Source organism: Williamsia sp. z34 (genome assembly GCF_059553395.1).
Genome location: NZ_JCANWW010000006.1, coordinates 1 through 398,300 on the forward strand (window position 1 = coordinate 1; position 398,300 = coordinate 398,300).

A 398,300-nucleotide genomic window follows, 5' to 3' on the forward strand; every position below is an offset into this window, starting at 1 on the left:
CGGTAGATGTCAACCTGTGTGGAGTCATTTTGTGGCGGGTTGGGGTCCGGTGGAGTTGATTCCTGACCAGTTCGGGGCGGGTGGGGCGGTTGGTGGTTGGCGGAATCGGTCTGGGTGTTCGGTGTAGTAGGCGTCGAGTGCTTGTTGCCGGCGGCGGTGGGTTTCTCGCCAGGATCCGTCGTGGACGTCGTTGGGTGTGTAGAGGCTGATGCCGCTGTGGCGGTGGTGGTTGTTGTACCAGTCGGTGTAGGTGGTGACGTAGTTGCGGGCGTCGTTGAGGGTTTCGAAGATGCCGGGGAAATGTTTGCGGTGTTTGAGGGTTCGGAACTCTGACTCGGAGTACGGGTTGTCGTTAGAGACGCTGGGACGTGAGTGCGATTCGTTGATCTTGTTGTTGCCGAGCATGGTTTTCATGGCATCGGAGCGCATCGCTGATCCTGAATCTGCGTGTACCCATTGGGGTTTGGTTCCTTCTGTGGTGAATGCGGTTTCGAACATTTCCACTGCCATGTAGTCGAGTTCACGGTTTTCGACGCGGTTGGCGATGATCTTGCGGGAGAAGATGTCGATGATTGAGTACACCTTGAATGCTTGTCCGCGGTAAGGGGCTTTGAAGTCGGTGATATCCCAGGACCAGATTTGGTTCGGTCCGGTGGCCAGCAGTACGGGTTTTTCGCGGGGCCCGGTTTTGGTGCGGTGGGTTTTGACTGGTCGCTGTGATTGTTCCAAGGCTGCGGCGTAGCGCCACCAGGTGCGGCGTGAGCCGACTGTTATGCCCTGGTCCCAGGCGGTGGCGTAGGCCTGGTCGACGGAGTCGCCGCGCGTCCAGGCCCGTAGTACGTGCTCCTCGATCGTGGTGATCTCGGTCAGATTCAGTGCGTGTGGTTGGTGGCGTTGGGGGTGTGAGATCGGGTTGCTCACCCGGTTTCGGGGGCGTTGGCGGTATTGCCAGGTTGACCGTGAAATATTCAGTACGGCAAGGGCTTTGCGTTGGCTCATCCCGGGTAGCTGTGCAAGTAGGGTGACCAGCATGTTTTCGGAGGTCAGGAACTGGGTGGCTCGGGTGGAGTGGGGGTGTCGTCGGGCGTGTGCTCGCTCCACTTGTGCATGAGCCCGATAGCTTTTCCCAACGCGTCGTTGGCCGCTCGTAAGGAGGAGTTTTCCTCGTGGAGTTCGGCCAGTTGCGCGTCGTGTTCGCGTTGTTGTTGGGTCAGGAGTTTTTCCAGATCCTCAAGTCGAGCAGGGTGGCTGGTCATTCCTCGAGTCTTGCGAGGTACGAGGTCGCGGTCAAGGTCGCCGTGGAGATAGGCGCTGCGCCAGCGTGCTAACTGTCGGAGGCTGAACGGTTTGTCCTGCAGCCAGGCGGTCTTGCTGCCGTGGCGCTGTTGGAGGTAATCGAGGACGAACTCTCGTTTCTCATCGGTGGTGAAGGCGAGCATCGGGCTTCCTCTCGGTGCGGTGACTCACCTTGAGGCTGACACGGAGGGGGCTGTGCATCTTTGGCACGCTCGACGGTCGGTTCGGCACGCTCGACGGTCGGTTCGGCACGCTCGACGGTCGGTTCGGCACGCTCGGCGGCGGTGACCGGTTACGCAGCGTTAACATCGCCGTTTCGTCCCAGACAAACGGCAACCGTAACTTCAGGAACTACCGGCGGAGAGCGATCGAGCCGGGACAGTCCGCCCGGCTTGCCGGACACGATCTGGAGCTCCCCTCCAGAAGAGGACATTTCACCTCCAGTGGTGGGCGCGAGGGCCATCACAGACGAAAGTTGTCTGGCCCACTGGAGGATTGAATGTACGACCTGCTTTTTCGTGATATCGGACATCTCATGCTGGAGCCGGGTAACGAACTGCCTGATGCCTGGCTGGCGGTGTCGGACGGCCGGGTAGCCGCCGTCGGATCCGCCGGCACTGAGCCCGAAGCAGCCGAAACCCGCTCTCTCGGCGGCCGATTGGTGACTCCCGGCCTGATCAACACCCATCATCACATCTATCAGAATCTGACTCGCTCCTACGGTCCGGTGGTGAACGGATCCCTGTTCGACTGGCTGACCGGCCTCTATCCGATCTGGTCGACGCTCGACGAGGAGGCGGTGTACGTGTCGACGTACATCGGGCTCACCGAGCTGCTGCTCGGCGGTTGCACCACCTCCACCGACCACCTCTACGTGCATCCACGTCCGAATCTGATCGACGCCCAGATCCGCGCAGCCGCTGACATCGGCTTCCGGTTCTATCCGACGCGTGGTTCGATGTCGTTGTCCGTCAAGGACGGTGGACTTCCCCCGGACAGCGTCACGCAGACCACAGAGGCGATCCTCGAGGACTCCGAACGCCTGGTCACGCGGTACCACGACCCGAAACCCGGCGCGATGATCAGGATCGGCCTCGCGCCGTGCTCCCCCTTCTCCGTCGACGACACGCTCATGCGTGCGACCGCCGAGCTGGCCGAGAAACACGACGTCCGCATGCATACGCACCTCGCCGAGGACACCGATGAGCACACCTTCTGCCTCGAGAAGTACGGCCGTACACCGGTCGAGCACTTCGAGGATGTGGGCTGGGCCGGACCCCGATCGTGGGTGGCGCACTTCATCTTCCCGAGCGACGTCGAGGCCCGACGACTCGCCACGGCAGGCGTCGGTGTGGCCCACTGCCCGAGTTCCAACATGTTGATCGGCGGCGGCACCGCCAGGGTCCAGACGCTTCGCGAGCACGGCATGGCCGTCGGTCTCGGTTGTGACGGATCGGCCTCCACAGACCACGCCTCGATGTGGCTGGAAGCGCGAACAGCGCTGCTGCTGGCCAGGTTCGCCGGCGGGCCGACTGCGATGACGGCCCGCGACGCCCTCGACATCGCCACCGTCGGCTCGGCACGGTGCCTGGGGTGGGACGACGAACTGGGACGGCTCACGGTGGGCTCGGTCGCCGACCTGGTCGCCTGGCACCTCGACCCGGTATCCCTGGCCGGCGCGCTGTCCGATCCCGTTGAGGCACTGCTCCGCTGCGGTCCCGCCCGCGCCTGGACAACCGTCGTGAACGGCAAAGTCGTTGTCGACGAGGGACAACCGGTCTTCGCCGCCCTTCCCGAGATGTTGCGCGAACATCGCCGTATCGCCACCCGTATGCAAACAACCGTCCTGACCTGACACCGGCGTCCCGGTCTCGCCACACGTCTTCACCACAAGGAGAAACCCCATGTCCCACGCAGGATTTTCGCTGTCCCGACGGAGTCTGCTCAAGGGCGGTCTCGGACTCGGAGCCATCGCCCTCGGCGGACCCACACTGCTCACGGCCTGCTCGGGGTCCTCGACATCGGTGGCAGCCGACGGCACCACCACCATCGACTACCAGCTCAGCTGGTTGCCGACCACTGAACATTCCGGGAGCTGGATCGCCTCGGACACAGGTCTGTACACGAACAACAAACTCAAGGTCGGGTTTCTCAACGGCGGCCCCAACGTCAGCCCCGACACCGTGGTGATGTCCGGGAAGGCCGCTGTCGGCGGCAGCAACGCCGATGTGGTGGCCAACGCGATCACCCAGGGCGCCGACCTCAAGGTCTTCGGCACCCGATTCCAGAAGAGCCCCTTCTGCATTCTGTCCCTCGCCGAAACACCCATCAATTCCCCCCAGGAGATGGTCGGCAAGAAGATCGGTGTCGCTGCGCTCAACGAGACGTCGTTCAACCTGTTGCTGCAGATCAACAACATCGACCCCGACAGCATCGAAGTCGTCCCCGTTCAGTTCGATCCCGCACCCGTGGTGAACAAGGAAGTGGACGGCCAGGTGGTCTTCGTCATCAACGAGCCCACACAACTCGAGGCCAAAGGTATTGCCACCAACACCTTTCTGTTCGCCGACTTCGGCTACGCCGTCTTCTCGGGTGTCTACTTCGCCAAAACCGAGACCGTCGAGAACAATCCCGAGATGCTCGCCGGATTCCTTCGCGCCGAACGACTCGGCTGGGAGGCGAACGTGGCCGATCCCGCGCTCGGCACCGACCTGACACTCAATGTCTTCGGCAAAGATCAGGGCTTCGACCGCGCACAGCAGTTACTCGAGTCACAGACCCTGCCGCAGATCATGGTCACACCCGACACCGACGCCGGCGGACTGCTCACCCTGCCGCCGGCCCTGATCGAGAAGAACATCGCGACACTGTCCGCCAACGGGATCGATGTGACCGCGGAGCAGCTGTTCACCACCAAGATCCTCGACATGATCTGAGTGGTGTACATGGCGGCAACCCTGATCCTGACCGGGGATCTGATGCCGGATGTCTTCTGCGACTTCATCATCGCGCGCGCCGAGGTCCTCGACGTGCAGGCGGAGGTCATGGAGGCCGCCCCACATCGGATCGTCGTGCGGGTAGGTGGCCGGTCCGACCTCGTCGGCGCCCTGGAGATGGCCTGCGAACTCGCGCCCGGCACCAGCGTTGTCCACGATGTCGTTCGCCACGACTGATCACGAACAGCGCAAGAGAAAGGAATCACCGAGATGCTCTCATCCCACCGCGACTCGGCCTCGGGTTGGGCCCCGGTGGCATTGAGCCGCGACGTGCCATCCGGTTCGTCGACGGACACAATGCTGCAGGGCCACGCCATCGCATTATGGCGGGGAAGCGATGGACTCGTCCACGCCTGGGACGATCGTTGCCCACACCGCGGCATGCGGTTGAGCCTGGGTTTCGTCCGGGACGATCGGCTCGTATGCCTTTACCACGGTTGGGAATACGCGTCCACCGGAGGATGTCGCCACATACCCGCCCATCCCGACCTCGATCCGCCGAGCTCGGTCCGCGCGGACCGGTACCGCACCGCCGAGCGTTACGGCATGGTGTGGGTGGACGGTCGCTCCGGCACCACCCGGGGCGAGATCGAACCGGCAGCGGAGATGCCACCGGAATACCCTGCGACACCCGCCTGCTCGGTGTACGTGAACGCGACGCTCCCCCAGATCCTGAAGTGGCTCAGCGCCCGCACGGACACCATGCAACACGCCGACAATCTCCTCCACACCACCATCGACGGATCCGACATCGTCATCGGCCTCCAGGTCCGCGACGAGGCAACAACCGGGATGCACATCTGCGTCGGTGTGGAGGGTGCCGACCCGGCTCTCCTGCGCCAGATCAACGTGTGGGCGCAGGCGTTCCGTGACGAGATGAACGCACACGTGGCGGTGGCATCGTGAGTGAATTGTTGCTCGACGACTTCGAACTCGACCTCGACTGTTACAAGGTGCGACTCGGACTGGCGCTGCTCGGTATCGAGTACACAAAGGTGCCCGTGAACTGTTATCCGGTTATCTCCGGTTCGGCAGGTGAGGTCCCCGTCCTGCACCACGGCGACCACACCGTACGCGGCGCCGAGGAGGCCCTGCAGTACCTGGCGACGGAGTTCGCCGCCGATACCACTTGGGCGCCGAGCAAATCCGCGGACGCCCAGCTCACCGGTTGGCTCGGCTTCAGCGCCGACACATTCGGTGCCATCAACGCCGCGCGCGACCTGGCCCTGTACAGCACCGCCCGGCTGGATGAGGCCGCCGCCCGGGCGACGGTGGCGGTACAACAACTCGAGGACCACCTCACGCTGGCGCGAACAGACAACCACTGGGTCACCGGACCACATCCCAGCATCGCCGACATCGCGCTCTTCCCCGGCGCGGCCCTCACCCGGGACATCGGCATCGACCGCGGGCGTTATCCAGCGCTGCGGTGGTGGCTGCGCCGAATGCAGTCACTGCCCGGTTTCGTCACGATGCCCGGTATCCCCGTCTTCCCCTGACATCCGAGAAGAAAAGGCTTGCCATGCAACAAAACGCAGTAGATGCGGTGATCCGCGGTCTCAAGAAGGCCGGCGTGAGCACCGTGTGTTATCTCCCCGATTCCCTGTTCAAAGAGCTCTATCCCGCGCTGGACGCCGACCCCGACATCCGCACGATCCAGGTCACCAACGAGGGTGAGGGAGCGGCCATCTGCGGCGGCATCTTCCTCTCGGGCAAACGAGCTGCCCTGATCATGGAGAACTCCGGGCTGCGCGCCTCGGTGGAACCGCTGGCCCGCATGGGCCTGGGCGCCGGGATACCGGTGATCATGCTCATGAGTTACCGCGGTGAACTCGGTGAGAACAACTGGTGGGCCGTCCCGCACGGCATCACGATGGAACCCATCCTCGATGCGCTGCGGATCCCTTACCGCATCGTGCGGGACGAAGACCAGATCGAGCGGGCGATCCACGATGCCTTCGAGTGGTCTTATGCGGCATACCATCATTCGGCAATTGCCCTGGGCGGAGGTCTGGTCCGATGAACGACTCGAGCGAACACATGACCCGATTCGACTGCATGAAGGTACTCGCCGACAAACTGTCGGACGAACTGGTGATCGTCTCGCTGGGCGCCAGTGTCGACGAGTGGTACAACGCCGCACCACACATGCGCAGCGCCAGCCTGTTCCAGCAGCAACTCGGATGCGTGACCCCGCAGGCATTCGGACTCGCGACCGGTCTGCCGCACCGTCGCATCATCTCCCTCGACACCGACGGTGGGATGCTGTTCAACCTCGGCATACTCGCCACCCTCGCCAACGAACGTCCCCGCAATCTGTTCACCGTGGTCTGGGACAACGAGTGCTACCAGTCGATCGGGGGCCCACCGACCCACACGTCGAAGGGCATCGTCAGCATTGCGGCGATCGCCCGCGGCGCAGGTATCGAACATGCTTATACCGCAACCACTCTCGAGGAGTTCGAACAGCACTGCGCGGCCGGACTGACGGCGGACGAACCCTATGTGCTGGTCGCCAAGGTCTCGAGCGTGGTCGAGCCCGGCATCAAACGCAAACACAGCGACGGCCGGGAGGACAAGTACATCTTCGTCCGGCATGTGGAGGCCACCGAACAGATCACCATCATGGGGCCCAGTGAACACAACTGAGACGTTCGACCACATCGTCGTTGGTGGCGGGTCGGCGGGATGTGTTCTGGCCGCGCGACTCTCGGAAGATCCGGACGTCACCGTGCTGCTGGTGGAATCCGGCCCGAGTCACGTCGGGCTCCGCGAGATCGACGAGCCGGCCGGCTGGGCGTCACTGTTGTCGGGCGACCACGACTGGGGTCACTCCTACGCGGCCAACCCGAGCCTCGACGGGCGCGTGGTCCCGATACCCCGCGGACGGGTACTCGGAGGCTCGAGCAGCATCAACGCCATGCTCTGGTACCGGGGACATCCGCGCGACTACGACGCCTGGGAGGACAGTGGCGCACCGGGATGGAACTGGGAGTCGATGCTCCCGTACTTCCGTCGCTGCGAGAACTGGGAAGGCGGTGCCTCCGAATTGCGCGGCGGGGCAGGACCACTGACCATCACCACACCCGCAGAACCCCATCCGGTCGCCGAGGCATTGCTGGGAGCGGCGGCGGAACTGGGCTTTCCGGTCCTCGACGACTCGAACGGCGATGACGTCCACGGCGCCTCCCTGGCGAATCTGACGATCGCGAACGGCCGACGGATGAGTACGGCCCGCGCCTATCTCGACCCCGTGGCGCAGCGGCCCAATCTCACCGTGCGGACCAGTACCCATGTCGATGCCCTCGTATTCGATGGTCCGCGCTGCATCGGGGTCGAGATCGGCGGATCCATGGTTCGTGCCGATCGGGACGTGATCCTGGCGGCCGGCGCGATCTCGAGTCCCCATCTGCTACTGCTTGCGGGCATCGGCGACCCCGAACAGCTCGGTGCGCATGGCATCCGGGTCCGAAGTGCCCTGCCGGGTGTGGGCCAGAACCTGCAGGACCACCCGCTTCTGATGGGGGTGAACTTCGCCGCACGCCTGCCGCTGGGGTCGGTGCGCGACAACGGCGGCGGGGCCATCCTGAACTGGTGTAGCTCACCGGAGCAGCCCCTCCCCGACCTGCACGCCTTTGTCGTCCAGGGCCCACACGCGACGCCCGAGGTCGCGGCGACGTACGGACTTTCGGGTTCCGACAACATCTTTGCGGTCTCTCCCGGGCTCATGCGGTCGTACAGCGTCGGACAGCTGACCTTGCGCTCCGCCGACCCGGCGACCGCACCGGAGATCGATCCGCGGTACCTCTCCGATCCCCGTGATCTCACCGCGTTGGTCGCCGGACTGGACACCGTCATGGATCTGGCCGAGACCGCGGCCTACCGTGAGCTGATCGAGCGCCCGATCGCACCGGATCGCCGACTCACCGGAGCCGACCGCGCAGCGTTCGTGCGCATGAGTTGTTCGACGTTCTTCCACACCGCGGGCACCTGCGCGATGGGGACCGGCAGCGCCGCCGTGGTCGACCCCGACCTGCGCGTGTACGGCATCGAGAACCTACGCGTGGTGGACGCCTCGGTGATCCCCATCTTGCCCTCCTGCAACACCAACGCCCCCGTCGTCGCGCTCGCCGAGCGCGCCGCAGATCTGATCGCCGGAAGGTCCGCCGCATGAGCACTCTTCTCACCGCCGACGCCGTGGTCACCGTCGACGCCGCCCGCACCGTGATCCCCGATGGCGCGGTCCTGGTGGACGGTGACCGGATCGTCGCCGTCGGACCCACCGGCCAACTCACCGCCACGTACCCCGAGGCCGACGTGACCGCATTGCCCGGACGGCTGCTGATGCCCGGACTCATCAACGCGCACAGCCACTCCGGGCTGTTGCGCGGTACGGCCGAGGCGCTTCCGGTCTGGGAATGGCTGCGCGTGCACATCGATCCCATGCACCGGGTGGTCTCCGCTGCCGAGGCGGAGGCGGCGTCCTGGCTCTGCTACGCCGAGAGTGTGCTGGCCGGCACCACGACCGTGGTGGACATGTGGCGGCACATGCACGGCAGCGTCGCCGCCGCCACCGGAGTCGGAAACCGGCTTGTCACAGTCAATTACGTGGGGGCGCACCCCGACTTCGACTACTTCGACACCCTCGACGACAACGAACGCTTGCTGCAGCGCAGTCAGGGCGCCGCGAACGGACGGGTGTCGGTCTGGGTGGGGCTCGAGCACGTCTTCTATGCCGATGCCGCCGGGCAGCGCCGGGCCATCGACATGGCACGCGACTACGACACCGGTTTCTACACACACTGCAGCGAATCCGAGATCGAGATCGCGGAGTTCGACAAGCGATACGGCAGTCGGCCGATGATGGCGCTGGAGCGACTCGGATTCTTCGACGTCCCGCGCACCATGCTCGCGCACGCGGTCTGGCTCGACGACGACGAGATCGCGTTGCTCGCCCAGCGTGGTGTCGCCGTGGTCCACAACCCGGTGAGCAACATGAAACTGGCGAGCGGGGTGGCACCGATCGAACGCCTGCTCGCTGCCGGTGTACTCGTCGGGCTCGGTACCGACGGCGAGAAGGAGAACAACAACCTCGACATGTTCGAGGAGATGAAAGCCGCTTCCCTGCTGGCAAAACTCTCGAGCGGGGATGCCGCCGCCCTCGACAGCTGGAAGGTGATCGAGATGGCCACCATCAACGGTGCCCGTGGTCTCGGGCTGGACGCCGACATCGGGTCGTTGGAGCCGGGGAAGAAGGCCGATCTGATCGCCATCCGTACCGACACCCCGCGGATGACACCGTTCTTCCCGGAAGGTCCGTATTTCAATCTGCAGCACAACCTGGTCCATGCGGTGCGCGGCTCCGATGTGGACCTGACGATGATCGACGGCCGGGTCGTGGTACGCGACGGACAACTCGTGTCGCAGGATCTGCCCGACATCATCGCGCGCGCCCGCGCCTCGGTTCCGGGCCTGTTCAAACGGCGGGCGGACTGGCTCGCCGAACACGACGACCTGGAAGGAGTCTTCAGTGCCCACGATTGACGATATCCACGGCGATGCCGGCAGTGATGGCGACGGCCGCTGTGATGATCCGGTGGTTCTGGACCAATGGTATGCCGTGTGCGCCCTCACCGAACTGGGCGACGGTGGTGCAATCACGACAACACTTCTCGGCGTCGAAGTGACCTGTGTGGCCGACGGGGCGGACATCCCGCTGGTCCACGCAGACGGCGTCGAGCTGCCCGTCCGCCTGCGCTACGGGTTCGTCTGGACCACGCTCGGCACCCCGGCCGGGGACATCTTCGATCTCCCCGAATCGCTGGAACCGGATCGGCGGTACGTACCGTGCGGATGGATCACGATGCGCACCTCGCCCGGCCGGGTGGTGGAGAACTTCCTCGACATGGCCCACTTCCCGTTCGTGCATCCCGGGATCCTCGGCGGCGAATCGAATACCGAGGTGGCCAAGTACGAATCGGAGATCCGCCGCGACGTCGACGAGGTGTGGGCCACCAACTGCACGTTCTTCCAGCCGCAGGTCAGTGCGAGTTCCGAGGGCGCGTTCGCGCAGTTGTCCTACCGGGTCCCCGCCCCGTACCTGGTGGTGCTCTACCGGGTGTCACCGGCCGACCCGACCCGCCAGGACGCAATCGCCCTGTTCATCCAGCCGATCACCCAAACCCTGTGCCGGGCACAGCCGGTGATGTACCTGGTCGATCAGGAGGCCGACTACACCGACCTGCTCCATTTCGAGCAGACGATCTTCCTGCAGGACCGCATCATCGTCGAGAATCAGCGCCCCCTCTTGCTGCCGCTGGACCCGCGAGACGAAATCCCCACCCGGGCAGACGGTTCATCCATCACCTACCGACGCTGGCTCAAGGCGAAAGGGCTGCGCTACGGAGCCCTGCCCTTTCCGCCCGCCCGCAGCCGCCGAGGAGCAGACGCGTGAACACCCCGACCACAGTTCCTCGCCACAGCGCCGGGTTCCTGAGTACCTCACCCAAGAAACTCCTGATCGCCGGCGTATGGGTGGCGGCCGGCAGAGGGGTCTTCGAGAGCCGCGACCCGGCCACCGGCGAGCTGCTCGCCGAGATCGGTTGCGCCTCAGGGGCTGACGTCGACCAGGCCGTGCGGTCGGCGCGTGAGACGTTGACCGGGCAGTGGGCACAATGCACACCCACCGCGCGTGGCAAGTTGTTGTGGCGCCTGGCCGATCTGATCGACGAGCACGCCGACGAATTGGCCGAGCTCGAGACACTCGACCAGGGCAAGACGTGGGCCACCTCCCGTTTCGCCGAGATTCCCTCGGCTGCAGAACAGTTCCGGTATTACGCCGGCTACGCGAACAAGATCTCGGGAACCACCATCACACCGTCTGTCACCTACCAGCCGGCCGGACGGAAGGTGATGGCACACACCGTGCGCGAGCCCGTCGGCGTGGTCGCGGCGATCGTGCCCTGGAACTCGCCGCTGCTGATGGCGGCGATGAAACTGGCTCCCGCACTCGCGTCCGGTTGCACCGTGGTGCTCAAACCTGCCGAGGACACCAGTCTGACCGCGATCCGCCTCGGCGAACTGATTCTCGCCGCGGGCATCCCGGCCGGAACGGTCAACATCGTCACCGGCGACGGTGACGTCGGACGAGCGCTGGCGCAGCATCCCGGTGTCGACAAGGTGACCTTCACCGGGTCCACCGAGGTCGGTAAGAAGCTGGTGGAGAACGCCGGTGGCAGAAACCTCACCCGGCTCACGCTCGAACTCGGCGGCAAGTCGCCGGTGATCGTCCTCGACGACGCCGACATGTCGATCACGGTGCCCGGCGTCGCCCGCGGCATCTTCGCCAACGCCGGGCAGGTCTGCGTGTCCGGTTCACGGGTATATGTCGCGCGCAACGCATATCAGGAACTCGTCGACGGTCTGGCGACCGCGGCCTCCTCGATGCGGCTGGGCCACGGACTCGACCCGGCCAGCGATCTCGGTCCGCTGGTCAGCCGGGCGCACCGGGCGCGGGTCGCCGAGTACGTGGACGGCGGTGTGGCCGGTGGAGCCGAAGTGGTCTCCGGCGGCACGGTCGTCGACGGGGAGGGCAGCTTCTACCGGCCGACCGTGATCACCGGCGCCGGCCCGGACATGGCGCTGATGCGGGAGGAGATCTTCGGACCGGTGGTGGCGGTCACCGCGTTCGACGACATCGACGAGGTGCTCGGCTGGGCCAACGACACCGACTACGGGCTCGCCGCCAGCGTCTGGACCCGCGATTTCAGTGCCGCCCATCGGCTCTCCGCGGACGTCAAGGCGGGAACCGTATGGATCAATTGCCACTCCTACTTCTCACCTGAGCTACCCAAAGGTGGTCACAAGCAGTCCGGTTGGGGCGTGGAGAACGGCGCACCCGGCCTCGACAACTACCTCGAGTCGAAGACGATCTGCATGATGGTCTGAGGCGTCGGCCGAGTTCCGCCAGGACTCGGCCGTCACCTCAGGGCAATTGGGCGACCAGCAGATCTCCGTCGAACTCACCGGCCGGTTTGTCGCTGATCCCGCATTGTCCATCGGACTCGCCGGGGACCTTCACATACACCTCTTCGACCCTGGCATCCGGATCGAATGTTCTGTCCGAGATCGTGCCCAAGGATTGCGTGGGCGGGTTGCACCACTCGGCGCTGCCACCGGCAGCGCCGTTACGCGAATTGTCGATCATCACGAAAAGATGCTCGCCGTAAGCATGTTGAACGTCGAGACCGTACTGCTCGGTCTCGACTCGCGGACGGTAGTTCGCCACGTTCAGCGCGATTCCCGGTACGTCGACGTCATGCGCCGAGATCCGTGCGAGGAACTCTGCCGTGACCTGCGGGGTGCGCCACGTACTGTTGCCTGCATCGAGATAGACCGCGGTGTTCGTGTTCGCGGCAAGTACCTTCAGCGCTGCGGCCAGCATCGAGACACGCTCTGCGGCATCGGCGTCGGGCAGATCCGGCAGATGCGCGAGCGCATCCGGTTCCAGGACCAGCACCGCATCGCCCTGCCCGATCACGTCACTGATTCCCTGAATCCACGCTATATATGACGCGGCCGATGCGCTACCACCTTGCGAATGACCACCGTCATCGCGATGAGGAATGTTGTAGGCCACAAAAACCGGCACCGATCCGCTCGCCACCGAACGGTCCAGCACCTCACGAACGGTTTGCGCGGAGTCGTCGGCGAAGAGCCACACCGCCACCGGGGTGTCGATCAGATTTCTCAGGGACTGCTGTTTGTCCGCTGGGACATAGCCTTTCGCTGCCACCAGGTTCGCCGTGTACTCCGGGTCGGCCCGGACCGAATAGTCGGCGCGCGCCGGTGCGGCACGTTCGGGAACCGCTGCACTGTCGGCAGGACCACCTTCGGCCCCACCGGTGCAAGCCGAGAGCAGGAGCACGCCGAAAGCCGACCACGCCAGGGCAACTCGACGCACCGGCGAGGCGCGGATTGGTCCGACCGACGGTTCCTCAACCGGAGTCACTCGACCTGAACCCATTTCGCGATGCTGGGAACCCCCGCGGTGTCATTGAAGAAAAGCATGTAACTCCCCTTGGGCAGTAGGGCTCGTTCGGTCGGCAAGGTCACGGTGACCTTATCCCGATCTTGGACGAATCCGACGTCGACAACCCGCTGATTGGTGTCGGTGACGTGCGTCGTTGCGGCCGGCAGCACCAACCTCGCCGATGCGATCGTCGTGCCTTCGGATCCCGGATCCAGGTTGAAGACTCCGGATCTGCCCAGCGGCAATGCGACCGGACCATCGGAGACCTCGATGCGCGACACCGTCTTTCCGTCCGGCCGGAACAGGTAGGACGGGGTGTAGATCTCCAACCGCTGCTCGAACTCTCCGGGCAGGGAGTTGGCTTTGTCCGAGAACAGCGGATCGGATCCCATCGTCAGGATCTGCCCATTCGGCAGGAGGATCGCCGACGAATGGTAGTTGCGGCCGACACCCGGATCGGCCATCGCCGTGAGTTGACCGCCGGCGGTCAGCACATAGCTCTTGAGGAGGTCGCTCTCACCGCCACCCCGATAGTCCCGGGACCCTCCGGTGATGAACACGTCACCCGAGGGCAGCGGTACCAGGCTCGGATACCGGGTGCCGTCCGCCAACTCACCGAACGGCTCGAATCGGGGTGCCGGGTTCTTGAGGTCGATGACGTCGATCCTCTCCGTGGACAGCGGCGAGTTCCCGATGCCGCCCCCGCCGACGACCACCAACCGCTGATCGTTGACCGGACCGATCCACGTGGACGACCCGGTTTCGAGCTGATCCGGATCGCGAAGTCCGGGCACCGGCGCAAATGTGTTGTTCTTCAGGTTCCACAGGCCGGGCTCCCGACCCGATTCGGCGGGTCCCCATCCGGTTGACGGCCCGGCAAAGAACAGCACGTCGTCGCGAGCGGTCTGGAACACCGCCGGATAGGTCGGGAAGAACCTCTTCAGGCTGCCCCGTTCCGTCCACTGCTTCGTCTTGGGGTCGTAGATCTCGTTCTGGCCGTCCAGGATTCGACCGGAGTTGTCGAGACCGGACAACGCGATGACGGTTCCGTTCGGCAAGGTGGTCAGCGTCGGATACCAGCGGGCGTAGTTCATGTCGCCGACCCGCTCGTATTCCTCGGTGACCGGGTTGAACTCATAGGAGTAGCGGGTCCCCTGATACTCCTTCTTCTCCAAGGTCATCTTCGGCGCGAAACCGTGCAGATTGCGCCGATCCGCCGGCGACATCCCGTCGAGTTCCACCCGGTAGGCCTCACCTTTGAGTGACACTCCCGCCGCTCCGGCGATCACGGCTTCCACGAAGACGTTTCGGTCGGTCGGCGCGACCTTACGAGTCCGGGGATTGACCGTCGCCGCGGGCACCACGACCTCCGAGTCGGACCGGTACTGCCTGCCACTGGCCAGCGCGGTCAGTGTCGTGCCCTTGGGAACCACAAAAGACTTGCCGGGCGTCTCGTTCCGGATTGTCACGTAGCCACCGGCGTTGGTGACGTCCTTGGCCGCCTTCTCGTACCCCTGCGTTCCGCCGGCCACCAGCAGGTTGCCACTCGCCAAATGGGCGTGGCCGGCGCAGAACATGTCTTCGGGTGTCTTGACCTCTTTGATGTACCCGTCGGACGGGTCGTAGACGACCGTGCTGAACTGCCCGGCCTCAAAACTCTCTTTGTCGTTGCCCGAACCGGCGATCAGCAGTATCCGCCCCGAGGGAAGCAACGCCGCGTGTACCGCATTGATCTTGTGATCGCCGGGCAGCGTGATGGTCTCCCATTTGCCGTGCTGAGCCTTGTACTCGTCGGAATTGATCAGCCGATGCCTGTTGACGTTCTGGATCAGCTCGGCGGCCGGAGGCGCGGAGAAGCCGGCCAGCAACAGCACCGCACCCACGCCGATGGCCGTTCGCCAATTCACCACCGACGCGAAGCTCACCTTGAGCTTCCGGCGTATTCGCGGAGTCAAGCGTTCACCGGCGTACGAGCCAACGTGCCGGTGTGGGCAGCATCCGGATCGGCAGCGGCCCCCACCGCAACCGCCCGCTTCCGGAAGGTCGAGCAGTGCCAGATCACCATCGGTGAGGCCGACAGCGCCGCCGCCGACAGCGGCCACAGCAGGGTCGCGGGGTCGGCGTAGCCATTGACACAGATGAGGACGATCACGATCACGTAGAACAGCAGCCAGATGATGTTGAGCCGGAAGGCGAACCAGGTGTCCCGGTTGCTGTGCACGCCTTTGGGCGTCACCTCGAAGCCGGCCTTCCGCCGGAGCACCATCTTGATCAGTGCGGCGGCGTAGACCGGCGCGGTGACCACGCTCATGAACATCCCGTAGACGCCCCAGGACCGCCCGACCTCATAGGGGCTGACGTTGTGACGCCGCGACGAGACGTAGACCGACATCTGCAGAACAGACACCCAACCGTAGAAGAGCAGCCAGTCATCCGGGGCCACGCCGGTGGCACTGACGCCAAAAATACCGAACAGCAGCGCATTGACCGCCCCGAGGAGCCACGTCACCGCCATCACCGGGTAGAACGACATCAACAGCAGGTAATGCGCGATGCGCAGCGGACTCCGCCGCATCCCCCACATCTGACGCAGAAACGGTCCGGCGAACATCTGTTCCAATGATCCTCGCGCCCAACGGGTCTGCTGTTTGTAGAAACTCCCCCAGGTGTCCGGTCCCTGACCGTGTGCGAGGAGGTCGGGGGTGTACACCCCTTTCCACAGGCGACCGGTGTTCGGGTTCGTCCGACAGAGGACCTCGAAACTGGTGGCCATGTCTTCGGTGATCGACGACTGGATGCCGTCGATCTGACGCAACACGTCGCTGCGGATCGCATAACTGGTGCCCACCAGCATCGGCGCCCAGTACGTGTTGGCTGCGGTCTGGATCAGGGCGTGGAATGGGAACTGTTGCGACTCGGCCAATTTGGCGACGACGTTGGAGGTCGCATTCGCATACGCCTGGGGTCCCGAAACGTAGGCGATATCGGGGTCCTCGAAATAGCCGAGCATGCGGTCACCGAACTCCGGGAGCGGAACATGATCGGGATCGAGCCCCATGATGACGTCGTACGCGGGAAAACGGTCCGTGGTGCTCAGCCAGTCGAAAGCGGCGTTGATGTTTCCGTACTTGGTTTTGGTCGAGAACTTCTTGCCGGCGTGATAGTTGGGTATCCCCAGCCTGCTGAAGTGGTAGATCATGTTGCCGCTGACCTCGTCGTTGATCGCGTCGATCAGCCCGGGCACGCGTTGCGGATCGTGCGGATCACCCTCGTCGAGCACGAACACATCGAAAGTTCCCGTTTGCACGCCGTTTTCGTTCTCGACGTGATGCTCGATCAACTTTGCCGCGCGCAGGGTTCCCGCCAGGACATCGATGTCCTCGCTGGCCGGAACATAGGTGATGAAGAGCGCAACGTTCAAACCCGCGCGAGGTCTGACAAGGACCGGCTTTTTCACCAGGACGGTGGACGTGGCCAGCATGCAGATGAGGATCATCCGCAGGGATTCGATCAGCAATGAGATCGCGAGCAATACGAACACGATCGAACCGGCAACCGAGACCCGGCCGGCAACCGAGGTCCCGGCGAAGGTGAGCCAGTAGACGTAGCCCAGGCTCACGGACAGCGTGATGATCGCCAGCATCGCGGCGCCGAGGCAACGAATACGAGTGTTCATGTTTTGAAGTCGTACGCGCCCGCCGCAATCGTCGGAGGGGTCACCGGTGATCCGGCTCTTCTCGACGATCAGGTCCTCGAGGCGCATTGTCACGCTCCGCCGGAACAGCGCACAACCATCACCAGACCCCGCCGACGATGGACGAAGTCCTGATTGCGAAAGCCTACTTCGCGGAAAGATACGCGCATGCAGAACTCCGAAGGTATTGGCCGAGTTGGTATTCGAATCAGTAGATGTGAGCATCGCTGCTCGATTGCGTTCGCGCAACAGCACTTACAGGATGATTCACCACACTTGATTGACCGTTAGAGTCAGTAGTGGAACGGACGGTCGGATTCCGTCAATCGTTCAATGGAACCTGCGCGCGTCAAACCGGCGTTCCCACCCGATCACTCCGAAAATTGTGACGAGCATCATATTCCGGCGGCCGGCGAGATTAAGGATCGCAGGAGCGGCATCCCGCGATTTTCAGAACGGGAAGGTCACACCCGCATCAGTTCGACGAGGCCGGGTCCACGGAATACGTCACGCCGGTCAACGACTCCGACAGTTCCCACAGACCGGCGGCCGTCAGTTCATCGCGTGAGCGCTTGTTGCTCTTGGCCGGTCCCGGGGCACCCCGGGATCCGCCGAGTTTGGTCGGACCATAGAACCCGCCGGACCGTGCCTGATCGGACGTCGCGGCGTACAGGGTGGGCAGGGCGCCGTCGGCGGCCGGCTGAGCGATCAGGTTACCGAGAACCATGAAGCGGTCCCACACCGATTCTGTGTGCGACTGCAACCCGGTGGCGGCGTATCCGGGGTGGACCGCCATCGATTTCACCGGAGACCCGGCGGCGGCGAGCCGCCGCGCGAGCTCGTACGAGAACAGCAGATTGGCAAGTTTCGACTGGCCATACGCCGGCCAACGCGAGTACGAGCGCTGCCGGTAGTTGGGATCCTCGAGGTTGATCTTGCCCATCTGGTGCATGGCCGACGACACGGTGACGACCCGATCGGAGATCTTGGGGAGCAACAGCCCCGTCAACGCGAAATGCCCGAAGTGGTTGGTACCCATCTGCATCTCGAAACCGTCGACCGTGCGCCGCAGCGGTATTGCCATGACGCCGGCGTTGTTGATCAGCACGTCGATGGGACCGGTCCGCTCGGCGCACGCGCGGACGGAAGCCAGATCGGCCAGATCGAGTTCGGTGACCGTGGCGTTGGAACCGATCCGGGCGGCCACGGGTTCGGCACTGGCCACGTTCCGGCAGGCCAGGATCACGTTCGCCCCGGCAGCTCCCAGCGCCAGAGCGGTTTGTTCACCGAGTCCGCCGTTGGCTCCCGTGATCAGGAAGGTACGTCCGCTCTGATCGCCGATATCCGCCGTGGTCCATGTCATCGCCTCAACCTACCCCTCGTCGTTCGAGCATCGATGTGTCTTGCCCTGTCATCTCCGGTCGCGCATCCCGAACAGCGACCGGGTCCCCTCACCGACAACACCGGAAACCATGGTCGTCGGGAACTTGAAAGCGGTGCCGATCAGCGATTTCAGGCTACGGCTGCCCTGTTCGCTGTCGACCGGAATCGTGTAGAGCCTGGTCGGTACCGCGCGGCCCCGCAACACCAGCGATCCGATCGAATCCCAGTGACCGTGTTCGTCGTCGGAGTGCTCGATCGCCGATCCGCTGGCCAGCACGTGCGCGCGAACCGATTTGGCGGCCTCGGACAACCGCGCCGCCTCGTTCACCGCATCGCCGATCACCGTGTACTCGTAGCGTTTGACCGCGCCGATGTTGCCGGCGAACACGGTCCCCGCCGAGACCCCGATCGAAAAGTGGAGCGGTCGAAGCACTTCGAGTTCGGCATGGAGATCGCGAGCGGCGCCCAGTGCGGCGCCCGCCGGATCGGCCACCGCACTGGGCGCACCGAAGATCGCCAGCGCCGCATCACCCTCGAACTTGTTGATGAATCCGCTGTGCCGTTCGACGACCTCCGCGACGATGGCAAAGAAGCTGTTGAGAAGGGTCGCGACGGTTTCGGGCGCTTCGCGTTCGGCCAGTTTCGTCGAGCCCTGCACATCAACGAAGATCACACCGACATAGGTGTTCTCGCCATGAAAACCCGCACCCTGTTCCAGCGCCAGCTTCGCGACGCCATCTCCGACGTGCCGTTCGAACAGCTCTCTGATCTGCTCGCGCTCGGCCAGCCCCGACACCATGTCGTTGAACCCCTGCTGGAGGATCCCGAGCTCGGAGGAGTCGTAGACCTCCAGGACCGGATGCGACTGCCCGGCCCTCACGCGCTCCATCCCGCTGCGGATCTCACCGAGCGGGTCGGTGATCGAGCGGGACACCAGTACCGTCGCCCGGATACCACCCACCAGACAGAAGCCGGCCAGGACCACCGTCGGAACGTCGACGACGTACCGGCTCGCCGGGATCCAGTCCGGCAACCGGCCGACGTTGATCGCGATGAGGCCCACCAGCGGGACGGCGCAGAAGACGATCCAGACCGCGATCAGGCGTTCCCGGACGCCGAGGATGGACCGGCCCAGCACCCCGTCACGCAACGCGATCGCCACCAGGGGCCGCGACACACGTTCGACGAACAGGTACGCCAGGCAGGCCGCCGACGTCCCCGCCATGAGGAAGGCCGATCCGAACACCACGAACTCCACAGCGGTGCCGCCGAGTCCGAAGGGGATGTAGATCAGTGCCCCGATCGCCCAGGTGAGCAGCGTCGCGCCGGCTTGCTGCAGCGGCATCATCTGGATCGATCTGCGCCGATCCGGTGTCGCCGGAACGGCTTTCACAAACCAGACCAGCTGCGGATACAACACGGCGGTACTGACCGCACCGCCGAACAACAAGCCGATGACCACTGAGCAGATCAGGACCGGGATATTCGCCGCGTCGATCATCCCCGGCACGCTCAGTTCACCGCCGGTCATCACCAACTGGATCATGACCACGGTCTCGAATGCCGCCGCCAGGTTGCTGACAGCAATGCCGATCAGCGCCAGGACCACGAAGCGGTTGGCCACGTGCCGGCGACTGGCCGGACCATCCAGACTCGGATCGGGTACATCGACGAAGTAGTGATCGATCCGATCATCGATACGGCGAATGCTCTTGACGGCGTTGGCCAGCCGGGAACGTCGGCTGGACTGGTGCGCCGTCAAGGTCCACCTTCTCTCACCGCCGATCAGCGGACCACGGGCGCGGCCAGTTCTCGATCGCAGCTGACGGCAACTATACATAATGCAACTCGAGTTGCGTTAGAGTCGATGGGTGCGTCAAACCGGGTCTTCGGACCCCATTCCCGAGACGACATCACGGAGCCGGTCACACCGACGCGGGGCGGCCGTCCGGGATCGCGTGATGTCGGCGACCGTGAACGAACTGCTCAACGTCGGCCTCGACGGGCTCACCATCGCGCAGGTGGCGGACCGGGCAGGCGTGCATGTCACCTCCATCTACCGCAGATGGAAGACCAAGGAACAGTTGGTCACCGACGCCCTGCTCGATCAGTTCGATTCGACGATCGACGCGCCCGATACCGGGTCTCTGCGAGGCGACCTGATCGCACTGACCATCGATCTCCATGCCGCCCTCACCAAACCCCAGGTGAAGACGCTCTCACGACTCGTGGCCATGCCCATCGACATCGGTCCACTCGTCGAAATGCAACGCCGGATGACGCAGGCCCGGATCGAGGTGATGACCTCGATATTCAGACGGTCGGCCGAGCGCGGAGAAATCGACATCACCACCGAACCCGACTATCCGCTGCTCCTCGAAGTGATCCACGCGCCGATCTACGCGCGCGTCCTGCTCACGAGAGAGCCGGTGGATCCGACGTTCATCGAAGCGCTCATCGACATACTGATGGCCGGCTTCGGTCCGCGCTGACCTCATCCGCGGTTGCGACAGACGACAGCGGCGGCCGTGCATCCGGGGTAATCCGGACACACGACCGCCGCTTGGACGTCGTCGTTACTGCGCGAGGTCAGGCAGTCTTGACTGCCTCGATGTCGAGTGTGATGGCGATCTTGTCGCCGACAACACTGCCACCGGTCTCCAGCGGCATATCGATGTTGATGCCGAAGTCCTTGCGGTTGAGGACAACCGAGGCCTCGAAGCCGGCAACCGGGCCGTTACCCATGCCCGGGTTGACGCCGTTGAACTCGAGCTTGAGCGTGACCGGCCGGGTGACGCCGTGAAGACTGAAGTCGCCGTCGACCAGGTAGTCGTCGCCGTCGGCCTTGACCGCGGTCGAGGTGAAGGTCGCAGTCGGGTACTTGTCGACCTCGAAGAAGTCGGCGGAGCGGATGTGGCCGTCACGGCCTTCGTTTCCGGTGTTGATCGAGGCGACGTCGATCTCGGCGGTGACGGACGGGACACCGTTCTCGTCGACGGTGATGGCTCCCGAGAAGGTCTCGAAGTTTCCACGTACCTTGCTCACCATCAGGTGGCGAACGGAGAAGGCGACCGCCGAGTGGGTCGGATCGATGGTCCAGGTGCCGGCTTCCAGATCGGTGGTGGTGATGGTGGCGCTCATGTGGTTCTCCTTGGAAAGTCTGTTGGCTGGGACTACGTATGATCTAACCGGACCGTGGTCCGAATCATTCCACCGGGGTGAACGTTCGTCTGCCGACACCGCCTGATCTGCGAAGACCCGCACCAGATGTGACCGAATGCATTGCGCAGGGCAGAACTGGACGGCACGAAGCGAGCTGAAGCGGCACCGGAGAAGTGGTCCGAGGGTGTCCAGGAGACGTTCCGATAGGCCGCCGCGCTCACCTGTTCTCTGCTGGGACGCTGGACTCCTGCAGGCGGTCCTGCGGATGATGGATCGGTCCGTCCGTCTCGGTCAAGGGGCGACCCCCGCCGCCCCATCGCCGGGCGATGATCTCTGCGGCAATCGAGACCGCGGTCTCCTCCGGCGTCCGCGCCCCCAGGTCTAGTCCGATCGGACTCGCCAATCGCGCGATCTGGTCGTCGGTCAAGCCGACTGCTCGCAGACGCTCGATCCGGTCCTCGTGGGTGCGCCGCGACCCCATCGCGCCGACATACGCAACCTCGGGCATTGTCAGCGCGACCTCCAGTAGCGGTACGTCGAACTTCGGATCGTGGGTCAGGACGCAGATGATCGTCCGTCCGTCCACGGCACCGGCGTCGACCTGCTCGGTGAGATATCGATGGGGCCAATCGACCACGACCTCGTCAGCGGTCGGAAACCTGGCCGATGTGGCAAACACCGGGCGCGCATCACAGACGGTCACCCGATAGCCGAGGAACGATCCCTGCTGTGCCACCGCGGCGGCAAAGTCGATCGCGCCGAACACAAGCATCCGCGGACGGGGCGCGTGACTGGACACAAATACCGCCATGCCTTCGCCCCGGCGTTCTCCTTCCGGTCCGTAGTGCAAGATCTCGCTGCGCCCGGAGGCCAGGAGCCCCCGCGCGTCGTCGATCACCGCGCTGTCCATCCGACCCGACCCGAGCGACCCCTCCACCGATTCCGGCCGGATGACGAGCCGTCGACCCACCCACTCCGAATCCGGGTGTTCGATCACGGTCGCGATCGCGACCGGACGGTGATTGTCGATGTCGTCGGCGACGTCACCGAGTTCAGGAAAGGTCTCCTGCGAGATCGCCTCGGCGAAAACGTCCAGGATTCCGCCACAGGTCAGCCCGACCGCGAAGGCATCGTCATCCGATACCCCGTACCGCTCCATCGCCGGGACACCGGACGCCGCAGCGGCAGCGGCCAGCTCGTAGACAGCGCCTTCGACACATCCGCCCGACACCGAACCGCTCACCGCCCCGTCGGGAGACACCACCATCAGCGCTCCAGGAGGCCGTGGCGCCGACCGGAAGGTCTGCACAACCGTGCCGACGCCTGCGGTGGCACCCGAACGCCAGATACGCATCAGATCTGCCAGCACGTCCTGCATCTCAAACTCCTCCACGCGGCCGCGGCCCGTTCTGCCCGCACCCCTTTGTAACCGGCCACTGCCGATTCGACGTGCCGACCCGACCTCCAACGTAAGCACAGAATGTGACGCCCGCTCGGCTTCGGGCCCAATCCGCCATGGTCCGGCACGTTGCCCACATCCGCCCCGACCTCAAGATTTCATCGAATCACGTCCGGTGGGCGCAGCATCGAGTCCACCGTCCCTCAACCACCACGCCCTCGCAGACCAGTTCCCGACGTGGCAACGCATGAATAGCAACCAGATACCACCGGCGCCACCTCATCCCGCGGCCCGAGAACTCATCCGCTCCTTGCCGCGGTTGATTGCACGACCACATACGAACTTCTTCGCGTCGCTACCGGAAGTTGTTGCAGATAAGCATAATTGGACACTGGCACCCCTTGCGAACATGCTTTCGAATGGGTACAGTGGAGTCAGTCGGCCACACGCCCCACGTATCTGACGCCTTCCCCGCAGAGACACTCCGGTCGATGTCCCTGGTTTGGTTTCCCCGCCTCGGAAGGTGCTGTGCCATGCGGATACTCGAGATGGTCGACGATATCGTTGACCTGCTGATACCCGACGACGCGGACGCGGTGTTGGAGGTGGTGAAAGATCTGATCACGCTGCGCAACGCCACCGAGCATCAACTTGCAGTGTGTGCGGCGGTGATCGACGAGTCGGGGATCGCCCGTAAGGCCGGTTCGACGACGTCAAAGTTGTTGCAGTCCAACGGTGCAGCCCCAGCATCCGCATATCGGTGGCTGCGGATCGGAACCGGTTTGGCCGGCCTGGATCGCACGGCCGGGTATTCGCGAGATGGGTTTCTGTCCTCCGAACACGTGGACGCGGTGGTCAAGGGCGTGGCACATGTCGTCGGGCGGTCCGAGGATCAGGTCACCGCCGAGCACAAGGTCGGGTTCGAGCGGAAACTGTTGAACCACGCCATCTCCGGGGCGCCGCCCGCGGAGATCGGCGCAGCTGCTCGAGCGTTGGGCAATGAGGTCGCCGCAGATACCGGGGGCCCGCCGCCGGCCGAAGACCGGTCGCTGAACAGTCTCGAATACAAAGTCCGTGACGGCCGCTGTGTCGGCACGTTCGATGTGGATGCGGTGATCGGAGAGAAGTTGCACTCCGTGTTGGACCTCTGGTCCCGGGCGCGCCCCGAACCCGACGGCTCGGACGACAGCCGCAGTCCCGAGCAACGCCGCGCTGATGCGTTGCACCATTTGTTGGACTGCGGTGGTGGTGGGCAAACGCTGGTGTCAGCACCGCGGACCGAAGTGATGGTCACCGTGCCCGCCGACCATCCCGAGGCCGCCACTCTGCCGTGGATGGGGCCGGTCACCGAAGCTACCGCTGCGATGTTGGCATGTGATTCGGCGATCACCTCGATCACCCTCGATGGTCAGGAGGTCCCGATCGATCTGAGTCCACTGAAACGGTTGTTCACCGGTCTGGTGCGTAAAGCGATCATCGTCCGCGACACCTGCTGCGTGAAATGCGGTGGCCATGCCAGCTGGTCGGACTGCCATCACATCGTGCACTTCGTGGACGGCGGTGCGACCACGTTGGAAAACGGGTGTTTGTTGTGCCGCACCTGCCACATGGCGGTCCACAACACCGGCTGGGACGTGATCATGGGCTCGGACGGACACCCGTGGATGATCCCGCCGGCCGATATCGATCCGCAGCGAAAACCTTTACCGGCCTACAACCGACGAACCCTGTCCCTCGCCGCCTGAACCAACTTTCCACCACCAGCGCACCCGAGATCTTGTCGGGACCGCGCACGCATCTTTGACAACTCCATAGTGTGAAAAGCGTGTGATGCTGTCGCCCGTTCCAAATCGGTTGGGCGGGAAGGGCGGCAGCGCCACTGGCTTGGGTGCGTCAGGGCAGGTCGACCTTGGAGGCCAGCCAGCGTCCGTCGACCTTCTCCATGGTCATCAGGACACGGCTCCGGTCGATTCTCGCGTCCGGCGTCGCGGTGTTGGTGACGCTCTGGTCGACAAAGAGCATGACCTCCACCTTGGACGTCGTCGCCGACTTGATACCCGAGTCGATGACCGTACCCTGGGCATTCGCCTTGTTCTCGACCAGCAGATCGCGTAGCTGCCCGCTCGACTGCGAGTACATGTCCTTGAACTCCCCGGTGGCTCCGTCGAGTACGGCCGCGAAGTTCTGGTCCAGCCTGTCCGAGCTGACACTGGTCAGGGTGACCGCATATTGCTCTGCCGCCGCCCGGGCTTCGTCGGCGGCCGCATCGATGTTGTTCTGCTCGTTCAGCTTCCAGCCCAGGACCGCGGCCACCACGATTGCCGCGATGGCGATGACTGCCAGCGCGGCCACGGCGATCCGGCGAATCCTGAACACCGTCCGCCAGGAACGGCCGCCGGTATCCTTGCCGCTCTCGTCGGTGGCCTTTTCGTCGGTGGCCTTGTCCTTGAGTGCCTTGTCCTCGGGTCCCTTGTCCTCGGCAACCTCATCGGCTGCCGGCCCCTCGACCACGTCCGTTGAAGTGCCGGCCTTCGAGATGTCGACCGTGGCCGCCGGGGTATCCGCTTCTGCGGCTTCGGATTCGGCTTCGGTGTCCGCGTCCTCGGCCATCAATTCCCACTTTTCTTCGGGCGTGGAGGTGACCGTTCCGCTGAGCTTGCTCATCGTTCTCTCCTCTGGATTGTCTCCGCTGTGGTTGTGGTGACCACCTGGCTGTTGTGTGGTCATGGCGCCGAGGGCAGGACAGGGCCCGCATAGGGCAACGGAATCGACTCCGGCCCAATGGGGGTCGGTGATGCCGTGGCGAGCGGATCGGCACCGGGTGGCGGACCGCCCGAATCGTCGCCGGCGGGACGTGGAGCATTGGCCGCACCCCGGATCAGCTGCGACGGATCGTCTTCCGTGCAGTACGTGCCGTAGAGATACGGCTCCGGGAAGTCCACCTGCCAATGTGGACGGCGCGGCAGATCGTATTGGCAGTTCTTCCGCGGATAGATGTTCACCGCAGCCCAGATACCTCCGTCGCGCATGACCGATGCGATCGCGTCGAGGGTCGAACCGTCGCGGTCCTGCGGGAAGAAGAACTCTTGCAACGCAGGAACTCTCAGATAGGTCAGCTGGGCGACGGTCGTCAGGCTCCCCAGGAGCTGGACCATCGTCGGTGAGTTGTCGGCGATGATCGAGTCGACGGCCTTCAACGTCGCCGGGGTCTGGTCGATGAACGTCCGGAAGCCCTTGTCCATCGACGCTATTCCGTCCAACGTTCCGGCAAGATTCGCCGACGTGTCCGCCAGCCCCGGGCTCATCTCCTCGAGAGTGCCCAGGACAACCCGACTGTTGTTGAGCAGGCTGACCGTCTGCGGGAGCACCGAATCGAGCGTATTGATGAGGAAGGTTCCGCCGGTGATGATCGATTCCAGCTTCTCGGGACCCTGCGGACCGACCCCCAGTTCGGTGATGATCGTCTCGACTTTTTCCGGCTCTATCTGTGCCAACATCCCGTCGAGGTCGCCCAGCAGATCGGCCATCGGAACCGGTGTGGTGGTCTGGTCAGCCTCTACCACCGAGCCGTCGGTCAGGTAGGGGCCGTCATCGGTGGTGGGCCGGAAGTCGAGGTACTGCTCGCCCGCCGGTGACAGTCCGGCGACCCTGACCTCGCCATCACTGGGGATCTGCACTCCGCCTTGGATCGTGGCAACCGCCACCACCCCGTCATCCGAGAGTTCGACCTTCGCGACCTTGCCGATCGGCACACCTCGCAGGGTCACGTCCTGGTTCGGTAGCAACCCACCCGACAACGCGAGATTGACCCGCACCGTCATCTTCGTTGCGGTCGGATCGGCCTGGAAGACCCCGAACACCAGGTAGGTGACGCCGAGGACCAGCACCGTCAGCAGGGCGCCGACCGACAGCCACAGTCGATGGTCGACCAACTTCCCCACACCGTTGACGACCAGTTTTGCCGGTGTCTCCAAAGGCCCGGTGGCGTACTCGAGTTGCTGGGTCATCGGCGCGGTCCCGTCAGATGGCCACGCAGCCGCTCGAGGGTGTGGGTCAGTGTGCCGATGGCGTTGGCGCCGTCGGTTTCCAGGGTCGGGAGTCGGCTTCCCGGATCGGCCGAGTGCCCCGGGTCCGCAACCGCACCGATCGAGAGATCTTCGAGATCGGCATACGGATGGGCCGCGGTGCCATTGGTGATCTTGATGACCGGTGCCAGCAACGCGTTCACCTTGTCGAGGTCGGCCTCGGGGTTGGTCGCGGCGGCATTGAGTTCGGCCGCAAGCGCGTTGAGGTCGGCGATCATTCCGCGGTCACCCGTACCGGCCACCGACGGGAACTCGGCCAACTGGGCGGTGACGTCGGCGAGTTGCTTGACGACGCCGAGTATCTGACCGGTGTTCGCGTTGAGGACGGTCAGCGCCGGCCCCGCCGCCGCGATCGCATCGGTGATGGTGCTCTGACCGGCCGACAACGTCGACACCAGTCGATTGGTCTGGTTCAGGGTGGTGCGGATCTCGCTCGAACGGGCCGAGAGCTTGCCGATCAGGCTGGTGGACTGGTCGATCAGCGCACCCAGCCGATCCCCTTTGTCCCCCACCGCTGTCCCCAGGCCGTTGATGACCTTGGTCAGATTGCGGATCACGCCACCGTTGACCAGCAGTGCCGACGTGGTCAGCACTTCCTCGATGGTGGCGGCCGCGGAGGTCTGCTCGATCTCGATGGCATCTCCGTTGTGCAGGACCGCGCCATCAGGGGCCGCATCCGGGGGCGGCTGCACCGCCACGAAGATGTCGCCGAGCGGTGTCGCCGAACGCAATTCCGCGCGGGTGCCGGACGGCAGGCTCACCTTCTCGCTGATCTTCAGCGTGACAACGGCCGTGTAGTCCTCGACCCGCATACCTTCGACCTCACCGATGTCTGCACCGGCGAGTTTGACCTTCGCCTGATTCGGGAGATTGAGTGCGTTCTGGAAGGTGGCGTAAAGCGTGTACGTGTCGCCGGCGACACTGCGCGCGGGCAGCGGCACCGACTCGAGGTCCATCGAACACGCGCTGGTGAACACCGTGAGCGCAACCAGCGCTCCGCCGAACGCGACCTGTCCCCGGCGCCTCATCGGGGCAGTCCTGCCATGCCCTCGAGCATTGCCGAGACCCCGAAGTCGGGGCCGAAATCGGACAGCGTCCCGGTGGCACAGCCCAGTTGACGCAATCCCAACACGTTGCACACTTCTTTCAACAGCTGGCCGTCGAAGAACACCTTCTCGATCTGCGCATGGACCCTGGCGACCTTGTTGTCCTGATCGATGATGTTGTAGACGCTGTCCAGCAACATCGGTGTGACATCCAGGAACTCGCCGATCTCCCGCCGATAGTCCGCCAGCGACTTCACGAGCGTATTGGCGTTGGTCGCGGTTGTTTTCAGGTTTCCCTGGTTGTCCCGGAGCAGACTTTCTGCCTGCAACAGGATCTCGTTGACCTGGGCGCCGGTGTTGCCTGCCCCGAGGTCCTGGTCGGCGAGGATGTCGCTCAGTTGACTGATCGCAGAACCGAACTCCCGGATCTGCCCGTCGTTGGAGGCTGCGGCATCGGTCAGGACCGACAGGTTGTCGACGACGGTGGTGATCGCGTTCTTGGTCTCGACGCCCCCGTCTTCGCCCATCCGCAGCGCGTTGGACAACTGCGTCAACGCACCGCGCATGTCCTGGCCGTTGCCTTCGGTGATCGCCGATCCGACATCGAGCAGCTCCGCGACCGGGCCGGCACCCTGCCCATCACCTTGGAGTTCGACGGCGAGGTCGTCGGCCATCGCCAGCAACCGGTCGAACTCGACCGGGGTCTTGGTGCGGGCGGGACCCACCTGATCGTTGTTCTCCAACGTCGGCCCACCGGTATAGGCCGGTGACAGTTCGATGTGCCGGTCGGTGAGGATCGAGGTCGACACGGTCACCACGTTCACGTCTGCCGGGATCTCGACGTCGCTGTCGATCTTCATCGCCACCTCCACGTGGGTGCCCTTCGGCGTGATCGTCTCCACCGTCCCCACCGGCATCCCCAGCACCGACACCGCGTTGCCCTCGTACAGCCCGACCGCATTGTCGAACAGTGCGCTGACCCGGATCGATCCCTCAGAAGCGGTGGCAGCGCGGACGCTGCCGAAGCAGACCACAGCGACCAGCATCACGATGAGGGCGACCTTGACGATCGCCTTGCGCGTCCTCATTTGCAGTCCTTGAGGTATTCGGGAAGGTTCACCTGGTTCGCCCGGCCACTGATCGCGCACATCCAGGAATCGACGAACGGCCCTGCTATCGAGGTGAAGTCGGCTTCGTTCGCGGTGCCGGTGACGTTGGCGAAATTGCGGATCGGGACCGGCAGGATCTGCAGGGCGTTGCGCAGCAGATCATCGTTGGATGCCAGGGTCTGCAGCATCCCGTTCAAATTCGTGATCAGCTCATCGACCGCGGGGCGGTTGTCCACCACGATCGTCTGCAGCTGGTCCACCAGTTCTGTTGTTGCAGCAAAAAGCTGGTCGATCATGGCGCGCCGAGAGTTGATCTCCTGCAACACCTCCCGGCCCTGCGCAATCAATGATCCCAGGTTGCCCTGCTGTTTGCGGATCACGTCGGTGAGCACTTTGGTGCTGTCCAGTAACGAGCCGACCTGACCCCGCCGATCGGCCATGATCGATGCCAGGCTCTCGACATTGGTCAGCACCTGCGGAATCAGCTCCGGCGTCCCCTCGAGCTGCGCCGAGAGTGTGGACATCGTCTCTCCGATGTTCGCGAAGTCGACCTGTTCGAAGGTTGTGGTGGCGCTGGTGATCAGCTGCTGCAGGTCGTAGGGAACAGCCGTGTGCGCCAGGTTGATCCGTCCACCCGGAAGACCCCCGGTGCCGGCCGGTTTGAGTTCGACGTACCGCGAGCCCAACAACGTCGTGAGCTGGATGGAGGCGGTGGTGTCCGCACCCAGCTTCACATCGTCGTCGATCTCCAACGTCACCACCACGTGGTCACCCGCCAACCGCGTCGCGGCGACCGTACCAACCGACACACCGGCAACGGTGATCGAATCACCTGGGCTGACGCCGGCCGCCTGCGCGAAGTCGGCGTCGTATCTGGCCTTGCCGATCCCGGCCCCCGCAACCTGCACCAGGGCGACCAGCAAGACCACGATGATGCCCACCGTCACCGCGCCGAGCACTGCCATGTTGTACTTTTCGACCGGCCGGCGGATCACCCCGCCCGCTCCGGAGACCATTCGTTTCAGCATGATGTCCTCACTGGCACGCCGGGGAGAACGTGGTCTTGCCGCCGGGTGTGGCAGCGTCGACGATGGACGGGATCACGTTGCTCAGCGCCGGAATGTACGTGACATTCAGGGTGCACAGGTAGGTGTCGATGTACGCGCCGGCCTGAGTGACGCGGGCCAGGCCCTTGAGCAGGATCGGGACATTGAAGCCCAGGTACGCGAACGCATCCAGGTTCTCCATGTAGTGCTTGGCGAAACCCGGTTGCCGGGTGAGGAATTGGTCGAGTTCCGGGGCGGCCTCATTGGCCAGTGTGGCCACCCGCCCCACCACCGTCGAGATCGAATCGATGGAGGTCACGAGTTCTTCACGCCGTTGGGCCAATTGGGTGAACATCGCCTGCGATTGGGTGATCACCGTGTCGACCGCGCCACGTTGTTCGGCAAAGGTCCGAACGATGCCGTCGAGGTTGCCGATGATGTCTCCGAGTATCTGATCGGGTCCGGCAAACGATTCCGCGAGTTCGGATGTCTGCGCGACCAGGGTCGTGATCGACCCGTTGTCGCCCTGCAGGGCCCGGATGATGGAGGTGGTGATGTTGTCGATCTGGTTGGGATCCAGAACACTGAAGAGCGGCTCGAATCCGTTGAGCAGCACCGAGATGTTGAATGATGGTTCCGTCCGTTCAAGCGGGATCTCGCCACCCTTCATGACACGGGGGTCACCGTAATCGCCGAGTGAGAGTCCCAGGTAGCGCTGACCGATGATGTTCTCGTAGGTGATCGAGGCCTTCGTGTCGCCGTAGATCTTCTGGTCGGATTCCACCCGGAAGCCGACCTTGGCCACCAGCCCGTCCAGCTCGATCGAATCGACCCGCCCCACCCGGACACCGGCCATCCGGACGTCATCGCCGATACCGAGACCCGATACATCGCTGAACACCGCCGTATACGAGGTCGACGGACCGTCGACGCTGCGCCGCAGGGTGTTGAAGACGGTCCACGTCAACACAATCGAGACGACCAGGAAGATGATCAGACCGATGAGTGGCTTGCGATAACTCATGACTGCGGCTCCTCTTCCGCCGCAGCGACATCGATCGTGGTCCCACGGGCGAGCGGTCCGAGCAAGAGGGTGGACGCAGCGCTGGGGGCCTCACCGATGATCTGGCCGAGCACCTCTTGTTCCTGCGCGCTGCCCACCGAGCCGACGTTGCCTCCCATCGGTGCGGACATGAAATTCTGCGCCCCGCTTCGGGAGGGGAACACCGACGTCCCGTCCCCCACCGGAGCCGTCTGGCAACTCGCCCCTTCCAGCGCGCCGTAACGCGGGCAGTCGGCGCGGGTGAACATGCGGTGAGGGGTGAACTGGAACAAGAACTTTCCGGCGCCGTTCTGTGCACCGACCGGCCAGAACTCCTCGAACCACTTGTCGGAGATGTTCGCCAGGCTGGTGGTGATCTGGGAGAACGACGATCCACCGTCGGCGAGCACACCGAGCACCGGCGACAGGTTGGTGGTGATCCCGATGATCGTGTCGGTGTTGTTCGCCAGTGCCGTGTTCGCCGTCGCCAGAGTGGTCGAGGCGCCCGCCAACAATTCGTTCAGCCCACGGTTCTTCTCCGCGAGTGTCTTCATCGGCACGACCGCGCTGTGCATCACGTCGAGCAATTCGGGCGCCGACTCGTTCAAACCCTGGACCGCACCGCTCAGTGCGCTCAGAGTCGATCGCCCATCGCCGGTTCCGATGATCGCGTCCATTTCTCTGGTGATCCGATCGAGTGCGGCTCCGGCGTCCGAGATCTCGGCACCGTGGCGATCGGTGGCCTGCGCCACCACCGCCAGCAGTCCCACCGTTTCATCGGTACCCACCCGGGCCGACGCGGCGATGATCTCCCGGAGTTTGGTCATGGCGGTCTGCAACTGGATGGTCGAGGCACTCTCGTCCTGTTCGATGATCGCCCCTTCGGTCAGTGGCGGCGCCGCACCGTTGTCGATCAGCTGGATCGACGAGACCGCGAAGACGTTGCTGGGCACCACTCGTGCGGTCACCGTCTGCGGAATGTCCCGGGCGTACGCGGGATCGAGCGCAAGGTCGACATGATTCGTCCCGCCGGCCTGTCCCGGTTCCAGGCCACTGACGGTGCCGACCAGCACACCGCGGTATTTGACGTCCGAGTTGTTGGGCAGTCCGTCACCGACGTCGGCGAGTACTGCGGTGGCCTTCAGGACGTCGTCGAACTTGCCGTTCACCTTGGCCATCAACGCCACCAGGAGCAGTGTGACCACGACCAACACGCTGATACCGATCAGGTACAGCCGCGTGTTGGAGTTCCCCCGCGGGTCTGCGTCGAACATGACCGCCATCTCAACCACCGAGCCTTGCACCGGTGCCGACGCCCCAGAATGCCATCGTCAGCAGCAGATTCAGGACAATCATCGCCGAGATGCTCGCGCGCATCGCCCGTCCGGCCGCCGTACCGACACCCTGTGGTCCACCGGCCGCGTAATAGCCGTAGTAACACTGGATCGTCGACGTCACGATCACGAACACGACTGCCTTGGCCAACGAGTACAAGACGTCGGTGCCGCCGAGCACCAGCCGGAAATAGTGCTCGTAGGTTCCGGCGGGCATGCCGCTGGAAAGGCCGACGATCATCTGCACCGTCACATAGTTCAAAGTCAGACAGGCCAGGTAGAGCGGGATGATGGCAACGATCGAGGCGAGTAGCCGGGTGGTCACCAGGTACGGGATGGGCCGGATGGCCAGGGCTTCCATCGCGTCGATCTCCTCGGAGATCCGCATCGCACCGAGTTGGGCGGTGAACCGGCAACCGGCCTGCGCGGCAAACGCCAGTGAGGCCATGATCGGTGCCAGTTCCCGGGTGACGGCCGTCGATGCGACCATGCCGGTCGCCGGCTCCAGACCGAGCAGATGCAGCGCCTGATAGCCCTCGATCGCCACCAGCGCGCCCGCCGCCGCTCCCAGGACGATGATCACACCGGCAGTACCGCCGCCGACGACGATCGATCCGTTGCCCCAGGTCACGTCCGAGAGAATCCGCAGGAACTCCTTGCGATAGTGGCGCAGCGTCAACGGGATCGACACCAGCGCCCGGACGAGGAACGCGACCATGTGACCCAGGCGCATGACCAGGACGCCCTGCGCGTTGGCGGCTCTGACAAAGGGGCGCGTTCCGGGTGGATAGTATTTCGACGCCATCTAGAAACCCGTCCGCGGGAACAGCAGTACGTACAGCTGGGTGAAGCCGACGTTGACCACCATCAACAGGATGATGGAGGCGACCACCGTCGCGTTGACCGCATTCGCGACGCCGGCCGGTCCACCCCTGGTGTTCAAACCCTTGTGACAGGCCACGATTGCCACGATCGCCCCGAAGACCACCGCCTTGATCATCGTCAGATAGAAGTCGCCGACCGTGGCGAACGATGCGAAGGTGGAGACAAATGTGCCGGGGGTTCCGTTCTGCACGAAGGTGTTGAACAGGTAGCCGGAGAAGAACCCCACGAAGCACACGACACCGGTCAGACTCACGCCGACGAGGATCGCCGCCGCCAGGCGCGGCACGACCAGTCGCTGGATCACCGACAGCCCCATCACCTCCATCGCGTCGATCTCGTCCCGGATCTTGCGGGAACCGAGATCGGCGCAGATCGCCGAACCGGCGGCCGACGCCATGAGCAACGCCGCGACCATCGGGGCGCCCTGCCGGATGACCGCCAGACCGCTGGCCGCACCGGCCATCGACGTCGCACCCACCTGACCTGCCAACAGGGCGAACTGGATGGACAGCGTCATGCCGATGGGTACGGCCACGAACACGGTGGGCATGGCCGACGCCGAGGCCATGAAGGCCGACTGTCGCACGAACTCTTCGAACGGGAACCGCAGCCGGACGATGTCGATGATCAGGTACTGAATCGCCCGCAGTCCCAAGACGCATTGACCGCCAACGGTTTCCAGTGAGGCCTTCGGATGGCGACGGACGTAGCCGCGCATCCAACCGGTGATCTCACCGACGGCCGACCGCCGCGGTGCCCGATCCCGCGGCTCGGTATCCCGTTTGCGAGGCGCCGTGCCCTTGGACCCGGCGGTCGGCGGATGATCGAGAATGGCCATCAACAACTCTCGGCTGCAGTGATACCTGGCCGTGTGCCCACGGCGGGTGACGTACGTTCACTCAGCATTCTTGATTCCCCCTTGATCCCCCCGGATCACAAGCAGTGGAGTCGATTTCACCGCTTGTGAACGCGAGGCGACAAGTATCGAGTATGGCTGTCGTCGTTATCGATGTGTCATGATCGAGCGGATTCCCCCCGCTTTTCACAGATCCCGGCTAGATGTACCAGCCGCCGTTGACCCCGATGCTCTGCCCGGTGATGAAACCGGCCTGCTCGGTGCACAGGAATGCCGCGGCAGCACCCACGTCGTCCGGCAGCCCCGCCCGGCGAACGGGAGTCATCGCGGCAAGATCGCTGATCGCCGGGATGTATCCGTTCTTGACGCCCTGCTGAGCCATCGGGGTGTCGATGATCGACGGCGGAATGGTGTTCACCGTGATCCCCTCCGGCGAATACTCGTACGCCAGAGCCTTGGTCAGGGCGATCACGCCACCCTTCGACGCCACATAGTGCGCCCGTTGTGGTGCTCCGCCCTGCGCGCTGGACGACGAAATCGTGACAATCCGTCCCCAGCCGGCGGCCGTCATATCCGGGATGACCGCCTGCGCCGCATTGAACGTCCCGGTGAGGTTCACCGAGAGCATGCGTTCCCACCCCTGCGCGGTGATGTCGGTGAACGGCAATTGCGCTTCGATGCCGGCACTGGTCACCAGGATCTGCACCGGGCCGAACGCCTCCCGAACCCGACCGAGTGCGGCGTCGATCGCAGCCCGGTCGGTGACGTCCACTTCGGCCGACATCGCCTCGGTCCCACGAGATCTCAGGTCCTCGGCCGCCTTGTGCGCCTCGTCGCCACTCAGGTCGAAGATCGCGATGCGATGTCCGGCCGCGGCAAGATGCTGTGCCACCGACAGTCCGATACCCGAGGCGCCACCGGTGATGACGGCGACCCGGCTCACGGTGCCGTCGTTCTCCAATTCGGTCATCGACACGCTCAGTCGATCGGCGTGAAGTCGAGGTACAACTCGGTCAGACCACGCAGGATGTAGGTCGGTTCGAAGTTGAAGACGCGAGCGTCCTTGGGACCGTGCTTCTCCTCGTTGATCCGGATGTTGCCCATCCGATCGAGGAAACGATTGAAGGAGACCTCGCCTTCGACCTTTGCCAGCGGCCCACCGGGGCACGAGTGGATGCCCCGGCCAAATGCCATCTGCTCCTTGACGTTGTGCCGCTCGAGATCCAACTCGTGCGGGTTGTCGAAGCGTGAGGGGTCACGGTTGATCGCGCCGACACAGAGCATGACCGTGGTACCGGCTTTGACATCCAGGTCGCCGACGGTGGTGGTCTTCTTGGCCAGCCGGAACGTCGACTTGACGGGCCCCTCCATCCGGAGGGTTTCTTCGATGAAGTTCCCGATCAGCGTGCGGTCGTCGCGGATGCGCTGCTGCAACTCCGGGTCTTCGGCCAGGAACCGCAGTCCGGCACTGAGCAGCTTGACCGTGGTTTCCTGTCCCGCCGCGAATACGAATGTGGCAGAACGCACCACGTCGATGACCTCGGGGATCGAACCGTCCGGATACTTGGCCTCCGCCAGCGCGGTCAGCACGTCACCGCGGGGTTCTCTCCGCCGGTCCTCGATGTACTTGCTGAACTTGGAGTCCAGCCATTCCAGCGGATTCTGATCGAGCGTGTCGTCGTCGAGTGAACCCACCCGGGCACCTTCACGCGGTGACCCGAGACGGGTGCGGAACTCGTCGTGGTCCTCTTCCGGCACACCGAGGAGGTCGGCAATGACCAACAGCGCGAAGGGTTTTGCGTAGTCCTTCAAGATCTCGGTACTACCGCTCTTGACGAACTCGTCGAGTTGCGTGTCGGCCAGACGCCACATGAACTCTTCGTTTTCCTTGATGCGGCGAGGCGTGAACAAGCGGTTCAGCAGTCCGCGGGACAGCTTGTGTTCGGGGTTGTCCATCGTGACCATGTGCTCGTGCATGATCATCTGGGGGCGGTACCGGGCGATGAGATCACTGATGTCGTCGCCCTCGGGGGTGAACGGCAGGTCGGGGAAAGGCCCGCCGACCGCATTGCAGGACGAGAAGTTCTCGGTGTCGCGGAACACCGCGAGCGCTTCGTCGTGTCCGGTCACCGTCACCACTCCGTGGTGGGGTTCGACCAGCACCGGGCACTGTGACCGCAGGTGATCGAAGTACGGATTCGGGTCAGGAATTATCGACTGATCCGTAAAGAAGTCGATCGAATCGAAGTCACTCACGTAATACGCCTCCCTCGTGGTGCATGACTGGCCGTTGCCATTCACGTTCTCGGTCGAACTTCGGACCCCTGGGCTGTGTCCGTTCCCCGCCGATTGCTGAGCACTCGCCTTGCATTGCTGAGCACTTGAATAGCATGCCCCATCAAGTGAGGTCAACATCACTATTTCGCGAAACTGGTCAACCAGTCGCAGAAAAACCCCGATGGCCGCACACGTGTCCGGCATGTCTGGATCGACGATACCGCATGAGTTACCGAATGAACGACGGTAAGCGGCACAACGCGATGCGCCGTGCCTGGGATTCGGCTTACGCGGCCGCCCCGAGCAGGCTGTCGACGATCGTGCGCGCCGTCGGTATCGCCGTCTCGTCGCCCATCCGGGCGCCGGTATTGGCGGCGGCCACGATGGCATCGAGCTGAAAGGCCAGGGCGTGGGCATCGCGTCCCGCGAGATGACCTTGGTCCTGGGCGCGTCCGATCTCCGTTTCCAGCAGCGCGAACCAGTCGCGGCGATCGGCGTCGATCGCGTCACGAACCGGGCCGCTGCGGCTGTCGAACTCCACGGTGGTGGCGACGCGGAAACAACCGCCGGGCAGGACGGGCCCACTGACGTAGTCGAACCAGTTGTCGACGAGCGCCAGCAGTCGGGGCATCCCCCGGGGCTCGCCGAACACCGGCTTCACGACGTGGTCGATGAAGACCTCACGGGCCGCCTGCACTGCGGCGACCTGCAGATTTTCTTTGGTGCCGAACAGGGTGGCGACACCACTTTTACTCAGACCCAGATCGGCGGCGAGCTTACCGAGACTGAGCCCGGTGAGCCCTTCCACGGAGGCCACGTCGGCGGCGTGGCGCGCGATGGTCGCCCGGGCGCGCGCCCCCTTGACCAAGCGCTGGTCGGAGGTCTGCATCAGCTCGGCCATCTCTCCATCGTGGCATCTGGGTCTTGCAAAGTCGAACGATCGGTCGTACTTTTTAATAAATACGTACGACCGTCCGTGTTGTTTATGGTTCTCCGTCTTCCTCCTCCGATACCCCCGCCCTCCACGTCACCCGAGAGGCAATCCCATGACCGAGGTTTCCGCGCCGGGCACCGCCCCGCCACCGCCGCAGTCCACCGCCCGATCGGCCCGGCTGTCGCTGCTGGTCGCCTGTGGTGCGGCCTTCATCGCATTCCTCGACCTGTCGGTCGTCAACATCGCCTTTCCGGCGATCGCCCGTGACTTCACCGCCACCCCGGCGACCACACTCACCTGGGTGGTCAGCGGATACGCGGTTGCCTTCGCCGCCTTGCTCACCCCGGCGGGCCGCTTCGCCGATGTCCTCGGGCGGCGCCGCGTATTCCTCTATGCGCTGGGGGCTTTCGCGATCACCTCACTACTGTGCGCCTTCGCACCCGATGCCGGATGGCTGATCGGCGGCCGGTTCCTGCAGGGTGCGGCCGCATCGTTGATGATCCCGGCCGGACTCGGATTGGTGCTCGGCGCCACCGAACCGAAACGCGTCGGAGTCGCGGTCGCCGCATGGACCGCCGCCGGCGGGTTTGCCGCAGCGGTCGGGCCCGCCATCGGTGGCGTCCTCGTCGAATGGTTCGGGTGGCGTTCGGTTTTCATCATCAACGTCCCGGTCGCCGCGGTTCTCATCATGTTCGGACTGACCATCACCACCGCTGACACGCGCAGGGCCCGACACGGGTACCCGGACCGGCTCGGAACGGCAGCGACCGCGCTGGGCATCGCGGCCGTGGTCGCAGCGGTCACCGAAGGCGGCCAGTGGGATTGGCTTGCATGGCAAACGCTGCTGTGCGCCGGAACAGGAACTGCGGCGTTGGCCATGGCCCTGTTGCGATCCCGACGACACCCGAGACCGGCCATCGCCGTGGAGTTGTGGCGCAACCGCCGCTACGCGCTCACCAACATGACCTCGTTCGTCTTCGGTGCCGCGATGTTCGCGTGGCTGCTGGCCGGTCCGCTGTGCCTCGACGCGATCTGGCACTACTCCGTTCTGGAGTCGGCGGCGGCAATGACCGTCGGGGCGATCGCCGCCATGGTCACCGCGGTGGGCGCCGGGCGGGTACCGGCAAATCGTCAACGCGCACTGGGTGTTGTCGGCGCCCTCATGTTCGCCGCGTCGTGCGCGTACATGAGTACCGATGTCTGGGGTGCCGAACCCGCGCTGTGGCAGGCCTGGGTGCCCGCCGGGATTCTCGGCGGTGGCGGTATCGGCGTGATACTCACGACGCTCGGGACCACCGCCGTGGGATCGGTTCCGCCGCAGCAGTTTGCTACTGGCATCGGCATGAACCTGACCGCCCGGCAGACCGGCGGAGCGCTGGGGGTCGCAATCCTCGCCGCCGTCTTCGCTGCCAACCCCGGCGGGCACCTGTCCGCGTTCCACACCGTCTTCGCCGTCTGCGCCGGGATCGCTTTCACGGCCGCCGCCTGCGCCGCAGCCATTCCCACCAGCCCTCGAGGAGAATCACGATGAGCTACAACGACAGTCGCGACATCGACAACCACACGGAGGTGGACGATCCGATGTTGCTGACCCCCGATGCAGCCCACGAGATGCTGGCAGGAACGCCGTGGCGCCGGTTCGCGGTCATCGGCGATTCGATCGCCGCGGGCACCGGTGATCCGTGGCCCGGGTACGCCGATGTGCCGTGGGCCGACCGGCTGGCGGCGACCATGAGGTCGGTACATCCAGATCTCGCCTATCTCAACACCGGCAAGATCGGCGCCACCATCGGTCAGGTCCATGCCGAACAGGTGCGCCCCGCCCTCGACTTCGAACCGGATCTGGTGCACGTTTCCGGCGGCGGCAACGATCTGTTCCTGCGCGACGCCAACCTGCTCGCAGTGGAACGCGACCTCGACGATCTTTGCACCGCCGCGACCGCAGGAGGGGCCAGGCTGTCGATGTTCACCCTGGCCGATGCCTTCACCGGTCCCCTGCGCTCGTTGCGCCCCACGTTCGTCGCCTTCGCCGACATCGTGCGCCGGGTGGCCATCCGCCACGACGCGATCCTCACCGAATTCTGGGACCACCCGGCCAGGTTGCGGGCGAATTGGTTGAGCGCAGACCACATTCACCTCACGATGGCCGGGCATGCGGTCGTCGCATCCGACGTCACCAAGTCACTGGCAAGGTTCCATCGCGGCAGCCTATGAGAGCCTCGAAAAGGTGAGAGCACCCGAACGCCCTTCGGCGTATCGGGTGCTCCTGCTCGGGCAGACGAGCCCTACGTGCTGGTGGCCTCGGTGCTGCCCGCAGCCGGCATATCCGGCATACCTTCAGGCCGTGTCATGCCGTCCGGTGGTGTCATCCCCTCTGGGGGCGTTCCGCCCGGTCCGCCGGGGCCACCTTGACCGCCCGGGCCTCCACCGCCTCCGGGAGGCGCCGGCTGCGCATTCGCCGAGTTCTCGGCGACACCGATGGTGATCGAGACCTGGTAGCCGTCCGCCACGTTGCCTTCGGCGGTCGCCATCTCGGCGTCCCAGCCGTCACCGAATACGTTGTCCTTGTCGAGACTGATCGCCGCGAGATTGGAGACGCTCTTTTCGTATCCGGCCGTGGCGTAGACAATCTTGCTGACGTCTTCCGGAAGAGCGATCTGGGAGGTCAGCCGGGCATCACTGCCGGCGACCGCCACCTCGAGGGAGTCGTAGACCTCGAAATGGATGTGGGGCCAGCGACCCGAATAACAGGCGGGATAGATCGACCTGAACGAGACCGTGCCGTCCGCGCCGGCCACCTGTACGCCGCGCAGGTAGTTCTGATCAGCCACTTTGGATCCGTAGAGCGAGTACTCGCCGCCGGAGTCGCAATGCCAGATGTACACGGCCATGCCCTCGCCCGGATTGCAGTCCTTGGTCAGGTCCTGCAGGGCCATGGTGATCGTGACCGGCACACCTTCGGCCGTACCCGACATGCTGCCGAAGCTGGTGGTGATGTCCTGGCGCACGATGCCGGACTCGATCAGTACGTTGGGGCCGTTCGATCCATCGCCCGGGTATGGTCCGGCGGTCTCCTGCGGCGCGGCGTCCACACATTCGCCGATCGCGGTCGCGGCCCCGGTGGTCGAACTGCCACCGGCCGACGACGAACCCGCCGCGGTCGACGTCTTCGAATCCGACGAGGAGGTTCCGCAGGCCACCAGAGTTGCCGCGCCGGCCGCACCGAAGAGTGCCAGCGCACCACGCCGCGACATCATCTTCTGCATGTCGTGTGCCAGGCCCAGGTCGTGCTCATGGACCTCGCCCTCTGGTCCTTGTCCGAACAACCGACGCTTACCCATCACTTCTCCCTTGCAAAGCCGAGCCAGATCAAAATCTTCTGAAAACCCCAGTAGACCCACCGGACATGGTGGGAACCTGCGCTGATGCTGTGAGTTTGCTGGACGCCTGAACTGCCGGCGACGTGTCCCTCAGGCCGCCGAGGGAGCTCCGACGTGCGGGTCCTGCTTCTCGGGGGTTCGCAGAAAGCGGCCGATCCGTCCCTGGTCCGACGCCAGCGCGTGAACGATCACCGTGGCGGCGACCAGGATTGCCGAGAACAGGAACAACCAGCTGATGATGGTGAAGATGACACCCAGGATGCCGAATTGTCTCGTGGCGCTGTCGAGGACCGGCCCCAGTGCGACCCGCGAACCGAAGGACAGCGCCGTCAGTCCGATCGCCGAGATCATGCCGGTCAACAGGCTGCAGCGGATGTTCACCCGCCGCTCGGTCAGCATGCGGCAGACCCAGAACCAGAGCAGCGTCCAGAACGCCAGGTCCGCGAAGATCTCCAGAACGAGACCGATCAGACCGAAAATCCAGCCGATGTCACCGAGGTTCGCGATGAGACCCTGGGCCGCCACGCCCAGGGTGATCGCCAGGACGACGACGATCCACCGCCATCCCTTGCTGAAGGTCAGCTTCGGAGTGCCCCAGACTCGGGCATACATCCGGTCGAGGGCACGAGAGAAGGACGTCGCGCTGATGACCGTCATCAACGCTCCGATGACGCCGAAGGTGACCGCCGATTCGCCCGTATCCCCTGACGTCAACGCCAGGTCTGCGGCCGAGAGCCCGTAGCCGTCGAGGGCGTGGTCGATGTATCCGTTGCTGCGCAGGGTCGAGAGCACGATCATCACCGGGAGGATCGACGTGAAGGCCTGCCCGGCAAGGGTCATCGACCGATCCGCGATCTCGCTGCGAGCAAGGTCGGAGACCAGCTGAAGCACCACGGACCCGCCGGGCAGCTGCCGGACGTGCCCGACCGCGGCATCCGGCGCCGATCTCAGCTTCGCCGCAATCGAACTCCGCCGATCCTCACCGGTTCCGTCCACCGTCAGTCTTCGTGGTTGTCGGGGTAGGCAGTCACCGCGAGGAAGCGAATGGGAAGACGGACCAGATCATTGGGTCCGTGGATCCCCTCGCCGTCCAGCAGCAGCGAGTCGCCTGGCCGCAGCGTGTATTCGGCATCGCCGTGCCCGTAGACCATCACACCTTCGAGCATGTAGAGCAGTTCGGTCCCAGCGTGTTGAAAGCGGGGAAACACCTCGCTGGCGTCCGTCAGGGTCACCAGCACCGGCTCGAGTCGTTTGTGCTGTCCGCGCAACGCGCCGAGCAACTCGTAGTGATGTCCCACCCTGGTCCCGCGCCCGACGATGACTGCGCCGTGGCCCGACTCCACGAACACGGCCTCGCGCTTGGTGTCGGCTCCGCGGAACAGTGACGTCACCGGCACGTCGAGGCCCGCGGCCAGGCGCGCCAAAGTCGAAAGACTGCAAGATGTTTGAGCATTTTCGATCTTCGAGAGCATCGCCTTGGAGATACCCACCCGCTCGGCCATGTCACCCACGGACAACCCGGTGGCCTTCCGGAGAATTCTCACCTGGGATGCGATGGCCGCCTCCAGATCGTTCCCGGTGGGGGCATCGGCGGCAACCTCACGATGCACTGGTGCCGGGTCGCCGGTGTCACGAACGACATGTGCGCTTTGACCTGCCATGAGAGCCCATCCTAGCCGACAGCGTTTCCTGGAATGAAACCTTTCCCGCGTGTCTTCCCACAAACAAACCCCCTTTCGACCGGTCGCCGAAAGGGGGTTTGATCGATCATTCGTCAGGTGGCCGTCGGAGTTGCCTTCTCTTCCGAAGCGGCCTCCGTCATCGCCTCTGCAGCGACAACGGCATCGACTTCTTTCACCGGCGCCGCGCTCAACGGGGCGTTCTCCATCACGTACGCCGACTCACCGTGGACAGAGACGTCGAGCCCCTCTGCCTCGGAATCCTCGTGGACACGCAGACCCATGGTCTTGTCCAGCGCCTTGGCGAGCAGCCAGGTGACCACGAAGCAGTACACAACCACCGCGAGCACCGCGACCGCCTGCCGCCAGAGCAGGTCCAGGCCGCCACCGTAGAACAAACCGGTGACGCCGTTGGGGGCGTCGGGGTCGGCGATCAGACCGACCATGAGGGTCCCGAGTATGCCGCCCACCATGTGGATTCCGACGACATCGAGCGAATCGTCGTATCCCAGACGATATTTGATCGAGACCGCGAGGCAGCAGGCTGCACCGGCCACGGCGCCGACCAGCAGCGCACCCATGGGCGACACGGCGCCACAGGCCGGGGTGATGCCGACCAGTGCCGCGATCAGACCCGAACTGGCGCCCAGCGAGGTGGCGCGTCCTTCGCGCAGTTTCTCCACCGCCAGCCAGGCGCAGATGCCGGCCGCGGCGGCGGCGACGGTGTTGAGGACAACAACCGATGCGCTGTTACCGGCGGCCAGCGCCGAACCACCGTTGAACCCGAACCACCCGAAGAACAGGATGCCGGCACCGAGCATGGTCAGCGGCAGGCTGTGGGGGCGAGGAGCTGCCGGGAACACCTTTCGTTTGCCAAGGACCAGTACCAATGCCAGCGCGGCGACACCGGCGTTGATGTGTACCGCGGTTCCGCCGGCGAAGTCGATCGCCATCAGGTCGTTGGCGATCCAGCCGCCGATGACCGATCCGTCAGCCGAATCGAAGGCGAACACCCAGTGGGCCACCGGGAAGTAGACCAGCGCGGCCCAGAATCCGGCGAATACCATCCAGGCACCGAACTTCATCCGGTCGGCCACCGCACCGGAGATCAGCGCCACGGTGATGGCGGCGAACAACAACTGGAACGCGGCGACGAGAGCCGGCGGCAGTCCCGGGGTTTCGGGTTCGGCCAGCAGCGACTGCAGGCCGAACGCCTCGAACGGGTCGCCGAGGATCCCGGCGTCCCCGAGCGAGTTGCCCAGGACCGCCGAATAACCGAACAGCACCCACAGGATGCCGACCACGGCGAACGCGCCAAAGGTCATCATCGCCATGTTCAAAGTGTTCTTCGCACTGACCATCCCGCCGTAGAACATGGCCAGGCCGGGAACCATCAGGCTGACGGCGGCAAAAGCCGCCAGCATCCACGCGGTATCGGCAGCCGCGATCGCTTCATCCATATGTTTTCACCTCAAAAGTTTCATCCTCGGCGCCGGCGCCGCAGGGAACGATGTCTACCGCTGGTGGACCACTGCAAGTGGACCACTGTTGTGTTGCGCTCCCGCAACCAGCTGTTGCAGTCGTGTAACGGCGCAATCTGAACAACTGTCATGGAAACCGTTGTGACACAGCATATTTTTGATCGTGAAAGTCAGGGAACGACACCCCCGTATGCACTGAGCCACCGCATCCCCGCACCGCGGGTTCGGGACACGCCCTTGTAGTCGGCCATATCGGACGGCAGGTCGTCGAGCACCCGATACAGACGATCAGCCCACTCCGGGATCGTTGCGATCGCCCGGAACGGCAACAGATACGTCCGGATCAGGAACATGACCGCGTTGCTCTGCGGCAGCCGGATCAGATGCTGTACCTCGGTCCGCAGGAACAACCGCTCCCCCACGTCTTCCAGGGGACCGTCGGCCAAAGTCCTTCGATCCCTGCCCCATTCCGGATAGGTCTCGGCGGATGTGTCGAGTTTGCCGTCGACCGTGAGCGTCCAGTTCGTCCGCCGATAACTCTGCGCCGGTTGGAGTCGTTTGATGAACTCGTGCGCGCGGGTGGCGATCTTCTCCGTATGCAGACGTGGCACCGGACCATGGATCTGCAGAAAGCTCATCCCGACGTCGAAGCCGAATGACCAGTCCGCGGCAAAGGTGACGACTCCGGCGTCGGCCCACATCTGTTCTTCCCGTTGGTCGAGCAGCACCACGTCTTCCTGGACCTGTCCGCAGATGTATGGCAGTGGTGGTGCGGGCAAACCGGTCGGGTCACCGAAGACGAAAGTGTCGTCGATGTCGAGAAGTCTGTTGCGCCAGCGGTACGAGGGCTTGTCACCGGCATTGAGCCGCTCGAGCGTCATGTGGTCGGGATAGCTACCGGCGAGCTCGTGCATGACGGTCAGCATCGCGTCCCAGGCGGCCGGAACCATGTGCGGGAGGCATTGCGCGCGAGAGGGATCCGCTGCGAGGATCCGCGCCCGCTCGGCGAGTTCGCGACGGTGGTGTCCGTCGATGACGATCCGCGCCTGACCCCAGCCACCGGCCACGGTCTCCTTCCGTCCCGCCGCCGGTTCCACGTTTGTGCTGTACCGGTACTGGTCTCGGGGGAAAGGAAACGGATAATTCGCGACGTCATCGCGGGTGAAGGTTCCGGTGGTCGTCATCAGAGGTCCAACTCCAGGTGGTCACCGAGCGCACGCGAAACGCAGGGCATCATCGCATCGCCTGCAGCGCGCTCGTCGTCGGTCAGATACGAGTCGCGGTGATCGATGGTGCCGGAGCGCACCGGCACCCGGCATTCACCGCACACCCCTTGGCGACACAGACTGGGGACCGCCACACCACGTTCGATCAACGCCTCGAGCAGCGAGACTTCGGATCCGACCGGGACGAGTCCGCCGGTCCGGCGCAGCCGTGCGGCAAAGGGGTCCCCACCGACCTCGACGTCGACCATGAACTGTTCGGAATGCACTCGCGCAGCCGGCCAACCGGCGACGAGTGCTGCGGCCGCGACATCGTCGATCATCAAACCCGGTCCACAGGTGTAGACGTGCGTACCCAGGGGCGAGTCGAACAGTTTGGGCCCGAGGCGATCCCAGAAGGCACCCGCGGTGTGGACGACAGTCAATCGATCACCACACAGACTCCGCATCTCGTCGGCGAGCGCCCCCGATCCGGGCCGGTGGGCATAGATCACCTCGAACGAGCGGTTCCACGCCACCGCCGCCCGGACGTGGGACAGGATCGGTGTCACGCCGATCCCGCCGGCGATCAGCAGGTGATGGCGCGCTGTCGCGATCGGCGCAAAGGCACTGCGCGGTTGCGAGATGACAACACGGTCCCCGACGTCCAGGCCGTGCAGCCACACCGAACCGCCTCGTCCGGAGTCGTCGCGGCGCACGCAGATCGAGTATTCGGCGGGATCGACCGCCGGACCGGTCAAGGAATATGAGTTGCGCGCACCGGGTCGCCACTGCACGCCGATGTGGGACCCTGGCGAGAACGACGGCAGCGCATCACCATTGGCGTCGGCGAAAGCGAGCTCGCGGATACCGTCACACAGCACCCGTGCCCCGGCAACCACGACGCGGAGACCACCGACAGCGACATCGGGGCAGGGGGTGGCCGGTACGGTCATCTCGCATTGTCCTCTCCGGCGAGTTCTTCGCAATCCGGCCGGAAGCCCAGATACGCCGCATGCCGGCGCGAGAAGTGGTGGTAGACGACCAACTCGACACCGCAGCCGGAGCAAACCATCGTTTCATCGATGCCGGTGGTGGTCGGGGTGATGGTGTGGCAGTGGGAACAGAAGACGTCACGTTCGATGGCCGCGAATCCGTCCGTCCCGCCGAGGTGGACGACCTCGATCTCGGCTTCGATTGCGCCGGCCGCGACGATCAGCGCCCGCAGTCGCATCACCGCGGCGCCGGTGCCGACAACCACGAACCGCCAGCCGACCCGAGCGGCGCCGAGTACGTCGGCCATCGACGCACCGGGATCCGCCGAACCACCCGCATCGACGATCGACGTGCGGTCCGGCAGCACAGCGACATGGTCCGCGATGTGCGCCAACGCATCCGGTCCGGCAGCGACGATTACATGATGCGCGGCGTGCCCGTCGAACTCGACGTCGGGCAGGGCCTGCGCCGACCAGCGCGGCACGCTGGTCGAGGCCATCGACACCGCCATCGTCACGGCGCGAACGAACGGTGGCCGACGAAGAACGCCAACGCCCGGTCGGGAGTGGTGAATCTGATCCGCGAACCCTTGGGGAAGAAGATGGCGTCCTTCGGTCCGGCATGCTCCACCTGCCCGGTGTCGAGATTTTCGAGTCGGAACGTCCCTTCGAGCACCACCTTCATCTCGTCGTAGGCGTAGTGGTAATCGAGCGGTGCATCGGTGTTCCTGAGTTCGAAGTAGCCGGCCGACATCTCCGATCCTTCCGGGTTGGCATAGACGTCGTCGATGAATCCTTCGGTCCCCGGATACTCGCCGGTCGGCATCTGGGGCAGGTCTTTCCAGAACTCAGAGGTCACCCGGAACGGGGCGAGGTCCTTGCCGGAATCTGTGGTGGTCATGTGGTCCTCCCGGTTCAACACGGTCCGATTGAGCGCATGAAACTGTAGATATTGAGAGGAAACCACATCCTCGATTGCGGCAGTGTTAATTTGCCGACGCCCCCGACCTCGGACGGCCGCGGTGCGCTCGATCTTCGCGGGCCCGTCAGCAACTTTCGTCACGCCGGCTTGATCATTCCGAAACAAATCTGTCACATCGGGTCTGTTTCCTGACATACAACGCCGAGTCATACTGAGAAACACAATCAAAAGAACCTTCACCGGTTACCCACCAGGAAGTCGACTGTGACAGAAACTGCGAAGTATGTGATCGTGGGCGGCGGACTCGAAGGACTCGCCATCGCCTGGTCCCTCGCCAACCGCGGCGAAACCGACGTGCTCGTCCTCGAACGTGACACCCTGTGCTCGGGGATGACCGGCAAGTCCAGCGGCGTCGTCCGCTGCCACTACGGCACCCCCTCCCTGGCGGCGATGTCGTGGTACAGCGTCGACATCTTCACCCGCGCAACCGAACTCTTCGGCGACGACATGGCCTTCCGCCAGTGTGGGTACGTTGTCGGCGTCGGCGAGAACAACCTCGTGCCGCTCAAGGCAAACGTGGCGATGATGCAGGGATTGGGCATCGACGTCGACTTCATCGGGCACGACACCATGGCCGACCTCTGGCCCGGCCTGCACCTCGATGACTTCGCCGCATTCGCCTACGAACCACTCGGCGGACGAGGTGAGGCGTACATGGCCGGCATGGCATTCGGCACCAGTGCCCGCAAGCTCGGCGTCACGGTACGACAGTCGACCCGGGTCACCAGACTTCTGCAGAACACTGCGGGGACCGTCTACGGCGTGACCCTGGCCGGCGGCGACGAAATCCATGCCGAGCAGGTGATCGTCGCCGCCGGGCCGTGGACTCCGGAACTCGCGGCCACCGCCGGCGTCGACGTCGATGTGAAGGCCCAACGCGCGCAGCTGGTTCTGGTCGACCAGGGTGTCCCCACCCCCGATGTCCCGGTGTTGTCCGACCTGGCCGGACTCCAGTACATCTGCCGGGAACCCAACGGCGAACTACTGGTGGGCAACTCCGACCACCAGGCACCGCAGTACATCGACCCCGACAACTACGTGAACCGCGCCGATGAGAGCACCGTCGAGAAGACGATCATGAAGCTCGAGCGCCGGCTGCCGGACATGCCTGATCCCCGGATCACGAGCTCGTATGTGGGCGCGTATGACGTGACACCCGACTACAACCCCATCATCGGACCGTCTCCGGCCGACGGACTCTTCCTGGCGACCGGCTTCTCCGGTCACGGATTCAAGATCTCCCCCGCCGTCGGCGAACTCGTCGCCGACCTCATCACCACCGGTACCACCACGTTGCCGAACGTGGACCCGCACGACTTCCGGTACGCCCGTTTCGCAGAGAACGACCTGCTACTGAGCCTGAACCCCTACGAAGGTGCAGGTGAGATGCGATGACCACGACCTCCATTCCATCGAAAGTCCCCCACCAGGAGCCTGCCATGGCCATAGACGCCGCCGAAGCCTTCACCCCCACGGTTCCCGCTGCCGAATCGACCTTGTCCGAGCTGGTCCACGCCACCGGCACCACTTTCGTCCTGGCGCTGTTCGTGACCCTGTCCGGAAAGCCCTGTGCCAAACTCGTTCCCGCGCAGGCCATCCGCCAGCTCGAGCAGGACGGTGTCGGCTTCGCCGGCTACGCGGCCGGGATGATGGGTCAGGAGCCCAAAGATCCTGACCTGGTCGCGATGCCCGACGCGTCGTCGTTCACCCCGATCCCCTTCGTGCAGCCGGGTTTGGCTCTCGTACATTGCGATCCGCACGTCGAGGGCAGGCCGTGGCCGTACGCCCCGCGCATCATCCTCAAGGAGACACTGCGTCAGGCTGCCGACCTCGGTTTCAGCGTCAATATCGGCGCCGAGATCGAGTACTTCCTTGTCAACAAGGGCGAGTCGGGCGAGCTGACCACCGCCGACACGTCGGATTCCAGTCGCCGGCCGTGTTACGACGCCCGCGACGTGACCCGCATGTACGACCATCTCACCGAGATCTCCGGCGCCATGAACTTGCTCGGGTGGGGCAATTACGCCAACGACCACGAGGACGCCAACGGTCAGTTCGAGCAGAACTTCGACTACGCGGACGCCATGGTGACCGCAGACCGGGTCATCACCGCCCGCTATCTGCTCTCGGTGATCGCCGAAAAGCGAGGTATGCAGGCAACATTCATGCCGAAGCCGTTCACCGACCGCACCGGGTCCGGGATGCACATGCATCTGTCGCTGTGGAACGCCGACGGCGCGGTCTTTCCCGATGCCACCGACGACAAGGGCCTGGGACTGTCGTCCACCGCCTACTCGTTCATCGCCGGCATCCTCGAGCACGCCTGTGCGCTACAGGCCGTCATCGCACCGACTGTCAACTCGTACAAGCGAACCGGTGCGACCACGACCACCAGCGGCGCCACCTGGTCACCCCGGTACGCCACCTACGGCGGTAACGACCGCACGCACTATCTTCGCGTGCCCGACCACAATCGCGTCGAACTCCGCGGGGGCGACGGCAGCGCCAATCCCTACCTGGCCGCGGCCGGGGCCATCGCAGCCGGACTCGACGGCGTCCGCCGCAATCTCGATCCCGGCGCACCGGGCAGCGGTGACAGCCCGAGTGAGATGCTGCCGATGACATTGCTCCATGCGATGGATGCACTCGAGGCAGACGACGTCCTCACCGCCGCCCTCGACGTCGCGGGCCCCGGTGTCAGCGAGTACTTCGCACAGCGCAAACGCGAAGAGTTCTTCGCCTGGCACAACACGGTTTCCGCCTGGGAGATCGATGAGTACCTCACAGCTTTCTGACCATCACCCACTTTGAGAACAGGAGTTTCACATGTGTGGAATCGTGGGTTTGCACCTTCGTGACCGGGCACTGTATCCCCAACTGGGCACACTGCTGACCGGCATGCTCGATGCGATGTGCGACCGCGGACCCGACTCGGCCGGCATGTCCATCTACGGCGACCCGACCTGGTCACCCGAGGGTCACGCGACCGTCTCGCTGCTCGAGAATCCCGTGTCGGCAACCGAACTCGCCGCGGCGCTGACCGCAGCGATGGGCGTGGAGGCGACGGTCATCGACCTCGACCCCACCACCGTCGTCCATGCGCCGGTGCCGTCGGACGAACTCGTTGCCGCCGCCCGCGCCGTGGCGCCGACCGCCCGGATCATCGGCTTCGGCAACGAGGTCACCGTCCTCAAGGGCATGGGTAACCCCACCGCACTGGCCCATCGATTCGGACTGCCTGATGCGTCGGGATGGCAGGGCGTCGCCCATACCCGGATGGCCACCGAATCCGCGGTGACCGCGGCCGGTTCGCACCCGTTCTCGGTCGGCCCGGACCAGTGTCTGGTCCACAACGGTTCGTTCTCCAACCACATGTCGATCAAGCACGATCTCGAGCGTCACGGCGTTGTCTTCGACAGCGAGAACGACACCGAGGTCGGTGCCCGATACGTGGCCGAACAGCTGGCCGAGGGTGTCGACCTGGAGAAGGCGTTGTTGATGCTCAACGAGAGGTTCGACGGTTTCTACACACTGCTCGTGTCGAACAGTGATTCCTTTGCCGTTGTCCGCGACGCGATCTCCTGCAAGCCCGCCGTCATCGCCGAAACCGACCGGTGGGTGGCCATGGCCTCCGAATACCGCGCTCTGGCAGGACTGCCCGGCGTCGAATCCGCCCGCATTTTCGAACCCGAACCAGAACAGGTGTACGTATGGCAGCGTCAGTGACCGACACCCCGACCCCTGTCGATGAGACCGAGGTCGCAGTCTTCGACCTGCTCTCGAGCACGGTCCGTGCGGTCAACGAGACCCTGCAGTCGCCGCAGGCCCCGAAGCGGTCCGTCGTCACCTCACCGCAGGGTGCACATGCCCTGGCGTGCGGGCTCGACAATGACATCGACGTCACCATCGACGGCCATGTCGGCTACTACTGCGCCGGGATGAACCAGCAGGCTCGCGTCACGATCAACGGCAACGCCGGAGTCGGTCTCGCCGAGAACATGATGTCCGGGACCGTTCGGGTCCATGGAGATGCGTCGCAGTCGGCCGGCGCCACGGCCCATGGCGGCCTGTTGGTCATCGACGGCAATGCCGCGGCCCGCTGCGGTATCTCGATGAAGGGTGTCGACATCGTGGTCGGCGGCAACATCGGCCACATGAGCGCCTTCATGGGACAGGCCGGGCGACTGGTGGTCTGTGGGGACGCCGGTGAGGCCCTGGGCGATTCGCTCTACGAGGCCCGGATCTACGTCCGCGGCACCGTCGCCTCACTGGGTGCCGACTGCATCAAGAAGGAGATGCGCGACGAGCACCTCGCCGAACTCGCCGAACTGCTCGGTGCCGCCGGGATCGATGCCGACCCAGCTGATTTCACCCGCTACGGCTCGGCACGCCGACTCTACAACTTCCACGTCGACAACGCGTCCGCGTACTGACGGCACCCGCGCGTATAGACACCTCGACGTTCTAGGAGCGACTTCATGACCCACAACCCGTCCCTGCGCGAATCGGCAACCTTCGATCGCGGTGTGATCTCCGAGATCCAGCGAGCCGCAGAAACCGGCATCTACGACATCCGCGGATGGGGTGCCAAGCGCAAGCTCCCCCACTTCGATGATCTGCTGTTCCTCGGCGCATCGATGTCCCGCTACCCGCTTGAGGGCTACCGCGAGAAGTGCGACACCGACGTGGTTCTCGGCGACACCCACGCCAAGTTCCCACTGCACCTCGACATCCCGATCACGATCGCCGGAATGAGCTTCGGCGCGCTGTCAGGCCAGGCGAAAGAGGCACTCGGCCGCGGCGCCAGCGAGGTCGGGACCTCGACGACCACCGGTGACGGCGGCATGACGCCCGAAGAGCGCGGCCAGTCCAAGAATCTCGTCTACCAGTACCTTCCGTCGCGGTACGGCATGAATCCCGACGACCTTCGCAAGGCCGACGCGATCGAGATCGTCCTGGGCCAGGGCGCCAAGCCCGGCGGCGGCGGAATGCTGCTCGGACAGAAGATCACCGAACGCGTCGCCGGGATGCGGACCCTGCCCATGGGTGTCGACCAGCGCAGCGCCTGCCGCCATCCGGACTGGACCGGGCCGGACGACCTCGCGATCAAGATCATCGAACTCCGCGAGATCACCAACTGGGAAAAGCCGATCTACATCAAGGTCGGCGCGACCCGCACTTATTACGACGTCAAACTGGCGGTCAAGGCCGGCGCGGACGTGGTGGTCGTCGACGGTATGCAGGGCGGCACCGCCGCCACCCAGGACGTGTTCATCGAACACGTCGGCATCCCGACCCTCGCCGCCATCCCCCAAGCGGTCCAGGCGTTGCAGGAGATGGACGTGCACCGGAAGGTGCAACTCATCGTCTCCGGCGGGATCCGCAGCGGCGCGGATGTCGCCAAGGCGATGGCACTGGGCGCCGATGCGGTGGCCATCGGCACCGCGGCACTGATTGCACTGGGCGACAACAGTCCTCGCTACGCCGAGCAGTACCGCGCACTGGGTTCCGAGGCCGGGTTCTACGACGACTTCCAGGCCGGCCGCGACCCGGCGGGCATCACCACCCAGGACCCCGAACTGTCGGCGAACCTCGACCCGGTCGAGGGTGGGCGCCGGCTGGCCAACTATCTGCGGGTGCTCACCATGGAGGCCCAGACACTGGCCCGGGCCTGCGGCAAGTCGCATCTGCGCAACCTCGAACCGGAGGATCTGGTGGCCCTGACCGTCGAGGCCTCGGCGATGGCCCGGGTTCCGCTGGCCGGCACCACTTGGATCCCGGGTAGGTACTGACCGTGGTGCACCCGCCGGACAACTACTCCGAAATGATTGGGACACATAGATGAAAGCCTTCGACACCCTGTGGGCGTCGATACTCGATGTCGGTCGCGCAACCACCGGCGGCTACCGGCGGTTCGCCTGGAACGACGCCGACATGACGTTGCGGGAGTGGTTCACCACCGAGGCATCGGCCCGTGGCATGTCCACCGAGGAGGACCGCAACGGAAATCTCTGGGCATGGTGGTTGCCGGAAGGATGGGTCGGCGACCCCCGCGACGCCTTTGTCACCGGTTCTCACCTGGATTCGGTACCCGACGGCGGTGCCTACGACGGCCCACTGGGTGTGGTCTCGGCGTTCGCGGCCATCGACATCGTCCGCGCCCGGGGCATCACGCCCACGAAACCGATTGCCGTCACCGCATTCTCGGACGAGGAGGGTGCGCGCTTCGGTGTCGCCTGCGTCGGATCTCAGCTCAGCACCGGCGCGCTGACCCCCGAACGCGCATTGACACTGCGTGATGCCCAAGGAATCACGCTCGCCGAAGCGCTCACGTCGTCGGGGCGCAATCCGGCACATCTGGGTGCCGACCCCACCCTGGTCGAGCGTGTCGGGGTGTACGTCGAACTGCACGTCGAGCAGGGACGCGGACTCGACCTGGTCGATCAGCCGATCGCTGTCGCGTCGTCGATCTGGCCGCACGGTCGCTGGCTGTTCGATTTCACCGGTGAGGCCAACCATGCCGGGGCCACCCGCCTCGTCGATCGTCGCGATCCGATGCTCGCCTTCGCCTCGTCGGTGCACACCGCTCGCGAGGCCGCCGCAGTGCACGACGCGGTCGCCACCTTCGGCAAGGTGCGCGTATTACCCAACGGCGCCAACGCGATCCCCTCTGAGGTGATGGCCTGGCTCGACGCCCGTGCCGCCGATGAACACACCTTGACCGCGCTGGTCGAGGCGATCTCCGCGCAGGCCCGCGCCCACGCCGAGCGCGACGGCATCGGCCTGGACATCGTCGCCGAGTCGGTCTCCCCGATCGTCGAGTTCCCCGACGACATCCGCCGTCGGCTGCAGACCGCGCTCGGTCACCTCGGCGACATCCCGGTACTACCGACCGCCGCGGGCCACGATGCCGGGGTGCTGTCCGCGAAGGTACCGACGGCGATGCTGTTCGTGCGCAATCCCACCGGCGTCTCCCACTCCCCGCACGAGTTCGCCGAGGCAGCCGACTGTCACCGCGGCGCGCAGGCACTCGCCGACGTGATGGCCGACTACGTAGCCTGATCCGTCAAACGAGCCGGTAATACGGAGACGAGCCACAAATTTGTGGCTCGTCCTCGTATTTCTGGCTCGTTTGCGACGTAGGGCCATCTCACCATTGGCGCGATTGGTCCCTCGACGTCGCGCAGTTGATACACAGGCGGGTCGCCGGAAGCACCTCGAGCCTGGCTGCCCCGATCTGGGCGCCACACCGTTCGCACAGACCGTATGTGCCCTGCGCGATCCGTTCGAGGGCGGTGTTGATTTCGGCGACCCTGATCTCGGACCGCTCGATCTGCGCGACGAGTTGTCCTCGTTCGAACGCCAGTGTCGAGCCCTCCGGATCATGCTCGTCGTCAGCGGTCCCCTCCGCAGCCGCATCGACAACCGAAGCGAGCCTCGCCGACATCTGGGTGATCAGGTCGGTTGTCTCGGCCCGCGCGGTCTCGAGCGCGCGCCGCGCCGCATCAGCGTCCATCGGATCAGCGATAGCGTTCGGCCACAGCGGCCAACTCGTCGAGCCGGCGCAGCGTCTCATCCTGCGGAGCTGTCTTCAACAGGAACGTCACCCGTTGCACGTCCGCTCGGGCGTAGCCGTCGAGCTCGTCGGTCGACGACCCCGCCGCGAAGATCGTGAACGGGATGTCGCCTCGGCCGGCGTCGGCCAGCAGCCCACGCACCCGAATGATCTCGTCGGCGCTGGTGTGGGCGCGAGGAAGCCAGGCGTCGCCGTATTTGATCAGGCGAGCCAGCGCAGCCGGGCTCTCACCACCGATGTAGATGGGCGGATGCGGCGATTGGACCGGTTTGGGCCAGGAGTAGATCGGATCGAAGTCGACATGTTCCCCGTGAAACTCGGCCTCATCCTGCGTCCAGATGGCCTTCAGCGCGGCGAGCTGCTCATCGATCAGCGCACCCCGGGTCCGCGGGTCGGTTCCATGGTTCCGCATCTCTTCCCGATTCCATCCGACGCCGACGCCGAACGCGACCCGGCCCCGGGAGAGCAGATCAAGTGTGGCAACCTCTTTCGCGGTGTGGATCAGGTCGCGTTGCGGAAGCAGCGCAATGCCGGTCCCCAGCAGCAGCCGCGTGGTGACGCCCGCCGCAGCGGTCAGCGCCAGGAACGGATCCAGCGTTCGGTAGTACACCCGCGGCAGGTCCCCGCCACCAGGGTACGGCGACTGCCTGCTCACCGGGATATGCGAGTGTTCCGCCAGGAACAACGAATCGAACCCACGCTCTTCGAGGGCACTGCCCAGCGCATCGGGACGGATGCCTTCATCGGTGACAAATGTCGAGATTCCGAACTCCATGTATTCCATGGAATCACATACCTGCCCGCCACCCGATCGGAGTGTGAAAACGTCGCTACGCTGGGGAGGATGACACCAGGTCTCGGCGGGCCACATCATCCGGTCACCGACTGGAGCGATGAACGGCGCAAAGAAGCTCTGCGATCAACCCGACTGGGCCACAACCGGATTGAACTGTCCGGCGTACGTCGCTTCGCGATGTGGTGCGGCTACGTGGTGTTGGCCGTGATGATCCTGTGTTCGCAGTACTGGGTTCGCGATGTCGCGCCGGAACGTCAGCGCCTGGCACAGACACAGCCGCAGATCCACTTCATCTATGACGCGGCCGATCCGGCGAACCAGGACACCGCGGTCGTCGACATGGTCGGCCTGGGCAACCTCGACGCCAGGACCACCGCTCGCTCGCTGCCGGCGCTGGCCGATCTCGGACAGGTGTGGGCGGTGCAGTACGACAACGAAGGTCTCGACACCGCCGTGATCAGCCGGATCGTCACCGCCTACGCGCAGTCGATGGGCATCTACAAGGTCGTACTGGTCGGGCACAGCATGGGTGGCATCATCGCGATCGAGGTCGGCGAGCACATCGTCCATGACACCGAGGTCACGCTGGTCGCGCTCATCCTCGACTGCACACCGGTGAATCTGCACGCGGTGCGACCGAGCAGCCGCGACGCCGGCGAAGATCTCCTGCGTTGGATGGGCTGGCTTCCCGGCGCCAGGGAAAGCCGCGGCCTGCGCCTGGCCGTCGAGACGGCGGCCCGCAAAGACCAGTACCTGCTGACGGACTCCGAGCCCCACCCGCTGCTCGACCCGTTGGCCCTGGGCGCAACCATCCGCGACGTGCTCAGAACCAAGATCTTCAACACCGATGCCGCCAGCAACGGGCTGATCCAGTCCCAGTTCCTTGCCATCGCAGCTTCGGGCGCCTCGGACGACCTTGCCGCGATCGACAAGGAGGCCGGCGATCGTCCGTTGCCGGCGATCATCTTCCTGCGTCCGGACTTCGGCACCGACGATCCCGTCGTCGACGTCGATTACTCCCAGAAAGTCCTCTTCGACGTGACCGGCGGACCTTCGGGCAGATTGTTCGTGGTGCGCATGCCCAGTTCCGGTCATGCCAACCCGAAGCAGCAACCGGAGGCCTACAACGCCGCGATCACCGAAGAGGTCGTCCCCCACCTGAGACAGCTCGAGGAAGAGGCCAACAGCACGGCGGCCGCAGGTGCGGCGATCCGGGCCGACGACGGCGGCCGCTGACCGCCGGGACCAGGTCACCGAACACCTGGTGGCGGTGCAGGTCAGGTCATTCGGACAGGACCGCACCGAGGAGGCGGTCGAGGGCCCGGTGGGCCTGCTCTCGTGAGTCCGACGAGCCCGGCCGGCCATCACCTTCTTCGGCCTTGTCGACCAGCCACAACGCAGCCTCGTTCATCGCCCCGCTGAGTTGCGCCGTCGTCGCCTCGACGAGTCCGGGTTCCACGCCGGCAGATGCGAGCGCCTCGTTCAGGTGCGCGGCGGAATGACTCGCATCGAGCTCACGCCATCTGGCCCAGCCGATCACGGCCGGCGCGTCCACCAGCAGCACCTGCGCGGTCCCGCCGGCCGTGATCGCGTCGAGAAACGCATGACAACCGGCCCTGAGCTGGTCCGCCGGACCGTCACCGGCGGCCTCTGCCGCAGAAACGACCGCATCGGCAACGCTCGCCTGCAACCGGGCCGCCACCTGTTGGAACAGACCGCGCTTGTTCGCATAGTGGTGGTACACAGCGCCTCTGGTCACACCGGCCGCAGCGGCCACATCATCGAGCGAGACGCCGCCGAAGCCCCGTTCCGAGAAGAGCGCGGTGCCGGTGTCGAGGATGGTCGCGGCTGTGGCGGCGGCCGCGGCCGCGGAGGCACGAGGCATCGAAAGGCCTTCCTTTACGTACGTTGTGTATGTATGGTCGATATACCTACACATCGTACGTAAAGGATCACGTCATGTCCCTCACCAGCCTCTACCCCGTCCTGATGACCGACGACGTCAGCGCAACCGCGGGCTTCTACCGCGACACCCTCGGACTGGAGACCACCTTCACCAGCGACTGGTATGTCAGTTTCCGCCGCGACGGTTTCGAACTGGCGATCCTCGACCGCAACCACGAGACCGTCCCCGCGGCGTTCCGCCGGGCACCCTTGGGTGGGATCCTCGTCAACGTCGAGGTTCCCGATGCCGCCGACTGGTATACCGAACTCGTTGAGCGGCGCGGACTTCCGGTCGTGCAATCGCTGCGCGACGAGGACTTCGGTCAGCGCCATTTCATCATCGAAGCACCGGACGGCGTCCTCCTCGACGTGATCTCACCGATCGCACCGAGCCGGGAATTCGCCGACGCGTACGCCCAAGGCCCCTCTGTCACAAGCTGATCCGAGCCGGCTGGGCGAGATGGTCCCGGGCTGCCCCCTCGGGCAGCGAGATGGTCTTCGCCGTCGAAACCTCGGCGGCAACCCCCTACTGCGCCCTAACTCTCGGTCACTTCGGCAATGGCCGGCTTGTCGGCCGATCGCACCAGTGTCGCGGCGAGCACGAGAACCACCGAGATGACGCCACCGACAACAAATGCCAGGTGCGTTCCGTCGGCATTCGCGATGATCGCGGAGTTGCCGTCGTCTTCCGACGCCGTGATACCCCGCGTCATCAGGGTGATGAACAGGGCGGTGCCGGCAGCGCCGGCCACCTGTTGGATCGTGCTGACCGTCGCACTGCCGTGTGAATACAGTTCGCGCGGCAGCGAACCCAGGGCCGACGTCATCAACGGGGTGAGGGCAAACGCGATGCCGGCACTGAGGATCACGTGGGCGATGATGACCGTGTAGAGCTCGGAATCGGCATCGAGCATCGCCAGCAACCACGTGCCGGCGCTCATGGCGATCGTGCCGGGCAGCACCAGAGGCCGTGCACCCCAACGATCGAAGAGCGCACCGACGGCCGGCCCCAGCAGGCCCATCACCAGGCCACCGGGAAGCAGGACCAAACCTGTTGTCAGGACGCTCTTGTCGAGAACGTTCTGCAGATACAGCGGCAGCAGGATCAGCGCGCCGAACAGGGTGAGCATCAGCCCGCCCATCAGCAACGTCGCGAGCCGGAACTGGACGATCTTGAAGGTCCGCAGATCCAGCAACGCCCGGCCGCGTTCGACCAGCTTCATCTGCCGGACCACGAACAGCCCCAGCGAGACCACACCGATCACCAGTGGGATCCACGGCGGCACCGGGGTATGCCCGGTGGACGACTCACCGATACTGCTCAGGCCGTACACGATTCCGCCGAAGCCCAGGGCCGAGAGCGGGATCGAGATGACGTCGAGGTGCGACGGATGCCGCTCGGCCACGTCGCGTACGAGGATGCCGCCCGAGATCAGCACGGCAACCGCCACCGGCAAGACGATCCAGAACAGCGCGCGCCAGCTGAGCGATTCGAGGATCAGACCGGACACGGTGGGCCCGATGGCAGGCGCCACCGAGATCACCACGGACACCAGTCCCATCACGCGGCCGCGGGAATGCTCCGGCACCACATTGAGGATGGTGGTCATCAGCAACGGGATCATCAGCGCAGTGCCCACGGCCTGGATCACCCGGGCCATCATCAGCACCTCGAAACCCGGTGCCACCGCGGCCAGGAGCGTGCCGATGGTGAACGACGACATCGCTGCGACGTAGACCCAGCGGATGCTGAACCGCTGCAGGATGAACCCCGTGGTGGGGATCAGGATCGCCATCGTCAACAGGAAGCCGCTGGTCAGCCACTGCGCGGTGGCCGCGGTGATGTCGAGATCGGTCATCAGCGTCGGCAGTGCGACACCGAGGATGGTCTCGTTGAGGATCACCACAAATGCGGCGATGAGCAGCAACGAGATCAGAAGGACACTGCCTGCCGGACTTCCGCCCCGCTCATCGGCTCTGACGCTGACATTCACACTCTCGGTCACGATCACATCCACTCGGGTAGCCGCCGGAAGAACTTTCGCAGCATATAGTCAAGTGTCAGTGACTGCCACTTTGGCATCAGGTGACGTATGGTCGAGGTCATGTCCATCTCTTCTCCGGGCGGCACGATCGACCTGCGGACCCGGCGTCGCAACGAAACCAGGGGCGAGATCCAGCGGGCCGCGCTCGACCTGTTCGAGCAGCACGGTTTCGACGAGACGACGGTGGATGAGATCGCGCGCGTCGCCGGCATCTCGCCCCGAACCTTTTTTCGCTACTTCGCGACAAAAGAGGACTGCATCCTCGGAGACACCCACGGTTTCGACGTCGCACTCCAGACCTGCATCGAAGCGGCCGAGGCCACCGACAAATCCCTGTCCACCCTGACACTGGCCGACATCGAAGAGGCCTTCCGCGGCGCCATCACAGGTTTTCGGCACGAGCAGAGTGAAGTCGCCGCGACCTCCCTGCGCATCCGGAAGCTGGTCTGCGCCAGCCCGACGCTGAGCAACGCATCCATCGGCCGATGCGCCGAGAACACCCGGCGCCGGTTGGCACGACTGGATCAGCAATGCCCGGCCACCACCCGTTCACGTCTCCGGATGATCCTCGAGATCGCGCAGTTGTGCGTGCAATGCGCGTTCGACGAGTGGGTCAACGCCTGCGAACCGGGTCAACCCGACGCCGACCTGCTGACGATCTACGACGCGGTCTGCGCTCGGGTACGCAATCTCTGATCCGCCACGACCTTCGGCCCGGACAAACAAAACCGGCCGCCCGCATACGTACATGCGAACGGCCGGTTTGTTGTCCGGTGGATCGAAGGGTCAGTCGCGCAGGGCAACCTTTTCCGCGTCGTCGACTTCGTCCTCGGATTTGGCCGACTTGACGAAGATCAGCATGACCACCGCGATGGCCATACACACCGCGGGGAACAGCAGCCCGAAGGTGACGTCATCGGCCTTGGAGGTCTTGCCGATGATGTACGGACCGAAGAACCCACCGGCGGCGGCGATGCAGTTGACGACGGCCAGGCCGACCGCGGTCTGCGCCCGCGGCAGAGCTTCGGTGGCCAGCGCCCAGAAGGGGCCGAGGTAACCGAAGACACCGACGGCCAGCAGTACCAGACCGAACATCGCCACGTTGGCGTGGTCACGGGTGGCCATGGTGATGACCAGTCCGGCGACTGCCACGACCAAGGTCCCCATCACGACGACCTTACGGTTCCCCATCAGATCGGAGTAGCGGGCGATGAGGAGCATCGCGATGGCACCGAAAATGTACGGGATCGAGCCGTGGAGACCAATATTGGTGGCGGAGTAGTCCGGGTTGAGCTGCTTGACGATCTGCGGGAGGAAGAACGTCATCCCGTACAGGCCAACGGCATACAGCAGGTTGATGACCGCGAGGTAGAGAACCTTCGGGTTCTTGATCACAGTGAGATCGATGTGTACCGACTCATCGTCCTCGGCGTTGTAGTCCTTGCTGATCTCGCCTTCGAGCCACTTCGCCTCGTCCTTTTTCAGCCATTTCGCCTTACTCGGACTGTCGGCGAGGAAGAACAGCACCCAGATTCCGAGCAATACCGGCGGAAAACCCTGCAGAAGGAAGATCCAACGCCACGACGACAACCCGAACCACTCGACGTGGTCGAGAATCCATCCGGCCGAGAGCGATCCGAGGATCAGGGCGATCGGCTGCGCCAGCGACATCCGGGCGATGCCGCGACCGCGGTCCTGGTTACGGAACCAGAAGGTCAAGTAAAGAAGCAGTCCGGGGAAGAGCCCGGCCTCGGCGATACCGAGCATGATGCGGGCAATGTAGAGCTGAGCGGTGTTCTGCACGAACCCGGTCGCCATGGTGACGATGCCCCACGAGATGGCGATGCGGGCCAGCCAGATCCGCGCACCCACCTTCTTCATGATGATGTTGCTGGGGATCTCCAGGACCACATACGCAACGAAGAAGATCGCCGCGACGGTGCCGTAGGTGGCCAGGCTGATACCCAGGTCCTCCGACATCGACAGCTGCGCGTAGCTGATGTTGGAACGGTCCATGTAGTTGAACATGTAGAGAAGGAACGCGATCGGCAGAATTGATCGCGACACCTTGGAGAGAACCGCGGATTGGTCGACCGCGGAGGTGTTGATACTCATGACGTCTCCTTGAAGTGGCGCCTTGTGAAAGTCGATTGTGGATACCGGTGACCGGCGGTCATCGGGCGGCCGATGCCGCGGATTGGCCGGCGAGCCGGCCCATGGTCAGTGCGTTCGCGACGGCATTGCCGCCACCGACGTAGCGGCTGCCGAGGATTCCGCCACCGGCTTCGCCGGCTGCGAACAGGCCATCGATCGGATTGCCTTGGGTGTCGAGAACCGCTGCCCGGACGTCGATCTCGAGACCCGCGTGGGTACAGACCAACTCGGCGGGCACGAGCCGGGTGGCGTAATACGGCGCCTCCGCAATCGGGGTGACCCCACCGGTGACACCCTTGGCCGCCAGCGACCGATCGCGTTCGAAGTCGACGTCGGTCCCGTTCGGGAGCTGCTCGTTCCATCGGGAGACGGTGGCCTGCAACGCATCCGCCGGCACGTTGACCTTGGCGGCCAATTCGGCCAGGGTCTGGGCCTTCAGAACGGATCCCCCGCGCACGTGATCCTCCACGAGCTCCGGCGTCCAGTCGATGTAGCCGGGCGGGAGGGTGCGTCGGGCATCCTCGTCGAAGACCATCCACACCGGCTGCCCGTAGCGGTCGATCTGGGTGTCGATCAGACCACCGGACACGGCGTAGGAGGCATCCTCGTCCATGAACCGGTGTCCGGCACCGTTGATGTGCAGGCGTGACCGGGGCGGGAATCCCGCCTGCCAGTGGTGGTAACCGACGAACTCTGCGGTCGGCAGCAACAGTCCCCAGCCATCACCGGCGATGGAGGCCGACACCTGTTCGGCGTATCCGATGTGATCGCCGCGCGAACCGGGTGCGGCCACAACGAACAGGGAGTCACCGGCGCGGTTGGCGTGCGGGAACCATCGATCGACGAGCGCCTTGTTCTGCGAGAGGCCACCCGATGCGACGACCACGGCGCCGGCCTCGAGTTCGACACCGTCGACGACGACACCGGTCACCCGGCCGTCGGTGGACAGGAGTTGCTCGACGCGGGTGTGCATGACGGCGTCGATCTTGTGGGCCTTGCGGGCCTTGTCGAGGACCTGCACCAGGCCGTAACCCTGGTCTTTGGGGACGTGGGCACGCCAGACGTCTTCGACACCCGCGCGGGTCAGACCCGGTGTGTGGGCGTTACCGGAGATCTGGGCGGGCACCTCGACGCCCAGGTGCAGCATCCACTCGAGCGTGGGTCCGGCGAGCTCGCAAAAGCGCCTGACCAGACCGGGTTTGAGGAGCCACTGGTTCAGGTCCATGTAGTGCTGGAAGAACCGTTCGACGGTGTCTTCGATCCCGAGCTCTTTCTGGACACTGGTCTGTGCGGCCGTGAACATCCCGGCCGACAGCTGCGTGGATCCACCGAGCTCACCTTCGGACTCGAAGAGGATCACCGAGGCACCGCGTTCGGCAGCCGAGACCGCGGCGGCCAGACCGGCACCGCCGCCGCCGATCACCACGACGTCGTAGTCGTGTCCACTCATGACAGTTCTCCGTCCATCTCTTCGAGGATCCGGTGGTACGTCCCGTTGGAGACGAGCCCCCCGTCGACCGTCATCTCGGCACCGGTCATGTACGACGACCCGTCACCGAGGAGGAATTGCACGACGCTGGTGATCTCCGACGGCTGCGCCATCCGACCGGCGGGGACACTGGCCACCGCACTGGTGACGAATGAATCGGCACCGGCGAGCAACGGGGTTTCCACCAGTCCGGGGTGAACCGAGTTCACTCGGATGCCCCATGCTGCCAGCTCACCTGCAGCGGACTTGGTCAGCCCCCGAAGACCCCATTTCGAGGTCGAGTAGGACGGTGAGAAGTAGCCGATCTGTCCCGAGATGGACGAGATGTTGACGATTGAGCCGCCGCCGGAATCACGCATCAGCGGGGCCGCTGCCGCAATGCCGTAGAAGGGGCCGTCGAGGTTGATCGCCATCACCATCCGCCAGGTCTCGACGGTGGTGTCCATGAACCGGCGGCGCCGGGAGATGCCGGCGTTGTTGACCAGGCCGTGAAGGGCTCCGCACGATGTGCTGATCTCACCGATCACCCGAGCCCAATCGGCCGGATCGGTGACGTCGAGGCGATGACCGGTGGCCGAGCCCCCGGCTGCGACCATCTCGTCGACGATCGGAGCGGTGTCGACGATGTCGCCGACCGCCACATGCCAGCCGTCGGCGGCCAGGGTCCGGGCGTGGCCGGCGCCCATCCCACCGGCAGCACCGGTGATCAGGACGACCTTGTGGCCCTGGGTCGGGTCAGACATGACGGGATCCGCCGTCGACGGCCAGGATGTGACCGGTCACGTAGCGGGCGCTGTCCGAGAGCAGGAACAGCATCGGGCCGACGACCTCTTCCGGCGAGGCGATGCGGTGCAGCGGGATGATGTCCAGGGTCCGGGCCAGAGCGGGTGCATCGTCCTGGACCCACCGGGTCATCTCGGTGTCGATGAATCCCGGCGCGATCGCGTTGACGCGAATACCCAGGTCACCGAACTCGACGGCCAGACATTCGGTCAGGTGCGCGACGGCGGCCTTGGCGGAGCAGTAGGCGGCCCGACCACGACGGACCCGGACCGCGGCAACCGATGCCATGTTCAGGATCGCGCCGCCGGGAGCCATCACCGACGCGGCGGCCTGCGCCCCGTAGAGGACGCCCTCGACGTTGATCGACAGCGATGCCTGCATCTGTGACGGCGGGATGTCCGCGGCCGGGGCCTCGGGGAAGATGCCGGCATTGTTGATCCACAGGTCGACGGCGCCGAACTCCCCGACTGCCTTCTGGGCCAGTGCGTGCTGCGCTTCGGGATCACGGACGTCCACCGTCGCCGCCAGGACGCGGCCGGCGTTCTCGACATCGGCGACCTCTGTGTTGAGGTCATCGGCGGTACGAGCCATCTGCTCGCCGTTGATGTCGGCGCCGACCACGTTGACCCCGCGCCGGGCCAGTGCGGCTGCGAAACGTGCGCCCATGCCCTGGGCCGCGCCGGTCACCACGGCGACCTTGCCTGCGAGATCCGGATGGCTGACAACCATCGGGGTCCCCTGCACCCGACCGGGATGTGCGTTCTCGGGGTTGCCGGCGTCGGAAGTGGTCGAAGTCATCGGGTTTTCTTCTCTCTCTTGCGGATTGAACTAAAGACAGGTTTTCGCCGGGGTCGCGGTGCGTGACCCGGGTGGCCTAGTCGTCGCGGAGCACCTGGCGGTGCGCCACCAGCCACCGGCCGGACGATGCCCGGACCCACTGGTCGACGGTGGTGGTCAGCCGCACGAGCGTGCTGACCTGACCTTTCGGCGTGGCCACGATCTGCAGATAGGCATGCCCCACGAGGTGATCGGCATCGGCGCCGGGCATGAGGTCGACGTTGGTGATCACGTGCCGGCTGACCACACCGTCGGCAATGCCCTGCTCGGCGAAACGTCGGGCAAAGGCCTCGAGCTGCGTCCGTCCCTGCACCGGAGCCGGGTAAGACGGCGATTCGAAGATCCCGTCCGCGGTGAACGTAGACGCCCAGCCGCTCGCGTCACCGGAGTCGATCAGGCGTGCCTGACGTGCGTAAGCGCGAACCACCTGCGGATATACGTCGTCAAGACCGTCCTGCGACGACAACTCGCTCGTGTTGCCATCTGCGGAAGAGTGTGCGGACACTGGCCAACTCTCTGTATGCGTGCGATAATCGAACGCGGTGATCAATAACCGAACGCGAGGTTATGCAGGTCACAATGTCTACGTCAAGTCTGGTGGCGCGCAGCGTCGGAGAAAGGTCGGTACGAACACATGACAACCACGGATTCGCACCCCGACGATCAGGTGGCGGCGGGCGGCCCCGAACTCGACTCCGGGATGTCGAAGACGCTGCATGCGGGCCTGAGTGCGCTGGCAGCGGTCTGCGCGTCGGCAGACGGATTGACGGTCACACAGGTCGCCGAGGCCATCGGGGTGCATCGCACGGTTGCCCATCGGATGATGCGCACGCTCGAAGCGCATCGGATGGTCCGGCGCGACGATTCGTCCAAGCGGTTCTTCCCCGGGGCCGGGCTGGTGCCGCTCGCCGAACCGGTCGAGCGGGACCTGCGGGCCCTGGCGGTGCCGGTTCTACAGGAACTCGCTGACCGCACCGGCGCCACCGCACACCTGGCGATGCAGGAAGGTCCCGACCACGTGCGGGCGATCTTTGTCGTCGAGCCGCGTCACGCGCCGATGCACATCGCCTTTCGGGCCGGCCACCTCGGACCCATCGACCGCGGCTCTGCCGGACTGGCGCTACTCGCGGCCGGTCCACCTCGCGAGGAAGAGCGGCCCGACGTCACCAGCGCGCGCGAGCGCGGATACGCGGTGAGTTTCTCCGAGGTGATCTCCTCGGTCTACGGCATCTCTGCCGTTGTGCCGGCACGACGAAGAACCCCGATGAGTATCGGGGTATCGGTGTTCGAGACCGCTCAGGCCGAACGAGCAGCGCCCGCCGTCCTCGAGAGTGCCACCGAGCTGGCGCGCGCGTTGAGCTGAACCACGCGCGCCGCCCGGGGAGGACGTGGTGCTACCGGCCGCGGCCGGCCCAGCTCCACGCGTAGGTGTCGTCCTCGACCGCAAGGCCGCCTTCACCCAGATCGAGAGGGGCGAAGGTGTCGACCATGACCGCGAGCTCCTCGAAAACCTCCGCGCCCAAGGAGGCCTCGGTCGCCGATGGCTGAGGACCGTGGGCATGCCCGCCCGGATGCAGTGAGATCGAGCCGAAGCCGATGTTCGTACCCTTGCGCGCCTCGTAGTCTCCGGCGACGTAGAACATCACCTCATCGGAGTCGACGTTCGAGTGGTAGTAGGGCACCGGGATCGCCAACGGGTGGTAATCGACCTTGCGCGGCACGAAGTTACAGATGACGAAGTTGTGCCCCTCGAAGACCTGGTGGACCGGCGGTGGCTGGTGAACCCGGCCGGTGATCGGTTCGAAGTCCTCGATGTTGAACGTGTAGGGGTAGAGGCAACCATCCCAGCCGACGACGTCGAAGGGATGCGTGTCATAGGTCATGACCGTGCCCAGGATCCGGCCTCCGGCACGGTGTTTCACGTGCACCTCGATATCGCGGCCCTCGGCCAGCAGCGGTTCACACGGGACCACGAGATCACGTTCACAGAAGGGCGCGTGTTCGAGGAACTGACCATATTTGGACAGGTAGCGCGCCGGGGGTGTGATGTGCGAATTGGCTTCGACCGCATACAGAGCCGACGACTCCGCCGGCAACCACCGGTGCGTGGTCGTCCTGGGGACGATGACGTAATCCCCTGCGCGATAAGGAAGTGTGCCGAAGACCGTCTCGATCACACCGCTGCCCCGCTCGACGTAGACGCATTCGTCGCCGATCGAGTTGCGGTAGTAGACAGACGCTTCGGTTCCGGTCACGACGTAGGCGATCCGCACATCGCTGTTGCCCAGGACCAACCGTCGTCCGGTGACCGCATCAGCGGTGGCACCATCGGCAAACAGTGCGTGCAGCCGGAGGTGGCGGGGTTTGAGGGGGTGGTTCGGGATCAGCTGCTGGTCGGTCCACTCCCAGACCCGGGAATCGACGATCGCGGCGGGAACGCCCCGGTGGTACAGCAATGATGAGTCGGAGGAGAATCCTTCCTCACCCATCAGTTCTTCTCGATAGAGGGTCCCGTCGGGCTGACGATGCTGCGTGTGGCGTTTGCGGGGCATATCGCCCACTGCCTGATAGAAGGCCACGATCGGCTGCTCCTTTGGTTGGATCGAACACCACCCCTACGGTGACGATGTCCGAATATCGGATATCTATGTTCGTTATTTGGGGATGTGCGCTACGGTACAAGCCATGTCAACATCCAGCACAGCTACCCCTGGCCCGAACCAAGGTGTGCCCGCGGAGTGGGCAGGACTCATCGACGACGCGGCGATCTTTCCGCCCGGCAACAGTCCACTGTCCGGCGCGGTGACCGCTTTTCACGCGCGTCGCCGCGAACAGTGGTATGCGCCATTGGTTTCGAGCTTCGTGGTCTCCGCGGCCGCAGTCTCGGAGATCGATTCGCCCACGGAGCTACCGGTATCGCTGGTCGTCGCCGGTGGACCCGACGCCCTGCACAACGCACTCGCCACCGCGCGCACGGTGAACGTGAGGGTCGTCGCGGTCGAGGTTGCCCTCCGCGACACCGCAGACCTGCCCGGCGCCGTGCGACGAGCCGCCGCCGTGCGCGACATCGCCCAGGCCGGTGGCCTCCTGAACTCTGGCACCCCGGTCTACGTCGAATTACCACAGACCGAGGCCACCGGCGGCTGGCTCGACGCAGTGGACGTCGCAGGCGAGCGCGGTTTGCTGCTGAAGTTCCGGACCGGTGGCGTCACCGCCGACCTGTTTCCCTCTTCGCAGACGCTGGCCTCGTGGATCGCCGCCGCCGTGAACCGCAACGTGGCATTCAAATGCACTGCAGGCCTGCACAAGGCAGTGCGACACAACGCCGACGACGGTTTCGTCCATCACGGATTCCTGAACGTCATGGCAGCAACGGATGCCGCGTCCGGCGGCGCGGACATCGCAGAGATCACCGCCCTGCTCGCCGAAGAGAACTCGGCCGCACTGGCCCAGCGCATCGCGTCCATCGATGTCCCGGCCGTACGACGCCGGTTCGTCTCACACGGAAGCTGCAGTGTGACCGAACCCCTGGAAGATCTCCTCACTCTCGAACTGCTGGAAGGACCACAATGAGCAACACCACCACCTGGGTCGACGGAGCCGCCGGTTCACTGTTCGACGTCGACAACCTCCCCTACGGGATCTTCGATCACACCGCGAACCCGGGAGCTCGTCGCGTCGGTGTCCGCATCGGCGACCACGTCCTCGATGTCGCGCCGGTGGCCGCCGACGCGGGTCTCGATGTCGCGGCGGCGTTCGATGCGGCCACACTCAATCCGTTCATGTCACTGGGCAAGGATTCCTGGGATGCGGTGCGGGCCTGGCTGATCGAACGGCTGACCAACATCGAACACCGCGACGTGGTGGTCCCACATCTGGTGCCGCTGGCAGATGTGACGATGCACATGCCGTTCGAGGTCGGCGACTACGTCGACTTCTACGCCTCGGCGGACCATGCCTCGAACGTCGGCAAGATCTTCCGTCCCGACCAGGCGCCACTGCTCCCCAACTGGAAACATCTGCCGGTCGGCTACCACGGCCGCGCCGGAACCGTGGTTCCCTCCGGCACGGATATTCAGCGCCCCAAGGGACAACGCAAACCCGCCGACGCGGCCGAGCCCGTCTTCGGCCCGAGTGCACGCCTCGACATCGAGGCCGAACTCGGATTCGTGGTGGGAACCGGCACCGCCCTCGGCGATCAGGTCGGTACCGCCGAGTTCGCCGAGCACACCTTCGGTGTTGTCGGACTCAACGACTGGTCGGCCCGTGACATCCAGGCCTGGGAATACGTTCCCCTGGGCCCGTTCCTCGGTAAATCCTTTGCCACCAGCATCTCTCACTGGGTCACGCCGCTGTCGGCGTTGGCCGCGGCCTGGTGTGAACTACCCGGACAGGACGGTTCCGAAGGCAATCCGAAGGTGCTCGACTACCTGGCTGTCGACGGGCCCGCCGGCCTGGACATCGATGTCGAGGTCGTCGTGAACGGCCATGTCGTCACCCGGCCGATCTACCGGTCGATGTACTGGGGTGCCGCGCAGATGCTTGCGCACATGACCGTCAACGGTGCGTCGATCCGCCCAGGTGACCTGTGGGGCTCGGGAACCATCTCGGGTGCAGAACCCGACCAGCGGGGCTCGTTCCTCGAACTCAGCTGGGGCTGGCGCAACCCGTTCCCGGTCGGCGACGACGAGCGCCTCGCACTCGAAGACGGCGACACGGTCACGTTGCGGTACACGGCGCAGGGAACGCTCGGTGGCCGGATCGCGCTCGGTGAAGTGACCGGCCGGATCATCGATGAGCGCTGACCGCGTCCGCGGCGTGGCCTAAGCTGCAGCGCATGCCCGCCGAAACCGCTCAGACCCTCGACCGTGGTCTGCGTGCCCTACGCACACTCGCCGCGCATCCCGGCGGGTTGACCATGTCGGCCCTGTCGGCGGAGCTGGGTATCAACCGCACCATCGTTCATCGCCTGATCAGCACGCTCGAGCAACACGCTCTGGTGCAGCGCCGGGCCGATGGTCGGCTCAGCGTCGGGCTGGGCGCACTGTCCCTGGCGACCGCGGTGACACCGGTGTTGCGTGATGCCGCAACACCGGTTCTCCGCGAACTCGCCGAGGATCTGGGCTGCACGACGCACCTCACCATCGCCGACGGTGGCGATGCCCTGGCGTTGGTGGTCGTCGAACCCACCTGGACCGACCTGCATGTCGGGTACCGGGTCGGTGCCCGCCACCCCCTCACCCAGGGAGCGGCAGGCAAGGCGATCCTGCTGGGCAGGAGCGAGTCCACCGAGGCCTACGTCGTCACCAGTGGTGAATTGCAGTCGGGCGCGCGCGGTCTGGCAGCGCCGGTCCTCGGTGTCGAGGGCCTCGAGGCCAGCGTCGGCATCATCACGGTCCGAGAACTCGACGCTGAGCAGGCCGGCCCTCGTGTCACCGCCGCCGCAGCGGCGGTGGCCGGGAGACTGACCGGCGCCAGGGACGAGGCGAGAGCCGCGACCGCGGAGGCCGTGCGCCGCTGATGTTTTAGCCACCGTTCGCGGGGTATTCCGCAGGCTATGAGCGAGCACCCTCCGCAGACCATTCCGTATCCCGGCAATACCGGCGATATGAAGGACAAGCCACACGATGAAATGGCGTCCTATGTCGGCCGGGGCCTCTTGGAAGGCAAAAAGGCCCTGATCACCGGCGGCGACTCCGGCATCGGCCGGGCAGTGGCCATCGCCTTTGCCAAAGAGGGCGCCGACGTCGCCATCGCCTATCTCTCGGAGACGAAGGACGCCGAACACACGCGGGCCAAGGTCCAAGAGGCCGGCCGCGATTGCCACCTTTTTCCCGGTGACCTCGCCGACCCCGCGCATTGCGCAGATGTGGTCACCCGCGCGGCCGACGAACTCGGGACCCTCGACATCGTCGTCAACAACGTTGCTTTCCAAGCGGTCGTCGAGGACTTCGCGGACCTCACGCCCGAGCAATGGCAGCGCACCTTCGACGTCAACATCCACAGCTACTTCCACGTGACGCAGGCAGCGCTCAAGTACCTCGATCCTGGGTCGGCCATCATCAACACCGCATCCATCAACGGGCTCCGTGGGAACAAGACACTGATCGACTATTCCGCCACCAAGGGTGCGGTCATCGCGCTCACCTACTCCCTCGCCCAGAGCCTCATCGAGCGCGGGATACGCGTGAATTGTGTTGCGCCGGGACCGGTATGGACTCCTCTCATCCCGGCGACGATGCCCGCCGACAAAGTCGAGGACTTCGGCAAGCAGGCACCCTACGGTCGTGCCGCGCAGCCCGACGAGATCGCACCGTCCTATGTGTTCTTCGCTTCGGAGACCATGTCGTCCTACTACTCTGGCGAAGTTCTGGCGCCCATCGGCGGCGAGACCCTGCCGGGCTGACCACACCCTCTCACCCCGCACCAACAGAACGAGGTTTTAAATGATCGAGGTCGAACGCACGACAACAGCCACCCCCGCTCAGGTCTGGTCCGTGTTATCCAACGGTTGGCTGTACAGCTCCTGGGTCGTCGGTGCGTCCCGGATCCGGAACGTCGACAAGGACTGGCCACAGACCGGATCGAAGGTCGCACACTCGTTCGGGTTGTGGCCTGCGGTGATCGACGACGAGACGGAGGTCCGGGAGTCGTCGGCCGGTTATCTCGAGCTGTCGGCGCATGCGGGTCCGGTCGGAACCGCGCGCATTCGGCTCCACGTGGAGAAGGACGGCAACGGCTCGCGCGTCACGATGGACGAGACGGCCGAGTCCGCGCCCTTCCGCTGGATACCCGACAACGCGCAACGACTGGTGGTCGCTCCCCGCCTGGAAGAGTGCTTGCGACGATTGACGCTGCTTGCCGAAAACGGTGCCCGCTGAGCTGAATCGATGACCATCGACCTGAACGACGCACTGTCCCAGGACAGAGTCGACACAATGACCGAAGAGCTCTCCGATCTGGCCTGCCGTCACGGTCTGCGGATCGCGATCGCCGAGTCCCTCACCGCCGGAAACCTCGCCGCGACCTTGGGCAAGGCACCCGCGTCGGGCGAATGGTTTCTGGGCGGCATCGTGGCCTACCACGCGCAGGTCAAACACTCGCTGCTGAAGGTCCCCGAGGGGCCGGTGGTGAGCAGGGAGTCGGCGATCGCCATGGCCCACACCACCGCGTCGTTGATGGGGGCCGACCTGACACTTGCCGTCACCGGTGAGGCCGGCCCGGAGACCCAGGAGGACGTGCCCCCGGGGACGGTTTGGTTCGGCGTCGCCGAACCCGGGCTCACCACGGCAGGACAGCACGTGTTCCCGGGCAGTCCACCCGAAATCCTGGCCGCGACAATCGAACACGCCCTGGAAGTACTTTTGCGGCACGCATATTCGATCGCCGCCATCTGAGCAATCAACTGCGCGGGGCTCGGGCCCCCTCGATCAGGAGTGAGCATGACCGGATTGTCCGAACGAATTCGTACGGAATTGCACGTCAGCCCGGAGATCGATCCCGCCACCGAGATCGAGCGGCGGGTCGAGTTCCTCGCTGACTACGCACGCGCCTCGGGAACGTCGGGTTTCGTCCTCGGAATCAGTGGTGGGCAGGACAGCACACTGGCCGGTCGACTGAGCCAACTCGCGGTCGACCGGCTGACCTCGGCCGGCCACAACGCAGAATTCGTCGGTGTCCGGTTGCCTTACGGGCGCCAATCCGACGAATCCGACGTGGACCTGGCACTTGATTTCATCAAGCCGTCCCGGACAGTGGCCCTGAACATCGCCGAGAGCACCGACGCCGCCGCGACAGCCGCGGCGCGCGCACTCGGGATCGAGCGGCTGACCGACTTCGTCCGAGGCAATGTCAAGGCCCGCGAGCGCATGGTCGCCCAGTACGCCATAGCCGGCGAGCTCGGGCTGCTGGTCGTCGGCACCGATCACGCCGCCGAAGGCGTGACCGGATTCTTCACCAAATACGGTGACGGTGGCAGCGACATCAATCCACTCGCCGGGCTCACCAAAAGTCAAGGCGCACAGCTTCTCCAAGAACTGGGCGCGCCGGAGCGCACCTGGCGGAAGATCCCGACCGCCGACCTCGAGGACGACCGCCCGGCCCTCGCCGATGAAGAGGCCCTCGGTGTCACCTACGCCGATATCGACCGCTACCTACAGGGCCACGGCGTGCCCGACGAGGCCGCGCGGACCATCGAATCCGCCTACCTCCGCACCCGACACAAAAGGCATCTCGCGGTCACGCCGTTCGACGACTGGTGGCGCGGTCAGGGTTGCGAACAGGTGTGATGACTGACACCATGTAGGAAGGTTAAGGACTAGCCGCGTATTGCGTAGGCAGTCTGCCGGTCTGCCTACGCTCCCATCCATGGCGAGGGAGCGATCTTGTCCAGATGCGACGACACTTTTACGATGACACCGGACACGGTGTCTCCACCCCTGACGATCTCATCGTCGCGGCAGGGGAACGCCACCATTCTGGCGGTGTGCGGCGACATCGATCTGTTGACGATCGACCTCTTCCGCCAGGCCATCGAAGGCGCGTTCCGTGAGCGGACCGCCAACCTCCTCATCGATCTGACGCAGACCACATTCCTGGCGTCTGCGGGCCTCAAAGCCCTCGAACGGGCCCGGGAGCGCGCGGAGGCGACCGGTGCCATGTTCGCGGTGGTGACAGCACGTCCCTCGACAGCCCGCCCGATCATCGCCCTGCAGCTCGAACAGGTACTCGATCTACATTCCACCGTCGACGAGGTGGTCGAGTTGTGGAGTCGGCCCGACGTCCGGTGGCCCGAGCCGAGCCCGCTCGAATCGTGGTGGGTCGAGGTGATGTCCAGAAAGGGACAGACCGGTCGTTCCCGGCTCACCGACCATCGGTAACCGTCGGCTGGGGGTCTGGCACGGTTGATGTCGGTCGACGTGGGGTACTCCGCATCGGTGTCCGACACCGCTGGAGAGCCATCGCCCACCCACATACGCCCCGGCGGTGTCGATGACGACACCGTCGCCGCTGTCGGGAAATTGTCCGAAGCATTGGAATGCCTCGAACGCGCCCGCGGGCACCTCTACTCGTTCCACCAATTGATGGGCCACACCGACCTGCTGTTGGGTGACGCCACCGACGCCCTGCGCGCTGCCGGTCACGCCGAGATCGCCGACCGGCTCGGCGAAGAACTGGTCGGCCGAAACGTCATCGAGGGCCGGTGGACCTTCCAGATCGTCGAGGAGTTCGACGACACGTACTGGTCGGCCTTCCGCGACCATGAGCGCCGGGTGCGCGAAGAGCTCCAGAAGGGCAACCGCCACCTCTTCGAGGCCGAGATGAAGGAACGCCGCAGAACCCACGGCAGGCGGCACCACGAATCCCGACCCGGCGTCGGCGACTGACCCTCAGAGGTGGCGTCCGCCGGTCACCTCTGCCACCGTTCCGGTCATGTAGGACGACATCGACGAGGCGTAGAACAATGCCACCGGGGCGATCTCGTCCGGTTCACCGGCTCGTCCCATCGGGATCTCTGCCATCTTCGAGTCCCATGCCTTCTGCGGCATCGCCTCTGTCATGGCGGTGCGGATGAGTCCTGGCGCGATGACGTTGACCCGAACACCGAGGTGGGCGACCTCCTTGGCAGCGGCCTTGCTCAGTCCCACGATTCCGGCTTTGGCCGCCGAATAGTTCGTCTGCCCGAGCATTCCGACCTTGCCCGAGATCGACGACATGTTGATGATCGATCCGCCGCCATGTTCCCGCATGATGCCGGCGGCGAGCCGGGTTCCGTTCCAGCAGCCCTTGATGTGGACGTCGATCACGTCGTCGAACTGCTGCTCGGTCATCTTGCGCATGGTGGCGTCGCGGGTGATGCCGGCGTTGTTGACCATCACATCGAGCGACCCGAAGGTGTCGGTCGCGGCGGCGAGCAGGGCGGCGACCTCCCCTGCGGACGTCACGTTGCAACGGACGCCGATCGCCTCGACCGGCAACGAGGCAGCCGCTTCCTCGGCCTTGGCCTCGTCGAGGTCCCCGATCACGATCCGGGCGCCGTTGTCGGCAAATGTACGGGCGATGGCCAGCCCTATCCCCTGGGCTCCTCCGGTGACGACGGCGGTGCGGTTGGCGAGCATGATGTCCTTTCTCGGTTGCGCTTTCTTGCGTGACGACGCGGCGCCATCGCGCCGCCTGGGGTGGCTATCCGGGTGGCCCGATCGCCGTGCCGCCGGCGAGCAGGTCATCGGCGACCGCACCGGACAGCCCTGCTTTGGCGGCGGTGCTGCGACGCCTGGTGCGCGCGGTCACCTCCGCGTCACAGGCGGCCCGATTCTGCACCCGCGCGACATTGGTGGCACAGCGCGGATCATCTGCCAGTTCCGGCGCGGCCGTTCGACCTTGATCACCCGGGCACCGGGATCGGCGAGATTCCGGGTGGCCGGCGGCGCCGCCACCGCCTGCTCGACGGAGACCACGGTGTAGCCGTCGAGTGGCAACGTCATGACAGCTTCTTCTTCTCGGCCCGGATCAGACCCGCGCCGATGACCAGTTTCTGGATCTCGCTGGTCCCCTCATACAGCCGCAGCACCCGGACGTCCCGGTAGATCCGTTCCACCGGCACGTCCCGCATGTACCCGGCGCCGCCGTGGACCTGAACAGCCAGATCGGCCACCTTGCCGACCATCTCGGTGCAGAACAGCTTGGCCGCCGAAGGCGCGATCCGGCGATCGGTCTCGGTCACCCAGGCCCGCGCGGCGTCGCGCACGATGGCACGTCCGGCCATCACCCCGGTGTACTGCTCCGCGAGCATTGCCTGCACCAACTGGAAATCGCCGATCGCGTTCCCACCCTGGGTGGCGGTCGCCGCATACGCAACCGACTCGTCGAGTGCCCGCTGGGCCTGGCCCACGGCCAGAGCCGCGATGTGCACCCGACCACGTGCGAGCGACGTCATCGCGGCGCGATATCCGACCTCGGCGTCTGACCCGACCAGCGCTTCGGGGCCCACCCGGACGCCGTTGAAATTCACCTCGGCGGTGGCCGCACCCTCTTGTCCCATCTTCGCGTCTTTCGGGCCGATCTCGACGCCGTCGGCGGTAGCCGGCACAAGGAAGACCGCGATGCCGTTGCCGGTCTCCGGCGCCGGTGAGGTGCGCGCAAAAACCACGAACAGATGCGCGTTCGGCGCGTTGGTGATGTACCGCTTGCCCCCGTCGATGATCCACCCGTCGCCGTCGACCCGGGCCGTCGTTTTCAGGCCGGCCGGATTCGATCCCGCACCGGGTTCGGTCAGCGCGAAGGACGCGACGACGTCTCCGGAAGCCATACCCGGCAACCACTGTGCGCGTTGATCATCGGTGCCGAACCCGACCAGCACCTGCCCGGCGATCCCGTTGTTGGTCCCGAACATCGACCGGAGCGACAACGAGGTGTAGCCCAGTTCCATCGCGAGTTCGACGTCTTGGATCAGGTTGAATCCCAGACCGCCCCACTCCTGCGGTATCGCGTAACCGAACAAACCCATCTGCGCCACCTGGGTCCGCAGGTCCTCGGGGATCGTGTCGGTGTTCATGATCTCCAGCTCCCGCGGAATCACGCGCGTCCGCACGAACTGATTGACCTGCTTGAGGATGTCGGCGAAGACGTCGTCGGGTACGTCCGGATTGAGCGTGTCCATTCCCACACTATTGCGCCAATATCAGGCTCAGTCCAATACTCAAACTGCGCTTCTGTAATCCGTTATCGCAATAATCGACGAGGGGGTCGCCGCCGGGCGGCAGTCCTTCAGTAGCTGGTCACTGCGGCTGCAGGTAGGCGACGATCGCGTTGGTGATCCCGCGTCTGGCGAGGTCGAGGTCGGTATAGGTCCCGAGTTGCTTCTCCGAGACGATCCCGCGCATCGCGCCGGGGATGAACGCGGCCACCTCGGCAACCCGATCGGGATCGACATCCAGACCGGTAAAGGCCCGGCGACACGTGTCCAGCCACGCCTGGCCCCACGACTCGAATTCGGCTGCGGTGCGCGGATACAGGCGTTCGAGCTCGGCACGCTCACGCGGCAGCGCGGCCCGGAGGTTCTCGATCGCCCGGGAATCACCGACGGTCAGACCCTCGTACATGTTGTCGATGATGGCACCCACCCGGACCTGCAGTGCTGCGTCGATCGGCGCGCTGACCGGCAGATCACCCCGACGCTGCGCGATGCGTTGCAGAACCGCCGCCCACAGCCCGTCGATGTCACCGAACTGATATTTGACCGCACCCCAGGTCGCACCGATCTCCTTGGCGATCCGATTGCCCGACACCGCTGCCGGGTCGCCGGTCGCCAGCGTCCGTAAAGCGGTGTCCAGCATCGATTCCCGGGTGGCCAGACCACGCTTGTTACTGCGTCTGCCGACCACACCCGATTCGCTCACCCGGGCAACTCTATCTGCTGCCAGTACGGGAAACGAGTTTCAACGAGCCCTCTGTTCTTTTTTCACAGACCCCACTACGATTCTGGACAGATCGAGTCGGGTCGCTCCCCGGACGAAGGGATGCCAGATGGCCAGAACTCCCCTGTCGATGAAACCCACCGGCTGGTTCCAGGTGGCCTGGGCTGCCGAGATCGCCGCCGGTCAGGTCCACCGGATGAAGTATTTCGACACCGAGATGATCGCGTGGCGGTCGTCCACCGGTGAGGTGACGGTGATGGATGCGTACTGCGAGCATCTCGGCGCGCACCTCGGTTACGGCGGGCACGTCGAAGGCGATCGCATCGTCTGTCCATTCCACGGCTGGGAGTGGAACAGCGCGGGCCGCAACGTGTGCATCCCTTACGAGAAGCACCCGAACAAGGGCCGTCGCATCCGCATCTACCCGGTGGCCGAACTCAACGAGTCGATCTTCATCTGGCACGACGTCGATGGCGTCGCACCGTACTTCGAGGTACCCGATGTCCTCGCCGGGTTCGACGACAACCTCACGGCCGCAGACTATTACCCGTCATACCCGCAGGCAACACTGTTCCGGCCCGGGCTGGAATTGCATCCGCAGTACGTGATGGAAAACGGTGTGGACTTCGCACACTTCAAGTTCGTCCACAAGGTCCCGTTCATGCCCGACATCACCAGGCACGACTTCACCGAAGCCACCTCCTACGTGGACTTCACGATCGCGTTCGACGAGAACGCTTCGGCCGACGACATCAACAGCGGTGTGCAGGCGATCAACGCCGGACTCGGGGTCGCGGCGACCAAGAGCTGGGGCATGATCGACAACCGCACCCTCACGGCCGTGACACCGGTCGATGATCTCACCTCCGACATCCGCTTCAGCGTCTGGATCGGCCGACGTCCCGGAGATGATCGAGCCGAGATAACCTCCGGGGCAAAGTTTCTCGCCGATGCCGTGATCGAGCAATTTGTCGCCGACATCAACATCTGGTCGCATCAGCGCTACTCCGATCCGCCGGCCCTGTCCCGGGGCGAATACGAGGGCTTCACCCAACTGCGGCAATGGGCCACGCAGTTCTACCCGACGAAAGGACTTCACCGATGAGCACCACAGAGGCCGACCGCGTCCGAGCCTTCCAGGTGGCGACGGGCAACGTCGGCACCGAGATGATCAAACGCATCGGTAACCATCCGGATCTCGAACTGGTCGGATTGCACTGCTACACACCGGAGAAGATCGGTCGCGATGCCGGCGAACTCGCCGGACTCGACCCGGTCGGGGTGATCGCCACCGGCACCGTCGAGGAGATCATCGCCGCTCGGCCCGACGTGCTCACCTTCCACGGGGTCTTCCCCGACGAAGCCCTCTACGAGAAGATCCTCGAGGCCGGGATCAACATCGTCACGACCGCGGACTGGATCACCGGCCACCATCGCAACCAGAACCACCCGCACCCGTCGGGCCGAAAAGTGTCCGAAGTACTGCAAGACGCCTGCCTGCGTGGGGGTTCGACGTTCTACGGCACCGGGATGAACCCCGGCCTCAACCAGATACTCGCGGTGGCACACAGCGCCGACGTATCGGAGATCGAGAACGTCACCGTGATCGAATCGGTGGACGTCTCCTGTCACCACTCGGTCGACACCTGGAAGGAAGTCGGCTACGGAGTGCCGGTCGACGACCCGAGCATCCCCGGGTCCCTCGAGAAATACACCCGTGTATTCGCCGACAGCGTCCACCTGATGGCCGACTGCTTCGGTCTCGAACTCGACGACGTCACGTTCTCCTACGAACTCGGCGCCTGCACCAAGGACGTCGACCTGGGCTGGTACCAGTTGCCCAAGGGATCGTTGGGCGCCAACTACATCAAGTACCAGGGCATCGTCGATGGGATACCCCGCATCGAATCACATCTCGAATGGCAGATGACCCCGTACACCAGTCCGGCCTGGGACATCAAGGGCTGCTACATCACCCAGATCTCGGGCGACCCGAACATCTACAGCAAACACATGATCTTCCCCAAACCCGGTGTCAGACTCGATAATCCCGAAGACTTCGCGTCGATCGGCATGACCGTGACCGGACTTCCGGCACTCAACGCGATCAGAAGTGTCGTCGACGCCCGGCCCGGCATCCTCACCAGCGCCGACATGCCGCTGCGCGGCTTCGCCGGCCGCTTCAAACTCTGACCCGCAAACGAGCCGGAAATACGAAGACGAGCCACATATTTGTGGCTCGTCTTCGTATTTCGGGCTCGTTTGTGGAGGTGGATCACCCGATCGCGATGGGCGTGACGGGACTGCCCGTCGCCCCGGGGATGTTCAGTGGCGCGATGGTGAGCAGGAACTCGTAGCAACGATCCCGCGAGAGATCTCGCAGGGCGAGATGCTCCATCAGATGAATTCCGTGCGATACCAACAGAACAATGTGCGACCCCAGGTAGACACCCTGGTCAAACGGTAGCGCTTCGACCGCAGAATTGTCCGCCCCGACCACTGAGACGTCGTAGGCGGCAAGGTGTCTTGCCAACTCGAGGCCGATACCGGGTTGGGGATGGATGTCGAATCCATCATCTGGGTTCATATACCCCTCGAGCCAACCAGTACGAATCAACACCAGGTCGCCCGGACGGAGTTCGACGGACTCACTCGAGCACGCCTGTTCGAACTCGGCAACAGTGATGACATGTCCGGGTTCGAGCGCACTGACACCAAGAGCCGCAGCCACATCCACGAGTACCCCGCGACCGACAATTGCACCGATCTTGTCGATACCGCATCGCGGTGCGCCACTCATAGAGGACACATCCTCTGCAGAGAAGCCGTTGTACAACTTCCGGTCCTCGTACACATGGCCGAGAGCGTCCAGATGCGTAGCGGTGTGTGCCGCCATCACGAGCATGTCCTCATTGGCACCCACACCCTCGGCTCCGCCAACCGAACGATGGAACGCCTCATCGCCCTGCCCCGCCAGCGTCAGGCGCTGCGGCGCGCCGCGGAAAATCGAAGTTCGGCACCCCGGATCGCTGGATCGGGATGCTCAGCGGGTAGACCTTTCCCGTTTTCGGCGCCCTCAGCGCCTCCTTGACCACATCCGGGGTGAGTAGATTCAGCGCTCCCCGTTCGTCATCGGTACCCCAGCGACCCCAGTTGTTGGCCGTTCCCATCGCACTCCCTGTTCCCGTGATCGCCGAACCTTCCGGACCTGCCGCGCTCGGCGGCACGGTCCTAGACGGGCTGACCGATGGTCTTGACCTCGAGGTACTCCTTGAAACCGAAGTCGCCGTTGCGACGGCCCAGACCGCTCTGTTTGGTGCCACCGAACGGGCTGGTGATACCGAAGAACGACTTGCTGTTGACGGTGACGCTGCCGGTCCGCAACCGCTGGGCGATGCGGAGCGCCCGGTCGTTGTCGGCACTGCTGACCTCGCCGGACAGTCCGTAGATCGAGTTGTTGGCGATGGCGATCGCCTCGTCGTCGGTGTCGTACGGGATCACGGTCAGAACCGGACCGAAGATCTCCTCCTGGGCCACCTGCGAGTCGGGGTCGACGTCGGCGAGCAGAGTCGGTTCGACGTAGTAGCCGGTCGAGAGGTTCTCCGGGGTTCCGCCGCCGATGACCACCCTGGCACCGGAATCGATACCCGACTTGATCAGACCGAGGACCTTGTTGCGCTGGGTCTCGCTGATCTGCGGCCCGTGCATGATGCCTTCCTGCCAGGGGTCGCCCATCGGGATGTTCTGCATCGTCGCGGCCAGGATCGCCAGGCCCTCTTCGTAACGGCTACGCGGCAACAGAATTCGGCTGGGCAGGATGCAGCTCTGACCCGACATGGCACAGGCCATCATCGCCGCCATCGGCAGGCAGGCGGTCAGATCGGCGTCATCGCAGACGATGTGGGCCGATTTGCCACCCAATTCCATCAATGACTTCTTCACCGTCGCGGCCCCGGCCGCCAGAATCGCCCGTCCGGTGGCCGTGGAACCGGTGAACGTGATCATGTCGACCCTGGGATCCGCCGACAACGCAGCACCCACCTCGTTGGCATTCGAGACCACCACGTTGAACACCCCGGCCGGGATGTCGGTCTCCTCGGCGACGATCCGGCCCAGCTCGCTACCCGACCACGGCGTCCACTGAGCGGGCTTGAGCACCACGGTGTTCCCGGCCATCAGCGGCGCCACGGTTTCGGCGATGTTGAGGTAAAAGGGCACGTTCCATGGCGTGATCGCACCGACGACACCGACGGGGTCGTAGTGGATCAGGTGCCGAGCCTGCCCCATCACCGTCTCGTGGACGCCAGTGTCTTCGAGATAGTTGAACGCTCGGCCGTACTCGGCCCAGTGCTTGACCTCGGCGATCGGGGAATCGACCTGACTGCTGGTCATGCTGATCGGGCAACCCACCTCGGTCACCACGATCCGGCGGATCCGTTCCTTGTTCCGCTCGAGGGCCTCGTGTAGCTGCGTGAGGCAGTGGTACCGGAACTCCACGTCGTGGGACCAATCGGTCTCGTCGAACGCCCGCCGCGCCGCACCGATGGCCCGCTCCATATCGGCGACGGTGCCGTCCGTCGCCTGCCCGGCCACCTGCTCGGAGCCCGGGTGGATCACGTCGAAGAGTGCGCCACTTGCGGTGTGCTGCAACTCCCCGTCGATCAGCATTCGTTGATCACCGGCAAGCAATCCGGTCTCGACTTGAACGTCTGTCATCGTTATCTCCTTGCAGCTGAGCGGATCCGGGAACCATGGCGCAGAGTTCGCATGGCAGCGTCGCCGGTTACGGTACTCCGATCACCACCGCGCGGGGGCCGGAATGTCCAACTTCAGCGGACGTTCATAGGAGAGGTCGCTACGGTCGCGCGTCCCGACGAGGTAACCCTTTTCGGTGAAGAAGGACGACGTGAGGACCCGCGCATCACCGAGGAACATAGCTTCCACCGTCGATCGCCGAAGAGCGATGCGCCACTGTCCCTCTCGCCGCTCCAGCCGGTCGAGGTAACGACCGCTGATGAACTGGGCGGTCTTTCCGTCGCCACCGACCAGCACGACGAGCACATAGCTCTCGGCATGCGCGGTGTCACCATCGATCTCGCATGAGTGTGTCGTGATGTTGTGGGTGTGTACCTTCGACGTCTCGGCATGCACCTTGTTGGCCCAATCCCCGTAGTCGGGGCCTTGATTGGTCGCGTGACCATGCTCGTCAACAGCATCGTCGTGATAGGCGGCAGTGATCAGGTCGACATCATGGCGGTCGCAGCCACGAGCGTGCCGGGAGATGCAGTCCAGGATCTCGGTCCGGTCCTTGAGGTACCGAACATCGGCCTGCAACTGCTCCAGGGTGGTTTCGAGCGTCGACATATCTCTCCGTTTCGCAATGCTTCTCCGCCGGGGCGGACGTGCCCGGTGGCGCTCGGCCCCCAAATGCCTGCGACCAAGCCCACAGCCACTATACGGTCGTACAGCGAGCCGGGGGTGCGAAAATGAACAAGACTACGAAGTGAGGTACGTGAACATGCCACCATCGGCTCGGCGCGTGGGCGCAGAAACATCGAAGACCAGGGACGTCATCCTCGACACCGTCGAGAAGATCATGGTCACCGACGGTTATCCGAGCGTCACGTACCGGGTGCTGGCAGCGAAGGCCGGCGTCACACCGAGCCTCGTCCAGTACTACTTCCCCACCCTGGACGACATTTTTCTGGCCGCGATTCGTCGTCGCACCGATCAGAATGCCCAGCGACTGACCGAGGCCCTCGACGCCCGGCCCGACCAGCCACTGCACGTCCTGTGGGAGTTCAGCTGGGCCGAAGCCAAGGGCGCGCTGGTCACCGAGTTCATGGCACTGGGGAACCACCGGGCAAAGATCGGCGCCGAGATCGCGCAGGTCACCGCACGGATAAGACAAATACAGCTCGACACCCTGGCGGCGATCTCCGCGACCACCGGCACCGCCGACTTCCCGCTCACCCCCGGCGGCCTGGTGGTCCTGATCTCCGGCATCCCGAAGCTGCTGAATCTGGAAAAGGGCGCCGGGATCACCAGTGCCCACGAGGAGGTGGTGGCGTCGTTCGAGACATTGCTCGACGCGCTCGAACCGCCGACGTCGCCGCGGCCCCGGAAACGGCCGGTGCGCAACCGAGGCTGACCGGCGTCCCTAGACGCCCGCAGGCCCGGGCGCGCCGTGCATGTACAGCGTCTGACCTGAGCAGAAGCTGGCCGCGTCGGAGGCGAAAAACAAGACGCCGTAACCGATTTCGTCGGGTTCACCCAGCCGGCCGAGACCATTGGACCCGGCGACCGAATCGGGCTCCAGGTTGTATCGCGCCAGTTCGTCGGTCAGCGTCGGAGCCCGGACCGCGCCGACCGCGATCGCGTTGACGCGAATACCCTTGCTCGCCCATGCGGCGGCCATGGAACCGGTCAGGTTGTTGACCGCGGCCTTTGCCGCCGCATACGGGGCTGCCTGGGGCATCGACAGCAAACTCGCTCCCGACGAGATATTGACGATCGCCCCCTTGCCCCGTTCGAGCATGTGGACCGACACCGCCCGCGACAGGTTCCAGACGCTGCCGAGGTTGAGGGCGAAGACGTCACCGAACTCCTCCTCGGTCCATCGCTTGATCGACTTCGTCTCGGCGCCCCCGGCGCTGTTGACCAGGATGTCCACCCGGCCGAACTCCGCGACCGTCCGGTCTACGAGCTCTTGGCATCCGGCGGCGGTACTGACATCGGCCGGTACGGCCAGAGCCCGGCGCCCCAGCGCGTCGATCTCCTTCGCGGTGGACTCCAGGGGGTCGCGGCGACGGCCGGCGAGCACGACGTCGGCGCCGTGTTCGGCAAGGACGAGCGCTGTACCGCGCCCGATACCGGTGCCACCACCGGTCACCAACGCCACCCGCCCGTCGAGCGAGAACCGATCATTCATCTTCGGGCTCCTTCATTCGTCGTGCTGCCATGCCGAGAAGCCGACAGCCGAAATTGCACGCGCTCCAGTCGAATTCGGCCATGAAACGCCCGGCTCCGGCGAAGTACGACCGTTCGCTGTACGAGCGTATAGCAGTTGATCTATGCTCGCTCACGAAACCCGAATCAAGGAGTGTTTCGTGAGCGATGTGTATTACGACCCGTGGGACGTCGAGATCGACATGGATCCGTACCCGACCTATCGGCGACTACGCGACGAGGCGCCGCTCTACCACAACCAACGACACGACTTCTGGGGCCTGAGCCGCTACGCCGACATCGACGCCGCGTTGCAGGATCCGCAGCGGTTCAGTTCCGCTAAGGGCGACATCCTCGAAGTCGTCAAAGCCGACCCGGTGATGCCGCCCGGTGTGTTCATCAACGAAGACCCACCGCTGCACACCATCCATCGCAAGATCGTGGGCCGCGCCTTCACACCCCGCAAGATGAAGATGATCGAAGACAAGGTCCGGGCATTCTGCAACGCCTGCCTCGATCCGCTGATCGGCGCCGACCGGTTCGACTTCGTTCTCGACCTGGGCACCGAGCTCCCGATGCGGACCATCGGCATGCTCGTCGGTATCCCCGATGCGGACCAGCCGAGCGTGCGCGCAGAGGCAAATCGAGTGTTGCGCAACAAACCCGGCGAACCACTGCCGGTGAGAAAAGATCACTACTTCGACGGAGACATGTTCACCGACTACGTCGACTGGCGGATCAAGAACCCCTCCGACGACCTCATCACCGAACTGCTCAGCGTGGAGTTCGACGACGACACCGGTACCACCCGCCATTTACGGAAGGACGAGCTCCTGATCTTCTTGGCGGTCATCGCCGGAGCCGGTGTCGAGACCACCGGCCGACTGTTCGGCTGGATGGGCAAGGTGCTGGCCGAGCACCCCGATCAGCGCAAGGAACTCGCGCAGGACCACTCACTCATCCCCGGTTCCATCGACGAACTCCTCCGGTTCGAGCCGCCCGGACCTCACGTCGCACGATACGTCACCGAAGATGTTGAACTGCACGGACAGACGGTTCCGGCCGGCAGCGCCCTGCTGCTCATGCTGGCCTCGGCCAACCGCGACGAACGCGCCTTCGAGCACCCCGATCGCTTCGACATCCACCGCCAACCCGGCTCGCTCCTCAGTTTCGCCAAGGGCGCGCATTTCTGCCTCGGCGCCCCACTCGCCCGTCTCGAGGGCCGGGTTGCACTCGAAGAGGTCCTGAACCGGTTCCCGGAGTGGGACATCGACCTTGCGCAAGCTCGACGAGCCCGCAGTTCCACCGTGCGCGGCTGGGATTCGATGCCGGCAATCATCGGCTGACGCCGGTGGCGGGTTCGTGCGACGTGATGTCAGTGCCCCGCGAACGCCTCTGCCAGCCACCAGGACCCGCCGTCACCTACGACCTTCGCGTCGATCACCAGCGGCCGGGCCGCGCCGGCCGCTCGATAGCCCTCGACCCAGGTGCGTACGCCGTCCAGGTCGTCGAGCGTACGCACGGTGATCCCATCCGCGCCGAAACCCCGTGCGATGGCGGCAATATCGGTCTCCGGGAAGGTCACCGTCCCATGGTCCGCGTCAGCGAAGTGGTGCACCTCCGCACCGTAGGCGGAGTCGTTGTAGACGATCGCGACCAACGGCAGGCGCAGGCGTACCGCGGTGTCGATCTCGGAGATGCCCATCAGGAATCCACCGTCGCCGGCACCGAGGACGCCGAGCCGATCGGGTTGCGCGATCCCCGCACCGATTGCGGTGTACAGCCCCAGTCCGATCGATTGGTATGCCTGGGTGAAACAGAATCCGTTGTGGTCCGGAACCGAGAGGTGGGTCGACGGATAACCCATGAAGTTGCCCGAATCAATTGACACAATCCGTTCCGCCGGCAGGATCCGGTCGAGCGCGATGGTCAGCGCACGCGAGTCGATGCGATTGGCACCGGACGTGTCGTCGACCGGAACATCCTGCCAGCGTGACGATTCCGCAATCCTCGCTCTGACACGAGCAGTCCGGTACCGGGTCGCACCTTCCGGTTCCACACCCCACAGTTCCGCAAGAACGTCGGTGGCGGTGAGGGCACAGTCGCCGATCACCCCGGCATCGACGGGACGGTGCGCGCCGATCGCGTCGACGTCGTCGTCGACCTGGAAGACAGTGGCCTGCGGTCCGATCAATCGACCGTGCCGCATCGTCCACATGTTGAGGGCACACCCCCAGCCGACGATCAGGTCGGCGCCTGAGATCAATTCGGCGGTGGTGGGTGACGAGAACCCACCGGAGATGCCGAGGGAGAACGCATCGCCGGCGAAGAGTCCGTTGGCAACCGCCGAGGTGGCAACCAAAGCCCCACTTGCCGAGGCGAGTTCGGCGATCCGGGGACCGGCGTCGCGGCCACCGCGCCCCGCAACGAACACCGGCCGTTTCGAGCCGCGAATGGCGTCGACGAGCCGGGTGACCGCATCGGTGTCGGGCCGCACCCGTGACTGATCGACCGTGATCTCGATCGGTCCGTCGACGGTGGCCCGCTCGGCCGCGACGTCGGTGGAGACGTTGAGGACCACCGTGCGCCGCCGGGCGACGGCCGTCCGGTAGGCGCGCGTGACGTCGGCGACGACGGTCTGCGCCGAGTACACCCGATCGCTGATCGCGCCGACGCTGGTGACCAGCGCGTCCTGGTCGATACGGAAATTCGAGCGCAGTGCCGCCGCGGGACTGTCCGCGGTCAGGACGATCATCGGGGTACGACTCTTGGCCGCCTCGGTGATACCGGTCATCGCGTTGGTGAGGCCGCATCCCTGATGCAGGGAGACCACTCCCACGCGCGACGACATCCGCGAGTACGCATCGGCCATCGTCGCCGCGCCACCCTCGTGACGAGCCGCGGTGAACGGGACGCCCCCCGCCCGAAGCGCATTGGTCATCACGAAGTTTCCGCTACCGACCACGCCGAACACGTGCCCGACACCGAGGTCGGCCAGGGCATGTCCGACGACGTCGGCAACAGTGGGACCGTATGTGCTCACGCACCCGCTCCGTCTGCGCCCGATCCGGCGACGACGGCCAGAACCCGGGACGGGCTGCCGGTCCCACCGACGATCGGCAGCGGGCTCACCACGAGCACCGCGCCGGTGGCGGGGAGACGACCCAGGTTACGTAGTGAGGTGATGCCGTACTTGTCGTTGCCCAGGAAATAGTTGTGAACTGGGAATGCGGGGTCGAAACCGCCGGCGAGACCGGCATCGACCCCGACGGTCTCCACGCCGAGGCCGGTGATCTCCCGTTCGGTGGCCAGCCAGCGCGCGCAGTCGACCGCCACGCCCGGTGTGTGGGAACCGGTGTCGTCGGCATTGAGGAACTCGGCCTGCGAAACACCCCGCGACTCCCAGCCGGTGCGCAGCAGCAACCACGTCCCCGCCGTCAGCGGCCCGTTGGCGGTTTCCCACTCCTCGACGTCGGCGATGCTCAGAAGGTAGTCGGGGTCATCTGCGACCTTCGTGGACAGGTCGAGGACGGCGGCCGGACCGATCAGTCGTTGCACCGGGATCTGCGAGACGTCATCGCCGTCGCGACCGGTGATCCAATGCACCGGCGCGTCGAGGTGGGTGCCGATGTGCTCGCCGGTGTGGATGTTGTTGTGACGCCAGTACGGTCCGGGCTCGTTGTAGGCGCTGACTTCTTCGAGACTGAAGTCGATGAGGTTCGCGAACGGTTCGGGCAGGCGCAATGCGGGAGTCGAACTGCTCAGCGGCGTGGTCAGATCGATGACCTCGAGGCTGCCGGTCAGGATGCCGTCGAGAAAATTCGACAGGGCGGTGGTGGTATCGGGGACGGTCATCAGAGCACCTCGGTTCTTCCGTGTTGGCTATGCCTTTCACGGTAGTCCGGCACCGGCCACTTCAGGATGGACGGTCCCGAAAGAGAGTCTCCATTTCCGCCTGCGCCGCATCGTTGCTGTGCTATACACATACCGATTGCTGTACATACGTACAGCAGCGACAGGAGGTCCCATGAATCCAGATGCTGCACAAAGCGATCCGACCGGACGCGTCGCCGTGGTGACCGGCGGCGGATCGGGTCTGGGCGAATCGATCTGTCACCATCTGGGCCGGCAGGGTCACCACGTGGCCATCCTCGATCGCGACACCGCGGCCGCCGAGAGGGTCGCGGCCGACGTGCGGGCGCAGGGCGCAAAGGCTCTGACGGTGTCCGTGGATGTCGCGGACCAAGCATCGGTCAACACCGCATTCGACACGGCCAGGAGCGAATTCGGACCGATCGAGATCCTGGTGACCAGCGCCGGCGTCTCCGGATTCACACCGTTCGAAGACATCACCCTCGATGAATGGAACCGGTACATCGCGGTGAATCTGACCGGCACCTTCCTCTGCGCCCAGGCCGCGATCCGCGACATGGTTGACGCCGGCTGGGGCCGGATCGTGACGATCTCGTCGGCGGCCGGGCAAACCGGCGCCCTTCGCCAGGGACACTATTCGGCCACCAAGGGTGGCGTCATCGCATTCACCAAGACATTGGCCCTGGAATACGCCGCCAAAGGGATCACGGTCAACACCGTTCCCCCTTTCACCATCGACACCCCGATGTTGCGTGCCGCGCAGGACGCCAAGCATCTCCCCGATGCCAAGTACATCTCGCGGGTCATCCCGTCCGGCCGGGTCGGGAGCGGCGACGACATCGGCGCGACGTGTGCATTTCTGTGCTCTGACGCCGCCGGCTACATCACCGGCCAGGTCATTGCCGTCAACGGAGGGGCCGTGATGTCGGGATAGCACCCGACGCAACGTTGCGGCAGAACAATTTTCGGCTCTTCACCACATCAGTACTCAGAAACCTCTGGAAGGAACAAAGCATGGGACGTGTTCAAGGCAAGGTCGCATTCATCACCGGAGCCGCCCGCGGCCAGGGTCGCAGTCACGCGGTGCGGCTGGCCGAAGAGGGTGCCGACATCATCGCCGTAGACCTGTGCGAAAACCTCAGCACCGTCAACTATCCCCTTGCCACCCCCGATGATCTCGCCGAGACCGCCCGGCTCGTCGAAAAGCATGACCGTCGCATCGTCACGGTTCAGGCCGACGTTCGAGAACGTGCCCAGATGGTGGCGGCACTGGACCAGGGACTGGCCGAGTTCGGCAAGGTCGACGTGGTTGTCGCCAACGCCGGGATCGCCGCGATGACCGGTGAACCCGGCGTCAACGCCTGGATCGACACCATCGACACCAACCTGCTCGGTGTGATCAATGCGGTGCAGGCGGCGTTGCCGCACCTGCAAGCCGGTGCGTCCCTGATCGCCACCGGTTCCACCGCTGCCCTGATAGACGTGAGCAAAACCGAAGCCCCCGGGACCGAACTCGGCGGCGCCGCATACGTATTGGCCAAGCGGCAACTGACGCAGTTCATGCACATGGTCGCCCTGCACATGGCACCGAGGCACATTCGCGCCAACGTGGTCCATCCGACCAACTGCAACACCGACATGCTCCAGAGTGAACCGATGTACAAGGCGTTCCGTCCCGACCTCGAACACCCCACGCGTGCCGACGCCGAACCCGGATTCGCTGTGATGCAGGCAATGCCGATTCCCTACGTCGAACCAGAGGACATCACCAACGCCGTGTTGTTCCTGGCCTCGGACGAGTCGAGGTACATGACCGGCATGCAGTTGCGGATCGACGGCGGCGGATACCTCAAGTGGTACGACTTCAAACTCTGAGGCGGACCGTCCACAACAGAACGGCGACAGGGAGATGAGTCATGAGCGTTGACCACGGCAGCGACAGCGACCGGAAATCGCCCCGGTTCCATTTCGACCGGCACACCGCGGAATACCGGGAACGTTTCACCGATATCACCGAGGAGATGCAGAGCAAATGCCCCCTCGCGTGGACCGATACCTACAACGGGCACTGGGTTGCCGCCGACAACCGGTCGGTCTTCGAGCTCGCCCGCAGTGCGGATGTCTCCGCCGATCACGATGTGAACGGTGAACGTCGTGGCTACCAGGGCATTTCGATACCCAAGATGATGGAGGTCAGCATCCGGGGCGGCCTGCTGGAGATGGACGATCCCGAGCACAAGATCTATCGCAGCGCACTCAATCCGTATCTGTCACCTGCCGCGATCAAGCGGTGGGAACCGTTCATCGACGATGTGGTGCGCGCCTGCTTGGACGAGAAGACAGAAACCGGCAACATCGACTTCGTCGAGGACCTGGCCAATATCGTCCCGGCCGTGGTCACCCTGGCCATGCTGGGAATTCCGTTGCAGAAGTGGGAGATCTACAACGAACCGGCCCACGCGTCGGTCTACACCGCACCCGATTCGCCGGATGCACCACGCGTGCTGGATCTGTACCTGGCCATGGGGATGGATCTGTTCACGAACCTGGCCGAGATCCGCGAGAGTCCGCGCCCGGGGATCATCAACGCGTTGGCCGGGCTCCGGGTCGATGGTGAGCCCGCCCCCGACATGGAGCTGCTCGGGATGTTGAACCTTCTCATCGGCGGCGGGTTCGACACCACCACCGCGTTGACGGCCCACGCACTGGAGTGGTTGTCGGAGAATCCCGATCAGCGCGAGGTGCTCAGTCGGGAGCGAGACGAGCTGCTCGATCCGGCCACCGAAGAGTTCCTGCGCTTCTACACACCTGCGCCCGGAGATGGCCGGACCATCGCTGCCGACATCGAACTCGACGGCAGGCAGCTCAAGGAAGGGGATCGCCTCTGGTTGTCGTGGGCCATGGCCAACCGCGATCCTGACATCTTCCATGACCCGAACGACATCGTCCTGGACCGCGGCGGCAACCGACACTTCAGCTTCGGTGTGGGTATGCACCGGTGCATCGGCTCCAACCTTGCCCGCACCGTGTTCAAGTCGATGGTGACCGCGGTGCTCGATCGGATGCCGGACTATCGCTGCGTCCCCGAAGGGACCGTCCACTACGAGACCATCGGGGTCATCCAGGGCATGCGGTACCTGCCGGCAACATTCACTCCGGCCTCACGAGTCGGCGCAGGCCTGGACGAAACACTGGAAAAACTGCAGCGCATCTGCGTCGAACAAGAGCTGGCCCGGCCGGTGACAGAACGCAAAGAACCCGCGCGCATCCACGACTGACGTGCGGTCGACGCGCGATCAGCGCGGGTGGCCCATGGCTTCGAGTGTCGAGTCGGCGGCGGCCAGCACCGCCGTCGACTCGGCCCCGGCGTCGCCGGCCAGACCGGCGAACAATCGGGCATCCTTCTGCAGAAGTGTCCCAGCGAGGGAGGCGATCGCATCGATCGTTCCGCCGGAGGCCGCGATGGCGCCGAGGGCGTAGCTGTTCGCCGATCCCTTGGCGATCACCTCGCCGAGACGCTCCGGATCCAACCCCAATGACCCGCCCAGGGCCAACGCATCGACGACGATGCCGAGGTTGGCGGCGAAGACGACGTTGTTGAGAAGTTTGGTCACCTGGCCAGAACCCAGTGGCCCGAGGTGGACCACCGGTTCTCCGTACGTGGAGAAGACCGGACGGCACCGTTCGACCGTCCCCGCTTCGCCACCGACCATGACCAGGAGATTGCCCGCCGCGGCAGCGTGGCCGCCACCACTGACCGGCGCATCGATCACCGTGACCCCCTGCGCCGCCGCCTTTCCGGCCAGTTCGCGACAGGTGTCGGGCGCGATGGTGCTGTGGATTGCGATCACGCCGCCCGGCGCCAGGCCGGCGAGTACTCCGAGTTCACCGGTCACGATCTGCCGCACATCGGCGTCATCGACCACACAGAGGCAGACCAGATCGCTGGCTGCCGCCAGTTCGGCAGGTGAGTCCGCCACTCTCGCCTCGGTGTCGACAAAGGATTCCAGCGACGCCGATCGGCGGGCCCACAGCGTGGTGTCATAGCCCGCTTCCACGATCCGTCGGGCCATCGGCGCGCCCTGACTTCCCAGACCTATGAACCCAATGCGCATCGTGTCCTCCACATTCGCGAAATGCTCTCGTGTGTAACGATTTTCGAAATTCCAGCGCGGTTCGATACATTGTCGACCGACCGGCTCCCACTGCTCCGCGCATTGGCGCAGAGCACTTTTCGGGGTTCGCCTCCAAAGAATACCCACGCATCCACTCCCGTCGGCCAATTCGAAGAATCCGACCACACGGGTCACCCACCTCAATACACTCGTACAGTATGCGCCGGCTGTCGACGGCCGGCCCCCCAGCGGAAGGCGTGGCTGTGCACAAAGACGACATGATCCTGATCAGTATCGACGACCACATCATCGAACCACCCGACATGTTCGAGAACCATCTGCCGGCCAAATACAAGGCAGAGGCGCCGCGACTCGTGCACAATCCCGACGGCAGCGACACCTGGCAGTTCCGCGACACGGTCATCCCCAACGTCGCGCTGAACGCGGTGGCCGGGCGACCGAAGGAAGAGTACGGATTGGAACCGCAGGGTCTCGACGAGATCCGGCCCGGTTGCTACAACGCAGCCGAGCGGGTGAAGGACATGAACGCCGGCGGTGTGCTGGCCACCATGAACTTCCCGTCCTTCCCCGGTTTCGCCGCCCGCCTGTTCGCCACCGATGACGCCGACTTCTCCCTGGCCCTGGTGCAGGCCTACAACGATTGGCACATCGACGAATGGTGTGGCGCCCATCCGGGACGGTTCATCCCGATGGCCTTGCCACCGATCTGGGATGCCGAGCTCTGCGCCCAGGAGGTGCGTCGGGTCGCCGAGAAGGGCGTGCACTCACTGACCTTCACCGAAAACCCCTCGGCGCTGGGCTATCCCAGCTTCCACAGTGACTACTGGAATCCGCTGTGGAAGGCGCTGGTCGACACCAACACCGTGATGAACGTCCACATCGGCTCGTCCGGACGCCTGTCGATCCCCTCGCCCGACAGCCCGATGGACGTACTGATCACCCTGCAACCGATGAACATCGTGCAGGCCGCGGCCGACCTCCTGTGGTCCGCGCCCATCAAAGAGTTCCCCGACCTCAAGATCGCCCTGTCCGAGGGCGGCACCGGTTGGATTCCGTACTTCCTCGAACGGATCGACCGCACCTACGACATGCACTCGACGTGGACGAACCAGGATTTCAAGGGCAAGCTTCCCTCCGAGGTCTTCCGTGACCACTTCCTGACCTGTTTCATCTCCGACCCCGTCGGCGTGCAACTGCGCAACGAAATCGGTATCGACAACATCTGCTGGGAGATGGACTACCCGCACAGCGATTCGATGTGGCCGAACGCGCCGGAAGAACTCGAGGGGGTCTTCGCCAAATACGACGTCACCGACGCTGAGATCAACAAGATGACCTACCAGAACGCGATGAAGTGGTACTCGTTCGATCCCTTCAAGGACGTCCCGAAGGAGCAGGCCACGGTCGGCGCGCTACGCAAGGCCGCCGAAGGACACGACGTGCAGACCCGCGCGTGGAGCACCCGCGAGAAGTCCGGCGCCAGCTTCGCCGACTTCGCCGTGAAGGCCAAAGAGATCGCGGGCGTTCAGGATTGATCGACGACCACCGGGGCGGCGGAAGGCGCGAGCCGCGCCTCCGCCGACACGGTGGTCGTCCCATCGACGACGATCGCCCCGTGCACGTGCCGGCCGGACGGATCAGTGCGCTCCGCCGAGAGGTGCAGCTCCGTCAGCAACGGCGTCGGCCGGTGATACCGCACCGACAGCTCCTGCACCACCGCCTGCTCTGTCCCGGCCCCACCGGCCGCCGCGACGACATGGCTGAGCATCATCGCTGACATGCCGCCGTGCACCAACGTTTTCGGCCCCTGATATTGCAGTCCGAGACGACCTGTCGCCGCAACATTCCCGTCGCCGTCGACGGCGAGGTCAAGTGGCGGCGCAATCGGATTCCCCCGACCCGACACCGGGTCACGCTCGCTCGACGAGCCGCGGTGCGCGTCGAGTTGCTCGGTGATCAGGTCGAGCTCGTCGGCCACTGCGCCGAGCCCGGGGTCGGCGGCGTCGACCCGGAGGAGTAGTTCGGTGAGTCGTCGCAACCCGGCCGCCGCCGACGCGATGCCGTCGGACTGTTGCGCACCGTCACCCGGCATGGGGCACTCGCTTTCTCGAGGCGATGAACAACCCGTCGGCACTCACACACAGTTCGTCGTCGAGCCAGACCTCGGCGCTCGAATACGCTTTTCTGCCGTCGACTCGTTCGTGGCGCGACCGGATCGTCAGCTCCCGATCGGGTGGCACCGGATGATGGAATCGGATGTTGAGCTGCGCCGTCATCCCTGCGACGCCGGCCAAGGCGTTGGCGTTGGCCAGCGCGACGTCGAGAACCAAGGCGACGGCACCCTCGTGGACGACACCCGGCGCACGTTCATAGGCGGTCGAAAAGGACACCGTTCCGTCGGCCCCATCGGCAGTCACTCCCAGGTCGACGGGCGGAGCGATCGCATTGTGCGCACCGACCACCGGGCTGTACAGCGAACCTCTGCCCTCGCGATCCATTGATTCGATCCGATCACGCGCCGAGGGAGCGCGGGCCTCGAGGTCGTCGGCGAGGGCATGGATCCGTCGGGCTACCTCCGAGAGATCTGCACCGGGATCCGCGCCGATCAGCGCCACTGCCGTCCGTCGCACGGCCGCCACCGCCCGAGCGGTCAGGCCGCCGTCACCACCGTCATCGAGATGGCATTCCGCATCAGCGGTGGAGGTCACGTTTCATCTCCTGTCGACACGAACTGGCGGTCGTTGAGTGCAAACGCTACCCGGCTGACGCCAGCTCGCGGAGCAGGTCACGGGTGCGCCGCATCGATCCTCGGGGATCGGGACCCACCGGCGTGATGGCCGCCCACACATCGGTGGCACCCGAATCGATGAGGTTCTGCAGTTGCAGGCGAACCGATTCTTCGTTGCCGACGATGGCGATCTCAGCCGCATCGGTGGCACCCCCGGCACTGATGACGCGCTGGTAGTTGGGCATTCCGGCATACATGCCCGACGTCGCGGCCACGGCGGCGCGAGCTTCCTCGACGTCGTCGTGAACCGCCAGCGGCAATCCCGCCACGATCCGGGGAGCCGGCCGGCCCGCCTGTGCAGCCGCAGCACTGATGGCCGGGGCGATCTGCGATTCGATGACCTTCGCCGAGGCCATCCACAGCACGGTCCCATCGGCGTACTGCCCTGCCACCCGCAGCAACCGGGGTGACATGGCGGAAAGCAGCACCGGTACCTGATGTTTGACCGCTGTCATCCGCCCGGCGCTCTTGGCGGTCCAGTCCTCTCCACGGAAATCGACGTCCTCGCCGTGCAGCAGCGCGGCGATGATCTGGATGTACTCCTCGGTATTGCGCCCGGGTCGCTCGTACGACAGCCCGTAGACGTCCTCGATGAGAGGTCCGTGGGACGGCCCCAACCCCAGGGTGAAACCGGGTCGTCCCATCGCCTCGGCGACCGCGGCAACACGGTTGGCCTGCAGCAGTGGATGGATCGGATAGGTCTGGAGGACAGCGGTTCCCAGCTCGATCGAGGCGGTGGCCCGGCCCGCCACCGCCAGTGCGGCAAGGGGATCACCCGCGACGGTGCTGGCGTACCAGAGGGAGGTGAAACCGTCCGCCTCGGCCCGCTCGGCCTGCTGGACGATCTTGTCTGTCGACGAAGCCCCGCCGGTCAATCCAATTCGCATAACTCTGCCAACCTGCCTGTTGAAGGTGATCCCGCCAGCCTATACGACTGTATGGCATCCTCCCGCACCCCGACCGGCTCGCCTGCAGGGTCAGCGTAGATTCGTGGCATGAACGGCGAGGCGATGTGGCGATGACAGCGACAGACGTGTCCACTTCGGACAGCACCGACGACGCACCACCGGTCCTGTTCCCTCGACTACTCCCCTGGATCCTCGGCATCTGCGCGGTCCTCGGGCTGGCGGCGTCGTTCACCTTGACCGTCGAGAAGTTCGAGCTGACGGCGAACCCGGACTACGTGACCAGTTGCGATATCAGCCCGGTATTGAATTGCGGCTCGATCATGGACACGTCCCAGGCGGCGCTCTTCGGCTTTCCGAACTCGCTGATCGGACTCATCGGATTCTCGGCCCTGCTGGCGATCGCCGTCATGATGGGACGTAAACCGTCTGCCCTGGTGATGCTCGGCATGCAGGTCGGGCTGACCGCCGGCGTCGTCTTCGTGCACTGGCTTATCTTCCAGAGCCTTTACCGCATCGACGCGTTGTGCCCGTATTGCATGGTCGTCTGGGTGGTGACCATCGTTGCCTTCTGCTACGTGAGCCTGCGCAATGCCGACGACCACGTCCCCGACGGTTTCGGGCGGACGATGGTGAACGCGGCCCTGAGCATCCATTCATTGATCCCGGTCGTGTGGATTCTCGTGATCGCCGGCCTGATCGGACAGCATTTCTGGTGGTACTGGTCGACGCTGATCTGACACCGAGCGGTCAAGCGCCCGCCCAGATCAGACCACCACCGCGATCGGGTTCGCGGTGGAGAACAACCGCACACGCGTGATCGCAACCTAGACTCGGACAGATGACGGGTCACGGCAACGCTGCGGAGAAGAAACCAGAACGACCGACCCCGGACAAGCCGAATGGGCGTGCGGCACAGCGCCTCGAGACACGTCGACGGATCTTCGATGCAGCGGTGGCCGAGTTCAAACGAACCGGCGTGGCCGACGCGGATGTCGGTGCCATCGTGGCTGCAGCAGGCGTCGCACGCGGCACGTTCTACTTCCATTTCCCCAACAAAGAGCACGTACTCATCGAGATCGAGAACGCCGAGGTTGCCAGGGCAGCACGAGATCTCGAGCGATTCATCGCCAAGTCGACCGATTTGTCCGCAGTGTTCTATGAGACCGTCCGCCTGACGAAATCAGCGAAGCGCAGGCTGGGAAAGAAGCTGTTCCGGGACGTCCTGGCCCTCTACTTCTCCCCCACCCGACCACAGCTCGATCCCGCCCCCGCCAAGGGACTGTCCGTCATCGAACTGGTCATCACGCAGATCGAACAGGCCCGCGATCGTGGTGAGATCTATGCCGACGCCGACCCCGCACACAGCGCACTCTTTTTCTTCCTCGGCCTCTACGCCTACCTGACCGTGAGTCACGAAGGACCACAGGATCCCCACGCACTCGACCAGTACGTGGCCGGCGTGATGAGAGGCCTCGAACCCCGCTGACCGACTGCGCGATTGCCCAGCTCCGTGCGCGACACGTTGCCCCCGCAGGAGTGCTCAAGCACAGAGCCTGTTACTCGAACAAACATTCGACACATTGGGATTTCCGGTGTATCCTGATCGCAAGCGTTTGATCAGATGTGCTGGGGGGCATGATGACTGACGATCCACCTGTTGACTCTTCGGTTGATTCCTCGCCGGTTCCGGTACTGGTGCGCAAGTACCTCGAGTTGGAGTTGCTCGTTGCCGATATCGCGGACTGCGCTGATTCCGATATGTCTGGCGCGGAAGTCAATGAGCTTGTGCGGGTGCATGAACGGATCGCCCGTAAGTTTGAGTTCACCGGGTTGCGTCACCTGTTGAGGGTCTCGGATCGGTCATCGTTTACCGAAGCCGGGTATTCGTCACTGTTCGGTTTCACCCGTAGCGAGTTGCGGCTGACCAAAGGGCAAACCATGTCCCGGATCCGGGCCCTGGAGGCGGTCGGCCGATTCCACACGATGCAGGGTGAGGAGTTGGCGCCGAAATGCCCTGCCGCCGAGCAGGCGTGGTCGAAAGGTTTGATCGGGGCGGCGCACATGGATGTCATGCTCGACGTGCGCAAACAGATCCCGTCGGCCTCGGATCCGGCAGTCTATGACGTGGTCGATCACTGGATGACCGAAGAAGCCGTCGGCCAAGATCCCACCCAACTGACCGCCGCCGGTCGCGCGGTGTTGGCCCGGGTCGACCCCGACGGCCGGTTGACCGACGACACCGATCGGGCCCGCAAACGCTCGCTGGGTATCGGGGATCAGGGGGTGGATCTGATGGCCAAGATCACCGGCACCCTCGACCCCGAAACCCTCGCCCTGTTGCGGACGGTGATGGACGTGTGGGCGGCGCCGGGGATGAACAACCCGGCCGACCCCAACTCGCCGACCGGTGCGTCCGATGATCCGAAACAGGACAAAGAGTTGATCAGGGCTGCGGCCGAGCGGGATACCCGTTCGAAAGGCCAACAATGTCACGACGCGCTCAAGGCGATCCTCAAGACGATTCTGGAGTGCAACCTGCTGGGTAAGTCGCATCGGGGTTTGCCGGCCCAGTTGGTCATCACGATGACCAAAGAGCAACTTGACGAGTGTGCCGGGATCGCCAGAACGGCGTCGGGAGTCGATATTCCGGTCAACGAGGCCCTGAATTTGGCGGCGCGGTCGGACAAATATCTGGCCGTGTTCGCTGACCACAGTGCTGAGGTGTTGCATCTCGGCCGGACCAAACGCACTGCGCAGAAGGGGCAACGTTTGGCGTTGTTCGTCCGGGATCGCGGTTGCTCGCATCCTGGATGTACCAATCCGGCGACCTGGGTCGAGGCCCATCATCTACTTGCCTGGATCAACGGGGGCCTGACCGACATCAACATGATGGGATCAGCCTGCCCACCGCACCACAAACTCATCGGTGACGGACCGCATCAGTGGCAAACAATCATGATCACCGAAGGCCCCGACACGGGTCGGGTCGGCTGGATACCGCCGGCGTCGGTGGATCCGGAAAGAAAACCGCGGGTCAACCGAGCCCAACACGTCAACGAAACCTTGGCAGCAGCCTGGGAGAAGGTTCTGGCCGATCGCCGGGCGGTGTTGGCCGAAAAGCTGGCGGAACTGACCGACGACGAATCTGACATCCCACCAGATCCCGGTTGCGTCGAATAACCGTCACTGAAAGCACGTTTCGGGCAACAAGGTGGTCAAACGCAGAGTCGGAAGTGCGGCCACCGCGACGACAGGCGTGCGCTGCGTCTGACCCGCCAACTCCACCCATTGACACTTTTCATTGACATCAGTCAGCGAACTGGTCTAGAACTGACATATCCGCCGAGATCGAGATGGGGTCCTGGATATGTGGCTGGACATTCTGCGACTGGTGGTCGCTTGGAGTGCGATGGGCGCCGTGATCGCGTTTTGGTATTGGGTCATGAAGAACATCGGTACGTTCTGATGGCCATCCTCGGCGGAGCGAAAATAGCTGGCGACGCGACTGATTCACGATGAACGCGACGCCGATCCCAGCTGCGCTGCGCCTCGAGCGCAGCTGCGGCCTGACTGCCGTTGCCTTCTCGGGGCGACGCCGGAGCGGTGCCCGACTGATGTCAGGCGAGCATCGAACGTTCGGACTCAACCGCCTTCAGGACATCGTCACGGTGCCCTACCCGCCGATCTTGACGGATTGGACAACACGAACGCTGACCTGCGGTGTCGCACTGCAGTGTTCGCCGTCCAAAGACGACATCGGACGCTATCCGCTTCACGAACTCTCAACTCGTGAGCTCGCGGCATTGTCCATCGTCGAGGCCGGGGTCGCGCTGCGCTGGATCGCTGACCACTGGCCCGGACTGGTAGCGGAACTAGATCGCGTCCTGACCGGACTATCGGTTGCGGACAGCGCTTTCGACGCCACCGACATGCTCCGGCGTGCGGACATGATGGCCAGATCGCGCGAGAGAATCGACCCGCACCCGCTTCTGGGACAACTACCGCTCCGGGCTCCGGCCGGCCGCGGCCTGGCTACCGCGGTCAAGAGGGCGCACAGCCGGATGCCGTGGACTTCTCCCCGCAGCGATGCCCAGCGACTGCTGTCAATCCCGGTCGGGGGTGAAGGCGGAGTGCGTAATTCGAACCTTCCACCACCGAGTCGCCCCGAGGACGAGGACATCGAGATCCGGCCGGACCAGCGGGTGGGTATCCCATACCCCGAGTGGAACGCATGGCGCGAGAGCTTCCTCGTCGACCATGTTGCGGTGCTGGAACGAAAGCACCGGGGTACCGGCCGGCCGGGGTCACCGGTGTCGACAGATCTACGGCGGTGGTTCGCCGAACACACCCACCGATCGATCAGGAGTCGGCTAGAGGACGGATCCGACCTCGACATCGACTCGTACGTCAGCCACCACATCGATCTGATCACCGGAGAAGCCGGCGAGCCCCGAGTGTTCCGGGAGCTGTTGCCCATGTCGCGAGACGTGACCACCGCTCTGCTCCTCGATGGCAGCTCCTCACTCGGAATTCGCCGTGGCGAGGTCTTCGAGTTGGAACTGGCCTGTGCAGACGCACTTTCGCGCGCGATGATGCTTGCCCGAGAACGCCACGGAGTGTTCGTCTTCAGCGGTAACACCCGCCACCGCGTGGAGGTGAACTGCCTCAAGGACTTCGACGACACACACGTGGTCGTTCCGAGCGGTTCCGGCCTGGCAACCGGTGGCTATACCCGGCTCGGCGCCCCTATCCGACACCTCACGAGCCGCCTGCTGACCCAGCCCTGCGAGCGGCGACTACTCATCGTCATCGGCGACGGACTGATCTCCGACGAGGGTTATGAGGGGCGATATGCCTGGGCCGACGTCGCACACGCCCTCGAAGAGGCCGACGAGGCCGGGATATCGGTCTACTACATCGGTGTCGGTCCGGCCCGAGTCGATCCACTGCCCGAAGTCTTTGGCCCCCGACGTTCCCAGCGAATCCGACAGGTCGAACAACTCCCCCGCGTGCTGGCCCATGTTCACCGAGAACTCGTCAGCACCTGACCGATTGGAGCACAAAGACATTGACCACCGACCTCTATCTCCCCACCGGCAGCGAAATCGAGATGTTCGAGCGCGCCTTCGGCCAACAGCTTCCGGTGATGCTGACCGGCCCCACCGGTTGCGGTAAGACCCGGTTCGTCGAGCACATGGGCGAACTGCTGGGCACTGCCGTCGTCACCATCAGCTGCCACGATGATCTCACCAGTTCGGACCTCGTCGGGCGATTCATGGTCACCGGTGGTGACGTGCTGTGGACTGATGGCCCACTGACCCGTGCGGTGAAGGAGGGTGCGATCTGCTACCTCGACGAAGTGGTTGAAGCCCGTCACGATTCGCTCGCGATCCTGCATTCGCTGACCGACCACCGCCGGGCCCTGTATCTCGACCGCGCCAACGAAGTCGTCCAGGCACCGCAGTCGTTCATGGTCGTCTGCTCCTACAACCCGGCGTACCGCAGCTCACTCAAGGATCTCAAACCTTCTTTCCGACAACGGTTTGTGACCCTGCCGATGCACTACCTCCCACCCGAGCGCGAAGCCGCCGTCCTGGTGGCCGAAGCCGGCATAGATATCGCCGCGGCCAACCGACTTGTCCGCTGCGCCAACAGCATCCGCGAGGCGGACGAGGTATACCACTTTGAACCACCGTCGACGCGTGTGCTGGTTACCGCTGCAAGGCTCATCGCCGCGGGAGCGTCCGAGATGCAGGCCGCCGAGGCATCGATCCTGGCACCGCTGAGCACCGACGGCGCCATCAGCAGCGGCCTCAAAGAAGTCGCCGCGGCAAGTCTGAGGGCCACCGAATACCAAGACTCACAATCATATTGATCGAGGGAGCGGTTCATGAACGAACAGGACAGGCGGCGCAAACGGGCGCTGATCGTCTTCCAGATCTTCGTATACGGCTTCCTGCTGTCACAGTTCTTGATCCAGCTCTATATGTACACCGTTCGGGATTGGTAGGCCGGCAATGAATCTCCCTTCGATCAACCTGCGGCGCGAAAAGAGCACAGGCAATACCTCCACCTCCACCTCCTACGACGAACATCAGGACGACTCGCGGCGTGCACAACGCGAAGCCGATTGGTGGCTCACCATCGGGACGCTGCTGATGGGAACGCTGGTCCTCGGAATCTTCGGTCTGCCCGTCTTCCTGCGCGGCGTGTGGCTCCAACGACGCGCACAACTCGAAGGCCTGTCGGTCCGGCCGATCCTCGTCACACTGATCGGTTACCTGGTGATCCTCGACGCCGCGCTCAACAGCCTCGGCTGGGCACTCGACCTGATCGCAAACCACACCCTGATCAACCGCGTGATCCTCACCGCCTGGGGAAACATGTTCGACGCGGGTTACTTCTGGCATTACAACGAACTGTGGATCGGCGGCGCGGGCGGCCCGGGTGAAAAGGGTTGGGAGGTGGCCCTGATGCTCACCGTCTTCCCGATGCGTATAGCGGCCGGCATCGCCTTCCTACAGATGAAGCGCTGGGGCCACCAATGGATGATCGTCACCTGCTGGTTCGGGGTGGTCATCTGGATCGGCTACACGTTCAACATGACGATGTACGCCGATGTGCGTTACTCGGGGGTGGTGCTCCCGGTGATCGGCTGGTGGCTGTACGACATCTTCTACATCACCCCGTTTTTGGCGATCCCCTACCTGCACACGGTGAATCGAGAGATCTTCACCGACTGAGTGCCCATCCAACCGCCAGAAGGAGGACATCATGTCCACAGAGTCCCCGAAATCTCCATCATCCGGCGAGTCACCCGACGAGGACCTGCCACTGGGCACAACGCCCCCCTATGCCCGCATGCACAGGTTCATCAAACGAGGAGTGTTCGTCTGCCTTTTCGCCCTCGTCATCGAAGGCGCGTTCACCGTTCCGGCACTGGCGATCTGGTATGGCTACCCCACCCTGTCGTTCCAGGAGATCTGCAGCGAGATGTTGAAGGTCCGCTACTCCGATGACACCCTCGAATGTGAGTACCCGTACCCGCTGTTCGGACCACCCGAAGGTGCCGGCCAACAGACCGCCGAAGACGAGTGGGGCGTCCAGCCGAAACCTGGCTGGGACCCGATCGGCTTCCGCGAACTCGTCCGAAACCACGAGGAACGCGAAGCCCGCGAGGCCACCGGAAACTAGTCGCGCCCCACCGTCGACCGTGCCGATATCACCGTTGACCGTGCCAAAGTTTCTACCGCACAGGCAGTTTCGGCACGCTCGACGGTTTCTTTGGCACGCTCGACGGTGATATCGGCACGGTCGGCGGGGTCAGGTTGCGCCAAAGCCGGCCCGCTTCAACAGATCTGGTATGTCGGAGTCGATCTCGAGTTCCAGTGACTTGAACAGCCGCGCCAACGTGTCGTATGCACCAACGGTGAAGATCAGATCGAGAATCTGCCGGGTGTCCAGGTGCGCGACGAGCGTCTGCCAGGTCGCCGAGCCGATGCAACCGTCGCCGATAAGTTCATCAACGGCCGAGAGCATGGCAGCATCCAACTCGTCCCAGAAAGGCGCCGTGGGGCCGTAGGCGATTCGGCCGACCTCCTCATCGGTCAGCCCGGCATCGCGGGCCATGAAGAGGTGTTGAATCCACTCGTATCCCGAGTCGCGGACCGCTGCGACCCGCATGATGAGCAATTCACGTTGCCGCTCGGACAAAGTGGTCGCCATCAACAGGTGCCCATTGAAGGTGAAGAACGCCTGCGCCAAGGCCGGGTGGTGCGCGAGTGTCCCCAACGTATTGAGCGCTTTGGGCCGGTCCTGCGTAGGGGGCTGCGGATGCCGAGGGTTCGGCGGTGTCATCGCGGCGAGGGCCTGGCGCATCTCCTTCGGGAACTCACGAAGCGGTAAGGGCTCGATTCGCGCCATGTCAGGTCGTCCCTCCACTGTTCACCGGGATCAAGTGCCCGATCAGAACTCGCTGCGTGGTAGATCCGGTTGCCGCCACTACGAAACCGCCTCTTCGCCAACAAGAGTCGTCCGATGCATCAGCCGCCTCGACGTCGACTCATACGGCGTCGCCCGGTGGAGAAGGCCGGTGTTGTCCCACATCACGAGATCACCCACCCGCCAACGGTGACGCAGGACGAACTGCGGCTGCGTGGACCATTCCAGGACACTGTCCAGCAACGCCCGCCCATCTGTCGGGCTCAGACCGACGACTTCACCGGCCGTGGCGCCGATCAACAGTGAATGGCGTCCATCGCGGTGCTTCCAGACCAGCGGATGTTCGCGTGACGGAAGCCGGTCCCAGACGGCCTTCTCTTTGTCGGTGGCGTCGGGATGAACCAGTAGCTGCGCGGCGGCCATGCTGTGGACGACCCGGTAACCGGCCAGCTCGACCTTGCGGCTCTCCGGGAGCGCGTCGTACGCGGCGTAGGTACTCGCGAACTCCGTATCGCCGCCGTCGTCGGCGATCTCACGCGCCGCGAGCAACGCCGCCTTTTGTGGCACATCATCGGTCAGGCCGTCCACATGCCAGAAGATGGTGCTGCGGCGCATCGCGGCCAGCTTGCTCTTGGTGGGATCGAGGGTGATGGGTGAGACCTCCGGATGATCCGGCAGCCCACCGACTTTGCCCACCGCCACATCGCCCAGCATGCGGCTGAACGCGACCAGGTCGGCGTCACCGATGTGCGCCTCCCGGAAGACGACGACGCCGTGACGGGCCAGTAGCCGTAGCGACTCGGCAGCCGTCCCCGGATCGCTGAACATCGACGGCGACGCGTCGGTCACCTCGACACCGATCGATGGTGATATCTCGCTGGTGATCATGGCCATGTCCCTCCTGGTCGATGGGGGGAACACTAGGACCGATCAACCAATGTTGTCAATGACTACATTGATCGTTGATTGGTAGAGTCCCACGCATGGACAGGGCCTATCACCACGGAGATCTGCGGGCCGCCCTCCTTGTCGAAGCCGAAGGAATACTCCGAACGTCCGGCATCGAAGCCCTCTCGTTACGCGAACTGGCAAGGGCGGTCGGGGTGAGCCACGGAGCACCCCGCCGGCACTTCGACGACAAGGCGGCGCTGCTGGAATCGCTTGCCATCGAAGGATTTCGGCGACTGGGTGCCGCTCTCGAGACCGCGGCAGCACCTGACCATCGATCCTTCACGACCACGATGCACGACGTCGCGGTGGCGTTCGTCCGGTTTGCCACGAACAACCCGTCGTTGGTCGATCTGATGTCCACGTATCGGAGGGGCGACGTCTCGGACGAGCTACGGCATGTGCGCGCAGCAAGCTTTGCCCCGGCGGCCGCCATGATCGACCGCGGGCAATCGCAGGGTGAGCTCGTGGACGGAGCGCGAACGGTCGGAACCCTGTTCTTCGCCACGCTGCAAGGTATTTCCGTGATGGCGAACAACAAGACCATCGACCCGCTGGACGATCGGTTCATCACCGAGATCATCGATGCGCTTCTCCGGGGCCTGTCCCCGAAATGAGCATTCGCGAAATGATCTCACCCCGGACCGGATCACTGATCTATCGACCTGCGGCTAGTGCCCGAACGCCAACTTCAACGCGACGATCACCATGGCCAACGCCCCGAGACCGATCGCGGTCCAATGGGTTCTCGAGGTCACCCGCTCTCTGCGGATCCGCACGATCACGTAGCTGATCGTCGCGATGCGAAGAACCATGAACAGCTCAGCGATCAGTTGTGCGGTCCTCGGCTCGAACAGACCCACCACCGCAAGGGCGAGGATGAGACTGGGGATCACCGCCGCGATCAGGATCGGCAGGCTGTCGCGCAACTCCGCCAGCCGGTCCTCGCGGGTGGTTGTCGTATGTTCACGAACCGACCGGCCGACGAGTTCAGCGAAATAGTGCGCGATGAAGGTCGTGACGGCCGCACCGACGATGACCGCGATGCCGAACCTGTCGTGCGACTCCGTGACCGGGATCAGCGCCGCCAGCACCAGGATGTTGCCGTAGATGTAGGCGCTGATCCGGGCTGCCATCTGCTCGCGCGTCAACGAACTGCCGCCGACGAACGGTGTGCGGTTCACCAGCCGAAGAAATCTCTCCTTCATAGCGGGAAGCATGGCATACCCCGGTGGTCACCATCTCGACAAACGCCCGAGCCTCCCACAGCGTCGGTGAGTTGGTCGCTGATCGATCCGTGGCGGAATCGGTAGCTCCGGCGAGTCGAAAACCGCCTGCGGTCCCCGGATTTCGTGGATTCTCGCGTTGCGCCGCCAGGATCATCCGCGCGTGGTCTCGCACTCTGCATGCCAAAACCCGGATGGGTCCAAAAGGCCGTTCTGGCAGACATCGCCGTGTCCGCGTCGGACGGGATCGACGGCGCGGTTTCAGCAGGCATCACCCTCACGAAAAAGAAGCGCAGCACCTCACGGTTCGCGTTCCCGATCTGTTGTCCACGCACTCCGCGCCGGCCTCGCGCGACGTCATCGGTCAGGCCGAAGGCATGATCGTGGAGGGATTCACCGTCGATGCCGCACAGGCTGAGCAACGCCGTGACCCCGATCGCTTGGTTCATCGCTGACAAATTGGGTACGTCGTACTGGAACACACACACGATGGATCGTTGGGAGGACCACGTGAACGACCTACCTGATAGTGGTACAGACCCGGAGCGCACGCCAGGGTTGGAGGGCGCCACCGGCGTCGAACCGGGGGCGACACCCCCGGAGGCGTCACAGACGTCTGGAGTGTCAGAACACGAGCCCCGGACCTCACGACACTTCCCGCCGACGGGCGTTGCGACCATCGCCGGCGTGATCGTTTTCGTCGTCATCTTTCTGGTCGTCGCAGTAACCCTCATCGTCATGATGGTTGCTTGACACTGATTTCCTGAAACAGCGGGTGATTGACGACGCTGCGCAAAGAAAACCGAACGTGGGCTGCTCCCAGGCCCCGGCTCGAGGGCTCCGAGACCGCGAATCCGTAGACCCGGGTGGTCGGATGCGATCGGGGTTCAATGCGTCTGAAAGAGGTACGCACCGGTATCGGTGCCCAGGACAGCTGAGCCCGGTCGGCGACCCCCGGCCTGCAGAGATCTCATCCAAAACAGGTGAGGTCCGGTCGGCGGAGCCCGCGCACAATCGATTCGGCAGCACTCGCCACGTGGGCGCGGTGCACCCCGATCGATCGGAGAACCCGACCATGACCGAACTTGATTTCGATGACCTCGGCCCAGTTGATTATCTGGTGATCGAGTTCCCGGCCGATCGCACTCCCGATGGCTCAGCGCTTCCGCTGCTCGTCGATCTCGTGGAACGCGAGGTGATCCGGGTCCTGGATCTGACGTTCGTCCGCAAGGAACTCGATGGGTCGGTGAGCGGCGTGGCCATCGAGGATTTCGGACTGACCGGCGACTTCGACGTCACCCTGTTCGCCGAGGCGACGTCCGGTCTCATCGACCGCACCGACCTCGACGAGGCCGCCTCGGTCCTGCAACCGGGATGCTCAGGCGCCGTCCTGATCTACGAAAATCGTTGGGCCGCACCCTTCGCCGCCAGGTTACGACACAACGGCGCGCAACTGGTCGCCTCCGGACGGATCCAAACCCAAGCCATCTTGGCTTCCCTCGACGCGCTGGACGCCTGAACCGAAAGGCCAAGGAACATCATGCCCGGACTACTTCGCGGAGTCGCCCGCACTGCTGTCATCGCCGGAACCGCAACCTCGGTGTCCAACCGGGTCTCACGGCGTCAAGGTCAGCGTTGGGCCGAACAGGCCCAACCACAACAGCAGCCCCCGCAACAACCCCAGTACGCGCCGCCACCGCCCGCGGCGCCTCCTGTCGACCGGATCGGCGCCCTGCAGCAACTCGGCGAACTCAAGGCCCAGGGCGTCCTCACCGAGGCCGAGTTCGCCGCCGAGAAGGCCAAGATCCTCAACAGCTGACCGCGAATCCCGTTGACTGCGCGAGCAAACGGGCTGGGACCATCCGGCATTCCAGTTCGGCGCGTAGACCTATTTCCTCATCCGATGACGGAAGATTCTTCTTCGTGAGCCTGTCGCACCCTCGCGTCTCCGCACGGAGCCGATGTAGTCGCCGAGGAGGGCGAGTTCCGTGCCGTCAGCAGGCGTCGCCGTACCGTTGCGTGTTTTGCGCAGCAACTTGTTGTAGTCCTCCACTGCCGCCGCCTGCTGTTCCGGGTTCCACGTCGACCATGGACGTTGCCCGTCGTGCGCTGCGCGCCAGTTGTAGGCACCGCCACGGTCACCGCCACGCAGGGTCGCAAGCACCTGGGCGGTCAAACTCCGCAAGATGTAAGCCAATCCGCCGTTCTGGTACTGCCAGACATGCACCATCTCGTGGATGAGTATCTGTCTGCCTCGCCGGGTCAGTTCGAGGCCATCTCCGTCGAAGAGTCCCCACGCCGCCTTGAGATGGATCGTCGTACCCAGGGTGACCGGCGACCCCATCGCAAACAGGCTGCCACGGGTGAGGCGAATCGCGCTGTAGTCGAGGCTGTCGGCGAAAACATCGCGCGCATAGTCGATCTCGCTGGTGGTCAACGACCGCATCTCGCACCGAGATCCGCGGGCGTTTCGCCGTGTTGTCGGGCACCCGTTCATTATCCGGACAAAGTGCCCGATGTGGGGACCCGGCTCCAAATCGTCGGGTCGTTCCGATAGCGTGCACAGGCAGCGACCGATAACACCGACGGCGCCCGGATGGCGTCGGACGAGGAGGCAGTCATGCAGCTCAATGGGGTAGGCGTCTGGAGTTCACAGTTGCGCTACGGCGATCCTGCCGAATCCGCAGAAGCTGCCGCCGAACTGGAGTCACTGGGATACACCGCGCTGTGGATACCCGACGTCGGCGGGCCGGTGTTCGACTCCGTCGGCAATCTCCTACAGGCAACCAACGAGACGGTGGTGGCCACGGGCATCCTCAACCTCTGGATGCATGAGCCGGCGGATGTGGCCACCGATTACCACCGCATGGTCGGTGAGTACGGCGACCGTCTCTTGCTCGGCATCGGTGTCAGCCACGCGCCACTGATCGACGCCAGTGAGCCGGGCCGTTACAAGAAGCCGCTGGCTGCGACCAAGGCGTATCTCGAGGCGATCGACGCGACCGAGCAGCCGGTCCCCCTCGATCGACGGGTACTCGCCGCGCTGGGGCCAAAGATGTTGCACCTGTCGGCAACTCGCGCCAACGGATCCCATCCGTACCTGGTCACCCCCGATTTCACCGCGCAAGCCCGAGAAGCACTCGGCTCGGGGCCACTGCTCCTTCCCGAGCAAACCGCCATCTTGACCAACGATCGTGACCAGGCGCGCGCCATCGGCACCGAGTGGCTCCGCAATTACCTCGGGCTTCCCAACTACGCGAACAATCTCCTGCGGTCAGGATTCACCCAGGAAGACCTCGACACCGTCAGTGACCGGGTCTTCGACGCGATCATCGCCTGGGGCGACGAAGAGACCATCCTCCGCCGGGTCCGAGAACATCATGCCGCCGGCGCCGACCACGTGTGCGTGCAAGTTCTCGATGCCGACCCGAAGGCCTACCCTCGCGAGCAGTGGCGCCGCGTGGCAGCTGCCTTGAACTGACCGGGTCGCCAGACCGACTCCGACGACCCGGTGTTGTTTGCGCTGCCACTGGGTACTCCGCGGCATGCCCACAACCAGGAGGACAGCGTGAATCTCACGGAGCAAGAACTCGAACTGTTTCGGAGCGCCTTCGATTGGGCGCGTGGCGGCGACAGCGCCGCCTTGCAGTCGTTCCTCGACATCGGTGGGCCGGTCAATCTGACCAACGACCGCGGGGACACGCTGCTCATCCTCGCGGCGTATTACAGCCATACCGAGGCTGTCGAGGTCCTACTCGCCGCGGGCGCCGACGTCGAGCGGGTCAACGACAACGGGCAGACAGCCCTGGGATCGGCGGTGTTCCGTCGATGCGAACCCGCCGTCCGGGCCTTGCTCGCCGCCGGGGCCGACCCGCACGGAGGGGCTCGGTCAGCGGTGTCCGTCGCCGAGTTCTTTCAACTCGACGACATGACCACCCTGCTGACCGAGCCCTGATCCGCCGAAGGTCAGTCCTTCTTGGCGTTCGCCTTCCGTGCCGGTCGATCTGGCACGGACGGCGGAACCGCTGAGGCCATCACGGCCGGGGCACGATCCCATGCCCGGTGCAACCCCAGCGCGGCCAGCAGCGACTCGTTGAACGCCTTGACGGCCGAATCACCAACCACCACACCGGGATCGTCCACCGCAATGCCCGCGGCCTCGAGAATCGCCGCACCATCACCCCAGGCACCGATCGCCTTGCAGTGCCGGAACGCCTCCTGCAACAGCAGCATCAACTTGATGTCGGTGGACGGCGTGGTACCACCGGCGACAACCAGCGCATCGAACTCGATGGACCGGACCGTCAGGAACGTGCGCTCGACGACCTGCTTGTTCGCCGCCTTGCCGAGGAAGCCGCCGACGGGTGCGATGACGTGCACGGTCGCGCCCTCGGCCTCAGCGGCTGACCGCAGTTTCCCGATCCCGCTCAGATCAGAGTTCTCATCTGCGATGACCCCGATCTTGCGTCCCGCAATCGGTCCGGGTTCGAGGACAATCTGGGACAGAGCAGGCGACGTCACCACGTTGGCAACGGGTTCGCCCTTGGGCGCCGGAAGACCGAGACCGGCAGCAACACGTTCGCAGAGATCGGTGTCGACGTTCGCGAGCACCTGCAGCTGGCGTTCCTTGATCGATTGCTCGAACACCTTGCCCAACTCGAAGGTGAAGGCCTCGACGATATGGTCCTGTTCGATCGCGGTCAGACTGCGGTAGAACATCGCCGGTTGCGTGAAGTGGTCATCAAACGACACCGGATTGGCCCGGACGGCACGGCCTTCGATGGGCCGCTCGGTCTGCACGTACCCACCATCCTCGACGTCGGCGAACACCGGCTCGTCGCCGTCGATGCTGTTGTCGCGGTAGGGCGCGAGTCCGGTGTGGACCGCGGTCTGATGGAATCCGTCGCGATGCATGTCGTTGACCGGGGCATGCGGTCGGTTGATGGGCAGCTGCGCGAAGTTCGGTCCGCCGAGACGGGTGAGCTGGGTGTCGAGGTATGAGAACAGGCGCGCCTGCATCAACGGGTCGTTGGTGACCTCGATACCCGGAACCAGGTGGCCGGTGTGGAAGGCGACCTGTTCGGTTTCGGCGAAGAAGTTGGTCGGATTGGCGTTGAGTGTCAGTTTCCCGATCATCTGCACCGGCGCGAGCTCTTCGGGCACCAGCTTGGTGGGGTCGAGCAGGTCGATACCCTCGAAGGTCTCGGTGCCGTCGTCGGGCATCACCTGGATGCCGAGCTCGTATTCGAGCGGCGCCCCGGCCTTGATGCCGTCGGACATGTCACGCCGATGGAAGTCGGGGTCGACGCCGGCTGCGATCTGAGCTTCTTCCCAGACCAGCGAGTGAACTCCCGCCACCGGCTTCCAGTGGAACTTCACCAGGCTGGTGGTGCCATCCGCGGCGACCAGCCGGAAGGTATGGACACCAAAGCCTTCCATGGTCCGGTAGGAGCGCGGAATACCGCGGTCACTCATATTCCACATGACGTGGTGGGTGGCCTCGGTGTGCAGGGATACGAAGTCCCAGAATCCATCGTGAGCCGACTGCGCCTGCGGCAACTCGATGTCGGGTTGTGGCTTACCGGCATGGATGACGTCGGGGAACTTGATGCCGTCCTGGATGAAGAAGACGGGGATGTTGTTCGCAACGAGGTCGAAGGTGCCTTCCTCGGTGTAGAACTTGGTGGCAAAGCCACGCGTGTCGCGGACGGTGTCCGCCGAGCCGCGTGATCCCAACACCGTCGAGAAGCGCACGAAGACATCCGTTTTACGGTTCTTGTCCGCGAGGAAGCCTGCCTTCGTCACCGACTTGGCAGTGCCGTACGACTCAAAGGTTCCGTGCGCGGCCGCGCCCCGGGCGTGGACCACCCGCTCCGGGATGCGCTCGTGGTCGAAGTGAGTGATCTTCTCTCGCAGATGGAAGTCCTCGAGCAGGGTGGGCCCTCGTTCTCCGGCTTTGAGCGAGTGGTGGGTGTCCGGCAGACGAACGCCCTGGGCGGTGGTGAGAAACCGCCCCTCTTGGGCGCGGGTGTCCGGGGCTCCGGTCGGGCCGACAGGTGCCGGTGCCGATTGATCCGGACGGGGTGAAGGAGGCATGTTCACTCAGCTTTCTTCGAAGTAGTACGAGCTGCACTCGTCGAAAAGTCGTCGCCGTGCGAAGTGTGAATACACAACGGCGACCGCCGGCTACCACTGCTGAACCGTGCAGTGCCCGTGTACCCCGCCCGCCCGATTTCTAAGCACACCCCGGCCTCAGCGGGCGGCGAACCCCGGCAAACGTTGGGTGTCCTCTGCCCGAGAAGTGCGACACAATCGCCTTTGATGACGCGGCTGGTGCGAGGTCACCCGGCAGAAGCCGATCCGGTGCACTCGCGATCGGCCGCGCCGCTCAGCCCACGGCAGTCCGCGTCAGCGACCGACCAACCCGGTCTTCCTCGCGATACCGTAGAGAACACCGACCACGGTGCCACCGGCGACCAACCATGGCCCGGTCACCATGATGGGATCAATCCAGGCATGTTTGCGGTCGATCCGATCGGTGCCGCTGCGAGCGAGGGCACCGTGCACCGTCCGGCCGGCCCCGCTTGTATCACCGACGACGTCGCGGGGCGTCGTCACTGCACTGACACGGCTTTCGACGACATTGACACGATCCGCCGCCAGCAACAACAGCCAGTGCGCCGCACGGGCTTCGCTGTATCGGTACGCATACCTCCGTATCGCACCGGACAACCCACTCGGCGGCACGGAGGTCCCGAAGACCGGTGTCAGGAATTTGTGCTCGATGGAGCGCTCTCGCGGCCAACGTTCTTCCTGGCGTTCCGGGAAATCCCAGTGCGCGCCAGTGGCATTCGGGTCATACCGCTCCTGGGGCACCGACGGCCGGTCAGCGGGGTCGAGATCGACACCCCACCCGGGAATGGTTGCCTTCAGTTCGTCGGTCGGGACCCTTCGGGGTTCTCCGGTGTACGTCATATCTCCGCTCCTAGCCTTCTCCGACGGTGATGACCGGCTTGATGCACTCATCGAGCTTCGCCGAGAAGATGTGATAGGCCTCGCCGATGTGTTCGAGTGGAATCCGGTGGGTGACAAGCTCATTCGGTTTGAGCAAGCCATTTTGGATGTGTTCGAGCAGGCGCGGCCACTGCCGTTTGACGGGGCACTGGTTCATCTGCAGGGTGAGTCCCTTGTTCAAGGCGTCACCGAACTTCACGGCGCTGAACATGGGACCGTAGGCGCCGAGCACGGCCACCGTCCCGCCTTTACGCACCGAATCGATCGCCCAGTTGAGCGCGACCGGAGACCCACCCTGCAACTTGAACTTGGCGGCGGTGACGTGTTGCAAGAAGTTCCCGTCGGCTTCGGCACCGACTGCCTCGATCGCGACATCGGCACCCAGATAGTCGGTGGTCTTCTTCATCTGCACAACGATGTCGTCGTACTCGGCGAAGTTGAGGGTCTCGGCGTGGGCAAAGGTCTTCGCCTTCTCCAAGCGGTACTCCAGGTGGTCGATGACGATCACCCGGCCCGCGCCCATGAACCACGCCGATTTCGCCGCATACAACCCCACCGGGCCGGCCCCGAACACCACGACGGTGTCTCCTTCGCGAATGCTGCCGAGTTGCGCACCGAAGTATCCGGTGGCGACTGCATCGGTCAGGAGAAGTGCATCTTCTTCGTCCAGCCACTCCGGGATGATGCTCGGCCCGACGTCGGCGAACGGAACGCGCACGAACTCCGCCTGGCCGCCGTCGTAGCCGCCGCACGTGTGTGAGTAACCGTAGATGCCGCCGACCGCGGTGGCGTTCGGATTGACGTTGTGGCAGTTCGAGTACAGCCCCCGCACGCAGAAGTAGCAGGACCCGCAATAGATGTTGAACGGCACCATGACCCGGTCGCCGGGTGTGAGCCTCTCCACCGACGGACCCACGGATTCGACCACGCCGACGAACTCGTGGCCGAAGGTCATGCCGACCCGGGTGTCCGGCATCATGCCGTGGTATAGGTGCAGGTCCGAGCCGCAGATCGCCGCCTTGGTCACCCGCACGATCGCGTCGTTGGGGTGTTCGATCCGGGGCATCTCTTTGTTCTCGACGCGTATCCGGTATGGACCTCGATAAACCATGGACTTCATCCAGACCTCCCTCGGTGATCATGTGTGGTCTACCCGCGAATGCGCCCATCCACACCGCACGAACCCGCGGCTGCTTCAAGAAAAGGAAAACCCCGGCGCCCTGCTGTTTAAACCCAAGCGAAACGGGATACACCAGGATTCGGTTCGGTTGAAAATTGCAGCCCGACACCTGTGGAACGAGGTGCAAGCTTCGATCCCGATACTCGCCGGGCAACAAGAGGAAATCATGAACTTGCGCTGTGATACGTGTGAACGCACGTTGCCGATGCGACACATCATCGATCGCGCCGTCGCGATCGAAACGGGCTATACCAGCGGATGGGCGATCAGCTCTGATGCAGCGCTATGTCCGGCGTGCGCGACTGCGCTTCTGGCGAACCGGCTTCTGCAGGGGGCTGCCAAAACCGAAGTGTAGCGATGTAGTCGGCCCTCGCGACGCCGTTGACGTCCGTCGCCGGTGTCGGCGCCTGGTTATGTACGACATTCTGTGCAACCGCCGCCAGCGCCGTATTCGACTCCTGCGATATCTGCCGCAGGATTTCGAAGGCGCCTTGTGCATCCACCTCGAAGCGTTCCATCAAGATGCCCTTCGCCTGGCCGATGATGTCGCGGGACGCGAGGGCGTCGGCGAACTGCTCTTCACGCCGCAGGGACTCCCAGGCGATGGCGGCGTGCGAAGCGTAAGACCTCGCGAATGCCACCGTCCGGTCATCCAAGGTCCCAGGCGTCTCCGCGTAAAGATTCAGGACACCGAGTACGTACGCGTGATTCCACAGGGGTAGCGACGAAACCGTCCGGATCGGGGTCGCCTCCAGGATCTCGTCACAGTAGTCGGGCCAGCGGTCCTCGAACTCGAGGTCAGCAGAGACGACGGCCTGCCGGCCTTTGCTCGCGTCTACACAGGGGCTGGTGAACCTGATCATGATCTGAGCCGGCAATTCTCCGTACCGACCGGCGAACGAGGCCACACTGAGACGGTGGCCTTTTCCCACCCGGGTGATGTCGGCGTACTGCACACCGGGGACGATCTCCGTCGCTGCCGCCGTCAGTCGGTGCAGCGCCTCGCCCGTTCCATCCCTCGAATATTGCGCATTTCGTACCAGATCAGCGATCCGAAGATGCAGATCGATTCCTGTGGATTCACTCACGCTTCAAGATCCCCTCAGAGAAACGCAGGGGCGTGCCACCTCTCCGCTGCATGGGACGTTCGAGTCGACATGTTACGCCGCCAACAGCAGCCTCGAAGCCGTTGTCACAGACCGAGACCTTATGCCGGCGCAAGCAGTCCGTTCAGTCGTTCAAGTTCGAATTGCGGCCTTTGCGCTTCGCAGTCGCGGCTCCGCAAAGTTTCTCAGATGGCGTTTCGGCACCGCCGGTATCGGGCATTCGATTGCTGAACGGGGCGATGCAAAGGAGCAGAGATGAGATCAGACCGTCTGCGGCCGCTACTTGACGATGCCGGACCGTTCGCCTCGATCTACTTTGATGACTCGCACAACACCGAGCATGCCGAACACCAGATCGACCTGACGTGGCGTGGCATCCGAAAGGACCTCGAGGCCCACGGCGCGGGAACCCCCTTGGTCAACAAGCTCGAACGGGTGATATTCGAATCGTCTCCGGCAATCGGCGCCAGTGGCCGGGGACTCATCGCGACGGCCGGCAAAGTGATGCTGGATGAGCACTTGACCCGGCCCCCCGACTATCCGACGGTCCGTTTGTCGGATCTGCCGTACGTGCTGCCACTGGTGGCACACGCCGATGAACCGGCCGACCATCTTCTCGTCGCAGTCGACCACACCGGTGCGGACGTCACCGAGCACCGCGCCGGCAACGAGGTCACGACAGAAGTCGACGGGGGCGGGTACCCCGTCCACAACGCCGCGGGCGCCGAGAGACCGGGTTACGGCGACCCACAGCAACGTACCGACGAGGCGGCGCGCAAGAACATTCGCGCGACGGCCCACACCGTCGCTCAACTCGTCGACCGATGGAACTATCCCCACATCTTCGTGTTGGGCGAAGTACGTTCCCGCACTGACCTTTTGGCCAGCCTTCCGAAACGTTTACATGACCGCGTGACAGAACTTACCAGCGGCGCCCGGCACAGCGGCATAGACGACGAACAGGTCCGGCAGGAGATCGCCGAGGCACTACGCAGACAAACGCTGACGACCATGGGCGAGGTGGCCAGACGTTTCGAGGAAGGACGAGCCGATCCGGACGGACTCGTCGTCGAAGGGCTGGCGGACGTGTGCGGGGCTCTGCGGGAAGGAAACGTCGACACGTTGATCGTCAACGACCTCAGGGACGCCACCGTGCTGGCCGATTCGGACAACACCCGTTTCGCCACCAACCCGGATACCCTGTCGGAACTCGGATCTGCCGCCACCCGCCCGGTGCGGGCAGACGAAGCGCTCCCACTGGCCGCAGTGGCTGTGGGAGCTTCTCTGGTGCAGATCGATGAGCGGATCAACCCGGATGACGGGGTCGCGGCACTGCTGCGATACCTGCCGAGCACGTGACAACCCATCGCACGTAGGAAGACATCGCACGACAGTCAGGAGGACCACCCGTGACCGATCCCGTCGAGCCGATTCCACACTCGGACACCGCCGACGCGCTCGAGCAGGAAATCCCCGTCACCGACGGGCCGGAAGACGACGACGAGTATCCGCGCGCGGACGAGCAAGAAGGACCCGAGACGGGTCTCTGAACGTCGACGGCGGACCCGACTGTCGTCCGGTCAGGGACTCAACATGGCCACGGCCAGTCCGACCACACAGACGGCAAGAACGGCACACAGCAACGCAGTCAGCAAGCCGCTCACCGCCAGTCCGACGACAAGGACCAATGCACCGAGTGCGACCGCAAGTGTCGCCGCCAACGCGACGACCCCTTGGTCGACATCGAACTCCTCGTGTACCTCCGGCGATTGTGGTCGCCGATCCTGATCGAACTCCAATGGATTCACCGTTCAGAAAAATGAGCATGGTTTCATCAACTGCGCGCCCCGACAGGGCGCTCGCGTCGGCTGCCGCAGGGAGATCAGAACCGTGTCCGAAGATGTTGCGAGACACCGCAGCCGATTCGGAATCTGTAGCGACAACGCAATTCCGACCGCGGCTGGAAAATGAACCGCACGATCAACAATAAAGTATTACAGACCTTGAATGCAAGGGTTGGTGATAGGCCGGCCTTCGGCCGTCAACATACCGAAGAGCACTCGCCGATCAACAGGCCCGACTTTCGGTCACCCAAATATGTTTGCGCACAACGATTCCGACCACATCCCTCCTCAGCGGACCGATCCGCCGCGACAGGGTCCGCAACTCGCGCTGCAGCGCTTCGGTGAGCCGCGAACCGCGAACTTGGAGGCGGTGTACGACCCCTGCCCCGGCGAGGCCACCAGGCCGAACGCTCTGGAGGTGTTGACGATGTGCCCGTCCCGACGGCCAGCAGGTGCGGCAGGAACGCTTGGTGCCGTGCAGGACGCCGCCGCCGCCAAAGTTGACGGCCAGGACATGATGCGAGGGCCAGCTCTCGGCCCATTCCCGACGCCGCGCCAGTGATGACCACGACTTCAGCGCTGCGCATCGTCCACCTTTTGATTGTCCTCGACCGCACCTCGGGCACCCATCGTGTCGCGATCGAATCCCGGTCGGTCGCTCGCATACCGGGCGCGTCGACGTTTCAGCTGCCGCGCCCTCGGCTACCCATTGGCATGCTGACATCAACTCCGCCGCGGATCGTAGCGTTCTGATGACGTCCGATGCGGTGGTCATCGGTGGCGGACACAACGGGCTTGTCGCCGCTGCGACGCTGGCCGATGCCGGGTGGGACGTCACAGTGCTCGAGGCCCAGGCAGAGCCGGGAGGGGCGGTTCGAAGTGCGGAGCTCAAATCCGGGTACCACAGCGACCTGTTCAGCGCCTTCCATCCGCTGGCGGCGGTCTCCCCGGCATTGCGAGCACTCGATCTTGCGGAGCACGGACTCCGGTGGAGTCACGCGCCGGTGCCGTACGGACATGCCCTGGCACCCGACGACACCGACGCCGTGGTGGTGCACCGCGACCCCGCACAGACCGCCGAGCAGTTGGCTCGTCACGACCCGCGGGACGGCCATGCGTGGCTCGAGTTGGTCGAACAGTGGCAACTGCTGAAACCGGCGCTTCTCGCGAGCCTGTTCGGGCCTTTCCCACCTGTGCGCGGGCTTCTCTCGATCTTGCGGAAGCTCGGGGTCGGGGATGCGACCCGGCTGGCACGTTTTCTGTTGCTACCGGCAAACCGTATGGTCACCGAGTTGTTTCACAGTGAACACGCCCGACTACTGATCCTGGGCAACGCCATGCACGCCGACGTTCCGGTCGATGCGCCCGGCAGCGGCATCATGGGGTATCTGTTGACCATGCTCGCGCAGGACACCGGCTTTCCGGTCCCTGTCGGCGGCGCCGGAGCCCTCACCGACGCGCTCGTACGCCGCTGTGAGTCCGTCGGGGTGCGAATCGAATGCGATTCGCCCGTCGTGGGGATCGAGACCGTGGCCGGCCGGGCGCGTGCGGCCCGCACCGCCGACGGGACGCTGTGGCACGCCCGCCGCGCGATCATCGCGAATACGTCCGCCCCGAACCTCTATCAGAACCTCTTGCCTGCCGGAACAGTGCCCGTACGGGTTCTCGAGGACCTCGAACACTTCGAGTGGGACGCACCGGTTGTCAAGGTGAATTACGCTGTCCGCGAGCTGATTCCATGGAACTCCGAAAACCTTGGCCGGGCGGGAACCGTCCACATCGGCGCGAACATGCAGGGACTGGTGCGGTGGATGGCCGATATCAACACCGGAGTCGTACCTCGTGATCCCTTCCTCATCGTCGGGCAGATGACCACCGCCGATCCGTCCCGATCACCTGAGGGCACCGAAAGCGCTTGGGCCTACACACATCTGCCCCGTGGTGTTACCGACGATTCCGCAGCGCTCTCCCTTGCCGCACGGGTCGATGAGGTTCTCGAGGCACATGCCCCGGGTTTCCGCGACCTGCTCATCGGGCGTCACGTACAGACCCCGGCCGACCTGACCCAGGCCGATGCAAACCTTCACGCGGGCGCCGTCAACGGCGGTACATCCCAGCTGCATCAGCAGTTGATCTTCCGCCCCACACCAGGGCTGGGCAGGGCGGAGACACCGATCGACCGGCTCTATCTGGGAAGTGCCTCGGCACACCCCGGCGGCGGGGTACACGGGATATGCGGGCGCAACGCTGCCCGGGCGGCGTTGGCCGCCGACGGTGTCACGGGATTGCCCCGCCGCATACTGACCCGCAAGACCATCGACCTGTGGACCAGATGAGGAGGGCGGTCCGGGCTGCCTGAGGCCCTATCCGGTCTCCACCAATTTCCGCGCGATATCTGCAAGCGGAATGTTGCTGTCCTGCGAGAGTTTGCGGAGCAGTTCGAACGCCTGCACTGCGTCGACCGTGAAACGCTCCATGATCATCCCTTTGGCCTGCCCGATGATGTCGCGACTGGCCAGCGCACTGTTGAACTGTATCTCCTGCCGGGCCCGGAACAGGGCCAGGGCGGCGTGGGTTGCGTACACAAACCCGACTTCTTCGGACTCCTTGGTGAACGCGTCCACCTCCTTGGAGAAGAGATTCAGCGCCCCCATGGCACCTTCGTGGGTGAACAACTGAAACGACAGGCTTGCCCTGACGGGAGTTTCGGCGACAGCCCTTGCCGCGAAAGCAGGAAAGCGCTGTTCTTCAACGAAATCGTTCATCCACACCGTCGGCTGCTCCCAGGCGGCCTCGAGGCACGGACCCTCCCCCACCTGCTTCTGAATCTGATCGAGTTGTTCAACCACCGGATCCGTCACCCCGAGCGACTCGAAGTCGTTCTTCTTGACCAACAGGACGCCTGCGAATTGAGCCCCTGGGACATGGGTCACTGCGCCGGATGAGATCGAGCCGATCAAGGTATTGATATTGTCCTCGGCCGACGACAGTTTGTGCATGTCACGAACGAGTTCGGCAATTGTCTTGTGTACTTCGGCGTCCATCCACCTACCGTCCTATCCCACGGCCCACGGCCCACTTCTCCACCGACTCGCGGGTCAGTATACGCCCACGTAACATTCTATCGCGGCGTGTTCGAGGCGTCCCCGGACCTCCGTGCGCACCGACAGGACGCGAACGCGGTAACAAGAACGAGATCGTCGACGTGGGGGGCGAAAAGTATTCGGCTGGATGTATTTCGTTGTGCTGCTTGAATTTTCACCTCATACCCAACATCAACCGTCGCCGCAACTCGTCGGTTCACCATGGCCGCCGCCCGCGTATCACAGCCGTTTCGGACAAAGCGAAAAAGGTGGTCGGAGAGCGCACTCCGTCGAGCTATCACATGGATACACAAGGGCATTCAGTACATCGCCCCAGTCCACGCCGACTGCCGATCCGGTTCGGGGTTGCGAAGCCGGCTGATGACTGCGATCATTGGCGCAGGTTAAATGACTAGCCACGCAACGCGTCGGCAGTCGAATCATGCCAACGCTTCCCACCTTGTGACGAGGGAGCGAGACCATGCCACAAATCCAAGGTCCTGAACTTCAGGGTTCTCCTACGACCGCGCAATCATCATTCAGCATCGCCACCGGGCAAGAAGGCGCCTTTTCAATCCTCGCACCCTGGGGCGATCTCGACCTCCTCACGGTCGAGAAATTGATCGAAGCAATCCACGAGGCCCTCGAGACCGGCACCACAGACCTCGTCATCGACTTGACCATGACAGAGTTCCTCGGCGCAGCAGGCCTGGCGGCACTCGAGTATGGGCGCCAACGTATCGAGGCCGTGAACGGTCGGTTCGCGGTTGTGGCCTCGGGTCGCTCCACGGCTCGTCCGATCGCCATATTGGGGTTGCAGCAGATCCTGAATCTGCACGGGCGCGTCGCCGACGTGACGGGTAACCGCGGAACGTCGGCCGATCGTTTCGGCGACATCTCCCAACCGATCTGATCGAGCGCCAAAACCCGCACCCTGATCAACATGTGACGTCCCGCCATTCAAAGAAGCCTGAGTCGGCGCGGCCGATAGTCCCCCGATCCGACGACAGGAACACCTGCGTCGAGGACAGGTGAATCGCCGTGACCAAGCAGTACGATCCGTACGCCCACTCACCAATGGGACAAAGACAGGTTGTTCGGTACGCCGGAGCGCCATGCCCCGAAATCCGAAGAGCACTTTTCCTTCGCGTCCCTGGAAGACGACAGCTGTTGCTGTGCAGTGGATTTTGGCAGAACCTCATTGCCGGATTCATCGATTGTAGCGTTCACAACCCGCCAGATCGGGAATCCGCAAGCGGGACATATCCCCTCCATAGATTGAAGCGCACAAGGTTCGTCAATGGGATCGAAGAACTGCGAACCGGGTGGCCATGGGCAAGGTAAAGGATGCCTCCTCCGGGATGATCGGGCTCGGAGTGTTGCCGGGACGCCAGCGAGCCCGCGAGCGACCCGCACAACGTAAATCCTTCGGCGGCGACCCCACAGCAGAGCGGGGTGGCCGAACCTACCCATCGCACTAAGCTCGGAAAGATGACAGTGCGAGCAGGTGTGGTCGTTACCGGGACCGAGGTTCTCACCGGGCGGATCACCGACCAGAACGGCCCCTGGGTGGCCCGGCAGCTTCTCGATCTGGGCGTCGACATCGCCCACATCACCGTGTGCGGCGACCGACCCGACGATCTCACCGCACAACTTCGGTTCCTCGCCGACCAGCACGTGGATCTCATCATCACCACCGGTGGTCTCGGACCGACCGCCGACGACTTGACCGTGGCCACGGTCGCCGCGTTCTGTGGTCGCGACCTGCGGCTGGACAGCGACCTCGAGGCCCACATCAGCGAGATCATCCGCATTTGGCGAGGCCGCCTGACCTCAGACCCGAATCCGGCAGCATTGCAGGCCGGCATCCACAAGCAGGCCCTCGTTCCTGAGGGCGCACAATCGATTCCACCGACCGGAACCGCCCCGGGCGTGGCGATCCCGGCCCATACCCTGCCCGCCATCCTGGTGCTGCCCGGGCCGCCCCGGGAACTGCAGGCGATGTGGCCGGCGGCAATCCGGAGCGCCCCCGTCGCGGAAGCCCTGGCCGGCCGGGTGGTGCTGCGGCAATCGACCATCCGCGCATACGGCCTCTCCGAAGCCGATCTCGCCGCCACGTTGCGCTCGGCGGAACACGATGTTCCCGGGTTCGACACGCTCGAGATCACCACCTGCCTGCGGCTCGGCGAGCTCGACATGGTGACCCGTTACCCCGGGACGTCGAACGCCGCCTACGCCGAGTTGTCCTCACTGATCGCGAAACATCATGGGGCACAGATCTTCTCTACCGACGGATCGACCATCGACGATCTGGTGGCGGAAAGACTTGCCGGACACCGGATCGCCACCGCCGAATCATGCACGGGTGGCCTGGTCGCCGGACGGCTCACCGACCGACCGGGGTCCTCGGCGTACGTCGCCGGCGCAGTCGTGGCCTATGACAACACGATCAAGTCCGGCCTACTCGATGTCCCCTCGGCATTGATCGCAGAACACGGAGCGGTGAGCGAACAGGTGGCCGCACAGATGGCCGAGGGCGCGTTGCGCCGGCTCGGATCCGATGTCGCGGTGTCCACGAGCGGGATCGCCGGCCCCGGCGGCGGGACCGATCTCAAACCGGTGGGAACGGTCTGTTTCGCCATCGCGGTCGCGGGCCGACCGACCGTGACCCGGACACAACATCTTCCGGGCGACCGCGCGAGTGTCCGCGCGCTCGCCGTCACCTCGGCGATGCACCTGCTCGCCCAGGTGCTCGATACGCCACCACCGGCCGCAGGGACGATCAGCAGCCCAGGCGCCGGTTCCACCAGGCCGGGTGGTCGCGGGCCTGCTCTCTGAGCCGGGTGAACTCCCGGTCCTGGATCAGAGAGATAGAGATCAGGTTGTAGGGGTCTGACCACGCGTGGTCATCGGGCCACGAAACGGCGACGACATCAGTCGAAGGCGCCCGCTGCACGTAACGCTTCTTGAAAGAGCGTGCGGGACTGGACACCTGAGTGCCGGCCCGGACCGCCATAGGGTGACGGCTCGGGTTCCACCTCGACCACGGCAAGAGCCGGACCGGTTCGGCTCAAGAACTCGGCGAAGAAGATGCTCAGCTGCTGTTCCGTCGTCTCCGCAGGGATCAGATCGACGCTGCCCAGACCGGCGCCTCGTCCGATCGCGGCGAAATCCGCGGTCACGTGCGTACCGAGCGGTTGGCCACCACCTGTCTCATACCGTCCGTTGTTGAAGACGACGATGTGGAGGTTCGGCGGAGCAGTGTTCGCGATCGTGAGCAGAACCCCCAGGTTCATCGCCAGATCACCGTCCCCTTCCAGCAGCACAAAATTCAAACGTGGCCGACTCACGGCGGCCCCGAGTGCCAGCGCCGGCGCTGTTCCCATCGGGTCGGACGCGTAGTACGTGAGCTGACTCGCCTCCGCCTCAAGCCAGGTCCGGCCGGCTGTTCCCAGGCTCGCGAAGACAACGACGTCTTTGTCGAGACCGCGCGCGAGTGCCCGCGCCACCGATGAACGGTTCATTCCGCGGACCCGACCAGCACTCGTTTTGTGCACAGCAGGACCACGGGACGCTGTGTCATCTCGGCCTCGTCGAAGGCGGTCTCGAAGATCGCGCCCTCACCTGGTTTCTGTACCTCGTGGACGCGCAGGCCGACCGCGGCCATCACACCGTGGGCGACCGAATGCTTGTAGGCCTGATAGTAGAAGTTGTCACCGGCAGCGCCCCGATCGGCAGCGATCACCACAAACGGAATCTGATGGTGGATCCCGTAGCCCGCAAGTGCATTGGTGGCCAGCAACAGTCCGGCGTTCTGGCACATCAGGACCGACCGCTCCCCCATCAACGAAGCTCCCGCGCAGATGCCGACACCATCGTCCTCTCTGACGACCGACACGTGGCGAATGCTCTCTTCGCCCTCGACCTCGGCGATCAACGGGCCGAGCCAGCTGTCGGGCAGTGAGGCCGAGACCGTCACTCCGGCCCGGACCAGGCTCCGCGTGATCGGTCCGGTCTGCGTTGGTGTGTTCATCGGCCTTCCTCCCATCGGCGGTATGCCTTGCGGGTCAGACCGATCGCGGCTTGGATCTTCCACTCGTTACCGGGTAGCGGATGTGCCCGATGCGAGAGTTCCTTGTTGATGGCCGTCACCAGTTCACTTTCGGTCGGTCGGATGTCCCGGAACGCCGATTCGACCGCGGCGGGATGCCAGGGAGTGGGTGCCAGCGCACCGAAACACAGACGCGGCGAAGACCATTCGTCACCGGGACCGATTCCTGCGGACATGATCAGCGACAACATCGCGAAGTCGCCCTCATACAGCCGGATCTTCTCGAAGACCGACCGGGTTGCCGCCTGCGCGGGCACGGTGATCGATTCGATCAGCTCGTCCGACCCGAGATCGAGTTCTCCCGGCCCTGAATACAAGTCGCCGATGCCGACGGTCCGGGACCGGCCGGGTCCGGCGACCTGGATTCGGGCGTCGAGCCCCGAGAACACGGTCGCGAGGTCCGATGGCGTCACAGCCTGACAGCGATGCCCACCGAGGGCCGCATGATGAAACCGATGGTCGCCGCCGACGGCGTAACAGGGACAGGTCGGGCCACCGCGCTTGTAGCAGTCGAATCCGCTGCGGAAGTACCAGCATCGCTTGGCCTGGACCAGGTTTCCGCCCACCGTGGCCACGGCGCGAATCTGGGCGGATGCGATCGAGTCGACGGCTTCGGCGATCACCGGTATCGGTCCTCGGGCCCAGTCGGCGAGGTCGGCCAGTGTGACGGCACCGCCGATCGTGAAGGTCCCGTCCGCGTTGTGGACCATGCGGCGCATCGAGATGACGCTCGCCGTGCTGACCAGGATCCGCGGAGCGATCAACGACTGTTGTTGTTGGACCACGACATCGGTCGCCCCACCGACCAGCACAGCGTCGCCGGCCGGCTCGTCGGAGAGCATCGTCACCGCATCGTCGACATTCGCCGGAGAAGCCACCGTTTCGACATCGCGGGGCGCAGTACGCCGTGCCCATCGGGTCCCGTGCCGATCGAGAAGATGATGCAGGCCAAGCGGATAGAGTCGTCGAAAGACCTCGATCTGCCATCGGGACGGTCGTCGGCCCAGGTGGAAGCGCCGGGTCGCCCGGTGCGCCACGGACCCGTTGTCGCGCAGCGCCGCGAGCACGACGTCCGGTGTCAACGGCAGGGATCGGAACCGGATCCCGATCGCGTCGTGGACAGCGTTGAGAACCGCCGGTGCCACTGGCACGAGCGCCATCTCGGCCACGCTTTTCGCGTCGAGCGGACCCGCCGGCTCCGGCCCTTCGATCAGGATCGAACGGATCTCGGGCGCGGTGGTCGACCGCGGAACCGCATAGTTGAGGTAGCCCGTGTTGACTGTTCGACCCCTCTCGTAGACGAGTTGTTCCCCGACCACGGCGCCGAGTCCTTGAACCACGCCGCCGATGATCTGGCCATCGACGAGCGCGGGATTGATCGCTCGGCCCACGTCATGCGCGGCAACGTAGTCGAGGATTTTCAATTCACCGGTGTCCGGGTCGATCTCGACTTCCACCGCGTGTACGGCGTACGTGTAGGACGCCGAGATGTTCGGCCGGTCCAGACCCGTCCAGTAGGGTTCCATCTTCTCTTCGAGATACTCGGCTTCGACGCGCAACACCCCGGCCCGGCTCTCCGGTGCACGCATGATGAGCTCTGCGAAGTCGCCTGACCCGACGCGGCCGAGTTCTTCGAGGCGCTCACGCAGTGCCGTCGCGGCCTTGACCACGGCATGTCCGCCCATGTGCGTGCCGCGTGAACTCCAGGCCCCCATCTCCGGTGGCGCCTCATCCCAGTCGGTCATCACCACGTCCACCAGATCGAGAGGTACGTCGAGGATTTCCGCGGCGAGCTGCCCGAGGATTGTGCGCTGCCCGGTCCCGGCATCGCTACCACCGAATGCGACTGTGATGCGCCCGGAATCGGCGGCCTCGACCGCCGCCGCGCTGACGTTCCCGCCGGGGTAGGCGTACGAGCCACTGCCGTGCATACCGGCCGCCACACCCACTCCGCGGAACGGCACCTTCGCAGACTTCTTCTCCGTCCAGCCGATCTCTTCGCGCACCGCATCGAGGCATTCCACGAGCCGGTTCGATCCGATTCGCGCACCGACCAGGGCCCGCGAGTTCGGCAGACTCGCGTTGAGTCGACGGAACTCGATCGGGTCGATCCGGCACTGCTGCGCCAGCTCGTCGACCAGCGATTCCACCGCCAGTGCGGTCTGCGGCTGCCCGTATCCGCGGAACTGACCGCCGGGCGTGAGATTGGTGTCGACCAGGCGGGCACGCCAGGTCGCAGCATCCGGACGGTACATGGACCCGAGCACCTTGATGCCGGCACTCATCACCGATGGTCCGTAGTGGTTGAACGCGCCGTTGTCGACGTCGATATCGGCCTCCAGCAGGCAGATTCGACCGTCGGCATCTGCGTGAACGGTCATCTTGCTGTGGAATCCATGGCGCGGTTTGGTGAAGGCCAGCTCCTCGGCCCGCGAGAACTCCACCATCACCGGCGCCCCGGTGCGCATCGACAACAGCGCCGCGATGACCTCGTGTTCGCTGACCTTGGATTTGGACCCGAAGCTTCCACCGACAGCGACGTCCCGACAGACGATCTGATCAGTACGGAGCCCGAGCAGCTGCGCGAGTTCATGGATCACGAAATGCGCCGCCTGGGTGGACGTCCACAGCTCCAGTCGGTCGTCATGCCACCAGGCCAAAGTCGTGTTCGGCTCCATACAGGCATGCGACACACGAGGATAGATGAAAACCCCGCCCGCGTGATGCGCGCTGTTGCGCCTACCCAGGTCCACATCGCCCCAGCTTCCGTCCGATGCGAGAGCGACGTTCGAACCCGACGATCGCCGATGGATGCGTGGCGCCGATTTCGCCAGCGCAGCGGCGACGGTCAGCGCTGCCGGTCGTCTCCGGTAGCGCACCACGATCCGGTCGAGGGCCTGCTCGGCTGCTTCCGGGGACTGCGCGGCGACCGCCGCGATCTCCTGCCCATGGAAGCGGATCTCCCCCACCGCGAATGGTGTCCTATCGGAGAACGTGCCGCCACTGTGCTGATAACGCGCGCCCGCCGGTAGATCCCGGTGGTCGACCACCGCCCGCACCCCGGGCGACGCCAACGCACCGCTGAGGTCGACGTGCTCGATCTGTGCACTGGCCATCGTCGACCGCAGGATCTTGGCGTACAGCATCCCCTCGGGACGTACATCCCCCGCATATCGTGCTGTGCCGGAGGTCTTCTCGTGCCAATCGAGCGCGCGGACACGCCGGCCGACGACAGTCACCGCGCCACCCCTCTCCGCCGCGCGACCGACTCTACGGCGTCGATGATCTGGACGTATCCGGTGCAGCGGCAGATGTTGCCGGCCATGGCGCTGATGATGTCCTCTCGGCCGGGTTCGGGCGTCTCACGCAGCAGAGCCGCCGCTGTGACCACCTGTCCCGGTGTACAGAAGCCACACTGGAATCCCGCATGGTCCGCGAACGCCTCCCGTAGGTCGTGATCAGCGTCGTCGAGTCCGGCCGCCGTGGTCACGTGCTCGGAGACCACGGCGGCCAGGCTGACACACGACAGCACGGCGTTGGCGCCGACGAGTACGGTGCATGCCCCGCACTCCCCACGGCCACACGCAGCCTTGGGTGCGGTGACGCCGTGCGCGCGGAGGACACCCAGCAGGGTGTCCCCGGGCGCGATGTCCACCACCATCTGGGCACCGTCGACCGTGAGTGTCTTCTTCACGGCGACTTACGAAGTGACCACGAAATCAGGCACATAACTCGACGCATCGGCCGGATCATCCAAGATCTCTTCATCTTTCATCATCTCGGCCATCCGGTTGAGTGCGTCGATGTTCACCGCGGCCGCGTACGGGGGCTCGGTCAGCGCTTTGAGTGCAGCTGCATCCTGCTTGCACGCCTTCGCCTGGATCTCATAGCGCTCTTCTTGATTCTCCGGCAGCTCGATTTGTTCCGATGCCTCGATCAGCGAAGCCTGGAACGACTTGAATGCCTCCGGATCACTTTGAGCGGCATCACCGGTGGCCACATATCCGGCAAAGACCAGCGGCTGCCCCGCGCCCGCCACGACGTAGGGGTTGCCGAGCGATTTCAACTCGGGAAGCATGTTCTGTTCGGTGATCTGCGCCGCGTCGATCCGACCGGTCGCCACCGCGGGTCCCAGGTCCGCGAAGGGCAATGCCACAAAGTCGACCGTGGACGGATCGGCACCGCCGGCCCGCATCCATTCGCTGGTGATGATCTGGTTGATGCCGGCGATTTCGTTGACGCCGATCTTGGTCCCTTCCAGCGACTTGGCGTCGGTGTACTTCGAACCTTCCTTCACGGCAACCGCATTGGCCTTGTTGGCGGCGTCGGTCGGAGTCTCATACGCCGTCGAGATCCAGGCCAGATCGATCCCCTGGTCGAGCGCGCGCATCGTCGAGAACGGATTCGTGAAGGCGAGATCCACCTCACCACTCTGCAACGCGGACAACCCTGCCGCCCCGCCCTGGGCCCGGACCAGCTCCACGTCGAGTCCGTGCTCGGTGAAGATGCCCTTCTCTTGCGCCCAGTACACCGGCATCTCGTTACACAAGCCCAGGGTTGTCACGGCGACCGAGCGCGTTCCGTCCGCCGATTGCGACGCCGGGGCCGGCGATGAGTCCGACCCGCAGGCGACGAGTACCGCGGCCAGGAGTGTCGTGGCGATTCCGGCACCGATCTGTCTGCCGTGGTGACGGGGCAAAGCGTCGTTCATGGTGATCCTTAGACGATGTGGGAAACAACCACGGTGAAGGCGCGGTCCGTTCACGCAATGCCATCAACGCTGCATTTCCGTTATGGGTCCCGGATATGTCCGCGATGTTTCGCCCCATGACCGGCGGATCCGAGCGCCCCCAACTGCGTCTGATGGCACCCGACAGTGTGTTACGCCGCCGTGACACGGGTTGTCGGCCATTCCGTTCCGGCCTCCGCGGCGAATGAACGCCGCTGCCGTCAGCCCCGTGGCGGGTCCAGGGCCACGGTCACCATGTCGCTTCGATAGCGGGCATGGGAAACCAGCACGGCGTATCCGCGCTCATCGAAGACCGTGGTGTCCATATACAGGATGGGGGTCGTGATCTCGACCTCGAGGAGAGCCGCTGCGGACTCACCTGCGGCAACGGCCGAAATACGGCGATCAGCGGTCAAAGTTCCGTAACCGAAGCGATTTTCGAGAATCTGATACAGGTCGCACAGGGCATCGTCCCGGGTGAATCGGTCGGCCGGACGGAGCGCGAGATAGTAGGTCCGCAGTTGCCGGGGCACGCCTTCACCGACGCTCAGTCGTTCGAAGATCGCGACCGAGGCCGCTTCCGGCGGAAAGATCTCGGCCAGCGGTTCCGGTATGTCGGAACAGACCTTCCAGCCGATGATCCGGATGCCGTTGCGATCGTCGTTCACACCTCCGGCCGCCGAATCGATCAGAAGGTCGAACCGGCTGCGCCGATGGACATTTGTCGTGTAGGTCCCGGCACCGACCGAACGGTGTAGGCGGTTCTCCGCGACGAGGGTCTGTAGAGCCAGGCGTACACAGTTCCGGGACGAATGAAACGCACGGGCGATGTCCTCGTCGGCGGGCAATCGAGCGGCCGAGCCGAGCCGGGTGACGACCATCGCCGAAATCAGATCGCGGAGTCGACGCACCTCATCCTGGCGCCGATTGCCCTCGAGGCGCAGAAGATTGCTGTTGACCCGGTCCTGACGAAAGCGGGGCGGTCGGAATGGCGGAGATGGAGGCGAACTCATCCCCCGATACCGTGATCCGTCACCGCATCCCTTCCGAGTCGGACGTGGCCGGTGACCGGATGTGGCCACCGACGCTGTCGTCGATGCTAGCCGAATGCCTCCAGCCCCAGGTTCTCCCGCAGCGTTGCGCCCTCATATGACTTACGGAACCGGCCCCGCCTCTGCAGCTCCGGAACCAACAGTCCCACGACGTCGACGACATCCCCGGGTGTCGATTGCGGGTGGGAGATCATGAACCCGCCGCGGCTACCCGTGGCCTCGAAATTCTCCTCCAGATAATCTGCGACCTCGCTCGGTGTCCCGACCACCGTGTGGTCATATCCGGTCGCCTCTCGCCAGCCGTTGTCGATGAGTTCGGTCCGTGTCATCTCGTGGTTCTCGTCGTACTTCGCGAACAGATCACGGAAGGCCATCGGACTTGCATTGCGGGCCTTCGCCTCCGCCTGCAGGTCGCCGAGGGTGAAGGTGTCGGGCAATGCCGCGAGGTCGAGCCCGGTCTGATGGGACATGAACGCCGCGGCGCCGTCGCGGGGCAGGACATCCCGGAGCATCTCGCGCCGGGCCAGCGCTTCGGACCGGTCCCGGGCGACGATCACCTGGATGTCCCAGAGGATCCCGACCTTCTTCGGGTCGCGATCAGCACGGACCAGGGCATCGTCGAGTGCGGTGCGGTGATTGATGCGCTGAGCCGGATCCCACGCCCCACCGAACACGACATCGGCGAACTTCGATGACGCGTCGATACCGCGTGGGGAGCCGCCGGCCTGGATCAGCACCGGTGCGCCCTGCGGGCTCGGTACGGTGTTCAACGGTCCGACGACGTCGAAGAACTCGCCGACATGATTGATCGGCGACACCATCGTGGAATCTGCCACCTGACCGGTGACCTCGTCCCAGACGAATGCGTCGGGACCGACACTGCGCCACAGGGCCTGACAGACGTCGATGAACTCTTCCATCCGCCGGTACCGGGCATCGTGATCGGCCAGCTCTCTGAATCCGTAATTGGCGGCGTCCGCGCCGCGCGACGACGTCACCACATTGAAAGCTATTCGCCCGGAGGTGATGTGATCGAGCGAGTTGAGCAGACGCGCGACGTAGAACGGGTGCATGAAGGTCGAGGAGTAGGTCAGACCGAACCCCAGGCCCGTCGTATTCTGCGCGAGGGCGGCGATGAAGGGACTCATGTCCTGCCGGGGCCAGCCGACCCCCCAATGTACGGCGGCGTCGATCGAACCACCATAGGTCGACGGGATGCCCGTGCCGTCACCGAAGAAGATCATGTCCAGACAGCCACGTTCAGCCATCATCGCGACTTCCTGATACATCTTCAGATCCGGGAAGGTCGCACCCGCCCACGATCCCGGCAACCGCCAACGACCTTGGTGATGCGCAAAGGACATGTCGAGCGCCAAGCTCATTTCGTAAGACATGGGAAACCGACCTCGGGCGGCGTGAGAATTCGAAGGGAACAGATGTCAGGACGGTGTGACGGGATGGTCGAGCAGCGGGACGACATCGCGACCGAATCGCTCCATACCTTCGAGGAAATCGTCAAAGGTGAGCATGATTCCCGACGTGCCGGGAACCGCGGCGAGTTCGTTGAGCCGATCAGCGATGGATCTCGCCGACCCGGTCAACGGTGCTGCGCCGTAGAACGGGCTGATGTCGGTCCGATGTCGCTGCGCCACTGCGGCACTCGACCCGGCCGTGGCGGTGTCCCGCGAGTATTCCGCGACCATCGCGGTCAGCGCTTCGTGATCGGCGCCCGCCACATATCGACTGACGACCCGGTCGGCCTCGGCATCGGTGTCGGCGATGACCAGCGTTGCATTGGCAATCGCGGTGGGGTGCCTACCGGTGTCGCGGCACGCCTGCGCCAGCGCAGTGTTGGACCTCGACACCGCTTCCGGTGTCGAGCCGGCACCGAAGTGGTAGTCGGCGTACTCGGCGACGAAGCGTCGACCTCGAGGTGACGAACCCGCCGAGACCAGGTCGATGTGACCGGCCGGCTTGGGCAGGCATCGGGCGTCGTCGACCTGGAAGTACTTGCCGTGGAATGTCGCCGAACCCTGGGCCCACAACGTCTTGGCGATGTGGGTGAACTCGGAGAGCCAGTCGTAGCGCACGCTGTAGTAGTCCTCACCCGGCCATGCACCCATCTGCTGGTACTCGGCCTGATTCCAGCCGGCGACCAGGTTGAGTCCGAAACGGCCGCCCGACACATCATCGAGCGTCGCCGCGGTCTTGGCGGCCACCAGTGGGTTGATGGTCAACGGCGAGACCGTCGCGTAGAGCTTGATGGTCGAGGTGACGGCGCACAACGCCGAGGTCAGCGCCAACGGGTCGACCGTGTTGTCCCAGTGCGCCGTCGCCCCGCCGAACCCCCGGTACTTCAGCATCGACAAGGCGAATGCGAAGTCGAGTTCTTCGGCTTTGGCGACGATCCGGCGATTCAGATCGTAGGTGGGCATGTACTGGGGTGAATCTCGCGACAGCACCCAGCCGTTGTTGCCCACGGGGAGGAAAACTCCATACTTCATCGTCAGCTTCTTCCGTGCGGTTGGTGTTGGTTCAATGTGTGTCGAAGACAGCCTGGTATGCGCGTACTTTCACCCTGATCGCGTCGATTTCCTCATCGGTCGGACACTGTGGATCGACGGCCGGGGGCACGCAGCCGAACTTGAGCAGACATGCCATCAACAGCATGCGCGCCTTGGTCGCGGTGAGATTGCCTGCCGTGACGAACAATCCGCCCTGCCCGCCATATCGCGAAACGTAGCCTCCGCCACCGCGCCCCACCGCGACGACCGGAATCCCCGAGTAGACCGCCAGCTTCATCGCGGCAAGCAGCGACTCGTACAATCCCCCGTACGGCGACGATCCTTCCGCGATGAAACCCGACAGCGGGTACCGCGTCAGATTCGCCCTGATCCGGGCCAGCACCTCGACCTCACCATCGACGGAGTCCGAGAAGTCATCGGCGCCGAAGTTGGCGTATCGGTTGATGGTGACCTTCGGCAGTGCCGCCTCGAGGAGATTCCCGTCGGCATCCTTGATCGGAACATCCACCAGGACAGTCGATCCGTCGACGGAACTGACACCCTGCACAGAGTCGGGAAGCGCGGTCAGGCGCACTGCCGAGTTGTGGGTGTGTCGCGCCACCGGGATGAACGACAACACCGGGTCCCAGACGGTGTTCCCGACGATGCCGCCGTGTCCACCGGTGGCGATGTAGCCGCCGGGACGCGCATCGGCTTTCTGTACCTCGCGCGATGTGAAGATCTGCCCGTTCTGCACCATCACGACACCCACTCGGTCCGCGCCGGCCGCATCGGCCCACACACGCGAGGCGATGTACTTCGTCGACTGGATCAGATTGTGGTCGCCGTCGTTGCCGATGACCCCATGGGGATACTGGGATGCGTTGCCCACGATGGGAGTCCGCGTGTCGATCAGCAGGTTCAGCCAGTACAGCGTCTCTTCGGCAGTTGGGCTCCCCTCGAGCCAGATGCCTCCGTCGTAGTCATCTCCGCCGAGGGTCTGAGCAACCGCATTGGTCAGACGCGCCAGCGTGGGCAGCGCCGGTTCGTGCCGGGTCGGCTTGTAAGGAAAGTAGTCTTCGCCCAGCACCTCGGGCGAGATGTCGCCGTCACCGATGTCGGTGCGGGCAGCCGCGGGAAGCCCTTTGGTGTAACCACCCGACGGAGCTGCGCGCACGAAGTCGAAGTCCGCGAGACCGCCGAGTAGATTGTTGTATCCGAACTCGTCGATCCCGAATCGATCGATCTCGGAAAAGATCTGCGACGCATCGGGATAGAACTGTTGGCGCGGCTCCCCCGCCGAGGTGAATCCCGTGTCCCACGGGCGGCCATCCGATTGGCGTCCGGCGTAGGGCAGCAGATAGGGGCCATCCGAGGGCCGGACGGTCACCCGGTATACGGGGATACCGTCGACCCCCGACGTCGTACTGAACTCGCCGGTCACCGGATCGACGAAACCGTCTGGTTCGGAATGTGTTTCGGCGGCATCCTGCTCCAGCGGGTGTGCCGACAGCGCTTCGACGTACACCGTTGCGGAGGCCGCGAGGCGCTGAGACCGAATGGTGTCGAATCCGGCCCCCGATCCCGGCAGCCCTCGGTCCCGGCGTACGGAATCACTTGTCCTCAACACGCCGCTGTTCTGAATGGTTGCCCGCGGGCCGGAGAACACCGCGATCCGCGGTTTCCTCTTCGCGCTCGACTGGTCTTCTGAACTCATGGTGACAGTTAATCCCAGCAGTGTTGCGGGCGTGTAAAGCGCTGCCGCGCAACTGGTTACGCCATCCCGATGGTCACCCCTGGGGCTGTGTGCAGGCATTTGCGGTCAACCGCGGGGTACTTACGCCACCCGCCAGTTGCCTCGCGGACGCGGTCAAACGACAACGGGCTGTGCAGGCCGCATGACGAGCTGGAAGACCTCGGTGCGCAGCTCGGCGAATCGAGGTTTCAGTTTGGTGCTCACCTGGTCTCGGGCGTGACCGAGATCCACCGGGATGTCTGCGACCAGGTGACCCGGGTGTGCCGCCAGGACCAGCACGCGATCCCCGAGGTAGACCGCTTCGTCGATGTCGTGGGTGACGAAGGCAATCGTGACCTTGTACTCATCACGGACCCTCAGTACCAGGTCTTCGAGGTCAGCACGCGTCTGAGCGTCGACGGCGGCAAACGGCTCGTCCATCAGCATCACCTTGGGTTCGACGACGAGCGCTCGCGCGATCGCAACGCGTTGCTGCATCCCACCCGACATCTGCCACGGGTACATGTCACCCTGCCCGGGCAGGCCCACCGATGTCAGCGCATGTTCGACACGTTGGGCCACTTCCGATTTCGGCAATTTGTAGGCAGCCGCAGCCATGACCAGATTCTTCCGAACGGTCATCCAAGGGAACAATGATCGGCTGTAGTCCTGGAACACAACGGACAGACCGAACGGAGGACCGTCGACCCGCTGGTCACCGAGCATCACCTGGCCACTGGTCGGCGAAAGCAGACCCGCCATCATCATCAGCAGGGTCGACTTGCCACATCCCGACGGTCCGACGATCGAGACGAACTCCTCCTCGCCGATCGCGACGGTGGTGGAGGCGAGCGCCAAACGCTCACCATACGTCTTGGTGACCCCGTCGATTCGAAGCTTCATGACTCTCCTTGTGTGCGTTGTCGGTGATCGTCTACAGGTCGCGCAAAGAACTGCGGCGCTGCCAGCGCAGAATCCGCTTCTCGACGGTGGTCATGATGGCGTTCAGCGCGATACCCAGCACCGCGATCAACAGGAAGGCGGACCACATCTGCCGGTACTGGAACGTCTGCTGATAGACCATGACGTTGTAGCCCAACCCGGCTGTCGTCGCATACAGCTCCGAGATGATCATCAAGATGAGCCCGATACCGATGCTCACCCGCAGGCCCGCCATGATCTGCGGCATCGCTGCAGGCAACAGCACCCGCCGGTAGAGGTCCGGTTTCCCGAGCTGCATACTCCGGGCACTCCGAATCCACTGTGGGTCGACGCCGGCGACACCGTCTGCGGTGTTGACCACGATCAGCCACACCGTGCCGAAGAAGATCAGGAAGATGTTCATCGAGCTGTTGGGTCCGAAGATCTGGAACACGATCGGCAACAACGCGGCGTTCGGCAAGGACATGAAGAACCGCACGATCGGGTTGTACATCCCCGAGAGGATTTGGCTGCGTCCCAGCGCCATACCGAACACGACGCCGGCGACTGCGGCCAGGCCCCATCCTGCCGCGAGCCGCCCGAGACTGACCGGGACGGTGTCGTAGAACTCACTCGAGAGGAATAACATCGCCGGATCGCTCGACAGCCAGTCCTTGCGGAATTGCTCGAGAACATCGCTCAACGGCGGAAAGAACACCGTCGGCGAGTTCCGTGCGAACAACTCCCAGGCGATGAGCAGTGCCACGAGTAGCCACAGCGCCCAGATCGAACTCAGGACCCGCCGGGCAACGGCGAAGGTGGTCCGGGATCTCCGCCGCACCGCCGTCGGCCGCGTGACAACCAATTCCGGTCTTGCCTCGGTGATGCTAGACAATGTGCACCCACTTCATCGAAGTCTTCTCGATTCGCACGAGAACTGTGTAGACAGTCATCCCGATGACACCGATCACCAGCAGCATCGCGTACACCACGTCGATCCTCAGCGCCTGCTGGTACTGGACCATCAGGGTTCCCAAACCTGATTTGGCACCGAGCAATTCGGCACTGATGACCACAACCAACGCCACACCGGACGCGATGCGCAAGCCGATGACGATGGACGGCAGCGCACTCGGCAATGTCACATAGGCGTGCGTCCGGAGCCAACCCCACTGCATGGATCGGGCGGCGTCCTTACGCATCGGCTCCGTTGATGCGACACCGTACATGGTGTTGATCAGGACGATCCAGAACGTCGCATACACCGCGACGGACACCTTCATGTCCATGCCGAGACCGAAGATCAGGATCACCACCGGGATCAGTGCCGTCGCCGGAATCGAGCGAAAGACGTTGACCGCCAGCGTGGCCGGCAATGTCAGCCACGGGATCGTGCTGATGAGCAACCCCACCGCGACGGCGGTCACGGAGCTGAGCATCAACCCGGCGAGCCACGCCCACATCGTGTCACCGAGGCTCGAGAGGAACTCACCATCGGTCAACAACGAGGGCAGGCGCGCGGCAACCGCCGAGGGATATGGCAGAGAACTCGACGGCACGACGCCCAGTGCGACGACCACGGTCCACGCCGCCAGCAGGGTGACGATCCCGAGGGCGCCCAGACCGACGGCACGAACCCGAGCCGGATTCATCACCTTTCGCAGGCCACCGGCAGTGCGGACCCCCGCGGAGGGCTTCGCGTGCGAGGCAACCTCTTGTTGCGACGTCATCGTGATCATGGGGTGCGCCCTCTATTGCGTCGGAGTTGCTGCGAGACAATGTCTCGCACTACGAGACAATTCGACCAAGGCGCGGCTGTACTGTCAATCCGCAGCGGCTACCCAATCCCAGGATTTACCAGCGTGTCTCACGCCCGTAACGTGCGAATCCGCCCCGGAATCGGAGCCCGGGCAATCAACCGGGTCCGAGTTCGGCGGACAAGGCCTCCGCAGCGGACTTGAGGGCGGCGATATGCCGATCGATGTCTCCGCTGACCGACACAGACGTGGCCACCACCGCCAGCGCCGCCACGATACGGTCGCCGGCGAAGACCGGTGCCGACAGGGTCCGAAATCCGTTGACCACAGGCGATTTCACCGACACGTGCGTGGACCGGATACGTTGGAGCTCCTCGGCGAACTCGGGGTTCGTGCGTAGCTCCACCCGCGCCATCGCCGCCTCCGATTCGGGTAAGAACGCACAGAAGACCCGGCCCTGCGCCGAGGCCGTCGGAGAAAGCCGCGCACCGACGCGCACCGTCACCCGCGCCACCTGCTCGGTGTTGTCGTTGGTGGCCACGACAATTGGACTCTCACCATCCCAGACGCTCAGGACCACCGTCTCGCGAACCTCGGCGAGCAACTTCTCCATATGCACCTCGGCGCTCTTGATGACCGGCAGGCCGGCGCGGGCTGCCGCAGCGAGCGTCATGACATGAGGTCCCAACGAGTACATCGATTCGCCGTCATCGAAGCGAATGAGGTTCGCATCCCGCAGTGCCTTGGTGTAGCGGTGTGCCGTGGCCTTACTGGTGCCCAGCACAACAGTGATCTCCCCCAAGCTCATCCGAGGACACTGAGGCGTGAATGCCGCGAGGATCGTCGCCGCTCGTTCGACGGCCTGAATAGCAGGCAGGGCCTTGGCTTCGGGCTCCGGTTCCGTCCCGGGGTCCGAGGTCGGGGTCGGGGTCGGGGTCGGGAACGTCACCGTGGGGTCATCGGCCATGACCGACCCCCTGCACCCCTGCCAGATGGACGTCCGTGGCTGCTACGACTCGATACCGCACATGGTTCCTCTCCGTTGATGCCGACCGGGTGAGCGCAGCCCCCGCCCGAATGCAGGAAAGACCACGATGCGCGACATCGTCCTATTGGGAGGCTAAAGTCTCTGCCACTCATGCGTCAATGTGGGACACCATCTCGCAATATGAATCGCACTTCGTATCAGCGCCGTAACAATCCGGCCGATCCGGACACCACTTCAGACCACCGGACCACGGCAAGGTCAATCGCCGGACAGCGAATACCCGACGCACCTCATGCGTTGCCGAGGGCCGCCGACAGACGCTCGGCGCTGCTGCGGAGCGCGTCGATGTTTCGCTGGACCTGCTCATCACTCGCGACCGACGTCGCCACCACGGCCAGTGCCGCGACAACGTGGTCGGCCTGGAACACCGGAGCGGCCAACGTGCGAAGTCCGTTGACAACAGGAGATTTGACCGATACCCCGCTCTGGCGGATGCGCACCAACTCGGCGGCGAACTCGGGATCGGACTGGATTTCCCGGCGCAGCATCGGCACCTCCTCGTCGGGGAGAAAGGCGCAGAACACCCGCCCTTGTGCGGACGCGGTCGGAGACAGCCTGGCACCGAGGCGCACGGCGACACGCGCCACGTGATCGGTGTTGTCGTTGGAGGCAACCACGATGGGGCTCTCGCCGTCCCACACACTCAACACAACCGTCTCCTGGACCTCCCGCAGGAGTTGCTCCATCAACGGCTCGGCGAGTTTGATCACCGGCAGTCCGGACCGAGCCGCAGCCGCGAGCGTGAGCACCTGCGGGCCAAGTGAATACACCGTTTCGGTGGGGTCATAGCGGAGCAGGTTCACCTCGCGCAGCGCCTTGGTATATCGATGCGCGGTCGCCTTGCTGGTGCCCAGCGCCGCCGTGATCTCGTTCAGCGACAGCCTCGGCCGAGCCGGAGTGAAGGCAGAGAGGATGACAGCGGCACGTTCGACCGCCTGGATGACTGGCGCACCCTTTTCCTCCGGTGTCTTGGCCACCACCGTCACCTCTTCTCTCCAGCTGCCCATCTGCCACCGATGTCGGCGTAGATATGCGCAAAGCGCATCAGCTCGCTGACGCGCATGACGTCGCGATCGGCATCGTTGTCGTCAGCAACACTAACCGGCCCCGTCCGGACGGTTTCGACACCGGCCTCGCGGAGCAGCGCACCGTCCGTGGATCCGGTCCAGCCGGTCACATCGGGGACGCATCTTCCGTGGTGACTCTGCCACACTGCGCGCACCGTGTTCACGAACACAGAATCTCGTGGCGTGACGCCCGAGGCCTGCGGCGTCGTCAGCTCCACTGCGACAGTGCAGCCCTCGAGTGGGCTTCCCACGAAGGCGCGGCACATCGCCGAACAGAGATCGGCGCCCAGGTCGGCGACGACATCACCGGGCAGCGTCACGAGGTACGCGTAGAGATCGACATGGGTGGGCAGCAGATCGGGTTTACGAACCGAACCCGTCCGGACCGCGCCGATCCCCGCCTCACGCCCGATCTGACCGTCACGATGGCCGTCGCGCGTCAGCCGTAGTCGCCAGTCCTCGAATGCGGTGCACATCGCGCCGATGTGAATCGGGAGACCACCGGGTGGCTGTGCACGATCGCGGCTCAACACCGCGCCCCGTCGGCCCGACACCCGAATGCGTAGATATCCGGCGCCCGGCTCCTCCCAGAGGACCCCGGGTGGACCACACTTCGCCACGATCGCGGCACCTGGTCGGGGGTGGGCCTCGAGATGGTGCGCCAGGCCGCTGTAGGCCGCGTCGGCAGAACCGGGACGCTCACCGAGTGTGTTCTCATGTGTTCCGCCACCGGCCAGTACGAGCCGTAAGGAGCGTGGCGCGGCTGACGGCAACGACGCTGCGGCCCGGGCGAATCCGATCAATGCGGACGCCGCCGGCCCGCGCGCCACCCCGAGACCGAACGCCGAGACCGTATCTGCCTTTCGGGAGAATCCCGGCGACGCGTCGACCCACGAACCGGTGACCTCGTGATCCCGCGACCCGATTCCCGTCAGGGACGTGTCGAGGTGGGAGTACAGCAGCAGGTCATCGCGCGACGGAGCCCGTGTGCAGCACACCAGGTTCGCGCCGGTGCGGCCGATCTCGTCGGCCGTGAAGGACAACGCCGGCCAGCGGCGTCCGGCCCACACCGCGAGCGCATACGCCGTTTGCCGCTCCTCACCCCGCGGTGTCGGTTGCCCCGCGAGGACACCGATCGCTCCGATGAGGCTGTCGACTTCTTCGGCGTCGAAGCCGTCTACAGAGTCAGTGCGCCCAGGTCCGGTCATCGGCCTCCGCACGCCAGATGTCGATGTTGCGCGGATCCCGTTTGAGACGACGCGGACGGTGCGTTTCATGTTCTTCCGGACTGAAGACGCGGTGACCGTCGCAGAGTTCGTAACGGGGCCCATGCTTTTCGTCGAACAGATAGAACGCGATCGAGGTCGACGCCGAGTGGTTCACCACGTCACCCAGAATCTTCACGCCCTTGTACTGGGCGCGTGCACGACGCCGCATCACCCCGTCGATGTCGCCCATGATGAAGCACAGGTGCTCCAGGGCGAACTTGGTGCTACGACGGATCGCCAGGCTGTGGTGGTAGCGGTCTTCACAGCGCAGAAAAGCCGTGAAGTCTTCGACATGGTCAGACGGCAGGAATCCGAGGACATCGAGGTAGAAGGCAAGTGTCTGTTCGTATTTGTCGGTCACGATGAACGGGTGGACCAACCGCTGCGGCCGCAGGTCCGGCCACGGCTCCTCCGCGTACTCGAGGAAACCGGTGAACAACTCGACCAGGGTGCCGTTGGGGTCGCGGACGGCAAACCCGTCCTGACACAGCCCTTTCGTCCCATCGGTCAGCGGCAGGATCTCGTGTCCCGACTCGGCGACCCGCGTCCGCAGATCCGCGAGATCTTCATCGGCGACGTGGAAACCCACACCGTCGTAACGGAACTCGGTCAGTGACGGATCTGAGACCAGTTCGATACTGTGATGTTCCAGGCCGACCCGCAGGTAGGCATGGGACTCGTCGCGGCCCTCGGTGGCAAGGCCGACGTGGTATTCGAGGAATTCGATGGTGGCGACCATGTCTGGGACCGCTAGGCGCACGAATGCCACACCTGCCGGGCCCCGTCTGCGATTGATGCCTGGTTCGGACACGGACCCTGCCTTTCGTATGCGTGGAAGCCGTTGACGCCCACGGGTGACCACCGTTCACCAGCGGATACGAAAAGGGTAAAAGCCGCAGAACGTGCCGTCAAGCAATGCGGGACATCGTCTCGTATTGCAACACGTACGTAACCTAACGGCAGCGATCGGTCACTAACGTCCATGGTGGGGCGAGAACTCCCGCCCCGCCACCGGACGCTCGCTCCCCATTCCCATCTCCCCGCTCGAAAGGTTCATCCTCCATGCCCATCTTGCAACCACATTCCGGGGAACGCCTCGGCGATCATTACGTGGCCGCCTCCCCCAAGACGGTGTCGTGGGGGAGGTTGCCGACTCCGGACCGTGAACCCGTTCTCACCATCGCCTCCGGCCAAACGGTCACCATCGACACGATCTCTCACGAGGGATTGATGGAAGACCAGGGGCGGGACCCCCTGTCCTACTTCGCTTCCCACGGTGTGCCGGCCGGCGACGTCCTGGAGGACCTAGTCGAACTCGCCGCATCCGACGTGGTGCACACCAGGGGGCCGGACGGCCCACACGTTGTCACCGGACCAATTCACGTCGACGGCGCCAAGCCGGGCGACATCCTCAAGATCGAGTATCTGGACCTCACACCGCGGGTGCCCTACGGAGTCGTCTCGAGCCGTCACGGATTGGGCGCGTTGGCAGGCGAACGGCCGGTCAGCGATGAGACCGGTGAGCCCGTACCCATCATCAGCCAGTTCTGCACCGCGGACGTCGACGAGTTCACCGCAACGATGCGCTGGGGCGACACCCGGCGAATCACCTTCCCGCTCAGCCCGTTCATGGGATTGTCCGGACTGACCGCCGACACCGAGGTCGCCCTCAACACCATCCCGCCCGGCGCGCACGGCGGCAACCTGGACGTCCGCGACCTGGGACTGGGATCGACGATGTACCTGCCGGTCCAGGTCGACGGCGCCGGCTACTACATGGGTGACCCGCATTTCGCACAGGGCAACGGCGAGGTCTCGCTGACCGCGCTCGAGGCTTCCCTGCGCACGACCGTCCGGTTGACGGTTCTCTCTGCCCCGCAGGCCTATCCGGCCACCGGGGCCATCGACGGACCGTTCGGCGAGACCCCCACCCACTGGATCGCCATGGGATTGGATCAAGATCTCAACGAAGCCATGAAGAAGTGCGTTCGTGAGTCGATCCGGCTGCTCAGCCAGGTCGCCTTCGTCCCGGAGTCCATCGCCTACCTATATCTCAGCGCCGCAGGTGATTTCGTGGTCAGTCAGGTCGTCGACGACGTCAAGGGCGTGCATTGCCTGATCCGCAAGGCCGACTTCCCGGCCTGGGTCTAGAACAGAACCCGGCACCAGCGGCGATGGCCCCCGGATCTCCGGGGGCCATCGCTGCCGATCGGGAGTCGGCCTCAGCCGACCTGGGCACCCGGGTTGACCAGGGACTCGAGGTCGGGCGTGCTGTCGAGCTGATCCGAGTCGCGCGCCATCTGGGCCATATCCGCCAGGACCGCCATGTCGATCGACGACGTGATCGTGTTCCCGGGCAGTTCCAGCAACGTTGCGGCCGGCGTCTTACAGACGGCGCTGGCGATCTCGAAGGACTCTGCCTCGTTCGCAGGGTCGTGAATCTGTTCGATCGAGTCGTTCATCGCCGCGAGCCACTTCTCTTCCACGCCCGGATGATCCTCGATCCAGCCGGTCATACCCGTGTACGTCGCGTAGATCGCGTAGCCACCCTCCGCCGAGGTGAACGCGTTGCCGATGGAGACCAGTGCGTCGGCGTTCATGGCCAGGGCCGAGGCCGGGAGCTGGCCTGCGTCGACCCGGCCCGAGACGACGGCCGGTCCCAGTTCGGGGAAAGGCAGTGCGACGAACTCGACCTTGGAGGGGTCACCGTCGGCTTCGCGGACCCAGTTCTCGATCATGATCTGGTTGATGCCGGCGAGTTCGTTGACGGCGACCGTCTTGCCCTCCAGGTCAGCGGCGCCGGAGATGTCCGATCCCTTCTTCACCGCGACACCACCGGCCTCGGGCGCCGGCGGCTGGGCGCTGGTGTAGGCACCGCTGACAACAGTGAGATCGATGCCCTGCGCATCGGCACGGAAGACGCTGAATGGATCTGTGAATGCCAGATTCACCTCACCGGGTTGCAATGCTGCGATACCCGGCGCCCCGCCGACCCCCGGCACAACGGTGACATCGAGCCCGTGGTCGGCGAACACACCTTTCTCGACACCCCAGTAGAGGTAACGCTCATCACAGAGGTTGAGGCTGCTGACCTTCACCGCAATGGGCGCGTCGGGATCGGCGGAACCGGCCGGGGCCGAAGAACTGTCGCCACCACACGCGGCCACCATCAACGTGGCCGCGACCGCAGTGGCGGCTCCATAGGTCCGAACTGCTGGACGCGTAAAAATCACGGGTAATCCTCCTGAGCGCACATGACTGGACGGTGACCGCATCTCGAAGAATGCGATGCGATCTTGCTATAGGAGATCGTTGACCAGTCAGATTGCCCGACCATCGCGATGCCGTAACACTCGCGTTTCGCCGGGCATCGGATGCCGTCGGCGAGCGTGTTGCCCCAGCTCACGCCGGTTGCGAACCCGGTCGACCAAGCCGGCTTCGCCACCCTCGAGAGGTGAGCGCGCCGGGGCATCCGCGTTGGTAACCTCACCGTTGCGTTGCAGCAACACCACTTCGGTAGATGTACATGGTGTGGAGTACGGAAAGTTTCCTCGACGCGTGACCGGCCATTCCCTTCGGGTTCACACCGGCGAGCGTCGGCGCGAAGAAGCGCGTCGCCTGCGCGACATCCTCAGCGGCACACTCGAGCACCAACCCGACCAACTGAGCCGGTTACCTGACGAGTCCGCCCTCTCGAAGGGTCATGGCACGTCCCGGAACACCGTCCGCGAAGCCTTGCATCTGCTGGCCGATGAAGGCCGCATCCGCCGACAGGTCGGAACCGGCAGCTTCCCCGCCATGATCCCGAGCCGGTACAGATTCGACAGGTTGCTGGACGGCTCAGAGATCGCCGGGCGCTACGCACGGCTCGATTCCGCCCTCCTCGGATTGAGTGTCCTCGAGTCGATTCCGGACACGCTGCGCACCAGCCTGGACCTGCCTGCAGACGCAACGCGTCTGGCGGTCTTCGAGCGCGTCGAGGCGGCCGCCGGCACACCGGTGGAACTACGTACCTACCTGCTTCCCCTCGTGGATGCCGATGTCATCGACGAAACGATTGCGGCCGGCGATGTATACGCGTACATCGAGATGGGACAGCGGCGGTGCATCGCATCGGCGGCCCGGGCGGTCTCGGCCGTCGCCGCCGACGCGGGTGTCGCAACCATCCTGGGCATACCCGAGAGCACTCCCCTTCTCTTCCTCGAATCCACCCTGTTCGACGACGACGGTCGGGTGCTCCTGGTGACCTACGGACGGCATCGCAACGACCGTGTCACCGTCACGTTCGGTGCGGTGCGTGAACGCAGCCGCACCGACACCTGACCGCGACTCACTTCGCCGGGATGTCGGTCCAATCCGAGCCCTCCGAGATGGCCCCCATAGTGGTCTGGCCGTCGAGGGCCTCGCGGATGATGTCGGCGTGCCCGCAGTGGTGCGCGGTCTCGCGCAGCAGGTGCAACGCCATCTTGCGGACAGTCCACCACTCCCGCTCGGGTTGCCAGGGCGCAGTCGGCTGTGGGATCAGCTCGTCGAGGCCCGCCACCTCCGCGATGACGTGGTCGTAGTCGGCCGCGGCACGATCGTATTCAGCGAGCCAGTCCGCCAGGGTCTCGTCCTCGCGGAGCGTGTACGCGTCGCCGACGTCGGCCATGTCGAACTCGGCAGTCTCGTCCCGGTCGCGGATCGTCTGGGCATTCGCACGCTCGCCTTGTGCGAGGTGCTTGATCAGACCGCCGATGGTGAGTTCGCTGACAGTCGTCCGGGTGCGGGCCTGCGCGTCGGTGAGGTCGCGGGCCGCCACTTTCAGCAGGGCCCGCTGGTCGGACAGGAGGGTCAAAATGTCCGCTTTTTCGCCGGTGACGGGGACGGTGAGAACGACGGGGGTATAGGTACCGGCCATGATCGAGTCCTTTCGGGAACTGATGGGAACAGTGCCCACGTTATGACCGATAGAGGACAGTTTCGGTCCGCATTTGTGGCGGCAGCTATAGAGTGCATCGGAGGTGTCCGCGCTCACAGGCCTCCCGCGTCCTAAGATTGCGGAGACGGGGGAAGACGGACCGATGCATGACGCGACGAAACTGGAGACGAAGGCGAATATGAACGCAAAGCAGCCGACCATCATCTACACACTGACGGACGAGGCGCCGATGCTTGCGACACACGCATTCCTCCCGGTGGTCCGTGCGTTTGCCGATGCGGCCGACATCAACATCGAGTCGAGCGACATCTCGGTCGCGAGCCGCATCCTGGCCGAATTCCCCGATTACCTCACCGACGAGCAGCGGGTGCCGGACAACCTCGCCGAGCTCGGCCGTCTGACACAACTGCCCGAGACCAACATCATCAAGCTGCCGAACATCAGCGCCTCGGTACCGCAGCTGGTTGAAGCCATCAAGGAACTCCAGGCCAAGGGCTACAAACTCCCCGACTACCCGGGCAATCCGAAGACCGAAGAAGAAGCCAAGGTCAAGGAGCGCTACACCAAGTGCCTCGGCAGCGCCGTGAATCCGGTGCTCCGCGAAGGCAACTCGGACCGACGCGCACCGAAGGCCGTCAAGGAGTTCGCCCGTAAGCATCCGCACAGCATGACCGAGTGGTCGATGGCTTCGCGCACCCATGTGGCCCACATGCGTGAAGGCGATTTCTACCACGGCGAGAAGTCCATGACCGTCGAGGGCGACCGCGACGTGAAGATGGAACTGCTCACCAAGAGCGGCAAGACGATCGTCCTCAAGCCCAAGGTCTCCCTCACCGATGGCGATGTCATCGACAGCATGTTCATGAGCAAGAAAGCCCTGATCAAGTTCTACGAGGAGCAGATGGAGGACGCCTACGAGACGGGCGTCATGTTCTCGCTCCACGTCAAGGCCACGATGATGCGGGTCTCGCACCCGATCGTCTTCGGCCACGCCGTACGCGTTTTCTACAAGGACGCTTTCGCCAAGCACGGCGATCTGTTCGACGAGCTCGGCGTCAACGTCAACAACGGCCTCTCGGACCTCTACAGCAAGATCGAAACGCTGCCCGCGTCCAAGCGTGACGAGATCATCGAAGATCTGCACAAGTGCCACGAGCACCGTCCGGAACTCGCCATGGTCGATTCAGCGCGTGGCATCTCGAACTTCCATTCCCCCAGCGACGTCATCGTGGATGCGTCCATGCCCGCGATGATCCGGGCCGGCGGCAAGATGTGGGGCGCCGACGGTCGGCCGAAAGACACCAAGGCCGTCAACCCGGAGTCGACCTTCTCGCGTATTTACCAAGAAATCGTGAACTTCTGCAAGACCAACGGTCAGTTCGACCCGACCACCATGGGCACCGTTCCCAACGTCGGCCTGATGGCACAGCAGGCCGAGGAGTACGGCTCACACGACAAGACCTTCGAGATCTCCGAGGACGGCGTCGCCAACATCACCGACCTGGCGACCGGTGAGGTCCTGCTGTCGCAGAACGTAGAGGCCGGTGACATCTTCCGCCTGTGCATCGTCAAGGACGCACCGATCCGCGACTGGGTCAAGCTGGCCGTCACCCGCACCCGCGATTCCGGGATGCCGGTCATCTTCTGGCTCGATCCGTACCGTCCGCACGAGAACGAGTTGATCAAGAAGGTCAAGACGTACCTCAAGGACCACGACACCGAGGGTCTCGACATCCAGATCATGTCGCAGGTCCGTGCGATGCGGTACACCCTCGAGCGTGTCATCCGCGGCTTGGACACCATCTCCGCCACGGGCAACATCCTGCGTGACTACCTCACCGACCTGTTCCCCATCCTCGAACTCGGCACCAGCGCCAAGATGCTCTCGATCGTGCCACTGATGGCCGGTGGCGGTCTGTACGAGACGGGCGCCGGTGGTTCGGCTCCCAAGCATGTCAAGCAGTTGCTGGAAGAAAATCACCTGCGCTGGGATTCGCTCGGCGAATTCCTCGCCCTCGCAGTCAGTTTGGAAGATCTCGGCAAGAAGACCGGCGACACCAGGGCCGTGATCTTGGCCAAGGCGCTCGACGCTGCGACCGGCAAGCTGCTGGAGAACAACAAGGGTCCTTCACGCACCACCGGCGAACTCGACAACCGGGGCAGCCAGTTCTACCTCGCCCTGTACTGGGCACAGGAGCTGGCAAACCAGACCGAGGACGAGGAACTCGCCAAGCACTTTGCGGCACTGGCGGATACGTTGGCGAAGAACGAAGACGCCATCGTGAAGGAACTCAATGACGCCCAGGGCAAGCCCGTCGAGATCGGCGGCTACTACCTGCCGGATCCCGAGGCCACCGCGAACGTGATGCGACCGAGCAAGACCTTCAACGAGGCCCTCGCCTCCGCGCAGGCCTGATTGATCATTCGCTGATCCGCTCCACCTACACGAATCCGCTCCAGTTGCAGCACCATGCAACTGGAGCGGATTCGCTGTGGATGGAGTGGCTTGCGCCGCTAGGCCGACTCCAGCGGGAAATGACAGGCGGCGAACTGTCCGGAACGGATCTCCCTGACCTCGGGTTCCGTTGTGGCGCAGAGGTCCTGAGCGTTGGGGCAGCGGGTGCGGAAGCGGCATCCGGTCGGCGGTGCCAGGGGCGACGGTACGTCGCCCTCGAGTGCCGGCCCGGCGAATCCCTTGTCAGGGTCGGTCAACGGCACCGAATCCAGCAGGGCGCGGGTGTAGGGGTGGGCCGGGTTGTCGTACACCAGAATCGAGTCGCCGAACTCGCAGACCTTGCCGAGATACATCACCATGACGTTGTCGCTGACCGTGCGCACGACACCGAGGTCGTGGGCGATGAAGACGACGGTGAGATCGAACTCGGCCTTGAGTTCTTCGATGAGATTGAGGATCTGGGCCTGGACCGACACATCGAGTGCGGAGACGGGTTCGTCACAGATCAGCAGTCGGGGGTTCAGCGCCAGCGCGCGGGCGATGGCCACGCGCTGGGCCTGCCCGCCGGACAGCGCTCGTGGGAGGACGTCGGAATAGCGTTCCGGAGACAGCCCGACCGAATCGAGAACCTGTGCCGAAGTGGTGGCGCGGTCGGCTTTCGGAGCACCCGCCACCGCCATCCCTTCCACCACGATGTCTTTGACGGATCGACGCGGGTTCAGGGAGCTGACCGGATCCTGGAAGATCATCTGCATATCGCGCCGAAGCACGCGCATGGCCTTTTCATCAGCTTTTTCGATCCAGTCCTCACCGAACCGGATCCGGCCCGCGCTGACCCGGTCCAAGCGCAGGACCGCCCGGCCGGTTGTCGACTTGCCGCAGCCGGATTCGCCGACGATACCCAGGGTTTCACCGGGAAGGACGTCGAAGCTGATCTTTGACACCGCCTGTACGGTGCCGGCGCTGGTCGGATATTCGACGACGAGGTCCTCGACGCGCAGGAGAGCCTGATCGCCGCGTAGATGTGCGGTGCCGCTGCCGGCCATGGGGTTCTACCTTCCTGACAGTTCGAGAGTTTTGACGGGCTGGGGCTGGACCGGATACAGACAGGCCACCGCATGATCGCCACCGACGGATTGCAGCGTCGGACCCGGTGTGAGGCAGTCGGATTGCGCATGTTCACACCGCGGCGCGAACCGGCACCCCGGTGGTGGCCCGGTGGGGTCGGGCAACGATCCGGAGATCACCCGCAGCGGCGCATGCCGGGCATGGTCGATCGTCGGTGTGGCGCCCAGCAGCGCGTGGGTGTAACGATGCATCGGCGCTTCGAAAACCTCACGGGTGGAGCCGACTTCGGCCAGTCTTCCCGCGTACATGACCGATACCCGATCGGTTCGCCCGGCCACGACGGCCAAGTCGTGGCTGATCAGCATCATGCCCATGTCACGTTCGCGTTGCACCCGACGCAGCAGGTCCAGGATCTGGCGCTGGATGGTCACATCGAGCGCGGTCGTCGGTTCGTCGGCGATCAGCAGGTCCGGCTCGCACGCCAGCGCGATCGCGATCATCACCCGCTGGCGCATCCCGCCCGACATCTCGTGCGGATAGTTCCGCAACCGACGCTGCGGATCGGGCACCCCCACCTCTTGCAGGAGGTTGAGTGCCCGGCTGTTCGCCTCGGAGCGACTGACGCCCAGGTGCTTTCGCATGCCCTCGGTGAGCTGACGCTCCACCCGCACCACCGGATTCAGGGAGCGGCCCGGGTCCTGGAACACCATGGCGATCTGTTTGCCCCAGATCTCCAGCTTTTCTTTTTTGTTCAGCGCCAGCAGATCCCGGCCCTGAAAGGTCACCTCTCCCGAACGTGCCGAGCGCGGCGGCATCAAACCCATGATGGCCCGCGCCATCACCGATTTGCCGGAGCCGGACTCCCCCACGATTCCCAGCGCCTGACCGGTGCCGAGCGAGAGCGATACATCGTCGACTGCCCGAACCGTCCCACGAGCGGTACCGATGTATGCCCGAAGATTGTTCACCTCGAGCAGCGGCCCGGTAGGGCGCACTTCGGCGAGGTCTGGCGGGGTGCGGGGCCGTTCCATCTCGGACTCAACGCTCATGGTCACTCTTCCTGGACTCGATCATGTCTCAGTGCTGAATTGTCTTGTCGAACTTGATTCGCAGGTGATCGCCGAGCTGGTTGAGGGCGAAGACGGTGAAGAAGATGGCCAGCGATGGCACGAAGACCAGGTGTGGCGACGTTGCGAGCGCGTCTTTGCCATCGCTGATCATGCCGCCCCAGCTCGGTGTGGGCGGTGGGATGCCCAGGCCAAGAAAGCTCAGGGAGCCTTCGGCCACGATGAGCGCGGCCATCACGATGGGCAGGTACGAGGCCAGCGGTGCGATGACGTTGGGCAGGATCTCCTTGAACAGGATCCGGGAGTGGCCTGCGCCCATGTTCTTTGCGGCCCGGACGAACTCGCGGGACGACCACGCCATCGTGTTGGCCCGGGAAAGGCGGATGAACGCGGGGATGACGACCAGGGTCAGTCCGGCGAGCATGGTCGTGATGCTGGGTTCGAAGATCGAGGCCAGTGCCAGCAACAGGATCAGTGGCGGGAAGGCGAGCATGGCGTCGGCCAGCAGAGAGATGCCGTTGTCGAGGTGACGGCCGAAGTAGCCGGCGACCAATCCGATCAACGACCCGATGATGAACCCGATCAGTCCGGCAACGGTTCCCACGACCAGCGAGACGCGAGCACCGTAGATGATGCGAGACAGTTCTGAGCGTCCGAAGTTGTCGGTGCCCAGGATCAGATCGAGCGACCCAAACGCGGGCTTCAGGCGCGGTGCGCCCACCGGGGTGTCGTAGGGGGCGATGGGAAGCAGGTCGGCGAACAACGCGGCCAAGATGAGTGCCACCAGCCAGCCCACGGACAGGTACACCAGAACCGACCGGGGTTTGCGAATCGTGGGGACGACCAACTCCGGTGCCGGCGTGGGCGGGCCGACGGTGGGAATGGATTCTTTGGAGATCATGTCGGTCATGCGGTGGCCGCCACCTTCCGGACGCGTGGGTCGATCAGTCCGTAGCTCAGATCGACGATGGTGTTGATGGTGACGTAGACGACCGCGACGAACACCACGATGCCCTGCACCATGATCAGGTCGCGGGTGGTGATGGATGCGGCGATCAGCTGCCCCAAACCCGGTAGGCCGAACAGGGTCTCGACGATCACGGTGCCGCCGATCAGCCGGCCCAGGTTGATACCCGCCAGGGTGATCAGTGAGAACGACGACGGCCGGAAGGCGTGCCGGAACATGACGTAGGTGCGCGACATCCCTTTCGCGCGGGCCGCGGCGATGTAGTCCTCGCCGAGCGTGCTGATCAAGTCCGTGCGCAGCAACCGGTGGAATGAGGCGATCTCGGTCAATGCGATCGCGATCGCCGGCAACAGCGCGCTCTGCAGGTTCGCGCTCAGCCCGTCACTGATATCGGACCAGCCCAGCACCGGAAAAATCTGCAGCTGGATCGCGAAGAAGTAGATGAGGATGGGACCTGCGATGAATGCCGGTACCGACAAGAACACCGCCGACAGCGCATTGATACCGCGGTCGACTGCCGACCCCGGCCGCGACGCCGAGATCACGCCCATCACGATCGAGACGAACAGGGCGATCAACAAGCCCAGTGCCGCCAGCTCCAACGTCACCGGCAGCCGCTCGAAGATCGCCTCCGAGACAGATTGATTGGTCAGGGGTGAGGTACCGAGATCGCCGGTCACCGCGTTGCCCAACCAGTCCAGGTACTGCGACCACACCGGCTGATCAAGCCCCAGTTCCGCATCCATTTCCGCAACGGCTTCCGGGGTCGCATTGTCGCCGAGAATGACCTGCGATGCAGAACCGGGAGCCAAACTCAGCAAACCCACCACTGCAATGGTCACCAGTAAGACCACCGCAATGCTGCGCCCGAGACGCGTCGCAATTGTGTGAAGCATTGATAGTCAACTTTCGTCCTGAGCAGACGCCTGGAGGAATCAGCGACGTGCCGGGTCATCTCGATGCACGCGTGAAATGGGCTGTGCTCCACGCGATGTGACTCCCAGCGCTTTCGCCGGGTTGTGTGATCTACGCCGCACCTGCGGTGTGTTCTCACCATAGAAGAGCGCCACTCTCGATGGCAATACCCGTATCGGACTTTTCTGACGAAGACATTTGTGGCACACGAAACAGAAATGGCCACGGAACCGAACGGCCTTGATTTCGAACATGAGGAATGCCGAAAGATGCACGCGATCGTGAAAAGGGCGATACCGATCAAATATTCAAATCGGCACGCCGAATAGGCGCCACCACACCATATTGAAAACTGCAGTATGCGATACGGCCCGTCGATTCCGACAGGCTCTGATGTCCGAGCTCTTGTTATCTCATCTGGCGCCTTCGGCGTGGAGATCGGCGATCTGTCGTCGCACATGGTGTTTTTGGACCTTGCCGGACGCGGTCCGCGGGAAGTCCTCCACCTCGTGCAGTTCCTCCGGCCACTTCTGCCTGGCGGTTCCGGCGTCGGCGAAATGCTGTTGGACCTCGGAAAGCGTCGGCATCACCAGTCCGGGTTTGACTCGCACGACGGCGGCCGTGCGTTCGCCGAATCGTTTGTCCGGCGCCGCGACGACAACTGCCTCCGCGATCGCGGGCATCTCGAGCAGGACGTCCTCCACCTGCGCGGCGCTGACATTCTCGCCGCCGCGAATGATGATGTCCGACTTACGATCTGTGATCATCAGATAGCCGTCGTCGTCGATCACGCCGATGTCACCGGTGCGGTACCAACCGTCGTCGTCGAACGCCTGTGCCGTCAGCTCCGGATCGGTATAACCCAGGCACAGATCCGGTCCCCGACTGAGGATTTCGCCGTCGTCTCCCAATCTGATCTCGACACCCAGCTTCGGGTTACCGTCGGTCAGCAATCGCTTGTCCTCGGGAGCAGTGGTGACCGAACCGGTGATCGACGGATGTTCGGTACTCCCATACGACCGGGTGACGATGATGCCCAGGTCGGAAAGACGCCGGGTGACCGCGGCGGGAACAGTCGACCCGCCGAGGCCGATGTACTTGAGGTAGTTCAGATGGGCGGGCGTGAAGTCGGGATGGTCCAACAGACTCGTGACGAAGTACGTCGGCCCACCGCCGATCGCAACACCATCGGAATCCATCAGGGCGATCACCCGGGTCGGGTCCCATTCATCACACAGGTCGACCGGCGTGCCCTCCAGAACCGGCACCAGAAAAGCCCCCAGCATGCCGATGAAGTGCCCGACCGGCAGCGCGGTCAGTTGCCGGCCCCGATCCGACTGATAGTTGGACAGCAGTTGGCGGGTCTCGAACGCGAGCGTCTGGTGAGTGTGGATGACGCCCTTCGGATCACGCGTCGTCCCGGAGGTGTAGGCGATCAGTGCCGGGTTGGCGGGATCGACCTCGAGGGCGCCCGCCATCGGAACGTCTTCGAGCAGGTCATCGAAGTTCAGGCCGACCACACCGACGATCGGCACAGCTGCACTCACCTCGGGTACGTATGTCATCCGGCCGAACCGCTCGGCAGTGATGAACACCCGCGGTCTGGCGCGCTCGAGTATGAAGCCCAATTCCTTTGGGCCATAGAAATGCACGATCGGTACGACCACTGCGCCGAGAAACGACGACGCCCAGAAGGTGGCTGCGGCCTCCATCCAGTTCGGGAGCTGAAAGGCGACGACATCGCCGGCGCGGACACCGCGGGCCCGCAACCCGGCCGCGAGCCGGCGGGCGACCAGCTCGACGTCTGCCAATGTTCCCGAGTACGGGCGCACCTTCGAATGAATCCGGAAGTGAACACCGGCAGAGTCCTTCAAACCCCTACCGAGAATCTCACCCAGCGACTCGTCCGTCCACCACCCCATCGACTCGTAGTGCAGCCTGAGGTGGTCGGGGACGTGCCGAACCGCAATCGTGTTCTGCGTCGAATCCATCTGTTTCACAGTTCCTTTCACGATCTGTAGATCGAGCGGCGAGCCTGCCGAGGTGAGTCCGGCTCAGATTTGGGCAGTGGGATCCAGCAACTCACCGAGTTGCTCGACCATGTAGTCGATGGCGAGGTTCGAAGCGGGGGTTGAGGGATACGAGAGATTCCAGATGTGCGGTTGACCCTCGTGTACCTTCAACCGCACATCGACCCCGGCCTCGGCAGCGACGCGACACAGCAGAAGAGAATCGTCCCGGAGTACCTCGGAATCGCTGACCTGCACGATGATTGGTGGCTGGCCGACCCAATCTCCGAGCACGGGTGAAGCCAGCGGATCGTTCACCGGGCTCCCGGCAAGGTAACCCGCTGCGGCTTCGGTCGCCTGGTCGAGTGAGAAGCGGGCGTCGGTCGCCGCGTTCTCGGTGAAGCTTGCGGCAGTGTTGCGCAGGTCGGCCCATGGCGAGAAGAGAAACGCGCCGGCGGGGGCCGGGATCTCCAGTTGCCGCAGCCGCAGCAACAGCGCCGCGGCCAATCCCCCGCCCGCGGAGTCACCCCACAACACCAACCGGTCGGGACCGATCTGCTCTGCGACCGCCCGATAAGCGGTCAGTGCGTCATCCACCGCGGCCGGGAACGCACACTCGGTCGAGAGGCGATAACCCACCGAGAACACCTGGGTCTGACAGGCAGCTGCGATCCGAGAGACACTGTCTGCGAACATCTGCGGGGAACCCTTGCGGTAGCCACCCCCGTGGAAGTGCAGCAACGCGGTGTCGGCGCTCGCTCCGGGTGGCCGGATCCGCAAAACGGGGACACCGGCCAACTCGAGTTCCTCGATCTCCGCCACGACGTCCGGATCGACTGTCAGATGGTCTGTTTCGGTCATTTTTCCGCCTTGTCAGAGAGGTTCATTCCAGTCATGGGTCGGCGCACGACCGCCGATCTGTCTCGTCAACAACTGCGCCGAGGCGATGACGGGCTGCGCCGCCGTCGCGATCTCTTTCCCGACGAGCTTGCCGAGGTGAAGCAGGGTGAGGCAGAAGACAACCCGGCCGTCGGGGTCGAAGACCGGAGCCGCGATGTTCCCGACGGTGTACTCGGCATCCGGATCTACCTCCAGGACCGCATAGTTGGGCTGGTCGTCGAAGAACTGTTCGAGCAGGGCTTCGCGCAGTCCGAGATCATTCGGGCGTTCGGCGAGGTCATGGGTCAGCGAGCGACGCACGGGATTCGGATCGTCCAGGCCGACCGTGTAACCCCGTTGCCGGACCGCCGGACCGTACGACTGAAGGTAGTCGGTCACCCGTTCGTGCAGATCTGCCGGCATTTCCAGGATCCGCTCCCGCAACTCCGCCGGCGCCATCCACGCCATGAAGGGCTGCCCGAACGGGGGCTGCAGCGGTATGCGCTGCCCCGGGGCGAGCTCGAGCTGTCGCCCGGTCGGCTTGCCTTCGACCGCAATACACAGGATGTCCCGGCCGACCATCACGGTGCCCGAACACTCATGACCGGTCGACGCCGCCAGCGCGGCCAGCTCCTGGCGCGCCATTCCGATCACCGGATTGGCGCCGGCGGCGGCGTGGCCGGCAGCGAGCACGGCGGGACCGAGTGTGTACGTCTTGTGGCGAGGGTGCCGCGACACATAACCCCCGTCGCCCATCGCCTTGAGCACCGCGAACATCGAACCCGGGCTCACATCCAGAGCCTTCGAGAGCTCACTGAGGGTGAATGTGCCGCGCTCGTTCACCGTCAGAAAGTCCAGTACTTGTAGTGCGCGTCGCGCCGAGAGGGACATCCAATTCCTTCTATGCCAAATCGTTGACGTGATGTTTGTCTCAGGCTAGCGTAATCCACCAAGTTCCGAAACTGATTTCGAAATGCTGAAAAAAGGTAGGAAATGGCAAATACCGCCTTCACCCGAAAAGCGTTGGAATGTTCAAATCTGCACGCCCTGCGCCTGGCACTGCTGCACGCAACAGGCGATCAGGAGCTCGCAGCGATGAAGCTCGAACTGGTACCCATCAGAAGTGGCGCCGCGTTCGAGATGACGATTGCCGAGGACTCTCGCGCGGACCTGTTCCGCAAAGCGGAAGAGTTCGTCGCAACCCAGGCCGCGACGTACATCCCGCGAGAACTCGGCGAGGACGAACTCCGCTCGATGATGGAACTCGCCCTGGGTCAGGAGCTCACCGACGCGGAGTTCGCGGTGGCGCGGACCATGCCCGCGGTGGACGAGTTCCCGCTGTTCACACAGTGGACCGACCAGCGCCCCGACCGCGCGGACGAGTTCACGGTTGTCATCATCGGCGCAGGCCTGTGCGGAATCGCGATGGCCGTCCAGCTCGAGCAACTCGGCATCTCGTACTTGATCTACGAGCGGCGCCCCGATGTCGGCGGCACCTGGGCCATCAACACCTACCCGGATGCGCGGGTCGACACCGCAAGCACCACATACGAATACAGCTTCGTGAAGAACCATCCGTGGACCGAGCAGTTCGCCCGGCAACCCGAGGTGCGCGGCTATCTCGAGATGGTGGCGAAGACATACCACGTATTCGAGAACATCAGGTTCGAACACGAGGTGCAGGCCGCGGAGTTCGACGAGTCGTCGTCGATGTGGTCCCTGCAGGTGGCCGACCGAGATGGTCTGTCCCAGCACGTCGACAGTAATTTCGTGGTGACCGCCACCGGGTTGTTCTCGACTCCCAAAAGACTCGACACCGAGGGCATCGGCGACTTCACCGGTGAGGTCCTCCACACGACCGAGTGGACGGACCAGCACACCGCGAACGGCAAATCGGTTGCCATCATCGGCAACGGCTCCACCGGCGTCCAGATCCTGGCGCGGATCGCCGAAGACGCCGAGCAGGTTCACGTCTTCCAGCGGACACCGCAGTGGATCGCACCCCGAGAGGGATACGGCGAAACGGTGAGCCCGGAGATGCGGTGGATTCTCGACAACATCCCGCACTACTGGAACTGGGCCCGCACCACCGCGCTCAAACCCAACAACCCCCGCGACACGATCCAGCCCGACCCCGAATGGCGCGCTGCCGGAGGCATTTTCAGCAAGAGCAACGACCGACTGCGGGAGAATCTGACCCAGTACATCCGATCCCAGGTCGACAACCGGGCCGATCTGGTCGACAAACTCGTGCCCGATTACACCCCCGCAGCCCGACGGCCGGTGGTGGACAACGGATGGTACCGATCGCTCACCCGGGACAACGTGGAACTGGTGACCGACGGCATCGAGAGATTCAGCAAGCACGGGATCGTCACCGCCGACGGCACCGAGAGACGAATCGACATGGTACTGAGCGCTGTTGGCTTCGAGGTGACGAAGTGGCTGTGGCCGATCGACTTCCGGGGACGCGACGGTGTGAGCATCGAAGACCGCTGGAACCTGCCGGGTGGACCGCGGGCCTTCCTCGGTCTCGCGATTCCCGAGTTCCCGAACCTGTTCGTGCTCTACGGACCCAACGCGCAGCCGGCCACCGGCGGCGGCATCGGTGTCGGCGGACTGCCCGCGTGGATGGAGTCCTGGGTCGGGTACATCGCCAGGGTCATCGTTGCCGTCGTGGAGGACGGCAACACCTGCGCCGAGGTCACCGAGGAGGCGTTCTGGGAATACAACAACGCAGTCGACGAAGAGGCGAGCAAACTCATCTGGCTCGATCCCGCCGCGAATCCGACCCGAAACTACTACGTCAACGAACACGGGCGGCTCGGAACGAGCACTCCGCTGTCAGGCTTGGAGCTCGCAACGCGGCTACTGCATCTCAATCGGTCCGACTTCATGTTTTCCGCTGCCGCGCAAGCAACTTCGGATGGCAGCTCGCCCGACGACAACGACAAACTCGAAACGGTTGCCTGAGGCGTCCCGGCACACACCACGATCCGACGTCTGCCGCACCGACCAACAGAAAGCGAAGAGAACACATGATCGATCTAGGACTGGACGGCGCCCGCGCCATTGTCATCGGTGCGGGGTTCATCCCGATGCGTGCCGGCAACGGGCGTGGCTCCGCGCTGCAGCTGGCCCGCGCCGGCGCCACAGTCGCCTGCGTCGACAAGGACGCCGACCGCGCCGACGAGATCGTCCGGGAGATCGCAGCCGAGGGCGGTAAGGCATTCGCGATCGTCGCCGATGTACTCGACTCCGGTGAGGCGCGACGGGCGGTCGACGAGGCCGCCGCACACATGGGCGGACTGGACGTGTGCGTCGACATCGTCGGCGGCGCCATGTGGAGCAAGGTCGCCGACATCCCGGACGACGACTGGGACGCGCAGATCCGCCTGAATCTCACGCAGGTCTTCTATGTGTTCAAAGCTGCCATCCCGCACCTGATCCGGAACGCCACCGGCGGCTCACTCATCGCGATCACCTCCGTCGACGGTATCGGTTCGTCCCGCTTCCACGCCGGTTACGGAGCGGCCAAGGCCGGCGTCGTCTCGCTCGTGAAGACGATCGCCGATGAATACGGCGAACGCGGCGTACGGGCCAATTCGATCGCCCCCGGCAACGTCGGCGGCGGCAACTGGGATCTCCCGGAGATCCCGTTCGGCGAGGACGTTGTCAATGCACTCGCGCCGCCACGTGGCCGCGACATCGCCGATGCTGTCCTGTTTCTCGCTTCCGGGCTCTCCTCGAAGATCACCGGTCAGACGCTCATCGTCGATGGTGGCGCAGTGATCCAGAGTCCCTGGCGCATGACCGAGGACCAGATCGGCCGCAACGCCGCATTCTCGAACGCGACGTCCTAGCTCGACCGGCTGAACTTCAGTGATCGGGCCCTCGCGGCCGGAACGGAGCATCGTATGACCAGCCAGATCCCGGCCGTGACGGACGCCTATCTCGTCACCGGCAAAGTCGCGCTGATCACCGGCGGGGGTGGTGGCATCGGTCAGGAGACGGCAATTGTGCTCGCGTCGGCGGGTGCGCAGGTGATTGCCACGGACGTCGACGAATCCGGACTGGCACAAACCCGTTCACGCGCCGAGGCGGTGGGTCTCTGCATCACCACGCGCCACCTGGACGTCGCCGATCCCGCAGCGGTGTCCGGAACGGTCGAGGATGTTGTCGCCCAACATGGTCGGTTGGACATCCTCGTCAACGCCGCCGGCATCATGATCATGCGAAATGCACTCGAGGTGACGCCGGAGGAACTCGAGAAGGTACTTCGCATCAACGTCGGCGGCACCTTCTTCGCCTGCCAGGCGGCGGGGCGGGTCATGCCGGCCGGCGGGAGCATCATCAATCTCACCTCGGCCATCGTCGACCGGTCCAGTCCCGGACGCGTCACCTATGCGATCTCGAAAGGCGGTGTGGTGCAACTGACCCGCACCTTTGCACTGGAACTCGGGCCGGCCGGGATCCGGGTCAACGCCATCGCCCCGGGGTGGGTCGAGACGGGGATGACGAACCAGCACTGGACCGATGCCGACGGTTCCATCGATCACCACAAGCGGGAGCGGTACATCATGACGATGACCACGGCGTCCCCACTCGGGGTGGTCGGCACCACCCGTGACATCGCGTTGTCGGCGCTGCACCTCGCCTCGTCGGCGGGCTCGTTCGTCACCGGCCAGGTGGTACGGGTCAACGGTGGTTCATTCATGGCCTAGGCCTCGGCACCAAGACCGATATCGACGACAGACACCATCCGTGGAGCGAAACCACTGCGGAACACAGCGATCCGCGGAAGCGGAGAAGAGGACCGGATACATGGGCACAAGGCTTGAAGGCAAAGTCGCGGTCGTGACAGGCGGGGCCAGCGGCATCGGAGCAGAAACAGCGCGACGATTCCTGAGTGAGGGCGCCCGCGTCGTGATCGCCGATGTCAATGACGAACTGGGCAAGACGGTCGCCGACGAGCTGGGGGCGGGAGCACTGTTCGTGCACACCGACGTGACCTCCCAGGACGATTGGGATCAGCTGCTACGGGTGACGAGTGAACACTTCGCACCACCCGGCGTGCTCGTCAACAACGCCGGTGGCGGGCGCGGTGTCGGCAACATCGTCGACGAGGTCTACGAAGGTCATCACAACATCATGGAGCTGAACGTCTCCTCGGTGTGGATGGGCACACGTGCCGCGCTGCCCATCATGAGGGATAACGGCGGTGGTTCGATCGTCAACATCTCGTCGATCGACGGACTTGTCGGCGTGGCCGGGATGACGACCTACGTCGCCTCCAAGTTCGCGGTCACCGGGCTCACCAAAGCCGTTGCCTTCGAGGGCGGCCCGTACAACGTGCGGGTCAACTCCGTCCATCCCGGGTTCATCGAGACCCCGATGATGCTCAAAGCCACCGGAACGGTGCGCACCCGCCTGGTCTCGGCGATGGAGAAGCAACCGATCGCCCGATTCGGCAAGCCGGAGGACGTCGCCAACGCAGTTCTGTTCTTCGCCTCCGACGAGAGCTCCTACTGCACCGGCACCTCTCTCGTCGTCGATGGTGGCCAGCTCGCCGGCCCGCATCGGGAACCGATGTGAGTCGCCGGCCCCGGATCGCCCTTCGCGTTTCACAACTCTCCTCTATCTGATTCGCCCACAAGATAATTCACTGAAAGGTCGACGATGATTCGACAACGACGTCTACTCACCGCGGCAATTGCTGCGGTGTGTTCTGCGACCCTCCTGCTGACCGCATGCGGTTCGGCCGACTCCTCCGGCGGATCGTCCGCGGACGTCGGGGATCCGGTGGCCGGTGGCGCCGGACGCATCATCCAGGTCAGCGAGCCACGCACCCTGGATCCGGCGGCACTGGGCAATGTGTGGGCGAGTCAACCCGAGCTCGGCAATGCGCTCTACGGGACTCTGATGATCAACACACCCGACTCGCTGGATATCGAATACAAGATGGCCGAGGACTTTTCGACCACCGACGGCGGCAGCACCTACACGATGAAACTTCGGCCCGGGCTGATGTTCACCGACGGGACACCCCTCGACGCGGCAGCGGTCAAGTTCAACTGGGAACGCATGCGCGACCCGGCACTGGGAGCGGGGGCCAGCAAGGTCAGTCCACAGATCGCCGGCACCGAGGTCATCGACTCGACGACGCTGAAAGTAACTATGGTCCAACCGAACTCGCACTACGCCCAAGCGGTGGTCACCAGCGCCCTGAACTGGATCGCATCCCCGACCGCATTGCAGAAGGGCAAGCAGGAGTTCGACAAGGCGCCGGTCGGCGCGGGGCCGTTCACACTGACCAGCTGGTCCCGCCAGGACGAGATGACGCTGACGAAGAACCCGGGTTACTGGGACGCACCGAAGCCGTACCTCGACACACTCACGATCCAGTTCGTCCCGGACGCCGCCCAGCGATACAACGCCGTGTTGAGCAACGCCGTCGACCTCGCCTCGGAATCGAACGCCGCGAACCTGCAGAAGGCCGAGGGTGGCGGACTCACAAACAAACTCGTCGATGCCGGCGGTGGCTACTACATGGCGATGAACACCCGTCGCGCACCATTCGACGACGAGCGGGCCCGCAAGGCGGTGTCACTCGCCCTGGATCTCGACACCATCAACACCGTCGTCTACAACGGTGCGGGTGTTGTACCGACCACCCTGTTTCCTGAGGTCTCCCCGTTCTACAGCGATATCCCGTTGATCGAGAACAACAAAGACGAAGCCCAGGCCCTGTTCGACGAACTGGCGGCCGAGGGCAAGCCCGTGTCGTTCGATTTCACCTCGTTCTCGACCACGGAGAACAAGCAGACCGGCGAGGCGGTTCAGGCCCAGCTGAGCGCGTTCGACAACGTCAACGTCGGGATCAATGCCCTCGATTCCAGCGCCATCGGCTCTGTCGTGGCGGGACGGGACTTCCAGATGGTGGTCACCTCGGCGAATGTCCTGGACCCGGACACCGAACTGTGGACCAGCTTCCATTCCCAGTCGAAGGGCAACATGAGTGGGATCAGTGACCCGCAGCTCGACGCAGCGCTCGACGCCGGTCGGGTCGGCACAACCGTCGAGGAGCGCAAAGCGGCCTACGACACCGCGCAGGAGCGCATCGCCGAGGTTGTTCCCGGCGTGTTCTTCGTCCGGTCGACGCCTTCGGTGATCGCCGGTGACAACGTGCAAGGCATCGTCATGTACGGACTCGGATCGCCACTGCCCGAAGAAATGTGGCTGACCGACTGACGAGCGGCGAGCAACCGGACACGACGTTCGGCCGTCCCAGGTCTGACCATATCGAAGGCCCTGGCCTGCAGAGATGCAGGCCAGGGCCTTTCGGTGCATTCGCCACACCGTCAAGGTCGGCTCGTGACGAATCACCCAGTGTTTGCACAAGGCAACCTCGCGGCATACTCATGTCGGTGCTGCGTGGCCGGCCGGGGTTTCGGATCGACCGGAATATCGCGGACCCGCATATCCTTGCCAGCCCATCTCGGTAGTAAAAACAATTGCTATCGATTCACGAAAGATGCCAAATGACTTCCCTGAATTCGACGGACGCGAGCGGTTCTGCAAACCCGGGCGACGACGGAGCCGGTGATCACTCCGAAAGGGTCTCCGATTCCCCGGAGCGATCCGTTCGCAGCCCTCGCGATCACTTCTCTGCGATCACCGGCGCATATGCCGATCCCGCACTCATCGCGGTCCTCGAAGGACTGCGGGCAGCCGAGAACGGTGCACCGTCCTCGGCGTGGTCGGTGCTCAACGACAGCGAACGGCTGCGCGCGGTTCACGAGACCGGGCTGCTCGAGCAGGGACCTCATCCGGCCATCGATCAGATTGTCGGCATGACCGTCGAAGCGATCGGGATTCCGTACGCTGCCCTGAACATGATCACCGACATTGAGCAGGTGACCGTCGGGATCGCCTCCCGCTCAGATGACATCGGGGACCGGCGGACGTATCCCCTCACCGATTCGCTGTGCGTGTACGCGGTGGCCGGCGGAGCCCCACTCATCATCGACGATATCGTCGACCATCCGGTGCTCGCGGATCATTCGGCCGCTCGCAGCGGCGCGGTCGGCTCGTACATCGGCATTCCCATCATCGACGACGCCGGGCACGCTGTCGGTACGCTCTGCGCCTGGGACACTCAGCCGCATCATTGGTCGAGCGGCGAGATTCAGATCATGACCGACCTTGCGCACGTTGTTCAGAACACGCTCTTCGATCAATGAAATCTTGGCGTCGCAATAGATTTGTGTGACCACCGGGAGCAGTGAATCGTGCTCGAACCCGGCGGGGATTTCGGCAGCCCAGATAGAGTGTGGTTAATTGTGAGTGCGCCAATTTGATGTTTGTCTGGGTTTGTCATGAATGGAGTGGGAATTGCCACAATTACTGGAGGTCGAAACCGCAACGGCCCCCAGCGGTGCCCCATCCATTTCCCCAAAGGCCCGCAGGAATTTCGGGGAGCTCATTCGAACCGATCCCCTCAGTACCATCACGACGATTTCGATCGATGCGTTGGCCGCAGCAGTTGCCGTGGCGCTCGCCTGGTGGTGGGTGATCGCATCGCAGTCACCTCATCCACCCCTGTGGTGGTTTGTGCTCTACGTACCCGCGGTGATCGTGGTGATGGGTGCACGCTCGATGTACCGCCGCTCCCTCAATCGCCGATTCCTCGACGAGTTCTTCGGGATCCTCTCGTCCACTGCGATCGCGTCGATGCTGTTGTTGGGCAACCTGGTCATGCTCGGGATCACCGATCGGCCCGGGGCAGCCGTGGCAAAGCTGTGGGTGTGTGCCAGCATCCTCATGCCCTTCGGGCGCCTTGTTCGCGTGTTGATCCAACGCCGACTGCAACGGCGCTCCCACCTGGTGTCCCCCACATTGGTCATCGGGTCAGGTCAGGTCACCCAACACGTGATCGATCGGATGATCGCGGCTCCCGAACACGGCATGCATCCGGTCGGTGTGTTGTCAGCCGAGTCCCCCACCCGAGGTGACCAGGCAATCGCCACCCGCCACGCGCCGCACCTGGGCACTGTCGACCAACTCGAACAAGCGATCGCCGACACCGGTGCCGAACGTCTCGTCGTCGCATTCACTAACGTTCGTTGGGAGATGCTGACGGCAGCGGTCCGCATCGCGCACCGTCACGGACTCCGGGTGTGGGTGGTACCCCGCATGTACGAGGTGATCGGTTCGAAGAGCGCCGTCGACCACATCGGCGGTATGCCCCTGTTGTCTGTCCCCCACACCAATCCACGAGGTTGGCAGTTCCGGGCCAAACACATCAGCGACCGCATCACCGCCGGCCTGATCCTGCTGGCGATCTCGCCGATCTTCCTGTTGCTCGTCTTGCTGGTGCGGCTCAGTTCCCCCGGGCCGATCTTCTTCGCCCAACAACGGGTGGGGCGTGACGGGCAGGTTTTCGGCTGTCTCAAGTTCCGGTCGATGCGGCTGCCCGATCCCGCCACACCGGAGTTCATCCCGAAAACGGGCAGTGCACCGGGAGGCGTCGAGGGCGTGGATCGACGGACACGGATCGGGAAACTGATGCGGTCGACGTCGATGGACGAACTCCCCCAGTTGCTCAATGTCCTGCGGGGTGAGATGAGCCTTGTCGGTCCTCGGCCCGAACGCCCGGAGTTCGTAACCCTTTTCGAGGCGCAGATCCGCCGATACGGCGAGCGACACCGGGTCAAGGCCGGCGTCACGGGATGGGCGCAGGTCAACGGCTTGCGCGGACAGACATCCATCGCAGACCGCGCCGAATGGGACAACTACTACATCGAGAATTGGTCGCTCTGGCTGGACCTCAAGATCTTGGTGTTGACCGTGCTGGCAGTGCTGAAGAAAGCCGAGTGATCCACGGGACGGTCCTCATGCCTTCCGAGCCGACAGATCACGAGTTCGCTTACGGTTGGAGAAAGCCGAATTGTATTCCGGCGCAAACCTTGCTGCGGCCACGTGATACGGCACGAACATGAGCAGCTCGGTGATGACAAACGAGACGAATACCGCGGTGCCGGAGCCGAAGCCGAACAAGAAGGCCAGGCCCAACACCACGTAGAGCGTGGCGTTGGCCGCCCTGAGCCAGAAGACCATCGTGGTCCGGCCGGCGCGCCGCAGCGCGGCAAAGGGAATGGTCGTGATCAGCATGCAGGCCTTCCACCCGCATGCAACCGCCAGCCCCACATACAGTGAACTGCTCCAGGCCGGACCGAAGATCAGGCTCCAGATGCCCAGGTACGCGCCGCCGAAGATCGCCGCCGTACCGACCACCAGGATCAATGCGACATTGGCCACCTCACCGCGGTGGCCGTGCGCGAGTTGGCGTACCCGGCCATAAGCGAGGATCGGTTCGAGGATTCCCGAAATGGTCGACACCACGCGGAAACCCACGGCTGCTGATGGACCGAGAACAGCCAGGATGAAGGACGCCAACGCCGGCTGCACCATGCCAACGGTCGCGGTTTCGCCGGTGACCCACGCAGCTTTGCTCAGGTCAGGCGGAAATCCACTGTCGCGTCGGGCCGGTAATGGCCAACATCTGATGAGAACGGCCAGCAGGGCGCCCGCTGCCAGCACCCTGACACAGTTGGGGTTGTCGTACACCGCGAGGACCAGGGCACCCAGGCAACCCGCCATGAGTGTCGCTGCGGCAATCGATTCCAGCTTCCATCTGCCCCGCACAACCCCGATGGTCCGAGCCATCAGCAGGCCCGACGACAGGCCCAATACACCGATCAGTGTGATCACCGTCGGCGGCACCGCGGGACTCACGATCAGCAGGATCGCCGACGCAGAAGTCAGCAACACCATCCACCAGGGCATCTTCATCTTGTGGTCGGCGTCCGGTGTCGCCAGACGGGACTCGACGACGAACGCCGACAGCAGCTGGGCCACATAGGTTCCGATCGCCAGCGACACAGCCAGACGGCCCTGCTGCTCGATGGGCGCAACGCGCGCGAAGACGGCGATGAATACTGCGGGAAAAGCGTTGAGCGCCAGCCCGGCGAGAATCTGCACCAGTGGCTCGACATGCTTCACGTCGATCGCTGAGCGAATGCGCGTCAGCACACCTCGGCCTCGCCGAACACGTTCCACATCGTGGATTCTCCGAATTGGCCATCGAGCACTGCAGGCCTCGGTGAGCGAGTTTTATTCGTGGCTGCATTCAATTCAACGGAAGCACTTTTCGGCAGTCGGTGCCGATATGCATTTCTGTAAAAAACGGTACGCTCCACCTGTAGTAGTGTATGCCACGGATTGGCTGCCGCGCTCGCGGAGATCGAGCTGTTTTTGCGATGGAGGGACTCGACGATGGTTGGTTCGAGATTCTTTCCGGATGATCCGACTTTTCTCGCGCGTCCGCTGAATTATGCAAGTAAACATCCAGACAAATATGTGGTTTGATTTTTCGCCGAAAGTGACCGTCGAGGATTCATCACTTCGGAGTGCACCGCCGTGGTGGCTCGCACCGGCCGTATTGATCATGGTCCCCGTCCTCGGTTCATTCATTGCCTGGGCATCGCTGATCGGCTGGTGTTCGGCGGGCGGATGTCCGGCAGGGTCCTGGATGGACTTGCGTGGATTCCTTCGACCGGCGCCTTTCACACTTGCCGGCGTCACGTTGCTCGCGGTCTGGTACATCACGGTTGTAGTCCTGGCGACAATCGGTTGGCGACTGGGGCACGGGACGACACCGTCATCGGGGTCCGTCGACCGCACGTCCAGTGCAGGGTTCGAGCGACGCTATTTCTTTCTCATCCTGGCGGTGGCCACGGCCGGGGTCGGGTACGCGTATTCCCGCATTGCGTCGGCGACGTCGATCACCGAGGCACTGACAACCCAGGCCGGCAATACGTTCACGGAGGCACTTCCGGATTCTGCGGGCCTGGCGACACTTCGGTACGCGACCATCCTCGCGGCGCCGATCAGCATCTATCTGTGGCGAAAGAACGTGCTACATCCGGGCTTCGCACTGTTCGCAGTAGGCCTCCTGGTGGCGAACTCCATGATTGCCTCGCGCCTGTCCCTGCTGATGGCGGTGGTGGTCTACCTCGTCCTGCAGACGGCGGTGGCCCGAGAACCACTCGGCGCCGACCGGAAATCGATGCGACCGTTGCACATACTCGTCGCCGTTGCGATCATGTTCGCGCTGCTCACCACGCTCAACTACGTCCGGAACGGAAACTACTACCGGGACGCGGGAGTCACGAATCCGATTGCGATGAACCTCTACCAGTCGGGCGCCTACCTGGCCGTACCGGCGCAGGTGTCGGTGGGAGTATCGGACGCCGTCATGCGAGGATCCTTCGACAACCCCGGTTCGGTGGTCGGCTCCGCGGCGGCGGCGCTGCCGACCTTCCTGGTCCCGGCGCACGAGGTCAGGGCCAAGGAATCGCTGGGCGCGGATTCGTACGACTTCACGGTCTCATTTGCACCGAATTTCACCACCAACTCCGAGTTCGCAGATACGTATGCAGATTTCGGGGCGTGGGGATGGCTCTACACGCTGCTGTTGTTTCCGCTCGCCGGTTACGTATTCGGCCGGTTCCTGACCTACGGTCCGGTGATTGCCGGATCGGCCGGAGTCCTCGCCTACTGCTTCGCCGAAGTGTGGCGTATTCAATTGCTGACTCAGGGCCTGACCATTTTCCTTGTCCTCCTGACGCTTGTTTGTGCATTCCTGGCAGCACGACTGCCCTCCACCGGGAAACCGGAGGACTTGGTTCCGGAAGGAAATGTGAAGTCAATTGGCTAGCAACTCTGCAGGTGCGGCATACCGGCCGTCCACGGTGGGCAGTGAGTGGCTGCGGTCGGCGGTCGCGGCGGTCCGCGATCGGTGGATCGTCCTGCTCGTCGGCGCCGTACTGGGTGGAGCCCTGGGCGCCATTCTGACGACCACACAAACACCGAGCTACGAATCGTCGGCGGTGATCTACCAGACGCCTCATTTCGGCGACACCGACGGCATGAGTCGACAGCGAACCGATGCGTACACGAGTTTGTTGACCTCTGATCTGGTCATCGAAACCGCGCTGGACGACACCGGATTGGAGATGTCGTTCTCGGACGTCCGCGAAAAGACCACAGCCAGCGCAAATATCGGTAGCGCGATCCTCACGGTGACCGTGCGCGCAGAGGATGCCGAGACGTCGTCCCAGCTCGCCAACGCACTGGCCGAAGCACTGCCCGAAACCGTCGCCATGTTGGACGGGATCACATCGGCGCCCGACCCGGCAGGCCCGGCAAACCCGGCAGCCCTGCCGGAGACGGCGGCCACCGGGCCCGTGGCGCCCGACCCGGCAGGCCTGCCGGAGATGGTGGCCACCGAGCCCGTGGCTCCCGACCCGGCAGGCCTGCCGGAGGCGGCGGCCACCGAGCCCGTGCGGTTGGCGGTGATCAGCCCCGCTGCACCCGACGACGCCGAGGGCGGCCCGAAGTACGTGCGCAACACAGCACTCGGCGTGATTGCGGGACTGCTCGTGGGACTGCTGTACGCCTACCTGCGCACACAGGTGAACCGACGGGTTCAGGATGCCGGCGCACTCGCGAAGTTCTTGTCCGGACCGGTGCCGGCGTGCATTCCCGCCGCAAAGGCCTTGGAATCAGGTCTGGTCGACTTCAGGAAGGACAGCCCGGTCGCCGAAGCATTCCGCCGGCTGCGCGCCCTGATCACCGACCATGAACCCGGCCAGGGCACCTGCCGGACCATCATCGTCTCGAGCGCCATCGACGGCGACGGCAAGACAGCGGTCGCGGTGAACTTGGCTGTGTCGCTGGCCGAGAGCGGCAACGAGGTGGTCTACGTCGATGCCTCCACGACCGACCCGGATAGTGCTGACCGCCATCGCACCCGACCCGAGGACGGACTCACCGCAACCGGACTGAACGGCTACCTCCTGGGTGACGGTGATATCGGTCGATACGTCTCGACCAGTTGCCATCCGAAGCTCTCGCTGGTCTCGGGCGGTCCCGCAGTGGGCAGCCGATCCGACCTACTCGGGACCGCCAGGATGCGCGATGGACTGGTCGACCTCGCGAGCCGCGCCGATTACCTCATCGTGGACACCGCATCGTTGGGGGCCAGGTCTGATGCGCTGGTGCTCGGGCGATGGGCCGATGGCGTTCTGTTGGTGGCCCGGTCCGACCACACCAGGTACGCCGAGGTGGGTGCGGCAATCGAACGTTTGTCGTTGGCCGATGTATGCGTGAGCGGCGTTGTGCTCAACGACTTCCCGCGACCACTGTTCCGCAGCAGAGTCAACCGAAGCGCACGGTTGTCGGCCACCCGGCTACTGGCACCCGAGGCTCGACCCATCGATTCACCGGTGTGAGAACGGATAGACCGTTCGCCGTTCGGTCCGCTATCGGCAGGCCACGAAGACCGGTTCGCCCTTCGGCGGGGTGGTGGTCACGGCACCGATGGTCACCTCTGTGTCGCGGGGCGTCCCATCAACGCACCTGTCGCTGTACACCAGAATCGGCAGCCACGACGAAGGAGCCTGCGTCCAGACCAGATTCGCGGTTGACACCGTGCCGGACGAGCGGAGGAACTGGACGAACGGCCCAGCGCCTGCAGAGGGGATCGGCGGGCCGGTCACCGTCACATTGAGCTGGTCGATCTCGAACTGTTCCGCGTTGTCGGCAGCGAAGGCCAGCCCGGGCTGCGCGCTCGTGATGGAAACGGTTCCCCACGACATGCCCTGCGACGTCTGTAACCCCACGGCCCCGGTTCCCTGCGCGATCGCAGTGTCGATCACCGTGCAATCAGCCAGCTGAACACCGGTGACCGGTTGGACTGCAACCGATTCCATGAGTACGGACCAACTACTGCAGTCGGTTACCGCAACCCCGGAGATATCGAGGTCGAAACGGCTGAACGTGTCACCGACAGAGCCGTTCGGACGTGCGAGCACATGCAGTCCCATGTGTGAGTTCTCGATGGTCAATGCATCCAGGGTCACGCCGCGGCTGGCCACGTAGTGCCACCCGGCAGTCGAGGCAACCGAGGCCGAGTCGACCATCACGCCTGCACCGGCGGATTTTCCGCTGACCGCCAGTCCGGTGACCGTCGATCTGTTGACGCCGGCCAGACGCATCCCGTTTGCTCCGCCACCGGTCACGACAACATCTGTGATGTCGAAATCGGTGTTCGACCACTCGGTCAGAGCCGGGAACGAGAACGTCTCGGAAGCGTTGTCGTACTGGGGTTGTGCAGAGTAATAGGTCACCAGCGCCAGGCTGTCATCACCGGTATTCGTTGCCGAGTAGTTCTCGACGGTCCCCCGGCGGCACGCGTTGAAATGAAGACCGTCGGCCTTGGTGTCCTCGACATGAAGGCCGTCGACGGTGATGTCGGCGACGCCCATCATGATCACGCCCGCCTGCGGGCTCGCCTCCACCCGGCAGTTGCGCAGCGTCACCCCAACCGCCGGGCCGTTCGACCCGGTCCAACCGGCAGGCACCGCAGCGGTTTCCGATGGGTAACCCACCACGCGGATACCGTCCCCCATCGAGCGCTGCGCCGGCGCAGTGGCCCAACGCACCGCCACGTTGTTCAAGGAGACACGTTCGGCCGGACCGCGCAGCACGACGCCGTGACTGGTACCCATGCCGTTGCCGTCGAGGTTGTCCATCAACAACTCGGCCCCGGCCTCGAAGTCGATGGAGACGTCAGAGATACCCGCAACCGCGATCGCGGCATTGCCTGCGGGATGACGCTGGGCAAAGCGGTAGGTCCCGGCCGGGAACCATAGGACGTCGCCGGGATTCAGCGCAGCGACGGCGCTGCGGATGGCAAGGGAATCGTCCTGCACGCCATCCCCCACAGCACCGAAATCGCGGACGTCGCGAATCTCTCCGTCATCGGCGACGAGGCGGATATCGCGGGTGGATCCCGCCGGCGGCGCACCAGAACACGAGGTGAGCACCACCGCCACCGGGAGCGCCCCGAGGAAATGGCGGCGCGACAGTGCCGGTGATCTGTCAGTCAATGTGTGTCCTCCTCGAGTGCCGAACAAATCGCCTCGGCGGTTGCTGTCGCCGAGATCTCCGCCTGGCGCCGCTTGACGTGCAACTGGCCGCGATCACTCAACAATGCCCTGGCAGCGTCGTCGTCGCAGTACTTCTTCATGAGCAAGGCCAATGCCTGGCAGTCGTGCGGGTCGAAGTAGTCGGCACCATCACCGCATGTTTCCAGCAGGACAGCGATATTCGACGACAGGACGGGGGTCCCCGACGCCATGGCCTCGAGGGGAGGCAGACCTGCACCTTCGTACAGTGACGGCATCACCAGGAAGTCCGCCTGTGCCACCAGTGCGCGCAGACGGTCGAACGGAAGCCTGCCCGTCAACTGCACGCGTTCGCCGAGGCTCTCGACGAGCCGGGTGACCCGGTCGTCGAGTGTTCTGAGCGACTCATCGCCACCAGCAATCACCAGCGTGTGGGGAACCGAACCCGAGATCGCCGCAAATGCCTCGAGTAATACCGGCAAGTTCTTGTGACGTTTGATGTTTCCGACGTACAGCACGTACGGGGACTCAATCGGCGACAGTGCCGGCGCCGGCGGAGAAAACCATATGTCGTCGACGGGGATAGGAGTCACCAACACCTCGGTCGACGGGGCAAACGTTGCCACGGATCGCGCGGTCACCTCGGATGGAGTGAAAACTGTCGCCGTCCGCCGCGCGTCGAGTTTCAGCATTGTTCGTGCGTACGCGTTCTTGACCAGATTCTGGTCGCTCAATTTGTTGTCTTCGATATGAAGGGTGTCGTGCACGGTCGAGAAGAATCGAGTTTTTCGATGCCGGGGAGCCAACAGCGCGAGCGGAAATGGGTAATGCGGAACCCACAATGCCCGTGGACGCGTTTCGGCCAATGCCCGCCACCACACACGTTGCTCCTGGAGCGAATACATCCGGGCGTCGGCCGGATCCGAGAACACCACGCGAGTATTTGCGCTGGTCACAGGGAGTGCGTTCGGGTCCGCGAGAATGGCGAGGCCAAATCCGCGATCGTTGAGCACTTGTTCGAGAACCGGGATCTGAGTCCTGATGTAGGTCCCGATTCCGCTCTGCCGGATATGCCTGGCGTCGAACAACACGTCAACGGACAACGCAGGATCGCTGCTCGCATGACCGACCCGGGGAGTGTGCACGAAATTCATTGTCGCAGGTCTGACAATTCGCTTGAACCATCGCCTGTATCGTGTGATGCGCGACCTCGAATAAAAACTGCTACGTTCGGGAACGAACGAACCAGGATTCCTTCGGAGCCCGGAAGATTTTCAGTTACATTCTCGGTAAGCGAAGGGCGGCTTTGCGTGGATATCCGCAATGCTCAATTGGTGTACACCGCGGACAAAATGGGTAATCACCGATTGATTGCCACGTGCCGCAGGCAATCGACGCAATCATGAATGATCTGCGGTTGGCAATAGTCCATGAGCGATTCACGGAGATCGCGGGTTCAGAACATGTGGTCGAGCAGCTGTCGTCGACGTGGCCACACGCCGCCGTCCATGTTCCACTCGCCCGCCCGTCCGGCATACCGGCCGGACTTCACTCGCCTCCGGTGACGACCTGGGTCGACGGCGCATACCGCCTGCTGGGTAGGACTTCTTACGCGCCGCTGATGCCGTTGCTGCCCAGTGCCTTTCGGGGGATGAAACTCGGTGAGGTCGATGCGGTGGTGGTGAGTCATCATGCATTCGCCACGCAGGTGGCCTTCGCCACCGACGCCCCGGTGATCGCCTATGTGCACAGCCCGGCGCGCTGGGCGTGGGACCCGGCCTTCCGAGCGCAGGAAGCAGGGGGCTCGGTCGGTGCAGCAGTGCTCGCGGGACTGGCGCGAGTGGCGCGCCGAGACGAGTTGAAAGCGGTCGGACGGCTCGAGCGGATCGTCGCGAACTCGACCGAGGTCGCCGATCGGATTCAGCGATGGTGGGGTCGGGAAGCAACCGTGGTGCATCCGCCCGTGGACACGCACGGCTTCACCCCCGATCACTCGATCGAGCGTGAAGACTTCTTCCTGCTCGCCGGCCGAATGGTGCCGTACAAGCGTCCCGACTTGGCGATCAGGGCCGCACGGCAGGCCGGTAAGCGATTGATCGTCGTCGGTGACGGCCGATGGATGGACGTCTGCCAGGAGCTGGCGGCCGATGACACGGTCTTCGTCGGACGGGTCCCCCACCAACAATTATTGGATCTCTACCGGCGAGCGCGAGCGCTACTCATGCCCGGCGTCGAGGACTTCGGCATCGTTCCGGTCGAGGCGATGGCCACCGGAACACCCGTGATCGCGTTGGGCGAGGGCGGTGCACTCGACACCGTGATCCCGGGTAAGAGCGGGATCCTTGTCCCCACCGGCGACGATGATCGGGTGATCGACGGGCTCGCCGAGGCGATGACGACCTTCGATCCCGGCAGTTTCGATTCACGGGAGATCCGCTCGTGGGCCGAGGGATTCTCCCGAACGGCCTTCGGCGAAAACATGCGCCGAGTCGTCGACAGCGCACTCGCCGTTCACTCGTAGGCGGTCGTTTCCATACTGACCGTCTCCGGCGGCGGCGGGTTTCGAGGCGGTGTGTCCGGATCGTCGCCGTACGCGATCAGGACGCCGGCCCAGATCACCGCCGCGCAGGTGACAACACCACGGGAGAGAACCTTCCGGTTCCGGTCCCGGATGTCGGTACTGGCCGCCATATCGATCACCCCGAGCTCGAATCGTCTGCATCGTCGCCATGACGTTTCCATCCGGCTCGGCCGGCCACACGAGTACTGCGCTACTCGGTTTTTGCACAGGCGTCCGTGACGGCGTCACGTACCGAGGTGCCCGACGGTCATTGTGCGAGTGCGCGGGCCCTGTTCTCAACCGGAACCTCGAACCAGCCGGCGTCCTCGACGACGGGCAGATGCTCCAGGCGCCGAGCCGCCCTGTCCTTCGGACGAAGCGCGATGCGTGCCGAAACACTGCAGTGGAGTCGGCCGGCGCCGTCCGCGGGCGTGCGACGGACCGGGATCAGCAGACGCCAGACCCAAGAGTTCTTGTTGCAGTCCTCGCCGGCCATCTCATTCACGACCTGCGGCAATCCGCCGGCCATCGAGTTCTTCCGGAGGACTATCCCGGCTTGGATGGCACCGCGCAGAACCCACATCAAGGTGATGTTGCCGAGCCCGTTGCCTTTGCTGCTGCTCCCACCGACATCGGAGTGGACACCCGCGAACCACAGCTCCTCGACCGCGGACTCTTTCCCCACCGGCTGCTCTTTGTAGGGCCTGCGCCACTCGTCGATGGCTATCGCGTGCCGCCCCTGCCTGACGTTGGGCAGTTCGTCGGAATCGTCGAACAGCATCGACCGGCCGAATATGCCGGGCGCACTGACGGTATCCCACAGGCCGATGAATTCGACTGGCACCGAGAACATCTCGTCGATCTGATCACCGGTCAGAGCACCCGATTCACCCATGCCGACCACCGTGTCGTTCTTGGGGTCGGCCAGCCGGCACACCGTGACGCGAAAACTGCGCGCCTCCTCGGTGTCCGCGTCGTCCCACACCTTCTTTCGGCGGGCATACTCTTTGATCGCGTACTCCACGAGATTCTCCGACGATCGACGCGGAATGCCTATCTTGTGCAGCAGACCGGCCAGGGCCCGAGCCGTGAACGCTCCCCGACTGAACCCGAAGATGTATATCCGATCCCCCGGGTTCCAGTTGTTCATGAGGAACGTATAGGCCTCGGCAAGATTCGTTTTCAGTCCGGTGCCGAATGCCAGGCCGCTGAGCCGCGACATCAGCCGCCCGATCGGCGTCCACACCTTGGAGGAAGAGAACGTGCCCACACCGGGGTCGTAGTAGAGGAGTTGTCGCGGACGATAGCCCTGGCAACAAGGTGAATCTCCCGGCGCCGCCTGCCCGGTGCAACCGGGATCATGTTCTTCATCCCGGTTCTCCGAGAAGGCGCGCAACGCGCGAACGACGTTGGTATTGCCGTTGACACGAATGCTGTTGGCCGTTCCGTCCAGACAGATGACAAGATTTTTGGAGCGCAGGCGGCCTGACGTGTCGTGAGTGGTTTCCATTGCCAGTCCCCGATGGTCGATGCCGATTTGCGTTCCATCCATCTTCGCGCAACCGGACCCTGTAGCCATTTCCCAAAAGGGCAGACTTTCTCCACCGAACTCACGACAACCAAGTGGGCCGCTACCAGGAGTGACATTCGGCGATGTGAACGATCAACCGAACAGACGCTTCCAGCTCTGCTCGCTGGTCGATTCCGGCAGAGCCTCGCGGTACTCCTGTGCGACCACCGGTGCCTGCTCGCGAAATCGCCTGATCAGCTTGATGGTTCGCCACGTCAACTCGCGCAACGCCTTCGGGTTCCGGCGGCGTACCCGCACTCCGGCCTGGGACAAATCGGTCACCACCACATGTTCGAACAGGGAGGCGTGCCACCACGAAGCGTCCCCGGCGGGCAGTCGTATCACGCCCGGGATCGTGCGTCCCCGCCATTGGTAGACAAGGCGTTTGGCCAGCACCAGATCGATCAGGTCCTTACGCGGCTCGTGGCCCTGCAGCCAGGTCTGCATGTCGGCCAACCGGATGTCCGGGATCTCGGCTGCCGGGTACATCACCGTTTCGGGGTGACGCGCGCGCTCGGCGCGAATGTCCGGCAGGACACCGGTACCGCCGTCCTCGAGGATCTTCGGTCCGGCCAGAAAGTCCTCCACACCTCGGATCATGGTGAGGGCCAGTCCGTATTGCATCGAGACCAGATACTGCATCACCTCACGACCCAGCCGCTTGCCCAGCGCGTTGGCGTCGATGTCACTGTGCAACGCTGCGGTGATCAGGGAATTTCGAACACTGAAGTACTTCGCCCAGTCATCGCGGTCCTTGCGGTCGAACTCGGCGTGCCAGACCCCGGCGTTGGACAGGGTGACCGTGGCAAAGCCGTTGTCGCGGGCGCGGATTCCGAACTCGATGTCATCCCATTGGAAGAACACCGGCAGTGGCAGGCCGGTACCCTCCAACACGGCCGACGGGATCAGACAGGTCCACCACGCGTTGTAACCGGCATCCACCCGTCGGTTCTGCCGCTTTTTCAGCATCGATGAGTCGTGTCGTGCGTTCGGTGCCCACCGACCGGCCTGCAATCTGGTCAGGTCGGCGCGCTCGGCGCCGACATGGAGGCGATCGGGCCGGGTCAGGTACAACATCTGGGCACCGACCAGGGTGGGTTCGACCGTGGCGGCGGCAAAAGCGCTGAGCCGCAACACCGTTTCGGGCTCGCACACGATGTCGTCGTCCATCAGGACCACATCCGGCGCCTCCAGGCGTGCGTTGGCCTCCATGAGGCTGCGGGTGAATCCGCCTGCGCCACCGAGGTTCGGTTGACGCAGATAGACCAGTCTCCCGCCGAGCGTTTCGGACAACTCCGCGAACTGTGGATGGTCGGCGACCGCCAGCGACCCCTGATCCACCACCAACACCAGACTGACCTGGGCGATCGCGTCGAGATCAGCGGCCAGGGCGCTGACGGTCCGGACACAATCGTCCGGCCGGTTGAAGGTGCAGATCCCGATCGCGACGGGCGCCCGCGTTCCGGAATGCGGCACGGACCAGCGCACCCGGCTCACGTCGGCATCCCCGCCGGCGACGCTGAACCGTAACCACAATGCGCCGCCATCGAGGAAGTCATTGAGCGAGGCCTCGAGCTGCAATTCTCCGCTGCCCAACACGGTGTCGGTGGCCACGGTGCGTCCGCGGCCGGATATGTCACCGGCGATGATGTCCACCCGCAACCGGCCGGTGGTGGTGTGCGCCAGGGTCACCCGAACGGTCCGGGACGCTGTGGCCTGCTGCCAATAGCTCGCCGCGAACCGGCCGAAGTACGTATCGGTGTCCACTTCGGCACCGGCACGCAACGACACGGTGGAGCGGGACAAGTCCGCCTTCCCGCGCACCAACCTCGAGTACATCCGCGGGTTGACCGTGTCGACCGGACAGCCGAACAGACCTCGCTGCACCAGCAATTGCCCGGCCGGAACGTCGGTGATCACATCGGGCGCCGCGACATCACTCATGCTCTGCTGTTCTCCTTGATAGGGAACCTCGCGCGCAGATGGTGAGCATAGATTCTTGCCATACAATCAGGCGCGATGACAGTCGCGGCCAGCATACAGCGCTATTGGCCTTTCTTATTGTCAGGCGCAGCCGCCGGACTTCTCGTTTCGTGGTTCACCCACAACAGCCTCACCGACGACGCCTACATCTCGCTTGCCGCCGGCCGCAACCTTGCTGAGCACGCGCACTGGGGAGTCGTCCCGGAACTCACCGCCAACACCTCGACCTCGCCGCTGAACGTTCTCGTGCTCGGCGCACTGACCTGGCCCACCACCTGGTTCGGCGGGGCGGATCCGATACTGGCGCTGGCGGCGTCGAACACCATCTGCGCGATCGTCATCGCGTGCGCGGCGCGGTCGATCACCAGGTCGGTCGGCGTCTCCGGCTGGTACGCCGCCGCCGTGCTGTTGCTGGCGCTTCTCAATCCCTTTGTGCTGTCGGCGATCGGACTGGAGGTGTTGCTGATCGGTGCCGGGCTGCTCAGCCTGACCGCGCTGGCGTTGCGCGGAAACATGATCGGCTTCGGCGTCGTCGCCGGGCTGTTGGTTCTGACCCGGCTGGATCTGATCGTGTGTGTGACCGTCGTCGCCGGATGCACCCGCGCAATCTGGTCGTGGCGCACCGGTGCCGCATTTGTCGCAGTTGCGGTCCCCTGGTACCTGTTCAGCTGGGTGGTGCTCGGTTCGGCGATACCCGACACGTTTCTGATCAAGGAAGGCCAGGCCTCCGATGTCGGCGGATACGACTACCTGAGCGGGCCCGAACTGTATTTCGACAGCCGACCGGTCGCCACGCTGGCCGCATTCGGTCCGGCGCTGGTCGGTGTGGTCGTGGCGGTGAGTTGGATGTTCATCCCGCGCGTGCGGAGGTCGATACCGGCCCCGCTGTGGGCGCTCGGCATCGCCGGAATCCTCTATTACATCGCCTATTCCGTGCTCGATACCGTGCCGTATCACTGGTATTACGTCGTTCCCACGCTCAGCCTCGGTTGCTTCGCCGTACTCGCGGTGGGCACGCTGGCCACGCGGATCCGGACCGGACGCACCGGCATCCTTGAGCACGCACCGCAACTGACCGCAGCTGCATTCGCCATCGCCGCGGTGCTCCTCACCACGGTGTCGAACACCGGACGCGGAATGCCGTGGCACGAACCGGTGATCTTCGGAAACTGGGCCGGCGCCGAGGACTACGCCCGGATGGCGACCGAGGTGGGCGCGATCGTCGGAGAAGATCCCGTCCGCTCGCCCGGAGAGATCGGCGCCTTGGCCTACTTCTGCGATTGCACGATCGTCGACGAGTTCTCCGACCGCGGATTGATCATCCTCGACCGCTTACAGCCTCGCCTCGATACGGCGGGAACGCTCTCCCGTCTCGCCCTGCGCGCGAACTACGCAAATCTGGACTACACCCTCGAACCCGTGCGGCCCATGTATCGGCTGGATTGGGTCCCCGGAGACAGTGGCGGAAGAGCCTGGACCTGGCAATTCGACAGTGGCCGCAGTGACGGTCACTTCGCACTGAGCAGGTACTGATTCGGTGGCCCGTCGGGATGGCCCGAGACCATCGGGCAGCCCGCGTGGAATCTGCGATTCAAATGCAAATCCGGGACTGGTCGAACAATGGTGGCCAGAGTCGGGATCGAACCGACGACCTTCCGCTTTTCAGGCGGACGCTCGTACCAACTGAGCTACCTGGCCGAACGACACTCAGGCGAACCTGGATGTCAGTCGCAATCGCTTGCGACCCTCCGGCGAGCCGGAAATCTAAAGCGACCCTGACGGGACTCGAACCCGCGACCTCCGCCGTGACAGGGCGGCGCGCTAACCAACTGCGCTACAGGGCCTTGCTTGCTCTGCCATCGCGAACGATGGCAATGCGTACCCCCTACGGGATTCGAACCCGCGCTACCGCCTTGAAAGGGCGGCGTCCTAGGCCGCTAGACGAAGGGGGCCGGTGTTCTCCGTTGGGAGCTGAATCAGCATATGACACGGAGCCGGATGCGAGAAATCGAGCCCTCGATCTGCGAAGACTCCACGGTCATCGGCCACGTTGGAGGGCATCGGAGGTACTCAACGCCGCCGGCACATGTCCGATTGCGAGGATGACCGCCGCCGCCGCAATCCAACCGTTGCCGAGCCATGCCGCGGTGCCGAGGAACACCAGGACCGGCAAGATCGCCATGGGCACCGGCACCTGCCACAACGGCCGATACAGCGCGGCGCCGGCGCGACCGGCCACGAGATAGCGCCCCCAGAGCGCGTAGTAGAGCACGAGACAAACCAGAGTCGGCGCAGCCCACCAATGCACGACAGTCCCCGGCTGGGTGATTGCCGGGACAACCAGACACAACGCCTGTCCCCCGCGTTCCAACAATGTCAGCGGCCGCGCCACGGTGGCCGATGGAATCGGGGTCTCGGACGGAAAGAACAACAGCAGAAGGTTGGGAGCGAGTACGGCAAGACTGATGATGAGCCCTACCGGCGAAAACCCCACGGGCCGAAGCTACAGGTACCGATCGCCCGACGGCTGATCGAACTTCAGCGAACTCGCCGGCACCCCGGGCTGCAGTATCGTCATCGCCATGGCCCCGCCGACTCGTGATCACGCGGGCGGCGGATCGTGGCGTCGCGAGCAGGGCACCGTGGTCCGCCGGGCCACAACGGTCACCGACAGCACGCCACTGTCATTCGTGATCTTTGCCGAGTCGGAAACGGCCGGTGTGCCGTTGGAGTACGAAGCGCACTCGCACCCGACGCACGAGCTGGTGTGGGTGCGCAAAGGAACGCTGACGGCGATCATCGGCAAGCGCGTGTTCACCGTCTCGGATGGATACGCGCTGTGGCTACCGGCCGGGACGGTCCACGCGGGAAGGCTGACAGCGAATGCGCAATTCTCTGATGCGTACTTCGCTCCCCATCAGACATCCGTTGCGTTCGAAGGACCAACCACCATCGAAATGACTCCGGTGCTGGAGTCCCTGCTCACCCATCTCGGACGCACCGATCTCGATGATGCCGCCCGAGCAAGGGCCGAGGCGGTTGTCTTCGATGTACTCGAGCCGTCGAAACATCAACTCACACTGCAACTCCCGGGCGACTCGAGGATCAACGCGATCGCCGAGGCGCTACTCGAAAACCCTGCGGACGGCCGCGCGCTGGATGAATGGGCGCGCATCCTCGGCGTCAGCGAACGCACGATCACACGAGCGTTTCGCAGCACCACCGGGCTGCCGTTCGCACAGTGGCGCCAGGTGCTGCGAGTTCACCAGGCGCTCGCCCTGCTGACTGAAGGTTACGAGGTTCAAACCACCTCCGAATTGCTGGGCTACGCACAGCCCAGCACCTTCATCGACGCCTTCCGGCGGGTGATGGGGGCGACGCCGGGCACCTTCGTCGGGATACCGCCGAGACCTGGCCAATTGTCCTGAATTCCGTATCGGGTGTCCCAATGTCCTTGTTGCCGACAAGGTCATCCGGCCCCTATAGTCCTTATGCAAGGGTTACCTAACCTTCTGCTGAACACGTGCGGACCTGCTGGTGGTCGATCGACGCCCCCGAAAGTGACGTGCTCCGCCACTTCGACTCAGAGCTGACTCCATGACCTCCACAGATGCTGCGCGCACAGACGCGACGACGAGCGCACCAGCTCTGGTTGGCGACGCATTGACCTTGAAGTACGGCAAGACCGCTGTGGTCCACGACGTCTCGATCGCCTTGCAACCTGGCCGCATCACCGCCCTCGTGGGGCCCAACGGGAGCGGCAAGTCCACCCTGTTGCGTTCCCTGGCTCGTCTGCATCCGATCGACGAGGGGCACGTGCGGCTCGGCGGAGCCGATGGCCGGCCCGAGCGGGCCGCGTCACTGCTCAGTGCTCGCGAGTTCGCCCGAGAAGTCACCCTGTTCTCTCAATCGCGGCCCGCACCGCAAGGCCTGTCCGTGCGCGAAGTGGTGGCGTTCGGACGTCACCCGTACCGCCGCGGCTTCGCGGGATTGTCCGCCGAGGATCGCCGCGCCATCGACCACGCAATGGTTGCCACCGGAGTGCATGAGATGGCCGGCCGTTCCGTCGGGGAACTGTCCGGCGGTGAGGTGCAACGTGTTTGGCTGGCCGCCTGCGTCGCCCAGGACACCGAAGTCATCCTCCTCGACGAACCCACGAATCACCTCGACCTGCGGTACCAGATCGAGACCCTCGATCTCGTCCGCGATCTCGCCGAGGAACACGGCGCTGCCGTCGGAATCGTGCTCCACGACCTCGACCACGCGGCGCGTGTCGCAGACACTCTGATCCTGTTGTCCTCCGGCCACGTTCACGCCTCGGGGTCGCCCCGCGAGGTTCTCACCGCTCGCAACATCGGCGACGTCTACGAGATCGAGGTCGAAGTCGAGGTCGACCGCCGCACGAACCGTCTCCGCATCGACCCGGTCGGACGGCATCCCGCCCGCATCCCGGGCGATGCCACCCAAACCTGTTCCATCCCCACTCGAGAGGACCTTTCGTGACCCGCTTGAACCGAATCGCTGCAGCGTCAGTGGCTTTTGCCGCAGTGCTGGCCGCCACCGCCTGTGGCACCACCAGTGAAGACAAGGCCGACAGCAGCGCCGTGGCACCACCGCCCTCGCAGAGTTGCAACGAGGACACGACAACGACGTCCACGGATCCGGTCTCGCTGACCGACGGCGTCGGCCGCACAGTCGAACTCGACCAGCCGGCGAAGCGGGTGGCGGTGCTGGAATGGCAGCAGATCGAGGATGCCCTCACGTTGTGCGTCACGCCTGTCGCTGTGTCGGACTCCGAGGGCTACAGCACGTACGTCAGTGCCGAGAAGCTCCCCGAAGCCGTCACCGACGTCGGCACCCGCGGCGAGCCCGACCTCGACACGCTGTACGCCACGAATCCCGACCTCATCATCATCGAGGCGTTCAGCGCCGACGACGAGATCATCGCCCAGCTCGAAGAGCGCGGCGTGCCCGTGCTCGCCACACTGGGCGCCGACGGCTCCGACCCCATCGGGAACATGAAAAACGTGTTCTCGATGATCGGTGAGGCGACCGGCCGCACCGAGCGGGCCGATCAGGTGCTGCAGGAGTTCGACGACCATCTCGCAGCAGCAAAGGCAAAGGTCGAGAACGTCGATCTCCCGACACGGGACTTCCTGTTCTTCGACGGATGGATCGAAGGCGGCAACGTGATCGTCCGTCCCTACGGTGACGGCGCCCTGTTCACCGCGCTGGGTGAAGAGCTCGGTATGACCTCCGCTTGGACGCACGAGATCAACGAGGCGTACGGAAGCGGCGGAGTCGATCCCGCATACGGACTTGCCCAGACCGACATCGAAGGCCTCACCGCCGTCGGTAACGCCAACCTCTTCTACTCGACCGACGACGAAGCCGACAGCTACGTCAACGAGCTTGTGAAGAGCCCGATCTGGACCTCGTTGCCCGCCGTGCAGCAGGGACGTGCCTACCCGTTCCCGCCGGGGGTCTGGGGCGCCGGCGGCCCGCTCTCCTGCCAGCAGGCAGTGGACGCCTACGTCGACATCCTCACCACCGCTTGATCGCCACACGTGACGCCGACACCGGGCAGCAGTCGCTGCCCGGTGTTGGTGTGCGCCGCGGCGTCGGTGCAGTGGCCGTGCTGGCCACTCTGCTCGCTGCGGTTGTCCTGGTCGGGATGTGGCACCTCACCCAGGGAACATCCGGTGTCGGGATGTGGGACCTGCTGCGGCTTCTCGGCGGAGCGGAAGACAATGTCGGCGGCGTGCCGGTCCGGGACGTGCTGACCGGATCCCGCCTGCCGCGCCTATTCGCAGGTGTGGCAGTGGGTTTCGCCCTCGGCGTGGCGGGAGCACTGCTGCAGTCGATCACCCGCAACGCCCTGGCCTCTCCCGACACATTGGCCGTCACCGCCGGCTCGTATTTCGCACTCACCCTGGTCGCCGCGCTCGGCCTCTCGGTGCCGCTGTGGGCATCGGGTGGCGTTGCATTCCTCGGAGGCATCGCCGCAGCGGCTGTGGTTCTGGGACTTTCCGGGCGGGCGGCAGGGACCGGTACCACCCGGCTCATCCTCGCCGGGGCCGCAATTGCGATGGCACTCGACGCGTTGACCGCGATGTTCCTGATCCTGTTCAAGGAGAACACCACCGGCCTGTTCGCCTGGGGCAGTGGCTCACTTGCCCAGCTGAACATCGACGCGTTCGTCCGCGCCGCACCGATCATCGTCGCGGTGTTCGGGGCGGCGCTACTGCTCTCGCGCCGTCTCGATGTACTCGGGCTCGGCGACGACGCCGCCTCAGCGGTGGGCGTACCGATCCAGTCCACCCGCGTGATCGCCGTGATCTATGCCGTCCTGCTGACTGCCATCTCGGTGACCCTGGCCGGACCGATCGCCTTCCTCGGACTCGCCGCCCCCGTGCTGGCCCGTCTGATCGCCGGACGGGTCCCGACACTCCGCAGGCACGTCTTCCTCGTACCCGCCTCGGGGTTGCTCGGTGCGTTGCTCATTCTGCTCGCCGACGTCTTGTTGCGGGCGGCAATGGGAGCCCAGGCCGCCACCTCGATTCCCACCGGCATTCCCACCGCCCTGCTGGGATCGGTGATGATCGTGATCCTCGCACTGCGACTTCGTGATTCAGGATCTACCCGGCAGCCGCCCGCGCAACGGATCGGCATCCGTTCGCGTCGCCGATTCGTCCTCACGCTGATCGTCGCGGCGGTGTTGCTGGTCGCGGCCATCATCATCGACCTGCTCGCGGGGAGCCTGTGGCTGCGGACCGGCGACCTCATACTCTGGAGCCAGGGCACCGCACCCGATCTCGTCAGCCGAGCTCTCGACGAACGATTCCCACGCGTGGCTGCGGCCGTGCTCGCCGGAGCAGCACTCGCCCTGGCGGGATGCATTGTGCAAGGCACCGTACGCAATCCGCTGGCCGAACCCGGGATCCTGGGTATCACGGCCGGGGCCGGCCTGGGTGCGGTCAGCGTGGTGACGTCCGACGGAGGCGGCGGACGTCAGGCGATCATCGTCATGGCTGTTGTCGTGGGTATGGCCACGTTCGCACTGATTGCACTGCTGGCCTGGCGCGGTGGACTCCTGCCCGACCGGTTCGTGCTGATCGGGATCGGTTGCAGCTACGGCATCAGTGCGGTGACGACTTTCCTTCTCCTACGGGCCAACCCGTGGGACACGCCCCGCATCTTCACCTGGCTGTCAGGCACGACCTACGGGCGCACGCTCCCCGACGTCATCCCGATCGCCGTAGCGCTTGTTGTCGCGGTACCGGTGCTGTACGGGATGCGGCGCCAACTCGACATCATCGCCATCGACGAGGACACCCCGCGCATTGTCGGTATCCGGCTCGAACGCACCCGACTGATCCTGCTCGCGATCGCGGCACTACTGGCCGCCCTCAGCGTCATCGCGGTCGGCGTCGTCGGATTCGTCGGCCTCGTCGCGCCGCACCTCGCTCGCGGCATTGTCGGCTCCCGTCACGGACGTGTCATCCCGGTCTCGATGCTGCTCGGTGGACTGCTCGTCTGTGTCGCCGACATCCTCGGCCGGACTCTCATTGCGCCCGCGCAGGTGCCGGCCGGACTCATGATCGCCTTGGTCGGCGCACCCTACTTCGTCTGGCTGCTCAGCCGCTCACGCGACTAGCAGGTGCTCCCGCCGACGATCATCAATTTTCCTGCTGCAGAAACTCTTTGATGAGAAGACTGATCAGCTCGGGACGTTCCGCAATCAGATTGTGGGTCGCTCCGGGCACAATGCACAGCTGCGCGCCGGGGATCGATGAAGCAATCAGCAAACTGTGGTCCGGGCGGATGGTGTCACGGTCGCCCGACATCACCAACGTGCGTGCGGTGATTCTCGCCAGATCGGCCGGTGCGATCTCGGGCTCCGCGGTCCAGAGGCGAAACAGCTTGGCCAGCACCGCGTCTACATGTGCCGGCCCGTCCGGAGAGAGCCGCTCATAGTGCATCCGCTCGACATCGGGCTCGCCGGCACTCTCACCCGCGGACTGCGCCGGCGAATCGAGGACGACAGCGCCCGCGGCCTCGGCCGAATGCGTGAACGCGGACGGGTCGAGGTTCGCGCTGATGGCGACCAGCGACCGGATCCGCTCCGGATGATCGAGGGCGAGCAACAGTCCGATGATCGCACCGTCGCTGTAACCGATCACGTCCACTGCGTCGAGACCATGCGCGTCCAGGTACTCCAGTGTGTCGGCGACGCCGCGCGCATAGCTGTACTCCTCGTCGATGTCCGCCGATCGACCGTGGCCGGGGCGCTCGTACGCGAATACCTGATGGTCCGTGACCAGGGCATCGGACTGCGCCCGCAGGGACTCGAGAGAGCAGTAACCACCGTGAAGCAACAGCACCGGGCTGCCGCGGCCCTCGACCTCCGAGTACAGATCCATCCCGTTGATCCGGAGATACGCCATCTGCTGTGTTCATCCCTCCGACAGTCTCCGTTGTGGAGCCGAATCAGCATAGGGCAGATCCCGATCTCGGCGGCCGAACCCCGTCCATCGCGCCGCCGGGAGCGCGACAATCAATGGCATGCAACACCCATGACGTTTCGTCAATCAACGCGAAGGAACGAACCATGAGCTTTGAAACACGCGCCGGCACTCGCGGCGACAAAAGACCGGCGGGCCCCTTGTTCCGACTGTTCAACAAGATCGCGGCCAAACGGATTCGCCGCGATGGCAGCTTCCGCGGCGTGAAGGCCCTCGTCCTGCACACCATCGGCGCCAAGACCGGACAGGAACGCTCGAACCCGGTCAACTGGTTTTCCGGCCCCGACGGCAGCTGGCTGATCGTGGCGTCGGCAGCAGGTGCCACCGGGAACCCGGGCTGGTACTACAACATCAAGGCCCACCCGGACAAGCTCCGCATCGAGCTCGACGACCGCAGTATCGACGTCAAGGCAAACCAACTCCACGGCGCCGAGCGGGAGCAGGCGTGGAACGACATCACCACCGGTGCACCACAATTCGCGGGTTACCAAGAAAAGACCGATCGCGAACTCCCCATCATCCGCCTGATCCCTCGCGACTGAATGGTTCGGCCGACGCGACGGTGCCACCGACAACCTCTGCGCCGTGCGAACCGGACCGAACACTGGCAAGATCTTCGGTGACTGCCCACTATTCGCCCTGGTGAGCAGCTGATTCCGCCGCACTGCCCAGAGCCATCCCCGACAGGGTGCAGATCGGAGAACCACCGTGCTCGAGGTTTTGGTTGCAACTGCAAGCCGGCATGGATCGACAAGGGAAATCGGTGATCAAATCGGCGCCGAGATCACCGCCCGCCTGAAAGAGCACGGCGTCGAGGTCAACGTCGATGTGCGCGACGTCGACGATGTCGATGACCTCGCCCTGTACGACGCCCTCGTACTCGGCAGCGCTGTCTACATGGGTCGCTGGCTCAAGAGCGCACGCAAACTCGTCGATCGCGAAGCCGAGACCCTGCAGGCAATCCCGGTCTGGTTGTTCTCCAGTGGGCCGGTGGCCACCGAGGACACAACCATCCCCGAGTCACCGTGGGAGCGCGTGGAATGGGCCGAAGACCACCACTTCTTCGGCGGCAAACTCGACCGGTCCGCCCTCGGCCGCACCGAGCGGATCGTGGCGTCGGTGGTTCATGCCGCCGATGGTGACAATCGCTCGCCCGAAGAGGTCGCGAAGTGGGCCCGACAGATCAGTGAATCGCTCGCCGCTTCCAAAACCGGTTAGCGCCGCAGGTCCTTACCCTTCCTCGCTGTGCTCGAGCAGTCCCTCCGGATCCTTCACCGTCGTCGTGTAGTCATCGGCCAGCCGGTGCCGCACCTCGCCGATCAGTCGTCGCGCGGCATTGTCGATGACGCGCACCTGAGAAAGATCGATGACGACCTCGTTGCCGGAGAAACCCTCGCAGGCACGGCTTGCGAAGATCTCCGCGCCGGCGAACCGGATGTCACCCTGTAAGGCGATCACGGTCGCCCCGTCTCGCTCTTCGACCGACCGCAGCGCCGATCGTCCCGTGGGAGCGACGTGCATCATGTGTAGTTCCATGTCTCGGGACAGGCGTTCGAAAACCGCAACTCCCCGCACACTGTTTCCTTGCTGATCGAGCCGGGGCGAGAACACCGCAAGTCCCACCTGCCCCGGCAGCACCCCCATGATGGCGCCTGCCACACCACTCTTCGCCGGTATGCCCACCGTCGACATCCAGCTTCCGCTGCCGTTGTACATCCCGCAGGTCGCCATCACCGAGAGCAAATGACGATTGATCGGGCCCTCCAGCAGCTGCTCGTTCGACGAGGTCGACCACCCACCGTTCGCCATCACCGCACCCATGGTCGCAAGGTCTTTGGCGTCGACCCGGATTGCGCACTGCATCGCGTAGCCGTCGACCACTTCGTCTGGTGCGTTGTCGAGTTGACCGGTCGATCGAAGGAGATAGGCAAGCGCCTTGTTGTGGTCGTCGGCTGCCAGCTCGGCCTCGTACACCTGTTGGTCCACTTTGAGTTCGCGGCCTGCCAGCCGGCTCATCTCCTCGACGATGCGGCGGCAACGGTGTTGCGCATCGTCCCCCTCGACGAGGTCGTGAACGGCCAGCGCGCCGGCGTTGATGAAGGCATTGCGCGGCCGTCCGGTGTCTTCCTCGAGCGAGATCTCGTTGAACTTCTCCCCCGATGGCTCAGCGTCGACGCGCTTCCGCACCCGGTCGATTCCACCGTCGCGAAGGGCAAGGGCATACGCGAACGCCTTGGAAATCGACTGGATGGAGAACTCGTGGTGTGCATCGCCCGCCGCGTAGACAGTGCCGTCCACGGTCGCCAACGCAATGCCGAACAAGTCGGGATCGGCTTCCTCGAGCTGCCGGTTGCCGGTCATCACCTCACCGGCGTCATCATCCCGGCATTCGGTCAAGACGCGGTCCAGGTAGTCCTCGATCGGTGAGCGCATCTCTGAGGTGTAGCCACCATCCGCAGGGGCTAACCTTTTCCGCGGCGCACAGCACCCCTGGCTACTGGCGGCGAAACGCAAAAATCCGGTCCTCGATGAGGACCGGATTGATTGCCAGAAACCGACTGGCCTACACACTGTGGCCAGAGTCGGGATCGAACCGACGACCTTCCGCTTTTCAGGCGGACGCTCGTACCAACTGAGCTACCTGGCCGAACGATATCCAGGCGAACCTGGATACCTAGTCGCAATTTCTTGCGACCCTGACGGGACTCGAACCCGCGACCTCCGCCGTGACAGGGCGGCGCGCTAACCAACTGCGCCACAGGGCCTTGCTGTGCTCTGCCATTGTCAGTGGCAATGCGTACCCCCTACGGGATTCGAACCCGCGCTACCGCCTTGAAAGGGCGGCGTCCTAGGCCGCTAGACGAAGGGGGCCGGTGTTCTCCGTTTGGGAGCTGAATCAGAATATGACACGGACACATCAATTCCCAAATCAGCAGGCCAGGTGCTGTTTTTTGGCCGATTCGCCAGTTTCGACGGATCAACGCCCGGACACCACAGGGGGTCGGCCGGCGGCAGCCGCCCAGCCGGCAAATGAAACACGGTGTGCAACTGAGAAGTGCAACTTGGCGTGCTCCGCGATCTCCGCAGTGAGCCCACATAGAAAAAACCCCCAGCGAACCGGGGGTTTTGTCGGTGCCCCCTCTCGGGCTCGAACCGAGGACCTGCGGATTAAAAGTCCGTAGCTCTACCAACTGAGCTAAAGGGGCATGCTCTGGAACCTTCGGTTTCAGTGCGATACGGAGTTTACAGACGGACCCGCCGCAGACGAAAACGGGGCATCGGGCTCGGCGGGTCTGGGCGCTCCGCACCGGGTCCGCCGGCCGCGCACAGCAGCGTGGCATCGGTACCTGATCAGCCGACCTGCACGGAATTTGATTGAATGCAGTTTCGTCATTTCGCAGTAATTCACGTCCTTGAAATAGTTTTATGGTCTCCTCTTTTGGGCCCACAAATTACAAAACAGATCGGGGTGTCCTTGATGCGTACGGGTTTGAAGCGGTTGATGACTGTCGGCGCCGCAGGCGCAATGGCGATTTCGCTCGCGGTGACGCCGGCGGCACAGGCCGACCCGGCGCCGCGCCCGGACCCACGGGCGGCCATCGCGGCGACCCCCGCTGCCCTGTCCAATGACCTGATGACCCAGCTCGAATCGGCCAACCGGCAACTCAGCAGGCTCGGTTTTGTCCCCTTCTTGTGGCCGACGGCCGCCGTGAACTGCTCACAGGTACCGGGCACCCCGCTCGGGGTCGTACCCGCAGTCGCCGGGGCGATGTCGGGACCGCATACCCCGGGCCTCGGATATCTCGCTCTGCAGAATGCCGCCGACCCGATGCGGCCTTTTGATTTCAATGCCGTCAAGAGTGGTGAGGTCCTCTACGGATTCTTCCCGTCCGGCATCGTCAAGGACAGCGCGAACAAATCCGGTATGAATGTGGGTTGGTTCAACGTCAATACATTGCAGGGAGGGTTTGTTCCGATGGGCAGCCTGTCCGACGCGATACTGACGCCGATCAGGAAACAGGTCGCCAAGCTCCCCGCGCCACAACAGGTCGCGGCCAGAGCGGCGCTGGCAGCTGTGGAAAACGTCCTGAACCGATTCCCCCAGGCAGGATCAAGGGCAGCTGTGGTCAACACCGGACGGGGCATGGTGTTGTCGCTTGTCGTCGGGTCGGTCAACCATTCGAGCGGGACCTGCTACTTCTTGCCGACCGTCGGAATCCAGGACGTCGACTGACGCTAACGCCGACCGCTCAGACGAGTTCTGCCTCCACGGTCGTGCGGTCCAGCGCCGGATCGGTACCGAGGACGTAGGTCGGCTCGGTGTGCGGAACCGTTGTTCCCCCGGCGACGCGAGCCTTCGCTTCCTCGAACTCCGGAGTCGATCCCATCGCCGCATACAGGCCGTTGAGGGACGTCCACACCGCTGATCGACGAGCCGTGCGCTCGAGAAAGTTCGGCGGCTTGTACATGACCAATTGAGCCGCCCAGCTCGGCATGGTGTCACGGACCGCCCAATCGACAGCGCCCTGCAACGGGTCGGTCAGGTTGATGCCGGTGGCCATCGCGTTGCCGTGGGTCAGACCGAGCTTCGGCACATATGTCTGCAGGCAGTCCAACGTCTCGGCTTTGGTGGTCGGCAGATCCTCACCGCCGAGGGCGTGACCGACCCGTACGAACTCGCCGTAGTACCGGTCAAGTGCTTTGCCGCGCAGCGGCCGCGGGTGATAGATCTCGTGCGCGGTCGCGATACCCCAGGCCACCGTTGCGTAGTTCCAGCGCAACCACTTCGGATCGTCGGCGTCGTAGCGCAAGCCGTCGGGCCGGGTTCCCTTGATGGTGTGGTGCATCGACCGCACGGTCCGCGCCAGCCGCTCCGCGGTTTCGGTCGATCCATATGCGGTCCCGATGAAGAACGCCACCGAATGACCCAATCGCACCGCGAGACCGGCGGGGTCGAGCTGACCGTTGGGCCGGCCCGAGTCGTCTTTTCCGACCAGCCGCGAATGGTGCATACCCATCCAGAAGATGCTCGGGTCGAGGCGCTCGAGATAGGACGCGCATTGCAACCCGAAGATCAGGGCCGGGGTATGCGAGTGGACGTGCCACACCGCGCTGTCGGGCCCGAACCAGCCCGGATCGCCTTCCGGCCCGGCGAACTCCATTCCGCGGAAGTAGTGACTGCGTACCTCCCGGTCGAAACGCTGATTGATCCACTGACCAGCCATTTGGTGCGGTAGCGGTGGCAACATCGAGCATCCCTCCAATGTGTGGATACGTCTGTGACCAGAATAGTGTTTGGCGACGACTGTGACCAGAAGTTCGTAGAAGTCCGCTCGCCGGACGTATGCTGCGGATCATGTCGACCCCCACGCGCTGGGCCGGTGTGCCGCTGAGTGATCGCCGCACCGAGCGCCGAGCGCTGCTCGTCGAAGCCGGGTTCGCTTTGTTCGGCGCGGGCGGCGAAGCTGCTCTCTCGGTACGTTCCGTCTGCCGCGAATGCGGTCTGAACACGCGCTATTTCTACGAGAGCTTCACCGATACCGATGACCTCCTCGGCGCCGTCTACGACGACGTGGCCGCGGGTCTCGGCGAAGCCGTCGAGCAGGCGATCGACGGTGCCGGCGGTTCGGTCCGCGAGCGCACCGCCGCCGGAATCCGCGCAGTGCTGGGATTCAGTTCCGCCGATCCGCGCCGGGGCCGGGTCCTGTTCACCGATGCACGGGCCAATCCGGTGCTCATCTCGCGGCGGGCGCTCACCCAGGACATGCTGCGCGACGTCGTTCTCACCGAAAGCGGGCAATCACATCCCGATTCGAATCCGGTTGCCGCCCGGGTCGGCGCCTCGATGTACACCGGCGCCATGGCCGAACTCGCGCAGGATTGGCTCGCCGGGAACCTCGGCGACGATCTGGACGCAGTGGTCACCCACGCTGTCCGGCTGGTACTGCGCGCCATCCGCGGATAGGGGTCAGGGGTTCGAATCCCCTTGGCGGCGCCCACATCACGAGTTTCCCGATCAGCCACGCGGCGACCACGTATTCGATAGCGTCGACCCCATGTCACTTCCGGATACCGATGCGTCGCCGAATCAGGACGCCATGCTCACACTCCTTGCCATCGAGCAGATCCGGCAGCTCAAGGCTCGCTACTTCCGCATGCTCGACACCAAGGACTGGGACGGTTTCGCCGCGGTGTTCACCCCCGATGCAATCCTCGATTCGGGCGCCTGGACGATCACCGGTGCCCAGACCGTCGCAGACCGGGTCCGTACCTCACTCGAGGGCATCACCACCGTGCACCACGGCCACACCCCGGAGATCACCATCGACTCCCCGACCACCGCACACGCGATCTGGGCGATGGCCGACGAACTCCACGCCGGCGGCAGCCCCGAAAAAGGCCTCACCGGGTCCGGTCACTATCACGAGGAATACACCCGCACCGATGACGGCTGGCGGATCAGCCGATCGAAATTGACCCGTCTGCACATCGCGCCACTGCCCGGCGGATTTCACGTCGCGATCCCCGGCGACAACTGAGGACAGACCTCCACAGCGGCAAAAGCGCACATACGGAGAAGCCCGGGGTTCTATCGCGGGGCGAGCGATGAATTTTTCGAAACTTCAGGGTCTTCCCTTATGGATCGACGCTCCAATTGGGTTCAGGATGGAGAACGTCGATGTGAACCGTCCCATCTGCCGCAGCCCCGGAGGCCGCCATGGACCGTTATACCGCCTTCATCATTCGCCACCGCTGGCTGATCATCGGGAGTTGGGTGGTGGTCCTGATCGGCGCGCTGTTCGCCGCAGCGATGTGGGCCGGACCCACCATCACATCCTTCACCTCGGACGACCGCACCGAATCCGGCCGGGCCTCTGAGCTTCTGGAGCAAGCCGGCCAGGAGAAACAGGCAAACGCGACACAGATAGTCATCGCCGCACCCGACGCCGACGGCGGGATGCGAAACCCGGAGGTCGAGGCCGCGGTCTCCGCATTGGTGGACGAGATCACCGCCAGTTCCCCCGAGGTCAGTGTCACCGACCCCTACAGCCCGCAGTCACAGATCTCGGCTGACGACCGGATCGCAGTGGCCCCACTCGATGTGGGCACCGGAACCGACTCGGAGGTCCAGGACCGGATCGACGACATCAAGGCGATCGCGGACGACAACCAAATAGCCGGTGTCGACGTCGAATTCAGCGATCCACGCTTCGACGACGTCCCACCGAGCGGCACCGCAGAAGCAGTGGGCGTCTTCCTTGCTCTCATCATCTTGCTGATCGCGTTCGGATCTATTGTCGCAGCAGGACTTCCGATCCTGTCGGCACTGTTCGGCGTCGGCGTCGGCGCATCCGTCCTGGTCCTGGCACAGAACTTCATGGATGTCCCGAACTTCGCCATCTCGCTGACACTGATCATCGGTATCGGCGTCGGTATCGACTACGCGCTGCTCATCGTCACCCGCTTCCGATCCGGCCTCCACGACGGACTGGATGTCAACGCCGCCGTGACGATCGCCATGCTGCGCGCCGGCCGGTCGGTGCTGTTCGCAGGCGGCACCGTGATCATCGCGATGTGCGGCATCCTCATCTCCGGTGGTGACATCGGACCGGCCCTGACCTTCGCCGCCATCGCCGGCGTGCTCGGTACCCTGATCGCCTCGGTGTCGCTACTACCCGCACTGCTCGCCGTCATCGGCATGCGCATCAATCGGCTTTCGTTGCACTGGCTCCGCAAACGGAAGGGCAAAGACCCCGACAAGGCGCTCGAAGGCGTGTGGGCGAAGCGGTGGAGCGCCCGCATCCAGGCGACCCCGTGGGTCGGCGTCTCGGTCGCGTTGCTCATCCTGATCGTCCTGTCGATCCCGGCGTTCCAACTACGGCTCGGATTCTCCGACGCCGGCAACCGGCCCACCAGCGCCACCACCCGCGTCGCCTACGACTACGTCACGGAAGGCTTCGGGGTGGGTGCCAACGGACCGCTGATCGTGGTCGCCGACTACCCGGCCGGCACGAACCCGCAATCCGAACTCGAAGCCCTGCGCACCGCGATCGCCGCCGATCCGGGGGTTGCGGAAAACGGAGTGGACCAGGCATTTCCGGTTGGCCAAGCCGACGGAAAAGACATCTCGATCATCTCGCTGAACCCAGCCACCGGCCCACAGGACGAGGCCACCACCGAGCTGGTGGACCGCCTGCGTGACGAGATAATCCCCAACACCCTCGGATCCGATTCCGACGTCAACGTCCAGATCACCGGACAGAGCGCGGGATCCATCGACTACGCCGAGGTCACCCTGGACCTGCTCCCCTGGACCATCGCGGCCGTGCTGGCGGCGGCATTCATCCTGCTGGTACTGGCGTTCCGGTCGATCGTCATCCCGATCAAAGCGGTGATCGTCAACGTCCTGTCCCTCGGCGCAGCCTACGGCGTTATCGTCGCCATCTTCCAATGGGGTTGGGGCGCAGAGATATTCGGCGTCGGACGCGCCGGTCCGATCGACAGCTGGGTTCCGATGCTGCTGTTCGTCACCGCGATCGGACTCGCCATGGACTACGAGGTCTTCCTGGTCTCACGAATCAAGGAACGCTACGAACGCACCGGTAACGCCACCACGTCGGTCGCCGAAGGACTCGCGAGCACGGCCCGGGTGATCACCTGCGCGGCATTGATCATGATCTGCGTGTTCAGTTCGCTGGCATTCCTGCCCGACCGCAGCCTGAAGATCTTGGGCGTGGGTCTGGCCGTCGCAGTGCTCATCGACGCCAGTATCGTCCGACTGCTGCTGGTGCCCGCGACGATGGAGATTTTGGGCAAGGCCAACTGGTGGTTCCCCAGCTGGCTCGAGTGGATTCCACGAGTCGACGGGATGCACCGGGACGAAGACGAGCCGACGCCCGACCAGAGCGCGAAAGTCGGCGATAAACTCTCCCAGTGAGATCTGTCGAGCCACTGAGTGCACCGGTCGGTGCCGCAGAGGCATTGCGCCGCATCGCGTTCCTGCTCGAACGGGCCCGCGAGGGCACCTACCGGGTCGAGGCATTTCGCAAGGCGCTCAAGGTTGTCCAGAAAATGCCCCCGGACGAGTTGCACCAGCGGGCCACGAGCGGCGGATTGACGGACCTGCCCGGCATCGGGAAATCGACTGCTGCGGTGATCACCCAGGCAGTGGACGGCAAACTACCCGACTATCTGAACACCTTGCAGCAGAAGGCCGACGCACCACTGGCATCCGGCGGCGGCGATCTCTACGCGGCCGCCCGCGGCGATCTGCACTGCCACTCCGATTGGAGTGACGGCGGATCGCCCATCGACGAGGTGGTCCTGGCCGCGATGGAACTCGATCACAGCTGGCTGGCCCTGACCGACCACTCCCCTCGGCTCACCGTGGCCAACGGACTGTCCGCCGAGCGACTGACCGAACAGATCGGTGTCGTGGACAAGATGAACAACGCCCTGGGTGACCGGTTCCGGCTGCTGCGCGGCATCGAGGTCGACATCCTCGACGACGGCTCGCTGGACCAGACCGAAGCCATGCTGAGCCAGCTCGACATCGTCACGGCCTCGGTGCACTCCAAACTGGCAATGGATGCCGGACCGATGACCCGGCGGATGGTGGCCGCCGCCCGCAATCCGTACGTGAACGTGCTCGGGCATTGCACCGGTCGCCTGGTGACCGGCGGCCGCGGTAAACGGGCACAGTCAAAGTTCGACGCCCACAAGGTATTCGAGGCCTGTGCCGAGTCGGGAACCGCGGTCGAGATCAACTCACGGCCCGAACGTGTCGACCCCCCTGACGAACTCATCCGGATCGCCATGGATCTCGGCTGCCTGTTCGCCATCGATTCCGACGCCCACGCGCCGGGCCAGCTCGACTTCAAGTCGCTGGGCTGCGAGCGCGCGGAACGCCTGGAAATCGAACCGGACCGCATCGTCACCACGTGGACCTTGCCGCGCCTACTGGAATGGTCGGGCGGCTCACGGTCCTGAGTCCTTCGACAGGTCGGCGATTTCATCTCGTCGACTCGAGAATTTCGTTTGTCGTTTATGTGGAAAATGCCGCTATATTTGATCTTCTGTGTCAGAATGAAAACCCTGCGGGAGCGGAAGTTCGATGCCGACACAGACGGGGTGGATTGCGCACGCTTGATTCTCGTCGTCCTCGCCCCCGACCCACAGACGACAGTCCTGGTTGCGAATCAGCCAGATTGACGCCACCGAGCGTGCTTCGTCCACCACCGGGTGAGCCCTTCAGGGGAGCATTCGAGTCCGACGAAGCACGCTCAACGGCGTTATCTGCCGACCATCTACCTTTCGACGGCGATCTCTGCGCCGAGCGCATATCCCGGGGCCATCGGCAACGTGTCGCCGCTCCAGAACCGGCCCGGGTCAAACCAGTTCGAGCGTTTATGGGTCTCGAGCAGTCCCATCGCCTCATAGGTCATCGCGACGACCTCTGCACAATAGGCAGTCTCGAGCCCGGTCTTGTCGTCGGATTCCCTGCGTTTGTCGATCCGGTTACGCACCTTTTTGTCGAGGACCGGTACACCCCTGGTGAGGTCGGCGGCCGTGGGAACCCGACCCTTGAACCACCGTCCGGCCAACCTGGCGGTGGTCGGAAATGCGGTCCCGTCCATGCGCGCGATCACCTTCAGCAGCAGGTCTTCCTGTTCCCGACCTGCATACGGCGTGATCTGACGGATCCAGCAGCGCTGACCGTATTTGTCCATCCACTGCAACGCCGCCTCCCGAGCGTCGTTGAGCTGGACACCGCGATGATTGGTCCCCGTCCACATATCCGTCAGCTTGTTGCCGAGCTCGGCATGCCACATCAACGGCGGCAGGTCGTCGAGCACTACAGCCATCGCCACATGGTTCACCGGACTGTTGGTCAGCGCCTGAATCGCACGGTCGGGCCCGGACTTCCCACGGAACAGCCATACGTCCCCGGTACGGGTGGACTCGAGCGCCTTGTCGAGGGAAATCGCCTCGGTCCTGTTCGGATGCACACCCGAAAGACTAAACGCCGCAGCGATCACCGGCGCGACGATCACTCGACGGCTATTGTTCGACGGGTGCACAGTGCGTGGAAATGGGTCGGGCTCGCAGGCGTTGTCGGAGTGGCCGCCGGTGGGGTGCTGGTCGGACGGGATGTCCGCCAGCGGAACTCCTATACGCCCGACGACATCCGCGCCCGGCTCCACAAAAGATACGAGGAAGCCGCGGCGTCCGACGAGTCCGCGTAACGCTCGCCCGGGCGGTTCGACTCAGGCGAACCGCGCAGCCAAAGCCCGCAGCGTCGCGCTGATCCCGTCGCCGTTCTTCTTGTCGAAGCCCATGATCTCGAGCATCTTCGGCGACTTGGCGGTCGAGTAGTCGAAGGTCTCGGTGACCTTGGTTGTGGTCGGCGACGTCTGCTGCAATTCCCAACGCCAGCGGTGACCGAGCGGATGCTGCCATTCGACCAGTCTGTCGTTCTCGAACGCGGTCACTCGCGACGTGATCTTGTACGGGACTCCGTACTGCTTCATCCCAACGCTGAATCGTGCGCCCTCACTGAGCTTGTCCGGCCCTTTGACGGCAGTGTCGCGCACCGTGCCCGACCCGTCGAGTTCGGGATGCCGGTGCGGATCGGCGACGAGCGCAAAAACCTCGGCCGCAGGCGCATTCACCACAACCTGGCGAGCGACCTTGCGGGGACCCACATCAATTGTCGACACAGCAGCATCAGCCATGCCGCCAAACTACTCCGATCCGGCCTCACGTCAACGACATCGCGGGCTTTCCCACCTCGCCCTCCCCCGGCCCCTCGCCGATGCGGCACAGTAGGGAACATGGATGGTGAAACAGCCCAGGCGCCGGGTCCGAGATTCTGGGAAACCGACGATCCCGGTGCGGTCCGCGCCCACATCGTCGCCGCGTTGGAGAACTTCGACCACACCTCTGCCGAACTCGACGGATCCCGGGCAGCCGCCGTGGTGCTCGCGGTGACCAGTCGCGACGGCGAGTACGGCATCTGGCTCACCAAACGTCCGTCGAAGATGCGGGAACATCCGGGCCAGTTCGCCCTGCCCGGAGGCCGGATCGACCCCGGGGAGGACTACGCCACCGCCGCGCTCCGCGAACTGCACGAAGAACTGGGTGTGGAAGTCGATCGCGCGGATGTGCTCGGCCGGCTCGACGACTATGTGACCAGGTCCGGATACGTCATCACCCCCATCGTCTGCTGGGCCGGACCCGACCGGGAAACCACGCCGAACCCCGGTGAGGTCGCCCACCTGTTCTTCATCCCGATGAACGACCTGCAGGTGAAGCCGCGGTTCATCAGCATCCCGGAATCGCGGCGCCCGGTGGTCCAGATGCCACTGGTCGGCTCGCTGATCCACGCCCCGACCGGCGCGGTGATGTACCAGTTCGCCGAGGTCGTCCTCGGCGGCCGCGACACCCGCGTCGACCAGCTCGAGCAGCCGGTGTTCGCGTGGCGCTGAGAAGCGGGAGACAATGGTCTCACCTGTGCCGATCAGGTTTCCGACGTCCCATCGGCGGGTAGGAGTACCGAGTGACTACATCTGTGGCTTCCATCGCGCGGACCCTGCCCCGAGCAAGCGGTCCGTTGTCGTCGACGATCATCTCTGCCCTGTCCGGTCCGGCCTCGTCATCGACGGGCAGCGGCTTGTCGGTCGACCTCCGCGAGGCCGACCCCTACGGCCAGGACCTGCAGTTGGCCCTGTACGTCTGCTACGAGCTGCACTACCGCGGATTCACAGATGTCGACGACGACTGGGAATGGAATCCGGACCTGCTGCGACTCCGGGCCGAACTCGAGCGCCACTTCACCAGTGCTCTCGTCGCCGACATCGATCTGGCCGGCAGTGCCCGTGATGCGATCGGCTCCCTACTGACCGAACCCGCCCACGGCAGCGGCCCGTCGTGGTTCCTGAAGGAACAGGGCACCTGGGAACAGATGCGGGAGTACTTCATCCACCGCTCGATCTATCACCTCAAGGAAGCCGACCCACACGCGTTCGCGATCCCGCGTCTCACCGGCCAGGCCAAGGCGTCGTTCGTGGCCATCGAGTTCGACGAGTACGGCGGTGGTCACGGAAACCACGTGCACCAGAAGCTGTTCGCGGATCTGCTCGACGCCGCCGATCTGAGCTCGGACTACCTCGCCTATCTCGAAGACGTTCCGGGCGAGACCCTGGCCCTGGTGAACGTGATGTCGATGTTCGGGCTGCACCGCAACCGGCGGGGCGCCACGGTCGGGCACTTCGCGGCCACCGAGATCACATCCCCACCGGGGTCGCAGCGACTGGTACACGCACTCGAGCGCCTTGACGCCCCTGACGCCTGCGTGCAGTTCTATCGCGAACATGTCGAAGCCGACGCCATGCACGAACAGGTGGTCCGCCACGACGTGATCGGCGATCTACTGACCCGCGAGCCCGAGATCGAAGCCGACGTCGCATTCGGTGTGAAGGCGTTTCTCCACTTGGAGGACAAGTTCGCCGATCATCTGATGACCTGCTGGACCGACGGCCGAACCTCGCTCCTCAACCCATCCAGCTGAACACGGATGGAGCGGGTTGAGGAGCGAGACCTCAACCCGCTTTGTTCGCTGAGCTTTTCCGTCGGTGACTGGTGTCGCACAACGGGAAGTTCTTGCTGCGTTTGCACGCACAGATGGCGACCATGAACCGGTCCGAATCAACCACCCGCCCATCGGGCATCTCGATGCTGACCGGTCCCTCCACCATCAGCGGACCGCCGGCCACGACCCGGACCATCCGCCGGTCGGAGGACGGATCCGTCATGCGTCCGGGCCCGGTTTGTCCGCACGAATGACGCAGAGTTCTTCGAAACGTCGACCCGGCTCCAGCATTCCGACCGCTTCGAGCCACGGCGCGTTGGTGTTCATCACCGGCCCGAACGGGATCTGCAGACGTTCGACCACCCGGGCCTGCAGCCCACCGGCGGCCAACATCGTCACCGAGCGTTCCACATCGGCGAACTCGGACTGCACCAGCAACAGTGTTCCGTTGTCGGTCAACAACTCCGGGGCGACGATGCACAGCGGGTCGAGCAACGATCGACCGTCCCGGCCGCCATGCCAGGCGCGGGTCAGGCCGACTTTGCCCGGCAGCGCGGTGCTGTCGGGCACATAGGGCGGGTTGGAGACGACCACGTCGTACGGTCCATGCGCCAGCGCCTCCGGTAGCGATCCCTGGCGCGCGTCGATCTGAACACCGAAGGCCGCTGCGTTGTCGAGGGCGCAGGCGATGGCGGGAGCAGAGATGTCATACGCCGCAACCTCACCGGCACCGAAGACGGCAGCTCCGATGGCCAGCACACCGCTGCCCGAACAGAGATCCAACACCCGTCGCCCTGCTACGAGGTCCCGTTCGGCCATCGCCGTCAACAGCAGTTTCGAATCATCCTGAGGTGCGTAGACTCCGGCAGGCACCCGGATGCGGTCGTAGACCGTGGTCGCGTCGATCGCCGGATCGCTGGTGTAATCGGTACGAACTGTCGGCAGTGGCTGGGCTGCGACCATTATTCGGGCTCCTCGTCGATCTGCGGTTGGTCGACCGGCACCGCGGCTCACGCGGTGGGTCTTACTCGTGGTGATTCCCTGTCGTTGCCTCTTATAAACACCAACACTGCCCACCCCGCCAACGGCGGCATCAGTCGGCAGCGAAACCGCTGGCACAGCGGTTTGTGTCGTAGAACGCATCCTTTGTACGATCTCGAACGAATCGGTTCGACCACCGTCGGTCAACCGGGATGGGCACGAGGGATGGCAATCGAGAGCAGCGACACCGAACAGAAAGAACCGGTGTCGGCGATCGACCGGTATTTCAAGATCAGCCAACGCAATTCGACCCTCTCCCGCGAGATCCGTGGCGGCCTGGTGACCTTCTTCACGATGGCATACATCGTGGTGCTGAACCCGATCATCATCGGCGGCGTGCCGGGCAATTCGCGAAATGCGGACGTCTTGGGCAACGTGCTCCCGCTGGCGCAGGTGGCCGCTGTCACAGCTCTGGTTGCCGGCATCATGTCGATCGTCTTCGGACTCGTCGCCAATTATCCGTTCGCGATCGCGGCCGGCCTGGGCATCAACAGCCTGCTCGCCGTGTCCATCGCCCCGCAGGTCACCTGGCCCGAGGCCATGGGTCTGGTGGTCGTCGACGGCATCATCATCGTCCTGCTGGCGGTGTCCGGTTTCCGCAGTGCGGTGTTCCGGGCGATCCCCGGCGAACTCAAGGCAGCCATTGCAGCCGGCATCGGCGCGTTCATCGCCTTCATCGGGTTCGTCGACGCCGGATTCGTGCAGCGCATCCCCGACGCTGCCGGCACCACGGTCCCGGTCAGCCTGGGTATCAACAACTCGGTCGCGACCTGGCCGGCCCTACTGTTCGTCTTCGGCATCCTGCTGATGGGGGTCCTGGTGGTCCGCAAGGTCCGCGGTGGCCTGCTCATCGGGATCGTCGTCACCACCATTCTGGCGATGATCGTCGAGCAGATCGCCGATCTCGACTCGACGGCGACAGACCCCAAGGGTTGGAGTCTCAACATCCCGGAGATCCCCAGTTCCATCGGTGACGTGCCCAACCTGAGCCTCGTCGGCGACGTCGATCTGTTCGGTGCCTTCACCCGTATCGGCGTGCTGTCCGCCTCCGTCCTGGTGTTCGCGTTGGTCCTGTCGAACTTCTTCGACGCCATGGGGACGATGACCGGCCTCGGCAAGGAGGCCGACCTGGCCGACAAGGACGGCAACCTGCCCGACATCGGCAAGGCGCTGGTCGTCGAGGGCACCGGCGCCATCGCCGGCGGTGTCGGGTCGGCCTCGTCCAACACGGTGTTCGTCGAATCCGCCTCCGGTATCGCCGAGGGTGCCCGCACCGGACTGGCCAACGTGGTCACCGGTGTGCTGTTCCTGGTCGCCATGTTCTTCACGCCGCTGTACTCGATGGTCCCGCTCGAAGCCGCCGCCCCCGCCCTGGTGGTGGTCGGCGCGATGATGATCTCGCAGGTGCGCGACATCGACCTGACCCGATTCGAGTACGCACTCCCCTGCTTCCTGACGATTGTGGTCATGCCGTTCACCTACTCGATCGCCAATGGCATCGGCGTCGGTTTCATCTCCTGGGTGGTGCTGGCCACCGCTCGCGGCAAGGTCCGCACGATCCATCCGCTGCTCTGGTTCGTGGCCGCGATCTTCGTCCTCTACTTTGCGAAAGAGCCGATCGAGAACCTGATCGGCTGAGCCGTCTGCCGGGCGACCGGCTTGCGATCAACGAGGTTTTTATTTAGTTGGCTGTGTGCAACTAATGTGGTGTGGTGGATGAGAGACGAGAGATGAAGCCGGGGCGTTCGCGAACGCTCCCGGTGATGTTCTCGTCGCTCGGCGTCCGGAATTATCGGCTCTGGGCCGGCGGGCAGGTCGTTTCCCTGACCGGCACCTGGATGCAGCGCATCGCCCAGGACTGGCTGGTCCTCGAACTCTCCGGTGGCAGCGGGGTGGCCGTCGGCATCGTGATGGCGCTGCAGTTCGGCCCCACCGCCGTTCTGTCGCTGCCCGCCGGTGCACTCGCCGACCGGTTCGACAAGCGCAGGCTTCTCATCGGAACCCAGGTCGCGATGGCGCTGTGCGCGCTGATCCTCGGCGTGATCGACGTCAGCGGTGCCGCGACTCTGCCCATCGTCTACCTGCTGTCATTCGCACTGGGGTGCATCTCCGCGATGGACGCCCCGATCCGGCAATCGTTCACGATCGAGATGGTCGGCCCCGAACAGCTGCCCAACGCGGTCGCACTGAACTCGCTGACGTTCAACACCGCCCGCATCATCGGCCCCGCGCTGGCCGGCCTGCTGATCATGCTCATCGACACCGGACCGGTGTTCCTGATCAACGCCGCCAGTTCAGCGGCTGTTCTGGCCGCACTCATGGCGATGCGCAGCAGCGAACTCGTGCGCGGCGCACGCGCGGTCACCGACCGCTCGATCCGCAGCGGTGTGCGCTACGTCCGCCGACATCGGCACCTCATGGTGATCCTGGCGACCATCTTCATGGTCTCGACGTTCGGCCTGAACTTCCCGCTGTCGCTGTCGTTGCTCACAGCCAACACCTTCGAAGGCACAGCCGGCGGTTACGGTCTGTTGGCGACCATGCTGGCGGTCGGCACCCTGGCCGGCGCACTGGTCGCGGCCAGACGCACCAAACCTGCGCGCCTGCGCCAGTTCTTTGCCGGCGCGATCGCCTTCGGAATCCTCGAGGTGGTGGTCGGGCTGATGCCCACCTTCACCCTGGTGGCCTTGATGCTGATACCGGTCGGCGTGGCGAACATCGCCTTCAGCACGGCCGCCATGAACATCATGCAACTGTCGGTCGACTCGGAGATGCGCGGTCGCGTGATGGGTATCTACATGCTCTGCTTCCTCGGCGGAACACCCATCGGGAGTCCACTGCTCGGCTGGCTGGCAGAGATCACCGACCCACGTATGCCACTGATCCTAGGCGGCATCATCAGCGCGATCTCGGCCATCGTCTGCGCCATCGTCCTTCTGAAGGTCACCCATCAGCGCCCCACGATCCAGCGCGGAAAACTGACTCTGTCCACCACCGAATCCGTCAGCTGAACCACGGCCGGACATCCAGGCCGGCATTCGCCTCCCACCGGCGCGGGTCTGGTGCCATCCTTGGCGGATGATCGATGTCGAACGGCCCAAACTCGAGGGCAACGTCGCGGTCGGCGCGCATCGACGCATCGGGATCGCCGAGTTCGGATCTGCCACCGGCCGAGCCGTCTTCTGGTTGCACGGCACCCCCGGTGCCCGGCGCCAGATCCCGATCGAAGCCCGGCGATATGCCGAGCGGGAGAACATCCGGATCATTGGTGTCGACCGTCCCGGCGTCGGATCGTCCACCCCGCACCGCTATGAGTCCGTGCATGCGTTCGCCGACGACTTGTCGACGATCGCCGACACCCTGGGCATCGACCGCTTTGCCGTGATCGGACTGTCCGGCGGTGGCCCGTACGCGTTGGGCGTCGCCGAAGCCGTTCCCGAGCGTGTGGTGGTCACCGGCATCCTCGGCGGGGTCGCGCCGACCCGGGGACCGGAGGCGATCGACGGCGGCGCGATGGAGTTCGGCAAGCTGCTCGCGCCGTTGCTTCCGACGCTCGGGATGCCGATCGGCCGGCTCCTGAGTTCGTTTTTCCGCGTGGCCCGCCCGGTGGCCGAACCCGCCATCGGACTCTACGGTCGGCTCTCCCCCGCGGCCGACCGTGAGCTGCTGCAACGTCCCGAGTTCAAAGCGATGTTCCTCGACGACCTCCTCAACGGCGGTCGCAAACAGATGGAAGCACCGTTCGCCGATGTTGTTGTGTTCTCCCGCGATTGGGGCTTCAACGTCAAAGACATCACCGGGCCGGTGCGGTGGTGGCACGGCGATCACGACCACATCATCCCGCACGCACACGGCGAGCACATGGTGGCTTTGCTGCCCGACGCCAAGCTCGTCACCATGGCCGGTGAGAGTCACCTCGGCGGCCTCGGCATGGCCGTCGACATCCTCGCCGAACTGATGAGCGTGTGGGATCAGCAGGCCGGGATCCTCATTCCCTGACGCCACTCGCCGTGGATCTGCGGGACGTACGCTGTTGTCGGGTCTCGATCAGATACCTCGACCGATCAGGGAGGCAACACGATGTCCGACTGGGTGCGCAAGATCAAGGAAGAAGCCAAGGAGTTCATCGCGTCCGCAGAGCAGGAACTGACCGTGCTCGAAGGTGTCGACGGAGTCGATCCGCTCGACCCCGTCCACGACGAGGCAGACGAGGACAACCCGAAAGAGTCGGCCTGACCTCGCGATGAGTGGTGATTTTCGGCACGCTCGACGGTGATTTCGGCACGCTCGGCGGTTAGGTCGGGTACGGCAGGGTTTGTCCGCCGCGCTGGTCGAGCATCACCGTCATCACACCGATCTCCTCGGACTGCTCTTTGACCATGGCCGTTGCGGCCCGCCGGATCGCGGGATCGCCCGCCTCCTGGCCGGCGTGGGCCGCCATGTCGACGCCGCCCTGGTGATGACGGATCATCAACTGCAAGAACAGGATCTCCGCCTCGACACCCGTTGCGTCGTGCAAGGCGGTGAGCTCGTCGCCGGTGGCCGTCCCGGGCATCGCCGCCGGCGCAGTCCCGCTGTGGCCGTGGCCTTCCGGATTCATCCAGCTCATCGTCTGATCACTCTGCAACGGCGCGTCGAGGATCTGTAGCCAACCGGTCATCTGCCCGATCTCCCGCCATTGGGCGGCCCTGATCTGATTCACCAGCCCGCGGACGTCGGGTGAACTGTCCACCGACAGCATGTCGGCCATCATGAGGGCCTGCTGGTGATGCGCCGACATGTCCTGGGCGAAGCCGATGTCGACGGCGGTTGCGGCCGCCTGGTCCGCAGCGGTGTCGTCGCCGGGGCTGATGGCCAGTCCGATCCCCAGCCCGATGATCAACGTGATCATCAGGGCCGACGCGGGCCACCACCAGTGGCGAAGTGTGGACTCGGTCACCGCGGCGGATACACCGAGGGATCCAGCTGCAAGGTCATGAACCCATTGTCCATGCACGTCACCCACAGTTGGTCACCGTGGAACTCCGGGGGCGACAGACACCAATCAGCCGAGAGGTCTCCGCCGACCAGTCGGCTCTGATCGTTGATGATCCCGCCGATCGGCGCCTGCCCCTGCAGCACCGCCCGGGCAACGGCGAGCGTGCCGATGATGGGCGGAGCGGCAATCGATCCCAGCAACGCATGCATCGAATTGGTCAACTGCCAATGCTTGCCCACCTGGGCCGGCGGATTGAAGTAGGCGATCTCGGAGAAGTGGTCGGGGTCGCTGATGTCGAACACCCGGATTCCCGACTGGATCCAGCCACAGGCCATCGCGGTCGGATCCACCGGACGGTCGATGGAACAGTAGTGCGCGTCGTAACCGAACGCCCCGTTCGACGTGGTGCTCTGCGCCCAGCGATCCGCGTTTTCCGGCAGGTTGATCGCGAGCTTGATCGCGTTACGCTGCTTGAGATTTGACGAGTTGCGCGCATCGAACAGTTTCACCCCACCGGATCCACCCTCGTCGACGCTGAACACATGGGGGCGACCGTCGTAGCTGGCGTAGATGGAGTGCTGGGTGATCTGACCGTCCGCCCACAGCTTTTCGCCGATGTGGGGCATCAGCTGCGCGACGATCGTTCTGGGCTTTCGGTTCTGCACCGCCGACACGTCGATCACCGTGATACCCAACAGATTCGACAGATAGAGCGTGTTGCCGTCCGGGGAGAAGCCCATGCCGTGCGCCTCGATACCCGTTATCCCCGACCAGACGACCATCGGATTCCGCGGATCGGTGAGGTCGACGGCACTGAGGTATCCCGGAGCGATACCGGATGCCCAGTAGGTGTTGCCGTCCGGCGAGAAATCTCCCTCGTGCGTGGTGATCGGCATCGGCATCGTCAGCTGTGACCCGGTACCGGTGTTGAGCAGACGTGGATGAGCACAGTCCTGCGAGATGTCATAGACCGAGATGTAGCCCGCGCCTTCGAGTATCGCGACGCCGGTACCGACGAGGAGTCCGCGTTCTTTGTTGACCTTCAACGATTCCCACGTGCCCCCGACCATCGCCGGTTCGGTCAGGACCTCACTGCGGACCGGTGCAGCGGGATCTGAGGCATCGATGACCTGCACGCCCGCGTTCGGGCCGAGGTAGTTCGTCGGAAAGGTCGATCCGGTGTACGAGCAGTGCTCATAGGTGGCACTGACGATGCCGGCGCCCTGACCCTGATATTGCCCGATCAGGTCGACGTTGCAGTTGTAGCCCTCGGTGCTGCGCCCGGATTTTCGGTCGGCGAGCGGGACTTCGCCCTGAATCCCGGTCTCGATCCGGTCACCCTCGCGACATGAGGCCGGCGCGACAGCCGTCGGCCAGACATCGGTGAGGTCGTTGTACCCCGGCGGCGCGGTGGCCACCGCCGGACCGGCCACAGCCATGCTTGCCGACACCACCGACACCGTCACCACGACACGACTGACTGCGCGAACCAATTTCCCCGACACAGTGTCCCCCTCCGGACGCACCACATTGTGCTGTCGCGGACAGTACCGCCCGACGGCCCACCGAAGGCGGGGTTTGCCGATTCCGGCGTCAGTCGATGACGGGCAGGCTGTTGGCCAACGCCATGAGTTCGTCCACCGTGGTCCCGGTGTCCACCGCCCCGAGTTCGATGTAAACGCCGGGGTGGGAATCGACGGTCAATCCGATCCACTTCGTGTCGCCGACCGGATCGCCCACCACCGCCCGACCGCCCTGCCAGGTGGTACTGCGGACATCGGTCCACCCTCGGATCTCAGTCATCCGCGACTCGAGTTGTTCCGGGCTCACATAGAAATCCGTCCAGAGGTCGTACTCGGTGCCGTCGACCTCGAGCGCACACCGGAAGCCGCCCTTGATGAACGGTTCACCCGAACCGTCACGGTCGGGCCCTTCCTCGGGAGGAAGGGCATCGAACCTGGTCTCACACATCATCGCGTTCCAGCCCTGCTCCGACGGAGCAGCAGGAAGCAGTTCGGCGAGTTCGGCCGCCGGCTGTGCGAGCAGACCCCACCCTGCGCCGACCTCGACGGTGGCCGGGGCACTGGGCTTCGATACCCGGCCCTTGTCGTCGACCGCACGGACCGAGTACTCGACCGACGTCGAACCATCCGGCGCCAGAGCGGAGACGTCGACGAACTCGCGATCCGAACCCGAGTACACGACCTCGGCGCCGCGGCTCAGCAAGAACGACTCGGCATCGGAATCCGCCGACCACGACACCTTCACCACGCCACCCTCCTGGGCGGCCGCAAGACCGGATGGCTCGGCGACGTCCCCGGCGCCCCGGACAAAATAGGTGAGCGCCAGAGCGAGAACCAGCGCCACCACCGCACCGACCACCAACAGTGGCCACGCCCAGCGCTTCACAGCGGAAGCTCGTCGAGTACGGCCGCGGCGTCGGCGTTCTTGCCGCTGTCCACGGTGACCGACACGTCGTAGGCGCCGAGGTCGGGGTCGTCGAAAGCAAAGATCAACGTGCCCGCCCATTCGCTGGTGGGCTCATCGCCCTGGTAGAGCAACCCGGTGGAGCCCTGTTCGGTGGTGACCGTCGCCGTCTGCAGGTTGAGGCTGTCGAGATACTCATCCCGGGCCTGTTGGGACTCGAACTCCCGCAGGCGCACCGAGTATTCGCCCTCCGTCGAACCGCACAGGATGGTGCCGACTTTGGGGACATCGGTGTCGACCGAACCGACGCCACCCCAGCACGCCTCCTCGGTGAACGTGTCGGTCGACAGCGGGCTCGGACCGACGATGTCCGGAAACGCGCCCGCCAGCTCTTCGACTCCGTGCCAGCGCTGTGTCACCACGACGTCACCACTGGCCGGACCATAAGGTGAGGCGTCGCGGTCACCGGAACGGGCCGAGACCGAATACGTGTAGGTGCCGGGTAGCGGTACGGGCTGCGCATACCGGGGTTCGCTGCCGACGTAGATGATCGTTTCCCCTTGGCGCAATGTGTATTCGGAGGCATTGTCGACGGCGGGCCAGCTGATGTCCACCGTGCTCTCACCGACTTCGGCGGTGGGCCGTCCCGGCGTGGCAAGTGCATCACCACCCCCGAACACCAACAGTCCCAACACAACTCCGACAACAGCGGCCAGGGCCACGATCGGGCCGGCCATCACTGCAGCCCGCCGGAACCATGGTGGCCTTCGTGCCGGACCGCCGGGTCCGGCGGCAAACGGGACGAAACCCGAACCCGGAGGCCCTCCCGGCGGTGGCGTGCCCTGGTGGTGAAATGGCGACGAAGGGGTACCGACCGGTGGCCCACCCTGATATCCCGGGCCCCCACCGGAATTGCCCGGATACGACTCGTAGGGACTCGACTGGTAGGGATTCGACTGGGGCCGAGCCGGATTGACCGACGGCGGATACGTGATTGCGGCTGTCGCCGGGACCGCGCCGTGACGGCTCGCGTGGGACGGACCCGGTGGCGGTGGCGCCACCGTCCCCGGGATCGGCGCAAAGGCGTGCTGGGTCCGTGTGCTCTGCTGTGCCCCGCCACCCTGCAACGCCGTTTGCGCGGCCTCGGCGAGTTCACGCCCGGAGTCGAATCGGTCGGCGGGCTTCTTGGCCATGGCGCGGGCGATCACCGCAGCCATGGCCGCCGGGACCGCAGGATTGGCAACCGCCGGATTCGGCGGCGGGGTGAACATGTGCGCAGCCATCAGCCCCTGACTCGTCGGGGCGTCGAACGGCGCTGTGGCCGTGAGGAGTTCGTAGAGGCTGCAACCCAGGGCGTAGATGTCGGCGTGGTGGTCGATCTCCTCGCCGCCCACCTGTTCGGGGGCGCTGTACCGCAGCGTTCCCACCGTCATCCCGACCGAGGTCAGACTGCTGTCGGTTTCCTGCGCCATCCGCGCGATCCCGAAATCGGTGAGTTTCACCGCATCCGGGTTCATCGGATCGGTGCCGGGTGTGATCAGGATGTTGCCCGGCTTGACGTCTCGATGGAGAAGCCCTTTGCGATGCGCGTAGTCCAGGCCCTCGGCGACCTTCGCGACGATCGTCACCGCCAGACGTGGGTGCAGCGGACCGCCCGCCAGCATCTGGGCTGCATCGGTGCCCGGGACGAACTCCATCGCGATCCACAACTGGCCCTCGTGCGTGCCGCGATCGAGCACGTTCACCAGGTTGGGGTGGCTCAGCGGAGCGACCAGGTCGGCTTCCCGCTCGAACCGCGCCCGGGTGTCGGGATCGCTGCCATAGGTGTTGTTGAGCAATTTGATCGCGTCGGCGCGCGGGAGTCGCGGGTGCTGGGCCTTGTACACCTCGCCCATTCCGCCGCGGCCGATCAGCTCGAGAATCTGATAGCCACCGATGTGAGACCCGATCGCCACACTCATAGCCACTCGACCTTTCTCGTCACCCGCCGGCGGCGAGATGCGGTTGATGGTATCGAGCACCGCCGACGGCACACCAGGACTCGTGCAGCTATTAATCCGTCTGATCGATCACCGGATAATTTCCCCGCCCGGCCGATTGAGCACATACGCTCACTCCATGAAATTTGTCGGGTCCCGGTTGCTCGTCGGCGCCGCAGTGGCCGGGGCGTCGCTGCTGACCACACCGGTGGCCGCTCTGGCCGAGACCCAGGCGAACACCACCTGCACGGCCGACGCGCAGCGCGCCGGGGCCCAGGCGTACATCGCCGCACTCATCGATCCGGCACTCGCCTACGACGTGCCGCTGGCCGAGGACGTCATCCGCTTCGAGAACGGACTGCAGACCGGTTTCTCCGGCGAATTCATGAAGGCGGAGCTCGCCGCCCACCTGCAGTACGGCGGTATCACCGGGATCGGGGATGCGATCTGGACCCAGCACGGCAATCTGGTCCGGACGGTGTACGCCCTCGACTACGGTTTCGCCGGACGCAACCTCGCGGTCGCCACCGTCGACGAGACATTCGCCTTCGATGACCACTGTCAGATCCGTCGTATCGACGCCACCATCGCCGTCCGCCCGGCCTGACGCGGCCGTTCGGTCCGACACAAGAGATAGAGGAGTAGATGGGGCAGTTCACCAGAGCCGAACTCGAATCGGAGTTCAGCAAGTTCAAGGCGGTCAATGATGAGGTGGCGATCACCTCGGACTGGAATCGCTGGGCCGATCAGTTCACCGAGGACGCCGACTACGTCGAACACGCCCTGGGCACGTTCAAGGGGCGTGAGGAGATCCGGGCGTGGGTGAACAAGACCATGGGACGCTTCCCCGGCAACCACATGGTCGGGTACATCTCGCTGTGGCACGTGGTCGACCCGGACACTGCTCGCGTGATCTGTGAGATCGACAACCCGATGTGCGACCCGGGAGACGGCAGCGTCTTCACGGCCACCAACATCACGATCCTGACCTACGGCGGCGAGGGACTCTGGGCAAAAGAAGAGGACATCTACAACCCCGCAGAGTTTGCCCAGGCGGCCAAAGCCTGGTGCAATAGGGCGCAGGAGCTGGGAAACCTCACCGAAGAGGCTTCTGAATGGCTCATCAAGTTCGGTAAATATCTCTGAGAAACCCCGCGTTAGCTGCACCACATTTCGACAATGCCGGTAACAGCGGCCCGCGCGGGCACGACGCCCAGAGGTACCGAAAACAACTGGTGTGGCGCCGCTTTTCACCGGCCGAGCGCGCCGCGCAACAACTTGGGTGACGGCATCACGATCCCGTACCCTGAAGCCTTACAGCCGAGCCCTTCCTGGAGGAATATCTGATGGCACGCGAGTTGACCCAACTTGAGCTACTGAAGGAACTGTCACCGGCGGCCGAAGAAAACGTCAACCGCCACCTGCGTACGACGAGGGATTGGCATCCCCACGACTATGTGCCGTGGGATGAAGGCCAGAACTTCGCCGCTCTCGGTGGCGTCGACTGGGATCCCGAGCAGTCACGACTCGACGAGGTCGCCAAGGCCGCGATGGTCACCAACCTGCTGACCGAGGACAACCTGCCGTCCTACCACCGCGAGATCGCCGAGAACTTCTCGATGGACGACGCGTGGGGCCACTGGGTCGGCCGTTGGACCGCGGAAGAGAACCGGCACGGCATCGTGATGCGCGACTACCTCGTGGTCACCCGCGGTGTCGATCCCGTGGCCCTCGAAGAGGCCCGCATGATCCACATGACCAACGGCTACTCCCCGCTGCAGGCCGCCGGCGACCGCGCCGACGAGCTGGGCGAAGAGGCTGCCGGCATCCTGCGATCGGTCGCGTACGTGACGTTCCAGGAACTCGCGACCCGCGTCTCGCACCGCAACACCGGCAAGGCCTGCAACGATCCGATCGCCGACCGGATGCTGCAGCGCATCGCCGCCGACGAGAACCTGCACATGGTCTTCTACCGCAACATCTGCGGCGCTGCCCTCGATCTGGTCCCCGATCAGACGATGAAGGCGATCTACGAGATCGTGTCCAACTTCCAGATGCCCGGTGCCGGTATGCCCAACTTCCGCCGCAACGGTGTCCTGATGGCCAAGCACGGCATCTACGACCTGCGTCAGCATCTCGAAGAGGTCGTCCAGCCCGTGCTGCGCAAGTGGAACATCTTCGAGCGCGACGACTTCGGCCCGGAGGGCGAGAAGATCCGCGAAGATCTCGCCGCCTTCCTGCAGAAGCTCGAAGCCGACACCCTCAAGTTCGAAGAGATGCGTGATCGTTCGCTGGCGCGTGAAGCCGCCAAGCGCGAAAAAGCCGCTGCCGCCTCCTAAACAGAAAACACTGCGCTGACCGCTCTACTGACTGAGACGAACACCCCGGCCCTGCGGATCGGGTCCATCGAGCTGTCCAGCCCGGTGGTCCTGGCCCCGATGGCCGGGGTGACCAATGTTGCCTTCCGCACGTTGTGCCGCGAACTCGAACTCGCCCGCACGGGCACCGTCGCCGGACTCTACGTCTGCGAGATGGTCACCGCGCGCGCACTGGTCGAGCGGCACCCCGTCACGATGCACATGACCACGTTCGGCCCGGAAGAAAACCCCAGGTCGATGCAGCTGTACACGGTCGATCCGGAGTACACCTACGCCGCGGCGAAGATGATCGTCGACGAGAACCTCGCCGACCACATCGACATGAACTTCGGCTGCCCGGTCCCCAAGGTCACCCGTAAAGGTGGCGGTTCGGCGATTCCGTACAAGCGCCGCCTGTTCGCGAACATCGTCGCCGCTGCGGTCCGCGCCACCGAGGGCACCGATGTCCCGGTCACGGTCAAGTTCCGGGTCGGCATCGACGAAGACCACCACACACACCTCGACGCCGGCCGTATCGCCGCCGCCGAGGGTGCGAAAGCTGTTGCGTTGCATGCACGTACCGCATCGCAGCGGTACTCGGGCAATGCCGACTGGAACCAGATCGCGCGCCTCAAGGAACACGTCACCGATGTTCCGGTGCTCGGCAACGGCGACATCTTCGAACCCGCCGATGCCACCCGGATGATGTACGAGACCGGTTGCGACGGCGTGGTGATCGGTCGCGGCTGCCTCGGCCGCCCGTGGCTGTTCGCCGAACTCAGTGCCGAATTGAACGGCACTCCTGCCCCGGTGGCCCCAAATCTCGGTGAAGTGGCGCAGATCATTGTCCGGCACGGACAACTGCTCGCCGATCATCACGGTGAGTTCAAAGGCATGCGGGAGATCCGCAAGCACGTCGCCTGGTACCTCCGCGGCTTCCCCGTGGGTTCGGAGCTGCGGCGCCAGATGGCGTTGGTCGAGACCGTGACCCAACTGGCCGATCTGGTGGGGCAATTGCCCGCTGACGTGCCGTTCCCCGACGATGCACACGGTCCACGCGGCCGCCAGGGTTCACCCTCGGCGGTGGCACTGCCCGACGGCTGGCTCGACGACCCCGACGACGAGGCGGTCCCGGCCGGGGCCGAGGTCATGCATTCGGGCGGCTGAACCCGCCCCATCCCGACGATCCCGTTCACGAACTCGAGATCCATGCTGTCGCATATCGGCATGCCGCACGGCACATTCTCATCCCTCACATAGGGATGCGACCGTTTTGATCAGTATTATCGAGTCGGCGCCGTGCCCGCTGAGCGATCAGCCGGGCCTGAGATACAGCCCGGCGCCCAGATGGCTGAAGGAACATGGGTGAGCGACGACGAACTCCGGGCACGTGCGTCCGAGGAACGCCGCAATGAGATTCGCCGCCAGCTCGGCGCGCCCTCTGACGAGGTGTTGCGGGAGCCGACCAGCCGCGGGTTGACCGAGGGTGCCCGCAATCGGCTGACCGTCCGCGAGCTGCTCAACCGGATGAATGCCGCGGCCGCGTCCGACGCCGCGGAACCCGGTGACACCCCCGAGAGCGCCCCACCGCCACCGCAGAACACCGACCACCCCACTCCCCCGAATCCGCCATCCCCGGCGAATCCACCCCCGTCGGCCACATCCACCCCCCGGCGTCCCCGCCGGGTGGGCCCGGCCGAGGCACCGACCGAGCAGATCGTCGGCCCCGGGGAGCCCCCGTACGCCGAGGCCGAGGCGAACACCGAGGTCATCCCCGCCGCGTCCGACCCCGCGGTCACCGAGTACATCGCGCCGATCAGCGCTTCGGCCCGGGTCCCGGATCCGGCTGCCGACGAGCCCGCGCCCAGGGTGCCCCGAGCGGTCAGTTCCGATACCGGTACCGCCTCCCGCCGGCGCGACACACCTGCCGAGCCCCGCGACCACAGGCACCTGATACATCGCGCCACCGTGGGTGGCCGGATCCTCATCGCTCTCGCCTGCGTGATGGCGTTGCTCGGCACGGGCGCGGTGTGGGGATATCAGAAGGTCAAGGACGGCAACTGGAACACCGTCGACGCGGTGAACCCCGACAACGAGCAGATCCGCGACAAACAGCTGCAGACCGGCGACGAGACCTACCTGATCGTCGGTACCGACACCCGCGCCGGACAGAACGGCACCGTCGGCGCCGGCGACAGCGCTGATTTCGGGGGCATCGCCCGCTCGGACACCGTCATCATGGTGAACATCCCGGCCGACCGTAGCCGCGTCGTCGCCGTGTCATTTCCGCGTGATCTGCAGGTCGACCGGCCCGAATGCGCCGCCTGGAACAACGAGGACGGCGAATACACCTCCGACGAGATCCCCGCGGCGACCGGCATGAAGCTCAACAGCGTGTACGGCGACGGCGGTCCGAAGTGTCTGGTCGACACCCTCACCTCCATGACCGGCCTGAACATCAACCACTTCATCGCCATGGATTTCTACGGCTTCGAGCAGGTGGTCAACAAGATCGGCGGCGTCGAGGTCTGCTCGACAACGCCGCTGAAGGACTACGAGCTCGGCACCATCCTCGCCAAACCCGGCAAGAAGACGCTGAAGGGCGCCAAAGCGCTGGACTACGTGCGGGCCCGCAACATCGAAACCGAGGGCAACGGTGACTACGGACGCATCAAACGGCAGCAACTGTTCATGTCGTCGCTGCTGCGCGGAGCGCTGTCGAGCCAGGTCCTGACCAACCCGAGCACGCTCAACGGAATCATCGACACCTTCATCAAGTACAGCTATGTCGATCAGGTCAACACCGACAACCTCGTCGAACTGGGGCAATCGATGCAGGGCCTCGACGCGGGCCGGGTGACCTTCCTGACGGTGCCCACCTCGGGGACCGCCGAGGACGGGTCGGGCAACGAGATCCCCCGGCTCGACGACATCGACGCCATCTTCAACGCGATCATCAACGACTTGCCGCTCCCCGGTGAAAAATCCGAGACACCGGAATCGGGCACCCCGGCTCCCGCCCCGGCGACCACCACGCCCAAGCCCGCCGAGTTGACGGTCACCGCACTCTCGCCGTACTCCGTTTCGCTACGCGTCCTCAACGGGACCGGCACCAGTGGAATCGCCGCCGAAACCGCCAACGATCTGGCCAATTTCGGCTTCCAGATCTACGGCGTCGCCGATGCCTCCGAAAACCGCACCGACACGGTCGTGCGGTACGCCACCGGCGAAAGGGAATCCGCGGCGACGGTCGCACAGATGTTCCCCGGTGCCTCGATCCAGGCGGATTCCACGGTCAGCTCAGGCATCGAGGTCATCCTGGGCAGCGATTTCTCGGGCGCCCTGGACGACGCACCGGCCGAAGGTGCGCAGGTCAGCGTCCGGGAACTGGCCCGGGACTCCAGTCCCGACGAACTCCCCAACGACCTCACGGTGACCAACGCGGGCGACGCCACCTGCACGTGATGAGCGCCTCCGGGTCCGGAGTACACGGCAGCCGTTCATTTGCAGTTCACCACCTGACAACCATTTGCCCTGTTTGTGGCAGTACGGTGGGCATATGCGGAGTGCGTACATTGAGCAGATGGCAGAACTCAACGGAGTTCTGGGACAGATGTGTGAGTTGGCCGGGATCGCGATGGAGCGGTCCACCGAGGCCTTGCTACAAGGTGACCTGGCCGTCGCCGAAGAGGTCATCGGTGCCCACGAACAGCTGACGACCCTGTCGACCACGGCCGAGGAACGCGCTTTCGCCATCCTGGCCCTACAGGCACCGGTGGCCGGCGACCTGCGGGCGATCGTCAGCGGCTTCCAGATCGTCGCCGACATCGAGCGGATGGGTGCGTTGGCGCTGCACGTCGCGAAGGTTGCGCGCCGGCGTCACCCGGCCAAGGCTCTCCCGGACGAGGTCAACGGTTACTTCGCCGAAATGGGACGGCTGGCCGTGGCCATGGCGTCCAGCGCGCGTGAGGTCCTCAACAACCAGAACCCCGAAGACGCATTGAAACTACAGGACGACGACGATGCGATGGATGATCTGCACCGGCATCTGTTCACCGTGCTGATGGATCGCGACTGGCAATACGGCGTTGCCGCTGCCGTCGACGTCACGCTGCTCGGCCGCTATTACGAGCGCTTCTCCGACCACGCGGTCCTCATCGGCCGCCGGGTGGTCTTCCAGGCGACCGGCCAGACCCCGGAGCAGTTCTCCGAGGTCTGACACTCAAACAACCGTCAGCGGCCGGCGATCTCGGCGATACGATCGGCGAGTTCGGCCGCGGTACGGAATCTGTCGCCATGCGGTGCAAGGCATTCCGACACCAGGTCCCGCTCGGCCGACGAGAGCGCAGCGCTGAGCACGGGCTTGGTCGACTGCACTGTCCGGATGGCCACCAACGGTTGCATGTCCGGGAGCTCTCCGTAAAGCCCCTCCCCGGTCAGCGTCCGATGAATCGTCGCTCCCAGCGCCCACAGATCCGTTGCCCGCGAAGGTGCCTGACCGACCAGCATATCGGGATCGGCGAACTCCAACGTCGCCGACGATCCGACCCCGCTGACCGCCGTCGCGGCGGTGATCACCCGGGCCAAACCCAGCGCACTGAGTACACCCACCGGCCCGTCCTCGTCGCCGCCGATCAGGACGTTGCCGGGCTTGATGTCACCGTGGACCAGGCCCGCCTCGTGCATGTCGTGTGCGCCACGTGCGGCGCCTTCGAGTATCGCCAGCGCCTGTTCACGCCGCAGCGGCATGGCCGGCGCCGTCATCGAACCGCCCGCCAGATAGGCCATCGAGTACATGAACTGATCACCCAATGCCGCCTCGTACAGCCGGAGCAGGTGCGACGAGCGCACGTCTGAGAATGTTCGGAGTTCACGGACGCCACGATGGAACGCGTCCTCACCCACCGGGTTCGAAAAGACTTTCAGCGCAACGTGTTCGACGTCGAGCGCGAGGCGGTCCGGGGCCAGCGCGAGGTAACAGACACCGTGACTGCCCGCACCGAGCGCACGAACGATCCGATAGTCCGCGATCGCCACAGGCGATCTGCGCGCATCGGATCCCGACCGCGGATCAACGTACATCGCTCACCCTCCCGTGCGGCGACTCGAACAGCAACGATCGGCTACCCACCCGCAATTGCGAACCCGGGTAGAGCACTGCCTCCTGGCCACGTCGCAACGTGATCCAACCCGGCGCTCGCGGGTGCCGCACATAGGTGCCGTTGACCGAACCGGCATCGATCACCCGCACCTCCCAATCAACAAGGCGCAGTTCACAATGCGCGCGCGACATCGACCCGGAGGTGTCATTGATCCGGATCGGGTCCAACGGCCCGATCCCACCGGCTGCCACACCGCCACGCCCGGCGACCATCGGTTCCGGATCACGGCCGATCAACAGATCCCCGGCCACGATGTAGGTGGACCCGTCGTCGATCACCAACAGCCCCAACGGCGGTCGGGGACCCTGCACCAACGCCCCGGTGTGCCGGTCGATCCGGATACCGCAGCGGGTGCACACCGGAAGCCGCGGATCGTTGATATGCCCGTTCGCACAGAGCAACCCGTGGATCTGCAGCTTCTGCTCACGTGCCGACACACGCGAGTTGTCGACCTTGACGGGACGGTTGGCGACGTCGGTCGGCGCCGAGGACAACACGGAATCCAACACGTCCTGGGGTGGGACCAACGTCGGTTCGGCCACCCCGCGCCGGGATCCGGCGGGCCGGCGGGGACCGCCGAAGATGGGGAGCGGACTGCGGGCGCTGTGCGTCGCCCCTTCAACATCGTCGAGCCGAACGGCCAACATCGGTGGGACCAGCGGTGTTTCGGCGTCGCTCCCGTTGGCCCCGACCATCAGCGGAGTCGACTCCGGCGCATCGGCGATCGCTGCGGTCTGCGGGGTCAGGTATACCGCGCTGTCGGTCGACGGTGACGCCGACGGCCACAGGATCATCCCGGCGCCCGGGGCGGCGCCCTTCTCGAGGGAGAAGATGTGGGACGGCGCGATCCCGGAGGCTCCGATGGGACCACCGGAGAGCGGGTCGGTCTCGTCGATCGTGATCGCCACCGCATGGAGGCTGCGGGGATAACTGCGCTGAACCAGGAATCCGGAGTCCACCCCGCGAACAACCTCGGGGGACGCGAGTTCGGTGAGGTACATCCGCGCGGTCGCAGCGCCGTAGACGAATACCTCGAGCCCACCGCGGGAATCGGTCGAGATCACCGCGAAGTCGGGGCTGCTGTCCTCGTTGGCCAGCAGCCATTTCGTCAGTGCCCGCAGCCGAGAACCTTCCCGGGCACCCGATTCGGACGACGGCTCGGTGGCAATGCGCGCAAGATCGGTCAGTGTCGCACTGGTTTTGGTCGGATCGGCGTCGATGAGAAGCAATGAGGGCCCGCGCCGGAGGGCGATGCCACGGCCAGGCAGCACGCTGACCGGATGTTTGACCGTCACTTTCCCATCATCACCCATGCCGCCGGAATTCCGGCCGTTCGAGGCCCCGGCGACAGTCGATCGGACTAGCCGAAACGACCGGAGATGTAATCCTCTGTGGCCCGTTGCCCTGGATTGGAGAACATCGTCTCCGTATCGCTGACCTCGATCAGCTGACCGGGCTGACCGACACCGGCCAGATTGAAGAATGCCGTCTGATCACTGACCCGTGCAGCCTGCTGCATGTTGTGGGTGACGATGACGATGGTGAAGTCCTTCTTGAGCTCGTTGATCAGCTCTTCGATGGCCAGCGTCGAAATCGGGTCGAGGGCCGAGCAGGGCTCGTCCATCAACAGCACCTCGGGCGACACCGCAATGGCGCGCGCGATGCACAGACGCTGCTGCTGACCGCCGGACAGGCTGCCACCGGGCTTGTCGAGACGGTCTTTGACCTCTTCCCAGAGGTTCGCGCCACGCAGGCTGCGCTCGGCGACCTCGTCGAGCTTCTTCTTGTCCCGCAGGCCCTGCAGTCGCAGACCGGCCACCACGTTGTCCTTGATGGACATCGTCGGGAACGGATTGGGCCGCTGGAACACCATGCCGATGGTCGAACGCACCGACACCGGGTCGATGCTCTTGCTGTAGATGTCCTCGCCGTCGAGCAACACCTTGCCCTCGACGCGGGCACCGGGGGTGACCTCATGCATCCGGTTGAGCGTGCGCAGCACCGTCGACTTGCCACAACCGGACGGACCGATGAATGCGGTGATGCAGCGCGGCGGCACCTCCAGGCTCACGTCCTTGACCGCGTGGAAGGCGCTGTAGTAGATGTTCAGGTCTTTGATATCGAGGCGCTTTGCCATGGATTGAGTTTCTTTCGTTCGCTACCGGGCCGGGGCGTCGGGAGTGGGGTTCGCGTCAGAACTTCTTGGGCGAGAACACCTTGGAGACGAGCTTGGCGCCGAAGTACACGATTGCCACCAGGATCACCAGCGTCAACGCTGCGCCCCACACCGTGTCGAATGCGCCGGGACCGTTGTTGTACTGCTGCACCATCATCAGGGGCAGCGACTGTTGATTACCGTCGAATGGGTTGGTGTTGAGCACCTTTGTCGACCCGACCAGGATCAGGACCGGCGCCGACTCGCCCATCACCCGGGCTATCGCCAGCATCACGCCGGTGACGATCCCCGACAGTGCGGTGGGCAGAACGATCAGGGCGATCGTCTTCCACTTGGGCACGCCGAGGGCGTAGGACGCCTCCCTCAGATCTTGCGGGACGACCTTGAGCATTTCCTCTGTCGCTCTGACCACGATCGGTGCCATCAGCAGCACCAGCGCCAGGGCGACCACGAAACCCGAACGTGGCAGCCCGAACGTGGTGCGCCACACCGCGTAGACGAACAGCGCGGCCACGATGGAGGGCACACCCGAGAGGATGTCGACCATGAAGGTGGTGATCCGCGCGAGCAGCGAATTGTTGCCGTACTCGACCAGGTAGATCGCCACGAAGATGCCGATCGGGATCGCGATGACGGCGGCCAGCGCGGTCTGCTGGAGCGTTCCGACGATCGCGTTGAGCGCGCCACCCCGCAGTTCCGACTTCTGCCACCACTGCGCGTCGAGGATGGTCGACAGCCCCCGGGAGAGCAGGGTCCAGACCAACCAGGCCAACGGGATCATGGCGATGACAACCGCTGCGGTGACCAGCACCGCGGCACCCTTGTCGCCGATCTTGCGGCTTCTCTTGACCGGCGTGAAGCCCGAGGGTGTGCGTTTGACCGGTGCAGTGCTCGCGTCGAGTGTGGTCATGTCACTTCGCCTTCTTTCCGCTGATGACAGCCCGTGCTGCAGAGTTCACGACGAAGGTCAGAACGAACAGCGCGAGGCCGGCGGCGATGTAGGCACCGGTCTTGGACGGTGAATCGAACTCGGCCGCGTTGTTGGCGATCTTGGTGGCGAAGGTCTCGCCGCTCTCCATGAGGTTGAAGTCGATCGGTCCCGCGGTCGAGATGATGAGCAGCAGCGCCATCGTCTCGCCGAGGGCGCGTCCCAGACCGAGCATCGATCCGCTGATGTAACCGGAGAATCCGAACGGGATCACCGCCACCCGGACGACCTCGAACTTGGTCGCGCCCAGTGCCAGCGCGGCTTCACGGTGGCCGACCGGCGTCTGAACGAACACCTCACGGGTCACCGAGGTGATGATCGGCAGAATCATCACCGCCAGGACGATGCCTGCGGTGAGCATCGTTCCACCGGTCGACATGTTGGTGACCTGTGACGGCTCCTGGAAGAACGGCATGAAGCCGAGGTTGCCCACGAGCCATTCGTTGACCGGCACCAGGGCCGGCCCCAGGACCAGGATGCCCCACAGGCCGTAGACGATCGACGGCACCGCCGCGAGCAGATCGATCACGTAAGCAATCGGGCTGACCAGCCGTTTGGGTGCGTACTCGGTGAGGAAGATCGAGATTCCCAGCGCGATCGGCATGGCCAGCACCAACGCGATGATCGAGACCACCAACGTCGAGTAGAGCAGACCCAGGATGCCGAACCGCATGTCCCCGGGCTCTGTGGTCCACGGACCCGAGTAGGTGAAGAAGTTCTCTTCGTTGTCGAGCATGGAGGGGACCGCCTGGACCACCAGGAAGAGCGCGATCAGTCCGATGATCACCGAGATGAAGATGCCGGATCCCACCGACAGGGTCCGGAAGATCCGGTCGCCCAATCGAATCGCCGAACCGCCGGTCTTGAACTCGGACCCGTCGGGTTCTGTCGGCCCACCGCCACCGGTGGTGGTACCGGGTTGAGTCGTCGAGGAGCTCATAAGCCCTTTCGCCCTCGTCGTGTCTTCAGTCTCTGTCATCGACCCTCTACCGCTTCTTGTATACGGTCTCCCTCGCTAGGCGATCAGGCCAGTGCGTCGATGGTCGACTGCAGTTTAGCTTTGTACTCATCGGGCAGAGGTGTGTAGCCGAGCTCTGCCAGTCCGTCCTGACCGTCGTCGAGGATGGTGGTGAACGCATCCTTGAGGGTCGTCGAGATGTCACCTTCGTAGCCTGCGGAGCAGACGATCGAGTACGGCGTCAGCAGCAGCGGGTACGCACCCGGCTCCTTCAGTGAGTACAGCGCGTCGGTGTCGACGATCAGGTCCTTGGACGTGGGGTCCTTGAACTCGACCGCGTCGAGTGCCTTGGCGGACGTGTCACCGTTGAGCTCGGTGGCACCGACACCGAAGTCGATCTGCGCGATACCCAGACCGTTCTCCTCGGCGAATCCCCACTCGACGTACGTCACCGAGCCGGGGGTCTTCTTGACCGTGTCACCGACCCCGGTCGATTTGGCGGCGCCCGAGCCGCCCTGTCCCAGGAAGGTCTTGTCGTGCTCGTACGGCCAGGCCTGCGGCGCCGCACTCTGCAGGAAGCGCTGGAAGTTGTCGGTGGTGCCCGAACTGTCGCTGCGGTGCACCGGAACGATGGGGGTGGCGGGCAGTTCGACGCCCGGGTTCAGGGCCGCGATCTCCGGCGCGTTCCACGTGGTGATCTTCGAGTCGAAGATGCCGGCGAGCACAGTCGGGTCGAGAACGAGCCCCTCGACGCCGGGCAGGTTGTAGCCGATGGCGACCGGTCCGGCCACCATCGGGATGTGCCAGGCGTCGTTTCCGCCGCAGCGCGTCTTCGCCTCGGCGATCTCCTCGCCCTTCAGCGGGGAGTCCGAGCCGGCGAAGTCGACGTCGCTGCTCAAGAACTTGGAAACCCCGTCGCCTGAACCCGAACCGGTGTAGTTCAGCACGATGCCACCGTTGTCGGCGACGACGACCTGGAAATGCTCCATCGCCTTCTGCTGCGCGGTCGATCCCTCACCGCTGACGGTGCCACCGTCCCCCTCGCTGCCACACGCAGACAACATCAGAGCAGTGACCGCGGCCGCGCTGACGAGCGCAGCACTTGACTTCATTCTCAACGAAGACTCCTCCATGGACTTTCCGTGACATCTCGCGATTCGAGCCGCCATCCGACGCCTAAAGCGTCCCTGTTGAAAGCTAGAGGTCCGTCATGTCTGGATCGCCTACGTGTGGTGAACCGCAGATGAATACAACATCGGCCTTCGCAGTGGCTCACGCAGGGGAAATTCGAGGTGTCCACCCACTGTTCACCTTCGTGCCACCTGCGGTGGCGAACAGATGTCCACCGGACACCCGATGGTCGGATCAGCCGTAGGCCACATCGCTCGCGTATTGCCCGAATCCGAGCTTGCCGTAGGTGTTCAGCGCAGCCGTGTTGTCGCCCTCGACGTAGAGTTCTACCTCGTCGACGCCCTGGTCGGCGAGGTAGTGCAGACCCGCCAGGGTGAGCAGGCGGCCGAGCCCACGGCCTTGCGCGGCGGCGTCGACTCCGACGATGTAGACCTCGCCCAGCGATGGCGAGTGAATCTTGGTCCAGTGGAATCCGAGCAGCCGGTGCGGGTCTGCGGCATCGAATGCCAGGAACAACCCGGCCGGATCGAACCATGCCGCGCCCGTACGTTCATCGATCTGCTGCGAGCCCCAACCACCCTGTTCCGGATGCCAGGCGAAGGCCACATTGTTGACGCGAATGATCTCGGCGTCATCGGATGGTCCGGCGTATGTCCGGAGCACCACATCGTCGGGGACGACCAGTTCCGGCAAGGCCGGATTCGGCAGTGGCCGGCGCAACTGCAGCAGCTGTCGCCGCGCAGTCAGCCCGGAAGCCGCGGCCAGCGCCCGGGCCGCAGGCAGATCGCCGTGGGCCCAGACCCGGACGTCACCGGTGATCCGGTTTCGCGTCTCATCGAGCAACGCCCTGCCGTGTCCCCGGCGACGGTGGTCCGGGTCGACCACCAATTCGATGACTGCGGGTTCGTGGTCGCGGGCCGGTGTCACATTTGCGTAGCCGACGATTTGATCGTCGTCCTCGACGGTGACCTCGATGACACCGGGACGACCGACACCTTTGACGGCCTGCTCACCCAACGGCGCGACTCCGTCGACGGCGGTCGCGGCGTCGAGAATTTCTGTGATTCGCCCGATGAACTCCGGGCTGCCCGGTTCAGCTCCCATTGGTGCTGGAACTGTACTCCGCGTCCGGGAAGTCAACCTCGTCGGAATCGACTAGATCTTCCAATTCGCTTCCGTCCGTGGCACTTCCGTTCGCGTCCGGGGTACGTCCGCCACGGCTGGGCCGCACGGCCTTGTAACCGACGTTGCGCACCGTACCGATCAGCGCCTCGTGCTCGGCACCGAGTTTTGCGCGGAGCCGTCGGACGTGGACGTCGACGGTTCGGGTGCCGCCGAAGAAGTCGTAGCCCCATACCTCTTGCAGCAGCTGCGCACGGGTGAAGACCCGGCCGGCGTTCTGCGCGAGGTACTTCAGCAACTCGAACTCTTTGTAGGTCAGATCCAGGGGACGACCACGCAACCGTGCGGTGTACGTCCCTTCGTCGATGACCAGGTCACCGAGGGTGACCTTGCCACTGGCTTCTTCGGCGGTGACGCCGCGACTGCGAACCACCAGCAGGCGAAGTCGCGCGTCCAGTTCGGCCGGACCTGTTGCCGGCAACAGGAAATCGTCAAGACCCCACTCCGAGTTCACGGCCACCAGGCCGCCCTCGGTCAACACAGCAACGACGGGCACCGATGAACCCGTACTCCCCAGCAGCCGGCACAGACCGCGTGCGGCCGCCAGATCAGAACGCGCATCCACGATGGCTACATCTGCATTGCCTGCTTCCATCAACGAGGACACCTCGGTGGGTGCTACGCGGACGGTGTGAGCCAGCAGTGACAACGACGGCAGTACGGACTCAGGGGTGGGATCGGCTGTCAGTAACAAGAGATCCACAAACCACTCCGATCTCGAAGGTACGTATTTATGTACGCTGCCTTACCAACGTGTGCGAGACAGATGTCAGAATAGCGCCATATCGGTCCCTGCCCGTTAACAAGTCCCCTCTAAACAAATGAGCGGCGACCGGCGGCCACGGTGGACCCGGGGTCAAAGTCCACCTAACGAAGGGTTTCGGTGCGCAAACTGCTGGCCGGCGTACTGATCGTCGTCCTCGCCGCGGTCGGTATCGACTTCGCCGCCGCCGCCTACGCGGAACGCCACTATTCACTGGCCCTCCGATCCGCCTCGGACCTGGAGTTCGACCCCGAGGTGACGATCACCGGTTTCCCCTTCATCGCCGCCGCAACGCGCGACGAGTATGAGCGCATCGGTATCACCGCCAGGGGCACTGACCTGGGCAATGGCCGTCGCGGGGACCTCCGCTCCAACCTGTCCGGCGTCAACCGGATCGGTGGCGCGTGGCTGATCGGGGCGATGACGCAGTTGCGGGTCGACAAGGTGAGCGGGTCGTTGAAGATCGACTCGGTGAACCTGGGCCGATTCCTTGGTTTCGACGACCTCACCGTCAGCACTCCGGCACCCGAGGACAAGGCCGGGGGTGGCGGACCCGGTGACGGCATCCTTTCTGCCAGCTCAGGCGTAATTCTGACCGCGACGGTCAATTTGCCAAATCCGGGTAATCTCGGTCACATTCGAGATGCCGACCGCGAAAGAGTCAGCGTTGCCGTCGATCTGTCGATCCATCGCGGCGCCTTGCGCATCGATGCGACCGGCCTCTACTCCGGCTCCGCCGAGCACGTCGACTCCGATGTCTCGCCCGAGCAGCTGCCGGCCGTCCTGGCCCAGTTCTCCCGGACACTTCCCGTTCTCCCGCTCCCCTGGTCGCTGCCTGCAGCGTCGGTGGCGACACAGGGCAGTGACGTAGTTCTCTCCGCCGATCCGAAACCGCTGGTGGTGACCGCGGCCGAGTTTTGGCAAGGGTCCTGAAACCCCGGACACGGAGCGAAGCGGAGCTGGACCAACCCCGGACACGGAGCGAAGCGGAGCTGGACCAACCCCGGACACGGAGCGAAGCGGAGCTGGACCGAAGTGGGTTGCATGACTGCGGTAGTCTGGCGCTCATGCAACTGGGCCGTGAGTTGATGCTCACACGTCGCCGGGCGATCGACTTCTGTCGTATCGCCAACTGTTGCTGTCTGAGCCGGTAGTCGACGGGCTTTTCACAGCATTCTTCTGTGCCCCGTATGCCGGTGCCCCCTGGTCAGCCATTTGTGCTGTTCCCAGGCGATCACCTCACGTCACCAGCTATGCCAGATCTCTATCGATCACCGATTCAAACCTGGACGCAATACCCCTCTACGAAAGGAAAACCATGGCTCGCTCCGATGTCCTGGTCAGCGCTGATTGGGCTGAGCAGAACCTGAAGGCCGACAAGACCGTCTTCATCGAGGTCGACGAAGACACCTCGGCCTACGAAGGCGGCCACATCGAAGGCGCCATCCGCCTGGATTGGCGCAAGGACCTGCAGGACGGCGTTCGTCGCGACTTCCTGAACCGGGAGCAGTTCTCCGAACTCCTCTCGGCCAAAGGCGTTTCCAACGACGACACCGTTGTGCTCTACGGCGGCAACAACAACTGGTTCGCCGCATACGCCTACTGGTACTTCAAGCTGTATGGCCACAAGGACGTCAAGCTGATCGACGGCGGCCGCAAGAAGTGGGAACTCGACGGCCGCGAGCTGTCGAAGGACGAGGTCACCCGTTCGGCCACGACCTACAAGGCCGAAGAGCCCGACACCAGCATCCGCGCCTTCCGCGACGAGGTCATCAACGCCATCGGCAACAAGAACCTCGTCGACGTGCGTAGCCCGGATGAGTTCTCCGGCAAGATCCTCGCGCCGGCCCACCTCCCGCAGGAGCAGGCTCAGCAGCGGGGTCACATCCCCGGAGCCATCAACATCCCGTGGAGCTCCACCGCCAACGAGGACGGCACCTTCAAGTCCGACGAAGATCTGGCAAAGCTTTACGCCGACAAGGGATTCGACGAGTCCAAGGAAACCATTGCTTACTGCCGTATCGGCGAGCGCTCAAGCCACACCTGGTTTGTGCTCGATCAGATCCTCGGTAAGAAGAATGTCAAGAACTACGACGGCAGCTGGGTCGAATACGGCTCACTTGTCGGCGCCCCGATCGAGCTGGGAGAGAACAAGTAATCATGTGTGCTGCGCCTAAACAAGGACAGAATCTGCCCGCCGGTGTCGATACCGAAAAAGAGACCGTGTTGACCGGACAGGTGCTCGACACCGACGGCAACCCGGTGGCCGGCGCCTTCGTGCGTCTGCTCGACGGAACCGGCGAGTTCACCGCCGAAGTTGTTGCCAGCGGTACCGGCGACTTCCGATTCTTCGCCGCCCCCGGCACCTGGACGCTGCGTGCGCTGTCGTCCACCGGCAACGGCGACGTCATCGTGAAGCCCGAAGGTGCCGGCGTGCACGAGCAGAACGTGACCGTCAGCAAGTAAGAGCCTCGGCTCTGGCGAAGGCCCGGTTCACCTTTCGAGGTGGACCGGGCCGTCGTGCTTTCCGACGCCCCGGCCACGTGAATGCCTTGGCCGCGTACGCCGGCGGAGAAGGTCACGTCTCCGCTGCATGAGCACCGTCGCAAAAGTGAGGCAATCCCCACACGCACAGCGTTTCGGCGGGCGCTAGAATACTCAGGTGGTCATCTTCTTCGAAGCGTTGTTGGTACTGGCGAGCCTCCTGATCGTCTGGTTCGGCCTTTATGTGCTCTACCGGCTGGTCACAGACGAATCGTGACCCGTTCCGGCAACGAGGCGGTCAATCAGGCCGCCATCAAGGCTCAGGAGACCGGGACCCGGAACATTCCGGCGCTGCCCGATCTGCCGCTGCCCGCCGACACCGCCAACCTCCGCCAGGGCCCGGATCTTCATCCGGGCTTGCTGGCGTTGTTGCCGTTGGTCGGTGTCTGGCGCGGTGAAGGCGAAGGCAATCACCCCGTAACCGGTGACTACCGGTTCGGCCAGCAGGTCATCGTCAGCCACGACGGCCAGAACTACCTCAACTGGGAATCCCGCTCATGGGTCATCGCGGAGGACAGCGATGAGGTCACGCCCGACTTCCGCGAATCGGGCTTCTGGCGCATCGGTGACGACGACGTCATCGAGCTGCTCCTGACCCACGCCGAGGGATGGATCGAACTCTTCTACGGCCACCCTCTGAACCAGACGAGCTGGGAGTTGGCCACCGACGTGGTGATCAAATCCGCCTCCGGCTATCAGGCCGGCGGTGCCAAGCGTCTCTACGGCCTGGTGGAAGACGGCGGCCTGGCGTACGTCGAGGAGCGCGTCGACAGCGACGGCGACCTGGTTCCCCGCGCATCCGCAAAGCTCACCCGCTACGTCGGCTAGAACGAGGTAGACCCCCACACCACCCACTGGAAAGCGGGCATCCGACCAGGACGAGGCCGGGGGTGCGGGGGCCGGTGACCAATGTGGATTCAGCTCCATACCAATTGGGGTACAAGGCAATCCACCAATCGGCCGGTTAGCTGATGGTCACCTCACGTGTCCTAGAAATCAATTTCAGACCACCTCCTTCCTCGTGTACCGACGAAACTACTCCCTCCTATCGCGACTCGGCAACAGTATTTTCTGTCGGCGAAACCGCGGGCAGGGTCAGGACCAGATCAGCGTGGTGACGAGCCGGGAGACGGTGCGTCACCACGACAACTGCGCGGTCCGGATCGACCAACGCCGCCGTGGAGGCGTCGAGTAGTTCGGACTGCAACCGATCGGAATCGGCGCGGTCGAGGTTCTCCCCCGGCTCGTCGAGCAGGAGTATCGGCGCTTCGTTGATCAACGCGCGCGCCAGCAGCAGACGCCGGCGCTGACCGCCGCTGACCGAGTCCGCACCTGCGTCGAGCGGCGTGTCGACACCTTGTGGGAGTCCGGCGACCCAATCTCCGAGCCCGACCCGGTTGATCGCGTCGATGATCTGGGCGTCGGTGGCATCCCCCCGCGAGACCAGCAGGTTCTCGCGGACGCTGGTGGTGAAGATGTGGCCGTCCTCGGCGAAGTAGCGGACCGGGTTGTCGGCCGGCCGGGCGACCGTACCGGCCACCGGTGCCAGCAGTCCTGCCAAGGTCAGCAGCAACGACGATTTCCCACATCCGCTCGGTCCGACGATCGCGATCCGTGACCCGCGTTCGATGCGGAGGTCGAGCCCGTCGTCGCCACCGAACATCTCACCGCCGGGCCAACCCCAGCGCAGACCCCGCGCGATCAGGGCATTCGGGTCGGCGCCCGTTGTCAACGTCGGTGCCGGCTGTGAAAAATCGCCGGCGCGGTCGATCATTGCCATGATGCGCCGCGCAGAGTCCCGGCTCTTCTGAAGCTGCAGGGCAGCCTCGGTCATCGGCCCGGTGGATTCGAATGCGCTCAGCGGCAGCAGGATCAGCACACCCAGAGCCATCGGGGACGCCCCGTCCGCCAGTCCGATCCCGATCAGCGCAGCCGCCAGCACCGATACCCCGACCGCCAACGGAACTGCGGCGCCGGCCCAGGCACCTTGTCGGGCACCGCGGTCGCCGGCGTCCACGGCATCGGCTTCGGCGGATCGGGCCTCGTCGAGCAGCGTCTGACGCCGGCCGGCGACCGCCAGCTCCGCGGCATGGTCGAGCACGGTCATGATCGCGCCCGCGTTCCGGGTCCGGGCGGCAGCCTCGGCCCGGCTCGCACTCCGCGCGCCCCTGGCCGCCAGCCAGGGCGCGAGCACACCGCTGACCAGCAACGCGATCGCCAGTACCAGTGCCGCCCACAGCGACACGATGGCCATGATCGCCACCGCCGCGCCGGACACGACGACCGACACACCGATCGGGATGATCGCGCGGATCAGCGCATTGCCGATCTCGTCGACGTCGGTCCCGGTCCGCGACAACAACTCCCCGCGGCGCAGCCCCACCGAGTATCCGGCCGGCCCTCCGGCGAGCGCCAGGTAGAGCCGACTGCGTGCGGTCGACATCGCGTCGAAGGCCAGGTCGTGCGTGGCGAGCCGTTCGAGGTATCGAAACAGCCCGCGGGAGATGCCCAGTGCCCGAACGGACGTCACGGCCACCGACAGGTAGAGAACCGGCGGCATCTGCCATGCCCGAGTGATCAGCCACGCCGACAGGGCCGCCAGCGCCAGTGCACTTCCGGCGCCCATGATTCCGAGCGCCAACGACCGGACCACCGGTTTGCCACGCAGGCCCAGCAGGCCCAACGCCCGCCAGAGCGGGTCACCGCGGAGACCTCGGCGGGCAGATGTGTTGTCAGTGTTCGGCATACGTCACCCCGGTGACTTCGATGATGTCGTCGGCCACCGCGAGCATCGCCGGGCGATGGGCTACCACTACGACGGTATCGCCTGCCATCGCCCGAGACTGCAGGGCGCGCGCCACCGCGAGTTCGGCATCGCCATCGAGATGCGTGGTGGGTTCGTCGAGCAATAACAGGGGTGCCGGTGAGGCGAGTACCCGGGCCAACGCCAGGCGCTGTCGTTGTCCGGCGGACAACCCCACGCCCCCACTGCCCAGGACCGTGTGCCAGCCATCCGGGAGTCCGGCCAGCACAACGTCGAAACCGCTCGCGCGACAACCGAAATCGCGTTCGCTCCCACCGATCGGTCCGGTCATCTCGAAGTTCTCGGCCACCGTCCCCGGTACCAGGACCGGATGTTGGGGCAGCCAGGCGACCTGTTCCCACAGCGCCTGCTGATCGAGTTCGGTGACCGGGACGTCTCCAATGAGGACCGACCCCTCCTGCGGTGACTGCAGACCCAGGATGGTGGACAGCACTGTCGACTTCCCGGCCCCGTTCGGCCCGGTGAGCACCGTCAGTCGACCGGGCCTGATCGTTGCGGACAGATCGTGTGGAGCCCAGCCGTCACGGCCGTGTACGCCGAGTCCGGCCGCCACGATCTTGGCTCCGGCGACCGCCACCGACCGGCTTCCGACCGGACGCGGGGTGGCACCGCCTTCGATGATGTCGAAAATCTCTCGCGCACTGGCGGTTCCGGCCTCCGAGTTGTGGAACTGCGCACCGGCGTTCCGCAGCGGCAGATACACCTCGGGCGCCAGGATCAACGCCAGAACGCCGCCGTAGAGGCCCATTTCGCCATGCACCAGACGCAGGCCGATGCTGACGGCCACCAACGCGACCGACAACGTCGCGAGAAACTCCAGCACCGCGCCCGACAGGAACGCAACCCGTAACGCCTGCATCGTGCTGCGCCGGTGCGCCTGCCCGAGTTCACCGACGCGGGCTGCCGGTTCCCGTTCACGGCCGAGTGCCCGCAATGTCGGTATCCCCGCGATCAGGTCGAGGAGTGCAGATGACAAGCGGCTCATCGCAGTCAGGCGCTCGGCGGTTCGATCGCGCGTCAGGCGACCGATCAGGATCATGAACACCGGGATGAGCGGCAGTGTGATGACGACGATCACGGCCGAGGTGAGATCGGCCATGGCCATCACGACCACCAGCACCGGGATCGCCACCGCGGAAAGCAGCAGCGCCGGAACGTAGCCCGTCAGATATGGACCGAGCGCTTCGAGGCCCTGCGTGAGAATCGTGGCCAGCCGGGTGCGTCGGATCAGGAGTTCCCGAGGCGGGGTGCGGGCAGGATCCGAGACCGCGGCCAGTGCTTCTCCGCGCAGGTCCGCGATCACCCCGGCACTGGCCCGATGCGCGTACCGGTCATGGATGTACACCGCCGCCACCCGCACCGCGATGGCCCCGCCCAACGCCCACAGGTGCCAGGCCTGAGCGTCGAGGCTGCGGCGATCCGGAGAGACGATGAGCTCGGACAGGATCGACGCAACCATTGCGGCGGTGACGATCACGCAGATCACCTGCGTGAGAGTCATCAGCACCGTCAGGATCAGGTACCGACGCGAGGTCCGCGAATAGCGCCACAGCCGTGGATCGATCGGCGGGCCGGATGCCGCCGGTGTCGCTGCGGTCACTTGGACTGCCCGACCACCTTCGGTCGGCGCAAGGGCAAGCCGATCGACGGCGGGATCTGACTGGTGGAGATGCGCTGGCGGAACACCCAATACGTCCAGCCCTGATAACACAGGACGATCGGGGTGAAGATGACCGCAGCCCAGGTCATCACCACCAGGGTGTGGTGACTCGACGAACTGCTCTCGACCGTCATGTCGAAGGCCGGATCGAGCGTCGACGGGATCACGTTGGGGAACATCGACCCGAGGATCAGGACGACGACACCGGCGATCGCAAAGCACGTGGCGACAAATGCCCACCCCTCACGTCGCCGATACGCCAATGCGGTGGCAGCGATGATCGCCACAGCCGCCACCCCGAGGGCGATCCACGTCCACCCCTTGCCGTAGGAGACCTGCGTCCACAGACCCCAGACCGCGGCGACAGCCGTGGTGGGGACCGCAAGCGCGAACGCCGTCTTCATGGATTCGCCCTGCAGGTCGCCGGCCGTCTTGAGTGCCAAGAACACCGCACCATGGGTGGCGAACAACATCGCCGTGGCCACACCACCGAGCAGAGCGTACGGGGAGAGCAGGTCGAAGAAGTTCCCGGTGAACTGTTCGTCGCCGTCGATCGGCAACCCGCGCACCAGGTTTGCGAATGCCACGCCCCAGAGGACCGCCGGCAACCACGACCCCAGGCCGATGCCGAAGTCGGCCCACCAGCGCCAGCGCGGATCGTCGATCTTTCCGCGCCATTCGATGGACACGATCCGGACGATCAGGCCGACCAAGATCAGGAACAGGGGTATGTAAAAGGTGGTGAACATCGTTGCGTACCAGTTCGGAAACGCCGCGAACAGTGCACCGCCACCGGTGATCAGCCAGACCTCATTGCCATCCCACACCGGTCCGATCGTGTTGATCATCGCCCGGCGACGGGTGTCGCCGGGTACGCCGTTCTTCGGACGGCCGAGGACGGGCAACAGCATGCCGACACCGAAGTCGAAGCCCTCGAGTACGAAATAGCCGAGGAACAGAAAGCCCACCAGGCAAAACCAGAATTCCGCGAGACTCATCAGTTTCCCCAGTCCTCAGTACGCGAACGACAGTTGCTTGGGTTCATCCGGCGACGGCCGTTCATCGTCGGATTCCGGTTTCTCGGGACCATTCCCGCCACCCGGCCCGTTGATCGGCGGCCCGGAATCTGCCGGCGTCGGCCCTTCTCGGGTGTATTTGCGGATCAAGGCGAACCAGATGACACCCAGCGCGCCGTACAACAGGGTGAAGATGAGCAGGGTGACCAGCACCTGATAGCCCGAATGTTGGCTCACCCCTTCCTGAACCGTCAGGTGGATGTTCTTGAGCCCGCCCGCGTCGGCCACGTTCGCCGGATTGGGGGCCACCATCCATGGCTGTCTGCCCATTTCCGTGAAGATCCACCCGGAACTGTTGGCCAGGAACGGTGTCGGGATCATCCAGATCGCGAATGTTCCGAACTTCTTCGAACCCGGGATCCGGCCGCGGCGCGTCAACCACAGGCCCAACACCGCCAGTGCGGCCGACCCCAGCGCCCAGCCGATCATCGCCCGAAATGCCCAGTAGGTGACGAACAGGTTGGGTTTGTAATTGCCCGGACCGAAATTGGCGACATGCTCGGCCTGCAACTCCTCCACCCCCTGCAGTGTGGAATCAAAGCTGTTGTCGGCCAGGAAAGACAGCATGTTGGGCACCTCGATCAGGTGCGTCACCGATTCACAGTTGTTATGGGTACCGACCGCCAGGATGGAGAAACTGGCGCCGGTCTCGGTGTTACACAACGACTCCGCGGATGCCATCTTCATCGGTTGTTGCTCGAACATGAGCTTGGCCTGCCAATCACCGGTGAAGGCCAAGGCGATGCCGCTGGCGATCATCACCCAGAGCGCAAACCGGGTGACCGGCCGATACAACGTCCGCGCATCGTGCTCGAGTTGCTCGGCGGTCTTGCCGTACATGGCGGGTTCCGGATCGTCCGCGACCGCCACCGTCGACGATCCCACCCCGGCGCCGACCCCGACCGGTACGGTTTCCCGGAGCTTCTTGGCCCGCCGTGTGTTTCGGACCATCCACCAGATCCCGATCCCGGCGACAAAGGTCCCCGCGGTCAGGAAGGCACCGGCGATCGTGTGCGGGAATGCCGCCAGCGTGGTGTTGTTGGTCATCACAGCCCACAGGCTCTTGAGTTCTGGGCGGCCTCTGTCCTCGTTCCACTGCGCACCCACCGGGTGTTGCATCCACGAGTTGGCCGCGATGATGAACCAGGCCGAGGCGTTGACACCGATGGCGACCATCCAGATCGTCATCAGGTGCACCTTCTTCGGCAATCGGTCCCAGCCGAAGATCCACAGGCCCAGGAAGGTTGACTCCAGGAAGAACGCCACCAGGCCTTCCAGCGCCAGTGGCCCGCCGAAGACATCTCCGACAAATCGGCTGTACTCGCTCCAGTTCATCCCGAACTGGAACTCTTGCACGATGCCGGTGGCGACCCCCAGCGCGAAGTTGATCAGGAACAGCTTGCCGAAAAACTTTGTGGCCCGAAGCCATTGCTCCTTGCCGGTCACCACCCAGACGGTCTGCATGATCGCCACCATCGGCGCCAGCCCGATCGTCAAGGGGACCAGGATGAAGTGATAAACGGTGGTGATGCCGAACTGCCATCGGGAGACGTCGAGTGCGTCCATTTTTTCTCAATCGCCGGAGGTCTACTACGATCGGTAGTAGCTGCAGGTTACGCCTCGCTACTGAAGCCGAACAAGGCGATCAGGACCTTTTCGCTGTGCTGATGGCCACTTTCGACAGAATGGGACACATGGTCCGCTCCGGGCCGGGACCTTGTACCCAGACCGTGCTGCTCTACGCCGCGATACCTCGCTCGCCTGTTCTCGGCGACGGTATGCATAACTAAAAAATAGATCACCGAACGCTGTTGCGCGGCGTCAATGGGGTAACAAGAAAGCGGCGCCGCCAGAACAGGCGACGCCGCGACCGGTTTGCGACTTTTACTCGACGGCGCGATCGACCAACGCGGCGAACTCGTCCGGATGATCCGGGGGAACCATTGTGTAACCGTTCAATTCGGTCACCCGCGTGGCGAGCGTGATGCTCGATACCAGCCAGACGGCTTCGGCGCAGACCAGGTCCGCCGGACTCAACGGCTCGATCTTGGTCTCCCACCCCTCCTTTTCCGCCTGCGCGAACAAGGCCTGCTGGGTGGTGCCTTCCAGGATGCCGGATTCCGCCGGCGGGGTCGTCAACGTCTTGCCGTTCACCACGATCACGGTCGAGCGGGGACTTTCCAGCACGAGTCCCTCGCTGCTGGTGTAGATGACGTCATCACAGCCCTGCTCTTTGGCGTAGCGCAGGGCCGCCATGTTGGTGGCATAACTCAACGTCTTGGCGCCCAGCAACTGCCACGGTGCCGCGGCAGCGAGATCGACGGAGTACCCACGGGAGGCGGTGATCACCTTGACACCGTGTTCCCGCACGGTCGCGGCCCGTTCGGGCACCGGCCCCACGGTCAGATACTCGGTCGCGCCGCCGCCATCCCGCGTCAAACCCTTCTTGCCGCCTTCTTTCGCCGCCACCGCATCAACTGGTGCCGATTCCCGTCCACGGGAGTAGACCAGCCGCATCAGCCCTTCGATCGCGCCGTTCTCCTTGGCCCAGACACGGGCGCCGGTGGCGACCGCCTCGGCCCACTGCTCTTCGTCAGGGGCCGGCAGATCGAGTGCCTTGGCACTGCGCGCGAAGCGCTGCAGGTGCAGATCGACACAGCGGGCGGTGCCGTCACGGACCAGCAGCGTCTCGAAAACACCGTCGCCGCGCACGGCAGCGAGGTCGTCGGCGTGCAGAATCGGCACGTCCGGATCGAGAACAGCACCGTCAACAGTCACCAGAATTGGTTGAGCCATAGCGGCAAGGGTAGCGACCCTGCTCGTACCATTGAGAGGGTGACTGAACTGTTGGAATCATTGCGCCCGTCAGGAGCCGTCGGCGGCCTGGAAAATACGCCGGACGAAGCCGTGGCCTGGCATTTCGGGGACCCGTTCGGTGAGCAACGCGCCGCGGCCACCTCGGCAGCCGTCATCGACCGTTCGCATCGCGGTGTGATCGCCCTGACCGGAGAGGAAAGGCTGAGCTGGCTCAACACGATCTCGAGCCAATACGTCACCGATCTCGCGGACGGGCGCAGTGCCGAAGACCTGAGCCTCGACGGCAACGGCCGGGTCGAGGACCACTTCGTGCTCACCGAACTCGATGGCACGACCTGGATCGACACCGAGGCGTCGCGATCCGAGGCGCTGGCCGGTTTCTTGCAGAAGATGGTCTTCTGGGCGAAGGTCGAGGTCGCACCCCGCCCCGATATGGCGGTGCTGACGATACTCGGGCCCGCCACCCGCACCGGCGCGATTGCCGACCTGCTGCAGATCCCAGGTGCAGCAACGGTTTATGACGCCGGAAAGCTGCCCGACGGCGGATTCTGGCGGGTCATGCCCGCCCTGGGCGAACACGGATCGGTCGAATCGATCGATCTGATCGTCCCGACCGATCAGGTCGTCGCCTGGTGGAAGTCCTTGACCGCGGTCGGAGCGGTTCCCGCCGGGATGTGGACCTACGAGGCGTTGCGCGTGCCGGCGCTGCGCCCGCGGTTGGGCCTCGACACCGATGAGCGCACGATTCCGCACGAGGTCAACTGGATCGGCTCACCCGACGAGCAGGGTGCGGTCCACCTGAACAAGGGCTGCTATCGGGGCCAGGAGACGGTCGCCCGGGTCCACAACCTCGGAAAGCCGCCACGCCAGATGGTCCTGCTGCATCTCGACGGGAGCGCTGAGCACCGACCGGCCCCCGGCGACCCGGTCACCGTCGGAGGGCGCGCCGTCGGTCGTGTCGGCTCCGTCGTCGACCACTTCGAATACGGCCCGATCGCCCTGGCACTCGTCAAACGGGGCATCCCGGCGGACACCCAACTCGACATCAACGGGGCCAGCGCCGCGATCGACCCGTCCTCGGTACCGGCCGATGATCGCGTACAGGCCGGGCGTGCTGCCATCGACAAGTTGAAGGGCCGGTAGTCGGCGTGCGCAGCACCTTGGCCAGGCCCCGGGCAGACAAGTTGAAGGGCCGTTGAGTCTGGCGACGGGCACGGTGCTTGCTGTTTGCGCCGTGCACGAAGAACATGCGCTCGCCGGTGAAGTCGGACACAGTGCGATCGACAAGCGGGCCGTCGACGGGCCCGTCGACGTCGACGAGTTCGGCCTCACCATCGACCACGTCTGCGACACCAAACACCACGGCGGAATCGATCAGGCGGTGTACGCCTACGGTGACGACGAGGCCCGACGCTGGGCCGCGGAACTCGGGCGCGAGCTCCCCTACGGCTGGTTCGGTGAGAACCTTCGCATCGCCGGCATCGCGACCACCGACGCCACCATCGGCGAGCGGTGGCAGGTCGGCGACAACGTCTTGCTCGAGGTGACCATTGCCCGGACGCCGTGCCGCACATTCGCTGATTGGGCCCAGGAAGACCACTGGATCAAGCGCTTCTACGCGCGGTCGGACGTGGGTTGTTATCTCCGCGTCGTCGAGGGCGGCCAGGTGCGGGCCGGGGATCGGGTCACGGTGCTCTCACGGCCGGATCACGGCGTGCTGGTGCGGCATCTGATCACCGGGCCGGACACCGATTCGCTGAACAAATTGTTGGCGATCACCGACCTCCCGCCGAAGGTGGTCCGGGACGCGAACCGCTGGCACCGTCTGGCGAATCGGTGATCGCGACGCGATCTGCCAGTTGATTTACATAGCGCCATCCTGACACCGGTATGTAAAATTTCGCCACCGGCGCACGAGCTGGTCCGCATCACCCCTCCGGGCACGGTAGACTGTCTTTCACGACCATATTTGTAACCACAGAATGGGGCCGCCACATGTTTGGCCGCCCCTTCATTGCGCGAGGGGGTCCCCAATGGGCCGCGGCCGGGCGAAGGCGAAGCAAACGAAAGTTGCTCGTGAACTGAAGTACAGTGCTCCGAACACTGACTTCGACCGCTTGCAACGAGAGCTGTCAGCCAGCGAATCATCAGTTGACCCGAACGATGGGATCACTGACGATCGATGGTCCGATGAAGATGGGTGGCGACGGGCCTGATGGCCGTCGCGGGTCCGCGACACACGGACTCGGTCACCCCTTCATTCAACAGCCCCCTGAAGCGCTAGACCTCAGGCGGGCTGTTGTGATACCCCCATCACGGCGACGTTTGAGCCGCAATTGCTCACTCGCCCATGGCAATTCGATCAGGCCCGAGACGAATCAGGGCTCCGATACAAAAGGTTCGGCCGACGAGATCGTCGGCCGAACCTTTTTGCATCTGGGGGAAATCAGAACCGTGGGTGCTCGCCCATCAGTTCTGCAATCCCGTTCTTTGCGCCCTTGACCGGCTCGGCCTTGGTCGAGTGCGACTTCTTGATCGAGCCGAGCACCCAGCAATCGAGGTGCCGTGCGGTCAGTACCGCCAGGGCGCGATCAGTGTCTTCCGGCGCGACGACCGCGACCATTCCGACGCCCATGTTGAAGGTGCGTTCCATCTCTGCGCGTTCGACGCGGCCACGCTGCGCGATCATCTGGAAGATCGGTGCCGGTGACCAGGTGCCACGGTCCAGTTCGGCCACCAGGCCGCCCGGGATGACGCGGGCGAGGTTGTCGGCCAGGCCGCCACCGGTGACGTGTGAGAACGTGCGTACGTCGGTTTCCGCGGCGAGTGCGAGGCAATCCTTGGCGTAGATGCGCGTCGGCTCGAGCAGTTCCTCACCGAGGGTCCGTTCGAACTCCTCGACATGGCCGCCGAGATCCATGTGGCCCCACTCGAGCAGGACCTTGCGGGCCAGCGAGTAGCCGTTGGAGTGCAGACCCGAGCTACCCATCGCGATGACGACGTCACCGGGCCGGACCCGGTCCGGGGAGAGCACCGAGTCGGCCTCGACGATGCCGACGCCGGTGGCCGACAAGTCATAATCGGACTCGCCCATCAAACCCGGATGTTCGGCCGTCTCGCCGCCGAGCAGGGTGCATCCGGCTTCGACACAGCCGTCGGCGATGCCCTTCACCAGCTCAGCGACCACTTCGGGCACGACTTTGCCGACCGCGATGTAGTCCTGCAGGAACAGTGGTTCGGCGCCACAGACCACCAGATCGTCGACGACCATGGCGACCAGGTCGCGTCCGACGGTGTCATGCTTGCCCATCGCCTGCGCGACGGCGATCTTGGTGCCCACGCCGTCGGTGGACGATGCCAGCACCGGCTCGCGGTAGCCACCCTTGAGTTTGAACAGTCCGGCGAATCCGCCGAGGCCACCCATGACTTCGGGACGCAGGGTGCGCTTGGCGTGCGGGGCGAACAGCTGTACCGCCCGGTCGCCGGCATCGATGTCCACTCCCGCCGCAGCGTAAGAGGCGCCGCCGGGCTCGTTGTCGGTCATCTCGCGTCAGGTTCCCGTTCTCGAAAGGTTGGCAGGAAATCCTGCCGGGGCGGTGAATAATCCGGCTTCACGCTACCGGAGCGTGGTCTGGCCATTACTGATGGGCGGTTCGAAATCTGCGGGTACGGACATGCATGAACCCGGAGCCGATCTTCGCCGATCTTGCGGGCACCAGGTGCCGAACCGGTGAAACAGCACGATTTGGCGCTGTTTCACCAGCACTCAGGGTCGACGGACAGCGCTGGCGTTGTCGTTGTCTGTGATGACGTCCTGATCGGTTGCCGTCTTCTTGAGCATGGTCTCGAGGACCGCCTTGCCCATCGACGTCTCGCGCGGCAATTCGATGGGGTACTTGCCATCGAAACAGGCCGCACACAGGTTCGAGGCGGGTTGCTCGGTCGCGGCGATCATCTCTTCGGTGCTGATGTACGCCAGCGAGTCCGCGCCGATCGCCTGGCGAACACCCTCGACCAGGTGCTCTTCGGAGTCGGCACCATTGGCGATCAATTCGGCCGGCGAGGCGAAGTCGATGCCGTAGAAGCAAGGCCAGCGCACCGGGCTCGACGCGATCCGCACGTGCACCTCGGCCGCGCCTGCTTCCCGGAGCATCCGGACGAGCGCACGCTGGGTGTTGCCTCGGACGATCGAATCGTCCACCACCACCAGGCGCTTGCCCCGGATGACCTCTTTGAGCGGGTTGAGCTTGAGCCGGATACCCAGTTGACGAATGGTCTGCGAGGGCTGGATGAACGTTCGCCCGACATAGGCGTTCTTCATCAGTCCCTGGCCGTACGGGATACCCGATTCCTGGGCGTATCCGACCGCTGCGGGGGTACCTGATTCCGGGACCGGGATCACCAGATCGCCATCGGCCGGGAACTCACGGGCCAGGCGGCGACCGATCTCGACACGGGTGGTGTGCACCGACCGCCCGCTGATCACACTGTCGGGACGGGCCAGGTACACGAACTCGAAGACACAGCCCTTGGGCGTGGCCTCGGCGAAACGACTGCTTCGGACTCCGTCGGCGTCGATGGCCAGGAGTTCTCCGGGTTCGATCTCGCGGACGTAGGACGCGCCGACGATGTCGAGCGCGGCGGTCTCAGAGGCCACCACCCAGCCACGATCAAGGCGTCCCAGACACAGCGGGCGTACGCCGTGTGGATCCCGCGCGGCGTACAGCGTGTGCTCATCCATGAAGGTCAGGCAGAAGGCTCCGCGCAGCTTCGGCAGCAATTCCATCGCGGCCTGCTCGAGGGTTGAGTCCGCGGCGCCGTGTGCGAGCAACGCGCCCACCACGTCGGAGTCCGAGGTGGCGCCGCCGGCCCGACGGGAATCCATCACGCCGAGTTCGCGTGCCTCGCTGGCCAGGTCGGCGGTGTTGACAAGATTTCCGTTGTGCCCCAACGCAACACCGGTGCCGGCTGCGGTGGTCCGGAAAATCGGCTGCGAGTTCTCCCACGTGGTGGAACCGGTGGTGCTGTACCGGCAGTGGCCGATGGCGACGTGGCCCTGCATGGCGCCGAGCGTCTGCTCGTCGAAGACCTGGGAGACCAGGCCGAGATCCTTGAAGACGAGCACTTGGGATCCGTCGCCGGTCGCGATGCCGGCGGCCTCTTGTCCCCTGTGCTGCAAGGCATATAGTCCGTAATAAGTGAGTTTTGCCACATCCTCACCTGGAGCCCAAACGCCGAAAACACCGCATTCTTCCCGCGGTTCGTTCTCTGGCTGGTCGGCATCGAGCAGATTCTTGCTGTTGATCGACAGCTCGGTCACTTGCACTCCCATTGGTGGGCTGGTGGAGGGCCTACGAAAGAGTCTACGGGGCCGGGATTCTCCATTGCGAATCGCCGCGGCGTGTCGGCGCTCGCACGGATCGAGTGTCGGTTCGTCACACGCGCAAAAGCGGCAGCCAATGAACGATCTCGGTGGCCCGGCTTCCGGATGCGGAAACGCTGCCGTTCGCGAGTGCACCCGCGAGATCCAGTTGTCCGGTGGCCAGCAGCAGCCAGGTGCGGGGATCGGTCTCGACGACGTTCGGCGGCGTGCCCCGCGTGTGCCGGAGTCCTTCGATGCACTGGACCGCCACGAACGGCGGCACCCGCACCTCAACCGAACCGCCCGGCGCCAATTGGCCCAGGGTTCGCGCGGTCATCCGCACGGCGTCGGCGATCTCTTTCCTGGTCGGCTCGGCGGCTTCGGGATCACGCAGCCACGGCGCCACGGTTTCGACGGCTGTTCGCATTGCGGCCGGGTCGACCGACTTCTGAGGTGCCACAACCCCATCGTGGCACCCACTCGCCGTCACCCGGAACCACGGTCTCGCCCGCGCCGTCCAAATCGGGATATACGGTGAGCGGACGCGGTCACCGGGGGGTGCTCGTTTGGAGGGGGACACCCGATGCCATTGTTCGAATCAGATACTGCAGCGACGCGCGCTGATGCCGTCCGCCATCGCGCACTCGGCGCGGAGATCAACACCATCGACGCCACCACCTCCACCACAGACATCTCTCGGACTCGTTGCCCGGTTCGAAAGCGGGTATCCACGCAACCCGCAGCGGATCTGCGGTGGATACCGCGTACACCGCGGTGGCAACCCGATTGAGCGCGTATGCCGACGCCTCGGTCGCGGCCGCTGACACCTTCGGCAACACTGAAGTGGACTCGTCAACCACGTTCAAAGTGCTACGGCTGCAGTGACCTACACGGTCAGCGGCGTCAGGAAATGGCAGCCCTTGCTGTTGAGCCTCGCGGCAACAAGCCTTGAGACAGCCACATCGACTTCGAGACCAAACTGAACACCGCCCGTTCGGTGGCTCTGAACCAATACCAGTCGTCGGATGGGCACACTGCCGACGCAGCGTGGCAGAAAGCCGAAAAAGACCATCGGCTGGGTATCCGTGTAGCCGACGCAACAGACAAGGTGAGCCGTGCAACAACTCGCCGATGAGGACGATGCGGTGGCTTTTGCACTCGACGATGCCAACGATGAAGTGGACGCCACGAAGGGCGAGGTGGCTGCGGGCCGGGACTACGCTCCGCCGTCACTGGTGGGCCTGACGCCCGAGCAGGCCAAGACCGTTCTGGAGGATCCACGATTCCAGGAATGGGTGACGAACCATCCGGACGCCGCGAAACCGGTCTTGGACGCGGCATTTGATGCCGGGCTGGTACCGAAGACCTCCTATGGCCCTTTTCTTCAGAACTATTGGCTTCGAGAGTCTTTGGAAGAGGCCGGTTCGAAGACCTCATCTTCTGGCGCTCGTTTGACACCACGGAAGGCGCGCAGCAAGAACTCGCGCAGGCCACCGCACGCTGGGGAATACTCCCCGAGAACGTCGACACGTGGACACGCATCACGAACAAAGCCGACGACGGCAAGGAAAAATGGAGCCTGGGCTCGGGTGTCGGGCCTACCGGACTCATCATCGATATGAACGCCAGCATCAAAAATGGTGTCCAGGTTTTTCAGTATTACGTCCATCTCAACCCACTCACCTACAACCCCGAAAACATCGAAAGCATCCGAACCACCGGCATCAGCCATCGTCCCGTCCGTTGACCAGCACACTGAAGAGCGAAGCCAGATTGTCTACCGAGCACCATCGAAGGAACCCACACCCCGGCATCAGCTACGCCGATACGACCAACCGTCCACGGCGTTGCCGGCCCTCATCGGCGCACGGACTATCGTCTTGAAGAGAACCTGCACTTCGAAGGAGCGTCACCACCATCAGCGCCACCCTGCACACCACCGGACTCAGCGCCGGTCACGGCGAACGCACCCTGTTCTCTGATCTCGACCTCACGGTGGCCGACGGTGACGTCTTCGGCCTGGTCGGTCCAAATGGCGCCGGCAAATCAACGCTGCTGACACTGCTCGCCGGAGTCGGATCCGCGGACTTCGACGGCACCATCACGCTGAGCCCGCCTGACGCCGAGGTCGGCTACCTCGCGCAGGAAGCCGAGCCGACCCCGGGTGAGACCGTCCGCGAGTTCCTTGCCCGCCGCACGGGCGTGGCAGAGGCACAGTCGGCGATGGACGCCGCGGCCGAAGCACTCGGTGAGGGCGGCGACGATCTCTACTCCCCCGCTCTCGACCGCTGGCTGCACCTGGGTGGGGCCGACTTCGACGAACGCGCCGAGCAGGTCGCAGCAGATCTCGGCCTGACCGTCGACCTAGATCTACCGATGTCGGCGCTGTCCGGCGGGCAGGTGGCGCGAGCCGGGCTGGCCGCACTTCTGTTGTCGCGCTACGACATTCTCCTGCTCGATGAACCGACCAATGACCTCGACCTCGACGGCCTGGCGCAACTCGAGGAGTTCGTGTCGAGCTCGCGGACCCCGATGGTCGTTGTCAGTCACGATCGTGAGTTCCTGGCGCGCACCGTCACCGGAATCGTCGAACTCGACCTCGCCCAACAGCAGGTGTCGGTGTATTCCGGCGGCTACGAGGCATTCCTGGTCGAACGTGAGGTCGCCCGACGACACGCCCGTGAGGCATACGACCAGTATTCCGACACCAAGGATGCGCTGACCGATCGCGCTCAGATGCAACGCAATTGGATGGAACACGGGGTCCGCAACGCGCGCCGCAAGTCCAAGGACAACGACAAGGTCGGCAAGGGCCTGCGACTGGAGTCCACCGAGAAACAGGCCTCGAAGGCCCGGCAGACCCAACGCCGAATCGAGCGGCTCGAAGAGGTCGCGGAACCGCGCAAGGAGTGGGAGCTCCGCATGGAGATCGCGGCCGCGCCTCGTTCGGGCACCGTGGTCGCCACGCTCAACGAGGCAACGCTGACCCGCGGCGAGTTCACACTCGGCCCGATCAGCACCCAGGTCGACGCCGGTGATCGGATCGTCATCACCGGCGCCAATGGGTCCGGCAAGTCGACACTGCTCTCACTACTACTCGGCGCGCAGGTACCCGACTCGGGTTCGGCGTCGCTGGGGTCGGGTGTGCAGATCGGCGAGGTCGACCAGGCCCGCGGATTGTTCACCGGTGACACCGCTCTGGCCGATGCGTTCGCCGCGCAGGTCCCCGATCAGACCGACGCGGACGTCCGAACCCTGCTGGCCAAGTTCGGCCTGAAGGGGCATCACGTCACCCGCTCGGCCGACTCCCTGTCACCCGGGGAACGCACCCGCGCCGCCCTGGCCCTGCTTCAGGCTCGCGGCGTGAACCTGCTGGTGCTCGACGAACCCACCAACCACCTGGATCTGCCCGCCATCGAGCAACTCGAGCAGGCGGTCGAATCATTCTCCGGCACAGTGTTGTTGGTGACGCACGACCGCAGAATGCTGGCCACGGTCCGGGCAACGCGGCGTTGGCAACTGGCCGGCGGTCAGCTGACCGAGACCTTGGCCTGAGCCGAACCCCGTCACGAACTCGATCTACGATCGCCGCCGACGGACCCGCGGCTTCCAGGTCGAGTAGGCCAATGCGGTGAGCGCATCCGCGGTCTCGTCGCAGAACGACTCATGGTCGGCGAGCCCGACCGTCAACGCCCGGATGGCCGTTGTCGCAACAAGAAGGTCGAAGATCGAGTCCGCCCGCTTCTCTAGTGATTTCGGCGGCCACCCGGGCAGGTCGCCGCGAAGCAGATTCCGCAGCAGGACCCGGACATCGTGCTCCGACCGATTGACGAGGCGCTCGTAGAGATCACCCTCGTGCTGGTACGCGAGCATGAGGCCCGGAATCGCCGCCCGCGCAACAGGGTTTGCGAAATGCCGCAGGAAGAGCTGCGCCCACGTCCGCAGGTCGGCCCACAGGTCACCGGTGGCCTCCGGGACCACACCCGGCTCGACGGTGCCGAATGCGGCGTCCTCGATCAACGCTTCCCGACGCGCCCAACGGCGGTAGATGGTCGGCACCCCCACGCCCGAGCGCCGGGCCACCGCGGCGATCGTCGCCGCCTGAAAACCGCCCTCGACCAGCAGTTCCCGAGCCGCCCGCAGGACGTCGATGTCCTTCTGGGGATCACGTGGTCGACCGGGGGGCGGTTGGGCTGAGGTGGTCACCCGATGAAAGTACCGCAAAACCCACATTCAATTACGTTCCATGCCCTAACGTATTGCTTGTTGCCTCAGGCTCCCCCGATGAAGGAGACCATGCCCGTGTTGACACCCAACGACGAGATCCTGGCTCACCAATTGCCGACCACGTTCGACCACGTATCGCAGAGCGATCTGCGCTGGGTGGAACGCGTTGTGATGTACGGGTTCGACAAATCCGGCGACCTCAACGTGATGACCGGGATGGCCCGCTACCCCAACCGCAACGTGACCGACGCCTACGCAATGGTCACCAGTCGCAATGGCCAGGCCAAGGTGGTCCGGATGTCCACCACACTCAACCCGCAGACCGGTGGTCTCGGTGAATACACGATCGGCCCGTACACGTACACGATCGAAGAACCTTTGCGCCGGGTACGAACTCAGGTCGCACCCAACAACCAGGGACTGAGCCTGGATCTACGCCTGACCGGCCAGTTCGACGCCTACGAGCAGACCGCCGCGTTTCACCGGGTCCGCGGGCGCGTCTCGGAAGACGCGCGCCGGTTCTATCAGAACGGCATGGTCGAAGGCTGGATCGACATCGACGGTGAGCGCATCGAGATCGATCCGCAGCGTTGGTGGTTCGGTCGGGACCATTCGTGGGGCATCCGACGGGGAGGTGGCGGCGGCAGCCTTCCCGACGGAACCGAACTCCAGCCGACCGATCTGCCCGCGGGAGTCCTCTACTACATGGGGATCTTCCAATTCGACGACGAGCTGGTGCATTTCGCGCAACGGGAGAACAGCGACGGGTCGAGATGGCAGTTCGAGGGTGAAGTGCTCTACCCTCTCGGCTCCGACCGACCACACGAGGAGATCATCGATGTGGAGCACGACCTAAAATTTCGCGATGATGCCCGGGTCGTGTCCGGGGGGACCTTCACGGTCATCCGTGGCGACCGGTCGAGGAGCACCATCGAGGTGCATCCGATGACCGACTTCTGGCCCGGACTGGCCGGTTACGACCACTACAACGGTTACGCCAGCGGGTATTACCGCGGTGACGACTTCCTCGACGGTTTCACGGTGAACACGAACGATGCCGAGGCACTGGCCCCGGTTCGGATGCTCAGCGAGACCCTGTGTGAGGTCCGCATGGACGGCAAGGTCGGGCACGGATTGGTCGAGATGGTCTTCATGGGCGCCTACCCGCGCTACGGATACCAGGGCTGGTGAGGCCATGACACCGACCCCGCCGTCCCGACTGTCGGTCGACGAACTACCGGCCGCGCTCGAAGCCGTACTACGACAGAGGGTTCCGAACGCCGCCGGCGCCACCATCCTCGATTGGAGAGCCGCGCAGCAGGGATTCTCCACCGAGACATACCTCTTCGACCTGGTCGATGTCGGGCCGACGGCCGATGCCCGCGCCGAGGCGCAGGGTCTGGTGTTCCGGCGACCACCGGACTTCGCGGTCCTGCCGGACTTCGATCTCCGGCGGCAATACCTCGTGATGCAGCGTCTGGCCGGCTCGGCGGTCCCCGTGCCGAAGATGCGGTGGATCGACGCCGACGGAACCGACCTGGGAACGCCATACTTCGTCATGGACCGCATCGATGACGTCGTCACCGTCAGCGATGTCCCCGCATACCACCAGCAGGGCATCTACGCCGACGCCGATGACGCGGGCCGGGCGCGGCTGTGGAACGGATGTGTCGACCTCATCGCCCGGGTCCACCAGATCGATACCGCCGAAAGGCGCCTGGGTTTCCTGGATCTCGGCGGGTTCGGCACGAAGCCACCGCAGCGTCTGGTCAACTTTCTGCGATACGCGCTCAACTGGGCGGGCAACGGCAGTCCCCTGCATCCGGGCCTGGCGAATGCACTCGACTGGGCGGACCGCCACCTGTACGAACCGGCTCGGGTCACGTTGTGCTGGGGCGATTCCCGGATGTCCAACGTTCTCTACGCCGACGCCGACCACCATCCGGTCGCAGCACTCGACTGGGAGATCGCCTACCTCGGGGACCCGGGCGCCGACCTCGCCTGGATGTTCCTGACCGATTGGGTCAGCAGTCCACTGCAGGACCACAGTCCGGCCGGCGGAACGCCATCACGTCAGGAGACACTCGAACGGTACGAGCGGCTGACCGGAACGCGGCCGACCAACATGCTGTTCAACGATGTCACCGCTGCGCTACTGCTGGCCGTTCCCCTGATCAGGCTCAACACGAAACTCGAACTCGACGGTATCGATCTCGCCGACATCTGTGCCCAGCGCCTCGAGATCGTACTCGGTGGCGGCTGACGTCTACCGGCCACCGGACATCCACGTGCACCCGGCATTCCGTGGCACGATGGGACGATGGGCACGGAGGTCGGCAACCGGGAATTCAGCCGGGAGGACAGGCGGCGTTTTCGTCAGCAGGTGGGACGTTGCACGGAAGCGGTCGCGCGCATGCTGGCCGACGGGCTGTTCACCGACCAGGGAAACCCGCCGGAACCCCTGCTGGGCATGGAAGTCGAACTCAATCTTGTTGACCGTGCGATGAATCCGGCGATGGCAAACGCAGCCGTGCTCGACGTGATCGCCGATCCCGACTACCAGACCGAACTGGGCCAGTTCAACATCGAGATCAACGTGGCCCCCCGTCCCTTTGTCGGCGCCGACACCGTATCGCTCGAGTCGAGCCTGCGCGATTCACTGAACCGGGCCGAGGCGAGGGCCGCGACCACGGACAACCACCTCGTCATGATCGGCATGCTGCCGACCCTGCGGCAAGAGCACTTTGCGCATCAATGGATTTCAGCAAACCCACGCTATGACCTGTTGAACCAGCAAATCTTTGCTGCCCGCGGCGAGGACATCGAACTCGACATCACCGGTGTGCCTCTGGTGCCCGGCGACCGTCCCGACCATCTGCAGACATCGATTGATTCGATCCTGCCCGAGGCCGCGTGCACGTCGCTGCAATTGCATCTGCGTGTTGCCCCCGAGCGCTTCGCCGATCATTGGAATGCTGCTCAGGCTTTGTCCGGGGTGCAGGTGGCACTCGCAGGCAACTCGCCGTTCCTGGCAGGCAAGGCCCTGTGGCACGAGAGCCGCATCCCGGTTTTCGAACAGGCCACCGACACCCGCCCACAGGAGCTCATCAACCAGGGCGTGCGGCCGAGGGTGTGGTTCGGGGAACGTTGGATCACAACCATATTCGACCTTTTCGAGGAGAACACCCGATACTTTCCCGCCTTGCTACCGGTGGTGTCGGAGGACGACCCACTGGCGCAGTTGGAAGCCGGTGAGATACCTGAACTGACCGAACTCCGAATGCACAACGGGACCGTGTACCGGTGGAATCGACCGGTCTACGACGTCGTCGACGGGCAGGCGCATCTGCGCATCGAAAACCGTGTCCTGCCTGCCGGTCCGACCGTACTCGACATCATGGCGAACACAGCGTTCTACTACGGGGCCCTGCGCGGACTCGTCGACGCCGAACGTCCGATCTGGTCACAGATGACGTTCAATGCAGCAGCAGAGAATCTCCACACCGCGGCCCGAGACGGTATGGATTGTCAACTGTATTGGCCGACAGTCGGATGGGTACAACCCGACGAGTTGGTGTTGCGCCGGCTGCTGCCACTCGCCGAAGAAGGTTTGCGGGCATTCGGAGTCGCGGCCGACGTTCGGGATCGATACCTGACCATCATCGAGGGCCGGGCGATCAACGGGCAAACCGGTTCCGTGTGGCAACGCGCACGGGTGGCGGACCGGGAGGCGGCCGGCGACAGCCGTGAGGTCGCACTGTCGGGCATGCTCGGTGAGTACATCGATCGCATGCACGACGGTGCGGCCGTGCACACCTGGGATCTGTGACATCCCTTGATGTGTCCGGCCGCACCCATCGAACCTACTACCGGGTGACCACCGGTTCCGGCTCGAACGATTGCGCATGCTTGTTCGGATCCAGCAACCCGCTGACCTTGAGCCCGACCATCGTCAAGCCGGCAAAGATCAGCACGCCTCCGGCGACCCACATTCCGCTGTTCTCCGAACCGGTGGCGTCGGTGAGTCCCCCGGTTATGTAGGGCGCAGCGAAACCGGACAGATTAGCCAGTGAATTGATCAATGCGATCCCGGCGGCCGCTCCGACCCCGGTCAGGAACTCTCCAGGGATCGCCCAAAAGACCGGGTAGGCCGCAAACACTCCGATTGCGGTCAGGGAGATCACGACCATGACAGCGATCGGCGATCCCAGATAGAGCGCGATGGGAACAGTCAGTCCGGCAAGGAATACCGGTGCCGCGACGTGCCACGCCCTCTCGTACTTGCGATCCGAATGTCGCGTCCAGTACACCATCGCCAGTGCTCCGAAGAAGAACGGGACGGCCGTGATCAGGCCTGTCTGGAACAGGTTGAAATCGGTACCGAAGGTCTCCGAGAATCCGGCGATGATCGACGGCAAAAAGAAGCTCAGTGCGTAGATCCCGTAGCCCACACCGAATTCCACGAGCGCGAGTCCGAGTACCAGTGGACTGGTCAGGACACGTCGGAGAGTCCACGGATCGCCCGCTTCGGTTTCCTTTGCATCCGCGTCCATTGTCGCCGTCAGCCAGGCACGTTCTTCCGGGTCGAGCCACTTGGCGTCCGCAGGCCGGTCGGTCAGATAGAACCAGCACACGATTCCCAGGATCACCGCGGGTAACCCCTCGACCAGGAACATGATGCGCCAGCCCGAGAATCCCATGAAGTCATGGCTGTATTGCATGATTGCCGTTGACACTGGGGCCCCGACCACTGCGGACACCGGAACCGCAAGCGCAAACAATCCGATGGCCTTGGCCCGCTGGCGTCGCGGGAACCAGAACGTCAGGTACAAGATGACACCTGGGTAGAAACCTGCCTCCGCAATGCCGAGAAGGATTCGCACGACGTACAACACGCCGGCACTGTTCACAAAGGCCATCGCCATGGCAATGATGCCCCAGGTCACCATGATTCGGGCGACCCACATACGCGCACCGAACTTGTGCAACGCCAAGTTGCTCGGGATCTCGAACAGGAAGTACCCGACGAAGAACAAGCCTGCGGCGAGGCCGTAGGCAGCTTCGCTCAGTCCCAGGTCCGCACTCATCTCCAGCTTCGCGAACGCAATATTCGTCCGGTCGACGTAATTGATGAAGAACAGAACCGCGATGAACGGGATCAACCGGCGTGACACTTTTCGCATCACACGTTCGCCGAGTACATCGAGTTCGTCGGCGGCCTGTCCCCCGACCTTCACTCCAACCTGCTGCTTGTTTGCCATTTCCGTTCCTCAACCAGTAGCGGATGTCAGATGGGTGGCGGAATACCACCCGGGATAAATCGGTCCAAGACATGCATCAGCCACTCCGCATCCTCAAGAAACCGAAGAATTGCAAAAGGGCCTTTGAGTGTCTTCAGTTAGAAATAGGCGGAATCTTGAAGGCCAGAAAAGAATGAACCTGGCACTCCAGTGCACCACTGGTCCGCCCCAGCATCATTCGGTGACAAAAGGCGTGGACCTGAATCCAGGTCCACGCGTTGCATGCACAGCGTTCGTGCGTACATGCCGAATCCTCTCCGGAGTTCCCCATACACCCAACCTCTGGGGCTCCAACGATGCTTGGACAAGTTGACGATAGTGAGTCTTGCATACAATCGGCCGTCCGATGGTTTCTTTTGCGTTACTTCTAATCGCCCCAACGCCACACCCCGCGTAACCCGAACATTTCAATTTGATCCCTTTATCGCAGCACGTAGACAACTGAAAACCGGACATTCAACAGGAAAATCGGAAATCTCGCAGCCGCCGATGCTCACCAATTGAACATCATCAAATTCTTTACCGCTCCGGATAAGAAACTCGCCGCCGATGACCGCTCAGCAGAGACTCACGACCTGCGGACCGGCCACTCATCCGTGGGCAGCGCCCACATCTGCTGCGCCCTTTCGTCGCCAAGCGCCCGGAGCTTCCCCGACAGAGCGCTTGAAGGCTCGGTTGAAGGCCGATTCGGATTGATATCCAACAGCATTCGCGGCCTGCGCAACACTGAGTGAACCGTTCTGCAGCAGTCGGGCAGCAAGCTGGAACCGCCATCGGGAAAGGTAGGTCATCGGCGGTACCCCCACGTAGGCGGTGAACCGATCGGCAAACGAGGAGCGGGACATGGCCACCTCGTGGGCCAGTCCTTCAAGCGTCCACGGCTCGGCGAACCGACCGTGGATGAGCCGCAGTGCCGAACCGACGTCGGGGTCGCGAATGCCGGCCGCCCAGCTGCGAGCGTCTGAGGACAACCCGTCGATGTGGGCACGGAGCGCTTCGACAAACATCAGTTCCGACAGTTTCGCGAGCATCGCCTCCTGCCCGGCGTTGCGACCGTCACTCGCCTCGAGGGCCGCGTCGAGCAGCCGCGACATCCAACCCCAGCTACGACTCGACACAGGGGCGTGGACCATGCGCGGCAACGATTCGAGCAACGGGTTGAACGGATGCCGGTCACAGGCGAAGTATCCACACACGATCCGGCAGCGATCGGCGTTCGTGTCGCTGTTGATGTCGATGACGAACGGCAGGGCTTCAGTCAACGGCCGGTAGTACCGAGACAGATCCGGCTGCCCGCGGAGGCCCTGAGCCGATGCGAGCAGGTGCGCCTCGCCGCTGGAGACGATCACCATCTCACCGGCCCGCAGCAACTGCGCGGGTTCGGGCGCATCGACCGTCTCGACCCAACAAGAACCAAGAGTCAGGACGTGGAAGGCGATCAGGTGTTCGGCGTCCGTGGCGATCTTGGCAGCGATCACATCGGTGGGTGGACTCTCGAGAACAAAGGGCGAGCGGGCATCGATGTCGAAGTACACCGCACCGGTCAACCGCACAGCGAGCAAAACGTCGGATAGGACGTCCATGGCGTGACTCCCGGACGATCGGACAACTCTCCCGGACGTGCGGCAAAGACCGAGCCGCAACGTGGACGTACGGGCAAGTCCTTCGGGGTAATGGGCATTCCCGCACGTCACCGCTGCTTCGTACCGTTCAACTACCCAGTCTCCCACCATGTGAGTCCGTACAGAAGGAGCACACCAAATGTCCGCTATCGAAGCCACCCCGGATGCCGTCATCTCCGAGTTGCGTCAGACCATCCGCGGTCCGCTGATCGGTCCCGAAGACCCCGATTACGACGAGGTACGGAAGGTCTACAACGCGGCCATCGACCGTCATCCGGCGGCTGTCGCCTGCGTCGCGGATGTCGCCGACGTGATCGCCTGCGTCAACTTTGCGCGCCGCCATCAGATCCCCATCGCGGTCCGCGGCGGCGGTCACCACGGTGCCGGGTTCAGCGTGTGGGATGACGCCCTGGTGATCGACTTCCGCACACAACGCTCTACCACCGTCGACCCGCAGGCAGGCACCATACGCGTGGACGCCGGATGCACCTGGGGCGATGTGGATCATGCCAACGCGGCATTCGGGAGGGCCACACCGTCCGGCTTCGTCTCCACAACCGGAGTTGCAGGACTGACATTGGGTGGTGGTACCGGCTATCTCACAAGGCATTTCGGGCTGACCATCGACAATCTGTTATCCGCCGACGTGGTGTTGGCCGATGGGTCTTTTGTGACCGCAAGCGCCGACAGCCAGCCCGATCTGTTCTGGGCGCTACGCGGCGGTGGCGGAAACTTCGGCGTGGTCACCTCGTTCACATTTCGATCTCACCCGGTGGGTGACGCCGGTGAGGTCATCGGCGGGCCGGTCCTCTACGACATTGCCGATGCCGAGGAGGTCTTCAGGTGGTACCGCGACCTGCTCCCGACGCTGCCCGACGAGCTGAACGGCTGGATCGGTGTCCTGGAGGTCCCCGGCGGGCCGCCCTTCCCCGAGGAGTTGTGGGGCCGAAAGGTCTGCGGGATCGTGTGGTGCTATTCGGGGCCGCACCAGCAGGCCGACCAGGTCTTGGCACCCGTTCGGGACTTCGGCTCACCGCTTCTGTTCGGCCTGGCACCGATGCCGTTTCCCGTGCTTCAGAGCGCGTTCGACGGTCTGCTGCCCACGGGCTTGCAGTGGTATTGGAAGGCCGACATCTTCGAGGAGATCACCGGTACCGCGATCCCGCTTCACCGTCGGTACGGCGAAGCCCTCCCGTCGTCCCTGTCGACAATGCACTTGTATCCGATCAGCGGCGCTGCCGAACGTGTCGCGGCGGACGCAACCGCATTCCCCTACCGCAACGGCGGATGGAACGGAGTCATCGCCGGGATCGATCCCGATCCCGCCAATCTGGGACGGATCACAGAGTGGGCCAAGAACTACTGGGAGGATCTGCACCCGACTTCTGCCGGCGGCGGCTATGTGAACATGATGATGGACGAAGGCCGCGAGCGCGTGCAGGCCGCCTATCGGGGCAACTACGATCGGCTCGCGGACATCAAGCGAACCTATGATCCGCACAACCTCTTTCGGATCAACCAGAACATCGTGCCGACGTGATCCCCGACGCGGCTGTTCACCGGGCCGCGTTCTTGATGAATTCTTCTACTCCCGCAGCAGGTTTGGTGCCGCCGAAGTAGCCGCCGCGAACATGGCGCCGCTGGGTGTTGTCGTCGGTGGCCCGGGCCGCGGAGTGCCAGAGGTAGGCGTCGTGCAGGATGATGTCGCCGCGTTCGGCGTAGATCCCGACCTCACCGCGGATCTTTTCAAAACCCAACGGCATCTCGAAAGGTGGCTTACGACCGGTCCGTCCACCGGATGGCCGAGCGGTGTCGGGAACGGATACGCCGTTGACGTTGCGGTACGGGGCCGGGGTGTCCCAGAGGTGACTGCCCGGAACCACCCGCAGAAACCCGTTGGCCGGACTGGTTCCATCGACGTGCAGGGTGAATGCCGTACCGGGCCACACATCCAGACTGGGGCTGGACTGCCAATCCGAATGCCACCCGATTCGGGTGTATCCGGACTCCTTCCCGGGACGGGCGTCCTGATAGACAACCCCATACTGCTCGTGATCACGTAACCAGGAATCAGGGCCGAGGATTCGGTTCATGACCTCGCGCATCACAGGGCCGGAGATCGCAGAATCGACAGCGGGCGACACCTCGCTGACGTATTCGACATAGTTGGCGAACTTCTCGGCCTTGGCGGCCTCGTCGAGGAAAATGGTCGACCCGTATCGGGCATCCAACTCCCCGGCGATCACACCATGTTGCGCGGCAACACATTCCGATTCGATGGCGTCGACGTCGGCCGCACTCAGCGCACCCCGCAGGGTGGCATATCCATACATGTCATAGAACCAGACCAGGCCCTCGAGATCGTCGGGACCGAAGACGCCGGGTGTGGAAAGCGGTGCAGCCATGGACCAGACTTTAGGCGCGCAACGGCAATCCGTCAGCGCAAGTGCCCTCGATCACTCATCGAACATCATCTCGACGGCCGATATCCGCGCGCGATCTGCCCCAAACACAAAGAGACCGACACCCTTCCGATCACCGATGACCAAGGCGACGGCAACCGTGTTGCCGGACGCCAGATGTTTGTGCGACCGCACCCCGGCGAGCTGCCCGATGACGCGATCGACGCCGGTGGCCGCACCACCGAGGACAACAACCTGCGCATTGGGGTCCAGGTGATCGCGAGCGCCCGAGACGTCCCCCTGCGAAGCGGCCTCGAGGAAACGTGCGACGGTTGCTTTTGCATCCGCACCGACCCGCCGAAGCCCTTTGGCAAACCCGATCGTGCCGCCGATCCCCTGGTTCCGTAACAGTGCGCCGGACAGTTTCGCCCCGACCGGCACCGCGGCGACGCCGCAGCGCGCGAACTGCGTGATCATCTGCGGCAGTTCCCAGTAGGCGGCGAGTCGGGCGATGCGCAGATCGTCGCCGGCGTCGCACAGGTCGTATCGGATGAAGACGGGCACGCGCAGCGTCACCTTCGGCGACATCTCGACTTCCAGTTCGAGGTCCCGGATGACGGTGCGCTCCCCTACGAAGTCGGTACCGCGATGAAAGGTGATGTTCCGTGGACCGATGAACGTGTCGTAGAAACGCCTGATCTCGGCTCCGCCGACGTGAGGCCGTGATCCGACGGGATCGTTGACGATGCCGTCGTCTACGAACAATCCGGCCCACTCGTCACGGTCGTGGGCACTTGCGGCGGCAGGCGAACGTTCAACGAGTGCAAGCATCCGATCCCGGCCATACATCGCCATCGGTTGACGCCACCTTTCCGAGATCCAGAACGTGTTCTACCCTCAAGGTAGAACACGTTCTAGCGCCGAAGTCGCGAAGGGGTCGCTCCCGCTTCGGGTGGGTGAGAGTCGATGTGACGCCGATCAGTCTTTGGTCACCAGTCCGCGACCGGTGATCTGTGGGAGGTCGAGGGCGGTCAGCAGCCCGGGTGGAGCATCCACCACGGCCTCCACCGCGTTCACCAACCGCATTGCGGTGACCAGCATTCCGGAATCGTTGTGGTCGCCGTTCTCGCCATGGTGGACGAAGTCGACGGTCATCACCGGGTCGCCCTTGATCTCGATGCGGTAGCAGCCGTCGCCGTGGCTCGGGATGGGCCACTCCGGCTGAGCGTCGCGCTGGGTACGGGTGACGTGTTCGAGGACGATCCGCGGCACCCCGTTCACGGTCCCGATCACCTCGAAACGCACTGCGGCCATGGTGCCTTTCGCGATGTGGCAGGAGGCGATGTCGTAGTCGCTCTCGGCCGGACGACGGTCGATCTTCTCCACCAGCGGTTCGTCCAATGTCACATCGAGACCCGCCGCGAGTTGTCGCACCACCGGCCCCCAGGCCAGCGACAGAACTCCTGGCATCCACAGCATCGACTGGGTGTCCATCGGTTTGCCGAAACCGAACAGCTCGGTCATGGTCATCGGCTGGTAGTACGTCGCATAGTCGGCGATCTCGGCAACGCGCAGCTCGTCGATCCGCTTGGAGAGCGATGTCATCGCCAGTGGCAGAACGTCATTGGCGAAACCCGGATCGATACCGTTGACGTGCAGGGTGGCATTGCCCCCGCGGGCCGCACTGCGGATGCGTTCATTGAGCTCTGCCGGCAGCACACCGTCGGGGTATACCAGCGCGACCGGACCGGACGAGACCACGTTGATCCCCGCGTCGAGGAACCCGATCAGGTCGTCGACCGCCTCCATGATGCGGTCGTCGGTCATCGCGCCGTGCACGATGCAGTCAGGCTGCAGCGCCAGCAGCGCTTCGGTGTCGTCGGTGGCTGCGATGCCGATGTCGCGGCCCAGCCCCGCCAACCGGCCGACGTCTTTGCCGACCTTGTCCGGGTTCGACACCCACACCCCGACCAGTTCGAGTTCGGGGCGGGCCAACACCCCCGCTATCGCCAGCTTTCCGATGGTTCCGGTGGACCACACCACAACACGCAACGACACCACAGACCTCCGAACGCAGGAACTAGAACGCGTTCACCCTAGCCTGCCAACCCCCGATGATGTGCCCTTTTGGCGAACAAAACCCCAGGTGGGGACCGCCAAAAGGGCACACTATCGGGTTCAGGAGAAGAGTTTGGGGAGGGTTCCCTCGAAAGCCTCACGCAGCTCGGTGAGCGGCACGGTGAACGCATCCTGGACCTCGACCGAGTCGCTGCCCTGATCGACGACACCGATGCGGGTCCACGGCATCTGCCGCGCATCGAGCATGCCGCAGAAACGGACCTCCTCGGAGCGCGGCACCGCGACCAGCACCCGGCCGGACGACTCGGAGAACAGCCAGACAAACGGGTCGGCACCCTCGGGCAACACGATCCGGCAGCCGGTCTCGCCCGCCAGCGCGGCCTCGACGACGGTCTGCGCGAGCCCGCCCTCGGACAGGTCGTGCGCAGCCGAGACCAGACCGTCACGCGATGCTGCAGTGAGGATTTCGCCAAGCAGACGTTCGCGCTCGAGGTCGACCGCCGGCGGTGTACCACCGAGGTGATCGTGGGCCACCTGCGACCAGATCGATCCGTCGAACTCGTCGTGGGTGTCACCGAGCAGGATCAGCGTCTCGCCGAGCTCGGTCCCGAAGCCGGTCGGGATGCGTCGACGCACATCGTCGATCACACCCAGGACACCGACCACCGGGGTCGGCAGGATTGCCGTCGCACCGGTCTGGTTGTAGAAGCTCACGTTGCCACCGGTCACCGGGATGCCCAGTTGCGCACAGCCATCGGCCAATCCGCGGACGGCCTGCTGGAACTGCCACATCACGCCCGGATCCTCGGGCGAGCCGAAGTTCAGGCAGTTGGTGACGGCCTTGGGCGTGGCGCCACTGACCGCAACGTTGCGGTAGGCCTCGGCCAGTGCCAGCTGCGCACCGCGGTACGGGTCGAGGTAGGTGTACCGACCGGAGGCATCGGTCGACAAAGCGATTCCGCGACCGGACGATTCGTCGATGCGGATCATGCCGGAGTCGGCGTGCTCGGCCAGGACGGTGTTGCCGCGGACGTAGCGGTCGTACTGTTCGGTGATGAACCGGCGACTGCACAGAGCCGGTGACGAGATCATCTCCAGCAGGGTGGCCCGCAGCTCTTCCGGCGATTCCGGCCGCTTGAGATCTTTTGTGCTCGAAGCGATCACATCGTCCTGCCACTCGGGGCGGGCAACCGGGCGCTCGTAGACCGGACCGTCGTGGGCCACGGTGCGCGGCGGTACGTCGACCACGGTTTCGCCGTGCCACGTGATCTCGAGATGCTCACCGTCGGTGACCTGACCGATGTCGGTGGCCAGCACGTCCCACCTGCGGCAGACCTCCATGAACGCCTCGACGTTCTCGGGGGCGACCACCGCGCACATCCGCTCCTGCGACTCGCTGGAGAGAACCTCGGCCGGGGTCATGCCGGTGGCCCGCATGGGCACCTTTTCGAGTTCGATGTGCATGCCACCGTCGCCCGCCGCGGCCAATTCCGAGGTGGCGCAGGACAATCCGGCACCACCGAGATCCTGGATACCGATGACGATGCCGGCCTTGTACAGGTCGAGGCAGCACTCGATGAGCACCTTCTCGGTGAACGGGTCGCCCACCTGGACCGCAGGCAGCTTCTTCGGTCGACCGCCGGCGCTGTCGTCGAACGTCTCCGACGCCAGGACGGACACACCGCCGATGCCGTCGAGTCCGGTCCGGGCGCCGAACAGGATGATCCGGTTGCCGGCACCCGAGGCGAACGCCAGGTGCAGGTCTTCGACCCGCATGACACCGGCACACAGCGCGTTGACCAGCGGGTTGCCCGCGTACGACGCATCGAAGACGGTCTCGCCACCGATGTTCGGCAGGCCGAGAGAGTTGCCGTAACCGCCGACACCGCGGACCACACCGTCGACCACCCGGCGGGTGTCGGGGGCATCGGCCGCACCGAAGCGAAGCTGATCCATGACCGCGATCGGACGGGCACCCATCGCCATGATGTCGCGGACGATCCCGCCGACACCGGTGGCGGCACCCTGGTACGGCTCGACGTAGGACGGGTGGTTGTGCGATTCGACCTTGAACGTGACCGCCCAGCCATCACCGATGTCGACGACGCCGGCGTTCTCGCCGATTCCGGCGAGCATCGACGACCGCATCTCGTCGGTCGTGGTCTCGCCGAAGTAGCGCAGATGCACCTTGGATGACTTGTACGAGCAATGCTCGGACCACATCACCGAGTACATCGCCAATTCGGCGGCGGTCGGGCGGCGACCGAGGATCTCGCGGATCCGCTGATACTCATCATCCTTCAAGCCCAGCTCACGGTAGGGCTGCGACTGATCGGGGGTATCGGCGGCGACAGAAACGGTATCTAGGTCTGCACTCACGAGAACAGTCTAGGTGGTGCCGCACCGCCCGCTGACCACGCCGCCTCCGAGGACCCGCCAACGGCACCGTTCCCGACTGTCTCCGGGTCCCGAACCGGCCAGGCGCCGGGTAGTCTGTGCCTCGCGTGCCGGGGGTGGCGCGCCCGGGGGGACACGGGGGACGTCATGAATGACAGGGCAGCTACACCGGGCTCTCGCTCAGCGGTGGCCAAAGCACGCCGGCTGTTCGACTTCGCGGTGCTCAGCCTCGGCATCCCGGTCGACACCGAGCAGTACCCGCCCGACCGGGACAAGGCCACACTCGCCTTCACCCGGGCCACCGAATGGGACCCCACACTTGCCGACGCCTGGCTCGGACGACTCGCCTGTGGCGACAACTCCCCTGCCGTGATCCTGCAGCTGTACCGGACCCGGGCCAACATTGGCGCCGAACAGCGACGACTCGGCCTGCCCGCCCGCACTCTTTCGGGGCGATTCTCGACCGGCTTGTACATCGACTACCCACTCGCCGACCGGACCGAGGCCATCACCGCCTACGCCGCCACCCTCATCGCCGGCGGCGACCACCAGGGTGCCGAAGCGGCGCTCGACGAAGCCGCCGCCACCGTGGCCGGCCGCGCGCCCATCATCGACTACCTGCGGGCCAGCCTGCACTTCAAAACCCAGCGATGGCCCGACGTGCTCACCTCGTTGGCCGAGTCCGGCTCGTGGTCGGACGCCTACATGAACGCCGGCGCCGATCTCATGGCCGGTTCGGCGTGCGTGCAGATGGGGTTGTTCGCCGAAGGTGTCCGGCGGCTCGAGGCCGCCCAGGAAGGCCCGATCCCGGCGGCGGCCACCGCGGCTATGTTCACCCACGGCCTGGCACTGCGCGAGCAGGGTTCCGAAACAGCGGCGCGCGAACGATTCGAGGCTGTCTATTCCCGCGACCCATCGTTCGCGGCCAACGCCAAGGCGCTGTCCGATCCACGATTCCGGTTGGTGATCAACACAGCCGAAGAGATCGACGCGCGCACCGACAGGTGGGATCCGACGTCTGTGCCCGACGCGCCGGTCCCCGGCAACGTCGGCGGCGACCCCGGATTGCTGGCGACCGCCCAGGCCGAACTCGACGAACAGATCGGACTGGAGTCCGTCAAAACCCAGGTGGCCAAACTCGAGTCCGCCGCCAAGCTCGCCAAGATCCGGTCCGACAAGGGTCTGGCGACCGGGCCTCGGAGTCTGCATCTGGCATTCACCGGTCCCCCCGGAACCGGCAAGACCACCATCGCGCGCATCGTGGCGAAGATCTACTGCGGACTCGGCTTGATCAAAACCGATGCAGTGGTGCAGGTTTCACGTCGCGATCTGGTCGGCGAGCATCTCGGCAGCACCGCGATCAAGACCTCGGAGGTGATCGACCGGGCGATGGACGGCGTCCTGTTCATCGACGAGGCCTACACCTTGATCCAGAGCGGGCTCTCCGGCGGCGACGCGTTCGGACGTGAAGCCGTCGACACCCTGCTCGCCAGGATGGAGGACGACCGCGACCGGCTCGTTGTCATCATCGCCGGCTACGACGCCGAGATCGACCGGCTGTTGTCGGTCAACGAGGGCATGTCGTCCCGCTTCGCCAAGCGGATCCGATTCGACTCCTACCGCCCGAGCGAGCTCGCCGGAATTGCCGAACTGATTGCCCGCAAACGTGATTCACTCCTGAGTCCGGAGGCACTCCAAGAGCTCGAATTCGCCTGCGGACCGCTCTATCACCAGATCCAGACGGACCCGTCCGGTGGAGAGCGCCGTTCCATCGACCTGGCCGGAAACGGGCGGTTCGTGCGCAACGTGGTCGAAAGTGCCGAGGAAGAACGCGAACACCGGCTCACCAGCGGCGACATCGACCTGGCCGACCTCGACGACGACGCCCTCATGCGCATCGAGGTCGCCGACATCCAGGCCGCGCTGGAGAACGTGCTGCGATCCCTGCAGCGCCGGCCGGCCTGAGCGCTCAGCCCCGGCGGGTGACCTCGAGGATCGTCTCGGCCAGCTCCGGGCGACAGATCACCAGATCCGGCAGGTAGACGTCGCGCTGGTTGTACTGCAGGGCAAGCCCATCGGCCCGGCTGCACCACAGCCCCTGCGACTTCGCCACCGCCACCGGCGCCGCCGAATCCCACTCGTACTGGCCACCGGCGTGAACGTACGCGTCGGCCTCACCCCGGACCACCGCCATCGCCTTGGCACCCGCCGAACCCATCGACAGAAGCTCACCACCCACCGCCGCAGCGACATCCGCCGAGAACGCCGGCGGACGCGACCCACTGACCACCACTCGCGGCACGTCCCCCCGCGGTGTCGCGGCCAGGCCCACCGCAGGCGCGACGGGCTCACCGTCGCTGAGGTACGTCACCCCCAGCGCCGGCAACGCCACCGCACCCACGGTCAGGCCCAGATGCTTTTCCCAGAGTGCAACATGCACCGCCCAATCGCCACGGCCCTCGGTGCCGTACTCACGGGTGCCGTCGACCGGATCGACGATCCACACCCGGTCGGCGTCGAGGCGGGCAAGATCATCGAACGATTCCTCGGACAACACCGCGTCACCGGGACGCTCCTGCGCCAACTCTTTGAGCAGGAGAACATTCGCCCGGAAATCGCCGGCGTTACCGAGATCTTTGCCGGTCAACCCGGACGTGGCACGTAGGTCGAGCAACAACTCGCCGGCGGCAGTGGCCAACCGACCTGCCAGCTCGAGATCCTTCGGGTTCGCAGTCACACGCCCAGGCTACGGCGAATCGACTCGGCAACGTCCCTGGGCGCACCGTCGGTAGGGGTGATGACAACATCCGGGTCGGTCGGTGGTTCGTATGGTGAGCTGATCCCGGTGAAATGCGGCACCTCACCGCGCCGCGCCTTGGCGTACAAACCCTTGGGATCTCGTTGCTCGCACAGATCGAGGGGTGTATCGATGAACACCTCGTAGAACGGGATCCCTCGCTGCGCGTGAATCTCTTTGGCCCGCTGCCGTTCCGCCGCGAAGGGACTGATCAACGACACGATGGCCACCGCGCCGGAGTCGGCGAACAGCGCGGCGACCTCCGCGGTCCGGCGGATGTTCTCCCGCCGATCGTCGTCACCGAACCCGAGGTCGGAGTTGAGGCCGTGGCGCAGGTTGTCGCCGTCCATCAGGTAGGCAGGCCGGCCCTCGGCGACCATCGATCGCTCCAATTCCACTGCTATGGACGATTTGCCGGCACCAGAGAGGCCGGTCAACCAGATCGTGGCACCCTGGTGGGCCCGCTGCTGCCGCGTGACCGACGAACTGTGCCAGACCACGTGGGAATCACGGCTCACCGGACCGTTGATCATTCCGGCGCCGACCGTCTTGTTCGTCGCCTCATCCACCAGGATGAAGCTACCGGTGTCGCGATGCTGACGATAGGCGTCGAACATCATCGGTTGCGCGGTACGCACCGTGATCCGCCCGATCTCGTTGAGCTGCAGCCCTTGGGCGTTTCCGTCTCGATGCAGCGAGTTCACGTCGAGGCGGTACGTGAGATCGCCGATGACCGCTTTCGTCTCACGGGTGGCGCTCTGCAGCGTGTACCGGTTACCGGGCTGCAGCGTGGTGTCCTCGGAGAACCAGCAGACCATCGCGTCGATGTCGCGGCCGACGTGTGGCCGGTTGCCCGGACGGGCCAACATCTCCCCCCGGCCGATGTCGATGTCGTCGGCCAGCGAGATCGACACCGCCATCGGCGCAAAAGCCTCGTCGATCTTCGCTCCACCCGGACCCCAGATCTCCGACACCGTGGTGGTGAACCCGCCGGGCAACGCCACGACCTCGTCGCCGGGTTTGAAGGTGCCGCTGGCGATCGTGCCGGCATAGCTACGGTGATCGGTACCGTCGCCGAGCTGGGGCCGGATGACATATTGCACCGGAAACCGCGCGTCGATGAGGTTGTGATCGGAGGCGACGTGCACGTCCTCGAGGTGTGTGAGCAATGACCCACCCTGATACCAGGGCATATTCGCGGACGCATCCACCACGTTGTCACCGCGCAGAGCCGAGACCGGAATGAAGCTGAGGTCGCTGACCTCGAGTTTGGTGGCGAACGCGGCGAACTCGTCGCGGATCGTGTTGAACCGGTCCTCCGACCAATCGACCAGATCCATCTTGTTCACGCACAGCACCACATGTGCGACACCCAGCAACGACGACAAGAAGGCATGGCGCCGGGTCTGTTCGAGAACTCCCTTACGGGCGTCGATGAGGATCAGGGCCACGTCGGCGTTGGAGGCCCCGGTCACCATGTTCCGGGTGTACTGCACGTGTCCCGGGGTGTCGGCGATGATGAACTTCCGCTTGGGTGTGGCGAAGTACCGGTAGGCGACGTCGATCGTGATGCCCTGCTCACGCTCGGCACGCAGCCCGTCGGTCAGGAGCGCCAGGTCCGCGTATTCGTCTCCACGCGCAGCGCTGGTCCGCTCGATGGATTCCATCTGATCGGCAAAGATGCTCTTGGAGTCGTAGAGCAACCGTCCGATCAGTGTCGATTTGCCGTCGTCGACGCTGCCGGCGGTGGCCAGGCGCAGCAATGCTTTTCGGCCACCGATCGCTGTTCCGGCGGCGAGCGCCTCATGGTCGACGGTCATCAGAAATAGCCCTCCCTTTTGCGGTCTTCCATGCCGGACTCGGAGATGCGGTCGTCGGCCCGGGTGGCACCGCGCTCGGTCAGCCTGGTCGCGGCGATCTCGTCGATGACCTGATGGACCGTGGCCGCATCACTGAGCACGCAACCGGTACATGTGGCATCGCCGACGGTCCGGAATCGCACCTGTTCGGTATGAACTCTTTCGTCCGGGCCCAATTCCAGGAATTGCGTTCTGGCCAAGAGCATTCCGTCGCGCGGCACCACCTCGCGCCGGTGCGAGTAGTAGATGGTCGGCAGCTCGATCCCCTCTGCGGCGATGTACTGCCAGATGTCGAGTTCGGTCCAGTTGCTCAGCGGGAAGATCCGGATGTGCTCGCCTTTGTGGTGCCGCCCGTTGTAGAGGTTCCACAACTCCGGCCGCTGCGCGCGCGGATCCCAGGCGCCGAACTCGTCGCGAAAGCTGAACACCCGTTCCTTGGCCCGGGCCTTCTCCTCATCGCGACGAGCCCCGCCGAAGACCGTGTCGAACGCGTTCTCCCCGATCGCCCGGAGCAGCGCGACGGTCTGCAAGCGGTTGCGGCTGGCACCCGGGCCCATCGGTTCGACGACCCGACCGGAATCGATGTCGTCCTGCACCCGCGAAACGATCAGCCGGACACCGGTTTCGGCGACCACTCGATCCCGGTAGTCGATCACCTCGTCGAAGTTGTGACCGGTGTCGACATGCATCAGCGGAAAGGGAACGGGCGCCGGCCAGAAGGCCTTGCGGGCCAGGTGGAACATCACGACCGAGTCCTTGCCCGCGGAGAACAGCAACACCGGTCGCTGTGCGGTGGCGGCGACCTCGCGGAAGATGTGGACCGATTCGGCTTCCAGCGCGGCCAGGTGTGAGAGTTCGTACCTCGTGTTCACCACCATGATGACCCTTCGTCGAGGTGTCTCGAGAGGTTGACATGTCGAATATTCGACACTAACGTCCGACAATGTGACATCGACGGTAAGCGACAGCACTGGCACCGGTCAACCCTCTCCACCGACCCAACGCGTGGTCCGGACCATCGAATTGCTGGCCGACAACATCGACACGCCCTTGTCGCTGGCCGAAATCGTCCGGCGCACGGGATTCTCGAGGGCCACCTCCCATGCAGTCCTCTCGCAACTCACCAACGACGGCTGGGTGACCCGCCACGACGGGTACTTCAGCATCAGCGCCGGATTTGTTGCGCTGGTCCGTCACACCGAACGCGGATTCCCCGTGCGCAGGCTCGCGGCGTCAGCGGCCCGGGACATGGCCGAGAGCCTCGACCTGCCGGCCTTCGTGGCCGAGCGCACCGGCGAATCGATCACCGTGACCGACGTCGTCGGCTCACCGGGTTTGGAGTGGATCCGCCCCGGTCGTCGCATCACCCTGCGTCCCACCGTCTGCCGCGAGTTCGTCGCATGGTCACCCGAGGACGAGATCCGGAGTTGGCTCGACGCCGCACCCGCGCAGGCCCGTGATCGCCTCAGGGACGTCCTCGCGACCATCCGCGACCGCGGCTATGCAGTCGAACGCCTGACGCCGGACCATGCCAAGATGCTCGACACCCTTGCCTCCCTGCGCGATTCACCGGTGTCGGATTCGCTGCGATCCCGGGTCGACGGCCTGCTCAGCGAGTTGACAACCATCGACTACCTGGCAGACGAAGCGGTCGGCAAGGTCGCGGTGGTCACCGTCGGCGCACCCATCTTCGACGAATCGGGCGCGGTGATCGCGTCCATCGTCGCCGTCCCCGACCGCGAGATGCCTGCCGAGGAATTGCATCAGATCGGGAAGTCCGTGATCGCGGCGGCCGACCACGTGTCCTCGGGCATACGCGGATCCCGAAGGTCAGCTGCGACGCGCGAACAGCTTCCGTAGACGACCCTGTCGCCGGAATCGCCGACAGACCCCCGGCTCGCAGAGCGCGCAGTCGGTACCTGATCGAAGATGCTCGTGGGCAGCCTTCACATGGCCACAAACACACGGCACATCGGCTGCATCAGACCTCGCCACCAGACACCCTCCCGAGCCGCTCAGACGTTGGCAAACAATACGTCCATCACCGCCGGTGGGTACCTGAAAACAGGCCATGACCACCACCGGGGTTTACCAACCAAGCACTTGCTAGGTATGGTGTCCGGTGTGACGATCCCGAGCCCCCTGAGCGCCGCCGAACTAGGTCCCGACACCTCTCCGGTGGCCTACGACGTTGTTGGCGCCACGGCATACATCACCCTCAACCGCCCCGAGTTCCGCAACTCCCAGAACTCGGTGATGACATACTCCCTCGACGCCGCCTTTGGGCGCGCGGTCGACGACGCAGGCGTCAAGGTCATCGTCCTGCGCGGAGCCGGCAAGCACTTCTCGGCCGGCCACGACATCGGCACGCCCGAACGTGATGTGCACGTCAAATACCCCAACACCGCATCCCTGTACTGGGACCACACCGACCGGGTCGGCGGCGACCAGCGCCTGGCCCGCGAGACCGAGGTCTACATGGGGATGTGCCGGCGCTGGCGGGAGATCCCCAAGCCGGTGATCGCCCAGATCCACGGCGCCTGCATCGCCGGCGGGTTGATGCTCGCGTGGATCTGTGACTTCATCGTCGCCTCCGACGACGCCTTCTTCTCCGATCCGGTGGCCCGGATGGGGATCCCCGGCGTCGAGTACTTTGCGCACGCCTTCGTCCTGGGCCCGCGCCGCGCCAAGGAGATCCTGTTCACCGGCGAGCGGTTCGGCGCAGCCGAAGCACTCGAGTGGGGCATGGTCAACCACGTCGTTCCCCGCGACCAGCTCGAAGCCAAGGTCGACGACATCGCCGGACGCATCTCGGAGATGCCCCAGCTCGGTCTCGCATTGACCAAGAAGGCCGTCAACATCTGCGAAGACCAGATGGGTCTGCGTAACGCGATGGATTCGGTCTTCGGCTGGCACCACTTCGCACACAGCGCCAATGCCGAAGCACCTGACGGCGATTCGCTCGGTGGAATGGATGCCAAGTCGATGAAGTCGAGCGCCGAGAAGAAGAGCTCCTGATGGACCTACTTTTCGATTCAGCAGCTGACGAGTTCCGCGCCGAGGTCCGTGGCTGGCTCGCCGAGAACGTGCCCACCGAGCCACTGGCGTCGATGGACAGCGCCGAAGGTTTCGAGCAGCACCGGCAGTGGGAACGCAAGATGGCCGATGCCCGGATGTCGGTGGTGAGCTGGCCGGTGGAGTTCGGTGGCCGCGACGCACCGCTGCTGCACTGGATCATCTTCGAAGAGGAGTACTACCGAAGCGGGGCGCCCGGACGGGTCAGCCAGAACGGTATCTTCCTGCTTGCTCCAACACTTTTCGAGCATGCCCATCCCGACCAGCTGGCGCGGATCATGCCGCGGATGGCCCGGTCCGAGGACATCTGGGGTCAGGCCTGGAGCGAACCCGAGGCCGGCAGCGACCTCGCATCGCTACGGTCGACCGCGACACGCACCGAAGGCGGCTGGCTTCTCAACGGCCAGAAGACCTGGAGCTCGCGTTCGAGTTTCGCCGACTGGGGGTTCGGGCTGTTCCGGTCCGATCCGGACTCGTCGCGGCACAAGGGCATCACCTACTTCATGTTCGACCTGCGGGCCGACGGTGTGACCGTACGCCCGATCAACCAGCTCGATGGCGAGCCGGGTTTCGCAGAGCTCTTCTTGGAGAACGTCTTTGTTCCCGACGATCCCGATGCACCCGGTGAGTCCGGTGTGATCGGCACGGTGAACAACGGCTGGAAGGTCGCGATGAGCACGGCTGCCAACGAACGCGGCCTGTCGCTGCGTTCGCCGGGCCGGTTCCTCGCCACCACCGACCGACTCCTGGCCCTGTGGAACGACATCGACGCCGAAGCCCGCGAAGGCCATGGCGGTCAGGTCGCCGACGCCTGGATCGGCGCGCGAGCCTACGAGCTCTCGACCTACGCCACTGTGAGCCGGCTTGCCGAAGGTGGCCAGCTCGGCATGGAATCGTCGATCAACAAGGTGTTCTGGTCGCAGTGGGACATCGCCACGCACGAGACCGCGCTCGATCTGCTCGGCGCCGACGCCGAACTCGCGCAGCGGCAACCGTCCGGCGCCTGGATGGACGGCTACCTGTTCTCGCTGTCGGGACCGATCTATGCCGGCACCAACGAGATTCAGCGCAATGTGATCGCCGAACGCTTACTGGGACTACCGCGAGGGGATCGCTGACATGAGGTTCCTGCTCGAAGAAGAGCACCACGACCTGGCCGCGTCCATCGACTCGATGCTCGCGAAAGCCGACCTACCCGGCGTCATCCGCTCCTGGAACGACGGTGACACCAAGCCCGGCGAGCTCGTCTGGTCGAAGCTGGCCGAGACCGGCGTCAACGCCCTGCTGATAGACGACGAACACGGCGGAATGGGTGCCGGTGCCGTCGAGATGGTGGTCGCGGCGCATCAACTCGGCCGCCACGCGGTACCGGGTCCGGTTGCCGAAACCGTTGCTGCATTGCCGATTCTGCTGGCCGAGGCCGGCGCCGGTGATCGGCTGGCAGCGATGGCCGAAGGTGAACTCGCCACCCTCGCCTACGCCCCACTGGTCCCCTATGCCGTCGATGCCGCGGTGGCCGGGCAGGTCTACCTGGTCGCCGACGGCACGCTGAGCACCGGTGTCGCCACCAACCCACGGCCCTCGGTCGATCTGGCCCGCACGTTGTCCTCCGTGGATGCCGATGCCGCGGTCGGTGCAGTGGATCCGGCTCGTGCCTTCGACTTCGGAGCCCTGGCAACCGCCGCCCAGCTGATCGGGTTGGCCGACGCGATGCTCGCGCTCACCAGCGAATACGCCAAGACCCGCAAGCAGTTCGGCCGGGAGATCGGCTCGTTCCAGGCGGTCAAGCACCATGTGGCCGACGTTGCGGTCGCGGTCGAGATGGCCCGCCCGCTGATCCACGGTGCCGCACTGGCGCTCGACGGCCAGGTCCCCGAACCCCAGTTCGCGTCCCGCGACGTCTCGGCGGCGAAAGTTGCTGCCGGACAGGCTGCCTACCTTGCTTCACGGGTGGGATTGCAGGTCCTCGGCGCGATCGGTTACACCCAGGAACATGACCTGTCGCTGTATCTCACCAAGACGCGCGCCCTGGTCACGGCTTGGGGCACCCCGGCTGTCCATCGCGCGCGGGTACTGGAGGCGATCACCGCATGAGCATCTACTCCCCCGGAATCGACACCGAAGAACAGGCGGCACTGCGCGATTCCGTCGCGAGCCTGCTGCGCCGCAGCGGCGATTCCACAGCGGTACGGTCGGCGATGGAATCCGAGGGCCGAACCGATCGCGCCCTGTGGTCGACCCTCTGTGAACAGATCGGCGTTGCCGCACTGTCGATTCCCGAAGAGTTCGACGGGATCGGTGCGTCCCTGACCGAAACCCACGTGGTGCTCGAAGAGCTCGGTCGCACACTGTCCCCGGTCCCGATGCTCGGCTCGGCGGTGCTGGCCACCCAGGCCCTGCTGCTCAGTGGTGACACCGACGCCTGCTCCGCCACACTGCCTGCGCTGGCCTCCGGCGAGAAGACCGCGGCACTGTGCTGGGCAGATGCCGACGGGTGGCACCGCCCGGGTGTCGAGGCAAACGCCGGGATCTTGTCCGGCACCGCCCACTATGTACTCGACGGTGAAACAGCCGACGTGCTGGTTGTCCTGGCCCGCAGCGGCGGCGTCGTCACCCTGCATGTCGTCGAAGCCACCGCAGACGGCATCACCCGTTCGCCGCGCCCGACGATGGACCCGACCCGGCCGTTGACCAGCATCACCTTCGACGATGTCGACTCGACCGCCATACCCGCACCGGTTGACCTGGTGGACAAGCTGCGCGCGATCGCCTACGTCGCCATCAGTGCCGAACAGGTCGGAGCTTCTCGCGCAGCGCTGGACCTGACGGTGGAATACACCAAGTCCCGCAAGCAGTTCGGCCGTGTCATCGGGTCCTTCCAGGCGCTCAAGCACCGGATGGCCGACATGTATGCGCTCACCGAGATCGCGCATTCGATCTCGTATGCTGCGGTCGACGCGCTGGTATCAGGCTCCGACGAGGCACTCGACCTCGCCGCAGCGGCGCGCGTGTACTGCTCGGATGCGTTCTCACACATCGCAGCCGAGACCATCCAGTTACACGGCGGGATCGGCATCACCTGGGAACACGATGCCCATCTGTACTTCAAACGAGCGCACGGCACCGCCCAGCTGTTCGGTCTGCCGCACGAATCCCTGCCTCGTCTGGCCACCGCCGCCGGTCTCTGACCCCCCTACCCCACCGTCGACCGTGCCCTTATCACCGTCGAGCGTGCCAATGATGCAGCGCGCCATCCCGACATCGGCGATAAGGGCACGCTCGACGGTCGGTTCGGCACGCTCGACGGTCGGTTCGGCACGCTCGACGGTGCGGTCAGCGGGACTGTAGACGCACTTTGGCCTGCTGAACATGCTGCTCGTCCATCGGCGGTTCGATGATCTGTTCGGCACCGGGACGCAATCCGGCGATGGCGAGCGCAAGATGTCGCCGCCACGCGGTCTCGCTGACACCCCTGGTGGATTCGATGACTCCACGCACCGCCCAGTAGATGACATCCAGATCCGACTCGGCGGCATCCTCACGGATCCGTCCGTGCTCTTTTGCCGACGCGAGAAGTTCCGAGGTGATCCGCCGGTATTCGTTCTTGAGTGCGGTGGTCTCGTCGTCATTCCACATCCGCGAGATACAACCTCGATGCGAGGCCTGGACCTCGCCGGTGCCGTACATGACCTGCTCGAGACCAGAGCCATCGGTCACCTCGAGAGCCTCGGTGGCAATCGCGACCAGATCGATCAACAGCTGCCGAACCAGTTCGCTGATGAGTGCGTCCTTGGTGGGAAACCGTCGGTACAGCGTGCCGGTTCCGACGCCGGCGACCCGCGCGATCTCGTCGACGCTCGCGTCGAGACCGCGTTCACTGAAGACCGTTGCCGCCGCATCGAGCAACCGCTGCCGATTCTCCGCGGCATCACGGCGCAGCACCTTGGTGCCAGCGGATCCCCCATGGACACTCACATCAGACCTCACTCGGACTTGTCGCCCGCCAGCGTACCGCCGGCGACCATGGCGAGTTCGGGATGTGAGAGTTCCGCAATGTCTTCGAGATGGGTTGTCTTGTTCCGCTTCACCGCCGGGATGAACAGGGCAGCCACAGCCGCCAGTCCGCCGGCGATGCCCAGCATGACAAATCCGTTCCGGTAACCGGACTCGGTCGGAAGTCCGGACGACGACGCACCGATCGCGACGACGCTGGCCATGAATGCCGCGCCCAGCGATCCGCCGATGGTGCGGATGTTCGCGTTCATACCGCTGGCGACACCGGTTTGTTCCGGCGGCACCGCAGCGACAACAACATTGGACATCGCCGCAAAGGCCAGCCCGAACCCGATCCCGTTGACCGCCATCGCCAGGTAGATGTCGATCTCGGACGAATGAAGTAAAGCGATCATGAAGTAGGACGACGCGCTCACCAGCGATCCGACGATCAGGAGGTTCTTGGAGCCGAACCGCGCCGCCAGCCGGCCCGAGAAGAGCCCGACGAAGAACATCCCAACCGCGTTGGGCAGCAACATCAGTCCCGACTCGGTGACGGACGCACCGAATCCATAACCGGCCGAACTCGAGGTCTGCAGGAACTGCGGCAGGAAGCCGAGTCCGGCGTACATACCGATACCCATCAGCAGCGCGATCAGATTCGCAGCCCACACGCTGCGGATTCGCATCATCTTCATGTCGATCAGCGGATTCGATGACCGCGACTCGGCGACGATCCAGACCACCACCACGACGCCTGCGGCCACGAGCATGCCGATGACCTTTGCCGAGCCCCAGCCCCACGTCGGCGCCTGACTGACCGCGAGCAGTAACGAGACAAGCCATGCGGACAGCAGGAACGCGGTGAGCCAGTTGATTTTTCCCGCCGACCGGATGGGCGACTCGGGTATCAACACGAACGCTGCGACACCGGCGAGGCTGGTGATGATCAACGGGATCCAGAAGAGCCAGTGGTAACCGAGAACATCGACGATCGGACCGGCAAGCACGACGCCGATACCGGCGCCGACAGATATGAGCGCAGCGATCAGACCAACTGCTCCGGGTACCTTCTCTTTGGGGAACTCGTCGCGGATGATGCCGAAGGCCAGAGGTAGGACACCTCCGCCGATTCCTTGGATGGCCCGCGCGGCGATCATCACCGGCAACGACGTCGCCAGCGCCGCCAGCAGCGAACCCAGCGCCAACGCGACCATCGCGATCACGAACATGCGCTTCTTGCCGTGCATGTCCCCGAGCCGGCCCAGGATCGGCGTGAAGATCGACGCCGACAACAGGTACGCCGTCAGCACCCACGTGACGTCGGTCTGGTTGGTACCCAACGCAGCCTCGACGGTCGGGAGGACCGGCATCACAAGGGATTGCAGGAGGGCGAAGGCCGATACCCCGACGGTGAGGACTGCAAAAGTCACACGATGGTGTGCCCGGGCGGGTGCGGATTCCATTCATTCTCCTGAGACAAGCGGAGACATCACTCCGGATACTCAAAACAACCTAGCACCCGAAGCGGAGGAACCACTCCGTATAGCCAAAAGCGAAGAATTGCTCAGGCGAAGGCCGCGTTGACCTCTGCCTCGGTGAGGCCGTAGTCCGCCAGCGAGTACTTGTGCACCGGCTTACGGTCGCCCGATCGGCTCTCCTCGTCCAGGGCACGCATCGCGGCGGACGCCTCATCGGTGAACTCGAGTCCGAACGTCCGATAGATGTTCTCCATCGTTCCCAACGGATCTGTTCGGAAGTCTCGAAAATCGACGTCGATGAACTGGGCCGGGTTGTATTTGGCTCGTGCGGTGTTGAACTGGCGCAACCCGCGGGACCACAATTCCAGTTGGGTCTTGCCGATCAGCTCCCCCTGGAACACGGTCGACCATCCGTCCCCGGCTGCCTCGGCCAAACTGCACATCGACGGGATGATCGTCGCCGGCGGCCGGTGGGTCTGAATGATGAGCGCATCGGGGTAGACCGACATCAATTCGTCCAGTGCGAACAGGTGGCTGGGGTTCTTGAGAATCCACCGATGCTCGGGCTCGTTCACACCGACCAGCTGCAGGTTCTTCTTGTGCCGGACGTAGGCGTTGACCCAGTCCTGTTGCTGTAACCACTGCGAGTACGTCGGCAGATATGCCAGCGACTCATACGAGATCGATTTCATGGTCTGCCGGAGCAGCTGCCAGCATTCCTCCACGTCGGACGCACTCATGTAGTGCAAGCCCATGAACTCGGGATTCTCGACGTGGTGTTGCTCGAGACCCGACTGGATCTGCTGGAACACCGGATTGGACTCCCAGTCCTCGCGTGGGGGCCGCGGCTGGGGGAACTCGGCGAGCCACATCTCGAGTCCCTGATGACCGGGATCGGCGGTCAGCATCCGATGCAGCGCGGTGGTACCGGTTCGCGGTAGTCCGGTCACGAAGATCGGCCGGTCGACAACAACCGAGCTGTACTGGGGGTTCGCCTTCCACGATGCTTCGCTGAGCAGTCGGGCGACCAGCGCACCGCGCAGGAAGAACCGATTCATCTTGCTCCCGAGCTCGGTCAACCCGGCGTCACGGACATACGATTCGAGCAGCACCCCGAGCGCCTCGGTGTAGTCGTCCTCACCGAAATCGTCGAGACCACAGGCTTTGGTCGCCGACGCCTTGAGGTCTTCGACGGTTCCGACATCAGTTCTCGTGGTCACAACAACTCCCTACACGTGGTACTCGCCGCAATTGACATCCAGCGTCTGGCCGGTGATCGCACTGGCCCAGTCGGACGCCAAAAATACTGCGGCCCGGGCGATCTCGTCGGGCTCCGGGAGTCTCTTCAGATCAGACTTCGACGCGGTCTGCTCATAGACCTGCTCGGGGGTGATCCCGTACTTCTTGGCGACCTCACCGAAGTACCACTTCAGCTGGTCGTCCCAGATGTAACCCGGTGCGACGGTGTTGACCCGAACACCCTTGTCCCCGAGTTCGGTGGCCAGCGTCTGCGACATCGCCAGCAACGCTGATTTCGCCAGCTTGTAGCTGCCGTATCTTGGCTCGGAATGACGGATCACCATCGAATTGATCATCACCACCGACCCCGCGGTCTTCTCGAGTTCGCCGGTGAACGCCTTGGTCATTCGCAGCCCACCCAGGATCGTCAGGTCCAGGCCGGCGCGGATGTGATCGAAGTCCGTGCGCGCCAACGGCTTCATCGACGGCAACGCGAATGCGTTGTTGACGAGCACATCGACCTTGCCGAACTCGGAGACCGTCGCGTCGACGAGCTCGGTGACCGCGTCATCGTCGGTGATGTCCGTCGGCACCTGCAACGTGACCCCACCGGTCGCGGCGATCTCCTTCGCGATCTCTTCGAGACGCGATGCGGTGCGGGCCGCGAGCACAACCTTCGCCCCGGCCGCAGCTGCCTGCAGGCAGATCGATCGGCCCAGCCCCGGCCCGACACCACCCACGACGACAACCTTGCCGTCCAGCAATCCGGTTCCCGACGGTGCTGTTCCCACAGTTGTCATCCGAGCATCCTTTGTCCAAATCCTCGTTGACGCTCCGCGATCCGCGCTCGCCACTGCTCGTCGTTCACGACGTTCGACTCGTAGTACGGCAGATGTGCAGGCACATCTGCGACATCGATGATCGCCACCGATGGCCCATCGGCAGCCGTCAGGGCACGACTGACCCGCTGCCACCGGAACTGTGCGATCCCCCGCTGCCGTCCGGTTGTCTCGATCCAGTTCGCCACACCCGGACTCTTCGCACTCACCACGAGCCGGATCATGCCGTCGGGATCGACCTGCGCCTGCGAGACATTGAGGCTGGTCTGGTGATTGACGTAGTCGAGCGATATGTACCACATGCTGCCGAGCTGGAATCCCTGATACGGCACATCGGATTTCGGCACGGTGATCAGCATGGCCTGGTCGTCGGCGAGTCGGTAGTGGCCCACCGAGGAGAACTGCGTGCTCAGACCACCGGGGGTGAGTCGGGGTTCGGTGAGCGTGTTGACGGGAAGATCAAGGTAGAACCACTTGGGAAAGTTGAACCAGGTGTTGATCCTCGACAACAACATCTTGCCGGCAATCTGATAGCGGCGCGTCATCTGGGCCAAGTCGGGCTCATCCGGTGCGGTACCGACGGTATCGACCCGTTCGATCTGGATGGAACCTCTACGTTGCCCCCAGTCGTTGAACACCTCTCGGACCGCCAGCATCGATGATCCCTCACCGAGAACGAAGTAGTTGGGGCCGGGGTTCGCCGTCTTCGGCCCGAAGCGCAATTCGAACGAGCCATCGGGCCCGATGTGCAGGCGCCGGTCATCGAAGGCGTCGTCCCCACCGGGTACATTGGTCGAGGTGTAGTCACCTCGCAAGACCTGGAAGCTCAGATCGACTGTGTCACCGCGCGTTCCGGTGATCAGGTACTCCGCATCGGGAACGACATTTGCGTGGTAGTACAGCGTGTCCGGGTTGTCCAGACCCATCTTGGCGTAGGGACCAGTGGAGGTGACCAGGTACGGATGACTCTTCGCATGCGCCCAGGCCATCTGCAGACTCGCCTTGATGCTGCCCGCCAGATAGTCGAAACCCTCGGCCAGATCCTGCTCGTTCTGGATGAATTCGGCTCCCGCAATGAGCTTTTCGGCCTCGGCGATCGCCTCCCGGAACGGCCCGGTCACATCAGGGGCGAATGGTTGTGTCATCTCTCTCCTTTGAGAAACCCGCGAGACCTACAACCAGGTGTCGCCACCGTTCCAGGTCAGGAAGTTCTCCAGCTCGGCCTGTGCGGGGGTGACCCGCGGGTGCTCCGTGGACAGGTATCCGCCACGGTAGAACAACAAGGGCTTGTCCTGCAGCACTTCTCCCAAAGTCTGCACCCGACCGATAGCGATGTAATGGTCGCCGCCGTCGTCGACACGGTCGAGTGTGCAATCCACCCAGGACAACGAATGTCTGATGACCGGCAACCCCAGTGGGGAACGCTCCCACTCGATGCCGGCAAACTTGTCCTCACCGGGCGCACCGAACGCGGCACTGACGGACTGCTGACTGTTCGAGAGCACATTGACGCAGAACTTCTTGCTCTGTTCGATGACCTTCCAGCTGCGCGAGGTCTTCATCGGGCAGAACAGCACCAAGGGCGGATCAAGCGACAGTGCGGCGAAAGACTGGCACGCGAACCCGACCGGCGTGCCGTCGGCGGTCACCGTGGTGATCACCGTGACCCCGGTGCAGAACTGCCCCATGGCGGTCCGGAACTTCCTCGCATCGAAATCGTCGGTACCGCGTGGATGCCGGGCGATCGCCTCACCCTCGGCGCCGTCTGCGACCACCGGTCGAGCTGCGTCTGAAACCATGTCAGGCGTTCTTGAATCCGATGGAGAAATCGTGGCCCCACAGACTGACCGCGGTACTCTCCCTGGCGATCCAATCGTGATCTTCGACCTGGCGTCCCTCACAACCGAATTCGATGTCGAACCCTCCCGGGGTCTTCATGTAGAACGAGTACATCAGATCGTTGACGTGCCGGCCGAGCGTGGCCGACATCGGCACCTTCTTGCGCAGGGCCCGATCATGCGCCAAGCCCACATCGTCGGAGTTCTCCACCTCGATCATCAGGTGCACGATCCCGGTGTCGTTCGGGAACGGCATGAACGCCAGGCTGTGATGACGCGGGTTGCACCCGAAGAAGCGCAGCCACACCGGAGGGCTGCCCGGCTCACGACCGGCGATCTCCGGGGGAAGCCGCATCGAGTCGCGTAGCCGGAAACCGAGAACATCCCGATAGAACTCGAGCGATGCGTTGTCGTCGTCGGTGGTGAGCACCACGTGCCCCAGGCCCTGTTCGCCGGTGACGAACTTGTGCCCGTACGGACTCACGACCCGGCGGTGTTGCAGTGCCACCCCCTGGAACGCTTCGAGTACGTTGCCCGATGGATCGGAGAAGACGATCATCTCGACCACCTGGCGGTCGGCGAGTTCGAAGTCCTTGGCCTCCCGGAAGATCACGCCCGCTGCGGACAGCCGATCCCGGACATCCTGCAATGCAGCGGCATTGGCGCACTCCCAACCGGAACTGGCCAGGCGGTCGTGATCGCCCGGGACGATCACCAGCCTGGCCGGGAAGTCGTCCATCCGCAGGTACAGGGCACCTTCGGTGGGCCCACTGCCCTCCGACATGCCCAGTACCTTGAGTCCGTAATCACGCCAAGCCGACACATCGGTGGACTCGATACGCATGTACCCCAACGAACGGATGGGGCCAGAATCTTGCGTCATCGTCGATCTGCTCCTTGTACGAGGGTTTTCGAATTGGGGGGCGACGTGTCAGACCATCGTGTCGCCGATCGGGATACCGAACTCGCCGTTTCCGTATGCAACATAAGCTCTTTCGGCATCATTTGCGGCGTGCACCCGTCCGGCATGGGCATCGCGCCAGAACCGCTGAATCGGGGTGTCGAGGTCCAGTGCATGCGCGCCCGAGTTCTCGAAGAGCCTGTCGATCGAGGCGATGGACCGGCCGGTCGCCCGAACCTGATCGCGGCGGGCCTTGAGCCGCAGTTCCATCGGAACCTCTTCGCCGGCCAACAGCAGGTCGTATTCGGTCTGCAGGTTGCCCGACAGCTGCGTCCATGCCGCATCGATGTCACTGGCCGCCTCGGCGATCCGAACCTTGGCGAACGGATCGTCCTTGGCCTTCTCCCCCGCATATGCCGCCCGCACCCGCTTGCCCTGATGTTCGACATGCGCTTCATAGGCGCCGTAGGCCATGCCGACGATCGGGGCGGAAATGGTGCTGGGATGGATTGTTCCCCAAGGCATCTTGTAGACCGGCGCGGTGTTCTGTTCCAGGCCCGGTGCCGCTCCGGTGCTCATCGCCCGGAAGCTCAGCATCCGGTGGTTCGGCACGAAGACATCCTTGACGTCGATCGTGTTGGATCCGGTGCCCTTGAGTCCCACCACGTTCCAGACATCCCGGATCTCATAGTCAGAGCGTGGGATGAGAAAGCTGACGAAGTCGACCGGCTTGCCGTTCTTGATGACCGGCCCGCCGAGTACCACCCAGTCGGCGTGACCGGACCCCGACGACCACGCCCACGATCCGTTGACCTTGTAACCGCCGTCGACCACCTCACCCATCCCCATCGGCGCGTACGACGACGAGATCCGGACCGAGGTGTCCTGCCCCCAGACGTCTTCCTGCGCCTGCTGGGGGAACAGCGCCAGATGCCAGTTGTGGACTCCGATGATGCCCGAGACCCATCCGGTGGATCCGCATGCGGATCCCAGGCGGCGCACAGCCTCGTAGAAGGTCACCGGGTCGGCCTGATAGCCACCCCACTGTTCGGGTTGCAACAATTTGAAGAAGCCGATGTCGACCAGTGACGCGATCGTCTCATCGGGGATCTGCCGCAGATCCTCTGCTTCTTGTGCGCGTTGCGCGATCTCGGGCAGCAGGGCACTGATCTTCTCCAGTACCTCCGCCCCTGCCTGGCTGCGGTCACTCATCGAGCAACTCCTCGTTGTCGTTCCACGTCTACTCCAAACGAGACTAGAACACGTTCTCATTTATGTCGAGTACTGGGCGTTTGCCTTGCTTTCCTGCACCGTTTACCACGTTTCACTGGCGTCGAACCCGACTCTTTTGTAACATGTTCTACTAAGCGTCTGTGCTTAACAGCGAGAAGCACCAGGATGTGCCGACAAGGCGGGCAAGCAAAGTATGAGGGAGCAGCAGATGACCGACATCGATGGCGGCGCGATCCGCGAAATCGACACCGGAACCCCACCGACCCGCTTCGCGCGGGGTTGGCACTGCCTGGGGTTGCTGTCCGATTACGACGACGGGAATCCGCATTCGGTCCAGGTGTTCGGCACCAAGCTGGTGGTCTGGGTATCCGAGGGCGAACTGAAGATCCTCGACGCCTACTGCCGGCACATGGGCGGGGACCTGTCGCAGGGATCGATCAAGGACGGCAACGTCGCCTGCCCATTCCACGACTGGCGCTGGAAGGGCAACGGTCGTTGCGCCGGCGTGCCCTATGCAAAACGCGCCCCCAAGCTCGCCAAGACCCGCTCCTGGCCGGGCATGATCCGCAACGGCCAGATCTTCGTCTACAACGACCCGGAGGGCACCCCGCCGCCGGACAACGTCGTCATCCCGGAACTCGAAGAGTTCGGCAGTGACCAGTGGACCGAATGGACCTGGAACAAGATCGTCATCGAGGGCTCGAACTGCCGCGAGATCATCGACAACGTGGTCGACATGGCGCACTTCTTCTACGTTCACTACTCGCTGCCGGACTACTTCAAGAACGTCTTCGAAGGCGAGACCGCGGCGCAGTACATGAACTCGCATGGCCGGCCCGACATCGAGATCGGCACCGCATACGGCGACACCCGACTCGAGTCGATCGCCGCGTACTACGGGCCCGCCTACATGCTCAACCCGATGGTGCAGCACTACAACGGATTCGCCATCGAGACGATCCTGACCAACTGCCACTACCCGATCGACAACAACTCGTTCGTCCTGATGTACGGCGTGATGGCCAAGATCCCGGACGGGCTGACCCCCGCGCAGGCCAACAAGATGGCAACCAAGATCACCGCCGGTATCGAGGTCGGTTTCCTTCAGGACGTCGAGATCTGGAAGCACAAGAGCCGCATCGACAATCCCCTGCTCGTCGAGGAAGACGGTCCGGTCTACCAACTGCGCCGCTGGTACGAACAGTTCTATGTCGACGTCGCCGATGTCACCGAAGAGATGACCCAGCGCTACGAGTACGAGATCGACACCACCAAGGCGCTCGAGAACTGGAACCTCGAGGTCGAGGAGAATCTACGGCTCAAGGCAGAGCGCGAGACGGCGGATAAGGATGCCGCAGATACGGTATCGGCGACCTGATGTCCGATCGGTCATGACCTCGGACTGGGCCAAGGCCCCGGATTTCACCGATCCGGAGCACCGGGCTGCAGTCCGCGCTGCCACCTTCCGGGACAAGGAACACTACCTCCGTGGTGGCCTGACCGAGATCGAGTGCCGGGCCTGCCACGCTCATGTGCTGGTGAAGAAATACAGCCCCCATCACACCAGCGTGCAGTGGACCACACAGGCGCGCGAACAGTGCCCTGAACTCGAGGCCATCCGGGCCACCGGCGGAAACCCCGCGATGCACCCGACCTGCCCGCGACTGTCCGCAAGTATCGATCATGGCGTCAGCGAGGGCATCGTCGCCAAGGAGTCACCGGACGTCGACCCCGACGGGTACTACTGACCCGCCGCCGGCAACGTAAAGGGCTACTGCTCCTTCTCTGCTCCCGGTTGCCCACCTTCGGGCTCCGGGCTCGGATTCTGTGCAGGCCCCGGATTCCGAGCAGGATCCGGGCCGGGACCCTGCGGCGGCGGACCGTAACCACCGGCAGGTGGCTGTCCGTACCCCTGCGGCTGCCCGTACCCCTGCGGCGGAGCCTGGCCATAACCACCGGGTTGCTGTTGCGGAACACCGTAATCTTGTTGCGGCACACCGTAACCCTGCGGCAGCGGCTGACCATGGCCGGGGCCGGCGGCCGGGATGCCAGGCTTGGCGGTCAGCGCGAGGTAGGTGGCAAGGCAGGCGATAACCAGAGCGGCAAACGCGCCCACGGTGACGAGCCACAAGCCCCAGCCCGCACTGACTTCGGATGTGTCGCCGGCATCTCCGCTGACCACTGCGCTTCCCGGATCAGATATGAAGATCAACACCATGACCACCGCGATCACCCCCAGCACAGCGCCGACGAGGGCCGCAATCGCGGGGAATATGTTGACGATCAATGCAGCACCCGCGCCGACGACGAGCACGCCGACAACCATCGTGTAGAGGCCGGGGGCGCTCGTGTCTTCCTCTGCCCTGGCTTCGGCCACGGCGACCTGGTCCGGGCGCGCGTTGCTGCCGCTGGCATCGATTGAGACGGAACCGGTTCCGGTGATGGAGATCCCGCCCTGGCCCAGGTCCTGGGATGCCCAGTTGAAGAAGCTGAACACCACCATCGCCACTCCCGCGACGACCAGTGCGATTCCGGCGATCTTCAGTGTGCGGTTACTGGACGACGGTGCCAGCAACGCAGTCGTCGTAGAATCCCGGCCGGTGGGGGCACCGAACGATGGCTGGTGTCCCGATTGCTGTGGACCGCCGGGCTGCCCCTGATTCGGCTGACGGCCGGACTCGTCGGGTGGATATCCACCGCTGTTTCCCGGTGGCGGTCCGTACGTCATGGTGAGCCCCTGATCTGTCGTCCGCCCGCCGGCGTGCGGGCACAAAAAATGCAATTACGCGATTATTGATCGTAACGCTCCACGACAGATCGTTAAAGGCCCTTGGGATTTCCCGGAATTGGGCGAAGCGTCAGGTCACCATTGTCGGCGGTCGGCAGTGCCGGTGGAGGCGGCGACGCCCGGCGACTGCGCGGCATCGGGGGCAACCCACGATCGGCACCCGGGTTGGGGGTGGCCCGCCGAACCGGGGGCAGTACAGCCGGATCACCATGGGATACAGGTTGATTCGACCGAGGACGGATGCCGGGCGACGGCCGGTACGATGCGACCTTTCGGGGGCCTGGCCCGGCGCTTGACGGTGGGTGCGGCAGAACGTCTTCGGGCGGGCGCCGGCCCATTCGAGAGGTCGCATTGGCCGGGCGCGCCCGATACCCGGGCTCCGGCCGAGGGCCGTGGGTGCGGTTCGGGCGTGAAGCGACAGATACCTGGTCGCGGTAACGAGGTGCCGTGGTGCGGGGACCCGCATGTACCGACGACTCCACCGAAGCCCGCCGCGCCGGTCGACCCCCACCGGAGTTCCTGTGCGCGAGCGGTTGTCGCGTGGCGCGCAGCGCAACGACAACGGCGTAGAACGACACCGGCACCGCCACGGCCGCACTCGCGGTAACCAACCACAGCCCGATTGCGGCAAACCCGATCCCGGCGTCACCGGTGCCCTCGAGCACCGCAGCGCCTGGGGCGAACAGATATTCCAGGGACATGAACAATCCGATCAGTGCCGGGACCGCACCGGCCAGGGCCCCGATACCCGGATACCGGTTGATCAGCACCACCTTTCCCGCGACGACGATCAACGCGCCGAGCGCGGCGGTGACGACGCCAGGGGAATTGCTCCGTTTGTCCAGTTCCGCGGCAGCCTCGTCCGCCCCGCCCAGCGCTGCGGCTCGTTCCTCGGAGATCTCGAGCGTCACCGAGCCCATACCGGTCACCGAAATGCTCATACCGTCGTCGCCGGCAGCCGTCCAGGTGAAGAAACTGAAGACCACCATCACCAGCCCGGCCACGGCAAGCACACAACCCGCCAGCCGTAGTCGCCGCTCACCCGATCTTGCTGCGAACAACCCGATATCTGCACGTGTCCGGTCGTACGTCATCTGCACCCTCGTGATCAGCTCGCACTGCAGCCGACCCACGCCGGAGTCGCCGATTCGGACAGATCGTAACCCCGAACCCGCTGACAATACGGTTCCGCGCGCTATTCCCACGGCGTCCCATTGGCCGGAAAGTGTCTGGCACCACACACACCACCAACTGTGAGCTGTACCTCGCGCACCACCGGCGCGCAACGTTCGCGAAAGGACAACTCATGGCACAAGCGGCGCCGACCACGACACCCCCACCTCCGGACAACGTAAGGGGGTGGTCGCCCAGATTGATACTGTCCCTGGTCTCGATCGTCGCGCTACTCGAAGCGTTGACGATGAACTACTCGATGGTCGCCACGGGCCTGCCGCTGATCATGGCCGACTTCAAGACCACGCAGGGCGCCTGGATCCAGACGATCTTTCTCCTCGTGGCCGCAGTGATCAGCCCGACGCTGGGCAAGGTCGCAGATACATACGGGAAGCGGAAGGTGCTGCTGTGCTGCGTATTTCTGGCGGCCGCGGGGTCTGCAATCTCGGCCGTCGCACCCAACTACGCAATTCTGATCGCAGGTCGTGCACTCGCCGGGCTGGTCGTGTCATGCCTGTTCCTGAGCTACTCCCTCATCCGTGACGTCTACCCCGCAAAGATCGTGCCGCTGGCGGTTGCCATCGCGACGAGTGGAATGGGCCTGATCAGTGTCCCGATGCCGTTCATCACCGGCTGGCTGATCGACGGCTTCGGTTGGCGCAGCCTGTTCTGGTTCTTCACGATCATCCTTGCCGTCGTCGGCGTCGGGATAGCGATGACGACCGACGAAACGTCATACCGCCTGCGCTCACGGATCGACCCCATCGGCGCAGTCCTGCTGGGTGCAGGCATCGGCGGGATCTTGATCGCGGTCAGTTTCGGGGCCGACTGGGGATGGTCCTCGGCGAGGACCGTGACGTTCTTGGTGGGCGGTATAGCCCTTCTCGGACTATGGATCGTCTCGGCGCGGATCGTGCCGGAGCCGTTGATCGATCTCGGACTGCTCACTCGTCGATCAATCGGCTTGACCACAATCACCGCAGGCACCTTCTACGGGTCGACCGCCTTGAGTTCGACGTTGCTGCCGTTGATGTGCATGACACCGGCAGCTCTCGGACTGGGCTACGGATTCGGTGTCGACGCCGAGGGTTACGCGTTGTTCCAGTCACCGCTGGGAGCCGCAACCGTGATCGGCGGCCTCGTCGTCGGCCTCCTCGTGGGTCGCGGCGTCCGGCCGAGGATCTTGGCCATCGCGGGGGCCGCGGTGCTGGCACTGAGCAGCTTCGGCGTAATCGCGGGTATGGACAGCCGCGCACTCCTTGTGGTGATGATGATCGGTATCGGCCTCGGCACCGGTCTGGGTTACGGCTCGATTCCGAACCTTCAATTCGAGGCGGTCCCACCGCAGTTGCAGGCCTCGACCGCGAGCATGGTGGCGACCAGCCAGGCCATGATGTCTGCCATTCTCCCCGTCATAGCCTTCAGCATCATGAACGCACACATCGGTCCGGTCGTCGACGGCGTCGGATTCTTCTCCGCCACCGGGATGAAGTGGGCTTTGGTGCTCTGCGGCGGCACGGCACTTGTCGGTCTCTTCTGCGCTGTGTGCATACCCCGTCAGATCACCCGGTTGTCCGTTCCCGACGCCACGGCGGCGGGTCCCGCACCGGCTGACGATCTGGTGGCACGCGTGGGCGGCTGACAGGTTCGACCACGGCCGGTGGTCAACCGGCAAGGTCTGCCGGGCAGTTGGCGACAACTGTCCGGCAGACCTGTCTTCCGACCCGAGCTCTGTCATCTTCCGGCGTTGGCATCCTGCTTCTTCTTGAGTTCCAGTGCGATATCGATCAATTGGTCTTCCTGACCACCGACGAGCTTGCGGCTGCCCGCCTCGATCAGGATGTCCGCGGCACTGACGCCGTACTTCTCGGCATGACCTTCCGCGTGCTTGAGGAAAGAGCTGTAGCAACCGGCGTAGCCCATCATCATCGAGGGCCGATCGACCAGGCATTCAGTGGGCATCACCGGCCGGACGACGTCCTGCGCCGCGTCCGCGATCTTCATGAAATCGATGCCGGTGGTGATCCCGAGTTTGTCGCAGACCCCGACAAACGCCTCCACCGGGGTGTTGCCCGCGCCGGCCCCGAAGCGGCGCACCGAACCGTCGATCTGCTGGGCTCCGGCCCGAACGGCGGCAACGGAATTGGCCACCGCGATGTCGAGGTTCTCGTGCCCGTGGAATCCGATCTGCGCGTCATCTCCGAGTTCGGCCCTCAGCGCCGAGACCCGATCCGACACCTGCTCGAGTACCAATGCGCCGGCCGAATCGACCACGTAGACGCACTGGCATCCGGCGTCGGCCATGATCCGCGCCTGCTTGGCGAGCACCTCCGGCGGTTGACTGTGCGACATCATCAAGAACCCGACGGTCTCCAGACCCAGTTCACGGGCCAGACCGAAATGCTGGATCGACACGTCGGCCTCGGTGCAGTGGGTGGCGATCCGGCAGATCTGGGCACCGTTGTCCTGGGCCGCCCGGATGTCGTCCTTGATGCCCAGACCGGGCAGCATCAAGAATGCGATCTTGGCGGAGCGCGCCGTTTCCACGGCCGCCCTGATGAGCTGCTGCTCCGGCGTTTTGGAGAATCCGTAGTTGAAGGAGGAGCCGCCCAGACCATCCCCGTGCGTCACCTCGATCACCGGGACCCCGGCACCGTCGAGGGCACCTACGATGTCGCGGACCTCCTGCTCGGTGAACTGGTGCCGCTTGTGGTGGCTGCCGTCGCGCAACGACGAGTCCGTGATTCGGATGTCGAGGGTGTCGCTGTACTTGCGAGGATCGTTGATACCGAACATGACTCAGACCCCTACCTTCTTGTGCGCTGCGGCCAGTTTCAGTTTCGCGATCTCTTCGCCGACCTTGGTGGCGGCGGCCGTCATGATGTCGAGGTTGCCGGCATACGGGGGCAGGAAGTCGCCGGCGCCTTCGACCTCGACGAAGATCGACACGCGGGCCATCCCGCCGTTGCCGACGCTCGGCGGGTCGAACTGGGGATCCTGCAGCAGCCGATATCCCGGCACATATTCCTGGATTTCCTTCTCCCTCTCGTGAATCGACTCGGCGATCGCATCGAGGTCGGCGTCTTCGGGGATGGCACAGAAGATGGTGTCGCGCATGATCATCGGCGGGTCGGCAGGATTGAGGATGATGATGGCCTTGCCTCGCTCGGCCCCACCGATCGTCTCGATGCCTCGAGACGTGGTCTTGGTGAACTCGTCGATGTTGGCGCGGGTCCCCGGGCCGGCCGACTCCGACGACACCGATGCGACGATCTCCGCGTAGATCACCGGAACCACCGACGACACGGCATGCACCATCGGGATGGTGGCCTGCCCGCCACAGGTGATCATGTTGGTGTTCGGTGCATCGAGGTGCTCCCGCAGGTTGGCCGGCGGCACCACCGCAGGTCCCACGGCCGCGGGTGTGAGATCGATGGCGGTGATGCCGGCCGCCTGGTACTTGGGCGCATATTCGCGATGCACGTAGGCAGAGGTGGCCTCGAAGATGATGTCCGGCATCTCTTCCGATGCCAATAGTTCGTCGGCACCTCCCGACATCGTGATCAGCCCCCGGGCCGCCGCCCTTTTCATCCCTTCGGATTCGGCGTCGATGCCCACCATCCACCGCGGTGCGATGACCTCCGAGCGTGCGAGTTTGTACATCAGATCGGTGCCGATGTTGCCGGACCCGATGATTGCTGCGGTGATCTTGTCTGCCACGTGTGCTCCTAACGTTGGACTGTGTCAGTGGCGAAATCTAGGTGAAATCCAAAGTCACACTTCCCAACCCGACAAAATTGGCAACAAAGTGATCGCCGGGACGAATATCGATCGCCCGGGTCGCGGTTCCGGGCAAGATTACATCGCCCTTGCGCAGTCTGACCCCGAAACTCTCGACCTTCCTGGCCAGCCAGGACACCGCGTTGAGCGGATGTCCGAGGACCGCGCTGGAATTGCCCTCGGCGATCAGTTCGTCATTGCGGTGCAGGGTGGCGTCGATGTTCCCGGTGTCGATATCGGCGATCCGAACCCGCTGCTCGCCCAGCACCCACCCGCAGGAGGAGGCGTTGTCGGCGATGGTGTCGGGTAGCGAGATCTTCCAGTCCCGGATGCGGCTGTCGATGAGTTCGATGGAGGGGACCACCCATTCCACCGCGGCGATCACGTCTTCATTGGTGCATCCGGCACCGGGCAGGTCTTCACCGAGGATGAACCCCACCTCCACCTCGACGCGGGGGTAGCAGAACTTCGTCGCGTCGATCGGCGTGTGCTCGTGGTACTGCATCACGTCGAGCAGGTGCCCGTAGTCGGGTTCGTCGACACCCATCATCTTCTGCATCGCCTCGGAGGCCAGGCCCACCTTGTGCCCGGCGATCGTCGCGCCGGCGGCCAGTCGCTTCCGGATGTTGATCAGCTGGATCTCGTAGGCATCGGTCACGTCGAGATCCGGGTACGCCGCGGCGGGTGGATCGATGGCGACGGCATGCTGTTCGGCGGCCGCGAGATCGTCTGCGATCTGTTGGCGCAGCCGGTCGGAGATCGTCATCAGTTGCCCCCTGCTCGGTTCTCACAAAATAGAACGTGTTGCGATTTGGACCCTCCAGAGACCTCGCCAACCCATTCCTGGCTGGTATAGCCTGCCTCTTGAGTCAGTTTATAACGTGTTCTACCTTGCGGGTGGAAGTCGGCGATGCGCGAAGGGGCGAATCATGAGTGGTCCGGACAGCGGACAGGGCGACGGCAATCAGCCGATCCCGGGAGACGAAACGTATGACGTGATCGTTGTCGGTGCCGGGGGCGCCGGAATGAGTGCTGCCATCACCGCCGCGGCGCACGGTCTGAGCACGACCATCGTCGAGAAGTCCGCCTACTGGGGCGGGTCGACATCACGCTCGGGCGGTGGAGTATGGATTCCGGACAACCGGATCCTGCAGCGCGACGGGGTGAAGGACGACCGTGAGGCCGCCCGCACCTACGTCCGATCGATCGTCGGAGACGTGGTCTCACCCGACCGCATCGACGCCTACATCGACCGCGGTCCCGAAGCCCTCGAATTCCTGATAGAACATTCGCCACTCGACCTCGAATGGGTCAAGAACTACTCCGACTATTACCCGGAAGCGCCCGGAGGCCGAGTCGGAGGGCGATCCTGCGAACCCCGCCCCTTCGATTCACGCAAACTCGGTGACGACTTCAAGACCCTCCACCCGCCGTACACGAAATCCCCGTTGAACGTGGTCGTGATGCAGTCGGACTATCGCTGGCTGAGCACCGGGCTGCGGCATTGGAAGGGCCCGCTCCGGTTCATGAAGGTCGGAATGCGGTTCGCCTGGGCCAAACTCACCGGCAAGAAGCTGATCGCGATGGGCGCCGCGCTGATGTCGGAACTGCTCCTCGGTGTGCGGCAGGCCGGAATTCCGTTGCAGCTGAACACCGGTCTCGTCGATCTGGTCACCGAGAACAACCGGGTTGTCGGCATCGTTGTCGAATCCGGCGGAACAAGACGCACACTCCATGCCCGCCACGGCGTGGTGTTGGCCTGCGGCGGTTTCGAGCACAACGCAGAGATGCGGCACAAATACCAGCGCCAGCCCATCGGATCCCAGTGGACCACCGGGGCGGAATCCAACACCGGTGACGGCATCAACGCCGGTCTCAAAATCGGTGCCGGCGTGAGCTTCATGGAAGACGCCTGGTGGGGTCCGACCATTCCGCTCCCCCGCGGACCATGGTTCGCGTTGTCGGAGCGCGCGTTGCCGGGAAGCATCATGATCAACGACCGCGGCCGACGATTCATGAACGAATCCCTGCCCTATGTCGAAGCCGTTCATCAGATGTACGGCGGCAGGTTCGGGCAGGGCGAGGGTCCTGGCGAAAACCTTCCCTGCTGGCTGGTCTTCGACCAGACCTACCGCAACCGATACATGTTCGCCTCGGTGTCCGGGCGGCAGCCGTTGCCGGGCAGTTGGTTCAAGTCGGGTGTGATCGCCAAGGCCGACAGTCTCGAAGCACTCGCGGAGAAGATCGGCGTGCCGGCCGATGGTCTCGCCCAGACCACGCAGCGGTTCAACGAGTTTGCCGCGAAAGGTGTCGATGAGGACTACGGCCGCGGGGTCAGCAAGTACGACCACTACTACGGCGACATCACCAACAAGCCGAATCCGAGTCTCGGCCCCCTGACGAAGGGCCCGTTCTACGCGGTGAAGATGGTGCCCGGTGACCTCGGCACCAAGGGCGGCATCAACACCGACGCGTCGGGACGCGCCCTTCGCGCCGACGGTTCTGCCATCGACGGCCTCTACGCAGCGGGCAACACCAGCGCGCCGGTGATGGGCCACACCTACGCCGGACCCGGTGCAACCATCGGTCCGGCAATGGTTTTCGGCTACCTCGCCGCCCTCGATATTGCCGCACACGCCCAACAGGACCGAGTGAAGGAAGAGAAGGCCGGCTGATGGCGATCGACCCGGATATTGCGCTGGGTGCGGTGGTCTCGAAGGAGACCTACAGCTGGAACGCCTCCGATGTTGCGCTCTACAACCTCGGAGTGGGCGCCGGGGCGGATCCGCTGGACCGTGCCGCCCTTGGCTATTTCGACGACAACGATCCGAAGGTGTTGCCCACCTTCGCAACAGTGGCAGCCCATTTCCATGACACGGAACCACCGAAGGTCTCCAAGCCCGGCATCGAGATCGATCTCGGAGACGTGGTTCATGGTTCACAGGAAGTACTGCTGCACAAGCCGATTCCGGCTTCGGGATCGGCAACCACCACGGTCAAGATCATCGAATTGCAGGACAAGGGTTCGGCTGCGGTGATCATCGAAGAGTTCACCACCGTCGATGATGCCGGCGAGCCGTTGTGGACCGCACGGTCGTCGATTTTCGCCAAAGGCGCCGGTGGTTTCGGTGGAGAGCGGGGCAACTCCGACAAAGTGGTCTATCCCGACCGCGAACCGGATCACGTCATCGAGACGACGACACTCCCGCAGCAGGCGCTGCTCTATCGACTGTGCGGTGACCGCAATCCGCTGCATTCAGATCCGGAATTCGCGGAGAAATCAGGCTTCCCCAGGCCGATCCTGCACGGTCTGTGCACCTACGGAACGGTGTGCCGCGCTGTTGTGGACACCCTGCTCGACGGTGATGTGAATCGGGTCGAACGGTTCGGCGCCAAGTTCACCGGAGTTGTCTTTCCCGGGGAGACGTTACGAATCAGGGTGTGGGAAGACGGATCCCGTCTCCTCATCAAGGCGACGGTGGCCGACCGCGACGACGCGCCCGCGCTGGGCGATGTCGTGCTGACAACTATCCGTCCCAAGGATTGACGAAGCCTGCCGGATTCGGGTCAGGCGGCACTCATGAAGATGGCAACCAGGCCGACGAAGATCGCCGTCAAGGAGCCCAGCAGAGTGAGGACGCGCCAGATACGTAGTTTGATGACGGGTGTGTTCTTGACATGCGTTGAGGCCATTGGATTCCCTCTCTAATGAACATGGCCAGCCCGGCTGGGTCGGTCGTCACCAGCAACATCGAGATGGTGTGTTACCAGCGTGACAAATGTGACACACGTGACAGGTGATACAGGCCAGCGACACCGGCGATAGTGATAACGATTACACAACACGAACAGTTGCCAGGAACAGGTTTCAGTCGCCTAAGTTAGATAAATGGACTCTTCCGGGGGCACTCCGACGCGTGACAGACTCGGCTTCCGCGCAATTTGGCTCATAGTTGTCGCCTGCGCCGCGCTGAGCCTGGTCATCGCCGCGATGGCGTCCCTCAACACCGCGATACCCGACATCGCCCCGGCCGTCGGCGCCAACTCCAACCAGGTCACCTGGTTGATCGACGGTTACACCCTCACCATCGCGGCACTGTTGCTTCCGGCCGGGGCCATCGGTGATCGATACGGTCGGCGCGAGGTACTGATCGGCGGGCTTGTCGTCTTCACCATCGGCTCACTTCTACCGATCTGGGTGTCCAACCCCGATCAGTTCATCGCCGCCCGCGCACTGACCGGTGTGGGCGCAGCGTTTGTCATGCCCGCGACGCTGTCGGTGATCACTGCCGGTGTACCCGAATCCAAACGCCATCTCGCCGTGAGTATCTGGGCAGGTGTTGGTGGATCCGGCGGCATTGCCGGGTTCTTCGTGACCGGTGTGCTTCTCGAGTTCTTCAGCTGGCACTCGATATTCGTCACCTTCGGCGTCTCTTCCGCCGTCACCGCCGTGCTGGCCTGCACTATCCCGACCTCCAAGGACTCGACCGCGCGCAGGTTCGACTGGATCGGGTCGATCACCTCGGCAGTGGGCATCGGCGCGCTTGTCTTCGGCCTGATCGAAGCGCCCCATCGCGGTTGGCTCGATCCGCTGTCGTTGCTCGCGCTCATCGGTGGTCTGGCGCTCATCGGGGTGTTCTGGTGGTGGCAGCTCAAGCGCACAGATCCGTTGCTCGACGTGCGGTTCTTCAACAACCGCGCCTTCTCGGCCGGCACACTGAGCATCACGGTGCAGTTCCTTGTCGTTTTCGGGATCTTCCTGGTGTTGCTGCAACAGTTGCAGCTGGTTTTCGGATACTCACCACTGAAGGCGGCTGTCGCCCTGATGCCGATGGTCGGTCTGGTGATGGTGTTCTCACTGATCGGCAACTGGCTCGTCACCCGAACCAGTCTGCGAATTATCCTGGTGTTCGGAATGACCGCGATGGGCGTCGGAGCCATCTATCTCGGTGCGGTTCAACCCGACGACTACAAGACCATCGTCGTGGCCATGGTCATCTTGGCCGTCGGCCTGGGTATAGCCACTGCGCCTTCGACAACCGCGATCATGGTCAACACACCGACCGACAACCAGGGCGTCGGCTCGGCGGTCAACGACACCGCTCGCGAACTCGGTTCGGCCATCGGAATCGCCGTCGGCGGAAGTCTGCTGGCGGCCGGCTACACCCGAAACATCGAACCGGTCGCAGCGGACGCCGAGGCCTCGATGCAACAGCTGTCCACTCAGCTCGACGCTGCCGGCCAGACCGCGCAGGCCCAAGAAGCCGCGACCGCCGCCGACAGCATCGCCGAGCACATCACCAACACTCTTGCAGAGGCGCTCCAGGTGGCGGGCCAACTGTCCCCCGTCCAGCCCGAACTCGCCGCGCGGATCAGCAGTGGCGCCATCGAGGCATTCGAAGGACCGATGGGTACCTCGTGCCTCGCCCTGGGCGGCGTATGCCTGGCGACGGCCATCGGCCTCGTGTTCATCACACCCAAACAGGTCGACGACGGCGCGGCGGAACGTGCCACCGCCAAAGCCGAAGCAGACATCAGCGATTGACGTTCCCGCTCGGTGCTGTCGCCCGGCCGGGTTTCGGCCGGGCGACAGCACCGAGCGGCACTTCACACTGTGGAGTTGTCAAAGACACCCGCGCGGTCCCGACGAGAAGACGGGCGCGCCAAGGGAAGTCAGTAGTTCAGGTCAGGCGGCGGGTCAGGCTGCCAGGGTCAGGGTGCGCCGGTTGTAGGCCGGTAGGGGTCTTCGTTGGGGGTCGATATCAGCCGGTGGGATCAACCACGGGTGTCCGTCCGAGCCCATGATCACATCCCAGCCGGTGTTGTGGACGGCCATATGGCAGGTGCGGCACAACAGGCATCCGTTCTCGAGTGTGGTCGCGCCGCCGTCCACGAAGTGCACGATGTGGTGGCAGTCCGACCAGCTGGCATGGCCGCCGCATTTCACGCAGCAGACGTCGCGGATGATGATGGCTTTGCGGACCAGCCCGGTGAACAGCCGTTTGGGTGGACTCAGATCGATGGGGACTTCCTCTCCGTCCAGGGTGACCGACGTGATCGCCGAATCACACGCCAACATCGCAGCGGTCGCCTCGGTCACCGGACCCATCCACGGCAGGGTGGCGGCCTCGGGATGATCGGCAGGCACGGTCACGTTCACCTCGGTCCGCGGCGCTGACACCAGCGTTTGTCCGCCACCACCGCAGTCCAACAACCGGTGCAGGGCGTCCGCGCGGCGTTGGGTTGGGGAACGCGGATCATCCGAGCCGTCGGGTTCCGGATGTGCCCGGGACCAGAGGTCCAACGCCGAGTGCAACTTTTCCCCGATCACCGCATCCACATCGAACGTGCCGACACAGCGGCCCTCACGAACTTTGTATTCGAGACTGTTCAACGACCGGTCTTCGGCCGGCGGCGGACCACCGGTATCTGCGGCGACCTCGTTACCCAGTGCCCGGGCGGCGGCGCTGATCTCCGCCGGTGGCGCTCCGGAGATGGCGTGGTTCAACAATTTTCGCTCGAACCCGACCTGCTGCTCGGCGGTGACCTGATCCTCGGACCGCCCGACAACATGGGCGACACCTTTGACCACCGCATCGACGTGCTCGGACGACAGGAATCCGTCGCGCGAATATCCGGCCGTACGATCCAGGCCGGCCAAGCCAGACCCGATGCGCGACCACCGATACGCCGATGCCGGCGCCGCACCATTGGCCTGCAACAACTTTGACGTCGTCGACCCGGACTTACGGGCGATACCCGACTCGTCGATCACCGCCGCACACACCGCGAGTTGATGCTCAGTGGTGTTACGTAGGGTGATCAGATCCTTCACCACCCCCAATACACGATCCGCATCGTCGGGTATCGGCAGGTCAACCAGATCGTCGACCATCTCGAGAAGTCGCATGACACAGCACCTTCCAAAGGGAGAACACATATCAGGGTGTCGACCGGAGTGTCTCTGCGGGGAAGGCGTCAGATACGTGATGCGTGTGGTCGATTGACTCCACTATATCTAGTCGAACACATGTTCGCAAGGACTATTCGTATCTGATTTCGTTCCGGTACAACAACTTTCGGTAGGAAGGCGAAATATCGGCGTCTGCCAATTCACACAGAAGGCGTGCCGATGCCGCGGAGAAGGTTGTCGACCAGCGCGTCGGCGAAGGCGATGGTCAAGGGTTGCGCCGGGAGCAACAGGCGGTGATAGGCCGCGCCCCACAGCTGGTCGACGACGACTTCGAGGTCGATGCCAGCACCAACCTCGCCCGCCTCCTGCGCCGATCGAAGACGGTCGACCGCCAGTTGACGGCGCGGCCGCGTATAGGTCGACTCGATTGTTGCGGCGAGCGCAGGATCCGATTGAGAAATCCCTACCAACTCTGCGATCACCCGACCGCGAGGGGTGTCGACGAGCAAGTGGATGAACGAATGCAGTTGCCCTTTGAGATCGCGACCGAGATCGCCGGAGTCCTCGAAACCCAGCTCCACCTGCACCGCCGCGAAATACGCTTCGAGCGCGAGCGCCCCCGGTGACGGCCACCATTTGTACAGGGTCATCTTGCTGACGCCGGCATGAGTTGCGACCTTGTCGAAGGTCACGGCCTTGATCCCGCCCGCGAACAACAGGTCCGCTGTCGCAGCCAGAACAGCCTCGTGCACTTCTGCGGCTGCGCGCCGCCCACGTCCGGCGCGCAGCTTGATCTCCTTGTCGGCGGGCAACCCGTCCGTCGTCATGGCCTCATCCCTTGCCTCATATGTACAAGTAGTCTACATTTTTAGTTATGTACAACTCGTACACATATGAACGGAGTGCGTCATGGACGACACGAAGCACAACGCCCGCACCGCCATCGTCTTCGGTGGCTCCGGCGGAATTGGAAAAGCAGTCGCCGAACGCCTCGCCGCCGACGGCAACAACGTGGTGGTCCACTACGCCGGACGCGCCGCGGCAGCCGATACGGTGGCCAACGGCATCACCGAACAGGGCGGCACTGCGATCACGGCCGGTGGTGACGTTGCGGACGAGGTGCAGATGGCGCACGTCTTCGATCAAACCGCCGAGCAGTTCGGTGGCGTCGACGTCGTTGTCAACACCGCGGGCATCATGCTGCTTGCGCCTGTAGTCGACATGAACCTCGACGACTTCGACCGCATGCACCGGACCAATGTCCGAGGGACGTTCGTCGTCTCCCAGCTCGCGGCCAAGAACCTGCGGCCGGGCGGCGCGCTGATCAACTTCTCCACCTCGATAACCCGTCTGCAACAACCGAATTACGCTGCGTATGCCGCGACCAAAGGCGCTGTCGAAGCGTTGACACTGATACTCGCGCGCGAACTACGAGGGCGCGACGTCACCGTCAATGTGGTCGCGCCCGGTCCGACCGCCACACCACTGTTCCTCGACGGCAAACCGAGCGAGCTGATCGACCGGCTGGCCAGTGCTGCACCACTCGAGCGATTGGGAGAGCCGGACGACATCGCAGAGGTCGTCGCCTTCCTGGCGGGACCGGGGCGGTGGGTGAACGGACAGACCCTGTACGCGAATGGCGGTATTGCGTGACTAGCTACTCACCGCATCCGACACCGACGCGCCGAGTGCGGCGTCTTTGGCCCACCGGTAGTCGGCCTTGCCGGCCGGCGTCCGTTTGATCTCATCGACCAACACCAGCTGACGGGGAATCTTGTAGCCGGCCAGCATCGTCCGGCAATGTTCCTGGATTTCGTCGAGGGTCGGCGCAGTCTGCTCCGGGCGGACCGCCACGACCGCCGACACCTTTTGACCCATCCGCTCGTCTGGGGCGCCGACCACCAACGCGTCGGCGACTGCCGGGTGCGCGTGCAGGCAGGCCTCGACCTCTTCGGCGAAAACCTTCTCGCCACCGGTGTTGATGCACTGCGAGCCGCGTCCGAGGAAGACGATCGTTCCGTCGGCCTCGACGTGCGCCATGTCGCCGAGCACCGACACCCTGGTGCCATCCGGCAACGTGGGGAACGTTCGCGCCGACTTCTCCTCGTCGCCGTAGTAACCCAACGGCACGTTACCGATTCGCGCGATCATCCCCACCTCGCCGGAGCCCGGTTCGATCGGCTCCAGTTTTTCGTCGAGCACCGTCATCCTCGGCGACGGCGGCATTGCCAGCGTGCCGTCCTCCCGAACCTCGAAGGCACCGTCGTTGCCGGATTCCGAGGCCCCGAAGTTGTCGCGCAGCAACAACTCCGGCTTTGCCGCGACCATTCGATCCCGCACACCGACCGACCAGACCGCACCGCCGGAGGTGATCGAGAACAGGGCCGACATGTCGACCTCGTCCTTCAGTTTGTTCATTGCATCGGCCAGCGGGGAGCCCATGCCGTCGCCGACGATCAAGATCACGTTGACCTTGTCGGACTCGATGGAGCGCACCACTTTTTCGGGGTCGAATGCTCGCATCAACACCAGCCGGGCGCCCAGGGTCAAGAACGTGAACAGCGAGTACAGCGCCGCACCGTGCATCAACGGCGCCGCGATCAGGAACGCCAGTTCCGGGAATTCCTTTGCCGCCGCGGCCACTTCGCCGAGATTCTTACGCGGGTTGTTGTCCTCGTAGGGGTTACCGCCCGACAACGGCTTGTGGAAGAAATCGTCGTGCCGCCACATCACACCTTTGGGGTAGCCGGTGGTGCCGCCGGTGTAGAGAACCCACAGCTCATCGCCGGTCCGGGGTTCGAAGTCGCGCTCATCCGAATATCCCTCCGGCGCGAAGGGAGCGATGGTCACTCCGGCCTGCGCCGCCGCATCGGTCAAGGCCTGGGACACCTCACCGATCACCAGCACCGTACGCAGCGTCGGGATCTGTCCGACGATCTGTGCCAGGTTCTCCTGGTGTTCGAGCTCTTCGACGACGATCGCCACCGAGTCGGAATTCTCGAAGATGTAGAGCAACTCCGCCGGGGTGTATCGATAGTTGATGTTGATGGGGACGGCGCGCAACTTGATGACACCGAGGATCGTGGTGACGTGCTCCAGGCTGTTCTTGAGGAACAGCGAGACATGCTCGCCGGCACAGATTCCCGCGGCGGACAGCATGTGCGCGACCTGATTCGACTCACGCTCGAGCAGGCGGTAGCTGTGGTCGACACCCTCGTAGGTCAACGCGATTCGGTCGGGAACCGAATCGGCGACAGTCTCGAATACATCGGCGAGGTTGAAAGCCATCTGAGAAATCTCCTTTGCGACGAGAACTGGGCACGAACTATGCGGTGAGGACGAGACCGCTGGTGGGGACGCCGGTTCCGGCTGTGACCACCACCGCACCTGCCCCGTCGACCTGATTGACCGATTGACCCCGCAACTGCCGGACAGCTTCTGCGATGCCATTCATTCCGTGGATGTACGCCTCCCCCAGCTGCCCACCATGGGTGTTGAGCGGCAGCCGACCACCCACCTCGAGCGCACCGGGCTCGCGGACAAGGTCTTTCGCCTCACCGCGACCACAGAACCCGAGCTCCTCGAGTTGCATCAGCGTGTACGGGGTGAAGTGGTCATAGAGGATCGCAACGTCCATGTCTTCGGGGCGAAGACCCGATTGCTCCCACAACTGCCTGCCCACCAGGCCCATCTCGGGGAGTCCGGCGATGTCGTCGCGGTAGTAGCTGGTCATGATGTATTGGTTTTCACCACTGCCGGACGCCGCACCGGCAACGACAACCGGGGTGTGCGGCAGATCCCTGGCCCGCTCGGCCGACACCACCACGATCGCCACACCACCATCGGATTCCTGGCAACAATCGAGAAGGTGCAGGGGCTCGGCAATGTACCGCGAGTTCTGATGGTCGTCGAGCGTGATGGGCTTGCCGTAGAAGAAGGCTTCCGGGTTGACGGCGGCATGCTTTCGATCGACGACCGCGATCTGCCCGAAGTCCGTACTGGTGGCGCCGGATTCGTGCATGTACCGCTGGGCAACCATCGCCACGAACGCGGCCGGGGTGCTCAGTCCGTGGGGGTAGCTGAAGGCGTTGTCGGTGCCCGACGAGTTGTCCTGCGCGACCAGCGAGGTGTTCACCTGCCCGAACCGCATCCCTGACCGTTCGTTGAAGGCCCGGTAGGCGACCACCACATCCGCAACCCCGGTGGCCACCGCCATCGCCGCCTGCTGCACGGTGGAACACGCCGCTCCCCCACCGAAGTGGATGCGAGAGAAGTACTTCAGCTCACCGATACCCGAGGCGCGGGCGACCGCGATCTCGGTGTTGGTGTCCATGGTGAACGACACCAGCCCGTCCACGTCCGCCGGTGTCAGGCCCGCGTCGGCGAGTGCGGCGGTCACCGCTTCGGCGGCGAGTCGCAATTCGCTGCGTCCCGAGTTCTTGGAGAAGTCGGTGGCGCCGATACCGACGATCGCCGCCTTGCCGGACAGTCCGCTCATCGGCCCACTTCCGCTTCGCTTTTCCCTGCCGGAGCAGTGACTTTCGTGTGGTCCATCACCAGCGTCACCACCGACGTCACATGATTGCCCAGGCTGTCTTTGCCCACCACGTCGACGGTCACCAGATCGTCGTCCACCGCGCTCACGGTGCCGGTGAGCGTCAACGTGTCGTAGGCGTACCAGGGAACACCCAGCCGCAGCCTGATCGACCGGATCTGTGCGCGTTGCCCCGCCCAGTCGGTGATGTACCGCTGCACCAGTCCGGTGTCGGTGAGGATGTTGACAAAGATGTCCTTCGAACCCTTCTGATGAGCCAGGTCGCGATCGTGGTGGACATCCTGAAAATCCCTGGTGGCCAAGGCTGTCGAGACCACAAACGTAGGCGTCGCGTTCACCGTGAGACCGGGCAGTTCCAGGCCGACGGCAACGGCGGGCGGGGTGACGGGAACACTCATGACTTCACTCCTGTCCCAGCCGGCTGCCACGCATACAACGTCCAGGCATCTGCACCATCAGCGGCCGGAAAGTCGAGGAACTCGACACGTACCGGAAGTCCGATCTCGACCTGCGCGGGATCGACCCCGCGCAGCTCACCCAGAAGCCGTACTCCTTCTTCGAGTTCGACCAACGCGACGACAAACGGCAACTCTCGGCCCGGAACCTTCGGTGCATGGTGCACCACATAGCTGTAGACGGAGCCCAGGCCGGAGGCGACCACGAAGTCGGTGTCTTCACCCTTGGTCTTCCAGATCGCCGGCACCGGCGGATGGCGCAGCGACCCGTCTTCGAGTTTCTGGATGCGCAACTCGTGCTCGCGCACACCATCCCAGAAGAACAGGGTGTCCAGAGAAGGTGTGGGGCGCATCATCTTTGCCGGATCAAAGCCGGACGTCGGTGAACTGAGCGACGAGAGCACCGCACTGTCGGCGACAGCGGGCCCAGGATCCCGGACCGACACAGCGTCTTTGGCAGGCGGCCGGAACTTGAGGATCCGGAAGTCCATCTCGGCGACGACTTCATCGCCGACCTTCCAGGTGTTCCTGGTGGTGAAGAACCAGCCCTCACCGAGCCCGGTCTGTTTGGGCCCCACCACATCTGTCAGCGCAGCCTCGATGGTGACCTCTTCACCCGGCTTCGTGTACCGGTGATAGGTCGAATCACAATTGGTCGCGACGACGGACGTGTACCCCGCCTCGTCCAGAATCTGCGTGACCCGACCGAGCGGGTCGTCGTCGGCGCGCGACCCGGTCAAGCCCCGCATCGTCCAGACCTGAGCCATCGCCGGAGGTGCCACGATGCCGTCGTGACCGGCCCCACGCGCGGCCTCGTCATCGACATAGATCGGGTTGGCATCCCCGATGGCCTCGGTCCAGTTGTTGATCATGGCCGTGTTGATGGGGTCACGTCCGGCGACCGGAGCGCTGGTTCCTGCGGCCCGGACCCGGTCGGTGGCCGCGATGATCGCCGACGCGTCAACAGTTGTCATGCAAGGACTCCTCTCAGCGCTTTCCACGGGGCAGGCCGAGCCCGGCGGTCGCGATCATCTCCCGCATCACCTCGTTGACACCTCCGCCGAAGGTGATCACGACATTTCGTTTGGCCTGGACGTCGAACCAGTCGGCGAGGGCCGCGGTCTGCGGGTCGGAGAAATCCCCGTGCCTGCCCAGGATCTCGTCGATCAACCGGTGGACGTGCTGCAGTCGTTCGGTGGCGAAGACCTTGGTTGCCGCGGCGTCCGCCATCGAGATCGAGTCACCGCCCGCCGCCACCTGCCAGTTGAGCAGTTCATTGATCCGGTAATAGGCATGCAGTTCCGCCAGAGCACGTTTCACGTCCGCATGCTTTGCCGGAACGGTGCCGTCAGGCCCCGGCCGCTGCGCCCATTCCGTGATTTTTGCGAGGAGTCCGTCGAGTCGTCCGGCGGGTCCGAGCATGACGCGCTCATGGTTGAGCTGCGTGGTGATCAGGCGCCATCCGCCATTGACCTCACCGACGACCATGTTCGCCGGCACCACCACATCCGAGTAGTAGGTGGCGTTGACGTGATGGGCGTGATCGGCGGTGATGATCGGGGTCCAGCTGTAACCGGGGTCGGTGGTGTCGACGATCAGGATCGAGATGCCCTTGTGCTTGACCACGTCCTTGTCGGTGCGGCAGGCGAGCCACACGAAGTCGGCATCATGCCCGCCGGTGGTGAAGATCTTCTGCCCGTTGACGATGAACTCGTCCCCGCGACGTACCGCGGTGGTCTTGAGTGACGCGAGGTCGGTACCGGCGTCCGGTTCGGTGTAGCCGATGGCGAAATGGACCTCGCCGGCAAGGATCGCGGGCAGGAACCGTTGCTTCTGCTCGTCGGTCCCATAGAGCTGCAGCGTCGGGCCGACCGTCTGCAATGTCACCGACGGCAACGGGACGTCCGCCCGCGCGGCCTCGTTGACGAAGATCTGCTGTTCGATCTGGCCAAAACCTCGGCCGCCGTATTCTTTTGGCCATCCGACGCCGAGCCAGCCGTCCTTGCCCATCTGACGGATCACCTTGCGATAGGTGGGACCGTGCCGCTCGGTGAGCATGACTTGCGCGTCTTCGTCGGAGATCAGCGTCGAAAAGTATTCGCGCAACTCTTGTTTCAGATCGCGCTGCTGCGGGGTGAGATCGATGAACATCAGGTTTACGCTCCTGCCTCTACCTGCTCGGCCAGTGCATCGAGACGACTGGTGGGTCCGCCGACCAGACGAGCCAGGTCTTTGGCGATCGAGAAGTACCGGTGCAGGGGGTACGTGAGGTCGACTCCGATACCACCGTGCAGGTGGACCATCGTCCGCATCGTCGCCGGGATCTCCTGCGCCAGCCAGTACGTCGCCACCGCCAGATCCGTCCCCGCATCAAGACCTTCGGACAACCGCCAGCCGGCGGCCGTGGTTGCCAATGTCATCGACCGGGCCACCACGTAGATGTCGGCGAGCTGCTGCTGCACGGCCTGGAATGTCCCGAGTGGTTTGTCGAACTGGATGCGCTCGGTGACGTGGGTGGCCGTCAGGTTCATCGCACCGGCGACCAGTCCATCGGCGTAGGCGGCGATGCCCAGGGCGTGGTGCGCTGTCAACCACTCCGGATCGCCCTCGACGACGGTCTCGACGGGCACATTGTCGAATCGGACTGTGTACTCGCCCCATCCGGACGACGAGGTCGTCCGGACAACGGTCACTCCCGGGGCGTCGGCGGACACGATGGCAACACCCGCGTCGGTGGCGACGATCAAGGCGCTCGCGCCGTCGGCATGCAGCACACCGGTTTTGGTTCCGGTGAGCTTCCCGCCCGACACCGAGGTGTGCGGGGTGGCCGTCATGGCGGCGCCCGGTTCGTTGATCGCGGCGGCCAGCCAACCGCCCGCCTGCACCGCGGCACCGAGCGCGGCCGCCGCATCGGGAGCCCGGGCGGCCAACGGCGCCAGGCCCGAGATCAGGGTCCCGATGGCTGGTGTCACGGCCGCGGACCGACCCAAGGAGGTGGCGACGGGTATCAGCCCGTCGACACCGACATCATCACCGCCCTGGCTCTCGGGCAACGGCAGCGCGAGCACGCCACCGCCACCGAGCGCCGACCACAACGTGGTCTCGAACCCGCCGCGATCTGTCAGATCTGCGTCCCAGGCCGTCTCGTGCCGTTCGAGCACCGAGCCCATGACATCGCTCACAGTTTGGGCGGTGGAATCCAGCGTGAAATCCACGTTCTACACCCCTCCGAAGAATTAGAACTTGTTCTAGTTGTATCAGACGAACACGGTGTCCGTTTCGGACTTGGGCGAAGCCGCGGAACGAGCTACCGGGGCAGACCCAGCAGGCGCTCGGCCGTGGCCGTGAGCAAGATCTGCGTGGTGCCGCCCGCGATCGACAGGCACCGGTTCAGCAGGAATGTGTCGGCAGCCGGGGACAACGCCATACCTTCGGTACCGCGGAGCTGCTGGGCGAACTCGGGTACCGATTGCCGATGCCGTACCCCGATGAGCTTGCGGACGCCGGCGACCGCCCCCGGATCCGTCCCGTTGATCGACCCGAGGACCGTCCGCAGATCCAGTACCTGTCCCAGCTGCGCCTGCACGATGAGGTCGCCTAGCTGTTCGGCCTGAGCATCGGTCAGGATCGTGTCACCGACCTGCTCGAGTAGCGCTTCCATTTCTTTGCCCAGGGCCGAGCCACCCATCGCCACCCGTTCATTGGCCAACGTGGTGCGCGCCAGCCGCCAGCCGTTGTCGACCTCCCCGACCACACAGTCGTCGGGGACGAAAACGTCGTCGAGGAAGACCTCGTTGAACAGGGACCGACCGGTCAACTCGCGGAGCGGCCGCGTCTGGATCCCGTCCGACTTCATGTCGACCAGGAAGTAGGTGATGCCCTTGTGCTTGGGGACATCAGGATTCGTCCGGGCCAGGCAGATGGCCCAATCGGCCTCGTGTGCGTGCGACGACCAGACCTTCTGCCCCTGCAACCGCCAGCCACCGTCGACCTTGGTGGCCCGGGTCCGCAGTGAGGCGAGGTCCGAACCCGCGCCCGGCTCGGAGAACAGCTGGCACCACAGCAATTCGCCATCGAGGGTCGCCTTCACGAACCGCTCGCGCTGCGCATCGGTACCGTGCGCGACGATCGTCGGGATCGCCCAGCCGGCGATCACCAGATCCGGCCGTCGAACTCCCGCGCGTTCGAGCTCGGAATCGATGAGTACCTGGTGAGACGCGTCGGCACCGAGGCCGTACGGCGCCGGCCAGTGCGGCGTCAGATATCCGCCGGCCGCGAGCGCCCGGCGCCGGTCCGGTGCGGCCGCAATCGACTCCACCTGCTCCCGCACCTGCCGACGGTCACGCTCGGCGTCCCCCAGGTCGATCGTGAACGTCCGCCGGATCCCCGCCCGGTTCAGCTCGGCGACCCGCATTCGCCACCGGCCGGGACCGCCCAGCTGGGCCTGCCAGGCCAACGCCCGGCGCAGGTAGAGATGCGCATCATGCTCGAAGGTGAACCCGATTCCGCCGAGCACCTGGATGCAGTCCTTGGCGTTGGCCACGGCCAGTTCGGCGACCACCGCCGCGGCCGCCGCGGCGCTGATCTCCAGCTGCGCGGTCGCAGCCTCGCGATTGGCGCCCTCGGCCTCGGTCAATTCGTCGATGGCCTCGGCGAGGTCCCAGGCCGCGGCACCGACCAGTTCGCTGCGACAGAGCATTTCCGCGCAGATGTGTTTGACGGCCTGGAAGCTCCCGATCGGCGCCCCGAACTGTTCGCGCACCTTCGCGTACTCGACGGCGGTGTCGAGGCACCAGCGGGCGACTCCGGCCGCCTGAGCGGCGATCCCGGCAATGATCGTGGCCCGCACAAACGAGTCCGAGACATGCAAGACCTCGTGGGCCGGGATCCGAACCTGTTCGAACCGGACCCGCGCGAGGTCCATCGAGAAGTCGAGGGCCTCGACCCGCTCGGCGACCACACCCGGGGTCTTCGGTTCCAGCAGCACCCACCGCCGACTTCCCGCGATGTCCACCGGCGCCAGCAGGGCCACTCCGTCGGCGTATCCGGTCACCAGTCCGAGGTCACCGTCGGCCGACAGGACTCCGCGTTCGGCTTCGGTCGACAGCGCCATGTCACCGCCCGTGAGCACACCCGTTGCGATCGCTACCCCGACCTCCCCCGCCAGCAACTGTCCGAGTAACGCGTTCTCGTTCGGGACACCTGCCACCGCGGCCAACAGTGCGCCGACGGCCGTTCCCGCCACCGGACCGGGAACGAGACCGTAACCCGTTTGTTCGAGCATGACGGCGAGGTCGATGAACATCGCGTCCATTCCGCCCTGGCTCTCCGGCACGGCCGCCGCGAACACCCCGAGACCGGCGAGTTCGGGGAACAGCGCAGGCCAGGCATCGGCCTGGACGTCGGATCCCGGCTCGGCCGCCCGGACCGAGGTGATCGCCGACACCTTTTTGGACCATTGACCAATTGCATCGGCCACAGCGGTATGTTCTTGAGTGGTAGCGATCGTCATGGGCCTGAACATCCTGACTACTCGGAGTTGTCGGTGCGTAGTAGAACCTGTTCTAATATTGCACGTTCGAGACGGCAGAATGGAAGGGGCTGGGGCACGCGGCACCCAAATCGCATTTTCGGCAGCAGCGATTAACGTGTAGTTGGCCACTTGCAATAACGGTCATCCGACAGAAAACCCGGGCCCCCGAGGCGCAAAAGACGAAAGAGGTCAGTCCACTGATGGCAAGCCCGAATCCCACCGGCGGTTCGGTCGGCGACGCTGCCGTCGGTACCGAGGTCGACCTCGGCTCCAACGCCCAGCGTGAACGTCGCCGCCGCATCCTCGACGCGACGCTCGCCCTCGCCTCCAAAGGCGGCTACGACGCGGTACAGATGCGCGCTGTCGCCGACCGCGCCGACGTTGCCGTGGGAACCCTGTACCGGTACTTCCCGTCCAAGGTGCATCTGCTCGTCACCGCCCTGGCCCGCGAGTTCGAGGCCGTCGAGGCCCGCGCCGACAAGACCCGACTCCGCGGCGACACGCCACTCGAGCGTCTGCGCCACGTCCTGGACATGATCACCCTTGCGATGCAGCGTGATCCGCTGCTGACCGAGGCGATGACCCGCGCATTCATGTTCGCCGACGCATCGGCCTCCGCCGAGGTCGACAAGGTCGCGAACATCATCGACCGACTGCTCGCCAATGCCATGGTCGAAGGCGAACCCGCCGATCTCGATCTGAAGATCGCCCGCGTCGTGTCCGACGTCTGGATGTCGAACCTGGTGCAGTGGCTGACCCGCCGGGCCTCGGCCACCGACGTCACCAACCGCCTGGAGCTCACCATCACGCTTCTGCTCGCCGGCCGCGACCACGACGCCGCAAACAAGTAACCCGCAAGACTCGGCTCAATACCACTTCGGTCGAAAACAAAGAAGGGGCGCAACCACTTTCGTGGCTGCGCCCCTTACTTTGTATCGACTACTTCTCGGAGTCGCCGGTCTTCGCCAGTTCCACCGGGGTGTCGGGAAGCTCGATCGGCCTCTTCGAACCCTTGAAGGTGAACTTGGCTTCGTCGCCGTCGCCTTCGCCATCCCAGTTCTCGACATCGACGACGATGATCTCGCCGGCACCGATCTCGTTGAACAGGATCTTCTCCGACAGCTGATCCTCGATCTCGCGCTGGATGGTGCGACGCAGCGGCCGGGCACCCAGGACGGGATCGAAACCACGCTTGGCGAGCAGGCTCTTGGCCTTCTCCGTCAGTTCGATATCCATGTCCTTGTTCTTCAACTGCTTCTCGACGCGGGCGATCATCAGGTCGACCATCTTGATGATCTCGTCCTTGGTGAGCTGATGGAACACGACGATGTCGTCGATACGGTTGAGGAACTCGGGACGGAAGTGCTTCTTGAGCTCGTCGTTGACCTTCTGCTTCATCCGCTCGTAATTCGAGCCCTCCGCATTGGACTGCGAGAAGCCCAGACCCACGGCCTTGGAGATGTCACTCGTACCGAGGTTCGAGGTGAAGATCAGCACGGTGTTCTTGAAGTCGACCGTACGACCCTGACCGTCGGTGAGACGGCCGTCCTCGAGCACCTGCAGGAGCGTGTTGTAGATCTCCTGATGTGCCTTCTCGATCTCGTCGAAGAGCACCACGGAGAACGGCTTGCGGCGCACCTTCTCGGTGAGCTGGCCGCCCTCTTCGTAGCCGACGTACCCGGGAGGGGCACCGAAGAGCCGTGACGCGGTGAACCGGTCGTGGAACTCGCCCATGTCGATCTGGATGAGCGCGTCGTCTTCGCCGAACAGGAAGTTCGCCAAGGCCTTGGACAGCTCGGTCTTACCGACACCGGACGGGCCGGCGAAGATGAACGAACCGGACGGGCGCTTGGGGTCCTTCAGACCGGCGCGGGTACGGCGGATCGCCTTGGAGACGGCCTTGACCGCTTCGGTCTGACCGATGATCCGCTTGTGGAGCTCGTCCTCCATCCGGAGCAGACGGGTGGTCTCCTCCTCGGTGAGCTTGAAGACGGGGATACCGGTCCAGTTACCGAGGACCTCGGCGATCTCGTTGTCATCGACCTCGGCGACGATGTCCATGTCGCCACTGCGCCACTGCTTTTCACGCTCGCCGCGTTCGGTGACGAGCTGCTTTTCCTTGTCGCGCAGGTTCGCGGCCTTCTCGAAGTCCTGGGCGTCGATCGCCGATTCCTTCTCTTTGCGAGCATCGGCGATCCGGTCGTCGAACTCACGCAGGTCTGGCGGTGCGGTCATCCGGCGGATACGCATCCGGGCGCCCGCCTCGTCGATCAGGTCGATTGCCTTGTCCGGCAAGAACCGGTCGTTGATGTACCGGTCTGCCAGGGTCGCGGCAGCAGCCAGCGCGCCGTCGGTGATGGACACGCGGTGATGCGACTCGTAGCGGTCCCGCAGACCCTTGAGGATCTGGATGGTGTGTTCGACACTCGGCTCGCCGACCTGCACCGGCTGGAACCGACGCTCGAGAGCGGCGTCCTTCTCGATGTACTTGCGGTACTCGTCGAGGGTGGTCGCACCGATGGTCTGCAGCTCACCGCGGGCCAGCTTCGGCTTGAGGATGCTGGCCGCGTCGATGGCACCTTCGGCAGCACCTGCGCCGACGAGCGTATGGAGCTCGTCGATGAACAGGATGATGTCGCCGCGGGTGTTGATCTCCTTGAGAACCTTCTTGAGGCGCTCTTCGAAGTCACCGCGGTAGCGGCTGCCGGCAACCAGCGACCCGAGGTCGAGGGTGTAGAGCTGCTTGTCCTTGAGCGTCTCGGGAACGTTGCCGTTCACGATCGCCTGGGCCAGGCCCTCGACGACGGCGGTCTTGCCGACGCCGGGCTCACCGATGAGCACCGGGTTGTTCTTGGTGCGGCGGCTCAGCACCTGCATGACGCGTTCGATTTCCTTCTCGCGCCCGATGACCGGGTCGAGCTTGCCCTCGGCGGCAGCTGCGGTCAGGTTGCGACCGAACTGATCGAGGACCAGCGAGGTCGACGGCGTGCCCGCCTCGGTGCTGCGACCGCCGGTGCCGGCTTCCTGGGGCTCCTTGCCCTGGTAACCCGAGAGGAGCTGGATGACCTGCTGACGCACCCGATTGAGATCGGCGCCGAGCTTGACCAGCACCTGAGCTGCCACGCCCTCGCCCTCGCGGATGAGGCCGAGCAGGATGTGCTCGGTGCCGATGTAGTTGTGGCCGAGCTGCAACGCCTCACGCAGCGAGAGTTCGAGGACCTTCTTCGCGCGGGGAGTGAAAGGAATGTGCCCGGACGGCGCCTGCTGACCCTGGCCGATGATCTCCTCGACCTGGCTGCGTACGCCTTCGAGCGAGATTCCCAGCGACTCGAGCGACTTGGCGGCAACGCCTTCGCCCTCGTGGATCAGACCCAGCAGGATGTGCTCGGTACCGATGTAGTTGTGATTGAGCATCCGCGCTTCTTCTTGAGCCAGGACTACAACCCGACGAGCGCGGTCGGTGAACCGTTCGAACATTGTTCTCCCTTACGTTTCAATGGGTCGAGCTCGGCCTAAGCTTCATGTCCCAGTCTGACTGGTCCACCGGCGTCGATCTCCCCAGGGTGGGCATATACCGAGAGCGACGTCGATGCGTCGGCCTCAGCAGCCTTGGCTCCACTCTAATGGCCGCAGGTCACCGGCACCGCAGATGTCTCACCCTGTTCGACCCGAAGGCCCGTTTTCAGACCTACCAACCCATCAACACCGCAGCTTACGCGGGGTATCGATGTTCGATACGCCGTCAGCGAACGGGACACCCGTCCTTCGATCGCGATGAGTTTTATCCGATCGCGGATGGTTTGGAGTGCCACACCAGCAGGAATCCGGTCGCAGAGCGCTGCGCCCGCGCGTCGAGTGAACGATGGACGGCTCCGGGTTCTCCGACCCCGCCCCCACCCGGCTAACGAGACACCAGACCGGTGATGAGCACCGTCAGCGCGGCGGTGTCGAGCACCGCCCGGACGATGTTCCAGCGCACCCACGGCCCCTCGAACGCTTCTCGGACCGCGCGCAGATCGCTGATCCGCTCCGGGTCGCCGGCGGCGGCGATCTGATTGTTGAGCGGGATGTTGAAGACGATCGTGGTGATCAGCGTCAGTCCGTAGAGGACCGCGCCGGCCACGATCCACCACAGCATCGCGTGGTCGCGGTAGAGGACCGCGGCGACCACCGTGAAGCCCAGACCGCCGAAGAACACCAGCAGAAACAGCGGATTGACGATGGCCACGTTGATCCGCTGCATCACCGACACGAAGGACGCATCGTCGACGCGTCTGAGCGCAGGCATCACGGCGATGGCAAAGGCGGCATAGAGACCGGCCATCAGACCGACCGCCACCACTCCGAGGACGAGTAGCGATTCGCGAACCACGGTCATGACCAGGCTCCCTGTGATGCCGCCCTCTTCACCACATCGGAGAAGTCGCCGGGTGCGCGTCCGAGGATCTCGCGGACACCGTCGGTCACCGATTCGTTGCGCCCGTCGAACAGCGTTCCGAACAGCGCCATCACCATGTCCGTGTACTCCTGACCGATTCCGGCGGCCAGCAGCGCGCTGCGATAATCGACGTCGGAGACCGACACGAACGCGATGTCGCGGCCGAGTGCGCCGGCGATCTCGGCGGTGGCGTCGGCAAAGGTGAGCAACCGCGGGCCGGTCAGCTCGTAGACCCGTCCGGTGTGGCCGGTCCCGGTCAGCGCTTCGAGCGCGGCGTCGGCGATGTCGTCGGCGTCGAGGAACGGCTCACCGACCGGTCCGACCGGCAGCACCACCTCGCCGCCGCGAATATCGTCGACCAAGAAGGCCTCACTGAAGTTCTGGGCAAACCAGCTGCACCGCAACACTGTTGCGGGTGTTCCGGCCCCGAGGACCACCTCTTCACACGCCTTCGCCTCGGGTTCGCCGCGCCCGGACAACAAGACGAGCCGGTCGACACCGGCGTCGTCGGCCGCAGCGACAAAGGCGCTGATGTCATCGACGGAGTCCGGCACGATCAGGTCGGGTTGATAGGTGATGTACACAGCGCCGGCACCTTCGAGCGCGGGTTTCCAGGTACTGCGGTCGGTCCAATCGAAATGCGTGGCCGAGGTACGACTGGCCCGCCGGACCGGCACTCCGGCGCGGTCGAGTCGATCTGTCACTCGCGCACCGGTTTTGCCGGTGGCACCGACCACCAGGACGGGACGTTGTTCTCGGGTTTCCGTTGTATTTGTCATGTGAACCAGTACAGGCGATGAATACGAGCGTTTCCATGGTTTATCCGCTCGCTTTCATGTTCAATCGTCTTGTGGATGCGCTTGGCAGTGTGCTCAACGGACCCCGCGCGAAAGACGCGTTCTTGTTGCGGGTGGTGATGTCGCCGCCCTGGTCCGTCCGAATCGAGGACAAGGCCCCACTGACGGTGGTGGTGACCGTGTCCGGGACCGCCGCCATCGACTTCGACGACGGAGAGCACGCGGACGTACATCGCGGCGATGTCGCGATCATCCGCGGACCCGACCCGTACACCTATGGCGACGGCACCTCTGCGACCACCGCGATCATCGAAGAAGGCCAGCATTGCGTCGGCGACGACGGTGCCGAACTGGCCGACGAGATGCGCCTCGGCATCCGCAGTTGGGGCAACAGCGTCAATGGTGAATCGGTCTCGCTGGTCGGCGCCTACGGTGTGGCCGGCGAGGTGTCGACCAGGCTGCTGAACGCGCTCCCCCGACTGATCATTTTGCGTGACAACAACTCTCCGCTGATCGAGCTTCTCGCGACCGAGATGTTGCGGGACGCCCCGGGACAAGAGGTGATGCTCGACCGGCTTCTCGACCTCGTCCTGATCGACTCGTTGCGCACCTGGTTCTCCACCACCGAATCGGCGGGATCGAATTGGATTGCCGCCGAGTCGGATCCGGCGGTGGGCCGAGCACTGAGCCTGATCCACAACAATCCTGAGCAGTCGTGGACCGTGGCCGCCCTGGCCGCCCGGTGTTCGGTGTCGCGGGCCGTGCTGGCCAAGCGGTTCACCGAACTCGTCGGCGAACCGCCGATGGCGTATCTCACCGAATGGCGCTTGTCGCTCGCAGCCGACCTCCTGGCCGACGGAGGCCTCACGCTCGATGCCGTTGCGGCGCAGGTCGGCTACAGCGGCGCCTACGCGTTGAGCGCCGCCTTCAAGCGGGTTCGGGGCATCAGCCCCCGCGACCACCGCAGGTCCCTGGCGAGCTGAACCGGCGTGATTGGATGGGCGTCATGCTCAACGGCCGGTCCACCCCCGGAATCGGATTCGTCGTCTGCCTGCTGTCGATCGTCATGGTGGTCACGGTCGGAGCGGTGTTCGCGACGGATACGCCGCCCGAAGACACGTCCGAATACGACGGCGGCACGCTCCGGTCGTATCGGAGCGAACCCGCGGAGCGATGGAGCCTCGACCTCAGCGACATGCGCACGTACGGTTCCGGCGCCACACCCCTGGTCGCGGGCACCCATCACGACACCTGGCTGATCTCCTATCCGTCCGGAGACGGCACCACCTATCTCGCCATCGATCGCCGCGACGGCCGACGACTCTGGGCCCAGCCGATCGACGCCGGGCTGGGCAGCTGCGCGATCAACGGCAAGGGTCAGGTCGGCTGCGCGGTGCGCCTGGCAGATCGTCCGGACGGTTTCTATATCGCCGACCTGGACACCGGAGAACTCGGCTCTCTCTCCGCCCTCGACAACACTGAGACCGTCACCGGATACGGGCCCGACTTCCTACGCGTCAACAGCTCCGGGTACCAGGTGAGCCGCAACTCGCCGAACGGTACCGAGATCTGGGCCCGCACCTTCGCCGGCGCCGCCACGGTCGAGGTGAACGGCACCGTCGCCATCGTCCGGGCGTCCGACGGCACACAGCATCTCATCGACCCGGACACCGGTGACGACCTGTTCGGATGCGCCTGCGATCTGGTGGTCTACCCGACCGGCATCGCGGCGCAGTTCTCGGAGCGGGGAGCCCAGCGCGTCGAGTTCCTCCGCCCGGACGGCACCCGGACATCGGACAACGACAAGCAGCAATTGGTACCGGGCCGGTCCACCCTGCCCATCACGACGGGGGCCGGCAGCGAGCAGGTCTTCCAGACCCAGGGCACCTACGCCGCGTTCGACCCACAACAGAAGACCCGGCTATGGCAGGTCACCGACCCGGAGTTGTCGAAGGTCGGCGCCCGGCCCTGCGGTTCCACGGTCTCCTTTGCCCGCAAGGACGGCACGCGTTCGGTTCTCGACATCGTCTCGGCGGACAAACTGGGTGAGCTCCCCCGCAGCGATCCGATGGAGCCCTCCGCCAACATCGACATCCTCGGCTGCATCGGGCAGGGCGGCAACATCATCGTGTTCGGTGCCAACTCCCAGCTGACCGCCTACGACTTCACCACGGGCACCGTCGCGTGGCAGCGATCGGTGGTCGGCGGGCGGCCTGCCGTGGTCGACGGATACATCGTGCTCGAGGAGGGCACCACCCTCTCCCTGCTCGCTCCGTCGTAAAAAGTTCCCCGTTGGGCGTCGGAAAACCCCCGCCGCCGACGACTATGAGTATGTGAGCAGCTCAGCGGGTGGAAACTCCCACACTCCGTCCGGCCCGGCGCCGGCCGGTACTGCGCTGCTCGCTCTGTACGACGAGGCCTTGCCCGCGGTATACGGCTACCTGATCCGGCGGGCCGGTGACAAGAACATCGCCGAGGACATCACCTCGGACACGTTTCTGGCCGCCATGGACCGGGCACGAGTCGACGATTCGGTCGAGCCGTCGGTCCCGTGGCTCATCGGCATCGCCAGACACAAACTGGCCGACCACTGGCGCAAGATGCAACGCACCCCGACGCCGGTGGACGAGGTTCCGGATCGGCCGGCCGGCGACGAGTGGGATGTGCACCTCGACCGGATACTTGCCGAGTTCACCCTCGCGCGGCTCTCGACCACCCACCGCGCGGTGCTGACGCTGCGGTACGTCGACGACTGCACCGTGCCGCAGTGTGCCGAACTGCTCGGGCGCACGGTCATGGCCACCGAAGCGCTACTCACCCGGGCCAAGCGGGCTTTCCGCGCGGCCTACCCCGACAACACGATGCCCATCGCGAAGGGAGGCCAGTCATGAACGCTCCGAACTCATTCGACCCGTTCACCGTGCTGGCCACAGCCGACGTGCCGGTGTCCCCCGACGCCGACTTCGCACGTCGCCTGCGTACCCGCCTCGAGCGTGGACTCGAACTACCCGAAGGAATCACCATGAGCACCGACATCGGCTCTGCGCCGTCGGCCGAGAACCTTTCGTCGCAGATCCTCACCTCCGTGGAACGTCCAGGGGCACTGCCCTATCTCACCGTCGCCGATCCGGCCGCCGCCATCGACTGGTACGTCGCCAACCTCGGTGCCCGACTGCGCGGCGAACCGATCGTGATGGACGACGGCACCATCGGGCACGCCGAACTCCTGATCGGCGGTGGCGTGATCTACCTGGCCGGCGAGTTCGGTGACCTGGGCCTCAAAGCCCCTGCACCACAATCAGTCTCGGTATCACTGATGCTGCCGGTCTCCGACACCGACGCGGTGTTCACCCGCGCCCGCGACGGTGGCGCGACGGTCCAGCGTGAACCCTACGAAGATCACGGTGCCCGAACCGGTGTGATCGTCGATCCGTTCGGACATCGATGGATGATCACCGGGCCGACGACCGGTGCGAAGGTAGAACAGATCCACCGCGGGGACATCGGTTACTGCTCGCTGTGGACCACCGACGTCGACCGCGCCGCCACCTTCTACGGGTCGGTCCTGGGCTGGGAGTTCAACGCAGCCACCAGCCAGGTCACCAATCTCTCCCACCGCCTCGGGATCTACGAGGTTCCTGGCGATCCGACCATGCAGTGCGTGTACGCCGTCGACGACATCGACGCCGCCCGGTCCGCCATCATCGAGGCCGGTGGCACCCCGAATCAGGTGCAGCAGTTCGGCTTCGGCGAGCTACTCGATGCCGTCGACGACCAGGGTGTGGACTTTTCGATCTACCGGCCGAGAGGCCAGGAACCGCGTCCACCCCTCAACGCGACCGGCCACGGCGAACTCACGTATATGACCCTGTACACGCCGGACAGTGAGCGGCTTCGGGACTTCTACGGCCGAGTGCTGGGCTGGACGTTCAATCCCGGGCGCATCGATGACGGCTGGGAGGTCGACGGTATGCACCCGATGACCGGTATCGCCGGCGGCCAGGAACGTTCGGTGGCGGTCCCGATGTGGGTCGTCGACGACATCGACGTCGCGGTCGCGCGGGTGCGTGAGGGCGGCGGCACCGTCCTGGATGGTCCGTCACAGCAGTCGTACGCCATCTCCGCCGAATGCCTCGACGATCAGGGCGCGCGCTTCTACCTCGGCCAGTACTGAGCTCCCCCGCACTCCGATAATGTGCCCTTTTGGCGAACAAAAGACCAGGTGGGCGCCGCCAAAAGGGCACATCATCGGGGTCTGGGAGCGGGAGTCAGGGAGCGAGGAATGCGGCGAGGGCGGCGGAGTACATACCGACATCGGCGCTGCCCATGACCTCACGGGCACTGTGCATCGCCAACTGCGGCGCCCCGACATCAACGGTGTTGAGGCCGGTGCGGGTCGCGGTCAGCGGACCGATCGTCGAACCACACGGCAGATCGGCGCGATGGACATAACGCTGCAGCGGAACCCCGGCCTTGTCGGCCGCGACCGCGAACAACGCTTCACCGGCCGCATCGCTGGCATACCGCAGATTCTGGTTCACCTTCAGCACCGGACCACCGTTGATGGCGATCTGATGTGACGGTTCGTGGCGCTCGGGATAGTTCGGATGCGTCGCATGGGCCATGTCGCCGGACGCGCAGGCGCTCATCGCCATCGACCGCAGATAGTCTTCCCGAGATCCCCCACCGGCCAGCACAATTCGCTCGAGCACAGTACCGAGCAGATCCGACGACGCACCGCGGTCCGACCCGCTGCCGACCTCTTCGTGGTCGAACAGTGCCAGTACCGGGATGGCCGCCGACGACTCCGCGGCGATCGCGTCGATGAGCGCCCGGGTACCGGCGTAACAGGTGCCCTGGTTGTCCAGACGGGGTGCGCTGACGAGGTCACCATCGACCCCGACAACCCGGCTGGGGGCCAGATCATGGGTCATCAGTTCCCAGCCGAGCACCTGATCCAGTGCCACATCGGCTTGCGCGGCAATCCATTCCATGAATCCCGGACCGTCGGCACCGACACCCCAGACGGCGTTGACGTGGCGCTGCGGATCCAGCGACACCCCGCCGCGGTCCTCCGAGAGGTGGATCGCCAACTGCGGCACCCGCAGGACCGGTTCGTCGATACGGATCAGATGTTCACGCAGACCGTCGGGCTCGCGGATGGCAAGCCGCCCCGAGATCCCGAGGTCGCGATCGAGCCAGCTGTTGAGCCAGGCGCCGCCGTACTTCTCCAACCCGACCATCCGCAGTCCGGCAGACCGCAGGTCGGGGTTCTGCTTGACGCGCAGGTTGGGGCTGTCGGTGTGACCACCCACGATCCGGAAGCTGCGACCGCGGGCAGTGCTGTCCCACGCGACGATCGATCCGCCGCGGATCACATAGTGCCGACCCGGCTGCGACGGCCACTGATGCTCCTCTTTCAGTTGCCGGAAGCCGTTGGCCTCCAGCACTTTCGCCACCGATTCACAGACATGGAAGGGCGACGGGGAGTCATCGATGAAACTGCAGAGGCCGACAGCATCGGCGGACGTTGTCACCATGTGCGCCTCAGGCGTTGGCGAGAACTGCGTCGAGAGCCGAGTAGAACAGGCCCAGACCGTCGTCGCTGGGACCGGTCAGGGCTTCGGTTGCGTGTTCCGGGTGAGGCATCAGACCGACAACCTTGCCGTCGGCGCTGGAGATACCGGCGATGGACCGCATCGAGCCGTTGGGGTTGTCACCGGCGTAGCGGAAGACCACCCGTCCTTCACCCTCCAGTTCGTCGAGTACTGCCTCGGAGGCAACATAACGTCCCTCGCCCGACTTCAGCGGGACCAGGATCTCCGCTCCCTGCTCGAACCGGGAACTCCAGGCCGAGGTGTTGGACTCGACGCGCAGCCACTGGTCACGGCACATGAAGTGCAGTCCCTGGTTACGGGTGAGCGCACCCGGCAGAAGCCCGGCCTCGCACAGCACCTGGAAACCGTTGCAGATACCCAGAACCGGCATACCTTTACCTGCTGCCTCGACGAGCGCACCCATCACGGGCGCGAATCGGGCGATGGCACCGGCCCGCAGGTAGTCACCGTAGGAGAATCCGCCGGGCACGATCACCGCGTCGACACCCTTGAGGTCGCCGTCGCCGTGCCACAACTCGACCGCTTCGCCACCAGCGATGCGGACAGCCCGGGCGGCGTCGATGTCGTCGAGTGTTCCGGGAAACGTGATGACCCCGATCCGCGCTCCGGTCACGACGATGCGCCCTGTACCCGGGTCACCGAGTAGTCCTCGATGACGGTGTTCGCCAGGAGTTCGGAGGCGATCCGGTCAAGGGCCTCGTCATCGACCGTTTCGTCGACCTCCAACTCAAATCGCTTGCCCTGTCGGACATCGGCGACCCCGGCGAACCCGAGTCGACCCAGGGCGCCACTGATGGCCTGCCCCTGCGGGTCCAGGATCTCGGCTTTGGGCATGACGTCCACTACGACTCGAGCCACTTCGGAACTCCTCTTCAGCTGCGGTTTGCTGGACGTAACTCTACCGGCTGATCGCAGGCTTCCCGGCGGAGGACCTCCGATCAGGCAGCGCTCCGGGCGGCAGGCGGCTCCAGGTTCCGATATGTCGTCGGCCGGGCTCCGTGCAACAGCGCGAGATCCACACAGTTGATCAGAGCGCCCACCGCCATCGACGCCTGAAGATGCCCGGCCGCGACGGACAGCCTGACGATCCCGCCGCGCCGGGCCACCCTCGCGGTGTTGGCGACGAGCAACCGGCACCACCAGGCATCCGCCGCGAATCCGTCACCGATACCGAGTACCCGAGCCCGAATGCGGTGGCCGGTGACCAGATTGTCCATCGAGGACAGGCCCAGATCCGTCCGAAAGCCGCGGCCGGGCAGGGCTTGGCGGGCGCCCGGCGATGAGTTCCATCGAGGTGCGGCAAAGATCCGCGTGCGCAGTCCCATTCGCTCGAGAACCCGGTCCGCGGCAAGTAACCGCAGGTCGGCCTCATGCGCCCCGAGCACCGCGAACTCGGCACGGCGCCGGCGACCCGGCGCCTGGTCGTAGCCGTGGAGCACGATCGCATCATCGCCGGATCGCCGGCCGCGCAGCCAGTCGCAGGTCGCGGCGTCATCGGCCAGCCGGTACCCGTCCGCCAGGCGCGGGGCGACCAGCAGCGACACCGGTACATCCCGCGCGGCGAGCCTCTCGGTGAAGACCGAGACCGCCGGCAACGTTTCCGTCCTGATCCCCGAGATGGACACGATGAGTTGTCCTGTCACGGTCACCAGTGTCGCCGCCACAGATGGTCAACGGGTTGCGCCGAGATGGATGGTGCGCAAAGCCTTTCGCCTCACCACCACTGTCGGTGACTGTACTCACACCATGGGAGGTATGTAACAGAACACACATTGCTTGCGTTGGCATCAATAGTTGCGTCGGCGTTACCGTTGGCCAGTGTCAGCAACAGGTGTGGTCGAACAACCCTCTTCCGAGGGCGTGGAGGTCGACGAGGCTTTCCAGACCGTCCACGATTTCATGTCCCGCCTGATGGCGGCCATGGACGTCGACACGATGAACGAGATCATCGACACCGAACTCGGTTTCAGCCACTTCAAGGCTTTGCTGATCCTGAGCCGCCACTGCCGACCGCTCTCGGTCAACGAACTGTCCGATGAGCTGCGACTTTCGCTTGCTGCGACCGGACGAGCGGTCGACAAGCTGGTCGGTCTCGAGTTGGTCATCCGTCGCGAGGACCAGTTCGACCGCCGCATCAAGCGGGTGTCCCTCGCCTCAGCCGGCGAAAAAGCAGTTGCGGACGCAATCTACCGGGGCCAGGATTCGATTCGGCATCTGATCACCGCGTTACCCGTCGATCTGCGGACCAATCTCAACAACGCGCTCGTGCCGGTGCTGGCCGGCGACTACCTCGCTCCCGCTTCGTGCGCCGATGACCGGGCGTCCATGTAAGGAACCGCGTCGGCATTGCCGACGGACCAAAGACGACAGAATTTCCAACCTTTTCCAGAAAGCAACTCTATGACCTCAAACGATAAGGCCGCGCCGCCGAGCCAGAAGCTCGACCCGGCAATTCTGAAAATCGCCGTGGTCGTCGTGCTCGGCGCCATCATGGCGATCCTCGACACCACCGTTGTGTCTGTGGCACAGAACACATTCCAGGATGAGTTCGACACCGATCAGGCCGGAGCCGCCTGGACCATCACCGGCTACACCCTGGCGCTTGCCGCCGTGATCCCGCTGTCCAGTTGGGCCGCAGCCCGATTCGGTACCAAGAACGTCTACCTGACGTCGCTGGTGCTCTTTGTCCTCGGTTCGGCACTGTGTGCGCTGGCCTGGGACATCACCTCCCTGACCGTGTTCCGCGTACTGCAGGGTCTGGGCGGCGGCATGCTGATGCCCGTCGGAATGATGATCCTGACCAAGGCGGCCGGTCCCGCTCGCGTGGGTTCGGTGATGGCCGTGCTCGGTATCCCGATGCTGCTCGGCCCGATCATGGGCCCGATCATCGGTGGCGCGCTGATCGAATACGCCAGCTGGCAGTGGATCTTCCTCATCAACGTGCCGATCGGCATCATTGCCCTCTTCTACGCCATGGCAGTGCTGCCCGGGCAAGACGAAAAGGCCCGGCCGACATTCGACTTCCTCGGACTGCTCCTGCTCTCGCCAGGCCTGGCCCTGTTCCTCTACGGCATCTCGCTGAGCGCTGAACACGGCAACTTCACCGATACCCCGGTCTGGCTCTCCGCCACCGTTGGTCTGCTGCTGATGATCGCGTTCGTCTTCCACGCCCTGCGTCACAAGAACCCGCTGCTCGACCTGCGTCTGTTCAAGAACAGCAAGCTGTCCATGGCCGTGATCACCATGACGTTCTTCATGATCGCGTTCCTCGGCGCCGCGCTGTTGTTCCCGCAGTACTACATCGGCGTGCGCGGCGAGTCGACCCTGATGACCGGATTGCTGCTGGCCCCACAGGGTCTCGGCGCGATGCTGACCATGCCGATGGCCGGCAAGCTGACCGACCGGCAGGGGCCGGGCAAGCTGGTCATGGCTGGCATCGTGCTCATCGCACTGGGCATGGGCTTCTTTATATTCCTCGGCGCGGACACCTCGTTCTGGCTGCTCAGTATCGCGCTGTTCGTCCAGGGTCTCGGTATGGGTATGACGATGATGCCGATCATGTCCGCCGCGCTGGCAACCCTGTCGGACAAGCAGGTTCCCGATGGTTCAACCCTGATGAATGTGGTCCAGCAGGCCGCCGGTTCGATCGGCACCGCGATCACCTCGGTGCTCCTGGTCAACAACCTCAAGGACGCAGAAACCCTGAGCGAGGCGGCAGATGGCTTCGCCAGCACCTTCATCGTGGTCACTGTCCTGATCGCAATCTGCTTCATCCCGGCGTTCTTCTTGCCACGCAAGGCCATTGCCAAACCGCTCGATGCGGACGGGCAGCCGGTGCCGGTCATGATGCACTAGCTTTTCCCAGCTCGAACAAGAACAGCGCCGCCCGGACGAGTTCCGGGCGGCGCTGTTTTGGTATTCGGGATGACTTGCGACCGTCAGACGGCGCCGGTCTGCCGCAGGACCCAGGCGTACTCGAAGGCAACCTCTTCCCACTGCTTGTAGCGTCCACTCACGCCGCCGTGACCGGCCTTCATCTCCGTCTTCAGCAGGATCGGGGCATCCCCGGTCGTGTTGGCCTGAAGTCGGGCAACCCATTTGGCCGCCTCGGTGAACAGCACCCTCGTGTCGTTGAGCGAGGTCACCGCCAAGATCTCCGGGTACGGCAGGGGCCGGACGTTCTCATACGGCGAGTAGGACCGCATGTACTCGTAGACCTCTTTGTCGGCGAGGGGATTTCCCCATTCATCCCATTCGATGACCGTCAACGGCAGCGACGGATCGAGGATGGACGTCAACGGATCCACGAACGGGACCACCGCCAGGATTCCGTTGAACAGCTCCGGCGCCATGTTGGCGACGGCGCCGATCAACAACCCACCGGCACTGCCGCCCTCTCCCACCAGATGGTCGGCGTCGGTGACTCCGGTGTCGATGAGATGCTGTGCCGCGGCCACGAAATCGGTGAAGGTGTTCTTCTTCGTCAGGGTCTTGCCGTTGTCGTACCAGTGGCGCCCCATCTCACCGCCGCCGCGGATGTGCGCGACCACGAAGACGACGCCGCGGTCGAGCAGTGACAGACGCGAGATCGAAAAGCCCGGGTCGTTGCTGGATTCGTACGAGCCGTAGCCGTACAGCAACGTCGGGGCCGGACCGGATTCAGCGCCGCGCCTGCGGATCACCGACAACGGGATCTTGGTTCCGTCGGACGCGGTCGCCCAATCCCGGCGTTGCTCGTAGTCGGCGGGATCGAAGTCGCCGAGCACCTGCTGCCGCTTGAGCAGCGTTCGCTCACCGGTCGCGACGTCGAGATCGAAGATCTCGGTGGGATTGATGAAACTCGTGTACCCGATGCGAAGTCGTGGCGCGGCCCACTCCGGGTTGGCCCCGAGACCGGCCGAATACAACTCCTCGTCGAAGGTGACCTCGGTGAACACTGGTTCGCCGGTGGTCAACGGCGCGATCGAGAGTCGCGGCAGCGCTTCCCGGCGGTAGCTCAACACCAGTTGGCCGGCGAAGGCGTCGACGTCCTCCAGGCGCACCTCGGTGTCGTGTGGCACCAGGATGCGGGTGGCGGTGGGGTCGCTGATCGGGGCCTCGAGCAGTTCGAAGTTCTCGGCATTCGCGTTGTGCAGGATCAGGAAACAGTCCCGGTCTTCGATGACCGCATGTTCGACGCCGTACTCGACGCCCTCCTCGCGCGGCCACACCACCGAGAACTCACCGGTCGGGTCACCGGCGTCGAGGACCCAGACCTCCGAGGTGATCTTCGACCCGACGGTGATCATCAGGTACTTGTCGCTACGGGTGCCACCGATACCCACCCAGTACTGCTCGTCCGGTTCGTGGAACACCTTGACGTCAGGGGTGCCGGCACCGAGATCGTGCCGCCAGACCGTATCGGGGCGCCAGGCCTCGTCGACCGTCTGATAGAAAACGTGCCTGCCATCGAGGGACCACAGCGCACCGGGCGCGGTGTTGGTGATCTCGTCGGCGAGCAGGTCGCCGGTCCGGAGATCCTTGAACCGCATCGTGTATCGCTCGTCGCCGGTGCTGTCGACGCTGTAGGCCAGCAGCGTGCCGTCCTCGCTCACCGACAGTGCGCCCAGACTGAAGAAGTCGGTGCCCTCGGCCTCGACGTTCGAGTCGAGCAGGATCTCTTCACCCGGAACAGGCTGTCCGGGCTCGACTTTCGGCGGCGTCCAATCGTTCGGACCGCTGATCGGGCACCGGGCGCTCAGCGAATACTGTTTGCCCTCTTCGGTGCGGGCGTAGTACCAGTACTGACCGCGGCGCGTGGGCACCGACATATCGGTTTCCTGTGTACGGCTTTTGATCTCGGCATAGATGTCGGCCCGCAGATCGGCGAGGTCGGCGGTCTGAGCAGCGGTGTACTCGTTCTGCTGTTCCAGGAACGCGATGACCTCAGGATCCTCTTTGTCACGCAACCACTCGTACTCGTCGACCACGGTCTCACCGTGATGGGTGCGCTCGAATGGGATCCGTTTCGCAACGGGCGGCACGATGGGTGCGGAATCCTGCGAGGTGTCGGTCACTGTTCTCCCTTCGGCCAGTCATCGAATGACAGACCTGAAATACGTTCATACGCTTCGATGTAGCGGGCACGAGTACGTTGCGCGATGTCATCGGGCAGCGGCGGTGGCGGTTCGTCACCGGCGCGATCCCATCCGGAATCTCCGCTGAGCAACCAGTTGCGGACGATCTGCTTGTCGAAACTCGGCTGCACCTGACCCGGCGTGTAGGTCGTGGCATCCCAATAGCGCGAGCTGTCCGGGGTGAGCACCTCGTCGGCCAGCACCACAGCGCCGTCGTCGTCGAGGCCGAACTCGAACTTGGTGTCTGCCAAGATGATTCCACGCCGCGCGGCCAGCTCCGAGCCGCGTGAATAGATGTCGAGGGTCAGGTCCCGCAGACGCACGGCCAGCTCTTCACCGACGGTCGCGACGACCGCCTCGAAGCTGACGTTCTCATCGTGCTCGCCGATCTCGGCCTTGGATGCGGGCGTGAAGATGGGTTCGGGTAGTTTGCTCGACTCCCCCAGGCCGGCTGGGAGCTCGATCCCACAGACCGCTCCGGTGGCGTTGTAGTCGAGCAGTCCGGAGCCGGTCAGGTATCCACGGGCGACGCATTCGACGGGCAACATGTCGAGCTTCTTGACCACCAGCGCCCGGCCGAGCAACTCCGCCGGGATCCGGGGATCCTCGGGGCCGCCCGCCAGGTGATGCGGAACGCCCAATGCCCCGAAGTAGTAGACGCTCATCGCGGTCAGGATGCGGCCTTTGTCGGGGATCGGTGTCGACAAGATGTGGTCGAAGGCCGAGATCCGGTCGGAGGCGACCATCAGCATGGTTTTCTCGTCGATCGAATAGAGATCCCGCACCTTCCCGGCTGCGAGGTGTTCATAGGACTCCAGAGCAGGGCGCATACCTGTAGAGGTTAGTGGCCCGAACATCACCCACCGTGGTCAGGTGCCCTGGTGATGCCCTCACCAGGACGTGATCACCCATCTGAGCGATCCACCCGCTTCCTGCGGCCGGCTGCGACAATGACCCGGTGAGTGAATCGAGAGCTGCCGTCACCATCACCTATTGCACGCAGTGCAACTGGGTCCTGCGGGCATCATGGATGGCCACCGAACTACTCAACACCTTCGGTACCGAGCTCGGGTCGGTCACGCTGGTCCCGGGTACCGGCGGGGTCTTCCACATCGACGTGGACGGCACCCAGATCTGGGAGCGCAAGCGCGACAACGGTTTCCCCGACATCGTCACACTCAAGAAGCTGGTCCGCAATATTGCGGTGCCCGACTGGAACCTCGGCCATGCGGATTCGGCCAACCCCGACTGACCCTCAAGGGCGCTCGGTCACCGCAGCCGGCGCCGCACCGGGGAACCGGGTCTCGAAGTCGAGCACCCCGACCCACGCCGGGACCACTCCAATGCGATGCATCGTCGCTCCGCTCGCCCGCAGCTCGGCGAAGTACCCGTCGGCGACCTCGGTGGGCATACCGCGACGCATCATCAACTCGTACTCCTCGACGATCCCGTCAACGTCGGTGATCACGGCCTCCCCGCGGATCTGCAGGACATGCGGCGGGGCCTGGTCGGTGTCGATCGTCAGGGCCACTGCCGGACGGCGTCGTAGCGCCGGCACCTTGGCCGCACCGGTGAAGGTGGCCATCACGAGCTCGGTGCCGTTCCACCAGAAGTTGATGGGTAGCACCCTGGGTGTGCCGTCGGCGGCGACGTACGCGAGTCGGGCCGGGATGTCCGCGTGCAGTAATTCGTGCGCGACTTCGGTTTCGAGCAGCGCGAGGTCACCCTGCGGCAGAGCGTCGGCGGCAGTCATGGCGCCGTCTCCACGTGCCGTGTCAGTTTGTCGAAACAGCTGTCCCAGCCGAGCCTCGCGCCGTCGTCGGGACTGATCGGACCCGGCGCGAGCAGATGGAAGGTCATCGTTGTCCGGCCCGGTGCCGATTCGGCAAACGTGACCGTGCACAACGAAACACTCTCCGGCATGGTCGGATCGGACCACGTGAACACCAGCCGGGCCGGCCGGTCGACCTCCTGATAGACCCCATCGATATGCGCTTCGAGTCCATCCGGGAGCACCATCACCGCGCCATACCCGCCGCCGGGCCGAACGTCGCCGTACATGCGTTCGCGAGGCGTGGTCACGCCCTCGGGCGCCATCCACTGCGACGACTGGTCGAGATCGACCCAGGCATCGAAGACCACCTCGGGCGGGGCGGCGAACTCGCGGATGATCGTGAACTCTCGATTGGCTATGTCGCTCATGGTGCTTCCTCCTGGTTGCCGGACCCGGCGATCCGGTTGATGTGTTCTTCGAGCCGATCGAATCTCGCGTCCCAGAACTGTCGGTATCCATCCAGCCAGTCACTGGCCTGCTCGAGCGGACGAGCTTCCAGGGAGCACGGACGCCACTGCGCGTCGCGCCCCCGGGAGATGAGTCCGGCCCGTTCCAAGACCTTCAGATGTTTGGACACCGCGGCCAGGCTCATGTCGAACGGCTCGGCCAGCGCCGACACCGTGGCCGGGCCGTCGGCCAGGCGCTCCAGCAGTGCCCGCCGCGTCGGATCTGCGAGTGCTGCGAACACGGCACTGAGTTGATCGGCCACTGCTACCCCGCCTCGGCTTTCCACCCTCTCGGGTTATTCAACCTACTGGTTATCAACCAACGAGTTGAATGATAGTCCGAGGCGGCGATACGTCAACCCCCCGATTCCCGCCGTCACCAAATGCCCTCACCCATGGGCGACAACAGGCGACTTGCCGGGCGCGATGACCAACACGATGAGCGCTGCCACAACGGCGGCCACTCCCGCGGCGACAAAGCTGCGAGTGAAGCCGGTCAGCGTGACCCCGACGATGCTGGCCGCCGCGGTGCTCGACATCGCTGCTGCGCCGATCGAAGCGCCGAACTCATGGAACGTGCTGACAATGCCCGATGCGATACCCGCCTCCTGCGGATCGATCTGCCCCAGAGCGGTGGCCGAAGCGGTGACAAACAGTGCCCCGGTACCGGCGCCGGCGATGCTCACACCGATCGTGACGGCCACCGGATGCAGTTCGAGGGCGGGAACGATCATCCCGACCGCGGCGACAAGTAGCCCGGCCACCGACATCGCCCTGGCTCCGATCCGGCCGATGAGCTGCCCGGTTGCGTTGGCGCCCACCATGGTTGCGATCGCAACGGGCAGGAAGAGCAGGCCTGTGTGCAGGGCCCCGTAACCCAGCGAATGCTGGAAGTAGAAGGTGCCGAGGAAGAAGACCGCGACCATCAGCGCGGTTGCCATGACGATCAGGAACACACCGGTTGCCACCGGCCGCCGCGTCAGCAGACCCAGATCCATCAAGGGCGATGCGGCAGTGCGTTGACGCCACACGAACAATCCATATCCCAGTGCCGCAGCAAGAACGAGCACGACCGAGGTCACCGTCAGCCATCCTTCGTCGCCGGCCTCGATCAGCGCATAGATCAGGACCACCGACGATGCGGTCACCAGTGCGGCACCGAGGACATCGAGGCGGGCGGATGGGGCGCCCGCGGGCAGGGCGGGCAGCATCAGCGCGAGCGCCACCATGATCACCAGGCCGATCGGCACGTTGACGAAGAAGACCCACGGCCAGCCGGGTCCGGCCGTGAGCACACCGCCCACGAGGACGCCGAGCGCAGCGCCGCCTCCCCCGAGCGCCGACCACACACCCAGCGCCTTGTTGCGTTCATCGCCCGCGAACAGCGTCACCACCAGTGATAATGCGGCAGGTGACAGCATCGCCGCCCCGACACCCTGGCCGATACGCCCGCCGATGAGAACCTCGGCCGAATCAGCGAGGCCGGTGACCAGCGATGCGACGACGAACACCACGAGGCCGGCCAGAACGACCCGCTTCGCGCCGGCCAGGTCGACAATCCGGCCACCCAAGAGCATCAGCCCACCGAACGTCAGGGTGTAGGCACTGACGACCCAGGTGACCGCCTCACGACTGATGTCGAGATCAGAACCGATGTGCGGCAACGCGATTGCAACAACGGTGACATCGAGTATCAGCATCAGCTGAGCCACTCCCAGTAATCCCAGAATGCGCCAGCGAGTCGGATGGGGCTCGGGATCGAAGGCGATCGGTTCTTTACTCGAATCAGACATGGCGACCCCCTACGGATCTAAGTCGTATTGATGTGTACGAGTTAGATCGACGCTAACACGTACACCCGTGTACGAGCTAGGGTTTTTCCATGAGCACTTCTGCGGCACGTCCGAAACGCCGTGCTGACGCCCAGCAGAGCATCGACCGGATCCTGGCTGCGGCGCGTGAGCAATTCGCAATCAACCCGCGGGCCAGCATCGAGGACATCGCCACCGCCGCCGGCGTGGGACGCATGACCCTCTACGGGCATTTCCGGACGCGGGCCGACCTCATCGAGGCGACCCTGGCCCACGCACTCGGCTCGGGCGACGCAGTCCTCGAAGAGGTCGACCTGACCGGTGAACCCCGCGCGGTGATGCGCGAACTCCTGCTGTCGAGTTGGTCGCTGGTCTGGCGGTCGTCGGCACTGTTGGCCGCCGCCGAAGGAACCCTCGGCGATGAACGCATTCGCGAACTCCACGAGGCACCCGCGCAGCGGCTCGAAGGGTTGATCCGACGCGGACAGGACACCGGCGCCTTCCGCACCGACCTACCGGTGTTGTGGCTGGTCAATGCCGTGCATTACCTGTTGCACGGCGCGGCCACCGAAGTCCGCGTCGGCCGACTGCCCGCCGAGGACGCTGCGCACGTCGTCAGCGAGAGCGTCGACGCGCTACTCGCCCCGCCCGCCCCGAAAACTGTCGAATAGGAAGGCACCGAGGGCGATTGACCCTCGACGCCCCGCTATGGATCAGTTTTCAGTGTCAGTCAGAGGATCGGCGCCGGCGCGTAACCCGCGGCATCGGGGTATTGCTCCACCAACTGCGCGACCTGGGCCACCACATCGGCCACCTGATGTTCGGCGGCACCGATGAACGCCGACTTGTCGGCGAGTGCGGCATCGAGTGCCGCCCGGTCCAACGGCAGGCGGTCGTCGGCGGCAAGCCGGTCGAGCAGGTCGGGTTCGCGACCGTCTTCGCGCATCGCGAGAGCCACGGCGACCGCGTTCTCCTTGATTGCCTCATGGGCGATTTCGCGTCCGACCCCGGCCCGCACTGCCGCCATCAACACCTTCGTGGTGGCCAGGAACGGCAGGTACCGATCGAGTTCCTTGGCGATCACCGCGGGGTACGCACCGAACTCGGAGAGAACGGTCAGGAACGTTTCCATCAGACCGTCGATGGCGAAGAACGCATCCGGCAACGCGACGCGGCGGATCACGGAGCAGAACACATCGCCCTCGTTCCACTGGGCGCCGGCGAGTTCGGCGGCCATCGAGCCATATCCCCGCAAGATGACCTGCAGGCCGTTGACCCGCTCACAGCTGCGGGTGTTCATCTTGTGCGGCATCGCCGAACTGCCGACCTGGCCGGGCTGGAAGCCCTCGGTCACCAGTTCGTGCCCGGCCATCAGCCGGATCGTCTGCGCCAGCGAGGACGGACCGGCCGCCACCTGCACCAGCGCCGAGACCACATCGTGGTCGAGCGAGCGCGGGTACACCTGACCAACAGAGGTCAGCGACTTCGAAAATCCCAGGTGCTGAGCAACTTTCGACTCCAGCGCGGACAGTTTCCCCACGTCGCCGTCGAGGAGGTCGAGCATGTCCTGACTGGTGCCCATCGGGCCCTTGATGCCACGCAGCGGGTAGCGGTTGATCAGCTCGCGCAGACGGGTCAGCGCGATCAGCAACTCATCGGCGGCCGAGGCGAAACGCTTCCCCAGCGTCGTCGCCTGGGCGGCGACGTTGTGGCTGCGTCCGGCCATCACCAGCGACGAGTACTCCGCGGCACGATCGGCCAGCCGGGCCGCGGTGGCGACACCGTGTGCGTGGACGTGTTCGAGCGAGCGCAGGATCTGCAGCTGCTCAACGTTCTCGGTGAGGTCGCGGCTGGTCATGCCCTTGTGGATCTGTTCGTGTCCGGCGAGCGCGTTGAACTCTTCGATCCGCGCCTTCACGTCGTGCCGGGTGACCCGTTCACGCTGCGCGATCGACTCCAGATCGATCTGGTCGAGTACCCGCTCGTAGTCGGCGATCGCCTCGGCCGGAACGTCGATACCGAGTTCGCGCTGGGCCTTGAGGACCGCGATCCAGAGCTGGCGCTCCAGCACGATCTTGTACTCCGCCGACCACAGTCTCACCAGGTCGGTGGACGCGTAGCGCGTGGCCAGAACGTTGGATACGCGGGGCTTCGTCAGGGTTTGCTCGGTATCAGACACCGGTACATTATGCCCCGCGCCGAAACGTTCTCCGCACGCACTGCAGGTCAGCCCACCGCGACCGGTGTCACCGGTGCGACGTGGTCGATGACCTCGGACAGCGCGAATTTCGCCGCGGACACGACATCTGCGACCGAATCGGCCAAGGCGCCGATCACCACACCGTCCTCGACGGCCATCAGTTGCGCGATCCCGGACAGGTCGGTGCTGCGCCCGGACTTCTCGAGGACGTCGAAGTGGACATTCCGGAGCCGGTTCCGGTGGTCGGCGAGGATCTGGTGCAGACGCGGCATCCGTGCGCACAGGATCACCGTTTCGTACCGGCAGGTCAGCGTCGTCCGTGGGGTGCTGTCTCCGACGAACACCTCGGCGAGCGCCTCCGCGGTCGCCTCCGCCCCGCGCCGCCGTCGCGGCAACGCCCGACTCCGCTCGGCGATCGCGGTCTGGTCGTCGTCGCAGACATGCTCGACGGCTTCGGCGACCAGGTCCTCAAGGCAGGCAAAGTAATAGGTTGTCGAGGCCAGCGGCAACCCGGCCCGATCCGCGACCGCACGATGCCGGACCGCGTCAAAACCACCCTCCATGAGCAACTCTCCCGCGGCGGCGATCAGCAGCGCCCGGCGCCGCGCGCCTTTGGGAGTTCCTGCGGAGTTCACCCCGCCATGGTGGCAAAGGCCGCGCGGCGATGGGTCATTTCCGCCAAATACCGGCCATAAGCTGGTGTTTGCGCTACAGCAACACCGGCGCGAGGCGCTCCAATGCCAATGCGATGTCGTCTGTGGCACCGGCGAAACTCATCCGGACAGTCCGGTTTCCGTGTCGGGTATCGAAATCCAGTCCGGGTGCCATCGCGACCCCGGTCTGTTCGAGGACCCCCTCGCACCATCCCAGCGAATCGTCGGTGCGCTCACCGAGGTCGGCGTACACGTAGAAGGCGCCGTCCGGCGGGGCGATGTCGTCGATCCCCAGATCCGCCAAACCGCCGAGCAACAACTCCCGATTTCGGGCATACCGCATCACGTGACCGTCGAGCTCGACCTTCGACTCCGGGCCGAAGGCAGCGACAGCCGCGTACTGACTGATCGCCGGCGCGCAGATCGTCAGGTTGGCCGTCAGCCGTTCGACCGGGCGACGCAGCGGCGCGGGAACTAGCATCCAGCCCAATCGCCATCCGGTCATGCTGAAGTACTTCGAGACCGATCCCATCACGACCGATTGCCGCGACGTGCTCCACGCACACGATGTCTCGCGGCCGTAACTGATGCCGTGGTAGATCTCGTCGGAGATGAGCAGCGTGCCATGGGCGTCGCACCAGCGGGCAAGGTCTGCCAACTCGGCCGGGTCCAGGATCGTCCCGGTCGGATTGGCCGGGCTCGCGACGATCAGGCCGGCCGGCGGCCGATCGAGCGCATCGAGCATCGCGACCGTCGGCTGGAACCTCGTCTCCGGGCCACAGTCGAGTTCGACGACCTCACAGCCCAGAGCCGCCAATGTGTTCCGGTAGGCGGGATACCCGGGCCGGGCCATCGCGACGGTGTCGCCGGCGTCGAACGCGGCGAGGAAGATCAGCGTGAACGCTCCCGACGAGCCGGTGGTCACCACGACGTCGTCCGGCTCCACCGGCACGTCGTAGCGCTCGCGGTAATGGCCGGCGATCGCCTCACGCAACGGTGCGATCCCCAGCGACTCGGTGTACCCGAGCAACGATTCGCCCAATGCGCGTTTGGTGGCAGCGAGGACCGGGGCCGGGGCGGACGTCGACGGCTGGCCGGCCGCCAGCGAGATGACGTCGAGGCCACGGGCCCGCCGCGCAGCGATCGCGGCCTGCACGTCCATCACATGAAACATGTCGACTTGAGATCGTTGAGATTCCGAACGCATACAACGAAACTATCTGCTCTCGCCCGCCACCGGTCGATCACCCGCATCGACTGACATTCAGGGGCCGCTCACGGGTACCGTTGCCTGGCGATGACTACCTCCGCGAACCGGACGCCCTCACCCCGAACCACCGGCAACTCAGACCCCCGCGGCCCCGTGACCGGCCGCCGTGCCCTGCTGGGTGCCGGGCTCGCGTCCGGTGTCCTCGGATTGCTGTCGGCATGCTCCAACGAGGACCCGAAGCGCGTCGCCCCGCAGCCGATGCGCGCGGACAATCCGTCGACCAGACCGCAGGAGGCCGCCGCACCGGTCGATACGGCGGAGATCTTCACCGGCAGTTTCGAATCGGCGAAGATGCTCGGACGCCAGACGAATTGGATGGTGGCCCGCCCGGCCGGGGTGACCGGTGAACTGCCGGTTGTGGTTGTCCTGCACGCGCTGAACACAGACCATCGGGCCGCGTTCATGGGCGGACTGGAGATGCAGAACCTGATGCAGGACTGGGCAACCCAGGGCAACGCCCCGTTCGCACTGGCGTCCGTGGACGCCGCCCGCAGTTACTATCACCCGCGCACCGACGGCACCGACGGCGGCGCGATGGTGCTCGACGAGTTCTTACCGCTGCTCGAAGGCGACCCGGCGCTGGGTCTGCGCACCGACCGCATCGGCCTGTTCGGCTGGTCGATGGGCGGCTACGGGGCGCTGCGTCTGGGAGCCATGCTCGGTGCTCCCCGGGTGGCGGCCATCGCTGTCAGCTCCCCCGCGCTGTGGGCCGATCCGGCCGACTTCCCACCCCGTGCGTTCGACAACATCGCCGACTACCAAGCCAATTCACTTTTCGGACAACAGGGTTCATTCACCCAGATCCCACTGTTGATCGAGTGCGGATCGAGCGATCAGTTCTTCACCTACACCCGCCAGTGGATGGCCGCGCTCCGGCCGCCGCCGGCGTTCGGGACGTCGCCGGGTGGACACACCAACCGCTACTGGCGGGGTGTCCTGCCCGGACAGATCGCCTTCCTCGGACGCAACCTGGCCGACTGACCGCCCTGAAACTGTCCGATAGAGGGACTGCGAGGGTGAATAGCCCTCGGAGCCTCGCCATTCGACAGTTTTCAGGGCACCACGGCTTTAAATGCTGATCCGGCCCTCTTCGGCGGCCAGTCCGATGTCGGTGCGGAAATGTGAACCGGTCAGCTTGACCGACTCGAGCCGGCGGTAGGCCTGAGCTCGGGCGGCGGCGAGATCTGCACCGACCCCGACCACGCTGAGCACACGGCCACCGGCGGAGACCACGGCATCATCGGCGATCGCGGTACCGGCATGCAGCACGCCTTCGGCGTCGGAGCCGATGATCGGATCGCCGGTGCGCGGGCGCCCCGGGTAGTTCTCGGCGGCCACGACCACGGTCACGGCGGCGCCGTCCTCCCATTCCAGGGGCGGCAGTTGATCGAGTGTTCCGGTGGCCGTGGCGTTCAGGGCCGCACCTAGCGGCGACTTGAGCAGCGCGAGCACGGCCTGGGTCTCCGGATCACCGAAGCGGCAGTTGAATTCGACGACGGCCGGGCCGTCGGCACCGATCGCGAGTCCGGCGTAGAGCAGACCGGAGAACGGGATGCCGCGCGCCACGAGCTCAGCTGCGACCGGCTTGACGACCTCGTCGACGATCCGGGTGACCATCTCATCGGGCAGCCACGGCAACGGCGTGTATGCACCCATGCCACCGGTGTTGGGTCCGGCGTCGCCGTCGCCGACCCGCTTGTGGTCTTGCGCAGGCAGCAGCGGAACGACGGTGTCGCCGTCGACCAGGCAGAAGAGCGACACCTCGGGGCCGTCGAGGAAGGACTCCAGGAGAACCGGATGTCCGCTCTCGAGGAGGTCGGCGGCGTGGATCCGGGCGGCGTCGCGGTCGGCGGTGACAACCACGCCTTTACCTGCGGCCAGGCCGTCGTCCTTGACCACCCAGGTCGGTCCGAACCGGTCGAGTGCGGCGTCGAGATGAGCCGGGTTGTCGACGATCTCGCTGTGCGCGGTCCGGACACCGGCGGCGGCCATCACGTCCTTGGCAAATGCCTTGGAGCCCTCGATCTTTGCCGCTTCGGCGCCGGGGCCGAACGTCGCGATGCCGGCCGCCCTCAGGGCATCGGCCACACCGAGCACCAACGGCACCTCGGGACCGATCACCACCAGGTCGGCCCCGATCGATGTGGCCAGGGCCACAACGGCATCGGCCGAGACGATATCGACCGCATGGTTGGTGGCCAACGCTGCGGTGCCGGGGTTACCCGGGGCCACATGAAGGTCGGTGACGGACGGGTCGCGGTTCAGACCCAGGACGAGGGCGTGTTCACGGCCGCCCGATCCGATGACGAGTACTCGCACGTGCCTGACCCTACCGCCCAGCGCATGGGGCACATACCTACGCCTCCAGCAGTTCCACTGCCAGGGCCACGACGATCAGACCGGTTTGTGGCCGCCCGGCCGTCCTGGTGGGACCCACGGCCCAACATGCGGTTGATGCGGGCGCCGCGGAGTCACCGGCGGAGATAAGGTCGGGATCATGGCATCGGTCTTTTCAATGATCATCAACGGCGACATCCCCGGACGATTTGTGTGGAAGGACGACGACGTCGTGTCGTTCCTGACCATCAACCCGGTCACCGACGGTCACCTCCTGGTGGTCCCACGGCAGGAGGTCGACCACTGGGAAGGTGTCGACCCGGCACTCTTCGGCAAGATCACCTCGGTCGCGCAGATCCTCGGATCAGCCGTGAAAGCGGCGTTCGACGCTCCGCGAATGGGCCTGCTGATCGCCGGTCTCGAGGTTCCGCACCTCCACATGCACGTGTTCCCGGCCTGGCAGCTGGAAACCTTCGACCTCGCGAACGCGCAGAAGGAGCCCGATCCGGCGGCTCTCGACGCCGCCGCCGCCAAGATCCGGGAGCAACTGCGCACCCTCGGTCACGACGAGTACGTCAGCGACTGACCTGGTCCCGCGGGATCCGTACCCAGAACGTCGCACCGGCGCCAGGTGCTGACTCGACACCCACGGTTCCCCCGTGCGCGGCGACCAACGCCGCGACGATGGACAGGCCCAGGCCGCTGCCCGATGAGTTGTCGGTGCGGTGGCGCGACGAGTCGGAACGGTAGAACCGCTCGAACACCCGCGCCCGGTCCTCTTCGCTGAGTCCCGGCCCGGTATCGGTCACCGACAACACCGCATCGTTGTCGACGGTGCCGACGCGGACGGTGATCGATGCGTCGTCGGGCGTGTGCAGGATGGCGTTGCCGACGAGATTGCTCAAGACCTGCGCGAGCCTGGCGGCATCACCGGAAACCTCGGGAACGCCGGGACCGTCGAACACCTCCACCGAGATGTCGCGGCCGGGGGCCGCTGCTCGCGCGCTGTGGACCACGTCGGACGCCAGGGCCAGCAGATCGACCGGCGCGCGTTCGAGTGGTCGCCGGGCATCGAGCCGGGCAAGCATCAGCAGGTCCTCGACCAGCAGCCCCATCCGCTTGGCCTCGGTTTCGATCCGAGACATCAACACCTCGGTGTCGGTCATCGCGCCTTGGCGGTACAGCTCCGCGAATCCCATGATCGACGTCAACGGGGTGCGCAATTCGTGGCTGGCGTCGGCGACGAACCGTCGCATGTTCTCTTCGGAGCGGCGGGCCTGTTCCTCGGAAGCCGCGGTCGCGGCGAAGGCACCCTGAATCTGATGCAACATCGAGTTGAGCGACTCCGCGAGCCGACCGACCTCGGTATTCGACGCGGCGGGAGGTACCCGTTGATCCAGGTCACCCGCGGCAATCGCCTGGGCTGTCTGCTCAACCCGCTCCAGCGGCCGTAAACTGCTGCGCACCAACAGATATCCCAGCGCCCCGATCACCACGACCACACCGGCACCGATACCGACCTGCAGCCAGATCAACCGGTTCACGGTGTCGTCGACGTCGGACAATTCAACTGCCACAATCGCACTGCCGTACTCCGACGTCGTTTTGACAACCCGCCACCGCGGACCGTCGCCGGTCGAATCCACCGTCACCGGGTCATGACCGAACTCGCTGGTATCGGACAGGTCCGGCGATGCCCCGGTGTCGTTGATGACCATCACCGCGCCGTCCAACCGCTGTACCTGGACGTAATACGGCGTCGGCGGACGGCCGCTCTGGACGTCCTGGGGATCCATCGGCGGCGGGGGCAGCGCCCGCGGCCTGGCCCAGCCGGCGGCGGCCTCCCGCAGCGAACTGTCGGTTCGGTCCATCAGGTTGTCCCGCATGGCCGACGTGACCGCCACACCCGACACCAGTAGCCCCATGGTGACCAGGACCAGCGTCAGCGCCACCAACGACACCCGAAGAGGGACGCCCCTGCGTTGCCTTGGCGGCGTGGTGACCTCGGTACCGCTGGTCACCGCGGCTCGCGCATCACGTAGCCGACACCGCGCAGGGTGTGGATCAGCCGCTTCTCGCCGGTGTCGATCTTGCGTCGAAGGTAGGACACATACGATTCGACGACGTTGACCTCACCACCGAAGTCGTAGTTCCAGACATGATCCAGGATCCGCGGCTTCGACAGCACGGTGCCGGCGTTGATCATGAAATAGCGCAAAAGCGTGAACTCGGTGGGCGACAGCGACACGAGTTCGCCGTTCTTCCACACTTCGTGGGTGTCGTCGTCGAGTTCGATGTCGGCGAACTTGATGCGAGAACTGGCCTCCGGCTTCTCACCGAACCCACCGCGGCGCAACAGCACCCGCAGCCTAGCGACAACCTCTTCGAGACTGAACGGCTTGGTCACGTAGTCGTCACCACCGATCGTGAGCCCGGTGACCTTGTCCTCCACCGAGTCCCGGGCGGTCAGGAACAATGCCGGGGCCTCGACGCCATCGGCGCGCAGACGACGAAGCAGCCCGAAACCGTCCATTCCGGGCATCATCACGTCGATGATCAGTGCATCCGGACGGAACGTGCGGGCGATGTCGAGCGCACTCGGTCCATCCGGTGCAGTCTGCACCTCGAAGCCCTGGAACTTCAGTGACACCGACAAGAGCTCGCGAATGTTGGGCTCATCGTCGACCACCAGTACCCGCGCACCCTGATCACTCATGTCTGCCACCCTGTCTGACCGTCTTGTCCCGAGTCTGCCAGCAACCTGCGAAGTTCCTGTGAATGATGTTCGAATCAAGCCGACCGAGACCCGTGCGCAGTTCGCGCACCCGTGATGCGATGCCGAGATGCGTTTTCCATGGGGGTCCGGCCTTGCCCTGATCGTCAGCGCCGCGTTGACCACGACCTTGCCAACCCTCTCGGTCGCCGCAGCCCAGACACCGCAGAAACGGGCCGTTGTGCTGGTCCACGGCCACGAAGCTGTGATCGCCCCTAACTCCTAAAAGGTCGGTGGCGGTTCGATCCTTCCTCGTTCTTCGCCGAGTGCCAGGCGGCGGGCGGCTTCTCGTTCACGCTGTCGGCGGTTGGCAAGTCGTTCCTGTTGCCGGCGTGCGTGTTTGGCAGCGGTACGCGGCTGCGATCTTGGCGGTGATGTTGGCGGCGATGTTCTCGGTGAGCCGCGTTGGTTGTCGAAGACGATCAACCTCAACGTCGGAAAGAGATCGTCGCCGGTCCATCCCGGGCCGTGGTAGTTCCGGTGTTCGGGGGTGGTGAAGACAAGCCGGGTCCGTCCCGTGCTCGGGTCGGGGTACTGATCATCGAGCCAGTCACTATAGGTCTTGAGCAGATGGTGAAAACGGCACAGTGTCTTCATCTCTGAGGGATGGGTGCAGCCACCGGCCTCGGGGTCGTTGTGGTTGTACTCGCAGGTGTGGTCCAGATCGGCGCCCCAGGCTTTGTGCTCACAACCAGGCCACATGCAGTACACATCCCGAATCCGGAGATAGGTATCCAGGACAACCGACGGCCGGTACTGGTCACCGGGTTGGGTCGCCGGCAACGGAATCACCTGCGGGAACGGGGCGGTGACGATCGTGCTGTCGTTGCTGCCGCTCTCGGCTGGTGGGTTCTGCGGTCCGCGCATGTATATCTTCGGCCGCTTCGGGTTCGGTGAATCATTCTGGGGCGCTGGTTCTGGCTGCACAGATTCTGGCTGCTCGGCTGCTGGTTGCGCCGGGTCTGTTTCCGGCTGCGGCTGTCCGGGTTCGGGCTGATGCTCGGGCGGTGTGGATTCCTGTTGTGCGGATGCAGATGTAGACGCAGATGCAGGCTCTGGACGTTCCGGCTGTGCGGGTTCAGTCTTGTTGCCCATCGGCCGCTGGACCGTTTCCGGGCGAGCCGCGATGTCGCGAACGTGATCGCCGGAGGTGACACCGTGTCCGTCCATGAAGCCCGGATTGTCGGCGGTGCCCTCGATGGTGGCTTGGTCGGCGATCACGTGCATCACGATCTTCACGTCCACACCTGAGATGACCTGTCCGGCAGGGACAGTGACAATCTCGGCGGTGCAGGGATGCTTCGGGTCATTCGGGCATTCACAGAGGAACTCCCGGCCCATCACCGTGGCAAACAACGCATCAGCCATCCGATCAGCCTTTTTCCGCGGATCAGCCTTGCACGTGGCCATCGCCAGTTTTTCCAACCTGGCCATGATCAACGTCAATTCCTCAGCGGTGGAATGCGCATCCAAAACCGCCATGCCGTGCTCGGTGTTGTTGGCCCACACCCCGCGATTGTTTTTCGCATCCTCCCGGTTCTTACGAACCAGATCCGGATCCCGGCGGAAGATGATCGCATCGACCATGTCCCGCATCCGGGACTTCGACCACGACCCCCGCCGACCCAGCGCCTCGGCGATCCCACGATCGATATCAGCCATATGGGCCGAGCCCTCGATCAACTCAGTCCGCGCGATGATGTCAGGAATATGATGCGCAGCGATCCGGCCGGCCTTCAGCAACGCATTGACCGCCGGCAAGCGATCGCGCAACGCCACCCCGCGATTGATCTGCAACTCCGCAGTCCGCTGCGTCAGACCCTGTGCCGCAGACAATCTCGCCGCACACTGCGCGAACGGATCCAGCGCCCGCATCTCCGCCTCAGACCCGGCGGTCGGCTCGACCAGATGTCGGTGCAGCATCGCCGCAGCTGCATAGCGTTCCCACTCCATCCGCGACTGCTGAGCCATCGCGAGCTCGGTGTTACGCAACAACTCATTGACACCCAGCGACTCGACAGGACCGATTTCATCGTCCCCACCTGCATCTTCGATCTCCCCCTCGAACATACATTTGAGTCTAGACCGGGGGTCCGACAAAAGAATTCTGCGAAAAGCGGAGACCGTCAGGCGTCGAGTGCGCGGTGGAATGGCGCCGGATACCCGGGCTTTGGCCGATGGTCGCCGAGCCATTCAGCGAGTTCAGCAGCTCGCCGCGTAATCGCCTTGCATGCACCGTGATTCAGCTTCTCCAACAGGTGCGTACCGACGGACCCATCCGGGCGTTGATTCCATCCACCCACGATCCGTCCGTCCCACCACACGGTCTGTCCACCATTGCCATTGGAGTCGAACAGGTGCGGGCCGTGAGGACCCAGATACCAGTCCCGCTGTTTCCAGCCCATTACAGTCGGATCGAGTTCAGGTAGCAGCAGGGCGGTCGGCGGTGCGATCTCCACGTCGTCGAGGTCGTCCGGCAGGACATAGCCGACCAATCCGTCGCCGAGGTCGACCTCGACCACCTCGAGTTCCGAAAGAGCTCTTCTGACAGCTGTTTTGGTAGATCCCAGCCACCAGACGATGTCGGTTTCGGTCCCGGGACCGAACTGACGTAACCATCGTCGGATCAGTTCACGATGGCCGGTGTCGGGATCTTCCACGGGCAACGGTTCGCCGAGCCAATCCGACATCGAGGTCCACCTGGGCCGTGAACGCATCCAGTTACCGTCGTTGGGTCCCCGGACGATCTCTCCGGCCGCACTCATATGGTTCAGGATCCGCGGGGCCATCTGCGCCACGCCCGCCCACGGGGTGCCTGCTCCGCGCGTGACGGATCCGGCCAGTTCTGGCAGTTCTTTGCGCAGTTCGGTCGATGTGGCCGTTCGCCCGTCGACCAGCGCACCGGCGACCGCTGCCCGCGCCTTCGCGATCCAGCCCTCGGGGTCGGGAAACTCGTCGCTGCGGCGCAGATCCCGCAACATGTTCGTACGTTCACTCGCAGCCACCCGCTGCCCCACGGCACTGACCGCATCGGCCAGCGCGGGACGGGGAAACGCGAACAGGGTGCGCCGCATCGCGAGCTGCTTGACCAACGTTCGGTCGTCGTACAACGCCCGGTCCATGTCGGGGACGTCAAAGCCCGGCATCCGCGCCCATGCCGACAGATAGACCGTTGCGGGGGTGGTGGCATGGAGTGCGACCACCGCTTCTGCGGTCTCGACCGGCGTCGTCGCGGCCGTGTCGGCGACCAACCGATGTCGTCGCAACAGTCGAGCGCGCCGTTGCTCGGTGCTGATCGCCGGACGGGTCATGACGACGGGATCGCGGCCACAGCTTCGATTTCCACCAGCTGGTCGTCGTAAGCCAGCACCGAGACACCCAGCAGTGTCCCGGCCGGCTTGTGATCGCCGAACACCTCGGTCACCACGTCCCAGGCGACAACCAGATCGGCCTGCAGGTGCTCGGCGACATACACGGTGACCTTGGCGACATCGGCCAGGGACGCGCCCGCCTCGGTCAGCGAGAGCTCCAGGTTGGCCATGCACCGGCGGGTCTGTTCACTGACGTTTCCCGGGGCGACGGTGGCACCATCCGCGTCGAGCGGCGCGGCACCGGCGGTGAAAACAAGACTCCCGGGAGCAATCGTCGTGCTGCGGGTGTGGCTGTTCTCCGGGCGGTTGATCTGCACTGATGACATGCCGCAATCCTAAGTGTTGGGGCATCGACGCCCGTGACGCCGCGCGGTTTCCCGCACTCGACCCGCAGCACTGGCACAATGCCGTCATGGGACCTGGTGTCACGCCGCAAAGCGCATATTTTGTTCTCGGCATGCCCGACCACGCGCTGGTCGGGCCCGGACTCGACATCAGCCAGGCCGAAGTCTTCTTCGACGAAGAGGACGCACTCGCCTCGGTTGATCACCACTACACACTCGCCCGCGACATCGCGTCCGAAAAGGTATTGGCGTCCACCGACTGGTTTGTCCTGACCGCAGTGGTCGGTGACGGCGTCAGCCCGGCCTACGGTGATCATTTCTTCGCCTACCACGACGGCGACCAGCCGTGGGCGATCGCCGGCGGCTTCACCCGCGCCGAGGAGATGACGGATTGGCTTCCGTTCATCTTTGCTGTCGAAGACCTGCACGAACACTGGTCGCCGGGCGGGGTCGACGAACACCTGGTTCCCTTCGAGACCACCCGCGACGCGGGCATCGACCTGTCCCGCGTGTGGTTCGCACCGGTGATGGCGCAACGCGTGTACCCGGGCGTGACCGACTGATACCCCGAGCGGCCATAACGCCGGCGTCGAAGATGTACATCGTCAATGATGGAGTTGTGACCCAATTCGTGGATGACATCGACAACGCCCTCGAGGCGCTCAGGGAACGACTGAGCGAATTGCAGGCCTCCATGACGCACGAACCCGATCAGATGACGCCGGAGGCGCGCGAGAAACGCATCAAACTCGACGAGAACATCGTCGAACTCCTCACGATCAGGGCAGCGGTCGCGCCTCCCCATACGGATGCGCCAAGCAAGGAACTCAAGCAGCGCCTACGTCACGTGCTGGCGCAAAACGGTCTCCTCGACCCGAAGACTCCCCGCGCGTAACGCCGGTCCTATCCGGCATGCGCGACTGAGCGAGCTGATCGCCCCCGAGCTCGACGACAGGTAGTGCTGTCGCCTGCGCACAACTCCCAGCGACTCCCAGCGACCACCAGACCGATGTCGGTCGGTCCCGCATGGGACCCCGCACCGGGCGAAAATCTGTGCCCGAAAGACGTGCGTGGACCATCCAACACCGCACCGGGAACCGGAACGCTCTGCAAGTACCATGACTGGCGGCCGAAGAACGAACACAAAACAACTGGTCAACAGTCATTTATCGATGGAGTTATCTGTGGAGCCCCCTGTCAGGATTGAACTGACGACCGCTCGCTTACAAGGCGAGTGCTCTACCGCTGAGCTAAGGAGGCAACTGCGTGCGTGAGTATATCGCGAGACTTCCCCGGCTCCTCGCCGGCAGTCGTCGAGCGACGATCGACACGATCGAACCGTTCGAGCCAGCGGTATCGCCACGACAACCGATCGACCTCACCGACGACGCCGCGGTGACCGAGGTACTCAACCTTGCGATCCAGGTAGGAGCGGTGTTGCTCGACTCGGGGACCGGCGCGATCGACACGCAGACACAGGTGCGTTTCGTCGCAAGCATGTACGGCGTCGAAAACTGCGAAGTAGAAGTGACATACAACACCATCTGGGTCAGCGCGCGTCGCGGCGCGTCGATGCCACCGGTGAATGCGATGCAATCGGTCCACTATCGCTCCCTCGACTTCACCCGACTGGCCGCAGTCGACCGTTTGGTGCGCAGGATCCGCAACCTGGCGATCGACCCCGGTGAGGCGCATGCGGTCATCGACGCCATCATCGCCGCGCCCCACCCCTACCGACGCTGGGTCGCAACTCTGGCCTGGGCGTCGATGGCCGGCGCGCTGTCGGTATTGCTCGGCGGCGGTTGGCTGGTCGCGGTGGTGGCCTTCTTCACCACGGCCGTGATCGACCGAACCAACCGACTGCTCAACAAGATCGGCACCCCACTGTTCTTCCAGCAGATGACGGGCGGTTTCTTCGCGGTGATCCCCGCGGCGATCGTCTACGAGAACAGCGAGGCACTCGGCGTCGACATCAAGCCGTCGCTGGTCATCGCAGCAGGCGTGGTGGTGTTGCTGTCCGGGCTGTCGCTGGTCGGCTCGGTGCAGGACGCGATCACCGGTGCCCCCATCACCGGAGGTGCCCGCTTTTTCGAGCTGCTCATCATGACCGGCGGCATCATCAGCGGCGTCGGTATCGCCATCCGGTTGATGGAGGCCACCGGCGTCTATCTGCCGACGATCACCTCGACCACCGCGTTCGATCTCGCCAACACCCCCGTGCGGGTGATCGCCGGCGGAACCGCGGCGGCGGCGTTCGCCGTCGCGAGTTATGCCGAGTTCCGGGCCCTGCCGACCGCATTCATCGGCGGTGCCATGGGCGCAGCGATCGTCGCGACGGCCGTTCACTACAACTTCGGACCTGTCATCTCGTCCGGAATTGCCGCCGCGATGGTCGGACTCGTCGGTGGTCTGCTCGCCCGCCGGGCGTTGACCCCACCACTTGTCGTCGCGGTCGCGGGCATCACGCCACTGCTGCCCGGTCTGGCGATCTATCGAGGGCTTTACGGATTGATCGGCGGTCAGACCGTCGACGGCCTCACCGCGATCGGATCTGCGCTGGGCGTCGGGTGCTCGCTCGCCGCCGGTGTCACCCTCGGCGAGTTCGTCGCCCGGACGTTGCGCCGCCCCCGGATTGCGACAAAGCCGACGCGCGCTCTGCTGACCGCACGCTCGGCCATCCGCCCTGGTCGCTTCACAAGTAAACCCGTGGTCGATGCCCACGCGGAGACCCAGCCACTGCGGAAGTCGGACCTGCGCGCCGGCCTGACCGACAGACGACTTTGAGCAGGTAGAGTATTCGCCATGCCTGCCAAGACCAGTGACAAAACCGATATCGCCGACGAAGATCTGGAACCCGTGGCCGACGAGACGGCCAACTCCGCGCGTCGGGTGGTCGCTGCTTATGCAGTCGATGCCGACGAATGCCGGATGTTGCTGGCAATGCTGGGAATTGCACCGGGCGAAGCCTGATCTGTGGCAGCCACGCGAACGCATGAGTCCGACACCCGCGCCGACTTTGTCGTGGTCGCCAACCGGCTGCCGGTCGACAAACAGGTACTCCCAGACGGCACTGTCCGCTGGCAGCAGAGTCCAGGCGGCCTGGTCACCGCCCTGGAGCCCATCCTCCGGTCCCAGACCGGTGCCTGGGTCGGATGGTCCGGGTTGCCGGATTCCGCGGAGCACCCTGAGGTAGAAGGGCTTCAGCTCTTTTCGGTGCCGTTGTCGGCCGAAGAGATCGCCGAGTACTACGAGGGGTTCTCCAACGCCACCCTCTGGCCGCTCTACCACGACGTCATCGTCAAACCCGAGTACCACCGCGAGTGGTGGAACGCCTATGTCGCCGTGAACCGGCGGTTCGCCGAGGCCGCGTCGAAGGCAGCGGCCGAGGGCGCGGTCGTCTGGATTCAGGACTACCAACTGCAGCTGGTACCGAAGATGCTGCGGATGCTGCGCCCCGATCTGAAAATCGGGTTCTTCCTCCACATCCCCTTCCCCCCAGTCGAACTGTTCATGCAGATGCCGTGGCGGACCGAGATCATCGAGGGTTTGCTCGGAGCGGATCTGATCGGATTCCACCTGCCCGGTGGCGCGCAGAACTTCCTCTACCTTGCGCGCCGGCTCGCCGGCCAGGCCACCTCCAAGGGACAGGTCGGTGTCCGGGCGAAGTTCGGTGTCGTGCAGGTCGGTTTCCGCACGGTCCGGGTCGGGGCCTTCCCCATCTCGATCGATTCCGGCGAACTCGATGCGCGCTCGAAATCCAAAGAGGTCCGCAAGCGGGCGGCCGAGATCCGTGAGGAACTCGGGAACCCGAAGAAGATCCTGCTGGGAGTCGACCGCCTCGACTACACCAAGGGCATCGATGTCCGCCTGCAGGCACTTGCCGAACTCCTCGAGGAGGGCCGGGTCAACCCCAACGACATCACCATGGTGCAGTTGGCGACCCCGAGCCGTGAGCGCGTCGACAGCTACATCAAGATGCGTGGCGATATCGAACAACTTGTCGGCAACATCAACGGCAGCTTCAGCGAGGTCGGGCATCCCGTGGTGCAGTACCTGCACCGCCCGGTCCCCCGCGACGACCTCATCGCGTTCTTTGTCGCGGCCGACGTCATGCTGGTCACGCCATTGCGCGACGGCATGAACCTGGTGGCCAAAGAGTATGTCGCCTGCCGCAGCGACCTTGGTGGCGCCTTGGTGCTGAGCGAATTCACCGGTGCCGCAGCCGAACTCCGGCAGGCATTCCAGGCGAATCCGTACGACACCGACGGTGTGAAGCTGGCCATCACCGAAGCGCTCGAACAGGACCCCGAAGAAGGCAAGCGCCGGATGCGGGCCCTGCGACGGCAGGTCCTCACCCATGACGTGCAGCGCTGGGCGAAGAGCTTCCTGGGTGCACTGGGTGCCGACACCGAAACGATGCCGAGTGAGAACCGTGGACTTGACATCGTGTGACCGTCCCGGGTCCGGCGACGCGCCGGGCCCGCACCCGAAAACTGTGATGAGCGCTGCAATTGCCCCCGCGCCAGGCAGTGGATTGGACTTCGCCGGGGTCCGCAGACTTAGACTCGCGTAGTGAGTGCACAAGACCTGGCTCCGGAACTGCGGCGCGCCCTGAAAGCCATCGCTCGTATGCCCCGGCTGCTCGTCGCCTCGGACTACGACGGTTGCATGGCCCCCATCGTCTCCCGCCCCCAAGATGCACGACCCAACGTCGACTCGGTACGGGCCATGCGTGCCCTCGCCGAACTCGACTCGACCACCGCGGCGGTGATCTCCGGGCGAGCGTTGCGCGACCTGGCGACCCTGTCGAGGTTGCCCGCCGAGGTCCACCTCGTGGGCAGCCACGGCAGCGAGTTCGACGTGGGCTTTGTCCACGAGATCACCCCCGAGGCCACCGCACTCCTCGAAACGTTGATCGTCGAACTGCGCGCGATCGCCGCCGACTTCGACAACGTGACCGTGGAGACCAAACCGGCCAGCACCGCGCTGCACGTGCGGAACGCCACCGCGGCGGACGCCGACGCAGCTCTCCAACGGGCTCGCACCGGCCCGGCGACCTGGGACGGCGTCCAGGTCACCGAGGGCAAGTGCGTCATCGAGCTCGCGGTCATCAAGACCGACAAGGGCCAGGCCCTCGACATCCTGCGCCACGAGGCCGGTGCCAGCGCCGCCATCTTCTTCGGCGACGACGTCACCGACGAAAAAGCCTTTCAACGCCTCCACGGACCCGATTTGGGCATCAAGGTCGGTGAGGGTGACACCCTGGCCGCCTATCGGGTCGACGATCCCGAGCAGGTCGCCGCCGCGTTGGCCTTCCTCGTCGAGGAACGCCGCACCTGGCTCAGCGGTGACGCCGCGGTCCCGATCGAGCGGCTGACCATGCTCGCGTCCCCGCGCACCGTCGCGCTGGTCACCCCCGAAGCCGACATCTGCTGGATGTGCCATCCCGAGCCCGATTCCGCGGCGCTGTTCGCAAACCTGCTCGGGACCGACGAGGCCGGCGAGTTCTCGATCAGCCCGGTGGTCGAGGGAGAAAAGAAGCCTCTCCCACTGAGCCAGCGTTACGTCGACGGGACGATGACCGTCCGCACCCGCTGGGCCGGCCTGGAGGTCACCGATTACCTTCCGCACGACGTCAACGTCGGGCGCACCGACTTGACCCGCGTGATCCGTGGCAGCGCCAAGGCCCGGGTGCGGTTCGCCCCACGGCCCGAGTTCGGTCAGGCCGCCGTACGCATCGAGATCTTCGAAGAGGGACTGCGCGTGTCCGGCTCCAACGAGCCGATCGTCCTGCGCGCCCCGGGTGTCGCCTGGGAAATCGAAACCGACCGCCACCACCAGACCGCCACCGCGGTGATCCAGCTGTCCGAAGAGCCACTGGTTCTCGAATTGCGCTGTGGCTCCGATGATCTCGAAGCCTCGGCCGTCCCGGAAGCCGAGCGCCGCGCCGAGTCCGAGGCCTACTGGAGCGAATGGGCCGCGACGCTGGACCTGCCCAACATCAAGCGCGACCTGATGAAGAGGTCGGCACTGACGTTGCGTGGACTCGTCCACAGCGACACGGGTTCGATCATGGCCGCGGCCACGACCTCGTTGCCCGAGGAGATCGGTGGCGTCCGCAACTGGGACTACCGCTACTGCTGGCTACGCGATGCGGCGCTGACCGCATCCGCGCTGGTGTCCGTCGGCTCGTTCAAAGAGGCCGAGGACTATCTGGGCTGGCTCCATCGGGTGCTCGGCACCGTCACCGGTCCCGAGTGGCTGCATCCGCTCTACACACTGGCCGGCGGCGGACTTCCGCCGGAGGCCGTCATCGACTCCCTGCCCGGGTACGCCGGTTCGCGTCCGGTCCGGGTCGGCAACGCGGCCAACCAGCAGGTCCAGCTCGACGTCTTCGGACCCATCGTCGACCTGATCTCGACCCTGGCCCACGCCCGCGCCGCCGCCGGCGATCCTGATCCCCTGTCGGCCGCCGACTGGGAACTGGTGCAGGACATGGTCTATGCGGTGGAACGTCGGTGGACCGAGCCCGACCACGGTATCTGGGAGATCCGTGGCAACCCCCGCCATCACGTGTACTCCAAGGTGATGTGCTGGATGACCGTCGACCGGGCCCTCAAGCTCGGTGCGGAATTCGGCCGCGACACCGAGCTCGGCTGGCCGGTCCTTCGTGACACCATCGCCCGCCAGGTCCTGAGTCAGGGTTGGAACGAGGCGGCCAACTCCTACACCGCGGCCTACGACGGGATCGACCTCGACGCCGCCACCCTGCACATCGGGTTGTCGGGACTGATCGACCCGTCCGATCCGCGGTTCACCGCCACAGTCGTCGCCACCGAGGCCGAATTGCGCAGTGGCTCAACGGTGTACCGGTATCACCACGACGACGGTCTACCCGGCGACGAAGGCGGCTTCCACCTGTGCGCAGCGTGGCTGATCGAGGCCTACCTCCTCATCAACCGGCGCAACGACGCCGAAGCGCTGTTCGACCAGATGATCAAGGTGACCGGTCCGACCGGATTGATCTCGGAGGAGTACGACCCCGTTGCCGAACGCGCCCTGGGCAATCACCCACAGGCCTACAGCCACATCGGACTACTCCGTTGTGCGCGGCTGCTGAGCGAATAGCGACCAGGCACCAAGCACACTCCAAGTGGACACCAAGGGGCGCCGTGGACAGTGGTCACATGACCTACCAACCACGACGCGAGAAGAGCTTCACGTGGATCTGCTCGACCTGCACACCGGACGCCGATACCCCGACGCCGCCACGACGATCGGCCGGACCGCGACGATGCACCACGCCGCGGCCCTGGCGTTCGCCGGTCCGTCGTCACAGCCTGTGATCAGTCAGCGCAGTCACAGCCTGTGATCAGTCAGCGCAGTCACAGCCTGTGAGCGGCTAACGCAATTGGACCTGGGCGGACGGATCGTCGATCGGTAGGTAGCCGGCCACGATCGCGCCCACCTGATAGCTGCGCAGGACGACGTCGCCGCCGTGACTGTCGAGAAAGGCCGTGTCGGCGGCATCGCGACCGGATGCGATCCGGACCAGCGACTGACGCGGCGCCAGTCCGGTGGCATCGACGACCACCCACCGGCCGTCGATCAACGCCTCGGCCACGGCATGGAAGTCCATCGGGTACAGACCCGGCGCGTACACCGACACCAGACGGGCCGGAATACCCAAGCCCCGCAACAGCGCAACCACCAGATGCGCGAAGTCCCGGCAGACACCGGCCCCGGACAGCAGGGTGTCGACCGCGCCGTCGATCGGGTCACTGGCACCGAAGATGTACGAAAGCCGATGCCGGACAAAGTTCGTGACGGCGACCAACTGCTCGGCCGCCGGCACACTCGTGTCGAATTCACCGGCGGCGAAGCCGAAGAACTTGTCGGCCTCGGCATACCGGCTCGGCCGAAGATAGAGCGAACGGTCGAGCTCGGTGACCTGCGCGGGATCAGCCGGTGTCAGGACGCTCGCCGTGTAGCGAACGGAGAGTTCACCGGACTCCACCTGCAGCCAGTGGATACGACTACCGCTGTCCGTCACGATCTCATCCGGGACGATTCGGTTGCCGTCCAACCAGATGGACAGGGTCTCGTTCACTTCCAGCCCGGGCAGCCTGGCCACGGCGATCTGCAGTTCGATGTCGGTGGCCTTGTTCACCACCACGTCGAGTACGGCCGAGACGTCACGCTGAGCAGTTTGTCCGAAATCACCTGACATGAATTGGACGCTCCCTTCCTTCGAATGGTCTGCCGAGTCAGGCGCTGAAATTCTGCAAGGCCCCGATGGGATCAGCGTAGAGCGCTCCGAGTGATACCACCACGGCAGCGCCTTCCTGAACGCGCGCACCGAACCTGGGCGGCGACAGTTCCATCGGCCCCAGCCCGCTGGCCGCATCGAACGCCGCCTGCACCGGGGCCAGACCGTGGCGGTGTTCGGCGAACACTTGGCCGGCCAGGACGACCCGATCGGGATTGATGAGGTCGCGCACCAGGGCCACCATCTCACCGAGCACCCGGGCTCGTTCGTCGTGCAGCGCACTCGCATCACCGCCTGCGGCCACCGCATCGTCGAATACCTTGCGGCCGACGACATCCTGCAGCAGCGATTGCGGCTGCCCCGTCAACAGCGGTGCGTGCACCGGCAGGTGCCCGATGTTGCCGGGACGTTCCTGGACCCTGCCGTCGATCGTGATCGCCAGACCGACCGTTTCCCGGACGTAGAAGAGCAGATCGGTACCGGTGGTGTGGTCGGCACCGGCGAGGAGCAACTCGGCCGCAGCCATGGCCTGAACGTGCTGGCTGACCGAGACCGGCACATCCAGTTCGCGTTCCAAGGCTTCACCGACCGGCGCCCGCTGCCAACCGAGTTGAGGATGGTCGACGCTACCGTCCCGGTGGACCGTGCCACCGATGGCGGCCCCGGCCCACAGCGGTACCCGCTGGGTGAACGATTCGGCAACCAGCGCCGCCCGCCGCGCGATCAGCCGCAGGGCCTCCTTCGCCGGCCCGACCGGCGTCGACATCGCGACCGTCTGCAGCGGTCGGCCACCGAGGTCGGCAACCATCAACAGGGTCGACTGCGCACCGATGTGCACGGCGATCACGCAGAACCGGTCCCGGTCGAGGGTCAACGGCACCTTCGGACGTCCGATCGCCCCCGACGCGACCAGGTCCGGACGTTCCCGGACGAGTCCGAGACGATCAAGTGCCTGTAGCTGTCGGTTGACCGTCGCCGGTGACAGACCGGTTGCCGCAGGCAATCGGTCCCGCGTGACGGGGCCCTGGGTGCGGACGGCCCGGAACACCACCGCGGCGGCGCCCTCACCCCGTTCAAACGACACCGTGCGTGATCCACCGGCCCGGGATGCCGTTCGAGCTCCACCGCCGGCTTCGTCAGACCCCATGGTGCAAAAATCTACCGGTCCGGGCGCACCTACACTGCACACCATGACTATTGCAGCCACCACCGCGTCCAACACTGGTGATCGCAAGGTCGCCGTTGTAACCGGCGCCAGTTCCGGTATCGGCGAGGCCACCGCCAGAGTTCTTGCTGCGCAGGGCTATCACGTGGTGGTCGGTGCGCGCCGCGTCGACCGCCTGCACAAGCTGGCCGAAGAGATCGACGGGACGGCCATCCCCCTCGATGTCACCGATGAGGAATCGGTCCAGAAGTTCTGTGCGCAGATCCCGGCGGTCGACGTCCTGATCAACAACGCCGGCGGCGCGAAAGGTCTGGCCTCCGTTGCCGAGGCCGACCTCGACGACTGGCGCTGGATGTGGGAGACCAACGTCCTGGGAACCTTGCGGGTGACCAAGGCACTGCTGCCGAAACTCATCGACTCCGGTGACGGTCTGATCGTCACCATCAGCTCGATCGCCGCCATCGAGGCCTACGACAACGGGTCCGGCTACACGACGGCCAAACATGCCCAAGCGGTTCTGCACCGGACGTTGCGGCCCGAGCTCCTCGGAAAGCCGGTCCGGCTGACCGAGATCCAGCCGGGCATGGTCGAGACCGAGTTCTCACTCGTTCGCTTCGACGGTGATGCGGAGAAGGCCGACAAGGTCTATCAGGGACTGACGCCACTCACCGCCGACGATGTCGCGGAGGTGATCGGCTTCGTCGCGAGCCGCCCACCGCACGTCAATCTCGATACCATCCTGCTGATGCCCCGCGACCAGGCCTCTGCCCGCCGAAACATCAAGACAGGCTAGAGGTTCTCGTATGTTCGGATGAATATCGCGAAGTCCGGTAACACATCCCACACACCGCCCGAAGTCCAGACATAATCCTTGAGCGGGTAGCCGGTCCCCCATCACGGCGGTCCAGGGTCCGCACCGGACCCTGGAGACTCGAGTGAACCATCCATACAGCGCTGCGCCCACCGGACCGATCCCGTCTCCGCCCAACGACCGCAAGCAGATCGTCATCGTGCTCGCGGTCGTTGCCGCATTGCTGTTGACGTTCCTGGGTATCGGTGCGGCGTACCTGTTCTCCGCCTCCGACAGCAAGGTCAAGGCCACCACGGCACCCGAGCTCGTGCTGGAAGCAGCCAACAGCACCGGCACCGACCCGTTCACCCCGTCCGTCGCGGTCAGCAACCGTCCCCTGGATGGGGCCGTCATCGGACTCGCCCCCGCGGGTGCGCCGACGGTCCGCGGCGTCGAGGGCGTCGACGGCACCACCGCGGGTCTGTACGCCGCCGACGGTGACGCAGTCTGCGACACCGCCGCGCTGGCAAACCACCTGTCCGACAACCCGGCCAAGGCCGGCGCGTGGGCGAGCGTCTTCGGGATCGGCACCGAACAGATCCCGTACTACCTCGACACACTCACCCCGGTTGTCCTGACCCGCGACACCTGGGTCACGAACCACAGCTACACCAGTTCCGGGGCGTATGCGTTCCAGTCGGTGTTCGAGGCCGGCACCTCCGTACTCGTCGACGCGTTCGGGGTTCCCCGCGTTCGCTGCTCATGCGGCAATCCGCTTGCGCCACCGGCAAGTACACCGGTCGCCGGTTACCGCACCGTCGGCAACCCGTGGCCCGGGTACGCCCCTGCACAGGTCGTGTACGTGACCTACGCCAACGAGCAGACCACCGTCACCAACAACACCACCACCATCGTCGAAGCGCCCGCACCGGCACCGACTCCGGTGTCCCTGACCCTGCTGGATCTGAACACCTTGCAGCCATTGATCCGCGCGGTCGGCGGCATCCTGAACCTCGAGGGCCTTCCCCCACTGAGTCGGCCGCTGCCGACACCGGCATCCCTGAACACCCCGTTCACGACCGACGACCCAGAGTTGCAGGAAGCCAACGGGATCCAGGCGGATGGACAGCCTGCACCCGAGGTCCGGCGCCGCGCAGCAGCCGAGTCGACGGCGTCATCGACAACCGCTGTGGCGACTCCGGAAACCGCGGTTCCCGGCGAATCAACCGTCCCGACGGTTCCTGAGCAGCCCGCTTCGGCAGAGCCCGCGTCCTCCGAACCGGTAGTGCCCGTGGCGCCTTCGGCCGCACCGGCGACCAGCAGTGCGGTCCCGACCCCGACTGCGTTCTCCGGCAGCGGTGAGATCGTCTCGAGTCTCACCTTCACCTTCGAGGACGCACCGGTGACCTGCATGGTCCCCGATCCGACACACACGACGGCAGAACTCAGCTGTTCCGACGACGTGAGACGAACAGTGTTGACAAGCGCACTGACACAGTCGTCGGTCGCCTCGGCGACGGACAGCCTCGGGGTCTGGACTGTCGGACTGACCGACATCACCGATCCGGAGAACCCGACGACCGAGACGGTGACGATCACAAAGGCGGTGTGGACACTCCTACCGACCGCCACCGTGGCCGCGCCGGAACCCGAAGTCGCACCGGCTACCGAGACGCCGACCGGGGAGCCGACGACAGCGGGCGCCGAACCCACCACCGGGTCGACGGCACCTGCCGCGGGCTGACTCAGCCGACGGGGGCCTGCGGTGCCCCTGAGTTCACTGCTGTCGTCGGGATGCCGGACACGGCCGGAGCATTCGACGGGGTGGCCGGCGCCGAGTTTGCCTCGGGCTCACCACCGATCGCCGACAGCGACTTCCAGGTTGCCCAGTCGTAGATCCAGTCGAAGATGTCACCGTCGGCCTCCGACAGCGGGATGCGGGTGTTGATGACCTCCACCGGGTCGCCGTACATCGCGGTGTTGAAGTACCGCTCGGCGTCTTCGAGTGAGAGGTTGATGCAGCCGTTGGTGACGTTCGACGACCCCTGGACGCCGAGGGTGGCCGGGTTGGCGTGGATGAACTCACCGTTGTTGGAGATTCGAACCGCGAAGCGTTCGAGCACATTGAAGTACCCGGCCGCCGGGTTGCTCATGTAGAACTGCTCGTGCTTTTCGCTGACCACGTGGATACCGGAACGGGTGACGTTGCGGTCGAGGTCACCTTCGCCGTAGCTGCACGGCAACGTCATGAGGGTGTTGCCGTCGTTCTCCACGACGATCTGATGTGAGTCGGCGTCCGCCTTGACGATCTGGTTGCGCCCGATCACGAAGTCGCTCGTGACGTCGGCCTCGCCATAGCTGCCGTCGCCGTAGTTCACGCCATAGAGTTTGGCGACCATCGACACCGTGGTGCCCGGTTGGTAATAGTCCTTGGTGCGCCAGTGCACGCGGGATCCGCCGTCTTCGCCCAGCCATCCCCAGCTGCCTTCGGTCGGCGGAGTGGTGGTGACCGTCAGCGCCTTCTCGACGGCTTCCTTGTCCGACACGACACCGTCGAACTTCAGCATCAGCGGTGCGGCGATGCCGACTTCCTGGCCGTCGGCGATGTTGATCACCAGCCCGATCTGGCTGTCCGGGGTGAGTGTGCCGAAGGTACCGGCGACCGGGACGGCCTTGCCGTCCTCACCCATCGCCGACCCCGCCCAGGTGTACTGTCCGCCGTAGCCGAGTGGTTCGGTGATCGTGTAGGTCGTGCGGTCGGCCGACAGCTCGCCGGAGACCACCCGCCCGTTCGCATTCGTCAGTTGCACATCAGGATTGAGCACGCCTTCCGAGACCTTGACCGACACCACCTCGATGGGTGAGGCGTCGGTCACGTCGAGGGCCGGACTGTAGGTGATGTCGGCCTTCGGCTCCGCAGGTGCCTTGCCCTGCCCGGCGCCATCGGTCGAATCGTCGCCGGTACTGCAGGCCGCAGCAGTCACCCCGGCCGCGCCGACGGCTATCGCCGTGAGGGCCGCGCGCCGAGACAGCAGCAGACGGTCACGGTAATCTGTCATGCGCCAAACAGTACCTGCGCCGCTGGTCGCCGCTACTCGCCACACCACTGACCTGCGGCGATGGCGTCAGCTGATCGGACTACAACGAACAGCCGACCAGCACCGGTTCCGGCTCGAGCCACAGACCGAACTTCTCTTGCACGCCACCACGCACCCGGCGAGCGAGATCGATGATGTCGGCACTGGTGGCCTGTCCCCTGTTGGTCAACGCCAACGCGTGCTTCGTGGACAGCCGAGCCGGCGCATCGGCGTCCGGAAAGCCTCGGGCAAAACCGGCATGCTCGATCAGCCATCCGGCCGAGAGCTTCACACCGCCGTCCGCGGGGAACTGCGGCACGGTCGCCTCCGAACCGAGTTCTTGGACGATCTGGGTCAGCACCCTGGGCAAATATTCATGCGGGACAACCGGATTCGTGAAGAATGAGCCGACGCTCCAGGTGTCGTGGTCGTCCGGATCGAGGACCATCCCCTTGCTCGACCGCAACGCCAGCACGGTCTCCCGCACCTTCGACGCCGGCGCCCGTTCTCCGTCGTCGAGGCCCAGGACCCGAGCCAGTTCGCCGTAGCGGATCGGCTCACTCTGCCCGTCGTCACGGAGCCGGAACGAGACCCGAACCACCAGTTCGTCATTGCGATGTTTGAGCCGGCTGGTTCGGTAGCCGAAACCCAGATCGCCCGCGTCGACCCAATTGAGGGCGCCGGAACGGCGGTCGAGGATCTGCACCGACCGCAGCAGCGAACCGACCTCGACCCCATAGGCACCGACGTTCTGGACCGGAGTCGCGCCGGCGGCGCCGGGGATGCCGGACAGGCATTCGAGGCCACCGAATCCACGCTCGACGCTCTCGGCCACCAGCGCATCCCAGTTCACACCGGCGTCGGCGACGACATGGTCGGACCGCCAGTCGAGTTCGGTGTTGTTGATCCGGACCACCGTCCCGTCGAATCCGTCGTCGCCGACCACCAGGTTCGACCCACCGCCGACCAGCAGCACCGGAGTGCCCTCGGCATCGAGACGTCCGACGGCGTCGATCAGCGACTCGGAATCGTCGCAGTTCACGACGTCGCGGGCGGGACCGCCGACGCGCAAGGTGGTGATCTCGGACAGCAAGAGGCGGTCATGTGTTTGTGCGGCCACCCCGCAACGGTAGCCTGCACTCATGGCGACCAAGCTGCAGCATTCGATCGACTTTCCGTGTCCCCCGGCCGACTTCGCTGCGGCGGTCACGTCCGAGCAGTACTGGAAAGACCTGGTGGCCAACGTTGCAGCCGACGTCTCCGAGCTCGAATCGTTCAAGGTCACCGACGACGAGGTCACCGTGGTGCTGCAACAACGTGTCCCAGAAGACAAACTGCCGTCGATCGTGACGAAGGTCCGGCCCGGCGACCTCCACATCGCCCGTACCGTCAGCTGGTCGCTCTCCGGCGGCGCCATCTCCAGCGGCACCTTCGCCGCAGTGGTCGAAGGCGCACCCGCCAAGGTCCACGGCACCCAGACCCTGGCCGCGACCCCGTCGGGCAGCACCGTCACGTTCGACGGCACCGCCGACGTGGCCATTCCCTTCGTCGGCGGCAAGGTCGAGAAGGCGATCATCGAGAACATCACCGAGTTGATCTCGGCCGAGCACGACTACACGATCGAATGGATCAACGCGCGCTGACCGGCGCCGCACACCCCCCAACCCAAGGCGGAACGCGGGCCTGACGTCCCCACGGGTTACCCTGTGCCCATGGCACGACGTCTGTCCTACTCCGCCCGGTACCACCATGCCCCGAAGAAGGTGTATGAGGCCCTGACCCTCCGGGAGTTCTGGGAGGCGCAGATGGAAGAGTTCCGCAAGCTCACCCCGCAGTCCGAGATCGATTCCCACATCGTCGGCGACAACGGGGTCGACGTCGTCCTCAAGCAGGTCCTCCCGCGCACAGAGTTGCCACCGATCGCGCAGACGGTGATGTCCAAGGACATGATCATCACCCGCACCGAATCACTCGGCCCCTTCGACCCGGACAGCACCAAGGGCACGTACGCGGCGTCGATCCCGGCCGGCCCGGGCAGCCTGACCGGCGTGCAGGAGCTGTTCCCCACCGAGACCGGCTGCACCCTCCGTCGGACCACCGAGGTCAAGGTCTACATCCCGTTCATCAACGGCAAGCTAGAGCAGCTCATGCTGGTCAACCTGACCGATCTGTTCCGAGGTGAAGCAGAATTCACCTCGGGGTGGATCGACGCCAATCTCTGAGCGGCGGCCGGAAGGGACGATCACCCGCGGTACAACCGGTATCAACCGGCTCCGTCGTGTCGATCGCTGGATAGCCCATCACCGGCCGATACTTGCTGCCCTGGAGTCGGCGCGGAAGCCGCTGGCCGTCGACCTCGGCTACGGCGCCCGCCCGGACACCGCACTCGAACTCGCGTCCCGGCTCCGTGCCGTGGTTCCCGGCACCCAGCTCGTCGGGCTCGAGATCGATCCGGCCCGCGTGGTCCCGCCGCAGGACGGGGTCCGGTTCGCCGTCGGCGGATTCGAATTGGCCGGCCTCCGACCGCAACTGGTCCGGGCCTTCAACGTGCTGCGGCAATACGACGAATCCCAGGTCGACGCGGCCTGGGAGCGCATGCAGCGACAACTCGCCCCGGGCGGCTACATCGTCGAGGGAACCTGCGACGAACTCGGCCGCCGGTGCTGCTGGATCCTGCTCGACGCGCACCGCCCCCTGACCTTCACGCTGGCGTGGGATCCCGCGCGCAGTGCGCGTCCCTCGGACCTGGCCGAACGCCTCCCCAAGGCCCTCATCCACCGCAACGTGCCCGGCGAGCGGGTCCACAACCTGCTGGCCACCCTGGATCGCTGCTGGGACATCGCGGCGCCGTTCGCGCCCTTCGGCCCGCGACAACGCTGGCACCGGACGCTGGAGTTGTTGTCCACCTTCGGCTTTGCCCCGACACCCGATCGTCGGCGCCATCGCGACAACATCGTCACCGTCCCCTGGGACCAGGTCGCCCCCGCCGTCTGATCCGGCCCACCGGTCGTAGGGTGGATGTCATGCGTATTGCCATCGCCCAGATCAGCAGCGGTTCCGACCCGGACGAGAACTTGGCGACGGTGTCGGAGCAGACCGCCGCCGCCGCAGCACAGGGTGCAGACCTGGTCGTCTTCCCGGAGGCCACGATGTGCCGCTTCGGAGTCCCCCTGGGTCCCGTCGCGCAACCACTCGACGGCCCGTGGGCGACCGCGGTCGGCAAGCTCGCCGCCGAACATCAGATCGCCGTGGTCGCCGGGATGTTCACCCCCGGCGACGCCGACCGGGTACGCAACACCCTGGTCATCGCCGGCCCGGACGGGCAGATCACCGGCTACGACAAGATCCACCTGTACGACGCCTTCGGATTCGCCGAATCGAAGACCGTGGAACCCGGGGACCACGCGGTCACGTTCGACGTCGGGGCGGTCACCGTGGGCGCGGCCACCTGTTACGACATCCGCTTCCCCCAACTGTTCACCACACTCGCCGACCGCGGCGCGACGCTGATCGTCGTCCCGACGTCGTGGGGTGCCGGCCCGGGGAAGCTGGCGCAGTGGCAAACCCTTGCCGCAGCCCGTGCACTCGACAGCGGATGTTTTGTCGCCGCTGTGGGACAAGCGGTTCCGGCTGATCCCCGGGTGGCCGAATCCACCGCACCCACCGGCGTCGGGCACTCGATCCTGGCCGGGCCTTTCGGGACCGTGCACGTCGAACTCGGTGATGCACCAGAGCTTTCGGTCGTCGACCTCGACTTCGACGAAGTCGACCGTGCCCGTCGTGCGATCGCCGTTTTACCGAATCGTCGCGACGTGAATTAATTGGCCCCTACCAGCGCCGATACCGAAACTCAGTAAACTCTTAAACACGGTCGCGCGCTGACCATGCATCATCGACGGTGATGAATAACCGCGATGACGCCGACTCGACTCCGGACGACGGACCTGCGCCTGAACAACCAGCTGAGGGTGCGCAGCCGCCCGGTGTGTCCGACAATGCAACCAGTGATGAACGCGACTCGGACACCGACCGGTTCCCACCGGTTGCGCCCGGCCCTGCCCCCGAGGCCTATTCGAGCGGTCGCCAGGACACCTCGCAGCTCGAAGTACCGCCCGACGGGTTCGAGCCGTTCTCCGACGCCGGTGGTCCCCCGCCCGCCGCTGGGCAGACATACGAGCCGATTTCGCCGGAGCGGCCCAAACGCCGGACCGGCATGATCGCCGGTGCGATCGCGCTCAGCGTGGTGCTGCTGCTGGTGATCATCGGCGTGGGCAGTGAGCTGGTCATCCGTAACAAGGCCCAGGACTGCCTCGAGCAGTCGTTCGGTGAACTCACCGGCGCCTCGACGTCGGTCTCGTTGAGCAAGCGGCCGATGTTGCTCCAGTGGGCCTCCGGAACGGTTCCCTACGTCCAGGTCGACACCAGCAACGAAGGCGACTCCTCGATGCGCCTGCACGCCCGCGGCGACGACATCCAGAGCGGTGACAACGAAACCACCATCGGTGAACTCCAGGGCTCGGGCTACGTGCCGTTCGCCCGCATCATGGAACTGAGCCAGACACCCCAGACAGAACCCACCGAGCCGTCCGAACCCTCCGGCGGCGGGCTGAGCGGGCTCCTGGGCGCGATGGGCGGCGGGATGACCGTGGACAGCGTCACCGGCGACGCCGCCGCGGGCACGATCACCGTCAAGGGCAACTTCCAGCTGCTGATGCTGTCGATCCCGGCCGAAGCAGAGCTCAAACCGGTCACCCAGAACGGCAAACTCACGTTCGAGGTGGTGCAGGCCAGCGCCGCCACCCTGGGCATCCCGAACTCCTGGGCCCAGGCCCTGGTCGATCAGATCAGCGCGGGTCTGTTCCCGCCGCTGTTCAACGAGCTCACCTTCGAACAGCTCACCGTCTCCGACAAGGGTGTCGAGTTCGCGGTCTCCGGCAGCGATCTCGCGCTGAACAACCAGACGACCGGCTCGAGCGAGTCCGGTGAGAGCAGCGAGAGCTGCACCGTCATCTGACGACCGGGGACCGCTCGATCAGCTGAAGACGACCGTCTTGTGGCCGTGCACCAGCACCCGGTCTTCCAGGTGCCACCGCAGTCCGCGCGCCAGCACCAGCTTCTCGATGTCGCGGCCCTGGCGCACCATGTCGGCCACCGAGTCCGAATGATCGACGCGGATCACGTCCTGCTCGATGATCGGACCGGCGTCGAGTTCACCGGTGACGTAGTGGCAGGTCGCACCGATGAGCTTGACGCCCCGCTTGAAGGCCTGGTGGTACGGCCGCGCTCCGATGAACGACGGCAGGAAGCTGTGGTGGATGTTGATCGCCTTGCCTGCCCAGTGTTCACACAGCGCCTCGGGCAGGATCTGCATGAACCGCGCCAGCACCACCGCGTCGGGGTCATGGGAGTCGACCACTGCCTGCAACTCCTCGAAGGCCCCGGCCTTGTCCTTGTCGAACGGGATGTGGTGGAACGGCACACCCATGCGGGTGCTGAAGTCCTCGAGGTCGCGGTGATTGCCGATCACGGCACCGATCTCCGCGGGCAGCTCACCCCGGTACGACCGGCCCAGCAGGTCGCCCAGGCAATGGCCTTCCCGGCTCACCAACAGCACGGTCTTCTTCGGGACGGCCGAATCACTGACCCGCCACTCGGTTTCGGGGCCCAGTTCGGCCACCACTTCGGCTTCGAAGCGGGCGCGTAGCTCTTCGACCGTCAGCGCCACCGAATCGGCTCGGACGGCCTGTCGGGTGAAGAACCAACCGGTGTCGGGATCAGAGTGATAGGCGGCTTCGACGATCCACGCACCGACCTCGGCGAGGAAGCCTGAAATACGGGAAACGATTCCCGTGGTGTCGGGGCATCCGAGCGTCAGCACGTACCGATGGCCGGCCGGATCTGGCGGCGAGAATGTGGTCACAACCGTCCAGTGTGCCAAGCTCGATTCATGCCCGACACCCCGACCGGTACACAACTCACCCGATCAGTCGTCGCCGCCATGGTCGACCACACACTCCTCAAGCCCGAGGCGACCCGCGCGGACGCCGAGGCCACCGTCGCCGAGGCCAACGACCTCGGGGTACTCGCCGTCTGCCTGTCACCCTCGATGCTCCCCATCAACACCGGGTCGGCGCTGAGCTGTGTTGTGGTGGGTTTCCCATCGGGTAAACACCATTCGCTGATCAAGGCCACCGAAGCGAAGCTGGCCGTCGATTCCGGTGCGCAGGAGATCGACATGGTGATCGACGTCGGCGCGGCGGTCGACGGCAAACTCGACGAGGTGTTCACCGACATCTTGACGGTGCGTGAGGGCATCGGGGCCGGGATCACCCTGAAGGTGATCATCGAATCGGCGGCGCTCCTCGCACTCGCCGGACCCGAGACCGTGACGGCGGTCTGCAAGGTCGCGGTCAAGGCCGGTGCGACGATGGTGAAGACCTCGACCGGCTTCCATCCGGCCGGTGGTGCCAGTGTCGAAGCCGTGCAACTGATGTCGGCGGCGGTGCCGTCCCATGTCGGGGTGAAGGCCAGTGGCGGTATCCGGACCGCGGAGTTCGCGGCGGAGCTGATCGCGGCCGGCGCCACCCGGCTCGGGTTGTCCGGATCGCGGGCCGTCCTCGACGGCTTCGCCGAAGGCTGAACCAGCCTTGGCTCACCGCCGCCGAGCGCGACTCATCCCGTCGCGTCCGGCGGACGACCGTGCAGGCGTCGACTGTCACTTTCCCGCCGCCCCGCGAGCCGCTTGCGCAGAAGAGTCGACCACGACTGGGGCAGCACACCGGGTTCGTCGAGCAGTCGCCGAATGGCCGCCGCATCCCCGCGGTCGATGTTCAGTACGCGATGGACCTCGGCGACCGTGATGCCGTGGCGGGGAGCATGTTGCAGCACCATCACGTTTCCGGATGAAATCCGGCCGGGCACAAGCACTCTCAGATAGAAGCCGGTGCGGCCGGTGCGCTGGGTCACCACGGCGAGGTCGTCGACACCGTGGAAGGCCGCGAGTTTGAAGCACGGTCGCCGGGGCTGGCTCACCTGCACGGTCGCGGTCCCGATGTTGTACACCGAACCGATCACGGCCTCGGTTTCGAGTAGCCCGGTGATGGTGAGGTTCTCACCGAAGGACGGGACACCGCGGGTACCGAGCTCATCGCCCCACGCCTGGTAATGCTCGTCCGGGTAGGCCAGAATCGCTTTGTCGGGTCCGCCGTGGTTCCGCCGGTCGCCTTGCTCGTCACCCACCACCCCGCGTTTACCCACGGCGACGGGGCCCGATACCGGCACTTTGGCGATCCCCGACGGGACGGCACGTCCATGCCACCGCAATGACTGCACCCTGCCGACCGACACGGAGAGCACCCGCGGCGCCGTCATCGCGCACCCCGCGCTGCCGCCAGGTCTGCGATGACGGCATTGAACCGGTGCGGCTGCTCCCAATTGAGCAGATGTGTTGCATCCCGCCAGGTTTCGAACCGTTCCAGCGAACCTCGGTGGCTCAGCGCCTCGGCGAGCGGGACCGCGAGCCGTGGTGGCGTGAGACGATCGCGGCCACCGACGAGAACGGCGACCGGGACCGTCATCGCAGACAGGCCCCGGACCACGTTCAGGTTCTCCAGGCAGCGGCCCACCTTTTCCCTGGTACGCCAATCGGTGTCGCGCAGGATCTCGCCGAGAAACGCCAGTTGCGCCCGGGTCGCCCCGGGGAAGACCGCGCCGGCGGCCATCATGCCCGATCGCATCAACAGATCACCGCCGGGCCAGTGGATGGCGCCGAACGCCAGCCACGCCATCTCGTATTGGACGCGACGCAGAACGCTGACCGGATTGACCAGGCGGATAGGACCTTTGGTCACCGGCGAGGTTGCCGCCGTACCGGCGAGCATGATCGACCGCGTATGGCGTCCCACCTCGGACGGGTACTGCGTGGCCCAACTCATCACCGACATCCCGCCCATGCTGTGTCCGACGACCACCGCCGGCCGGCCGTCGGCCACGGTGTGGTCGAGTACCGCAGACAGGTCCTGGCCGAGGTGATCATTGATCATGGCTGCGCTGCCGAGGCGAGACCGGCCATGCCCGCGCTGGTCATAGGTGATCACCCGGAATCGATCCGACAGACCGTTGATCTGTGGATTCCAATATCGGGCACTGACAGCGAAGCCGTGCACGAGTACCACTGGGACACCGTCGGCCGGACCATGTTCGTAGACTGCGATCGATGCGCCGCCGGGACGGTCGATGACCGTGTGCCGCACGTCGATCCGCGGGGCCCGCAACAACGGCTGACCCCCGGACATCAGCCGGCCGTTCTATTCAACAGATCGGTGAGCAGCGCGTTGTAACCTGCCGAGTTCTCGATGCTGCTCATGTGCCCGATCCCCGGCCACACCACGAGGTCGTCGAGGTGGCCATGGCCGCGGAGCACGGTGGCCATCGATTCGGCATGCACGGACGGCGTGAGTTTGTCGTCGGCGCCGACGACGACGAGTGTCGGCACCACCAGCGCGTCCAAACCGCCCGAGACGTCGAGGTTGACCAGCGCGTTGCCCCACTTACCCCGCGATCGTCCGGGGCAGGCCGACACCATCTCGTCGCAGAAGTCGACATGCGATCCGCGGGAGGTCGTGTTCAGCGCGATGTACTGGGTGACCTTGCGCGACATCTTGGTTCGCGGCAGGTGAATGGTGGCACCGGCGACGAGCCGGCTGGTCAGGTACTCCATCGGAGAGAGCGCATCGGGCAGGTCGAGCGGGATCAGGCCGAGGTTGGGCAGCAGGTGTTCGGCGCAGGTGGAGGTCAGGACCACCGCGCGCGCCGATTCGGGCACGCTGTCGGGAAATTGGTTCGCCCACGACAGTATTGTCATACCACCCATGCTGTGGCCGGCGATCAGGGCCTTACGGCCTTGCGGGACAACCGCACTGAGCACGGCCTGCAGGTCTTGCCCCAGGAGATCGGCCGTCAGTTTCGAGGTCCCCCGCGGCGAACTGCCGTGCCCGCGCTGGTCGTACGCGACCACGCGGTACCGATCAGCGAAGGCGTTGATCTGCGGATACCAGTACTGAGTGCTGCAGGTCCAACCGTGCACGAGCACCAGCAACTCGCCGTCGGGCGGGCCGTAGGCGAGCACGTTGAGTTCGGTACCGTCGGCGGTACGGACGGGTATCCGCTCGGGCTCGGTGGCGGGGACCGCCAGCAGCGGATCAGGCTGGTCGTCAACGGGATCCGGCGCCAGCAACGCTGCGCGGACGATCGATCCCAGGAACGCTCCGGTGATCGCCGCACCGGCCGCGACCACTCCGCCCCCGACGATCGCTCCCCCGAGCGCGATCTTCTTTCCGTTCACACGTACCCCCTCATGCTTCTCTAGTGCTTTCAACATCGCCGGTGGCAACCGGCTTCTCGTCTTCGGAAGCCATCATCATCTCGGCACCACGATCGAGAGCCCTGGAGATCTCGGCGTCCATGGCCTTACTGAAGGCGACCTCGACGATGTCGTGCGCCATCGGCCGAACGGTCTGCACCAGCTCGGCAAGCCTGATCACTTCGCTCTCCTCGAGTTCGAAGGGTTCCCCTTCGACGAGATACTTGTCGGTGACGATCGAGACGAAGCTCGCAGCGATGTCCTGCAAATCGTCCTGCACCCGCTCCCAGCGATCGAGCAGGACTTCCAGATCGATTCCGGCCTTGACCAGAACCTCGGCACCGGCCAGGACCTCCGGGTTGGTGACGGCGTATCCGGCGCCTTCTTTGACCAGCAGACCGAGCCGCTGCCCAAGGGCAATGCTGCTGTCGGTGGCCCCGAGGCCCTTGCGCAGCTCGGAGATCGTGATCGTCGCGACCCGGCGAAAGTTCTTCCAGCGACTGCCACGTTTGGGCTCGCCCTCGAGTACGTGCTCGACCTTGAGGCCGTATCGCGCTGCCATCAGCAATTCACTGATGGTGGCAAAGGTGTAGCCACGCTCGAGCATCTGCGAGATCATCTTCAGCCGGCTCAGGTGCTCGGAGGAGTACCACCCCGTGCGTCCCTTGATCTTCGGCGGAGGCAGCAGCCCACGATCCTGATACACCCTGATGTTGCGAACGCTGACGCCGGAGATATCCGCAAGCTCGTTGATCCGGTATTCAGCCATCTGCCCATTCTAGGTCGGCCACCAGCGGTTCTTGGCGATGGGACCAGCGTGCTATATGACACCACGCATTGTCAAGGTCTGTCGCCTCACGTCCGACGGCGTCGACCCCACGACGACGGCGCCGATCAAACCTTGCGGAACCACGACTTGCGCTGGATCGAATCGACGCGCGGGCGAACATCCACGATGTAGACCAGCGTCGCGACGACTCCGACGATCCCCAGGAGACCGATGGCACCGAAGAGCCAGATGAACACCGTCGCGGCGGCCAGTATCGACACCCAGATCACCTTGCTCTGGCGATCGACGGCCGGAAACGCATCCGGCCGCTGGATCGCGGCATGCACCAGCGAGACTGCCGCCGCAATGCCGGCCACAACCGTCAGAGCGAGAAGGACAAAGCTCTGCGCATAACCCATGAAAGATAGAATGTCCACGCGTTCACCTTACTGTCCAATTCGCCTGACGGTCGCGGCGTCGCATTGTTGCGGCCGGTCGAATAACCGAAGCCAACTCGGCCGGCCCTACTTCGTCGTGGCCTTCTTGGCCGGGGCCTTCTTCGCAGGGGTCGCCTTCTTGGCCGGAGCCTTCTTGGCCGGGGCCTTCGCGACCGGAGTCTTCTTGGCCGGGGCCTTGGCCTCGGCGATCTTCTTTGCCGGGGAGTCAGCGGCGGTCCGAGCCTTCGCCTCCACGGTCCCGGCGGCGCCGGCGATCTGCTCGGCGGCCTCTTCGGAGGTGTCCTCGATCTTCTCCGACGTCTCTTCGATCCGGGTCGAGGCAATGCCCGCCAGCTTTGCCGCACGCTGGCCGACGGCGCGGGTCTGGGTCGAGATGGTGCCCAGGGTGTCCTCGGTGAGGTCGACCGCGTCGCCGTATACCTTCTCGACGCGACTGAGTTGCTCGTCGACGGCGGGTGTGGCACGCAATCGCTCCACGGTCTCCTCGCCGCGCTCGGTCAGCGAGTTGTAGATGTTGGTCGCGACCTCGATGTAGGCCTCGGCGACCTTGCGCAGTTCCTCACTGGTGAACTTCGTCCGCAACTCTTCGATGTTGGACGGAACCTCTTCCGGCAGAGCCGAAATCCGCTCGCGAGTCTCTTCCAGACGCTTCTCCGCAGTGCTGCGGGTCTCCTCGATACGAGCCTGCGCGGTGGTGCGGGTCTCCTCGAATCGCGCCTGCGCGGTCTCGGTGCGCTCACGCAATTGCGTGATCACGTCGTTGACCTGCTTGAGCGCCAGATCTCCGGCGCCGACGGCGGCGTACAACGGGTTTGCAAGATTACGATCAGCTTTGGTCATCATGTCCCTCCAGCGTGGACTTTGAAGTGCTTTGTGTTGTGTTGGTGCCACTTTCGACCTCGGCACGGCTCTCTTTACAGAAAGACTCGTAGATCTCGAGTAACACTTGCTTCTGGCGTTCGCTGATGACGGTGTCGGCCATCAACGCGTCGCGCACCGGGCTCGCGGGACGCTCTTCGAGAATCCCGGCCCGCACATAGAGCACTTCTGCCGATACGCGAAGACCCTTGGCGATCTGGGCCAGCACATCGGCCGAAGGCTTGCGCAACCCTCGTTCGATTTGGCTGAGATACGGATTACTCACCCCGGCACGCTCGGCGAGCTGGCGCAGTGACACCTCGGCGGCAATCCGCTGAGACCTGATGAAGCTGCCTATGTCTTGGGCTGCAGTGGCAACGTTGGCACTGAGGTCCTGGGCGATGTCCTGGGCCGCGTTCGCGGCCGCCGCCACCGGCCCGTCTTCTGGATCAGTTGGCATTGGAACCATCGGTGACTCCTTCAGGTTTCGGTAACCATGGTGCCACGTCTGCTAGCAATTGCAAGCAATGTGCTAATTCGTGACCAAGGCCACAAAGCAACCCGTCCTTCTTGGGTGTTCGGTCAGTTGAAGAGCAACACGGACACGGTGTAGATCGCCAGCCCGGCCAGCGCTCCGACCACGGTGCCGTTGATGCGGATGAACTGCAGATCGCGTCCCACCTGCAGTTCGATCTTGTTGCTGGTGTCATCGGCATCCCATCCCCGGACCGTTTCGGTGATGACCGAGATGATCTCCTGCGAGTAGTTCTCGGACACGTGCCGCGCCACCCGGACCATCAGGAGGTTCATCTTGTCCTGCAGCTCGTGGTCATCGCGGATCCGCACGGCGACGCCGATGACCGAGTCGGTCAGCGTCTTGCGCAGGGTTCCGTTCGGGTCGGCCAGGAGCTGTTCGATCAACGCCTTGCCCGCGTTCCAGGCCGTCGACGCCGCCCCGGTCACCTCGTCGCGTTCGAGGAGCTCCGACTTGATCGCCTCGAGCCGCTCGATCGTCGCCGGATCATGCTGGAGGTCGTAGGCGAGTTGCACCATCATCGCCGTCATGGCGGTCCGCACCTGATGGTGCGGGTCGGTCTTGACCTTGAACGAGAATTCGACCAGTTCTCGGTAGATCCGGTCACCCACAAGATGATTGACGAACTTGGGCGCCCACGCCGGCCCATCTTTGTCGATCACCCGATCGATCAGCTCCTCACTGCCGAGGGCGAAGTCATGTGCGCGATCACAGACGAGCTGGATCACCGGTTCGAGACGGTTCTCGGCGATGAGCTGTTCGAGTACGCGCCCGGCAGGCGGGCCCCACTCCGGTTCGGCCGCCCATTTCATCCCCGCCAGGATCAGCTGTTCGATGTCTTCGTCGTCGAGCATCTCCGCCGCGAACGCGATCCCACGTGCGGCCTCCGCACCCACCCGAGGTGCATTCTTCGGATCGGCAAGCCAGGACGACACCCGTTTCGGCAGGGCGAGCTGGGTGACCTTCTCCTCGATCACATCCGGGGTCATGAAGTTCTCTTCGATGAACTCGCCCAACTGATCGCCGATCTGATCCTTCTTCTTGCGGATCAGAGCGGTGTGCGGGATCGGAATGCCCAGCGGATGCTTGAACAGCGCCGTGACGGCGAACCAGTCGGCGAGTGCACCGACCATGCCCGCCTCAGACGCGGCGCGCACATAGCCGACCCAGGCCGCGACGTTGTCCCCGTCGCGATCTTCGAGCCAACGGCAGAAGAAATAGATCACCGCCGCGAGCAGCAGAAACCCGGTCGCGACCATCTTCATTCGGCGCAGTGCGGCCCTACGCTGCGCGTCGCCACCCCCGATCCCGGCGATGTTGCGCTTGGGCACGGCCGGCACGACCGGTGGCGCCTGTGTCGTTTGCATTCATCCAGTGTTACCGAATCTCGCCAGTTGAATCGAAGATGGCACGAGCGACCCTGCTCTCAATGCACTACCCGCGTGCCGGGGAACATAAGGTGGACGGGTGATGTGCGCCCGACCGAATCCGGCAGCAGCCGCGCGTGCTGCGGTCGCCGCGGCTGCGACGGCCGCCGCCAAGGGTGTGTCTCTGCCCAAGGCCATTCGCAGTCAGGTCGGTATCGAGGACGTCAAGACAGACGGTCGCAAGCGCCGCTGGGAAAGCCACAAGGAAGCCCGCCGCACCGAACTCGTCGACGGCACGCTCGCCGCGGTCCGGACGCTCGGGCCCGACGCCGGCATGGACGAGATCGCCGCCGAGATCGGCGTCTCGAAGACCGTCCTCTACCGGTACTTCAGCGACAAGGGCGACCTGACCACTGCCGCGATGATGCGCTTCATCGAAACGGTTCTGGTCCCACGTCTGAGCGATGCCATCAACGAGGATCTCGAAGAGTTCGACCTGACCCGGATGGTCATCTCCGTCTATGTCCAGACCGTCGCCGATGAGCCACATATCTACTCGTTCGTCACGGCGGGCGGCTCGGGTGCTCAGGTACTCGCCGACTCGCAGAAGCTCGTCGCGCAGATGCTGGCGTTCGTGATGATCAACCGGATGGTCGATCAGGGTTCCGAGACCGCCGGTGTGGAGACGTGGGCCTACGGCCTGGTCGGCGCGATCCAGCTCGCGGTGCACTGGTGGATGGTCGAGCAGCGCCTCGGCAAGGAAGAGCTGATCAACTACCTGACCATGTTGGTGTGGTCGGCGATCTCCGGGATCGCAGCGGCCGGCGGTTCCAGCGACTACTTCAACGCGCAGGAACATCCACTCCCCGAGGCGCCTTCACCGATAGATTGACCCCCATGGGTGAGGAAATGTCAGCGGCTCCGGTCGCATTGGTCACCGGGGCCAGCCGCGGTGTCGGCAAAGGGGTGGCCACGGCGCTGGGAGCGGCCGGATGGACCGTGTACGTGACCGCACGCGGTGGGACCGCGCCGACGGATCCACTGGGTCAGACAGTCACCGACATCAACACCGCCGGGGGCACCGGGTTCGGTGTGCGCTGCGACCACTCCGACGACGAGGCGGTGGCCTCCCTGTTCGGGACGATCTCCGCCGAACAAGGTCGGCTCGACCTTCTTGTCAACAATGCCTGGGCCGCACCCAAGGGGTTCGGCGGCTTCAGTGACAAGTTCTGGGAGCGTCCCGTCTCCGATTGGGACACCCTGATCACCGTCGGCCTTCGCGCGCATTACGTGGCATGCGTCCATGCGGCGCAGCTCATGGTGCCGCAAGGGCATGGGCTGATGGTCAACATCTCGTCGTTCGGCACCCGCGGGCACCTGCATTCGGTCCTCTACGGGATGAGCAAAGCCGCACTGGACAAGATGGCCTTCGACATGGGCCATGAGTTGTCCGGCACCGGCGTGAGCGCAATCTCCCTGTGGCTGGGGCTGATTCAGACCGAGCTGCTGTTGTCGCTGGGTATCGACGAGTTCGCCGGCTTCAAGATCGGCGAAGCCGAACACCCCGAGTTCGTCGGCCGGGTCATCGACCGGCTCTGGCGAGACCCGGATCTGGACAAACGTAACGGACAGACCTTGGTGACCGCCGAGCTCGGCGCCGACTACGGCCTGGCCAACAACGACGGCGCGGTGCCGAAGTCACATCGGGCTCCGTTCGGTGGCGGACCGCTGTTCCCGCCCACCCATTGACCCCACCCCTAGCCACCGAAAATTCGCGCCACTTGCCTGCGTTCGCGCCAGCTGCAACGGGCGCGAACGCAGGTAAGTGGCGCGAATTTTTGGTGGCCAACCCGGCTCCCCCTGTAATGGGGTCATATGAATTTCGACGAATTTCCATATCAGGTCAATTGACCTCCTTCAAGCCCCAGTTTATGGACACATTAATGCACCAACGAGGATCGATATGGCTCAACCTATTCAGACCAGCAAACCCCAAAGGGCGGCTTTCCACTACCGAAATACGGACATACAGCCTGCTCAAAGCTGGTCCAGCCCACTGGTTTTCAAATTAATTAGCAGATCTCACAGATCTTGGTATTCGAACCACCCCAACTAAGAACCATTGCTAAAGGTCGAATAATTCAAGGAATCGACGTTTGCATTCACCCACATGACAGTTGTTAAGTTGACGTGACACAAACGCAACAAACCAACCTTTTGGGGGTCGATTCACAGCTATGAACCGCACTTTCGTTCGCGCCACCACCGCTGCCGCCGCAGTCAGCGCCGCCGCTCTCTTCTTTCCCGCCGTGGCCACGGCGGCACCGGTAGATGCCACCAACTGCGCAACGGTGTCGACCGGCACCGACGCCAACGGTTGGGGCAACCCGTTCCCGGAAGAGGCCGGAGCGAAGTACAGCGACACCACCGCTCTCGATACTGACGGCTCGCTGGTGCTGGCCACCGAGCCATCCTCGGCGCGGAAGGCCTGGTATCACCCCGCGGGTGAACTCAAGGCCACGGACATCAAAGGGTCGCTGATGTTCAAGCAGACCGAAGGCAATGCCAACTGGCAGATCCGTGTCACCGGCGCTGACACACAAGGTGCTCCCGCCTCCGAGAACGGCTTCGCCACCTTTGCCTGGGCGAGCCCGGGTACCGCCGGCGACCAGGATGCCACCAAGGCAACCAACTGGTGGTCGACCCGGAATCTGCCCGGCATTCCCAAGGGCACCCCATCGACACTCGATGCGTTGATCGAGGCTGCCGGCGGCGCAACTGTCGTCACAAATTATGGGGTCTCCGCGCAGCCGGCCACTCCCGGCGAAACGGTATACGTCGACTCGGTGTCGTTCAACGGTTGCACCACGAACTTCAAGGCCACCGGCTCTGCGGGCGGCGACAGCAGCGGCTCACTCGGCGGTCTCGGATTGGGCAACTTGATCCCCGGACTGTTCCCGTAAATCTCCACGCACGTACAGCAACATCGTCAAGAAGTGCCCTTCCCATCACGGGAAGGGCACTTCTCGTCATTGGGGTCTCAATATGCGACGACAGTGCCCACTCCCCCGGATACCTGCCAGATCCCCGCCCCACACAACTAGCATTTTCGCAGGGTGCACCCGTAGTCGACATTTCTGGAGGGCGAAGTGATTTTCATCGTGGTGAAGTTTCAGGTGAAGCCCGAGTGGACCGAGAAGTGGCTCGATCTGGTCGGTCCGTTCACCGAGGCAACGCGGAAAGAGCCCGGCAACAAGTGGTTCGAGTGGTCCCGCAGCGTCGATGATCCCAACGAATTCGTGCTGGTGGAAGCATTCGACGACGATGCGGCCGGCGCCCACGTCAACAGCGACCATTTCAAGAAGGCCACGCAGCAGGAGATGCCGCAGGCACTGACGGCCACACCCAGGATCGTCAGTCAGCAGATCGACGCCGACGGCTGGTCCGAGATGGGCGAGATCACGATCGACTGACAGGTCCCCCACCCCGCGCGGGTCAGGAACTGACGGGCGTCGCTAGTTCTTGACGCCGGTCTTCGCTGCGTCGTACTGATAGAAGCCGTGCCCGGATTTCTTGCCGAGCCGGCCGGCCTCGACCATGCGCAGCAACAGCGGCGGCGGCGAGTAGAGCGGTTCCTTGAACTCTTCGTACATCTTGTCGGCGATGGCCTTGACGGTGTCGAGGCCGACCAGGTCGGTGAGCTTGAGTGGTCCCATCGGGTGCGCGCAACCCAGGACCATCGCCTTGTCGATGTCCTCGACCGTGGCAAAACCGCTCTCCACCATACGGATTGCCGAGAGAAGATACGGGACCAGCAGCGCGTTGACCACAAATCCCGACCGGTCGGACGACCGCACGACCTGCTTGCCGAGGATGTCGTGGGCAAACTCTTCGGCGCGGGCGGTGATCTCCGGGGCGGTCACCAATGTGGTGACCAGTTCGACCAGTGGTAGCACCGGCACCGGGTTGAAGAAGTGCATCCCCACCACGCGATGTGCATTGGCGGTGGCCATCCCGAGCTTCATGATCGGGATGGACGAGGTATTGGAGGCGAGCACCGCGTTTGGATCGGTGACCACCTTGTCGAGCTCTTTGAAGATCTCGGTCTTGACCGCTTCATCCTCGACGACGGCTTCGCACACCATCTGCCGGTCGGCGAAGTCACCGAGGTCGGAGGTGAAACGCAAACGCCAGGAAGCCTGTTCACGCTCACGTTCGGTGAGCTTGCCGCTGCTCACGCCACGGTCGAGCGAACGCAGGATGCGCGAGCGTCCGGCAGCAGCGAGTTCGCGAGTGGTCTCGTAGACCAGCACGTCGGCGTGCGCACGAGCACACACCTCGGCAATGCCCGCGCCCATCTGCCCGGCACCGATGACACCAACCCGCGTAATCTTCTCGCTCATCACAAACTCCTGAAACTGCTAAGCCACAACATCTTTGAACCAAAAGAAACCACACATAAGGGCAAGATGAGGGTAACCCTTGTGGGGTACGCCCAAAAGCCGGTAGAAAACCAGCAGGCGGCCCGCAACGGGTAGTCGCGGACCGCCTGACTAGTACGCCAATGAATCGGAGAGGCGGTCTAGCTTAGTGGAATTGGCCTTCTTCGGTGGAGCCCTTCAGCGCAGTGGTGGAGCTGTTGGGATCAACGGTGGTGGCGATGCGGTCGAAGTAGCCGGCGCCGACCTCACGCTGGTGCTTGACTGCGGTGAAGCCGCGCTCGTCGGCAGCCTTGAACTCGCGGTTCTGCAGGTCGACGAATGCTGTCATCTGCTCGCGGGCGTAACCGTAGGCAAGGTCGAACATGCCGTAGTTGAGGGCGTGGAAGCCGGCGAGGGTGATGAACTGGAAGGTGAATCCCATTGCGCCGAGCTCGTTCTGGAACTTGGCGATGGTGGAGTCGTCCAGGTGCTGGCTCCAGTTGAACGACGGGCTGCAGTTGTAGGACAGCAGCTGGTCGGGGAACTCGCTCTTGACCGACTCGGCGAACTTACGAGCCAGCTCGAGATCGGGGGTGCCGGTCTCCATCCAGATCATGTCGGCGTACGGAGCGTAGGACTTCGCACGCGCGATGCACGGCTCGATGCCGTTCTTCACGTGGTAGTAGCCCTCGGCGGTGCGCTCGCCGGTGATGAACGGCTTGTCACGCTCGTCGACGTCAGAGGTGATCAGGGTGGCGGCCTCGGCGTCGGTCCGGGCGATTACCACGGTCGGCACGTTGGCGACGTCAGCTGCCAGGCGGGCGGAGCTCAGGGTGCGGATGTGCTGCTGGGTGGGGATGAGCACCTTGCCACCGAGGTGGCCGCACTTCTTCTCCGATGCGAGCTGATCTTCCCAGTGGGTTCCGGCGGCGCCGGCAGCGATCATGGCCTTCTGGAGTTCGTAGACGTTCAGGGCGCCACCGAAGCCGGCTTCGCCGTCGGCCACGATCGGCACAACCCAGTTGTCCACCGAGTTGTCACCTTCGACGCGGGCGATCTCGTCGGCACGCAGGAGTGCGTTGTTGATGCGGCGAACAACCGAGGGAACCGAGTTCGCGGGGTACAGCGACTGGTCCGGGTAGGTGTGTCCGGAGAGGTTCGCGTCGCCGGCGACCTGCCAGCCGGAGAGGTACACGGCCTTCAGGCCGGCGCGGACCTGCTGCACGGCCTGGTTGCCGGTGAGGGCGCCGAGTGCGTTGATGTAGCTGCCGTCACCCTTGGTGACACCTTCCCAGAGGATTTCGGCGCCGCGACGAGCGAGAGTCTGCTCTTCGACAACCGATCCCTGCAGGTTCTCGACCGATTCAGCGCTGTAGTCGCGGGTGATGCCCTTCCAACGAGGATTGGTGTCCCAGTCCTGCTGGATCTCGGCGGCAGTCCTTGGTTTTCCGACGGTGCTCATAATCTCGCGCTCCATATTCGTTGAGCTTGTGCTGTGAGGCGGTCCGAACCAGTTCGGTCGAACTGAACTCGTCCGGATCGACTTAGCAATTTAGTAACCCCTGAGGGCGTCTGCTTCACCGAGAGTGCCACAGGTAAAGCCGCAGGTCTACAAGCCGCAAATGCGAATTCAGGCCAGCTTTTCGCAGAGCCTTGCGAATGTTGCGAAGATTGCGGTGTGAACAACTCGCGCTTAGTTACTGGCGAGTACGCCAAAAAGTACGCGCGTACTGCAAGTATACGAATCGACTCTCACTCCAGCCGGCCCGTCGCTCGGCGCACACCGGCGCTCGCCGTTCCAACGTCGCGCCTGCCGATGGTGAGCGGAATCACAGTGACGACGACCGCGAATCACTTGTTCGCGGCGGCCACCCGGTCCACTGCCTCGGCGAACAAATCCGCGAATTCGACGTCGCTCAGGCCTTTTTCGGTCGAGTTGGCGACCAACTGCACGGTGATCCCGTCGACCACGGCATAGCCCGCCAGAGTCTGCGACGTGGCCGTCCGTCCCCCCGGATATGTGGTGGTCGCCACCGAGCCGACCATCAGCGACCGGGAGGTCGGCAGGGCCGGGGGCGTAAGGCGCCGATTCTGCGTGAGCACGGTGGTCCCGGCCGTGCTGCCCTGCGTCACCGTGATCGTGAACTGCGCGCATTCGCCGACGCTGACCCGCACGTCGGCGTCGATGTCGCGAGGCACCGTGGTCACCAACTCGGTGATGGTGCCGCCCGTCGGTGACTGCCATGCCGAGAGCGCCGCGTTGGACACGTCGAGCTGGTCGTTCAGATCGGCGTCTGCGGTCGGTCGGCACTGCGGAGGGTCGAACTGCGCCGATCGGGCCGATTCGAGCGCGGCGGCATTCTGCGCCCGCAGGTCGACGATGCCCAGATCAGCGGGCTGGTAACCCTTGGGGAACTCCCGGGCGGGCAGCAGGAGTGCAGCGGGTGTGTTCGGCACGGACTCCGTCGACGCCGATGATTCCGATGCCGGCGACGAACCCTCGGAACACGCGGTACCGAACAGGCACAGCGATGTGAGACCCATCGCTGCTACCGACAGCTTCCCGCGCATCCCCACAGCCTAGAGCCCGCCGATGCGGTGTCAGACCGGGCGACATGCGCTGGTCCGGTGACCACGCCGCATACCCTAGAAGGATGTCCAAGACCTACGTCGGCGCACGTTTGCGACAGCTGCGCTCCGAGCGCGGCATGTCCCAGGTTGCGCTGGCGCAGTCACTCGAGATCTCTCCGTCCTATCTGAACCAGATCGAACACGACGCCCGGCCCCTGACCGTTCCGGTCTTGCTCAGGATCAGCGAGGTCTTCGGGGTCGACACCGGGTTCTTCAACTCTCAGGACAACGCCCGGCTCATCGCCGAGATGCGCGAAGTGATGATGGACGAGGACCTCGGCGCGAATGCCGACGCCCAGGAGATCACCGACCTGGTGACCACACATCCCGATATGGCCAAGGCCATGGTGAACCTCCACCGCCGGTATCGGATCGCCACCGAACAGCTCGCTGCGGCCACCGACGAACGCGGCGACGGCACCATGAGGGGTTCCATCAGCGCCCCCCATGAAGAGGTTCGCGACTACTTCTATCAGCGACACAACTACCTCCACGAGCTCGACGTCGCCGCCGAGGAGCTCACGACCCGGATGCGGATGCACTCCGGTGACGTTCGTAGCGAGATCGCGAACCGTCTGCAGACCGTCCACGGCGTGCAGATCGTGCGACGCGTCGACCTCGGCGACACGGTCCTGCACCACTTCGACCCCGAGACGCGCCGCCTGGATATCTCCGGCCACCTCTCGCAGGGTCAGCGGGTGTTCAAGATGGCTGCCGAACTGGGTCATCTCGAATGCGGTGACCTCATGCGCGACATGGTCGACGAGGGCAATTTCACGTCCGATGAGGCCCGCGCGCTGGCACTGCTCGGGATGGCGAACTATTACGCCGCCGCCGCGGTACTGCCCTACGCCCAGTTCCACGGCGCGGCCGAGGACTACCGCTACGACATCGAACGGCTGTCGGCGTTCTACGCGGTCTCATACGAGACGATCTGCCACCGGCTCTCCACGCTGCAGCGCCCGAACCTGCGGGGCGTCCCGTTCACCTTCGTCCGGGTCGACCGCGCAGGAAACATGTCGAAGCGACAGTCCGCCACCGGATTCCACTTCTCCAGCAGCGGCGGCACGTGCCCCCTGTGGAATGTGTACGAGACCTTCGGTTCGCCCGGCAAGATCCAGACCCAGATCGCCCAGATGCCGGACGGCCGCAACTACCTCTGGGTCGCCCGGACCGTCGAACGCCGGGCGGCGCGTTATGGCCAGCCCGGCAAGACCTTCGCCATCGGACTCGGTTGCGAACAGCGCCATGCCGCCCGGCTGGTCTACTCGGACGGGCTGGAGATCGGCCCGCAGGCCAATGTGACGCTCATCGGTGCGGGTTGCCGCGTATGCGAAAGGATGAACTGCCCTCAGCGCGCGTTCCCGGCGCTCGGGGCGAAACTCGACATCGACGAACACCGCAGCACGGTCTCGCCGTACCTGGTGCGCTGACGCGGCTAGACCGGGTCGAGGATCCGACGTAGGAACTGTTTCGTCCGTTGATGTTTCGGCTTGGCGAGCACCTCGGACGGAGGACCCTGCTCCAGCACGATGCCACCGTCGACGAACAGCACCTGGTCGGCGACCTTCTGCGCGAAATGGATCTCGTGGGTCACCACGATCATCGTCCAGCCTTGGGTGGCAAGGTCTTTCATGACCCCGAGGACCTCTCCGACGAGCTCGGGATCGAGCGCGGACGTCGGTTCGTCGAACAGCATCAGCCGAGGCTTGAGTGCCAGGGCGCGAGCGATTCCCACGCGCTGTTGTTGTCCACCGGAGAGTTGATGGGGGTATTGGTCCCGTTTGTCCGACAGCCCGACCTGTTGCAACAGTGCCTCCGCCTCGGCGACGACCTCGGCACGGGGCCGCTTCTGCACGATCAACGGACCCTCGATGATGTTCTCCAACACGGTTTTGTGGGGAAACAGGTTGTGGCCCTGAAAGACCATGCCCGACTGTGCCCGATATCTGACCAGCTGAGCCTTGGGTATCGGTTTGTCGAAGTCGACGGCCACATCGCCGATGGTGATCTGGCCGCCATCCGGCATGTCGAGGGCATTGAGTGAACGCAGGATCGTTGTCTTGCCCGACCCCGACGGACCGATGATCGTGGTGACCGAGCCGGCTCGGACGGTGAAGTCGATGCCGCGCAACACGTGGTTGTCGCCGTAGGACTTCTGCAGACCGGTCACGGTCACTTGGTCGCCCACCTCGCCGGCAGCTGGGCGCTTCGGCACGGGAGTTTCGGTCATTTCGCCACGTACCTGTCCAGTCGGATCTCGATGCGGCCCTGTACCGACGACAATACGAGGCACACCACCCAGTAGTACAGGGCGGCAGTGCCGTACAGGGCAAAGAACTCGAAGGTCGGTGCTGCGGCGATCTGGGCGGTGCGCAGCAGTTCGGTCACCAGGATCGTCGAGGCCAGCGAGGTGTCCTTGACCAGTGAGATCAACGTGTTCGACAGCGGCGGGACGGCGGTGCGCAACGCCTGCGGCAAAATGATCCGCCGCAGCGCGACCGGATAACTCATCCCGATGGTCTCGGCGGCCTCCCACTGCCCCTTCGGGATGCTGCCGATGGCGGACCTGATGATCTCGGCGCCATAACCACCGACATTGAGACTGAAGGCGATCGCCGCGGCCGGGAACGGATCGATCAGGATGTTCAGTTCGGGAAGTGCATAGAAGATGATGAAAAGCTGGACCAGCAGCGGTGTTCCGCGGATCAGCGAGATGTAGACACGCGCGACCGACGACAACGCCCGACTCTTGGACATCCGCGCCAGCGCCACACCGAGCGCGATGATCAGACCGAAGAAGAAGCTGATCGCGGTCAACGGGATGGTCACGGTGATGGTGGCTTTGGCCATCGGCCACAGGTTCTCCGCGATCAGCTCCCACGTACTCGGCGCGGTCTTCGGTTCCGATGTGCCGGCGGCGTTGGCGTCGAGATAGGCCTGCGATATCGCTGCGAGGGTGCCGTCGCTCCTGAGCTCCTCGAGCGCAGCATCGATCTCGTCGATCAGCCCGCTGTCCCGTCGCGCCGCGAACGCCTGCTCACTCCTCTCGCCGATGTTCGCGGCGATCTTGATGCTCGTGTCGCCGGTGGTCGCCTGATAGGCGAGGACGGACAGGCTGTCGTTCACCGTCGCCTGCACCCGGCCCTGGTTGAGCAGCTTGATGGCCTGGGTGAAGCCCTCGACCGACTCCACGTCGGCTCCCGCGTCCCGCGCGACCTGCGCCCAGTTACTGGTCTCGGACTGCGCCGTGGTCTTGCCCTTGAGATCGGCGAGCGAGGTGATCGAGTTGTCGTCGGCCCTCGTCACGATCACGCCCTCGCCGATCGCGTACGGCGTCGACAGGTCGTATTTGGCCTTGCGCTCATCGGTGATGGTCACCTGATTGGCAACGACGTCGAACCGGTTCGATTCGAGCGCGGCGAAAATCGAATCCCATGGTGTCTCGACGAACTCGACCCGCAGGCCCATCTTCTCGGCGACTTCCTTCGCCACTTCGACGTCATAGCCGACGAGTTCGCCGGTGGCCGAATCGTGGTAACTGAACGGCGGATACGTACCCTCGGTGCCCACCCGCAGCACACCCGACTCCTCGAGCCGAGTGATTCCGGTACCGCCGTCATCCCCGCAGCCCGCCAGTATCGACATCGCAGCAATCGCTCCCGCGATGACGATCAGTATCCGACGCACCGATAGAACTCTAGTCCTCGAACGAGCAGGTCGGTGATCAGGCATTACTCGACGCGCCTTCCGCTACGTTGGCAGACGTGACCACACCACGCATCGATCCTGGCAACTTCCGTCAGCTCGGGCCCTTCAACTGGGTGTTCAGCCGAGGCGCCGCCCGCGTCATCGGGGTTCCCGACGCGCACATCTTCTCGACACTCGGGCGGGCCAAGGGCCTGTTCCGGGGATGGCTGCATTTCTCGAGCCGGATGATGCCGTTCGGCAAACTCTCGCGGCACCACGCCGAGATGGTCATCATCCGGACTGCCCATCTGCGGAACTGCCAGTACGAGTTGGATCACCACAAGCGCCTCGGTGGTCGGGCCGGAATCGATGACACCGAGTTCGGCCGCATCCTGGCCGGACCGGACGCCGGCTGGACGGACCTGGAGGCGGCCCTGCTGCGCGGCGTCGACGAATTGGTGCAGACGAAGGACCTGCGTGACAACACCTGGAAAGAGCTGTCCTCCCACCTCGACGAGCGTCAGCTGATCGAGTTCGTCCTCCTTGTCGGACAATACGATTCACTGGCCACCACCATCGGCACATTGCGGATCCAACGAGACTTCTGAGCACGTCTCAATAGCGGGTGTCACTCAGTGCCAGTGGCGGATAGGCGGTGGACTGCTCATCGTCGACGGTGATTCCACCGAACTGGAGCATCGAGCGCACCGCACCGTTCACCGGAGCCGGGTAGTTCAGATCTGGCACGGACACCTCATCGAGCCGCTTGATCTGCTCGGCCGTCAGCGACAACTCGAGCGCGGCGAGATTACTGGTGAGATGCTCCAGGCGACGAGCACCCAAAATCGGCACGATCGTGCCGCTGCGGCCGCGCAACCATGCCAGAGACACCGCTGAGGGGCTGGTCCCCAGCTCATCGGCCACCGCGGTCACTGCGTCGATCACCTTGTACTCCGCCTCACTGGGGCCACCGACAAAAGCCGCACGTGCCGAATCGGTGACCTCGACCCCACTGCGGTACTTGCCCGAGAGAAAGCCGTTCCTGAGGGGGCTCCACGGCACTAGCGCCATCCCCATATCTGCTGCGAGCGGGGCGATCTCGCCCTCGACGGTCCGCGCCAGCAAGGAGTACTCGACCTGCAGCGCGATCAGTGGCGTCCAGCCTTTGAGCATCGCCGTCACCTGCGCCTGGGCGGTCACCCAGGCGGGGATGTTCGAGAACCCGATATAGCGGATCTTGCCGGCCCGCACCAGGTCGTCGAGGGCCCGCATGGTTTCCTCGATCGGGGTGTTGCGGTCCCAATTGTGCAACCAGTACACATCGAGGTGATCAGTCTTCATGCGCCGCAGGCTCTCGTCGAGCTGGGCGATGATCGATGCGCGTCCGGCACCACCACCGTTGGGATCGCCGGGATGGAGATTGGTGAAGAACTTCGATGCCAGCACAACGCGGTCACGTCGTCCGGGACGTGCCGCGAAGTAGTCGCCGAGGATGGCTTCCGAATGGCCATTGGTATAGAAGTTCGCGGTATCGATGAAGTTGCCGCCGAGGTCGAGATACGTCGAGAGGATCTTCTCGGACTCTTCGACACTGCATCCGGCGCCGCCCGGATCTTCGCCGAAGGTCATCGCGCCGAGCGCGAATGGGCTGACGCGCAGGCCTGAGCGGCCGAGTGTGACGTAGCGGTCCAGTGACATGGTGGCGTCCTTCAATCAGGTTGGAAATGCTGCAATCGGGTCACCCACCACTCAACTCCGAGGCGCCACCGCGTCGGTAGACCAATCCTGTTGCGGTCTTGCCCAATCCTGCCGATTACGCCTGAAACAGGTTGCCTGATCAGATCTGGGGATGCTTAGATTGCGTATGGACGAATCCCCCGCACTCTTGGCCGAGCTCTGCCGGCGTATCGAACCGGCGGCCCGGTCCGACATGCGGACTCCGATCGACGGGCTGCTGGTGTCCAAGGTCGCGACGGCCACACCGGATCATTCGCTGACCGAACCGCTACTTGTGGTGATGGCCCAGGGCGCGAAACGACTTCTGCTGGGCGAGAAGGTTTTCGAGTACCACGCCGGCCAGTGCCTGGTCGTGACCGCGGATCTACCGGTCACGGGTCACTTCATCGGCGCGAGCACTCGAACACCCGCGCTGGGTGTCGGACTGAGGCTACGTCCGGACCGGATCGCCCCACTGCTGCTCCAGAAACCGGCCGAAACCTGGGGGCGCAGCAGGACCGGCAATCCGGCGACCATCACCACCGGTCGGGCCGGGCCGGCATTACTGGACGCGGTGGTCCGGATGCTCCGCCTGATCGATCACCCGTCAGATGCTCCCGTTCTGGCCCCGCTGATCGAGCAGGAGATTCTCTGGCGTCTGCTCACCGGCCCCCACTCCGATGCCGTCCGTCAGATCGGCCTGCCCGACAGCGATCTCACCCACATCAATCACGCCATCCGGTGGATCCGTGGCAACTATGCAGAGCCGGTGCGCATCTCCGACCTGGCAGGCATGGCCGGGATGAGCACCTCGACGTTCCACCGGCGGTTTCGCGCCATCACGGCGATGAGTCCGTTGCAGTTCCAGAAGAGCATCCGCCTCCAGCAGGCGCGGACCCTGTTGCTCGCCGATGCCGGCGATGTCACCGGCGTGGCCCATCTCGTCGGATATGACAGTCCGACGCAGTTCAACCGCGAATACCGACGGATGTTCGGTGCACCACCAGGCCAGGACGCCAAACGCCTTCGCTCACTGGATCTGGCGCAGGACGGCCCCCACCTCCCGTGATGAATTCAACTCATCGCGTGCAGGTTCTTGGCGGTCGGAGATTTCTCCACCGACTCCGGATCGGGATTCGTACCGAGTAGCCGGTCCGCGGTTCCCGACGTGGTGACCGTGAACCAGTAGTGCTCGTTTTTGTAGTGATGGAACCGGTGGTGGCGCCAGGTCGCCCTGTAGAGGCCGGATTTCGGCTTGTAGTCGGTGTGGATCAGGTAATGCGTCCACTCGTAGATCAGCCCGAGAATCCCGAGCGTCACCATGAACGTCAAACCCAGGCCCGTTCTGCCAAAGGCCAACAGACCGAGCGCGAGGGCCACCGGCAAGATGAGACACAGGACCTGCCAGGGAATGAAGATCAGTGGGACGTCGCGTGGATTGTGGTGGTGCTCCCGGTGTTTGCGCGAGAGCAGGGTGTCGATCTTCAGCCCGACAACGGTCCGGGGTCGCCAATGCAGGATGCAGACGTGAATCATCCACTCCGCAAACGGGAACAACAGAACCATCACGACGGGGACCAGCGCATCGGTCCAGGAAAAATCACCGACCACCACGCGTGCGACTGCCGAAGCACCCAGGAACACGATGATCATCCATGGTGAGGGATACCTGACGAACTCACGAAAGGCGCTCTGCAGAGTGACCTTCCGGCGGTCCTTGCGCCCGGTTGCCGCTTGTTCATTCACCATCGGGGTCCTCTCGGAGCAGGTCTTCCATCTCGGTGAACGCCGACATCAGGGTTGTGGTGGCGGGTTCGAGCAGCACCGCCGCGGCGCGCGCAGCACCGGCTGGATCATGCCTTTCAACGGCGGCAACGATCGCGCGGTAGCCGCCGGAATTCCCGACCTCCGCCGACAGCGCACCGGCCAGCGCCGGGAGAGCGGGCTCGTACGCGGCCCGCATCGTGTTGTACATCAATCGGAACGCGATCGAATCCGCGCCGTCCACCAGTGCATCCCAAAAGTCCAGCGCAACAACCTGTTGCTCAATGGGGTCGGCCAGATCAGCAAGCGTGGTCGCGGCATCACGCACGACAGCGATCTGTTCGTCGTTCGCACGCAGCGCCGCCAGCTCTGCCACCTTGGGTCCGATGTGAGCTCTGGCCTCGATGACCGAACGGGCCACCGACACATCGAGTTCGCCCTGTCTGATGAGCAGGCGGGGTAACAGGTCCAGACCGCCGAACTTCCGCACATCCCGGACGGTGGTGCCGTCTCCCTGCCTGATCGTGACGAGCCCGGCCGCGGCCACCCGTTTCAACGCCTCCCGCACGGCGGGCCGCGAGACACCGAGCACGCGCGCGAGTTCCCGTTCGCTGGGCAACGACTGTCCGGGAGCCAGATCACCGCTGAGTACGCCTTCGATGATCTGCTCGAAGACGTCCTCGGGGACGCTGCGATGTTCGATCGGCTGGAACGGCATGATCCGACCGTAGGACCGCCGACGGTAAGAGGTCAAGTGGTCAGACCAATTCTCTGCAGTACCGTGTGCGCATGGCCGATCGCACCCACGTCCACGCTTTCACCGACGATGCACTGGGCGAGCATGACGCAGTGTCCCTGGCCGCCGCCATCGCGGCCGGCGAGATCAGCGCCCGCGAGGCCGCCGAAGCCGCCATCGTCCGAGCAGAACAGGTGAATCCAGACCTCAATGCCTTGGTCGTACGCGATTTCGACCGCGCGCTCGCCGCTTCCGATCGTCCGGCGCGTGGCGTGCTCGCCGGAGTGCCGACCTTCGTCAAAGACAACACCCACATTGCCGGTCTACCGACAGCGTTCGGTTCACAGGCCGTCCGTCCCACACCGAAGACGGCCAACGAGCCCTACGCCGACCAGTACCTGTCGACCGGCATGACCGTGCTCGGCAAAACCACCCTGCCCGAGTTCGGCTTCAACGCCACCACCGAATTCGTTGACCTGCCGCCCACCCGGAACCCCTGGCACACCGGGTACTCGTCGGGTGCATCGTCCGGCGGTTCGGCCGCAATGGTGGCCGCCGGAGTCGTTCCGATCGCCCACGCCAACGACGGAGGTGGCTCGATCCGGATCCCCGCCGCGGCGTGCGGCCTGGTGGGACTGAAGATGACCCGCGGCCGCGAGGTGCAGTCGATGCAGGGCAAGGCCATGCCGGTCGACATCGTGTCCAACGGCGCTCTGACGCGCACCGTACGGGACACCGCGGCGTTCGCCGCTGCCATCGAAATGTACCGGCCTGCAAAGAAGTTGAAGCCGATCGGGCAGGTCGAAGGTCCGTCAGATCGTCGGTTGCGAATCGGTCTGATCACCAATTCCATCGTCGGCGACCCCACCGATGCAGAAACCAGAGATGCCGTTCTGCAGACGGCGGAGCTGTTGACCTCGCTCGGTCATGACGTTTCAGAGGTCGCGGTCCCCACCGATCAGACGTTCGTCCGCGACTTCGTCCACTATTGGGCGCTGCTGGCGTTCTCCTCGAAGTATTTCGGCAAGCAGGTGACCGGAGACCGGTTCGACAGAACCAAGGTCGACCCACTCACAGCCGGGTTGGCCCGCGACTTCCTGCGCCGACCGTGGCTGACGCCGGCATCGATCCGCGGATTGAAACGCAGCGAAAAGCAGTATCGCGCAGCGTTCTCCGATCTCGAGGTGACACTCTCACCCGTCGTCGGCCACACCACACCCGAACTCGGCTACCTCTCCCCCGCTGCCGGATTCGAGGTGATGTTCCCGCGACTGGTCAACTACGTCAGCTTCACACCCCTGAACAATGCCGCCGGCGGTCCGGCCATCTCATTGCCCATGGGGCGCACCAGGGATGGACTGCCCATCGGAGTCCAACTCTCCGCCGCCCACGGTGACGAACGCACCCTGCTCGAGCTCGCTTTCGAACTCGAGGCAGCGAAGCCCTTCGCCCGGATTCAGGATCCGGAACGATCGACTGCCGGCCAACTTCCCCAGACTCCAACGCCATGACCATTGACGTTCGTCCGGCTTCAGACTTCGAAGATGTCCGCACCCTGCTCGGACCGAAGTCGCCGGGTGCCAACGTCTGCTGGTGCCTGAGCTACCGGATCCCGTCCAAGCTCAACAACGAGCTTCGCGGGCCGGCCCGCGGTGAGTACGTCGCCGAGCTGTGCCGTGCCGACCCGCCGCCGGGGGTCCTCGCCTACGACGGTGACGAGCCGGTCGGCTGGGCCGCCGTGGCGCCGCGCTCGGAGACCTCCTTCGCACGCAACCGCAAGATCCCGCATGTCGACGACCTGCCGGTCTGGTCGCTGTGGTGCATCCGTGTCCGCCCCGGTCATCGCAAACAGGGGATCTCGCACGCCCTGATCACCGGAGCGGTCGAGTTCGCCCGCGCCCAAGGAGCGACGGCGATCGAGGCGTACCCGCTCGACAACGGTGATGCCAAGGTCGACCTGACGATGGCGTACGCCGGGATCCGAAAGAACTTCGAACGCGCCGGCTTCACCCACGCCGCCGACACCACGTCGGTGCTGGCCGGTCATCCCCGAGTGCTGATGCGGCTCCACCTGCGCTGACCGAAAAGCCCGGCGACTCGAAGAGCCGCGGAACGGTGGTCAGTGCTCGGAGCCACTCGTCGCAGGACCGTCGGGGTGCGTAACGGGGCGCAGATCCAGGTCATCGATACCCGCAAATTCGCTCGGATTGCAGGTATAGAGCGGCAATCCGTGGGCAATCGCTGTTGCCGCGATCAGCGCGTCATACGCCCGGGCGGACGGCTTTCGGCCGGCTTGCCGCAACGACGCTGCCACCCGTCCGAACGCCCGCGCTGAGGCGGCGTCAAACGGAACGGCGTCAAAGTCGGCCTCGGCTTGCTGGAGATGGGCTTGGCGGCCGGACCGTTCCGCTGGTGTCGCAGCGACATGCGGGCCCACCGACAACTCTGCCAAAGTCACCGCGCTGATCTCGCAGTGCGCCGGCAGTTCGTCGGTATCCGTCAGGCGCCCGAGCAGGATCACTGTCGAAGTGTCAAGCAATCCGCGTTCATCGGTCTGCACGGGCTCGCCGGTACTCACAGCGACGGATCGATGGTGTCATCGAGGTCCCGCCGGAACTGTTCGGGATCAATCGGCGGGAGATTGCGGCGCCGCGCGATCAACTCCACGGTGGTCACCGGTGACCGCCGCCGGGGGATCAACTCCGCGACTTCCTTACCATCCCTGGTCACCACGAGGCTCTCACCGCGAAGGACCTTGTCCAAGACTTCACCACCGTGGTTTCGCAACGCGCGAACTGTCACGCTCTCCATACCCAAGTGTATCACCGGTGATACACCCTCAGTTGGTACTCGCCAGCGCAAACGGCAGCACCTCGGCCACGCCGGCGCGACGGAGTTGACGCGCCGCCATCGTCATCGTCCACCCGGTGTCGGCGAGGTCGTCGACCAGGAGCACCGGGCCGGCGAGTTGCGCGATCATCGCAGGGTCCGGATCCGTCCACGCATCAGCCAGGGCCGCAACCCGGTACGCCGAGTTGGCCGCCGTGACCGGGCGGTGTTCCGGTGAATACCGCAACGTCCCGAGGTTGGTCAGACGGCCCAGTTCGGAGAGCCGGTCGACGACAGAGCCGATCAGGATGGGGTGCGTATCCGAGTCGAGGCCCATGATGGCGGTCGGCCGGGTCTGCCACGGCCATGCGGCCAGAACGGCCACCGCGCCGCGCAGCATCTCTTCGGGAGCCGGCGCGTCGGGCTCATCGAGGAGTCGGCGCAGTCGGTTTCCCCATCCCAGGTCACTGAGTCGGCCGATCACGCGCCCCATCGACGGCCCATCGGAGATCTTCCCCGACAGGTCGACCCCCAGCTTCTTCATGCCGGACGGCCACTGCTTACGTGGAGCCAGTTCCACACCCGGACGCTGCAGTTGTTCCCGCGCCGCCTCGAGGGATTTGTTGTCGACGGACGGCGAATACCGTTGTCCCGCACAGTTGTCGCAGCGTCCACATTTGCTGTCGGGCACCAGGTCGGGATCGTCCAGCTGGGCGCGCAGGAACGCCATCCGACAGTTGGGGGTGTTCTGATAGTCGAGCATCGCCTGCTGCTCGCGCTTGCGGGCCATCTCCAGTTTCTCGTAGCGGTCCTCGTCATACGCCCATGGCTGACCGGTCCCGAGCCAACCGCCCTTCACCCGCCTGACCGCACCGTCGACGTCGAGCACCTTCAGAACCATCTCCAACCGCGAGCGGCCCAGGTCGACCAGCGGCTCGAGTGCCTGGGTGGACTGTGGACGGTCGGTATCGAGGACCTCGATCACCCTGCGCACCAACGCTTCCGGGGGGAACGCCACCGACGCGAAGTATCGCCAGATCTCCTGGTCTTCACTGCCTGGTAGCAAGATCACCTCGGCACTGGCCGTCGAACGGCCGGCACGGCCCACCTGCTGGTAGTAGGCGATCGGCGACGACGGAGCGCCGAGATGGATGACAAAGCCGAGGTCGGGTTTGTCGAAACCCATCCCGAGCGCGGAGGTTGCGACCAGCGCCTTGACCCGGTTGGCCATCAGGTCGGCTTCGAGTTGTTCCCGCTCCCCCGAATCGGTGGCGCCGGTGTACGCGGCGACCTTGTGTCCCAGGTCGGTGAGCAGCGTTGCGACGTCGCGGGCGGCGGCCACCGTGAGGGTGTAGATGATGCCCGACCCCTCGATCGAATCGATATGGGCGGCAAGCCATGCCACCCGCTCGGCCGACGTGGGCACCTTCACCACCGACAGATGCAGTGACTCCCGATCGAGCCCACCGCGCAACACCAGCGTGTCGCCGCCACCGACACCGAGCTGGGCTGCAACGTCGTCGACGACGCGATCATTGGCGGTCGCGGTGGTGGCCAGGACCGGCACATCGGTGCCCAACTCGGCGACCAGAGTCCGGATCCGGCGATAGTCGGGCCGGAAATCGTGGCCCCAGTCGGACACACAGTGCGCTTCGTCGACCACCACCAGTCCGGCGTCGGCGGCGAGTGCAGGCAGGACGTTGTCGCGGAAGTCCGGATTGTTGAGTCGCTCGGGACTGACGAGCAGTACGTCGAGGTCGCCGCTGTTCACCCGCTCATGGATGTCGTCCCACTCGGTGACGTTGCCCGAGTTGATCGTCGCCGCCTTCACCCCGGCCCGCTCCGCCGACGCGACCTGGTTGCGCATCAGCGCCAGCAACGGCGACACGATGACGGTCGCGCCCCGACCTTCGGCCCGCAGCAACTTGGCGGCGATGAAGTACACGGCCGACTTGCCCCAGCCGGTCCGTTGGACCACCAGCGCCCGTCGTCGTTGGACCACCAGCGCCTCGATGGCCGTCCACTGGTCGTCGCGCAGCGTGGCGTCGGGTCCGGCCAGCTGCTCGAGGATGGTCTGAGCCTGCTCGCGGGTGGCGGTGATTCCAGTGGTCATGTCCCCATGGTGCCCTGCCACTCCGACAGTGCGCGCAGGGGCGTCTGACCAGCACCCCGACCTCCGCCGACCGTGCCAAAACAACCGTCGACCGTGCCAAAGTTGTCCACAGGTCGAAAAATGCCTGGAACCGCGCAGCGATTGTCCTCGTCGACATTGGCATGACACTTGGCGACAATCCGTTCTGGGGACCCGACGCCCCGCTGCCGGATGGCATCACTCGTCGGATGATGGAGAGGAATTATCGGCGCCTCCACCGCGGAGTCCTGATCAACTCGACCAAAACGTTGGGCCCGCTCGACCTGATCGACGCCGCCTTACTCCGCGCAGGCCCGGCCGCGGCATTGTCTGGCCTGTCGGCCGCATTCCTCCACGGAATGAGGTGGTTCGACGACGATTCCCCGGTCGAGATCAGTCGTCACCCCACCGGACAGGGGCGCTGCCGGGGCGGCATCCGGGTCGTCCGCGCGGATCTGGCCCCCACCGACATCACACTGATCGACGGACGCCGGATCACGACAGCGCTGCGTACCGCCTACGACCTGGGCCGGCGACCACCCCGGTGGCGCGCGCTGGGCCATCTGGACGACCTCGTCAAGGCCACCGGACTCGACCTCCGTTCGCTTTGGCGGTACATCGTCGATCATCCCGATACCCGCGGCATCAGACAGATCCGCGGCCTCATGCCCCACATCGACACCTCGTCCGAATCACCCCCGGAAAGTTGGCTTCGGCTGCTGATCATCGACGGCGAGCTGCCTCGTCCGGAAGGCCAGATCGGCGTGCTCGACGAGCGCGGTTACGAGTTCGCGCGCCTCGACCTCGGGTATCGGCGTTTCAAGATAGGCATCGAGTTCGACGGCATCGACTTCCACGGATCAGCCGAGCAGAAGGCACACGACGCGGCCAGGGATGCGAAGTTGAAGCGGTTGGGATGGGTCAACATCCGGGTCACGGCAGAACGCATGCGGGACGAGCCCGACGATCTGCTGCGCGAAATCGAGCACCATCTACGCGATCGCGGCGCATACCGTTGACCGCTTGGGCACGCTCGACGGTGATTTCGGCACGCTCGACGGCGATATCGGCACGGTCGACGGTGGTGCGGGGTGGGCGCTCGGTCAGAGGTCCCGGTAGTCGCGGGTCGGCATCCGGGGAGCCCGCCGGGCCGGCATCGGCATGTACAACTCGATCAGGCGGATCACCCGATAGCGATGTCCGGCATAGGGTTCGAGGAGTTCGAGCATCCCGTCGTCGTCGACCCGTTTGCCGATGAGCGCGCCGCCGACCATCGACGGATAGTGGAAGTCGCCGACCGGCACCGCATCGGCATCCCCGACCGCGCGAACCCTGGTCTGCGCTGCCGTCCATGGCCCGATCCCACGCAGCAGCTGCAGTCGATCGGCCTTGCGCTCCACGTCGTAGCCGGCGGCGGAGACGATTGTCCGTCGCCGTGCCGGCTCCGCGCCACTGGCATGCCATTCCCACTGCGGGATCTCACGCCAGACCTGTTGCGGCGGCGGCACCCTCATACTCGGCGCGCCCGGCGCCGGTTCGCCGTACTTCTTCAGGATGTAACGCCATGACCGCCAGGCCTCGGCGCCGGTGACCTTCTGCTCGAGCACCCCGGCCGCCAGCGACTCCCAGACCCGATCCGTGCGTCCGATGCGCAAACCTCGCCCCTGCCGGGCGAGCTTGGCGATGACCGCGTGGTGGGCGACGAACTCCTCCGGGTTGTCCTCGCTGCCAAGCATTTTCGGCAGATGCTCGAGCAACCACGGTCCACCCGGACCCCACGCCCGTCCCAGCACCTCGGCACCATGATGTGAAACAGCGAGGGTCCCGGGACCGTCCGGGGTATGGACCGCCCGCCAGATCGAACCGTTCGGGGCGAACCTGGTGGACGGGTCGCCACTACCGCGGCGATGCAAACCCAATGTGGCCCGCAGATCCAGTGGACCCGGCGGTGTCCAGAGCCGGGAAATGAATGAAGGGCCCGGCGAATTGTCGCCGGGCCCTTCATCAGTCATGAAAACTACAGGTTGATCATGTGACCGATGGCGCCATGGAAGGTCTCCTGCATGGCTTCACTCATCGTCGGATGGGTGTGGACGTTGCGGGCCAGTTCCTTGGCCGTCAGGTCCCACTTCTGGGCCAGTGTCAGCTCGGGCAGCATCTCGGAGACGTTGTCGCCGACCAGATGTCCGCCGAGCAGCTCGTCGTTGGTCTTGTCGGTGATGAGCTTGACGAAACCGGTGGGTTCGCCGAGGCCGTGCGCCTTGCCGTTGGCGGAGAACGGGAAGGTGGTGACCTTCACGTCGAAACCCTCGTCGTTGGCCTGGTCCTCGGTGAGACCGAAGGAGGCGACCTGCGGCTGACAGAACGTCGCCCGCGGCATCATCCGGTAGTCGTCGATGATCATCGTCTCGGCTCCGCCGATGGTCTCGGCAGCGATGACGCCCTGGGCCTCGGCCACGTGCGCGAGCATCAGCTTCGCGGTGACGTCGCCGATGGCGTAGATGCCGTCGACGTTGGTGCGCATGTGGTCGTCGATCGCGATGGCACCACGATCGGTCAACTCCACGCCGGTCTTGTCGAGGCCGAAGCCTTCGACACGCGGCGCGAAGCCGACCGACATCAGGACCTTGTCGACCGTGAGCTCACCGGCGTTGTCCTTGGCATCGACGTACTTGACGACGACCTTCGAACCCTGGTCATCGATCGACTGCACCTTGGTGGAGGTGAGGATCTTGATCCCGAGCTTCTTGTAGGCCTTGGCCAGCTCCTTCGACGCGTCTTTGTCTTCGTTCGGAAGCACACGGTCGAGGAACTCGACGATGGTGACGTCGACCCCGTAGTTGGCGAGCACGTAGCCGAACTCCATGCCGATGGCGCCGGCGCCGACGATCACGATCGAGCCGGGGAGTTCGCGGGTGAGGATCTGATCCTCGTAGGTGACGACGTTGTCGGACAGTTCCACGCCGGGCAGAAGCTTCACCACCGAGCCGGTGCTGATGATCGCGTTGTCGAACGTGATCTCGCGGTCGCCGACCTTGATGGTCTTCGCATCGGTGAACTGACCGTATCCGTCGATCTCGGTGATCTTGTTCTTCTTCATCAGGAAGTGGACACCCTTGACCATCCGGTCCGCGACCTGACGGCTGCGATCAAACGCAGCACCGAAATCGAAGGTCACGTCCCCCGACATCCCGAAGGTCTTCGCCTGATGGTTGAAGATATGTGCCAGCTCGGCGTTGCGCAGCAACGCCTTGGACGGGATGCAGCCCACGTTCAGGCAGACACCGCCCCAGTACTTCTCTTCGATTACGGCAGTTTTGGCCCCGAGTTGCGCCGACCGGATCGCAGCGACGTAACCTCCCGGACCTCCGCCAAGGACAACTGTGTCAAAGTGTTCAGCCACGCGCTCTACCCTACGTCTCTGCACTACGGCGTGCTGACAGATCCCCCTAGCCAGGGCCTGATTTCATGTGAATGGGACGCAGGCGCCCGGTCGGCGATCACCCCGCCGGGATCCACAACCAACGGTCCGGCGGTGACATCAGCGCGGCGTATCCGCGACCACCGTCGGCGAACTCCTGGGCATCGGGGTCGGCGGGCAGTGCCTCGAGTCCATCGTCGCGGCCCGGGTCACAGACCTCGAGATGCACCTTGCGCTGCGCTTTCATGCCACATCCCTTGCGTCCACAGTCCCCGACACACCATTCATGGCGGCGTCCACCCGGTCGCCCGGATCGGACCTCCACGCTCTATTCGTCACCCGACCGCAGTCGGATGGAATCACCCGGGCGGCCGGGACTAGAACCTGTTCTTGTTCACCGATCCGATGGCGGATACCCTCAGCAGAGTGCAGCCCACACCGTTTGCCCCCGCGTCCCTCGGTCCGCTCAAACTCCGCAACCGGATCATCAAGTGCGCCACGTTTGAGGGCGCCACACCCGATGCCCTGGTGACTCCTGAACTCATCGAGTTCCACCGGGAAGTTGCCGCAGGCGGTGTCGCGATGAACACCGTCGCCTACTGCGCGATCTCGCCGGAAGGCCGCACCGACCGCCACCAGATCTGGATGCGCCCGGAGGCCGTGCCCGGTCTGATCGACCTGACCGAGGCCATTCACGCCGAGGGTGCCCTCGCCGCCGCGCAGCTCGGGCATGCCGGTCCGGTTGCGAACTCCATCTCCAATCAGGCCAAAGCCCATGGACCGTCCCGCATTCCGGCACCCATGGGCATGTCGTTGTGTAAGAAGCTGACGACCGATGACATCGCCGACTCCGTGTCGAAGTACCGGCGGGCCGCCCGGCTCGCGGTCGACAGCGGCTTCGACGGACTCGAACTCCATTTCGGTCACAGCTATCTCGCGAGTAGTTTCCTGAGCCCGCTGCTCAACCGCCGGCGCGACGAGTACGGCGGTTCGCTGGTCAACCGGGCACGCTTTTGCCGCGAGATCAGCGAAGCGGTGCGGGACGAGGTCGGCGACGATGTCGCGATCTGGGCGAAACTCGGGATGTACGACGGCTTCCCCGGATCGTTCGGTGTCGACGAGGCATGCGAGGTCGGCCGGATGTTCGAGTCCGACGGCTACCTCGATGCCATCGAACCCACCGCGGGTAGTTCACTGCTCAACCCGATGTACCTGTTCCACGGCGACGTGCCCCGCAAGGAGTTCGCCGACGCCTTCCGCGGCGCGATGCGCTTGGGCCTCAAAGCGGTCGCCCCGTTCTTCCTGAAGAAGTACGACTACGAGCCGGCCTACCTGCTGCCCCTCTCTCGCCAGTTGCGCGCGGCCGTGTCGATGCCACTGATCCTGTTGGGCGGCATCACCGACCGTGCATCGATGGATCTCGCACTCGCCGAGGGCTTTGACTTCGTCGCGATGGGTCGCGCACTCCTGCGTGAGCCCGACCTCCTTCTGCGCATCGAGGCCGACCCGACGACGGTGTCCAAATGTGTGCACTGCAACCTGTGCATGCCGACCATCTACTCGCGTACCCGGTGCCCGGTCCGTACCGGTGAGGTCTCCGAAGCCGAGGCGGTCAGCTGAGTTCGCCGCGCCGCCGTTCGAGTTCGTGACGCTGCGCGGGATCGATGGTCAGAGAAATGGCCTTGGCGAACGCATCCCGGGCCTGCGTTGTTCTGCCGAGTTGCCCGAGCAGGTGGGCGCGGGTGCTCCAGGCCGGCTGAAAGCGGCCGGTCCGGTCGGCAACCTGCTCGAGTACGTCCAGCCCGGCCGCCGGGCCGTCGACCTCCGCCGTCACCGCGGCCAGTGCGACGGTGCTGCCCAGAGTCGGTGCCACCGTGTCGAGTACCCGGTACAAGTCGCGCAGGACCCACCAATCGGTGGTTCCCAGCTCTCGCCGCGCGATGTGCACGGATTCGATCGCGGCCTCGAGCTGGAAGCGTCCGAGCACACCGCATCTGTGCGCCGTCCGTAAATGCTCCTGCCCCCGTGCGATGAGGCCGCCATCCCACCGCGTCACATCCTGTTCGGCCAGCGGGACCAATGCGCCGGTCGGGCTGTACCGGGCCGGGAGTCGCGCATTGGACAGGCAGATCAGTGCCGCGAGCCCATGCGTCTCGGCCGAGATCTCCCGATCGTCCGCCGGCGCCAGGGCGACCAGCGTCTCGGCCAAATACAGTGCTTCGGTCGCCAAATCGTCTCTGCGCTGCGTTCCGCTGCTGTGCCAGTCGATGGCAAACGTGCCATAGACGGCTTCGGCGACGGCCGGCATCCGCTGCGCCAGCACTGTACGGTCCGGGATCCGGAAAGGTATGCGGGCCTGCTTGATCCGTCGTTTTGCCCGAACCAGACGCCCGGCCAGCGTCGCGGTGGGGATCGCCAGTGCCCGGCCGATCTGTTCGGAGGTGAACCCGAGCACGGTGTTCAACATCAGCGGGGTGTGCACCGCCGGGTTGATCGCCGGGTGCGCACACACCAACATCAGTGCCAGCCGGTTGTCCCCGATCACGTCGGGATCGACGACGTCGAGGTGCACGCCGGCATGTCGATCCTCTTCCAGCACAACCGAATTGCGGTAGGCGGCAGACTTCCACCGATCCCGTTGGCGATTGCGCGCGACCGCGAGAATCCACCCGTCCGGGTTGTCGGGCACCCCCGCGTGCGGCCAGTGCGTCAGAGCCCGCTCGAAGGCGTCGGCCAACGCGTCCTCGGCAGCAGGCACGTCGCCGTCGGCGGCGGCCAGCAATGCCAGCAACCGGCCGTAGGACGTACGCGCGGACATGGCCGCGCGTACGTCCACCTCAGACCCGGACTCGGGCATGGTTCAGACCCAGTGCCCGTCCACCAGCGAGATCCCGACCGGGCGCACCTCGATGACGCCGTACTGGGCGCCCGGGTTCTTCTCGGCCCACGCGAGCGCGGCATCGAGGTCGGGGACGTCGATCACGAAGACCCCGGCCAAGGCCTCCTTCGTGTCGGCGAACGGGCCGTCCTGGATCTGCAGGCTGCCGTCCCGTCGGGTCAGCGTGGTGGTTGCCCCCACCGGTTGCAGGATCTCGCCGGCCACGAGGACCCCGGCGGCGGCAAGTGCGTTGCCGTAGACACCGAAAGCGTCCTGACACTCGGCCCACTCCGCTTCGGAGATCTCGCCTTCACCGGGCTCACGGTTGCTCAGAAGTAGTGCGTATCGCATCATCGGCCTCCTTTGGTTTCGTCCATTGTGGGCCGCTTTGTTGCGGTCCAACACTGCAATGACGATCGGCAACCCCATGAATCGACGCATCCTCGAGGCAGGTCACGTAGTGCCGGGTGACGGATTCGGGTAGCGGACTACGCGCGCGCGGACTGCCGGATCGCGGGATCGTCGAACCACGCCTCCACCTCAGCGCCCGAACACCTCGACCCGAACTCGACGAGGACATGCCATGACGATCATCCAGACGCAGTCCGATGAGCTGACGCAGTCACACCTGGACGCATTCGATTCCGAGTATCGACTTCAGATCGACGCCGCCACGCGAAGGATCGCCGAGCGCCAGGGCAAACGCAGCGGCAACGAGGATGCGGTGGCGCGGGGCGCCCTGGCCGACGCGGACTCGTCGGCGCGGATCACCAACCGCCTGGCCCGGATCGCCCGCTATTACGCACCCGGCTCGGCGTCCCTGACACCCGAACCCACGATCGCCGCGGGAGTGGTCCGAGCCGCTGATGCGCTCGACATGAAGGGCGCCGACCTCGAGAAGATCATCAACGCTCCTGATTTCTTGGGCATCCGATACCTCGACGAAGGCGTGATCTCGGCGCGATCGGTGGGCCGGGTGAACATCGGGGTCGGCTCCGGCCGGTCGCGCGGGTTCGGCACCGGATTCCTCGTCGCCCCCTCACTGCTCCTGACCAATCACCATGTGCTGCCGGACGCAGAGACGGCCCGGACGAGTCAGATCGAGTTCAACTACCAGGACGGGGTGGGCGGGGTTGCGCTGTCCGGCAACTCATTCGCCTTTGCACCCGACCGCTTCTTCCTCGCAGACCGCCAACGGGACTTCGCGCTGGTTGCCGTCGACGCTCCGGCGGCAGAACTGGCGCCATACGGGTACAACCGGCTCACCTCGGCGCAGGGCACGGTGATCGTCGGTGAATCCGTCACCATCATCCAGCATCCCGGTGGTCGAAAGAAGCAGATCGTCTTGCGTGAGAACAAACTCGTCGACATCGCCGAGGGCTTCGTCCACTACTCCGCCGACACCGAACCCGGATCATCCGGTTCCCCGGTGTTCAACGACCAGTGGGAAGTTGTTGCGCTGCACCATGCCGGCGTGCCCGCCCCGCAGCAGACGCAGTTCGGCGGGTTCCTCAACGAAGGGGTACGCGTCAGCAGCATCCTGGCCCACCTGCGGGCACAGCCCCTGACCGCCGCGCAGACCGAACTCGCCGGCGCCCTACTCGGCGACGACCAGCCGCCACCGGCCCCGGTGCACATCCCCGGCGCCGGGCAATCGGACCACGGCGAGGCACACTTCGCGAACACGGCCACGACGATCCGGCTCCCGGTGGAGATCACCGTGCATCTCAACGGCAGTGCCACCACGATCCGGGCGGATGCGGGCACCGTGAACACCGGCACCGAGGCGGTCACCATCGACCCCGACTACAACACCCGCGGTGGCTACGACCCCGGTTTCCTCACCCGGCCGGTACCGTTGCCCGTTCTGCCCGAGGCCATCAAACAGGTTGCTTCCGAAGAACTTCGGTACCACCACTTCAGCGTCGTGATGCACCGTGTGCGCCGGATGGCCTTGTTCACCGCGGTCAACATCGACGGTGGTCAGGCGAACGATCCGCCCCGGGAGTCGGACCGGTGGATTCGTGATCCGCGGATCGGCGCCGACGCACAGACCGACGAAGCCCTCTACCGCGACAACCCCCTCGACCGCGGGCACCTCGTACGCCGTCTCGACCCGGCGTGGGGTCCGCAAGCGAAGGCCGCCAACGACGACACCTTCCACTTCACCAATTGCACGCCGCAACACCACGATTTCAATGCGGGCCGGACATTGTGGGTGGGACTGGAGGACCATCTGCTGCGTAGCGCACAGAACAACGCCCTCAAGGTCAGTGTCCTGACCGGGCCGATATTCGCCGACGACGACCCGTCCTACCGCGGGTTCAAACTCCCGAAGCAGTTCTGGAAGGTCGCGACGATGGTCAAAACCGATGGCACACTGTCGTCCACCGGCTACTTACTGAGCCAGGAGGCGCTTCTGGATGAATTCGCCACCGCGCCTGAAGCTTTTGCCTTCGGGGCGTACCGTACCTACCAGGTTCCGGTCCGCCGGATCGCCACCGCAGCCGGCCTCGACCTGAGCGCCTACCTCGGTTCCGATCCGCTGGAGCACATCGAAAGCTCCCACATCGCACGAGAACTCATCCGCACAGCAGACCTCATCCTCTGATCGGAGAACATCATGACCACCATCGAACCCCCGACCACCCGCCGCTGCGGGGCAATGCCCGAACACCGCAGATTGCTCACCGAGTCGGCGGACTACCGTCGGGCGCGGGCCGAACTCGAGAACACAACCATCGAACTCGAAGCCCTCGAACGGCTCAGTACCGAGATGGTCCACATCCCGGTGGTGGTGCATGTGGTTGCCCGGACAGACGCCGAGAACATCTCAGATGCTCAGATACACAGCCAGATAGAGGTTCTCAACCGCGACTTCCGGGCCACCAACGACGACATCGACCGGGTCCCGGAGTTCTTCAAGGACCGGATCGGCGACGCTCACGTGGAGTTCTCCCTGGCCACCGTCGACCCGACGGGCAGCCCGACGACCGGTATCACCCGCACCTCGACCACACTCCCGAGCTTTGATTCCGACAATGCCATCAAGTTCACCGCCAGTGGTGGCATCGACGCCTGGCCCACCGACCGGTATCTCAACGTCTGGGTCGGGCTACTCGGTGGTGGACTGCTCGGGTACGCACAATTCCCCGGCGGACCCGCGGACACCGACGGTGTGGTGATCACCCACACCGCGTTCGGCACCACCGGAACCGCCAAAGCGCCGTTCGATCTCGGTCGCACGGCCACCCACGAAATCGGGCACTACCTCAACCTGTTCCACATCTGGGGCGACGACGGGAGCGGCTGCGGCGGCACCGACGAGGTCTCCGACACCCCCAACCAGGGCCGCGAGAACACCGGCAAGCCGACCTATCCCCATGTCAGCTGCAACAACGCCCCGCACGGCGATCTGTTCATGGATTACATGGACTACACCGACGACGACTCGATGATGATGTTCACCGCAGGGCAGGTCAGTCGGATGCGGGCCAGCCTCGACACCGCCCGGGCCGCGCTGGTGGCGGCTGGAAGCGCCCAGGCCGCCGCCCCGACGTCGCCCACTCCGGTGCTGTGACCCCCGTGGCCCAACAGCGCTGGTGGCACTCCTTCGAAGAAGACCACGACGACGTGGCCGTCTACCGCCCCGACGGTTTCGAGTTCCCACCGGCCAGGGGCCGGCGCGGCATCGAACTCGAACCCGACGGATCGGTGGTCGAGCTCGGACTCGGCCGCGACGACGTACCCGGGCAGCGGCTGCACGAATCGACCGGAGCTCCGGCACCCGAGATCGTTCACCGCGACAGTGACCGGATCGAGGTCCGGCGGCCATGAGACGCCGGCACTGAAAGGAACCCTGTGATGCCGACCGAGGACACCGTCGAAGCCGGACGTGAACGCACCTGCCGACGATCGGCGGCGATGCGAATCGCACCGATGATCGAACACCCACCGATGGTCAGGGCCATGCCCGATCCAGAGATCGCCGCATTGCTCTCTGCCCTGTCGCGCCCGCGCTACGACCGCTTCCTGACAACCATCGCCGCCCCGCTGACCCGACATTCGCTGAGTCCGGAGTTCGGGTCCACGATGTTGTTCGCGGCCGTCGAACTCGACGGTGCCGGATACACCGTCTACCGCACGCCGGTGGCGGTCGGCTCCGAATCGAGTGCGAACCTCATCGCGCACCTGCCCGGAAGCGGCCCCGAACCCCGTGACCTGATCCTGGCCACCGCCCACCTGGATTCGGTCAACGAAGCCGGACGTTCGCTTCCGGCACCGGGCGCCGACGACAACGCCTCGGGGTCGGCGGGGGTGCTGGAACTCGGGGTCGTCCTGGCGGGCCACACATGGCAGCACGATGTGGTGCTCATCTTGTTCGGCGGCGAAGAACAGGGCCTGCTGGGCAGCACCGAATACGTCGCCGCGCTCGCACCGCAGGCGCGGGACCGGATGACCACCGTCATCAACATGGACATGATCGGCCGGAAGAACTCACCCGCCCTCGGGGTCATGATCGAAGGCGGACAGAACTCGCAAACGCTGATGAATGACCTGGTCACGGCCGCGGCGACCTACACGGAGCTGTCGGTGACCACGTCGCTGAACCCGTTCGCCAGTGACCACGTGCCGTTCATCGACGCCGGAATCCCGGCGGTCCTGACCATCGAGGCCGATGACCGGTCCAACACCGATGTGCACAGCGAACGTGACACCCTCTCGACCATCGACTCGTCGCTGGCCCTGGAGATCCTGCGCATGAATCTCGCGGTCATGGCGGCCCGCCTGGGTCCCGGCGCCTCCGGACCGCTGGTGAACACCGAGAGGTCGGGTGCGGCAGACTGGTCGGCGTGAGTGATTCCGACCCGTACCTCTGGCTCGAAGATGTGACCGGCGATGACGCCCTGACCTGGGTGCGTGAGCACAATCAGCCCACCCTGGATCGGCTGACCACCGCAACCCGTTTCTCTGAACTAGAAGCCGCCGCCCTCGAGGTCTTCGACACCGACGACCGCATTGCGTACGTCCGACGCCGCGGCGACCACCTCTACAACTACTGGCGTGATGCCGCCAACCCGCGTGGGCTGTGGCGCCGCACCACGTTGGAGCAGTACCGCACCGACTCCCCCGAATGGGATGTACTGATCGATCTCGACGCGGTCGCCGCCGCCGAAGACGAGAACTGGGTCTGGAAAAGTGCCCTGGTTCTGCGTCCGGCCCATGAGCGGGCGCTGATCCTGCTCTCGCGTGGTGGCGCCGACGCCTCGGTCGTACGCGAGTTCGACATGGTCTCGCGGACCTGGGTCGACGCCGCCGACGGCGGGTTCACCCTGCCGGAGAACAAATCCGACATCGACTGGATCGACAACGACACCGTCTACGTCGGCACCGATTTCGGAACCCACTCGGACGGCCAACCGGCGCTGACCAACTCCGGATACCCCCGCGTCGTCAAGCGCTGGACCCGCGGAACCCCACTGGAATCTGCGGAAACCGTCTTCGCTGGATCTGTTGAAGACGTTGCGGTACAGGCGATGTACGACGACACCCCCGGTTTCGAACGGCACTTCGTCGTCCGGTCGACCGACTTCTTCCACCAGGAGTTCTATCTCCTCGCCGACGGCACGGAACCGACGCTGATCGATGTCCCCACCGACGCACACACCAGCGTTCACCGTCAGTGGCTGCTGGTGTTCACCCGTTCGCCCTGGGAACTGGGCGATTCGCAGACATACCCGACCGGAACGCTCCTGGTCTTCGACCACGACGCGTACCTGGCCGGGGATCGGGAAGCGACCGTGCTGTTCTCGCCCGACGACCACACCAGTCTGCAGAACTTCTCCTTCACGTCCAAGCATCTGGTGCTGGTGACCTTGCGTGACGTGCAGACACAGGTGCGTCTGCTGTCGCTGTCGGACTGGTCGGTCTCCGAGCTCGCCGGCCTTCCGGAGCTGGCGACCATCTCGGTCCTGGACACCGACGCCGACCACAGCGACGAACTGTTCCTGTCGGCCAGCAGCTTCACCACCCCGCCGAGCCTGCTGCACGGGACGAGTACCGACGGCGTCGCCCCGATCAAACAGTCACCGGCGTTGTTCGACACCAGCAATGTCACTGCATCCCAACACTTCTCGACGTCGGACGATGGAACGAAAATTCCGTACTTCGTGGTCAAACGCGACGACGTGGATTCGGGACCGACCCTGCTGTACGGCTACGGCGGGTTCGAGAACTCGCTGACACCGAGCTACGGCGCGGTCTCCGGGCGCAGCTGGGTGGAGCGCGGCGGCATCTACGTGATCGCCAACATCCGAGGCGGCGGTGAATACGGACCGACATGGCACACCCAGGCCCAGCTCGCCGGCCGCCATCTCGTCTACGAGGACTTCGCCAGTGTCGCCAAGGATCTGATCGCGCGCGGCCTGACCACCAGTGAACAACTGGCGGCACAGGGCGGGTCCAACGGCGGACTGCTGATGGGCGTGATGCTGACCAGCTACCCGGAACTGTTCGGCGCCTTGGTCTGCCAGGTCCCATTGCTCGACATGAAGCGCTACCACCTGCTACTCGCCGGCGCCTCCTGGGTGGCCGAATACGGCGACCCCGACGATCCGGAGCAGTGGGAGTTCATCTCGAAATACTCCCCATATCAACTACTTCGCCGTGACGTCGACTATCCCAAGCTGCTGATGACGACCTCGACACGCGACGATCGCGTCCATCCCGGTCACGCCCGCAAGTTCGTCGCCCGCATGGAGGAACTGGGACATTCGGTGAGTTACTACGAGAACATCGAGGGCGGCCACGGCGGCGCCGCCGACAACAAGCAGGCGGCCTTCAAATCAGCACTCGCCTACGAGTTCCTCTGGGAGAGCATCGGCCCCCACTGAACGCCCACCGTCGAGCGTGCCGAACCGCCCGTCGAGCGTGCCGAAATCACCGTTCACCGTGCCGAAAGTGCCGACACCGGTAGATGTCAACCTGTGTGGAGTCATTTTGTGGCGGGTTGGGGTCCGGTGGAGTTGATTCCTGACCAGTTCGGGGCGGGTGGGGCGGTTGGTGGTTGGCGGAATCGGTCTGGGTGTTCGGTGTAGTAGGCGTCGAGTGCTTGTTGCCGGCGGCGGTGGGTTTCTCGCCAGGATCCGTCGTGGACGTCGTTGGGTGTGTAGAGGCTGATGCCGCTGTGGCGGTGGTGGTTGTTGTACCAGTCGGTGTAGGTGGTGACGTAGTTGCGGGCGTCGTTGAGGGTTTCGAAGATGCCGGGGAAATGTTTGCGGTGTTTGAGGGTTCGGAACTCTGACTCGGAGTACGGGTTGTCGTTAGAGACGCTGGGACGTGAGTGCGATTCGTTGATCTTGTTGTTGCCGAGCATGGTTTTCATGGCATCGGAGCGCATCGCTGATCCTGAATCTGCGTGTACCCATTGGGGTTTGGTTCCTTCTGTGGTGAATGCGGTTTCGAACATTTCCACTGCCATGTAGTCGAGTTCACGGTTTTCGACGCGGTTGGCGATGATCTTGCGGGAGAAGATGTCGATGATTGAGTACACCTTGAATGCTTGTCCGCGGTAAGGGGCTTTGAAGTCGGTGATATCCCAGGACCAGATTTGGTTCGGTCCGGTGGCCAGCAGTACGGGTTTTTCGCGGGGCCCGGTTTTGGTGCGGTGGGTTTTGACTGGTCGCTGTGATTGTTCCAAGGCTGCGGCGTAGCGCCACCAGGTGCGGCGTGAGCCGACTGTTATGCCCTGGTCCCAGGCGGTGGCGTAGGCCTGGTCGACGGAGTCGCCGCGCGTCCAGGCCCGTAGTACGTGCTCCTCGATCGTGGTGATCTCGGTCAGATTCAGTGCGTGTGGTTGGTGGCGTTGGGGGTGTGAGATCGGGTTGCTCACCCGGTTTCGGGGGCGTTGGCGGTATTGCCAGGTTGACCGTGAAATATTCAGTACGGCAAGGGCTTTGCGTTGGCTCATCCCGGGTAGCTGTGCAAGTAGGGTGACCAGCATGTTTTCGGAGGTCAGGAACTGGGTGGCTCGGGTGGAGTGGGGGTGTCGTCGGGCGTGTGCTCGCTCCACTTGTGCATGAGCCCGATAGCTTTTCCCAACGCGTCGTTGGCCGCTCGTAAGGAGGAGTTTTCCTCGTGGAGTTCGGCCAGTTGCGCGTCGTGTTCGCGTTGTTGTTGGGTCAGGAGTTTTTCCAGATCCTCAAGTCGAGCAGGGTGGCTGGTCATTCCTCGAGTCTTGCGAGGTACGAGGTCGCGGTCAAGGTCGCCGTGGAGATAGGCGCTGCGCCAGCGTGCTAACTGTCGGAGGCTGAACGGTTTGTCCTGCAGCCAGGCGGTCTTGCTGCCGTGGCGCTGTTGGAGGTAATCGAGGACGAACTCTCGTTTCTCATCGGTGGTGAAGGCGAGCATCGGGCTTCCTCTCGGTGCGGTGACTCACCTTGAGGCTGACACGGAGGG

Annotated in this window: 379 protein-coding genes and 8 tRNA genes; 168 read left to right on the plus strand and 219 right to left on the minus strand. The window is 64.5% G+C overall.

Going from position 1 to position 398,300, the window contains the following annotated elements:
• Positions 1-24: 24 nt before the first annotated feature.
• Both AC51GT_RS15760 and AC51GT_RS15765 read right to left on the minus strand, forming a co-directional pair.
• Positions 25-999, minus strand: coding sequence for a transposase (locus AC51GT_RS15760; protein ID WP_496329362.1), 975 nt, complete (start codon positions 997-999; stop codon positions 25-27).
• Between the two features lie 44 nt (positions 1,000-1,043).
• Complete coding sequence (locus AC51GT_RS15765; RefSeq protein ID WP_496324071.1) at positions 1,044-1,439, minus strand: hypothetical protein; 396 nt, start codon at positions 1,437-1,439, stop codon at positions 1,044-1,046.
• 356 nt (positions 1,440-1,795) lie between these two features.
• On the opposite strand from AC51GT_RS15765, the gene AC51GT_RS15770 reads away from it, so the two are divergent.
• From AC51GT_RS15770 to AC51GT_RS15820, 11 genes are read left to right on the plus strand one after another with little or no spacing between them, the layout of a single operon-like run.
• Positions 1,796-3,151 carry an 8-oxoguanine deaminase gene (locus AC51GT_RS15770; RefSeq protein WP_496329363.1) on the plus strand — a complete coding sequence of 452 codons (1,356 nt, stop codon included), beginning with the start codon at positions 1,796-1,798 and terminating at the stop codon, positions 3,149-3,151.
• 49 nt (positions 3,152-3,200) lie between these two features.
• Entirely contained in the window at positions 3,201-4,232 is a 1,032-nt protein-coding gene (locus tag AC51GT_RS15775) for an ABC transporter substrate-binding protein (protein WP_496324696.1), read from the plus strand.
• Between the two features lie 9 nt (positions 4,233-4,241).
• Complete coding sequence (locus tag AC51GT_RS15780) at positions 4,242-4,469, plus strand: hypothetical protein (protein WP_496324697.1); 228 nt, start codon at positions 4,242-4,244, stop codon at positions 4,467-4,469.
• A 33-nt stretch (positions 4,470-4,502) separates the two neighbouring features.
• Positions 4,503-5,198 carry a Rieske 2Fe-2S domain-containing protein gene (locus AC51GT_RS15785; RefSeq protein ID WP_496329364.1) on the plus strand — a complete coding sequence of 232 codons (696 nt, stop codon included), beginning with the start codon at positions 4,503-4,505 and terminating at the stop codon, positions 5,196-5,198.
• Positions 5,195-5,791 carry a glutathione S-transferase family protein gene (locus AC51GT_RS15790; RefSeq protein ID WP_496324699.1) on the plus strand — a complete coding sequence of 199 codons (597 nt, stop codon included), beginning with the start codon at positions 5,195-5,197 and terminating at the stop codon, positions 5,789-5,791. Before AC51GT_RS15785 ends, AC51GT_RS15790 begins: the two co-directional genes overlap by 4 nt.
• 23 nt (positions 5,792-5,814) lie before the next feature.
• Entirely contained in the window at positions 5,815-6,315 is a 501-nt protein-coding gene (locus AC51GT_RS15795) for a thiamine pyrophosphate-binding protein (RefSeq protein WP_496324700.1), read from the plus strand.
• A complete protein-coding gene (locus AC51GT_RS15800; protein ID WP_496324701.1) occupies positions 6,312-6,941 on the plus strand; it encodes a thiamine pyrophosphate-dependent enzyme in 630 nt (209 codons plus the stop codon). Before AC51GT_RS15795 ends, AC51GT_RS15800 begins: the two co-directional genes overlap by 4 nt.
• A complete protein-coding gene (locus AC51GT_RS15805; RefSeq protein WP_496329365.1) occupies positions 6,928-8,466 on the plus strand; it encodes a GMC family oxidoreductase in 1,539 nt (512 codons plus the stop codon). The genes AC51GT_RS15800 and AC51GT_RS15805 overlap by 14 nt, the downstream gene beginning before the upstream one ends.
• A complete protein-coding gene (locus AC51GT_RS15810) occupies positions 8,463-9,836 on the plus strand; it encodes an amidohydrolase family protein (protein WP_496329366.1) in 1,374 nt (457 codons plus the stop codon). The genes AC51GT_RS15805 and AC51GT_RS15810 overlap by 4 nt, the downstream gene beginning before the upstream one ends.
• Complete coding sequence (locus AC51GT_RS15815; RefSeq protein WP_496329367.1) at positions 9,823-10,746, plus strand: aromatic ring-hydroxylating dioxygenase subunit alpha; 924 nt, start codon at positions 9,823-9,825, stop codon at positions 10,744-10,746. Before AC51GT_RS15810 ends, AC51GT_RS15815 begins: the two co-directional genes overlap by 14 nt.
• Positions 10,743-12,239, plus strand: a complete 1,497-nt coding sequence (locus tag AC51GT_RS15820) for an aldehyde dehydrogenase family protein (RefSeq protein ID WP_496329368.1) — start codon at positions 10,743-10,745, stop codon at positions 12,237-12,239. Before AC51GT_RS15815 ends, AC51GT_RS15820 begins: the two co-directional genes overlap by 4 nt.
• Before the next feature lie 37 nt (positions 12,240-12,276).
• Here AC51GT_RS15820 and AC51GT_RS15825 read toward each other — a convergent pair whose 3' ends face one another.
• From AC51GT_RS15825 to AC51GT_RS15845, 5 genes are all read right to left on the minus strand, one after another.
• The gene (locus tag AC51GT_RS15825) at positions 12,277-13,317 is read right to left on the minus strand and encodes a glycoside hydrolase family 6 protein (RefSeq protein WP_496329369.1); all 1,041 of its coding nucleotides are present in this window, start codon (positions 13,315-13,317) and stop codon (positions 12,277-12,279) included.
• Positions 13,299-15,233 (minus strand): radical copper oxidase GlxA, encoded by a 1,935-nt coding sequence (glxA, locus tag AC51GT_RS15830; RefSeq protein WP_496329370.1) that lies wholly within the window; start codon positions 15,231-15,233, stop codon positions 13,299-13,301. The genes AC51GT_RS15825 and glxA overlap by 19 nt, the downstream gene beginning before the upstream one ends.
• 41 nt (positions 15,234-15,274) lie before the next feature.
• Complete coding sequence (locus AC51GT_RS15835; RefSeq protein ID WP_496329371.1) at positions 15,275-17,086, minus strand: glycosyltransferase family 2 protein; 1,812 nt, start codon at positions 17,084-17,086, stop codon at positions 15,275-15,277.
• Between the two features lie 406 nt (positions 17,087-17,492).
• Positions 17,493-18,380: an oxidoreductase gene (locus tag AC51GT_RS15840; RefSeq protein ID WP_496324709.1), complete on the minus strand. Its 888-nt coding sequence runs from the start codon at positions 18,378-18,380 to the stop codon at positions 17,493-17,495.
• Positions 18,381-18,428: 48 nt separating this feature from the next.
• On the minus strand, positions 18,429-20,162 hold the full coding sequence (locus tag AC51GT_RS15845) for an adenylate/guanylate cyclase domain-containing protein (protein ID WP_496324710.1): 1,734 nt from the start codon (positions 20,160-20,162) through the stop codon (positions 18,429-18,431).
• Between the two features lie 199 nt (positions 20,163-20,361).
• On the opposite strand from AC51GT_RS15845, the gene AC51GT_RS15850 reads away from it, so the two are divergent.
• The gene (locus AC51GT_RS15850) at positions 20,362-20,892 is read left to right on the plus strand and encodes a TetR/AcrR family transcriptional regulator (RefSeq protein ID WP_496329372.1); all 531 of its coding nucleotides are present in this window, start codon (positions 20,362-20,364) and stop codon (positions 20,890-20,892) included.
• Between the two features lie 97 nt (positions 20,893-20,989).
• Here the strand turns inward: AC51GT_RS15850 and AC51GT_RS15855 are convergent, their stop codons facing one another.
• Together AC51GT_RS15855 and AC51GT_RS15860 are read right to left on the minus strand one after the other, a co-directional pair.
• Positions 20,990-21,541: a YceI family protein gene (locus AC51GT_RS15855; protein WP_496329373.1), complete on the minus strand. Its 552-nt coding sequence runs from the start codon at positions 21,539-21,541 to the stop codon at positions 20,990-20,992.
• A gap of 238 nt (positions 21,542-21,779) precedes the next feature.
• Entirely contained in the window at positions 21,780-22,940 is a 1,161-nt protein-coding gene (locus AC51GT_RS15860; RefSeq protein WP_496329374.1) for an XdhC family protein, read from the minus strand.
• Between the two features lie 554 nt (positions 22,941-23,494).
• Between AC51GT_RS15860 and AC51GT_RS15865 the strand changes: the two genes are divergently transcribed.
• Complete coding sequence (locus AC51GT_RS15865) at positions 23,495-24,706, plus strand: HNH endonuclease (protein WP_496329375.1); 1,212 nt, start codon at positions 23,495-23,497, stop codon at positions 24,704-24,706.
• Positions 24,707-24,854: 148 nt separating this feature from the next.
• Here AC51GT_RS15865 and AC51GT_RS15870 read toward each other — a convergent pair whose 3' ends face one another.
• The 12 genes from AC51GT_RS15870 to AC51GT_RS15925 all read right to left on the minus strand — a co-directional run bounded on the left by AC51GT_RS15870 (position 24,855) and on the right by AC51GT_RS15925 (position 37,542).
• A complete protein-coding gene (locus tag AC51GT_RS15870; protein WP_496329376.1) occupies positions 24,855-25,625 on the minus strand; it encodes an Rv1363c family protein in 771 nt (256 codons plus the stop codon).
• A 59-nt stretch (positions 25,626-25,684) separates the two neighbouring features.
• Positions 25,685-26,968, minus strand: a complete 1,284-nt coding sequence (locus tag AC51GT_RS15875; RefSeq protein WP_496329377.1) for an MlaD family protein — start codon at positions 26,966-26,968, stop codon at positions 25,685-25,687.
• Positions 26,965-28,074, minus strand: a complete 1,110-nt coding sequence (locus AC51GT_RS15880) for an MlaD family protein (protein ID WP_496324717.1) — start codon at positions 28,072-28,074, stop codon at positions 26,965-26,967. Before AC51GT_RS15880 ends, AC51GT_RS15875 begins: the two co-directional genes overlap by 4 nt.
• Positions 28,071-29,180, minus strand: coding sequence for an MCE family protein (locus AC51GT_RS15885; protein ID WP_496329378.1), 1,110 nt, complete (start codon positions 29,178-29,180; stop codon positions 28,071-28,073). The genes AC51GT_RS15880 and AC51GT_RS15885 overlap by 4 nt, the downstream gene beginning before the upstream one ends.
• A complete protein-coding gene (locus AC51GT_RS15890) occupies positions 29,177-30,229 on the minus strand; it encodes an MCE family protein (RefSeq protein ID WP_496329379.1) in 1,053 nt (350 codons plus the stop codon). Before AC51GT_RS15890 ends, AC51GT_RS15885 begins: the two co-directional genes overlap by 4 nt.
• Before the next feature lie 7 nt (positions 30,230-30,236).
• Positions 30,237-31,271: an MlaD family protein gene (locus AC51GT_RS15895; RefSeq protein WP_496324720.1), complete on the minus strand. Its 1,035-nt coding sequence runs from the start codon at positions 31,269-31,271 to the stop codon at positions 30,237-30,239.
• Positions 31,268-32,563, minus strand: coding sequence for an MlaD family protein (locus AC51GT_RS15900; protein ID WP_496329380.1), 1,296 nt, complete (start codon positions 32,561-32,563; stop codon positions 31,268-31,270). The genes AC51GT_RS15895 and AC51GT_RS15900 overlap by 4 nt, the downstream gene beginning before the upstream one ends.
• Before the next feature lie 10 nt (positions 32,564-32,573).
• Entirely contained in the window at positions 32,574-33,428 is an 855-nt protein-coding gene (locus tag AC51GT_RS15905) for an MlaE family ABC transporter permease (RefSeq protein WP_496324722.1), read from the minus strand.
• A complete protein-coding gene (locus tag AC51GT_RS15910) occupies positions 33,429-34,346 on the minus strand; it encodes an MlaE family ABC transporter permease (RefSeq protein WP_496329381.1) in 918 nt (305 codons plus the stop codon).
• Between the two features lie 217 nt (positions 34,347-34,563).
• On the minus strand, positions 34,564-35,334 hold the full coding sequence (locus AC51GT_RS15915) for an SDR family NAD(P)-dependent oxidoreductase (protein ID WP_496324724.1): 771 nt from the start codon (positions 35,332-35,334) through the stop codon (positions 34,564-34,566).
• 8 nt (positions 35,335-35,342) lie between these two features.
• Positions 35,343-36,620: a cytochrome P450 gene (locus tag AC51GT_RS15920; RefSeq protein ID WP_496324725.1), complete on the minus strand. Its 1,278-nt coding sequence runs from the start codon at positions 36,618-36,620 to the stop codon at positions 35,343-35,345.
• A gap of 307 nt (positions 36,621-36,927) precedes the next feature.
• Positions 36,928-37,542, minus strand: coding sequence for a TetR/AcrR family transcriptional regulator (locus AC51GT_RS15925; RefSeq protein WP_496329382.1), 615 nt, complete (start codon positions 37,540-37,542; stop codon positions 36,928-36,930).
• A gap of 145 nt (positions 37,543-37,687) precedes the next feature.
• On the opposite strand from AC51GT_RS15925, the gene AC51GT_RS15930 reads away from it, so the two are divergent.
• Positions 37,688-39,106, plus strand: a complete 1,419-nt coding sequence (locus AC51GT_RS15930) for an MFS transporter (protein ID WP_496329383.1) — start codon at positions 37,688-37,690, stop codon at positions 39,104-39,106.
• Entirely contained in the window at positions 39,103-39,789 is a 687-nt protein-coding gene (locus tag AC51GT_RS15935; protein ID WP_496329384.1) for an SGNH/GDSL hydrolase family protein, read from the plus strand. The genes AC51GT_RS15930 and AC51GT_RS15935 overlap by 4 nt, the downstream gene beginning before the upstream one ends.
• A 71-nt stretch (positions 39,790-39,860) precedes the next feature.
• Here the strand turns inward: AC51GT_RS15935 and AC51GT_RS15940 are convergent, their stop codons facing one another.
• The 8 genes from AC51GT_RS15940 to AC51GT_RS15975 all read right to left on the minus strand — a co-directional run bounded on the left by AC51GT_RS15940 (position 39,861) and on the right by AC51GT_RS15975 (position 47,213).
• Positions 39,861-40,916, minus strand: a complete 1,056-nt coding sequence (locus tag AC51GT_RS15940; protein ID WP_496329385.1) for a dioxygenase family protein — start codon at positions 40,914-40,916, stop codon at positions 39,861-39,863.
• 129 nt (positions 40,917-41,045) lie between these two features.
• Positions 41,046-41,951, minus strand: coding sequence for a YhjD/YihY/BrkB family envelope integrity protein (locus AC51GT_RS15945; RefSeq protein ID WP_496324730.1), 906 nt, complete (start codon positions 41,949-41,951; stop codon positions 41,046-41,048).
• 2 nt (positions 41,952-41,953) lie between these two features.
• A complete protein-coding gene (locus AC51GT_RS15950) occupies positions 41,954-42,616 on the minus strand; it encodes a helix-turn-helix domain-containing protein (RefSeq protein WP_496324731.1) in 663 nt (220 codons plus the stop codon).
• A 113-nt stretch (positions 42,617-42,729) separates the two neighbouring features.
• The gene (locus tag AC51GT_RS15955; RefSeq protein ID WP_496324732.1) at positions 42,730-44,094 is read right to left on the minus strand and encodes an ammonium transporter; all 1,365 of its coding nucleotides are present in this window, start codon (positions 44,092-44,094) and stop codon (positions 42,730-42,732) included.
• A gap of 191 nt (positions 44,095-44,285) precedes the next feature.
• Positions 44,286-45,299, minus strand: coding sequence for a heme-dependent oxidative N-demethylase family protein (locus AC51GT_RS15960; protein ID WP_496329386.1), 1,014 nt, complete (start codon positions 45,297-45,299; stop codon positions 44,286-44,288).
• A complete protein-coding gene (locus AC51GT_RS15965; RefSeq protein WP_496329387.1) occupies positions 45,299-46,273 on the minus strand; it encodes a PDR/VanB family oxidoreductase in 975 nt (324 codons plus the stop codon). The genes AC51GT_RS15960 and AC51GT_RS15965 overlap by 1 nt, the downstream gene beginning before the upstream one ends.
• On the minus strand, positions 46,270-46,812 hold the full coding sequence (locus AC51GT_RS15970) for a dimethylamine monooxygenase subunit DmmA family protein (protein ID WP_496324735.1): 543 nt from the start codon (positions 46,810-46,812) through the stop codon (positions 46,270-46,272). Before AC51GT_RS15970 ends, AC51GT_RS15965 begins: the two co-directional genes overlap by 4 nt.
• A gap of 14 nt (positions 46,813-46,826) precedes the next feature.
• The gene (locus AC51GT_RS15975) at positions 46,827-47,213 is read right to left on the minus strand and encodes a cupin domain-containing protein (RefSeq protein WP_496324736.1); all 387 of its coding nucleotides are present in this window, start codon (positions 47,211-47,213) and stop codon (positions 46,827-46,829) included.
• Between the two features lie 285 nt (positions 47,214-47,498).
• Between AC51GT_RS15975 and AC51GT_RS15980 the strand changes: the two genes are divergently transcribed.
• The 6 genes from AC51GT_RS15980 to AC51GT_RS16005 are packed head-to-tail and all read left to right on the plus strand — an operon-like array spanning position 47,499 to position 54,356.
• A complete protein-coding gene (locus AC51GT_RS15980; protein WP_496324737.1) occupies positions 47,499-48,689 on the plus strand; it encodes an NAD(P)/FAD-dependent oxidoreductase in 1,191 nt (396 codons plus the stop codon).
• 44 nt (positions 48,690-48,733) lie between these two features.
• Positions 48,734-50,089 carry a type III glutamate--ammonia ligase gene (glnT, locus tag AC51GT_RS15985; RefSeq protein ID WP_496324738.1) on the plus strand — a complete coding sequence of 452 codons (1,356 nt, stop codon included), beginning with the start codon at positions 48,734-48,736 and terminating at the stop codon, positions 50,087-50,089.
• A 31-nt stretch (positions 50,090-50,120) separates the two neighbouring features.
• Positions 50,121-51,020: a class II glutamine amidotransferase domain-containing protein gene (locus AC51GT_RS15990; protein WP_496324739.1), complete on the plus strand. Its 900-nt coding sequence runs from the start codon at positions 50,121-50,123 to the stop codon at positions 51,018-51,020.
• Positions 51,005-51,727: a protein glxC gene (locus AC51GT_RS15995; RefSeq protein WP_496324740.1), complete on the plus strand. Its 723-nt coding sequence runs from the start codon at positions 51,005-51,007 to the stop codon at positions 51,725-51,727. Before AC51GT_RS15990 ends, AC51GT_RS15995 begins: the two co-directional genes overlap by 16 nt.
• A gap of 45 nt (positions 51,728-51,772) precedes the next feature.
• A complete protein-coding gene (locus tag AC51GT_RS16000; protein WP_496324741.1) occupies positions 51,773-53,086 on the plus strand; it encodes an FMN-binding glutamate synthase family protein in 1,314 nt (437 codons plus the stop codon).
• A gap of 49 nt (positions 53,087-53,135) precedes the next feature.
• Positions 53,136-54,356: an allantoate amidohydrolase gene (locus tag AC51GT_RS16005; protein WP_496324742.1), complete on the plus strand. Its 1,221-nt coding sequence runs from the start codon at positions 53,136-53,138 to the stop codon at positions 54,354-54,356.
• An 88-nt stretch (positions 54,357-54,444) separates the two neighbouring features.
• Here AC51GT_RS16005 and AC51GT_RS16010 read toward each other — a convergent pair whose 3' ends face one another.
• Entirely contained in the window at positions 54,445-54,810 is a 366-nt protein-coding gene (locus AC51GT_RS16010) for a TraR/DksA family transcriptional regulator (RefSeq protein WP_496329388.1), read from the minus strand.
• A gap of 4 nt (positions 54,811-54,814) precedes the next feature.
• A complete protein-coding gene (locus AC51GT_RS16015; protein ID WP_496325051.1) occupies positions 54,815-55,645 on the minus strand; it encodes an LLM class F420-dependent oxidoreductase in 831 nt (276 codons plus the stop codon).
• Between the two features lie 69 nt (positions 55,646-55,714).
• On the opposite strand from AC51GT_RS16015, the gene AC51GT_RS16020 reads away from it, so the two are divergent.
• Complete coding sequence (locus AC51GT_RS16020; RefSeq protein ID WP_496329389.1) at positions 55,715-56,902, plus strand: alpha/beta fold hydrolase; 1,188 nt, start codon at positions 55,715-55,717, stop codon at positions 56,900-56,902.
• Positions 56,903-56,948: 46 nt separating this feature from the next.
• Here AC51GT_RS16020 and AC51GT_RS16025 read toward each other — a convergent pair whose 3' ends face one another.
• Positions 56,949-57,551: a TetR/AcrR family transcriptional regulator gene (locus AC51GT_RS16025; protein WP_496329390.1), complete on the minus strand. Its 603-nt coding sequence runs from the start codon at positions 57,549-57,551 to the stop codon at positions 56,949-56,951.
• Between the two features lie 74 nt (positions 57,552-57,625).
• Between AC51GT_RS16025 and AC51GT_RS16030 the strand changes: the two genes are divergently transcribed.
• Positions 57,626-58,051 carry a VOC family protein gene (locus AC51GT_RS16030; RefSeq protein ID WP_496329391.1) on the plus strand — a complete coding sequence of 142 codons (426 nt, stop codon included), beginning with the start codon at positions 57,626-57,628 and terminating at the stop codon, positions 58,049-58,051.
• Between the two features lie 95 nt (positions 58,052-58,146).
• On the opposite strand, the gene AC51GT_RS16035 is transcribed toward AC51GT_RS16030, so the two are convergent.
• Complete coding sequence (locus AC51GT_RS16035) at positions 58,147-59,616, minus strand: MDR family MFS transporter (protein ID WP_496324747.1); 1,470 nt, start codon at positions 59,614-59,616, stop codon at positions 58,147-58,149.
• 99 nt (positions 59,617-59,715) lie between these two features.
• Between AC51GT_RS16035 and AC51GT_RS16040 the strand changes: the two genes are divergently transcribed.
• Complete coding sequence (locus AC51GT_RS16040; RefSeq protein WP_496329392.1) at positions 59,716-60,351, plus strand: TetR family transcriptional regulator; 636 nt, start codon at positions 59,716-59,718, stop codon at positions 60,349-60,351.
• Positions 60,352-60,441: 90 nt separating this feature from the next.
• On the opposite strand, the gene AC51GT_RS16045 is transcribed toward AC51GT_RS16040, so the two are convergent.
• The 5 genes from AC51GT_RS16045 to AC51GT_RS16065 all read right to left on the minus strand — a co-directional run bounded on the left by AC51GT_RS16045 (position 60,442) and on the right by AC51GT_RS16065 (position 65,423).
• Entirely contained in the window at positions 60,442-61,770 is a 1,329-nt protein-coding gene (locus AC51GT_RS16045) for an MFS transporter (protein WP_496329393.1), read from the minus strand.
• Between the two features lie 58 nt (positions 61,771-61,828).
• The gene (locus AC51GT_RS16050; RefSeq protein ID WP_496324750.1) at positions 61,829-63,259 is read right to left on the minus strand and encodes an FAD-dependent oxidoreductase; all 1,431 of its coding nucleotides are present in this window, start codon (positions 63,257-63,259) and stop codon (positions 61,829-61,831) included.
• Positions 63,256-64,041, minus strand: a complete 786-nt coding sequence (locus tag AC51GT_RS16055; RefSeq protein ID WP_496324751.1) for an SDR family NAD(P)-dependent oxidoreductase — start codon at positions 64,039-64,041, stop codon at positions 63,256-63,258. Before AC51GT_RS16055 ends, AC51GT_RS16050 begins: the two co-directional genes overlap by 4 nt.
• Positions 64,034-64,879 carry an SDR family NAD(P)-dependent oxidoreductase gene (locus AC51GT_RS16060; protein WP_496329394.1) on the minus strand — a complete coding sequence of 282 codons (846 nt, stop codon included), beginning with the start codon at positions 64,877-64,879 and terminating at the stop codon, positions 64,034-64,036. Before AC51GT_RS16060 ends, AC51GT_RS16055 begins: the two co-directional genes overlap by 8 nt.
• Before the next feature lie 76 nt (positions 64,880-64,955).
• Positions 64,956-65,423 carry a nuclear transport factor 2 family protein gene (locus AC51GT_RS16065; protein ID WP_496329395.1) on the minus strand — a complete coding sequence of 156 codons (468 nt, stop codon included), beginning with the start codon at positions 65,421-65,423 and terminating at the stop codon, positions 64,956-64,958.
• A 129-nt stretch (positions 65,424-65,552) separates the two neighbouring features.
• Here AC51GT_RS16065 and AC51GT_RS16070 point away from each other — a divergent pair, with 129 nt between their 5' ends.
• Positions 65,553-66,281, plus strand: a complete 729-nt coding sequence (locus AC51GT_RS16070) for an IclR family transcriptional regulator (RefSeq protein WP_496329396.1) — start codon at positions 65,553-65,555, stop codon at positions 66,279-66,281.
• A gap of 31 nt (positions 66,282-66,312) precedes the next feature.
• Here the strand turns inward: AC51GT_RS16070 and AC51GT_RS16075 are convergent, their stop codons facing one another.
• Positions 66,313-67,497: a homogentisate 1,2-dioxygenase gene (locus AC51GT_RS16075; protein WP_496329397.1), complete on the minus strand. Its 1,185-nt coding sequence runs from the start codon at positions 67,495-67,497 to the stop codon at positions 66,313-66,315.
• 106 nt (positions 67,498-67,603) lie between these two features.
• Between AC51GT_RS16075 and AC51GT_RS16080 the strand changes: the two genes are divergently transcribed.
• From AC51GT_RS16080 to AC51GT_RS16120, 9 genes are all read left to right on the plus strand, one after another.
• Positions 67,604-68,491: a hypothetical protein gene (locus AC51GT_RS16080; RefSeq protein ID WP_496329398.1), complete on the plus strand. Its 888-nt coding sequence runs from the start codon at positions 67,604-67,606 to the stop codon at positions 68,489-68,491.
• On the plus strand, positions 68,488-69,723 hold the full coding sequence (fahA, locus tag AC51GT_RS16085) for a fumarylacetoacetase (RefSeq protein ID WP_496329399.1): 1,236 nt from the start codon (positions 68,488-68,490) through the stop codon (positions 69,721-69,723). The genes AC51GT_RS16080 and fahA overlap by 4 nt, the downstream gene beginning before the upstream one ends.
• Positions 69,724-69,755: 32 nt before the next feature.
• The gene (locus AC51GT_RS16090; RefSeq protein WP_496324758.1) at positions 69,756-70,439 is read left to right on the plus strand and encodes an IclR family transcriptional regulator; all 684 of its coding nucleotides are present in this window, start codon (positions 69,756-69,758) and stop codon (positions 70,437-70,439) included.
• A gap of 36 nt (positions 70,440-70,475) precedes the next feature.
• Positions 70,476-71,324 (plus strand): SDR family oxidoreductase, encoded by an 849-nt coding sequence (locus AC51GT_RS16095; RefSeq protein ID WP_496324759.1) that lies wholly within the window; start codon positions 70,476-70,478, stop codon positions 71,322-71,324.
• A 40-nt stretch (positions 71,325-71,364) separates the two neighbouring features.
• Positions 71,365-71,799 carry an SRPBCC family protein gene (locus AC51GT_RS16100; protein WP_496324760.1) on the plus strand — a complete coding sequence of 145 codons (435 nt, stop codon included), beginning with the start codon at positions 71,365-71,367 and terminating at the stop codon, positions 71,797-71,799.
• 9 nt (positions 71,800-71,808) lie between these two features.
• Positions 71,809-72,315 (plus strand): CinA family protein, encoded by a 507-nt coding sequence (locus AC51GT_RS16105; RefSeq protein WP_496324761.1) that lies wholly within the window; start codon positions 71,809-71,811, stop codon positions 72,313-72,315.
• A gap of 45 nt (positions 72,316-72,360) precedes the next feature.
• Entirely contained in the window at positions 72,361-73,206 is an 846-nt protein-coding gene (gene nadE / locus AC51GT_RS16110) for an NAD(+) synthase (RefSeq protein WP_496329400.1), read from the plus strand.
• Between the two features lie 123 nt (positions 73,207-73,329).
• Positions 73,330-73,797 carry an STAS domain-containing protein gene (locus tag AC51GT_RS16115; RefSeq protein ID WP_496329401.1) on the plus strand — a complete coding sequence of 156 codons (468 nt, stop codon included), beginning with the start codon at positions 73,330-73,332 and terminating at the stop codon, positions 73,795-73,797.
• Positions 73,798-73,824: 27 nt separating this feature from the next.
• On the plus strand, positions 73,825-74,304 hold the full coding sequence (locus tag AC51GT_RS16120) for a hypothetical protein (protein WP_496324764.1): 480 nt from the start codon (positions 73,825-73,827) through the stop codon (positions 74,302-74,304).
• Positions 74,305-74,307: 3 nt separating this feature from the next.
• Here AC51GT_RS16120 and fabG read toward each other — a convergent pair whose 3' ends face one another.
• From fabG to AC51GT_RS16145, 5 genes are all read right to left on the minus strand, one after another.
• Positions 74,308-75,036: a 3-oxoacyl-ACP reductase FabG gene (gene fabG, locus AC51GT_RS16125; RefSeq protein ID WP_496329402.1), complete on the minus strand. Its 729-nt coding sequence runs from the start codon at positions 75,034-75,036 to the stop codon at positions 74,308-74,310.
• A 64-nt stretch (positions 75,037-75,100) separates the two neighbouring features.
• Positions 75,101-75,238, minus strand: coding sequence for a hypothetical protein (locus AC51GT_RS16130; RefSeq protein WP_496329603.1), 138 nt, complete (start codon positions 75,236-75,238; stop codon positions 75,101-75,103).
• Positions 75,205-75,402 (minus strand): CoA transferase, encoded by a 198-nt coding sequence (locus AC51GT_RS16135; protein ID WP_496329403.1) that lies wholly within the window; start codon positions 75,400-75,402, stop codon positions 75,205-75,207. Before AC51GT_RS16135 ends, AC51GT_RS16130 begins: the two co-directional genes overlap by 34 nt.
• A complete protein-coding gene (locus AC51GT_RS16140) occupies positions 75,399-76,577 on the minus strand; it encodes an acyl-CoA dehydrogenase family protein (RefSeq protein ID WP_496329404.1) in 1,179 nt (392 codons plus the stop codon). Before AC51GT_RS16140 ends, AC51GT_RS16135 begins: the two co-directional genes overlap by 4 nt.
• Positions 76,578-76,695: 118 nt before the next feature.
• Positions 76,696-77,316 (minus strand): TetR/AcrR family transcriptional regulator, encoded by a 621-nt coding sequence (locus tag AC51GT_RS16145; RefSeq protein ID WP_496329405.1) that lies wholly within the window; start codon positions 77,314-77,316, stop codon positions 76,696-76,698.
• Positions 77,317-77,443: 127 nt separating this feature from the next.
• Between AC51GT_RS16145 and AC51GT_RS16150 the strand changes: the two genes are divergently transcribed.
• Together AC51GT_RS16150 and AC51GT_RS16155 are read left to right on the plus strand one after the other, a co-directional pair.
• Entirely contained in the window at positions 77,444-78,439 is a 996-nt protein-coding gene (locus tag AC51GT_RS16150) for an aromatic ring-hydroxylating dioxygenase subunit alpha (RefSeq protein WP_496329406.1), read from the plus strand.
• Entirely contained in the window at positions 78,436-79,527 is a 1,092-nt protein-coding gene (locus AC51GT_RS16155) for an NAD(P)H-dependent amine dehydrogenase family protein (RefSeq protein WP_496329407.1), read from the plus strand. Before AC51GT_RS16150 ends, AC51GT_RS16155 begins: the two co-directional genes overlap by 4 nt.
• Positions 79,528-79,609: 82 nt before the next feature.
• On the opposite strand, the gene AC51GT_RS16160 is transcribed toward AC51GT_RS16155, so the two are convergent.
• From AC51GT_RS16160 to AC51GT_RS16175, 4 genes are all read right to left on the minus strand, one after another.
• On the minus strand, positions 79,610-80,257 hold the full coding sequence (locus tag AC51GT_RS16160; RefSeq protein WP_496329408.1) for a cyclase family protein: 648 nt from the start codon (positions 80,255-80,257) through the stop codon (positions 79,610-79,612).
• 34 nt (positions 80,258-80,291) lie between these two features.
• The gene (locus AC51GT_RS16165; protein WP_496329409.1) at positions 80,292-80,504 is read right to left on the minus strand and encodes a hypothetical protein; all 213 of its coding nucleotides are present in this window, start codon (positions 80,502-80,504) and stop codon (positions 80,292-80,294) included.
• Between the two features lie 61 nt (positions 80,505-80,565).
• Positions 80,566-82,050 carry an aldehyde dehydrogenase family protein gene (locus AC51GT_RS16170; protein ID WP_496329410.1) on the minus strand — a complete coding sequence of 495 codons (1,485 nt, stop codon included), beginning with the start codon at positions 82,048-82,050 and terminating at the stop codon, positions 80,566-80,568.
• 81 nt (positions 82,051-82,131) lie between these two features.
• Positions 82,132-82,698: a nuclear transport factor 2 family protein gene (locus AC51GT_RS16175; protein WP_496329411.1), complete on the minus strand. Its 567-nt coding sequence runs from the start codon at positions 82,696-82,698 to the stop codon at positions 82,132-82,134.
• Between the two features lie 154 nt (positions 82,699-82,852).
• On the opposite strand from AC51GT_RS16175, the gene AC51GT_RS16180 reads away from it, so the two are divergent.
• Positions 82,853-83,485: a TetR/AcrR family transcriptional regulator gene (locus tag AC51GT_RS16180; RefSeq protein WP_496324772.1), complete on the plus strand. Its 633-nt coding sequence runs from the start codon at positions 82,853-82,855 to the stop codon at positions 83,483-83,485.
• A gap of 9 nt (positions 83,486-83,494) precedes the next feature.
• Here AC51GT_RS16180 and AC51GT_RS16185 read toward each other — a convergent pair whose 3' ends face one another.
• Positions 83,495-84,265: an SDR family NAD(P)-dependent oxidoreductase gene (locus AC51GT_RS16185; RefSeq protein WP_496324773.1), complete on the minus strand. Its 771-nt coding sequence runs from the start codon at positions 84,263-84,265 to the stop codon at positions 83,495-83,497.
• Positions 84,266-84,443: 178 nt separating this feature from the next.
• On the opposite strand from AC51GT_RS16185, the gene AC51GT_RS16190 reads away from it, so the two are divergent.
• On the plus strand, positions 84,444-85,628 hold the full coding sequence (locus AC51GT_RS16190; protein ID WP_496329412.1) for a cytochrome P450: 1,185 nt from the start codon (positions 84,444-84,446) through the stop codon (positions 85,626-85,628).
• Positions 85,629-85,657: 29 nt separating this feature from the next.
• Here the strand turns inward: AC51GT_RS16190 and AC51GT_RS16195 are convergent, their stop codons facing one another.
• Together AC51GT_RS16195 and AC51GT_RS16200 are read right to left on the minus strand one after the other, a co-directional pair.
• A complete protein-coding gene (locus AC51GT_RS16195) occupies positions 85,658-87,325 on the minus strand; it encodes a thiamine pyrophosphate-binding protein (protein WP_496329413.1) in 1,668 nt (555 codons plus the stop codon).
• Positions 87,322-88,137: a cyclase family protein gene (locus AC51GT_RS16200; RefSeq protein ID WP_496329414.1), complete on the minus strand. Its 816-nt coding sequence runs from the start codon at positions 88,135-88,137 to the stop codon at positions 87,322-87,324. The genes AC51GT_RS16195 and AC51GT_RS16200 overlap by 4 nt, the downstream gene beginning before the upstream one ends.
• Before the next feature lie 172 nt (positions 88,138-88,309).
• On the opposite strand from AC51GT_RS16200, the gene AC51GT_RS16205 reads away from it, so the two are divergent.
• The 3 genes from AC51GT_RS16205 to AC51GT_RS16215 all read left to right on the plus strand — a co-directional run bounded on the left by AC51GT_RS16205 (position 88,310) and on the right by AC51GT_RS16215 (position 91,433).
• Positions 88,310-89,089, plus strand: a complete 780-nt coding sequence (locus AC51GT_RS16205; RefSeq protein ID WP_496324777.1) for an SDR family NAD(P)-dependent oxidoreductase — start codon at positions 88,310-88,312, stop codon at positions 89,087-89,089.
• A gap of 80 nt (positions 89,090-89,169) precedes the next feature.
• Positions 89,170-90,030: a mycofactocin-coupled SDR family oxidoreductase gene (locus tag AC51GT_RS16210; protein WP_496324778.1), complete on the plus strand. Its 861-nt coding sequence runs from the start codon at positions 89,170-89,172 to the stop codon at positions 90,028-90,030.
• Positions 90,031-90,071: 41 nt separating this feature from the next.
• The gene (locus tag AC51GT_RS16215; RefSeq protein ID WP_496329415.1) at positions 90,072-91,433 is read left to right on the plus strand and encodes a cytochrome P450; all 1,362 of its coding nucleotides are present in this window, start codon (positions 90,072-90,074) and stop codon (positions 91,431-91,433) included.
• A gap of 18 nt (positions 91,434-91,451) precedes the next feature.
• Here the strand turns inward: AC51GT_RS16215 and AC51GT_RS16220 are convergent, their stop codons facing one another.
• Positions 91,452-92,270, minus strand: coding sequence for an NAD(P)-dependent oxidoreductase (locus AC51GT_RS16220; protein ID WP_496324780.1), 819 nt, complete (start codon positions 92,268-92,270; stop codon positions 91,452-91,454).
• Positions 92,271-92,533: 263 nt separating this feature from the next.
• Here AC51GT_RS16220 and AC51GT_RS16225 point away from each other — a divergent pair, with 263 nt between their 5' ends.
• On the plus strand, positions 92,534-93,826 hold the full coding sequence (locus AC51GT_RS16225; RefSeq protein WP_496329595.1) for an amidohydrolase family protein: 1,293 nt from the start codon (positions 92,534-92,536) through the stop codon (positions 93,824-93,826).
• Here the strand turns inward: AC51GT_RS16225 and AC51GT_RS16230 are convergent.
• From AC51GT_RS16230 to AC51GT_RS16240, 3 genes are read right to left on the minus strand one after another with little or no spacing between them, the layout of a single operon-like run.
• Entirely contained in the window at positions 93,817-94,383 is a 567-nt protein-coding gene (locus tag AC51GT_RS16230) for a PaaI family thioesterase (RefSeq protein WP_496329416.1), read from the minus strand. The two genes, AC51GT_RS16225 and AC51GT_RS16230, sit on opposite strands and share 10 nt — an antisense overlap.
• The gene (locus tag AC51GT_RS16235) at positions 94,373-94,999 is read right to left on the minus strand and encodes a PaaI family thioesterase (RefSeq protein ID WP_496329417.1); all 627 of its coding nucleotides are present in this window, start codon (positions 94,997-94,999) and stop codon (positions 94,373-94,375) included. The genes AC51GT_RS16230 and AC51GT_RS16235 overlap by 11 nt, the downstream gene beginning before the upstream one ends.
• 46 nt (positions 95,000-95,045) lie before the next feature.
• The gene (locus AC51GT_RS16240; RefSeq protein ID WP_496329418.1) at positions 95,046-95,966 is read right to left on the minus strand and encodes a TIGR03564 family F420-dependent LLM class oxidoreductase; all 921 of its coding nucleotides are present in this window, start codon (positions 95,964-95,966) and stop codon (positions 95,046-95,048) included.
• 131 nt (positions 95,967-96,097) lie between these two features.
• Here AC51GT_RS16240 and AC51GT_RS16245 point away from each other — a divergent pair, with 131 nt between their 5' ends.
• The 7 genes from AC51GT_RS16245 to AC51GT_RS16275 all read left to right on the plus strand — a co-directional run bounded on the left by AC51GT_RS16245 (position 96,098) and on the right by AC51GT_RS16275 (position 103,181).
• Entirely contained in the window at positions 96,098-96,724 is a 627-nt protein-coding gene (locus AC51GT_RS16245; RefSeq protein ID WP_496329419.1) for a vitamin K epoxide reductase family protein, read from the plus strand.
• A gap of 101 nt (positions 96,725-96,825) precedes the next feature.
• The gene (locus tag AC51GT_RS16250) at positions 96,826-97,473 is read left to right on the plus strand and encodes a TetR family transcriptional regulator (RefSeq protein WP_496329420.1); all 648 of its coding nucleotides are present in this window, start codon (positions 96,826-96,828) and stop codon (positions 97,471-97,473) included.
• A gap of 149 nt (positions 97,474-97,622) precedes the next feature.
• On the plus strand, positions 97,623-99,167 hold the full coding sequence (locus AC51GT_RS16255) for an HNH endonuclease signature motif containing protein (RefSeq protein WP_496329421.1): 1,545 nt from the start codon (positions 97,623-97,625) through the stop codon (positions 99,165-99,167).
• Between the two features lie 335 nt (positions 99,168-99,502).
• Positions 99,503-101,035, plus strand: a complete 1,533-nt coding sequence (locus AC51GT_RS16260) for a nitric oxide reductase activation protein NorD (protein ID WP_496329422.1) — start codon at positions 99,503-99,505, stop codon at positions 101,033-101,035.
• Positions 101,036-101,055: 20 nt separating this feature from the next.
• Entirely contained in the window at positions 101,056-101,862 is an 807-nt protein-coding gene (locus tag AC51GT_RS16265) for a CbbQ/NirQ/NorQ/GpvN family protein (protein ID WP_496329423.1), read from the plus strand.
• A gap of 142 nt (positions 101,863-102,004) precedes the next feature.
• Complete coding sequence (locus AC51GT_RS16270; RefSeq protein WP_496329424.1) at positions 102,005-102,730, plus strand: hypothetical protein; 726 nt, start codon at positions 102,005-102,007, stop codon at positions 102,728-102,730.
• A 31-nt stretch (positions 102,731-102,761) separates the two neighbouring features.
• Positions 102,762-103,181: a hypothetical protein gene (locus AC51GT_RS16275; protein ID WP_496329425.1), complete on the plus strand. Its 420-nt coding sequence runs from the start codon at positions 102,762-102,764 to the stop codon at positions 103,179-103,181.
• 129 nt (positions 103,182-103,310) lie between these two features.
• Here the strand turns inward: AC51GT_RS16275 and AC51GT_RS16280 are convergent, their stop codons facing one another.
• Positions 103,311-103,910 carry a carboxymuconolactone decarboxylase family protein gene (locus tag AC51GT_RS16280; RefSeq protein ID WP_496329426.1) on the minus strand — a complete coding sequence of 200 codons (600 nt, stop codon included), beginning with the start codon at positions 103,908-103,910 and terminating at the stop codon, positions 103,311-103,313.
• Between the two features lie 78 nt (positions 103,911-103,988).
• Entirely contained in the window at positions 103,989-104,822 is an 834-nt protein-coding gene (locus tag AC51GT_RS16285; protein WP_496329427.1) for a TauD/TfdA dioxygenase family protein, read from the minus strand.
• A gap of 89 nt (positions 104,823-104,911) precedes the next feature.
• On the opposite strand from AC51GT_RS16285, the gene AC51GT_RS16290 reads away from it, so the two are divergent.
• Positions 104,912-105,493: a TetR/AcrR family transcriptional regulator gene (locus AC51GT_RS16290; RefSeq protein WP_496329428.1), complete on the plus strand. Its 582-nt coding sequence runs from the start codon at positions 104,912-104,914 to the stop codon at positions 105,491-105,493.
• Positions 105,494-105,547: 54 nt separating this feature from the next.
• Here AC51GT_RS16290 and AC51GT_RS16295 read toward each other — a convergent pair whose 3' ends face one another.
• Positions 105,548-106,084, minus strand: coding sequence for a hypothetical protein (locus AC51GT_RS16295; RefSeq protein ID WP_496324795.1), 537 nt, complete (start codon positions 106,082-106,084; stop codon positions 105,548-105,550).
• A 507-nt stretch (positions 106,085-106,591) separates the two neighbouring features.
• On the opposite strand from AC51GT_RS16295, the gene AC51GT_RS16300 reads away from it, so the two are divergent.
• The 3 genes from AC51GT_RS16300 (at position 106,592) to AC51GT_RS16310 (ending at position 107,921) form a co-directional block, all read left to right on the plus strand.
• Positions 106,592-106,855, plus strand: a complete 264-nt coding sequence (locus AC51GT_RS16300; protein ID WP_496325052.1) for a DUF6480 family protein — start codon at positions 106,592-106,594, stop codon at positions 106,853-106,855.
• Positions 106,856-107,177: 322 nt separating this feature from the next.
• Entirely contained in the window at positions 107,178-107,621 is a 444-nt protein-coding gene (locus AC51GT_RS16305; RefSeq protein WP_496324796.1) for a DUF6325 family protein, read from the plus strand.
• 21 nt (positions 107,622-107,642) lie between these two features.
• Positions 107,643-107,921, plus strand: a complete 279-nt coding sequence (locus AC51GT_RS16310) for an SHOCT domain-containing protein (protein WP_496324797.1) — start codon at positions 107,643-107,645, stop codon at positions 107,919-107,921.
• A gap of 69 nt (positions 107,922-107,990) precedes the next feature.
• On the opposite strand, the gene AC51GT_RS16315 is transcribed toward AC51GT_RS16310, so the two are convergent.
• Positions 107,991-108,548, minus strand: a complete 558-nt coding sequence (locus AC51GT_RS16315) for a hypothetical protein (RefSeq protein WP_496329429.1) — start codon at positions 108,546-108,548, stop codon at positions 107,991-107,993.
• A gap of 174 nt (positions 108,549-108,722) precedes the next feature.
• Between AC51GT_RS16315 and AC51GT_RS16320 the strand changes: the two genes are divergently transcribed.
• Together AC51GT_RS16320 and AC51GT_RS16325 are read left to right on the plus strand one after the other, a co-directional pair.
• On the plus strand, positions 108,723-109,583 hold the full coding sequence (locus tag AC51GT_RS16320; protein WP_496329430.1) for an LLM class F420-dependent oxidoreductase: 861 nt from the start codon (positions 108,723-108,725) through the stop codon (positions 109,581-109,583).
• Between the two features lie 87 nt (positions 109,584-109,670).
• Positions 109,671-110,057: an ankyrin repeat domain-containing protein gene (locus AC51GT_RS16325; protein WP_496324800.1), complete on the plus strand. Its 387-nt coding sequence runs from the start codon at positions 109,671-109,673 to the stop codon at positions 110,055-110,057.
• A gap of 11 nt (positions 110,058-110,068) precedes the next feature.
• Here AC51GT_RS16325 and AC51GT_RS16330 read toward each other — a convergent pair whose 3' ends face one another.
• The 4 genes from AC51GT_RS16330 to AC51GT_RS16345 all read right to left on the minus strand — a co-directional run bounded on the left by AC51GT_RS16330 (position 110,069) and on the right by AC51GT_RS16345 (position 115,384).
• Entirely contained in the window at positions 110,069-112,198 is a 2,130-nt protein-coding gene (locus AC51GT_RS16330; protein WP_496329431.1) for a catalase, read from the minus strand.
• 312 nt (positions 112,199-112,510) lie between these two features.
• Positions 112,511-113,077, minus strand: coding sequence for a hypothetical protein (locus tag AC51GT_RS16335; protein WP_496329432.1), 567 nt, complete (start codon positions 113,075-113,077; stop codon positions 112,511-112,513).
• Positions 113,078-113,087: 10 nt separating this feature from the next.
• On the minus strand, positions 113,088-114,236 hold the full coding sequence (locus AC51GT_RS16340; RefSeq protein ID WP_496324803.1) for a zinc-dependent alcohol dehydrogenase: 1,149 nt from the start codon (positions 114,234-114,236) through the stop codon (positions 113,088-113,090).
• A 326-nt stretch (positions 114,237-114,562) separates the two neighbouring features.
• Entirely contained in the window at positions 114,563-115,384 is an 822-nt protein-coding gene (locus AC51GT_RS16345; protein ID WP_496329433.1) for a GAF and ANTAR domain-containing protein, read from the minus strand.
• Between the two features lie 273 nt (positions 115,385-115,657).
• On the opposite strand from AC51GT_RS16345, the gene AC51GT_RS16350 reads away from it, so the two are divergent.
• Both AC51GT_RS16350 and AC51GT_RS16355 read left to right on the plus strand, forming a co-directional pair.
• Positions 115,658-116,761 carry an Rv2629 family ribosome hibernation factor gene (locus tag AC51GT_RS16350; RefSeq protein ID WP_496329434.1) on the plus strand — a complete coding sequence of 368 codons (1,104 nt, stop codon included), beginning with the start codon at positions 115,658-115,660 and terminating at the stop codon, positions 116,759-116,761.
• Between the two features lie 50 nt (positions 116,762-116,811).
• Positions 116,812-116,952: a hypothetical protein gene (locus tag AC51GT_RS16355; protein ID WP_496329435.1), complete on the plus strand. Its 141-nt coding sequence runs from the start codon at positions 116,812-116,814 to the stop codon at positions 116,950-116,952.
• Positions 116,953-116,982: 30 nt separating this feature from the next.
• Here AC51GT_RS16355 and AC51GT_RS16360 read toward each other — a convergent pair whose 3' ends face one another.
• The gene (locus AC51GT_RS16360; protein ID WP_496324807.1) at positions 116,983-117,210 is read right to left on the minus strand and encodes a hypothetical protein; all 228 of its coding nucleotides are present in this window, start codon (positions 117,208-117,210) and stop codon (positions 116,983-116,985) included.
• Positions 117,211-117,534: 324 nt separating this feature from the next.
• Positions 117,535-117,762: an SDR family NAD(P)-dependent oxidoreductase gene (locus AC51GT_RS16365; RefSeq protein WP_496329436.1), complete on the minus strand. Its 228-nt coding sequence runs from the start codon at positions 117,760-117,762 to the stop codon at positions 117,535-117,537.
• A 236-nt stretch (positions 117,763-117,998) separates the two neighbouring features.
• Here AC51GT_RS16365 and AC51GT_RS16370 point away from each other — a divergent pair, with 236 nt between their 5' ends.
• Positions 117,999-119,582 carry a phytoene desaturase family protein gene (locus AC51GT_RS16370; protein ID WP_496329437.1) on the plus strand — a complete coding sequence of 528 codons (1,584 nt, stop codon included), beginning with the start codon at positions 117,999-118,001 and terminating at the stop codon, positions 119,580-119,582.
• A 27-nt stretch (positions 119,583-119,609) separates the two neighbouring features.
• Here AC51GT_RS16370 and AC51GT_RS16375 read toward each other — a convergent pair whose 3' ends face one another.
• Positions 119,610-120,290 (minus strand): GAF and ANTAR domain-containing protein, encoded by a 681-nt coding sequence (locus tag AC51GT_RS16375; protein WP_496324809.1) that lies wholly within the window; start codon positions 120,288-120,290, stop codon positions 119,610-119,612.
• A gap of 520 nt (positions 120,291-120,810) precedes the next feature.
• Between AC51GT_RS16375 and AC51GT_RS16380 the strand changes: the two genes are divergently transcribed.
• Entirely contained in the window at positions 120,811-121,242 is a 432-nt protein-coding gene (locus AC51GT_RS16380; RefSeq protein WP_496329438.1) for an STAS domain-containing protein, read from the plus strand.
• 578 nt (positions 121,243-121,820) lie between these two features.
• Positions 121,821-123,167: a competence/damage-inducible protein A gene (locus AC51GT_RS16385; RefSeq protein WP_496329439.1), complete on the plus strand. Its 1,347-nt coding sequence runs from the start codon at positions 121,821-121,823 to the stop codon at positions 123,165-123,167.
• A 95-nt stretch (positions 123,168-123,262) separates the two neighbouring features.
• On the opposite strand, the gene AC51GT_RS16390 is transcribed toward AC51GT_RS16385, so the two are convergent.
• The 16 genes from AC51GT_RS16390 to AC51GT_RS16465 all read right to left on the minus strand — a co-directional run bounded on the left by AC51GT_RS16390 (position 123,263) and on the right by AC51GT_RS16465 (position 141,281).
• Positions 123,263-123,853, minus strand: coding sequence for a thiamine pyrophosphate-dependent enzyme (locus AC51GT_RS16390; protein ID WP_496329440.1), 591 nt, complete (start codon positions 123,851-123,853; stop codon positions 123,263-123,265).
• Entirely contained in the window at positions 123,850-124,362 is a 513-nt protein-coding gene (locus tag AC51GT_RS16395; protein ID WP_496329441.1) for a hypothetical protein, read from the minus strand. Before AC51GT_RS16395 ends, AC51GT_RS16390 begins: the two co-directional genes overlap by 4 nt.
• Positions 124,359-127,679 carry a molybdopterin cofactor-binding domain-containing protein gene (locus AC51GT_RS16400; RefSeq protein ID WP_496329442.1) on the minus strand — a complete coding sequence of 1,107 codons (3,321 nt, stop codon included), beginning with the start codon at positions 127,677-127,679 and terminating at the stop codon, positions 124,359-124,361. The genes AC51GT_RS16395 and AC51GT_RS16400 overlap by 4 nt, the downstream gene beginning before the upstream one ends.
• Positions 127,676-128,134 carry a (2Fe-2S)-binding protein gene (locus AC51GT_RS16405; protein WP_496329443.1) on the minus strand — a complete coding sequence of 153 codons (459 nt, stop codon included), beginning with the start codon at positions 128,132-128,134 and terminating at the stop codon, positions 127,676-127,678. Before AC51GT_RS16405 ends, AC51GT_RS16400 begins: the two co-directional genes overlap by 4 nt.
• Positions 128,135-128,140: 6 nt before the next feature.
• On the minus strand, positions 128,141-129,151 hold the full coding sequence (locus AC51GT_RS16410) for an ABC transporter substrate-binding protein (RefSeq protein ID WP_496324817.1): 1,011 nt from the start codon (positions 129,149-129,151) through the stop codon (positions 128,141-128,143).
• Positions 129,152-129,390: 239 nt separating this feature from the next.
• Positions 129,391-130,182: a UTRA domain-containing protein gene (locus AC51GT_RS16415; protein WP_496324818.1), complete on the minus strand. Its 792-nt coding sequence runs from the start codon at positions 130,180-130,182 to the stop codon at positions 129,391-129,393.
• Positions 130,183-130,268: 86 nt separating this feature from the next.
• Positions 130,269-131,615, minus strand: coding sequence for an NtaA/DmoA family FMN-dependent monooxygenase (locus AC51GT_RS16420; protein WP_496329444.1), 1,347 nt, complete (start codon positions 131,613-131,615; stop codon positions 130,269-130,271).
• 45 nt (positions 131,616-131,660) lie between these two features.
• Positions 131,661-132,725, minus strand: coding sequence for an LLM class flavin-dependent oxidoreductase (locus AC51GT_RS16425; protein ID WP_496329445.1), 1,065 nt, complete (start codon positions 132,723-132,725; stop codon positions 131,661-131,663).
• Positions 132,726-132,756: 31 nt separating this feature from the next.
• A complete protein-coding gene (locus AC51GT_RS16430; RefSeq protein ID WP_496329446.1) occupies positions 132,757-134,442 on the minus strand; it encodes an asparaginase domain-containing protein in 1,686 nt (561 codons plus the stop codon).
• A gap of 153 nt (positions 134,443-134,595) precedes the next feature.
• The gene (locus tag AC51GT_RS16435) at positions 134,596-135,363 is read right to left on the minus strand and encodes an ABC transporter ATP-binding protein (RefSeq protein ID WP_496329447.1); all 768 of its coding nucleotides are present in this window, start codon (positions 135,361-135,363) and stop codon (positions 134,596-134,598) included.
• A gap of 31 nt (positions 135,364-135,394) precedes the next feature.
• The gene (locus AC51GT_RS16440; protein WP_496329448.1) at positions 135,395-136,276 is read right to left on the minus strand and encodes an ABC transporter permease; all 882 of its coding nucleotides are present in this window, start codon (positions 136,274-136,276) and stop codon (positions 135,395-135,397) included.
• Complete coding sequence (locus AC51GT_RS16445; RefSeq protein ID WP_496329449.1) at positions 136,269-137,111, minus strand: ABC transporter permease; 843 nt, start codon at positions 137,109-137,111, stop codon at positions 136,269-136,271. The genes AC51GT_RS16440 and AC51GT_RS16445 overlap by 8 nt, the downstream gene beginning before the upstream one ends.
• Before the next feature lie 184 nt (positions 137,112-137,295).
• A complete protein-coding gene (locus AC51GT_RS16450; RefSeq protein ID WP_496324825.1) occupies positions 137,296-138,105 on the minus strand; it encodes an IclR family transcriptional regulator in 810 nt (269 codons plus the stop codon).
• A 311-nt stretch (positions 138,106-138,416) separates the two neighbouring features.
• A complete protein-coding gene (locus tag AC51GT_RS16455) occupies positions 138,417-139,193 on the minus strand; it encodes an IclR family transcriptional regulator (RefSeq protein WP_496324826.1) in 777 nt (258 codons plus the stop codon).
• Positions 139,169-140,461: a hypothetical protein gene (locus tag AC51GT_RS16460; RefSeq protein ID WP_496329450.1), complete on the minus strand. Its 1,293-nt coding sequence runs from the start codon at positions 140,459-140,461 to the stop codon at positions 139,169-139,171. The genes AC51GT_RS16455 and AC51GT_RS16460 overlap by 25 nt, the downstream gene beginning before the upstream one ends.
• Entirely contained in the window at positions 140,439-141,281 is an 843-nt protein-coding gene (locus AC51GT_RS16465) for a VOC family protein (RefSeq protein ID WP_496329451.1), read from the minus strand. Before AC51GT_RS16465 ends, AC51GT_RS16460 begins: the two co-directional genes overlap by 23 nt.
• Before the next feature lie 302 nt (positions 141,282-141,583).
• Between AC51GT_RS16465 and AC51GT_RS16470 the strand changes: the two genes are divergently transcribed.
• A complete protein-coding gene (locus AC51GT_RS16470) occupies positions 141,584-142,672 on the plus strand; it encodes an acetamidase/formamidase family protein (RefSeq protein WP_496324829.1) in 1,089 nt (362 codons plus the stop codon).
• Between the two features lie 71 nt (positions 142,673-142,743).
• On the opposite strand, the gene AC51GT_RS16475 is transcribed toward AC51GT_RS16470, so the two are convergent.
• Complete coding sequence (locus AC51GT_RS16475; RefSeq protein ID WP_496324830.1) at positions 142,744-143,754, minus strand: ABC transporter substrate-binding protein; 1,011 nt, start codon at positions 143,752-143,754, stop codon at positions 142,744-142,746.
• Positions 143,755-144,079: 325 nt separating this feature from the next.
• On the opposite strand from AC51GT_RS16475, the gene AC51GT_RS16480 reads away from it, so the two are divergent.
• Positions 144,080-144,844 (plus strand): GntR family transcriptional regulator, encoded by a 765-nt coding sequence (locus AC51GT_RS16480; RefSeq protein ID WP_496329452.1) that lies wholly within the window; start codon positions 144,080-144,082, stop codon positions 144,842-144,844.
• Positions 144,845-144,851: 7 nt separating this feature from the next.
• On the opposite strand, the gene AC51GT_RS16485 is transcribed toward AC51GT_RS16480, so the two are convergent.
• The gene (locus AC51GT_RS16485) at positions 144,852-145,421 is read right to left on the minus strand and encodes a DinB family protein (RefSeq protein ID WP_496329453.1); all 570 of its coding nucleotides are present in this window, start codon (positions 145,419-145,421) and stop codon (positions 144,852-144,854) included.
• Between the two features lie 199 nt (positions 145,422-145,620).
• Here AC51GT_RS16485 and AC51GT_RS16490 point away from each other — a divergent pair, with 199 nt between their 5' ends.
• A complete protein-coding gene (locus tag AC51GT_RS16490; protein ID WP_496329454.1) occupies positions 145,621-147,858 on the plus strand; it encodes an NADP-dependent isocitrate dehydrogenase in 2,238 nt (745 codons plus the stop codon).
• Between the two features lie 98 nt (positions 147,859-147,956).
• On the opposite strand, the gene AC51GT_RS16495 is transcribed toward AC51GT_RS16490, so the two are convergent.
• From AC51GT_RS16495 to AC51GT_RS16525, 7 genes are all read right to left on the minus strand, one after another.
• Positions 147,957-148,943 carry an ABC transporter ATP-binding protein gene (locus tag AC51GT_RS16495; RefSeq protein WP_496329455.1) on the minus strand — a complete coding sequence of 329 codons (987 nt, stop codon included), beginning with the start codon at positions 148,941-148,943 and terminating at the stop codon, positions 147,957-147,959.
• Positions 148,944-148,949: 6 nt separating this feature from the next.
• On the minus strand, positions 148,950-150,014 hold the full coding sequence (locus AC51GT_RS16500) for an ABC transporter ATP-binding protein (RefSeq protein ID WP_496329456.1): 1,065 nt from the start codon (positions 150,012-150,014) through the stop codon (positions 148,950-148,952).
• Positions 150,015-150,042: 28 nt separating this feature from the next.
• On the minus strand, positions 150,043-150,942 hold the full coding sequence (locus tag AC51GT_RS16505; RefSeq protein WP_496324836.1) for an ABC transporter permease: 900 nt from the start codon (positions 150,940-150,942) through the stop codon (positions 150,043-150,045).
• On the minus strand, positions 150,939-151,895 hold the full coding sequence (locus AC51GT_RS16510) for an ABC transporter permease (RefSeq protein WP_496324837.1): 957 nt from the start codon (positions 151,893-151,895) through the stop codon (positions 150,939-150,941). Before AC51GT_RS16510 ends, AC51GT_RS16505 begins: the two co-directional genes overlap by 4 nt.
• Positions 151,896-152,327: 432 nt before the next feature.
• Positions 152,328-153,905 carry an AMP-binding protein gene (locus tag AC51GT_RS16515; protein ID WP_496324838.1) on the minus strand — a complete coding sequence of 526 codons (1,578 nt, stop codon included), beginning with the start codon at positions 153,903-153,905 and terminating at the stop codon, positions 152,328-152,330.
• Positions 153,906-153,968: 63 nt separating this feature from the next.
• Entirely contained in the window at positions 153,969-154,784 is an 816-nt protein-coding gene (locus tag AC51GT_RS16520; RefSeq protein WP_496329457.1) for an alpha/beta hydrolase fold domain-containing protein, read from the minus strand.
• 12 nt (positions 154,785-154,796) lie between these two features.
• Entirely contained in the window at positions 154,797-155,693 is an 897-nt protein-coding gene (locus AC51GT_RS16525; RefSeq protein ID WP_496324840.1) for an IclR family transcriptional regulator, read from the minus strand.
• 102 nt (positions 155,694-155,795) lie between these two features.
• Between AC51GT_RS16525 and AC51GT_RS16530 the strand changes: the two genes are divergently transcribed.
• The 7 genes from AC51GT_RS16530 to AC51GT_RS16560 all read left to right on the plus strand — a co-directional run bounded on the left by AC51GT_RS16530 (position 155,796) and on the right by AC51GT_RS16560 (position 164,681).
• Positions 155,796-157,775 (plus strand): flavin-containing monooxygenase, encoded by a 1,980-nt coding sequence (locus AC51GT_RS16530; protein ID WP_496329458.1) that lies wholly within the window; start codon positions 155,796-155,798, stop codon positions 157,773-157,775.
• A gap of 65 nt (positions 157,776-157,840) precedes the next feature.
• A complete protein-coding gene (locus AC51GT_RS16535) occupies positions 157,841-158,665 on the plus strand; it encodes an SDR family NAD(P)-dependent oxidoreductase (RefSeq protein WP_496324842.1) in 825 nt (274 codons plus the stop codon).
• Positions 158,666-158,719: 54 nt separating this feature from the next.
• Positions 158,720-159,526: an SDR family NAD(P)-dependent oxidoreductase gene (locus AC51GT_RS16540; protein ID WP_496329459.1), complete on the plus strand. Its 807-nt coding sequence runs from the start codon at positions 158,720-158,722 to the stop codon at positions 159,524-159,526.
• A gap of 100 nt (positions 159,527-159,626) precedes the next feature.
• Positions 159,627-160,397 (plus strand): SDR family NAD(P)-dependent oxidoreductase, encoded by a 771-nt coding sequence (locus AC51GT_RS16545; RefSeq protein ID WP_496324844.1) that lies wholly within the window; start codon positions 159,627-159,629, stop codon positions 160,395-160,397.
• A gap of 84 nt (positions 160,398-160,481) precedes the next feature.
• Positions 160,482-162,053, plus strand: a complete 1,572-nt coding sequence (locus tag AC51GT_RS16550; protein WP_496329460.1) for an ABC transporter substrate-binding protein — start codon at positions 160,482-160,484, stop codon at positions 162,051-162,053.
• Positions 162,054-162,343: 290 nt separating this feature from the next.
• On the plus strand, positions 162,344-163,045 hold the full coding sequence (locus tag AC51GT_RS16555) for a GAF domain-containing protein (RefSeq protein WP_496329461.1): 702 nt from the start codon (positions 162,344-162,346) through the stop codon (positions 163,043-163,045).
• Positions 163,046-163,184: 139 nt separating this feature from the next.
• The gene (locus tag AC51GT_RS16560; RefSeq protein WP_496324847.1) at positions 163,185-164,681 is read left to right on the plus strand and encodes a sugar transferase; all 1,497 of its coding nucleotides are present in this window, start codon (positions 163,185-163,187) and stop codon (positions 164,679-164,681) included.
• A 15-nt stretch (positions 164,682-164,696) separates the two neighbouring features.
• Here AC51GT_RS16560 and AC51GT_RS16565 read toward each other — a convergent pair whose 3' ends face one another.
• Positions 164,697-165,896 (minus strand): polysaccharide biosynthesis protein, encoded by a 1,200-nt coding sequence (locus tag AC51GT_RS16565; protein ID WP_496329462.1) that lies wholly within the window; start codon positions 165,894-165,896, stop codon positions 164,697-164,699.
• A gap of 325 nt (positions 165,897-166,221) precedes the next feature.
• Here AC51GT_RS16565 and AC51GT_RS16570 point away from each other — a divergent pair, with 325 nt between their 5' ends.
• Both AC51GT_RS16570 and AC51GT_RS16575 read left to right on the plus strand, forming a co-directional pair.
• Positions 166,222-167,583, plus strand: coding sequence for a hypothetical protein (locus AC51GT_RS16570; RefSeq protein WP_496329463.1), 1,362 nt, complete (start codon positions 166,222-166,224; stop codon positions 167,581-167,583).
• Positions 167,576-169,159 carry a tyrosine-protein kinase domain-containing protein gene (locus AC51GT_RS16575; protein WP_496329464.1) on the plus strand — a complete coding sequence of 528 codons (1,584 nt, stop codon included), beginning with the start codon at positions 167,576-167,578 and terminating at the stop codon, positions 169,157-169,159. The genes AC51GT_RS16570 and AC51GT_RS16575 overlap by 8 nt, the downstream gene beginning before the upstream one ends.
• A 30-nt stretch (positions 169,160-169,189) precedes the next feature.
• Here AC51GT_RS16575 and AC51GT_RS16580 read toward each other — a convergent pair whose 3' ends face one another.
• Both AC51GT_RS16580 and AC51GT_RS16585 read right to left on the minus strand, forming a co-directional pair.
• Positions 169,190-170,818 (minus strand): glycosyl hydrolase family 28-related protein, encoded by a 1,629-nt coding sequence (locus tag AC51GT_RS16580; RefSeq protein ID WP_496329465.1) that lies wholly within the window; start codon positions 170,816-170,818, stop codon positions 169,190-169,192.
• Positions 170,815-171,981, minus strand: coding sequence for a glycosyltransferase family 4 protein (locus tag AC51GT_RS16585; RefSeq protein WP_496329466.1), 1,167 nt, complete (start codon positions 171,979-171,981; stop codon positions 170,815-170,817). The genes AC51GT_RS16580 and AC51GT_RS16585 overlap by 4 nt, the downstream gene beginning before the upstream one ends.
• 257 nt (positions 171,982-172,238) lie before the next feature.
• Here AC51GT_RS16585 and AC51GT_RS16590 point away from each other — a divergent pair, with 257 nt between their 5' ends.
• Positions 172,239-173,357 (plus strand): glycosyltransferase, encoded by a 1,119-nt coding sequence (locus AC51GT_RS16590; protein ID WP_496325053.1) that lies wholly within the window; start codon positions 172,239-172,241, stop codon positions 173,355-173,357.
• Here the strand turns inward: AC51GT_RS16590 and AC51GT_RS16595 are convergent.
• The 3 genes from AC51GT_RS16595 to AC51GT_RS16605 all read right to left on the minus strand — a co-directional run bounded on the left by AC51GT_RS16595 (position 173,348) and on the right by AC51GT_RS16605 (position 176,910).
• Positions 173,348-173,527, minus strand: a complete 180-nt coding sequence (locus AC51GT_RS16595; protein WP_496329467.1) for a hypothetical protein — start codon at positions 173,525-173,527, stop codon at positions 173,348-173,350. The two genes, AC51GT_RS16590 and AC51GT_RS16595, sit on opposite strands and share 10 nt — an antisense overlap.
• A gap of 137 nt (positions 173,528-173,664) precedes the next feature.
• Positions 173,665-174,906: a T6SS phospholipase effector Tle1-like catalytic domain-containing protein gene (locus tag AC51GT_RS16600; protein WP_496329468.1), complete on the minus strand. Its 1,242-nt coding sequence runs from the start codon at positions 174,904-174,906 to the stop codon at positions 173,665-173,667.
• A 153-nt stretch (positions 174,907-175,059) separates the two neighbouring features.
• Positions 175,060-176,910 carry a glycosyltransferase gene (locus tag AC51GT_RS16605; protein WP_496329469.1) on the minus strand — a complete coding sequence of 617 codons (1,851 nt, stop codon included), beginning with the start codon at positions 176,908-176,910 and terminating at the stop codon, positions 175,060-175,062.
• A gap of 117 nt (positions 176,911-177,027) precedes the next feature.
• On the opposite strand from AC51GT_RS16605, the gene AC51GT_RS16610 reads away from it, so the two are divergent.
• Positions 177,028-178,482 (plus strand): hypothetical protein, encoded by a 1,455-nt coding sequence (locus AC51GT_RS16610; protein ID WP_496329470.1) that lies wholly within the window; start codon positions 177,028-177,030, stop codon positions 178,480-178,482.
• An 88-nt stretch (positions 178,483-178,570) separates the two neighbouring features.
• On the opposite strand, the gene AC51GT_RS16615 is transcribed toward AC51GT_RS16610, so the two are convergent.
• From AC51GT_RS16615 to AC51GT_RS16630, 4 genes are all read right to left on the minus strand, one after another.
• Positions 178,571-178,647 (minus strand) — tRNA-Phe (locus AC51GT_RS16615).
• Positions 178,648-178,719: 72 nt separating this feature from the next.
• Positions 178,720-178,793 (minus strand) — tRNA-Asp (locus AC51GT_RS16620).
• A 35-nt stretch (positions 178,794-178,828) separates the two neighbouring features.
• A tRNA-Glu gene (locus AC51GT_RS16625) sits at positions 178,829-178,901 on the minus strand.
• Between the two features lie 86 nt (positions 178,902-178,987).
• A complete protein-coding gene (locus tag AC51GT_RS16630; RefSeq protein ID WP_496329471.1) occupies positions 178,988-179,443 on the minus strand; it encodes a hypothetical protein in 456 nt (151 codons plus the stop codon).
• 88 nt (positions 179,444-179,531) lie between these two features.
• Between AC51GT_RS16630 and AC51GT_RS16635 the strand changes: the two genes are divergently transcribed.
• The 4 genes from AC51GT_RS16635 (at position 179,532) to AC51GT_RS16650 (ending at position 184,606) form a co-directional block, all read left to right on the plus strand.
• Complete coding sequence (locus AC51GT_RS16635) at positions 179,532-180,377, plus strand: AraC family transcriptional regulator (RefSeq protein ID WP_496324858.1); 846 nt, start codon at positions 179,532-179,534, stop codon at positions 180,375-180,377.
• 169 nt (positions 180,378-180,546) lie between these two features.
• Positions 180,547-181,452 (plus strand): ABC transporter ATP-binding protein, encoded by a 906-nt coding sequence (locus AC51GT_RS16640; protein ID WP_496329472.1) that lies wholly within the window; start codon positions 180,547-180,549, stop codon positions 181,450-181,452.
• A complete protein-coding gene (locus AC51GT_RS16645) occupies positions 181,449-182,507 on the plus strand; it encodes an iron-siderophore ABC transporter substrate-binding protein (protein WP_496329473.1) in 1,059 nt (352 codons plus the stop codon). Before AC51GT_RS16640 ends, AC51GT_RS16645 begins: the two co-directional genes overlap by 4 nt.
• On the plus strand, positions 182,504-184,606 hold the full coding sequence (locus AC51GT_RS16650) for an iron ABC transporter permease (RefSeq protein ID WP_496329474.1): 2,103 nt from the start codon (positions 182,504-182,506) through the stop codon (positions 184,604-184,606). The genes AC51GT_RS16645 and AC51GT_RS16650 overlap by 4 nt, the downstream gene beginning before the upstream one ends.
• A gap of 22 nt (positions 184,607-184,628) precedes the next feature.
• Here the strand turns inward: AC51GT_RS16650 and AC51GT_RS16655 are convergent, their stop codons facing one another.
• The gene (locus tag AC51GT_RS16655; RefSeq protein ID WP_496329475.1) at positions 184,629-185,396 is read right to left on the minus strand and encodes an alpha/beta fold hydrolase; all 768 of its coding nucleotides are present in this window, start codon (positions 185,394-185,396) and stop codon (positions 184,629-184,631) included.
• A gap of 164 nt (positions 185,397-185,560) precedes the next feature.
• On the opposite strand from AC51GT_RS16655, the gene AC51GT_RS16660 reads away from it, so the two are divergent.
• Positions 185,561-186,016, plus strand: a complete 456-nt coding sequence (locus tag AC51GT_RS16660; protein ID WP_496329476.1) for a nitroreductase/quinone reductase family protein — start codon at positions 185,561-185,563, stop codon at positions 186,014-186,016.
• A gap of 166 nt (positions 186,017-186,182) precedes the next feature.
• The gene (locus tag AC51GT_RS16665; RefSeq protein WP_496329477.1) at positions 186,183-186,692 is read left to right on the plus strand and encodes a flavodoxin domain-containing protein; all 510 of its coding nucleotides are present in this window, start codon (positions 186,183-186,185) and stop codon (positions 186,690-186,692) included.
• Between the two features lie 12 nt (positions 186,693-186,704).
• Here AC51GT_RS16665 and glsA read toward each other — a convergent pair whose 3' ends face one another.
• The 5 genes from glsA to AC51GT_RS16690 form a co-directional block, all read right to left on the minus strand.
• Complete coding sequence (gene glsA, locus AC51GT_RS16670) at positions 186,705-187,907, minus strand: glutaminase A (protein WP_496329478.1); 1,203 nt, start codon at positions 187,905-187,907, stop codon at positions 186,705-186,707.
• Between the two features lie 140 nt (positions 187,908-188,047).
• A tRNA-Phe gene (locus AC51GT_RS16675) sits at positions 188,048-188,121 on the minus strand.
• A gap of 44 nt (positions 188,122-188,165) precedes the next feature.
• Positions 188,166-188,239 (minus strand) — tRNA-Asp (locus tag AC51GT_RS16680).
• 33 nt (positions 188,240-188,272) lie between these two features.
• Positions 188,273-188,345 (minus strand) — tRNA-Glu (locus AC51GT_RS16685).
• Between the two features lie 262 nt (positions 188,346-188,607).
• Positions 188,608-188,680, minus strand: a tRNA-Lys gene (locus AC51GT_RS16690).
• A gap of 272 nt (positions 188,681-188,952) precedes the next feature.
• On the opposite strand from AC51GT_RS16690, the gene AC51GT_RS16695 reads away from it, so the two are divergent.
• Complete coding sequence (locus tag AC51GT_RS16695) at positions 188,953-189,708, plus strand: hypothetical protein (protein ID WP_496324866.1); 756 nt, start codon at positions 188,953-188,955, stop codon at positions 189,706-189,708.
• A 16-nt stretch (positions 189,709-189,724) separates the two neighbouring features.
• Here the strand turns inward: AC51GT_RS16695 and AC51GT_RS16700 are convergent, their stop codons facing one another.
• On the minus strand, positions 189,725-190,723 hold the full coding sequence (locus AC51GT_RS16700) for an oxygenase MpaB family protein (protein WP_496329479.1): 999 nt from the start codon (positions 190,721-190,723) through the stop codon (positions 189,725-189,727).
• Between the two features lie 107 nt (positions 190,724-190,830).
• On the opposite strand from AC51GT_RS16700, the gene AC51GT_RS16705 reads away from it, so the two are divergent.
• From AC51GT_RS16705 to AC51GT_RS16720, 4 genes are all read left to right on the plus strand, one after another.
• Entirely contained in the window at positions 190,831-191,439 is a 609-nt protein-coding gene (locus AC51GT_RS16705) for a TetR/AcrR family transcriptional regulator (RefSeq protein ID WP_496324868.1), read from the plus strand.
• A gap of 91 nt (positions 191,440-191,530) precedes the next feature.
• Positions 191,531-192,013 carry a nuclear transport factor 2 family protein gene (locus AC51GT_RS16710; RefSeq protein WP_496329480.1) on the plus strand — a complete coding sequence of 161 codons (483 nt, stop codon included), beginning with the start codon at positions 191,531-191,533 and terminating at the stop codon, positions 192,011-192,013.
• 179 nt (positions 192,014-192,192) lie between these two features.
• A complete protein-coding gene (locus AC51GT_RS16715; RefSeq protein WP_496329481.1) occupies positions 192,193-194,412 on the plus strand; it encodes an MMPL family transporter in 2,220 nt (739 codons plus the stop codon).
• Entirely contained in the window at positions 194,409-195,464 is a 1,056-nt protein-coding gene (locus tag AC51GT_RS16720; protein ID WP_496329482.1) for a PHP domain-containing protein, read from the plus strand. Before AC51GT_RS16715 ends, AC51GT_RS16720 begins: the two co-directional genes overlap by 4 nt.
• A 317-nt stretch (positions 195,465-195,781) precedes the next feature.
• Here the strand turns inward: AC51GT_RS16720 and AC51GT_RS16725 are convergent, their stop codons facing one another.
• Positions 195,782-196,459: a guanylate cyclase gene (locus AC51GT_RS16725; RefSeq protein ID WP_496325054.1), complete on the minus strand. Its 678-nt coding sequence runs from the start codon at positions 196,457-196,459 to the stop codon at positions 195,782-195,784.
• 90 nt (positions 196,460-196,549) lie between these two features.
• Between AC51GT_RS16725 and AC51GT_RS16730 the strand changes: the two genes are divergently transcribed.
• Positions 196,550-196,720, plus strand: coding sequence for a hypothetical protein (locus AC51GT_RS16730; RefSeq protein WP_496329483.1), 171 nt, complete (start codon positions 196,550-196,552; stop codon positions 196,718-196,720).
• A gap of 21 nt (positions 196,721-196,741) precedes the next feature.
• Here AC51GT_RS16730 and AC51GT_RS16735 read toward each other — a convergent pair whose 3' ends face one another.
• Entirely contained in the window at positions 196,742-197,209 is a 468-nt protein-coding gene (locus tag AC51GT_RS16735) for an SRPBCC family protein (protein ID WP_496324873.1), read from the minus strand.
• Positions 197,210-197,308: 99 nt separating this feature from the next.
• Here AC51GT_RS16735 and AC51GT_RS16740 point away from each other — a divergent pair, with 99 nt between their 5' ends.
• Both AC51GT_RS16740 and AC51GT_RS16745 read left to right on the plus strand, forming a co-directional pair.
• Positions 197,309-197,962 carry an NUDIX hydrolase gene (locus AC51GT_RS16740; RefSeq protein ID WP_496329484.1) on the plus strand — a complete coding sequence of 218 codons (654 nt, stop codon included), beginning with the start codon at positions 197,309-197,311 and terminating at the stop codon, positions 197,960-197,962.
• A 71-nt stretch (positions 197,963-198,033) separates the two neighbouring features.
• The gene (locus AC51GT_RS16745; protein WP_496329485.1) at positions 198,034-199,044 is read left to right on the plus strand and encodes an iron-containing redox enzyme family protein; all 1,011 of its coding nucleotides are present in this window, start codon (positions 198,034-198,036) and stop codon (positions 199,042-199,044) included.
• A gap of 31 nt (positions 199,045-199,075) precedes the next feature.
• Here AC51GT_RS16745 and AC51GT_RS16750 read toward each other — a convergent pair whose 3' ends face one another.
• Both AC51GT_RS16750 and AC51GT_RS16755 read right to left on the minus strand, forming a co-directional pair.
• Positions 199,076-199,288, minus strand: coding sequence for a CDGSH iron-sulfur domain-containing protein (locus AC51GT_RS16750; protein ID WP_496329486.1), 213 nt, complete (start codon positions 199,286-199,288; stop codon positions 199,076-199,078).
• Positions 199,285-200,028, minus strand: a complete 744-nt coding sequence (locus AC51GT_RS16755; RefSeq protein ID WP_496324877.1) for a HemK2/MTQ2 family protein methyltransferase — start codon at positions 200,026-200,028, stop codon at positions 199,285-199,287. The genes AC51GT_RS16750 and AC51GT_RS16755 overlap by 4 nt, the downstream gene beginning before the upstream one ends.
• Before the next feature lie 243 nt (positions 200,029-200,271).
• On the opposite strand from AC51GT_RS16755, the gene AC51GT_RS16760 reads away from it, so the two are divergent.
• From AC51GT_RS16760 to AC51GT_RS16775, 4 genes are all read left to right on the plus strand, one after another.
• Positions 200,272-201,744, plus strand: coding sequence for an NCS2 family permease (locus AC51GT_RS16760; RefSeq protein ID WP_496324878.1), 1,473 nt, complete (start codon positions 200,272-200,274; stop codon positions 201,742-201,744).
• Positions 201,745-201,869: 125 nt separating this feature from the next.
• Positions 201,870-203,117 carry an MFS transporter gene (locus AC51GT_RS16765; RefSeq protein ID WP_496325055.1) on the plus strand — a complete coding sequence of 416 codons (1,248 nt, stop codon included), beginning with the start codon at positions 201,870-201,872 and terminating at the stop codon, positions 203,115-203,117.
• A 67-nt stretch (positions 203,118-203,184) separates the two neighbouring features.
• Positions 203,185-204,105, plus strand: a complete 921-nt coding sequence (locus AC51GT_RS16770; protein ID WP_496329487.1) for an alpha/beta fold hydrolase — start codon at positions 203,185-203,187, stop codon at positions 204,103-204,105.
• A gap of 81 nt (positions 204,106-204,186) precedes the next feature.
• Positions 204,187-204,342: a hypothetical protein gene (locus tag AC51GT_RS16775; protein WP_496329488.1), complete on the plus strand. Its 156-nt coding sequence runs from the start codon at positions 204,187-204,189 to the stop codon at positions 204,340-204,342.
• 58 nt (positions 204,343-204,400) lie between these two features.
• Here the strand turns inward: AC51GT_RS16775 and AC51GT_RS16780 are convergent, their stop codons facing one another.
• The 4 genes from AC51GT_RS16780 to AC51GT_RS16795 all read right to left on the minus strand — a co-directional run bounded on the left by AC51GT_RS16780 (position 204,401) and on the right by AC51GT_RS16795 (position 209,472).
• Complete coding sequence (locus AC51GT_RS16780) at positions 204,401-205,045, minus strand: DUF305 domain-containing protein (protein WP_496329489.1); 645 nt, start codon at positions 205,043-205,045, stop codon at positions 204,401-204,403.
• Positions 205,042-206,523 (minus strand): LVIVD repeat-containing protein, encoded by a 1,482-nt coding sequence (locus AC51GT_RS16785; RefSeq protein ID WP_496329596.1) that lies wholly within the window; start codon positions 206,521-206,523, stop codon positions 205,042-205,044. The genes AC51GT_RS16780 and AC51GT_RS16785 overlap by 4 nt, the downstream gene beginning before the upstream one ends.
• A gap of 154 nt (positions 206,524-206,677) precedes the next feature.
• Complete coding sequence (locus AC51GT_RS16790) at positions 206,678-207,493, minus strand: hypothetical protein (RefSeq protein ID WP_496329490.1); 816 nt, start codon at positions 207,491-207,493, stop codon at positions 206,678-206,680.
• Positions 207,490-209,472, minus strand: a complete 1,983-nt coding sequence (locus AC51GT_RS16795; RefSeq protein WP_496329491.1) for a serine/threonine-protein kinase — start codon at positions 209,470-209,472, stop codon at positions 207,490-207,492. The genes AC51GT_RS16790 and AC51GT_RS16795 overlap by 4 nt, the downstream gene beginning before the upstream one ends.
• A 157-nt stretch (positions 209,473-209,629) precedes the next feature.
• On the opposite strand from AC51GT_RS16795, the gene AC51GT_RS16800 reads away from it, so the two are divergent.
• The 6 genes from AC51GT_RS16800 to phoU all read left to right on the plus strand — a co-directional run bounded on the left by AC51GT_RS16800 (position 209,630) and on the right by phoU (position 216,066).
• A complete protein-coding gene (locus tag AC51GT_RS16800; protein WP_496329492.1) occupies positions 209,630-210,097 on the plus strand; it encodes a DUF8021 domain-containing protein in 468 nt (155 codons plus the stop codon).
• Positions 210,098-210,135: 38 nt separating this feature from the next.
• The gene (locus tag AC51GT_RS16805; RefSeq protein ID WP_496324885.1) at positions 210,136-210,636 is read left to right on the plus strand and encodes a nuclear transport factor 2 family protein; all 501 of its coding nucleotides are present in this window, start codon (positions 210,136-210,138) and stop codon (positions 210,634-210,636) included.
• Between the two features lie 200 nt (positions 210,637-210,836).
• Positions 210,837-211,829 carry an acyl-ACP desaturase gene (locus AC51GT_RS16810; protein ID WP_496324886.1) on the plus strand — a complete coding sequence of 331 codons (993 nt, stop codon included), beginning with the start codon at positions 210,837-210,839 and terminating at the stop codon, positions 211,827-211,829.
• Between the two features lie 27 nt (positions 211,830-211,856).
• On the plus strand, positions 211,857-213,014 hold the full coding sequence (gene dusB, locus AC51GT_RS16815) for a tRNA dihydrouridine synthase DusB (RefSeq protein WP_496329597.1): 1,158 nt from the start codon (positions 211,857-211,859) through the stop codon (positions 213,012-213,014).
• 198 nt (positions 213,015-213,212) lie between these two features.
• Positions 213,213-215,312 (plus strand): LCP family protein, encoded by a 2,100-nt coding sequence (locus AC51GT_RS16820; protein WP_496329493.1) that lies wholly within the window; start codon positions 213,213-213,215, stop codon positions 215,310-215,312.
• A 94-nt stretch (positions 215,313-215,406) separates the two neighbouring features.
• Positions 215,407-216,066 (plus strand): phosphate signaling complex protein PhoU, encoded by a 660-nt coding sequence (phoU, locus tag AC51GT_RS16825; RefSeq protein ID WP_496324888.1) that lies wholly within the window; start codon positions 215,407-215,409, stop codon positions 216,064-216,066.
• A 14-nt stretch (positions 216,067-216,080) separates the two neighbouring features.
• Here phoU and AC51GT_RS16830 read toward each other — a convergent pair whose 3' ends face one another.
• From AC51GT_RS16830 to AC51GT_RS16865, 8 genes are all read right to left on the minus strand, one after another.
• Complete coding sequence (locus AC51GT_RS16830; protein WP_496329494.1) at positions 216,081-216,929, minus strand: protein kinase domain-containing protein; 849 nt, start codon at positions 216,927-216,929, stop codon at positions 216,081-216,083.
• A complete protein-coding gene (locus AC51GT_RS16835) occupies positions 216,919-218,304 on the minus strand; it encodes an FHA domain-containing protein (protein WP_496329495.1) in 1,386 nt (461 codons plus the stop codon). The genes AC51GT_RS16830 and AC51GT_RS16835 overlap by 11 nt, the downstream gene beginning before the upstream one ends.
• 65 nt (positions 218,305-218,369) lie before the next feature.
• Positions 218,370-219,146, minus strand: coding sequence for a phosphate ABC transporter ATP-binding protein PstB (gene pstB / locus AC51GT_RS16840; RefSeq protein WP_496324891.1), 777 nt, complete (start codon positions 219,144-219,146; stop codon positions 218,370-218,372).
• A gap of 55 nt (positions 219,147-219,201) precedes the next feature.
• Entirely contained in the window at positions 219,202-220,095 is an 894-nt protein-coding gene (gene pstA / locus AC51GT_RS16845) for a phosphate ABC transporter permease PstA (RefSeq protein WP_496324892.1), read from the minus strand.
• A gap of 1 nt (position 220,096) precedes the next feature.
• On the minus strand, positions 220,097-221,113 hold the full coding sequence (gene pstC / locus AC51GT_RS16850; protein ID WP_496324893.1) for a phosphate ABC transporter permease subunit PstC: 1,017 nt from the start codon (positions 221,111-221,113) through the stop codon (positions 220,097-220,099).
• An 83-nt stretch (positions 221,114-221,196) separates the two neighbouring features.
• Positions 221,197-222,249 carry a phosphate ABC transporter substrate-binding protein PstS gene (pstS, locus tag AC51GT_RS16855; protein ID WP_496329496.1) on the minus strand — a complete coding sequence of 351 codons (1,053 nt, stop codon included), beginning with the start codon at positions 222,247-222,249 and terminating at the stop codon, positions 221,197-221,199.
• Between the two features lie 247 nt (positions 222,250-222,496).
• Positions 222,497-223,366 (minus strand): mycothiol synthase, encoded by an 870-nt coding sequence (mshD, locus tag AC51GT_RS16860; protein WP_496329497.1) that lies wholly within the window; start codon positions 223,364-223,366, stop codon positions 222,497-222,499.
• Positions 223,356-224,147 carry a winged helix-turn-helix transcriptional regulator gene (locus AC51GT_RS16865; RefSeq protein ID WP_496324896.1) on the minus strand — a complete coding sequence of 264 codons (792 nt, stop codon included), beginning with the start codon at positions 224,145-224,147 and terminating at the stop codon, positions 223,356-223,358. The genes mshD and AC51GT_RS16865 overlap by 11 nt, the downstream gene beginning before the upstream one ends.
• 180 nt (positions 224,148-224,327) lie before the next feature.
• Here AC51GT_RS16865 and AC51GT_RS16870 point away from each other — a divergent pair, with 180 nt between their 5' ends.
• From AC51GT_RS16870 to AC51GT_RS16885, 4 genes are all read left to right on the plus strand, one after another.
• The gene (locus tag AC51GT_RS16870; RefSeq protein ID WP_496329498.1) at positions 224,328-225,140 is read left to right on the plus strand and encodes an LmeA family phospholipid-binding protein; all 813 of its coding nucleotides are present in this window, start codon (positions 224,328-224,330) and stop codon (positions 225,138-225,140) included.
• Positions 225,141-225,525: 385 nt separating this feature from the next.
• Positions 225,526-226,365, plus strand: coding sequence for a sulfurtransferase (locus AC51GT_RS16875; RefSeq protein ID WP_496324898.1), 840 nt, complete (start codon positions 225,526-225,528; stop codon positions 226,363-226,365).
• Between the two features lie 2 nt (positions 226,366-226,367).
• Positions 226,368-226,673, plus strand: coding sequence for a DUF1416 domain-containing protein (locus AC51GT_RS16880; protein ID WP_482140700.1), 306 nt, complete (start codon positions 226,368-226,370; stop codon positions 226,671-226,673).
• A gap of 291 nt (positions 226,674-226,964) precedes the next feature.
• Complete coding sequence (locus AC51GT_RS16885; RefSeq protein WP_496329499.1) at positions 226,965-227,579, plus strand: heme-binding beta-barrel domain-containing protein; 615 nt, start codon at positions 226,965-226,967, stop codon at positions 227,577-227,579.
• A 217-nt stretch (positions 227,580-227,796) separates the two neighbouring features.
• Here the strand turns inward: AC51GT_RS16885 and cydC are convergent, their stop codons facing one another.
• The 5 genes from cydC to AC51GT_RS16910 all read right to left on the minus strand — a co-directional run bounded on the left by cydC (position 227,797) and on the right by AC51GT_RS16910 (position 235,107).
• Positions 227,797-229,497 (minus strand): thiol reductant ABC exporter subunit CydC, encoded by a 1,701-nt coding sequence (gene cydC / locus AC51GT_RS16890; RefSeq protein WP_496329500.1) that lies wholly within the window; start codon positions 229,495-229,497, stop codon positions 227,797-227,799.
• Complete coding sequence (gene cydD, locus AC51GT_RS16895; protein WP_496329501.1) at positions 229,484-231,175, minus strand: thiol reductant ABC exporter subunit CydD; 1,692 nt, start codon at positions 231,173-231,175, stop codon at positions 229,484-229,486. The genes cydC and cydD overlap by 14 nt, the downstream gene beginning before the upstream one ends.
• Positions 231,172-232,233 (minus strand): cytochrome d ubiquinol oxidase subunit II, encoded by a 1,062-nt coding sequence (cydB, locus tag AC51GT_RS16900; RefSeq protein WP_496324902.1) that lies wholly within the window; start codon positions 232,231-232,233, stop codon positions 231,172-231,174. Before cydB ends, cydD begins: the two co-directional genes overlap by 4 nt.
• Before the next feature lie 15 nt (positions 232,234-232,248).
• A complete protein-coding gene (locus AC51GT_RS16905) occupies positions 232,249-233,877 on the minus strand; it encodes a cytochrome ubiquinol oxidase subunit I (protein WP_496329502.1) in 1,629 nt (542 codons plus the stop codon).
• Between the two features lie 318 nt (positions 233,878-234,195).
• A complete protein-coding gene (locus tag AC51GT_RS16910) occupies positions 234,196-235,107 on the minus strand; it encodes an aminodeoxychorismate lyase (RefSeq protein WP_496329503.1) in 912 nt (303 codons plus the stop codon).
• A 30-nt stretch (positions 235,108-235,137) separates the two neighbouring features.
• Here AC51GT_RS16910 and ygfZ point away from each other — a divergent pair, with 30 nt between their 5' ends.
• The 3 genes from ygfZ (at position 235,138) to AC51GT_RS16925 (ending at position 237,344) form a co-directional block, all read left to right on the plus strand.
• Positions 235,138-236,271, plus strand: a complete 1,134-nt coding sequence (gene ygfZ, locus AC51GT_RS16915) for a CAF17-like 4Fe-4S cluster assembly/insertion protein YgfZ (RefSeq protein WP_496325058.1) — start codon at positions 235,138-235,140, stop codon at positions 236,269-236,271.
• Positions 236,272-236,329: 58 nt separating this feature from the next.
• Complete coding sequence (locus tag AC51GT_RS16920; protein WP_496329598.1) at positions 236,330-236,968, plus strand: MOSC domain-containing protein; 639 nt, start codon at positions 236,330-236,332, stop codon at positions 236,966-236,968.
• Between the two features lie 193 nt (positions 236,969-237,161).
• A complete protein-coding gene (locus AC51GT_RS16925; protein ID WP_020105045.1) occupies positions 237,162-237,344 on the plus strand; it encodes a DUF3073 domain-containing protein in 183 nt (60 codons plus the stop codon).
• Between the two features lie 230 nt (positions 237,345-237,574).
• On the opposite strand, the gene purM is transcribed toward AC51GT_RS16925, so the two are convergent.
• From purM to AC51GT_RS16940, 3 genes are all read right to left on the minus strand, one after another.
• Entirely contained in the window at positions 237,575-238,672 is a 1,098-nt protein-coding gene (gene purM / locus AC51GT_RS16930; protein WP_496324905.1) for a phosphoribosylformylglycinamidine cyclo-ligase, read from the minus strand.
• A 222-nt stretch (positions 238,673-238,894) separates the two neighbouring features.
• Positions 238,895-240,448 (minus strand): amidophosphoribosyltransferase, encoded by a 1,554-nt coding sequence (purF, locus tag AC51GT_RS16935; protein ID WP_496324906.1) that lies wholly within the window; start codon positions 240,446-240,448, stop codon positions 238,895-238,897.
• Positions 240,449-240,563: 115 nt separating this feature from the next.
• Positions 240,564-240,950 (minus strand): sterol carrier family protein, encoded by a 387-nt coding sequence (locus AC51GT_RS16940; RefSeq protein ID WP_496324907.1) that lies wholly within the window; start codon positions 240,948-240,950, stop codon positions 240,564-240,566.
• A 293-nt stretch (positions 240,951-241,243) separates the two neighbouring features.
• On the opposite strand from AC51GT_RS16940, the gene AC51GT_RS16945 reads away from it, so the two are divergent.
• The 3 genes from AC51GT_RS16945 to AC51GT_RS16955 all read left to right on the plus strand — a co-directional run bounded on the left by AC51GT_RS16945 (position 241,244) and on the right by AC51GT_RS16955 (position 244,045).
• On the plus strand, positions 241,244-241,375 hold the full coding sequence (locus tag AC51GT_RS16945) for a hypothetical protein (RefSeq protein ID WP_496329504.1): 132 nt from the start codon (positions 241,244-241,246) through the stop codon (positions 241,373-241,375).
• Between the two features lie 508 nt (positions 241,376-241,883).
• The gene (locus tag AC51GT_RS16950; RefSeq protein ID WP_496329505.1) at positions 241,884-242,237 is read left to right on the plus strand and encodes a hypothetical protein; all 354 of its coding nucleotides are present in this window, start codon (positions 241,884-241,886) and stop codon (positions 242,235-242,237) included.
• Between the two features lie 170 nt (positions 242,238-242,407).
• Positions 242,408-244,045, plus strand: coding sequence for an ABC-F family ATP-binding cassette domain-containing protein (locus tag AC51GT_RS16955; protein ID WP_496329599.1), 1,638 nt, complete (start codon positions 242,408-242,410; stop codon positions 244,043-244,045).
• A 24-nt stretch (positions 244,046-244,069) separates the two neighbouring features.
• Here AC51GT_RS16955 and AC51GT_RS16960 read toward each other — a convergent pair whose 3' ends face one another.
• Entirely contained in the window at positions 244,070-244,696 is a 627-nt protein-coding gene (locus tag AC51GT_RS16960) for a TetR/AcrR family transcriptional regulator (RefSeq protein ID WP_496324908.1), read from the minus strand.
• Positions 244,697-244,792: 96 nt separating this feature from the next.
• Between AC51GT_RS16960 and AC51GT_RS16965 the strand changes: the two genes are divergently transcribed.
• From AC51GT_RS16965 to AC51GT_RS16975, 3 genes are read left to right on the plus strand one after another with little or no spacing between them, the layout of a single operon-like run.
• Positions 244,793-245,908, plus strand: coding sequence for an Rv3169 family protein (locus AC51GT_RS16965; RefSeq protein WP_496329600.1), 1,116 nt, complete (start codon positions 244,793-244,795; stop codon positions 245,906-245,908).
• Between the two features lie 4 nt (positions 245,909-245,912).
• On the plus strand, positions 245,913-246,980 hold the full coding sequence (locus tag AC51GT_RS16970; RefSeq protein WP_496329506.1) for a phosphotransferase family protein: 1,068 nt from the start codon (positions 245,913-245,915) through the stop codon (positions 246,978-246,980).
• A 57-nt stretch (positions 246,981-247,037) separates the two neighbouring features.
• On the plus strand, positions 247,038-248,546 hold the full coding sequence (locus AC51GT_RS16975; protein WP_496329507.1) for a glutamate-cysteine ligase family protein: 1,509 nt from the start codon (positions 247,038-247,040) through the stop codon (positions 248,544-248,546).
• Between the two features lie 37 nt (positions 248,547-248,583).
• Here AC51GT_RS16975 and AC51GT_RS16980 read toward each other — a convergent pair whose 3' ends face one another.
• Positions 248,584-249,978: an MFS transporter gene (locus tag AC51GT_RS16980; RefSeq protein WP_496329508.1), complete on the minus strand. Its 1,395-nt coding sequence runs from the start codon at positions 249,976-249,978 to the stop codon at positions 248,584-248,586.
• A gap of 629 nt (positions 249,979-250,607) precedes the next feature.
• The gene (locus AC51GT_RS16985; protein ID WP_496329509.1) at positions 250,608-251,600 is read right to left on the minus strand and encodes an AraC family transcriptional regulator; all 993 of its coding nucleotides are present in this window, start codon (positions 251,598-251,600) and stop codon (positions 250,608-250,610) included.
• 178 nt (positions 251,601-251,778) lie between these two features.
• On the opposite strand from AC51GT_RS16985, the gene AC51GT_RS16990 reads away from it, so the two are divergent.
• A complete protein-coding gene (locus AC51GT_RS16990; protein WP_496329510.1) occupies positions 251,779-253,179 on the plus strand; it encodes an FAD-binding oxidoreductase in 1,401 nt (466 codons plus the stop codon).
• 16 nt (positions 253,180-253,195) lie between these two features.
• Here the strand turns inward: AC51GT_RS16990 and AC51GT_RS16995 are convergent, their stop codons facing one another.
• The 4 genes from AC51GT_RS16995 to purL all read right to left on the minus strand — a co-directional run bounded on the left by AC51GT_RS16995 (position 253,196) and on the right by purL (position 258,499).
• Positions 253,196-254,044 (minus strand): phytanoyl-CoA dioxygenase family protein, encoded by an 849-nt coding sequence (locus tag AC51GT_RS16995; RefSeq protein WP_496329511.1) that lies wholly within the window; start codon positions 254,042-254,044, stop codon positions 253,196-253,198.
• A 51-nt stretch (positions 254,045-254,095) separates the two neighbouring features.
• On the minus strand, positions 254,096-254,896 hold the full coding sequence (locus AC51GT_RS17000) for a nuclear transport factor 2 family protein (RefSeq protein WP_496329512.1): 801 nt from the start codon (positions 254,894-254,896) through the stop codon (positions 254,096-254,098).
• 123 nt (positions 254,897-255,019) lie between these two features.
• The gene (locus AC51GT_RS17005) at positions 255,020-256,099 is read right to left on the minus strand and encodes an NAD(P)H-dependent amine dehydrogenase family protein (RefSeq protein WP_496329513.1); all 1,080 of its coding nucleotides are present in this window, start codon (positions 256,097-256,099) and stop codon (positions 255,020-255,022) included.
• Positions 256,100-256,219: 120 nt separating this feature from the next.
• Entirely contained in the window at positions 256,220-258,499 is a 2,280-nt protein-coding gene (purL, locus tag AC51GT_RS17010) for a phosphoribosylformylglycinamidine synthase subunit PurL (protein ID WP_496324917.1), read from the minus strand.
• Positions 258,500-258,664: 165 nt separating this feature from the next.
• Here purL and eccA point away from each other — a divergent pair, with 165 nt between their 5' ends.
• Positions 258,665-260,482: a type VII secretion AAA-ATPase EccA gene (eccA, locus tag AC51GT_RS17015; RefSeq protein ID WP_496329514.1), complete on the plus strand. Its 1,818-nt coding sequence runs from the start codon at positions 258,665-258,667 to the stop codon at positions 260,480-260,482.
• A gap of 4 nt (positions 260,483-260,486) precedes the next feature.
• Here eccA and AC51GT_RS17020 read toward each other — a convergent pair whose 3' ends face one another.
• The 3 genes from AC51GT_RS17020 to cysD are packed head-to-tail and all read right to left on the minus strand — an operon-like array spanning position 260,487 to position 264,048.
• Positions 260,487-261,254 (minus strand): 3'(2'),5'-bisphosphate nucleotidase CysQ, encoded by a 768-nt coding sequence (locus AC51GT_RS17020; protein ID WP_496329515.1) that lies wholly within the window; start codon positions 261,252-261,254, stop codon positions 260,487-260,489.
• Positions 261,251-263,134 (minus strand): adenylyl-sulfate kinase, encoded by a 1,884-nt coding sequence (gene cysC / locus AC51GT_RS17025; protein ID WP_496329516.1) that lies wholly within the window; start codon positions 263,132-263,134, stop codon positions 261,251-261,253. Before cysC ends, AC51GT_RS17020 begins: the two co-directional genes overlap by 4 nt.
• Positions 263,134-264,048 carry a sulfate adenylyltransferase subunit CysD gene (cysD, locus tag AC51GT_RS17030; protein ID WP_496324921.1) on the minus strand — a complete coding sequence of 305 codons (915 nt, stop codon included), beginning with the start codon at positions 264,046-264,048 and terminating at the stop codon, positions 263,134-263,136. Before cysD ends, cysC begins: the two co-directional genes overlap by 1 nt.
• A gap of 70 nt (positions 264,049-264,118) precedes the next feature.
• Between cysD and AC51GT_RS17035 the strand changes: the two genes are divergently transcribed.
• The 5 genes from AC51GT_RS17035 (at position 264,119) to AC51GT_RS17055 (ending at position 269,436) form a co-directional block, all read left to right on the plus strand.
• A complete protein-coding gene (locus AC51GT_RS17035; protein ID WP_496329517.1) occupies positions 264,119-265,033 on the plus strand; it encodes an IclR family transcriptional regulator in 915 nt (304 codons plus the stop codon).
• Between the two features lie 255 nt (positions 265,034-265,288).
• Positions 265,289-266,191, plus strand: coding sequence for an enoyl-CoA hydratase (locus AC51GT_RS17040; RefSeq protein WP_496325062.1), 903 nt, complete (start codon positions 265,289-265,291; stop codon positions 266,189-266,191).
• Complete coding sequence (locus tag AC51GT_RS17045; RefSeq protein WP_496324923.1) at positions 266,191-267,366, plus strand: acyl-CoA dehydrogenase family protein; 1,176 nt, start codon at positions 266,191-266,193, stop codon at positions 267,364-267,366. The genes AC51GT_RS17040 and AC51GT_RS17045 overlap by 1 nt, the downstream gene beginning before the upstream one ends.
• A gap of 1 nt (position 267,367) precedes the next feature.
• Positions 267,368-268,342, plus strand: coding sequence for an acyl-CoA dehydrogenase family protein (locus AC51GT_RS17050; RefSeq protein ID WP_496329518.1), 975 nt, complete (start codon positions 267,368-267,370; stop codon positions 268,340-268,342).
• A complete protein-coding gene (locus tag AC51GT_RS17055; RefSeq protein WP_496329519.1) occupies positions 268,339-269,436 on the plus strand; it encodes an acyl-CoA dehydrogenase family protein in 1,098 nt (365 codons plus the stop codon). Before AC51GT_RS17050 ends, AC51GT_RS17055 begins: the two co-directional genes overlap by 4 nt.
• A 145-nt stretch (positions 269,437-269,581) precedes the next feature.
• On the opposite strand, the gene AC51GT_RS17060 is transcribed toward AC51GT_RS17055, so the two are convergent.
• From AC51GT_RS17060 to hsaA, 8 genes are all read right to left on the minus strand, one after another.
• The gene (locus AC51GT_RS17060) at positions 269,582-270,223 is read right to left on the minus strand and encodes a TetR/AcrR family transcriptional regulator (RefSeq protein WP_496324926.1); all 642 of its coding nucleotides are present in this window, start codon (positions 270,221-270,223) and stop codon (positions 269,582-269,584) included.
• An 8-nt stretch (positions 270,224-270,231) separates the two neighbouring features.
• Positions 270,232-271,707, minus strand: coding sequence for an MFS transporter (locus tag AC51GT_RS17065; RefSeq protein WP_496329520.1), 1,476 nt, complete (start codon positions 271,705-271,707; stop codon positions 270,232-270,234).
• Between the two features lie 101 nt (positions 271,708-271,808).
• Positions 271,809-272,942, minus strand: coding sequence for a sulfotransferase family protein (locus AC51GT_RS17070; RefSeq protein WP_496329521.1), 1,134 nt, complete (start codon positions 272,940-272,942; stop codon positions 271,809-271,811).
• 9 nt (positions 272,943-272,951) lie between these two features.
• Positions 272,952-273,761: an SDR family oxidoreductase gene (locus AC51GT_RS17075; protein WP_496324929.1), complete on the minus strand. Its 810-nt coding sequence runs from the start codon at positions 273,759-273,761 to the stop codon at positions 272,952-272,954.
• Positions 273,758-274,945, minus strand: coding sequence for a hypothetical protein (locus tag AC51GT_RS17080; RefSeq protein WP_496329522.1), 1,188 nt, complete (start codon positions 274,943-274,945; stop codon positions 273,758-273,760). Before AC51GT_RS17080 ends, AC51GT_RS17075 begins: the two co-directional genes overlap by 4 nt.
• Positions 274,946-274,972: 27 nt before the next feature.
• Positions 274,973-275,599, minus strand: coding sequence for a 3-hydroxy-9,10-secoandrosta-1,3,5(10)-triene-9,17-dione monooxygenase reductase subunit (hsaB, locus tag AC51GT_RS17085; protein ID WP_496329523.1), 627 nt, complete (start codon positions 275,597-275,599; stop codon positions 274,973-274,975).
• 1 nt (position 275,600) lies between these two features.
• The gene (gene hsaC, locus AC51GT_RS17090) at positions 275,601-276,521 is read right to left on the minus strand and encodes an iron-dependent extradiol dioxygenase HsaC (RefSeq protein WP_496329524.1); all 921 of its coding nucleotides are present in this window, start codon (positions 276,519-276,521) and stop codon (positions 275,601-275,603) included.
• Positions 276,522-276,569: 48 nt separating this feature from the next.
• Positions 276,570-277,751 (minus strand): 3-hydroxy-9,10-secoandrosta-1,3,5(10)-triene-9,17-dione monooxygenase oxygenase subunit, encoded by a 1,182-nt coding sequence (gene hsaA, locus AC51GT_RS17095; RefSeq protein ID WP_496329525.1) that lies wholly within the window; start codon positions 277,749-277,751, stop codon positions 276,570-276,572.
• Positions 277,752-277,980: 229 nt separating this feature from the next.
• Here hsaA and AC51GT_RS17100 point away from each other — a divergent pair, with 229 nt between their 5' ends.
• Together AC51GT_RS17100 and AC51GT_RS17105 are read left to right on the plus strand one after the other, a co-directional pair.
• A complete protein-coding gene (locus tag AC51GT_RS17100; protein WP_496324933.1) occupies positions 277,981-279,150 on the plus strand; it encodes a 3-ketosteroid-9-alpha-monooxygenase, oxygenase component in 1,170 nt (389 codons plus the stop codon).
• 13 nt (positions 279,151-279,163) lie between these two features.
• The gene (locus AC51GT_RS17105) at positions 279,164-279,520 is read left to right on the plus strand and encodes a hypothetical protein (RefSeq protein WP_496329526.1); all 357 of its coding nucleotides are present in this window, start codon (positions 279,164-279,166) and stop codon (positions 279,518-279,520) included.
• Positions 279,521-279,543: 23 nt separating this feature from the next.
• Here the strand turns inward: AC51GT_RS17105 and AC51GT_RS17110 are convergent, their stop codons facing one another.
• Both AC51GT_RS17110 and AC51GT_RS17115 read right to left on the minus strand, forming a co-directional pair.
• Positions 279,544-280,500 carry a hypothetical protein gene (locus tag AC51GT_RS17110; protein WP_496329527.1) on the minus strand — a complete coding sequence of 319 codons (957 nt, stop codon included), beginning with the start codon at positions 280,498-280,500 and terminating at the stop codon, positions 279,544-279,546.
• A gap of 92 nt (positions 280,501-280,592) precedes the next feature.
• Positions 280,593-281,654 carry a hypothetical protein gene (locus AC51GT_RS17115; protein ID WP_496329528.1) on the minus strand — a complete coding sequence of 354 codons (1,062 nt, stop codon included), beginning with the start codon at positions 281,652-281,654 and terminating at the stop codon, positions 280,593-280,595.
• A gap of 212 nt (positions 281,655-281,866) precedes the next feature.
• On the opposite strand from AC51GT_RS17115, the gene AC51GT_RS17120 reads away from it, so the two are divergent.
• Entirely contained in the window at positions 281,867-283,375 is a 1,509-nt protein-coding gene (locus tag AC51GT_RS17120) for an MFS transporter (protein ID WP_496329529.1), read from the plus strand.
• Positions 283,376-283,467: 92 nt separating this feature from the next.
• On the opposite strand, the gene dmpG is transcribed toward AC51GT_RS17120, so the two are convergent.
• The 3 genes from dmpG to AC51GT_RS17135 are packed head-to-tail and all read right to left on the minus strand — an operon-like array spanning position 283,468 to position 286,279.
• On the minus strand, positions 283,468-284,529 hold the full coding sequence (gene dmpG / locus AC51GT_RS17125) for a 4-hydroxy-2-oxovalerate aldolase (protein ID WP_496324938.1): 1,062 nt from the start codon (positions 284,527-284,529) through the stop codon (positions 283,468-283,470).
• A gap of 3 nt (positions 284,530-284,532) precedes the next feature.
• Positions 284,533-285,453 carry an acetaldehyde dehydrogenase (acetylating) gene (locus AC51GT_RS17130; RefSeq protein ID WP_496329530.1) on the minus strand — a complete coding sequence of 307 codons (921 nt, stop codon included), beginning with the start codon at positions 285,451-285,453 and terminating at the stop codon, positions 284,533-284,535.
• Between the two features lie 37 nt (positions 285,454-285,490).
• Positions 285,491-286,279, minus strand: a complete 789-nt coding sequence (locus AC51GT_RS17135; protein WP_496329531.1) for a 2-keto-4-pentenoate hydratase — start codon at positions 286,277-286,279, stop codon at positions 285,491-285,493.
• 163 nt (positions 286,280-286,442) lie between these two features.
• On the opposite strand from AC51GT_RS17135, the gene kstD reads away from it, so the two are divergent.
• On the plus strand, positions 286,443-288,188 hold the full coding sequence (gene kstD, locus AC51GT_RS17140) for a 3-oxosteroid 1-dehydrogenase (RefSeq protein WP_496329532.1): 1,746 nt from the start codon (positions 286,443-286,445) through the stop codon (positions 288,186-288,188).
• Complete coding sequence (gene chsH3, locus AC51GT_RS17145) at positions 288,188-289,060, plus strand: enoyl-CoA hydratase ChsH3 (RefSeq protein ID WP_496324942.1); 873 nt, start codon at positions 288,188-288,190, stop codon at positions 289,058-289,060. Before kstD ends, chsH3 begins: the two co-directional genes overlap by 1 nt.
• A 20-nt stretch (positions 289,061-289,080) precedes the next feature.
• Here chsH3 and AC51GT_RS17150 read toward each other — a convergent pair whose 3' ends face one another.
• A complete protein-coding gene (locus tag AC51GT_RS17150) occupies positions 289,081-289,206 on the minus strand; it encodes a hypothetical protein (protein ID WP_496324943.1) in 126 nt (41 codons plus the stop codon).
• Positions 289,207-289,402: 196 nt separating this feature from the next.
• Between AC51GT_RS17150 and AC51GT_RS17155 the strand changes: the two genes are divergently transcribed.
• On the plus strand, positions 289,403-291,058 hold the full coding sequence (locus tag AC51GT_RS17155; RefSeq protein ID WP_496324944.1) for an MFS transporter: 1,656 nt from the start codon (positions 289,403-289,405) through the stop codon (positions 291,056-291,058).
• Between the two features lie 153 nt (positions 291,059-291,211).
• On the opposite strand, the gene AC51GT_RS17160 is transcribed toward AC51GT_RS17155, so the two are convergent.
• Both AC51GT_RS17160 and AC51GT_RS17165 read right to left on the minus strand, forming a co-directional pair.
• On the minus strand, positions 291,212-292,423 hold the full coding sequence (locus tag AC51GT_RS17160; protein ID WP_496329533.1) for an HNH endonuclease: 1,212 nt from the start codon (positions 292,421-292,423) through the stop codon (positions 291,212-291,214).
• Between the two features lie 203 nt (positions 292,424-292,626).
• Positions 292,627-293,253 carry a TetR/AcrR family transcriptional regulator gene (locus AC51GT_RS17165; protein WP_496329534.1) on the minus strand — a complete coding sequence of 209 codons (627 nt, stop codon included), beginning with the start codon at positions 293,251-293,253 and terminating at the stop codon, positions 292,627-292,629.
• 82 nt (positions 293,254-293,335) lie between these two features.
• Here AC51GT_RS17165 and AC51GT_RS17170 point away from each other — a divergent pair, with 82 nt between their 5' ends.
• On the plus strand, positions 293,336-294,079 hold the full coding sequence (locus tag AC51GT_RS17170) for an SDR family oxidoreductase (RefSeq protein WP_496329535.1): 744 nt from the start codon (positions 293,336-293,338) through the stop codon (positions 294,077-294,079).
• On the opposite strand, the gene AC51GT_RS17175 is transcribed toward AC51GT_RS17170, so the two are convergent.
• The 7 genes from AC51GT_RS17175 to AC51GT_RS17205 all read right to left on the minus strand — a co-directional run bounded on the left by AC51GT_RS17175 (position 294,080) and on the right by AC51GT_RS17205 (position 302,948).
• Positions 294,080-295,714: an AMP-binding protein gene (locus tag AC51GT_RS17175; RefSeq protein ID WP_496329536.1), complete on the minus strand. Its 1,635-nt coding sequence runs from the start codon at positions 295,712-295,714 to the stop codon at positions 294,080-294,082.
• 37 nt (positions 295,715-295,751) lie between these two features.
• Positions 295,752-296,924 carry a lipid-transfer protein gene (locus AC51GT_RS17180; protein ID WP_496329537.1) on the minus strand — a complete coding sequence of 391 codons (1,173 nt, stop codon included), beginning with the start codon at positions 296,922-296,924 and terminating at the stop codon, positions 295,752-295,754.
• Complete coding sequence (locus AC51GT_RS17185; RefSeq protein WP_496329538.1) at positions 296,921-297,379, minus strand: hotdog family protein; 459 nt, start codon at positions 297,377-297,379, stop codon at positions 296,921-296,923. The genes AC51GT_RS17180 and AC51GT_RS17185 overlap by 4 nt, the downstream gene beginning before the upstream one ends.
• Positions 297,376-298,410 carry a bifunctional MaoC family dehydratase N-terminal/OB-fold nucleic acid binding domain-containing protein gene (locus tag AC51GT_RS17190; protein ID WP_496329539.1) on the minus strand — a complete coding sequence of 345 codons (1,035 nt, stop codon included), beginning with the start codon at positions 298,408-298,410 and terminating at the stop codon, positions 297,376-297,378. The genes AC51GT_RS17185 and AC51GT_RS17190 overlap by 4 nt, the downstream gene beginning before the upstream one ends.
• Positions 298,411-298,423: 13 nt before the next feature.
• Positions 298,424-299,587, minus strand: a complete 1,164-nt coding sequence (locus AC51GT_RS17195) for an acyl-CoA dehydrogenase family protein (protein WP_496329540.1) — start codon at positions 299,585-299,587, stop codon at positions 298,424-298,426.
• A gap of 5 nt (positions 299,588-299,592) precedes the next feature.
• The gene (locus tag AC51GT_RS17200; RefSeq protein ID WP_496329541.1) at positions 299,593-300,651 is read right to left on the minus strand and encodes an acyl-CoA dehydrogenase family protein; all 1,059 of its coding nucleotides are present in this window, start codon (positions 300,649-300,651) and stop codon (positions 299,593-299,595) included.
• Between the two features lie 92 nt (positions 300,652-300,743).
• On the minus strand, positions 300,744-302,948 hold the full coding sequence (locus AC51GT_RS17205; protein ID WP_496329542.1) for an acyl-CoA dehydrogenase family protein: 2,205 nt from the start codon (positions 302,946-302,948) through the stop codon (positions 300,744-300,746).
• A gap of 221 nt (positions 302,949-303,169) precedes the next feature.
• On the opposite strand from AC51GT_RS17205, the gene kstR reads away from it, so the two are divergent.
• Positions 303,170-303,820, plus strand: coding sequence for a cholesterol catabolism transcriptional regulator KstR (gene kstR / locus AC51GT_RS17210; RefSeq protein ID WP_496329543.1), 651 nt, complete (start codon positions 303,170-303,172; stop codon positions 303,818-303,820).
• A gap of 88 nt (positions 303,821-303,908) precedes the next feature.
• Here the strand turns inward: kstR and AC51GT_RS17215 are convergent, their stop codons facing one another.
• The 3 genes from AC51GT_RS17215 to AC51GT_RS17225 form a co-directional block, all read right to left on the minus strand.
• Positions 303,909-306,446, minus strand: coding sequence for an ATP-dependent Clp protease ATP-binding subunit (locus AC51GT_RS17215; RefSeq protein WP_496324955.1), 2,538 nt, complete (start codon positions 306,444-306,446; stop codon positions 303,909-303,911).
• A gap of 424 nt (positions 306,447-306,870) precedes the next feature.
• The gene (locus AC51GT_RS17220) at positions 306,871-307,347 is read right to left on the minus strand and encodes an anthrone oxygenase family protein (RefSeq protein WP_496329544.1); all 477 of its coding nucleotides are present in this window, start codon (positions 307,345-307,347) and stop codon (positions 306,871-306,873) included.
• Positions 307,344-308,186, minus strand: coding sequence for a Rossmann-fold NAD(P)-binding domain-containing protein (locus tag AC51GT_RS17225; RefSeq protein WP_496329545.1), 843 nt, complete (start codon positions 308,184-308,186; stop codon positions 307,344-307,346). Before AC51GT_RS17225 ends, AC51GT_RS17220 begins: the two co-directional genes overlap by 4 nt.
• 71 nt (positions 308,187-308,257) lie before the next feature.
• On the opposite strand from AC51GT_RS17225, the gene AC51GT_RS17230 reads away from it, so the two are divergent.
• The 4 genes from AC51GT_RS17230 to AC51GT_RS17245 all read left to right on the plus strand — a co-directional run bounded on the left by AC51GT_RS17230 (position 308,258) and on the right by AC51GT_RS17245 (position 312,378).
• A complete protein-coding gene (locus AC51GT_RS17230) occupies positions 308,258-309,187 on the plus strand; it encodes an AraC family transcriptional regulator (RefSeq protein ID WP_496329601.1) in 930 nt (309 codons plus the stop codon).
• 14 nt (positions 309,188-309,201) lie between these two features.
• On the plus strand, positions 309,202-310,485 hold the full coding sequence (locus AC51GT_RS17235; protein WP_496329546.1) for a hypothetical protein: 1,284 nt from the start codon (positions 309,202-309,204) through the stop codon (positions 310,483-310,485).
• 115 nt (positions 310,486-310,600) lie between these two features.
• A complete protein-coding gene (locus tag AC51GT_RS17240) occupies positions 310,601-311,095 on the plus strand; it encodes an RNA polymerase sigma factor (protein WP_496329602.1) in 495 nt (164 codons plus the stop codon).
• A complete protein-coding gene (locus tag AC51GT_RS17245; RefSeq protein WP_496329547.1) occupies positions 311,092-312,378 on the plus strand; it encodes a VOC family protein in 1,287 nt (428 codons plus the stop codon). Before AC51GT_RS17240 ends, AC51GT_RS17245 begins: the two co-directional genes overlap by 4 nt.
• Before the next feature lie 94 nt (positions 312,379-312,472).
• On the opposite strand, the gene AC51GT_RS17250 is transcribed toward AC51GT_RS17245, so the two are convergent.
• The 4 genes from AC51GT_RS17250 to AC51GT_RS17265 form a co-directional block, all read right to left on the minus strand.
• Positions 312,473-313,744, minus strand: coding sequence for a M18 family aminopeptidase (locus tag AC51GT_RS17250; protein ID WP_496329548.1), 1,272 nt, complete (start codon positions 313,742-313,744; stop codon positions 312,473-312,475).
• 7 nt (positions 313,745-313,751) lie between these two features.
• Positions 313,752-314,435, minus strand: coding sequence for a phosphoribosylformylglycinamidine synthase subunit PurQ (purQ, locus tag AC51GT_RS17255; protein WP_496329549.1), 684 nt, complete (start codon positions 314,433-314,435; stop codon positions 313,752-313,754).
• Positions 314,432-314,680 (minus strand): phosphoribosylformylglycinamidine synthase subunit PurS, encoded by a 249-nt coding sequence (gene purS / locus AC51GT_RS17260; protein ID WP_496324962.1) that lies wholly within the window; start codon positions 314,678-314,680, stop codon positions 314,432-314,434. Before purS ends, purQ begins: the two co-directional genes overlap by 4 nt.
• An 80-nt stretch (positions 314,681-314,760) precedes the next feature.
• On the minus strand, positions 314,761-315,465 hold the full coding sequence (locus AC51GT_RS17265; protein ID WP_496329550.1) for a DUF2334 domain-containing protein: 705 nt from the start codon (positions 315,463-315,465) through the stop codon (positions 314,761-314,763).
• A 175-nt stretch (positions 315,466-315,640) separates the two neighbouring features.
• Between AC51GT_RS17265 and AC51GT_RS17270 the strand changes: the two genes are divergently transcribed.
• Complete coding sequence (locus AC51GT_RS17270; protein ID WP_496324964.1) at positions 315,641-316,153, plus strand: MarR family winged helix-turn-helix transcriptional regulator; 513 nt, start codon at positions 315,641-315,643, stop codon at positions 316,151-316,153.
• A gap of 69 nt (positions 316,154-316,222) precedes the next feature.
• The gene (locus AC51GT_RS17275) at positions 316,223-317,677 is read left to right on the plus strand and encodes a DHA2 family efflux MFS transporter permease subunit (protein ID WP_496329551.1); all 1,455 of its coding nucleotides are present in this window, start codon (positions 316,223-316,225) and stop codon (positions 317,675-317,677) included.
• Positions 317,678-317,760: 83 nt separating this feature from the next.
• Here the strand turns inward: AC51GT_RS17275 and AC51GT_RS17280 are convergent, their stop codons facing one another.
• A complete protein-coding gene (locus AC51GT_RS17280; protein ID WP_496329552.1) occupies positions 317,761-319,878 on the minus strand; it encodes a S9 family peptidase in 2,118 nt (705 codons plus the stop codon).
• Complete coding sequence (locus tag AC51GT_RS17285) at positions 319,875-320,768, minus strand: phosphoribosylaminoimidazolesuccinocarboxamide synthase (protein WP_496324967.1); 894 nt, start codon at positions 320,766-320,768, stop codon at positions 319,875-319,877. The genes AC51GT_RS17280 and AC51GT_RS17285 overlap by 4 nt, the downstream gene beginning before the upstream one ends.
• Before the next feature lie 128 nt (positions 320,769-320,896).
• Here AC51GT_RS17285 and AC51GT_RS17290 point away from each other — a divergent pair, with 128 nt between their 5' ends.
• Complete coding sequence (locus tag AC51GT_RS17290; protein ID WP_496324975.1) at positions 320,897-321,190, plus strand: Rdx family protein; 294 nt, start codon at positions 320,897-320,899, stop codon at positions 321,188-321,190.
• Between the two features lie 3 nt (positions 321,191-321,193).
• Here AC51GT_RS17290 and AC51GT_RS17295 read toward each other — a convergent pair whose 3' ends face one another.
• From AC51GT_RS17295 to AC51GT_RS17310, 4 genes are all read right to left on the minus strand, one after another.
• Positions 321,194-321,691, minus strand: a complete 498-nt coding sequence (locus AC51GT_RS17295; RefSeq protein WP_496329553.1) for a pyridoxamine 5'-phosphate oxidase family protein — start codon at positions 321,689-321,691, stop codon at positions 321,194-321,196.
• Complete coding sequence (locus AC51GT_RS17300) at positions 321,688-322,140, minus strand: SRPBCC family protein (protein ID WP_496329554.1); 453 nt, start codon at positions 322,138-322,140, stop codon at positions 321,688-321,690. Before AC51GT_RS17300 ends, AC51GT_RS17295 begins: the two co-directional genes overlap by 4 nt.
• Positions 322,137-322,481 carry an ArsR/SmtB family transcription factor gene (locus AC51GT_RS17305; protein WP_496324978.1) on the minus strand — a complete coding sequence of 115 codons (345 nt, stop codon included), beginning with the start codon at positions 322,479-322,481 and terminating at the stop codon, positions 322,137-322,139. The genes AC51GT_RS17300 and AC51GT_RS17305 overlap by 4 nt, the downstream gene beginning before the upstream one ends.
• A 126-nt stretch (positions 322,482-322,607) precedes the next feature.
• Positions 322,608-324,011, minus strand: a complete 1,404-nt coding sequence (locus AC51GT_RS17310) for an MFS transporter (RefSeq protein WP_496329555.1) — start codon at positions 324,009-324,011, stop codon at positions 322,608-322,610.
• Positions 324,012-324,100: 89 nt separating this feature from the next.
• On the opposite strand from AC51GT_RS17310, the gene AC51GT_RS17315 reads away from it, so the two are divergent.
• Positions 324,101-324,700: a TetR/AcrR family transcriptional regulator gene (locus tag AC51GT_RS17315; RefSeq protein ID WP_496329556.1), complete on the plus strand. Its 600-nt coding sequence runs from the start codon at positions 324,101-324,103 to the stop codon at positions 324,698-324,700.
• Positions 324,701-324,759: 59 nt separating this feature from the next.
• Here the strand turns inward: AC51GT_RS17315 and purB are convergent, their stop codons facing one another.
• The 3 genes from purB to AC51GT_RS17330 all read right to left on the minus strand — a co-directional run bounded on the left by purB (position 324,760) and on the right by AC51GT_RS17330 (position 328,089).
• Positions 324,760-326,187 carry an adenylosuccinate lyase gene (gene purB, locus AC51GT_RS17320; RefSeq protein ID WP_496325068.1) on the minus strand — a complete coding sequence of 476 codons (1,428 nt, stop codon included), beginning with the start codon at positions 326,185-326,187 and terminating at the stop codon, positions 324,760-324,762.
• A 68-nt stretch (positions 326,188-326,255) separates the two neighbouring features.
• A complete protein-coding gene (locus AC51GT_RS17325) occupies positions 326,256-326,864 on the minus strand; it encodes a TetR/AcrR family transcriptional regulator (RefSeq protein ID WP_496324981.1) in 609 nt (202 codons plus the stop codon).
• A gap of 73 nt (positions 326,865-326,937) precedes the next feature.
• Positions 326,938-328,089: an aminotransferase class I/II-fold pyridoxal phosphate-dependent enzyme gene (locus AC51GT_RS17330; protein WP_496324982.1), complete on the minus strand. Its 1,152-nt coding sequence runs from the start codon at positions 328,087-328,089 to the stop codon at positions 326,938-326,940.
• Positions 328,090-328,179: 90 nt separating this feature from the next.
• Between AC51GT_RS17330 and AC51GT_RS17335 the strand changes: the two genes are divergently transcribed.
• Positions 328,180-329,133, plus strand: a complete 954-nt coding sequence (locus tag AC51GT_RS17335) for an alpha/beta hydrolase (RefSeq protein ID WP_496329557.1) — start codon at positions 328,180-328,182, stop codon at positions 329,131-329,133.
• Between the two features lie 87 nt (positions 329,134-329,220).
• Here AC51GT_RS17335 and purD read toward each other — a convergent pair whose 3' ends face one another.
• Positions 329,221-330,471, minus strand: coding sequence for a phosphoribosylamine--glycine ligase (purD, locus tag AC51GT_RS17340; protein ID WP_496329558.1), 1,251 nt, complete (start codon positions 330,469-330,471; stop codon positions 329,221-329,223).
• A gap of 178 nt (positions 330,472-330,649) precedes the next feature.
• On the opposite strand from purD, the gene AC51GT_RS17345 reads away from it, so the two are divergent.
• Positions 330,650-331,075, plus strand: coding sequence for an HIT family protein (locus AC51GT_RS17345; protein ID WP_496329559.1), 426 nt, complete (start codon positions 330,650-330,652; stop codon positions 331,073-331,075).
• On the opposite strand, the gene AC51GT_RS17350 is transcribed toward AC51GT_RS17345, so the two are convergent.
• A complete protein-coding gene (locus AC51GT_RS17350; protein ID WP_496329560.1) occupies positions 331,065-332,510 on the minus strand; it encodes a sensor histidine kinase in 1,446 nt (481 codons plus the stop codon). The genes AC51GT_RS17345 and AC51GT_RS17350 overlap by 11 nt on opposite strands.
• On the minus strand, positions 332,507-333,205 hold the full coding sequence (locus AC51GT_RS17355) for a response regulator transcription factor (protein WP_496329561.1): 699 nt from the start codon (positions 333,203-333,205) through the stop codon (positions 332,507-332,509). The genes AC51GT_RS17350 and AC51GT_RS17355 overlap by 4 nt, the downstream gene beginning before the upstream one ends.
• Before the next feature lie 127 nt (positions 333,206-333,332).
• Here AC51GT_RS17355 and AC51GT_RS17360 point away from each other — a divergent pair, with 127 nt between their 5' ends.
• The gene (locus AC51GT_RS17360; RefSeq protein WP_496329562.1) at positions 333,333-333,488 is read left to right on the plus strand and encodes a hypothetical protein; all 156 of its coding nucleotides are present in this window, start codon (positions 333,333-333,335) and stop codon (positions 333,486-333,488) included.
• Here AC51GT_RS17360 and AC51GT_RS17365 read toward each other — a convergent pair.
• The 3 genes from AC51GT_RS17365 to AC51GT_RS17375 are packed head-to-tail and all read right to left on the minus strand — an operon-like array spanning position 333,485 to position 336,959.
• Entirely contained in the window at positions 333,485-335,332 is a 1,848-nt protein-coding gene (locus AC51GT_RS17365; protein WP_496329563.1) for an HNH endonuclease signature motif containing protein, read from the minus strand. The two genes, AC51GT_RS17360 and AC51GT_RS17365, sit on opposite strands and share 4 nt — an antisense overlap.
• Before the next feature lie 56 nt (positions 335,333-335,388).
• Complete coding sequence (locus AC51GT_RS17370) at positions 335,389-336,573, minus strand: winged helix DNA-binding domain-containing protein (protein WP_496329564.1); 1,185 nt, start codon at positions 336,571-336,573, stop codon at positions 335,389-335,391.
• Positions 336,570-336,959 (minus strand): RidA family protein, encoded by a 390-nt coding sequence (locus AC51GT_RS17375; RefSeq protein WP_496324991.1) that lies wholly within the window; start codon positions 336,957-336,959, stop codon positions 336,570-336,572. The genes AC51GT_RS17370 and AC51GT_RS17375 overlap by 4 nt, the downstream gene beginning before the upstream one ends.
• An 86-nt stretch (positions 336,960-337,045) precedes the next feature.
• On the opposite strand from AC51GT_RS17375, the gene AC51GT_RS17380 reads away from it, so the two are divergent.
• The gene (locus AC51GT_RS17380) at positions 337,046-337,540 is read left to right on the plus strand and encodes a hypothetical protein (RefSeq protein WP_496324992.1); all 495 of its coding nucleotides are present in this window, start codon (positions 337,046-337,048) and stop codon (positions 337,538-337,540) included.
• Between the two features lie 56 nt (positions 337,541-337,596).
• Complete coding sequence (locus tag AC51GT_RS17385) at positions 337,597-337,872, plus strand: hypothetical protein (protein ID WP_496324993.1); 276 nt, start codon at positions 337,597-337,599, stop codon at positions 337,870-337,872.
• 290 nt (positions 337,873-338,162) lie between these two features.
• On the opposite strand, the gene AC51GT_RS17390 is transcribed toward AC51GT_RS17385, so the two are convergent.
• Positions 338,163-338,237: transfer RNA gene (locus AC51GT_RS17390), tRNA-Thr, on the minus strand.
• A gap of 6 nt (positions 338,238-338,243) precedes the next feature.
• On the opposite strand from AC51GT_RS17390, the gene AC51GT_RS17395 reads away from it, so the two are divergent.
• The 5 genes from AC51GT_RS17395 to AC51GT_RS17415 all read left to right on the plus strand — a co-directional run bounded on the left by AC51GT_RS17395 (position 338,244) and on the right by AC51GT_RS17415 (position 344,349).
• Positions 338,244-339,761 (plus strand): threonine/serine exporter family protein, encoded by a 1,518-nt coding sequence (locus AC51GT_RS17395; protein WP_496324994.1) that lies wholly within the window; start codon positions 338,244-338,246, stop codon positions 339,759-339,761.
• Between the two features lie 18 nt (positions 339,762-339,779).
• Entirely contained in the window at positions 339,780-339,947 is a 168-nt protein-coding gene (locus AC51GT_RS17400; protein WP_331884771.1) for a PIN domain-containing protein, read from the plus strand.
• Between the two features lie 3 nt (positions 339,948-339,950).
• Positions 339,951-341,429: an alpha,alpha-trehalose-phosphate synthase (UDP-forming) gene (locus AC51GT_RS17405; RefSeq protein ID WP_496324995.1), complete on the plus strand. Its 1,479-nt coding sequence runs from the start codon at positions 339,951-339,953 to the stop codon at positions 341,427-341,429.
• A gap of 120 nt (positions 341,430-341,549) precedes the next feature.
• Positions 341,550-344,105: a trehalose-phosphatase gene (gene otsB / locus AC51GT_RS17410; protein WP_496329565.1), complete on the plus strand. Its 2,556-nt coding sequence runs from the start codon at positions 341,550-341,552 to the stop codon at positions 344,103-344,105.
• 94 nt (positions 344,106-344,199) lie between these two features.
• Positions 344,200-344,349, plus strand: a complete 150-nt coding sequence (locus tag AC51GT_RS17415) for a hypothetical protein (protein ID WP_496329566.1) — start codon at positions 344,200-344,202, stop codon at positions 344,347-344,349.
• A gap of 30 nt (positions 344,350-344,379) precedes the next feature.
• On the opposite strand, the gene AC51GT_RS17420 is transcribed toward AC51GT_RS17415, so the two are convergent.
• Positions 344,380-345,207, minus strand: a complete 828-nt coding sequence (locus AC51GT_RS17420) for a transglutaminase-like domain-containing protein (protein WP_496329567.1) — start codon at positions 345,205-345,207, stop codon at positions 344,380-344,382.
• A gap of 37 nt (positions 345,208-345,244) precedes the next feature.
• Positions 345,245-346,393, minus strand: a complete 1,149-nt coding sequence (locus AC51GT_RS17425; protein ID WP_496329568.1) for an ROK family protein — start codon at positions 346,391-346,393, stop codon at positions 345,245-345,247.
• Positions 346,394-346,436: 43 nt separating this feature from the next.
• Between AC51GT_RS17425 and AC51GT_RS17430 the strand changes: the two genes are divergently transcribed.
• Both AC51GT_RS17430 and AC51GT_RS17435 read left to right on the plus strand, forming a co-directional pair.
• The gene (locus tag AC51GT_RS17430) at positions 346,437-347,204 is read left to right on the plus strand and encodes an SDR family NAD(P)-dependent oxidoreductase (protein WP_496329569.1); all 768 of its coding nucleotides are present in this window, start codon (positions 346,437-346,439) and stop codon (positions 347,202-347,204) included.
• Between the two features lie 142 nt (positions 347,205-347,346).
• Positions 347,347-348,945 carry a DUF6777 domain-containing protein gene (locus AC51GT_RS17435; protein ID WP_496329570.1) on the plus strand — a complete coding sequence of 533 codons (1,599 nt, stop codon included), beginning with the start codon at positions 347,347-347,349 and terminating at the stop codon, positions 348,943-348,945.
• 1 nt (position 348,946) lies between these two features.
• On the opposite strand, the gene AC51GT_RS17440 is transcribed toward AC51GT_RS17435, so the two are convergent.
• Both AC51GT_RS17440 and AC51GT_RS17445 read right to left on the minus strand, forming a co-directional pair.
• A complete protein-coding gene (locus AC51GT_RS17440) occupies positions 348,947-350,260 on the minus strand; it encodes a L,D-transpeptidase (protein WP_496325002.1) in 1,314 nt (437 codons plus the stop codon).
• Positions 350,261-350,339: 79 nt separating this feature from the next.
• A complete protein-coding gene (locus AC51GT_RS17445) occupies positions 350,340-351,422 on the minus strand; it encodes a UDP-N-acetylmuramate dehydrogenase (protein WP_496325003.1) in 1,083 nt (360 codons plus the stop codon).
• Between AC51GT_RS17445 and AC51GT_RS17450 the strand changes: the two genes are divergently transcribed.
• From AC51GT_RS17450 to AC51GT_RS17470, 5 genes are all read left to right on the plus strand, one after another.
• Complete coding sequence (locus tag AC51GT_RS17450; protein WP_496325004.1) at positions 351,421-351,921, plus strand: DUF2505 domain-containing protein; 501 nt, start codon at positions 351,421-351,423, stop codon at positions 351,919-351,921. The genes AC51GT_RS17445 and AC51GT_RS17450 overlap by 2 nt on opposite strands.
• 69 nt (positions 351,922-351,990) lie before the next feature.
• The gene (locus AC51GT_RS17455; RefSeq protein WP_496325005.1) at positions 351,991-352,500 is read left to right on the plus strand and encodes a DUF2505 domain-containing protein; all 510 of its coding nucleotides are present in this window, start codon (positions 351,991-351,993) and stop codon (positions 352,498-352,500) included.
• Complete coding sequence (locus AC51GT_RS17460) at positions 352,457-353,272, plus strand: class I SAM-dependent methyltransferase (protein WP_496329571.1); 816 nt, start codon at positions 352,457-352,459, stop codon at positions 353,270-353,272. Before AC51GT_RS17455 ends, AC51GT_RS17460 begins: the two co-directional genes overlap by 44 nt.
• 29 nt (positions 353,273-353,301) lie before the next feature.
• On the plus strand, positions 353,302-354,099 hold the full coding sequence (locus AC51GT_RS17465) for a carbon-nitrogen hydrolase family protein (RefSeq protein ID WP_496329572.1): 798 nt from the start codon (positions 353,302-353,304) through the stop codon (positions 354,097-354,099).
• A gap of 80 nt (positions 354,100-354,179) precedes the next feature.
• Positions 354,180-355,292, plus strand: a complete 1,113-nt coding sequence (locus AC51GT_RS17470) for an LmeA family phospholipid-binding protein (RefSeq protein ID WP_496329573.1) — start codon at positions 354,180-354,182, stop codon at positions 355,290-355,292.
• Between the two features lie 18 nt (positions 355,293-355,310).
• Here AC51GT_RS17470 and purU read toward each other — a convergent pair whose 3' ends face one another.
• Positions 355,311-356,198, minus strand: coding sequence for a formyltetrahydrofolate deformylase (gene purU, locus AC51GT_RS17475; RefSeq protein ID WP_496325009.1), 888 nt, complete (start codon positions 356,196-356,198; stop codon positions 355,311-355,313).
• Positions 356,199-356,225: 27 nt separating this feature from the next.
• Between purU and deoC the strand changes: the two genes are divergently transcribed.
• On the plus strand, positions 356,226-356,918 hold the full coding sequence (deoC, locus tag AC51GT_RS17480; RefSeq protein WP_496329574.1) for a deoxyribose-phosphate aldolase: 693 nt from the start codon (positions 356,226-356,228) through the stop codon (positions 356,916-356,918).
• Between the two features lie 32 nt (positions 356,919-356,950).
• Here the strand turns inward: deoC and AC51GT_RS17485 are convergent, their stop codons facing one another.
• The 8 genes from AC51GT_RS17485 to AC51GT_RS17520 all read right to left on the minus strand — a co-directional run bounded on the left by AC51GT_RS17485 (position 356,951) and on the right by AC51GT_RS17520 (position 363,626).
• Positions 356,951-357,649, minus strand: a complete 699-nt coding sequence (locus AC51GT_RS17485; protein ID WP_496329575.1) for an MOSC domain-containing protein — start codon at positions 357,647-357,649, stop codon at positions 356,951-356,953.
• Positions 357,646-358,572 carry an alpha/beta fold hydrolase gene (locus AC51GT_RS17490; protein WP_496329576.1) on the minus strand — a complete coding sequence of 309 codons (927 nt, stop codon included), beginning with the start codon at positions 358,570-358,572 and terminating at the stop codon, positions 357,646-357,648. The genes AC51GT_RS17485 and AC51GT_RS17490 overlap by 4 nt, the downstream gene beginning before the upstream one ends.
• Positions 358,572-359,621 (minus strand): alpha/beta fold hydrolase, encoded by a 1,050-nt coding sequence (locus AC51GT_RS17495; protein WP_496329577.1) that lies wholly within the window; start codon positions 359,619-359,621, stop codon positions 358,572-358,574. The genes AC51GT_RS17490 and AC51GT_RS17495 overlap by 1 nt, the downstream gene beginning before the upstream one ends.
• A gap of 10 nt (positions 359,622-359,631) precedes the next feature.
• A complete protein-coding gene (locus AC51GT_RS17500) occupies positions 359,632-360,408 on the minus strand; it encodes a MerR family transcriptional regulator (RefSeq protein WP_496325014.1) in 777 nt (258 codons plus the stop codon).
• A 125-nt stretch (positions 360,409-360,533) separates the two neighbouring features.
• Positions 360,534-360,827 (minus strand): DUF2516 family protein, encoded by a 294-nt coding sequence (locus AC51GT_RS17505; RefSeq protein ID WP_496325069.1) that lies wholly within the window; start codon positions 360,825-360,827, stop codon positions 360,534-360,536.
• A gap of 105 nt (positions 360,828-360,932) precedes the next feature.
• On the minus strand, positions 360,933-361,706 hold the full coding sequence (locus tag AC51GT_RS17510; RefSeq protein ID WP_496325015.1) for a heparin-binding hemagglutinin: 774 nt from the start codon (positions 361,704-361,706) through the stop codon (positions 360,933-360,935).
• A complete protein-coding gene (locus AC51GT_RS17515; protein ID WP_496325070.1) occupies positions 361,693-362,184 on the minus strand; it encodes a helix-turn-helix domain-containing protein in 492 nt (163 codons plus the stop codon). The genes AC51GT_RS17510 and AC51GT_RS17515 overlap by 14 nt, the downstream gene beginning before the upstream one ends.
• A 122-nt stretch (positions 362,185-362,306) precedes the next feature.
• Entirely contained in the window at positions 362,307-363,626 is a 1,320-nt protein-coding gene (locus tag AC51GT_RS17520) for a DUF445 domain-containing protein (RefSeq protein WP_496325016.1), read from the minus strand.
• Between the two features lie 103 nt (positions 363,627-363,729).
• On the opposite strand from AC51GT_RS17520, the gene AC51GT_RS17525 reads away from it, so the two are divergent.
• From AC51GT_RS17525 to AC51GT_RS17540, 4 genes are all read left to right on the plus strand, one after another.
• Entirely contained in the window at positions 363,730-364,518 is a 789-nt protein-coding gene (locus AC51GT_RS17525) for a TetR/AcrR family transcriptional regulator (RefSeq protein WP_496325017.1), read from the plus strand.
• A gap of 5 nt (positions 364,519-364,523) precedes the next feature.
• Positions 364,524-365,375: an SDR family NAD(P)-dependent oxidoreductase gene (locus tag AC51GT_RS17530; protein ID WP_496329578.1), complete on the plus strand. Its 852-nt coding sequence runs from the start codon at positions 364,524-364,526 to the stop codon at positions 365,373-365,375.
• A 488-nt stretch (positions 365,376-365,863) separates the two neighbouring features.
• Entirely contained in the window at positions 365,864-366,589 is a 726-nt protein-coding gene (locus tag AC51GT_RS17535; protein WP_496329579.1) for a hypothetical protein, read from the plus strand.
• Positions 366,590-366,775: 186 nt separating this feature from the next.
• Positions 366,776-367,099, plus strand: coding sequence for a putative quinol monooxygenase (locus AC51GT_RS17540; protein WP_496325020.1), 324 nt, complete (start codon positions 366,776-366,778; stop codon positions 367,097-367,099).
• A gap of 42 nt (positions 367,100-367,141) precedes the next feature.
• Here the strand turns inward: AC51GT_RS17540 and AC51GT_RS17545 are convergent, their stop codons facing one another.
• From AC51GT_RS17545 to AC51GT_RS17555, 3 genes are all read right to left on the minus strand, one after another.
• Positions 367,142-368,029: a 3-hydroxybutyryl-CoA dehydrogenase gene (locus AC51GT_RS17545; RefSeq protein ID WP_496325021.1), complete on the minus strand. Its 888-nt coding sequence runs from the start codon at positions 368,027-368,029 to the stop codon at positions 367,142-367,144.
• Positions 368,030-368,213: 184 nt separating this feature from the next.
• A complete protein-coding gene (gene aceA / locus AC51GT_RS17550; protein WP_496325022.1) occupies positions 368,214-369,509 on the minus strand; it encodes an isocitrate lyase in 1,296 nt (431 codons plus the stop codon).
• 389 nt (positions 369,510-369,898) lie between these two features.
• Positions 369,899-370,618 carry a hypothetical protein gene (locus AC51GT_RS17555; RefSeq protein WP_496329580.1) on the minus strand — a complete coding sequence of 240 codons (720 nt, stop codon included), beginning with the start codon at positions 370,616-370,618 and terminating at the stop codon, positions 369,899-369,901.
• An 83-nt stretch (positions 370,619-370,701) separates the two neighbouring features.
• On the opposite strand from AC51GT_RS17555, the gene ramB reads away from it, so the two are divergent.
• A complete protein-coding gene (gene ramB, locus AC51GT_RS17560) occupies positions 370,702-372,111 on the plus strand; it encodes an acetate metabolism transcriptional regulator RamB (RefSeq protein WP_496325024.1) in 1,410 nt (469 codons plus the stop codon).
• A 5-nt stretch (positions 372,112-372,116) separates the two neighbouring features.
• Here ramB and AC51GT_RS17565 read toward each other — a convergent pair whose 3' ends face one another.
• Both AC51GT_RS17565 and AC51GT_RS17570 read right to left on the minus strand, forming a co-directional pair.
• Entirely contained in the window at positions 372,117-372,911 is a 795-nt protein-coding gene (locus tag AC51GT_RS17565; RefSeq protein ID WP_496329581.1) for an amino acid ABC transporter ATP-binding protein, read from the minus strand.
• Positions 372,908-374,326: an ABC transporter permease subunit gene (locus AC51GT_RS17570; RefSeq protein WP_496325071.1), complete on the minus strand. Its 1,419-nt coding sequence runs from the start codon at positions 374,324-374,326 to the stop codon at positions 372,908-372,910. The genes AC51GT_RS17565 and AC51GT_RS17570 overlap by 4 nt, the downstream gene beginning before the upstream one ends.
• A 119-nt stretch (positions 374,327-374,445) precedes the next feature.
• Between AC51GT_RS17570 and AC51GT_RS17575 the strand changes: the two genes are divergently transcribed.
• A complete protein-coding gene (locus AC51GT_RS17575) occupies positions 374,446-374,976 on the plus strand; it encodes a carboxymuconolactone decarboxylase family protein (RefSeq protein ID WP_496325026.1) in 531 nt (176 codons plus the stop codon).
• A 7-nt stretch (positions 374,977-374,983) separates the two neighbouring features.
• On the opposite strand, the gene AC51GT_RS17580 is transcribed toward AC51GT_RS17575, so the two are convergent.
• Complete coding sequence (locus tag AC51GT_RS17580; protein WP_496329582.1) at positions 374,984-376,066, minus strand: aldo/keto reductase; 1,083 nt, start codon at positions 376,064-376,066, stop codon at positions 374,984-374,986.
• Between the two features lie 166 nt (positions 376,067-376,232).
• Between AC51GT_RS17580 and AC51GT_RS17585 the strand changes: the two genes are divergently transcribed.
• On the plus strand, positions 376,233-377,153 hold the full coding sequence (locus tag AC51GT_RS17585; RefSeq protein ID WP_496329583.1) for an AraC family transcriptional regulator: 921 nt from the start codon (positions 376,233-376,235) through the stop codon (positions 377,151-377,153).
• A 5-nt stretch (positions 377,154-377,158) separates the two neighbouring features.
• On the opposite strand, the gene AC51GT_RS17590 is transcribed toward AC51GT_RS17585, so the two are convergent.
• Both AC51GT_RS17590 and AC51GT_RS17595 read right to left on the minus strand, forming a co-directional pair.
• Positions 377,159-377,833: a sterol desaturase family protein gene (locus AC51GT_RS17590; protein ID WP_496329584.1), complete on the minus strand. Its 675-nt coding sequence runs from the start codon at positions 377,831-377,833 to the stop codon at positions 377,159-377,161.
• Positions 377,823-378,566, minus strand: coding sequence for a FadR/GntR family transcriptional regulator (locus AC51GT_RS17595; RefSeq protein WP_496329585.1), 744 nt, complete (start codon positions 378,564-378,566; stop codon positions 377,823-377,825). Before AC51GT_RS17595 ends, AC51GT_RS17590 begins: the two co-directional genes overlap by 11 nt.
• A gap of 71 nt (positions 378,567-378,637) precedes the next feature.
• Between AC51GT_RS17595 and AC51GT_RS17600 the strand changes: the two genes are divergently transcribed.
• Both AC51GT_RS17600 and AC51GT_RS17605 read left to right on the plus strand, forming a co-directional pair.
• Positions 378,638-380,095 (plus strand): amidase, encoded by a 1,458-nt coding sequence (locus AC51GT_RS17600; RefSeq protein WP_496329586.1) that lies wholly within the window; start codon positions 378,638-378,640, stop codon positions 380,093-380,095.
• Positions 380,092-380,664, plus strand: a complete 573-nt coding sequence (locus AC51GT_RS17605; RefSeq protein WP_496325032.1) for a GNAT family N-acetyltransferase — start codon at positions 380,092-380,094, stop codon at positions 380,662-380,664. The genes AC51GT_RS17600 and AC51GT_RS17605 overlap by 4 nt, the downstream gene beginning before the upstream one ends.
• A 39-nt stretch (positions 380,665-380,703) precedes the next feature.
• Here the strand turns inward: AC51GT_RS17605 and AC51GT_RS17610 are convergent, their stop codons facing one another.
• Genes AC51GT_RS17610 through AC51GT_RS17620 form a run of 3 tightly spaced genes read right to left on the minus strand, consistent with a single transcriptional unit; the run spans position 380,704 to position 383,526 of the window.
• A complete protein-coding gene (locus AC51GT_RS17610; protein ID WP_496329587.1) occupies positions 380,704-381,162 on the minus strand; it encodes a type II toxin-antitoxin system VapC family toxin in 459 nt (152 codons plus the stop codon).
• Positions 381,159-381,395, minus strand: a complete 237-nt coding sequence (locus tag AC51GT_RS17615; protein WP_496329588.1) for a type II toxin-antitoxin system Phd/YefM family antitoxin — start codon at positions 381,393-381,395, stop codon at positions 381,159-381,161. The genes AC51GT_RS17610 and AC51GT_RS17615 overlap by 4 nt, the downstream gene beginning before the upstream one ends.
• A 28-nt stretch (positions 381,396-381,423) precedes the next feature.
• Positions 381,424-383,526: a RecQ family ATP-dependent DNA helicase gene (locus AC51GT_RS17620; protein ID WP_496329589.1), complete on the minus strand. Its 2,103-nt coding sequence runs from the start codon at positions 383,524-383,526 to the stop codon at positions 381,424-381,426.
• A 161-nt stretch (positions 383,527-383,687) separates the two neighbouring features.
• Between AC51GT_RS17620 and AC51GT_RS17625 the strand changes: the two genes are divergently transcribed.
• Positions 383,688-384,563: an endonuclease domain-containing protein gene (locus AC51GT_RS17625; protein WP_496329590.1), complete on the plus strand. Its 876-nt coding sequence runs from the start codon at positions 383,688-383,690 to the stop codon at positions 384,561-384,563.
• A gap of 84 nt (positions 384,564-384,647) precedes the next feature.
• Here the strand turns inward: AC51GT_RS17625 and AC51GT_RS17630 are convergent, their stop codons facing one another.
• The 3 genes from AC51GT_RS17630 to AC51GT_RS17640 form a co-directional block, all read right to left on the minus strand.
• The gene (locus AC51GT_RS17630) at positions 384,648-385,556 is read right to left on the minus strand and encodes a DNA-3-methyladenine glycosylase family protein (RefSeq protein ID WP_496329591.1); all 909 of its coding nucleotides are present in this window, start codon (positions 385,554-385,556) and stop codon (positions 384,648-384,650) included.
• Between the two features lie 5 nt (positions 385,557-385,561).
• Positions 385,562-386,947: a dihydrolipoyl dehydrogenase gene (gene lpdA, locus AC51GT_RS17635; protein WP_496325038.1), complete on the minus strand. Its 1,386-nt coding sequence runs from the start codon at positions 386,945-386,947 to the stop codon at positions 385,562-385,564.
• Between the two features lie 97 nt (positions 386,948-387,044).
• Positions 387,045-387,212, minus strand: a complete 168-nt coding sequence (locus AC51GT_RS17640) for a hypothetical protein (RefSeq protein ID WP_496325039.1) — start codon at positions 387,210-387,212, stop codon at positions 387,045-387,047.
• A 158-nt stretch (positions 387,213-387,370) separates the two neighbouring features.
• Between AC51GT_RS17640 and AC51GT_RS17645 the strand changes: the two genes are divergently transcribed.
• On the plus strand, positions 387,371-388,585 hold the full coding sequence (locus tag AC51GT_RS17645) for an NADH:flavin oxidoreductase (RefSeq protein ID WP_496325040.1): 1,215 nt from the start codon (positions 387,371-387,373) through the stop codon (positions 388,583-388,585).
• On the opposite strand, the gene AC51GT_RS17650 is transcribed toward AC51GT_RS17645, so the two are convergent.
• Together AC51GT_RS17650 and AC51GT_RS17655 are read right to left on the minus strand one after the other, a co-directional pair.
• The gene (locus tag AC51GT_RS17650) at positions 388,578-389,822 is read right to left on the minus strand and encodes an RNA polymerase sigma factor (protein ID WP_496329592.1); all 1,245 of its coding nucleotides are present in this window, start codon (positions 389,820-389,822) and stop codon (positions 388,578-388,580) included. The two genes, AC51GT_RS17645 and AC51GT_RS17650, sit on opposite strands and share 8 nt — an antisense overlap.
• Before the next feature lie 3 nt (positions 389,823-389,825).
• Entirely contained in the window at positions 389,826-390,194 is a 369-nt protein-coding gene (locus AC51GT_RS17655) for a YciI family protein (protein ID WP_496325072.1), read from the minus strand.
• A 232-nt stretch (positions 390,195-390,426) separates the two neighbouring features.
• On the opposite strand from AC51GT_RS17655, the gene AC51GT_RS17660 reads away from it, so the two are divergent.
• From AC51GT_RS17660 to AC51GT_RS17680, 5 genes are read left to right on the plus strand one after another with little or no spacing between them, the layout of a single operon-like run.
• A complete protein-coding gene (locus AC51GT_RS17660) occupies positions 390,427-392,454 on the plus strand; it encodes a DNA/RNA non-specific endonuclease (RefSeq protein WP_496329593.1) in 2,028 nt (675 codons plus the stop codon).
• Positions 392,455-392,466: 12 nt separating this feature from the next.
• Positions 392,467-393,423, plus strand: a complete 957-nt coding sequence (locus AC51GT_RS17665) for a M43 family zinc metalloprotease (RefSeq protein ID WP_496329594.1) — start codon at positions 392,467-392,469, stop codon at positions 393,421-393,423.
• 5 nt (positions 393,424-393,428) lie between these two features.
• A complete protein-coding gene (locus AC51GT_RS17670; RefSeq protein WP_496325044.1) occupies positions 393,429-393,680 on the plus strand; it encodes a hypothetical protein in 252 nt (83 codons plus the stop codon).
• A 27-nt stretch (positions 393,681-393,707) separates the two neighbouring features.
• Entirely contained in the window at positions 393,708-394,700 is a 993-nt protein-coding gene (locus AC51GT_RS17675; RefSeq protein ID WP_496325045.1) for a M28 family metallopeptidase, read from the plus strand.
• Positions 394,697-396,736: a prolyl oligopeptidase family serine peptidase gene (locus tag AC51GT_RS17680; protein WP_496325046.1), complete on the plus strand. Its 2,040-nt coding sequence runs from the start codon at positions 394,697-394,699 to the stop codon at positions 396,734-396,736. The genes AC51GT_RS17675 and AC51GT_RS17680 overlap by 4 nt, the downstream gene beginning before the upstream one ends.
• Positions 396,737-396,837: 101 nt before the next feature.
• On the opposite strand, the gene AC51GT_RS17685 is transcribed toward AC51GT_RS17680, so the two are convergent.
• The gene (locus AC51GT_RS17685; RefSeq protein WP_496329362.1) at positions 396,838-397,812 is read right to left on the minus strand and encodes a transposase; all 975 of its coding nucleotides are present in this window, start codon (positions 397,810-397,812) and stop codon (positions 396,838-396,840) included.
• A gap of 44 nt (positions 397,813-397,856) precedes the next feature.
• Positions 397,857-398,252, minus strand: coding sequence for a hypothetical protein (locus AC51GT_RS17690; protein WP_496324071.1), 396 nt, complete (start codon positions 398,250-398,252; stop codon positions 397,857-397,859).
• Positions 398,253-398,300 lie beyond the last annotated feature (48 nt).

Coding starts and splice junctions, on each gene's coding strand:
- AC51GT_RS15760 (WP_496329362.1), bottom strand. CDS start 999: ATGAGCCAACGCAAAGCCCTTGCCGTACTGAATATTTCACGGTCAACC.
- AC51GT_RS15765 (WP_496324071.1), bottom strand. CDS start 1,439: ATGCTCGCCTTCACCACCGATGAGAAACGAGAGTTCGTCCTCGATTAC.
- AC51GT_RS15770 (WP_496329363.1), top strand. CDS start 1,796: ATGTACGACCTGCTTTTTCGTGATATCGGACATCTCATGCTGGAGCCG.
- AC51GT_RS15775 (WP_496324696.1), top strand. CDS start 3,201: ATGTCCCACGCAGGATTTTCGCTGTCCCGACGGAGTCTGCTCAAGGGC.
- AC51GT_RS15780 (WP_496324697.1), top strand. CDS start 4,242: ATGGCGGCAACCCTGATCCTGACCGGGGATCTGATGCCGGATGTCTTC.
- AC51GT_RS15785 (WP_496329364.1), top strand. CDS start 4,503: ATGCTCTCATCCCACCGCGACTCGGCCTCGGGTTGGGCCCCGGTGGCA.
- AC51GT_RS15795 (WP_496324700.1), top strand. CDS start 5,815: ATGCAACAAAACGCAGTAGATGCGGTGATCCGCGGTCTCAAGAAGGCC.
- AC51GT_RS15800 (WP_496324701.1), top strand. CDS start 6,312: ATGAACGACTCGAGCGAACACATGACCCGATTCGACTGCATGAAGGTA.
- AC51GT_RS15810 (WP_496329366.1), top strand. CDS start 8,463: ATGAGCACTCTTCTCACCGCCGACGCCGTGGTCACCGTCGACGCCGCC.
- AC51GT_RS15825 (WP_496329369.1), bottom strand. CDS start 13,317: ATGGGTTCAGGTCGAGTGACTCCGGTTGAGGAACCGTCGGTCGGACCA.
- AC51GT_RS15835 (WP_496329371.1), bottom strand. CDS start 17,086: ATGCGCCTCGAGGACCTGATCGTCGAGAAGAGCCGGATCACCGGTGAC.
- AC51GT_RS15840 (WP_496324709.1), bottom strand. CDS start 18,380: ATGACATGGACCACGGCGGATATCGGCGATCAGAGCGGACGTACCTTC.
- AC51GT_RS15850 (WP_496329372.1), top strand. CDS start 20,362: ATGTCGGCGACCGTGAACGAACTGCTCAACGTCGGCCTCGACGGGCTC.
- AC51GT_RS15855 (WP_496329373.1), bottom strand. CDS start 21,541: ATGAGCGCCACCATCACCACCACCGATCTGGAAGCCGGCACCTGGACC.
- AC51GT_RS15860 (WP_496329374.1), bottom strand. CDS start 22,940: ATGCAGGACGTGCTGGCAGATCTGATGCGTATCTGGCGTTCGGGTGCC.
- AC51GT_RS15865 (WP_496329375.1), top strand. CDS start 23,495: ATGCGGATACTCGAGATGGTCGACGATATCGTTGACCTGCTGATACCC.
- AC51GT_RS15870 (WP_496329376.1), bottom strand. CDS start 25,625: ATGAGCAAGCTCAGCGGAACGGTCACCTCCACGCCCGAAGAAAAGTGG.
- AC51GT_RS15875 (WP_496329377.1), bottom strand. CDS start 26,968: ATGACCCAGCAACTCGAGTACGCCACCGGGCCTTTGGAGACACCGGCA.
- AC51GT_RS15880 (WP_496324717.1), bottom strand. CDS start 28,074: ATGAGGCGCCGGGGACAGGTCGCGTTCGGCGGAGCGCTGGTTGCGCTC.
- AC51GT_RS15885 (WP_496329378.1), bottom strand. CDS start 29,180: ATGAGGACGCGCAAGGCGATCGTCAAGGTCGCCCTCATCGTGATGCTG.
- AC51GT_RS15890 (WP_496329379.1), bottom strand. CDS start 30,229: ATGCTGAAACGAATGGTCTCCGGAGCGGGCGGGGTGATCCGCCGGCCG.
- AC51GT_RS15895 (WP_496324720.1), bottom strand. CDS start 31,271: ATGAGTTATCGCAAGCCACTCATCGGTCTGATCATCTTCCTGGTCGTC.
- AC51GT_RS15900 (WP_496329380.1), bottom strand. CDS start 32,563: ATGTTCGACGCAGACCCGCGGGGGAACTCCAACACGCGGCTGTACCTG.
- AC51GT_RS15905 (WP_496324722.1), bottom strand. CDS start 33,428: ATGGCGTCGAAATACTATCCACCCGGAACGCGCCCCTTTGTCAGAGCC.
- AC51GT_RS15910 (WP_496329381.1), bottom strand. CDS start 34,346: ATGGCCATTCTCGATCATCCGCCGACCGCCGGGTCCAAGGGCACGGCG.
- AC51GT_RS15915 (WP_496324724.1), bottom strand. CDS start 35,334: ATGACCGAATTGGAGAACGACGGCACCGTGAGCCGGGTCGCCGTCATC.
- AC51GT_RS15925 (WP_496329382.1), bottom strand. CDS start 37,542: ATGGCCGAGCTGATGCAGACCTCCGACCAGCGCTTGGTCAAGGGGGCG.
- AC51GT_RS15930 (WP_496329383.1), top strand. CDS start 37,688: ATGACCGAGGTTTCCGCGCCGGGCACCGCCCCGCCACCGCCGCAGTCC.
- AC51GT_RS15935 (WP_496329384.1), top strand. CDS start 39,103: ATGAGCTACAACGACAGTCGCGACATCGACAACCACACGGAGGTGGAC.
- AC51GT_RS15940 (WP_496329385.1), bottom strand. CDS start 40,916: ATGGGTAAGCGTCGGTTGTTCGGACAAGGACCAGAGGGCGAGGTCCAT.
- AC51GT_RS15950 (WP_496324731.1), bottom strand. CDS start 42,616: ATGGCAGGTCAAAGCGCACATGTCGTTCGTGACACCGGCGACCCGGCA.
- AC51GT_RS15955 (WP_496324732.1), bottom strand. CDS start 44,094: ATGGATGAAGCGATCGCGGCTGCCGATACCGCGTGGATGCTGGCGGCT.
- AC51GT_RS15960 (WP_496329386.1), bottom strand. CDS start 45,299: ATGACGACCACCGGAACCTTCACCCGCGATGACGTCGCGAATTATCCG.
- AC51GT_RS15965 (WP_496329387.1), bottom strand. CDS start 46,273: ATGACCGTACCGGCCACCCCCTGCCCCGATGTCGCTGTCGGTGGTCTC.
- AC51GT_RS15970 (WP_496324735.1), bottom strand. CDS start 46,812: ATGGCCTCGACCAGCGTGCCGCGCTGGTCGGCGCAGGCCCTGCCCGAC.
- AC51GT_RS15975 (WP_496324736.1), bottom strand. CDS start 47,213: ATGACCACCACAGATTCCGGCAAGGACCTCGCCCCGTTCCGGGTGACC.
- glnT (WP_496324738.1), top strand. CDS start 48,734: ATGGCCATAGACGCCGCCGAAGCCTTCACCCCCACGGTTCCCGCTGCC.
- AC51GT_RS15990 (WP_496324739.1), top strand. CDS start 50,121: ATGTGTGGAATCGTGGGTTTGCACCTTCGTGACCGGGCACTGTATCCC.
- AC51GT_RS15995 (WP_496324740.1), top strand. CDS start 51,005: ATGGCAGCGTCAGTGACCGACACCCCGACCCCTGTCGATGAGACCGAG.
- AC51GT_RS16000 (WP_496324741.1), top strand. CDS start 51,773: ATGACCCACAACCCGTCCCTGCGCGAATCGGCAACCTTCGATCGCGGT.
- AC51GT_RS16005 (WP_496324742.1), top strand. CDS start 53,136: ATGAAAGCCTTCGACACCCTGTGGGCGTCGATACTCGATGTCGGTCGC.
- AC51GT_RS16010 (WP_496329388.1), bottom strand. CDS start 54,810: ATGGACGCTGATGCGGCGCGGCGCGCGCTCGAGACCGCGCGGGCCGAG.
- AC51GT_RS16015 (WP_496325051.1), bottom strand. CDS start 55,645: ATGGAGTTCGGAATCTCGACATTTGTCACCGATGAAGGCATCCGTCCC.
- AC51GT_RS16020 (WP_496329389.1), top strand. CDS start 55,715: ATGACACCAGGTCTCGGCGGGCCACATCATCCGGTCACCGACTGGAGC.
- AC51GT_RS16025 (WP_496329390.1), bottom strand. CDS start 57,551: ATGCCTCGTGCCTCCGCGGCCGCGGCCGCCGCCACAGCCGCGACCATC.
- AC51GT_RS16030 (WP_496329391.1), top strand. CDS start 57,626: ATGTCCCTCACCAGCCTCTACCCCGTCCTGATGACCGACGACGTCAGC.
- AC51GT_RS16040 (WP_496329392.1), top strand. CDS start 59,716: ATGTCCATCTCTTCTCCGGGCGGCACGATCGACCTGCGGACCCGGCGT.
- AC51GT_RS16045 (WP_496329393.1), bottom strand. CDS start 61,770: ATGAGTATCAACACCTCCGCGGTCGACCAATCCGCGGTTCTCTCCAAG.
- AC51GT_RS16050 (WP_496324750.1), bottom strand. CDS start 63,259: ATGAGTGGACACGACTACGACGTCGTGGTGATCGGCGGCGGCGGTGCC.
- AC51GT_RS16055 (WP_496324751.1), bottom strand. CDS start 64,041: ATGTCTGACCCGACCCAGGGCCACAAGGTCGTCCTGATCACCGGTGCT.
- AC51GT_RS16060 (WP_496329394.1), bottom strand. CDS start 64,879: ATGACTTCGACCACTTCCGACGCCGGCAACCCCGAGAACGCACATCCC.
- AC51GT_RS16070 (WP_496329396.1), top strand. CDS start 65,553: ATGACAACCACGGATTCGCACCCCGACGATCAGGTGGCGGCGGGCGGC.
- AC51GT_RS16080 (WP_496329398.1), top strand. CDS start 67,604: ATGTCAACATCCAGCACAGCTACCCCTGGCCCGAACCAAGGTGTGCCC.
- fahA (WP_496329399.1), top strand. CDS start 68,488: ATGAGCAACACCACCACCTGGGTCGACGGAGCCGCCGGTTCACTGTTC.
- AC51GT_RS16090 (WP_496324758.1), top strand. CDS start 69,756: ATGCCCGCCGAAACCGCTCAGACCCTCGACCGTGGTCTGCGTGCCCTA.
- AC51GT_RS16095 (WP_496324759.1), top strand. CDS start 70,476: ATGAGCGAGCACCCTCCGCAGACCATTCCGTATCCCGGCAATACCGGC.
- AC51GT_RS16100 (WP_496324760.1), top strand. CDS start 71,365: ATGATCGAGGTCGAACGCACGACAACAGCCACCCCCGCTCAGGTCTGG.
- AC51GT_RS16105 (WP_496324761.1), top strand. CDS start 71,809: ATGACCATCGACCTGAACGACGCACTGTCCCAGGACAGAGTCGACACA.
- nadE (WP_496329400.1), top strand. CDS start 72,361: ATGACCGGATTGTCCGAACGAATTCGTACGGAATTGCACGTCAGCCCG.
- AC51GT_RS16115 (WP_496329401.1), top strand. CDS start 73,330: ATGACACCGGACACGGTGTCTCCACCCCTGACGATCTCATCGTCGCGG.
- AC51GT_RS16120 (WP_496324764.1), top strand. CDS start 73,825: ATGTCGGTCGACGTGGGGTACTCCGCATCGGTGTCCGACACCGCTGGA.
- fabG (WP_496329402.1), bottom strand. CDS start 75,036: ATGCTCGCCAACCGCACCGCCGTCGTCACCGGAGGAGCCCAGGGGATA.
- AC51GT_RS16135 (WP_496329403.1), bottom strand. CDS start 75,402: ATGACGTTGCCACTCGACGGCTACACCGTGGTCTCCGTCGAGCAGGCG.
- AC51GT_RS16140 (WP_496329404.1), bottom strand. CDS start 76,577: ATGGACACGCTCAATCCGGACGTACCCGACGACGTCTTCGCCGACATC.
- AC51GT_RS16150 (WP_496329406.1), top strand. CDS start 77,444: ATGGCCAGAACTCCCCTGTCGATGAAACCCACCGGCTGGTTCCAGGTG.
- AC51GT_RS16155 (WP_496329407.1), top strand. CDS start 78,436: ATGAGCACCACAGAGGCCGACCGCGTCCGAGCCTTCCAGGTGGCGACG.
- AC51GT_RS16165 (WP_496329409.1), bottom strand. CDS start 80,504: ATGGGAACGGCCAACAACTGGGGTCGCTGGGGTACCGATGACGAACGG.
- AC51GT_RS16170 (WP_496329410.1), bottom strand. CDS start 82,050: ATGACAGACGTTCAAGTCGAGACCGGATTGCTTGCCGGTGATCAACGA.
- AC51GT_RS16175 (WP_496329411.1), bottom strand. CDS start 82,698: ATGTCGACGCTCGAAACCACCCTGGAGCAGTTGCAGGCCGATGTTCGG.
- AC51GT_RS16180 (WP_496324772.1), top strand. CDS start 82,853: ATGCCACCATCGGCTCGGCGCGTGGGCGCAGAAACATCGAAGACCAGG.
- AC51GT_RS16185 (WP_496324773.1), bottom strand. CDS start 84,265: ATGAATGATCGGTTCTCGCTCGACGGGCGGGTGGCGTTGGTGACCGGT.
- AC51GT_RS16200 (WP_496329414.1), bottom strand. CDS start 88,137: ATGACCGTCCCCGATACCACCACCGCCCTGTCGAATTTTCTCGACGGC.
- AC51GT_RS16205 (WP_496324777.1), top strand. CDS start 88,310: ATGAATCCAGATGCTGCACAAAGCGATCCGACCGGACGCGTCGCCGTG.
- AC51GT_RS16210 (WP_496324778.1), top strand. CDS start 89,170: ATGGGACGTGTTCAAGGCAAGGTCGCATTCATCACCGGAGCCGCCCGC.
- AC51GT_RS16215 (WP_496329415.1), top strand. CDS start 90,072: ATGAGCGTTGACCACGGCAGCGACAGCGACCGGAAATCGCCCCGGTTC.
- AC51GT_RS16220 (WP_496324780.1), bottom strand. CDS start 92,270: ATGCGCATTGGGTTCATAGGTCTGGGAAGTCAGGGCGCGCCGATGGCC.
- AC51GT_RS16230 (WP_496329416.1), bottom strand. CDS start 94,383: ATGCCGGGTGACGGTGCGCAACAGTCCGACGGCATCGCGTCGGCGGCG.
- AC51GT_RS16240 (WP_496329418.1), bottom strand. CDS start 95,966: ATGCGAATTGGATTGACCGGCGGGGCTTCGTCGACAGACAAGATCGTC.
- AC51GT_RS16245 (WP_496329419.1), top strand. CDS start 96,098: ATGACAGCGACAGACGTGTCCACTTCGGACAGCACCGACGACGCACCA.
- AC51GT_RS16250 (WP_496329420.1), top strand. CDS start 96,826: ATGACGGGTCACGGCAACGCTGCGGAGAAGAAACCAGAACGACCGACC.
- AC51GT_RS16255 (WP_496329421.1), top strand. CDS start 97,623: ATGATGACTGACGATCCACCTGTTGACTCTTCGGTTGATTCCTCGCCG.
- AC51GT_RS16260 (WP_496329422.1), top strand. CDS start 99,503: ATGAACGCGACGCCGATCCCAGCTGCGCTGCGCCTCGAGCGCAGCTGC.
- AC51GT_RS16270 (WP_496329424.1), top strand. CDS start 102,005: ATGAATCTCCCTTCGATCAACCTGCGGCGCGAAAAGAGCACAGGCAAT.
- AC51GT_RS16275 (WP_496329425.1), top strand. CDS start 102,762: ATGTCCACAGAGTCCCCGAAATCTCCATCATCCGGCGAGTCACCCGAC.
- AC51GT_RS16280 (WP_496329426.1), bottom strand. CDS start 103,910: ATGGCGCGAATCGAGCCCTTACCGCTTCGTGAGTTCCCGAAGGAGATG.
- AC51GT_RS16285 (WP_496329427.1), bottom strand. CDS start 104,822: ATGGCCATGATCACCAGCGAGATATCACCATCGATCGGTGTCGAGGTG.
- AC51GT_RS16290 (WP_496329428.1), top strand. CDS start 104,912: ATGGACAGGGCCTATCACCACGGAGATCTGCGGGCCGCCCTCCTTGTC.
- AC51GT_RS16295 (WP_496324795.1), bottom strand. CDS start 106,084: ATGAAGGAGAGATTTCTTCGGCTGGTGAACCGCACACCGTTCGTCGGC.
- AC51GT_RS16300 (WP_496325052.1), top strand. CDS start 106,592: ATGGATCGTTGGGAGGACCACGTGAACGACCTACCTGATAGTGGTACA.
- AC51GT_RS16305 (WP_496324796.1), top strand. CDS start 107,178: ATGACCGAACTTGATTTCGATGACCTCGGCCCAGTTGATTATCTGGTG.
- AC51GT_RS16310 (WP_496324797.1), top strand. CDS start 107,643: ATGCCCGGACTACTTCGCGGAGTCGCCCGCACTGCTGTCATCGCCGGA.
- AC51GT_RS16315 (WP_496329429.1), bottom strand. CDS start 108,548: ATGCGGTCGTTGACCACCAGCGAGATCGACTATGCGCGCGATGTTTTC.
- AC51GT_RS16320 (WP_496329430.1), top strand. CDS start 108,723: ATGCAGCTCAATGGGGTAGGCGTCTGGAGTTCACAGTTGCGCTACGGC.
- AC51GT_RS16330 (WP_496329431.1), bottom strand. CDS start 112,198: ATGCCTCCTTCACCCCGTCCGGATCAATCGGCACCGGCACCTGTCGGC.
- AC51GT_RS16335 (WP_496329432.1), bottom strand. CDS start 113,077: ATGACGTACACCGGAGAACCCCGAAGGGTCCCGACCGACGAACTGAAG.
- AC51GT_RS16340 (WP_496324803.1), bottom strand. CDS start 114,236: ATGAAGTCCATGGTTTATCGAGGTCCATACCGGATACGCGTCGAGAAC.
- AC51GT_RS16350 (WP_496329434.1), top strand. CDS start 115,658: ATGAGATCAGACCGTCTGCGGCCGCTACTTGACGATGCCGGACCGTTC.
- AC51GT_RS16365 (WP_496329436.1), bottom strand. CDS start 117,762: ATGTCCTGGCCGTCAACTTTGGCGGCGGCGGCGTCCTGCACGGCACCA.
- AC51GT_RS16370 (WP_496329437.1), top strand. CDS start 117,999: ATGACGTCCGATGCGGTGGTCATCGGTGGCGGACACAACGGGCTTGTC.
- AC51GT_RS16375 (WP_496324809.1), bottom strand. CDS start 120,290: ATGGACGCCGAAGTACACAAGACAATTGCCGAACTCGTTCGTGACATG.
- AC51GT_RS16380 (WP_496329438.1), top strand. CDS start 120,811: ATGCCACAAATCCAAGGTCCTGAACTTCAGGGTTCTCCTACGACCGCG.
- AC51GT_RS16385 (WP_496329439.1), top strand. CDS start 121,821: ATGACAGTGCGAGCAGGTGTGGTCGTTACCGGGACCGAGGTTCTCACC.
- AC51GT_RS16390 (WP_496329440.1), bottom strand. CDS start 123,853: ATGAACCGTTCATCGGTGGCGCGGGCACTCGCGCGCGGTCTCGACAAA.
- AC51GT_RS16395 (WP_496329441.1), bottom strand. CDS start 124,362: ATGAACACACCAACGCAGACCGGACCGATCACGCGGAGCCTGGTCCGG.
- AC51GT_RS16410 (WP_496324817.1), bottom strand. CDS start 129,151: ATGAACGACGCTTTGCCCCGTCACCACGGCAGACAGATCGGTGCCGGA.
- AC51GT_RS16415 (WP_496324818.1), bottom strand. CDS start 130,182: ATGAGTTCGCCTCCATCTCCGCCATTCCGACCGCCCCGCTTTCGTCAG.
- AC51GT_RS16420 (WP_496329444.1), bottom strand. CDS start 131,615: ATGTCTTACGAAATGAGCTTGGCGCTCGACATGTCCTTTGCGCATCAC.
- AC51GT_RS16425 (WP_496329445.1), bottom strand. CDS start 132,725: ATGAAGTATGGAGTTTTCCTCCCCGTGGGCAACAACGGCTGGGTGCTG.
- AC51GT_RS16430 (WP_496329446.1), bottom strand. CDS start 134,442: ATGAGTTCAGAAGACCAGTCGAGCGCGAAGAGGAAACCGCGGATCGCG.
- AC51GT_RS16435 (WP_496329447.1), bottom strand. CDS start 135,363: ATGAAGCTTCGAATCGACGGGGTCACCAAGACGTATGGTGAGCGTTTG.
- AC51GT_RS16445 (WP_496329449.1), bottom strand. CDS start 137,111: ATGACGTCGCAACAAGAGGTTGCCTCGCACGCGAAGCCCTCCGCGGGG.
- AC51GT_RS16450 (WP_496324825.1), bottom strand. CDS start 138,105: ATGGCCGATGACCCCACGGTGACGTTCCCGACCCCGACCCCGACCCCG.
- AC51GT_RS16455 (WP_496324826.1), bottom strand. CDS start 139,193: ATGGGCAGCTGGAGAGAAGAGGTGACGGTGGTGGCCAAGACACCGGAG.
- AC51GT_RS16460 (WP_496329450.1), bottom strand. CDS start 140,461: ATGACCGGACCTGGGCGCACTGACTCTGTAGACGGCTTCGACGCCGAA.
- AC51GT_RS16470 (WP_496324829.1), top strand. CDS start 141,584: ATGCCCATCTTGCAACCACATTCCGGGGAACGCCTCGGCGATCATTAC.
- AC51GT_RS16485 (WP_496329453.1), bottom strand. CDS start 145,421: ATGGCCGGTACCTATACCCCCGTCGTTCTCACCGTCCCCGTCACCGGC.
- AC51GT_RS16490 (WP_496329454.1), top strand. CDS start 145,621: ATGAACGCAAAGCAGCCGACCATCATCTACACACTGACGGACGAGGCG.
- AC51GT_RS16495 (WP_496329455.1), bottom strand. CDS start 148,943: ATGGCCGGCAGCGGCACCGCACATCTACGCGGCGATCAGGCTCTCCTG.
- AC51GT_RS16500 (WP_496329456.1), bottom strand. CDS start 150,014: ATGAGCGTTGAGTCCGAGATGGAACGGCCCCGCACCCCGCCAGACCTC.
- AC51GT_RS16505 (WP_496324836.1), bottom strand. CDS start 150,942: ATGACCGACATGATCTCCAAAGAATCCATTCCCACCGTCGGCCCGCCC.
- AC51GT_RS16510 (WP_496324837.1), bottom strand. CDS start 151,895: ATGCTTCACACAATTGCGACGCGTCTCGGGCGCAGCATTGCGGTGGTC.
- AC51GT_RS16515 (WP_496324838.1), bottom strand. CDS start 153,905: ATGGATTCGACGCAGAACACGATTGCGGTTCGGCACGTCCCCGACCAC.
- AC51GT_RS16520 (WP_496329457.1), bottom strand. CDS start 154,784: ATGACCGAAACAGACCATCTGACAGTCGATCCGGACGTCGTGGCGGAG.
- AC51GT_RS16525 (WP_496324840.1), bottom strand. CDS start 155,693: ATGTCCCTCTCGGCGCGACGCGCACTACAAGTACTGGACTTTCTGACG.
- AC51GT_RS16530 (WP_496329458.1), top strand. CDS start 155,796: ATGGCAAATACCGCCTTCACCCGAAAAGCGTTGGAATGTTCAAATCTG.
- AC51GT_RS16535 (WP_496324842.1), top strand. CDS start 157,841: ATGATCGATCTAGGACTGGACGGCGCCCGCGCCATTGTCATCGGTGCG.
- AC51GT_RS16540 (WP_496329459.1), top strand. CDS start 158,720: ATGACCAGCCAGATCCCGGCCGTGACGGACGCCTATCTCGTCACCGGC.
- AC51GT_RS16545 (WP_496324844.1), top strand. CDS start 159,627: ATGGGCACAAGGCTTGAAGGCAAAGTCGCGGTCGTGACAGGCGGGGCC.
- AC51GT_RS16550 (WP_496329460.1), top strand. CDS start 160,482: ATGATTCGACAACGACGTCTACTCACCGCGGCAATTGCTGCGGTGTGT.
- AC51GT_RS16555 (WP_496329461.1), top strand. CDS start 162,344: ATGACTTCCCTGAATTCGACGGACGCGAGCGGTTCTGCAAACCCGGGC.
- AC51GT_RS16560 (WP_496324847.1), top strand. CDS start 163,185: ATGGAGTGGGAATTGCCACAATTACTGGAGGTCGAAACCGCAACGGCC.
- AC51GT_RS16570 (WP_496329463.1), top strand. CDS start 166,222: ATGTGGTTTGATTTTTCGCCGAAAGTGACCGTCGAGGATTCATCACTT.
- AC51GT_RS16590 (WP_496325053.1), top strand. CDS start 172,239: ATGAATGATCTGCGGTTGGCAATAGTCCATGAGCGATTCACGGAGATC.
- AC51GT_RS16595 (WP_496329467.1), bottom strand. CDS start 173,527: ATGGCGGCCAGTACCGACATCCGGGACCGGAACCGGAAGGTTCTCTCC.
- AC51GT_RS16600 (WP_496329468.1), bottom strand. CDS start 174,906: ATGGAAACCACTCACGACACGTCAGGCCGCCTGCGCTCCAAAAATCTT.
- AC51GT_RS16605 (WP_496329469.1), bottom strand. CDS start 176,910: ATGAGTGATGTCGCGGCGCCCGATGTGATCACCGACGTTCCGGCCGGG.
- AC51GT_RS16635 (WP_496324858.1), top strand. CDS start 179,532: ATGGCCCCGCCGACTCGTGATCACGCGGGCGGCGGATCGTGGCGTCGC.
- AC51GT_RS16640 (WP_496329472.1), top strand. CDS start 180,547: ATGACCTCCACAGATGCTGCGCGCACAGACGCGACGACGAGCGCACCA.
- AC51GT_RS16655 (WP_496329475.1), bottom strand. CDS start 185,396: ATGGCGTATCTCCGGATCAACGGGATGGATCTGTACTCGGAGGTCGAG.
- AC51GT_RS16660 (WP_496329476.1), top strand. CDS start 185,561: ATGAGCTTTGAAACACGCGCCGGCACTCGCGGCGACAAAAGACCGGCG.
- glsA (WP_496329478.1), bottom strand. CDS start 187,907: ATGCGCTCACCGATCGAGGACTACCTGGACCGCGTCTTGACCGAATGC.
- AC51GT_RS16695 (WP_496324866.1), top strand. CDS start 188,953: ATGCGTACGGGTTTGAAGCGGTTGATGACTGTCGGCGCCGCAGGCGCA.
- AC51GT_RS16700 (WP_496329479.1), bottom strand. CDS start 190,723: ATGTTGCCACCGCTACCGCACCAAATGGCTGGTCAGTGGATCAATCAG.
- AC51GT_RS16705 (WP_496324868.1), top strand. CDS start 190,831: ATGTCGACCCCCACGCGCTGGGCCGGTGTGCCGCTGAGTGATCGCCGC.
- AC51GT_RS16710 (WP_496329480.1), top strand. CDS start 191,531: ATGTCACTTCCGGATACCGATGCGTCGCCGAATCAGGACGCCATGCTC.
- AC51GT_RS16715 (WP_496329481.1), top strand. CDS start 192,193: ATGGACCGTTATACCGCCTTCATCATTCGCCACCGCTGGCTGATCATC.
- AC51GT_RS16735 (WP_496324873.1), bottom strand. CDS start 197,209: ATGGCTGATGCTGCTGTGTCGACAATTGATGTGGGTCCCCGCAAGGTC.
- AC51GT_RS16740 (WP_496329484.1), top strand. CDS start 197,309: ATGGATGGTGAAACAGCCCAGGCGCCGGGTCCGAGATTCTGGGAAACC.
- AC51GT_RS16750 (WP_496329486.1), bottom strand. CDS start 199,288: ATGACGGATCCGTCCTCCGACCGGCGGATGGTCCGGGTCGTGGCCGGC.
- AC51GT_RS16755 (WP_496324877.1), bottom strand. CDS start 200,028: ATGGTCGCAGCCCAGCCACTGCCGACAGTTCGTACCGATTACACCAGC.
- AC51GT_RS16760 (WP_496324878.1), top strand. CDS start 200,272: ATGGCAATCGAGAGCAGCGACACCGAACAGAAAGAACCGGTGTCGGCG.
- AC51GT_RS16765 (WP_496325055.1), top strand. CDS start 201,870: ATGTTCTCGTCGCTCGGCGTCCGGAATTATCGGCTCTGGGCCGGCGGG.
- AC51GT_RS16770 (WP_496329487.1), top strand. CDS start 203,185: ATGATCGATGTCGAACGGCCCAAACTCGAGGGCAACGTCGCGGTCGGC.
- AC51GT_RS16775 (WP_496329488.1), top strand. CDS start 204,187: ATGTCCGACTGGGTGCGCAAGATCAAGGAAGAAGCCAAGGAGTTCATC.
- AC51GT_RS16785 (WP_496329596.1), bottom strand. CDS start 206,523: ATGGCTGTGGCCGGTCCGGCGGTGGCCACCGCGCCGCCGGGGTACAAC.
- AC51GT_RS16795 (WP_496329491.1), bottom strand. CDS start 209,472: ATGAGTGTGGCGATCGGGTCTCACATCGGTGGCTATCAGATTCTCGAG.
- AC51GT_RS16800 (WP_496329492.1), top strand. CDS start 209,630: ATGAAATTTGTCGGGTCCCGGTTGCTCGTCGGCGCCGCAGTGGCCGGG.
- AC51GT_RS16805 (WP_496324885.1), top strand. CDS start 210,136: ATGGGGCAGTTCACCAGAGCCGAACTCGAATCGGAGTTCAGCAAGTTC.
- AC51GT_RS16810 (WP_496324886.1), top strand. CDS start 210,837: ATGGCACGCGAGTTGACCCAACTTGAGCTACTGAAGGAACTGTCACCG.
- phoU (WP_496324888.1), top strand. CDS start 215,407: ATGCGGAGTGCGTACATTGAGCAGATGGCAGAACTCAACGGAGTTCTG.
- AC51GT_RS16830 (WP_496329494.1), bottom strand. CDS start 216,929: ATGTACGTTGATCCGCGGTCGGGATCCGATGCGCGCAGATCGCCTGTG.
- pstB (WP_496324891.1), bottom strand. CDS start 219,146: ATGGCAAAGCGCCTCGATATCAAAGACCTGAACATCTACTACAGCGCC.
- pstA (WP_496324892.1), bottom strand. CDS start 220,095: ATGACCACACTCGACGCGAGCACTGCACCGGTCAAACGCACACCCTCG.
- pstC (WP_496324893.1), bottom strand. CDS start 221,113: ATGAGCTCCTCGACGACTCAACCCGGTACCACCACCGGTGGCGGTGGG.
- mshD (WP_496329497.1), bottom strand. CDS start 223,366: ATGGGAGCTGAACCGGGCAGCCCGGAGTTCATCGGGCGAATCACAGAA.
- AC51GT_RS16875 (WP_496324898.1), top strand. CDS start 225,526: ATGGCTCGCTCCGATGTCCTGGTCAGCGCTGATTGGGCTGAGCAGAAC.
- AC51GT_RS16880 (WP_482140700.1), top strand. CDS start 226,368: ATGTGTGCTGCGCCTAAACAAGGACAGAATCTGCCCGCCGGTGTCGAT.
- cydC (WP_496329500.1), bottom strand. CDS start 229,497: ATGCCGAACACTGACAACACATCTGCCCGCCGAGGTCTCCGCGGTGAC.
- cydB (WP_496324902.1), bottom strand. CDS start 232,233: ATGAGTCTCGCGGAATTCTGGTTTTGCCTGGTGGGCTTTCTGTTCCTC.
- AC51GT_RS16905 (WP_496329502.1), bottom strand. CDS start 233,877: ATGGACGCACTCGACGTCTCCCGATGGCAGTTCGGCATCACCACCGTT.
- AC51GT_RS16910 (WP_496329503.1), bottom strand. CDS start 235,107: ATGGCTCAACCAATTCTGGTGACTGTTGACGGTGCTGTTCTCGATCCG.
- AC51GT_RS16925 (WP_020105045.1), top strand. CDS start 237,162: ATGGGCCGCGGCCGGGCGAAGGCGAAGCAAACGAAAGTTGCTCGTGAA.
- purM (WP_496324905.1), bottom strand. CDS start 238,672: ATGACCGACAACGAGCCCGGCGGCGCCTCTTACGCTGCGGCGGGAGTG.
- AC51GT_RS16970 (WP_496329506.1), top strand. CDS start 245,913: ATGACACCGACCCCGCCGTCCCGACTGTCGGTCGACGAACTACCGGCC.
- AC51GT_RS16975 (WP_496329507.1), top strand. CDS start 247,038: ATGGGCACGGAGGTCGGCAACCGGGAATTCAGCCGGGAGGACAGGCGG.
- AC51GT_RS16980 (WP_496329508.1), bottom strand. CDS start 249,978: ATGGCAAACAAGCAGCAGGTTGGAGTGAAGGTCGGGGGACAGGCCGCC.
- AC51GT_RS16985 (WP_496329509.1), bottom strand. CDS start 251,600: ATGGACGTCCTATCCGACGTTTTGCTCGCTGTGCGGTTGACCGGTGCG.
- AC51GT_RS16990 (WP_496329510.1), top strand. CDS start 251,779: ATGTCCGCTATCGAAGCCACCCCGGATGCCGTCATCTCCGAGTTGCGT.
- AC51GT_RS16995 (WP_496329511.1), bottom strand. CDS start 254,044: ATGGCTGCACCGCTTTCCACACCCGGCGTCTTCGGTCCCGACGATCTC.
- AC51GT_RS17000 (WP_496329512.1), bottom strand. CDS start 254,896: ATGGCGATGTATGGCCGGGATCGGATGCTTGCACTCGTTGAACGTTCG.
- eccA (WP_496329514.1), top strand. CDS start 258,665: ATGAATGACAGGGCAGCTACACCGGGCTCTCGCTCAGCGGTGGCCAAA.
- cysC (WP_496329516.1), bottom strand. CDS start 263,134: ATGACCGTCGACCATGAGGCGCTCGCCGCCGGAACAGCGATCGGTGGC.
- AC51GT_RS17045 (WP_496324923.1), top strand. CDS start 266,191: ATGGACCTACTTTTCGATTCAGCAGCTGACGAGTTCCGCGCCGAGGTC.
- AC51GT_RS17050 (WP_496329518.1), top strand. CDS start 267,368: ATGAGGTTCCTGCTCGAAGAAGAGCACCACGACCTGGCCGCGTCCATC.
- AC51GT_RS17055 (WP_496329519.1), top strand. CDS start 268,339: ATGAGCATCTACTCCCCCGGAATCGACACCGAAGAACAGGCGGCACTG.
- AC51GT_RS17065 (WP_496329520.1), bottom strand. CDS start 271,707: ATGGAATCCGCACCCGCCCGGGCACACCATCGTGTGACTTTTGCAGTC.
- AC51GT_RS17075 (WP_496324929.1), bottom strand. CDS start 273,761: ATGACAACTGTGGGAACAGCACCGTCGGGAACCGGATTGCTGGACGGC.
- AC51GT_RS17080 (WP_496329522.1), bottom strand. CDS start 274,945: ATGACACAACCATTCGCCCCTGATGTGACCGGGCCGTTCCGGGAGGCG.
- hsaB (WP_496329523.1), bottom strand. CDS start 275,599: ATGGTTTCAGACGCAGCTCGACCGGTGGTCGCAGACGGCGCCGAGGGT.
- hsaC (WP_496329524.1), bottom strand. CDS start 276,521: ATGACGCAAGATTCTGGCCCCATCCGTTCGTTGGGGTACATGCGTATC.
- hsaA (WP_496329525.1), bottom strand. CDS start 277,751: ATGAGTGACCGCAGCCAGGCAGGGGCGGAGGTACTGGAGAAGATCAGT.
- AC51GT_RS17100 (WP_496324933.1), top strand. CDS start 277,981: ATGACCGACATCGATGGCGGCGCGATCCGCGAAATCGACACCGGAACC.
- AC51GT_RS17105 (WP_496329526.1), top strand. CDS start 279,164: ATGACCTCGGACTGGGCCAAGGCCCCGGATTTCACCGATCCGGAGCAC.
- AC51GT_RS17110 (WP_496329527.1), bottom strand. CDS start 280,500: ATGACGTACGGACCGCCACCGGGAAACAGCGGTGGATATCCACCCGAC.
- AC51GT_RS17115 (WP_496329528.1), bottom strand. CDS start 281,654: ATGACGTACGACCGGACACGTGCAGATATCGGGTTGTTCGCAGCAAGA.
- AC51GT_RS17120 (WP_496329529.1), top strand. CDS start 281,867: ATGGCACAAGCGGCGCCGACCACGACACCCCCACCTCCGGACAACGTA.
- dmpG (WP_496324938.1), bottom strand. CDS start 284,529: ATGTTCGGTATCAACGATCCTCGCAAGTACAGCGACACCCTCGACATC.
- AC51GT_RS17135 (WP_496329531.1), bottom strand. CDS start 286,279: ATGACGATCTCCGACCGGCTGCGCCAACAGATCGCAGACGATCTCGCG.
- kstD (WP_496329532.1), top strand. CDS start 286,443: ATGAGTGGTCCGGACAGCGGACAGGGCGACGGCAATCAGCCGATCCCG.
- chsH3 (WP_496324942.1), top strand. CDS start 288,188: ATGGCGATCGACCCGGATATTGCGCTGGGTGCGGTGGTCTCGAAGGAG.
- AC51GT_RS17150 (WP_496324943.1), bottom strand. CDS start 289,206: ATGGCCTCAACGCATGTCAAGAACACACCCGTCATCAAACTACGTATC.
- AC51GT_RS17155 (WP_496324944.1), top strand. CDS start 289,403: ATGGACTCTTCCGGGGGCACTCCGACGCGTGACAGACTCGGCTTCCGC.
- AC51GT_RS17160 (WP_496329533.1), bottom strand. CDS start 292,423: ATGCGACTTCTCGAGATGGTCGACGATCTGGTTGACCTGCCGATACCC.
- AC51GT_RS17165 (WP_496329534.1), bottom strand. CDS start 293,253: ATGACGACGGACGGGTTGCCCGCCGACAAGGAGATCAAGCTGCGCGCC.
- AC51GT_RS17170 (WP_496329535.1), top strand. CDS start 293,336: ATGGACGACACGAAGCACAACGCCCGCACCGCCATCGTCTTCGGTGGC.
- AC51GT_RS17175 (WP_496329536.1), bottom strand. CDS start 295,714: ATGGCTTTCAACCTCGCCGATGTATTCGAGACTGTCGCCGATTCGGTT.
- AC51GT_RS17180 (WP_496329537.1), bottom strand. CDS start 296,924: ATGAGCGGACTGTCCGGCAAGGCGGCGATCGTCGGTATCGGCGCCACC.
- AC51GT_RS17185 (WP_496329538.1), bottom strand. CDS start 297,379: ATGAGTGTTCCCGTCACCCCGCCCGCCGTTGCCGTCGGCCTGGAACTG.
- AC51GT_RS17190 (WP_496329539.1), bottom strand. CDS start 298,410: ATGACAACTGTTGACGCGTCGGCGATCATCGCGGCCACCGACCGGGTC.
- AC51GT_RS17195 (WP_496329540.1), bottom strand. CDS start 299,587: ATGTTCATCGATCTCACCCCGCAGCAGCGCGATCTGAAACAAGAGTTG.
- AC51GT_RS17205 (WP_496329542.1), bottom strand. CDS start 302,948: ATGACGATCGCTACCACTCAAGAACATACCGCTGTGGCCGATGCAATT.
- kstR (WP_496329543.1), top strand. CDS start 303,170: ATGGCAAGCCCGAATCCCACCGGCGGTTCGGTCGGCGACGCTGCCGTC.
- AC51GT_RS17215 (WP_496324955.1), bottom strand. CDS start 306,446: ATGTTCGAACGGTTCACCGACCGCGCTCGTCGGGTTGTAGTCCTGGCT.
- AC51GT_RS17220 (WP_496329544.1), bottom strand. CDS start 307,347: ATGACCGTGGTTCGCGAATCGCTACTCGTCCTCGGAGTGGTGGCGGTC.
- AC51GT_RS17225 (WP_496329545.1), bottom strand. CDS start 308,186: ATGACAAATACAACGGAAACCCGAGAACAACGTCCCGTCCTGGTGGTC.
- AC51GT_RS17235 (WP_496329546.1), top strand. CDS start 309,202: ATGGGCGTCATGCTCAACGGCCGGTCCACCCCCGGAATCGGATTCGTC.
- AC51GT_RS17245 (WP_496329547.1), top strand. CDS start 311,092: ATGAACGCTCCGAACTCATTCGACCCGTTCACCGTGCTGGCCACAGCC.
- AC51GT_RS17250 (WP_496329548.1), bottom strand. CDS start 313,744: ATGGTGACAACGTCCGCCGATGCTGTCGGCCTCTGCAGTTTCATCGAT.
- AC51GT_RS17275 (WP_496329551.1), top strand. CDS start 316,223: ATGACCTCAAACGATAAGGCCGCGCCGCCGAGCCAGAAGCTCGACCCG.
- AC51GT_RS17285 (WP_496324967.1), bottom strand. CDS start 320,768: ATGCGCCCTGCTCTGGAGTCCTATGAACACCTCGCAGCCGGGAAGGTG.
- AC51GT_RS17295 (WP_496329553.1), bottom strand. CDS start 321,691: ATGACTGCCGCCGACGCTCTGCCGCAGGGTGACCTCGCGCTGCTCGAA.
- AC51GT_RS17300 (WP_496329554.1), bottom strand. CDS start 322,140: ATGAGCGACATAGCCAATCGAGAGTTCACGATCATCCGCGAGTTCGCC.
- AC51GT_RS17310 (WP_496329555.1), bottom strand. CDS start 324,011: ATGTCTGATTCGAGTAAAGAACCGATCGCCTTCGATCCCGAGCCCCAT.
- AC51GT_RS17315 (WP_496329556.1), top strand. CDS start 324,101: ATGAGCACTTCTGCGGCACGTCCGAAACGCCGTGCTGACGCCCAGCAG.
- AC51GT_RS17330 (WP_496324982.1), bottom strand. CDS start 328,089: ATGCGTTCGGAATCTCAACGATCTCAAGTCGACATGTTTCATGTGATG.
- AC51GT_RS17335 (WP_496329557.1), top strand. CDS start 328,180: ATGACTACCTCCGCGAACCGGACGCCCTCACCCCGAACCACCGGCAAC.
- AC51GT_RS17345 (WP_496329559.1), top strand. CDS start 330,650: ATGGCATCGGTCTTTTCAATGATCATCAACGGCGACATCCCCGGACGA.
- AC51GT_RS17355 (WP_496329561.1), bottom strand. CDS start 333,205: ATGAGTGATCAGGGTGCGCGGGTACTGGTGGTCGACGATGAGCCCAAC.
- AC51GT_RS17360 (WP_496329562.1), top strand. CDS start 333,333: ATGCGTTTTCCATGGGGGTCCGGCCTTGCCCTGATCGTCAGCGCCGCG.
- AC51GT_RS17365 (WP_496329563.1), bottom strand. CDS start 335,332: ATGTTCGAGGGGGAGATCGAAGATGCAGGTGGGGACGATGAAATCGGT.
- AC51GT_RS17370 (WP_496329564.1), bottom strand. CDS start 336,573: ATGACCCGTCCGGCGATCAGCACCGAGCAACGGCGCGCTCGACTGTTG.
- AC51GT_RS17375 (WP_496324991.1), bottom strand. CDS start 336,959: ATGTCATCAGTGCAGATCAACCGCCCGGAGAACAGCCACACCCGCAGC.
- AC51GT_RS17380 (WP_496324992.1), top strand. CDS start 337,046: ATGGGACCTGGTGTCACGCCGCAAAGCGCATATTTTGTTCTCGGCATG.
- AC51GT_RS17400 (WP_331884771.1), top strand. CDS start 339,780: ATGCCTGCCAAGACCAGTGACAAAACCGATATCGCCGACGAAGATCTG.
- AC51GT_RS17420 (WP_496329567.1), bottom strand. CDS start 345,207: ATGTCAGGTGATTTCGGACAAACTGCTCAGCGTGACGTCTCGGCCGTA.
- AC51GT_RS17425 (WP_496329568.1), bottom strand. CDS start 346,393: ATGGGGTCTGACGAAGCCGGCGGTGGAGCTCGAACGGCATCCCGGGCC.
- AC51GT_RS17430 (WP_496329569.1), top strand. CDS start 346,437: ATGACTATTGCAGCCACCACCGCGTCCAACACTGGTGATCGCAAGGTC.
- AC51GT_RS17440 (WP_496325002.1), bottom strand. CDS start 350,260: ATGACAGATTACCGTGACCGTCTGCTGCTGTCTCGGCGCGCGGCCCTC.
- AC51GT_RS17450 (WP_496325004.1), top strand. CDS start 351,421: ATGGCGACCAAGCTGCAGCATTCGATCGACTTTCCGTGTCCCCCGGCC.
- AC51GT_RS17445 (WP_496325003.1), bottom strand. CDS start 351,422: ATGAGTGCAGGCTACCGTTGCGGGGTGGCCGCACAAACACATGACCGC.
- AC51GT_RS17455 (WP_496325005.1), top strand. CDS start 351,991: ATGGCACGACGTCTGTCCTACTCCGCCCGGTACCACCATGCCCCGAAG.
- AC51GT_RS17465 (WP_496329572.1), top strand. CDS start 353,302: ATGCGTATTGCCATCGCCCAGATCAGCAGCGGTTCCGACCCGGACGAG.
- AC51GT_RS17470 (WP_496329573.1), top strand. CDS start 354,180: ATGAATAACCGCGATGACGCCGACTCGACTCCGGACGACGGACCTGCG.
- deoC (WP_496329574.1), top strand. CDS start 356,226: ATGCCCGACACCCCGACCGGTACACAACTCACCCGATCAGTCGTCGCC.
- AC51GT_RS17485 (WP_496329575.1), bottom strand. CDS start 357,649: ATGACGGCGCCGCGGGTGCTCTCCGTGTCGGTCGGCAGGGTGCAGTCA.
- AC51GT_RS17490 (WP_496329576.1), bottom strand. CDS start 358,572: ATGTCCGGGGGTCAGCCGTTGTTGCGGGCCCCGCGGATCGACGTGCGG.
- AC51GT_RS17500 (WP_496325014.1), bottom strand. CDS start 360,408: ATGGCTGAATACCGGATCAACGAGCTTGCGGATATCTCCGGCGTCAGC.
- AC51GT_RS17505 (WP_496325069.1), bottom strand. CDS start 360,827: ATGGGTTATGCGCAGAGCTTTGTCCTTCTCGCTCTGACGGTTGTGGCC.
- AC51GT_RS17510 (WP_496325015.1), bottom strand. CDS start 361,706: ATGACCAAAGCTGATCGTAATCTTGCAAACCCGTTGTACGCCGCCGTC.
- AC51GT_RS17515 (WP_496325070.1), bottom strand. CDS start 362,184: ATGCCAACTGATCCAGAAGACGGGCCGGTGGCGGCGGCCGCGAACGCG.
- AC51GT_RS17520 (WP_496325016.1), bottom strand. CDS start 363,626: ATGCAAACGACACAGGCGCCACCGGTCGTGCCGGCCGTGCCCAAGCGC.
- AC51GT_RS17525 (WP_496325017.1), top strand. CDS start 363,730: ATGTGCGCCCGACCGAATCCGGCAGCAGCCGCGCGTGCTGCGGTCGCC.
- AC51GT_RS17530 (WP_496329578.1), top strand. CDS start 364,524: ATGGGTGAGGAAATGTCAGCGGCTCCGGTCGCATTGGTCACCGGGGCC.
- AC51GT_RS17535 (WP_496329579.1), top strand. CDS start 365,864: ATGAACCGCACTTTCGTTCGCGCCACCACCGCTGCCGCCGCAGTCAGC.
- AC51GT_RS17545 (WP_496325021.1), bottom strand. CDS start 368,029: ATGAGCGAGAAGATTACGCGGGTTGGTGTCATCGGTGCCGGGCAGATG.
- aceA (WP_496325022.1), bottom strand. CDS start 369,509: ATGAGCACCGTCGGAAAACCAAGGACTGCCGCCGAGATCCAGCAGGAC.
- AC51GT_RS17555 (WP_496329580.1), bottom strand. CDS start 370,618: ATGCGCGGGAAGCTGTCGGTAGCAGCGATGGGTCTCACATCGCTGTGC.
- ramB (WP_496325024.1), top strand. CDS start 370,702: ATGTCCAAGACCTACGTCGGCGCACGTTTGCGACAGCTGCGCTCCGAG.
- AC51GT_RS17565 (WP_496329581.1), bottom strand. CDS start 372,911: ATGACCGAAACTCCCGTGCCGAAGCGCCCAGCTGCCGGCGAGGTGGGC.
- AC51GT_RS17570 (WP_496325071.1), bottom strand. CDS start 374,326: ATGTCGATACTGGCGGGCTGCGGGGATGACGGCGGTACCGGAATCACT.
- AC51GT_RS17580 (WP_496329582.1), bottom strand. CDS start 376,066: ATGTCACTGGACCGCTACGTCACACTCGGCCGCTCAGGCCTGCGCGTC.
- AC51GT_RS17585 (WP_496329583.1), top strand. CDS start 376,233: ATGGACGAATCCCCCGCACTCTTGGCCGAGCTCTGCCGGCGTATCGAA.
- AC51GT_RS17590 (WP_496329584.1), bottom strand. CDS start 377,833: ATGGTGAATGAACAAGCGGCAACCGGGCGCAAGGACCGCCGGAAGGTC.
- AC51GT_RS17595 (WP_496329585.1), bottom strand. CDS start 378,566: ATGCCGTTCCAGCCGATCGAACATCGCAGCGTCCCCGAGGACGTCTTC.
- AC51GT_RS17600 (WP_496329586.1), top strand. CDS start 378,638: ATGGCCGATCGCACCCACGTCCACGCTTTCACCGACGATGCACTGGGC.
- AC51GT_RS17605 (WP_496325032.1), top strand. CDS start 380,092: ATGACCATTGACGTTCGTCCGGCTTCAGACTTCGAAGATGTCCGCACC.
- AC51GT_RS17615 (WP_496329588.1), bottom strand. CDS start 381,395: ATGGAGAGCGTGACAGTTCGCGCGTTGCGAAACCACGGTGGTGAAGTC.
- AC51GT_RS17620 (WP_496329589.1), bottom strand. CDS start 383,526: ATGACCACTGGAATCACCGCCACCCGCGAGCAGGCTCAGACCATCCTC.
- AC51GT_RS17625 (WP_496329590.1), top strand. CDS start 383,688: ATGACACTTGGCGACAATCCGTTCTGGGGACCCGACGCCCCGCTGCCG.
- AC51GT_RS17630 (WP_496329591.1), bottom strand. CDS start 385,556: ATGACTGATGAAGGGCCCGGCGACAATTCGCCGGGCCCTTCATTCATT.
- AC51GT_RS17640 (WP_496325039.1), bottom strand. CDS start 387,212: ATGAAAGCGCAGCGCAAGGTGCATCTCGAGGTCTGTGACCCGGGCCGC.
- AC51GT_RS17645 (WP_496325040.1), top strand. CDS start 387,371: ATGGCGGATACCCTCAGCAGAGTGCAGCCCACACCGTTTGCCCCCGCG.
- AC51GT_RS17650 (WP_496329592.1), bottom strand. CDS start 389,822: ATGCCCGAGTCCGGGTCTGAGGTGGACGTACGCGCGGCCATGTCCGCG.
- AC51GT_RS17655 (WP_496325072.1), bottom strand. CDS start 390,194: ATGCGATACGCACTACTTCTGAGCAACCGTGAGCCCGGTGAAGGCGAG.
- AC51GT_RS17660 (WP_496329593.1), top strand. CDS start 390,427: ATGACGATCATCCAGACGCAGTCCGATGAGCTGACGCAGTCACACCTG.
- AC51GT_RS17665 (WP_496329594.1), top strand. CDS start 392,467: ATGACCACCATCGAACCCCCGACCACCCGCCGCTGCGGGGCAATGCCC.
- AC51GT_RS17675 (WP_496325045.1), top strand. CDS start 393,708: ATGCCGACCGAGGACACCGTCGAAGCCGGACGTGAACGCACCTGCCGA.
- AC51GT_RS17685 (WP_496329362.1), bottom strand. CDS start 397,812: ATGAGCCAACGCAAAGCCCTTGCCGTACTGAATATTTCACGGTCAACC.
- AC51GT_RS17690 (WP_496324071.1), bottom strand. CDS start 398,252: ATGCTCGCCTTCACCACCGATGAGAAACGAGAGTTCGTCCTCGATTAC.